Annotated in this window: 295 protein-coding genes, 6 tRNA genes, 3 pseudogenes and 1 other annotated feature; of the genes and pseudogenes, 170 read left to right on the top strand and 134 right to left on the bottom strand. The window is 41.9% G+C overall.

Features of this window, described 5'->3' with window-relative positions; translation table 11 throughout:
- Positions 1-177 precede the first annotated feature (177 nt).
- Entirely contained in the window at positions 178-522 is a 345-nt protein-coding gene (locus AACW90_RS12745; RefSeq protein ID WP_195702963.1) for a YajD family HNH nuclease, read from the bottom strand.
- A gap of 136 nt (positions 523-658) precedes the next feature.
- Here AACW90_RS12745 and AACW90_RS12740 point away from each other — a divergent pair, with 136 nt between their 5' ends.
- The gene (locus AACW90_RS12740) at positions 659-2506 is read left to right on the top strand and encodes a M3 family metallopeptidase (RefSeq protein WP_390234963.1); all 1848 of its coding nucleotides are present in this window, start codon (positions 659-661) and stop codon (positions 2504-2506) included.
- 204 nt (positions 2507-2710) lie between these two features.
- On the opposite strand, the gene AACW90_RS12735 is transcribed toward AACW90_RS12740, so the two are convergent.
- The 3 genes from AACW90_RS12735 to AACW90_RS12725 form a co-directional block, all read right to left on the bottom strand.
- Complete coding sequence (locus AACW90_RS12735; protein WP_390234962.1) at positions 2711-3553, bottom strand: NAD(P)H-binding protein; 843 nt, start codon at positions 3551-3553, stop codon at positions 2711-2713.
- A 13-nt stretch (positions 3554-3566) separates the two neighbouring features.
- Positions 3567-3800: a TIGR02647 family protein gene (locus AACW90_RS12730; RefSeq protein ID WP_195702966.1), complete on the bottom strand. Its 234-nt coding sequence runs from the start codon at positions 3798-3800 to the stop codon at positions 3567-3569.
- Positions 3801-4237: 437 nt separating this feature from the next.
- The gene (locus AACW90_RS12725) at positions 4238-5023 is read right to left on the bottom strand and encodes an ABC transporter permease (RefSeq protein ID WP_390234959.1); all 786 of its coding nucleotides are present in this window, start codon (positions 5021-5023) and stop codon (positions 4238-4240) included.
- Positions 5024-5475: 452 nt separating this feature from the next.
- Here AACW90_RS12725 and torE point away from each other — a divergent pair, with 452 nt between their 5' ends.
- The 3 genes from torE to torA are packed head-to-tail and all read left to right on the top strand — an operon-like array spanning position 5476 to position 9360.
- Positions 5476-5652 carry a trimethylamine N-oxide reductase system protein TorE gene (gene torE, locus AACW90_RS12720; protein ID WP_195702968.1) on the top strand — a complete coding sequence of 59 codons (177 nt, stop codon included), beginning with the start codon at positions 5476-5478 and terminating at the stop codon, positions 5650-5652.
- A 42-nt stretch (positions 5653-5694) separates the two neighbouring features.
- Positions 5695-6879, top strand: coding sequence for a pentaheme c-type cytochrome TorC (torC, locus tag AACW90_RS12715; protein WP_390234957.1), 1185 nt, complete (start codon positions 5695-5697; stop codon positions 6877-6879).
- Between the two features lie 18 nt (positions 6880-6897).
- A complete protein-coding gene (gene torA / locus AACW90_RS12710; RefSeq protein WP_390234955.1) occupies positions 6898-9360 on the top strand; it encodes a trimethylamine-N-oxide reductase TorA in 2463 nt (820 codons plus the stop codon).
- Between the two features lie 89 nt (positions 9361-9449).
- Here torA and AACW90_RS12705 read toward each other — a convergent pair whose 3' ends face one another.
- Positions 9450-10163: a DUF2057 family protein gene (locus AACW90_RS12705; RefSeq protein WP_390234952.1), complete on the bottom strand. Its 714-nt coding sequence runs from the start codon at positions 10161-10163 to the stop codon at positions 9450-9452.
- A 239-nt stretch (positions 10164-10402) separates the two neighbouring features.
- Between AACW90_RS12705 and AACW90_RS12700 the strand changes: the two genes are divergently transcribed.
- From AACW90_RS12700 to AACW90_RS12690, 3 genes are all read left to right on the top strand, one after another.
- Positions 10403-11308, top strand: a complete 906-nt coding sequence (locus AACW90_RS12700; protein WP_390234950.1) for a manganese-dependent inorganic pyrophosphatase — start codon at positions 10403-10405, stop codon at positions 11306-11308.
- 84 nt (positions 11309-11392) lie between these two features.
- Complete coding sequence (locus AACW90_RS12695; protein WP_390234949.1) at positions 11393-11791, top strand: DUF2750 domain-containing protein; 399 nt, start codon at positions 11393-11395, stop codon at positions 11789-11791.
- Between the two features lie 137 nt (positions 11792-11928).
- Positions 11929-12702 (top strand): substrate-binding periplasmic protein, encoded by a 774-nt coding sequence (locus AACW90_RS12690; RefSeq protein WP_390234946.1) that lies wholly within the window; start codon positions 11929-11931, stop codon positions 12700-12702.
- Positions 12703-12732: 30 nt separating this feature from the next.
- Here the strand turns inward: AACW90_RS12690 and AACW90_RS12685 are convergent, their stop codons facing one another.
- The 6 genes from AACW90_RS12685 to pspF all read right to left on the bottom strand — a co-directional run bounded on the left by AACW90_RS12685 (position 12733) and on the right by pspF (position 19207).
- A complete protein-coding gene (locus tag AACW90_RS12685) occupies positions 12733-13530 on the bottom strand; it encodes a peptide ABC transporter ATP-binding protein (protein ID WP_390234943.1) in 798 nt (265 codons plus the stop codon).
- On the bottom strand, positions 13530-14522 hold the full coding sequence (locus AACW90_RS12680) for a peptide ABC transporter ATP-binding protein (RefSeq protein WP_275136315.1): 993 nt from the start codon (positions 14520-14522) through the stop codon (positions 13530-13532). Before AACW90_RS12680 ends, AACW90_RS12685 begins: the two co-directional genes overlap by 1 nt.
- Positions 14522-15409: an ABC transporter permease subunit gene (locus tag AACW90_RS12675; protein ID WP_390234940.1), complete on the bottom strand. Its 888-nt coding sequence runs from the start codon at positions 15407-15409 to the stop codon at positions 14522-14524. Before AACW90_RS12675 ends, AACW90_RS12680 begins: the two co-directional genes overlap by 1 nt.
- The gene (locus AACW90_RS12670) at positions 15396-16358 is read right to left on the bottom strand and encodes an ABC transporter permease (RefSeq protein ID WP_390234938.1); all 963 of its coding nucleotides are present in this window, start codon (positions 16356-16358) and stop codon (positions 15396-15398) included. Before AACW90_RS12670 ends, AACW90_RS12675 begins: the two co-directional genes overlap by 14 nt.
- Positions 16359-17978, bottom strand: coding sequence for an ABC transporter substrate-binding protein (locus AACW90_RS12665; RefSeq protein WP_390234982.1), 1620 nt, complete (start codon positions 17976-17978; stop codon positions 16359-16361).
- A 185-nt stretch (positions 17979-18163) separates the two neighbouring features.
- Positions 18164-19207, bottom strand: coding sequence for a phage shock protein operon transcriptional activator (pspF, locus tag AACW90_RS12660; protein WP_390234935.1), 1044 nt, complete (start codon positions 19205-19207; stop codon positions 18164-18166).
- 211 nt (positions 19208-19418) lie between these two features.
- Here pspF and pspA point away from each other — a divergent pair, with 211 nt between their 5' ends.
- The 9 genes from pspA to AACW90_RS12615 all read left to right on the top strand — a co-directional run bounded on the left by pspA (position 19419) and on the right by AACW90_RS12615 (position 28969).
- On the top strand, positions 19419-20084 hold the full coding sequence (gene pspA, locus AACW90_RS12655) for a phage shock protein PspA (protein ID WP_390234932.1): 666 nt from the start codon (positions 19419-19421) through the stop codon (positions 20082-20084).
- 18 nt (positions 20085-20102) lie between these two features.
- Positions 20103-20339, top strand: a complete 237-nt coding sequence (gene pspB, locus AACW90_RS12650; protein ID WP_195702980.1) for an envelope stress response membrane protein PspB — start codon at positions 20103-20105, stop codon at positions 20337-20339.
- On the top strand, positions 20329-20718 hold the full coding sequence (gene pspC, locus AACW90_RS12645; protein WP_195702981.1) for an envelope stress response membrane protein PspC: 390 nt from the start codon (positions 20329-20331) through the stop codon (positions 20716-20718). Before pspB ends, pspC begins: the two co-directional genes overlap by 11 nt.
- Positions 20719-20848: 130 nt before the next feature.
- Positions 20849-21883 carry an efflux RND transporter periplasmic adaptor subunit gene (locus AACW90_RS12640; RefSeq protein WP_390234928.1) on the top strand — a complete coding sequence of 345 codons (1035 nt, stop codon included), beginning with the start codon at positions 20849-20851 and terminating at the stop codon, positions 21881-21883.
- A 1-nt stretch (position 21884) separates the two neighbouring features.
- Positions 21885-22973 carry an efflux RND transporter periplasmic adaptor subunit gene (locus AACW90_RS12635; RefSeq protein ID WP_390234925.1) on the top strand — a complete coding sequence of 363 codons (1089 nt, stop codon included), beginning with the start codon at positions 21885-21887 and terminating at the stop codon, positions 22971-22973.
- A complete protein-coding gene (locus AACW90_RS12630) occupies positions 22973-26104 on the top strand; it encodes an efflux RND transporter permease subunit (protein WP_390234923.1) in 3132 nt (1043 codons plus the stop codon). Before AACW90_RS12635 ends, AACW90_RS12630 begins: the two co-directional genes overlap by 1 nt.
- 60 nt (positions 26105-26164) lie before the next feature.
- Positions 26165-26719 (top strand): DNA-3-methyladenine glycosylase I, encoded by a 555-nt coding sequence (locus AACW90_RS12625; RefSeq protein WP_390234920.1) that lies wholly within the window; start codon positions 26165-26167, stop codon positions 26717-26719.
- A 277-nt stretch (positions 26720-26996) separates the two neighbouring features.
- Positions 26997-28142: an HD domain-containing phosphohydrolase gene (locus tag AACW90_RS12620; RefSeq protein ID WP_390234918.1), complete on the top strand. Its 1146-nt coding sequence runs from the start codon at positions 26997-26999 to the stop codon at positions 28140-28142.
- A gap of 173 nt (positions 28143-28315) precedes the next feature.
- Positions 28316-28969: a PilZ domain-containing protein gene (locus tag AACW90_RS12615; RefSeq protein ID WP_390234916.1), complete on the top strand. Its 654-nt coding sequence runs from the start codon at positions 28316-28318 to the stop codon at positions 28967-28969.
- Between the two features lie 91 nt (positions 28970-29060).
- Here the strand turns inward: AACW90_RS12615 and AACW90_RS12610 are convergent, their stop codons facing one another.
- Positions 29061-30248, bottom strand: coding sequence for a cystathionine beta-lyase (locus tag AACW90_RS12610; protein ID WP_390234914.1), 1188 nt, complete (start codon positions 30246-30248; stop codon positions 29061-29063).
- A gap of 99 nt (positions 30249-30347) precedes the next feature.
- A complete protein-coding gene (gene cls / locus AACW90_RS12605) occupies positions 30348-31802 on the bottom strand; it encodes a cardiolipin synthase (RefSeq protein ID WP_390234911.1) in 1455 nt (484 codons plus the stop codon).
- A gap of 490 nt (positions 31803-32292) precedes the next feature.
- Here cls and AACW90_RS12600 point away from each other — a divergent pair, with 490 nt between their 5' ends.
- From AACW90_RS12600 to pepT, 4 genes are all read left to right on the top strand, one after another.
- Positions 32293-33579 (top strand): sodium-dependent transporter, encoded by a 1287-nt coding sequence (locus tag AACW90_RS12600; RefSeq protein WP_390234979.1) that lies wholly within the window; start codon positions 32293-32295, stop codon positions 33577-33579.
- A 116-nt stretch (positions 33580-33695) separates the two neighbouring features.
- Positions 33696-34376, top strand: a complete 681-nt coding sequence (locus AACW90_RS12595; protein ID WP_390234908.1) for a TIGR01621 family pseudouridine synthase — start codon at positions 33696-33698, stop codon at positions 34374-34376.
- A 3-nt stretch (positions 34377-34379) separates the two neighbouring features.
- The gene (locus AACW90_RS12590; RefSeq protein WP_390234906.1) at positions 34380-35312 is read left to right on the top strand and encodes a class I SAM-dependent methyltransferase; all 933 of its coding nucleotides are present in this window, start codon (positions 34380-34382) and stop codon (positions 35310-35312) included.
- A 57-nt stretch (positions 35313-35369) separates the two neighbouring features.
- On the top strand, positions 35370-36593 hold the full coding sequence (pepT, locus tag AACW90_RS12585) for a peptidase T (protein WP_390234904.1): 1224 nt from the start codon (positions 35370-35372) through the stop codon (positions 36591-36593).
- Between the two features lie 76 nt (positions 36594-36669).
- Here the strand turns inward: pepT and AACW90_RS12580 are convergent, their stop codons facing one another.
- The 14 genes from AACW90_RS12580 to AACW90_RS12515 all read right to left on the bottom strand — a co-directional run bounded on the left by AACW90_RS12580 (position 36670) and on the right by AACW90_RS12515 (position 49629).
- A complete protein-coding gene (locus tag AACW90_RS12580) occupies positions 36670-37296 on the bottom strand; it encodes a CDP-alcohol phosphatidyltransferase family protein (RefSeq protein WP_390234902.1) in 627 nt (208 codons plus the stop codon).
- Positions 37297-37298: 2 nt separating this feature from the next.
- On the bottom strand, positions 37299-37937 hold the full coding sequence (locus AACW90_RS12575; protein WP_390234900.1) for an ATP-binding cassette domain-containing protein: 639 nt from the start codon (positions 37935-37937) through the stop codon (positions 37299-37301).
- Positions 37903-39588 (bottom strand): ABC transporter permease, encoded by a 1686-nt coding sequence (locus AACW90_RS12570; protein ID WP_390234897.1) that lies wholly within the window; start codon positions 39586-39588, stop codon positions 37903-37905. Before AACW90_RS12570 ends, AACW90_RS12575 begins: the two co-directional genes overlap by 35 nt.
- Before the next feature lie 6 nt (positions 39589-39594).
- A complete protein-coding gene (locus AACW90_RS12565; protein WP_390234895.1) occupies positions 39595-40743 on the bottom strand; it encodes an ABC transporter substrate-binding protein in 1149 nt (382 codons plus the stop codon).
- A gap of 268 nt (positions 40744-41011) precedes the next feature.
- Positions 41012-41425, bottom strand: coding sequence for a GspS/AspS pilotin family protein (locus AACW90_RS12560; RefSeq protein WP_390234893.1), 414 nt, complete (start codon positions 41423-41425; stop codon positions 41012-41014).
- 2 nt (positions 41426-41427) lie between these two features.
- Entirely contained in the window at positions 41428-41724 is a 297-nt protein-coding gene (locus AACW90_RS12555; protein WP_275136337.1) for a YciI family protein, read from the bottom strand.
- Positions 41725-41819: 95 nt separating this feature from the next.
- Positions 41820-42227 (bottom strand): acyl-CoA thioester hydrolase YciA, encoded by a 408-nt coding sequence (gene yciA, locus AACW90_RS12550; protein ID WP_195702999.1) that lies wholly within the window; start codon positions 42225-42227, stop codon positions 41820-41822.
- Between the two features lie 52 nt (positions 42228-42279).
- A complete protein-coding gene (locus AACW90_RS12545; protein WP_390234890.1) occupies positions 42280-42816 on the bottom strand; it encodes a septation protein A in 537 nt (178 codons plus the stop codon).
- 202 nt (positions 42817-43018) lie between these two features.
- Complete coding sequence (trpA, locus tag AACW90_RS12540; RefSeq protein WP_390234888.1) at positions 43019-43825, bottom strand: tryptophan synthase subunit alpha; 807 nt, start codon at positions 43823-43825, stop codon at positions 43019-43021.
- Positions 43825-45015, bottom strand: coding sequence for a tryptophan synthase subunit beta (trpB, locus tag AACW90_RS12535; protein ID WP_390234886.1), 1191 nt, complete (start codon positions 45013-45015; stop codon positions 43825-43827). Before trpB ends, trpA begins: the two co-directional genes overlap by 1 nt.
- Positions 45016-45032: 17 nt before the next feature.
- Positions 45033-46430, bottom strand: a complete 1398-nt coding sequence (trpCF, locus tag AACW90_RS12530; protein WP_390234883.1) for a bifunctional indole-3-glycerol-phosphate synthase TrpC/phosphoribosylanthranilate isomerase TrpF — start codon at positions 46428-46430, stop codon at positions 45033-45035.
- 2 nt (positions 46431-46432) lie between these two features.
- Positions 46433-47431 carry an anthranilate phosphoribosyltransferase gene (gene trpD / locus AACW90_RS12525; RefSeq protein WP_390234881.1) on the bottom strand — a complete coding sequence of 333 codons (999 nt, stop codon included), beginning with the start codon at positions 47429-47431 and terminating at the stop codon, positions 46433-46435.
- 48 nt (positions 47432-47479) lie between these two features.
- A complete protein-coding gene (locus tag AACW90_RS12520; RefSeq protein ID WP_390234878.1) occupies positions 47480-48058 on the bottom strand; it encodes an aminodeoxychorismate/anthranilate synthase component II in 579 nt (192 codons plus the stop codon).
- Between the two features lie 5 nt (positions 48059-48063).
- Positions 48064-49629 carry an anthranilate synthase component 1 gene (locus AACW90_RS12515; RefSeq protein WP_390234875.1) on the bottom strand — a complete coding sequence of 522 codons (1566 nt, stop codon included), beginning with the start codon at positions 49627-49629 and terminating at the stop codon, positions 48064-48066.
- Positions 49630-49803: 174 nt separating this feature from the next.
- Positions 49804-49904 (bottom strand) — a sequence feature (Trp leader region).
- Positions 49905-50027: 123 nt separating this feature from the next.
- Between AACW90_RS12515 and rnm the strand changes: the two genes are divergently transcribed.
- The 3 genes from rnm to rluB all read left to right on the top strand — a co-directional run bounded on the left by rnm (position 50028) and on the right by rluB (position 52609).
- Positions 50028-50870 carry an RNase RNM gene (gene rnm, locus AACW90_RS12510; RefSeq protein ID WP_390234873.1) on the top strand — a complete coding sequence of 281 codons (843 nt, stop codon included), beginning with the start codon at positions 50028-50030 and terminating at the stop codon, positions 50868-50870.
- Positions 50871-50901: 31 nt separating this feature from the next.
- On the top strand, positions 50902-51522 hold the full coding sequence (locus tag AACW90_RS12505) for an L-threonylcarbamoyladenylate synthase (RefSeq protein ID WP_390234870.1): 621 nt from the start codon (positions 50902-50904) through the stop codon (positions 51520-51522).
- 190 nt (positions 51523-51712) lie between these two features.
- Positions 51713-52609: a 23S rRNA pseudouridine(2605) synthase RluB gene (gene rluB / locus AACW90_RS12500; protein ID WP_275136347.1), complete on the top strand. Its 897-nt coding sequence runs from the start codon at positions 51713-51715 to the stop codon at positions 52607-52609.
- A gap of 76 nt (positions 52610-52685) precedes the next feature.
- Here the strand turns inward: rluB and AACW90_RS12495 are convergent, their stop codons facing one another.
- A complete protein-coding gene (locus tag AACW90_RS12495) occupies positions 52686-53039 on the bottom strand; it encodes an HI1450 family dsDNA-mimic protein (RefSeq protein ID WP_390234868.1) in 354 nt (117 codons plus the stop codon).
- 10 nt (positions 53040-53049) lie between these two features.
- Positions 53050-53619: an elongation factor P-like protein EfpL gene (gene efpL / locus AACW90_RS12490; protein WP_195703011.1), complete on the bottom strand. Its 570-nt coding sequence runs from the start codon at positions 53617-53619 to the stop codon at positions 53050-53052.
- Positions 53620-53798: 179 nt separating this feature from the next.
- Here efpL and AACW90_RS12485 point away from each other — a divergent pair, with 179 nt between their 5' ends.
- Positions 53799-54566, top strand: coding sequence for a nucleotidyltransferase domain-containing protein (locus tag AACW90_RS12485; protein WP_390234865.1), 768 nt, complete (start codon positions 53799-53801; stop codon positions 54564-54566).
- 36 nt (positions 54567-54602) lie between these two features.
- Here AACW90_RS12485 and AACW90_RS12480 read toward each other — a convergent pair whose 3' ends face one another.
- Positions 54603-56966 carry a DNA polymerase II gene (locus tag AACW90_RS12480; RefSeq protein ID WP_390234862.1) on the bottom strand — a complete coding sequence of 788 codons (2364 nt, stop codon included), beginning with the start codon at positions 56964-56966 and terminating at the stop codon, positions 54603-54605.
- Between the two features lie 286 nt (positions 56967-57252).
- Between AACW90_RS12480 and uvrY the strand changes: the two genes are divergently transcribed.
- From uvrY to AACW90_RS12455, 5 genes are all read left to right on the top strand, one after another.
- On the top strand, positions 57253-57897 hold the full coding sequence (gene uvrY / locus AACW90_RS12475; protein ID WP_275136351.1) for a UvrY/SirA/GacA family response regulator transcription factor: 645 nt from the start codon (positions 57253-57255) through the stop codon (positions 57895-57897).
- Positions 57897-59729 carry an excinuclease ABC subunit UvrC gene (gene uvrC, locus AACW90_RS12470; protein WP_390234861.1) on the top strand — a complete coding sequence of 611 codons (1833 nt, stop codon included), beginning with the start codon at positions 57897-57899 and terminating at the stop codon, positions 59727-59729. Before uvrY ends, uvrC begins: the two co-directional genes overlap by 1 nt.
- 46 nt (positions 59730-59775) lie before the next feature.
- Complete coding sequence (gene pgsA / locus AACW90_RS12465) at positions 59776-60333, top strand: CDP-diacylglycerol--glycerol-3-phosphate 3-phosphatidyltransferase (RefSeq protein ID WP_275136353.1); 558 nt, start codon at positions 59776-59778, stop codon at positions 60331-60333.
- A 271-nt stretch (positions 60334-60604) separates the two neighbouring features.
- A tRNA-Cys gene (locus AACW90_RS12460) sits at positions 60605-60678 on the top strand.
- Positions 60679-60697: 19 nt separating this feature from the next.
- A tRNA-Gly gene (locus AACW90_RS12455) sits at positions 60698-60773 on the top strand.
- Between the two features lie 675 nt (positions 60774-61448).
- On the opposite strand, the gene AACW90_RS12450 is transcribed toward AACW90_RS12455, so the two are convergent.
- Positions 61449-61751, bottom strand: coding sequence for an isoamylase early set domain-containing protein (locus tag AACW90_RS12450; protein WP_195703017.1), 303 nt, complete (start codon positions 61749-61751; stop codon positions 61449-61451).
- Positions 61752-62144: 393 nt separating this feature from the next.
- Between AACW90_RS12450 and AACW90_RS12445 the strand changes: the two genes are divergently transcribed.
- The 3 genes from AACW90_RS12445 (at position 62145) to AACW90_RS12435 (ending at position 63811) form a co-directional block, all read left to right on the top strand.
- A complete protein-coding gene (locus AACW90_RS12445; protein WP_390234858.1) occupies positions 62145-63386 on the top strand; it encodes an HDOD domain-containing protein in 1242 nt (413 codons plus the stop codon).
- A gap of 228 nt (positions 63387-63614) precedes the next feature.
- Positions 63615-63701 (top strand) — tRNA-Leu (locus AACW90_RS12440).
- A gap of 34 nt (positions 63702-63735) precedes the next feature.
- Positions 63736-63811, top strand: a tRNA-Gly gene (locus tag AACW90_RS12435).
- Between the two features lie 269 nt (positions 63812-64080).
- Here the strand turns inward: AACW90_RS12435 and AACW90_RS12430 are convergent.
- Positions 64081-64974: an AraC family transcriptional regulator gene (locus tag AACW90_RS12430; RefSeq protein WP_390234856.1), complete on the bottom strand. Its 894-nt coding sequence runs from the start codon at positions 64972-64974 to the stop codon at positions 64081-64083.
- Between the two features lie 172 nt (positions 64975-65146).
- Between AACW90_RS12430 and AACW90_RS12425 the strand changes: the two genes are divergently transcribed.
- Both AACW90_RS12425 and AACW90_RS12420 read left to right on the top strand, forming a co-directional pair.
- Positions 65147-66298, top strand: a complete 1152-nt coding sequence (locus tag AACW90_RS12425) for an iron-containing alcohol dehydrogenase (RefSeq protein ID WP_390234855.1) — start codon at positions 65147-65149, stop codon at positions 66296-66298.
- Between the two features lie 208 nt (positions 66299-66506).
- Positions 66507-66875: a YgiW/YdeI family stress tolerance OB fold protein gene (locus AACW90_RS12420; protein ID WP_390234854.1), complete on the top strand. Its 369-nt coding sequence runs from the start codon at positions 66507-66509 to the stop codon at positions 66873-66875.
- A 140-nt stretch (positions 66876-67015) separates the two neighbouring features.
- Here AACW90_RS12420 and AACW90_RS12415 read toward each other — a convergent pair whose 3' ends face one another.
- From AACW90_RS12415 to AACW90_RS12405, 3 genes are read right to left on the bottom strand one after another with little or no spacing between them, the layout of a single operon-like run.
- On the bottom strand, positions 67016-68356 hold the full coding sequence (locus AACW90_RS12415; RefSeq protein ID WP_390234852.1) for an ATP-binding protein: 1341 nt from the start codon (positions 68354-68356) through the stop codon (positions 67016-67018).
- Complete coding sequence (locus tag AACW90_RS12410; RefSeq protein ID WP_390234850.1) at positions 68346-69005, bottom strand: response regulator transcription factor; 660 nt, start codon at positions 69003-69005, stop codon at positions 68346-68348. Before AACW90_RS12410 ends, AACW90_RS12415 begins: the two co-directional genes overlap by 11 nt.
- Positions 69006-69014: 9 nt before the next feature.
- A complete protein-coding gene (locus tag AACW90_RS12405) occupies positions 69015-69401 on the bottom strand; it encodes a PepSY domain-containing protein (RefSeq protein ID WP_390234848.1) in 387 nt (128 codons plus the stop codon).
- 604 nt (positions 69402-70005) lie between these two features.
- Here AACW90_RS12405 and AACW90_RS12400 point away from each other — a divergent pair.
- The 5 genes from AACW90_RS12400 to AACW90_RS12380 all read left to right on the top strand — a co-directional run bounded on the left by AACW90_RS12400 (position 70006) and on the right by AACW90_RS12380 (position 75636).
- The gene (locus AACW90_RS12400) at positions 70006-71625 is read left to right on the top strand and encodes a tetrathionate reductase family octaheme c-type cytochrome (protein ID WP_390234846.1); all 1620 of its coding nucleotides are present in this window, start codon (positions 70006-70008) and stop codon (positions 71623-71625) included.
- Between the two features lie 15 nt (positions 71626-71640).
- Positions 71641-72228: a cytochrome b/b6 domain-containing protein gene (locus AACW90_RS12395; RefSeq protein WP_229637999.1), complete on the top strand. Its 588-nt coding sequence runs from the start codon at positions 71641-71643 to the stop codon at positions 72226-72228.
- 46 nt (positions 72229-72274) lie between these two features.
- Positions 72275-72601 (top strand): hypothetical protein, encoded by a 327-nt coding sequence (locus tag AACW90_RS12390; RefSeq protein ID WP_195703026.1) that lies wholly within the window; start codon positions 72275-72277, stop codon positions 72599-72601.
- Between the two features lie 139 nt (positions 72602-72740).
- Positions 72741-74117, top strand: coding sequence for a DUF3373 family protein (locus AACW90_RS12385; protein ID WP_390234842.1), 1377 nt, complete (start codon positions 72741-72743; stop codon positions 74115-74117).
- 232 nt (positions 74118-74349) lie between these two features.
- Positions 74350-75636, top strand: coding sequence for a rhodanese-like domain-containing protein (locus AACW90_RS12380; RefSeq protein WP_390234840.1), 1287 nt, complete (start codon positions 74350-74352; stop codon positions 75634-75636).
- A 151-nt stretch (positions 75637-75787) separates the two neighbouring features.
- Here the strand turns inward: AACW90_RS12380 and AACW90_RS12375 are convergent, their stop codons facing one another.
- Positions 75788-76687: a LysR family transcriptional regulator gene (locus tag AACW90_RS12375; protein WP_347997756.1), complete on the bottom strand. Its 900-nt coding sequence runs from the start codon at positions 76685-76687 to the stop codon at positions 75788-75790.
- Between the two features lie 128 nt (positions 76688-76815).
- Here AACW90_RS12375 and AACW90_RS12370 point away from each other — a divergent pair, with 128 nt between their 5' ends.
- From AACW90_RS12370 to AACW90_RS12355, 4 genes are all read left to right on the top strand, one after another.
- Positions 76816-77571 (top strand): (Fe-S)-binding protein, encoded by a 756-nt coding sequence (locus tag AACW90_RS12370; RefSeq protein ID WP_390234838.1) that lies wholly within the window; start codon positions 76816-76818, stop codon positions 77569-77571.
- A complete protein-coding gene (locus tag AACW90_RS12365; protein WP_390234836.1) occupies positions 77571-78998 on the top strand; it encodes a LutB/LldF family L-lactate oxidation iron-sulfur protein in 1428 nt (475 codons plus the stop codon). The genes AACW90_RS12370 and AACW90_RS12365 overlap by 1 nt, the downstream gene beginning before the upstream one ends.
- Entirely contained in the window at positions 78995-79684 is a 690-nt protein-coding gene (locus tag AACW90_RS12360) for a LutC/YkgG family protein (RefSeq protein ID WP_390234834.1), read from the top strand. Before AACW90_RS12365 ends, AACW90_RS12360 begins: the two co-directional genes overlap by 4 nt.
- Positions 79685-79903: 219 nt before the next feature.
- Positions 79904-79990, top strand: a tRNA-Leu gene (locus AACW90_RS12355).
- 160 nt (positions 79991-80150) lie between these two features.
- Here the strand turns inward: AACW90_RS12355 and AACW90_RS12350 are convergent.
- Together AACW90_RS12350 and AACW90_RS12345 are read right to left on the bottom strand one after the other, a co-directional pair.
- Entirely contained in the window at positions 80151-80846 is a 696-nt protein-coding gene (locus AACW90_RS12350) for a hypothetical protein (RefSeq protein WP_390234831.1), read from the bottom strand.
- A gap of 278 nt (positions 80847-81124) precedes the next feature.
- Positions 81125-81625 (bottom strand): glucose PTS transporter subunit EIIB, encoded by a 501-nt coding sequence (locus AACW90_RS12345; protein WP_390234828.1) that lies wholly within the window; start codon positions 81623-81625, stop codon positions 81125-81127.
- Between the two features lie 147 nt (positions 81626-81772).
- On the opposite strand from AACW90_RS12345, the gene AACW90_RS12340 reads away from it, so the two are divergent.
- Positions 81773-82435, top strand: coding sequence for an SDR family NAD(P)-dependent oxidoreductase (locus tag AACW90_RS12340; RefSeq protein ID WP_390234826.1), 663 nt, complete (start codon positions 81773-81775; stop codon positions 82433-82435).
- Between the two features lie 201 nt (positions 82436-82636).
- Positions 82637-84310, top strand: a complete 1674-nt coding sequence (locus AACW90_RS12335; protein ID WP_390234824.1) for an EAL domain-containing protein — start codon at positions 82637-82639, stop codon at positions 84308-84310.
- 61 nt (positions 84311-84371) lie between these two features.
- Here the strand turns inward: AACW90_RS12335 and AACW90_RS12330 are convergent, their stop codons facing one another.
- A complete protein-coding gene (locus tag AACW90_RS12330) occupies positions 84372-86114 on the bottom strand; it encodes a methyl-accepting chemotaxis protein (RefSeq protein WP_390234822.1) in 1743 nt (580 codons plus the stop codon).
- Between the two features lie 555 nt (positions 86115-86669).
- Between AACW90_RS12330 and AACW90_RS12325 the strand changes: the two are divergent.
- The 3 genes and pseudogenes from AACW90_RS12325 to nspC all read left to right on the top strand — a co-directional run bounded on the left by AACW90_RS12325 (position 86670) and on the right by nspC (position 92094).
- Positions 86670-89593: pseudogene (locus AACW90_RS12325) on the top strand (pyridoxal phosphate-dependent class III aminotransferase).
- Positions 89594-89605: 12 nt separating this feature from the next.
- Positions 89606-90850 (top strand): carboxynorspermidine synthase, encoded by a 1245-nt coding sequence (locus tag AACW90_RS12320; RefSeq protein ID WP_390234820.1) that lies wholly within the window; start codon positions 89606-89608, stop codon positions 90848-90850.
- 110 nt (positions 90851-90960) lie between these two features.
- A complete protein-coding gene (gene nspC / locus AACW90_RS12315) occupies positions 90961-92094 on the top strand; it encodes a carboxynorspermidine decarboxylase (protein WP_390234817.1) in 1134 nt (377 codons plus the stop codon).
- A 113-nt stretch (positions 92095-92207) separates the two neighbouring features.
- Here the strand turns inward: nspC and AACW90_RS12310 are convergent, their stop codons facing one another.
- Both AACW90_RS12310 and AACW90_RS12305 read right to left on the bottom strand, forming a co-directional pair.
- Positions 92208-92720, bottom strand: a complete 513-nt coding sequence (locus AACW90_RS12310) for a glycine cleavage system transcriptional repressor (RefSeq protein ID WP_390234814.1) — start codon at positions 92718-92720, stop codon at positions 92208-92210.
- Positions 92721-92857: 137 nt separating this feature from the next.
- Positions 92858-93760, bottom strand: coding sequence for a DUF3943 domain-containing protein (locus AACW90_RS12305; protein WP_390234977.1), 903 nt, complete (start codon positions 93758-93760; stop codon positions 92858-92860).
- Positions 93761-94051: 291 nt separating this feature from the next.
- Between AACW90_RS12305 and AACW90_RS12300 the strand changes: the two genes are divergently transcribed.
- Positions 94052-95287 (top strand): CinA family nicotinamide mononucleotide deamidase-related protein, encoded by a 1236-nt coding sequence (locus AACW90_RS12300; RefSeq protein ID WP_390234812.1) that lies wholly within the window; start codon positions 94052-94054, stop codon positions 95285-95287.
- 295 nt (positions 95288-95582) lie between these two features.
- Positions 95583-95930: a hypothetical protein gene (locus AACW90_RS12295; RefSeq protein ID WP_390234809.1), complete on the top strand. Its 348-nt coding sequence runs from the start codon at positions 95583-95585 to the stop codon at positions 95928-95930.
- Here AACW90_RS12295 and AACW90_RS12290 read toward each other — a convergent pair.
- From AACW90_RS12290 to ubiG, 4 genes are all read right to left on the bottom strand, one after another.
- Positions 95906-96184, bottom strand: coding sequence for a 2Fe-2S iron-sulfur cluster-binding protein (locus tag AACW90_RS12290; protein WP_390234807.1), 279 nt, complete (start codon positions 96182-96184; stop codon positions 95906-95908). The genes AACW90_RS12295 and AACW90_RS12290 overlap by 25 nt on opposite strands.
- Before the next feature lie 96 nt (positions 96185-96280).
- Positions 96281-97414, bottom strand: a complete 1134-nt coding sequence (gene nrdB / locus AACW90_RS12285) for a class Ia ribonucleoside-diphosphate reductase subunit beta (RefSeq protein WP_195703041.1) — start codon at positions 97412-97414, stop codon at positions 96281-96283.
- Between the two features lie 126 nt (positions 97415-97540).
- Entirely contained in the window at positions 97541-99826 is a 2286-nt protein-coding gene (gene nrdA, locus AACW90_RS12280) for a class 1a ribonucleoside-diphosphate reductase subunit alpha (RefSeq protein ID WP_390234804.1), read from the bottom strand.
- Positions 99827-100231: 405 nt separating this feature from the next.
- Complete coding sequence (gene ubiG, locus AACW90_RS12275) at positions 100232-100942, bottom strand: bifunctional 2-polyprenyl-6-hydroxyphenol methylase/3-demethylubiquinol 3-O-methyltransferase UbiG (RefSeq protein WP_390234802.1); 711 nt, start codon at positions 100940-100942, stop codon at positions 100232-100234.
- 227 nt (positions 100943-101169) lie between these two features.
- Between ubiG and AACW90_RS12270 the strand changes: the two genes are divergently transcribed.
- The 4 genes from AACW90_RS12270 (at position 101170) to AACW90_RS12255 (ending at position 106340) form a co-directional block, all read left to right on the top strand.
- Positions 101170-101865 carry a DUF1223 domain-containing protein gene (locus AACW90_RS12270; RefSeq protein WP_390234975.1) on the top strand — a complete coding sequence of 232 codons (696 nt, stop codon included), beginning with the start codon at positions 101170-101172 and terminating at the stop codon, positions 101863-101865.
- Positions 101866-102273: 408 nt separating this feature from the next.
- Entirely contained in the window at positions 102274-104934 is a 2661-nt protein-coding gene (gene gyrA / locus AACW90_RS12265) for a DNA topoisomerase (ATP-hydrolyzing) subunit A (protein ID WP_390234800.1), read from the top strand.
- Positions 104935-105180: 246 nt separating this feature from the next.
- On the top strand, positions 105181-105666 hold the full coding sequence (locus tag AACW90_RS12260) for a TPR domain-containing protein (RefSeq protein ID WP_390234798.1): 486 nt from the start codon (positions 105181-105183) through the stop codon (positions 105664-105666).
- Between the two features lie 422 nt (positions 105667-106088).
- Positions 106089-106340: a hypothetical protein gene (locus AACW90_RS12255; RefSeq protein WP_390234796.1), complete on the top strand. Its 252-nt coding sequence runs from the start codon at positions 106089-106091 to the stop codon at positions 106338-106340.
- 65 nt (positions 106341-106405) lie between these two features.
- Here AACW90_RS12255 and nrfA read toward each other — a convergent pair whose 3' ends face one another.
- A complete protein-coding gene (nrfA, locus tag AACW90_RS12250; RefSeq protein ID WP_275136385.1) occupies positions 106406-107824 on the bottom strand; it encodes an ammonia-forming nitrite reductase cytochrome c552 subunit in 1419 nt (472 codons plus the stop codon).
- A 485-nt stretch (positions 107825-108309) separates the two neighbouring features.
- On the opposite strand from nrfA, the gene nrfB reads away from it, so the two are divergent.
- The 16 genes from nrfB (at position 108310) to AACW90_RS12170 (ending at position 123549) form a co-directional block, all read left to right on the top strand.
- A complete protein-coding gene (nrfB, locus tag AACW90_RS12245; RefSeq protein ID WP_390234795.1) occupies positions 108310-108918 on the top strand; it encodes a cytochrome c nitrite reductase pentaheme subunit in 609 nt (202 codons plus the stop codon).
- 10 nt (positions 108919-108928) lie between these two features.
- Complete coding sequence (gene nrfC, locus AACW90_RS12240; protein WP_390234793.1) at positions 108929-109612, top strand: cytochrome c nitrite reductase Fe-S protein; 684 nt, start codon at positions 108929-108931, stop codon at positions 109610-109612.
- Between the two features lie 2 nt (positions 109613-109614).
- Entirely contained in the window at positions 109615-110562 is a 948-nt protein-coding gene (gene nrfD, locus AACW90_RS12235; protein ID WP_390234791.1) for a cytochrome c nitrite reductase subunit NrfD, read from the top strand.
- A gap of 50 nt (positions 110563-110612) precedes the next feature.
- Complete coding sequence (locus tag AACW90_RS12230; RefSeq protein WP_390234788.1) at positions 110613-112523, top strand: heme lyase CcmF/NrfE family subunit; 1911 nt, start codon at positions 110613-110615, stop codon at positions 112521-112523.
- A complete protein-coding gene (locus AACW90_RS12225; RefSeq protein WP_390234783.1) occupies positions 112510-113022 on the top strand; it encodes a DsbE family thiol:disulfide interchange protein in 513 nt (170 codons plus the stop codon). Before AACW90_RS12230 ends, AACW90_RS12225 begins: the two co-directional genes overlap by 14 nt.
- A 24-nt stretch (positions 113023-113046) precedes the next feature.
- Positions 113047-113520 carry a cytochrome c-type biogenesis protein gene (locus tag AACW90_RS12220; protein WP_390234781.1) on the top strand — a complete coding sequence of 158 codons (474 nt, stop codon included), beginning with the start codon at positions 113047-113049 and terminating at the stop codon, positions 113518-113520.
- Positions 113521-113709: 189 nt separating this feature from the next.
- Entirely contained in the window at positions 113710-114306 is a 597-nt protein-coding gene (locus tag AACW90_RS12215) for a GTP cyclohydrolase II (protein WP_390234779.1), read from the top strand.
- Positions 114307-114467: 161 nt separating this feature from the next.
- Positions 114468-116027: a L,D-transpeptidase family protein gene (locus AACW90_RS12210; RefSeq protein WP_390234777.1), complete on the top strand. Its 1560-nt coding sequence runs from the start codon at positions 114468-114470 to the stop codon at positions 116025-116027.
- A gap of 170 nt (positions 116028-116197) precedes the next feature.
- Positions 116198-116764, top strand: a complete 567-nt coding sequence (mepK, locus tag AACW90_RS12205) for a peptidoglycan L,D-endopeptidase MepK (protein WP_390234775.1) — start codon at positions 116198-116200, stop codon at positions 116762-116764.
- Positions 116765-116832: 68 nt separating this feature from the next.
- Positions 116833-117486, top strand: a complete 654-nt coding sequence (locus AACW90_RS12200) for an MBL fold metallo-hydrolase (protein ID WP_390234772.1) — start codon at positions 116833-116835, stop codon at positions 117484-117486.
- Positions 117487-117642: 156 nt separating this feature from the next.
- On the top strand, positions 117643-117999 hold the full coding sequence (locus tag AACW90_RS12195; protein WP_390234769.1) for a MarR family transcriptional regulator: 357 nt from the start codon (positions 117643-117645) through the stop codon (positions 117997-117999).
- 375 nt (positions 118000-118374) lie between these two features.
- Positions 118375-119475, top strand: a complete 1101-nt coding sequence (locus tag AACW90_RS12190; RefSeq protein ID WP_195703057.1) for a TRAP transporter substrate-binding protein — start codon at positions 118375-118377, stop codon at positions 119473-119475.
- A 129-nt stretch (positions 119476-119604) separates the two neighbouring features.
- Positions 119605-120147: a TRAP transporter small permease subunit gene (locus tag AACW90_RS12185; protein WP_275136398.1), complete on the top strand. Its 543-nt coding sequence runs from the start codon at positions 119605-119607 to the stop codon at positions 120145-120147.
- The gene (locus tag AACW90_RS12180) at positions 120144-121427 is read left to right on the top strand and encodes a TRAP transporter large permease (protein ID WP_195703059.1); all 1284 of its coding nucleotides are present in this window, start codon (positions 120144-120146) and stop codon (positions 121425-121427) included. The genes AACW90_RS12185 and AACW90_RS12180 overlap by 4 nt, the downstream gene beginning before the upstream one ends.
- Positions 121428-121549: 122 nt before the next feature.
- Complete coding sequence (locus AACW90_RS12175) at positions 121550-122926, top strand: cache domain-containing protein (protein WP_390234765.1); 1377 nt, start codon at positions 121550-121552, stop codon at positions 122924-122926.
- A complete protein-coding gene (locus tag AACW90_RS12170) occupies positions 122911-123549 on the top strand; it encodes a response regulator (protein ID WP_390234762.1) in 639 nt (212 codons plus the stop codon). Before AACW90_RS12175 ends, AACW90_RS12170 begins: the two co-directional genes overlap by 16 nt.
- Before the next feature lie 53 nt (positions 123550-123602).
- Here the strand turns inward: AACW90_RS12170 and AACW90_RS12165 are convergent, their stop codons facing one another.
- From AACW90_RS12165 to pabB, 6 genes are all read right to left on the bottom strand, one after another.
- Positions 123603-124793: an amino acid aminotransferase gene (locus AACW90_RS12165; RefSeq protein ID WP_390234759.1), complete on the bottom strand. Its 1191-nt coding sequence runs from the start codon at positions 124791-124793 to the stop codon at positions 123603-123605.
- 212 nt (positions 124794-125005) lie between these two features.
- Positions 125006-126451, bottom strand: a complete 1446-nt coding sequence (locus tag AACW90_RS12160; RefSeq protein ID WP_390234757.1) for an HD-GYP domain-containing protein — start codon at positions 126449-126451, stop codon at positions 125006-125008.
- A 177-nt stretch (positions 126452-126628) separates the two neighbouring features.
- A complete protein-coding gene (gene asnS / locus AACW90_RS12155) occupies positions 126629-128029 on the bottom strand; it encodes an asparagine--tRNA ligase (protein WP_390234755.1) in 1401 nt (466 codons plus the stop codon).
- A gap of 233 nt (positions 128030-128262) precedes the next feature.
- Positions 128263-128733 (bottom strand): GNAT family N-acetyltransferase, encoded by a 471-nt coding sequence (locus tag AACW90_RS12150; RefSeq protein WP_390234752.1) that lies wholly within the window; start codon positions 128731-128733, stop codon positions 128263-128265.
- A gap of 49 nt (positions 128734-128782) precedes the next feature.
- A complete protein-coding gene (locus AACW90_RS12145; protein ID WP_390234750.1) occupies positions 128783-129370 on the bottom strand; it encodes a CoA pyrophosphatase in 588 nt (195 codons plus the stop codon).
- Positions 129371-129384: 14 nt separating this feature from the next.
- On the bottom strand, positions 129385-130755 hold the full coding sequence (gene pabB, locus AACW90_RS12140; protein ID WP_390234747.1) for an aminodeoxychorismate synthase component I: 1371 nt from the start codon (positions 130753-130755) through the stop codon (positions 129385-129387).
- Between the two features lie 145 nt (positions 130756-130900).
- On the opposite strand from pabB, the gene AACW90_RS12135 reads away from it, so the two are divergent.
- From AACW90_RS12135 to AACW90_RS12095, 9 genes are all read left to right on the top strand, one after another.
- Entirely contained in the window at positions 130901-132415 is a 1515-nt protein-coding gene (locus AACW90_RS12135; RefSeq protein WP_390234745.1) for a fumarate hydratase, read from the top strand.
- 207 nt (positions 132416-132622) lie between these two features.
- Positions 132623-132808: a hypothetical protein gene (locus AACW90_RS12130; RefSeq protein ID WP_195703068.1), complete on the top strand. Its 186-nt coding sequence runs from the start codon at positions 132623-132625 to the stop codon at positions 132806-132808.
- A gap of 137 nt (positions 132809-132945) precedes the next feature.
- Complete coding sequence (locus AACW90_RS12125; RefSeq protein ID WP_390234744.1) at positions 132946-134334, top strand: YcjX family GTP-binding protein; 1389 nt, start codon at positions 132946-132948, stop codon at positions 134332-134334.
- Positions 134331-135353, top strand: coding sequence for a YcjF family protein (locus AACW90_RS12120; RefSeq protein ID WP_390234742.1), 1023 nt, complete (start codon positions 134331-134333; stop codon positions 135351-135353). The genes AACW90_RS12125 and AACW90_RS12120 overlap by 4 nt, the downstream gene beginning before the upstream one ends.
- 178 nt (positions 135354-135531) lie before the next feature.
- Positions 135532-137079 (top strand): transcriptional regulator TyrR, encoded by a 1548-nt coding sequence (gene tyrR / locus AACW90_RS12115; protein ID WP_390234739.1) that lies wholly within the window; start codon positions 135532-135534, stop codon positions 137077-137079.
- Positions 137079-137660 carry a GNAT family N-acetyltransferase gene (locus tag AACW90_RS12110; protein WP_390234736.1) on the top strand — a complete coding sequence of 194 codons (582 nt, stop codon included), beginning with the start codon at positions 137079-137081 and terminating at the stop codon, positions 137658-137660. Before tyrR ends, AACW90_RS12110 begins: the two co-directional genes overlap by 1 nt.
- Complete coding sequence (locus AACW90_RS12105) at positions 137657-138250, top strand: HD domain-containing protein (RefSeq protein ID WP_390234734.1); 594 nt, start codon at positions 137657-137659, stop codon at positions 138248-138250. Before AACW90_RS12110 ends, AACW90_RS12105 begins: the two co-directional genes overlap by 4 nt.
- A 17-nt stretch (positions 138251-138267) precedes the next feature.
- Positions 138268-138741 carry a DUF2947 domain-containing protein gene (locus tag AACW90_RS12100; protein WP_390234732.1) on the top strand — a complete coding sequence of 158 codons (474 nt, stop codon included), beginning with the start codon at positions 138268-138270 and terminating at the stop codon, positions 138739-138741.
- 15 nt (positions 138742-138756) lie between these two features.
- Positions 138757-139287: a 3'-5' exonuclease gene (locus tag AACW90_RS12095; RefSeq protein WP_390234730.1), complete on the top strand. Its 531-nt coding sequence runs from the start codon at positions 138757-138759 to the stop codon at positions 139285-139287.
- A 93-nt stretch (positions 139288-139380) separates the two neighbouring features.
- Here AACW90_RS12095 and AACW90_RS12090 read toward each other — a convergent pair whose 3' ends face one another.
- Positions 139381-139827 carry a tellurite resistance TerB family protein gene (locus tag AACW90_RS12090; RefSeq protein ID WP_390234728.1) on the bottom strand — a complete coding sequence of 149 codons (447 nt, stop codon included), beginning with the start codon at positions 139825-139827 and terminating at the stop codon, positions 139381-139383.
- Positions 139828-139959: 132 nt separating this feature from the next.
- Here AACW90_RS12090 and AACW90_RS12085 point away from each other — a divergent pair, with 132 nt between their 5' ends.
- The gene (locus tag AACW90_RS12085) at positions 139960-140685 is read left to right on the top strand and encodes a sulfite exporter TauE/SafE family protein (RefSeq protein WP_390234725.1); all 726 of its coding nucleotides are present in this window, start codon (positions 139960-139962) and stop codon (positions 140683-140685) included.
- On the opposite strand, the gene AACW90_RS12080 is transcribed toward AACW90_RS12085, so the two are convergent.
- Positions 140675-141043 (bottom strand): VC1380 family protein, encoded by a 369-nt coding sequence (locus tag AACW90_RS12080; protein WP_390234722.1) that lies wholly within the window; start codon positions 141041-141043, stop codon positions 140675-140677. The genes AACW90_RS12085 and AACW90_RS12080 overlap by 11 nt on opposite strands.
- A 156-nt stretch (positions 141044-141199) precedes the next feature.
- On the opposite strand from AACW90_RS12080, the gene hrpA reads away from it, so the two are divergent.
- Positions 141200-145135 carry an ATP-dependent RNA helicase HrpA gene (gene hrpA / locus AACW90_RS12075; RefSeq protein ID WP_390234719.1) on the top strand — a complete coding sequence of 1312 codons (3936 nt, stop codon included), beginning with the start codon at positions 141200-141202 and terminating at the stop codon, positions 145133-145135.
- A gap of 93 nt (positions 145136-145228) precedes the next feature.
- The gene (locus AACW90_RS12070) at positions 145229-145705 is read left to right on the top strand and encodes an outer membrane beta-barrel protein (protein WP_390234716.1); all 477 of its coding nucleotides are present in this window, start codon (positions 145229-145231) and stop codon (positions 145703-145705) included.
- A gap of 86 nt (positions 145706-145791) precedes the next feature.
- On the opposite strand, the gene AACW90_RS12065 is transcribed toward AACW90_RS12070, so the two are convergent.
- The 4 genes from AACW90_RS12065 to AACW90_RS12050 all read right to left on the bottom strand — a co-directional run bounded on the left by AACW90_RS12065 (position 145792) and on the right by AACW90_RS12050 (position 151873).
- Positions 145792-146766: a TAXI family TRAP transporter solute-binding subunit gene (locus tag AACW90_RS12065; protein ID WP_390234714.1), complete on the bottom strand. Its 975-nt coding sequence runs from the start codon at positions 146764-146766 to the stop codon at positions 145792-145794.
- 64 nt (positions 146767-146830) lie between these two features.
- Positions 146831-147673, bottom strand: a complete 843-nt coding sequence (locus tag AACW90_RS12060) for a beta-keto acid cleavage family enzyme (protein ID WP_502226695.1) — start codon at positions 147671-147673, stop codon at positions 146831-146833.
- Positions 147664-148995: an aspartate aminotransferase family protein gene (locus AACW90_RS12055; RefSeq protein ID WP_390234710.1), complete on the bottom strand. Its 1332-nt coding sequence runs from the start codon at positions 148993-148995 to the stop codon at positions 147664-147666. Before AACW90_RS12055 ends, AACW90_RS12060 begins: the two co-directional genes overlap by 10 nt.
- A 607-nt stretch (positions 148996-149602) precedes the next feature.
- Positions 149603-151873, bottom strand: a complete 2271-nt coding sequence (locus tag AACW90_RS12050; protein WP_390234708.1) for a YgiQ family radical SAM protein — start codon at positions 151871-151873, stop codon at positions 149603-149605.
- Positions 151874-152081: 208 nt separating this feature from the next.
- On the opposite strand from AACW90_RS12050, the gene AACW90_RS12045 reads away from it, so the two are divergent.
- Positions 152082-152771: an HI_1241 family integral membrane domain gene (locus AACW90_RS12045; protein ID WP_390234706.1), complete on the top strand. Its 690-nt coding sequence runs from the start codon at positions 152082-152084 to the stop codon at positions 152769-152771.
- A gap of 110 nt (positions 152772-152881) precedes the next feature.
- A complete protein-coding gene (locus AACW90_RS12040; protein ID WP_195703087.1) occupies positions 152882-153082 on the top strand; it encodes a DUF4250 domain-containing protein in 201 nt (66 codons plus the stop codon).
- 50 nt (positions 153083-153132) lie between these two features.
- On the opposite strand, the gene AACW90_RS12035 is transcribed toward AACW90_RS12040, so the two are convergent.
- Together AACW90_RS12035 and AACW90_RS12030 are read right to left on the bottom strand one after the other, a co-directional pair.
- Complete coding sequence (locus AACW90_RS12035) at positions 153133-154044, bottom strand: LysR substrate-binding domain-containing protein (protein ID WP_390234704.1); 912 nt, start codon at positions 154042-154044, stop codon at positions 153133-153135.
- Positions 154045-154228: 184 nt separating this feature from the next.
- Positions 154229-154669, bottom strand: a complete 441-nt coding sequence (locus AACW90_RS12030; RefSeq protein ID WP_390234702.1) for an META domain-containing protein — start codon at positions 154667-154669, stop codon at positions 154229-154231.
- 162 nt (positions 154670-154831) lie between these two features.
- On the opposite strand from AACW90_RS12030, the gene AACW90_RS12025 reads away from it, so the two are divergent.
- Positions 154832-155089, top strand: a complete 258-nt coding sequence (locus tag AACW90_RS12025) for a DUF1289 domain-containing protein (protein WP_390234700.1) — start codon at positions 154832-154834, stop codon at positions 155087-155089.
- Positions 155090-155157: 68 nt separating this feature from the next.
- Here the strand turns inward: AACW90_RS12025 and aguA are convergent, their stop codons facing one another.
- Together aguA and AACW90_RS12015 are read right to left on the bottom strand one after the other, a co-directional pair.
- Complete coding sequence (aguA, locus tag AACW90_RS12020; protein WP_390234698.1) at positions 155158-156252, bottom strand: agmatine deiminase; 1095 nt, start codon at positions 156250-156252, stop codon at positions 155158-155160.
- A 15-nt stretch (positions 156253-156267) separates the two neighbouring features.
- Positions 156268-157692: an APC family permease gene (locus tag AACW90_RS12015; protein ID WP_390234696.1), complete on the bottom strand. Its 1425-nt coding sequence runs from the start codon at positions 157690-157692 to the stop codon at positions 156268-156270.
- 284 nt (positions 157693-157976) lie between these two features.
- On the opposite strand from AACW90_RS12015, the gene arcC reads away from it, so the two are divergent.
- The 3 genes from arcC to argF all read left to right on the top strand — a co-directional run bounded on the left by arcC (position 157977) and on the right by argF (position 160911).
- Complete coding sequence (gene arcC, locus AACW90_RS12010) at positions 157977-158891, top strand: carbamate kinase (RefSeq protein WP_390234694.1); 915 nt, start codon at positions 157977-157979, stop codon at positions 158889-158891.
- Positions 158892-158916: 25 nt separating this feature from the next.
- Entirely contained in the window at positions 158917-159519 is a 603-nt protein-coding gene (locus tag AACW90_RS12005; RefSeq protein WP_390234690.1) for a TetR/AcrR family transcriptional regulator, read from the top strand.
- Positions 159520-159864: 345 nt separating this feature from the next.
- A complete protein-coding gene (gene argF / locus AACW90_RS12000; protein WP_390234686.1) occupies positions 159865-160911 on the top strand; it encodes an ornithine carbamoyltransferase in 1047 nt (348 codons plus the stop codon).
- Positions 160912-160967: 56 nt separating this feature from the next.
- On the opposite strand, the gene AACW90_RS11995 is transcribed toward argF, so the two are convergent.
- A complete protein-coding gene (locus AACW90_RS11995; RefSeq protein ID WP_390234684.1) occupies positions 160968-161693 on the bottom strand; it encodes a substrate-binding periplasmic protein in 726 nt (241 codons plus the stop codon).
- Positions 161678-163399 (bottom strand): ABC transporter substrate-binding protein, encoded by a 1722-nt coding sequence (locus AACW90_RS11990; RefSeq protein WP_390234682.1) that lies wholly within the window; start codon positions 163397-163399, stop codon positions 161678-161680. Before AACW90_RS11990 ends, AACW90_RS11995 begins: the two co-directional genes overlap by 16 nt.
- Before the next feature lie 311 nt (positions 163400-163710).
- Here AACW90_RS11990 and AACW90_RS11985 point away from each other — a divergent pair, with 311 nt between their 5' ends.
- Positions 163711-163944 carry a DUF1289 domain-containing protein gene (locus AACW90_RS11985; protein ID WP_390234680.1) on the top strand — a complete coding sequence of 78 codons (234 nt, stop codon included), beginning with the start codon at positions 163711-163713 and terminating at the stop codon, positions 163942-163944.
- A gap of 36 nt (positions 163945-163980) precedes the next feature.
- Here the strand turns inward: AACW90_RS11985 and AACW90_RS11980 are convergent, their stop codons facing one another.
- The 3 genes from AACW90_RS11980 to AACW90_RS11970 all read right to left on the bottom strand — a co-directional run bounded on the left by AACW90_RS11980 (position 163981) and on the right by AACW90_RS11970 (position 171600).
- On the bottom strand, positions 163981-168891 hold the full coding sequence (locus tag AACW90_RS11980) for a transporter substrate-binding domain-containing protein (protein WP_390234677.1): 4911 nt from the start codon (positions 168889-168891) through the stop codon (positions 163981-163983).
- A 4-nt stretch (positions 168892-168895) separates the two neighbouring features.
- Complete coding sequence (locus AACW90_RS11975; RefSeq protein ID WP_390234674.1) at positions 168896-169918, bottom strand: HD domain-containing phosphohydrolase; 1023 nt, start codon at positions 169916-169918, stop codon at positions 168896-168898.
- 134 nt (positions 169919-170052) lie between these two features.
- Positions 170053-171600, bottom strand: a complete 1548-nt coding sequence (locus AACW90_RS11970) for a methyl-accepting chemotaxis protein (RefSeq protein ID WP_390234671.1) — start codon at positions 171598-171600, stop codon at positions 170053-170055.
- Positions 171601-171863: 263 nt separating this feature from the next.
- Between AACW90_RS11970 and AACW90_RS11965 the strand changes: the two genes are divergently transcribed.
- Both AACW90_RS11965 and AACW90_RS11960 read left to right on the top strand, forming a co-directional pair.
- Positions 171864-172418: a DUF4136 domain-containing protein gene (locus AACW90_RS11965; RefSeq protein ID WP_390234668.1), complete on the top strand. Its 555-nt coding sequence runs from the start codon at positions 171864-171866 to the stop codon at positions 172416-172418.
- 64 nt (positions 172419-172482) lie between these two features.
- Entirely contained in the window at positions 172483-173361 is an 879-nt protein-coding gene (locus AACW90_RS11960; protein ID WP_390234666.1) for an AEC family transporter, read from the top strand.
- Positions 173362-173390: 29 nt separating this feature from the next.
- Here AACW90_RS11960 and AACW90_RS11955 read toward each other — a convergent pair whose 3' ends face one another.
- Positions 173391-174203 carry an alpha/beta fold hydrolase gene (locus AACW90_RS11955; protein ID WP_390234663.1) on the bottom strand — a complete coding sequence of 271 codons (813 nt, stop codon included), beginning with the start codon at positions 174201-174203 and terminating at the stop codon, positions 173391-173393.
- 794 nt (positions 174204-174997) lie between these two features.
- Here AACW90_RS11955 and AACW90_RS11950 point away from each other — a divergent pair.
- The gene (locus AACW90_RS11950) at positions 174998-177463 is read left to right on the top strand and encodes a sensor domain-containing phosphodiesterase (protein ID WP_390234660.1); all 2466 of its coding nucleotides are present in this window, start codon (positions 174998-175000) and stop codon (positions 177461-177463) included.
- A 176-nt stretch (positions 177464-177639) separates the two neighbouring features.
- Here AACW90_RS11950 and gltS read toward each other — a convergent pair whose 3' ends face one another.
- From gltS to AACW90_RS11935, 3 genes are all read right to left on the bottom strand, one after another.
- Positions 177640-178866, bottom strand: a complete 1227-nt coding sequence (gene gltS / locus AACW90_RS11945) for a sodium/glutamate symporter (RefSeq protein ID WP_390234657.1) — start codon at positions 178864-178866, stop codon at positions 177640-177642.
- 16 nt (positions 178867-178882) lie between these two features.
- Positions 178883-180142, bottom strand: a complete 1260-nt coding sequence (locus AACW90_RS11940) for a patatin-like phospholipase family protein (RefSeq protein WP_390234654.1) — start codon at positions 180140-180142, stop codon at positions 178883-178885.
- 517 nt (positions 180143-180659) lie between these two features.
- A complete protein-coding gene (locus tag AACW90_RS11935; RefSeq protein WP_390234652.1) occupies positions 180660-183821 on the bottom strand; it encodes an HD domain-containing phosphohydrolase in 3162 nt (1053 codons plus the stop codon).
- A gap of 370 nt (positions 183822-184191) precedes the next feature.
- On the opposite strand from AACW90_RS11935, the gene AACW90_RS11930 reads away from it, so the two are divergent.
- From AACW90_RS11930 to AACW90_RS11910, 5 genes are all read left to right on the top strand, one after another.
- A complete protein-coding gene (locus AACW90_RS11930; protein ID WP_390234649.1) occupies positions 184192-185091 on the top strand; it encodes a LysR family transcriptional regulator in 900 nt (299 codons plus the stop codon).
- A gap of 75 nt (positions 185092-185166) precedes the next feature.
- Positions 185167-186249 (top strand): efflux RND transporter periplasmic adaptor subunit, encoded by a 1083-nt coding sequence (locus AACW90_RS11925; protein ID WP_390234646.1) that lies wholly within the window; start codon positions 185167-185169, stop codon positions 186247-186249.
- 9 nt (positions 186250-186258) lie between these two features.
- Entirely contained in the window at positions 186259-189333 is a 3075-nt protein-coding gene (locus AACW90_RS11920; protein WP_390234644.1) for an efflux RND transporter permease subunit, read from the top strand.
- A 9-nt stretch (positions 189334-189342) separates the two neighbouring features.
- The gene (locus tag AACW90_RS11915; RefSeq protein ID WP_390234642.1) at positions 189343-190866 is read left to right on the top strand and encodes an efflux transporter outer membrane subunit; all 1524 of its coding nucleotides are present in this window, start codon (positions 189343-189345) and stop codon (positions 190864-190866) included.
- A 231-nt stretch (positions 190867-191097) separates the two neighbouring features.
- Positions 191098-191502: a thioesterase family protein gene (locus AACW90_RS11910; protein ID WP_195703116.1), complete on the top strand. Its 405-nt coding sequence runs from the start codon at positions 191098-191100 to the stop codon at positions 191500-191502.
- Here the strand turns inward: AACW90_RS11910 and AACW90_RS11905 are convergent.
- Complete coding sequence (locus AACW90_RS11905; protein ID WP_390234638.1) at positions 191499-192410, bottom strand: 4'-phosphopantetheinyl transferase family protein; 912 nt, start codon at positions 192408-192410, stop codon at positions 191499-191501. The genes AACW90_RS11910 and AACW90_RS11905 overlap by 4 nt on opposite strands.
- Positions 192411-193207: 797 nt before the next feature.
- Between AACW90_RS11905 and AACW90_RS11900 the strand changes: the two genes are divergently transcribed.
- Genes AACW90_RS11900 through pfaD form a run of 4 tightly spaced genes read left to right on the top strand, consistent with a single transcriptional unit; the run spans position 193208 to position 210417 of the window.
- On the top strand, positions 193208-200899 hold the full coding sequence (locus AACW90_RS11900; protein WP_390234635.1) for a beta-ketoacyl synthase N-terminal-like domain-containing protein: 7692 nt from the start codon (positions 193208-193210) through the stop codon (positions 200897-200899).
- Positions 200899-202956: a PfaB family protein gene (locus AACW90_RS11895; RefSeq protein WP_390234633.1), complete on the top strand. Its 2058-nt coding sequence runs from the start codon at positions 200899-200901 to the stop codon at positions 202954-202956. Before AACW90_RS11900 ends, AACW90_RS11895 begins: the two co-directional genes overlap by 1 nt.
- On the top strand, positions 202953-208754 hold the full coding sequence (locus AACW90_RS11890; protein ID WP_390234631.1) for a beta-ketoacyl synthase N-terminal-like domain-containing protein: 5802 nt from the start codon (positions 202953-202955) through the stop codon (positions 208752-208754). Before AACW90_RS11895 ends, AACW90_RS11890 begins: the two co-directional genes overlap by 4 nt.
- A 19-nt stretch (positions 208755-208773) precedes the next feature.
- Positions 208774-210417 carry an eicosapentaenoate synthase subunit PfaD gene (gene pfaD / locus AACW90_RS11885; RefSeq protein WP_390234628.1) on the top strand — a complete coding sequence of 548 codons (1644 nt, stop codon included), beginning with the start codon at positions 208774-208776 and terminating at the stop codon, positions 210415-210417.
- A 107-nt stretch (positions 210418-210524) separates the two neighbouring features.
- Here pfaD and AACW90_RS11880 read toward each other — a convergent pair whose 3' ends face one another.
- Complete coding sequence (locus AACW90_RS11880; protein ID WP_390234625.1) at positions 210525-211607, bottom strand: DUF6765 family protein; 1083 nt, start codon at positions 211605-211607, stop codon at positions 210525-210527.
- 127 nt (positions 211608-211734) lie between these two features.
- Positions 211735-211875 carry a hypothetical protein gene (locus tag AACW90_RS11875; RefSeq protein ID WP_390234624.1) on the bottom strand — a complete coding sequence of 47 codons (141 nt, stop codon included), beginning with the start codon at positions 211873-211875 and terminating at the stop codon, positions 211735-211737.
- Between the two features lie 213 nt (positions 211876-212088).
- Here AACW90_RS11875 and AACW90_RS11870 point away from each other — a divergent pair, with 213 nt between their 5' ends.
- From AACW90_RS11870 to AACW90_RS11835, 8 genes are read left to right on the top strand one after another with little or no spacing between them, the layout of a single operon-like run.
- Complete coding sequence (locus AACW90_RS11870; protein ID WP_390234622.1) at positions 212089-213312, top strand: extracellular solute-binding protein; 1224 nt, start codon at positions 212089-212091, stop codon at positions 213310-213312.
- A 54-nt stretch (positions 213313-213366) separates the two neighbouring features.
- Positions 213367-214281 carry a carbohydrate ABC transporter permease gene (locus tag AACW90_RS11865; protein ID WP_390234620.1) on the top strand — a complete coding sequence of 305 codons (915 nt, stop codon included), beginning with the start codon at positions 213367-213369 and terminating at the stop codon, positions 214279-214281.
- Complete coding sequence (locus AACW90_RS11860) at positions 214282-215112, top strand: carbohydrate ABC transporter permease (protein WP_390234618.1); 831 nt, start codon at positions 214282-214284, stop codon at positions 215110-215112.
- A 5-nt stretch (positions 215113-215117) separates the two neighbouring features.
- Positions 215118-216620: an argininosuccinate lyase gene (argH, locus tag AACW90_RS11855; protein WP_390234615.1), complete on the top strand. Its 1503-nt coding sequence runs from the start codon at positions 215118-215120 to the stop codon at positions 216618-216620.
- Positions 216621-216622: 2 nt separating this feature from the next.
- A complete protein-coding gene (locus AACW90_RS11850; protein ID WP_390234613.1) occupies positions 216623-217759 on the top strand; it encodes an ABC transporter ATP-binding protein in 1137 nt (378 codons plus the stop codon).
- A 35-nt stretch (positions 217760-217794) separates the two neighbouring features.
- The gene (locus AACW90_RS11845) at positions 217795-220245 is read left to right on the top strand and encodes a PIG-L family deacetylase (RefSeq protein ID WP_390234611.1); all 2451 of its coding nucleotides are present in this window, start codon (positions 217795-217797) and stop codon (positions 220243-220245) included.
- A 14-nt stretch (positions 220246-220259) separates the two neighbouring features.
- The gene (locus AACW90_RS11840; RefSeq protein ID WP_390234609.1) at positions 220260-221042 is read left to right on the top strand and encodes a GntR family transcriptional regulator; all 783 of its coding nucleotides are present in this window, start codon (positions 220260-220262) and stop codon (positions 221040-221042) included.
- A 41-nt stretch (positions 221043-221083) separates the two neighbouring features.
- Positions 221084-221959 (top strand): glucosamine kinase nucleotide-binding domain-containing protein, encoded by an 876-nt coding sequence (locus tag AACW90_RS11835; protein ID WP_390234607.1) that lies wholly within the window; start codon positions 221084-221086, stop codon positions 221957-221959.
- A gap of 304 nt (positions 221960-222263) precedes the next feature.
- On the opposite strand, the gene AACW90_RS11830 is transcribed toward AACW90_RS11835, so the two are convergent.
- Positions 222264-222848, bottom strand: coding sequence for an FMN-dependent NADH-azoreductase (locus tag AACW90_RS11830; RefSeq protein ID WP_390234605.1), 585 nt, complete (start codon positions 222846-222848; stop codon positions 222264-222266).
- A gap of 156 nt (positions 222849-223004) precedes the next feature.
- Between AACW90_RS11830 and AACW90_RS11825 the strand changes: the two genes are divergently transcribed.
- Positions 223005-223877, top strand: a complete 873-nt coding sequence (locus AACW90_RS11825) for a LysR family transcriptional regulator (RefSeq protein ID WP_390234603.1) — start codon at positions 223005-223007, stop codon at positions 223875-223877.
- Between the two features lie 53 nt (positions 223878-223930).
- On the opposite strand, the gene AACW90_RS11820 is transcribed toward AACW90_RS11825, so the two are convergent.
- On the bottom strand, positions 223931-225136 hold the full coding sequence (locus tag AACW90_RS11820) for an aromatic amino acid transporter (protein ID WP_390234601.1): 1206 nt from the start codon (positions 225134-225136) through the stop codon (positions 223931-223933).
- A 501-nt stretch (positions 225137-225637) separates the two neighbouring features.
- On the opposite strand from AACW90_RS11820, the gene AACW90_RS11815 reads away from it, so the two are divergent.
- The 4 genes and pseudogenes from AACW90_RS11815 (at position 225638) to AACW90_RS11800 (ending at position 229355) form a co-directional block, all read left to right on the top strand.
- Positions 225638-226258: a PGAP1-like alpha/beta domain-containing protein gene (locus AACW90_RS11815; RefSeq protein ID WP_390234599.1), complete on the top strand. Its 621-nt coding sequence runs from the start codon at positions 225638-225640 to the stop codon at positions 226256-226258.
- Positions 226259-226749: 491 nt separating this feature from the next.
- Positions 226750-227085 (top strand): annotated as a pseudogene (locus tag AACW90_RS11810) (L-serine ammonia-lyase, iron-sulfur-dependent, subunit alpha); the annotation flags it as partial.
- Between the two features lie 60 nt (positions 227086-227145).
- Positions 227146-227520, top strand: coding sequence for a RidA family protein (locus tag AACW90_RS11805; protein ID WP_390234596.1), 375 nt, complete (start codon positions 227146-227148; stop codon positions 227518-227520).
- A gap of 575 nt (positions 227521-228095) precedes the next feature.
- On the top strand, positions 228096-229355 hold the full coding sequence (locus AACW90_RS11800) for an SLC5/6 family protein (protein ID WP_195705036.1): 1260 nt from the start codon (positions 228096-228098) through the stop codon (positions 229353-229355).
- Between the two features lie 265 nt (positions 229356-229620).
- On the opposite strand, the gene AACW90_RS11795 is transcribed toward AACW90_RS11800, so the two are convergent.
- The 4 genes from AACW90_RS11795 to AACW90_RS11780 form a co-directional block, all read right to left on the bottom strand.
- Positions 229621-230487 carry an ABC transporter permease gene (locus AACW90_RS11795; protein WP_390234594.1) on the bottom strand — a complete coding sequence of 289 codons (867 nt, stop codon included), beginning with the start codon at positions 230485-230487 and terminating at the stop codon, positions 229621-229623.
- A gap of 8 nt (positions 230488-230495) precedes the next feature.
- Positions 230496-231338: an ABC transporter permease gene (locus AACW90_RS11790; protein ID WP_195703134.1), complete on the bottom strand. Its 843-nt coding sequence runs from the start codon at positions 231336-231338 to the stop codon at positions 230496-230498.
- Positions 231335-232450 (bottom strand): ABC transporter ATP-binding protein, encoded by a 1116-nt coding sequence (locus AACW90_RS11785; protein WP_390234591.1) that lies wholly within the window; start codon positions 232448-232450, stop codon positions 231335-231337. Before AACW90_RS11785 ends, AACW90_RS11790 begins: the two co-directional genes overlap by 4 nt.
- Before the next feature lie 103 nt (positions 232451-232553).
- The gene (locus tag AACW90_RS11780; RefSeq protein ID WP_390234588.1) at positions 232554-233621 is read right to left on the bottom strand and encodes an extracellular solute-binding protein; all 1068 of its coding nucleotides are present in this window, start codon (positions 233619-233621) and stop codon (positions 232554-232556) included.
- A gap of 372 nt (positions 233622-233993) precedes the next feature.
- Between AACW90_RS11780 and AACW90_RS11775 the strand changes: the two genes are divergently transcribed.
- The 3 genes from AACW90_RS11775 to AACW90_RS11765 all read left to right on the top strand — a co-directional run bounded on the left by AACW90_RS11775 (position 233994) and on the right by AACW90_RS11765 (position 237431).
- Positions 233994-235007: a DUF2804 domain-containing protein gene (locus AACW90_RS11775; protein ID WP_390234585.1), complete on the top strand. Its 1014-nt coding sequence runs from the start codon at positions 233994-233996 to the stop codon at positions 235005-235007.
- An 8-nt stretch (positions 235008-235015) separates the two neighbouring features.
- The gene (locus tag AACW90_RS11770; RefSeq protein ID WP_390234582.1) at positions 235016-235864 is read left to right on the top strand and encodes a sterol desaturase family protein; all 849 of its coding nucleotides are present in this window, start codon (positions 235016-235018) and stop codon (positions 235862-235864) included.
- A gap of 376 nt (positions 235865-236240) precedes the next feature.
- Complete coding sequence (locus AACW90_RS11765) at positions 236241-237431, top strand: class I SAM-dependent methyltransferase (protein ID WP_390234579.1); 1191 nt, start codon at positions 236241-236243, stop codon at positions 237429-237431.
- Between the two features lie 220 nt (positions 237432-237651).
- Here AACW90_RS11765 and rplY read toward each other — a convergent pair whose 3' ends face one another.
- Both rplY and radD read right to left on the bottom strand, forming a co-directional pair.
- On the bottom strand, positions 237652-237930 hold the full coding sequence (gene rplY, locus AACW90_RS11760) for a 50S ribosomal protein L25 (protein ID WP_390234576.1): 279 nt from the start codon (positions 237928-237930) through the stop codon (positions 237652-237654).
- A gap of 160 nt (positions 237931-238090) precedes the next feature.
- Positions 238091-239830, bottom strand: coding sequence for a DNA repair helicase RadD (radD, locus tag AACW90_RS11755; protein ID WP_390234575.1), 1740 nt, complete (start codon positions 239828-239830; stop codon positions 238091-238093).
- 77 nt (positions 239831-239907) lie between these two features.
- Between radD and rsuA the strand changes: the two genes are divergently transcribed.
- The 3 genes from rsuA to AACW90_RS11740 all read left to right on the top strand — a co-directional run bounded on the left by rsuA (position 239908) and on the right by AACW90_RS11740 (position 242529).
- On the top strand, positions 239908-240606 hold the full coding sequence (gene rsuA / locus AACW90_RS11750) for a 16S rRNA pseudouridine(516) synthase RsuA (RefSeq protein WP_390234571.1): 699 nt from the start codon (positions 239908-239910) through the stop codon (positions 240604-240606).
- 82 nt (positions 240607-240688) lie between these two features.
- Positions 240689-241879 carry a Bcr/CflA family multidrug efflux MFS transporter gene (locus AACW90_RS11745; RefSeq protein WP_390234569.1) on the top strand — a complete coding sequence of 397 codons (1191 nt, stop codon included), beginning with the start codon at positions 240689-240691 and terminating at the stop codon, positions 241877-241879.
- Entirely contained in the window at positions 241879-242529 is a 651-nt protein-coding gene (locus AACW90_RS11740; RefSeq protein ID WP_390234567.1) for a DUF2913 family protein, read from the top strand. Before AACW90_RS11745 ends, AACW90_RS11740 begins: the two co-directional genes overlap by 1 nt.
- 63 nt (positions 242530-242592) lie before the next feature.
- Here AACW90_RS11740 and AACW90_RS11735 read toward each other — a convergent pair whose 3' ends face one another.
- Positions 242593-244020, bottom strand: coding sequence for a DUF2867 domain-containing protein (locus tag AACW90_RS11735; protein ID WP_390234565.1), 1428 nt, complete (start codon positions 244018-244020; stop codon positions 242593-242595).
- Positions 244021-244155: 135 nt separating this feature from the next.
- Here AACW90_RS11735 and AACW90_RS11730 point away from each other — a divergent pair, with 135 nt between their 5' ends.
- The 8 genes from AACW90_RS11730 (at position 244156) to fabV (ending at position 256311) form a co-directional block, all read left to right on the top strand.
- Positions 244156-245535, top strand: a complete 1380-nt coding sequence (locus AACW90_RS11730; RefSeq protein ID WP_390234562.1) for an MATE family efflux transporter — start codon at positions 244156-244158, stop codon at positions 245533-245535.
- 206 nt (positions 245536-245741) lie between these two features.
- Positions 245742-246413 carry an ABC transporter ATP-binding protein gene (locus AACW90_RS11725; RefSeq protein ID WP_390234561.1) on the top strand — a complete coding sequence of 224 codons (672 nt, stop codon included), beginning with the start codon at positions 245742-245744 and terminating at the stop codon, positions 246411-246413.
- Positions 246394-248847 (top strand): ABC transporter permease, encoded by a 2454-nt coding sequence (locus AACW90_RS11720; protein WP_390234558.1) that lies wholly within the window; start codon positions 246394-246396, stop codon positions 248845-248847. The genes AACW90_RS11725 and AACW90_RS11720 overlap by 20 nt, the downstream gene beginning before the upstream one ends.
- A gap of 8 nt (positions 248848-248855) precedes the next feature.
- Positions 248856-249962: a lipocalin-like domain-containing protein gene (locus AACW90_RS11715; protein WP_390234556.1), complete on the top strand. Its 1107-nt coding sequence runs from the start codon at positions 248856-248858 to the stop codon at positions 249960-249962.
- A 222-nt stretch (positions 249963-250184) separates the two neighbouring features.
- Positions 250185-251330: a Na+/H+ antiporter NhaA gene (gene nhaA, locus AACW90_RS11710; protein WP_390234553.1), complete on the top strand. Its 1146-nt coding sequence runs from the start codon at positions 250185-250187 to the stop codon at positions 251328-251330.
- A 460-nt stretch (positions 251331-251790) separates the two neighbouring features.
- Positions 251791-252426 (top strand): TetR family transcriptional repressor PsrA, encoded by a 636-nt coding sequence (gene psrA / locus AACW90_RS11705; RefSeq protein WP_195705038.1) that lies wholly within the window; start codon positions 251791-251793, stop codon positions 252424-252426.
- Positions 252427-252529: 103 nt separating this feature from the next.
- Positions 252530-254812: an acyl-CoA dehydrogenase gene (locus AACW90_RS11700; RefSeq protein ID WP_390234551.1), complete on the top strand. Its 2283-nt coding sequence runs from the start codon at positions 252530-252532 to the stop codon at positions 254810-254812.
- A 296-nt stretch (positions 254813-255108) separates the two neighbouring features.
- Entirely contained in the window at positions 255109-256311 is a 1203-nt protein-coding gene (gene fabV, locus AACW90_RS11695; RefSeq protein ID WP_390234549.1) for an enoyl-ACP reductase FabV, read from the top strand.
- 81 nt (positions 256312-256392) lie between these two features.
- Here fabV and AACW90_RS11690 read toward each other — a convergent pair whose 3' ends face one another.
- Positions 256393-258075 (bottom strand): aspartate:alanine antiporter, encoded by a 1683-nt coding sequence (locus AACW90_RS11690; protein WP_390234546.1) that lies wholly within the window; start codon positions 258073-258075, stop codon positions 256393-256395.
- A 564-nt stretch (positions 258076-258639) separates the two neighbouring features.
- Positions 258640-259440: an EAL domain-containing protein gene (locus tag AACW90_RS11685; protein WP_390234543.1), complete on the bottom strand. Its 801-nt coding sequence runs from the start codon at positions 259438-259440 to the stop codon at positions 258640-258642.
- A gap of 364 nt (positions 259441-259804) precedes the next feature.
- Between AACW90_RS11685 and AACW90_RS11680 the strand changes: the two genes are divergently transcribed.
- The 5 genes and pseudogenes from AACW90_RS11680 to AACW90_RS11660 all read left to right on the top strand — a co-directional run bounded on the left by AACW90_RS11680 (position 259805) and on the right by AACW90_RS11660 (position 263824).
- Positions 259805-260173 carry a hypothetical protein gene (locus AACW90_RS11680; protein WP_390234540.1) on the top strand — a complete coding sequence of 123 codons (369 nt, stop codon included), beginning with the start codon at positions 259805-259807 and terminating at the stop codon, positions 260171-260173.
- A gap of 151 nt (positions 260174-260324) precedes the next feature.
- On the top strand, positions 260325-260639 hold the full coding sequence (locus AACW90_RS11675; protein ID WP_390234539.1) for a VOC family protein: 315 nt from the start codon (positions 260325-260327) through the stop codon (positions 260637-260639).
- Positions 260640-260920: 281 nt separating this feature from the next.
- A complete protein-coding gene (locus tag AACW90_RS11670; RefSeq protein ID WP_390234537.1) occupies positions 260921-262897 on the top strand; it encodes a methyl-accepting chemotaxis protein in 1977 nt (658 codons plus the stop codon).
- Between the two features lie 158 nt (positions 262898-263055).
- Positions 263056-263271, top strand: a pseudogene (locus AACW90_RS11665) (transposase domain-containing protein); the annotation flags it as partial.
- 61 nt (positions 263272-263332) lie between these two features.
- The gene (locus AACW90_RS11660) at positions 263333-263824 is read left to right on the top strand and encodes a tyrosine-type recombinase/integrase (RefSeq protein WP_390234536.1); all 492 of its coding nucleotides are present in this window, start codon (positions 263333-263335) and stop codon (positions 263822-263824) included.
- Positions 263825-263993: 169 nt separating this feature from the next.
- Here AACW90_RS11660 and AACW90_RS11655 read toward each other — a convergent pair whose 3' ends face one another.
- Positions 263994-264251, bottom strand: a complete 258-nt coding sequence (locus tag AACW90_RS11655) for a GrxA family glutaredoxin (protein ID WP_390234533.1) — start codon at positions 264249-264251, stop codon at positions 263994-263996.
- Between the two features lie 350 nt (positions 264252-264601).
- On the opposite strand from AACW90_RS11655, the gene AACW90_RS11650 reads away from it, so the two are divergent.
- Positions 264602-265840, top strand: a complete 1239-nt coding sequence (locus tag AACW90_RS11650; RefSeq protein WP_390234531.1) for an iron-containing alcohol dehydrogenase — start codon at positions 264602-264604, stop codon at positions 265838-265840.
- A 175-nt stretch (positions 265841-266015) separates the two neighbouring features.
- Here the strand turns inward: AACW90_RS11650 and AACW90_RS11645 are convergent, their stop codons facing one another.
- The 5 genes from AACW90_RS11645 to AACW90_RS11625 all read right to left on the bottom strand — a co-directional run bounded on the left by AACW90_RS11645 (position 266016) and on the right by AACW90_RS11625 (position 271540).
- A complete protein-coding gene (locus AACW90_RS11645; protein ID WP_195703156.1) occupies positions 266016-266870 on the bottom strand; it encodes a MurR/RpiR family transcriptional regulator in 855 nt (284 codons plus the stop codon).
- A gap of 361 nt (positions 266871-267231) precedes the next feature.
- A complete protein-coding gene (panP, locus tag AACW90_RS11640) occupies positions 267232-268875 on the bottom strand; it encodes a pyridoxal-dependent aspartate 1-decarboxylase PanP (protein WP_390234527.1) in 1644 nt (547 codons plus the stop codon).
- Positions 268876-269004: 129 nt separating this feature from the next.
- Complete coding sequence (locus tag AACW90_RS11635) at positions 269005-269517, bottom strand: hypothetical protein (protein ID WP_390234525.1); 513 nt, start codon at positions 269515-269517, stop codon at positions 269005-269007.
- 155 nt (positions 269518-269672) lie between these two features.
- Positions 269673-270578: a LysO family transporter gene (locus AACW90_RS11630; protein WP_390234524.1), complete on the bottom strand. Its 906-nt coding sequence runs from the start codon at positions 270576-270578 to the stop codon at positions 269673-269675.
- A 23-nt stretch (positions 270579-270601) separates the two neighbouring features.
- Positions 270602-271540 (bottom strand): HDOD domain-containing protein, encoded by a 939-nt coding sequence (locus AACW90_RS11625; protein WP_390234522.1) that lies wholly within the window; start codon positions 271538-271540, stop codon positions 270602-270604.
- Positions 271541-271913: 373 nt separating this feature from the next.
- Between AACW90_RS11625 and AACW90_RS11620 the strand changes: the two genes are divergently transcribed.
- The 6 genes from AACW90_RS11620 (at position 271914) to AACW90_RS11595 (ending at position 278405) form a co-directional block, all read left to right on the top strand.
- Positions 271914-272501, top strand: a complete 588-nt coding sequence (locus AACW90_RS11620; RefSeq protein WP_390234519.1) for a TfoX/Sxy family DNA transformation protein — start codon at positions 271914-271916, stop codon at positions 272499-272501.
- 189 nt (positions 272502-272690) lie between these two features.
- On the top strand, positions 272691-273716 hold the full coding sequence (locus AACW90_RS11615; RefSeq protein ID WP_195703162.1) for an ABC transporter permease subunit: 1026 nt from the start codon (positions 272691-272693) through the stop codon (positions 273714-273716).
- Position 273717: 1 nt separating this feature from the next.
- A complete protein-coding gene (locus AACW90_RS11610) occupies positions 273718-274764 on the top strand; it encodes an ABC transporter permease (RefSeq protein WP_390234516.1) in 1047 nt (348 codons plus the stop codon).
- A gap of 83 nt (positions 274765-274847) precedes the next feature.
- Complete coding sequence (locus AACW90_RS11605) at positions 274848-276674, top strand: extracellular solute-binding protein (RefSeq protein WP_390234973.1); 1827 nt, start codon at positions 274848-274850, stop codon at positions 276672-276674.
- A 55-nt stretch (positions 276675-276729) separates the two neighbouring features.
- Positions 276730-277578, top strand: a complete 849-nt coding sequence (locus tag AACW90_RS11600; protein ID WP_390234513.1) for an ABC transporter ATP-binding protein — start codon at positions 276730-276732, stop codon at positions 277576-277578.
- 11 nt (positions 277579-277589) lie between these two features.
- The gene (locus tag AACW90_RS11595) at positions 277590-278405 is read left to right on the top strand and encodes an ABC transporter ATP-binding protein (RefSeq protein ID WP_390234509.1); all 816 of its coding nucleotides are present in this window, start codon (positions 277590-277592) and stop codon (positions 278403-278405) included.
- 164 nt (positions 278406-278569) lie between these two features.
- Here the strand turns inward: AACW90_RS11595 and AACW90_RS11590 are convergent, their stop codons facing one another.
- The 3 genes from AACW90_RS11590 to AACW90_RS11580 form a co-directional block, all read right to left on the bottom strand.
- Positions 278570-279115 carry a hypothetical protein gene (locus tag AACW90_RS11590; RefSeq protein ID WP_390234506.1) on the bottom strand — a complete coding sequence of 182 codons (546 nt, stop codon included), beginning with the start codon at positions 279113-279115 and terminating at the stop codon, positions 278570-278572.
- A gap of 202 nt (positions 279116-279317) precedes the next feature.
- The gene (locus tag AACW90_RS11585) at positions 279318-279815 is read right to left on the bottom strand and encodes a response regulator (protein ID WP_347997018.1); all 498 of its coding nucleotides are present in this window, start codon (positions 279813-279815) and stop codon (positions 279318-279320) included.
- Positions 279812-281773, bottom strand: a complete 1962-nt coding sequence (locus AACW90_RS11580; RefSeq protein ID WP_390234503.1) for an ATP-binding protein — start codon at positions 281771-281773, stop codon at positions 279812-279814. Before AACW90_RS11580 ends, AACW90_RS11585 begins: the two co-directional genes overlap by 4 nt.
- 171 nt (positions 281774-281944) lie before the next feature.
- Between AACW90_RS11580 and AACW90_RS11575 the strand changes: the two genes are divergently transcribed.
- Positions 281945-283207, top strand: a complete 1263-nt coding sequence (locus tag AACW90_RS11575; protein WP_390234502.1) for a DUF945 family protein — start codon at positions 281945-281947, stop codon at positions 283205-283207.
- A gap of 141 nt (positions 283208-283348) precedes the next feature.
- Positions 283349-284431 (top strand): 3-phosphoserine/phosphohydroxythreonine transaminase, encoded by a 1083-nt coding sequence (serC, locus tag AACW90_RS11570; RefSeq protein ID WP_390234500.1) that lies wholly within the window; start codon positions 283349-283351, stop codon positions 284429-284431.
- 91 nt (positions 284432-284522) lie between these two features.
- On the opposite strand, the gene cydC is transcribed toward serC, so the two are convergent.
- From cydC to AACW90_RS11540, 6 genes are all read right to left on the bottom strand, one after another.
- Positions 284523-286244, bottom strand: coding sequence for a heme ABC transporter ATP-binding protein/permease CydC (cydC, locus tag AACW90_RS11565; protein ID WP_390234498.1), 1722 nt, complete (start codon positions 286242-286244; stop codon positions 284523-284525).
- The gene (cydD, locus tag AACW90_RS11560; protein WP_390234496.1) at positions 286237-288018 is read right to left on the bottom strand and encodes a heme ABC transporter permease/ATP-binding protein CydD; all 1782 of its coding nucleotides are present in this window, start codon (positions 288016-288018) and stop codon (positions 286237-286239) included. The genes cydC and cydD overlap by 8 nt, the downstream gene beginning before the upstream one ends.
- 177 nt (positions 288019-288195) lie before the next feature.
- Positions 288196-289161: a thioredoxin-disulfide reductase gene (gene trxB / locus AACW90_RS11555; RefSeq protein WP_390234494.1), complete on the bottom strand. Its 966-nt coding sequence runs from the start codon at positions 289159-289161 to the stop codon at positions 288196-288198.
- Positions 289162-289309: 148 nt separating this feature from the next.
- The gene (locus AACW90_RS11550) at positions 289310-290680 is read right to left on the bottom strand and encodes an SLC13 family permease (protein WP_390234492.1); all 1371 of its coding nucleotides are present in this window, start codon (positions 290678-290680) and stop codon (positions 289310-289312) included.
- Between the two features lie 110 nt (positions 290681-290790).
- The gene (locus AACW90_RS11545) at positions 290791-291516 is read right to left on the bottom strand and encodes a SanA/YdcF family protein (RefSeq protein ID WP_390234490.1); all 726 of its coding nucleotides are present in this window, start codon (positions 291514-291516) and stop codon (positions 290791-290793) included.
- A 56-nt stretch (positions 291517-291572) separates the two neighbouring features.
- Entirely contained in the window at positions 291573-291896 is a 324-nt protein-coding gene (locus tag AACW90_RS11540) for a DUF3392 domain-containing protein (protein WP_390234488.1), read from the bottom strand.
- 119 nt (positions 291897-292015) lie between these two features.
- On the opposite strand from AACW90_RS11540, the gene AACW90_RS11535 reads away from it, so the two are divergent.
- Positions 292016-294364 (top strand): helicase-related protein, encoded by a 2349-nt coding sequence (locus tag AACW90_RS11535; protein ID WP_390234485.1) that lies wholly within the window; start codon positions 292016-292018, stop codon positions 294362-294364.
- A 349-nt stretch (positions 294365-294713) separates the two neighbouring features.
- A complete protein-coding gene (locus tag AACW90_RS11530) occupies positions 294714-295091 on the top strand; it encodes a transporter (protein WP_390234483.1) in 378 nt (125 codons plus the stop codon).
- A 56-nt stretch (positions 295092-295147) separates the two neighbouring features.
- Here AACW90_RS11530 and AACW90_RS11525 read toward each other — a convergent pair whose 3' ends face one another.
- The 6 genes from AACW90_RS11525 to AACW90_RS11500 all read right to left on the bottom strand — a co-directional run bounded on the left by AACW90_RS11525 (position 295148) and on the right by AACW90_RS11500 (position 299941).
- Positions 295148-296254, bottom strand: coding sequence for a phosphoribosylaminoimidazolesuccinocarboxamide synthase (locus tag AACW90_RS11525; RefSeq protein ID WP_390234481.1), 1107 nt, complete (start codon positions 296252-296254; stop codon positions 295148-295150).
- 316 nt (positions 296255-296570) lie between these two features.
- Entirely contained in the window at positions 296571-296981 is a 411-nt protein-coding gene (locus tag AACW90_RS11520; RefSeq protein ID WP_390234479.1) for a hypothetical protein, read from the bottom strand.
- A 197-nt stretch (positions 296982-297178) separates the two neighbouring features.
- A complete protein-coding gene (locus AACW90_RS11515) occupies positions 297179-297367 on the bottom strand; it encodes a hypothetical protein (protein ID WP_390234477.1) in 189 nt (62 codons plus the stop codon).
- A 134-nt stretch (positions 297368-297501) separates the two neighbouring features.
- A complete protein-coding gene (locus tag AACW90_RS11510; protein WP_390234474.1) occupies positions 297502-298353 on the bottom strand; it encodes a DnaJ domain-containing protein in 852 nt (283 codons plus the stop codon).
- Between the two features lie 73 nt (positions 298354-298426).
- A complete protein-coding gene (locus AACW90_RS11505; RefSeq protein ID WP_195703182.1) occupies positions 298427-299110 on the bottom strand; it encodes a DUF2786 domain-containing protein in 684 nt (227 codons plus the stop codon).
- A gap of 150 nt (positions 299111-299260) precedes the next feature.
- Positions 299261-299941 carry a DUF3334 family protein gene (locus AACW90_RS11500; RefSeq protein WP_390234472.1) on the bottom strand — a complete coding sequence of 227 codons (681 nt, stop codon included), beginning with the start codon at positions 299939-299941 and terminating at the stop codon, positions 299261-299263.
- A gap of 233 nt (positions 299942-300174) precedes the next feature.
- Between AACW90_RS11500 and ydiJ the strand changes: the two genes are divergently transcribed.
- Complete coding sequence (ydiJ, locus tag AACW90_RS11495; RefSeq protein ID WP_390234971.1) at positions 300175-303213, top strand: D-2-hydroxyglutarate dehydrogenase YdiJ; 3039 nt, start codon at positions 300175-300177, stop codon at positions 303211-303213.
- A gap of 84 nt (positions 303214-303297) precedes the next feature.
- Positions 303298-303759 (top strand): methyltransferase family protein, encoded by a 462-nt coding sequence (locus AACW90_RS11490; protein WP_390234470.1) that lies wholly within the window; start codon positions 303298-303300, stop codon positions 303757-303759.
- Positions 303760-303815: 56 nt separating this feature from the next.
- Here AACW90_RS11490 and AACW90_RS11485 read toward each other — a convergent pair whose 3' ends face one another.
- Both AACW90_RS11485 and mpaA read right to left on the bottom strand, forming a co-directional pair.
- Positions 303816-304541 (bottom strand): DUF3581 domain-containing protein, encoded by a 726-nt coding sequence (locus AACW90_RS11485; protein WP_390234467.1) that lies wholly within the window; start codon positions 304539-304541, stop codon positions 303816-303818.
- A 143-nt stretch (positions 304542-304684) separates the two neighbouring features.
- Positions 304685-305407, bottom strand: a complete 723-nt coding sequence (gene mpaA / locus AACW90_RS11480) for a murein tripeptide amidase MpaA (protein WP_390234465.1) — start codon at positions 305405-305407, stop codon at positions 304685-304687.
- Positions 305408-305573: 166 nt separating this feature from the next.
- On the opposite strand from mpaA, the gene AACW90_RS11475 reads away from it, so the two are divergent.
- The 5 genes from AACW90_RS11475 to rplT all read left to right on the top strand — a co-directional run bounded on the left by AACW90_RS11475 (position 305574) and on the right by rplT (position 310665).
- Positions 305574-307205 (top strand): peptide ABC transporter substrate-binding protein, encoded by a 1632-nt coding sequence (locus tag AACW90_RS11475; RefSeq protein WP_390234463.1) that lies wholly within the window; start codon positions 305574-305576, stop codon positions 307203-307205.
- A 288-nt stretch (positions 307206-307493) separates the two neighbouring features.
- On the top strand, positions 307494-309422 hold the full coding sequence (gene thrS / locus AACW90_RS11470; protein WP_390234460.1) for a threonine--tRNA ligase: 1929 nt from the start codon (positions 307494-307496) through the stop codon (positions 309420-309422).
- A gap of 30 nt (positions 309423-309452) precedes the next feature.
- On the top strand, positions 309453-309977 hold the full coding sequence (infC, locus tag AACW90_RS11465; protein ID WP_390234457.1) for a translation initiation factor IF-3: 525 nt from the start codon (positions 309453-309455) through the stop codon (positions 309975-309977).
- Positions 309978-310079: 102 nt separating this feature from the next.
- Positions 310080-310274, top strand: a complete 195-nt coding sequence (gene rpmI, locus AACW90_RS11460; RefSeq protein WP_275136540.1) for a 50S ribosomal protein L35 — start codon at positions 310080-310082, stop codon at positions 310272-310274.
- Between the two features lie 37 nt (positions 310275-310311).
- Complete coding sequence (gene rplT / locus AACW90_RS11455) at positions 310312-310665, top strand: 50S ribosomal protein L20 (RefSeq protein ID WP_195703189.1); 354 nt, start codon at positions 310312-310314, stop codon at positions 310663-310665.
- Between the two features lie 111 nt (positions 310666-310776).
- On the opposite strand, the gene AACW90_RS11450 is transcribed toward rplT, so the two are convergent.
- Positions 310777-311202 (bottom strand): GNAT family N-acetyltransferase, encoded by a 426-nt coding sequence (locus tag AACW90_RS11450; RefSeq protein ID WP_390234454.1) that lies wholly within the window; start codon positions 311200-311202, stop codon positions 310777-310779.
- A gap of 252 nt (positions 311203-311454) precedes the next feature.
- Here AACW90_RS11450 and AACW90_RS11445 point away from each other — a divergent pair, with 252 nt between their 5' ends.
- The 3 genes from AACW90_RS11445 to pheT all read left to right on the top strand — a co-directional run bounded on the left by AACW90_RS11445 (position 311455) and on the right by pheT (position 316216).
- Complete coding sequence (locus tag AACW90_RS11445; protein ID WP_390234451.1) at positions 311455-312561, top strand: GGDEF domain-containing protein; 1107 nt, start codon at positions 311455-311457, stop codon at positions 312559-312561.
- A 265-nt stretch (positions 312562-312826) separates the two neighbouring features.
- On the top strand, positions 312827-313810 hold the full coding sequence (pheS, locus tag AACW90_RS11440) for a phenylalanine--tRNA ligase subunit alpha (protein ID WP_195703192.1): 984 nt from the start codon (positions 312827-312829) through the stop codon (positions 313808-313810).
- Between the two features lie 18 nt (positions 313811-313828).
- A complete protein-coding gene (gene pheT / locus AACW90_RS11435; RefSeq protein ID WP_390234449.1) occupies positions 313829-316216 on the top strand; it encodes a phenylalanine--tRNA ligase subunit beta in 2388 nt (795 codons plus the stop codon).
- Between the two features lie 176 nt (positions 316217-316392).
- On the opposite strand, the gene glgC is transcribed toward pheT, so the two are convergent.
- Positions 316393-317646 (bottom strand): glucose-1-phosphate adenylyltransferase, encoded by a 1254-nt coding sequence (gene glgC / locus AACW90_RS11430; protein WP_390234447.1) that lies wholly within the window; start codon positions 317644-317646, stop codon positions 316393-316395.
- 632 nt (positions 317647-318278) lie between these two features.
- On the opposite strand from glgC, the gene ihfA reads away from it, so the two are divergent.
- A complete protein-coding gene (gene ihfA, locus AACW90_RS11425; protein WP_195703195.1) occupies positions 318279-318575 on the top strand; it encodes an integration host factor subunit alpha in 297 nt (98 codons plus the stop codon).
- A 164-nt stretch (positions 318576-318739) separates the two neighbouring features.
- On the opposite strand, the gene AACW90_RS11420 is transcribed toward ihfA, so the two are convergent.
- The gene (locus AACW90_RS11420; protein WP_390234444.1) at positions 318740-319510 is read right to left on the bottom strand and encodes a RelA/SpoT domain-containing protein; all 771 of its coding nucleotides are present in this window, start codon (positions 319508-319510) and stop codon (positions 318740-318742) included.
- A gap of 284 nt (positions 319511-319794) precedes the next feature.
- Between AACW90_RS11420 and AACW90_RS11415 the strand changes: the two genes are divergently transcribed.
- Entirely contained in the window at positions 319795-320448 is a 654-nt protein-coding gene (locus AACW90_RS11415; protein ID WP_390234442.1) for a thiopurine S-methyltransferase, read from the top strand.
- 59 nt (positions 320449-320507) lie between these two features.
- Here the strand turns inward: AACW90_RS11415 and purT are convergent, their stop codons facing one another.
- The 7 genes from purT to AACW90_RS11380 form a co-directional block, all read right to left on the bottom strand.
- Entirely contained in the window at positions 320508-321683 is a 1176-nt protein-coding gene (purT, locus tag AACW90_RS11410; protein WP_390234439.1) for a formate-dependent phosphoribosylglycinamide formyltransferase, read from the bottom strand.
- Between the two features lie 123 nt (positions 321684-321806).
- Positions 321807-322694, bottom strand: a complete 888-nt coding sequence (gene cdd / locus AACW90_RS11405) for a cytidine deaminase (RefSeq protein ID WP_390234436.1) — start codon at positions 322692-322694, stop codon at positions 321807-321809.
- 401 nt (positions 322695-323095) lie between these two features.
- Positions 323096-324466, bottom strand: a complete 1371-nt coding sequence (locus AACW90_RS11400) for a DEAD/DEAH box helicase (protein ID WP_390234434.1) — start codon at positions 324464-324466, stop codon at positions 323096-323098.
- Between the two features lie 180 nt (positions 324467-324646).
- Positions 324647-325336, bottom strand: coding sequence for an LrgB family protein (locus AACW90_RS11395; RefSeq protein WP_347997157.1), 690 nt, complete (start codon positions 325334-325336; stop codon positions 324647-324649).
- A complete protein-coding gene (locus AACW90_RS11390) occupies positions 325336-325698 on the bottom strand; it encodes a CidA/LrgA family protein (RefSeq protein ID WP_195703201.1) in 363 nt (120 codons plus the stop codon). Before AACW90_RS11390 ends, AACW90_RS11395 begins: the two co-directional genes overlap by 1 nt.
- A 2-nt stretch (positions 325699-325700) precedes the next feature.
- Entirely contained in the window at positions 325701-327134 is a 1434-nt protein-coding gene (sbcB, locus tag AACW90_RS11385; RefSeq protein WP_390234431.1) for an exodeoxyribonuclease I, read from the bottom strand.
- Between the two features lie 97 nt (positions 327135-327231).
- Positions 327232-327972 carry an NAD(P)H-binding protein gene (locus AACW90_RS11380; protein WP_390234428.1) on the bottom strand — a complete coding sequence of 247 codons (741 nt, stop codon included), beginning with the start codon at positions 327970-327972 and terminating at the stop codon, positions 327232-327234.
- A gap of 287 nt (positions 327973-328259) precedes the next feature.
- Here AACW90_RS11380 and AACW90_RS11375 point away from each other — a divergent pair, with 287 nt between their 5' ends.
- The 3 genes from AACW90_RS11375 to astE all read left to right on the top strand — a co-directional run bounded on the left by AACW90_RS11375 (position 328260) and on the right by astE (position 331191).
- Complete coding sequence (locus AACW90_RS11375) at positions 328260-328871, top strand: flavin reductase family protein (protein WP_390234426.1); 612 nt, start codon at positions 328260-328262, stop codon at positions 328869-328871.
- A 31-nt stretch (positions 328872-328902) separates the two neighbouring features.
- Positions 328903-329931: a nicotinate-nucleotide--dimethylbenzimidazole phosphoribosyltransferase gene (cobT, locus tag AACW90_RS11370; RefSeq protein WP_390234423.1), complete on the top strand. Its 1029-nt coding sequence runs from the start codon at positions 328903-328905 to the stop codon at positions 329929-329931.
- A gap of 228 nt (positions 329932-330159) precedes the next feature.
- Positions 330160-331191 carry a succinylglutamate desuccinylase gene (astE, locus tag AACW90_RS11365; RefSeq protein WP_390234421.1) on the top strand — a complete coding sequence of 344 codons (1032 nt, stop codon included), beginning with the start codon at positions 330160-330162 and terminating at the stop codon, positions 331189-331191.
- 360 nt (positions 331192-331551) lie between these two features.
- Here astE and AACW90_RS11360 read toward each other — a convergent pair whose 3' ends face one another.
- Entirely contained in the window at positions 331552-332124 is a 573-nt protein-coding gene (locus tag AACW90_RS11360) for a nucleoside triphosphate pyrophosphohydrolase family protein (RefSeq protein WP_390234419.1), read from the bottom strand.
- Between the two features lie 175 nt (positions 332125-332299).
- On the opposite strand from AACW90_RS11360, the gene AACW90_RS11355 reads away from it, so the two are divergent.
- The gene (locus AACW90_RS11355) at positions 332300-332659 is read left to right on the top strand and encodes an MmcQ/YjbR family DNA-binding protein (protein WP_390234417.1); all 360 of its coding nucleotides are present in this window, start codon (positions 332300-332302) and stop codon (positions 332657-332659) included.
- Between the two features lie 42 nt (positions 332660-332701).
- On the opposite strand, the gene AACW90_RS11350 is transcribed toward AACW90_RS11355, so the two are convergent.
- Positions 332702-332935 carry a glutaredoxin family protein gene (locus tag AACW90_RS11350; RefSeq protein ID WP_195703209.1) on the bottom strand — a complete coding sequence of 78 codons (234 nt, stop codon included), beginning with the start codon at positions 332933-332935 and terminating at the stop codon, positions 332702-332704.
- A gap of 87 nt (positions 332936-333022) precedes the next feature.
- Between AACW90_RS11350 and AACW90_RS11345 the strand changes: the two genes are divergently transcribed.
- Positions 333023-333514: a M48 metallopeptidase family protein gene (locus tag AACW90_RS11345; protein ID WP_390234415.1), complete on the top strand. Its 492-nt coding sequence runs from the start codon at positions 333023-333025 to the stop codon at positions 333512-333514.
- Positions 333515-333832: 318 nt separating this feature from the next.
- Here the strand turns inward: AACW90_RS11345 and AACW90_RS11340 are convergent, their stop codons facing one another.
- Positions 333833-334408 (bottom strand): aldolase/citrate lyase/malate synthase family protein, encoded by a 576-nt coding sequence (locus AACW90_RS11340; protein WP_390234413.1) that lies wholly within the window; start codon positions 334406-334408, stop codon positions 333833-333835.
- Between the two features lie 174 nt (positions 334409-334582).
- On the opposite strand from AACW90_RS11340, the gene AACW90_RS11335 reads away from it, so the two are divergent.
- A complete protein-coding gene (locus tag AACW90_RS11335) occupies positions 334583-336097 on the top strand; it encodes a DUF3612 domain-containing protein (RefSeq protein ID WP_390234411.1) in 1515 nt (504 codons plus the stop codon).
- A 118-nt stretch (positions 336098-336215) separates the two neighbouring features.
- On the opposite strand, the gene ugpC is transcribed toward AACW90_RS11335, so the two are convergent.
- The 4 genes from ugpC to AACW90_RS11310 form a co-directional block, all read right to left on the bottom strand.
- A complete protein-coding gene (ugpC, locus tag AACW90_RS11325; protein WP_502226694.1) occupies positions 336216-337307 on the bottom strand; it encodes a sn-glycerol-3-phosphate ABC transporter ATP-binding protein UgpC in 1092 nt (363 codons plus the stop codon).
- 42 nt (positions 337308-337349) lie between these two features.
- Entirely contained in the window at positions 337350-338192 is an 843-nt protein-coding gene (ugpE, locus tag AACW90_RS11320) for a sn-glycerol-3-phosphate ABC transporter permease UgpE (RefSeq protein WP_275136565.1), read from the bottom strand.
- Positions 338193-338203: 11 nt separating this feature from the next.
- A complete protein-coding gene (locus tag AACW90_RS11315; RefSeq protein WP_390234408.1) occupies positions 338204-339085 on the bottom strand; it encodes an ABC transporter permease subunit in 882 nt (293 codons plus the stop codon).
- Between the two features lie 78 nt (positions 339086-339163).
- Entirely contained in the window at positions 339164-340456 is a 1293-nt protein-coding gene (locus AACW90_RS11310; protein WP_390234406.1) for an extracellular solute-binding protein, read from the bottom strand.
- 378 nt (positions 340457-340834) lie between these two features.
- On the opposite strand from AACW90_RS11310, the gene AACW90_RS11305 reads away from it, so the two are divergent.
- Together AACW90_RS11305 and AACW90_RS11300 are read left to right on the top strand one after the other, a co-directional pair.
- The gene (locus AACW90_RS11305) at positions 340835-341257 is read left to right on the top strand and encodes a DUF3859 domain-containing protein (protein ID WP_390234403.1); all 423 of its coding nucleotides are present in this window, start codon (positions 340835-340837) and stop codon (positions 341255-341257) included.
- 275 nt (positions 341258-341532) lie between these two features.
- Positions 341533-342771: a sensor domain-containing diguanylate cyclase gene (locus AACW90_RS11300; protein WP_390234400.1), complete on the top strand. Its 1239-nt coding sequence runs from the start codon at positions 341533-341535 to the stop codon at positions 342769-342771.
- A gap of 93 nt (positions 342772-342864) precedes the next feature.
- On the opposite strand, the gene AACW90_RS11295 is transcribed toward AACW90_RS11300, so the two are convergent.
- A complete protein-coding gene (locus tag AACW90_RS11295; protein ID WP_390234397.1) occupies positions 342865-344481 on the bottom strand; it encodes a mechanosensitive ion channel family protein in 1617 nt (538 codons plus the stop codon).
- Positions 344482-344815: 334 nt separating this feature from the next.
- On the opposite strand from AACW90_RS11295, the gene AACW90_RS11290 reads away from it, so the two are divergent.
- Positions 344816-345436 (top strand): histidine phosphatase family protein, encoded by a 621-nt coding sequence (locus tag AACW90_RS11290; RefSeq protein ID WP_390234395.1) that lies wholly within the window; start codon positions 344816-344818, stop codon positions 345434-345436.
- A 71-nt stretch (positions 345437-345507) separates the two neighbouring features.
- Positions 345508-346266: an adenosylcobinamide-GDP ribazoletransferase gene (locus AACW90_RS11285; protein WP_390234392.1), complete on the top strand. Its 759-nt coding sequence runs from the start codon at positions 345508-345510 to the stop codon at positions 346264-346266.
- Between the two features lie 90 nt (positions 346267-346356).
- On the opposite strand, the gene AACW90_RS11280 is transcribed toward AACW90_RS11285, so the two are convergent.
- Positions 346357-346433 (bottom strand) — tRNA-Val (locus AACW90_RS11280).
- A 284-nt stretch (positions 346434-346717) separates the two neighbouring features.
- On the opposite strand from AACW90_RS11280, the gene AACW90_RS11275 reads away from it, so the two are divergent.
- A complete protein-coding gene (locus AACW90_RS11275) occupies positions 346718-347566 on the top strand; it encodes a DNA ligase (protein WP_390234389.1) in 849 nt (282 codons plus the stop codon).
- A 17-nt stretch (positions 347567-347583) separates the two neighbouring features.
- On the opposite strand, the gene AACW90_RS11270 is transcribed toward AACW90_RS11275, so the two are convergent.
- The 3 genes from AACW90_RS11270 to AACW90_RS11260 all read right to left on the bottom strand — a co-directional run bounded on the left by AACW90_RS11270 (position 347584) and on the right by AACW90_RS11260 (position 350478).
- Positions 347584-348018, bottom strand: a complete 435-nt coding sequence (locus AACW90_RS11270) for a bactofilin family protein (protein WP_390234387.1) — start codon at positions 348016-348018, stop codon at positions 347584-347586.
- Entirely contained in the window at positions 347961-348866 is a 906-nt protein-coding gene (locus AACW90_RS11265; protein ID WP_390234384.1) for a M23 family metallopeptidase, read from the bottom strand. The genes AACW90_RS11270 and AACW90_RS11265 overlap by 58 nt, the downstream gene beginning before the upstream one ends.
- A 241-nt stretch (positions 348867-349107) precedes the next feature.
- Positions 349108-350478, bottom strand: coding sequence for an MATE family efflux transporter (locus tag AACW90_RS11260; protein WP_390234382.1), 1371 nt, complete (start codon positions 350476-350478; stop codon positions 349108-349110).
- Between the two features lie 126 nt (positions 350479-350604).
- Between AACW90_RS11260 and AACW90_RS11255 the strand changes: the two genes are divergently transcribed.
- On the top strand, positions 350605-351216 hold the full coding sequence (locus AACW90_RS11255; protein ID WP_390234380.1) for a riboflavin synthase subunit alpha: 612 nt from the start codon (positions 350605-350607) through the stop codon (positions 351214-351216).
- On the opposite strand, the gene AACW90_RS11250 is transcribed toward AACW90_RS11255, so the two are convergent.
- Positions 351204-352073 (bottom strand): fructosamine kinase family protein, encoded by an 870-nt coding sequence (locus tag AACW90_RS11250; RefSeq protein ID WP_390234378.1) that lies wholly within the window; start codon positions 352071-352073, stop codon positions 351204-351206. The two genes, AACW90_RS11255 and AACW90_RS11250, sit on opposite strands and share 13 nt — an antisense overlap.
- 314 nt (positions 352074-352387) lie before the next feature.
- Between AACW90_RS11250 and AACW90_RS11245 the strand changes: the two genes are divergently transcribed.
- Positions 352388-352732 (top strand): DUF3802 family protein, encoded by a 345-nt coding sequence (locus AACW90_RS11245; protein WP_195703228.1) that lies wholly within the window; start codon positions 352388-352390, stop codon positions 352730-352732.
- On the opposite strand, the gene AACW90_RS11240 is transcribed toward AACW90_RS11245, so the two are convergent.
- The 3 genes from AACW90_RS11240 to AACW90_RS11230 form a co-directional block, all read right to left on the bottom strand.
- Positions 352733-353212 (bottom strand): NlpC/P60 family protein, encoded by a 480-nt coding sequence (locus AACW90_RS11240; RefSeq protein WP_390234376.1) that lies wholly within the window; start codon positions 353210-353212, stop codon positions 352733-352735.
- Positions 353213-353552: 340 nt separating this feature from the next.
- On the bottom strand, positions 353553-354164 hold the full coding sequence (locus AACW90_RS11235; RefSeq protein WP_390234374.1) for an OmpA family protein: 612 nt from the start codon (positions 354162-354164) through the stop codon (positions 353553-353555).
- Between the two features lie 11 nt (positions 354165-354175).
- Positions 354176-355438: a TolC family outer membrane protein gene (locus tag AACW90_RS11230; protein WP_390234965.1), complete on the bottom strand. Its 1263-nt coding sequence runs from the start codon at positions 355436-355438 to the stop codon at positions 354176-354178.
- Between the two features lie 486 nt (positions 355439-355924).
- Here AACW90_RS11230 and AACW90_RS11225 point away from each other — a divergent pair.
- The coding region (locus AACW90_RS11225) for a cadherin-like domain-containing protein (RefSeq protein WP_390234372.1) at positions 355925-358377 on the top strand (2453 nt) is incomplete at its 3' end.

Here is a 358377-nt window from a genome sequence, read left to right as displayed (position 1 = left end):
CTGGTTGCTGCATTTTGGAACTCTAAAATTAGGGATCGTAGATGAAGTAGTTGGTCGAGTAATCCGGCCAACATAAGTGTTACCTATGTGACCGGTTTAAAGTGTTACCTATGAGGTCGGTAGTACATTTGGCACTAACCGAACGGCATTGCAATCATAAGGTTGGCTTCTTATTTGTTATTTTTTCATCAACTTAGCAAGATCAGCAAACGGATTGTGTGTTGCACTTTCGTGCTCATCTTGTCCTGGTTTAATCTCAGTACCATATTGGTCATGGTCGGTATATTTTGAATGCTCATGATCATGACAATAAATACACAGTAACTCCCAATTGCTACCGTCATTAGGGTTATTGGTATGGTCATGGTCTTTGTGATGAACCGTTAGCTCTCGCAGATTTGAATATACAAACTCGCGCGCACAATTCCCGCACACCCACGGATACATTTTTAATGCTCTATCGCGGTAATCACTTTCTTTGCGAGCATATGCTGCACTACTACCATAAAAATCTGACGCCATGTTAACTCCTAACTTTCTACCACCTAAAAATCTGCCTTAGCGTAACACAATACGAGCCAATATATAAAAGCAAAAAGCGGATTTAAACGATGCATGCTAATATGAAAGGCGTGTATCTATAAATGAAAAAAATATCATGACAGCAACCAGTTACCTCAATAAATTGAATCAAAAATATCTCGCTATCCATAAAGAGAAAGAAGACTTTTTTTGGGAAACGTACATGGGAATCAGTGATGACCATGAAGGATCGACAAAGGCGCAAACTCAATGGACTCAATACTTAAGTAATCCACTGAAGATTAATGAGTTAAAGGCGCAAATAGATGTAGCCAGTAGTATAAAGGACCCTGAAGAAAAACGACAAACCATCGTTAGCCTGTCTGGATGGCTTGCAATGTTTCAGGCGCATTCTATCGAGTCGAGAGAAGCACAACAATTAAAAGAAAAACTGATTCAGTTTGAAGCGGATTTGTTCGAGAAAAAACAGAATCATATTATGCATTACACCGATGAAAATGGTGTAAGACTTGAAGGTTCGCTCCCGACGATAGGGGCAGTCATTCGTACTCATGATAATGAGAAAGTGAGAGAGTCGGCGCATCATGCTCTTCTCGACCTAGAGCAATGGTTACTCGAAAATGGGCTTTTGGAATTAGTGAAGCTGAGAAACCAGTTTGCTCGTTCATTGGGATATAAGACATTTTTTGACTATTCGATAGAGAAAACAGAGCAAATGACCACGGCTCAACTGTTCTCTATTTTAGATGATTTCGAACAACAAACTCAAAAAGGTCATTTAGGTAGCCTAAAGAACCTAGTTAATGAGAAAGGCGTTCAGGCACTGTCAGCGCATAACTTTGTGTTCTCTTTTGCTGGTGACGCGATGAGGGATTTAGATCAGTACGTTCCTTTTTCTCAATCTTTGCGACGTTGGATTGAATCGTTCGGTCGCTTGAATATTGACTATTCAGGGGCGGAGCTTACGCTTGATTTGTTGGACAGAAAGGGCAAATATCCAAATGGTTTCTGCCATGGCCCTATTCCTTCTTTTTATGACCAAGGAAACTGGGTAGCGGCAAAGGTTAATTTTACGAGTAACGCTAAGCCAGACCAAATGGGTAGTGGGTACGACGGTATCAATACGCTTTTCCATGAAGGCGGTCATGCCGCTCATTTTGCCAATGTTAAAATGAATGCACCTTGTTTTTCTCAGGAATTTGCACCAACCTCAATGGCCTATGCTGAAACACAATCGATGTTTTGCGACAGCCTGCTCACGGACGGAGATTGGTTAAAACAATATGCATTAAATGCAAGTGGTGAGTCGGTTACTCAAGAAGTGATAAAAGGGATGATAGATAGTAAGCAACCATTCAAAGCTTACGAAGAACGAAGCATTTTGGTGGTGCCTTATTTTGAACGGGATTTATATCTATTAAGTGATGATGAATTGTCCCCAGAGCAGGTGACTAAGCTCGCGCGTGAATCTGAGAGAAAGATACTTGGTTTAGAGTGCAGTCCTAGGCCACTTATGGCGATTCCTCATCTTCTTTCTGATGAGTCTGCTTGTGCTTATCAAGGTTATCTATTGGCACATATGGCGGTCTATCAAACGCGGGCCTATTTTACGAAAAAATTTGGCTATCTAACCGATAACCCTAGCATTGGCCCGTTAATGGCGAAACATTACTGGGCGGCAGGAAACAGTGTGTCACACACACAATCTATACAAGCTTTAACTGGGGAAGGCTTCAATGCGAAATATCTCGCTGATGAGTGTAACTTGACCTCGGATGAAGCGTGGCGAATAGAACAAGATAAAATATCTGCTCTTGCGTCGCGTGAACGCACGGCGGTAAAACCACTCAATGCGAAGATCAAAATTGTTGATGGGTCGACAATCTTAGCGTTGAATGAACAGTCGGATGATGCGATGTGTGAAGCGTTTGAGGGATATATAAGTCAAGTATACAGTAAATGAGCATTGCGGGTTGCTGTATACAAGTGCTCTAGTAGCCCGTTATTCCGGTGATAAATTGACCTGAATTGGCCTAAGGACCCAACCTTGGTGCAATGCTGTTCGGTTAGTGCTAAATACTTCGTCATTCCCGTGAAAACGGGAATTTTGGTGAGTTTAGACCCCCATTTTCATGGGGAGAATGTTGAATGCGAAAGATGTACTAACTTAACAGTGGCTTAAGCCATCGACAACGTTTCCATATTGAAACTGAAAACCTAACTGGACAATTTTCTCTGCACTGATTCTCTTTGCAGGTATATTGTTCAATTCAGGCATCTGTGATTCCTCGTCGCTGTTCAGTATCGCCTGATTGTAAAATTCGTATTTTGTCACGGTATTAGGCGATGTAACATTAACGACTTGATTGGTGATATTGCTTAAGCTAAATATCACCGCATTGATGACGTCTTCTAAGTGCACCATATTAACGGGTGCGACGTTACTAATACTGGTCATTTTACTGACAAAGCGGGCGGGGTGACGGTTTGGACCGAATAACCCCGAACATCGCAATATCACATAATCTATCCCTGAATCGATTAGCGATTGCTCGGCAGTCAACATGGTGCGTGCATTTTCAGAGAATAGGTCATTATTTTCTGCTAAAGACAAACAGGCGTCATGTTCAAACATCGTTTGGTTAGCATTAGAGTAAGCCGATGTGGAGCTGATCATAACGATTTTCTTCACTCCGGCTTTTAACGCGCTATTAACCAGGGCCTGCCATTGATTGGAATACGCTTCTCCTTGACCTTTTTTGAATCCAGGAGGGAAAGCGCCGACAAGGGTTTGCACGTTACGAGATTGCAATTGGTTTATGATCAGTGGGTTTGCTACCGAGTGTTCAGAATCAAGGTTCATCGCAAAGCAAGGAAGGGATAATTTTTCCAATTCTTCGAGCCTTTCTGATGTAGTCCTTGTGCCGAAAACGGATTGTCCTTCAGCATGTAGGCGTTGTGTTAGCGGAAGGCCAAGCCAACCTGCTCCAACGATAGCAATGCTAGTCATTAACGGCTCTCAATTACACGGAAAGGATACGTAATACTTTGTCAGCGTGCTCAGCTACTTCAATACCTTCATTCGTCAAATAACCGCCGTCTGACATGGTACATAGATTTTTTGCATATAAACGTTTCACTGCCGCTTGTAGTTCTTCTGATGCGTCATTGTGAACTTTGATCCCCTTTGCTGCGCTGCTTATATCGAACTGGAGAAGTAGATTAAGTTCGGTGATGTTTTCTTCTGTATATTTCATGTTTAATTCCTTAACGATTTATCTTTATCTGCCATCAACATTAAATTGCATTGCACTTCGGAACAAGAATCCGTGCAAAAAACTGTTAGCTATGATGGAAATGGTTAGTTTTAGAGCAATATACAGCGTTATTGTAGGGAAAGCACTTGCCTTAGGATATAGCTAAAAACAATAAAAAACATCACCTTTATAGCGTGTAGGAAGTTACATACAAAATAAGTGTAATGAAGTTTTAACTTGGTTTAAAAAATGAGCGAAATAATTGGAATATCTGCGTTTTGTCTGCAAGGTCAGTATGAGAATGCCGGCCTTTTTATGTCAAATGGATATAAAAAAATAACCAATAGAACTCAATCATACAAGTGTTTATCCACAATATCTGTGGATAAAATGTGAAACACTAATGAGAATGAGCTTTTCATAAGCGCAAGCTATTTTTAAAGAAATTTTACCCTCACTCTACCTTCTTTAGTAAGGGTCTTTTTTAAGCTTAATTGAAGCGTAATTGTTATTGAAATGGACATCATGACAAAGATAGCGATCAAAATTATCATCTGGTATTTGATGGCAATCATTGGGCTAGTGCCGCCTAATATTTGCCCTGTCATCATACCCGGTAGTGTAACTACCCCTGTTGTTGCCATAGAGGCAAGGATTGGTGCTAAGGATTTTTGCATCGCGACACGAACAAAAGGGATAGACGCGTACTGCGGTGAGGCACCTAAAGAGATAGCCGCTTCGTATTCAGATTTGCGTTGTTCAAACGCGTCATAAAGATTTTGCAGCGCGACGATATTCCCACTCAAACTATTGCCAAGTAGCATTCCAGATAGAGGGATAATGTATTGAGCACTATATAAAGGGGTCGGTTGAATGACGGCGAAAGTTAGAATGAAAAGTAGGGGGGTCAATCCTATCAATAAACCTGTTAAAACTGGTACAAATAACAGCCTCGTGGGTAGCTTGGCTTTAGAAATTATCGCGTTACTTCCGACAACAACCATGATGACCAACCATAATAAATTGAGTAATAGGTTATTGGTTTGAAAAACAAATTCCAAATAAAACCCTACTAATATAAGTTGGACAGCCATTCTAATGGTGGCGGTTATCATATCCTTCATCAGTTCCAGCTGATATCGATGATTAATATACAAAGGAACAAGAAGCACAAGCGAGAAGAGCGAAAGCTGTATCCAAGAAATATCTAAGGCTGTCTGCATGATTTTTTTTATCAAATAAGAGGTAATGATTAGCATACCGCATTTTGAAATGAACAGTGATTATTTACTGTGTGCTCCTGAAGTGATTTTACAAATCGATAACATTTTCGGCGTCAAAATAAGTGGGGCCAGACTTTTATATTACCGCCAATATCTGTCGAGATTAGGCAAAAACCACTAAAAAATGATGATTTTTCACTCGAGTTAATCTCTTTTTATCAAAAAATAAACCGATATTATTTTTACATATCCGTTTATATCTATTCACATAAAACATTAATAAAACACATCTTCGTTTCACATCAAAAAAGCCGTGAATAACTTGGTACATAAGGCCTAAGGTTATTGAAGCAAACATTTTAATGGGCTTAAAATTTACAATAACAAATGAATTGTTGTTCGATAACCTCGGACATTGATTGGCTGATATTAGTTACATAGCGAGTAAATGTATGAAAAATGTTAACAAAAGCATGGATGGCGAAACCAGATCTCTGGAATGGAAATCTTTTCTTATTATATCCGTGGTTCTGTTTCCTGTTTTAAGCGTTGCCTTAGTCGGCGGTTACGGATTTTTAATTTGGTTTATGCAAGTCTTTTTCATGGGGCCTCCGGGCATTCACGGTTAATACTTTTCTCCTTTTAAACACTCAATTTTTAGAGAACCAAATATGATTGCCTTAATTAAAAAACTTTGGACAACCATGACGCGACCAGCGTTGCATATTAGCTTGGGCGTGTTAACGCTAGGTGGTTTTATCGCCGGCGTGATTTTTTGGGGTGGTTTCAATACTGCTCTAGAAGCAACCAATACTGAAGAGTTCTGCATCAGTTGCCACACGATGGAGGAAAATGTGTACAAGGAGCTTCAAGAAACCGTTCACTGGAAAAATAACTCTGGTGTACGGGCAACCTGCCCAGATTGCCATGTTCCTCATGAGTGGACTGATAAGATTGCGCGCAAAATGCAGGCATCTAAAGAAGTATTCGCTCAGGTATTTGGTAATTATGACGAGCCTGGTGTATTTGAAGAGCGTCGTAAAGCTCTGGCACAGCATGAGTGGGACAGATTCTCAGCAAATGGCTCTCTAGAGTGTAAAAACTGCCATAACTATGACTCGATGGATTTTGACTCAATGTCTCCAGCTGCGCAAACACAGATGAAATTAGCGGCAGAAAAAGATCAAAGTTGTATTGATTGTCATAAAGGTATTGCACACAAATTGCCAGAAGGTATGAACGGCGCGGGCGATATGATGGAAGCGTTGGAAGAAATCGCAACTGAGACCAACTATGACATTGGTCAAAGTATTACCACGTTAAGACATTTGGCGCTTTTTGAAGATTCGGCAATGACCGTTGATGCAGGAAAAATCATGCCCGCATCGAGCGCTATTATCATCGACCAAGAAGGTGATGCGATTCAAATTCAATTAGAAGGTTGGCGTAAAGCTCGCGGATTTGCGCGTGTAATCCAAGAAGAGTTTGGTATGAATATTGGTGTTGCTTCATTAACGAAAGCAGCGGCAAAAAATAAGAAAATTATTAAGAAACACGAAAAGAAAGTGGATGAGTTAACGGGTCTGCCTTGGCAACGAGTCACGGCGAAACTCTGGATGAAGAAAGAAACCGCAATCAATAGCATTGATCCAATTTGGGAAAAAGCCAAAGTCGCGTATCAATCAAACTGCTCTACATGTCACTCACAACCAGAAGAGGGTCATTTCGATACGAATACTTGGCCTGGCATGTTCAACGGAATGCTGGCATTCGTAAATTTCGATACAGATACGGAAGCCCTCATCTTAAAATATTTACAAAAACACTCTTCAGATTTCTCTGAAGATAGCCATTAAGCTTTAAGGAGTAACCCTATGACTATAACAAGAAGAAGCTTTCTTAAGGGTGCAGCAGCAACGAGCGCTGTATCTGTAATTGGTCCTAGTTTGTTAATGTCAGCAAAAGCAAGCGCTGCGGATGCTGGTACATGGAAAACAACTGGGTCACACTGGGGTGCATTTCGCGCGCTAGTACAAGACGGTAAAGTGCAGGATATCAAGCCACTTGAGCTAGACAAGCACCCAACCGAAATGCTCAACGGCATAAAAGGGATCATTTATAGCCCTTCACGTGTACGTTACCCAATGATACGTTTAGATTGGCTTAAGAAACACAAATATGCAGCCGACACACGTGGTAACAACCGTTTTGTTCGTGTTAGCTGGGATGAGGCTATCGACCACTTCTACAATGAGTTAGAACGCGTTCAGAAAGACTACGGTCCTTGGGCTCTTCATGCTGGTCAAACTGGTTGGCGTCAAACTGGTCAGGTTCACTCTTCTGGTAACCACATGCAACGCGCGGTTGCAATGCACGGCAACTTTATTAAGAAAGTCGGTGACTACTCGACGGGTGCTGGTCAAACTATCTTACCGTATGTTTTAGGTTCAACAGAGGTGTACGCTCAAGGTACTTCTTGGTCAGAGATCTTAGAGAACAGTGACAACATTATTCTTTGGGCGAACGATCCAGTTAAAAATCTTCAAGTCGGTTGGAACTGTGAAACTCACGAATCATTTGAGTATCTCGATCAGCTGAAAGAGAAAGTAGCGAAGGGTGATATCAACCTGATATCGGTTGACCCAGTTAAGAACAAATCACAACGTTTCTTCAACAACGATCACATGTATATTCATCCGCAAACAGATGTTCCATTTATGTTAGCGCTTGCACATACTTTGTATAAAGAAGAGCTGTACGACGAAGATTTTGTCGACACGTACTGCTTAGGTTTTGAAGAGTTCATCGCTTATGTAAACGGCGAAACAAAAGACAAAGTAGAAAAAACGCCAGAATGGGCAGCGGAAATATGTGGTATCAGTGCAGACAAGATTCGTGAGTTCGCACGTATGCTGACAAATGGTCGCACGCAGCTTCTATTTGGTTGGTCAATCCAACGTCAGCAACACGGTGAGCAACCATATTGGATGGGCGCGGTTTTAGCGGCGATGCTTGGTCAAGTTGGTCTGCCTGGTGGTGGTGTTTCTTATGGTCACCATTATAGCTCTATTGGTGTTCCTTCAACTGAATTTGCAAGCCCGGGTAGCTTCCCTCGTAACCCAGAACAAGGCACTAAGCCAAAATGGGATAATAACGATTTTAACGGCTACAGCAATGTCATTCCGGTGGCTCGTTGGATTGATTGCTTAACCGATCCGGGTAAAGAGATTCGCCATAACGGTAATACGGTTAAACTACCGGGTTACAAGATGATGGTTATCTCAGGTTGCAACCCATGGCATCACCATCAAGACCGTAACAATATGAAGAAAGCGTTCCAAAATCTTCAAACCGTTGTAACGGTAGATTTTACGTGGACAGCAAGTTGTCGTTTCTCCGATATCGTTCTTCCCGCTTGTACGCAATGGGAACGTAATGATTTAGATGGATACGGTTCATATTCTAAGCGTGGATTAGTCGCCATGCAGAAATTGGTTGAGCCACTATTTGAATCGAAATCTGATTTCGATATTATGACTGAGCTGACCAAACGCTTTGGTCGTGATAAAGAATATACTCGCGGCATGAATGAGATGCAGTGGGTGCAACATCTATATAGCGAATGTCGTAAGGCGAATACGGGTAAATTTGAGCTGCCTGAATTTGATGCATTCTGGGAAAAAGGGTATTTCGATGCGGGTAAAGGTAAACCTTGGGTTCGCCATGCAGCATTCCGTGATGACCCTGAAACCAATGCATTAGGTACACCTTCCGGTTTCTTAGAAATTTCTAGCCGTAAGATTGGTCGTTTTGGTTATGAAGAGTGTCAAGAACACCCAATGTGGTTCGAGAAAAGTGAACGTTCACATGGTGGTCCGGGCTCAGATAAACATCCGTACTGGCTACAGTCTTGTCACCCTGATAAGCGTCTTCACTCACAAATGTGTGAGTCCGAGGAGATAAGATCAACCTACGCAGTTAATGGTCGAGAGCCTATCTACCTTAATCCTGAGGATGCAAAAGCGAAAGGCATCAAAGACGGAGATATGGTAAGGGTATTTAACGATCGTGGTCAGCTTCTTGCTGGTGCTGTGTTGATGGACTCTTATGCCCAAGGCGTGGTTCGTATCGAAGAGGGTGCATGGTATGGTCCTGCTAACGAAAAAGTGGGTTCTATCGATACCTATGGCGATCCAAATACGTTGACTCAGGATATTCCTGCATCAGAATTGTCTCAAGCGACGTCAGCGAACACCTGTTTGGTTGATTTTGAGAAATTTGTAGGTGAGTTACCGCCGGTAACCTCGTTTGGTGGGCCAATCGAGATGAAAGCGTAAGTAAGTTGTTCATTGCCTAAGTAACATAAAAATGCCGACCTTTATAGGGCGGCATTTTTTGTAAATGTGTGGTTTCATAATCAAAGTGTTTATTGATTGATATAGGCTTTAAAGCGCGCTTTGGTTTCCGGTGTCGCTTTGTCATACCAAAAATGAAGCATCTCTTCGGAGGTGTCCGCGTTCGATGAGTGAGATGACGGTGATGACGACGGTGTTATCTCTACAGCGGCTCCAGTCGCGACGGCTGTGGCTGTACCGACGGCGATCGTTGGGGAGTTCGAGGTGTGGTTAGTCACTGAAGCTCTGCTATTCGAAATCGAAGCTGGTCCACCTGAAGCGTTGTAATCTTGTGTTTCCTTTACGTAGTCTCGACCGATCTGCATGCCGTCAATTTGCAAGCTACCCTCTTTTTTTTCAATAGCTTGTTGGTTATCTGTATCGACAAGAGCCCAAGTGACATCATCGATGTTTTTTTTCGCTTCTGTGGCATTTCTGAATTCTGGGAACACGAAGGCTAGTTTGGTATTATTTGCGGTGAATTTTACGATAATAACCGGTGTATCAACGCGCGTATAGTTGTCCCCTCTGGTATAGGTATAACTGTATCTAAAGGCAATTTGGTTTTCCCCGTCAGGCAGTGTTGCTGTCTGTTTGGACGAAAAGAGGCTGCTGTTTACCTTTGCTTTCGCTCCATTTACAACCAACAAATCTAGGTTCGAGTCTGCTATCAATTCAATAGTAGAGAATGCAGGTAAACTTACACAACTCATTAACGCGGATAGAATAATGGCTATATGTTTCATTTGGTCTGTTTTCCACTGGATTAGGGTCGACGGATATACACTTAATATCGTTAATAATAGCCATAATACCGTGTGCTTGTTTCACCGGAAGTAGAATTTGTATAAAATGAGTAACAAGTAGTAAGAATTATTTACAATCAACCCAATGACAAATTCTAAAAATCAGGTAAAGTATTCGTCATTAAAGGAAGGTCAAATAAGACTTTAATCCTCATTTATAAACTTGTATAGGATATAACATGATTCAAGTTGTCGGTCATAAGAACCCAGATAGTGATAGCATTTGTAGTGCATTAGTTGCCACCGAGTTACTAAGAGCTCGTGGCCTAGAAGCAAACCCAATTCGCTTAGGTGAACTCAATCGCGAAACTCAGTACATTCTTGAGCAAGCAGGAGTAGAAGCACCAGAATTGCGTACAAGTGTCGCGGGAGAAAAAGTATGGCTAGTCGATTACACGGATGTTTCTCAAGCACCAGACGACATAAATGAAGCCGAAATTATAGGCATTGTTGACCATCACCGCTTAGGTGATGTTATGACGATAAACCCGTTGGAAGCTTGGATTTGGCCAGTAGGTTGTACCTGCACTATCTTATATAACCTTCTAAAAATGGAAGAAGTAACGATCACTCGTGAAATGGCAACGCTCATGATGTCAGCAATCTTGTCTGATACTGTGGGCTTCGCTTCTCCAACCTGTACACAGAAAGACAAAGATGCGGTTGAGGCACTTGCTGTATACGCGGAAGTGACAGATTTAGATACATTTATTAAAAACCTATTGATCGCAAAAACAGATATCAAAGGCCTTAATGCATCTCAGTTGGTTGAAAAAGATCTTAAAGCGTATCCGTTTTTAGGCAAAAATGTCGTTGTTGGTCAGATTGAACTAGCAACACTTGAGCAAGTAGATGGTATGATTACCGCAATTGAAGATGATCTTCAACGTCGTTGCGATGAAGAAGGTTTGTCATTTGCAGCGGTAATGCTTACCGACATCACTTCAGCTACGACTCGCTTATTGTTCAAAGGTGAGTGGGCGGATAAGCTAGTTAAGCATGAAAAAGATGGCATGCTAATGATGGAAAATACGTTGAGTCGTAAGAAACAAGGTTGGCCTTGGCTTCAGAACGAACTTTTATAACGACGTTAATAAAAAGCGATGTAAAAGCGAGGGTGTAAACCTTCGCTTTTTTGATCGTAAACCCTAAAAATATCTAAGGTATGTATGACTGATAAACTTGATAGCGGTAAGTTAAAAGAGATAAACAATATGGACGCTGATCAGCGAATGAAATATTGCATTAAAGAGATCGCTTCTAGTCGTTGCGTGTGGATTCTTAAAGATGAACACGGATGTGTCATGCTAAATACAGATGATGAAGATTGTGTACCTGTATGGCCAAATGAAGAGTTTGCGACAGAATGGGCGACCGGTGAATGGGAACATTGTACTGCTGAAAGTATTTCTATCAACAAGTGGCATAGTCGTTGGACGCGTGGATTAGAAGACGACGAGTTGGCTATTGTCGTCTTCCCTAATATCAATGAAGAAGGTGTTGTGCTTTATCCGGATGAGTTTGATTTTGAACTAAAGAAACAAGCACAAAAGCTGGATAAGAGATAAGTCTATAAAATAATAATAAAATCTGTCTAGTTTACGATTGAAATACAGGTTAAAAAATCTTACTCTTTTAATCATACTGATGGAAAGCATTCTATCGGTATGATTAAAAGAGTAGGAGATAGGTTATCAGCGTAGTTATGCGACATGGTTTTATTGTATTGCTTCTTTTTTGTATGCCTAAATTGTATGCAAGCACCCTACCAGTTAACCTTGTTACTCTAGAGTTTAAACCCTTTATATGGTGCGAGAAAAATGGTGCTAAAGGTATCTATTCGGACATTATCACGGAGTTATTTTCTAGAAATAATACCCCTTTTACCATCGCGTGCTACCCATGGAAACGAGCATTGTATGACGTTGAACATGGTAGAGCAGATGGTCTATTCGCTGCATTCAAAACACCGGAAAGAGAGCTGTTCGCGCATTATGTACCAACACCAATCCGCAAAGGACAGTACGTCGTATTTGTAAGAAAAGACAGTACAGTTGTATTTGAGACTCTTTCTGATTTTTACGGAAAAACCGTTGGATTATCGAGAGGTCATAGCGTATCGAATGAGTTCGATATAGCGATTAAAGCCGGCGACATTATTAAAACAGAAAATAAATTAATCGAGCAAAGTTTAAGAAAACTAATGTCCGGTCGGATTGACGCCTATATTAATGATCGAGTTGTTGGCCTGCACGCTATTCAAGAGTTGGGGTTGGGTAATGAGATAGAAGCTCTTGATGTGTCAATTATGGATGTAAACCCGTCATATATTATTATGTCTAAGCACTCACTGAGAACCGATAAAAAAGAACTTGTGAAACGTTTAGACCAGACTCTTATAGAAATGTGGAATGACGGTACTGTAGCGGACATTTACGCTAAATATATTCACCAACAACCTGAGGTATTGCGAGACTAAATTTGGTGTGTATCCATTTTCTATCTAATCTTACGTACACTTTTTGTAGTTTGGTGCTTTATAAAAGTGACTTTCAACTAGCCGTTGAGTCACCGGATGTTCTGGACGGGTTAAAACTTGACTACTTTCACCATATTCCACCACATCTCCTTCGTGCATCACCATGACTTTGTCCGTTATGTGTTTAATGATGCCAATATGCTGTGACGCATAAACAAATGAAACCCCCATTTCATCTTGAAGCTCGAGAAAAAGGTTGATGATTTGAGAACGCATTGCCATATCTAAACCATTTAGCGCCTCATCAGCGATAATAATAGAAGGTTGTAAGATTAAGGCGCGAGCAAGGCATACGCGTTGTTTTTGCCCGGCGGCCAACATCTGAGGATAGAAATAGGCGTGCTCTGGGAGCAATCCAACACGTACCAAGGTATTTTTGACTCGGCTCATACGTGCCTCTGGTGACATCTCTGTGTTACGTCGTAGCGGTCCTTCTAGAATTCTGCCAATTTGAATCCTTGGATTGAGAGAGCTATTAGGATCTTGAAATATCATACGGATAAGTTTACAGCGTGTAGAGTAGTCCCCATGTTCTAGCTTATCGCCATTCACTCTAATCTCACCACTCGTAGGTTCGCAAACCCCTGCCAGCATCTTGGCTAGAGTAGACTTACCAGAACCATTTTGGCCAATTAGTCCGAGAGTTTGTCCTGCTTCTAAAGTAAAGCTTAACGGCTTTACCGATTGCTGGATTTTTTTTGTAAATAACCCAGAACGCGTGACAAATTGTTTGGACAGACCGCTAACCTCCAGAAGGGATTCGTTCATTATTTGGTCTCCGTATTAAGCGGGAAATGGCATGAGTATTTATGGCCCTTTATTTTTCTAGAATATGGTATCTCGACACACTGCCTCTGTGCATATGGGCAACGTGGGCCGAGTCGGCAACCAATTGGAAGGTGCTGGAGTGCAGGAATAGAACCCGGTAAAGATTGAAGCTTCTGCTTGTGAGGTATCCAGTTACTAAAGTCCGGCATCGCTTTCAATAGTGCAATGGTATAGGGGTGCTTTGGTGCTTTGAGGATCTGCTCGGTAGCGGCGGATTCAACAGATTGTCCACAGTACATTACGGTGATTCTAGTTGCCCACTGCGTTATTGTGGTCAAATCGTGTCCAATGAGCAATATGGTCGTGTTGTGCACCTGATTCATGCGGCTCAGTAAGCGCAATATTTGCGATTGAGTAATGGGATCTAAATCATTTGTTGGCTCATCGGCAATCAACAGTCGAGGCTTCGCCGCAATAGCCATCGCTATCATTACTTTCTGGCATTCTCCATCGGTAAGCTCATATGGATAGCTACTCATAACACGCTTGTGATCCTTGATGCCGACTTTATGAAGCAAAGCTGTTGCCTGCTTCTTACGCCATTTCAAGCGCTGCCACCATCGACCCTGAAAGGTTTTAGAAGGGATCGATTCGGCGAGCTGGCTGCCTACCGCTTCTGATGGGTCAAGACAGGTAGAGGGTTCTTGAAAGATCATCGCGACATCTTTGGCAATGACTTTGCGTCGTTCTTTTGGCGTCAATTGTAGCAAGTCGACATCACCAAATCGCATTCGGTCAGCGCTTACACGCCAATTGTCCTTGCAAATACCGACGATAGCTTTCGCGACTAAACTTTTGCCAGAACCTGATTCACCGACTAGACCGCGTATATCACCTTCTTGGATTGTAAGACTCATTCTATCCACCGCCTTGACGAGCCCGTGCGGTGTTTCAATTTCTATTGTTAGGTGTCTAAAATCAAGTAATGGCATTATTCAACCCCTGCATTTAACGCTTGTCGAATGCCTTCGCCAACCAAATTAATGACAATAACTGTAAACATGATTGCAAGTCCCGGTAGTGTTACCGTCCAAGGGGCTAGATAGATCAACTCGACAGAGTCCCCTAATATTGCTCCCCACTCCGTACTAGGGGCTTGCGCACCTAAACCCAAAAACCCGAGGGCAGTGATATCCATAATGGCTAGTGTTAGCGCCATCGTCACTTCTGCAGCAATGATGGCAAGGATGTTAGGGAAGACAGAATTGAGTAATAGATATAAGTCATTGGCACCATCAAGGCGAGCCGCCATGATGTAATCTTTTTCAAGTTCAGCGTGAATCGCCGTGTAGATAGAACGGATAAATCTAGGAATCAGTGCCAAGCCAATCGCGAGCATAATATTGAACTCACCAAACCCTAAAAATGCCACGAATATAATGGCTAATAAAAGTGAAGGGATGGACATGACGGTATCAAGTAAATGGTTAAGGGTACTGGACAGCAAACCACGAGTCATACCAGCCAAAATACCGATACTGCTACCAATTAGGCCAGCAACGATTGTCACTAGAATTGAAGCGCCAAATGTATACTGAGAACCCGTCAAAATTCGGGAAAGTATGTCTCGCCCTAAATCATCGGTACCTAAGAAGTATTCAATACTGCCTTCCGTCGCCCAAGAGGGAGGGACAAGCAAATGTCCTGTTTGGAGATTTGGATCATGTGGAGCAATCCACTGTGCAGCGAGTGTAATTAACACGACTAGGATAAGGCACCATATCCCAAACATCGCTAAACTATTGCTTCGATAGCTTTTAGCAAAGCGTTCAAACTGAGTTGGAATATGCTCTTCTTGATAGATGCTATTGGTTAACATACCACTCTTTCCTTACCAATGGGTTCGATAGCGTACCAAGTAAATCAGACAATATATTGGCAGATAATACAAAGGAAGCGACCACCATTACACCCGCTTGAATGGAAGCGTAGTCTTGATTGGCTAGTGCGTTCAGCAACCACCTACCAATCCCCGGCCAGTTAAAAATCGACTCTGTGATAATGGCAAACGTAATCATACTAGAGAGCTGCACACCGAGTGTTGGAAAAATGGGGGGTAGTGCATTTCTAAAAACGTGTTCGGTGATAATTTCACGTTTCGACAAACCTTTAATTCTTGCTGCGCGAATGTAGTTTTGCATCATCACTTCCGCAACAGAGGCGCGCATTATTTGAACAATTTGCGTGGTTGGTGCGAGTGCGAGTACTAAACACGGTAACACCAGATGCTCCAATACGCTTTGTAGTGCTTCTGCTTTGTAATGATGGTCAGATAAGAAGGCATCTATGATGGCAAACCCAGTGACATGCTTGATCTCATACAGCAGGTCATATCGACCCGAGACGGGAAGTAACCCTAAGTCTAATGAGAAGAACATAATCAACAAAAGTGCGACCCAAAACAGAGGTGCGGAGTAGCCAGACATGGAAGTAAATGAAATTATCGTATCGATCATTTTGCCTTGTCGCATTCCGGCAATAGTCCCAAAAGGGATACCGATAAAAAGCGCGAGCATAAAGGAGATAAATACAAGTTCCAATGTAGCAGGAAATACCACCACGATATCGTCAATGATAGGATAACCTTGTTTGTTTAGGCCGAAGTTGAGATTCCACAGCTCCTGAACATAGTGCGACCATCCTTGCAGATAACTCAAGTGAGCCCAGGGTGATTCTGCGTCTAAGCGAAGAATACTAAAACCAACAAAGGTCAGCATAATTAAGGTTATCGCAAAGAGATTAAAGCGACGAATAGTATAACGAAACATCTACTTGACTCTCCTTACTTTGTGAAAGCTCTGAGAACTGAATGGGCTGGAACCAAATCCAGTTAACGATTGGTGATAAGCTAAAAACTGAGCACCATGTGCAAGTGGAATGACAGGCACTTCTTCATTCATCATATATTGTGCTTCTTTGTATAAGTTTAGTCTGTATCTCTCTTGATTGGTCTCTTTTGCCAAATCTAATAAAAAATCAAAGTCTGGATTACACCACATCGACACATTTAATCCTGATTCTTCTGCACGACACGACAGCAGTGGGCGTAAGAAATTATCGGGGTCACCAGTGCTGGCGTTCCATCCGGTGAGAATCAAATCAATGTCGGTATGCTCTGCCAGCTCTGTACGGTTAAAGCGGTCACTCGTGAAAAGTTTCAACTCAATTCCTATGTCGGCATAATTCGCTTGAATCAGCTCTGCTGTTTTTCTCGGACTCGGATTATATGGGCTTGCTTCTAACGGAACCCACATTGAAAGCTGAAGACCTTGTAAGTAACCGGCTTCTCTAAGCAGCCCGACAGCGTAGTTTTTGTCGTATCTTATTTGTGTCGCGTCTTTTTGATATGCCCAAGAACTGGGTGGTAATAGTGAGTAAGCTTGTTCACCCGTTCCAAAATAAACAGCATCTAGAATGCTCTTTCGGTTGATAGATAAACTTAATGCCTTTCTTACTCTCTGATCACTGAGTGCAGGATGATCGGTATTAATGGCAATAAATGAGACATTCATGGATGGCTTGGCTTCTAGTATCAAATCATTATGTTGCTTGATAATGGGGATCTGACTAGAAAGTGGTGTATAAAGAACATCACACTCTCTGCGTAATAGCTTCGCAAGAGGGCCAGTACCACGGGAAGAAATATCAAACACTACTTGCTCAAGTTCTGGTTCACCCTGCCAATACTGCTTGTGCTTTTTAAGTCGAACGAGATCACCGACTTGATACTCGGCCAAGTAAAAGGGGCCCGTTCCGACTGGGAATTCATCGATAAGGTTTTTCTCGTCTTTGATCTCTAATTGCTGAGCGTATTCACGGGAAAGAATTACGGAGTGAGTGGTCGAAATGTTAGATAGAAACGTATTGTCTGCTTTTGTTAAAGTAAACCTTACCGTTAGAGGGTCTATAGCTTCAACGCTCTTAACGAGATTACTGAAGCCAATACTTTCGAACCATGGGTAGCTTGCATTGCCAACATAATGAAATGAATGGTTTGGATCGATTAATCGATTAAAACTGAACACGACATCAGAGGCGTCTAAGGTTCTTGTTGGGGTGAACCAATCCGTATGCTGAAATTCGACACCGTCTTTGAGCTTGAACGTATATTCTGTTCCGTCATCGTTGATATGCCAAGAAGAGGCAATGTTGGCCTTCGGCTTTAGAGTGATAGGATCTAACGTCAATAACGAATCGTAGATTTGTGGACTTAGCGAGTCAGCGGTAATACCACCTTCAACGAGTTGTGGATTGAAGGAGTTTGGTGCGCTATGTCCACAAGAGACAAAACCATGTTTGCGAATTTCTTCGTGATCAATACTGTCGCTACACCCAACCAATAATCCTATACTGAAGAATCCTGCGGTGAACTTTAAAAATGCTTTCATAGAAAGAGCTATCATTGATTGAGAAAGGGCAAACAAAAAATGCCTAAAGATCTGCATAATTTAACACCTTTTCTTTAGGCAGACCAATTCTTTAGGGTACGTAAATAACAAACAGGAAAAAATTTGGATCGGTTATTTCGATAGAACGAGATGAGATTAGTTTTTATCATTAATTTGAACGCATTCTATCCAGCAGAGCGGTCATTTGATTGACCGACCATGTTGTACTTCCTCAGCATACCGCGCAGCTGATGGTAACTAAGATTGAGCAGTTCCGCTGCGGTACGTTGGTTGTGTTTAGCTTTGTCCATAACGTGGTTGAGTAACTGTATGTCTTGTTGTTCTTGCCATTCTTTATAATCAATGGGCATATTGTAATCAATGAACTCGGGAAGCAGAATTTGACGTGTTGGTTTGTTCTGTTTAGTTTCGTTGTTATTGGTCGTATTTTCACTAACCCATTCACATTTGAAGGGGTCAAGAACAAGATCATCAATAGGTAATTCAGACTTACCGTGCTGATAGACCGCGCGTTCAATGACATTCTTTAACTCACGAACATTCCCCGGCCAGGGATACTCGGACATTATGCGAAATACATTGTCTGTAAAACCAACGAAGAACGAAAGCGACAACTCGCGACACATTCTCATGGCGTAATGCTGTGCAAGTAATGGGATATCTTCTTGGCGTTCTCTTAGCGGAGGAAGATGAACAACATCGAAGGCCAGACGATCCAACAAGTCAGCTCTAAAGGTCTCATTTTTTGCCATCTTAGGCAGATTTGCGTTGGTTGCACAGATGAGTCTGACATTGGCATTAAGTGTTTTGCTGCCCCCAACCCTTTCATATTGACCGTATTCGATTACACGCAACAGTTTCTCTTGTACCGAAAGTGGTGAAGTTGCCAACTCATCTAAGAATAAGGTCCCTCCTTCTGCACGTTCGAAGCGACCTTGGTGTCGACCTTTTGAACCCGTAAATGCGCCAGCTTCATGACCGAAGAGTTCTGTATCTATTAGTCCTTCGCTTAGGCTTGAGCAATTGAGCATCACCAATGGTTGGTCCCACCGTTTTGAAAGATAATGGAGTCGTTGAGCGATCAGTTCTTTACCTGTTCCTCTCTCACCAATGATTAGAACCGGTCTCTCGATGGGCGCAAGGCGCGATACCTTGTCTAAAACGGACAAAAAAAGTGGTGATTCTCCAATCAGAGTTTGTTGTTCCATACATCTCTCACAGTCGAGTGGTTTTTTTTACCAATAGTTGGTTTAATTCATCATAACACAATGACCTTAAAAACCAACTAACACATAACTCTTTGTAATTGTAAGTAAAAAATATTGGCATGGATATTGAATTGTAACTCGTAAACCTAGAGCCATTTGTGAACGGCAATCAGGTTAAGGTTAACTACTGTTACTATTAAGGAGACATATCATGGGTATTTTTTCGCGTTTCGCTGATATCATCAATTCCAATGTGAGTTCACTTTTGGACAAAGCTGAAGATCCTGAAAAGATGATTCGACTCATTTTACAAGAGATGGAAGATACGTTAGTTGAGGTTCGCACTAATTCCGCAAAAGCTATTGCGGACAAAAAAGAACTTTTTCGTCGTGTTAGTTCGATGGAATCGCACATTGAAGAGTGGCAAAATAAAGCGACATTGGCGTTAACAAAAAGTCGAGAAGATCTTGCTAGAGCGGCATTGATAGAGAAACAAAAGCTCATTGAAATTGTTAAAAGCTTGCATCATGAGCAAACCTTAGTTGAAGATACCATTGATAAGTTAACGGGCGAAATCAGTAAGCTAGAGACAAAAATCAATGAAACTCGCGCTAAGCAACAAGCGCTTGTGATTCGTCGTGAAGCCGCGGGAAGTCGTAGAGACGTACAAAAACATCTTCATACTAGTCGCACAAATGAAGCTTTTTCAAAGTTTGAGCAGTACGAGCGTAAAATTGATCAGCTTGAAGCTGAAGCCGATACCTATGAAATGTCGGGTAAAGCGAAGTCTCTTGATCAGGAATTTGCTGAACTGCAAGCCACTGATGAGATAGAAAAAGAGCTACAAAAACTAAAAGAACAGATGAATAAAGACTAATAATTAGGAGTAATGTATATGACAGCGGCCATTGTTACCGGACCTATTATAGTATTTTTGATTTTTGTTGCGCCGCTTTGGTTGTTTCTACACTATCGCGGTAAGAGAAAGTCAGAACATGGCTTAACAACGGAAGATTACGAGCGTTTAGAGTCTTTAACGTCTAAAGCAGAATCATTACAAAAAAGGGTCGATACGTTAGAGCGGATCTTGGATTCCGAGTCACCAAGTTGGAGGCAGAATAATGAGAGATAGGCAACTTTATCGTGACCCAGTCAACGCTAAGTTATCAGGTGTTTGTGCTGGTATTGCAAACTACTTTGGTGTAGAGACTTGGCTGGTTAGAATCTTGGTGGTGTCTGCCGCGTTATTGGGTGGAAGTTTTTTAGTTGTTGTTGCTTATGTCGCATTTACTTTGATGTTGGAAAAGCAGCCATATGAGTATCAAGAGAACATCAAAACAAAACAGGATCACAAAATCAAGGATAAGGCTTGGCAGGCTGGGCAAACGCCTGAAAACCTGCTCAATAATATTGAGAATGAGCTAGGACGAGTGGATAACGGGGTGAGAGCAATGGAAGCCTATGTTACGTCCGAATCATTTAAAGTTAATCGAGAATTCAGTAAACTGTAATAATAAAGGTGATCTCGACTAGAATCACACTTAATTATCAGTGAGTTATGATTCAAATCACTGGCAAATTCCCTTTTCATCATCTATGTTAGTAGTTAGCGCTGTAAAGCTATTACATGGATGATGTTTTATGTTTAAACCCCAAGTTTTTTCTCTGTTATTTTTTGCGGTTCTGCTTGTTGGATGTAAAGAGCAGCCTCCCGTTCCTGAGCCAGAATCTCGACCAGCTAAATTATTTGCCGTTTCTGTTGGTAATAATGATCTGAGTCGTACTTTTCCTGCAATAGCCCAAGCCGGTGATAAAGCCGTCCTTGCTTTCCGTGTACCGGGTCAGCTTGAACTGCTTAATGTCAATTCTGGTGATCTTGTGAAACGTGGCGATATACTCGCAGCGCTTAATCCTGATGAGTATAAATTGCTCGAAAAACAAGCCCGTGCTAATTTTGAACTAGCCAATGTTCAATATAAACGGATGAAAAAACTGCGCAAGGATCAAGTCGTTTCTGAGCAAGACTTTGACCGAGCTCTTGCCAACTATAAATCTGCAAACGCGTCCCTTGACCAAGCCTCCTCAAACTTAAGCTACACTGGGTTAGTCGCCCCGTATGACGGTACCATCTCTATTGTTAACATTGAAAATTACGAATACATTAACGCCGGTCAGGCGGTGATGAATGTACAAACAACGGCTGTCCTGAAAATCGAATTTCAGCTTCCGGGCTATTTGCTGAACCGATTTCGCGGTGGAATGAATAAAAAAGCGACCATGACCTTTGACTCTTTTCCACAAGAGTCATTTTCTGTTCAGCTACTCGAGATAGACACCGAAGCCGATTCAAAAACAAATAGCTACAAAACGACCATGGTGATGGATAAACCCGATGATGTTGGGGCGCTCCCAGGAATGTCAGGACAGTTAAGGGTTTCTATTCCTAAAGTTGATACAACAGAGGTTCCTAAAAGCGCGTTGTTCTCAGAAAACGACAAACAGTATGTATGGAGAGTCACGGAAGAAGGATTAACCGAAAAAGTGGAATTAACTTTAAGTGAAGGTGGTAAGGTTCTGTCGGGATTGTCTGATGGTGATTTGGTGGTTATTTCTGGAGTAGCAGGTATTGAAGAGGGAATAAAAGTCAGAGAGTGGGTTAAGGAGAGAGGGCTGTAATATGAAAAAAATCATTTATATCATAGTATTAGGTTCTCTTGTTGCGATGGCAGGTTGTGGTAAAAAACCTGCCGACGTTGAAAAAGAGATCCCACGAGTTCGTATTTTAGATCTCTCAAAGCAATCTGATACGGTTTACGATGGTCGCATGTTTTTCCCTGCTATCGCGGCGGCCGCTGACCGTTCTCATCTCAGCTTTCGACTTTCTGGAGAAGTAACCAAACTTGATGTCAATGAAGGAGACCTAGTTAGTAAAGGACAGGTGATCGCTAAGATCGACCCCAACGATTTTGAGCTAGAAGTAGAAAACAAAAGAGCGTCATTCAATGTGGCGGATAGTCAATATCGACGCTCAGCACCCTTAGTTAAAAAAGGGTTGCTCGCACAATCACAGTTCGATGAACTCGCTGCTCAACGTATGATAGCAAAAGCTGAATATGATTTGGCGACACTTAGACTCTCCTTTACCCAACTGAAAGCCCCTTTCGATGGAATTATATCGCGCGTTAATGTTGAGACATTTGAAAATGTTCAAGCGGGCCAACAGATAGTTAATATCCATAATCCAGCCTATGTCGATATTGTTATTCAGGTAGCAGATAAACTGTTCGCTAATTCCCCTCAAATGGAGGAATTTGGATCAGTTGAAGCGGATGTTAAAGTCGCTAATGGACTCATTTACTCAGCGAAGCTGAAGGAATATACCACTGAACAAGATCAAGACACGGCAACCTATAACGTTACTCTAACCATGCCTATGCCCAAGGAAATATTGATCTTAGATGGTATGGCTGTAGAGGTTGCACCGAAGAAAGGCCATGTAGGCGATATACAAACCGTTGCCTTGTCGATACCGATAGAAGCAATATTTAATCCAGATGGGGACACGCTAGATAGGGCGAACAAATTTGTTTGGGTATTGCAACCAGATAATACAGTTAAGCGCACCAAAGTCATGACAGGACGAGTGAGCTATAAGGAAATTCAAGTGTTGGATGGATTAACAACTGAAGACAGGATAGTAATTGCTGGCATAACACGCTTGCGCGATGGATTAAAAGTAGAGCCAATCATGCAGGAGGAAAACTAATGAGCGACCAAAAAAATGCTCCCATATTAAATGCTGAAACGCCTGCGGAAGAAAAGGGCATTGCGGCGTACTTTATTAAGAATAAAGTAATAAGTTGGATGCTTTCGCTGATATTCTTGATTGGCGGTACATCGGCCTTTTTTGACTTAGGTCGACTTGAAGACCCTGCATTTACGATCAAAGACGCTATGGTTGTGACAAGTTATCCCGGTGCAACACCTGTCCAGGTCGAAGAAGAAGTGACCTACCCAATAGAGAAAGCGATACAACAGCTTATCTATGTTGATGAGGTTAACTCAATCTCCAGTCGAGGCTTGTCTCAGATAACCGTGACCATGAAAAATAACTATGGCCCTGATGATCTGCCACAAATATGGGATGAATTAAGGCGAAAGGTTAACGATCTAACGCCAACTCTACCACCGGGGGTATATACCCCGCAGGTTATCGATGATTTTGGTGATGTGTACGGAATATTACTGGCTATCTCCGGTGAAGGGTACAGCTATAAAGAGCTTCTGGATTATGTTGATTACCTGCGACGTGACCTAGAGTTAATCGATGGAATTGGAAAAATCAGCGTATCTGGCGAACAGCAAGAACAGGTCTTCATTGAGATATCGATGAAGCGCTTAAGTAGCTTAGGTATTGCGCCATCCACGATATTTAATCTGCTCGATACTCAGAATACAGTAAGCGACGCGGGTGCCGTGCGTATTGGTGAAGAGTACATCCGAATTCAACCGACCGGTGAGTTTAAAGACGTTTCTCAACTGGGTGACTTAATCTTAACCGAAGGTGGAGCGCAAGGACTTATCTTCCTAAAAGATGTGGCGACGATCAAACGAGGTTATGTCGAAGTCCCCTCTAATATTATTAACTTTAATGGCAAGCTCTCTCTCAACATGGGTGTGTCGTTTAACTCCGGGGTTAATGTTGTTGAAGTAGGTAAGCGATTCGATAGAAGACTGGCAGAGCTTAAATTTCAACAGCCTATTGGTATCGATATTTCTGAGATATATAGCCAACCAAAAGAAGTAGATAAATCCGTCAGTGGATTTGTTATTAGTTTAGCTCAAGCGGTTGGTATCGTTATCGTTGTTTTGCTTTTCTTTATGGGGCTGAGATCTGGCCTTCTCATTGGTTTGATACTGCTGGTGACAGTACTAGGTACCTTTATCTTTATGCAGTATATGGGCATTGAACTGCAACGTATTTCACTTGGTGCTTTGGTTATTGCACTGGGAATGTTAGTAGATAACGCTATCGTGGTGGTAGAAGGGATACTGATAGGAACCAAGCAAGGACGAACGAGGTTGCAGGCTGCTACTGATATTGTAACGCAAACAATTTGGCCACTATTTGGTGCAACCATTATTGCTGTTACAGCATTTGCACCAATCGGTTTGTCTGACGATGCAACCGGTGAATATTGCGGCACATTATTTACAGTACTGCTCATTTCGCTCATGTTGAGCTGGTTTACTGCCATCTCTTTAACCCCTTTCTTCGCGGATCTATTTTTCAAAGAAACCTCAGCTGTTAGCAAAGACGATGAAAGCTCGGACCCATATAATGGAATGATTTTCGTCATCTATCGAAACTTTTTAGAGTTTTGTATGAAACGGGCATGGACGACCGTCATTGTGTTGGTAGTGATGCTAGTTGTAAGCATTTATGGATTTACCAAAGTAAAACAATCGTTCTTTCCATCGTCCACTACACCAATGTTTATGGTTGATGTATGGATGCCAGAAGGAACTGATATTCGAGCGACGAATACCAAGTTACAGGTATTGCAAGGTTGGTTATCAGAACAAGATGGTGTCGAGCACGTTACAACAACGGCTGGTAAAGGTTTGCAACGGTTTATGCTTACCTATTCACCAGAAAAGAGTTACTCCGCCTATGGTGAGATAGCCACGCGTGTTACATCCGCAGAGGCGATGGATCCGTTAATGGTTAAGTTTCGCTCTCATATTCAACTTAACTTTCCAGAGATAAACTATAAGTTGAAGAAAATTGAGTTAGGACCAGGAGGAGGTGCGAAGATAGAAGCTCGTCTGGTGGGTTCTGATCCAACAATATTGAGGACCTTGGCTACGCAGGTTATGGATATTATGTACGCCGATAACGGGACGACGAACATAAGGCATGATTGGCGTGAAAGGACGAAGGTACTGGAACCTATATTTAATGAAAGTCAGGCTAGACGCTACGGCATCACAAAATCGGATGTAGATGAATTTCTAAGCATGTCATTTTCTGGGAAAAACGTTGGGGTCTATCGTGATGGCACAACGTTAATGCCAATTGTTGCTCGGTTACCTGAAGATGAAAGAGAGAACATAAATAACATCGAAAGTATGAAGATATGGAGTCCAGGTTTAAGCGAATATATACCACTACAACAGGTCACTCTTGGATATGAAACTCGTTGGGAAGATCCGCTTATCATTCGTAAAAATCGTAAACGTATGCTGACTATTTATGCTGACCCAGATTTACTTGGAGACGAGACGGCGGCGACGCTACAGAAGCGCTTAATGACGCAGATTGACGCAATAGAGATGCCTCCGGGATATTCGTTGGAATGGGGGGGAGAGTATGAGTCTTCGGCTGATGCTCAAGAGTCCTTGTTTACTACGATGCCACTAGGCTATCTCTTTATGTTCTTGGTGACGATGTTCTTGTTTAACTCTGTTAAAGAACCTTTGATTGTTTGGTTTACGGTGCCTTTGGCCATTATTGGTGTTTCTACAGGCCTGTTGTTGCTTGATACTCCGTTTGGTTTCATGGCGCTACTCGGGTTTCTGAGTTTGTCTGGCATGCTGTTGAAGAATGGTATTGTGTTGCTCGATCAGATCAATATTGAGATGACGTCTGGAAAAGAACCTTATCTAGCGGTAGTAGATGCGGCATTAAGTCGTGTTCGACCTGTTTGTATGGCAGCAATCACGACTATTTTAGGCATGGTGCCACTTCTACCGGATAGTTTCTTTAAACCAATGGCAGTGACGATTATGTTTGGCTTAGGATTCGCGACCATATTGACTTTAATTGTTGTGCCGGTGCTCTATCGTATTCTGCATAAAATACAGATAGTTGCCATAGAAGATTCAAAAGAGTAATTCAACTTCAATAGGGCGCTTTGTTTTTTATGTTGGAGCAGAGCGCAATCAAGGATATCGATGAACAGATGTAAGTGGGCTGATGAAACCAAACAGGATTATGTTGAATACCATGATCGCGAGTGGGGAGTACCCATCTATGAAGATAACGTATTCTTTGAGTTTCTGATTCTGGAATCAGCACAAGCGGGACTAAGTTGGTATACCATTCTAAAAAGGCGAGATGGCTATAGAAATGCATTTGCTAATTTTGACCCAATGAAAGTGTCTCAATTTGATGGTGCGATGGTTGAAGCGCTATTGCAGGACAGTCGGATAATCCGAAATAGAGCAAAGATAGAAGCGGCTATAAATAACGCACAGCGATTTCTTGAGATTCAAAAGGAGTTTGGCAGCTTCAGTGACTATGTTTGGGCGTTTGTAGGTCATCAACCGATCTCTAATCGAATGGTTGGTGACTCTGCTCCTGCGACAACATCTGAATCGGATCGGCTATTCAAAGATTTGAAGAAACGAGGATTTAAGTTTTTAGGTAGCACAACGGTTTATGCATTTATGCAAGCGACGGGCTTAGTTGATGATCATGATATAGATTGTTTTAAGAGAAAAACGTAACACATCACTGGATGTTAATGCTGTTCACTTGAGACATCAAACTTTGTCATCCTCACGAAAGTGGGGATCTAAACCCACACAGAACCCCGTTTTCACGGGACGGTGGCTACTTTTTCTTAAATGATAGGCATTACTTACTGGATGTCGGTTGTTTTTTATTATCAAAAGTGGTCATTTTTGTCTTTCTAGAACTAAAATCTAAGGGGGATGTGATTAATTTGTAAATACGTAAGTATTTTCATATGGATTAACGGAATGCTTTGTTAGGTGCTGGGTTATGAACTCGTTAAAAGAAACTAAACAGTCTGTTCATTCACGCTCTGGACATATTGATTCTTTGCGTCAGGAACTAAAAGACATTCATCAACGTATTTTGGCTGAGATACCTGATGTAGTTCGAATAGCGATAGTATCTTATGATCCTAAGAGTACACAATTATACACCTATGCTGAAAGCAGCACGGGGTTGAATAACTTCACTAACTACTCCTTCCCATTAGAATCTTGCCCTAAATTAAAAGCATGTGCGGAGCAAAGGTGCACACGTATTGTTGATGATTTACCGGGGACGATCGAAGGTAGTAACAAGCATTCTGAATGGTTGCTTCAGCAAGGTTACAACTCTTCTTATACCGTCCCTATTTACAATGGACAAAATTTTATCGGCTTCATATTTTTTGACTCTCATCGTAAAGCCGTCTTTACCGACGAAATTCAACAAAATTTGGCTCCGTTTTGTGACCTTATTAACTTTGCGGTTAACACAGAATATTCATTACTTAATGCGATTCTTACATCAGCAGAGATAACGAAAGCACTTTCTGCTGGCTATAAGAATGAATCGAAAGAACATATGGAAAGAATGAGCCGCTATGCGCATCTTATTGCCAAAGGGGTGGCCGATATCTATCATCTCGATGATGAATTGATAGAGAGTGTGCATATGTTTTCGCGCCTACATGATATTGGCAAGTCAGCGTTATCAATTGAGATATTGCTTAAACCTTCGCCATTGGCTGTCGATGAGCGTGATAAAATGAGAGATTACATTTCCAGTGGGGTTAAGGAAGTAGACAAAATTATCGAGAATCTAGGTTTTCCTTCACACCGTTGTATTGAGGTACTTAAGAGTATTGTATCTTGCCATCAGGAATTCTTAGATGGAACGGGTTATCCGAATGGATTGTCTGATGAAGAGATAGCCGTCCCTGCTCGTATAGTTACGGTGGCGAATGTTTTTGATGCATTGACCAGTCATCGCCCGTATAAACAGGCCTGCTCAGTCTCAGCCGCACTACTAGAGCTCGAAAAAATGGTATATAGTGGCAAACTCGATGGGCATTGTGTAAACGCATTGAGGGAACATCAAGATTACCTAGCGGATATCATCAAGCGATATCCGGAATCTGATCCAAGTTTATAGCCGTGTTAGTATCAATAATATCGCTGTATTTGTCGGTTCTCCACCAATCAGAATTTGTACATGTGCTTTTTCGACATAGAGCAAACTAATTGTTGTGAAAATTGATTATCCTGTAAAATAAATGAATAACAATGAGTTTCATATCTATTTATGTTTAGAAGTCTATTAATATTATGAGTAGTGAACCAACCAAAGTCACCGACCTTAAAAAATTCCTCCAGTTTGGCATGAAACTTTCTTCAGTAATTAACTTTGGGCCGACTAATCAGTATACCTTTACGGGTACTTTTATTGGTCTGAAAGAGCATAATTACCTTATTTTTGAACTTAGTACTAAAGCAACAGAAGATCTTGTCACTAGGAATATAAACGGTTCGGAGATTGTACTTAGGGGCGTAACCAATACAGATGAAGGTCACGTTATCGCCTTTCGATCGCGTATTTTAGGCGTCAAGATGATGGGCTCTTCATGGTTGATATTTCTGTCGTATCCAAATAAGTTTGAAACCAAACCAATCCGAGCGACAAAACGCTATAAAGTGAATATTGGTGCAATGGTTCAGATCTGTGGTCAAGAGTACAAAGCCCAGCTCTTAGATATTTCAGTGGCCGGTTGCGGGTTACTTATAAAACAAAGAATTATTGTCAAGCCGGGTGAAGAAGTCATTGTAACCCCTGATCTTAAGAATATTCCTAAACATTATCCCAAAGCTTATGTCGTTAATTCACGCGTACAATCTGACAGTACGATAGTTGGAGTTGAGTTAGTAGAAGACCTAGATTGGAGTGATGAGTTGAGGCTAGAGATATTGCAGTTGGTGGTATGATCTAAGTGGTGCTGCAAGCTAAATAGAAGTCGAGTATTATTGACTCGACTTCTATAGAGATAACAAACTCAGACAATGCGTCATCGGCTAATCAAGAGAGCGCTTGTTGGTATCTTTCTAAGCCTTTATCAAGGTCATCGATCAACTCATCGACGTTTTCTAACCCAATATGCAAACGTACTAGCGTTCCTTTGAAATGAGGATTGGCGACCGTTCGTAAACTATTAAATGAGCTTGGCTCATTAGCAAGAATCAAGCTTTCAAATCCACCCCACGAATACCCCATACTAAAATGTTTCATACCATCGAGTAACTCGGTTGTCGCTTTGGAATCTGCTGTTTTAAGGATAAAAGAGAACAGGCCATTACAACCCGTAAAATCTCGCTTATAAAACGCATGTCCCGGGCAAGTTTCTAATGCAGGATGACGAACATGATCGACGAGCGGATGCTTAGCTAACCAATTTGCTACCTTAATGCTGTTTTCTTCGTGTTGACGTAATCTCACGTCAAGTGTTCTTAACCCTCGAAGCGCGAGGTATGCATCGTCGGGTGAGATACATTGACCCATGAGATAACTTTGTTCACGCAATTGGTCCCAACATTTTTGATTCGACACCGCAGTACCAATCATAACGTCTGAATGACCTACGATATATTTCGTTGCTGCTTGTACCGAAATATCGACCCCGAAATCAAAGGGGGAGAAGTTAACACCCGCACCCCAGGTATTATCAAGGATGGTGATTATGTCTGCTTCTTTAGCTATTTTTGTCAAGGTTGGGACATCTTGCACTTCCATCGTGACTGAACCTGGAGACTCAAGGAACAATATTTTGGTATTGGCTCCAATGAGTTCACGGATGCCATCGCCTATCATAGGATCATAATAGGTCGTTTCAACACCCATTTTTTTTAGTATTACATCGCAAAAATTTCGGGTAGGTTCATAACAGGTATCAACCATCAGAATATGGTCACCTGTTTCTACGAAGCAGAGAATAGCGTTGGAAATTGCCGCGGTACCACAAGGATAAAGTGCACAACCCACGCCACCCTCAATTTGATTCATTGCATCTTGAAATGCAAAGTGTGTATTGGTACCACGACGACCATAAAATAAGGTTTTATTTGCCCTATCTTTCGTTGCTTGGTTTTTTTGTGCAACGGTTTCAAAAACAACGGTTGAAGCGCGTTGGACCGGTGGGTTTACTACACCATTTGTCCATTTTTTATCTCGGCCAGCAGTGACCAGTTTGGTTTGTTTATGTTCGGACATCCCATTTCCCTGCATAATGTTTCAATCTGATTTGGTTAATTTAAAACATGATAGGAGATATTAAGCAACTGAAATTCGTTAGAGATCGGTGTGAAATGGTTATAACAGTGGGCTAAACAGATAAAAAACACGTTCGAGGAATCGGTATCGCATACTTCTGCTATTCCATTGTGCTTTATCAACTCTGGTTGACAATGCTTTATAAGACTCCAATAGCTCAACCATCTCCAACGTGAAATCTCGATTATCTACCGCGAGCGTGAGCTCAAAATTAAGCCATAAACTGCGCATATCAATATTGACCGTACCGACCAAACAGTAAAGGCCATCAACAACGACCGATTTCGTGTGCAGCAGTCCTCCATCAAATTCATATATCCTTACGCCAGCATCCAGCAGTTCGTCGTAGTAGGCGCGAGACGCCCACTGAACCATAAGAGAATCGTTCTTCTTAGGGATGATGAGTTCCACGGTAACGCCTCGTTGGGCGGTCATGCGAAACTCTTCTAATAATTCATCACTAGGAACAAAATAGGGTGTTGTCATGCTGACGGATTTTGTTGCCTGGTTTATCGCTAGGGTCAGTACTTGTTGAATCAGGTTTTCTGGCATCCCAGGTCCGGATGGTACCACTTGAATTGGTAGAGCTTTGTCTTCGCTTGCAATAATACATTCTGGCAAGGTAGGCAGTTGTCTATCACCGGTTTCAACCTCCCAATCCCATGCGTGAATAGCAGACAGAATATTAACCGTCGGTCCAGTAATACGAACCATCACATCTACCCATTGACCAATGCCTGCATTCTGTTTGAAAAAAGCAGGATCGACCATATTCATAGAACCGGTATAGGCGACATTATCGTCGATCACGATAATCTTTCGGTGTTGTCGTAGATCAAGACGTCTTAAAAAGAGACGCCAAGGGCTAACACCAAGTGCTTGGATCACCCGGATACCTTCTAGCTCCATCATCTGTATCCAATGACTCTTGAAGAAGCGATAACTGCCAGCAGAGTCAAGTAAGATTTGTATTTCTACTCCCCTTTTTGCCGCTCGAATTAAGGCATTGCTTACCGCATCGACTAAACCGCCGTTGTGCCAAATGTAAAAAACGACGCGGATGTGGTGGTTAGAGTTATCGATGTCTTTAATGATGGAACGGAGTATCTCATTCGGAAAACGTTGGAGTGACAAGGTATTGCCGCAGAGTGCTGGAATACTCATGCGGTGGTTGCATAAGTCATCTATCTTCGTGATCTGTGGGCTCATCAGTTCAGGTAAATGAGCTTGGCAGTCGTGTAACTGATTGAACCATTCCCCATAAGGTGTAAACATCTGTTTGGCTCTTTCCGCCCGCTTTTTTCCTAGGTTTAGTTCGCCAAAAAGAAAATAACAGATTATGCCAAATACAGGGATGATATAGATAATCATCAACCAAGCTAAAGAAACGCTCACCGCTCGTCTTTTGAGTACGACGCGCAGCGTTACACCGGCGACAAGAACCCAGTAAAAGCCAATACTTACGAGTGTCATTATGTGATAAAACTTTTCCATCTAACCTCGTTGAAAAGAAGAATAGTTAACAAAATGATAATAAAGCCTTTTAGAAAATATTGTCGAGCTTAATTGTTAATCAGTGTCACAAGCTTGTTTTTTAATGTGTAGCCATTCTTCTAACAAACAGAATCGTACAAACTAATAGGAGTTTAGTTGAGTATGCGGGCAATGGAATAACAGGAAATAGAGAACAGTAGATAATCGGGCGGTTTGTTTACTTAATAGGAAGTTAACGAGTAATTGTACAAAATAGCAACATTTATTCGTGTAAATGGCACCTTAATCCACAATTTACACCACAAGGTCTTCCAATTCTACTCGCAAACTGTTTTACTTGCCACGCTTGATGCATTGATAGTCTATAGGTCTGACTGTTCAGATTTGTTTACACAATTTCTCTGTATTTTTACAGTACATAATTACATATTTGGTAAATACAATGGCAACGAATTCTAGAGCCCAATTTTCGTCTAAATTTGGCTTCATTATGGCCGCAGCGGGTTCTGCTGTCGGTTTAGGAAATATTTGGGGATTCCCAACACAGGCAGCAAGCAATGGTGGCGCTGTTTTTTTAATTGTCTATCTTTTGATGGTTTGCGTACTTGCATTCCCCATGTTAGTCGCAGAGTTAACCATTGGCCGGTACGGCCAATCTAACCCTGTTGGCGCAATCAAAGCGATTTGGCCAAATGGCAAAATTGGTGCTGCACTTCTAGGCTTGGCTGCGATGACGTGTGCGTCATTAATTCTTGCTTTTTACTCGATCGTTGCAGGTTGGTTGGTCGGTGGTTTTGCTGGTAGCGTGTTTGATTTGGTTGGATTGACAGCCGCGTCAGATTGGATAAATGGCTTTGGCTCAGCACGCAATCTATTACTGATGGTTGCCTTTATGGCATTAACTATGTATGTAGTAAGAAGTGGTGTAGCAGACGGTATCGAACGTTGGTCTACTCGCTTAATGCCTATGTTGTTTACTCTATTTACGGTTCTAATTATTTATATTTTGACTCAGGACGGTGCGTCTGAAGGTCTCAAAATGTACCTGATTCCAGATTTCTCACATTTCACACCCAAACTTCTCGTCAGCGCAATGGGTCAGGCATTCTTTTCTCTATCATTGGGAGTGGGTTCCATAATGGTTTATGGTTCATATCTTCAAAAAGATGTGAACATCCCTAAAACCGCAGCGCAAGTTGCGGCGATTGATACTGGCGTTGCTGTTGGTGCTGGTCTTCTTATTCTGCCAGCTATGTTTGTAGCAAAAGATCACGGTGTACAGATATTCTCTGAAACGGGTGCGTTATTAAGTTCGGATACGCTTGTATTTACAGTGCTACCCGCATTATTTGATTCAATGGGTTCTGTTGGTCTATTGGTTAGCTTGGTGTTTTTCTTGTTGATGATTATCGCGGCGCTTACGTCATCCATCTCTTTACTTGAGGTCCCGGTTGCCTGTGCAATTGAAGAACTAAAGCAGAAACGCTCTACAGCCGTACTTTGGATTGGTGGTTTGATCACGGCATTTTCGGCAGTTATTGTGTTCAATTTCGGTGCAATGTTCGGAGCGGTTATCGAAATATCGACCGTGTATGGCCAGCCAATATTGGGCCTTTGCTGGGCGTTATTAGTTGGTTGGGTTTGGAAGCGTGATAAAGTATTACAAGAGATCAAACAAGGTTTTCCTGAGGTAGAACAGGGACTGTTTTGGAAAATTTGGCCTTGGTATGTTCGTGTCGTTTGTCCCGTCTTCATGCTTTTGGTCTTCTTCGCATAAAACCGAAAATCATCTAATTTGTTCAAAGGCTCTGCAATTGCAGAGCCTTTTTGATCTCGCTACTCGCATTTTTCTATCAAAGCAGTTAATCTGCGCCAAAGTATGGAGCAACGATTATGTTTGATATTCTTCAGCTACAAGATGATTTTATTGTAATTAACAAATTCCACAATGTTAGCGTTCATAAAGATGACGGTGACACTATGCTGCTACAAGAAGTCGCAAAGGTAACCAAAGACAACCAGTTATACCTCGTTCATCGGTTGGACAAAATGACCTCAGGTATCTTGTTGTTGGCCAGAAATAAGCAGGCGGCTCGGGAGCTGTCAGCTCTATTCGCGCAGCGAAGCATTGAAAAATATTACGTTGCGATAGGCAGTAAAAAACCAAAGAAAAAGCAAGGTTTGATTAGCGGTGATATGGAACGTTCACGTCGTTCAAGTTGGAAGCTCATCAATAGCAAAAATAATCCAGCAGTAACTCAATTTTTTTCATTGGCTGGTGAAGCGGGTGAGCGTATTTTTCTGTGTAAGCCTTATACTGGTAAAACGCATCAGATACGGGTTGCCCTTAAATCAGTCGGTTCTTCTATTGTTGGTGATCGGATATATAATCCGTCTTGCATCAGTGACAGAGGTTATCTGCACGCATTTGCGATGCGGTTTAAGTTTCAAAATGAGATGGTGAGCCTAATTGCACTACCTTCTATGGGTGAGAAATGGCTATCTACGGAAATGCTGACGGCATTGGAACAATGGGGCACGCCTTGGGATCTACCATGGCCAACGATTAAATAGATTATGAATAAAGAAAATTTAGATCAATTTTTTGCGCACGTCTCAGACGAAATCACTACGGTACCGAATGAAGTTCGCCGCTTGTTTCATGGGCGGGGAAGGAAATGGCAAGGATTAGAACAACTCACTTGTGATTGGTTGCAGGGTCAGCTGATCGTCAGTTTGTTTAAAGACGTTGACCAAGAGTTTTTGCATAGCTTGCGAACAGGTTTATTACGTTTCTCTCAACAAAATCTTTGGAAAGAAAAGAAAGGAACGGCAATTTTACTGCAACATCGATACCAAAATGGTGCTCCTGCTGAAGTGATTTTAGGTCAGTTAGAGGTTCAACCCGTTGTGGTAGAAAGTGGTCTTAGATTCAAACTCGATCTTGGTAGAAATCAAAACTCTGGCTTGTTTCTAGATATGCGATATGGTCGCAATTGGGTTAAAAAAAATGCGGAAAAAAAACGCATCCTTAACCTTTTTGCGTACACCTGTGGTTTTTCTGTCGCAGCGATTGAAGGCGGTGCTGAAAAAGTGGTGAATGTTGATATGGCCAAAGCGTCTTTGAGTAAAGGGCGAGATAACCATAGACTCAATAACCATGATTTGAGCAAGGTGAGTTTCTTGGCTCATGATATATTCAAATCTTGGGGTAAGATCCGCAAAAATGGCCCTTATGACCTGATTGTCATTGACCCACCTTCGTTTCAAAAAGGAAGCTTTGCTCTTACCAAAGACTATAAAAAAATATTGAGAAGACTACCGGAGTTGCTTGCTGATAACGGTGAAGTCTTGGCCTGTGTGAACTCACCGTCTGTAACGCCGGAATTTTTGATAGAGAGCATGAGTGAAGAGGCGTCTCAGTTTGAGTTTATAGAACGCTTAGAAAACCCACCTGAATTTTCTGATGTGGATGAACTATCTAGTTTAAAAGCACTGCTATTCAAATAGAAAACAGAATGATATTGGGTTTATTACGTTGGAAATTTTAAAAAATAGAGAGTTAAAATGAATAAAGTACTAGATAGATTCTTACATTATGTTGCATTTGATACCCAGTCTAATGGCGATAACAGTGCTTGTCCAAGTACCCCAGGGCAATTGGTGCTAGCGGAACAGATCAAGCTAGAGATGGAGCAGATAGGTTTAGAGAGTGTCACCTTAGATAACAACGGTTACTTAATGGCGTCATTGCCTTCGAATGTTAGCCATGATGTGGCGCCTATTGGGTTTATCGCACACATGGATACGGCGCCTGATGAATCTGGTAAAGATGTAAAACCACAACTAATTAAAAATTATCAAGGTGGTGATATAAAACTTGGAACCAGCGGTGAAAAGCTTTCGCCGACACAATATCCAGACATGGAAAAACTTATTGGTCATGACTTTGTTACTACTGATGGAACGACATTATTAGGCGCTGATAATAAAGCTGGCATAGCTGAAATTCTTACCGCGATGGAAGTATTGATAAACCATCCTGAAATCAAACATGGTGATATTAAAATTGGTTTTACCCCAGATGAAGAGATAGGCCGTGGTGCTAATCTTTTCGATGTGGAAAAATTTGGTGCTAAATGGGCTTATACCATTGACGGCGGTTACATTGGCGAACTTGAGTATGAAAACTTTAACGCCAGCTCTGCGAAGGTTATTTGTCACGGTGTGAGCGTTCACCCAGGTACAGCAAAAGACAAACTGGTTAACTCTATGAACATCGCGGCTCAGTTCCAAATGAGTATGCCGGCGGATGAGACTCCGGAATGCACAGATGGATATGAAGGTTTCTATCATTTGGGTTCGATCAAATCTAGCATCGCACGTACCGAGTTAAAATATATCGTAAGAGATTTTGATCGAGCTGGTTTAGAGTCACGTAAAGCGTACATAAAATCTAAAGTAGAACAGATGAATAACGCCTTGCCGAAAGGTCGGGTATCCCTAGAGCTAGTGGATAGTTACTTCAATATGAAGGAGATGGTAGAGCCTCATCCTCATATTATTAATATTGCCAAGCAGTCGATGATAGAGTGTGATGTTGCCCCTCATATATGCCCTATCAGGGGTGGTACCGATGGTGCTCGTCTCTCTTTTATGGGCCTGCCTTGTCCAAATGTCTTCACAGGTGGGTATAACTTCCACGGAATTCATGAATTCGTTACCGTGCAAGGCATGAAAAAAGCAGTCGAAGTTATTGTTAAAATTGCAGAAAATACTGCAAAAAAATAGTTCTAACACCTTGTAACTTGTAGGTACTCACGAAAGTGGATACCTACAAGGTGGAAACAAAGGGTTGACTCAAAACTCAGGTCTCAAGATCTTCGTGTTTTTTTAGTGTGGTATATCCGGCCCAAATTCGGTTTGTGGTGGTAATCCAACAGAGTGTGCCAAATACATACGCTATTTGAGCAAAGTAATCTGGGAATAGACAAAAAATCACAAAGCATGCAATGGTTTCGGTGCCTTCTGTTAATCCCGCCATGTAATAAAGAGATTTATTTTTGTAAACTGGATTTTCTATATCCCTTTTTCCTGCCATTACTGCGAATGCGAGAAAACTCGACCCTGTCCCAATAAATGAGAAGATAAGAAATGCCCCTGCGATTGCGTTTTGTTCCGCGTTAGCTAATACAAACCCAAAGGGGATAAGCGAGTAAAATAGGAAATCCAAGCTGATGTCTAAGAAACCACCGGAATCGCTAATGCCTTGGATTCGAGCAAGTGCACCATCTAACCCATCACAAAGACGATTCAAAATCACGAAAACTAACGCAAGATCGTATTGCTGAAATATAAGACTAGGCAAGGCCAAACAGCCTAACATAAATCCAAATAGAGTAGTTTGGTCTGCAGTAACGTTAAACTTGTGTAACCCTTTGGCGGTTAGCTCCAACGGCATTTTTAGAATTTTGATACTAAACCTATCTAGCATGCTTATTGACTCCAGGGCCAGCGTAAACACTGACTATTTGATGGTACATCTGATTCGTCATGGGTAACGAGTAGCGCCGGTACCTTCGCATGAGCAAGTTGTTCAAACACCCAGTCTCGAAACTGCTCTCTAAGTTCTTTATCCAATTTACTAAATGGTTCATCTAGCAACACGAGCTTAGGCTTTGCAAGGAGCATACGAACGAGACTTATCCTTGCTCTCTGGCCGCCGGATATCTGTTGTGGCATTGAGTTTGCCAGTGAAAACAATCCAACATTTTCAAGCGCGGCATAAGCTTGTTGACGTCTATGTTCTGACTTAACTGAGTTTGGCAAAGCAAAAGCAAGGTTTTCCCAAACGGAAAGATGAGGGAATAGTAGGTCGTCTTGAAAGAGAATACCAACCTCTCTTTGATGAGCAGGGAGGTCGCTGATACAAATGCTATTTAGTGTGAAGTTGCCATCGAAAGAAAACTCGTCGGTTAGGTGACCAGCTATCATATTCAGTAGCGTCGACTTACCACATCCACTAGGCCCCATAAGCGTTAACACTTCACCGGGTTTTACTTCTATGTTTAAGGGGGTAAATAGAGCCACCTTATTTCTGTTAGAGATGGTGAGGTTTTTTAGACAAAGGCTCATTAAATATATGTTTCCTAATTGGTGTTAGCCCTTTTCTTTGAAGGCGATTGAGTACGAATGCAAAAGTGAAAAATAGTAGTGGCAATATTGCTTGCCACAACGCATAGATCGCCATGACTCGTCTATCCGATCCGCTTGACAGAGCAACGGCTTCCGTTGTTATCGTGATTACTCGTCCAGAACCAAGCATCAATGTAGGCAAATATTGGGCTAAACTGACACCAGCACCAACAGCCCACGCAAAACTTATTGCAGGAAATAATATGGGCATTTTAACCTTAAACCAAACCTGCCAAGGCGTCTTCCCTAGGCTCAGTGCTGTTTGACTATAGCCGTCATTATAGCTGCGCCACGGGCCATCTAATGCGAGATAAACGTATGGAAAAGCGAAAAATATGTGCGACCAGACCACCCAAAACAGTGGCATACTCACGTTGATATAAAGGGTAGAGACTTGAAGCCCAAATAGTAGCGATAACTGAGGTACGAGCATAGGTGTTGCAATAATCAGATTGGGAATGCGTAAACGGTACCTCTTTTTATATTCGTGCGCGATTAATGCAAATATCAACGCTAAAGAAGCCGATACCAACGCAATAAAAAGACTGGTATTTATTGTTGCAATCACAGCATCCCATTCTTGTTGCCAAAAACGGTGACTAAATTGAGACGGAAGAAGATCGGGGAAACGCCATCGTTGGGCAACAGACCATAGAAGCGTGATCGGCAGTATCAGTATATTAATCAACGCAACTACTAAAAATAATGTCATACCGCGCAATTGAAAACCAGCCCTACCGGAAATCTGCCATGTTCGTCGTTTCCGCACGATTAGATGCTCTAACCACTTTGTCAAAAGAATTAAAACGGTGCAAACAATAAACAAAATGACCGCACCTGCAGCGGCTCTAGGGAAAAGCGTTAAATCGGGCTCTGAGAACCACTGCCAAACCAACACCGCGAATGTAGGGGGATTCGTTGGACCCAAAATTAAACTCATATCTACCACCGAGGCACTGTAGGCGATAATAGCCAAAAGAGAGAATCGAATTTTAGTTAACCACTGAGGTAATACACACTTCCACCAGAACTGGGCTTGAGAGTAACCTAAACTGGTGGCAACCTTATAGGATTCTTCCAGCTTTAACTGCTGAGTAATTGGGATACTCATTAACAATAAGAAAGGCAGTTCTTTTAGCGCTAAAGCGAGAGCTAACCCTATACCATTTTGGTCATTAACGAGGTATGAAAAATCGCTATTGCCCAGTATAGGTGACAGAATTCGAGCGGCTATCCCTGTCGGTGAGAATAAGAACGCAAAACCAATAGCAAAAGCAATATGAGGAACCGCAAGCAGAGGGGCCAAGCTACTCGTTACCCACTTCCAAGCGCGCGTATTCCAAGTTGTTTGCAATACGGCAAAGGTTATAAAGCAAGCTAGATAACTACTGGTTAAAGAGGTGAATACCGTGAGGTATAGGGACCGTGTCACGCCACTCCATGCGAATACGTCTGCAAACCCTTTCAAAGTGACTTCAGAGAGCCCGAGCGAAGGAATATAGCTAAGTGCAGACAGAACGACTCCCAACACACCAGGTATGATGGGAGCAATACAGATAAGAATCACAAAGCTATAGAATAGGCGTAACATAATCAGTTACTGGTTTCCGTAACGTTTTAACCACTCGGCTTCAAGCGCCGTTTGCCAACTTGGGTGTGGTTCATCAATTGATTTAAAGAGCTTGGTATTTTTTGCGGAGCCTGTAAGGTATTGATTGGACAACACAGAAGGATCCCCCCAGACTTTCAAATCACCTTTACGTGACTGAGCTTCTGGGCTAAGCAAAAAGTTAATTGCAATCAGAGCACCTTCCTTCGCGGTAGCATTCCATGGAATAGCGAGAAAGTGGATATTAGATAACGCACCAGCATCCAGTGCGTACGTTTTGGTCGTTTCGGCAAGTGTACCATTCGCTTGTGCAGAAAAAACGGCATTTGGGTTAAACGTTATCGCGAGATCTAATTGTCGATCATCCAGTAGTTGCATGGTTTCAGATGAGCCTGCAGGAAACTGTTTACCTTCCCGCCAGGCCGTTTTATGAAACTCATCAAGGTATTGCCATAGTGGTTGGGTAACGATGGCAAAGTCAGCTTCGTTTACTGGTTGAGAAAGTGATTTATCCCCATTTGTTAGCTCGATAAGAAGTGCCTTTAGGAAGCTGGTTCCATGAAACGAAGGTGGTTTCGGATAGCTAACTCGATTAGGAAAAGCTTTGCTGTAGCTAAGCAGTTCGGCAAACGAGGTGGGTGGATTGTTCAACGTGGTGCTGTCGTGAATAAAGACGAGCTGCCCGACACCCCAAGGTGCTTCTAGGCCATTGGTTGGTTCGGAAAAGTCAAAATCAATAGGTAGGGATTTATCAACGAACTCCCAACTCGGCAGTGATTGAGTAAAAGGTCCATATAAAAGATCACTGTTCTTCATGGACTTAAAGTTTTCACCATTTATCCAAACCATATCAACACTGCCACCGCTATTCTTATCGGCGGTTTTTTCGGCTAACAAAAGAGAGGTAGTCTTGGATATATCGGTCACTTTTACGTGATTGAAATTAATACCGTAACGGCTTTTAAGTTCTTTTCCTGTCCATTTGAGGTAGGCATTTATTTCCTGACTGCCACCCCAAGCATGAAAGTAGACATCTTGACCTTTGGCTTTTGTTTCGATGTCTTGCCATGATGATGAAGCAGAATAAGCGGTTGAGCTTATTAAAGCAGTGGTAATAAAGAGAGCAGTAGTCTTCATTGGATTCCTTTCTTTGAGCGTCGGTCTATACGGCCATTTTACTTATTTTATTAAAATAGACGCGTTACATTAACAATATAGCTGAGTAGACCGGAGGTTTATTACTTTTCATTCATTATGAAGTAAAAAGAATGAATTCGCTAAAGAAATAAGTGGTTAAACATGGGGTTAACTGACGGTGTTGCAATAGGTTTAGGCAAGGCTACCCTCTCAGATTTCCTTTATAAAGAGGAGCTAGAGAGGGATAGATACGATGAGTTTGTTACTATTACTCTTTTGTTTCTTCAGATAAGGCAGTACAGGTATCGATTGAAATTATCTGCTCGACAAGAAGTTGACCTCGTTCGCTGCGGATTTTGATATTATAAATGACGCCATGTACTAAGTTCGCTTTTACTTCACTATTTGAGCAGTAGTAGCTAACACTCTTTTCTATAAGCTGCTGTGGTGGGACCGAGCCTTCACTGTTATAAATCATCATTAACTCAACGACGCTGCCTTTGGCTTTCGCTTGCATAACCGTCAATGGTCCATGTTCAATTGGCAGATTGTTAGAAAGAATAGAGGCTCTATGGGCGGCAATGGCTTCTACTTGACGTTCTTTATCCGCAGTAGCACTACAGGCCGCTAGGGTCATTATAAATAAGCCACTTATCACTAATTTAGAAAAATTATCTTTCATAACTAAAGTACTTTTTTGAATGGTTTGACGATGACTTTTTCATAGACACCTGCGTCGATATATGGGTCTGTATCAGCCCATTGTTGAGCGTCTTGCAATGACGGGAAGTCAGCGATAACGGTTGAACCAGTAAACCCCGCTTCTCCTGGATTCTCTGAGTCAATGGCTGGCATTGGTCCTGCAGTTAACAAACGACCCTCATCTCTAAGAGCCTGTAAGCGAGCTAAATGCATCTCCCTTGCTGACATGCGTTTTTCTAATGAATTTTCAACATCTTGAGAAAAAATAACATACCACATATAAAACGTCTCCTTGTTGACATGAATAAGGACCACTGTACTAAATCAATTGGGTCTGTGTGAAATTTAACGGAAAGAATGTGAATTAATATCTACTATTTGTCTATTTTCTTTACTGGTCTAGGGCGGCCGTTGCTGTCGATAGCAACATAGTTAAAGGTCGCTTCACAAACCTGATATCGATCACCTATACCATCGACATTGACAGGTTTTACCCAAACCTGCAGATTAATCGACATTGATGTACGGCCTATTTTCGTACACTCACCGTGGCAACAGACCACATCGCCTACCGCGACGGGGGCTTTAAATGTGATGCTAGAAACAGAGACAGTAACGACACGGCCAAACGAAATTTCTTTTGCTAATATGGCGCCGGCCAGATCAAGTTGGGACATAATCCAACCACCAAATATATCACCATTGGCGTTAGTATCTGCTGGCATCGCAAGGGTTCGAAGTAGCATCTGCCCTCGAGGGTTTTCATCAGTTTTGTTGCTCATTTATGACTTCCAATATAACGCCCTCGCATTTGAGATACGAGGGGATAATGATTTATTTCGACTCTTCTTTCGGAAGGTGCTTATAGATATAGATACCCGTTAAGAGGGTAAAGCCAAATGTGGCGGCAAGCAAACCAAATACTTTAAAATTCACCCAAACATCAAGGGGTAAACTGAAAGCCACATAGATATTTAACAGTGCACAAAGTGCGAAAAACACCATCCAAGCCCAGTTGATTTTTGCCCAAACGGCGTCAGGCAATGATATCTCTTTACCGAGCATTCCTTTGATTACTGGCTTTCCCATTAGGTGCGTGACGAGCAATCCTAGAGAAAATAAAGAGTAAACAATGGTTACCTTCCACTTGATGAAGTTGTCGTCGTGGAAAAAGAGTGTCATACCACCAAACACAGCCACTATTGCAAACGTAATTAATTGCATTTTTTCTACTTTTTTATAAAGAAAGTAGGTTAATACGATTTGAATAGCCGTAGCCACTATCAATGCACCGGTAGCGACATAGATGTCGTACATTTTGTAGAGCGCGAAAAATATAATTAATGGAATAAAATCAATAAGTTGTTTCATTTAATACTAATATGTCACATAAAGATGACTCATAGTCTACCCAATTTATTGCCAATGCTAAATAGCGACGTAAGATCTGGATACAAAAATGACCGCTAATGCGGTCATTTTACAGAACTAAATCATTGTAACGAGCTTAACGCTCGATAGGTATTACTGTTCAACCATCGCCTTTCATCTGAATTTTTAGATGAAGGCTAACTTATTGTATTGTCGCCGCTTTCATCGGCGTAATAAATGCAGCCAGTTCAGCGAGCATTTTATCCGGATTGTCTACATTGGTTTCAATGATTTTCACAACAGCAGACCCAGAAATAGCACCGGCGGCACCGGCGGCAACCGCCTCTTTAACCTGCTCTGGTTGAGAGATACCAAAACCAAGTAGAGCAGGGGGGGCATCATATTGATTAAGACGTTCCATCAGATGAGAAACGGGCATGTTTGCTTTTGTTTCAGCGCCTGTTACACCAGAACGAGACAGTAGATAGGTATATCCGCCGCCAAGCTCTGCCACAGCTTGAAGTGTCTCGTCGCTTGCTGTCGGTGGCGCGATGAAGATAGGCTTCACGCCGTATTTTCTTGCCGCTTCGGTAAACTCGGCACTTTCATTAGTTGGTACGTCTGCAATGAGAACAGAGTCTATACCCGCTTCCGAACAATGCTTGTAAAAACTGTCTATACCTCGAGCGAAAACCAAGTTAGCGTACATCAGTAACCCGATAGGTAATTCAGGGTGTTTGGCGCGTATCTTGCCAATCAACTCAAAACAGATACTGGGTGTCACTCCAGATTCCAGTGCGCGCATATTCGCACCCTGAATGGTTGGCCCATCCGCTAAAGGATCCGAAAAGGGAATGCCTAGTTCTAACGCATCAGCGCCTGCATCTACGAGGGTTTCCATTATCTGTAGAGACAGTTCAGGGTTTGGGTCGCCTACGGTGACGAATGGGACAAAAGCCCCTTCATTCTTATCGGCTAAGCGCTGGAAAAGTAATTGATAGCGATCCATTACAAGGCTCCTTTTGATTCTAATATATCGTGAACAGTGAAGATATCTTTGTCGCCTCGACCGGACAAATTGACCACCAATAACTGTTCTTCATCTGGGTTGTTTCTCACCATTTTTAATGCGTGAGCAAGGGCGTGTGCCGATTCAAGTGCGGGGATAATACCTTCGCTTCTTGCCAGTTCTTGGAATGCTTCCAAAGCTTCGTCGTCCGTAACGGAATCATATTCAGCGCGACCGGTCGCGTGGAGATGCGCGTGCTGTGGCCCTACGGATGGGAAGTCCAAGCCTGCTGAAACGGAGTAAGATTCTTCGATTTGGCCGTTTTCATCTTGCATTAATGGCGATTTCATACCGAAGTAGATACCGGTTTTTCCATGCCTCAGAGGGGCACCGTGTTGGTTTGTATCGATGCCTTTGCCTGCGGGTTCTACACCAATCAACCTTACATTCGGTTCTTCGATGAAATCTGCAAACATACCGATAGCGTTTGAGCCACCGCCAACGCATGCGATCAGTGCATCAGGTAATCGCCCTTCACGGGCTAAAATTTGGTTCTTGGTCTCTTCACCGATAATGCGTTGGAATTCGCGCACAATAGTTGGAAATGGATGAGGTCCAGCAGCAGTACCTAACAGGTAGTGTGCATCTTCATAGGTTGCAGACCAGTCACGCAGCGCTTCATTACACGCGTCTTTTAATGTAGATGAACCTGAATGGACAGGAATGACGGTTGCCCCCATGAGTTTCATTCTGAACACATTAGGACTTTGACGTTCAATATCCTTTGCACCCATATAAACGCGACACTTTAGGTTAAGCAGGGCACAAGCCAGAGCTGTCGCGACGCCGTGTTGCCCCGCGCCCGTTTCTGCGATTATCTCTTTTTTACCCATACGCTTGGCAAGCAATGCCTGACCAAGAACTTGGTTGGTTTTATGCGCGCCACCGTGTAATAAGTCTTCACGTTTTAGGTAAAGTTTAGACTTGGTTCCTTTCGTCAAGTTACGTGTCAGAGTAAGTGCCGTTGGTCGGCCAGCATACTCCTGAAGTAACGTCATAAATTCCGCCTGAAACTCGGGGTCATTCTGTGATTTGATAAACTCGTCTTCTAGCTGATCCAGAGCGGGTACCAAGATTTGTGGTACGTATTGCCCACCATACTCACCAAAATAGGCGTCTAATTTAGCCATGATAATTCCTCACAATCTTAATAATTTTTAATTTCTGTAAATGCTTGCTTAACGAGTTCTGGATCTTTTTTCCCGGGTGCAGATTCAACGCCAGAATTAAGGTCTAAACCAAGGCAACCTAACGCGGCCGCTTGTTTAACATTTTGCGGTGAAAGTCCACCTGCTAGCATGATGTCATTGGTTGAGCTAATCAACGACCAGTCAAAGCTCTGTCCTGTGCCACCAGACTGAGTACCCACCTTGCTATCGAGTAGGTGACGTGACACGTCTGATGTTATTAGTTCTGGTATAGAGTCAGTGACACCATACGCTTTCCATATAGCACAGTCATCGGATAATTTTTCTCTAATAGCCGATATGTAGGCTTGGTTTTCGTCGCCATGTAGCTGCACGGCTGCTAGCTTGAGTGTATTCGCAATATCGACAACGAAGTCTTGCGATTGGTTTTGAAAGACACCGACGTAATTGAGCGGCGCACCACTCATGACTAACCGTGCGGCCTCCAAGTCAACCTTGCGCTTCGATTTTTCGGCAAAGATAAGCCCGCCATATACTGCTCCAGCTTGATAAACGACGGCAGCATCATTGGCATGGGTTAATCCGCACACTTTGTTATCTCCAAGCAACACGCTGCGTACGGTAAGCTCAAGATTATCTTTAGCCATCAGTGAACTGCCGATTAAAAATCCAGTAGCGTATTGTGTCAGCGCTCTAACTTGCTGGTTGGTATAGATACCAGACTCAGAAATAATCGTTGTTCCTTTTGGCAATAACGGCGCGAGTTCGCGAGTTCGATTTAAGTCGGTAGAGAGATCCCTTAGATTTCGGTTATTGATACCAACTACTTTTGCTTTTAAGGCAATAGCACGGTTTACCTCTTCCTCATTACTGGTCTCCGTTAATATTCCAAGGCCAAGAGAATGGGCGACTTCAGCAAGCTCTACATACTCTTCGTCATTAAGAACAGAAAGCATCAGCAATATGGCATCGGCATTGTAATGACGGGCGAGGTAGACCTGATAGGTGTCTATCATAAAATCTTTACACAAGATGGGTTGTGGTGCCTGTGAACGGACCTGAGGTAGAAAATCAAAGCTCCCTTGAAAATACTTCTCATCGGTCAATACTGAAATCGCACTGGCATGGTTAGCATAGACTGAGGCAATATAGTCGAGGTCAAAGTCGTTTCTAATGAGCCCTTTTGATGGCGAAGCCTTCTTACATTCAAGAATAAATGCCGTCTTGTCCTTTGACAGCGCAGCATAAAAATCACGATCAGAAGGGATAAGCTGATCCTTGAATGTCGATAATGGTTGAGATGCTTTTCTTTCTTTAACCCACACTCGTTTATCTCGAACTATGTTGGCGAGTACTTCTGCCATTTCACGATTCTGTTTAGTGATATGTTCAGACATATTTAGCCTCTTTCTGCCAATTGTTTAACAAGTTCGTAAGCCTTTCCTGAGTTCATTGCTTCGATTGCTTTTTGTGTGTTTACTTTTAAATCCTCTTGACCAAAAAGTCGGAGCAACAATGCGACATTTACGGCAACCGCAGAAACCTGTGCTTCAGTGCCTTTGCCCGTTAGTATGTCGGTAATAATGGTTCGATTCTCTTCGGGTTCGCCACCTTTGATGGCTTCGAGTGGGTGTGTATTTACACCGAAATCTGATGGTGACAACGTGTATTCAGTTATTTTTCCATCGATGATCTCTGCGACCATGGTTTCGCCATGAATGGCCACTTCGTCTAAGCCACTACCGTGCACAACTGCAGCGCGTTTCAACCCCATCTTAGCGATAGTTTCTGCGATTGGACGAACCAGCGCTGCATCGTAAACACCCATTAACTCAATGGGTGGACGGGCAGGGTTAATGAGGGGACCAAGGATATTAAATATAGTGCGTGTTTTCATCGCTTGCCTAACTGGCATCGCATGGCGGACGCCACCGTGATACTGAGGAGCAAACAAGAAGGCAACGCCTAAATCATCCACTGCTTTAGCGGTATCTTCTGCGCTCATCGCTAGATTTATGCCAAACGAGTCAAGTAAATCTGACGAACCTGATTTACTTGAGACACCGCGGTTGCCGTGTTTTGCGACCTTTACCCCACAAGCCGCGGCGACAAACGCCGCTGTCGTTGAGATATTAATGGTATTTGAACCATCACCACCGGTACCTACGATATCAGCAAAGTCGTATTCTGGACGAGGGAATGGGCTGGCATTTGCCAGTAATGCAGACGCCGCCCCAGCGATTTCGTCTGGTGTTTCCCCTTTGATTTTTAAAGCGGTCAGCACTGCGGCGAGCAACATTGGGTCCATTTCACCCTTGATGATTGAATCGAACAGGCTGTGGCTTTCGTCTTGAGTCAAGGAAACTTGATCATATAGTTTGTTAATTATTGTTTGCATGGTAATTCCTTCAAAATTCTTCAATATTATTGCCGTTGCGATGCTCTATTAATCTAATGCCCATTGGATTGAGTTGGCTAACAAAGTGGCGCCGTAAGTCGTCATAATTGATTCAGGATGAAATTGGTACCCACATAATCTGTCTTGTTCGTGAACCACCGACATAACCAAACCATTTACCTGTGCGGTAATCATAAGATCTTCTGGTACGGATGTCGCAACCAAAGAGTGGTATCGAGCGACGGCAAGTGGTGATGGTAACCCTTGATAAACCTTGTGGTTTTGGTGTTCCATCATCGATACTTTTCCATGGACAATCTCGCCAGCACCTTCAACGGTGCCTCCGTATGCTTCAACGATTGCTTGATGTCCTAGGCAAATTCCAATGATGGGCACCTTGCCTTTCATTAACTGAAGTAACTCGGGCATACTCCCTGCGTCTGAAGGCGCACCGGGGCCGGGAGACAGAATAATCACAGGGTTGTCTAATTGAGCAACGGCATTCTCTATGGTTGTTGCGGCTATATTGTTGCGATATATCGTTACATGATGTCCGAGAGAACGAAACTGATCCACTAGGTTGTAAGTGAAAGAGTCAAAGTTATCGATGAAAACTAAATTTGCCATGTCACTTACTCCGTATGTGCGAGTTGGATAGCGGAAATGACCGCTTGTGCTTTACCGCGAGTCTCATCGGCTTCAGCTTGAGGGTCTGAATCGTAGACCACGCCAGCACCTGCCTGTACTTGTGCAATGCCATCTTCTACGTAGGCGGCTCGAATAACAATACAGGTGTCTAGATCGCCTTGCCCGGTGAAATAACCGACGGCGCCTCCGTAACTGCCACGTCTCACTTGTTCAACGTCCCGGATAAGCTGCATTGCGCGAATTTTAGGTGCGCCAGTTAACGTTCCCATGTTCATACAGGCCTGATAAGCATGCAGCGCGTCTAAGTCATCGCGAAGTTGACCAACAACGCGAGAGACCAAGTGCATGACATGGCTGTATCTATCCACCTTTAAAAGGTCTGCCACGTGGCGTGAGCCTGCAGTACTTATACGAGCAACATCATTTCTCGCTAAATCTACCAACATCATATGTTCAGCGTTCTCTTTCATATCACTACGCAGGTCGAGTTCAACACGGCCATCTAGATCTAAGTTAATGGAACCATCTGGATTTTTACCGCGACGTCGAGTCCCGGCGATGGGGTATATTTCTACTTGATTGGTTTCAGAGGAATATTTTAATGCACTTTCTGGTGATGCGCCGAAAAGGGTAAATAGCTCGTCGTGCATGTAGAACATGTAAGGGCTAGGGTTGCTTTTCTTGAGCCCTTTATATGAGCCCAAAGGTGAAGGGCAGGGTAATGTGAATCTTCTCGAAGGAACGACCTGAAAAACATCACCTTTAACAACATATTGTTTTAGATCGCGAACCGTTTGACAAAAGTCTTCGTCTAATACGCTCGGGACCGCTTCGCACGCCTTTAATTTAACGGTATCTCGCAGAGGTGCGGGGTCTTCACTGTGGTCACAGATTTCAGTTAGTCGTTGTTGTATTTGGTTCGTGGATACTTCTGTACCATCAAATACAGATCCTTGAACCAAACAAGTCTGTGATTGGTGGTCAATAACCATCAGTGTTTCGGCTAAGTAAAAGACATAATCTGGACAGTTGTTCGTTTGTTCAGCACGGCCTAGAGGTTCGAAGTTCGCAACCAAATCGTACGAGAAAAGCCCGCCAATAAATAAAGCGAAGTTGTCCTTATTCTCGGTATCAAAGCTGTGTTGGATAATACGCAAAGCATCGAATGAAGAGGCCTCTTTTAAACGGCTGTCTTCATCTATATCTGTGTCAGCCTGAGGAAAGTCTAGTTGTAGGTTTTCACCCTCCTTGTTAATGGCAACATTTCCGGTGACATGTGAAGCAATTCGCGCTAAGGCGTTGATGCCATTTTGAGACAGTGGTTGCATCTCAACATGATGTCCATTACAGACCACGCGCACAGCCGCGTCTATCAACAACATGCTCTTTAGATCTTCTTTTGAATCGATATCCGCTGATTCTAAAAGGAGACTATTTGTTTTGTCTGCACACAACACTTGAAAAAGGCGAGTTGGGTCTTCGGAATAAGGAACAGATAGAGAGATAACATCTAACTTGCCCTTTTGTGTAATTTGAATCGCCTTATTCATAAGACATCCTCTGTTAATGCTAAATTTGGAGCGGTTGCATCCAGTTTCTCATAAACACTTACGCTACCCAATAATTAATGAAATCAAACTGTTGCTATTTTGTTCAGTTAACAAGTTATCTTTGAAAAATAGATCACCATTAACATTAGATTCAAAAATGAGTAAGTGGAAGCAATAAAAAAACCCGTCATATAGACGGGTTTTAAACTAAATTCTGTATATCAAACAGTCTCGTTACCCCGTCAAGTTCCTAAACCGATACGCCACCAACGAAGCTCAGACACAATGTCTGCTCTTTTATCGCTAGGCTTTTGGTTAGATTCTTGTAACATAGTGTATTATTCCCGTTTGAAAGTTGTACTAGTAAACTAGTACTAGAGGCTAAAGTCAAGTAATAAATGAAAATTGATCTACACTGCCATACAACCGCTTCTGATGGGCGATTAACTCCGACGGAAATCGTCGATAGGGCAATTGAATTTGATGTACGCGTTTTAGCGATTACTGACCATGATACGATAGATGGCTTAGCGCCTGCGTTTGAATATGTTGATAAGAACAAACTGAATATTAAACTGATTCGTGGCATTGAGATTTCAACGGTCTGGCAAAATAAAGATATCCACGTAGTCGGATTAAATATAGATGAATGCAACCTTGAACTACTGACTCTTATTCAAGAGCAAAAGCAGAGGAGAGTGGAACGCTCTGAACTGATGGCACAAAGGCTTGCAAAGGTCACTAAAGAAACGGTGCTAGCTGAGGTAAAAGACATCGCTTCAGGCGCCCCCATTACTCGATCTCACTTTGCCAAGTGGCTTGTGGATAATGGGTATGCGAAAACCATGCAACAGGTTTTTAAAAAATACTTAACGCGAGACAAGCCCGGTTATGTGCCGCCGAACTGGTGTTCTATAGCAGAGGCGGTTGCCGCTATTCATGCCGCTGGAGGTGATGCTGTTTTGGCGCATCCCGGACGATATCAGTTAACCGCAAAGTGGACCAAACGATTGATATCAGCTTTTGTGGAAGCAGATGGAAACGGAATGGAAATCGCGTTGCCTCAACAAGGTCAACAAGAAAGGCGAAACCTTGCCGATTATGCTATACAATACAACCTATTAGCGTCTCAAGGGTCCGATTTTCATTATCCATCCCCTTGGACGGAGCTGGGACGTAATCTTTGGTTACCTTCTGGTGTAGAACCAATATGGAAAGATTGGGGTATAAACCCAGCCTAAGATACCGATACGTCGGTAGTGAGGAATTATTATGAGTCAATTTTTTTATGTACACCCAGAAAATCCGCAAGCTCGGTTGATTAGCCAAGCGGTTGAGATTATTCGAACCGGTGGTGTTGTTGTCTACCCTACCGATTCTGGTTATGCACTTGGGTGTCAGCTAGAAAACAAACAAGCATTAGACACTATTTGTCGCATTCGTAAACTGGATGATAAACACAATTTTACACTTCTCTGCCGAGATCTTTCTGAATTGTCATTGTATGCGCGCGTTGATAACACCGCATTCCGTTTGCTAAAAAATAATACACCTGGTGCCTATACTTTTATTTTTAAAGGGACCAAAGAAGTGCCACGCAGACTGATGAATGCGAAACGTAAAACCATTGGTATAAGGGTTCCTGACAACCGCATTGCGCTTGATTTATTAGAAGCTTTGGGTGAACCATTAATGTCGACTACCTTGATTTTGCCAGGAAGTGACGTCGCAGAATCAGATCCAGAAGATATCAGAGACAAACTGGAGCACACGGTTGATCTGATAATGAATGGTGGTTATTTAGGAGAGCAGCCAACAACGGTCATTGATTTTAGTAATGATGAACCTGTGGTGCTGAGATTGGGGGCAGGTGACCCATCTCCATTCGAATAGAATCAAATAAAGGAGCTTCGGTTCCTTTTTCTTTATCGAAATCGGTCAAATCGCTATCTAATTCTAATGAAAATAATGTATAATCCCCGACCGCATTTTTATTGCATTTTTGTTTGTTCGATGAAAATCGTGCAAGAGATATTTTTTTAAATTACTGACGTCTGTGAAGACGACAACCACAGGTATATTGATGAGCGAAAAACTACAGAAAATTTTAGCCAGAGCCGGTCACGGTTCACGACGTGAGCTAGAAACATTAATCAAATCAGGCCGTGTAAGCGTTAACGGTAAAGTTGCGAAGCTCGGTGAGCGCCTAGAAGACGATAATTCAGTGATCCGTATGGACGGACATGTTATCTCCATTAAAGAAGATGACGATGAAGTATGTCGTGTATTAGCGTATTACAAACCTGAAGGCGAATTATGTACTCGCTCTGATCCTGAAGGTCGTAGAACTGTATTTGATCGCTTGCCTAAAATTCGTGGTGCACGCTGGATCTCTGTAGGGCGTCTGGATGCAAATACATCTGGTTTACTGTTATTTACCACAGACGGTGAGTTAGCCAACCGCTTGATGCACCCTAGCCGTCAGGTTGAGCGTGAATATCTAGTCCGCGTATTTGGTGAAATAGACGAGAAAAAGGTTCGTAATGTTGTTCAAGGTGTGAAACTTGAAGACGGCATGGCACGATTCGAAGATGTGGTTTATGCAGGTGGTGAAGGTATGAATCATACTTTCTACGTGGTGATTAACGAAGGGCGTAACCGTGAAGTCCGTCGCTTATGGGAGTCACAACACACAACAGTAAGTCGTTTAAAGCGTGTTCGTTATGGCGATATTTACCTAGAGAAAACATTACCACGTGGTGGTTGGATGGAACTCGAGCTGAAAGAAGTTAACTACTTGCGTGAGCTAGTTGAATTGAAGCCAGAAAAAAATACAGTGATCGATCTAGATAAAAATAATACATCTCGTAAACGCGAACGTTCACGTCATCAGAAAATTCGCCGCGCAGTTAGGCGTCATGAAGAAAGAGTGACAGCCCCTAAAGGTCGTGGAAATAGAAACCGTAAAGTAAGAAAATAGCGTAAACGACAAATAATAGATGAATAATAAAAAACGGGTTATACATGGTATAACCCGTTTTTGCATTCAATTAAGTTTAATCTCTTTTCCAAAATACATGACAGAACTTATGCTCTGGAGTACGACTAACGAGCATTCTAGCAAATACATCATCAAGTACATCCGATTCTTCATCCACTAAGCCAATGCGAATCTCAGCATAGACTTCTTTGTCTACTTCAAAGCCGACTTCTGCTGCCCAATCATCACCGGTCTCCACCAATTCTGCAGCGCCTCGATCTTCGAACTGTGCGGTGAATAGAATGACATCTGCAGGTTCTAGGTTATCAGGCGCCATTTCTAAGAAGATATCGTATGCAACGTCAATAACATCATCATACGAAATGAGTTCTTCCTGATCGCTTTGATTACTTTCGTTGTTATCTACCATATGATTTGCCCTAATCTGCTCTACTTGTGTATTTGCTTTCGGCGGTGTTGATTTTTACTTTGTCGCCAGACCCAATGTATTCAGGTACCTGAATAGTGAGTCCCGTCGCGAAGCGAGCAGGCTTAGAACGCGCAGAAGCAGAAGCGCCCTTGATAGAAGGGTCGGTCTCTTCGATGACCATTTCAACGGAAGCGGGTAACTCAATAGCAACAGATTTGTCATTGATCAATACAACCTGTATCCCTTGTGTCTCTTCGTTGATAAATAGTAATTCCTCTTTGATGTCATCGCCGTTGAAGTTGTACTGAGTGTAATCTTCGTTATCCATAAAGACATATTCATCACCGTCAATGTAAGAGAACATCACATTGCGTTTTGTCATATCAACGGTTTCTAAAAGCTCGTCACTTTTAAATCCTTCTTCTACCTTGCCGCCTGTCATTAAATCTTTGAAGCGAAATTTATAGATTTTCGCTCCGCCACGCCCACCGGGAGTGGTGATGTCGAAATCTTTAACAAGTAAAATTTTACCGTTTAGGCTTACAGCAAAGCCTTTTTTTATATCACTAGCCTTTGTCATCGTTCTGACCTTTAAATGTATAAGTTGACCAATAAATTGGGGCACAAGGAATAGAATACAACCTCTGGTTTTAAATCCAATATTTACAAGGCATAATTGAGCTCAAAATAAGATTTAGATTCGGTTTTTACCATTTTAGGTTTTTTTTTAATCATTAACGACCAATAGCGAGCAACTTTGTGCCATTACCAGTGATAGATCCGAGCGCCCCTTGGCAAGAAGAATATCGTAGAGTCATTCAAGAATTAATTCCAGCGCTTGAAAGTGGGTTAGGTAGTAACCTCCACAGCATCTACCTTTATGGCAGCGTGGCGAGAAAGTGCGCCGTGCCGGGTAAATCCAATCTTGATTTGGTAGTGGTCACAAGACGCCAGCCGGATGCAAGGTTTCAGACGTTATTGAGCACGATAAAATGGCGATATAAAAAAGCATTCCCGTTGATTACTGACTTATCTTTTCAGTTCCCTTTGGTCAAAGATATTTTAGCGATAGAAAGTGTTATCACTTGGGGCTTCATGTTGAAACATTGCTGTGTTTGTGTCTCCGGCGATGACTTGTCAACTCGTTACGGCGAATTCGAACCGAGTTGGGAGATCGCTAAGTTTTGGAATATGGATGTCGATGAATGGATAGCAACTTATCGGCGGAGAATCGCGCAAGCAACAAACAGAGAAGAGCAGATTAAATGCCAAGTGATCATTGCTAAAAAATTACTCAGAGCTAGTTACTCTGTGATCATGAATAAAGACAAAGGATGGTATGATGATCCGAGCGAATGTGGTGAGAAGTTTCTGAATTACTATCCGGACAAACATATAGATATTGAGCGGCTTAATATACTTCTTTCAGGTAGATATATACCTAAACGTTCAATTATTGGGATCTTAGATAGTTACGGTAGCTGGTTAGTCAAATCTTATAAAAAAACAGAGTTTAGGATTGGTTAATGCCAACCCAATGAACATGAAAATAGTTCACTTAAGTCAAAATAGGCCCAACTGTGGCGCGTTTATGCTTTCAAAGTCGAGTCCGATAAAAGGCAATATAGCATCGGCAACGGGCAATAGCTGCTTATCAATGTAATGCTGATAATCAATGGCACTCTGTCTGTATTCTTCTGGTTCCGGCCCATTTAACGTAATTATGTATTCGATACGACCTCGGTTTTGATATTGAAGAGGTCGACCTAATTTTGCATTAATTTCATCTGCCATACGAGCCGCTTTCACTTGTGGTGGTACGTTTTTTTGATACTCGCTGAGCTTACGCCTTAACCTTTTCTGGTAGGTCAGTTTATCGTCATACTCACCATTGAGCGTTGCTTCTACATAACGGCGAACATAGTCAGTCGGGTCAATATCATGAAAAATCATTTCATAGAGTTCTTGTTGGAACTGTTGAGATAATACCGTCCAGTCGGTGCGCGCACTTTCTAGCCCTTTAAACACAATATGTTCCGCCTTTCCTTCGCCAATAAGTCCTGCATAGCGTTTCTTGGAACCTGTCTCGGAACCTCTAATCGTTGGCATCAAAAATTTTCGGTAATGGGTTTCATACTCGAGCTCTAAACAAGAGGATAGACCGTATTGATGCTGTATATGGTTGGTCCACCAATCGTTTATGTGGTCGATCAATTCTTTGCCTATTTCGTCTGCTTCAGATGTTGGTAAGGCGCGGGTCAGGGAGACAAAGGTTGAATCTGTATCACCATAAATGACAATGTACCCTTTTTGTTCGATTAATTGCCTTGTGCGCTTCATTATTTCATGACCACGCATGGTTATAGAGGAGGCAAGGCGGACATCGAAAAAACGACAACCAGACGAGCCGAGTACGCCGTAAAAAGAGTTCATAATGATTTTTATCGCTTGCGAAAAGGCCTTTTCATTGTTTTTCTTAGCGTTATCTCTCGCTGACCATAAATCTTCTATCATTTTTGGGAGAAAGTGCTTGGTTCGGTGAAACTGCCCACCAACAAAACCTTCTACCGCTTGGTCTTGTTTGTTCCCTGTTGTCAGTTTCAGACCTTCTACTAACCCTAAAGGATCAATTAAGAACGAACGGATGATAGAAGGATAAAGGCTCTTAAAATCCAATACCAAAACAGAATCGTACAATCCCGGTAAAGAATCCATCACGTAGCCACCAGGACTGGCTTGCCAGTTTTTAGTCTGAAGGTTAGGGGCCACGTAACCAGCCCGGTGAAGCTGTGGCAAATATAGATTAGTGAATGCGGCGACAGATCCGCCCATGCGGTCTAGTTCTATACCAGTTAATCTTGAACGTTCAATGACAAATTCTATTAAATGAGTGTGTTGGAAAATTCGATTTACCAACACACAATCTTGCAAATTGTATTTTGCTAATGCCGGTTTGTTATGGCGGAACATGTTGTTTATTTCTGCCATTCTGTCGTGGACGTTATGTATTGCCTTACCTTCGGAAAGCAGTTCTTGAGAAACGGACTCTAGAGACCACGAACGGAACGAATAGGTGGCGGTTTTAAGTGTATCAATACCATCCAATACCACTCTACCAGGAATAGAAATGAACCCTTGTTGCGTTTGGTTGGATTGCCTGAAGTACGCATTTTGATTTCCTCTACCAATGGAAAGTTTTAGTCCATGCCATTCGGCCCTTTTGACTAATAACCTGAAATCAAAATCCACCACCATCCAACCAAGAATAAGATCTGGGTCATATTGTTTAAACCAGTCAATGAGTGCGATTAACAGCATCTTTTCATTTTGAACCCATTGAACTGGGGTTTCGCAAGGCTCTGGTGAGCCAATCATAATCACACGATTATCAAGAGGTGAAGCCAATCCGACGGAATAGAGAATGCCATTTTCTGAACATTCAATATCCAATGAGACATAGCTTAAGTTTGGATGGTACGTGCCCTTACGGCATTTCGCTTGTGTTACTTGGGTGTAGCCATTTTTTGCAGTTCTATAACCGGTAAACTCAATGCCCCCTTGAATAAATCGTTCCATTAAATATCGGTCTGCTAGGCGAACGTCGGATTCGATTGTTTCGATATCATTAGAGGTGAGTAGAGCTAAGATTTGGGTTTTTAGGTGTTGGTTTTCGCTGTAGCAGGCAACGACAGAATTTTGTTGAAAGTCTTTTAGTTCAAGCGGCCTACATTCTAGTTTCTGTCTGTGTTCCGAACAGAGGCTTTGGACTCTTGATAAATCAGTGGCTTTTATGAAAAAAAGACTTTTTTCAGATTGAATCTTTAGTTGAGTTGGCCCTTCGGGTGTATTTAGCCACAGCTCAATCAAAGTTGACCCTTTGATGTCTCTGGCGTGGCGTGTAAGGATAAACCCTTTTCCTAGATTCAATTTGTAGCCTTAGGTACTGAACATGCTTGGATAGTAGCAATTATTGTTGGCAAATAGCCAGTTGGTAGCGTAGTGTTGTATCGAATAATTAACGATTGATATAAAAATCGGCAATAAATTAATTAGTTGATAATTAGTCACTATAAAAAATAATGAAAGTTTGTGCTACGACTCATATTGTAGATAAGCATTCTTGTCTAAAATAGGTTAAAATCGTTATAGTATTGCGTTCCATTTCTCAATTTGAGATTCGGTTGGCAGAGGTTAGTAGTGTGGAGATACAAGTTTGATAAATGTTTTCCTTGTAGATGATCACGAGCTAGTTCGCACAGGGATAAGACGTATAATTGAAGACGTCCGTGGAATGAACGTAGCAGGGGAAGCTGAAAGCGGTGAAAATTCTGTAAAATGGTGTCGCAGCAATCATGCGGACGTCATACTCATGGACATGAATATGCCGGGTATTGGCGGTTTGGAAGCGACAAAAAAAATATTACGGTTTAATCCTGATGTAAAAATCATTGTATTGACGGTACATACTGAAAATCCATTTCCGACAAAGGTGATGCAAGCAGGGGCTGCTGGTTATCTTACAAAGGGGGCTGCCCCAGACGAAATGGTGAATGCAATTCGAATGGTTCATAGCGGACAACGCTATATTTCCCCGGAAATTGCTCAACAGATGGCATTAAGTCAGTTTTCTTCAGCATCTGAAAATCCATTTAAAGATCTTTCGGAGCGTGAGTTACAGATCATGCTGATGATTACGAAAGGACAAAGAGTAACGGATATTTCAGAACAACTAAATCTGAGTCCAAAAACAGTCAACAGCTATCGCTATAGATTGTTCAGTAAATTAGATATCAATGGTGATGTGGAGTTAACTCATTTGGCCATTCGTCATGGAATGCTAGATACCGAGACATTGTAGTGTCGAGTAGTTTTGATTCATCCTCTTTTCTAAATACTGTCACAAATCAGCCCGGCGTATACAGAATGTATAACGCCGAGTCTGATATTATTTATGTGGGTAAAGCAAAAGACCTTAAAAAAAGGCTTTCTAGTTACTTTCGTAAAAATGTTGACGGTGAAAAAACGCGTGCTTTAGTTAGCCATATCGTAAAAATTGACGTTACTGTTACCCATACGGAAACGGAAGCTCTGATTCTTGAGCACAACTATATTAAGCAGTATTTGCCGAAATATAATGTGTTATTACGAGATGACAAATCCTACCCTTATATTTTCATAAGCGCCCATAAGCACCCCCGTTTGTCCTCTCATCGAGGCACCAAAAAACGTAAGGGTGAGTATTTTGGTCCTTATCCCGATTCAGGTGCTGTTCGAGAAACATTACATTTGCTACAGAAGATATTCCCAGTAAGGCAGTGTGAAGATACCGTTTATGGTAACCGTACTCGGCCTTGCTTAATGTATCAAATCGGGCGTTGTGCTGCACCCTGTGTGTCTGATCTCATTAGCGATGATGAGTATTCAGAACTCGTCGGTATGGTTCGACTGTTTTTGCAAGGCAAAGACAAGCAGGTTATCTCTGAACTTGTCGACAAGATGGAGCAAGCTAGCATAGCACTTCGATTTGAAGATGCGGCAAAACTAAGAGATCAAATCCAAGCAATAAGAAGGGTGCAAGAACAACAATTTGTCTCTGAAGATAGTATGGATGACCTGGATATTTTAGGTTTCGCGCAAGAAAATGGGCTAGCGTGTATTCATATATTGATGGTTAGACAAGGTAAAATATTAGGCAGCCGAAGCCATTTTCCCAAGATACCTAATAACACGGAAAGAGAAGAAGTATTTTATAGTTTTTTGAGTCAGTATTATCTTGGACACAATGAAGCGCGTACCATACCTACTCGTATTGTGTTAAATAAAGGGCTGTTTACCGAAGGTGAACCGTTACAAGAAGCGCTCACTAAGCTAGCAGGGCGTAAAGTGTCATTCCATCAAGATCCAACAGGGACCCGTGGGCAGTACTTGAAACTCGCCAACACCAATGCGTTGACCGCAATTACAACCAAAATAAACCACAAGATGACTATTAGTCAGCGCGTATCGGCTCTGCAAGATGAGTTAGGTATAGAATCAATTCGTCGCATGGAGTGTTTTGATATAAGCCACACGATGGGCGAAAGTACCATCGCATCTTGCGTTGTATTTAACCATGAAGGGCCAGTCAAGCAAGAGTATAGACGTTACAACATAACGGGTATTACAGGTGGGGATGATTATGCGGCGATGGGGCAAGTACTCGATCGACGGTATAGCAAACAGCTGGATGTGGAGAAAATCCCTGATATTATTTTCGTCGATGGTGGTAAAGGCCAACTCAATCGCGCGCATCAAATTCTTTCTTCCCATTGGGAAGATTGGCCCAAACGGCCAAGGCTTATTGGTATTGCAAAAGGTGTAACGAGAAAGCCCGGTCTAGAAACATTGATCACGATTGCAGGCGATGAGTTTAACCTGCCTAGTGACGCGCCTGCGTTACACTTAATTCAGCATATTAGAGATGAAAGTCATAATCATGCAATTGCGGGACATAGAGCAAAACGTGCGAAGACAAGAAGAACCAGTTCTTTAGAAGGCATTGAGGGTATCGGGCCCAAAAGACGCCAATCATTGCTCAAGTTTATGGGTGGACTTCAGGAACTCAAGCGAGCAAGTGTAGAAGATATAAGCAAAATACCGGGAATTAGTCTTTCTTTGGCAGAAAAGATACATCAGTCATTGAAAGAATAGTTTTTTTCCCGCACCATTACCTCGCGGTTTACAAGAGCTAACTATAATGCGTTTTACCATACCAAATATACTTACTTTATTACGACTGGCGTTAATACCAGTTTTAGTCATTGTTTTTTATCTTCCCTACAGCTGGGCTCCTTTTGCTGCGGCAATGGTCTTTTGGTTTGCTGCTGTTACAGATTATTTCGATGGCATGCTCGCCCGTAAATTGGGTCAAACTTCTCGCTTCGGTGCTTTTCTTGATCCTGTAGCCGATAAGGTAATGGTCGCAACAGCCCTTATTTTAATTACAGAGCATTACGAGACTATCTGGATAACCATTCCAGCCGTCACCATGATTTCACGAGAGATCATTATATCTGCCTTGCGAGAATGGATGGCAGAAATTGGTAAGCGAGCTAGCGTGGCTGTTTCATGGGTTGGGAAAGTCAAAACCGTGGCGCAGATGTTTGCTTTGTGGGTGTTAATATGGCGTTATGATGATTGGATGGTTTGGGTCGGATATGCGGCGCTTTACGTTGCCACGATATTAACCTATTGGTCTATGATTCAATATCTAGCGGCAGCGAAGGGTGACCTGTTAGATAAAAAACACCAATAAGTTTGAGAATGATCTAAAGGCGAGCAGAGGCTCGCTTTTTTTATCTCTAACGAAAACAACTAGGGTATTGGGTATGAGAACGGTCAAGTTATCTTACGGATTTATAGCGAATTTATGCTACTAAAGTAATCAATCTTAGCAGAACTGATCGCAAAGTAACCAAACGATACAAAAAAATAAAAATAGTGTTGACTCACCTCGGTGAATCCGTAAAATGCCTCCCGTACTCAAGAGGAACTGAATAAGTTTCTCTGGTAAGAAGAGATACAACGGCGCGTTGGCAGAGAGGCTATGCAGCGGATTGCAAATCCGTGGACCTCGGTTCGATTCCGGGACGCGCCTCCATTTCTTGATGGAATGAATTGCGATACTAGCTCAGTTGGTAGAGCGCAACCTTGCCAAGGTTGAGGTCATCGGTTCGAACCCGATGTATCGCTCCAATTTGTAAGAAGCCTTAGCAGAAATGCTAGGGCTTTTTTACGCCTGAATATTGATGAAACAATATTAACTCCGCTGGTCGAGGGAAACGCTTGCCAAGGTTGAGGTCATCGGTTCGAACCCGATGTATCGCTCCAATTTGTAAGAAGCCTTAGCAGAAATGCTAGGGCTTTTTTACGCCTGAATATTGATGAAACAATATTAACTCCGCTGGTCGAGGGAAACGCTTGCCAAGGTTGAGGTCATCGGTTCGAACCCGATGTATCGCTCCAATTTGTAAGAAGCCTTAGCCGAAATGCTGGGGCTTTTTTACGCCTGAATATTGATGAAACAATATTAACTCCGCTCGTCGAGGGAAACGCTTGCCAAGGTTGAGGTCATCGGTTCGAACCCGATGTATCGCTCCAATTTGTAAGAAGCCTTAGCAGAAATGCTAGGGCTTTTTTACGTTTAGATTTCAATACCAATCAACGCCCGTCATTCCCGTGAAAACGGGAATCTTGTCAAAACAGCATTACTCCTCCGATGGAATGACGGGGTATAAGGAAAAAATTCGGTGCAGAGAATGGTCGAGTGAAACGCTAGCCAAGGTGTGAGCTCATTGGTTCAAACCCAAACAGTAGAATCAAAAAAGGAAGCACAAGTGCTTCCTTTTGGAATAGGATTGTTTTCGCCTACTACGCGGCTTCTACTGTCGAAATTAAGCTGTTGTCAGTGCCAAAGCTATTTCTTACATAGTCATCTGCAGCTTGATCGTTCTCCCAGCTTTCACCATCGATTAGATAGCGAAATTGGAACGTGTCACCTTTTGGCAAACGAAGCTTTAGCGTGAATGCTTTGTTCTTTTTGTTCAATTTCATTGGCGTCGCTTCCCAGCTATTGAAATCACCTGCGATTGCGACACTGGTTTCTTCACTTTGAGGCCACTCGAATGTTACTTCTACTTCGTCTTTAGTTTTAAAAAAGCGCTTCTTCAACATTTATTTTTCCTATAGATACCAAACATAATGCCTAATTTGTAGTCGATTTTGTGACGCAGTTCAAGTCTTTTTAACATTACTGTGATTTCTGATGTTGGTGATTATCGTAGTACACCGTTTGGTTTTGGGGGCGAACATCTGTTAACCCTATGCTGCGTAAGGATTAATTTATAAATAAGCAATTGATATTGTGTGTAAAAATTAAAATGAAATTTTTAGAAAGTATTTGTGTCAACAGTGTGAATTGCGTTTTCTGCTGGATAAATGATATTAGAAGGCAATGCGTTTAGGTCTGAATAAAGGAACCAATTAACACAATCATTGTTTATGTGCTGTAATTGTTAATACATTTTACAGGTATTAACCTGTTATCTTTACATATCGGAAAAATAATTGCCTAAAAAAAGTACAGCCGAACGATTATTCACGAGTAAACGGTACAACGCCGAAGCTGAGAGTGTCGCTAGAAAAATAACTGAGCAGACTCTAATACGACATGCTCAATGGCTTGTTAGTATGCGATATTTGGTGGATCAAGCTGATGTAGACACCATATTAAGCGCTCAAGGTGAGTATTGTGAATCAGTCATTTTTGAAGAAAAAGAACGCATCACGGAAAATCAAAGGGTGCTTTTACAGTGCGAAAAATTAAAAGTAATTGAAAGGCAGGAGCGATTAGAAGAGCGGCAGTTCATTTTAGATAAAGTGGTAACACGTGTAGCAATGAAAACAGAGCGGCTGATGATAGAGAAGCTTTCTACATTATCGGTTGATAGGCTTATTTGGGGCTTTCCGCAGTTTGACCATTTCAGTTCATTTGCTTATTCAGCCTCATTAAATTTTTCAAAGCTAGGTTCATTAACAGCGTTAAGCCAATCACTTAAATCCAACGTACTTGACTTGGTTGGTAATTCGAAGTTTTGTGAGTTGCTTGGTAAACTCCCTAAACACACGAACGACCCTAGCGTTGCCATTGGTTATATCGGTATCAATAACTGCCGTAGGCTATTTCCAGTACTAATGGCGAAGCCGTTGCTCAGATGGTCAGATAAAAACACCAAAATAATGTCACCCAAGCTATGGCAGCAACTGATTGTTACCGCGAACGTCACAAGACTACGCTTAGTAAAAGCAGGGTATAAGGAGCCGGACGAAGGTATTCTTCTCGGAACCATTCGATCGTTAGCGCAAATCGCCATCTGTAATTATTTTTCGCAATTCTTTGAAGACGCACTTGTCGGCGTAATGAAAGAGTGTAGAGAGAATGAAGACATGGAATCTTATTTTGCGTGCGCAGAAGTAAAACCAACATTAGCCGTGTTGCCTAATGTTATTTATAAACTAGATCGACTATTAACCGAGAGGATAATTCAGCATATAGAATGGGACCAACGAGTCTTGCACCTACGGGGCGCTTTGCTGGAAGACGTATCCGATACCCCTATATTGAAGAGAAGCTTGCATGGCGTTGCACTAGGGCAGGCTAGGGCATTTGCTATCTATGATATGTTAGATAGAAGCTCAGCGTTTGTAGATAAACACGCACCTTATTGGTTTGCAAATGTCCAATTAGATGGTGAAGCGCTTGACGCATTAAAAAACAGTAACCCCGGTAAGTTGACGCTTTCTATGTAGTTTTAATTCTAAATGACTATTTTTTCCTCTTTGAGATTAAAAAATAGTCATACGGTTAAAAAGTTAATAATTTTTGGTTGACTCATTTTCTGAATCCAGTAAAGTACAGCCCTGTTCTGGAAGCGAAGTTAAACGCTTTATAGAAACAAAATTTGCGATATTGACTTGTCAGTATCAAGATGGTGTCTAACTAAAGTCAGTTAGTAGCATAGCAAGAAAGAATTGCGTGCCCTGGTGGTGGAATTGGTAGACACAAGGGATTTAAAATCCCTCGGCGTTCGCGCTGTGCCGGTTCAAGTCCGGCCCGGGGCACCATCTAATAAAGTCTGTATTCGATGAATGCAGCACTGCGACACTAGCTCAGTTGGTAGAGCGCAACCTTGCCAAGGTTGAGGTCATCGGTTCGAACCCGATGTGTCGCTCCAATTTGTAGAAGCCTTAGCAGAAATGCTAGGGCTTTTTTACGTCTAGGCCTTAATGCTATCAACGTTCGTCATTCTCTTCCTCCGCCAAGCGAATAATGGGGTATAAGGAAGTAATGAAGTGCATAACATGGTAGAGGAGAAACGCTTGCCAAGGTTGAGGTCATCGGTTCGAACCCGATGTGTCGCTCCAATTTGTAGAAGCCTTAGCAGAAATGCTAGGGCTTTTTTACGTCTAGACTTCAATGCCAATCACGTTCGTCATTCCTATATTAAACCGCGTGGGCTTGGGTGGCTCCGGGTGAATAGTTGAAATGGCGCTTAAACTCACGGCTAAATTGCGAAGCACTATTGTAGCCAACAATGCGTGCAGCTTCAGATGCACGGCATCCATCAAGCATGATCAAATCGCGAGCCTTGCTTAATCGGACTTTCTTGAGGTATTGAAGAGGGGACTCCGCTGTAACCTGCTTAAATACACGATGGAAGGCGGGGACACTCATAAAGGCCTCGGCGGCGAGTTCATCTACCGTAAGTGGTGATGCGTAATCTGAATGCAATCGGTCCAGAACTTTTGCAAGCTTTGCATAATTTCCTTCCGTATTTGCACGTTCATATAGAATATGTCCCATTGGACCTTTAAGCACTCGATAGATGATTTCTTTTACGATGTCTTCCCCAAGAAATTCGGCTTCTGAATCATGCTGTAAAACCTGCATAAGCTTCAAAAAGGCATCTTCTAGTGGATCAGACATTGACATGCAGTTCATACCAAGACAACTGCGGTTTAAGGGGGCAACAGTTTCGGAGTCGTATTGGTCAATATGGTTTATTATCGAATGGAGTTGTTTTGGTGCTATATCGATCTTAAGGCCCATAATCGGCTTGTTATCTTCCGCTTCAGATTCACATTCAAGTGGTAGTGGGACACCGAACACAACAAAATCGCCTTGGCCATAAGTCATTTTGTGCTCACCGAGATAAATGTTCTTGATACCTTGACCGATAACGACTATTCCAGATTCATAGACAAGGGGCTCTCTTGGACGAGATCTTCCTGAGCGATAAAATTTAACACCCGGTATCACAGTGCTGACCAGACCTTCGAGCTGGCCCAATTGTTTGTTATCAACGTATGAGTCCATATAGCGGACGAACTGTTTCATGGTGAACTCCTTTATTAATATCTGTTCAAAATAGCAAAAGTGATACTTTTGGGCAAATATTTGACATAAATAGGTATTTATATACAGTTTAATTGTCAGTAATATGCAATGCAAGAGTCGAGTATTTACTCACTGCTACCTATATAATCAGAATTAAACGATGGAGAAAGTCATGGAATTTACCTATGGGAACTCAACAACCATAATGTTTGGCCAAGGTCAGATAGCCGCAATAAAACAACAGATACCAACAGATAAAAAAGTATTGGTTATCTACGGCGGTGGTTCGATTAAGAGTAATGGTGTTTATGATCAAGTTGTGGCTGCGTTGTCTGAGCACCAGTGGCAAGAGTTTTCAGGTGTTGAGCCTAACCCAACAGTAGAAACGATGGACAAAGCTGTTGCGATGATTAAAGAACAGGCAATAGATTTCGTTCTCGCTGTTGGTGGGGGTTCGGTTATTGATGGTTCTAAATACGCCGTTGCAGCGGCAAAATATGATGGTGATGGTTGGGATATCCTAATAGGTAAACATAAAGTTACAGAAGCGGTGCCTCTTGCTGCGGTATTAACCCTCCCTGCAACAGGTTCAGAATCGAACGCTGGTGCGGTATTAACTAAAGCGGCGACTAAAACGAAACTTCCGTTTGGTTCTCCAGCGGTTCAGCCTATTTTTGCCGTACTAGACCCAGATACTATGAAGTCGCTCCCTGAACGTCAGCTAAAAAATGGATTGGTAGACGCGTGGGTACATACGTGTGAGTTGTATGTATCGACGCAAAAAGAAGGTGCAATGGTTCAAGATGGTTATTCAGAAGTGCTTTTACGCAACCTAATGACCTTAGCAAAAGACTATGACAATCGTGACAATGATGGTTGGCGTAGTAACCTAATGTGGACAGCAAATCAGGCACTATCAGGTTTAATCGGTGCTGGTGTGGATCAGGATTGGGCAACGCATATGATTGGCCATGAACTAACCGCGTTATATGGCGTTGATCACGCTCGTTCGCTTGCTATCATTCAACCTGCATTGTACCGCAATCAAATTGAAGTAAAACGAGCAAAACTGGAGCAAATGGGCACAAATGTGTTCGCTCTTGAATCAGGCAGCGATTTAGCGGAAAGAACGATAGAAGCAATTGAAGCGTTCTACCACAGCTTAGATGTCGCGACACAACTGTCTGAGCATGGATCAGACAAAGCAACCACTATTCAAAGTGTTCTTGCGAACCTTGAAGCACACGGTATGGTTGCACTTGGTGAACATAAAGCAATTACGCTTGAAGAAAGCCGTATAATACTCGAAGCATCGGTTGCCTAATCGTCTAGATTCCAAATAAAAAACCTCTTGAGAGCATATCTCAGGAGGTTTTTTTGTTAATACTGGGAATATAAGTGGATAGATAGGTGCAGACACGCCTTCGACACTTTTCGCAATGAACTCAAAATGAATGAATCACTCAGCCTCGGTTCAATATCAACGTGTTTTAATAACACCATCAAAACAGACAGTGAACTGAGGAAATAAAATGAAAAAGACAATTGTAACCGTAGCGGCTTCGCTAATTCTAATGCCAGCAATCGTAATGGCAGGTAACGATCATCAGAATAAAATGATTAACTTCAACGGTCCGGTCGACCTAACATCGGTAAAATCCCTATTAAGTGATTCAAGTATGTTCACAGAAAAAGATGTGATTGTTGAAGGCTACTTGATACGACAGACTCGAAAAGATACGTATATTTTTTCAGATGGAGAAGCAGAGATAGAAGTGGAACTGGATGATGACATTAATCTAGCTGCACCTATTACTGCTGAAACTAAATTGCGAATATATGGCGAATTCGAAGGTGGAAGTACGCCAGAGATTGAAGCTGAACAGATTCAAATACTATAATATTATTGTTAAAGGTAACAAAATGCCTGCTGCTGGAGTGACCTTATAAAGTTTGGCGCTCTATTTGCAGGCGTATTGTTATCCCTTTCTTCTAAGAGAAAGAGGTTATTGTGGGTATTTTGTCGGTGGCTTTGACCTTTTTATGGGGCAAGGACTAACTTGAGTATGACCCTTAACCCACCAAGATTACTTCTATCAAATGACAGATCCCCGCGGTAACTATGGACCATTTCAGACACAATGTTGAGGCCTAATCCGGACCCTGGCGTTGATTCATCTAACCTATAACCCCTTTTTACAATGTCATTGAGTTGATCATGAGCAATGCCTATTCCGTCATCATCAATAAAAAGTGTCAGCGAGTCTTGCTCTACTACCGCATGAATACGTATAAGCGTAGTGGCCCATTTGTACGCATTCTCGACCACGTTTCCTAATATCTCATCGAGATCGGTTTGCTCAATAGCCACCTCGAAGTCATGGTCTAGTTCATTCACGAGTACTAGATTGCGAGACGAATATACTTTATCAAATGCGCTCGATATTGCGTCTATGCGTTCAGAAGGATTTGATTTAACGGATAAGATGTTCATCGAACCAGCCATTCGAGCCTTACTGAGATGATAATCGATCTGCGATTGAACCTGCTTTATCGAATGCATTAAATCTTCACGTGACGGATCGGATAACTCGGCAACTTGATTATTTAATACCGATAGAGGTGTTTTGATCGAATGAGAAAGATTACCGGCATGGTTTCGCGCTCTATGCAGTAACTCTTGGTAGTGAAAGAGCAGTGCATTAAGGTCAGCAATTAATGGTGAAACTTCGGCAGGATAGTCACCTGTAATGGTGTCGATCTTACCTTTTTCTAGAGACTTCAGCTCGTTTTGGAGTGTGTTTAATGGTCGTAACGACCAAGAAACCTGAAGTAAAATAAAAATAAGAATGCCAATAAAAAGAAGCAACAAAATTAACCAAAGCTGGCCGATAACCATTTCTAGCGTATCATCAAGTGGATTTTGATCTACCCCAACAATTACGTTCAATGGCTCGGTTATGTCAGGTATATAGATTGTTTTAGAAATAAAGAGTAATTTTTCGCCTTTGGCGCCAAACAGTTCAAAAGAGTGTTGATTGTCTCTTGATTCTATATTTTTGTCCCACAGAGATCGAGAACGTAGCGTATGACTAAAACCCGTTACATTCCAATAGACGCCACTGTACGGTTGCTTAAATCTAGGGTCCGATAAACTGTCTGTAAGTGTGAGTTGGCCACTGCTGTTTACTATCAGATTGCCGGCAATCTCGTCCATAGCCAAATCTAGCTGAGAAATCACCTCAGTACGGAGGTAGTCATTAATCAATTTGGGTATTACAACACCAGCGGATCCAATCATTCCACCTAGCCAAAAGCAGGCCGCTAAAACGAGCCGGCCTCGAATGCTTAAGCGTTTAAAGCTGAACAACTTACTTTGCATTGAGTTGATATCCCAATCCACGAACCGTTTTGATTATATCTGGTGCAATCTTTTTGCGTATACGTCCGACAAACACCTCAATAGTATTGGAGTCGCGGTCAAAATCTTGTTTGTAGATATGCTCAACGAGTTCGGTACGAGAGATTACTTTTTCACTATTGTGCATAAAATAGGCAACAACCTTGTACTCAAGGGCCGTTAATTCGACAGCCTGACTGAGCCACATAACCTTTGATGATCGGGTATCCAGACTCAGATCACCGATCTGAAGAATAGGTGAGGCTTGGCCTGAAGAGCGACGAAACTGAGCTCGAACCCTAGCCACGAGCTCAACCATCTCGAACGGCTTTGTTAAGTAGTCATCTGCGCCAGCGTTAAGGCCTTCAACACGGTGCGATAAGCTGTTTCTTGCGCTGAGGATGATGATAGGGGTGTTGATATTTTCATCTCGTATCCCTTTTAAAACAGTGAGACCATCTAATTTGGGCAATCCTAGGTCTAGTACTATTGCGTCCCAATCTTCTGACGTACCTCTATACAGTGCATCAATGCCATCTTGCGCCAACTCTGCTACCCATCCTGCGCATTCGAGAGTTGAAACAATTTGTTCACCTAACTGTGGATTATCTTCGACAACTAAAATTTTCATATGATGGCTCTATTTCTTTATGACGTTCAGTAAGTTACGGCCTTTTATCTCTATTACTTCAAGTGTTGTCGCATTGTACTCGACCTTAATGACATTACCTTCGTGAATTATTTTTAATTCGTAAACCCATTCATCGTCGTCTTCATCGAGTTCAACCTTTATCAATCTGCCGTTTAACTGTTGATCGACAGCGCTATATAACTCGGAAAAAGGCTTAATCAATCCTCTCTTAACCGCATCATATACCTCATCTTGATCCTCATCGAATTCGATACTGGTGCCATTACGAAATTCATCTTGAAGCAACATATGGCCGTTCTCCTCTGAATTAGAGGCGGAAACAGAGCAAGAAAGTAGCGATATTAAGAGTAAGTTGAATACTTTAGGTTTGGGCATAACGTCATCGGCTCAGAAAATTTCTTTAAGTATATCTGAGACTAAATGAATAGAAAGTGAATGGAGTCATAACTAAAAAATGAGAAGAGAAATAGCACGATTGAAATTTGCGGTCAAAACGTTATTTAAGATAACAAATCATGCGGAAAACTGACCAAGATTTGGACCTAAATAGACCTCTATTTTTCTACTACCTTAGGATTACAGATGCACTTTACTAGCATATGCCAATAACAATACTGTAATTATAACTAGTTGTTATTAATAGACAAATAGAAAATTATTGATAGGGATCAATTTCTGGAAATGAGAATTATCGCCACAGTATGTGATCTAGTTATAAGGTTTCGCTGAACTTTTAAAAAACCATGGATAAGTTATGGACTTTAGTATTATATTAGTAATACGTATATAAGCTTTAAGTGTTTTAGTTTCTTCTTATTGTTTGGTGTTCAATTTATTTATTTTGGTCATTAGTTGTTTCAAGCGATAGTTTTAAATTATAAATATGAGCATTACATATAACACTACATTAGTTTTAAAGGATTGAAGCCCAAGCTGTTCTATTAAATGGGAATATGCAGACCAAGAGGTAACGTTTTAAATGAAAAAATTAATCATGCTGGTGGTCGTACTCTATTCTTGGGCTGGTTTATCCATGGCATCAGGAGTAGCGGAGAACACGACGCAAAAACGAGAAATAAGCTCGATAACGAGTACGGCAGATCACTCTACGTTTGAGGTGCTGAAGCAAGAGTTTGATTACGCTCCTGATGTGACTGAGGCGTGCTTAGAATGTCATACCGAAGCGTCTAAACAACTACACCAGACATTCCACTGGACTTGGTCCAAAGAGGTTGACGGTGTAAAAGTCGGTAAGGCTCAGAATGGCTTTAATAACTATTGCGTATCGGCAAAAGGAAACGAAAGTTGTACGCAATGTCACATCGGTTTTGGATGGCGTAATGAAGATTTTGATTTAGAAGCAGAAGAGAACGTTGATTGCCTTGTATGCCATGATACAACCGGTACCTACAAAAAATCAGCGGCATCATCGGGTCATCCATATTATGAAGACCAGATAATTGGTGGCAAGTTGCAAAAAGCGGTAGACCTATCTTATGTGGCGACACATGTGGGTAATCCAGAGCGGGAAAATTGCTTAGCATGTCATGCGAACGGTGGCGGTGGTAACGGCGTTAAACACGGCGATACTGATATGTCTCTCGTTCAACCTGAGTTTGCATTAGATGTACATATGAGCCCAGAGAAACTCGACTTTGCATGTCAGGACTGCCATACCACAAGCGACCATAAGATTTCAGGTCGCTACAATGACCGCAAAGCCTTTGTTGATCATGACCTCAATATGGGGCGCGACGACCGAGACGGAAATAACGTCTCTTGTGAATCATGTCATAGCGCAACGCCACACCAAGATAGAGATATTGACAATCATACAGCGAAAGTGGCGTGTACGTCGTGTCATATACCAGAGATGGCTCGTGGGGCTTACTTAACCAAACTTTCGTGGGATTGGTCAACAGCAGGAAAAACAAAAGACGGTAAACCATATGTAGAAGATCAGGTTTTTGATGGCGTGGAAAACCACTCTTATATGAGTAAAAAAGGAACATTTACATGGGGTAAAAATGTCGTTCCTGAATACCGTTGGTACAAAGGTGAGCTTAAGCAGATGACGCTGCTCGATACCATCGACCCTAATAATGCACCCATCGATATCAATCCTCCCTCTGGTAGTTATGACGATCCTGAAGCGCGTATCTGGCCATTTAAAATCCACAAAGGTAACCAACCTTACGACACTGAACTGAACAGAATCTTGCCGATTAAACTTTACGGTAAAGCATCATCGGGAGCACTTTGGACAACATTGGATTGGGGTAAGGCACTCGAGGCTGGCGCAAAACTGAACCACGTCGAATTCAGCGGCAATTACGACTTCGTTGAAACCAACGGCTATTGGCCTATCAAACACATGGTTGCACCAGCGGATCAAGCCGTGAAATGTTCAGCTTGCCATAGCAATGAAAGTCGACTGAACGGACTGAATGATTTTTATCTTGTCGGCCGTGACAGCAATACTCTAGTCGAATGGTTTGGAGCTATCGCAATTTGGGGTGGACTAGCCGGTGTGATTTTACACGCGCTAGGAAGAATACTCACTATTCGTCGCCGTAAACAACAGACTAACCAGAAGTAACTATTACAGGAATTTATGATGAACAAAACAGTTGTAATATTTAAACGGTTTGAACGCTTCTGGCATTGGGGTCAAGCGGCATTAGTATTGTTGCTGATTGTGACCGGTCTAGAGCTTCACGGAACTATCGACCTATTAGGGTTTGGAAAGAGTTCGCATTTTCACCATTTTGCGGGATTTATTTGGGCAGCACTCGTCGTGCTTATCTTTACTTGGGTATTTACTACTGGCGAGTGGAAGCAATTTGTACCGGATATGAAAGGAATCGACGGAGTCTTGCGATTCTACTTATATGGTGTGTTTGTTGGTGAACCCCATCCTCATCATATGTCACCAGAAAACAAATTTAATCCACTACAAAGAATGGCCTATCTTGGCGTGCTATTTGTCCTGATACCGTTGCAAATAGTGACTGGACTGATTTTCTTTTTCTTCCCGGAACTGCGTGCCGCAGGTTTTATTGATCACATAGGCACAGTGGCGATAATCCACACGTTTTGTGCTTATTCGGTTATCGCTTTCCTCGTTGTGCATTTGTATTTAATTACACTTGGCCAAAAGCTATCAAGCCATATGAAAGCGATGTTGTCGGGTAAAGAGTAAATAGAGTAATAAAGAATTTTAAAATAAAAAAGCAGAGGGTTTTACCATGAAAAAAATAATTTTGGGTCTGTTAGTCTCAATGATGTCATTTGGTGCATTTGCTGATGCAGCCAAGGGACAACAATATTACTTAAAATATTTGCGTCCCTATTTTAGCTATAACGGACAGGATTTTGCGGAGCAACATCTAAAAGTGGAATGGAAGCGTTATTTCAAAAAAGATGCAAAGAGGTTTATCAAGACATATAGCAAAAAACATCCAGAATCCGCTGAGTTTTTAGCCAGCGAAGATTTTCAAAAAATCGCACCGCATATTGCTGATTTTGCTATCAAATACGCGGCAGATAGTGGAGAACTCGCTAGCTGCAACTAATTAGATTAGTAATCAGGAAAGAGATAACGATATAAATTTATTCATAATTTGTCATTGAATGCGCTTTATGGTGGAGAACGACTTAACAAAATAATCTTAGTGCATTCAGTTCCTACCAAATAGATATGAGAATATTATTATGAAACTATTACCACTTTCAGCTGCGGTGATGCTGGTTCTTGCACCCTCCGTTCAGGCTGAAGAGGACCTTCAGGTACAAATTGATGAGCTAAAAGCTCAAGTACGAGAAATGAAAATTGAGAATGCGGGTCAAAATCTCAAATTTGGTGTTGATTATCGCGTCACTATGGACTCAATTGAGTACAAAATGGCTGATGGGAGCACCGCAAAAAACAGCGATCTTCTGACCAACAGGTTATGGATCAATATGGGCTACCAATACAACGATAATCTATCGTTCATTGGTCAATTATCCTATAACAAAGCGTTTGGCGAATCCTTTACACAAAGTGGTTACGCTGATTTTGACTGGGTCGTTAATGAAAACCCGACGAATGATAATTCATTAAATGTGCGTCAAGCTTACTTCCTCTATTTAGGTGAACAGTTTATGGGAGTGGACGACATGGGATGGTCATTTAGTTTAGGGAGAAGGCCTTCAACAGATGGTTTTCTAGTGAATCGTCGCGAAGGGTTTGATGAAGCACAATCTCCGTTGGGCCATTCTATAAATGTTGAATTTGACGGACTTAGTTTAAATACTAAATGGGACGAGCTAACTGGTATCCCGGGAGCGGCAATCAAGTTATGTGCGGGACGAGGCTTATCTAATACCACAACACGTTTCACAATGTCTGGCACCGATTACGCCACGAGCGAAGATGCAACAGATAACATCGATTTCGTCGGTTTCATTTTCACCCCATACGATGACGGCCAATATGATCTAAAAGCGATGGTCTATACGGCGTCCAACTTGATAGGCTATGACGCTCAAAAAATTGGAATGGGTGAGGCGCCAACGTTTTACGATTTCGGTAATCTAAATAACGCGACAGTTTCCTTTGAAATGAACGGTATCGGCGAATTGATTAATGATTTCCTAGACAATACTCGTATTTTTGCTTCTTACGCGGTATCTCAGACAGATCCTTCTACAGGCATGGCAATGTTAGGTTCTACAGAGAAAGAGACAGGTTACTCGTATTGGTTAGGCGTTAACGTTCCCGGCTTTATGGAAGATGACTCCTTCGGAGTCGAGTTCAACCACGGGTCTGAGTACTGGCGTTCATTCACCTATGGTGAAGACACAGTTATTGGGTCAAAGCTTGCTGCAAGAGGGGATGCAATAGAGTTCTATTACAATCTGCCTATTATTGACGATGCTTGGGTAGCGCAAGTCAGGTATACCAAGATCAAATATGATTACAGTGGAAGCAACGGATTTTTTGGCAGCGCGTCTGCACCATACGACATGCAGACTGCCATGTCTTACGGAATGAACCCGGTAGAAGAGGCTGAAGATATTAGGCTGTTGCTAAGATACAAATATTAAAAATAAGGGCCGTTTAGTGATAAACGGCCCTTATTTCTTCAGATAAACCATATTAAGTGTGTGGCCTATCAAAAATACAGAATTTAGCTAATAAGAATATTAGAATATAGTGATCTATTGCACACCACAATCGCCATTTTTCTTTGATTATTATTGATAGAAGTCCAAGTTAAGAAAGACACGTCTTTTCTTTTAAACCGCTAGATTACAGATGACAATTTGGAGGAACCAAATGTTTAAACATTCCCTGATTATAACATCCTTGCTGTTAGCGCCAATGTCGCTAATGGCCGAAGAAGTGGTCGGTAAAATTCAGTCCATTTCTACCAATGCGAAAGTTATTCAATACCTAAATCCTAAAACGAAAGAAGTCACGGTCATTAAATTTACCGATCAAACTAAGCTAGTCGATGCTGAATCGTTTAAAGATCTTACCAAAAATACAAAATTTAAAGCGACAGTAGACGAAAACGGTATTGCTACCAAGATTAAGAGAATACTGGTTAAGTTACCGCCAGAACAGGTAATTGATACCGACACTTTGTCTGAGTTGCTTGATGAAGGATCACCGGTATTTATCGGTGATGCTCGCCCACCGAATGTCTATAATGTAGGCCATCTTCCTACGTCTAAATCGACGCCTTCTAATAAGCTTAAGGGAAACCTTAATTGGCTACCTAAAAATAAGGACGCATTGATTGTGTTCTACTGTGGTGGTGTTACTTGTCCGTTAAGTCCTGCGGCTCTTAAGATTGCTATGGAAAATGGCTACACCAACGTAAAAGCCTATGTAGAAGGTTTTCCTGCATGGAAAGGTGAAGTTTATCCTTCTCACGTGAACGCTGACTGGGTTAAAAAGAACCTAGATAAGCACCATGTTATTTTAGACGTACGCGCTAACCCCACATCTTCGATTAAAGGAGCGGTTACGCTTCCTTCTGAAGAACTCGCCGCATTGCACGATAAAATGAACAAAGAAAAGGTGGCAACAAACAAGCGTACTATCTTTAATCTTAGGGACAAAAAAGCGCCGATCATCATAGTTGCAGATACAGCGGATGCAGATGAAGCCATTGAAGCCTATGAGATATTAACGTTCTGGAAATTTAAAAATGTTGTGATCTTAAAAGAAGGCATGGAAGGTTGGACGGCTGCGAATCTACCACAAGATAAAGCCGTGACAGAATTGGTTTATGAGAAAAAGCTTGCTAAAGGTGCAATAGAAGAAACGGCATTCGTGATGGCGGCCAAGGAAGGTACAGCCATGATTATTGATGTCCGTGATGCTGCTGAAGTTAGCCACGGTGCTGTGAAAGGTTCTATTAATATTCCTTTGGGTGAACTTGATCAAAACTTAGCGAAGATCCCAAAAGACAAGCTGGTTATTCTGCATTGTGTTGGTGGAGCACGTGCGTCACTTGGTTACACATTGTTAACGAAAAAAGGCTATACAAACGTTAAGTTTCTCAATGACACCTTTGCCGATGTTGCAAAAGACAATGGCATCGAATTGATATAATACCAATGTCATTTTTGGCCCCTTAATTAATGTGAATGGTAACGTAGGGCATAAAACTGATCGATTAATCTAATAAAGCCCACTAGAAAGTGGGCTTTATACTATAATTTTTATAATGTGAGAAAGTAGTTTAAGAGGTCGCGAAGAGTATCTAAAACACATGGATAATTGAGTGGTATTTATCTCTAATGTGCTCGATGAGTAATTGTATTTTTTTGGGTACCTGTTTGGTGTAAGGATATACGGCATAGATGCCTAGTTTTTTTGCAACTAAGTCAGGAAAGATATCGACCAAGTTTCCAGCAACGATGTCGTCATAGACTAGTACCGATGGCATGTAAGCAATGCCTCGTCCACCTAACGTGGCCCTGCGAAGTGCTGAAGCATCATCGGTTGAAAAGTTACCGGTAATGGTAACAATATAATCGCCATCTTTGCCTTTGAATTCCCACTCGGTCGCACCACTTGTTTGATAGGTATATTTAAGACAGTTATGCTTAACAAGATCATTTGGAATAAAAGGACGGCCTTTAGCTTGAATGTATTCAGGAGAGGCACAAACGACCCATTGCGAGTCAGTAATGTGCCGTGCTATTAAGCTCGAGTCTTCCAAATGACCAGTGCGTATGACCAAATCGTAACCTTCTCCAACAAGGTCAACAAACCGATTGTTGAGGTTCATCTCAATGTTAATGCCGGGATAAAGATTACAAAATTCTGCGATGGTGTCGGCTAAAACAAGTCGACCGGAAATAGTAGGAACAGACATTTTTATATTACCGCTGATTTTTTCGCCATAACCTGAAAGTGCATCTTGGCCGTCGAACACCGCTTGTTTCACAGTTTGCGCATGTTCTAACAAGGTTGACCCCGCTTCAGTTAGAGTCAGTTTCCTAGTGGTACGGTATAACAAAGCGACGCCAAGCTCTTTCTCCAACCGGGTGATTCTTTTACTAACTACCGAGTTTGTAAGGTTATTTTTCTCTGCGGCTTTGCTAAAACTGTTGAGTTCAACGACTTGGGCAAAGAGTAATAAATCGTCTGCATTCATACATTACGTTCAATTTAGAAATAATTATTTTCATTATTTCTCTATATCGCAAAAAAGGAAAGCGTTATCGTAGAAAAAGTGAACACAACAATAATTAAATCAAGACAAATGCAATGAGGTATTAGTACATGCGTATCTACCCGATGAAGCCAAATAAAGTCTATTTTTACGCCACTTGCCTAGTGGATATGTTTGACCCAGATGCAGGATTAGATGCGATACGCCTTATGGAAAAAGAGGGGCTAGAGGTTATCTTTGTTGAAAAGCAGACGTGTTGCGGACAGCCAGCTTATACCTCTGGTTATGATGAAGAAGCTAAGCGCGTTGCGTTGAGTCAAATAGCGTTGTTTCCAGAGCAGTATCCAGTCGTGGTTTTGTCCGGCTCTTGTGGTGGAATGATGCATCATCACTATAGCCGTCTGTTTAAGGGGGACGAACAAGAACAGCAGGTAAATCAGTTTTGTGAACGTGTATTTGAACTGACAGAGTTTTTAGTCAATGTATGCAGGACAAAGTTGACTGATCGAGGAGAGCCGAGTAGCGTCGTGATGCACACCTCTTGTGCGGCAAGACGGGAAATGAACGTGCATGTCACATCGACTCAACTTTTAGATCAGTTAGAGAATGTTGAGTTAAAGATGCAAGACTATGAAGAAGAATGTTGTGGATTTGGTGGCACCTTTTCAGTTAGGCATCCGGATATAAGTCAATCCATGGTTGAGGATAAAACCAAGCACATAGAAGCGACAAACTCAGATAGATTGGTGAGCGCTGATTGGGGTTGTTTGCTCAATATTAATGGAGCGTATGAGTATCAAGGGAAAGCGATTAGAGGACAACATATCGCGAGTTTCTTGATAGAAAGAATAGGGGGGGCGCATTAATGTCACAAACTCCTCAGAATTTTCATCTGCAAGCACACACCGCACTTCAAGATAAACAACTGCGTGCTAACTTTCGTGGCGCGATGGATTACCTGCGAGATAAGCGAAAAACGGCTTTTTCGGATTTAGATGAAGAGAAAGCAATTCGTGATCTTTCAGAGGCGATAAGGCAGCGCTGCTTAAGTAAACTGCCAATATTGCTTGAACAATTGGAACGCAATTGCATCAGCAATGGAATACAAGTTCATTGGGCAGAAGACGCAGAACAAGCTAACGATATTATTGCAGACATTGCCAATAGTGTGCAGGGGAAATTCATCATCAAGGGTAAGTCGATGGTGAGTGAGGAGATAGAACTCAACCATGAGATGGCAAAGCTGGGTATAGAGTGTTTAGAAAGCGATATGGGAGAATATATCGTACAACTTGATGGCGATAAGCCTTCTCATATTATCATGCCAGCGATACATAAAAATAAGCAGGAAGTCAGCGATACCTTCGAACAAAACCTAGATGATTTTACACCTACTGTTGATGTTGACGAGCTGATTCAAACGGGGCGGACTCGATTGCGTCGTAAGTTTCATGATGCGGATATTGGACTTTCAGGTGTTAATTTTGCTGTGGCAGAAACGGGAACCTTGTGTTTGGTCGAGAATGAAGGTAACGGACGGATGACGACGACAGTGCCCAATGTCCATATCGCCATAACAGGCATAGAAAAGGTTGTTGAGTTTTTATCTGATGTGCCTCCGCTTTATAGCGCATTAACCCGTTCGGCGACTGGGCAGGCAATTAGCACCTATTTTAATATGATTACGTCCCCGAGAAAGCAGGGTGAAAAAGATGGCCCAGAACAGGTTCATCTTGTGCTGTTAGATAATGGGAGAACTCAGGCTTATCGAGACGAAGAATTAAGAAAAACGCTTCAATGTATTCGTTGTGGCGCTTGTATGAATCATTGCCCTGTCTACACTAAAATAGGCGGCCATGCTTATGGTACCGTTTACCCGGGGCCGATCGGAAAAATCATTTCGCCACATCTATTAGGTTTAGATAAAACCAAGGATCTTGTGACCGCATCTAGTCTTTGTGGAGCCTGTGGTGAGGTGTGTCCAGTCCGAATTCCTATTCCTGAAATGCTACAACGTTTAAGGCGAGAAGCGAAGAATCCGGAACAAGAAGGAGCGCTTCCACTTAAAGGACAACAATCGGCTAGAAGCAAAACAGAAGCACTGGCCATAAAAAGCTTTGCTTATGCGGCGACGCATCCAACCATGTATCATTTTGGTACTCGAACGGCGACGACATTTCGCTTTCTGATGCCGAAGAAATTAGGTCCGTGGACGCAATGTAGGACGGCACCTAAACCAGCTGAAAAAACATTACATCAAAGAATGAAAGAGCATAAAAGGGACCAAAAATGAACAGTGATAACGTGAAAATGAGTTCCCAGTTGGCGAGAAACCGTATCTTGGAAAAGCTAAAACAAGCGCAGGTAACACCAATGAATAAAGAAGCGTTGGAATATCAGCCTTGGGGCCATGTAGAACAACCTACTCAGGTTGAAAAAACAGAACGCTTTATTGCCTGCATGGAAGCAAATCATACAGAGATCAAGAAAATCCTAAAAAGTGAACTAGACGTTACAATTCAAACCATTGTTAAAGACAAGGCGTTTAAAACGGCCGCTATCGGTACAACGGGAGAATATCATCAGAGTTTTGTACATGGTTTAGAAGAATTGGAGACAACGTTGTTCGATAAGGCTATCGAAGAGTGGAAGACCGAGTTATTTGAAAACGTCGACGTAGGAGTAACGCACGTTTTAGCGGGAATTGCGGATACGGGTGCATTGGTATTGTGGCCAAGCATTGAAGAACCGAGAACCTTGTCTCTTGTGCCGCCATGTCATATTGCGGTGATTAAAGAATCGATGATAATGAGCAACTTCTCTGAAGTAATGGCCGCGCAGAACTGGACGAATTCAATACCAACCAATGCACTATTGATCTCTGGTCCTTCGAAAACGGCAGACATTCAACAAACACTCGCCTATGGGGCTCATGGGCCAAGTGAGCTTGTGGTGTTAATTATAAAAGATGTGTTGTAATGACAAAATAGTGTGAAAATGAAGCGAACGAGTCAATTTTTGTTCGGTTGAACACCTAATCAAAGAATTATACTTGACGTAATTCTAAAAGTGGGTAAATTAGCCGCCACACGAGAGAACAATCTCGTATAGAAACAAGTTTTAGTTATTGAATTTGCTTCAATAACATAGATGGTGTCAACTCAATACAGTTAGACGCATCGCAATCCAGAATTGCGTGCCCTGGTGGTGGAATTGGTAGACACAAGGGATTTAAAATCCCTCGGCGTTCGCGCTGTGCCGGTTCAAGTCCGGCCCGGGGCACCATCTTTTAAAGCCTCCGCAGAAATGCGGGGGCTTTTTTACGAATAGAAACGAATGATTTGATGTTGTCTATTTACGAATGAACAAGCATACGCATTGACGTATGCTTGTTCATGTCTTTATTGGTGGGTAGCGAGTTTTCTCGCTCGGCAGTCATTCAGTCTTACTTGTCCTCAGGCTTCCATTCCTGTAACGCTATCTGATATTCTTTCATCATTTGGTCGCAAGGCTTCTCAGAAAGCTCCAACGAATCGATGATGTCTTGGTCCAGATTTTGTCGGACATCAATCGTCGCTTGATAGCTTTCGAGACGATAGCTATTATTGAGCACTAATGCTTTAAACTGCGTGAGTTCGTCTTCACTAAAACCACTGTTGTACCAACACTGAATAGCATGATTTTCTTCGTGGAAGATAGAATATTGCCTTGAAATCCTTCCTCTACCTCTTTCTTTCGCCATTTTGTCTACAATGCTTACCATCTGTATGTAGACCGCTCTCTTTTTCGGTTGGTAAGGAAACTTGTATCCAATATAGACTTCAAGGTCATCGCGTATACCATTACCGTTGCTGTCCACTTCAGCAGGGTCTTTGGGTAGAGCCTGAATAAAAGCAGGCAAAATAGTAATCTGTTCAGGGGTTAATGCCGCTTTAATTTCATCTGGTTTGATTGTCTCTAGAACGACAGCATTTGGTTCGGTCGGTTCTGCAACAATGCTAGCGTTTGAATTAGAGGTGTTAACTTTGGGTTGCGAATCGGGTCTTAATGCCTGAGATTGTTCTGGTTGAATGATCAACACAATCAGGCTTACCACGATAATGGCGATAAATGCGTAAATTATATATTTAAATAGCTTCATGTTTTACAGCCTGAATACTTATTATCTAATTCTTCTCGTTTGATTTTATAGTACGTAGGAGAATTATTCTAGTTGATAAAATTATAGGTAATAACATAAATGTGACGAAACCTTAAGTCTGCAAAAAGATAATTCAAAATAGATGATTGCCTAATTTATTCTTCTTCAGATGATGGAGTGAAACCTGAGCAATAGACATATAAGAACAAAATAAAAAGCTGCTAAAAGTAGCAGCTTTGTCGAATGCGAGCTTAGTCATTAATGATAGGCGAAGGCTGTTATTTACCTAACCAAGCTACCATACCTAATCTTAATTCGTCTGACGACTTACCAAAGATAGCCTGCACATTTTTATCCAGTACAACGACGCCTTTTGCACCTAAGTCTTTGAGTTTTTTCTGATCAACAGCAGAGAGCGTATTCACAGAAACTCTTAGGCGAGTTAAGCAGGCATCGATATCAGTTATGTTCTCTTTGCCTCCGAATGCGGAAACAAGTTCATTAGAGATACCTTCTTCTGGGTGCGCGTCAATCCATGTTTGCATATCAACTTTATATTTGTCAGCGTTCTTACCAAAGATAGCTTGTGCCACTCGACCAACCGTCACTACTCCCATTGCCCCAAGTTCTTTGAGTTTCGCTTGATCGACCTCAGAGAAGGCCTTAACGGTAATACGTAACCTAGTAAGGCAGGCGTCCAACTTAACGATGTTTTGTTTGCCACCATAGGCTGCAACAAGGGCCCTTGCCATCTCTGAGTCTGAAAAATTAGTCGACATAAAATACTCCTGATACCTAAAAATAGTGTTCAATTATCACTCAATACTGCATAGTATATAATGAAATTATGGAAACGTTTACAACAATATTAAGTTTTGTCTATATTAACCTCAATGAGTTGATATCAACAATTTAACGGAGAATTTATGATTTTAATAACTGGTGCGAGTAGTGGGTTAGGGGCCGCTTTGGCAAAGTTGCATAGTGTTGAAGGCGAATCGTTGACTATCATTGGTCGAGACAAGGCAAAGCTCGCCAGTGTATGCCACGGTTTACCTTCCAGTGTAAAATCCTTATCTGTGGATCTCGCTGATGCAGCCCAAGTCTCATCGCTGTTTGATTCTATTCAACGGCCTAATATGGTTATTCATTGCGCTGGTAGCGGTTATTTTGGGCCAATTGAACGTCAAGAATCCGATCAAATACGCCATTTAATAGATAATAACTTGTTAACTACCATTCATCTGCTTCAAGAATTGGTAAAGCGTTACAAAGATCAAAGTGTTCGAGTGGTCATTATTATGTCTACTGCTGCGCAAGCGGCGAAAGCAGGTGAGTCAACCTACTGTGCGGTGAAATGGGGAGTGAAAGGTTTAGTTGAATCTGTCCGACTGGAACTAAAAGGTAAAAAGATGAAGTTGATTGGTGTTTATCCAGGAGGAATGGCGACGGAGTTTTGGCAAACAAGTGGAAAAGAACTTGATACTTCTTCATTTATGTCAGCTGAGGAAGCGGCGAGTATGATCAAAGATGCCCTGCAATCTACAACGAACGGTTACATTTCGGACATTACGGTTAATCGAACATAGTGGCAATCGATTACCTATGGGTAAGAAGTCTTAATTTTGCGAAAACAGATCGGGTTATCGGCAAAAATTATTCGTTATCTACTATTGAGTCTTATGTTTATTGTTAAAACTGTTAACATGCCACAATCGTTAAATATAAATTTAGTAATATTGTTTAGAGTCGTATAAATACTCTAATCATAATTGGGTTAATAATTTAAAATGCCGCACCACGAAAATAGCCGCTTCATCAGCATGTTTGACTCTGCAGTTGAAGGTCTTTGGATTATGGCCACAGATGGAAACGTCTCTTTTTACAACCATACTTTTTATCAGCAATTTGAGCTTAATCTAGATGACACTCATCTTGATGATTGGCTTGCGTTGATCCACCCTATGGATAAAAAAGAATTCTCCAGCCGTGTAGATCATCATGTTGAAAATGAGTCGTCGAATGAGCGAGTTAAAACTCAATATCGAGTTCGTAAAAAAGACGGCAGTTACTGCTGGATAGAAGCGACCGGTGTAATGAAGCAAGATGATTCGGGTAGCTATATGGTGGGGAATCATAGAGATATCTCTGAACAAAAATTATTGGAATCCTATATTCGTCAATTGGCTTATTTTGACAAAATGTCAGGCCTACCTAATAGCGATAAGTTAAAGCAGGATATCTCAGAAATACCCCATAATTATATATTGGTTCATATCCATTTGGATAAGATTAAATCCTACATCAATCAGTATGGTGAAGAGCTAATAGTGGAAATGCTGGAGAGAGTTATCTCTTGTATGAAAACGTTTAAGAGGCAGCGCTGTGAATTCTACAGAAACTCTCTCGATACATTTTCAATCTTGATACACAGCGCCATTATGGAACAAGATTTGGCCAAAATGTGTCAGCAATTCGTCACTGATTTTCGTAATATGTCGAGGGCTGACGGTAAGCTATTTGCGGGGGAGGTTTTTGTTGGTGCTTATCCATGCATTGATAAGAGTAAACCTGCAGAAGAAGTGATTAGCTGGGCAGCACAAACCTGTGAGTATGCGCAGAGACACGAACCTGCTCATTGGGCTATCTGTAATCCACAGGTACAGAAAAAAGTTGAGCGTTTCTTCTATATTGAAAGCCAGATAAAAAGTGTAATAGAAAATGGTGATATATCCATCCGTTTGCAACCCATTGTCAGTGCGAAAACCTACCAACTAATCAGTTTTGAGGCGTTAGCAAGATGGGAGAATGGTGAGAAAGGCGAGATATACCCAGGCGAGTTTATACCTGTTGCCGAACGCAAAGGCTTCATAGAAACGCTGGGTGAAGCGGTTTTAGAACAAGCTTGCATGTTTATAAATAACTACAATGTAAAATGGAATAGCAACCTAACTATCAATGTAAATGTGTCGGTATTGCAGCTTTTAGATGGAAACTTCCCTCAGCGGGCATCAGAGATTGTGCTACGTTGTGGTGTAAATGCGTCCAATGTCATGCTCGAGCTTACAGAATCAGTGCTGCTGGATGATAAGTATCAGGCGATGGGTCAAATTAGGCAATTAAAGGCGTTTGGTTTTAATCTTGCCATGGATGATTTTGGTTCGGGCCATAGCTCTTTAACGGGCTTTTTCCGCCTTCCTTTTAAACAGTTAAAGATCGATAGAGAGTTTGCACTTGAAGCGACCAAATCTGAAGAAGCTTTCTCTTATCTCAAATTTCTAAATGAGATGAATCAGGAGCGAGGCGTCGCGGTGACCGTTGAAGGTATTGAGTCTAAAGAAATGTTGACGATATTTGAGTCGGCAAATGTGAGCTCTTATCAAGGCTATCTTTTTGCAAGGCCAATGAAGCCGAACGATGCTTTGATGTTGGATGATAAATGGAACCTGCTTAAGTTTGAATAAATGTACCCATCCCCACTGTCGTGGGGATGGGTACATTTACCCTAACACTGTCATCTTACTATTAACGAAGTTTAAACTTGCTCACTATACCCACTAATTGTTGATTTGAATCGGTAAGTTGATGGGTACTGTTTGCGGTTTCGCTTCCGTTACTGTTTAGTGTTTCTATCATTTGTTGAATCGCAACCATGTTGCGGTTTATCTCTTCGGTTACGGAACTCTGTTCTTCGGCAGAGGTTGCTATCTGCGCTGCGAGATCGTTTATTTCGACGACGGAATCGGTCATTAGGTCAAGAGAGGTCATTACCTGAGACGTCGTATCAGCAGTTTGTTGACAGCTTTCTTTGGTTGAGTTCATGCTCGAAACGACGGCGGAAGAGCCACTACTGAGTTTATCAAGCATTTCATTTATTTCGGTCGTACTTTGTCGAGTTCTGGCGGCCAATGCACGCACCTCGTCAGCGACGACAGCAAATCCACGACCATGCTCTCCAGCTCGCGCGGCTTCAATGGCAGCGTTAAGTGCTAAGAGGTTAGTCTGTTCCGCGATTTCACCAATCACATTCAACACCTGGCCAATCTGAGCGGTATCTTCATTCATCAATATAATTGTTTGAGACGTATGTTCAACTTCATCAACCAACGCAGTCACGCTATTGACGGCTTGTTGAACGATAACCTTAGACTGTTCAGCTTCTTTATTGGTTGACTCTGTCTGTTTGGCTGCTGTCGCGGCGCTTTCTGCAACGGCGTCTGCGGTTGAACTCATCTCGTTAATCGAAGTGACCGCCATTTCCATTTCTGCAGTATGCGCTTTGAGTAGATTTTGATTAGAGTCGGCTTGTCCTTCTAATAGTTCGATTTCCTCGTTAATTTTTTCACTTGAAGAGGAAACATCTATCATCATTCGTTGCAGGTTTTCAATGAACTTATTAATACCATCCGCAATCTTGCCGAGGTCGTCTTTGGTGTAAACTTGTAACCTGTGGGTTAAGTCGCCACTACCATTTGCCAAATCTGTAATAACATCTCTGAGCGCAACAATCGGTTTGAAGGCAATATTAAGGGCTACAATACTTAAAGGGATAATGATGGCTGCCGCGATGAGTAACGCAATAGTAATGGATCCATTTAGACTGTCGGTATTGGTTTGAATAAACCCTTTGTCTATATAGCCCGTGAGTGTCCAATTCTTTCCGCCCACATCAAAGATATTTTCTACAGGAATTAAATCACCATCCACTTTGTTTGAGAACAAAATGTTACCAACAGAATCTTTTAGTTCAACGTAGCTACCTTTGACTGAAGAAGAAGCAAGTAACTCTTGGATACTGGTGAGATCGATGATGAATAGATCTCGTCCTTCGCCACCGCGTGGGACTAGAATGGAAAGATGAGGGACGTTGTTCTCAAAGTAGATATCACTAATAACGGCTTCATTGCCTGTTGTCGTCATCTGACTTTTGTATTTTTCAACCAATTCCGGCGCGTCAATGCTACCGCTTTTATTAAACATCAAGTCATAAGATAACTTGATGATGTCTTTGAAACCTGTCGCGTCCAAAGTGCTTGAAATTTCCATAATGCTGAAATTAGAACTTTTTGCTAATTTCACATCATTCGCTATATCGCCGACTAACTTGTCCTTTACCAAAACGAGTTGTGTTTGGATATTCTTGGTATCAGATTGAGCGATATATTGGCTAATATAGTAATTCGCACTTAGGAAAGAAGTGAGCACCGATATTGAAATTATCGAAATGAGCAAAGCGAGTACTTTTGCTTTAAAGGATAGATTTTTCATAATAATTTTTTTCGTCTTCTTAGTTGGCAACAATTCTAGATAGAGTTTATTGATATTATGATTATAGGTCGGAAAATATCTTGAAAACTTGAGTGCAATGTTAGCTTACCGCTTGTTTATACGTAATAAAGTGTGTTTGTTCGATCAATCTCACACTATCATGAGAACTGAATGATATATTGCATTGCCAATCAGGTTGATATTTCTCGTGATTATTCTAAATAAACGCTTGTCTGGTTTGCATGAGTTGGGTAGACTCGCGCGCAATCTCGGTAGTACCTTACTGGGGGATACTCGAAACATCCTCTTAAATTGGTGATGTTTTGTAGGGTAGGTATTAGTTAGCCATAGCTAATAGACGGGATACTGTAGAAAGGAAACCCAACAATGTTATCTAATTTAAACCAGTTCAAATTCAGCCTAGTTCTACCAAACTGCAGTGTAATAACTGAACCTTGATCCACTCGTAAACAACATTTTCTATCGGCTAATTTGCCGAGTTTGTTGCTGCACGCAAAGTCGTGCAGTGGGTAGTGATCCATAAGGTATTTGGTAATGAGTACAGTTATAAATTTAGATTCGTATCAATCTAACTCCCCATTTGGAATTGAAATACCAGAGGTCTGTGGTATTTATAGTTTAGCGTTAGATCAACTGCTGATCGATCAACAAGAGAACGAATCCGATGTTCGCTCTTATCCACGACGTTTGCCTTTAGCAATCAAGCGCGCCTATGGCGTATTGGTTGAAGATACACGTGGACAAATTTTCTTAGATTGCCTTGCGGGAGCAGGAACGCTGGCGCTTGGTTACAATCATGCAGAAATCAATCAATCTCTAAAGGACCAGCTCGATTCTGGTTTGCCCTATCAAACGCTTGATATTACCACTGAAGTTAAAGATAACTTTATTAAACAGGTCAAAAGTTTTCTCCCAGAATACTTTTCGAAGGACTCAGTAATACAGTTTTGTGGCCCGTCAGGTGCGGATGCAGTAGAGGCCGCCATTAAACTGGTTAAGCAGACGACAGGTAGAAATACCATGTTTGCTTTCCGAGGCGCATACCATGGCATGACAAATGGGACGATGGGGTTGATGGGCAATTTAGGTACAAAAGCACGACGTACTGGATTGATGTCGGATGTTCACTTTATGCCATTCCCATACAGCCTACGCTGTCCGTTTGGTCTAGGAGGAGATGCAGGTGCAAAACAGAGCATTCGTTATATAGAGCGGCTACTTAATGATGATGAAGCCGGTATCCAAAAACCTGCTGCGATTATTGTCGAACCAGTACAAGGTGAAGGGGGCGTTATCCCCGCGCCAGTTGAGTGGTTAAGAGAGTTACGTCGACTCACCACAGAACACGGAATTTTACTCATTTTAGATGAGATCCAGTGTGGGGTAGGGAAGACGGGCTATCGGTTTGCGTTTGAAGAATCGGGGATCACCCCAGATATCCTGTGTCTGTCTAAAGCGATTGGAGGTGGGCTCCCTATGTCTATTCTCGTCTTCAATAAGCAGATCGATACTTGGAAAGCCGGTGAACATACCGGCACATTCCGTGGAAACCAACTCGCGATGGTATCTGGTGCTAAGACGATGGAAATTATCGAGCGCGATAATCTCGTCGAGCACGCCAGTATTGCGGGTAATTATTTTCGACTTGGACTTGAAGAGATTCAGACGCGTGTCGATTGTATCGCAGAGGTTCGTGGTAAAGGTTTGATGCTCGGTATAGAGGTAGTGACACCGAGCGGCAGTACAAATAAATTTGACGAGCGTGAAGCTGATTCCGAGCTAACGTTATCTATTCAAAGGGCGTCCTTAGAGCGTGGATTGATTGTGGAAAAAGGAGGACGCGATGGTTCAGTTATTCGTTTCCTTCCGCCTCTAATCATCACATTTGAACAGATTGATTTTGTCCTAAGGACTTTAGAAGCGGCAATTATCGCCTCTGGTGGTCAACTGACTAAAAAGGAGGTGAGTTAATGTCATTAAATTCGTCTCAGGTGAGCTGGAAGAAGCATTTTGTTCATACAGGAGAGAAGGGAGCGCAAGAGTTTGCTCTCATCCTCGCAAATACCAATAATCACTTGAAGACCATGTTCGAGACTGCGAGCAAACCGTATTCGGGGCTCTCGCCTGATCTTTTATTAGAGCAGATTAATCGAGTTGATCTTACTAATGGTGGAGAGGACCTATCGGATATTGTAGCGAAATCTGTAGAATTGATTGGTAAAAACTCAATCTTGGTTCAGCACCCCAATTGTATCGCTCATTTGCACACGCCCCCATTGATCTCATCTATCGCAGCGGAGTCGATTATCGCAGCGTTAAATCAGTCGATGGATTCGTGGGATCAGGCTTCTGCAGCTACATTTGTTGAGCAAAAAGTTGTTGATTGGTTGTGTGGTATCTACCAACTTGGTCACGAATCTGATGGTGTATTCACCAGTGGCGGAACTCAATCTAATCAGATGGGATTGTTACTTGCGCGCGATTGGATTGCAGAAAAGATAAGCAATCATTCAATTCAGAAGATGGGTCTGCCAGATTACTGGAATAAGTTACGTATCATCTGTTCTAAGAATACGCACTTTACTGTTCAAAAATCGGCTTCAATGATGGGAATGGGTGAGCAAGCGGTTATTGCTGTCGATACGAATAGTGCTGGTGAGTTAGATATTGCTGCATTGAAAATCGTGATTAAGGAATCAAAGCAAGCTGGTTTGATTCCTTTCGCTGTTGTTGCAACGGCGGGTACTACGGATCACGGTGCTATTGATGACATCGAAGCCATTTCTACTATTGCCCAAAACGAATCGCTTTGGCTTCATGTCGATGGTGCCTATGGTGGTGCTCTGATTTTAAGTGGTCATAAAGAAAGACTGAATGGAATAGAAAAAGCCGACTCGGTCAGCGTGGATTTCCACAAGCTTTTTTACCAAACTATTAGTTGTGGTGCGATTTTACTAAAGGACCGTCGCCACTTTAAGTATCTACTTCATCATGCCGATTATCTGAACCGTGAACACGATGAACTGCCAAACTTGGTGGATAAAACTATCGCAACGACCAAGCGTTTTGACGCGTTAAAAGTGTTTGTTTCCATGCAGAGCGTTGGTGCGAAGACCTTAGGTCAGATGGTCGATCATCTATTAGTCCAGACGCAACAAGTGGCCGATAAAGTCGCACAAACAACAAACCTGCAATTACTGGCAACGCCGTCTTTATCTACCGTGCTATTCAGGCTGAACTATCATGGGGTGGAGAACTTAGATGCATTGAATCAAAAGGTACGTATCGAAGCATTGACAAGAGGCGTTGCCGTATTAGGTGAGACGACCATTGACGGTCAATCTGCCCTGAAGTTCACGATACTGAATCCGTGTCTGTCGATGTCAGATTTCGACAACTTACTAAATCAAATTAACCAATTAGCTCAAGAGCTGATTGATACCAGTTCACTGGTATAAGAAGGAAACAATATGTCTATATTACAAATTGGTGCGGGTGGCGTGGGTTGGGTAGTTGCACACAAAGCGGCGCAAAATAATGACGTGTTAGGTGATATTACCTTAGCATCGAGAACCATCGCAAAATGCGACAAAATTATTGACTCTATCAAGGGTAAAAATAATCTAAAGGATGTGACGAGAAAACTAGAATCCAAAGCGGTCGATGCTGACGATGTAGATGCTCTAGTTGCGCTAATCAAAGAAGTGAAGCCAACGCTGGTGATTAACGCGGGTCCTCCATGGATAAATATCGCCATTATGGAAGCTTGCCTACAAGCTAAGGTCTCTTATCTAGACACCTCCGTTGCTGTCGATCTCTGTTCTGAAGGACAGCAAGTACCTCAAGCCTATGACGGGCAATGGGCGTTCAGAGACAAATTCAAACAAGCCGGCATCACTGGCATATTGGGTGCGGGCTTTGATCCAGGTGTGGTCAGTGTCTTTGCAGCTTACGCTGTTAAGCATCTATTTGATGATATCGATACCATCGATGTTATGGACGTGAACGATGGCGATCATGGCAAAAAGTTTGCAACTAACTTTGATCCAGAAACCAATATGTTAGAGATTCAAGGCGACTCATTTTATTGGGAAGAAGGTAATTGGAAGCAGGTACCTTGTCACACGCGTATGTTTGAGTTTGAATTTCCGCTAGTAGGAAAACATAAAGTTTATTCAATGGCTCACGATGAAGTGCGTTCTATGCAGGAGTTTATCCCGGCAAAACGAATAGAATTCTGGATGGGTTTTGGTGACGCCTATTTAAATTACTTCAACTGCATGCGGGATATTGGCCTACTTAGCCCGGATCCTGTCACGCTGCAAGATGGGACGGTTGTTGAGCCGCTTAAGGTATTGAAAGCGATATTACCAGACCCAACCTCTTTAGCTCCTGGGTATACAGGAAAAACCTGCATAGGCACTTGGGTGCAAGGTAATAAGGATGGCAAGCCACGTAGCGTGTTTATCTATAACAATGCTGACCATGAAGTAGCGTATGAAGATGTAGAACATCAGGCCATTTCATATACGACGGGTGTACCAGCCATTACGGCTGCATTGCAATATTTTCGTGGTCATTGGGCAGAAGCGGGTGTATTTAATATGGAGCAACTCGACCCAGACCCATTCTTAGAAACCATGCCAGAACTTGGGTTAGATTGGCATGTGCAGGAACTTGAGGTTAAGCAACCTAATATCCAGATTCTAAAATAAGAGCAGAGAGTCTTAAAGCGAATCGGATTTATTGAGTTTTCGTGGTTTAAATCTGATGGAACAAAGACGCCACACCCACTTACTGAAAATATTGACTAAAGCTGGAACGAATGAAGACAGAACAACTTCCGACACCGTATTTCATGATCAATGAAGAAGCGTTGATAGAGAATCTAGAGAAAGCTCGTTATTTAAAAGAGCAGTCCGACGTAAAACTGGTCTTGGCACTTAAGTGTTTCTCTACGTGGGGGGTGTTCGACCTAATCAAGCCTTATCTCGATGGGACGACGAGCAGTGGACCTTATGAGGTAAAGCTTGGTTACGAGACCTTCGGTGGTGAAACCCACGCCTATAGTGTTGGTTATAGCGAAGAAGATATTAAAGCCGTGGTGCCGATATGCGACAAATTAATATTTAACTCTCAATCCCAGTTAGCGGCTTATCGTCATATGGCTGAAGGTAAAGTGTCAATAGGGCTTAGACTAAACCCAGGCGTGAGTTATGCAGGACAAGATTTGGCTAACCCCTCACGCCGTTATTCCCGTTTAGGGGTTCAGGTCGATCAGTTAACCGAAGAGGTTTTCGATTGTCTCGATGGGGCAATGTTCCATATGAACTGCGAAAACAAAAACGTTGATGCCTTTATTAAATTGTTGGATGTAATATCTTCTCGATTTGGTCACTATCTCGATAAACTGGCGTGGGTGAGTTTAGGTGGCGGTGTCTTTTTTACATGGCCGGGTTATGACATCGATAAATTGGCCAAAGCGCTGAAGCAATTTTCAGACAGGCATGCGGTTCAGCTTTATCTGGAACCGGGCGAAGCCATTATTACCAAAACGACCGATTTGGTGGTATCAGTAGTGGATATTATTGAGAATGAAAAGCAGACAGCCATTGTCGACTCTGCTACAGAAGCGCATAGACTCGATACGTTAATTTATGATGAACCTGCGTCGATATTCGAAGCAGACAAAAATGGTCAGCATGAATACATTATTGGTTCTTGCTCTTGCCTTGCTGGTGACCAATTCTGTGAAGCTACATTTTCGCAGCCGTTAAAGATAGGTCAAAGGTTGCGTATTATGGACAGTGCTGGCTACACCATGGTGAAACTAAATTGGTTTAATGGACTAAAAATGCCATCAATTTACTGCCAACGCTTAAATGGTAATATTGATAAATTGAATGAATTCAATTATGCCGATTTCAAGCGTTCTCTTTCACAATGGAATATTAACTAGTATTTAAATGTTCGCTTTGTGGAAGATGACAAGTACAGCGTCTATTGAGCAAAAAAACACCCTAAAAGAGGGTGTTTTTTCATCGTCATTTATTCAGATGTGGAATCAGATAATCACGTACTAAGAATAACCCTTGTATCCTCGCTCAATGATTCAAGCTCATGAGTCACATCCTTAATGGCCATCTCTTTTGGTAAACGAATAGATAAGTTTGCGGTAAATAAGCTAGAGCTTACACCGCCGCCGCCAGCAATAAAGACGCGTTGACAGTCCATATCTAGGATGTTGATACCTTGCCCGTCGAGTACATTGGTAATCTCATTTACAATACCAGCTCGATCGTTAGAATCTAACCGCAGTTGGAAGATCTCCTCTGCATTGTGTGATGCCGTATCACTATCGGTAAATTTCACGAGCAAATTAGGGTCTTTCCTAATGGCGTCTTTAACTTTGTCTTCATTTTCTTCTGGCAAGTCAATTTTAATGACCGCAGCAACTTGGTCTTCTATAAAATTAACTTTACTGATTAGCCATTTCCCCCCATTTTCATGAGTAGCGGCCGCAAACGATTTAATAGTAGACGGTGTCGCTTTACCGACGAAATTGACAATAAACGTTTTATTCATAGAAAACCCTCCATGTATGACGCAGACCTAACTATATGAATTGAAATGTTATATTTAGTGTAGGCCTAATCTGCTGAGAAAGCTTGACTGGGGTCTATATTTCAAGCTTGAATTCGGAGGAATATCATGTTTTGTAATTAAAATTTTATTTTTAATTCTGCACCAACAAACTGATAGTCGTACGAAGCTCCAGCGTCCATCGCGAAACTGGCGGCATCTTGATTACCGAACCAAGGTGTAGAGACAAAATTGAATTCTGCTTCTCCACCCCATGCATCCGTCACCCAATAATGAATGTGTCCTACAGGGTTTAGGAAAAAGAGAGAAAAGCTACCCATTGACTCCGAGCCCATGACTTCGCCACCGTTAGCAACGATGTCCTGTTCGGCTTCAAACATTATTTCGCCGACCATAGCGCCGAAAAATGGAGTAATAAACAGATCCTGCCAAGATGGGATTTCTGCAAATGCCTCTACACCATATTCCCAGAAAAATGTCGACATGGTCCAAGAATAGATAAACGATTCAAACTCATCGAAACCAGAATGGCGTGCAGCAGTATAGTAAACACCACCAAAATAGGGGTGCATAATGTAGTTTAATATATGTTCATCTTTATCCCAGACAGGACCAGCCTTTACATTGTCTTTCCATTTTTGGCCTAGGTTGCTTGCGCTCTTGGAGTCATCATCCCATTTGGTGATTGATTCTGGTAAAAGAGTCATTAAACCAACGGTAGCAACACTTAGCCCCAATATGGTGTATGTCTGTTCTTTTAGGTATTGCCAGTCTTTTTCTTGACTGATAGTAAGGTAAAGAGGCCGTTCTTCATTTTCTGCTATCGTTGAAGACTTTGCCGGGTCGGCATCTAATGAAAAGATCGAATGAGCAACAAAAGGGTCTTTTTCTATACAGTAGTTAAGTTGACTGTCACAATCTATCGTGTAAGAAAATTCGATATGCTGATTGGTATCATATTGAGCTGAGTATGCACTAGAGACCATAAGAAGCGCAGAAGATGAAGCAAATAGACGGCTCATTGATGACGTTGTACTCTTCATTGTGGTTTCTGGTTTCAATGTGCGTTCCTTGAAAATATGAATGTCCATATACATAGATTGTCTATGAGGCTAGTTTGTAATAATACCTAATGTTGTAGAGTAAGTGGAGCCACAGACGAGACAACATTATTTAGATTAGCTGAAAATCTTTGAATTCTCATACTTTTATAATCATTTCTCGACATCACATCATAATCTGACGTAACTTATACTCTGTATAATCACAAATAATTACTTAACATCGCTTTAATTATAAAATAGGTCAATACAATGCTTAATATTGCTATGCTTAGCACCGGTGAAGAGGTTCTTCACGGTGATATCGTTGACACCAATGCTGCTTGGTTGTCGCGCCGGTTTTATGAAGAGGGCTTTTCCCTTTCAAAAAGAAGCACCGTTGGTGACCAAAAAAAAGCGCTTGTTAATGAACTTATTTCTCTTAGCCTCAATCACGATATCGTTATTGTAAATGGAGGACTTGGGCCCACGACCGATGATCTTACCGCAGAAGCAGTGGCAGTTGCTGCGGAACAAGAATTGAGGTTATTCCCTGAATGGGTCGAGGTAATGCAAACGATGTTCGCCCGTCTTGGTAGAAAGATGCACGACAGTAATCTAAAACAAGCGATGTTGCCTGAAAAAGCGGAGATTGTGGATAATCCGGTTGGTACTGCTTGTGGTTTTACCCTGATGATCAATGACGCTCGATTTTTCTTTACGCCAGGGGTTCCAAGCGAATTAAAACATATGGTTGATGGTGAAATATTGCCGTATTTAAAAACAACCTATCCAGATACGTCACCGTTCGAAGTAAGCCGTATGTATACATTTGGTTTAGGTGAATCAGGAATTGCAACAAATTTGGATAAAATAGTGTTACCTGCGGGGTTTGAGTTGGGTTATCGCTCTTATATTCCCTATATTGAAGTTAAATTATTCGGGCCTACGAATCAGCCAGAAGTCCGATTGAGCTTATTAAAAATAATCTATGCTCACCTTGGAGAGAATGTGGTGAGTGTTGATGAAACAATGCTGGATAACATTGGAGACCTTTTGGCTGAGTCTCAACGACGAGTCTCTGTAGCTGAGTCTGCAACCGGCGGCTACCTATCTAGTTCGTTACAGATGAACATAAAAACGCATGACTATTTTAAACAGGCATGGGTACTAAATAAAATGGATTCTTTTGATAACCACGAACAAGATCCCATTGCCGCTGCGTTAGCTTTAGCCGCTTCAATTCGTGAGAAAACAGGGAGTGAGATTGGATTGGCCGTCGGGAAAATTAGCGAAAATAAAGTGGCTGTTTCGCTGTCTACGTCTTCTGGAGAGTGGGGCCAATGGGTAGAACTGAGTCGAAACTATAACCCTCAAGATCAAGCGAAAGTGATCGCTGCGATCTTGCTTGATATGCTTCGTAGACATGAAGAAAATAAACCAATCTTCGGCAATTATGGGTTTATTCATCGCATACGGGAGCTGTTTGTACCCGCTGCATTGCTTTAATTTTCAAGTAAAATAGCGAGCAATATTCATTGAGACAAACGGGTAAAAGTTTATAAGACGGTGGCTTTTATTATTGTTTTAGGAAAAACATTAATTTTTCGACATTACCTTATAACAATAAAATCTAAGTGTTATATTATTTTAAAACAATGGGTTGTTAATGACTAAGGGTTTGTCTCAATAATGTATCTAGCTTAAAATTTGAAATGTCGTAAACTCAATTATGATGTTCGAGAATGAACACCGTTCGTTGTGACATAAGCGAACTCCCCATGGATGGCAGGAGGTTTGAGCAATGTTGAGTCAATCAAAAATCGAAGTGTGGTATAAAGTTTCTGGCCAGAGAATTCTACTAGGTGAGACGTGCAGCACGCGACAAAAAGATGTCATTTCTCTCTGGGTGGATCTTCCATATGATCAAAGATCGTCAAAAAACGAGGGCTATCGTCTATCCTTGTTTGACGATGATGGGAGGCACATTGCAGATAAAAGAGTCAGTCAATCGTATGCGGAGAATATCCTAAGTCATCGGCCGATTTTAGATGTTTGCCAAGCGGTAAATCAACTCTGTTTCTCTGTCGATAATCATCTAGAGTCAGACAGGAAATCTAAAGATGATCAGGCTGATTTAGCCTTTATCTGATAGTTTACTTTGGTTAATACAAGATTAGATTTTGCCTTGCTTATGCAGGGCAAAATTTCTTTAGAACTCGTATAAGCCATCTTAAATCCAACTTCTTCTACTTCCCCTTCCATTAATTCACATCGGCATGCGCCACAGTGCCCATCTCGGCAATGGTACTCGGGTTGCAAACCTGCAGATTCCATCGCTTCCAGAACGGTTTGGTCTGTTGTGGACAAGATAGGGGATAGAGAGTTGATATTAAGTTTAAACATTTTGACACTTATCGGTGATAGTAAATTTGCGTTGAGCCTTTAACTCGCTTCCGTAAACAAGTTAAAGGTTTATTTGAACAATTTTTCAGTAACATCTTACAGTTCAAAATCTCCGAAATCGTCCGCATCGACTTCATTATCAATTTGTCCGACCAGATAGGAGCTGATTTCAGCTTCTTGCGGTGCGACCTGCACATTGTCAGACGATAACCAAGCGTTGATCCAAGGAATAGGATTGGATGTTGCTTCTGGGTACGCAATATCAAGGCCGACGGCTTGCATACGGGTATTGGTAATGTATTCCACGTATTGTGACAAAATATCCTTGTTTAGACCAATCATCGATCCATCTTTAAATAGATATTCCGCCCACTCTTTTTCTTGTTCCGCTGCCGCTTTAAATAGGTCGAAACAATCTTGTTTACACTCTTCTGCAATTTGAACGAAGGCAAAATCATCTTGACCATTTCGAAGCAGGTTAATCATATACTGAGTACCAGTAAGATGGAGTGCTTCATCCCGTGCAATTAATTTGATGATCTTGGCATTACCTTCCATTAATTCACGTTCGGCGAATGCAAAAGAGCAGGCAAAACTTACGTAAAAGCGAATCGCTTCTAGTGCGTTAACCGACATCAAACAAAGGTACAGTTTTGTCTTTAAGGTGTGTAAATCAACCACAACAGTTTCGCCGTTGATGGTGTGCTTACCTTCTCCGTAGCGGTGATAATCGTTGGTCAAGACGATGAGGTCATCGTAATAACGTGAGATATCTTTGGCTCGATTTTGAATGTATTCATTTTCAACGATGTCATCAAAAACCTCACTAGGATTATTGACGATATTGCGAATGATATGCGTATACGAACGAGAGTGAATCGTTTCTGAAAACGACCATGTTTCAATCCATGTCTCAACTTCTGGTAGTGATACAAGAGGTAACAATGCCACATTAGGGCTACGACCTTGTATTGAATCAAGTAATGTCTGATATTTTAGGTTACTGATGAATATGTGTTTTTCATGTTCAGGTAACTTGTTGTAATCGATACGATCGCTGGATACATCAACTTCTTCAGGACGCCAGAAAAACGAAAGTTGCTTTTCAATCAACTTTTCGAAAATTTCAAATTTTTGTTGATCGTAACGAGCAACATTTACCGGTTGACCCAGAAACATAGGTTCCTTTAATTGGTCATTCTTAATTTGCGTAAAAGTACTGTAAGCCATGGTCGCTTGTTTCCCTTCTTGCCCTAATTCGTTAGAAACTTAGAGCATAGTATTTTTCTGATTTAGTCTCGACACACTGATTTAGTCTCGAGACATCTTAATTGAGACTTTAATAAGGTAATAGCGTTAAATCTTGCAACCGCCGCCTTCGCAATCTTCATCTTCTTTTACGATCACGTCTTTGCCTTGGTCGTCACTCGCACCGTCTCGGGTGTTGTGATAATACAGTGTTTTCACACCGAATTTATAGGCAGTGAGTAGATCTTTAAGCAGAAGTTTCATCGGTACTTTGCCACTGGAGTGTGCGGCCGGATCGTAGTTCGTGTTGGCAGAAATTGCTTGGTCGACAAATTTTTGCATGATACCAACTAGATGAAGATATCCGTCATTTTGGGGGATAGTCCACAACAGTTCATAGTTGTTTTTGAGCGCTTGATACTCAGGTACAACTTGCTTAAGAATACCATCCTTCGACGCCTTGACTGAAACGTAACCACGTGGTGGTTCTATACCGTTGGTTGCGTTTGAGATTTGTGAAGAAGTCTCAGATGGCATCAATGCAGTCAATGTTGAGTTACGAAGACCGTGAGTTTTTATCTCTTCTCGTAGCGTTTCCCAGTCGTAATGAAGTACTTCATCACAGATCTGATCGATATCTTTTTTATAGGTATCAATTGGGAGAATACCTTGCGAATAGCGTGTCTCATTAAAAGAAGGACAAGGGCCTTGTTCTTTTGCCAACTTAACCGATGCTTTTAATAAGTAATATTGAATAGCTTCAAAGGTTTTGTGGGTTAGGCTGTTCGCACTGCCGTCGGAATAACGTACACCATTTTTTGCAAGGTAGTAGGCGTAGTTGATCACGCCAACACCTAAGGTGCGACGATTCATTGTCGATTTGTATGCAGCTGGCAACGGATAGTCTTGATAGTCGAGCAGAGCGTCTAACGCCCTTACTACAAGTTCGGATAACTCTTCGAAGTCGTCTAATGATTTGATGGCGCCCAAGTTGAATGCAGACAAGGTACAGAGTGCTATCTCGCCGCTGTCATCTTCAACGTTGTTAAGTGGTTTGGTTGGCAGCGCAATCTCAAGGCATAGGTTTGACTGGCGTATAGGTGCAACACTTGGATCAAATGGACTGTGAGTATTACAGTGATCGACGTTTTGAACGTAGATACGACCCGTTGACGCTCTTTCCTGCATGAGCAGTGAGAACAGATCAAGTGCCTTCACTGTTTCACGTTTAATGCTCTTGTCCGCTTCGTATTGAACATAGAGTTGTTCAAACTTGTCTTGGTCTTCGAAGAACGCATCGTATAAACCGGGAACATCAGAGGGAGAGAATAAGCTAATGTTGGCGCCTTTAATCAATCGCGAATACATTGTTTTATTGATTTGTACTCCGTAATCCATGTGGCGGACACGGTTTTCTTCCACTCCTCGGTTGTTCTTCAAAACTAATAGAGACTGTACTTCGCCGTGCCATATCGGATAGAAGACTGTTGCAGCACCACCACGGACGCCGCCTTGAGAACAACATTTTACAGCAGTTTGGAAATATTTGTAGAATGGGATACAACCAGTGTGGAAGGCTTCTCCGCCACGGATCTCGGAACCCAAGGCTCGAATTCTACCAGCGTTAATACCAATACCTGCGCGCTGGGACACATAACGTACAATTGAGCTTGACGTCGCGTTGATTGAATTAAGACTATCGTCACATTCAATAAGAACGCAAGAGCTAAATTGACGGGTAGGCGTACGGACACCAGACATAATCGGTGTAGGCAAAGAAATTTTAAAAGTAGAGACCGCGTCGTAGAAACGCTTTACGTAATCAAGTCGTGTATCTCGTGGATACTTGGCGAATAGGCAAGCTGCAACAAGAATATATAGAAACTGAGCACTCTCATATATCTCTTTTGTTACACGATTTTGTACAAAATACTTACCTTCGAGTTGTTTTACTGCGGCGTATGAGAAGTCCAAATCACGCTTGTGGTCAATAAATTCGTCCATTTGAACGAACTCTTGCTCTGAGTAATCTTCTAGAAGGTGTTTGTCGTATTTACCGTTACCAACGAGCTTAGAAACTTGATTGTAAAGAGTGGGTGGCTCGTATTGACCATAAGCTTTTTTGCGCAAGTGAAAGACAGAAAGTCGTGCGGCCAGATATTGATAATCTGGCGTCTCTTCTGAGATAAGGTCAGCAGCCGACTTTATGATGGTTTCGTGAATATCACTAGTGGTAATGCCATCATAGAACTGGATGTGAGATTTGATTTCAACTTGAGAGACGGAAACATTGTCTAGACCCTCTGCGGCCCATGTGATCACGCGATGGATCTTTTCTAGATCAATGATTTCTTTACGGCCATTACGTTTAGTAACGGTGAGTTGCTGGTTCATTATTGTCGATATCCCTAATAAGACTGACTAAAGCCCTTTTTTTGTAATTTTTGTAAAAGCAATAGGGGCTTGTGTGATCAATACCCCCTAAATGAAAAATGGAAAAACACTACATGTAGGGGTGTTGTGTGGAGCGACTTACAAGATAGTGCGTTTTTAAGAAATTTTCAAGATTCAGGTTGTGGGTTAGTTTGTGGATAACTTAGAAAATGTAGGTAATCAGTTAGTAGGCACTTACTGAGCAAATAAGACGAGGATTAGTAGCAATAAAAAGGAAGCTAATTGAATACTGTTTTGAAAAGAAAATAAAAATATTTTCCTTGATCTTTGACGAGTTTTACATTTAAAGATCTTGATCCAATTATTATGCAAAACCCGTCTAATTTGTCGTCAAATTAGCAGACGCTAAACGGGAAGTTGAGTATGAACAATATAATTTACATCGACTCGTGGGCCCAAGCGATAAGAATCAAATAATGGGTTGTAATGTAGCCCTGTAATCCCTAATTCTAACAGGTTGGTTTTGTCTACCATCGTCAACAACTCTGAAGGTTTGATGAATTTATCATGGTGATGCGTACCTTGAGGAACAATCTTTAAAATCTTCTCTGCACCTACGATGGCAAACAGGTAAGATTTGAAATTTCGGTTCAGTGTTGAAAAGAATACATGGCCACCTGGCTTAATTAGCTTTTCACACGCACGGATAATAGAAAGTGGGTCAGGCACGTGCTCCAGCATCTCCATGCAAGTGATGACCTCATAGCTATTTGGATTCTGTTCTGCGTGTTCTTCTATTGTGCTTTGGATGTAGGTTAGGTTGGTTTTTGTCTCCAATGCATGCAACCTCGCGACTTCCAATGGCTCTTTGCCCATATCTAACCCTGTCACTTGTGCACCTTGCTTAGCCATGCTTTCAGATAAAATACCACCACCACAGCCAACGTCTAATACCTTTTTATCAAATAAACCATTGGCTTTATCTAATACATAGTTTAACCGTAGCGGATTGATTTGATGTAACGGCTTAAATTCCCCATCAAGGTCCCACCATCTTGATGCCATTTCTTCAAATTTTCTGATCTCTTCTGGATCGACGTTCACTGTTGGTGACATTACTTATTCTTCATTGATGGTATTCATAATGGATTATAAACAGATATTGCCGCGACTTGAAAGGAACGGCCTCAATAAAGCGGTTCGCTAATGCAGATTTTTGATTAGTGAGGAAGATAGAATGTTGCAACCAGTATGAAATTTATCTGTGCCAAAGGAGGTCTCATTATTAGGCTCAAAATAAGGAGTAGAGTATGAACAAGATCACTTTCTTTACTGTTATGTTAATGATCACATCTGTTTCTCATTCATCGCTAACATTCGCTAGCGATCAGATTTGGTCACATGAAGGGCAACCAGCGCAATTAATCGAGCTGTTTACATCTGAAGGATGTTCGAGCTGTCCGCCTGCTGATAAGTATTTGAGTCAATTCCAACAACATTCTGGTTTATGGACTGAAGTTATTCCGCTCGCTTTTCATGTGGATTATTGGAACTACCTTGGTTGGAAAGACGAATTTTCACATCCTTCTTTTACTCAACGACAACGCTTGTATAAAAGCTATGGTGCTTCATCTTCCGTTTACACACCGGGTTTTTTTGTTGATGGCCGAGAATGGAGAGGTTATTTTTCGAGAGACCAATTGCCTTTTAATTCGGCTTCTGTTGCCGGAAAACTCATGGTTACGCGTTCAGGGAATCAATTTGATCTTTCGTATAGCGCAAAAGGTGAATATATCGCGCACCTTGTCTTGCTCGCCATGGATGAGACCACAGAAATTAAAGCAGGCGAAAACAGAGGTAAAAAATTGGAGCACGATTTTGTTGTTTTAGATAAACAACAATTACTAGCAGAACAGAACTGGCGCTTTGAGTTATCAGCGTGGCCTGAAAAAGCAGACGCAATGGCGGTATGGTTAACGAAACGAGATGACTTTCAACCTATACAAACGGTAAGTGGCTTGTTGGTTTCATCACAATAAAGCGATTAACTTTGAGCTCAGATCGATAAATTAAGCCTTGTGGGAGAAGGTAAACGCATAACACCAATATAATACCGCATTGAGAGAAAACCAGCGCGGCTCTATCGTGCCTTTTAGCAACAAATAGATAATGTTATCTCTTCGTTGTCTATTTCTTGCTACGAGCTTTACCTACGCCTTATTTTCTCAACAACAAATGCGAATAGCGTATTTTTTCTGCTCACAAAATCATCACTATTCAATAAATTAGCACACAGAAACGCGTCTTTCATAGGATTTGCAACTTTTTGATGCCACAACATCATAAAAGGTGATGGAAAGTGGTGCGGATACGATAAGTTTTGTGTTATATTTTGCGACCTTGTACGTATCGAATATACGATCAAAATATAGAGGGAAAATGGCTCTATGAGCGATCTAGCTAAAGAAATCACGCCCATAAACATTGAAGATGAGCTGAAAAGTTCTTATTTAGACTACGCGATGTCTGTCATCGTTGGTCGTGCTCTTCCTGATGTGCGTGATGGCCTAAAACCAGTACACCGCCGCGTTTTATTCGCGATGAATGTGCTTGGTAATGATTGGAACAAAGCATATAAAAAATCTGCCCGTGTTGTGGGTGATGTAATCGGTAAATATCACCCTCACGGTGATAGTGCGGTATACGACACGATAGTTCGTATGGCACAACCGTTTTCTTTACGTTACATGTTGGTCGATGGCCAGGGTAACTTTGGTTCTATTGATGGGGACTCAGCAGCAGCGATGCGTTATACGGAAGTCCGTATGTCGAAGATCGCTCATGAACTTCTTGCTGACCTTGATAAAGAAACAGTAGATTACGTCCCTAACTACGACGGAACAGAATTTATTCCAGCAGTTCTACCGACGAAGGTACCAACATTGTTGGTTAATGGTTCGTCTGGTATCGCGGTTGGTATGGCAACAAATATCCCTCCTCATAACTTGAATGAGGTTATTGCTGGTTGCCTAGCGTTTATCGATAATGAAGAAATCACTATCGAAGAACTTATGGACTTTATTCCAGGTCCTGACTTCCCAACGGCTGCTTTAATCAGCGGGCGTAAAGGGATTGTTGAAGCCTATAATACCGGACGCGGTAAAGTTTACATGCGTTCAAAAGCGCATATCGAATCTGAAAAGAACGGTAAAGAAACGATCATTGTTACTGAAATACCTTATCAGGTTAATAAGGCACGCGTAATCGAAAAGATTGCCGAGCTTGTTAAAGATAAAAAGGTAGAAGGTATCAGTGCCCTACGTGATGAGTCTGATAAAGATGGCATGCGTATTGTTATCGAATGTAAGCGTGATGCGGTTGCGGAAGTGGTTCTAAATAACCTCTATTCATTGACTCAGCTTCAAACAACGTTCGGTATCAACATGGTTGCGCTAGATAACGGCCAGCCTAAACTATTCAATCTTAAAGAAATGTTGAAGTGTTTTGTTGATCACCGTCGTGAGGTTGTTACACGCCGTACTATCTTCGAACTTCGTAAAGCGCGTGATCGTGCACATATCTTAGAGAGTCTTGCGCTAGCACTGGCGAATATCGATGAAATCATCGAATTGATTCGTAACGCATCGACGCCTGCGGAAGCGAAAGCTGGCTTAGTTGCTCGCGGTTGGGACCTTGGTAATGTTGCGGGAATGCTTGAACGAGCTGGTACCGATGCTGCTCGTCCAGAGTGGCTAGAAGACCAGTTTGGTATTCGTGATGGCCAATACTATCTAACAGAACAACAAGCTCAAGCTATCCTAGAGCTTCGTTTACACAGACTGACTGGTTTAGAACACGAGAAAATTGTTGAAGAGTATAAAGCACTTCTTGAAGAAATTGCTGAGTTGATGCTTATTCTTTCCGATACTGATCGTTTGATGGAAGTGATTCGTGAAGAGCTAGAAATTGTCAGGGACAATTTTGGTGATGAGCGTCGCACCGAAATTATTGCCGCTGTCCATGATATGGATATGGAAGAACTCATTGCTCAAGAAGATGTTGTGGTTACTTTGTCTCATGCAGGTTACGTTAAGTATCAAATCCTGAATGACTACGAGGCACAGCGTCGAGGTGGTAAGGGTAAGAGTGCGACTAAGATGAAAGACGAAGATTATATCGAACGTCTACTCGTCGCCAATACTCACGACAACATTCTCTGTTTCTCTACGAGAGGCAAGGCGTATCGCTTGAAAGTATTCCAACTTCCTCAAGCAAGTCGAAATGCACGTGGTAAACCTATTGTTAATATTCTACCTCTAGAAGAAAACGAAAGAATCACGGCTATTTTACCAGTAACTGAATACTCTGAAGATAAGTTTATCTTTATGGCGACTGGTGATGGTACTGTGAAGAAAACGTCACTAGCAAGCTTTGCTAATGTACGTTCAAACGGTCTTATTGCTGTGAATCTGAGAGATGATGATTCTCTCATTGGTGTTGATATTACCGATGGTAATAGCGATATCATGCTGTTCTCGAAAACGGGTAAAGTGGTTCGCTTTAAAGAAGAGCTTGTTCGAGGAATGGGCCGTACAGCGGCTGGTGTTCGTGGTATGAAGCTGGTTAATGGTGACCAAGTTGTTTCGCTAATTGTTCCTGCTAATGAAGGGAATATATTAACGGTGACACAAAATGGTTACGGTAAACAAACTTCATTAGAAGAGTACCCAACGAAAGGTCGTGCTACACAAGGTGTGGTTTCGATTAAGGTCTCTGAGCGTAACGGACAAGTTGTCGGTGCTGTGCAAGTTGTAGATGGTGATGAGTTTATGATGATCACCGACGCTGGCACATTGGTACGTACTCGTGTTTCTGAAGTTAATCAGGTTGGACGTAATACACTAGGTGTTACGCTAATCAGAACATCTGAAGATGAGAATGTTGTTGCATTGCAAAGAATTGATGAAATAGAGGAAGCTGAAATAGAGGAATTAGAAGGGGAAGAAATTGACCCGACTAATGAATCTGAATCAGTGACTGATACTCAAGATTCTGAAACGAGCGATGATGACATCGAAGGTGATGCTGACGTTGACTCTGAAGAGTAATTAACGGCTAAAATTAATAAAAAAACCGGGCCGAAAGCCCGGTTTTTTTATGCTTGAAATGCTATCGTATTGCGACAATTCTTATTTTCTATATCAATTCATATGCCTGTTTTAATTCTCTGTTTGTTACTCACGCTCATCATTTTTCTGTTTCATTTTAGATATCAAAAAAAGAGCAGCTTATTAACTCCACTGGTCGTATCTATCACTTTATCTTCTATTTGCACGCTTTCTTGGTTTTATATCGTGTCTCCAGATAAGGAGCAAACCAAGGTTGTAAAACTTGCCGTTCCATTAACTATCGATGAAATCATTGTCGAGATTCAAGACAAACTAAGGGAAGACAAAAATAATGCGGATCTGTGGTTTCAATTGGGTCAAGGATATTTTGCAAATGGAGAATTTACCAATGCAGACACGTGCTTTGGTTACGTGTTGCGATTGACTGATGAACCATCATCGACCATTTACGCCGCAAAAGCCACGGCCTTATATTATTTAAGCTCACAGCGCATGACTCAAGAAGTAAATAAATTACTGGATATCGCTTTGTCTAAGGATCAACTAAACGATACGGCCTTAATGCTCATCGCTAATGACCATTTCATTAGTTTTAGATATGATGACGCGATTGAGACTTGGCAAAAAGTGTTAGATTCAGAACGCCAAGGCATAGACAGAGTAGCAATTATTAACTCTATAAACAGAACCCAAGCACTACAAACTAAGTAGTTCTTAGTTTCTTGATATTGAGTGCTTGCTCTGCATGTTGGCTGTTGTTTTGGCAGGCTAGTTGGCTTGCTCTCATCTTTTTAATTGAACAGGTTGCTTGCAACTAACTAATGGGTGATATTTTTAAGCTATTCGTTTCATTTTAGGCCATTTCCTTTCTATCTATACAAGAGTGTGCAGTGTATATCCGTTTCGACGCTTAGCCTTATTGTGTATATTACTCAAATCGATTAGTCCGATTGCAACCAACAGTTTAACCCTGGTGGGAGTAATCTGCACTTATGTTTGGATTGAATAGCGTGGTCAATCTTAAGTCCTCTGCAATCAACCATAGCCAAGATTGAATCGTTTAATTCTTTTAAAACCAATCAATCTTGGTGAAGAGATGACGCCAGAGCGCAACTAAATCGGTGGTTTGTTTGATGGTCGAAGAGTGGGCAAGTTTATTGCCTAGCCAATCTAGAGCCAATTGGGGCGACTCGTTATTCAAAGATCAACGAAACACACCAACACAATTAGACAATATTTTATATTCAGGTTGTATACTTGAACAACTAATTGATATTGAGTGCTTCTCTATTACATACGCATATACGCCAACGAAATATACTAACACACCGGAACCATTCGTTTCCAAGTTGATGTTTGAAGAAAAATTAGGATTGCAAAAATGAAAAATGCCAGCAAAAGCTGGCATTTAATTTGAAGTCAACGGAGAGGTGTTGACCTCACTTCTCTATTAATAAGTGTACTTGTCTTGACGGGCTTTGGCTTTCGCTTCCCACTCAGGAACGAGAGTCTTGAGGAACTCCTGTTTCTCAGCATTCATCTTATCCATATCCATACCTAGTGCTTTTTGTGCAGCAGCTTTAGTAGAGATGTCTGGGATTTGAATTGGGTCAGTAATGCCTTTCTTAGCAAGTAGACGAATAATCTTAGTACGAGCGTCTGCCGCTCTGTCTACTGCAGTACCTAGAATTTCTAGTGCAACTTCAGGAGCATGCATATGGACACCGTGAGATGCAATTGCATAGTCCCAACGCCATTGTGCGTGACGGATATCCATTAAGATATCTTTCATTTCTTCTTCTGTCGCGCCAGCTTTCCAAGCTTCACCCGCTTCGAAGTGAGCCGCAACAATTTGTTTCTCAGCGATAAGCTTCATGTTAGTAACTTGAGCTTTACGTGTAGAAACAACGCCTTGGAAGTATTCTTTTTCTTGTGTGTGACACTGTGCACAAGTGTTGTCAAATGCGTCAAGTGGGTTACCCACTTTATGGTCTGTATAAACAGTACCATCGTCTTTTTCAACTTTAGGCATGTGACAATCAGCACAAACTACACCGTTCTTACCGTGTATGCCCACTCTCCAAGTTTCGAAACCTGGGTGTTGAGCTTTCAGCATCGGTGCTTTAGATACTTTATGAGTCCAGTCTTTGAAGTTAAGAGCATCGTAATACTGCTCCATGTCATCGACGGTAGTACCTTGGTCCCAAGGGAATTTAACAGACTTATTTGGACCAGTGAAATAGTATTCAACGTGACACTGAGCACAAACTGTTGCTTGTTTTTCGATATCAGATTGTTGATCAAATGGCATACCAATAGATTCAAACGCGCGCTCAACATATGGACGAGTGATCATTAGATCAGGTTCGCCATTTTTGAATGCTTCGCTCTTAGTATTGTGACAATCAGAACAACCGATAGGGTTAACTATCTCGTGGCCTAAACGTGCCCATTTACCTTCAAAATAACCGTCTTCACCTTTTTCTTCAATAACACGAGCCACGTCAGGGCCTTTACAGCTCCAACATGCCATAGGCATAGGCCCAGTCTTTTCGTCTTTAGGTGCGCCAGTACGAAGTGTTGCTCGTAAATCGTCTATAGCGTAAAAGTGACCACGTGCCTTGTTATAGTCTTTAGAGAAACCGTAACCAGCCCACATAATGACCATGTTCGGATCGCCAGCTAAAGCATCCGTTTTTTCAGTGCTCTCAGAAGTTGCTTTCCAAGTTTCGTATTGTTGTGAATGACTGCTCTCGAATGATTCGTTACGAGGGTCGCCAATCTTTCCGTCTGCAGCTACAACAACAGAAGCGCTTAACAAGCCCGCCGCTAGAATTGCTACTGACTTAGATACCCAGTGCTTACTCATGGTGTTATCTCCATGTTTATATGATTATTCAATTTATTACTCCGTTTATTTTTATACCTAGCGTTGTGGACTGGTATCCTAAATAAGAATAGGAGGTACCCGTATATATTAGACGTAAAAAATAAATAAGGTATATAGCGGGCTTATTAATTTGTTTTAGATCAATTAAATAAGGTGATCACGGACACGCTTTGTTTCATATACCTATAAAGGGGTAGGCGCTATAGTCAATAATTCTTCCTATTCAAGAAGTTACGTCGCCAAACCTCAGAAAAAATAAGGTGAAATTGGTCACTATGTGATATTAAAATTAGGTAATATTAATATAGTTATTTATAATACTTTTAATAGCGTTGTGGCTGTTCCATAATAAGAATTATTATCGTTTAGGGTTATTGTAAATTAATCCTGTAGAGTTTTTATACTTATTCAGAAATATCATTCATTAATACATTAGAGTATTCTGAATTAAGGAAAGGAAAAAAATGGCCAATATCAAGTTGACCATAGCCATAATGCTGAAGTCACTTCTTATATTATGTCTCTATGGTTTCTCTATAAATGTTTATGCGGAAACTGCAAGTGATACCACCGCTACCGCAGAACCAGAAAGAAAAAAACTGGTGATCTCACGTAAAGATAAGCAATGTGCGAAGTGTCACAAGGAATCTTATTCTTCTTTGCATGAGTCTCATGGTTACAATGCGGTTGATATACTTGGTAAGCAAGTCAAGTGTGCTGATTGTCATAATAAGATTGGCTCGAAGCATCGTAATGGCGCTCCAAAGGTGACCAAGTATTTCGAAGCTCAATCTCAGCCAGGTACCGAAAAGCAAGTGCTGACGCAAAGCGAAATATTGAAAGCGAATAAAGAGTGCACCGACTGTCATAAGCCAGACGATTTGCGCGAAAAGTTTTGGACACACGATGTCCATGCAAAAAACCTGACCTGCACCAATTGTCATAACGTCCACGCTAGTAAAGCAAAAGTACTCAGCTTTGATCATAAACAAAGAGTACAGTTATGTGTCGATTGCCACTCAGACTTCACGAAAATGAAGAGAGCTAAGCTAAACAAAGAAGACAATGAGTAGGAGAGATGACATGAGTTGTTCTAGACGAAATTTTTTGACTGGCGCAGGCGCCGTTATCTTCACTACCGGGGTTGCAAGTACTGGTGCTCTTAGCACTAAGACCCTTGCTAATACGATGGAAGATGGCGAGAAGCGTTATGGCATGGTACATGACGAAACAGCTTGTATTGGCTGTACGGCTTGTATGGATGCATGTAGAGAAGTAAATAATGTTCCTGAAGGTGTAGCAAGGCTTGAGATTATTAGAAGTGAGCCGAAAGGTGAATATCCTGATGTTGATTACCGTTTTACACGAAAATCTTGTCAACATTGTGAGAATGCACCCTGTGTAATGGTTTGCCCTACAGGCGCGGCTTATACAGATGAAGAGACTGGCATTGTCGACGTCCATCAAGATAAGTGCGTCGGTTGTGGTTATTGTTTAGCGGCTTGTCCGTACCAAGTCCGTTTTTTCCACCCTGAGCATAAGTCTGCAGATAAATGTAACTTCTGTCGTGATACCAACCTAGCGGCAGGGAAATTACCTGCATGCGTAGAGTCGTGTCCAACGAAAGCGTTGACGTTCGGTGATTTAAATGACCCGAAATCAGAAATCAATGCGGTATTAAACAATAACGTTTTTTATAGAGATAAACTGGATTTAGGCACTAAACCTAAACTGTACAAAATTCCGCACCAAAAAGGGGAGATTTAGAAATGGAAGCTGCATTTAATTTCGATACCCTCGTATGGGATTGGATAATCGCTATATATTTGTTTTTAGCCGGTATGTCTGCTGGCGCTGTGATGATATCTATTTACCTGAAGCGTAAAGTCATAGAAGGTGACCCCGCTAAAGATGGCATCTTAAAAGCAACTGCATGGATAGCGCCGTTCGGTATTATTTCTGGACTTACTATCCTGATTTTTCACTTGACCAAACCTTTGGCATTTTGGAAAATCATGATCTACTTTAACACCACTTCGGTTATGTCGATGGGTGTTATTCTGTTCCAAGTCTATCTAATGGTTCTATTTGTCTGGATTGCAATTATCTTTAAAGACACCATTATGAAATACATGCCGAAGCAACTCTCTTTTGTTGATGGCATTATTGTTAAGCTCGCTAAGATCGAAAATTTCTGGGAACTGTTCTTAGGGTTTATGGCGATCATGTTGGCAGCTTATACTGGGTTTTTACTATCGGCTCTACAAACGTACCCGATGCTCAATAATCCAGTTTTACCAATCCTATTCTTGTTCTCAAGCTTATCCTCTGGTGCTGCGGCCTGTATGCTTGGCGGTATTGTTGTGTTTAAACAGTCACCAACAAGTGCAACGGCGAAGTGGGTCCATAGCTTTGAACGTCCCGTCGTGATGTTTGAATTGTTTGTTATGCTCTGCTTCTTTACGGGACTTATCTTTAGTGGTGGTCAAGGTGAAGTTGCTGCATACAATGCGATTGGTAGTGGGTTCTGGGCAACTTGGTTCTGGTGGGGAGTTATCATTTTTGGTATGTTAACGCCATTAGCACTTAACTTCTTCATGCCAGCGGCGGTTCGACATAAAAACGGATTCATTGTTATTGTAACGGTACTAAGTTTGGTTGGTGTACTAATGTTACGTACGTTCGTTCTTTATGCTGGTCAAATGACAGTAGTATAGGAAATATAGGCTTGACCTTGTTATTACAGGTCAAGCCTAATTAAAATTATATGTATTCAGAAATCGGTCAGTTTTCTCTTCTCATCGTTGCTATTAGTTCTCTTTTTTCTTTGTGTTATGTTCCCCATCAGTGGTTAATGAAAAAAGAAGTTCCACTTGGAACATTGCTTTCATTGGTTCATGTCGGCCTTTTTTTCTCACTAATCTCAATTATTGCGTTAGCGGTGGCCTTCGTTACTGATGATTTCTCACTAGTCTATGTGGCTTCCCATTCCAATACACAGTTACCTGTTTTCTTCAAGGGAGCAGCTGTATGGGGTGGTCACGAAGGATCACTTTTATTTTGGGTCGTTACGTTGGCACTTTGGAATTCAGCCATTGCACTCAATTATAAAAAACTACCGGATGATTACTTAGCTAAAGCCCTGCTCGTATCCTCTACTCTTGTGTGTGTGTTTGCATTTTTCACACTGCTTGCATCTAATCCATTTGAAGTAAATTCTGTTTTCCCCGAAGAGGGCAGAGATCTCAATCCAATGCTTCAGGATGTTGCGTTAATCTTCCACCCGCCTTTGTTGTATATCGGTTATATCGGTTTTTCGTCTAGTTTCGCACTCGCTTTAGCAGCATTATGGCAGAAAGAGATTCCCTTTTATTGGTTGGCAATTAGCCGTCGATTTAGTTTAATTGCGTGGACTTTTTTGACCAGTGGTGTCTTGTTGGGCGCATGGTGGGCTTATTATGAATTAGGTTGGGGCGGTTGGTGGTTCTGGGACCCGGTTGAAAATGCTTCACTTTTACCGTGGTTAACAGGGACGGCGCTGGTGCATAGTTTGATCATTAGCCAGCAAGAAAAGCGTTTAATGAAATGGAGCTATGGCCTCTCTTTTATTACTTTTTCGCTCAGTATTCTTGGCACATTTGTTGTACGTTCAGGCATTATTACTTCTGTGCATGCTTTTGCCGTCGATCCCACCCGTGGTGTTGTACTCATCGCTATTTTAATTACCCTCGTGTTAGTCGGTTTTGGTAGCCAAATTTTTAGAGGTGACGACATAAAATCGAAGGCTATACAAAGTTATAAAAGCAGAAGCTTTTTGTTTTTACTTAGTAATGGTCTGTTTACTATTGCCATGATTACCGTATTGCTTGGAACTTTTTACCCAATGATCTTCCAAATATTTGGGCTGGGTAAAATTTCTGTTGGTGCACCATACTTTAACACGCTGTTCGCCCCGCTTACTTTTATGGCTTTGTTACTCATGAGTGCCGCTCTCATTGTTAAAAATAAACGGAAAACGGTAAAGTTGCTGGTTATATTCAGTATTGTGGCTCTATTAACAGGTACCGTATTATATCGAATCCAATATCAGACTATGCAGCCGATGGTGTTAGTTACATGGATTCTGTGTTCTTTTGTTTGTATTAGTATGCTTCATCGATTGTATAGTGTGGGAACGGCGAGAAGTCGGATCGCTATGTTGCCGATGTGTTTTGCTCACGGGGGGATAGTCCTTGCGTGTATTGGTGCAAGTATGAACGCATATCATTCAGTAGAAACAAGTGCGAAGCTTGGTATTGGTGACCGAGTAAGTTTCGAACGATTCCAGCTAACCTTTGAAAGCCAGAACCTGTTCATTGGTCCCAATTATACTGCTGAGCAGGTTCTGCTCAGGATTAATGGCAAACAAGAATTGGTTCCTGAAAGAAGACATTATCAAGTTAGAGTGATGAATATGACTGAACCTGGTATTAAAAGTTACTGGCATGGGGATCTGTATATCACGCTAGGTGAGAAATTATATGATGGTTCTTTCGCCGTGCGAATACAATATAAAGCGTACATACAGTGGATCTGGTTTGGTGGTTTGTTGATGGTATTTGGTGGTGTTGGTTCTCTAATATTAAACCGAAGGGTTGTGAACATTACAATGAAGGAGAAGAGTGATGAAACTGGTTAAGTTATCGGTATTGCTGGTTATCTTGCTCTCAGTATTTGGGACCCTATATTATGGCCTAAATAACGCGAATACAGAATTAAATGACTCCATGATGAATGAGCCAGTTCCAAGCTTTAACTTGGCTACGTTAAAGGGTGATAAAATCGTAGATGAGACTATTTTTGTTAGTGATGAATATACGCTATTGAATATTTGGGCGTCATGGTGTGCTGCATGTAAAATTGAACACCCTTTCCTTGTAGAACTCGCTGAATCTGGCATTACGATTGTTGGGCTCAATTATCGAGATAATCGAAAAGATGCACAAAAGGTTATTGCAGCAGAAGGAAACCCTTATGTTGAAATAGTGTATGACCCAAATGGAACGTTAGCGCTAGATTTAGGTGTATTGGGTGCACCTGAAACCTTTGTTATAGATGGTAACGGCAAGATTATTACTAGAGTGAGTGGTGTTGTTGACTCAGATGTTTGGCAAAATCAACTTGCTTCCTATTTTTAACCAGAACGAATTCTAGTAGGAAAAATGATAAAAGTATTGGTATCCATGGCCTCAGCGCTATCGCTAATGATGATTATTTTTACCGCCACAGCAGCTAACAAAAATGATCCCGTTATTTTTTATGACAACAATAAAGATGTCGCGATACAAGCAGAATTATTTGAATTTGATTCAGAACAACAAAGACAAGAGGCGGTAAGTTTAGCTAAAAGCCTTCGTTGTCCGCTATGTCAGAACCAAAATCTAGTTGAATCTAATTCTCCTGTCGCCAAGGACCTGCGACTAAAAGTGTATCAAATGGTAAAGGACGGCCAGAGTGATGACCAAATAGTAGAGTTTATGACTCATCGTTTTGGTGATTTTGTACTTTATGATCCTGCATTATCAAATAGAACATTGGTATTGTGGTTTTTTCCTATTCTTCTATTCATTCTTGGGTTATTTTTCGCTTTTAGATTGGTTAAACCAAAGCGTAACGACGATAGAAATATAGATTAAGGTTTGAAAGGTTCGGTTATTGTTATAATATAACAGTTATCCTTCGTATGGATAACGACAGTTCACTGCTATGTCGCGATATTTCATTGAAATCCTTCACTTCAATCCCAATATTGTTGTTATCATCTAGAATATCAGTAGTTCATTAATGTATTTGATGCATTAATGAATGATTAAGCGAGAATAAATATGGCTGAAGTCCGCGCCAGAGTGGCTTTAAAGGTTGGTTTGAAAAGTAATATCGATGCAGAGATTCTCTCTTTTCGTGGCTTGGAAACCGATAAAGAACATATAGCACTTGTGTTTCAAGATGCCGACCAAAAAGAAAACACCCCATTAGTGAGAATCCATTCCGAGTGTTTGACCGGAGATGTATTTCATTCGTCGCGTTGTGATTGTGGTGAGCAACTCGAAGAAACGATTAATAAAATGGGTGAACAAGGTGGGGTCATACTTTACCTTCGACAAGAAGGTAGGGGAATCGGGTTGTACAATAAGATCGACGCTTATCGATTGCAAAGTGAAGGAATGAATACCTACGAAGCGAATAATCACCTAGGGTTTGGTGACGATTTAAGAGACTTTACCGAAGCCGCACAAATGCTTAACGCCTTAGGCATTAATAAAGTTAAGCTGATTACGAATAATCCTAAAAAAATAAATGAACTGCAAAGTTTAGGCATTGAACTTGAAGAGGTGATAAATACCTTTGCCCATGTCAAGCAAGGCAATGAAAGTTACCTAAAAGCGAAGGTTTCTCACGGTAAACACAACTTAGATATTTAGTTTAAAAGATATAGCGTAGATAATGGCAATAAACCCTGCTGAATGTAGGGTTTTTTAATGTATTATTTGTAGTGTTTCTCAATAATGCTAATCTCAATCCCCACATCTGGTGATATATTGCCCTATTCTATATATAACGCTTTAATATGGCTGTCTTTTTTATGAATAATCGGTTTTTACTGATATTAGCATTGTGTTTTACTCCTCCATCGCTAGCACTAGAAGATTTGTACCAAATGAACTGGTTGCAAGTTGACAAAAAAGTCGCTTCGGAAGTCACTTATCCCGAAATTTTAAACGAAATCTATACTTCTCGTAATTTTCAACTCATTTGGCATGAACCAGAGACATCTCAAGAGTTAGAGTCATTGCTAATGATTGTGCATTACGCCCAGTTAAGTGATTTTTTCTCTGCTCGATTGTTAAGGTTGCAAAATTTACGAGATGAAGGGCAGTGGTATGAGTACGATGTTATTGCGACCGACACGATATTGAATTTTAATAACTATACCAAGCTAGTAAAAGATAACGGTTTTAAGTGGTATTACGGGAGTCGCGTGGAGCTCCCAGAAATGGTACTGACCAATGACGCTATCAATCAGTTCGTGCAAAATGTGAATAAAGGGACACTTATTGATTACGTTAGGGCTTTGAATGGCACACCAGATCAAATGGACTACGTGCATCAGGCGGTAAGTTTGCTGACAGAAGGTATAGACTCTGGAGTCAGGCGCTATGCACAAGTGGGTATTATCAAAAAAGGTGACGGCATATATAACAAACGTCCTCTCGTAGATCGTTTGAAGGTTGTTGGTATTAACACTGAAAATATCGATGTCAATACGATGAAATATGACCAGCCTCTAATTAAGGCTGTGGAACAGTTTCAAAGAATGCATGGCTTAAAAGTTGACGGGGTTATAGGAAAAGAGACGTTATACTGGATTAATAGGCCACTTGAAGACCGTTTATATTCTGTCGCGCTAAATACTGAACGTTCTAGATTGATGCCAAAGGACCTCCAAAACACTATCATCGTCAATCTCCCTAGTTTTCATTTAAATTACTGGTATCTAGGGGAAAATCAGTTTTCTTCAAAAGTTATCGTAGGAAAAAAGAAAAGAAAAACACCGCTGCTAAGAGTGAAAATGGATACATTAATCATGAATCCTTCATGGAAAATCCCTAAAAAACTAGTGCGTGAAGATATCATTCCTTTAATTAAAAAAGATGATAGTTATCTTGAAAGAATGAATATGAAAATCGTAAAGTACTGGGGTTCGAAAGAGGTTATTGACCCTTCGACGATTGATTGGCAGACAGTCGATCCAGACACTTTTTCATACAATATGATACAGGCGCCCGGGAAACGAAATGCGTTAGGTGCATTTAAGTTTAATACACCAAATGCTAGAGCTATTTACCTACATGATACGCCGTCAAAATATCTGTTTAACAATACAACGCGTGCTTATAGTTCAGGATGTATCAGGGTTCAATATGCAGATAAATTTGCTCAAACCTTGATGAAAGTGCAGGGGATTGAACCACCGAAGCAATCCATTGAAGACCCGATAATGCATCGCGTAGCGCTGAAACGGCATATACCTGTTCATATACTCTATCAAACTGCTTGGGTTAAAAATGGGCAGATCCAATACAGAAAAGATATCTACGGTTATGACAACAGAACATCCTCTTTAAATTTGACTAAAAATTGACAAATTGAGCTCTTCGAAAAAAACTGCAATTAATTCAATATTCAAACCGACAATTGTTGGCTTGAATATTGTATGTGTATTCCAGTAACAAAAAATACGCCCGTACATTATTTGACTGATCAATTAATGTACGTTAATTTGCACAGCGTTTATTTAATGAAGAGAACTTTATGCCAATTAATACAGTAGACCGTCGACAATTTTTACGTCTAAGCGCTGGAGGTGTTGCCCTTGCTACCTTTTTCCCTACCAGTGTACTGGCCTCATTGGCAGAACAGAATAGTCAATTGACTAAGAACAAAGTGGTTTCGTTTAAAAATCTCCATACCGGAGAAAAACTACAAACGCAGTTTGATTCAAATAATAGAATCTTTTCGGCCGAAATAAATAAGATAAATCATATCTTTAGAGATTTTCGTAGAAATGAAGTACATGAAATCGATAAGCATTTACTGAGTCAACTTAATGCTATTCAAACGCTCTTAAACTCCAGTGCTGAAGTGCAATTAATATCCGGTTACCGGTCACCTTTAACCAACGAGTTGTTGCGGTCTAAGTCTGGTGCAGTGGCAAAAAAGAGTTTTCACATGTTAGGTAAGGCAATGGATTTCCGCTTGGAAGGGGTTCCGCTTGACGAAGTCCGAGATGCGGCAAAAACATTAAAAGCAGGTGGCGTTGGTTATTATCCAAACAGTAATTTCGTTCATATCGATTCTGGTCCAGTACGTTCTTGGTAACTAGCTTGTATTGTGCGTCCTCAAATGTCATAGTTTTGCCATAAACATAAACCAACCTGAGCAAAACTATGAGCCTTAAATATCAAATTGTCCCAGTCACTTCTTTTGCACAAAACTGTTCAATTGTTTGGTGTGACGAAACCATGAAAGGTATCGTTATTGATCCCGGTGGGGACGTAAAGCAGCTCACAATGCTAATTCAAGAACTGCGTGTAGATATCGTCAATATATTGCTGACTCATGGTCACTTAGACCATGTCGGTGGGACGCAGCCATTGGCTCAAGAGTTCGGTGTTGAGGTAATAGGTCCTCACAAAGCGGACAATTTTTGGTTGCAAGGGTTGGAAGGTCAGAGCAAGATGTTCGGTTTTCCATTAACAGAATCTTTTGAGCCTCAGCATTGGTTGCTTGACGGTGATGAAGTTACTTTTGGCAATCAAACATTCGCGGTCTACCATACTCCGGGACATACGCCTGGGCACGTTGTGTTTTACAGCAAAGAAGCTCAACTTGTTTTTGTCGGTGATGTGTTGTTTGCAGGAGGAATAGGCAGAACCGATTTCCCGCAGGGTGATCACGAAACATTGATTCGATCTATAAAGACCAAGTTGTGGCCTTTAGGCAACGACGTAGGATTTGTTCCCGGGCACGGACCTATTTCAACTATCGGTAGAGAGCGAAGAACAAACCCATTCGTAGCTGACGAAATGCCTCTGTATTAATCATCATTTGATGGTCATATTTTTAATTAAAGTCCGCTAAATATCGGTTTTTGTTCAATTATTATTCAACCTATCGTCCAAAACTGTAAATCGTCTCGAATTTTTGGTATAAAAGCGCTCTTTAGTTTTTACCGCTGCGGATTTTAGGAAAATATAATGAGACTCGCTCATAAACGTAAAGTGCAAATGAAGTTGCAAAAACGCGTAAAAGTCGTTTTAACAGCACCTTCAACAGAGCCAAAACAGAAAAATACAGTTCAAAATGACGTGATTAAAGTAACAGAAGAGAAAGTTGTTACGTCTATTGCCTTAACACCAAAACAACAACAAGTTCTTGATATTGTTTTGAATAGTCCTGAAGGAATCAATAGTAAACAAATTGGTTTAGAAGCAGGGCAAGAAGAAGGCAAAGCTGCCTCTTGGGCGACGGGTGCACTGAAAAAGTTACTAGAAGAAAATCTTGTACTAAAAGTGCAGCTTGAAGGTAACAAGGTTCAGTATAAAGCGAACTAAGACCTTATTTAATTAGGCTCATAAAAACGAAGCTCCTTATTAGGAGCTTTTTTGGTTTTACTCTGCTGTTTTTCGTCGGTGAGCTATAGGTCACAAAATTATAACATTTATCCGATCGGGTTTAATGTTAACTACGTAGGTACTATATACGAGCCTACGTTTCTTTCAAGCCAATAAGTCATTGTAATATGGTGATATAAACTCACGATAATTTTCTCATTGCGTATTAATACGTAATACTAAAGTCGAACTTAAATGTGTAAATGTTAATTGGATGCGTGTTCACGCCGATTTCATTATGTGTCGAATATGTCCATTGTTACCCCGTGTGCTTACTGGCGTAAGTATCGATAAAATAACAAAGGACGTAAAAAAATGAGTCTAATTTCGAAATCAGTGAAACGAGTCTTTACAGGGACGATGGTTGTCGCTGCAGTATGTACATCGCTAATGGCGACGAGTGCGACTGCTGCTGACAAAGTGTATCGATTAAAATTAGCAGAAACATGGGGACCGAACTTCCCAGTATTTGGTGATGCAACGAAGAATATGGCGGCAATGGCAGAGAAAATGTCAAATGGTCGGCTAGTGATTCGCATCGACTCTGCCAACAAACACAAAGCACCGCTTGGTGTATTTGATATGGTTAAATCTGGACAATACGATATGGGGCACTCGGGCTCATATTATTGGAAGGGCAAAGTACCCAATACATTGTATTTTACGTCGATGCCATTTGGTATGACGCCTGCAGAGCAGTACGCGTGGTTTTATCACGGCGGTGGTATGGAGTTAATGGATAAGGTTTACGCACCTCACAACCTGCTTTCATTTCCTGGTGGTAACACGGATATACAGATGGGTGGTTGGTTTCAAAAAGAGATCAATAGCGTTGATGACCTAAAAGGGTTGAAAATGCGTATACCTGGATTCGCAGGTGAAGTATTGGCTGAACTGGGTGCAAAACCAACTAATATTGCGCCTGGAGAGCTATATACATCGTTAGAGCGCCGCACCATTGATGCATTAGAGTGGGTTGGTCCTTCGTTAGATCTTCGTATGGGGTTCCACAAAATTGCACCTTATTACTATACAGGTTGGCATGAGCCGGGTTCTGAACTGCAGTTCTTAGTGAATAAGCGTACTTATGAGAAGTTACCAGAAGATTTACGCGAAATTTTAAGAATAGCAATGCGCACCGCTGCTTATGACATGTACACACAAGCAACGCATGAAAGTGGTAAGAATTGGGTATCAATGAAGACTGAATATCCAAACGTTCAAGTTAAGGATTTTCCACCTGCAGTAATGAAAGCATTACGCGAAGCAAATGATAAATTACTTGCCGAGCATGCAGCTAAAGACCCACTAACGAAAGAGATTCAAGATTCTCAAGCGTCTTACCTAAAACAAGTACGTTCATGGACCAATATTTCCCATCGAGCCTACCTAAATAGCCAAGCAGAGTCTGAATAAAGGCCAAATAGCAAAAAGGGCAAGAAAAATAACAACTTGCTCTAGAACCCTAAGAAGAAATCCATAATAATAACAAGCGCTGCCATAAGGCAGCGCAATAATTAAATTATAAATTCCACGGAGTTCGGAATGAGAAGTCTTATCAAGATGGAACAGTTGTTCAATCGTATAGGCGATCTATTAGGCTGGTTAGCCAGTATTTTATTTATCCTGCTTGTTATAAATGTTGTTTACGATGTTGTTATGCGTTATGCGTTCAACGATGTATCTATTGGTTTCCAAGAACTGGAGTGGCACCTTTTTTCTGCCGTATTTTTACTTGGTGTCCCTTACGCAATTCGTACTGCGGGACATGTAAGAGTTGATATTTTTTACGAAAGACTATCCACAAGAGCACAATCTATTATTGATCTGATAGGCACCCTTGTTTTTTTACTCCCATTTTGTCTTTTAGTTGCTTGGTATGGTATCGATTTTGCCAAAGAAAGCTATGCGCTCGGTGAAACATCCGGTGACCCAGGTGGTCTAGCTTACCGTTGGATTATTAAAGCACTCATACCACTTTCTTTTATGTTTATGGCACTCAGTGGCGTTGGTCTTTTACTCAATTCTATCAATAATATTATCAGTCCTAAAAGAGCTATATTAGAGACAAAGAGGAACGAATCATGATCGGTATAGTGATGTTTTTTGTTGCTCTCTTGGCTTTGTTACTTGGTTTTCCTGTTGCCTTTACATTTGGTGGTATCGCTTTCCTATTCGGCACTTGGGCCGAGGGAATCGAGATGTTTGCCTTCATGCCTTATCGAATACAGTCGATAATGGAGAATACCGTTCTAATGGCGGTCCCGTTGTTTGTATTCATGGGCTTAGTATTGCAAAAGACCAAATTGGCAGAGCAGTTATTGGAGTCTATGGGACGCCTGTTTGGGAATGTTCGTGGTGGTATAGCAATATCAACCGTTTTAGTAGGTGCATTGTTAGCCGCATCTACTGGAGTGGTAGGTGCATCTGTTGTGGCGATGGGGCTTATTTCTCTGCCAGTAATGCTTAAATATAATTATGACAAGGGCCTAGCGTGCGGAACGATTTGTGCTTCAGGTACCTTAGGTCAGATTATTCCGCCTTCTATCGTTTTGATTCTATTGGGGGATGTGCTCGGTGTACCGGTCGGAGACCTTTTCCAAGCGGCAATATGGCCAGGTTTCGTACTAGTCGGTGCCTACATTATCTATATCCTTATATACGCTAAGCTTAATCCAGAAGCGACACAAACGATAGAAAGGGATGAGTCGATATCACGCCAAGAAGAGGTCATTACTGCCCTTAAAGCGGTTATTCCTCCTCTTGCCCTCATTATTGTTGTTTTGGGGTCGATATTTGCAGGTATTGCAACACCAACAGAATCGGCGGCGTTGGGTGGTACAGGGGCGATTGTTCTTGCGATTATTTATAAGCAATTTAGCTTCCGCATGGTTTATGAGGCATCGAAAGAGACCGTAAAAGTAACCGCGATGGTGTTTGCTATTTTGCTTGGTGCAACGGCCTTTTCCATGGCCTTCACCTATACCGGTGGCGACATACTTGTCGAAGAGTGGATGCTTGATTTGCCGGGAGAAAAATGGGGATTTTTAATCATTGTAATGCTCGTGATATTGGTTCTCGGGTTCTTTATCGATTTCGTTGAAATCTGCTTTATTATTGTCCCAATTATTGCACCTGTAGCGGAGCTTATGGGGATCAATATGGTTTGGTTTGCTATCTTGGTTGCGATGAACCTACAAACCTCCTTCCTTACACCACCATTTGGTTTTAGCCTATTTTACCTGAAAGGGGTCGCCCCCAAAGGGGTGACGACAGCCGATATTTACCGAGGTGTATTGCCCTTTATTCTGATTCAAGTGGCGGTTTTAGTTAGCTTATTGGTGTTCCCTGGTTTTTATGGAATGTGATCGAATCCGAGGTTAATCCGTATTAATTACAAACTATTAACATAAGTTGTTATGATAAAACCGTTCGTTTTTGCGAACGGTTTTTTTATTTGGTTCAAGCTCAGGTTATTTAGGGAAAAGAAATGCCACTTAAAGCAAAATTAATCCTATTGACCCTCATTCCTTTGATTATAGTGAGTGCCAGTATTAGCTGGATATCTATCTATCAAGCCAAATCACTTGGTCAAAAAGAGATCGAGATATTTCGTGATAACTTGATACAGGCTCGAGAGTCTGCTTTAAAAGACAGTATCGATATGGCAATCAGCGCTATTCTGCCAATATACGAAAATGCATCATCTAGTGACCTCGCTGCACAAGAGCAGGTAAAAACAATTTTAGGTCAACTGAGTTACGGAAACGATGGTTATTTTTTTGTTTACGATAGGGATGGAGTGAATTTAGTCCATCCTATGTTGCCAGAACTTGTTGGTAAAAACTTGATGGAGTTCCAAGACAACAACGGTGATTATCTTATTGAAGCGTTGTTGTTTCAAGCGCAAGCTGGTGGTGGTTTCCATCGATATCTATGGCAAAAACCATCAACCAATGAAGTGGTTCAGAAACTAAGTTATGCCGCCTGGCTCGACAAGTGGGGATGGATGGTCGGCACCGGGCTCTATATTGAAGACATCAGCAATGAAGTGATGCAAATGCAAGATACGGTAAACAAGAATATCGAAACCACGTTTTTTTCGGTTATCTCTATATTGGCGGTTACGGTTGCCGTCATAATTGTACTGACCTTGGCTATCAATTTACATGAACATAGGTTAGCGGATAGAAACCTAAAAGAACTGGCTCATAAAACAGTCATGTTTCAAGAGGATGAAAAGAAACACTTAGCACGGGAATTACATGATGGCATTAATCAATTACTGGTATCGAGTAAGTGTCACCTTGAGATTCTAGATAACAAACTGGATCATAGTGAAATGAGTGATGTGCTTAACCAACACATTGAGAAATCGCAAAGCTCATTATCGATGGCGATTAATGAAGTTCGTAGAATTTCACATAACCTTAGACCAAGTGCACTAGATGATATTGGCTTAGAGGCGGCTTTAATGACGTTGTTAAAGGATTTTAAATCACATTCTGAGATCGAAATAGAAACGCTCTTTGATACTCAAGACGGCAAGCTTAATTCTGAAATTGCGACGACGCTTTACCGAGTGACCCAAGAGTCGCTAACTAATATTGAAAAACATGCAAATGCTTCAAAAATCACAGTTATTTTGCATCAGATGGGTAACATGTTACAACTGATGATTCGAGATGATGGAGTTGGATTTGACGAAGTTGATGGTTTAGTTAAAAAAGGTATTGGTCTGCGAAATATGAGAGAAAGGGTAGAATTTATTGGCGGGGAGTTTGAGCTTTCAAGTGAACCGCATTTAGGCACGGAGATCACTGTGTTGCTTAACTTGGATGGGTTGATGGTATGGAAAAACCGATAAGAATTATCATTGTAGATGATCATCAAGTTGTATTAGAAGGCTTTATGGCCAGACTAGAGATTGAGCCTGAAATCCAAGTTGTGGCAACAGCATCAAATGGATTGGAAGCGATAGATACAGTTAAACAGCATCAACCTGATGTGGTTCTAATGGATGTGAGTATGCCAATTATGAATGGTATTGACGCGACCAAATTAATCAAAGAAGAATTCCCCGATGTGAAAGTGTTGATGTTAACCATGCACGACAACCGTGAATATATAATCAATGTCATGCAAGCCGGCGCGGTTGGATACATGCTTAAAGAAATATCAGCTGAAAAAATGGTACAGGCTATCAAAACGGTTAACTTGGGCTCAACCTACTTCTGTGAATCGACAACGCAAACTCTGTTTGCTGAAGCGGTTATACCCGCCGCTAAAAAGGCAAACCCTTTAAGTCGTCGAGAAGAAGCGGTATTAAAACTCGTTGCGCAGGGCAGTAGTAGTAAAAAGATAGCGAGTCTTTTAAATATTAGTTACCGAACCGTCGAAACTCACAGGCAAAACATAAAACACAAATTGAATGTGCATTCTACTGCTGAACTCGCTAAATACGCCGTTGAAACTGGATTGCTAGATTGATGAACCGCCCCTGAACGGGGCCGGTTCATTCGAAGTCTGAGGTCAATGCGGCGTTATAGAACTGCGGCAATACCTTTACAAAGCGGTCCCATATTCGCTTTGGTCATGCCTGCAACACTCACACGACCAGAACCTACAATATAGATAGAGAACTCTTGCTTTAAACGTTCTACCTGACCTTTATTTAGACCAGAGAAAGAGAACATGCCATTTTGACGTTCGATAAAACTGAAATCGCTCGTCACGCCTTCTGCTTTGAGTGTTTCTACAAACAACGTGCGCATCTCTTGAATACGATCGCGCATTTCTGCGACTTCTAATTCCCATTCTGCTCGTAGCTCAGGATTGTTCAAAATATAGGTAACAACCGCTGAACCGTGGGCCGGTGGGTTAGAATAAATCGAACGAATAATGGCTTTAATTTGAGAGAATGCAGTTGCTGCCACTTCATCAGATTCGGCAACAATCGTAAACGCACCAACCCGTTCGTTATATAGCCCAAAGTTTTTAGAAAAAGAGCTCGCGACTAGCATTTCTTTATTAAATTTAGCAAATGTACGTAGACCAGATGCATCCTCTTCCACGCCTTTTGCAAAGCCTTGGTAAGCGAAGTCAAATAAAGGAACCAGTTTTTTGTCAGCACACAGTTTAGCAAGTTGCTCCCACTCTTCTGCGGTTGGGTCGATACCTGTAGGGTTATGACAACAGCCGTGTAGTAGAACAATATCCCCTTCGCTAGCATGAGAGAGATCAGCGACCATTGCAGAGAAATCTTTCTCTTTTAACGTCGCGTTGTAATAACTGTATTGTACGGTTTCTAAACCTGCAGCGGTAAACACGCTATTGTGATTCGCCCAAGTAGGGTTGCTTATCCATATCTTAGGTGAACCTAATTGACGCTTAATGAATTCGCCTGCCAGACGTAGTGCTCCAGTACCACCAGGGGCCTGTGCCGTTTTCGCTCGTTTAGTAGAGACTATCTCTGCGTCAACACCGAACAGGAGTTTTTGTACGGCTAGGCCGTATTCTGCAGTACCTTCAATGGTGAGGTAAGATTTTGTTTTTTCAGATTCTAGGATGGCCGCTTCAGCTTTCTTCACGGTAGCAAGTACAGGAGTAGTTCCTTGCTCATCCTTATAAATACCAGCACCTAAGTTGATTTTTTTAGGGTTGGTGTCTTTTTTAAATAGCTCTGTTAGGCCAAGAATAGGGTCGGCCGGAGCCGCAGCAACTTTCTCAAACATAATCTTCATCCGTGTTAATTAGTAGTGGGTTATTTTATTTATACCTGTATGAATGAAAACTGACAACAGTAAAAAAGAAGAAAAACCTAAATAAAGTTAATTTGGATGAATTTAATGATTTAAGTCAGCCTATTTAGCACTTTAAACAGCAAAAATTCCAAATTCAGCTGAACTTGTTGAATGTTGTTGTTCATAAATTGCGCATAAAAACGTTATTGATTTTTATCTTTAAAACGTGCAGCAATCTCTACGAACTCAGATTCTACCGACAAGAAGGCTTCCACTATTAGCGGGTCAAAGTGACTACCTGAACCTTCCAGTATGATAGATTTCGCTTTTTCATGACTAAAAGCTGGTTTATAGACTCTTTTCGATATTAACGCGTCATAAACATCAGCCAGAGCCATTAACCGTCCAGAAATTGGGATGTTGTTGCCTGATAGCTGCTTTGGATACCCAGAACCGTCCCATTTTTCATGGTGGGTCAATGATATCTCTTTGGCCACATTTAGGAATGAGCATGGCCCTAATTGCTCTTCGGCAAAGGAGAGGGCATCCGCACCAATCTGAGGATGTTGTTTCATTATTTCAAACTCTTCTTCGGTGAGTTTTCCGGGTTTGAGCAATACGTTGTCAGGAATACCAACTTTACCCATGTCGTGCAGCGGTGCTGATTTGTGAAGAATGTCGATATACGAAGCAGACAATGTCTCAGAATACAAAGGGTGTGAAGATAGGTTTTGGGCCAATGCTTTCACGTACTGCTGTGTTCTGAGGATATGAGCGCCAGTTTCATTGTCACGCGTTTCAGCCAATGCGGATAAACTTACAATGGCGATGTCGCGGGTGTTTTCTACTTCTGCTCTAGAAGAGTGAAGAGAGTCGAGCATGTCATTGGTCAATGATGCGACTGATCCTAACTCGTCGTTATCAAATATAGGAACACGAATATCGACTTCTCCAGCGCTTACTTTCTCTAACGCGAGTTCCTGAGAGTCGAATAATTGTTTCAGCAGTTTTGTCCATAAGACGATTATGGTTGCGCCATATGCTATAAGAACGAACGAAACATAGATAAACTCCTTCAATACGCTAATTCGACCAGAGCCATCTAAAAGCCGTTCAGGGTTATGTTCAAGCCAATAGATATCTTTAACTTCAATCATGGTCAGAGACGCGATTATTGCAATAATAAGCAATGAAAATAGAGAGATCATCTGCGTGATGATGGAGCGACGTTCGCCAGTTAAAGAGGTTAGAAATTGGTCACTTGCCACGTGTCTATTTTTTTCTAGAAGTTCCAATATAGTGCCAGATAGAAAACCAAACAGTGTTATACCAAAGATGACTTTCAAATTGCTGTCATAAGGGAATTCATAGTTCAGGTTGTAGAACCCTGCCAGCGGGAGACTGAATGCAAAAAAGAGTAGTGTGTCTAATTTGGAGAGCTGCCCATTGAATGGAAAAAAACCACGTGTAGACAATATATGACGAGTGACGAACATGGCAAAAAAGGTTATTGCGACATGAGATCCTATCTCGACAGCTGATAATGTTTCTAGCATCGGACAAACTCGGCCACCGTACGTACCGAAAATGATGCCAGCGATTAAATAATTCATTAAGGTATTAATGAATTGATACTTCGGTTGATACATGGCCTGTCCCTAGAATGTCGCTGGTAGTTATCTCAATTGATAAGACCTAATGGCCAACCAGTTTATTTCATGCTGATAAAAATGGAACGAAAATCATAAAAAAAGCCGCCTAAATTGGGCGGCTCTTAGCATTTTTCAAATAACGCTTTGCTGATTTAACGAAGCAAAAGACAGCGTTTAGAAATTTGCGCTTCTCGGTGTTCTTGGGAATGGAATAACATCACGCACGTTTGCCATGCCAGTAACGTAGGTTACAAGACGTTCGAAGCCCAAACCAAATCCAGAATGAGGCACCGTCCCATAGCGACGAAGATCGCGATACCAGCCCATGTGTTCAGGGTCGATGTTCATCTCACGCATGCGGTTGTCAAGAACATCTAGGCGTTCTTCACGTTGAGCGCCACCAATAATCTCACCGATACCTGGTGCGAGAACATCCATTGCTGCGACTGTTTTGCCGTCGTCATTCATACGCATATAGAATGCTTTGATATCTTTTGGATAGTTTTTAACTATCACTGGTGCTTTGAAATGCTCTTCCGCTAAGAAACGCTCATGTTCCGATGACATGTCGATACCCCATTCAACAGGGAACTCAAATTCTTTACCAGAATCAATAAGAATTTGGATAGCATCTGTGTAATCGACCTGTGCAAAGTCAGCGTCTACAAATTGTTCTAATCGAGTAATCGCTTCTTTGTTGATACGTTGAGCAAAAAACTCTAAGTCATCACGATTCTCATCTAATACCGCTTTGAATACGTACTTGAGCATGTCTTCGGCTAGCGATGCGATGTCATTAAGGTCAGCAAATGCTACCTCAGGTTCCACCATCCAAAATTCGGCTAAGTGACGACTCGTATTTGAATTTTCTGCACGGAACGTAGGACCAAATGTATAGACCTTACTCAGTGCACAAGCATAAGCTTCAGCATTAAGTTGACCCGATACCGTTAGGAATGTTTCTTTACCGAAGAAGTCTTCGTTATAATCGATATCACCTTTCTCAGTACGAGGGAGATTAGTCATATCTAATGTAGAAACTCGGAACATCTCACCCGCGCCTTCAGCATCGGAAGAAGTGATGAGAGGTGCAGACATCCAATAGTAACCATTCTCATGGTAGAAACGATGTATTGCTTGTGATAAGCAGTTACGTACGCGAGCAACAGCCCCAATGACGTTAGTACGTGGACGTAGGTGCGCAACCTCGCGCAAATACTCGATAGAATGGCGAGTCTTTGCCATTGGGTAAGTGTCCGCATCTTCAACCCAACCGACAACGTTAACGTCTGTAGCTGCAAGTTCAAAGTCTTGCCCTTTCGCTGGTGACTCAACAATGGTACCTGTTACTTCGACAGAACAGCCTGCGGTGAGTTTTAATACTTCATTAGAATAATTATCTAAATTATTAGGGACCACGGCCTGAATCGGGTCGAAACAAGAGCCGTCATAAATGGCGAGGAAAGAGATACCGGCTTTGGAATCTCGACGTGTACGGATCCAGCCACGAACAGTTACTTCACTGTCTACCGCTAGCTTTCCGCCTAAAACGTCTTTTACAGGCGCGTAAGTCATTTTATTTTTATTCTCCATAAAGAATGAACAGTAAAACATGTCGCTTTTCTGCAACGATGTTAACCAAATCTAGAAATTGTTATATTCAACCTGCGATATTACCTGTCAAATAAATAGCTTCAAGCACAAATGACAAATAAACATAGAAAAAGTACAAAATGAAGACGAGTGAGGCTAAATTCCGGTCTGACGGGCAATGTTTTATTTAAAATGGGCTCTTTGTTGTTGATAGATTAGCCAATTTGTTTCCTCAAAATATGTTGCGGACCGGCGTCACCACCAAAATAAAGAACCCCAGTATCGATAAAGCCCGCTTTTTCATAACAGCGATAAGCCGCAAGGTTTTTTTTGTTTACAGTTAAGCAGATAGAACGGCTATCGGCATAAGCACCATAAGCATAAATGAGTATACGCTGCATGGCTAATGTGCCATAGCCTTTGCCTTGATATTGTTTTCCAATCACGAAATTTCGAAGACCTAACTCGTTCTTCTCTGCAAAGGTGTATTTTTTTGAAAAGGCGGTATCTAATAGGAAAAAACCGAGTAATTCTTTACCTTCGTTAACAACGTAAAATTCGTATTCTGGTAATCTATTTTTATACAATTCTCCAAACATCGATACAAACGGTTGTTGCTCGGAACTTATTTCCAGTTCCATCAGTGTCGAATAATCTCTCAGTTTGGCTTTTCTTATGGTAATCATTGGTTGAACAAATCCAAATTGTCGTTACGAGTACAATGCGTAGAATAACTCAATTTAATTGAAGTTGCAGTGCTTGAATTATCTGCGCTGTCACCCCCCAAATGAAATGTTCTTTATAAGGGATCGCGAAGATTCGATGAGAATATGTCTTGAATTGGAAAACTTGACTATAGAGTTGATCTATATCGAATAGGTGTGCGGCTGGTACCTCAAAAACCGTATCAACTTCGTTGGCATCGATGGTGATCTGATAATCCTTATTCACCAAGGCAATAACAGGTGTCACCATAAATCGGCTGAATGTCATTAATGGAGGCAATTGTCCGAGAATAGTAACCAATTTAGGGTCAAGTCCAATCTCTTCGTTGGCTTCACGAATTGCGGTTTGTTGCAGTGAATTATCAAACGATTCTAGTTTGCCTCCGGGAAAGCTGATCTGCCCGGGATGGTGGCGTAGATGGTTAGCTCGTTTGGTCAGAATAATATGCAGACCATCATGTCGCTCAACGCAAGCAATGAGCACCGCCGCTTTGCGTAATGAAGATGGTTCCAATTTTTGCAAACGCTCTAATGATTCTGCATGATATTCGACAGGGATATTTAAACAGAAATTTTGTAGCAACGTTTGGTAATTCATCTATAAATATTCCCTCAATAATCCGTGAGTATCGGTAAAATTTGACTCAATTTGTCTAACGTTTCTTGGTATTCTGATGCCACTTGACTATCGGCGACTAAGCCACCGCCAGCCCATGCATATAAGCGCTGCTCTGTTGCAATTAACGTTCTAATAGTAATACTACTGTCCATCTGACCAGAGCGGCTAATATAGCCAATACTGCCACAATAAATACTTCTTCGATGGGGCTCTAACTCTTCAATAATCTCCATCGCACGAACTTTTGGCGCACCTGTAATCGAGCCTCCTGGGAAACATGCCCGTAAGCAGTCAGTTACGTTGTACTCTGTGGCTAACTCAGCAGTCACTGTGCTAACAAGGTGATGTACCGCAGGGAAGCTTTCAACTTCAAATAATCGTGGTACCTTTACTGTCCCAGGCTTTGCGACCCGACCGATATCATTGCGTAGCAGGTCAACGATCATCAGATTTTCGGCTTGGTCTTTTTCAGTATTGACGAGATCGTGGGCGTTTTCCATATCCTTTACTGGATTATTAGACCGTGGACGTGTGCCCTTAATTGGCTTGGTCTCAATGTTTTGCCCTTTTATTTGTAAAAATCGCTCAGGGGAGATACTTAAAATCGCGCTATTTCCCAGTTTTATAAAGGCAGAGAAGGGGGCTTGGTTTGCCTGTTCTAGTATTTGATAAGCCTGCCAAATGCTACCTTGATAATCGGCGCAAAACCTTTGTGCGAGGTTAATTTGGTAGCAGTCACCAGAGTGTAAGTATCTATATACAGCATTAAACTTTGATGTGTAGTCAGCCTTGGACATGTTTGATTGCCATTGAGAAGAAAGGGCAAAACGGGTCTGCATGGTCTCTTTTAGATTGAGTAACCAAGTGTGGTGCTTTTCAATGTCGTTTCCAACTATACAGGCGGTTTGTTCGAGATGGTCGATGACCACTGCCCATTCATAAATACCCATCGCCATGTCTGGAGCGTCGATATCTTTTGTTGCGATATTAGGGATTGTTTCTACGCGTCTACCCAAGTCATACCCAAAATAACCCAATGCGCCACCTATAAAAGGTAGATCGATGTCGATGTCGGTATTAGGGAGAAGCGATTCCTGAATTTCTTGAAGTAAGGCAAATGGGTCACGGTTGGATTCTTGTGCTTCATTGCCATGCGTTATTAAGGTTTTTTCTCCGCGCGTCACGAGTGTCGCGATAGGTTGTGTAACCAATATATCGTAACGGCTGTCCGGATGATGTTTAGAAGCAGAACGAAGCAGCATCGACCAGGGAAGTTCCGAGATTGGTGAGAAAAGCGTTAACGCAAGGCTAGGGCTGTAGTCGAGTGGAATAGTACTGATGTGTTGAAATTTATTGGTATTCATTTGTTTGATTTGTGACAAAGGGTTCAATCACTGAATGGCGCTAGGTTGCGAGCAAGGGTATCATAATTTAAAAATTAAATAATATTCACTTGGGTGTCATGGCACATTCTTTTGAATCTAAAAATGAAATATAGAGAGGCAAGCAATGAACGTCATCCGTAAAGAAGATCTAATCAGTAGTGTTGCTGACGCACTTCAATACATCTCCTACTATCACCCACTCGATTTTATCAAGGCGCTAGAGAGTGCTTACGAAAAAGAGCAGAGTAAAGCAGCCAAAGATGCGATGGCTCAAATTCTTATTAATTCTCGAATGTCTGCGGAAGGTCGTCGACCTATCTGTCAGGACACGGGTATCGTCACTTGCTTCGTAAACATTGGTATGCAAGTCCAGTGGGAAAGTGACCTGACCGTTCAAGAAATGGTCGATGAAGGGGTCCGTCAAGCATACACCAATCCTGACAACCCGTTGCGTGCGTCGGTTTTGTCTGATCCTGCGGGCAAACGCATTAATACTAAAGACAATACGCCAGCGGTTGTTCATATCAATATGGTGCCGGGTGATAAGGTCGAAGTGCAGATCGCGGCTAAGGGTGGCGGTTCAGAAAACAAGACCAAGATGGTAATGTTAAATCCATCAGATGACATTGCAGAATGGGTAGAAAAAACATTGCCGTTGATGGGTGCTGGTTGGTGTCCACCAGGTATGCTCGGTATTGGTATCGGTGGTACTGCGGAAAAAGCCGCGGTACTGGCTAAAGAGTCGTTGATGGAACACATAGATATCCAAGACTTGATCGACAGAGGGCCATCAAATGCAGAGGAAGAACTGCGCTTAGATATCTTTGAACGTGTAAATAAGCTCGGTATAGGAGCTCAAGGTCTTGGTGGATTAACCACTGTTGTTGACGTCAAGATTAAAACGGCTCCGACTCATGCGGCTTCTAAACCTGTTTGTATGATTCCGAACTGCGCCGCTACGCGTCACACACATTTTACACTTGATGGGTCTGGGCCTGCCGAACTAACGCCACCAAAACTAGAAGATTGGCCAGAAATTACCTGGGAAGCGGATAAAGATACTCGTCGAGTAAACCTTAATGAAGTGACTAAAGAGGACGTTAAAGAGTGGAAGACAGGTGAAACGGTTTTACTGTCAGGTAAAATCTTAACTGGCCGTGATGCTGCACATAAACGTATTCAGAGTATGCTTGAAAGTGGTGAGGGTTTGCCTGAAGGAGTCGACTTTAAAGGTAAGTTTATTTACTACGTCGGCCCCGTTGATGCAGTAGGTGATGAAGTTGTGGGTCCTGCAGGTCCAACAACGTCAACTCGTATGGATAAATTCACTGATATGATGCTTGAAGAAACGGGCTTAATGGGAATGATAGGTAAGGCAGAACGAGGCCCTGAGGCTATTGAATCTATTAAAAAGAACCAAGCGGTTTATCTAATGGCCGTTGGTGGTGCAGCCTATTTAGTTGCGAAAGCAATTAAGAAAGCTCGCGTCGTTGCTTTCGAAGAATTGGGGATGGAAGCTATCTATGAATTCGATGTGGAAGACATGCCTGTTACCGTAGCAGTGGATTCGCGAGGTGCTAATGCGCACCAAATTGGTCCTGATACTTGGAAAGTAAAAATAGCAGAAGCAGCAAAATAATAACGTAATGTCGACAAAACGCAGGAAAATTTGCGCTTTTTCTTGATTTATCAATGGTATGGTATTTAATGAAAAGTAATCGTATTTTTTACAAATATTATGAATTAGGGTATGCCAGATATTGTGTTATCAGTATTTAACGTATTCTATATCGATCTCAAAATTAGATATATCGACCAAAAAATAAAAACAAGGATGGAATTTAAAATGGCTCGTTTTGTACAAGTACTTCAGCTCATCATTGCCGTTATCGTTGGTTTTTTCGTTGTAAAAGATATGATTTTGCAAGGTATTGGTGTTTTTAATCAACAGTGGGTAATGATTAGTATCGTCACTACATTGCTACTAGAGCTTGCTCTCTTTGTCATATACAAATTAGTAGAAGAAGACTAACAACGTCATAGATAATCTAACAAAGATTGATTAGTAATAGTGCTAACCAATCTTTGTTCCTTTTTCTTTCACATCTCCTCCCGTATTATCTCGCTAACCTATTCAGTGCTTAAAGCTCGTAGAGGATGCATAAATTAATGAAAAAAATCCGCCAAGAAGTTAATGACTTGTTCCATCGAGGGATGGATAGCCACATGCGATTAGCAGTCACAGGGCTTTCTAAGGCAGGTAAAACGGCGTTTATAACCTCATTGAGTAATCAGCTTTTGTACTCGTCTATTGATGACAATCTACCGTTACTAAGTGCCGCAAGAGATAAGCGGCTAATCGGCGCAAAAAGAGTGCCGCAAACCAACATGATGGTTCCACGTTTTTCATACGATGAAGCCATGGACTCTTTACAAAACGTGCCCGCTCAGTGGCCAGAGCCAACAAAGGATGTCAGTGAGATCCGCCTTGCTTTACGCTATAAGCCTAAAAAAGGGGCTAAGCGTCTATTGGCTGATTCATCAACCTTGTATCTTGATATCATCGATTATCCCGGAGAATGGCTACTTGACCTACCCTTATTGGAAATGAGTTTTGAACAGTGGAGTGAAACGCAGTTTTCATCGCTGAAAGGGATTCGGTCGGAACTCGCTAAACCGTGGTTAGAGAGTTTAAAAGGTCTAGATCCCCTAGCGGAAGCGAATGAAAAAGAGATTGAAAGAATTTCGTTAATTTATACAGAATACCTATATCGCTGCAAAGAGGAAGGGCTGCATTGGGTGCAACCGGGCCGCTTTGTATTGCCAGGAGAGTTGAAGGGGGCGCCTGTTCTTCAGTTCTTCCCATACTCTGATACTGAGAATCCAGAACAACTTAAGAAAGCAAGTAAGCATTGCGTTTATGGAATGCTGCGTGCTCGTTATCAAGAGTACCAAACGAAAGTGATTAAGCGTTTTTATAAAGAGTACTTCGCCACCTTTGACCGACAAATTGTATTAGTCGATTGCTTGCAACCATTGAATGCAGGTTATGAATCTTTCCATGATATGAAAAGTGCATTAGAGCAGATCATGAAAAGCTTTCGTTACGGTAGAAGCTCTCTACTAAAGCGGTTATTTTCTCCACGAATCGATAAGATACTTTTTGCCAGTACAAAAGCAGACCATGTAACACCAGAACAACACACTTCGTTGCTTTCTCTGTTGCAACAGATGGTACATCCGTCATGGCAACACGCCGCATTTGAGAACATCGATATGGAATGTATAACCATTGCGTCAATCCGCGCTACGACGACAGGGTTTGTTTCAAATGGTGATGAGAATGTACCTGCATTGCAAGGGACGACGAACGATGGTGTGCCGTTGACAATCTACCCCGGAGAAGTACCGGAAAAACTGCCAAAAAAAGAGTTTTGGGATAACAATCGGTTTGACTTTAATAGCTTTCGGCCGATGGAGTCGAATAGTGATAGCGCTTTGAATCACATCAGAATCGATAAAGCACTGCAATATTTAATTGGGGATAAACTTAAATGACAGAGTATAAATCTAAGCATATCTTTTCTGAGAACATCGATACGCGAACACAAGATAATATCGAACTGACTACCCATAAAACATTTGAAGAGCAGGTTAAATTTGTTCCTGCTGAGAGAGAAGAAGAATCAGCAGAGTTGGCAGAAGAACAACTAGAGTCGATTATCAGACCGAGTAAAAAGCGCAAATGGCTAGGTGCGGGTTTGTTGGCGGCATTTACAGGTTTGATCGGTTGGCAAGCCGCAGACACTGTTATCACAGCGGTACAATCTTCGAATTGGTTATCGGTAGGATGGTCTTTGTTTATGGCATCAATCGCTGGGTTGGGAATTTTGGCAATTGGTAAAGAACTATTAAAGCTAAGAAGATTACGCCATCATTTTTCTGTACATGAACAGAGTGAAGAGTTGCTAAAAAGCTCAAGGCTTGGTAAAGGAAAACCTTTTTGTGAGCAATTGGCGAAAGAGAGCGGGATTAGCGATGTCAACCCGAGCTATAGCCGTTGGCAAAGCGCAATAAACGATACGCACAACGACGCCGAAATATTGCAGATGTATGAAGGTATGGTCATCACCAAGCAAGATCAGCAAGCGAAAGCGATTGTGGCGAAACTATCAACAGAAGCGGCGGTACTTGTTGCAGTGAGCCCATTGGCTATTGTCGATATTTTGTTAGTTGCATGGCGAAACTTCAAACTAATTGATGAGCTAGCTCAAGTATATGGAGTCGAACTTGGTTACTGGTCAAGGTTGAAGCTGTTTAAGCTGGTGTTGGTTAACATGGCGGTAGCAGGAGCAACAGAGGTGGCCACTGATGCTGGTATGGATCTGCTTTCTATGGATCTTGCGGGTAAAGTATCCACTCGTGTCGCACAAGGGTTTGGTGTTGGCATCTTAACGGCAAGGCTGGGTCTTAGAGCGATGTCCTTGTTGCGACCGATCCCATGGAATCAAGAGAACAAGGTCCGATTAGGTGAAATTCGTAAAATTTTGCTAGTGAAACTCAAAAATACGTTATAAAAATTTGGTAATAACTGCATCGTTTTATATGACGAAATACAATCTTTAACGCCTATTTATCCATCAGTTGAGGACCATTTTGAGTCGATCGCCTCAGAATCTGTTTATGATCTTGACGCCGTAAATTCCTTAATACAAACTGGTGTCAACTTTTCCTGACACCTTGAAGGATTTTTTCGTGCGTCTTGAAGTATTATGTGAAGACAGAGTGGGGCTTACCCGCGAATTACTTGAGTTACTCGCCTCTCGAAATATTGACTTGCGTGGTATAGAGATCGATGTTGTCGGTATCATATACCTATGCTGTCGAGAGATAGAATTTGAGGCTTTCAGTGAGTTAATGGCTCAAATAAGGCGTATATCTGGCGTAACTGATGTGCGAAAAATTCGATTTATGCCAAGTGAAAGACACAATACGGAATTGGTGTCTTTACTGGCGAACCTACCAGACCCAGTATTATCTGTCAGTCTTACGGGCTGCATCGATATGGCAAACCACGCTGCGTGCGAATTACTTTGCAAGGATGTGGATGCGATTATCGGAGAGCAAATTGCGACGTATGTACCTAGTTTCAATTTTGCTGACTGGATAGAAGGTGATGTAAATAGAAAACGAGAGTCGGTAGTCATTGATGGTCTCGATTATGTTCTAGAGGTTACGCCTGTCTATATTAGCGGAGAGAATCAAGACGAATCCGTCCTTGCAAGTGCAGTAGTGACACTCAAATCAATCCTTCAAGATCAGTTAAAGACGAATTTTCTCCCGGAGTCGAGCTCGGTCGGGTTTGAACATTTTGTTGGTATTTCCAATAGACATAAGTTTTTAATTTCCCATGCAAAAAAATTGGCGATGCTGGACCAACCTCTGCTTGTTGAAGGCGAAACGGGGACCGGTAAAGAGATGATAGCCCGCGCATGTCATTCTCGTTCAGAAAGAGCAACAAAGCCTTTCTTGGTGCTCAATTGTGCATCCATGCCTGATGATGTCGCTGAGACAGAACTATTTGGGCATGCTCCAGGGGCTTTTAATCAAGGCATTGGACATAAAGGTATCTTCGAACAAGCCGATGGCGGAATTGTTTTCTTAGATGAAATAGGCGAAATGAGCCCACATCTTCAGATTAAACTGCTTCGTTTCTTGCAAGACGGCACCTATAGACGAGTTGGCGCGGAAGACGAAATACATGTGGATGTAAGAATTATTGCCTCGACTAAACAGAATCTGGCGACATTGACCGAGTTAGGTAAGTTTAGAGAAGATCTTTATTATCGACTTAACGTTTTAACGCTATCTATTCCCTCTCTTCGAGAGCGTTCAAGCGATGTATCACCGCTACTCGACTTATTTATTCATCGATACTCGCTTCAATTGGGTATAAACAAGCCAAGCATCAGCCTTGAGGTAGCTGAAGAGCTATCTAATTATCAATGGCCGGGGAATATCAGAGAACTTGATAACATGGTATTAAGAGCGATAACGCAGCTTAATGGACATTCGTTAACCATTGACGATTTTCAATTGCCTAAGGTGGAGTCGAGTATGGTTAACCATATCGGCGTCAGTTTGGATGGGTCATTAGATGAGATTATGAAAGAGTATGAATCTCAAATTCTAGATAGGTTATATCAATCATTTCCATCGAGTCGAAAATTGGCGAAACGCTTAGGTGTATCACATACATCAATTGCAAATAAACTTAGAGAATATGGAATTAAGAAACTGTAATGTGGAAAGAATTTAAATTTTGTCGACTGGACGAAAGAGTTGGCGAACTGCAGGTCAGATTGGCCACAAAAGACGACGCTAAACTTATCAGTGATTACTTTATTAAAAACAAAGAATACCTACGCCCTTGGGAGCCAGTCAGAGAAGATGCTTTCTTTACAGAAGCTGGATGGGCGAAAAAACTGATTAAACTAAACGAATTGCATTTGCTCGAACTGGGTTTTTACTGTTTGATCATTAATCGTATTTCTGGTGACATGCTGGGTACTATCTCGTTTAGTAATTTAACCCGTTTTCCTGTGCATTCTTGTAGCGTTGGTTATTCTCTAGACGAAGATATGCAAGGTAAAGGTATTATGAGTCAAGCGCTTAATCTCGCTTGCGGTTGGATGTTTAAGGTGCAAAATATGCACAGAATATCAGCAAGTTATATGCCTATAAATTTGAAAAGTGCCGCGGTCCTAAAATCAAAGGGATTCGAAAAAGTCGGTTTTGCAAAAGACTATTTATTGATTAACGGCAATTGGGAAGACCATCACCTTACCGCTTTGCTTAATAAAGAATGGCGAGAGAAAAAATGATAAGCGATAGACTAAGTAAACAGCTCGAATTAATCATGGAGCTAGATAAATTGAAATCGGTTTTGCGCAGAACGCGGGTTGAAAGTGCAGACAAAAGATTGGAAAACACGGCAGAACATAGCTGGCAAGTGGCATTGATGGCTATTATTTTACAAGAGCATTCGAACCAGCCAGTCGATATTACTAAGGTTGTAAAGATGTTATTGCTGCATGATATCGTTGAAATTGACGCAGGTGATACCTTTGTTTACGATGCAGTAGCATCAGAAAATCAAGCGGAAAAAGAACAGCAAGCGGCGGACAGGCTGTTTGGCATGCTTCCAGATGACCAAGCGATGGAGCTGAAAGGCGTATGGTTAGAGTTTGAAGAAGCTCAATCAGACGAGGCACTATTTGCCAAGGCATTGGATAGAGTTATCCCAATATTAATGAACCATAAGAATCAGGGACAAAGTTGGGTTGAGTATGGCATTGCGAGACAACAGGTTATTGATATCAACGGCCGAATAGAGAAGGGCTCCAATGCCTTGTGGGAAAAAGCGTTAGAGATGATAGATGATTCAGTGGTTAAAGGCTGGCTTAGGCCGTAGATTATGTGGGAATTGCAATGTCGTACCTAAATTTAGATGAATACAGTCGTAAGTGGATTTTTACTCACCAGTCGATGCCTATTGAAGAGAAATTATTTCCACTAATAAAGCCAATGACTCAAGCTCGTTCGGCTCAGTTTTGGAAAGAGAACATCAGCAACCAGAGCCCTGATGCAGAGCGATTTTCTAACCAAGATTGGCCAAGTAAGACCAACAGCTGGTTTAACGAAATCAATTGGATGAAAGAGTGGGAGAGCGATGACGCGGCGTTACCCGCAGATGTACTTGAACATATCGATTGGCAAGATGACGTTACCGTCTATTTTTGCTATGAAAAATATAATGTTATCGAGACCAAATGGTCTGTGTTTAAAGAGAATTGGAAAAACTTCTTATTTTACGATGATGGTCCAATATTATTGGGTAGAAGGCGAAAAGAAGCACTTTGGTTTGCCAGTGATGGCAGCGTAAAACTAGGTGAAAAGCAATAAAGAACAGGGTTTAACATGAATTACAATAGGGTCGTCTGTTTCGACTTAGAGATGTGTTGTTGGAACAATGATGGCGTAGGTACAACGGGTGAGATCATTGAGATTGGTTTGGCTGAAATAGATCTGTCTACTCAGAAGATAGTGAGACGAGCACAATACTATGTAAAGCCAGAGCGTGATCAAATCTCAGAGTTTTGTGTTGAGCTCACCGGTATCACCTCAAAAACAATTCAAAAGCAAGGTCGCCCTTTAGAAGACGTATTTAAATCCATGGTTAAATACTTCGGTGGTCCAAATAAGATCTACGCTGCATGGGGTCGTGATGATCTCATTCTTAAGGGGGAATGTATGGAAAAGGGGCTAGACGTCCCTTTTCATGAGTATCTTAATTTAGCGACAATATATCGAATTCAAAACCGAGTTAAGGATCAACGAATCGGTCATCGAGCGGCGCAAGAATCAAAAGGAATCGAGTGGGAAGGACGACAGCATTCCGGCTATGTGGACGCGTATAATTTAGCGAAACTAGCGTTTACCTTGTTATAAATTGCTCATTTTATGGTGGGTTGATTTGGGTGTCGATGATGGACACCCAAATACTTACAATCTCGTTCTATTTACCTTACCACTATCTTTAGCTTACTTAGGTATAACACTGAGCTTGGCGCGAATAAACTCGCTATGATCCACGTATAAGAGCTCCGCGACCTTTCTGATAACGGCGTCTTCCTGAGGGTCTATATATCCATCAGCGTTTGCCACTTCCCACATTGCCTTCACAAGGTCAAAGCGCGCGGGTTGCTCTAACTCTCTTAGCTGAGTCGTGAAGTCGTAAAGAGAGACCGCTTGCTTAATGCTTTCTTTAGCCTCTTCGATTAAAGACTTGGCTTTTTGCTCATCAATATCGAGCAAATGCATGAGCAACACGAGTTTGGCTTTTTCTTCATCATCTGCCACTTGAGAGTCTGCGGCAGCCACTTCACAAAGCAAAGCGGCGATCGCGAGATCGGGATCACTGATGGTATTGCCAGATAAGTCATTTCCTTCCAATAACTCTTTGAATATCGACTTTATAGATTTAAACATAATGGAACCTTATTCGTTTCTCTTTATTCAAAGATATAGGCACAAAATATATTTACAACCCTTGCTTACGATAGTTTACAAAACTTGAATAAAAAAAGTTAAGATGCGGTTTTGTTTTCGTAGTTTACTTTAATGATAGATTTAGACTCTTCCGTTCTTATCGCAATGGGAATTATATTCCTCGGCGCTTTTGTTCAAACGGCGATAGGTTTTGGCTTAGCCATTGTCTCCGCACCATTACTTTTTCATGTTTCTCCAGAATATGTACCTGCTCCAATCATTATTGCCGCGTTTTTTATCACGCTATTAAGTACCTTTAGAAACCGCTCCAATATAGAAATGGGAGGGTTAAAAAGTGCAATAATCGGACGGATACCAGGTTCTGTTGCCGGTGGTTTTTTGCTGGTTTACGTGTCAGTCGATTCTTTGTCGCTTTGGTTAGGTATTGCCGTCATCATCTCATTGGTTTTGAGTTTGCTACCAATTCGGCTCGAACCAACACGAAATAAAATGGCAGTAGCAGGCTTTTTGTCAGGATTTATGGGAACAAGTTCAGGTATTGGTGGGCCGCCAATGGCAATATTGTTACAGCATCAAGATGCTAATAAGTTTCGTGGCAATCTGGCGGCATTTTTCTTATTTAGTTCGTTGATGTCTCTTCTGGTACAGTATTTTGTGGGTTATTTAACGTTAAACCATTTTTACTTAAGTCTGCCTTTAATCCCTGCGGCATGGCTTGGGTATAAAACGGCGACGTTAATTGTACATCGTTTATCAAAGCAGTGGATTCGATGGGCTGCGTTACTGCTCTGTTTTGTTAGCGGTGCAGGGGCAATATTGGAAAGCGTTATTTGGTAGTTGAAATCCACGCCAACGGGTCTTCTAATATTTCTATCACTTCGGTACTGCTTTTCTCGTGGGAAAGGATAAAAAGCGATAAGAAAAGTTCTGCCTTCGCTTTTTGGTCAATTGTTTGATCGAACATTAGCTTCACTATTTGATCTTTTAACATAATGATTTCGTGCTCAACAAAGCCTCTGCCTTCGAGATCTCCCGCATCTTCTTCTGGTGCATTGTCAAACCGTAGATTAACAAGATCACCATCAAAACTGGCGTCGATCAACGATTCAGGTAGCCACTCTTCACCCGTTACTACATCAGGGTCTTGGCCTTTTGGAAGAGTAGAGAGGAACTGAACTAATTGAGAGGTTTTCACTTTTTACCACTGGGTCTGTTTAGAGAAGCCTATTGTAACGATAACCTAAGTAAATGAATAACAAATCTTTACTAATAAGTCGGGTTAACAATGTTACGGCTTCTAGATATTGCTGTGATACAATCGGCGCAATTTCAAGTTAGGTAGGTTATCTCGTTGACATCGTCACAATCGAAATCTCAATCGCACGGCGTTGAGAACGAAAAAAACAGACACAACAGTGCAGCGCAACTAAGAAATGCACTGAAAGATTGTTTGATAAAGGATAGATTTAGATTATCTAAGCGGATACATGGTGCTAGCCGCATTAAAAATGCACATTCAATGAATGCGGTTTTTGATGAGATAACACTCGATATTGCTAAGTCTATGATGAAGGTGCAAGAGCGCCAGTCAAACAGTGCAACCATCGATTTTCCAGAACAACTCCCTGTTAGCCAAAAAAGAGCCGATATTGCTAAAGCCATCGCTGAGAATCAGGTTGTTATTGTCGCTGGGGAAACAGGCTCGGGCAAAACCACACAGCTTCCAAAGATATGCAGTGAGTTAGGTCGGGGAAAATTCGGTTTAATAGGTCATACGCAACCGCGTCGTTTAGCGGCTCGTTCAGTCGCCAACCGAATAGCCGAAGAGATGGAAACCGAACTCGGCGAATTTGTTGGTTATAAAGTTCGATTTAACGATCAGATTTCCGACAATACCCAGATAAAATTAATGACTGACGGTATTCTGTTAGCGGAAATTCAGCATGATCGATTTCTTAATCAATACGACACTATTATTATCGATGAGGCGCATGAACGCAGTCTTAATATCGATTTTATACTCGGTTATCTTCGAGAGTTGCTCCCACGGCGCCCCGATTTAAAAGTTATTATCACGTCAGCAACCATCGACCCAGAACGCTTTTCTAAACACTTTTTTAATGCACCGATCATTGAAGTGTCAGGTAGAACTTTCCCGGTGGAAACTCGATATCGACCGCTAAATAGCGATGACGCGGATGATCGAGATCAGCTTGAGGGCATTTTTGAAGCAGTAGATGAACTCGTGGACGAAGGTTTAGGGGATATTCTTATCTTCATGAACGGTGAACGAGAGATAAGGGATACCGCCGATGCTTTATCTAAAAGAAACCTCCGTGATACGGAAATCGTGCCACTCTATGCGAGGCTATCGTCTGGCGAACAAAACAAGATATTTCAACCTCATGCAGGGCGCAGGATCGTTCTTGCGACCAACGTGGCAGAGACCTCTTTAACCGTACCGGGTATAAAATGCGTTATTGATCCTGGTACGGCACGTATCAGTCGATATAGCTATAGAACAAAGGTTCAGCGTTTACCGATAGAAGCGATTTCTCAAGCAAGTGCTAATCAACGTAAAGGACGTTGCGGGCGTGTAGAGGAAGGGATCTGTATTCGACTTTACTCAGAAGAAGATTTCGAATCTCGGCCTGAGTTTACCGACCCAGAGATTCTGCGTACTAACCTTGCTTCCGTTATCTTGCAAATGACCGCTTTAGGGCTAGGTGATATTCAAGCATTCCCGTTTGTGGAAGTACCGGACAATCGCAACATTTTGGATGGTGTGCGTCTGCTTGAAGAACTAGGCGCGATGAACGCAAGCAGCAGTGATACCAAAAAACAGTTAACCGCAATAGGTCGCCAAGTCGCCCGCCTTCCTATTGACCCTCGCTTAGCGCGAATGGTGATAGAAGCGCCAATGTTTGGTTGCCTGAAAGAGGTGATGATTATCGCTTCCGCGCTCTCAATCCAAGACCCAAGAGAGCGTCCATCTGACAATAAACAATCGTCAGATGAAAAACATCGTCGTTTCTTTGATAAAGAGTCTGATTTTGTCACGTTGATCAACCTGTGGAATTATATTCAGGAGCAGCAGAAAGAACTCTCTTCGAATCAATTCAGAAAGCAGTGTAAACAAGACTATTTAAACTATCTTCGAATCCGAGAGTGGCAAGATGTTTATTTTCAGCTTCATCAATCCATGCGGGAAATGGATACCAAACTAAATGACAAACCGGGCGACTATCAGGGAATCCATAGTGCATTGCTTGTTGGTTTGCTTTCTCATATTGGTGTGAAGGATCAGGAAAAGAATGAGTATCAAGGTGCTCGTAATGCGCGATTCCATATTTTCCCTGCTTCTGGTTTATTTAAGAAACAGCCAAAGTGGGTGATATCGGCAGAGCTCGTTGAGACGTCTAAGTTGTGGGGACGGGTTGTTGCGAAAATTCAACCTGAATGGATAGAGCCTTTAGCAAAACACCTGATAAAACGCACCTATAGCGAACCGCACTGGTCCAAAAAACAAGGTGCTGTAATGGCATCGGAAAAAGTGATGCTTTATGGCATTCCTATCGTGCCTAAAAGGCTGGTGAACTACGATTCTATCGACCCAGTGGTATGTAGAGAGATATTTATACGTAGCGCTTTAGTCGAAGGTGAATGGGAAACCAGACATGCCTTTTTCAAAAACAACCGCAAGTTGTTACTCGAAGTTGAAGAGCTGGAACACAAATCCCGTCGTAGAGATATCCTAGTTGATGATGACGAACTGTTTGAATTCTATGACCAACGCGTTGAAACGGATGTCGTATCTGCAAGGCATTTTGACAGTTGGTGGAAAAAAACCAGCAAAACGAATCCAGAATTACTCAACTTTGAAAGAGAGATGTTGTTTAGAGGTGATGCTAGCCACATAACCGATCTGGATTACCCGAATTTCTGGCATCACAACAACATCAAGTTGAAACTGAGTTATCAATTTGAACCGGGTGACGATACGGATGGAGTTACGGTGCACATACCGTTGCCTATACTCAACCAAATCGACAACTCCGGATATGATTGGCAGATTCCAGGCTTACGAAAAGAATTGGTCATTAGTTTAATCAAATCGCTGCCTAAAACGCTGCGACGCAATTTTGTGCCAGCGCCAAACTACGCGGATGCATTTTTAGCTCGTGTCACGCCTTTTGAGGCTCCGTTGCTAGACTCTCTAGAAAAAGAGCTACGTCGTATTACCGGTGTAGAAGTATTAAGAGATGATTGGAAGCTAGATCAAATTCCGGAACATCTAAAAGTAACGTTTCGAGCGGTAGACCAACATCGACGTAAACTGAAAGAACATAAAGATTTGCACGAACTTAAAGAGAGCCTTAAAGAACAAGTGCAGAAGACCCTCTCGCAGGTTGCTGATGACGATATTGAACAACAAGGTTTGCATACTTGGAGTTTTGGTGAGCTTCCGAAAGTATATCAGCAAAAAAGAGGGGGTTTTGAAGTAAAAGCCTTTCCTGCAATCGTTGATGGAAAAGATAGTGTAGAAATTAAGCTTTTTGAAACGGAACATGAACAAGAGTCTGCAATGAAAGCAGGCCAGCGACGATTGATACTGTTAAACGTGCCATCCCCTATTAAGTATTTGCACGCAAACCTCCCGAACAAGTCCAAACTAGGGTTGTATTTCAATCCCTACGGTAAAGTAATGGATTTGATTGATGACTGTATTGCTTGTGGGATAGACAAGCTTATCGAGCAAAAAGGTGGGTTGGTTTGGGATAACGATCAATTTGAGCTTCAGAAAGAGTTTGTTCGCGCTGAGCTCGGTGATACGGTTGTGGATATTGCGAAACAAGTTGAAACAATCTTGACGACAGCATTTAATATCAATAAGAAGCTGAAAGGTAAGATTGATTTTACGATGGCGTTTGCATTATCGGACATAAAGTCTCAGGTTGAAGGGTTGATATTCAAGGGGTTTGCCACAGAATGTGGGTGGAAAAAACTGCCGGATATTCTTCGCTACTTAAAAGCGATTGAGAGACGAATGGAAAAACTGCCTATTGACCCTAATCGGGATCGTCTGCAGATGTTAAAAGTAGAAGCGGTTTATAATGATTATCGTGAACTTCTCAATAAAATACCGAAAGGTGTGGTGATTCCTGATAATGTAAAAGAGATCCGTTGGATGCTGGAAGAGTTACGGGTGAGTTTCTTCGCTCAGCAACTCGGTACACCTTATCCTGTGTCTGATAAGAGAATAAAAAATGCGATAGGGTCATGTTAGGCAAGAAAATTGCAAAGTATGAAACTATTCAAGAATTGAACGTATGAGCGGCAATATTATGCCACCTGCGGATTACAACAAAGAAGGTAAGGTATGAAAAAGACTTTATTAGTCCTAGCATTAGCTAGTTTTGCAACATCAGTGTCTGCTGATTCACTGATTTATGGTGGAGCGATGGTAGGTCAGTCTGATTATAGTGGTGAAACGGCGACATCGGCCGAGATTCATATAGGTACAGGTTTACTACCATTCATTGGTGTTGAAGCTGGTTATATTGACCATGGGACATTCGACATTGGCGCAGACGAGTTCTCTGCGGATTCAATATACGCGGCTATTCGACCAAGTATTGATTTCGGACCACTTCATGTTTATGGACGTGTTGGTGCTCATTCTTGGAATTCAGAACTCGGTGCGGTGAAAGATGATGGTGTCGATCCAATGTACGGTGTTGGTCTTGAATACTTTGTATTTGGTCCTCTTGCCGTTGGTGCGGCATACCATGTTTATAAGATGGACAACGACGATGTTAAAAACCTATCATTGACCGCGACGTTCCATTTTTTATAAGCGCCTTGTGAGAGCTATCTAGTTCGTAAAAAAAAGCCTAACAGAATATTGTTAGGCTTTTTTATTATTTATTATCGACGTTAATCTTACTTAAGAAGACCTGCTTCTTTGTAGTACTTTATAGCGCCTGGGTGAAGAGGAGCAGAAAGACCGTCTTTGATCATTTCTTCTTTCTTCAAGTTTGCAAATGCAGGGTGAAGCTTCTTAAAGGTACTGAAGTTTTCAAATACTGCTTTCACAATAGCATACACAACATCGTCAGAAACAGACGTTGAAGAAACAAAGGTAGCACCAACACCGAAAGTCTCTACGTCAGCAGCGTTACCTGTATACATACCACCTGGTACTGTTGCAGTGCGGTAGAAGCTGTTGTCTGCTAGTAGGCCATCTACTTCTTTACCATTTACGGAAACGATAACGCTATCACAAGATGTTGTTGCTTCTTTGATTGCACCACTCGGATGACCAACTACGTATACCATGGCATCGATTTTGTTGTCACAAAGTGCTTTAGATTGTTCCGAAGCTTTTAGCTCTGAAGCCAACTTAAAGTCATCTTTTGTCCAACCGTATCTTTCCATCAATACTTCTACTGTACCGCGTTGACCTGAACCTGGATTACCAATGTTAACTCGCTTACCTTTTAGGTCTGCGAATGTTTTGATGCCGGAATCAGCACGGGCAACAACAGTAAACGGTTCTGGGTGAATCGAGAATACAGCACGAAGTTCCTTAAATGGACCTGCATCAGCAAACTTGCTTGTGCCATTGTATGCATGATACTGCCAATCAGATTGAGCAATACCAAGATCTAGTTCACCAGCACGGATAGTGTTGACGTTATAGATTGAACCACCAGTACTCTCTACAGAACAGCGAATACCATGTTCTTTCTTAGATTTGTTAACGAGGCGACAAATTGCGCCACCTGTTGGGTAGTAAACCCCAGTTACGCCACCAGTACCGATTGTGACGAACTGATCAGCTGCACTGACAGCAAAAGAGGCACCCATAAGAACGGTTGTGGTTGTAGCGGTTAATAGGGTCTTAATTCGAGACATAGTAATTCCTTTTATGTGTTTAAATTATCCATCTAACTAAGTTAACAAGCCGCTAAGACGGCAATTAATTTGTTAACGCATTGCGATAACTGTGCGCATTATGCCTATTTATTCCAAGTAAATCTGTTAGCTCCTTAATGTTATCAACTTGTGAAGCATTATTTTTTGCGATAAGCCCCAGATTATTAAGATGATTATTTTCGAATCCTACTCGAACATCGGCGCCTAAAAGCATAGCAGTTATCAAACATTTTTGCTCTTGTACGCCAAAAGCGCATACGGCCCATCGATGGGAGTTATCTAACCATTCGTCGGTAAGAAATGGAACTAGATCTCTTGGTGAAGACTGCAATGCCTTGTGGTATCGACCTAAGACAAGGAGTGTATGGTGATTTTTATTGGGCAAAACACCGCTTTTGAGCAATGAAAAATAAAGGGCGATATCGTCAACGCTATAGAGTATGTATTGCGCAATCATGCCGACGTCAGCCACCCATTGAAAAAACGACTTAGCTTTATCTAAATGAGCGTCATTTGGGATCAGCTCTTTCAAACCAAATGATGCCGCTTCAGGTTGAGTGTGCCTTATTAATTCCATTTGTTGTTTTGGTGTATACATACCAATAGCTTCTGTCGTGAGTTGAACAATGATGCTGTCACCTACCGCTGTAGTAACGGCGTTCATTACCTCAATGTTGTCGTCGATGGCTAATGAATGCTTACCACTACTGTCTCGTGCATGTAAATGAACCATTGCGGCGCCTGCGTCTCGACAGGCGATCACCTCTGTAACGATTTGATCTACAGTGATAGGAAGAGCGGGGTGATCTTGTCGAGTTTTTCTCGCGCCATTGGGAGCGACAATAATGGCGATTTTATTGTTGTCATTTTCCATAACTAGTTCCATGTCGACGATGCTTCTTGTAGGGACAATTTTAGTTTGTCTACAAGTTCGTCTAGTTGTGTATCTTCGATGATAAATGGAGGGGCGATCAGTATATGATGGCCATGTTTCCCGTCTATTGTTCCTGCCATCGGATAACACATTAATCCATTTTTCATTGCAGCTTGTTTGATTGCCTTATTCGCTTGGGTAGACACGGTTAAAGGGCTTTTATCTTCTTTGTTGGCAACCAACTCAATAGCCAAAAATAGCCCTCGACCTCGTATGTCTCCTACGTAGGGTAAGGGTAGTAAAGCATCCTCAAGTTTTTGTTTAAGTCTAATACCTAAATCAGATACCTTAGCGAGCAATTTGTCGTTGATGATGGTTTTTATGGTAGCTAACGCTGAGGCGCAAGCCATGGGATGCCCCATAAAAGTGTGCCCGTGTTGAAAAAAACCACTTCCATTGGCAATCGTGTCATAGATTTCATCGCTTGCCACGACAGCGCCAATAGGCTGATACCCAGCACCTAGGCCTTTCGCCATAGTCACAAGATCTGGAATGATGTCGTCTTGTTCAAAAGCAAAAAAGGTTCCGGTACGACCAACACCACACATTACTTCGTCAAGGATCAGCAATACGTCATATTTATCGCATATCTGTCGAATTCTCTTGAAGTAACCATCTGTCGCAGGCACCGCTCCTGATGTGGCACCTACCACGGGTTCCGCAACAAAAGCCATAATGTTCTCTGGCCCAACGTCTAGAATTGTAGCCTCAAGTTCATTAGCAACGCGAATGGAGTAATCGTGCTCTGTTTCTTCTCTTGTTTGGTCACGGTAGGCGTAACAAGGACTAATGTGATGTACATTATTGAGCAATGGTCTAAATGGTTCTCGTCGCCATTCATTACCCCCCACAGATAACGCGCCTAATGTATTGCCGTGATAGCTTTGACGCCTTGCGATAAACTGGCTTTTATCGGTTTGGCCTTTCTCGACAAAGTATTGCCGAGCCATTTTTAAGGCAGATTCGACGGCTTCAGAACCTCCGCTGACAAAATAGACATGGTTGAGAGATACAGGGGCAAGGTCAGAAATTAAGGTGGCGAGCTCTTCACACACGTCACTCGTAAAAAATCCTGTATGAGCATAAGGAATAGTATCGAGTTGATGTTTAATTGCCTCTTTGATAGCGGGGTGGCTGTGGCCTAAATTAGATACTGCGGCACCACCGCAACCATCGAGATATTGCTTTCCCTCGGTATCATAGAGGTAGGCACCAGCACCATGGGAGACATGTGGCAGTTTTGTATGGCAATGCCTGTGGAATACGTGACTCATTTTCTAATCCCTTGCGATTCGAACATTGATGATTATTTAATCATAGTGCCGTATATTCAGTTCTGTTCAACTGAATAATAGTCCCCCCCCATTACAAAATGGAATAACTAGAATTAGTAGGGTGTTTATCCGACAAATTCGTGGAGTATTGTTGGTTGTTAAATGAGGTGTTTATTACAGCAGATAATTATTTTTGAGCAGGGATCTAAGCCAAAGTGCCAATGTGACGTATTAAACTATATTAAAAATAATCACATAGAGGTTGGGCTATAACCGTTAGATAACATTATTAAACAGATTCAATATGATAGAAGAGGTGCTTCATTGGGCGGTATGCAAATATGAAATTTCTGCACATTATCAACCACAAATTGACGTAATGACTGAAACATTAGTTAGCGTATAGGCTCTGGCACGTTGGAGTAATGAAAGGTTAGGTATGGTTTCTCCCGTAAAATTCGTCGCTAAGCTGTCTCTTTCAAGTTGTTGAGGTGATTTAGGAGACTGAAGCAAAAAATTTTCCGAAGAGGAAGGGAATAGTTAGATACAAAAAGCACTGAGACATTCAATGCTTTTTGTATGAAGCTTATCGGGAACGCCTTTATAGCTAGTCGGATTTTTTATTCTTTTTGAACTGATTGCTGCTAAAGCGGGTTAACCCTGGGTTACTTTTACCCCGTGACTTATTATCGCCTCGTTTTTGGCCAAATGACGTTTTGTGGCCATTCGTATTGTTCTTACCTTTTCGGTTGTTACTGTTCTTTTCACCACGAGTCTCATGCGGTACAAGGCATTCAGGGCCGCTACCAATGAGTTTGTTAGCCAATCCAAGTTTACTAAGTGCTTCTCTGATCAGCCCCCAGTTATTTTGATCATGGTAACGTAAGATAGCCTTGTGCAAGCGTCGCTGTATCGTCCCTTTGGGGACTGGAACCGCCGAGTTTTCTTTACGAATTTTATTTAAGGAGTCTATCTCAGTGTGGTATATCGTTGTCGCGTTTGCTAAAGGAGACGGATAGAAATTTTGTACTTGGTCTAACTTGAAATCATTCTGTTTTAACCATAGTGCTAAGTTAACCATATCCAAATCCGTCGTTCCTGGGTGTGCAGATATGAAGTACGGAATTAAAAATTGTTTCTTGCCGGCAAGTTTTGAGTAATGCTCAAACATTTGCTTAAACTCGTTGTATGAACCCATTCCAGGTTTCATCATTTTAGCTAGTGGCGCGTCCTCAGTATGCTCAGGCGCGATTTTTAAATAACCGCCGACATGATGAGTCGCCAGTTCTTTTACATATTCCGGATCTTTGATGGCGAGGTCGTACCGTACACCGGAAGCGATTAAAATTTTCTTTATACCTTTTACTTTACGTGCTCTACGATACAAATCGATGGTTGGCTTATGGTCAGTGTCCATATGCCCACAGATAGTAGGCCAAACGCAGCTAGGACGACGACATGTCGCTTCCGCTTTCGCGCTCTTACAACGCAGCTGATACATATTTGCCGTAGGTCCACCCAGATCTGAAATGACACCAGTAAAGCCAGGCACTTTGTCACGAATGTCTTCTATTTCATCAATGATCGACTGCTCAGAACGTGACTGAATTATTCGACCTTCATGTTCTGTGATACTACAAAATGAGCAACCTCCAAAACACCCTCTCATAATATTGATTGATGTTTTGATCATGTCATAAGCCGGGATTTTCGCATCACCATAGCTTGGATGAGGAACGCGGGCGTAAGGCAGTGCGAAAACACCATCCATTTCTTTTTCAGATAATGGAAGCGCCGGTGGGTTCAACCAGATCATTCGATCTCCGTGAGTTTGAACCAATGCACGAGCACTTGCAGGGTTTACTTCTTGGTGAAAAATCCGAGAGGCGTGGGCATACAGCGTTTTGTTATTACTCACTTGTTCATATGAGGGAAGTTTAACGTAAGTCATTTCCCACGGCTTAATCTTATTCTCCCAAGATTTATTCTGGTACTGACTGATTTGTATTGGTACGGCTTCTTTTGTAACATCCGTCGAATTGACAGTTGTAGGCTTGGTAACAACTGTCGCACCTGACGCTGTTACTTCATCCGGCTTATCACAATTTGATGGCGTCAGGTCTTGATATGGACTAGGAATAGGATCAATTTTACCCGGTCTATCAATGTCACGAGAATCAATACCACGCCAGCCTGGTAAGGCTGTTTTGACAGCAAATGCAGTACCACGAACGTCGGTAATGCTATTTACACTTTCACCCTGAGCGATACGATGAGCGACTTCTACTAACGGACGCTCGGCATTACCATAAATTAAAATGTCTGCTTTAGAGTCAAATAAAACACTACGACGTACTTTATCGGACCAGTAATCGTAGTGGGCGATACGGCGTAAACTTCCTTCAATACCCCCAATGACAACGGGAATTTCTTTAAAAGCTTCTTTGCATCGTTGAGTATAAACGGTCACCGCTCTATCAGGACGTTTTCCACCTTCGTTATTTGGTGTGTAGGCGTCGTCATGTCGCATACGTCGTTCAGCCGTATAGCGATTTATCATTGAATCCATGTTACCAGCGGTAACACCAAAAAATAGATTTGGTCTACCTAATGTCATAAAGTCGATTTTCGAATGCCAATCTGGTTGGGCAATGATACCAACCCTAAAGCCCTGAGCTTCAAGCATTCGGCCAATAATCGCCATACCAAAAGAGGGATGGTCAACATAGGCATCACCAGTGACTAAAATGATATCGCAGCTATCCCAGCCTAAGTCGTCCATTTCTTTTTGTGACATAGGGAAAAATGGTGCAGTGCCGTAGCATTCAGCCCAGTATTTGGGATATTCGAACAGCTCTGTTTTTGGTAATGGGATCATGAAATGACGTAACCTTCATTTGAGAATGCAATGGTTTTAAGTTAACCGAAAAATAATCGGCGGATTATAGCAGAATTTAAAATGTTTGGTTGGTTGAATTTCGAACGGTTCTTTTCTCTATTATGTACCACCTAATATGGCTTATGTTTGTGGAGGGGAGCGATATCTATGTTAATATCCGCGGCTCTGTAAAATAGATGAATAAATCATGATTGAACCTTTATTGTCACTTTTCGCCCCTATGTTATTGGGTGCTCAGATTATACTTACTTTGGTTCTCACTAAAGGTGAGATATGTCCAGGTCAAAGAGGACGTGTGCACAAGCTATTACCCATAATAGGTGTGCTTTGGTTAGCGATTGCTTTTGTCAATCTAACCTCTTTAGTGGTCGCCGCACCTATCTTCTATTTCTTTTCTAAAGTCCAGATTAAGAAAACGCGTGATAAAGGTCCAACGTGGGTACTTTACATCGCCGATGCATTAGCGCTGGTATTTGTCATCAAACAATTATCTCTGTTCTCCTCTATTTTTGCATCCATAGGTTGGGTCTGCTTTGTGAGTTTACTTGGGGCAATATTCGCTAACCTATTGCTGCTGATCGCACGTTCTCGTTTAGATGCTTTCCATAAAATATTGCCGGTCGTTGGCATTATTAGCGGCATGATTTTGGCGATTCTCGTTGCTCTGCAAGTGGTCGCTTTAAGTGACCACTTAATGTCCATGCTGCAAAGTAATGTGTTACTGGGCTTGGCACTTTTGGTTGTGGGGTTGTTGATTTGGCCGTTACATATGATGACACGTCAATCTATTAGCAAGATTCAACTATCAATGGCCTTGATGGCTTTGCTCCTATCAGGTGCAGAATTGTACCCGTTATTTTTGTTATCTAGCGTTTAAACGGGTCAGGTTTTCTCAACTAGGCGTTAATTTCTATGACCAATCTCTTGTCACAACTCGTTCTATCGTACTACGCTTAATTTTAGGTGATGGGGAATGGGAGTAGGGCGATGGATTTGAGTAAAGTTAACCATATAGACAGTAACATTCTGTTGGGAATTGTTAACGAGAAGCTGAGATTGGAGTGTGATAGTTTTGAAGATTTGGTCGTTATGTACGAGATGGATGTTCAAAACCTGATTGGTAAACTTGACGTCCTTGGCTATCAATATGACCCGCTCACGAATCAGTTTAAGTCCTATGAGCGATAGAACCGACATGACGTTGCCATAAAAAAGGATAAACCTAGGTTTATCCTTTTTTATGGCATTTTAATCCCTTCGAGGTGGTTTTTACACTGTGATCTAGCGGTATTAAAAAAAGCTTGCAGGTACGCTTTGTCGTATTCTGCTTGACGAGTCGCGGCAAAGAGCCGTCGCCACAATCCCTTACCTAAAGGCTTACTTGTGATTAATCCTTGTCTAGAAAATTCGTGAATGGCCCAATTTGGTATCGCCGCCACACCTAGACCTGCGGAGACCATCTGAATAAGCATCAACGTATTATCTGCTTGTTTCCACTTGAGAGGGTCAACGCCAGCAGGTTGCATGAAATGCTTATACACGTCTAAGCGAGATTTATGTACGGGGTAGGTGATAACGGTTTGATCAATAAAATCTTCAGGTTGAATATTATCTTGACCGGCTAACGGATGATGGACTGAGGTCACCAAACACATTTCAAAATCGAATAAGGGTTCGTAGTGTACGTCTGAACTCGGCACAATATCTGAGGTTATCACGAGGTCGAGTTCACCAGATAACAGCGCTGGAATCGGTTCAAAATCAAACCCTGAAATAAAATCCAATCCTACGCTCGGCCAACTTAACTGATACTCACGTAATGCTGGCATTAACCACTGAAAGCAAGAGTGACAATCAATAGCCATATGCAAACGTCCATTGACATCTTCCTTCAGGTTGGCAATTTTGCCTTCTGCAATCGCTATCTTATGTAGAATTTCATCGGCGAGTTGTAACAAGATTTCTCCTTCGGCTGTGAATTTTACCGGACGAGTTTTACGCAGAAACAGCTGCCCTCCTAATCGAAGTTCGAGATCCTTAATCTGATGGGAAAGTGCTGACTGGGTTAAGTGTAATGACGTTGCGGTCGCAGTGAGTGACCCTGAGCCCCTCAAGGATACGAGAGTGCGTAAATGCTTAAGTTCTATCATGAGTTCTCTTCATATCATGTGGGATATCAATAATCGAACTCATAAACTAACGTAACTTCTTGTCATTGTAAACGTCTAGACGGCTAAAATATTTATTGATGTGTACATTCGTAAGGTATCGTTCGATCCACCGAGAGCAAGATTCCCGTCTTCTTGGTTAAAACGGGAATCTGCGTAGTTTTCTCTACTTCCAATCACTTAACTTGAACGTTAGCGTATGATTGTCGCTCGTTAGCGTCATTGTTTCTTTCGTTAATTCCATCTTGTTCCACTTAGGCAGAGTTTGTGAGAGTACCATTTCGGTCCCCATCACGTCATTGACACACATTTTCATCGTCATGCCCATCTGTAGGATACGGAAATTGTTTCCGTCGAGCTCGCCTTGTCCAAAGAAGTTGTTACAGCCAGCATTCCCATTTGCTGTCATCTTCTCACCGATTTCCAGACGAGGAGCTTGCATGTTATCTGGAGTGGTGACGACTTTTCCATCAATCTGAGTGAGCTCCCAATTATGGTGCTGTAGGTCTTGAACAGAGATCGTTTTTGCCATGTTATTTTCATCCCCGGTACTTTGGCATGCAGTAAGTATTAGAGGTAATGTAACGATAGCAATCAGTTTTTTCATAACGGGCTCCAGTATAAGAAATTTTAATTATTTGAAGTATAGACCCAATATTGGGCTTGGTGTCAGGGAAAAGTAATGGATTAAAATAGAATGTAAATTGTTATCAAGGCGTTATGGAACTAATATAGAATTAGTAATAGTAAATAAGACGTTTTATCTTCTATGGAACAACTTGAATTTTTTAACGTACCTAGCCCTTGTATTGGGGTGTGCTCAGTAGATGAAAAAGGCTACTGCAATGGCTGTATGCGTAAAAGAAATGAGCGTTTTAATTGGCAAAAGTTCACCCCTACACAACAACTTCACGTGATAAAACTGTGTAAACAAAGGTACCGAAGAAAGATCCTTCAAGGCAAGAAGAAGCCACAAGAATCAATTGATTTGCTCAGTCCTCAGAGAGATCTATTTGATGAAGAATAAAAAGCCCCGCTCTATGTAATACTAGTGCGAGGCTTGTTGGTTATGTGATTATGTCGTTACAAGCGACGTTATTTAATGGCCGGTATCTGTTGAGTAATACAGTGAATATTTCCTCCGCCCAGTAGAATTTCACGTGCGTTCACACCCGTCACTTTGTAACCAGGATAAAGGTTGCTAAGAATAGCCTCAACGTCAGCATCGAGTGTTTTGTCTAGTAATGGGTAAACTATTTGGTCATTAGTCACCAAGTAATTGGCGTATGAACCCGCTAATCTTTCTCCAGGTACTCGTTCCATTCCATCAGACATATCGACACCGCTCGCCTCGTCTTCAGTGATATATAGTGGCCCTGGCATTGGGATTTTGTGAACGTTAAGCTCTCTTCCTTTTGCATCTTTTTGTGTGAGTAACGCATCGAGTGCAGTACGAGACAATGCATACTGCGGGTCGGATTCATCGTCACACCATGTAAGTACGACCTCACCAGGACGAACCACGTGGATTAGGTTATCTACGTGTCCGTTGGTTTCATCATTAAACAAGCCAGATGGTATCCAGATGACCTTGTCGACAGACAAATGTTCGCAAAGCACATCTTCGATTTCTTCGCGTGATAAGTCAGGATTTCGACTTTCGTGTAGCAAACACTCTTCGGTGGTAAAGAGAGTTCCTTCACCGTCAACATGGATGGAACCACCTTCTAAAACGATAGGCGCTCTATAGCTGTCGTCCCCTAGTATCTCGCACACTTTTTGAGCGACAGCGTCGTCATTGTGCCAAGGATAATACAGACCATCAACTAAACCACCCCACGCGTTAAAGTGCCAATCAATCCCGCGGCGTTCGCCTTCATCATTAACCACATAAGATGGACCAATATCTCGCATCCAAGCGTCATCGGTACTCATTTCTACAAGCCTGACTTCCGCGGGTAACATACCGCGAGCATTCTCAAACTGAGTAGCACTCACAATCATAGTTACGGGTGTCGTTTGTGCAATCGCTTTTGCTACTTCAGCAAATGTCTTCTGCGCGGGTTTACCGCCGTACCGCCAATTGTCTGTACGCTCAGGCCAAGCCATCCAGATAGACTCTTGTGGTTCATGTTCACCTGGCATTCTAAAGCCATCGTTTCTTGGAATTGAATGAATTCTATTGCTCATGATCATATGTCCTAATTAATGGCTTTGAGAAAGGGTGTCAGTTGACTCTTTATTGACTTCGTCAACTTTCTTGGCGACGGCTAACTTCAACAAATACTCGCCGATAGCGACGGTAAGGAATACACCGATAAGAACAGGTGCGCTGTAAACCCAGTCGACGCTGAATGTGATTAAGTCTGGGAAGATGAAAAGCACGACGGCTTGAGCAATAACTAAAAAGCAGATGATGCTCAACACCCATTGCACGCCAATACCACCAGGCACTCGGAAAGGACGCTCAGTTTCTGCATCGCTTACACGAAGTTTGATGTAAGAAGGGAACATGAATAGGTAAGGAAGTAAGAAAACACAGCTAGAGAAGGCAAATACAGACCAAAACAGTTCATCGCTACCTTGGGCAAATGCCGCATAAGCTAAGATAACAACGGTAGAAACCATCCCTGTTATGTTGTTCGCACCGACAGGCGTGTCGTGTTTTTCAGACATCTTGCCAACGATTTCAGGAAGTTCACCTTCGCTCGCGGCTTCTGCTGCTGCACGGCTAGCGCCCATCGTCCATGTCACCATATTTCCGATGAAAGTCAGTAGTGCCATAATGCCGATCGCATACACCATGAAGTGACCTATTGCGCTTTCACCAAACAGCTTGCGAAGTGTGTCTATGATGCCCGCTACGAGGCCAATATCTTCTACAGGCAACGCCAGCAAAATACCCACGGTACCAAACACGTATAAGAATGCGGTAATCCCCGCCGCTAAGAAGATAGATTTTGGCATGTCTCGAACATCTTTCATCTCTTTAGTCATGGTCGCAACAAGTTCGAAACCCATGAGATTGAAGACGAGAGCAGGAAGGAAAGCGACGCCAGTATCTAAACTTGGTAACATTGCAGAGAAAGAGAATTCGTTAGCAACCCCATTTTTTAACGCATAGAAAAAGCCACCAAAACCAAGGACAGAGATAACAATTATTTTAAGAATGGCACCTGCGCTGGTCACCCACACGCCAACATCTACTGAGACATTACAGACCCAAATAGTTAACCAAGTTAAGACGATACAGATAGCGATTTGCCAAACCATCGCCAGTTCTGGATAGAATAATTCGGCAAACATTCCCGCAAACATGATGTAAACAGCAGGCATCCACAAGCCCACATTAATCCAGTAAAACCACGTTGTTCTTACGGCCCATTTGTATCCAAATGCTTTTTTTACCCAATCGTAAATACCGCCATCTCCGGGATAAGTCGTACCCAGCTCTGATGTTATAAGTCCGTAGGGGATGACAAAGACAACTAAGGTAACTAACCACCAACCGATAGCACTTACGCCTATTGACGCCGATGCAGTCAATGTATCGACGACAATAACGGCACATAGGCTAAATAGGGCAAGGCTACCGACCCCCATTTTGCCACCAGAACTTTGAGTATCCATTTTATTTCTCCGTTTTAATGTTTATTCACACGATTTATTTAACGTATGAATATGATTCAAATTTTGACGTTATAAATATAGTGTCTTTATTCTTTATAATTTGTTAGGAGAATCACTTATCGGTGATAGTTGAATATTTAGTAATAAAGTCGTGACGCCCAGCATAATTATTAGTTGGGTAATTAACTTAGTCGATAAAATTGATTCTGATCAAGTTTATCGGATGGGAAAAAAAGATAAATTGAATGCATAAAATGAACAGTGTGGAACAACCGGTGAATATTATGAATAATAAAAATCCTATTATCGTTGTAGCAGTGGGCGGAAACGCTTTGTTACAACGTGGTGAATTAATGAGTTACGAAAACCAAGTTAAAAATATTGATGTTGCAACAAGGGCATTGGCAAAATTGAGCGAAAGTTATAGAGTCGTTATCGTTCATGGTAATGGTCCTCAAGTCGGCTTATTGGCATTGCAAAATCTAGCGTACGCCGATGTACCGCCTTATCCATTAGATGTGTTGGGTGCAGAAACACAGGGGATGATCGGTTATCTTATGGCTCAGGGTTTACAAAAATATATGCTTAATGGCAAGGTGAGCACATTGTTGACGCAGATTGCCGTCGACAAAGATGACCCTGCATTTTCTGACCCAAGTAAGTTTATCGGCCCAGTCTACGACAAGAAAGTAGCCCAAGAAAAATCAGGCGAATACGGTTGGAGTATTAAACCTGATGGTGATTATTGGCGTCGGGTCGTGCCATCGCCTTATCCTCAAAAAATTGTTGAGATTGATAGCATTCGCACACTATTAGATGCCGATCATACTGTAATATGCTGCGGTGGCGGTGGCTGTCCAATCATAGAGACCAACACGGGTGTTATTGGGGTTGAAGCCGTAATAGATAAAGATCTTTCCGCTGCAACGTTAGCCAAGCAATTAAATGCAGAACATCTTTTAATTCTGACGGATGGTGAAAATGTGTGTATCGATTGGGGTAAATCAACAGAGGTTGCACTCTATGATGTGACCGTTGAAGAGTTGCAGAAAACTACTTTTGCCGCGGGATCAATGGCGCCTAAGGTAGACGCATGTTGTGAATTTGTACAAGAGACAAAAGGGACAGGACATATCGGTTCTTTACACAAAGCTTACGAGATAATGGATGGAGAATCAGGTACACACATCCGCCTCTAATGCTAACCATAAGGCTTAATTGGAAATGAAAAAAGAGTCAACAGAACAAAGGCTTGAAAGAATACATTCGGCGGCGATTGTTTTAGCATCAAAGCGTAGTGTTGATTCAATATCGATTTATGATGTCGCAAAAGAAGCCTCGATCGCCGCCTCTACTGTGTATCATCATTATCCAAATATTGAGTCGTTAATTTGCGAATTGATGAAAGGGATCTTTGAGGATTTCATCACGGTTTTGGACGAGTCCATTGTCGAAGATGAAGTCGTTCATTGGTCTGATATTAATCGCATGATTGAGCAAGGTTTTGTCAGTTATTACCGACAATCGCCATTGGCGCAACATACGCTGCTAGGTCAGCATACCTATGCCTCCGTCCGCAACGAAGATGCGCAAAACGACCTGTTACTTGGAAGCAAGGTAGAGGATATTTATCGTCGACATTTTGTTTTACCAGAGCTACCGAAAGACGTAAACATCTTTGCTATTGCGCTGCAAGTAGCCGATAAAGTGTACTCGCTTAACTATCGACAGAATGGCGAGATAGAGCCAGAAATGGCTCGAGAGGCGTTGGTGATTACAGAAGCGTATTTAGGTGCGTATTTACCGAAGATATTGCCAAAAACCTAACCGAAAAAATTGTTCGTTAAGTAGCCAGATATTTGAGTGATATCAAATGCCGGGCTATTTTTTTTGCAACAAAGCCGTTATTAAAATCAAATATCGAAAATTAAATTCGTTTAAAATAATATATGTGATTCTTGTCATGCAATTTTAGGCCCCTAGTCACACCTTACCGATTAGTGATTCTAGTTTTAGAATTTGTTTATTTAATAGTGGATAATCAATTTATCGAAAATAATGAGTGAAGAATAAATTGTGATTATTTACGCTCGTTATATGTTTAAGTAATACTTATTTAGTAATTTCTCATTTAATTAAATATCATTCAATGATGTAAAAAAGGATCCCGTAATGAAACTTCCATCTTCAAGTGCGACTGACTTAAATAAAACAAATATCGAACACATGGTTTCAATGAAAGACTTCTCAGTAAAAGAGATGGATAACATGATGGAGCTGATGAGCTATTTAAAAGAGGCAAGAAAAGATAACGCAGTACCTCAGTTATTCAAAGGCAAGTCTGTTGGTATGATTTTCGAAGCAGGTTCAACTCGTACTCGTGTTTCGTTTGAGGTAGCGGCAACATTATTGGGCGGTCATGCTCTGTTTTTATCCCCTAAAGATATTCATTTAGGTGGTAAAGAGTCCATTGATGATACATCACGCGTGTTATCCCGTATGTGTGACATTATCATGGCAAGAACCAACAGTCCGGAAACACTTGATGGGCTGATTAGAATGTCGACTGTACCCGTCATCAATGGACTAGATACTCGTTTCCATCCTACTCAGATGTTAGCCGACTTATTCACAGTGAAAGAACACATCACGGATGGTCGCACATTGTCAGATTTGACGTTGGCGTTCATGGGTGATGCGACTGACGTATGCCGTTCTTTGATGTTAACTTGCGCTAAATACGGTATGGGTTTCAAGCAAATTGGTCCTAAGAAATACCAAATGGAGCAAGAGTGGATTGATCTAGCAGAGACGTACTGCAAAGAATCTGGTGGCCACATTGAAATTACTGATGATGTAGAAAGAATCAGTGATTGTGATGTTGTTTATGGCGACAGTTTTTATTGGGTCACTCAAATGGATGAGAAAGCGGAACGATTAGCCGCATTTATGCCTGATTATGTCATTACGGAAGAGCTAATGGCGAAAGCGAAACCAGGGGCGATGCTATTGCATTGTTTACCAGCTAACGATAAAGAAGAAGTGACTCGTGGTGCGCTTGAAAGTGAATATTCTGTTGCGTTTGATGAAGCGGAAAACCGTCTAACGGCTCAAATGGCGATTCTTGTGTACTTCTCACATAAAAATACTCAAGCGGTTAGTGAAGCAACTCGAATTGCTCACGAAGAAAAAATTACAGGCTTCTTAGCTGGATTATAGTCTTGTCGTTCGTAACGTTGAATTAACTCGAAAGCAGCAATTGAATTGCTGCTTTTTTAATTGTCTAAATGAAGGATTTTTTGCGCTTCTCCAGATTGATACATGCGTTTTAGTTTCGCCTCGAGTTTAGTAAGTTCGGATTCTGGTGTATCGATATTACAGGCCATAAAACTGATACTGGTAAAGAAAATAAGTTCCGGGTCTAGAAGGCTAATGTCTGTTTTTTCAGCCAACAATTTTGCCGAGTTGGTGTCAGCAACCCATAGTTGGACTCGATTACTGTGCAACATTTGCAAACCGTGTTCTAGGCTTTTGGTTTCATACATTTCGAAATCACGTTCATTCAAATAGTTAGCGATGCCAGTTCCGGCGTAAGCAGCAAGAATATAGGGTTTTGCGTCGGCTAACGTTGTTAGTTTAACCTCTGCGTTAGGGGCACTGTATAGTGCATATCGATTAATGGCGACGGGCCCTATCCATCTGTATTTTGATTCTCGGTCTTGCGTTCGGTCAATCGGAAAGGTACACGTATTTGATTTCTGGCTGGTTTCATAAAGTGCTCGTTTTATCGGTTTACTCTGCATCGAGTACTTGATATCGCTCTCGGCAAATACTTTGTCGATTAAATCGACGGAAAATCCGGTAAAATGATAACTAGTATGAGAATGATTGTTATTATGAAAATTGACTAATGGGGGCGAAGCAAACGTCAATATTCGGATATCCGCACAGGCTTGGTAGGCGAAGAAAAAGCCCAAAAGTAAAGTTAGTATTTTTGCCATAACAACAGCGCTTCTTTGTAAGGGAGAGTAATTGGTTTATCATCCATTGCTTTCTGTTTCCAGGGGGCTCCATCTCGATTTATCCAGCGACTTTCAATCTGTTTATTTGCTATCTTTGGTTCGCATATCATATCTGCATTCGTGCTTATTATTGCCATTCTATCATCCATTTCTGTTGCTAGATCCGTCATCGCCTCTGTTACTGTGCGCTGCTTCTTCAGCGCAGCGCCAATATGTTGCCACCATGCGCTGGATAGAAAAGCATAGTCCGGTACGCTTAATCCAGTAGGCGTCCAAGAATTTCTTGCGTTACTTTGATAAAACTCGAGTAGACCTCCCCATTCAGAGGATCGGGACTTTAGGTAATTGGAATCCAAATCAGATTGTCGTATGGGCGTAAAACCGACCAAAAATTTACTCATTGAAACGGTTTTAGAGGTGACAAATTGTGCGTAGAGCCATGCGGCTTGTGCTTTATTCTCTGGTGTTGAGCGTAAGAACGTCCAACCACTGATATCTTGATAACCAGATTTCATTCCAGGCTTCCAGTACTTTCCTCTAGGAGACGGAGCGAGTCGCCATACAGGTTTCCCTTCGTCGTCGATGAGTTTTTTGTTTAATAAGGTAGGGACAAAAGCGGTATACCAAAAAATTTGTTGAGCGGTATTCCCTTGCGCGAGAGTAATACTCGACGATGAGAAATTTTGCTTGATAGCTTCAGGTGGTGCGTAATCATGTAACCAGTGTATATATTTTTCTACTGCATATATTGCCGCAGGGCTGTTTAATGCGCCTCCTCGTGAAACCGATGCCCCAACCGGATGGCAGTTTTCTACCCTGATGCCCCAGTCCCCAACGAAGCTTGAGTTTTTATACGAAGTGTTGTCTACAGGCTGGTCATTCACGCCCGCTAAACTTAGCCAGGAATCCGAGATTCGCCAACCAAGTGATGGGTCATAGAGTCCATAGTCCATATGGCCCCAAACTGGTTCTCCGTCAACGTGTTTTACCTTATTAGTGAAAAAATCAGCTATATCTTCATACGCTGCCCAGTTCTGTGGAACCCCGAGTTGGTATCCGTAGAGTTGTCGAAATTCATCCCGCAGATCTGGACGTTCAAACCAATCCTTTCGATACCAGTAAAGGTTTGCGAATTGTTGCGTTGGAAGTTGATATATTTCGTTATCAAGCCCTTTAACGCTTTGTATTCCAATAAAGTCTTCAATATCGAGTGTTGGTGACGTAATGGTTTGCCAGTCTCCATCCATTTTTGCAGAGATAGAAATGGTTTTGTTGTATCGATAGTGGGTCCCAATAAAATCGGCGTCATTAACGTACGAGTCGTACAGGTTGATACCAGTATCGAGTTGCAGCTGCATTTTCTTAACCAAGTCGTCTTCTTCCGTGATCTCGTGGACGACGTGTATGCCTGTTATTTCGCTGAATGCTTTGGCAAGTACATTGGATTCGTATGCGTGTGTCGCAATGTTTTCAGACACCACTCTAATTGAAAGCCCATCATATGGTTTGGCGGCATTAGATAGCCAAAGAAGCTCATCGATCTGTTCTTTTTTTGAAAGAGTAGAATGTAAGAACTCATTATCCACCCAACGTTTAATCGTCGTGAGCTTTGTACTGTCAGCATGGCTTGGATGGCTTAACAGTAAAGTCAACGTTAAAGCCAAGTAAGAGGGTCGAATCATCATAGTCCTTTAATTTACGCGCAACTTAAACGTAGCCTATTTTAAGAAATTATTTACGAATACTGCTGAACACTTTGAGTTAAGTTGACTTAATTTAGTAAACTAGATAAAAGCTAGCCAATTTAAGTGATTACAGAAGCATTGTCATCAAACTCTGGTCTATCCATACTCATACTACGTGTGTCGTTGGTTCTATAATTCCGCCCATAGCATTTGAATTCAATAAAATAGACGTTAGACTGGTTCACAACAGCTGAATTAGAAACCATGGGCTAGCCAATTGAAACCAACCGCTTTGACAGCAGAGAAGCAAAATGAGTGATTCAGAGCAAAAAAAGGAGAAGTCTATTGAATCAGAAAACCTCTGTTCACCTTGCATTCGTCACTGTTGTTTAGACGCAGAAGATATCTGTTTGGGCTGCCATCGAAGCCTTTCTGAAATTATGCAATGGTCAGAATCTTCAAACGAATCAAAACGTCAAATCCTCAATCTAGCGAATGCCAGAGAGTTGTCTCGAATTAAAAACGAAAAGTTAAGGTATAAATAAAACATCGTCGATCTATAAAGGGTAACATTACCTCAGTTAGCCGTCATCTGTGTCACATAGCATCTCATCGATGAACAAAAGGGCTTGTTCAAAATCATACCGTTCGAGCGATTTTCTGATATTTCCAGCTATCTCTGATTGATCACTATTGCTTTGTATCGCTTGTTCTAACAATGTCATCGCCTCGCCATCATAGCTCAATATTTTTTCTTTGATTGCGAGCAAATCTGAATAAGCGATGGTTTTAGATGAACACTCTATTGAATCACTTGTGAGCGGAGTATCGGAATTTAGGTGATTTTCTACCTCTACGGTTAACTGATGCAGTTGGTCAGTGGCGTTTGTAATAGCGATAGATATCTCAGGAGTGTCTACTTGTCTAGAGCATAATATTTCAATGTTTTGCATTGTTTCTGCAAGTTGTTGACCTCCGATACTTGCAGACATGCTTTTTAACGTGTGTGCTGTGAGTTCTACGTTGGTTAAATCTCCTTCAGCATAGCTATGTTCAATGACGCCAAGTTGAATTGGTGCCTGTTCGATAAACTTATTGATCAATCGCATGAGTAGCGCTTCATCGTTATTAGTGAAAATTTTAGCGGTGTGAAGTGAGAATATACTCTGTCTAGATGAATCCTCATTTTCTGGGTGAGGAGTAGACTCTGGTTCTATATAGTCAAACTCTAGCCATTTGCTTAAGGTTTGCGCAAGCGAGTTCAGATCGATGGGTTTCTCTATGAAACCGTCCATCCCTGCAAGGCTAGCTCGTTCTTTTACATCGGACAAAACGTTGGCTGACATTGCAATAATAGGAATCTCTGTGCCGATTTTTCTTAAGGAAGTAGTGGCTTGATAGCCGTCCATTATTGGCATTTGCAAATCCATGAGTATTAATGGGTAATTTTGTCTACCCGCCATATCAATCGATTGTTTGCCGTCGTTGGCGATATCAACCTTAAGATTGATTTTGTTTAACATTGCTACTGCTAATTCTTGATTGAATTCATTGTCTTCGACCAATAGAAGTTGTTGCCCTCTAAATGAAATTTCTTTTTTGTTCTCGTGTTTTAACTTTGCATGTGCATCGATCTGTTCTTGATTAGCAAGTGGTAGTGTTAAGTCGAATGAAAACTGGCTGCCAATCCCGAGTTCACTTGTTACTTTCATATTGCTTCCCATGCCATGAAGTAGTTTTTGGCTGATGTTTAAGCCTAGTCCTGTCCCTCCATATTTTCGGGTTGTCGAAGTGTCCGCCTGTGAAAAGGCGTCGAATAGATTTTTTATGTTCGCTTCTGAGATGCCAATACCACTGTCTGTCACGGAAACGGTCACGTTAGCCGTATTTCTACTGCCTTCAGTCACTTGAGCGAATAAGGTAACGCTGCCGTGATCGGTAAATTTGACCGCATTGCTTACTAGGTTCAGTATCACTTGAAACAGCCTTAAAGGGTCACCAATGAGTAAACTGTCGCAACCGTTGTCCTTTTTAATACTAAAATGGATGCCTTTTTCTTGCGCTCTAATCTGCATCAGTTGTTCTACGTCTTTCATCGGTTTAGACAGAACAAAAGGGATTGATTCGAACTCAAGATGACCAGACTCTATTTTGGACAAATCTAATATATCGTTGATTATAGTGAGTAAGGACTGAGCTGAGTAGTGGACTTTTTCGACATAGTCTTTTGCAACCTTGCTTTTTATCTCTGGGATCGCCAGATAAGACATTCCGATGATGGCATTCATCGGTGTTCTTATCTCGTGGCTCATGTTGGCAAGAAAGTCAGACTTTGCTTTGTTGGCACTGTCCGCTTCGATTTTTGCCTCTTCTAGTTGCTGATTAAGCCGCTTTAACTCAGAGATATCATAGGCCCAGAATAGGGTCGCAGTTTCACCGTTTATGTCTAATTGATAGTAACTGGCAAGTGCGGTGAAATGTTCACCATCCACTTTTATCAAGGGAATTTCGACGCTTTCTATTTTTCCGTTGGTAACGATTCGTTCATACATATCTTGGCGTGTAGTGGGGTCTTGATAGATTTTAGTTACGTCGAAATCTATGATTTGTTCATCGCTTAGGCGAAATAATCGTTTCGCTGTATCGTTGACGTAATTGATCCGGTTGTTCATGATGACACTCGCGGCAATAGGTGAAGTATTGAGTATGGCATAGAGTTGTTGTTGTGCCTGTTCTAGCTGTATCTTGGCTTCAGTAGCAATGGAAATTTGTTTTTTAAGTTGTCGGTTCCAGGCAAAAATGAGCAGTAGAATGAATATGGAGAATCCACCAATGGTATACACCAACTGGTAGTTCACTCGTTCTATCGACTTCGGTGCGCTCCATTTTGTTTCGATCTGTTTGTGTTCAACCGCACTTATGGATCGAATGGCTTTATTCAGTATGGCTAACATTTCCGGTTTACTTCTTAGCACATGAAAGCTGGGTGTGACGTAATAATCTATCCGGCTAACTATTTTCAAGTCGTCATAACCGAGTGTGTTGATCAGATAGTTGAGCACATGTAGTGTGTCCACCATACCGACTAATTCGTCGGTTTTAATCTTTTCTAATCCTTCTTCAGTATTGTTTATTAATTGCCAATTTACGTTAGGGAATTCAGCCATGATAGAGGCTGTGTTTGCTGCATTCTCTAACAATCCGATGGCGAGCCCATCAGCATTATCTAGATCTAAATCTGCATTTTTTAGCTCGGACGCAATCGCGAGCCGGCTAGAAAAAAGAGGCTCAGTGTGGCGATAGTTTTCTTGTAATGATCTGTTCTCTATTGCGGCAGAGACGAGGTCAACCATACTATTATCGGCAAGAGCGACGGTTTCGCTCCAACGACTTACCGGAGTAATATCGATATTAAGGCCTGTTTTGGTTTTAATGAGTTGGAGATAATCATTGATCATTCCAGAGTACTCATTGTCGACATTTAGGGTTTCGTATGGGAGGGCATTGGGGTCAATGCCAATATCGACTTGACGATTTTTGGTGAGCCAGTCCCGTTCTTGTCTACTCAGATTGAGCACTTCGCTACTTAGGCCAGCGGAGTGATAGAGTTCAGAGATGTAATTGTATACCTCACTGTCAATGTCAGTTAATGCGCCTAACGCGGGGAAGTATGCATGGTCATTGAGCTGTTTCTTTACGTCGAAGTAAACCTTAATGTATCCCGCTTTTCTATCGCCGTTTGTTGTTCGATAAAAGGCTTGTTGGGTGACAGAAGTGTGGTAAGACGTGTCGATGTTGCTGGTGGTTAAGGCCATCTGATTATTCTGTACTTGCCAAGTACTAAACGGAGGAAGTGACATATCACTGTACAGTTCTATATAGTCGGCTTCTGACGACAGATCGAACAAGTTTAATATGGTGGTAAATTCGTTAATTTCCTTATCAACGATGAACATGCCGGCGATATAAGCCAGTGTTTTTGCCTTTTTAATATGCTCTCGCAAGTCCTTTTTAAGGCTAAGAGAAATCAACTCTTGTAGTTCGGAGGTATCATCTCTGAGGGTTTGAAATGCGGCGTCAAATTGGTCCCGTATTCCTTCGTTTTTAAACTCTATTGGGATCAAGAATTCGCTTGATAAGGCGTGATGTAGATTTAAGGTACTCGGATCGATTTTGCCGCTATGCATGATGAACCAATCGAGGATACGTTGTTCTATGATTAAGACATCAATATCTTGGTCTCTGAGTTGCTCTACGGATTGGTATATATCGTGTTCAAATTGAAATGTAGCTATATTGAGTTCACCAGTCATTTTTTCGACAGCGTATCGGCCGATTGATTTCTCTTCGTAGACAGTGGCGGAAACATGCAGAGCCTGACCGTTTTTATTTAAGCTTAATTGCCGAGCCGCTAATGTAACCGGAACGTACTTTAACTTTAATATGGATTGACTGTATATTCGTTTATCTATTTTGGAGTGTTCTAGTACGAGAGCAAAGTCGATAGACGATTTTTGTTTGATTATGTTTTGTCTTGCAGTACTTGGCAAGGCATCCACCTTACCAAATTGATACCCCATTTCCATAAAGATACGTTGTATTAAAGAATACTGTAAGCCCATTGAAGTGCTATCCGAGTATACATAAGGTGCCAGTCCATAGCTCAGGACACCGGATAAGCTAGGTCGATAGGGTGATGGTGAAATCCATTTTTTTAACAATCTATTTTTTTCTGTATTGCTGAGTGTAGACACGAAATGATCCACAACGGATATGAGTTCGGGGTTATTACGATGGATTAATGCACCTGCTTCGCGTCGTCGCCATTTATTTATAGGGATAGTGACTGCCAACTCCTTGACGTCGAAGCGTTTCGCGTGTTCCATCGCCGTAATCGGTTCGGCAATAAAGGCGTCGACCTCTCCCTTTTTTAATGCGTGAAGAGCATCAATGATGGTTTCAAATCTGACCGGATTAAAACGAACGGCAAGGTCTGGGATGCTTAAGAATGCGTCACTACCGTTTATAAATGCGAGCTTCTTGTTTTCTAGTTGTTGGATTTGGCTAGCGATGCCATGAGATTTTGATGAGATAATCGCTAACTGATAAGGCACGATCGGTTTTGATACAGTGAATGGCGCTCGTGATTCAGTGATGGCGCTTGAAAAGAGGTAAAGATCAGCATGGCCCATTTTTATCGCTTCACGCACCTCGAGTTCGGTATCTACGACTAAAAACTTAACCTTAATGCTGTAGGCCTGTTCGAGCAAACGGCTGTAATCTTTGCTTAGCCCTGATACTTGACCATTTTCATCCAAGAAGGAGTAGGGTGCAGCATCAGATAAAACAACCACCGTAATTGTTGGGTTCTGTTTTAGCCATTCTTTCTGTTGACTAGAAAGTGTATCGTATTGTTCGTTGGCACATACTGCCGTACTGACAAGCAACAGAGTCATCGATAAGCGGACGAAATAACGCCAAAAAGTTAGCATAGGTTTAGTCTTTAAATTGGGATTTAATGGTCAACATCTCATCAAGATGCTTTATAAATAGATCGACTATTTGTGGGTCAAAGTGTTTACCACTCTCTTCAGATAACAGGTTTATCGCTTTATCAACTGGCCACGCTTCTTTGTATGGTCGTTCGGACGTGAGTGCATCGAAGACATCGGCGACGGCTGCTATTCTTCCTGTCATTGGAATGCTCTGTTCTTTAATTCCGTTGGGGTAACCGCTACCATCCCATTTTTCATGGTGGTGTTGGGCGACATCTCTTGCTACAGACATCAATGTAGAGTCATTGTAGTGGCCGAGAATGTTTACGCCGAGAGCAACATGGGTTTGCATAATAGCCCACTCTTCTCTATCCAGTTTTCCCGGTTTGAGCAACACTCTGTCAGGGATACCGATTTTCCCAATATCATGCATTGGGGCGGCGTCACGTAATGTGTCGGCTTCTTCTTGACTCAATCCGACAGCAAGTGCCAATACGTGACAGTAATGACTCATGCGCATTACATGCATGCCCGTCTCGTTGTCTTTGTATTCTGCTGCTCTGCCTAGGCTGTGGATGGTTTCTAACTTGCTTTGATTTATCTCTTTGGTCTGTTCCAAAACCTTTTCATACAGCGACCTTTTTTGGTCATATAATGCAAGTTGAGTCTTAATCCTTTGCAGTGCAATAGCGGGTGTTATTGGCTTTGTTAAATAATCGACGGCGCCTAGTTCTAAACCTTTTATTTCGTCTGCTGGGGATATTTTGGCCGTGACAAATATGATGGGTATTTGAGCGGTGCTTGAACTGGCTTTGAGAAGCTCACACACTTGGTAACCGTCCATTTCTGGCATCATTATATCGAGTAAAATAATATCTGGTTGGGGCCACATTTGAGCAAGCTTTATAGCGAGAGGTCCATTAATTGCTATGCGTGTTTGATAGTGTTGGTTCAGTACGCCGATTAATACATCCAAATTTCCGGGTGTATCATCTACCAAAAGTACAATAGGTTTCTCTGTCATTGTCTATTCCCATACAGAATCTGCGATAAGTGACGGTATAATGATATTCATTTTAATTTCTATGTTAATAAAATGAATAACTTAAGCATATAACCAGAAAGGATAATCGCAAGGTGAAGCGGCAATAATTTTCTTTATAATAAGGGATGATAGCCTAGCCTTACTGATCCCCAATGCTGTCCGTTGACTAGTATAGGCACCGATAAATCATGCATGACCTCTCCGGTGTCTCTTTTATAGGTTTGAAGCAACATGGTTTTGGTATGGCCTCCACAGCGTATACCGACTCGATCATTAAAGAGTCTTTTTGTGCGGTTTTTTAGCATGTCGATTTCTGGGTCTCCCGTTAACGGTTCGCAAAACTGATTGTTATGAGTTGGCACGTAACCTTTGTTGTCATTAGCGATGGCATAAACCAAGCGGTCATGCTCGGCAAGAATAGGCTCTTGCAGTGCAGGAAGTAAATTGTCGCAATAACGATCATATTGAGAGTGATATTTATTAGGATTCGAGCCAGCGATTAGCTTGTACTGTCGGTCAAACAGCGCCGCGAGAGATATCGTCCCTGAGGCAACATCTTTCTCAAATGCGCAAGAAATATCTTGGGCGAGTTTTTCCGCCAGTTTGTATATAGGCCAATGTACGCTTTGTTGATAATGTTCTACCAACACGGCGTTACTATGTTCAGCCATCTCCATGAGTTTCTGTGCTTCAGCTTGCAGCTTTAGTAGTTGTTCATCGCTTTCCAGCAATTCACCCTGAACAAAATCTATTGCTGTTGAGATTTGCTGGATACCTTCTTCGTTGGTCTCGACGCCTGAGGTAATATCGGAGACTTGGTTTTCAACATTATGTGCCAGAGAGGCGATGGTTGACAATTGACCCTCGACCTTTTGTAAACTCAACGAGCCGGCGCTTACTTTGTTTGATAAGCTTTGAATAGAACTCGTCACCTCATGAGTCTCGGTAAGCACTTGGTTTACAATTTTGGATACCTCATCGGTACTCTTTGAGGTTCGTTCAGCTAACCCTCGCACTTCGTCAGCGACGACAGCAAAGCCACGACCATATTCACCTGCCCGAGCAGCCTCTATAGCGGCGTTAAGCGCGAGTAAATTGGTTTGAGAGGCAATATCTTCAATGACTTGAGCTACTTTTTTAATTCGTTTTACTTGTTCATCTAATAGAGCGACTTTGTCTACCGAGGTGGTGGTTTCATTGACTATCTCACCCATTTCCTTAAGCGTTGAGTTGAGTTCTGTTAGACCCGAACTGCTGTGTTGGTGCATCTCTTGAGCCGCTAATAATGTCTGTTGGGCTGAAGATGATGTTGTCTTGATGGTCGACGCGATGGACCGAGATGAATGGGTGATCTGTTCGATAGAAGAGACTTGAGCGCTGACCTTATCTTTAAGTAAATCAATTGCAAAAGAGACTTCGGCGGCACCCACTGCTTTGTAGTTCATCTCAGAGGCGATAAGAGGGGCAATTGAGTCTACGACTTTCTCGTTTTTCGCTGAATCGGTGTCTGAGGGCTTAGTCATCCGTTCCAGTATTGTGGTGATAAGAAGAGCAAACCAGATCAAAATCGCTGAGGTGATCCCGAAAAGATACAAGCTGATAAGTGAAACAATGAGCCATAATAGGCTAGGTATCCATTTATATAGAACATTGATTGACATAGATTATTCTCAAAAAGTGATTTGGTTGATAATTGTCGGCTTTTTACTTTTTTGCCTACTGATTATTATTCTTAGTAACGATGAGTTTGGTTGATTTGACCTAAGCCTCAATTATGCTTTCGTCTAGGTGTGACCTATAACGATGTAATTGAAGGAAAAACTGGCTTATCGCTATCATTTTGAACAAATGTTGACTATTGTCAGCTGAATAAGTTGGGGCTATCGGGTACCAATTGTCGTTGATTTTATGGAGTGGGGCTTAAGTGAGAAGGTTATTTGTTGGTGTTATATGCCTGTTTTTATTGTCTTGCGTTCAAACGACTCAAGATGAGGCACAGCCTGAGTATGGTGTGATTGTTGTCGGTCTACCTTCCTATTTCTCTAATGTAAAAACGTTTTCTTGGCATCCTGTTGCCGCTAAGGCTTTTTTGGATAGCAATAACGTTGGACGTAAAGCGTTACGTGTCTATAAGGAGGCAATAGAGAACGAGTTGATGGATAAAGGATATCAGTACATTGATACACTCAATACAGATGTGGTTGTGAGTTTTGGTCTTGCACAAGAATCCCAGTTAAGCGATGAAACCCTATACCGAGGAACATCGCTATCCACCGGCGTTGAAACCTTTTATTACGATAACAAAGAAGCGGACAAAGGTTCAGTGTATATTGTCTTCTTTGGCAGAAACCTGAATATGCCTGATTGGCGAGTGCTTGCCCAAGGAGCGATGGCACCAAAGCTTAGCGAAGATGAGAGAGAAGATCGCGCAAAGCAAACCGTATCCATGATGCTACGTAAAGTGCCTAACGCGAACTGAGCTTCTTGATTTAAAGGGCCATAACCGGCCGATTTTGTGTTTTGATAATGATTTAGGGACAAACATGTTCGAACAGGTAGTCGGGATACTGTTCCCCGTTTTCGCGCTTGTCGCAGTCGGTTTCTCTGTGGGGCGTTGGTTAAAGCCTGATTTTCGGCCGATTAACCGAATAAATATGGATGCCTTTACACCTGCTTTGGTATTTTCTTCACTTGTTGCCATGCCTCTTGACGCCACGCAGATCCCTTTGCTTAGCGCTTCATTTATCACCGTACTGTTGCCTGGGCTGTTAATGTGGCCTATATGCAGATTTGCGAAGCTGAATTATAAAACGTGGACGCCTCCGCAAATGTTCCGTAACGGTGGCAACTTGGCGATTCCTCTGTTTGCTTATACTTTTGGTGACAGTGCAATGGCACCTGCGGTACTTCTTTTTGTGGTGTCTGCGTGTCTGCATATTAGCTTAGGGTTAACACTGCTGACTGGTGGCAATCCGTTTAAACAGGTTGTACGCTTACCCATTTTTCTAGCGTCTATGCTGGCTTTGGTACTTAACCTGTCTGGAATCGGTGTTTGGGAGCCTCTCTATGATGCAACTGCATTGCTAGGACAGGCGGCAGTACCCGTTATGCTGTTATCGCTTGGCGCTCAAATGTGCCATATGCGTTTGAGTGGCTTAAAAGTAGGTGTGCTTTGTACTCTATTGTCACTCATAACAGGCGTCGCCTCATTCTCGGTTATCTATTTCTTTATCCCACTGCCTATTATGCAATTGCAAATGATGGTTCTGTTCACCATGTTGCCTCCGGCTGTTATGAACTTCTTGTTTGCTGAACGTTTTGATATTGAACCCACAAAGGTGGCGTCCATGGTCTTGTTTAGCAACTTCTTCAGTATATTGACATTACCCGTGCTGCTTACGTTTGCCCTGTCTCTTGCCTGATGACGGCATTTGTTCAGAAAAAAGAACGATTAGGGCAATTGGTTTAATAGAAGATCAATTTCACTGACGACCTCGGGTACGTTTTGCCACAGGATCAAATGCCCCTCACCTTTTACGTAACGCAAGGTCGCTTTATTTTGCTTAAGTTTCTCATACGCGAACTTTGAATTGTCTGGGTCGGCGAGGTCATCGTCCTCGCCGTGTAGAACTCGAATCGGCATCGTTAGGTCTGACCAATCTTGTTGGCTTAAATTAGTCAGTTGTTCAGACAGTACCATCATCTCTAGGTTAGAGTTGTTCATATCCCTAGGAAGTAGCCATTGGGCAAGCAGTGTATTGGCTGCATGGTTATACCATTTAGGGTGTTCTAATTCGGGGTCAAAGGCAGAGGCGACTAAAACCATCCCAGCAATCTTATTGGATTCTATTAATGCGAGCTGAAGCGCGATGGGGCTTCCAAGTGAATGACCGATTAATATGTTTTGCTTATCGTGGGATAAAAAAGGGGTGATGGCTTGTGCTTGTGTGAGCAAGGAGGTTTCGACCTGTTTGCCTGAATCACCATAACCAAGTCTATCAATGGCAATAAGCTCGGCTTTTTCCTGAAGACGAGAATGATGTAAATAGTCGTCATAGGCTTCTTTCTCTCCCGGAGAACCATGGATGAATATTATTCTATAGAGGGCGGTAGGGGAGCCGGTCCGAGTAAAGCTTAATGTAGAATCGAAATTGTGACTTATTTGGTTGCCCTCATGGACAGGCATAGGATTCTGAGCGTTGATAGCGGTGCTTACAACAAGCAAAGTCGATAGCAAAGTAGAGCGAATCAATGTGTTCTTCATTGGTTACACGTATTAATAATCAGCTGATAAAAAGTAGAGGGGATAAACGTGCGAGAACTTTCACCTTTCCGACATTTATTTTATTTTTAGCTATTTTTATACTTAATGGCCCTATCATTATGAGGTAATTAATCCGGAGAGTTGCGGCGTCTGAGTTCCGATAATAAAACAGAACGTCGAGCGTGTTTTTTGGTGTTGTGAATTCTCATCATATGGAATGTTCGCTCCAGAATGCTTTCCTGTCTGTTTAACGTGTTAAGACGAGTTGCCTCATCATATGCTCGTTAAATATAGTTTACTTAAATGTTACCATTTAGTTAATGCTGTATTGGTGGATATGATAATGATATAACAGAAGAGACCGCTAATATTTTATTTACTAATATATATGGATTAAAATAATTAGAATATATTTAAAAAACCTATTCTAATTTTAAGTTGATTCACATATTCAATGAATATATTAATTAATTCTGTTTCTGTGGTTATTTTCCATGATATAACTGGTATCCTTTTTGATTAAACGTATAATTCTATGGACTTAGAAGTCAATGATAGCCTTACCAAGCATCACTGGTCCTGTGCCTACTCTTTCTATACGGACAAATTTTATGCGTTTATCTTACAACAGCACCTTACTGTTAATAGACATAATGGGTGGTTAATTGTTGGGCTGTGAGTTGAATTATATGATACCAGTGCAGTGTAACCGTTGACGATGAAGTGTTTAAGTTGAATACAGCAATCTGATATTCAACTGTATAAAATAAATAAAGGTAAAGTTGATTTTATCCGTGAATAATAATGCAAATAAAGTAACACCAATATTCCAACATGCGAGTTCAGAGCCGTTGTCTATTAGATGGCAATGGAAAATTGATGAAAGTTACTTCTATATTGAGTCTGAGTTGCTGAAAAAACGTCTACATTTAGAGCAAACAGTGTCAACTATTGATGATTTTATCCATATATTGTCCATAAAAAGTCAGCGAGATTTAAGACGTTTAGCTGGTTTGGTAAAAGAGATGACGGTTGGTGAAAAAATTAAACCAATTCGAATATGTTTTACCACCATTGGAGGCTGTCTTAGTTATTGCTTACTCTCCGCAAAGTTAACTGACATTGGTACCATTAGTGGTGAGATTCTTCCTTTGTTCACTTCCTCTCATTTCGGAGAATTTTCCTCATTCTTTGAACAAATTTTTGAAAATCAACACCATGGAATGGTACTTACAGATGAAAGTACGGCTATTGTAGCGTGTAATGAAGAATTTGAAGCCTCAACACAATATTCATTGATGGAACTGATTGGCAAAGAGACCCGTATTTTTAATGCAAATAAACATGGTGAACTGTATTTTGTTGATATGTGGGAGAAAATCAATACAGAAGGCTTCTGGACTGGGTTGATATTAAGTAAGCGGAAGGATGGGGTGGCCATTCCTCAAGAGCTGACGATTCAACGGATAACGTCGATTCAAGAGAATATCTATTACATAGGGATGTGTCGAGATTTATCAAATTCTTTGTATCGAATTGCAGGCAGAGAGTACGGAGGTATCGAATTGCTCACGCAGCTTCCTTGCGATGACGATTTTGCATTCCGATTATATGAATATTATCTCAAGATGGATGTGACAAATGGTTTGATGGTTTTAAGCTTCGAGCCAAAATTTGATATCGATAAAATATTGGAGCAAAAAAGAGAAATCGCGTCTGTACTTTCCTATCGATGCGACAATACCTTATCGGGGTATTTGTATGGCAGTGTATTTATGATTGCGATTACGTTTTGTCAAACACAAAATAAACCATTATCTCTTTCTATTTTGCAGGCAATAAAAGAAAAACTGAATAAAATAAGACAGGAAGTAGATGACGTTGTCTATCAATTGATTACTGATTCTGTGCTTGGCGTTTCCGTCCTTGGACTGGATACCCACGATCCTCATGATTTAATACCTCACTCTCTACATGCGATGCGCGAAAAACACAGCAACAATAGATTAAGTAAAGTGTGTTTCTATAGTGATAAGTTGCATGACAAAGTTAAGAAACGGCAGCGGTCAGAAAAAATAGTCGTGAATGCAATTCAGTCAAAAAGTGTTGAAGTTTACTTCCAACCAATCATCAACTCAGATAACTGGCAGGTGGGGAAGTTTGAAGCGCTATGTCGATTTAGGGATCAAGATGGTTCATTGTTAAATACGCAGGAAATGGTTCGAATTGCGGAAGAACTCAACCTTGTTGATCGGCTTGATTTGGTGGTAGCAGAGAAAGCAATTCAGAAAAGACAAAACTTAATACTGCTTTATGGTGGGGACATTGAAATAACCATCAATATATCTCTCAACACGGAAAAACAGAGTAAGTTGATTTTCGAAGACCTCAATAAACTGTTCGATAAATATGTGTCAGATCTACCGTATTTAACAGTCGAATTAACGGAAAGCGCTTACTTTGACAGCGAAGAAATCGATTCTATGGTCCTGACGGCAATCAGGACAAGAGGCGTAAAAATTGCGATTGATGATTTTGGTACCGGGTTCTCGTCGTTCACCTATTTGAAAGATAGTAATTTTGATATTCTGAAAATTGATCGAGAATTTGTAAAAAATATTACGGTAGGGTCAGCGAATTTTCATATTGTGAAAATGATTACAAATTTAGCCCATACCTTAGATGTTGAAGTCGTGGCTGAAGGCGTAGAAACGATTCAAGAAGTTGTGCTTTTGAAAAGCCTTGGGGTCGACCTATTACAAGGCTTTTATTTTTCTAAGCCAAAATCATTGAATAATATTGAATCACCAGCTTTCTATCTGAGTAAACTGAAAGAACTTTCGAATTTATCGACTAATCAAAGTCGATATGAGTTAGTCCAGCTATTGCCCTCTTTGGAACCTGGAAGCAGCTTGCAAGATGTCAAAGTGATTTTCGACAAAACGGATTTTTCGATTGTACCGATTGTTAGTGATTCGGTCTGTGTTGGTTACATCGATATTGCCACGTATAATCTACATATAACTCCGTCATTAAGCTCTCCCACTGAAACATCCTCTGACCTCAGTTCTTTACATAAAAAAGTGGAGACGATCATGATTCATAAAATGGTAACGGTTCACGAGACGATTGTTAGTGGGGAAGTCCATGAGAAAATAAATAATGGATATGATTTTCCTTGGGTGGTTATTGACGATATGGGGCGTTATACCGGTGTTATCGAAACCAAGCGTGCTTATCTATACCTCAATAACCTTTGATTAACTCAAACGCCTTTATCTCGAACACAATTAAACCACGAAAGGTCAACAGACGCTCACCTTGGAGCCACACCTAATGGTGACTTCAAGGCCGAAATATACGGTTAACCCCTTACTGTCCTGTAACGTTTATTTGCAGGTAGTAATACGGACTACTACCGTTCTAAACACATGAACTAACTTATCCAATTCAGAAAGTAAGGAATGATTAATGCGTTCGCAAGGTCGATGAAAAATGCACAAACCAAAGGGACAATGATAAAGGCTTGGTGAGAATTACCATACTTTTGGGCGACCGCAGACATATTAGCCATTGCAGTCGGGGTAGAACCTAACGAAATGCCACTAAACCCTGCGCATATAACCGCAGCATCATAGTTTTTCCCCATAACTGGAAAAACAACAAAAATCGTGACACAAATGGCAATGATAAATTGAGCACCAAGAATCATAAATACAGGCCCAGCGAGGTCTACCATTGCCCACAACTGCATACTCATTAGTGACATCGCAAGAAAGGCGCCCAGAGCAATATCCGCAATCAACGCAATAGAAGGTTTTCCTGCTGGCCAGCGAGTACCAGTAATTCGAGGATAGGAAGCGGGAACTAAATTAGAAATTAATATGCCGGCGAATAAACAGGTGACAAATAGAGGCAGTTCAAGGCCCAGTTTTCCCACTCCTTCATTTAGAATGGCACCAAGAATGATACAAACATGAATCGCCAAAACGGCGTCAAGAAAATCATAAGCGTTTATCGATGGTTGTGGTTTATCTATTGCTGCACCAACATCCATGTTCTCGGTTTTTTCAGGCGTTAAGTGGTGTTTATTTATTAGGTATTTTGCAATTGGACCACCCATTATACTCGCGAGTATTAGGCCAAATGTCGCACTTGCAATACCAATTTCTATCGCGTTATCAAGTCCAAACTGTTGGGCTATTTTGGGAGACCAAGCGATCGCGGTTCCGTGGCCGCCAATCAAGGATACAGTACCACTAAGTAAACCGACGGCTTTCTCTTGTCCTAACCATGTGGCGATACCTATACCAGTAAGGTTTTGGATAAACATATACCCAATCGTGATCGATAGCAGTATAAGTAGAGGCTTCCCCCCTTTAAACAGGTCATTTAAGCTCGCGTTGATACCAATGGTGGTAAAGAAATAGACGAGCAGCAAGTCCCGAGTGGCCAAATCAAATTGAACATCTATTTCTGTTATATAATGCAAAATCGCCAACAATACAGAGATCAAAATGCCACCGGATACAGGCTCAGGAATACTAAACTCCTTAAGAATACGAATTGTTTGAGTCAGTCGACGGCCAATAAATAATACGATGATGCCTAACGTTACCGCGAGAAAAGACTCTATGTGCAATACGTTCTCTATGTAATTCATGATCGATCCTTAAATCCTATTGATTGATGTTTTTGAGTGGTGTGCTGTGTTGTATTTCGTCATATCCATATTTAATGAGGGCATCTACCTGATTTTTATCTAATTTAAAATCGGTTGGAATAGAGTTCATAGATTCTGCATCCGTTGAGTTAACAAGGTTTATATCTAAAAATAGCGTCTTTCGCCCGTCACCATTTTTTGACCATTGGTTCAATTTTTCGATGATTAATTGTTTTGACATGTCATTGTACCGATGGAGCTGAATATCGGTTACCGCATTGATTGTAGTTGATGCTGACGGGGTATCAATTGTGCTATCAATTCCTGTTTTTGGTTGAGTCGATGCGTCAACGGTAATGATAACGATGGTGTCGACATTGCTGTCTAGTTTATTGAAAAATGAGAAGTTGCTCTGTGTAATGTCATAAAAGGCGAGTAACCCTAGGTTGTCGGTAATTCCGCCGTCGACTAAATGAACGTAAGGCCGTCCCTCTTTGTCGGCATAACTGTCTAAGCCCTTCAACGTGTTTTGTACATGCGGAGAATAACTGTCATTCATATCCGAGAACGAAGGCCTTTCACATTGCTCAAAGTTTTTCAGTACAACGGGCTCAAAAATAATGGGTACAGCAGAAGATGCGGCCACAGCATCTGAAACAGGGTATTGATCGATATCTGAACAGATTAAATCAAAGTATTCTTGTAAAAATGAAAAGCGGACGCCGCCACCTAAGTCACTCGCATTAATGATGATTAAGGGGCCATCTTCGCGCATGTCTGCAAATGTTTGGTCTTTAAATAAGGATTCATTGTAGAAGCTTGCTGCCGCTCTCGTTCGAGTTTGATGGGAAAAGATATATTTTGGACTCACTAATATATCTAAAAGCCCACTAGAGATATCGCGGTAAAGAAACGCTTCTTCAAATGTATCAAATATCTGGTCACCGTAAAGCCCGTAATAAGCGGCGGTAAAACTGCCTCCAGAGACAGAACTGATCGCCATAACTTGGTCGAGCAAACGACTATTTCCTTGAGGGGTGTTATAGTTTATTTCGTTAAGCCCTTTCAACACGCCATATGAAAGCGCCGCTGCGCGAGTTCCGCCTCCAGAGAAGGTGATTAAGATGGCTGTATTAGAATGTTGTTGCAGTGATGCCTCCGAAAGCGAATAAGACGATTTCTGAGCCAGTTCTGTTGATTGATTGGTAATCATGCCTTTTGAGCTGCATCCGTTAAGTAATGCCAACGGTAGTAGGACAATGGAAATTGGTTTCATGGGAATGGTCATCAAAGGTTGTGTCATCTACGTTTATTTTACTATTGAAATGTGGTCAGGTAACGGGTTAGTGTGAAGACTCACTGTTGCATAAAACGTGACAATTAGAGTGGTATATTATTAGATTTGTTGTGCTCAACCAAAATCCCACGTATTTTAACCTAAATCTATTAATCACTCCTGTCGACTAACGCCGTCGGCGTGTGACGCATTGAACTATAAAAATCACCTAATAAAGGGTGGCTCTCTAGATGTTTAGGCGATTTAATTTTGCGAATCAAGTTTTCTTGAGTTGCACGGTCATTGATCACTTTAATCGAACGGCCGTAGGTAAATTGAATAACTCACGTTAAGACGTTAACGGATTTTCTGCCAACACAAATATCGGTGAGTATGTATTAGCATCCTTCGCGTACCAATGAACCGACTCATCGATGGTTAAGACAGCAATGCATATTGGCGGCGCGTGAGGGGTAGCCCGCTTCGTCATTGCTCCAGTATAGTCATTAGGATGGTGTTAGTTTCCCGATTGAGCATTTAGATAAAAGCTGATATCAACGGGCACATTCTGCTCTTTGTCCAAATATTCATCGGCATAGCGCAGGTAGATGCCACTTTCTAAGAATAATAGAAATAGCTGCATGTCGATATGCTCATCCAGCGCCATCTTATACATAATATCGATGGCCACACTCATTGGTTTGGCCTTTTTGTAAGGTCTATCCGCGGCGGTGAGTGCCTCGAAAATGTCTGCAACGACCAATATACGCTCTAAAACGGAGAGGTCTTCCGCTTTCAGTTTGCGTGGGTATCCTGTTCCTTTCAGTGTTTCGTGGTGAGTTGTCGCATATTGAGGTACTTTTTTTAACTCGTCTGGGAAGGGCAGACTTTCTAACATTTTTATACCGCTGATCATATGTTCATTAATTTTGTATCGGTCCTCTGCAGTTAATGTTCCTTTCGATATGGATAAATTGTAGATCTCGCCCAGATTATAAAGGTGTTCAGGGACATCCATTTTTATGTTGAACTTGGCATCGATTTCGACATCGTGCGTCCGAGGTATGATGTGCTCAGGCTTATCTGCGAGTAAACTTTCCTCAACGGGTAAGTCATGTTTAACGGGGTCTTTGCGCCACTCTTCAACATTTGATAGGCCTAACGAGTTATCAAAATGTCTAAGCCAATGTTGATTGGCAATACGTTTCACACGCTCTACTTTATCTGGGCTAGTGAATTCGCCTCCAACATTTATACGTGCAATAAACTCAAAGTCCTCCTGTAACTCTTTCAGTCGATTTTCTAACTCCGCTTGCGCTTGTTGCTCTGAGATATCTTGATATAACTTATGGTTCAAGTAATCGATCTGCGCATCGCGCCACAGTACCTCAAAACGGGTACGAATTTCGTGAATACGGTTGTAGTTAGTCTCTAGTTTTGTTCCTTTATCTACGATATGCTCTGGTTGCGTGATCTTTCCACAATCATGTAACCATGCTGCAATTCTGAATTCTCGTTTTTCTTGTTCGTTGGCGAATTTGAATTCCCTAAGCGCTTCTCGGTCACTCTGCTCTGCGGCTTCTGCTAACATCATCCCTATAACGGGTACTCGGTTACAGTGACCAGCAGTGTAGGGTGATTTGTCATCGATGGCTTGAGCGATCAGACGAATAAAAGACTCGATGAACTCTTCTTGCTGTTTCTCATGTTGGTGAAGGTGATCCGCCATATCATAGATAGATTCGGACAACTCCCAAACCTCTTTTATTCGGGTATTGATTAACTGAACGCTCTTATATTTCCTCTGATTAATTTTGTGTGTTTCCGCTCTTAGTTGTCTAATAGGGTGAACGATTGGTGATCCCATTATCCAAATGATAGGCAACAAAAGACACAGTAAACCGCCTGTGATCATAATGGTTTTTTTGATGCGTTCAAAAACGAGTTCAAGGACGGCCGCTTTTGGAATGGTGATAGCAAAGTATTCTTGATGTCCCTGATAGTTGACTGGTTTAACGTAAAAATATCGTTCAACGCCATCTATGTCGCGCATGACTAACTTCCCATAGGAAGCCTTATCTTTGATTAAATTGTAGAGTTCGTCATAGGGGATGACTCTGTCGTTGGCGACGGTGTTTATTTGCAATGGTTGCAACCATTTTTTATAAAGCATCTGTTTTTGCTCGGGTGTAATACGATCGATCGCTTTATTGATAATACCGATTAACATTGAATTTTCTGGCTGCACTACAATATGAAAATCAGAATTGTACTGTTGGTCAAATGGCGCGATGTTCGTTAGTATTTTTACATCTTGGATGAAGTACTGTTTTTTTGCCTGACGTAAAATTGCAGTGCTATCAATGACCCCATCAACCTTTCCATTTTCTAACATACGGACAGCATCAACAAGTTCGTTTACTTCAACAAGCTTGATGGTAGGAAACTCATTCTTAAGCTTCGGAATGATTGACCAACCGGACAAAATCGCAACCCTCTGCTCAGCCAATGCAGATAAGTCGTCAAACTTGTCACGACCAATGGGAACTAAAACACCAAAAGGTAACGAATAAATAGGGTCACTATAAACGCCTTTTACATAGCCATCGGGGTTGTTTTGTAACGAGTGTAAAACATCGAGAGAACCGTTGTTAAAAAGGTCAACTAGTTCATTCCAGTTGAACCCATTGATAAACTCAAATTTAAGTCCGGTTAGCTGAGAAATAGCGGTAAGCAAGTCAATGGCGTACCCTTTTGGTTCACCTGAAACAGAATAATCTATTGGTCCCCATGCGTTCTGATTGGACACTTTTAGAGAGAGCGTGTTGTCTATTAGACGCTGTTCCTGTGGGGAGAACTGGATTGGCTTCAAGACGGGTAATTGTGATTCTTTTTGAACGATGGCGTTACTCGCCAAAATCTCGCCAGTCGGACGAAACAAGAAGGCTTCAGTATTGTACCCATCCAAAGCTGAGCGCAACTTACCGGACAATGTTGACAACAGAACATCGACACCGACAACGGCGCCAGTAGCCCCTACTTTTACAGAAAAAGTTTGTCCCGGTATTTTCAAAATTTGAAATAAATAAGGGTCGGTTTTTTTAACTTGAGTTGTGGATGAGTTGTTGTACCAAGGACGTTGAGTAGGAAAATAGTTGCTTATCTCCGGTTTGATCTCTCGTATTCTAAATTGGTCATTCAAAAAAATTGTCTTTTTTATTCGATTTTGGCCTTTACCCGCGATCATTATGACAACCCAACGGTCTTTAGGTTTCGCGCCAATTCTAAGCCGAACTTGTTCGGAGGATTGTAAATTGATCAACTGATAGAAGTTATCGTCTGGGCGGCCAACGTAGATACTATAGATCTCGTTATTGGCCTTAAGAGCGATAGAAAATATACTCATCCAATCCGTTGAATTACGATCCATTTGCCCCACCAAAGTAGACAATAACTCCGTGGTGTGTGTCACTCTCGCATCGAGTTCATTCACATGGCGACTGACTTCGGTCGCGACAGTGGAATATTGATTAATCGCTCGCTCTTCAGCAAATTTGGAGCTGAAATAGTATTGCATTGAGACAGCGATAGTCGCGGTGAGGATACTTGCAAGTAGGAACATAACACCCACAGTAATCCGAAAGGAAAATCTTGACGTTGTCGAAGAGAATTGATCCATAATAAACGCGTGTGCCTTTTTATTTTTCTTTTTATTTTTTATCTAGCCGATTTAATAGATAGGATAGTTTTCTTTGTTTTACAAGGTACTCAAGCTATAGAAAAGGTCGTAAGCATGACAACAACGGTGACCAACTCAATTAGTGCAATTCCTGAGGCGGAGCGTTTTTTTGTTGTCACCCCAATGATTGGGGTCATATGGTAATGATAGATTGGCGGCTAACTAACGGTAAGTGGTACATTACGAGTCCAACCTGTTTCTAATTTATGTGCATAAGGCTAAAAGGCTATTCATACAATTACCATATCAATATTCGTGATTTTGCGTAACAATAAGAGGGTATGGTTTTTTCGAAAAGAAGGAATAGTGGTTGAAAATTAGTGATCTGAAATTGTTTATAAAGGTGGTTGAACTAGGTAGTTTTACTGCGGCGGCCAATGCGTTGGATTTACCCAGAGCAAATGTGAGTCGCCGTATTAATGATCTGGAAGGCGCATTGCGTACACCTCTTTTTCACCGCACTACGCGCAGCTTATCACTGACCAATCAAGGTGAATCCTATTTTCATGATTTGCTAAAAGCTATAAAGATGATTGATGCTGCTAATCAAGCCTTGATCCACAATTCGGATACAATCAAAGGCAAGGTCAAGTTAGGTTTAGTCTCAGAGACGCACGATATTATTCAGCCAATCTTGTTTCGGTTTCTTGATCAGTACCCTGATGTTGAACTGGATATAAGAGTGATTAATAACGGCTTTATTGATATGCACAATCAAGGCCTCGATATCTCTTTCCATGGGGGCGAACTGATTGATTCGGACTTGGTTGCTCGAAAGCTTTTACAGCTTGATCGGTGTTTGGTGGTGTCGCCAAGTTATATTGAAAAACATGGCCGACCATCGTCATTAGAAGACTTATTGAACCATCACGCGATATGTCTACGATGGCCAACAGGTGAAGTTGATCGGCGATGGCACTTTGCTAACACCAGTATTACCGTTCATTCAAAGTTAGTGTCCAACAGTGTCGCGTTTTTGAAAAGTGCGGCTATCTCTGGAAGAGGCATTGCCTTTCTGCCCAAAATCTTGGTGGCAGATAAGATCGCGGATGGTAAATTAATCCAAATACTGAGCGAATCATCTGCAAATGAAGAACATGGCTATATACTTTACAACCAGCCGAAAACGCTCAACCTCGCAACCAAAACACTGATTGATTACCTGTTAGTCGAAGTACCCAAACAGATTTTATTGTCACAAAATTCGTGACAGTAAGAATTGGAGATGATGGATTATCTCCACTAGATTTATGACTAGAATAGCTCGCAACTTAAGGAGCTATTTATGAATAACCTAACCCATCTTATTTTCTGCTCGGCCGCCGCCGTATTTCTAACTGGTTGTAACCAGACTCAAGTGGCCGATAATGACGAGCTTGAGCAACGAACCCTGCAAGTCGTCCAGCTCCAAAACCCCAATGCATCAACGACCAAAACCTTCAACGGTACAGTTCATTCTCATGAACAAGCCGGTTTGGCTTTTCGTGTCCCTGGAACCATAGAACAGATGTTGTTTAACAAGGGTGACTCAGTAACACAAGGTCAGGTTATCGCGCGCCTTGACCCTCATGATTATCAGGTGACATTAGAAGAACTGCAGGCGAGAAAACTTGAAGCCCAATCAGCCCATAAGCTCGCGAAATCAGAGCTTAAACGAGTAAAGCAAGCAACGAATGATGATGCTATTGCCCGTGTGAATCTTGATCGTGCAATCAGTGGATACGAACGTTCCCTTTCAGCCTTAAAAGTAGTAGACAAAAATATCCAACGTGCGAAAGATATGTTGAAGTATACAGAATTGAGCGCCCCATTTGATGGCGTGATTGCACGCGTTGATTTTGAACAATATGAACAGGTAATGCCTGGTGTATCTATTGTCACCTTGCAAAATAACAATGTATTAGAGATTGAAGTAGATGTACCTGAAAACTTGATTGGACTTTTCAATATAGGCCAACAAGGTTCAGTATCTTGGTATGAGTCGAGCGCGCCCCTCAATGCTCGCGTGGCTGAAATCGCTCCAGTGCCCCACCTAATAAAGCAAACCTATTCTGTGATATACGCCATCGACCACCCAAGTGCGTCGGTATTTCCTGGAAAGTCCGTCACTGTGACGACGCAAGTCGGCGATTCCAACAGTGCCTACTGCGTACCTTACTCTGCGGTTGTTGGTCAAAAAGATAGCTTGTTCGTTAATCTGATTCGAGAAGAGCAGGTGATTAAAACTCATGTCGAGCTGACGTCACTGGACGCATACCAAGCCTGTGTCAGCGGTGCAATGGGTAGTGGTGATTACGTCGTTGTGAGCGGGTCGAATTACCTTAGCGATGGTGATAGTGCCAAAAAGCTAATCATAAGAAATCAATAAGGATTAATCATGTTCAATCTAGCTGAGTTTGCTATTCGTCAGCGAACATTTGTTATGTTCTTTATCGTCATAAGCATCGTCGCAGGACTCTACTCTTATTTTGATTTAGGTAAGCTTGAAGACCCAAGCTTTACGGTAAAAACGGCGGTCGTAGTGACGCTTTATCCCGGCGCCTCTGCACAAGAAGTAGAGGCTCAAGTTACGGATACGATAGAAACTAAACTCCAAGAAATGGGTGAACTCAACCGCCTACGTTCTTTATCTAGACCGGGTGTGTCTATGGTATTTGTAGATATCAAAGAGAGTCTTAACTCGAAAGCGCTACCACAACAATGGGATTTACTGCGCCGAAAGGTAGATGACGTCAAGTTATCGCTCCCAAGTACTGCACAGATCAGTATTGTTCAGGATGAATTTTCAGAAGTCTATGGCATGCTTTTCGCCATCCATAGCAACGACGCTAACCCTGAAGAACTGCGTAGGTATGGGGAAGAGTTACAACGCCAGATAAAAAGTGTCAACGGGATAAAAAAAGTCGAGTTGCATGGTGTTCAACCACGAACGGTTTATATCGATATGCCAGATGAACGGCTTTCGCAATATGGCCTGTCGCTCGCTCAGGTCTGGAGCCAACTGAATAGCCAAAACATGACATTCGAAGCGGGTAAGTTCGACGTTGGCAACGAACGCGTTAGGGTTCATCAAAGCAGTGAGTTTCAATCCCTTGACGATATTCGTAACCTAGTCATAAAAGGTGGGGTGAGTAACCTTGGTTCTTCTCTCATTCGTTTAGGCGATATCGCTGATGTCACCATGGGGTACCATACTCCCGCGTTGGTAGAAAACCGTTTCAATAGTGAGCCTTCTGTGACACTAGCAGTGAGCCCTGCTCAAGGCATTAATGTGGTGTCGTTAGGTGGCACAATCACATCAATTATTGACAACTATCAAGCCAGTTTACCTCTCGGTGTTGAGATTACGAAAGTGGCTTTTCAGCCTGAAGAAGTGCAGAAATCCATCGATAACTTTGTCGGTAATCTTCTGGAAAGTGTTGGTATCGTATTTATCGTGTTATTGATATTCATGGGCTTTAAGAGTGCTGCTATTGTTGGCGGTAGTTTGATCTTAACCATATTGCTGACGCTTATTTATATGAATTTCGCGGATATTTCGTTACACCGTGTTTCATTAGGTACCTTTATTCTAGCCTTGGGAATGTTAGTCGATAACGCGATTGTGGTTACCGATATGATGATTGCGAAGTTAAATAAAGGCATGGAAAGAACAAAGGCCGCAATAGAGGCAGTGAAAGAGACCGCAACGCCACTGCTTGGTGCCACGATCATTGCCATCATGGGCGCTAGCCCGGTATTGTTTTCCAAAACGGATGCTGCTGAATTTGCGGGCTCTGTATTCTATATTATCGCGTCATCGCTATTGCTGTCTTGGTTAGTCGCGGTTACGTTTACCGCTTTGATGTGTTGGATTTTTATTAAGCCGAACAAAGAAACCGGTGCAAAGAAAACCAGTTACTACAAAAAACTGGTAGGCTGGACTGTCGACCATCCAGTCAAAACATTGAGTGCTCTGATACCACTTATCGTCGTTACCGTCGTTGCGATACCACATGTCGCGATCAATTTTATACCCCAATCAGATCGTCCTATCGTGTTTCTCGATTATTGGCTGCCAAATGGTGCAAAAATAGAGCAGACATCTAGCGATATGAAAAAAATCGAAAACTGGTTGTTAGAGCAACCCGAAGTAGAAAATATTTCATCTTCGATTGGTGCAAGTGTGCCTAGATTTTCTGTGACAGTAGAGCCAGAACCGCTAGACCCTGCATATGGTCAGGTGTTAATAAATGTACGAGATTTCCAAGCAATTTCTACATTGGTTGAACGGGGAGACAAATGGTTGTTGACGGAGTTTTCTGATGCAGAACCTCGCTTTAGGGGTTTAAAGTTAGCCACCTCCGACAAATACTCTGTCGAAGCGCGGTTTTCTGGTCCGGATGTCGATGTTCTTCACGATTTGGCAAATCAAGCAAAAGCTATCATGGCAACGCATCCAGAAGCCAAATATGTAAGAGATGACTGGCGTCAACAAAGCAAGGTATTAAAGCCGATCATTAATCAAGAAAAAGCGCGTCGTTCAGGCATTAACCGAGCAGACATCGCTTTTGCAATGAAGAGGGCGTCTGACGGAATGCCGTTAGGACAAATGAACCTAAATGACGAGCTGATCCCCATTCAATTACGAGCGTCAAAACAAACCATGTCATCACTCGAAACGTTACCAGTGAAGTCTCTACTTGGATTGCATACGGTTCCGCTAGGGCAGGTGGTGGATGGCTTTGAACTCAACGCCGAAGAGAGCATGATATGGCGTCGTGATAGAGTGAAAACGATAACCGCTCAAGCGGGCGTTGAACGTACTACAACACCCGCCAACGTTCGAAATGCGGTGCTTGCACAAATTGAAGCCATTGAATTACCGCAAGGTTATAGCATGGAGTGGGGTGGGGAATATTATGATGAGAATAAAGCGGTTACAGACATCATGAAGCAGTTGCCTAAAGCACTATTAATTATGGTGCTTATTCTTGTGTATATGTTTAATGGTTTCAAGCAACCGATTATTATCTTGTCCACTATACCGTTGGCCGCAACAGGTGCGACGTTTGCGCTACTGAGTTTTGACAAACCATTTGGTTTTATGGCGCTGATTGGTGCAATCACTTTGATGGGGATGATTATCAAAAACGGTATCGTGTTAATCGATCAAATCGAACTCGAACGAGCCAACGGCAGATCGTTATCAGACGCAATCAAAGAAGCAACAATCAACCGTACTTTGGCCATATCGATGGGCGCATTGACGACAGCATTTGGCATGATTCCACTGCTAAGTGACCTGCTGTTTGACCAAATGGCGGCGACGATAATTGGTGGTTTGGCTGCTGCAACCGTGTTATCGCTTTTTGTAATGCCTGCGCTCTATAAATTGGCTTACAAAGAAGATACGGCAGACTCAAAAAGTCAGGTGCCAGAGCCTGCTGTTTTAGACATTCAACCAGTGTAGGGGAATAAAATGAATTCTTTTAATTTTTATCGCAAGACGTCGTTAACGTTCGCTCCTATCGCATTGGCTGTTATTTTAACAGGTTGCGCCGTTGGCCCGGAATATAAAGAGCCAACGGTTTCTATGGCTGAAAGCTATCTATATGTTGAGAGTAATGAGAGTAATGAGAGTAATGAGAGTAATGAGAGTTTGCTAACCGATCATTGGTGGAGCCAGTTTAACGACTCTACTATGAACGCACTTGTTACTGATGTTCAGCAGCAAAATGTGCCTTTAAAAATGGCTGCACAACGTATTAAAATGGCGAATAGCTACAAATCGATTGTTGAATCTTTCAAGGTGCCAACCATCAATGTTGGCGCGGGGTATTACAACTATCAATTGAGTAAAAATGATTCGCTAATGGGGCCGGCGCTCTCGCCGTTAGGAGAGAGTACTAGCGCACTTCCGCCTAGTTTGAGCAATACCACTCTGCTTGATAATCAACACGATGGTGGTTTTCTCGGGGCAAGTATTACGTGGGAACTCGATATCTTGGGGCGTATTGACCATCAATCGAATGCCGCTGAAATACGGGTAGAACAAGCAGGCTTATACGCCGATGGATTAACCACGCTAATCACCGCAGACATCGTCCATAACTATTTACAGTATCTAGGAGCTCAAGAACGAATTCATCTCGCAGAGTTGAATATCGAGGACCAGAAAAAGAGTCTAGAGTTGATCGAAAAAGTGGTGAGTAATGGCTATGGTTCCGAGCTCGATTTGGTTCAAGCCAAAGCCTCACTGGCTGCAATGGAATCTATCATTCCTCAACTAGAGATCGCTCAGCAAGTCCATAAAAGACGTATCGCGACCTTATTAGGTGAGCCTTTATCTAAGGTCGATATTAGGTTGGCGAGTAACGAAACATTGCCTGATATGAATGGGGTTATTCCGGTCGGATTACCTTCAGATCTGCTTCAGCGACGTCCGGATATTAGGATCGCAGAACGCGAAATGGCGGCGATTAATGAAGACGTCGCCGCCAGCGTAGCTAACCGTTACCCTAAGTTTTTCTTAACGGGTGCGCCGGGGGTTTCTGCCAGTAGTTTTGATGACCTGTTTAGTAGTGATTCGGTTGGTTGGGTCGGCTCTGCTGGAGTGAGTTGGAATGTGTTTGACGGTGGCAGAGGTAAAGCCATGGTAGAACTAAACGAAGCGAGATTTGACGCTGCGGTTCTAGGCTATGAATATGCTGTTGACTCTGCTATCACTGAAGTGGATTCAATGTTATTTGCCTATGGAAGAAGCCAAGAAAATGAAGATCGAATCGACCAAGCGTTAAAGGCGTCTGAAAAAGCAGTAAGTAAAGCGGTGTCCCTTTATAATGCCGGCCTTATCGACCACCTTTCAGTACTTGATGCTCAGAGACAGAAGCGTGTGATTGAAGACCGACAGGTTGCCGCTCGTTTACAAGTCGCACAGGTTACCGTAGGGGTATATAAATCGCTGGGAGGCGACTGGGAAGTAAATGCGGAAACGGACAATTGATCTAGCGTTAATGTCGCAAGCACCATAAGCAACATATAAAAGAAGAGCATGCCATTTATTCTAACGGGCATGCTTTTTTATCGACGCTTCTAAAGCTCTACTGCACACAACTCATATGACCAGCATAATAAATATTAAGTTCGAATCGAGTCTCAGGTAAAGTGCAGCTCTCAGTCGTGTAAAATAACTAAATGGCACTTAGCCTTAATAAATTGAGAGACATAGCCACTAATGAGTAAAATACACCATCATCCAGTACAGATATATTATGAAGATACCGACCATTCAGGCGTGGTTTATCATCCCAACTTTCTGAAATATTTTGAACGTGCGCGCGAGCATGTTATCGATAGTGACAAGTTAGCGACCTTATGGAACGAACACGGTCTAGGGTTTGCGGTATACAAAGCAAATATGATTTTTCAAGATGGTGTAGAGTTTGCGGAAGTCTGTGATATTCGTACATCCTTCGAGTTCGATGGCAAATACAAAACCTTGTGGCGTCAAGAGGTCTGGCGTCCCCAAGCAACCCGAGCAGCCGTTATTGGTGATATAGAGATGGTCTGTTTAGATAAAGAGAAGCGGTTGCAACCGATTCCCAACGCTATTCTAACATCAATGATGAATGGGGATTAATTTAATCCATGGCTGTCTGTTGATTGGAGGAGTTGAATTGGGTTTATCAATGTCGCGCTTAGTTTCATTGGCTTGGTGCCATTGCCTAGCGTAACGGCAAAACGATACTGTTCATTTAAGCGGCCTAAGCAAGACTGCCAATCAGGTTGATTGCTCGGTTGGCTAGCGAGTGAACTTTCCCTATCTTCAATAAAAAAGGGCGCTATTCCGCGGTAAAACTCTACCTTTTGATATTGTTCGTTTTGACCCAAAGAGGGTGTAGACTTCGTTGCTTGAATAAGCAACCATTCTTTTTTTGCCATCGTTAAATCGAATCCGAACGACTTTAATGACTTTGCTAGGCCTTGTCCTGTTGCCTTTATATACGACTCTTTTAATGCCCAAAGGTCAAAAAAACGCTGCCTTTGTTGACTTCGAGGCAGTGCTAATAAAGCGCTGGCTTCTTGGTTAGAGAAGTAGTGATTGAGGATGGGGTCAATGTTGGTACTTGTTCGGGCATGTTCTACATCTACGCCCAGTTGCAGTGTCTCATTCTTTGCTACTATGACGCCAATGAGCAAGTAGTCGCCGCTATGGCTTATATTAAATTCAATGCCCGTTTGAGTGCGTTGACTGGTTATCAATGCTGGCTTTCCATTTTTTCCGTATTCAAATCGCCATTCATCAGGCGCAATAGGGGCGTATTGTGACAATACCACCCGGAGTAAACTACGAACATATAGGGCTTTTGTTCTCGACTCATGCTGCCTATAACGCGCCACTTTGCTCAGCTCATCCTTAGAGAGCCAACATTTCATGTTTTCCGTCAGGCTATCGCCGTCATCCAGTTGGGTTAAAGAGAAAAACCAGAGTTGAACGGGAGGAGTGGCAGACACGATGAGACCTTGAGAAGAAAACGTATTATCCATTGTGACGGTTTTACGGTTAAAACAACAGATCAAAAACAGTGAATTAATAGAGTTAAACCGAGTCAAGGCCAAATACTTCAGAGATTCCTCGTATTTGCCCCTGTCCATTTCAAATTTTGAACATACTGAGAATAGGATGCACGGTAACATTGAATGAAAATGAATTTGTTTAGAGAATAAATCACTGATTAAAAACTTGTTACATAGGAATCATTCTATTTTTGAGCCGTACGTCACCTTTTGATTTACTTTAGAGTGTTTACACTAATTTTGATTATAAAAGTTTTAATAATCAATTAGTTAAAGTGATAAAGTTTGCAATAATCTAGACTACAAAATTTTTAACTGGTCTGAGGAGGAGTCGCCTTCACGTCAGACGATTGTATCAAAACGCGACCTCGGGTAACCTGCTCATCCATTAACCGAATCAGCTGGTTTTCATTGGGAATGCTAATCAATTTCCTTGGAAAATTTCAGCCCGTAACCTCAGTAGAATTATTATGGACTTTGCTTTAGTTTTTGAAAGCGCCGCAACAATTTATCTAATGTTAACAATATGTTAGCGTTAGTTTGCATGTGCGATACAATCCACGAATTCAGTATGACATTTCCGCTCGTCATTATATGACCAGCGTAATCCCATTCAAGCCTTTGAATTTAAGACGGTTACCTAGCCGAAGCAGGCCTCCTGTATTTCTGTGCTTCTTCTTGGTTGCTTCTATTTATTACTTTTTCGCTGTTTTATCCCTGCCCGAAATTATGACAATTGCTTTGCGGTTGTCCAGTGGAGCCTCATTATGAGCCAAACCTCAAAATCAACATCCGATTCGCAACAAGATATGCGACTTAACAAACGCCTTAAAGATACGCCTATCGCTATCGTCGGTATGGCGAGCATATTCGCTAATTCCCGTTACTTGAATAAATTCTGGGATCTTATCAGTGAAAAAATTGATGCTATAACTGACATCCCCGAATCACATTGGCGTGCCGAAGATTATTATGATTCAGATAAGAGCACACCTGATAAATCATACTGTAAGCGCGGTGGCTTCATACCAGATGTGGACTTCAATCCAATGGAATTTGGCCTGCCGCCAAACATTTTAGAGCTAACAGATACGTCACAACTATTATCATTGATTGTCGCGAAAGAAGTCTTGGCGGATGCAAAGCTTCCGGAAAACTATGATAGAGATAAAATTGGTATCACATTAGGTGTCGGTGGTGGTCAGAAGATAGCCCAAAGCCTCAATGCTCGTTTGCAATATCCGGTATTGAAAAAAGTATTCAACAGCAGTGGAATTAGCGACCAAGATAGCGAGATGTTGATCAAAAAGTTCCAAGATCAGTACATCCATTGGGAAGAAAATTCTTTTCCCGGCTCTCTTGGAAATGTTATTGCTGGACGTATTGCTAACCGATTCGATCTGGGTGGTATGAACTGTGTGGTTGATGCGGCTTGTGCTGGTTCTCTTGCCGCGTTGCGCATGGCGTTGTCTGAATTGGTTGATGGCCGCAGTGAAATGATGATTACGGGTGGCGTGTGTACGGATAACTCGCCAACCATGTACATGAGCTTTTCTAAAACACCTGCTTTTACCACCAACGAAACGATTCAACCCTTTGATATCGATTCGAAAGGAATGATGATCGGTGAAGGTATAGGGATGATCGCTCTGAAACGTCTTGACGACGCGGAACGAGACGGTGACCGTATCTATTCCGTTATTAAAGGTATAGGCGCCTCTTCAGACGGAAAGTTCAAGAGCATTTATGCACCGCGACCGGAAGGTCAGGCGAAGGCACTTAAGCGTGCTTATGATGACGCAGGTTTTGCGCCACATACTTTGGGCTTACTAGAGGCGCATGGTACGGGTACGGCTGCGGGTGATGTGGCTGAATTTAATGGCCTGAGTTCAATCTTTAGTCAAGACAACGACATTAAACAACACATAGCGTTAGGTTCGGTGAAATCTCAGATTGGTCATACGAAATCTGCCGCTGGGACCGCGGGTTTAATAAAGGCTGCTCTTGCACTGCACCACAAAGTGTTGCCTGCCACAATCAATGTGACGAGCCCCAATCCAAAGCTCAATATCGAAGATTCGCCTTTCTACCTAAATACTCAAACTCGACCTTGGATGAGACAGGCAGATGATACGCCTAGACGTGCTGGTGTGAGTTCATTCGGTTTTGGTGGTACCAACTTCCATGTTGTTATGGAAGAGTACACACCTGAACACGCCCGCGGTGATAAATATCGCCAGCGTCAAGTACCACAAACAGTATTATTAAGTGCGGATACGCCGAAAACGCTTCTCGCAAACTTGAAAGAAATATCAATGGATATTTCTAATCAAAAAACAACCTTAGAGACGCTTGCTGGCATCCATGGTATGCGCAGTATTGACGTAGACCATGCGCGTTTAGGTATGGTCGTTAATTCTGATGAAGAACTTCTGACTCAGTTGACGCAATCCATCTCATTGCTTGAAGGCCAATCAAAATCACATTGGCAACTACCAAGTGGGACGAGCTATCGTGATTCGGGCTTAGTGAGAGAAAATGGCACTGCTAAAGTAGCGGCTCTGTTCGCCGGTCAAGGTTCTCAATATCTCAATATGGGTTCAGAATTGGCCTGTCATTTCCCAGAAATGCGTCAGCATTTGGCGAATGCAGATAAAGTATTTAGTCAGAATAAGAAGACACCATTATCACAGGTGCTTTTTCCTATTCCTGCTTTTAATAGCCAAGACATTACCACTCAAGAAGCCACATTAACCAATACCTCAAATGCGCAGAGTGCTATCGGTGTGCTTTCTATGGGCCAATATGAACTGATGACTCAAGCTGGTTTTAAACCAGACATGATCGCCGGACACAGTTTTGGTGAGCTAAGTGCGTTGTTTGCTTCCGGTACAATATCCCAAGAAGATTATTACCAACTTGCTTTCGCACGTGGTGATTCTATGGCAGCAACGCCACTTGAAGGTGATAGCGGTACCATGTATGCCGTGATTCTCGATGCGGATAAGTTGACCGAGGTTGAGAAAACTATCGGTGCATTTGATGGTGTGAGTATCGCCAATTACAACGCACCGACACAGTTAGTGATTGCAGGACCGACAGACAATGCTCAACAAGCAGCAAAAGCGTTAACTGAACAAGGGTTCAAAGCGATACCATTGCCTGTTTCAGGGGCATTCCATACTCCGTTGGTGGCTCACGCACAGAAACCATTTGCGGCGGCGATTGATAAAACGACATTCAATACGCCAGTCTTACCGCTTTATTCCAATGCAACGGGCGGGCTTTATAAGAATGATGGCAAGGTGATTAAGAAAGCGTTTAAGCAACATATGTTGCAATCTGTCCGTTTCAGTAGCCAACTTGAATCAATGTACCAAGCTGGTGCGCGCGTATTTGTAGAATTTGGACCAAAAAATATCCTGCAGAAACTGGTTGATAAAACGCTGACCAACAAGCCGGATGAACTCTATACCATCAGCATGAATCCAAACCCTAAAGGCGATCATGATTTGCAGCTGCGTTTGGCTGCGGTTCAATTGGCTGTTGTTGGCGTTTCGCTAGAGACGGTCGATCCTTATCAAGCTGAATTGGCTAAACCGGGCGCGATGTCACCAATGAACATCAAACTGAATGCGGCGAATCACATCAGTGCCTCAACACGAGCGAAAATGGCCGCGTCATTAGAAACAGGCACGGTCAGCAAACAAACTGAAATCGTAGAGAAGATTGTGGAAAAAGAAGTGATTAAAACCGAAATTCGCGAAGTGACTGTCGCGGCAGCGCCAGAAACAGTACACGTTGTTTCGCAGCAGAATACGAAGACAAGCGAACCAGTAACAACGACACATAATGTACTATCGCAGACAGGATCACCACAGCCATCCGCTTTATCGACTCCGAATGCTGATGCGTCATTGCAGGCCTTCTTTACGGCGCAACAACAAGCCGCAGAGCTTCATCAGCAGTTTCTTGCCATTCCACAACAATACGGTGACACCTTTGCTACGTTGATGACCCAACAGGCTCAAATGGCAGCAACGGGTGTGGCTATTCCTGATAGCTTGCAGCGTTCAATGGAAATGTTCCATCAACATCAAGCTGAAACATTGAAAGCTCACGCACATTACCTTGAGCTTCAGTCGATCAGCAATAGCTCTGCATTAGGGCTGTTGAGTTCAAACTCTAGTGTTGTACCTGCGGTAACGGCGACAGATACGGTCGTTCCAGCAATGGCACCTGTAAAAGCTGTCGCGGTTTCTCAACCCGTGGTGTCAGCGCCAACTCCGGTTCAACCACTTGCTCCCGTTCAAACTGTGACTCCAGTTCAGTCCGCCGCTCCAGTTCAACCTGTGGCGCCGGCCCAATCGGTGGCCGTTCCACAAGCCATTGTTCCGATTCAAACATCCGATGCAGAGAAAGTGATGCTGGAAGTGGTTGCCGATAAAACAGGTTACCCAACAGAAATGCTCGACCTTGATATGGATATGGAAGCGGATTTGGGTATCGACTCTATTAAGCGTGTCGAGATTTTAGGTACCGTTCAGGATCAAATGCCTAATCTGCCGGAACTTAACGCAGAAGATTTGGCCGAGTGTCGTACGCTGGGCGAAATCGTCAGCTATATGAATGGTAAGTTGGGCGCTCAATCGCCATCTGGGCTTAATGAAGCACCCGCTATCCATACACAGATAGCCGCCGCTACCAACGCCAATGCTTTAACGGCCACTCAAATTCAAACAACCATGCTAGAAGTGGTTGCCGACAAAACGGGTTACCCAACAGAGATGCTCGATCTTGCGATGGACATGGAAGCGGATCTCGGTATTGACTCGATTAAACGTGTAGAAATCTTAGGTACGGTTCAGGACCAACTGCCTGACTTACCTGAACTTAACCCTGAAGACTTAGCAGAATGTCGTACTCTAGGCGAAATCGTTGACTATATGAATGGTCAATTAGCAGACGTCAACCCGTCAACAGTAACACCAGTACAGACTAACGGTTTAACTGCAGAACAGGTTCAGGGCACCATGCTTGAGGTTGTTGCAGACAAAACGGGTTACCCAACTGAGATGCTCGATCTGGCCATGGATATGGAAGCCGATTTAGGTATCGATTCTATCAAGCGTGTTGAAATCTTAGGAACGGTTCAAGACCAACTTCCCAGTTTACCGGAGCTCAACCCTGAAGATTTAGCTGAATGCCGTACGCTAGGTGAAATCGTTGACTACATGAACAGCAAATTATCGTCTGTAACGGCGGTTGATAATACATCGACTCCGGTTGCAGATAACGCGGCAACGCATTTAGATGCGGTTCATGTTCAAAGCACGATGCTAACCGTCGTCGCCGAAAAAACAGGTTATCCTTCAGAGATGCTGGAGTTAACCATGGATATGGAAGCCGATTTAGGTATTGATTCTATTAAGCGCGTTGAGATTTTAGGTACCGTTCAGGATCTACTTCCTGACTTACCCGAGCTAAACCCAGAAGATTTGGCCGAGTGCCGTACCTTGGGCGAGATTGTTGATTACATGAACAGCAAGTTACCTTCCATTACCGTTGCTACTGCGGTTCCAATGGCGACTGAAATGGCGTCAACACCCGCGACGAACAATACGGTCAATCATTTAGATGCGGCTCATATTCAAAGCGTCATGTTAGCCGTTGTTGCTGACAAAACGGGTTATCCTGCGGAGATGCTTGATCTTGCCATGGATATGGAGGCAGATTTAGGTATCGACTCTATTAAACGCGTCGAAATCTTAGGTACGGTTCAGGATCAGCTTCCAGATTTACCAGAGCTTAACCCTGAAGATTTAGCTGAGTGTCGTACCCTCGGAGAGATTGTTGCCTATATGCAGAGTAAGCTTTCAGGTGATTTAACCTCTACGTCGACCGGGGGAAAAGCCCCAGTCGAAGCTGTGCTTGAGTCCGTGACAGAAACACTCGTTGTGGATTTACCTCCTCACAATGAGGTGGCGCTAAAAAAGTGTCCAGCGGTAGATAGATTGGCCGACTGTTTTGACAAAAATGCCTGTATTGTGATCACCGATGATGGTCACAATGCTGGTGTGCTTGCCGAAACGTTAAGCGCTCACGGTTTACAAGTTGCCGTCGTGCGCACTCCTCTATCTGTCGCGTCTCCATTGAACACCGAAATCAGCAGCTATTCACTCACCAGCGTTGATGAAGCCAGCGTGAAAGGCGTGATTGCTAACATTGAAAGCGCACATAAACAGATTAGTGGATTCATTCACTTACAACCTTATGTTTCGGATACAACATCGGATCATGCGGCAATTGAGTTGAATGAAGATGCGAAATCAAGCATTTCAATGGCGTTCTTGTTTGCCAAGTTGCTTCACTCTCAATTAAATTCAGTCACCTCGTCAAGCCGCCGTAGCTTCTTTACTGTGAGTCGTATTGATGGTGGATTTGGTTATCTCGATGCGGAGCAATTAGCAAAGGCAGAGCTAAACCAAGCCGCGTTGTCGGGCTTAACGAAAACACTTAGCCATGAATGGCCGACGGTGTTTTGTCGAGCATTAGATGTTGCACCGACACTGGACGCTCGCCAATTTGCAGACTCAATAACCGCTGAGTTATTTGATGTGAATACGCATGCTGTCGAGATTGGATTGAGTGGTTCTGGTCGAAGCGCATTAACGGCGATTGACGCCGTCAATTCTGAAAAGAAACAGGCGGCTGCATTATTAACCAATACAGATAAAGTTCTGGTTACTGGTGGTGCAAAGGGCGTTACGTTTGAATGTGCTTTGTCATTGGCTAAAAAGTGTCAATCACACTTTATATTAGCAGGGCGCAGTAAGCACATTAAGATCGAAGAGTTACCTGAGTGGGCAGAAGGAAAGCAAACCGGAGAGTTAAAAGCCGCGGCTATTGCGTTTCTAAAAGCGTCGGGGGATAAACCAACACCTGCGAAAGTGGATGCATTAGAAAAACCAATATTAAGCAGTATCGAAATAAACACTGCGCTGGCCGCATTTACCCAAGTGGGCGCCAGTGCAGAATACCTAAGTCTGGACGTAACAAGCGACGAATCAGTGAACGAAAAGCTGTCTCAGATTAGCGATATCACGGGTTTGATTCACGGTGCTGGCGTATTGGCTGACAAGTTCATTCAAGATAAAACATTGGATGAACTCAACCTCGTTTACGGAACGAAAGTAGGTGGACTTAGAGCGGTATTGAATGCGTTAGATTGTAGCAAGCTAAAACTGGTCGCGATGTTCTCATCCGCCGCTGGCTTCTATGGCAATAATGGACAGAGCGATTACGCGATGTCAAATGACATCCTTAATAAAGCGGCGTTACAGATGTCAGCCCGTTACCCTCAAGCTAAAGTAATGAGCTTCAACTGGGGACCGTGGGATGGAGGTATGGTCAGTCCAGCACTTAAGAAGATGTTTACTGACCGTGGCGTGTATGTCATTCCACTAAAATCTGGTGCTGAACTGTTTAGCTCACAGTTGCTTAGTGACACAGGTATTCAACTGCTTGTGGGTACAAGTATGCAAGGTTCTGAAGACAAGGAAGCGTCAATAAAAAAGCGTGATGCGGAGTCTGTGCTAGTTGCAAAGAGTCCGCTGAATAAAAGTATCACTGTCACACGTACCCTTGACCCAAAGGCGATGCCTTTTGTAAAGGACCACTGCATTGCCGGTAACCCTGTGTTACCGACAGTGTGCGCCATACAATGGATGCGTGAGACTGCAGCACAATGGTTAGGAACGAACGTGGCGGTTCGCGATTACAAACTGCTGAAAGGTGTTATTTTTGAAACGGACGATGTTCAAACATTGACCTTGGACATGACGCTTGATGATGAAGGGCAGGTTAAGGCTCTCATTAACAATCAGGGTCGACCGCAATATAAAGCGCTGTTGACGACGCAAACCGTGATTGAACCCAAGCTAAAAACGTTCACAACGGATGAAAGCGCTCAGGTTGCGGTTGGCATGGAGCTATACAGTAATGGCACCTTATTCCATGGTCCAAGGCTGCAAGGCATACAAGCGGTTCAAGATTTTGATGATTCAGGGCTTCTTGCTTCTTGCCAGTTACCGATGATCGCTGAACAAGACTGTGGTTCATTTATTGCGACGCAACATTTTGCTGGTTGTCAGCCATTCGCTGAGGACTATTTACTACAAGCTATGTTGGTTTGGGCCCGATTAAAATATGCGGCCGCGAGTTTGCCCTCTGCTATCGGCGAGTTCGTTTCGTATGAGCCTATGCGATCAGGTGATAAAGGTTGGTTAGAGCTTGAGGTGGTAAAACACACCTCTCGTTCACTGCAAGCAAATATCGCGCTTTATCATAACGATGGCCGTTTAAGCTGCACAATGAGTGGGGCCAAGGTGACGATCAGTAAAAGCCTTAATGAGGCATTTTTGAACAAGCCTAACCTAGAAAAGGAGTGTTTGTCATAGTGGACAACTCTGCTACTGAAGCGATGCCATTGCGCATCGCTATCTTAACGCAATCAGCTGAGATCCTGTCGTTATCTGGCGATAAACTACCGCCAATTGAAACCGTGTTACTGATGGATGACTTTGAAGCTTCCTTACAAAAAGCGATTCAACTCGTCACTCAAGGACGCCTAGTAAAACTCTCGATTTCTGCTGAGCCTAATGCTGCGTTCTCTGAGGCAAACGATGGTCAACCAGTATTGCTGATGCTGTCGGGACTTATGGCGGCCCAGAATAAAATACATCCTCACGCCTATCTATCCGCTTTTAATGTGGGTGCAGTTAGTGCCACTACTGAGTGTGTGAAAGGCGCATTGGCACAAGCGCGTCGTCAGCAAGCGGATTTAAGTAACCAACAAACGTTTCGTTCCTCGACGGCAAAGCAGAAGTTTATGGCGTTGCATAGCATGGTTGAAGCGATCGCTGGTCGAGATATTGGCTCTGATTCTGCTGATATCAACACACACAACTATTGGTTCACTGAGCCGCATAAAGCGCGAGTGACCAGTGTTACTTTTGAGTCTGAATCGATCTCAAGTAGCTTGGTCTTAAATCAGGCCACCGGGCTAAAAATGGCTCGTTCATTATTGTCATCTTCACGACTGTTCTTCATCGTGACCGGAAAAAATGAAACGGAGTTGTCGAGTTATTTAACGCGATTAAGCGGGCAGTTGAACGCAGATTCTACTCGCTCGGATTACCTGATAGATTTGATGATTGAAAACCTTAAACAGTTTCAGGCTGGAGCCTCGCGTTCACCAGCGGAACTGGCCATTGTACTGCAAGCCACGTCGGTAAGGGCTTTGTTGCAAGAGATCAAGGCGATAGGCGATGCACTACCAAAATTAATGGCGGATAAGAGCCATTATAAGACACCCGCAGGAAGTTGTTTCTCATCGTCACCAAACAGCAAGGGTGGCGTGACGTTTGTATACCCCGGTGTTGGGACGGTTTATCCCGGAATGTTGCGCGATTTCTATCAGTATTTTCCCGAACTTTATTCTCGTTTAGAACGTGAAGGTAACCTAAAAGAGATACTGCAAAGTGACAAAATATACGGCAACCATCCGACAGAGATGAGTTTAAGTGAGTTGGCGATTGCTGGTGTAGGTAGCAGTTATCTGTTGACTCAACTGTTGTGCAATGAATTCGCCATTCGACCTGATTTTGCTTTGGGTTACTCCAAAGGAGAGGCATCAATGTGGGCTAGTCTAGGTGTATGGAAAAACCCACACGCCCTGATCGAAATGACCAAAACGAGCCCAATATTTACAAGTGCAATTTCTGGTGAATTAACCGCGGTTCGTGAGGCGTGGCATCTAAGCGGTAATGAAGAGATTATCTGGAACAGCTTTGTTGTGCGTAGCGATGCCGCCTCAATTGAATTGCTGTTACCTGAATTTCCACATGTCTATTTGGCGATAATTCAAGGGGATACTTGCGTCATAGCAGGCTGTGAGCAGGCGTGTCGTCGCTTACTTAAAAAACTCGGTAAACGTGGTATCGCAGCCAACAGAGTCACCGCGATGCATACGCCGCCAGCACTCAGTCAGCATCAGCAAGTGACGGCGTTCTATCATCAACCAATATACGATGATTTGCCGGAACATATTCGCTTTATTAGCGCAGCAAGCTTGTTGCCACAGAATCAGGACCAGCCTATCAATATGGATAGCCAGAGCATCGCCGATTCGATCGCCGATACGTATTGCTCAAGACTCAATTTTACCGCGTTAGTGCAAAGCGCTCGTGGACACGGAGCCCGTTTATTTGTCGAGGTCGGTGCTGATCGCCAGACGTGCACCTTGATAGATAAGATTAATCGTGTAGATAACGTGACCAATGAGCACTGTACTATTGCAACGAATGCAAAAGGTGGCGAAGACATTCTCACCTTACTTAAATGTATTGGACAGTTAGTGAGTCACCAAATTCCATTGTCACTCGATCCCTTGTTGAAAGGGCTTGAGCAGGTTCGAGCTACATCAGAAACAACTTTAGAAGGAGAACCAGCATGAGTTCTCACCGTCAAGCCAAGATAGCCATCGTCGGTTTAGCTAACCTTTACCCAGACGCGGATACGCCAAAGACATTTTGGCAAAACCTGTTAGATAAAAAAGATTCTCGCACCACGTTACGTGCCGAAAAACTGGGTGCAAATCCCGAGGCCTATCAAGGTCAGCAAGGAGAATCCGACCGTTTTTATTGCGATAAAGGAGGGTACATTGAGAATTTCACTTTTGATGCGAGCGGATATCACCTGCCAGTAGAAAAATTTGAAGGTTTAGATGACAGCTTTTTATGGGCAATAGATACCAGCCGTAAAGCATTATTGGATGCAGGCATTGCCTCGGATGCTCAACTCCTTGAGCGAACGGGTGTGATTATGGGGGCGCTATCGTTTCCTACTACGCGTTCTAATGACTTATTTTTGCCGCTTTATCATTCTGCGGTAGAGAAGGCCTTGCAAGCAACGTTGGCCAATCCAGATTTTTTGTTAAGCCCGTCGAATGAGTCGGACCGAAAGCTAAACCCAGCCAATGGTACTGCTGCACATAATGCCTCCAAATTAGTTGCGGACGCGCTAGGGTTAGGAAGCGCTCAGTTAAGCCTTGATGCTGCCTGTGCAAGCTCGGTCTACTCACTAAAATTAGCCTGTGATTATCTCAATACTGGCAAAGCTGACATGATGTTGGCTGGTGCCGTGTCAGGCGCGGACCCATTCTTTATTAATATGGGTTTTTCAATCTTTCATGCCTATCCGGATCACGGTGTATCGGTGCCTTTTGATACCAATAGTAAAGGTTTATTTGCTGGTGAAGGGGCTGGGGTATTAGTTCTCAAGCGGCTTGAAGATGCAGAGCGTGATGGCGACCACATTTATGCTGTTGTGAGTGGCACCGGTTTATCAAATGATGGCCGTGGGCAATTTGTACTGAGTCCAAATAGCAAAGGACAGGTTCAAGCTTTTGAACGAGCTTATGAAACCAGTGACCTTTCGCCAGAAAGTATAGAAGTGATTGAATGTCATGCAACAGGAACGCCACTAGGGGATAAAGTAGAATTGACCTCAATGGAGCGTTTTTTTGCAGACAAACTGAAGGGAAGCAAAACACCACTCATCGGTTCTGCTAAATCCAATTTAGGTCATTTACTCACGGCGGCGGGTATGCCGGGAATTATGAAGATGATCTTCGCAATGAAAGAAGGCCAACTCCCGCCGAGTATCAACCTTGTTACGCCGCTCTCTTCACCTGATGGTCTATTTGGCGCGCATACGCTACCGAATAAGGTGCAACCTTGGCCGGATAAAGAAGGCAATCGTCAACGCTGTGCGGGTGTTTCTGTATTCGGTTTTGGTGGTAGTAACGCGCATCTACTACTCGAAGAATGGAAAGGTCAATCTAATAAGGTTACCCCTCAGACTAGAAATGATAAGACGCAAATACCTCAGTTGAAGGTGACGGGTTTAGCCTCGCATTTTGGTTCGCTAAAAACGATTGGCGCCTTGAATACCGCTATCCAAACTGGTGCGGATGCCTTTGTCTCACTGCCGAAGAAACGCTGGAAAGGACTGGATCAACATCCTGAACTATTGAGCCAGTTTGGACTAAAAACCGTACCGCAAGGCGCTTATATTGATCAGTTCGATTTTGATTTTCTACGTTTCAAGGTACCGCCAAATGAAGATGACCGTCTGATATCGCAACAGCTTTTATTGATGAAGGTGGCGGATGAGGCGATCCGTGATGCGAAGCTGGAAGCGGGACAAAAAGTGGCGGTTTTAGTTGCCATGGAAACCGAACTGGAGATGCATCAATTCCGTGGGCGAGTCAATCTGCACACTCAACTTTCTGATAGCCTGAACAACATGGGCATAACGTTAAATGACAGTGAGTATCTTGCGTTAGAAGCGATTGCAATGGATAGCGTGCTTGATGCTGCAAAACTGAACCAGTACACCAGTTTCATCGGTAATATCATGGCGTCGCGTATTGCGTCGTTATGGGATTTTAATGGTCCTGCCTTTACGATTTCCGCCGCAGAACAATCGGTAGCGCGCTGTATCGATGTTGCTCAAAATCTAATGTCACAAGATTCGTTGGATGCAGTGGTGATTGCAGCGGTTGACCTAAGTGGTAGTGTTGAACAAGTTATCTTGAAAAATCGTGTTACTCCTGTGGCGGCGACAGCACAGGATAGTGGTTGGAAGGTAGGTGAAGGTGCGGGTGCCATTGTTTTAGTTGATAAGCGCGTTCTAGCTGATCAACAAAAGCAACCAAGCAACAGTTATGCAGAAATTAGTGCCCTTGGCTTTAGTGCCACGATTAACAGCAAAGAACTAACGGAACGCTTGTTAAGTCAAGCGAAGCTGGCCGAAAACAGCGTGGGTATACTCGAAGTAAACCAGGCACCAGAAAGCAACGAAACTGTGCAATTACCGCTGATGAATGCGACGATAACTCAAGCCAGTCAGCGTTTAGGTCATTGTAATTCGGCATCAGGTATGGCGAGTGTTCTACACGGGTTACTCAGCCTAAATCAGACATCAGTGCATTCGAATGGTAAAGCCGCAATGGTGGCAAATGTCAGTGAAAATCAGTGTTCTCAGTTGTTAATTCGTCAATCGGTTGCTGAAGCACAGTCGTTGACTCTCCGTTTGAGTAACGACCTTCCGGCCGATTCCAAGCGTCAGTTGATTAAGCAAGTCACCCTTGGTGGACGTGATATTTATCAGCATGTTGTGAGCACGGATTTTTCTGAGCTACCCGCAATTCGACAAAAAAGTGCTAATGCAAAGCCGCGCGTAACTAAGCAACAAGTAATAGGATCGCATGTAAGTCCGTTTGACGTTACCGGTTCACAAGCGATCGAATCGCGAATCAATGCACCGGAAGTAACGGCCCCCGTAAATCCACTCGTATCCCAGACGTTGGTACCATCACACCAGACTTCGATTACAGGTATTCAAAGTAATATGACAGAACAGAATTCATCTTCGTTCATAAAAAATCAACAACGTGCTCAGCAGGTTCATCAGGCATTCCTTCAAAGCCGAGAGCAAGGTTTGAAGATAGCTGATGCGTTAATGAAGGCACAGCTACAAGCCGCGACTTCTCAGGTGAAAATGGAGCCAATCTCCGGGCTAAATCAGCAAACTACTGCTTCCGTATTGCCTCAAAAAACAATGTCGTTATCGCGTTCCGCATTGACGCCCGCGCCCGCTATCAACAAACCTATTCGTAAACCATGCATTTGGGATTACGATGACTTAGTGGAGTATGCAGAGGGCGATATTGCTAAGGTGTTTGGAGCGGATTACGCCGTTATCGATAGCTATTCTCGTCGGGTAAGATTGCCGACGACAGACTATTTACTGGTATCGCGAGTAACGAAGCTTGATGCAACCATGCTGGAATATAAACCAAGCAGCATGACGACCGAGTACGATATTCCGGTGAACGCTCCTTATCTGGTTGATGGACAAATCCCTTGGGCTGTGGCGGTAGAATCAGGTCAATGTGATTTGATGTTGATCAGTTATCTAGGTATCGATTTTGAAAACAAAGGTGAGCGGGTCTATCGCTTGCTGGATTGTACTTTGACCTTCTTGGGTGATTTACCTCGTGGGGGAGACACCCTCCGTTACGACATCTCCATTAATCACTTTGCCCGAAATGGCGATACGCTACTGTTTTTCTTCTCTTACGAATGTTTTGTCGGCGATAAGATGATTCTGAAAATGGATAATGGTTGCGCAGGCTTTTTTACTGATGAAGAACTTGCGGATGGCAAAGGCGTTATCCATACGGAAGAAGAAATAAAGTCAAAAAATCTTGTGGTTAAACAGCGTTTCAAACCGTTATTGCATTGTCCGAAAACTCAATTTGATTATCAAGCTTTGTACCCGTTACTTGATGGAGATATCGCGGGATGTTTTGGGGACAGCCATCAGTCCAATCGTGCTCAACCTTCATTGTGTTTTAGTTCAGAAAAATTCATGATGATTGAACAAGTCAGCCGCGTTGAACCTCAAGGTGGCGCGTGGGGACTCGGTCTTATCGAGGGTCACAAACAGCTTGAACCTGACCATTGGTATTTTCCTTGCCACTTTAAAGATGACTCGGTGATGGCAGGGTCATTGATGGCGGAAGGTTGTGGTCAATTACTTCAGTTCTATATGATGCACTTGGGTCTCCATACTCAGGTAGAAAATGGTCGCTTTCAGCCGTTGGAAAATGCCTCTCAACAGGTCCGTTGCCGAGGTCAAGTATTACCGCAATCTGCCGTACTGACTTATCGAATGGAAGTGACTGAAATAGGATTAACACCTCGTCCTTATGCGAAAGCGAATATTGATATCCTGCTCGATGGCAAAATCGTGGTCGATTTTAAAAATCTGGGTGTGATGATCAAAGAGGAAGCAGAATGCACCCGCTACGGTCAACGCTCGCAAGCAACGGTAACGGATGCCACCGAGCTGAACGTTAACCCTAAACCGGTTGCGCAAGTAACACAGGTATCTTCGGTTCAAAAACAAGCATCGGCTAATGCGCCTTTGATGGCGCAGGTTCCCGATCTAAAAACGGCCCAAAACAAAGGTGTGATTCCGCTACAGCATGTCGAAGCACCGATGACACCGGATTACGACAATCGCACGCCGGACACCGTGCCGTTTACCCCATATCATATGTTTGAATTCGCAACGGGCGATATCGAAAAGTGCTTTGGTCCAGATTTCTCTATCTATCGCGGCATGATCCCGCCACGTACCCCTTGTGGTGACTTGCAACTGACTACCCGAGTGATCGAGGTTAATGGTACACGTGGGGACTTTAAGACACCTTCGTCTTGTATTGCGGAATACGAAGTGCCGAAAAACGCATGGTATTTTGACGAAAATAGTCACAGCAGTTTGATGCCGTATTCAGTGTTGATGGAAATTTCGTTGCAACCGAATGGCTTTGTTTCAGGTTATATGGGTACAACGTTAGGCTTCCCAGGTTTGGAACTCTTTTTCCGCAACCTAGATGGAAGCGGCAAAATGTTAAGAAATGTTGACCTGCGTGGTAAGACTATCGTCAACGATTCTCGTCTACTTTCAACGGTCATGATGGGAACCAATATCATCCAGAGCTTCAGCTTTGAATTAAGCACCGACGGCATTCCTTTTTATGTAGGCACCGCGGTATTTGGTTACTTCAAAGGGGATGCGCTGAAGGATCAGCTTGGTCTGGACAACGGGCAGGTGAAACAGCCATGGCACGTCGATAACAATCGCACGCCGGATGTCAGTATTAACTTGCTGGATAAAGAGAGTCGCTACTTTACCGCGCCACTGTCTGCAAGCGGTGAGTTGCAGCCCCATTATAAGCTCGCGGGAGGTCGACTGAACTTTATTGATAAAGTCGATATCACTAGTGATGGTGGTAAAGCTGGCCTCGGCTATTTGCATGCTGAACGTACTATTGACCCGAGTGATTGGTTCTTCCAATTCCACTTTCACCAAGATCCGGTTATGCCCGGTTCGCTTGGTGTCGAAGCGATTATAGAGCTAATGCAAACCTATGCGATTAATAAAGATTTAGGCGCGGGTTTCCATTCACCAAAATTTGGCCAGATTGAGTCTGAAGTAAAATGGAAATATCGCGGGCAAATTAACCCGTTGAATAAACAGATGTCATTGGATGTGCATATTACCGCTATCGAAGAGAGAGACGGTAAAACGGTCATTATCGGTGATGCAAATTTAAGTAAAGATGGTCTGCGTATATACGAACTATCTGACATCGCTATCTGTATTGAAGAAGCGTGAGAAAAGGGTAAAAAAGACTATGACGACTCATCAAGCGACATTAAAAAATAAAAAACTGTCACCGTGGCCGTGGCAGATTGAAGAAAACAAAATCCATTTTTCTATTGATACGATGGCTCAGGTATTGAAAGATCTTAGTGTGGGCTGTTTTCTGGTGAATCATCCAATAAAAGGGCTGGGGATCAGTCAGAGTGCCGATATTATGTCTGGAGATGACGTCATTGCCGACAGCGCTCATCCGGTCAGTGCGTTTGCGCCGGCGCTTGGCACACAAAGCCTCGGTGACAGTGAGTTTTGTCGAGTGCATGGCGTGAAGTACGCCTACTATGCAGGTGCAATGGCGAATGGTATCTCGTCAGAAGAGTTGGTTATTGCTCTGGGTCAAGCGGGTATACTGTGTTCATTCGGTGCGGCGGGTCTTATCCCATCAAGGGTAGAACAAGCGATACACCGTATTCAAACCGCCTTACCAAATGGTCCCTATGCATTTAATCTGATACATAGCCCTAGTGAACCGGCGCTTGAGCGTGGTAGCGTAGAACTGTTCTTAAAGCATAAAGTCCGTACCGTTGAGGCCTCCGCATTTTTAGGTTTGACGCCACAGATTGTTCAATACCGTGCCGCAGGACTTAGTCGTGACGAAAAAGGTGAGATCCACATTGCGAACAAAGTCATCGCAAAGGTGAGTCGCACAGAAGTGGCACGTAAGTTTATGGCGCCAGCTCCGGTGAAAATGCTTCAAGGATTAGTGGACGAGGGTCGAATTACCGCCGAGCAAATGGAATTGGCTCAGTATGTGCCAATGGCCGATGATATTACGGCGGAATCAGATTCTGGCGGACATACTGATAATCGTCCTCTGGTTACTCTGCTACCGACCATCTTGGCGTTGAAAGAGGAGATTCAGGCCGAATACCAATTTAAAACACCACTGCGTGTTGGTTCTGGAGGTGGCATCGGTACCCCTGATGCTGCGCTAGCTGCCTTTAACATTGGGGCCGCATACATTGTGACGGGTTCAATCAATCAGGCTTGTATCGAAGCAGGCGCGAGTGAGCATACTCGTAAACTCCTTGCGACTACCGAGATGGCCGATGTTACGATGGCTCCGGCGGCGGATATGTTCGAAATGGGCGTAAAATTACAGGTTGTTAAACGTGGTACGTTGTTCCCGATGCGAGCAAATAAGTTGTATGAAATATACACTCGTTACGATTCTATCGAAGCGATTCCGGCTGATGAGCGTCATAAATTAGAAACTCAAGTTTTCCGTTCAACGCTTGATGATATTTGGGCCGGAACAGTGGCGCATTTTAACGAGAGGGATCCGAAGCAGATTGCTCGTGCTCAAGGAAACCCGAAACGAAAGATGGCGTTGATATTCCGTTGGTATCTTGGTCTTTCAAGCCGTTGGTCTAATACCGGTGAAGTTGGCCGAGAAATGGATTACCAGATATGGGCAGGTCCTGCTTTAGGGGCATTTAATGCTTGGGCAAAAGGCAGCTATCTCGATAACTACCAAGATCGTCGTGCGGTGGATCTGGCGATGCATTTGATGCACGGCGCCGCTTATTTAGCACGTGTCAACCTGTTGTCTTCACAAGGCATAAAACTCCCTATCGGCCTTGCACGCTGGAAGCCGACGGAAAAGATGGCTCAGTAACGATTCTGGGTTAATGTGTTTCAAACGCCTCTTACTTGAATAAATAGGTAAGGGGCGATTGTTCGAACAGAGGACGTCAATCTAATAACTGAATGGCCGTAGATTGTTTAAGCCACACAAATACCATATTTTGGAAGCACATCTCTTATGATATCCAGCCTGTAAGATTTCAGTGCATCATGGAAATGTTTCCAATCTGAATTGAGAAAGTTTTCGCTATAACGATAAGTAATGAGGTCGTTCGATAGTGGAGAGGCGACGGCTTTGCCTCTTGCGATCTCTTTCCAACTTCCTTTACCGCTGACGATAAACTCCAGTTTAACGGCGTCAAATCCAAATTTACCTTCTGAAATCCATTTAAGCCAGTGTTTGTGCCTAACCTCACCTTCGTCGTCTCTAAATTCTAATAATGCCTTTTTTATCAAGGCTAATTTTTCTTCTGGTATATCATTCTGGTTATCTAAATCCATGGTTCCGTCATCTTCAAGATAGCACCTGATGACCTTGTACATCTGGTTAGATGCCTTTAGAAAATCGTCCGTATTATCTCTCACAATCCGGTCGCCACTTCCGGTTTTATAATCCCATTTTATGTACGGACGATCGGGAAACGATAGTGCAGGGCCATGGCCTAACGGAGAGACGGAGGAAATCCCCCAGTTCAAAATACTGTCCTTGACTCTGTCGAGTAAACTGCCCTCATCATTGGAATTGATTTCGGTCACTTCATTGATTTTATGGCTGACTCCGGCAAAGCCATAATGCGCAAAGGTGTCCGCGTAGACATGCATGGCAATCCCCAAAATATGCAGGCCAAATGGGCTTTGGCGATATTTAGCGACAGCGCGCAGCATATCTCGAGCGACTGGGCTGTCTGGTTTGCATACTAACCTTTGGATGAACCCGCCTTCTGGAATGGATTCGCTTGTTTTGCCTTGATTACCGGGTAAGAAATGGAATGGGATCCACGCCAAATGGTTTGATAGTTCGTTGCCATTTCTGTAATCAAGCATTTTGTGGGCGGATGAAATACGGTTGAACATCGCCCCATTACTAAATCTGACTGGTTCTGAGTTTGTCGCCTCGTCAACATATTGAGCGCAATAGGCCAGTTTTTCAGCCTGTTCATGTTCCATACCCGCGAATCTTGCAACAACGTACGTTAATGTATGATGCCCATCTATTTGCATATATTTCTCAGTTATTGTTTATTTTTTATACAGTAATGGGTTGGTATATGACTTTCTCAAGCTGCGGTCACACTTCTCTAATGAAAACTGTCTTAACTTTTTGATATTTATGTTTTAAATTTCGGCGCTAAATACCGTCGATATCGACATTTCTAAAAGCATTTCTACTTGGCTCTTTTTCTCTACGGAACTCGAGAAACAGAGCCATGCAGGACGGTTCGAGGAGAATTATCAGTTCAATATAGGCGCCAATTCTTACAAACGCCATGGGTTCCTATGTGTGCATAATTTCACGATAGTATAAAAAACAACCAACTTGTGATCCGCGTTGCATTTATTTTCACGCCTCCTTGGTATTGTCGTGGTCATATCGAGAAGGCTCTGCTTTACGTTAAATGTAAGGTCTAGTCTTTACGGTGAGATGTAACGTTATAAATTGTACTACTCCCTAAAATCTATTCGGTGAAAAAGGATTATGGACATGAAAAAACACCTTTTAGCACTTGTGCTGGCTTCATTATCAACAAATAGTTTTGCTGTTGATATTGAATACTGGCAATACAAGTTCGATGCTCGCGTTAAAACTGTGGATGCTCTAATCGAGAAGTTCGAGAAGCAGAATCCAGAGATAAATGTCAAACACGTAACTTTTCCATATGCCCAATATCGTACCAAGATGGCGGCTGCAATGTCCGCAGACAAAGGCCCAGACGTACTTCAACTGTATTATGGTTGGGTGCCGGACTACTATACTTCTGGGTTGATCCAACCTTTATCTGAAAAATATATATCCAGCAAAGAGATTGATGAGCAGTTCTATTCTTTTGTTCAAGGTATGAAATACGACGGTCAGTATTACGCTGTCCCTACCGCCGTTAGAACACTTGCCCTTTTCTGGAACAAAAAACTCTTTAAAGAAGCTGGATTAACTGAGCCACCTAAAACATTAGACGAACTCGTTAGCTACAGTAAAAAACTCACTAAGAGAGATGAAAATAACAATCTATTGTCGGCTGGCCTCACTGTGGATCTAGCTGAGCAAGACCACCATTGGTGGCGAGAAGTCTTGATTCGTCAGATGGGCGGAGTTCCTTACCTTAACGATTATCAAACGACTAACTACGCCAATGAAGCCGGTGAAAAAGCCTTTGCGTTTATGACCGATCTTTTGACCAAACATGAGGTTACAACGCCTCGATTTATGGATGAAGGTCAGGCGGCGTTTAAAGCGGGTCGAGCAGCTATGCATATTGATGGGTCTTTCCGACTGTCTACCTACAATAAAGCGCGTCGTTTAGAGTGGGGTGTCGCTGAATTACCTTCCCATAATGGCATCAAATCGAACTTTTCTTCTTATTGGGTAAATGCCGTTAGCAAGAAAGCCCAAGGAGAAAGCCGTGACGCGGCTGAGAAATTTGTTGCGTTCTTAACATCGGAAGATGCGATGCAACTTTGGTTAGACAATGTGGGTGAGTTGCCTGCACGTCGAGCGGTAGCCGAAAGACCAGAGAATGTAACCCACGAGCAATATGGTCCGTTCATTAAGGGGCTTGGTTACGCTCACACGACGAAGTTCAAGTCAGAAGCGTCGCAGCGCCAAACCTTAATTAATGCCTTTGATAGTGTGGTGCTACAAGGGGTTTCAGTGAAGGATGCGCTTTTGAAAGCCTCTGCTGAAGAACAGAAGATCTTGGATAAAAAGTAATCCGCCATCATGAGTAGGTATCGTCATACCTACTCTCTCTATGGAGACGTAAATATGAATGTTGCAGAAAACGTAACACCAGTGCGGAGTGGCTTGACTATCCAGCAAAAAAAAGCCGTTTGGGCATGGCTATTTCTTACTGTGCCAATACTATTTTTTGTTGTTGTTCGTTTTTACCCAACGTTCGATTCATTCTATATTTCACTAACAGAGTGGAATATTGTTGGCGATAAATTGTATGTAGGGTTAGAAAACTACAAAAGGCTTTTTTCAGATCCTGTTTTTTGGATAGTCCTTTCAAATACCTTTGAATACTTGATATTGGGCATGCCAATATCGTTATTGTTGTCGTTCACGATTGCCTATAATCTGGATAAAATCCGTTTCGGTCATACCTTTCTTCGTGCTTGTTATTTTGTCCCATTTCTTACTACCGCCGTTGCGATGGCATGGGTCTGGCGGTGGTTTTATCAGGCTGCGCCGATCGGTTTCTTTAATAACGTTCTTATTGATCTGGGTTTACCCCAGATGCCATTCTTACAATCCACTACTCAAGCGTTGCCTTCAATACTGCTTCCTGCAATCTGGGCTGGTTTAGGTTTTCAGATTCTCATATTTATGGCTGGACTGCGTTCTGTGCCGACAAGCTATTTAGAAGCGGCGAAAATAGACGGGGCAGGTCGTTGGCAGGTATTAAAAGAGATTACTATCCCTCATCTCTGGCCAACCATCGTTTTTCTTGTGGTGATGAGTACTATTGGTTTCCTACGCATCTTCGATCAAGTATTCAATATGACTGTGGATGGTCAAGGGGGACCGGTTAACTCCGCTCGTCCTCTAGTTTTGCACATCTATCAGTCCGCTTTCGCTGATTTTGAGATGGGCTATGCTGCCGCTCAAACGGTCGTATTGTTTGTCATTTTACTGTTTATCACCTTCATCCAATTTTCACTAATGAGGAAGAAATAAATGGCCAATATAAAAACAATGCCAGACATCAAAAAAATAATCATATGGACCATTTTATTTATCGGTGCTCTAGGAATGATAGTACCATTGATATTTATGTTTTCTACCTCCCTAAAAGTGGGTGAAGAGGTATACAACCTTAGCTTGATACCAGCCGAGCCTACCCTAGAAAATTATGTTTATCTTTTTGATAATTCAGAGTTTTTCACATGGTTTTTTAATTCTTTTGTTGTGGCTATCGGGGTAACAGTAAGTGTTCTTTTTTTCGATTCGCTTATCGGTTACACATTGTGCAAATTTGATTTTCGAGGCAAGAAAATCATCTTTGTTGCCATTCTATCTACTATGATGATCCCGACTGAAATGCTCGTCATTCCTTGGTACATCATGTCCAAAAATTTCGGCTGGCTAGATACCTATTGGGGTGTCATGTTTCCAGGAATGATTTCAGGTTTTGGTGTTTTTCTAATGAAACAGTTTTTTGAAACCGTACCGGATGATTACATTCATGCGGCACGAATTGATGGACTTAGCGAATTTTCCATATGGTGGAAGGTTGCCATGCCGATGGTGGGCCCCGCTTTATCTGCATTGGCAATATTTACTTTTCTAGGAAATTGGACCGCATTTTTATGGCCGATGATCGTGAGTAATGATCCGGATCTTTATACTGTGCCTGTTGGTTTGGCTTCATTTTCTGGTGAATTCATCACGGAATGGGAAATGATTATGGCAGGTGCAAGTGTTGCAACAATACCAACGCTTTTGGTATTCATTTTATTACAGAAATATATCGTCCGTGGCGTTGTAATGGCTGGACTTAAAGGATAAATAACATGATAGATAATTCTGTATTCCCATCACCTGTTTATAAAGAAACGGTGTTGGCGCCTCTCTTTGAGGGCTCAAAAAAGCATTTTAAACAAGGGCACTTAGCGATTGACCAAGCCCACTGCATTATGTTGGTTGAGCAGGGGATTTTATCGTCTCAAGAAGGAAGTGATATTCTCAATGCGTTGGATGAAATACTGCAAGAGGTCAATTTTGATGAACTTGAGTACACGGGTGAATTTGAAGATTACTTTTTCTTTATAGAGCATTGTTTAAAGCAAAAGCTCGGTGCTGATTTAGCCGGGCGACTTCATACTGGTCGGAGCCGAAACGATATCGACCATACCTTGTTTAAGCTCAACCTCAAGCAACGCCTTTTTACGTTGGATAGCGACTTAACGCAGCTGACGGCAACACTGCTCGATGTGTGTGAGCTTAATTATGAAACCATCGTTTTAGCCTACACGCACGGTCAACCTGCCCAACCGACAACCTTTGCCCATTATCTTGCGGCCTTTGTCGAAGTGATGCACAGAGACAGACAGCGCCTATTTCATACCCTAGAGATTGTTGATCTATCGCCTATGGGTGCGGCCGCGATTACTACGTCCGGGTTTAATCTGTCTCGAGACCGAGTGGCGGAATTGTTGGGCTTTCTTAAACCTCTACAAAATTCCTATGGTTGTATTTCTTCTTGTGATTACATTACGTCAGTCTACAGTGCGCTGAAATTGCTGTTTGTCCATATCAGCCGATTTGTACAAGACATGGCTCAGTGGAGTAGCTTTGAAACCGGCCACCTATACGTTCCGAATTCACTGGTACAGATTAGTTCCATAATGCCGCAAAAGCGAAACCCAGTACCAATAGAACATATGCGTCTTATCTGTTCTAAAGGCGTTGGTCTCTGCGATACGATCGTGAACGCAATGCATAACACCCCCTTTACGGACATGAATGATAGTGAAAGCGAGACGCAACAGGTTGGGTATCAAGCCTTTGATAACAGCCACCGTTTGTTGTCTTTACTTAACACCTTTATCGGTTCGGTCAGTATCAACCAAGACAGGGTAATGGATCACCTTGATAAGAGCTGTGCCACCATTACTGAGTTAGCGGATACGTTGGTTCGCAAAGAAGCGCTGTCCTTTAGACAAGCGCATGAAGTCGTTGCGGATATTGCTAATTATGTGGTGAGACATCAGTTAAGTCTTCAGACGGTTCCGGTTGATGTGTTTTATACCTTATTTGAACAGCATATCGGTCGGCCCAGTCAACTGACGGAATCTGAGTTGCGTTTTTATGCCTCGGCAAAAAACTTTATTAACGTCCGAGAAGGATTCGGCGGACCTGCTCCAATAGCAATGAAGAAAGCAGTGTCGAGATATAGGGAAGAGTTACAGCATCTAAGTGGTCAATGGGCATCGATTCGGACGTTCAGTGTGGAAGCGGCAAAGGTGCGGTTGCAAGCCGTGAATGATTTAACGTCCAAACAGCATAGGGGATAGTCATGGCTGAAGTATTATTGAAAAACATCGCTAAATCATATGGTAAAACCGAGGTAATCAAGACTCTGGATTTGTCGATAAAAGACCGTGAGTTTATTGTTCTTGTTGGCCCTTCTGGATGCGGAAAATCAACCCTACTTAGGATGATCGCTGGCTTAGAAGAGATTACGCATGGTGAGCTGTACATTGGGAATCAATACGCAAACGAAGTTGAACCCAAAAATCGAAACATCGCGATGGTTTTTCAAAACTATGCACTTTATCCGCACCTAACCGTTAAAGACAATATGTCTTTTGGTTTGCGTGCTGCAAAAATGGATAAAGAAGAGATCGAAAGGCGGGTCGCAAACGCCGCAGATATCTTGGGTGTGACTCATTTACTCCAGCGAAAGCCATCAGAACTGTCTGGGGGGCAAAGCCAAAGGATCTCTATGGGACGAGCTATCGTTCGAGATCCCGAAGTGTTTTTATTCGATGAACCTTTGTCGAACCTAGATGCGAAACTGCGTGCCAACATGCGAGTAGAGATAAAGAAACTGCACCAGAGGGTAAAAACGACATCCATATACGTCACCCATGATCAAGTAGAAGCGATGACGCTTGCTGATCGAATTGTCATTCTTAAAGAAGGTGATATTCAGCAACTTGGCACTCCTATGGATGTATACCACACGCCAGCCAACATATTTGTTGCCACCTTTATTGGAAATCCTCCGATGAATATCCTCAGTGGCACACTTAAACGTGACACCGAAAACTGGTGTGTAGGCTTGCCTGATTGCGAAAGTATTCCATTCCAAGTGGAATACGATCTAGATGAATACAAAGACCTCGAGATTAAGCTGGGCATCCGTCCGGAAGACATTCGAGTACTTAAAGCTGACGAGCAAGCAAAGGATTATGAAAAAGTGTATTGCGCACACGCTACTGTGGTTGAACCTTTGGGTGCTGATACGACCGTATTTACAGAGGTCGCGGGTGTCGAGATAAAAGCGATAGCAGACGGTCGCCAGTTTATTCGTTCTGGAGATTCGATAAAATTAGCTTTTGATACAAGGCATTTGCATCTGTTCGATGTTGTGACAGAGACACGAATTGTAGGAACACAAAACGAGCGTGATCAAGCGGCGTTAATGTAACAAAACAGCCTAAAAGAATAGTGTGGAGAGAGATTATGCATTTAACAGGTAATAAGCGGAAAAAACCCATTTCAAATAAAGTCGGCTTCACGGCTACTGATTCACTGTGGTTACAAACGAATGCCCTCTCTGCTACGTTGACTTTTATGCAGACAGGGGCTCACCCTGACGATGAAACTTCCCCGGCTCTTGCTTACCTGGCGAGAGAAGTTGGGGTGAGAGTCGTTTACTGTTGTGCCGTTCGGGGAGAGGGTGGACAAAACAGTATTGGTCCGGAAAAAGAGACAGCCCTTGGTGTTCTGCGTACAAGAGAGATGGAACAGGCTGCCTCTAAAATTCCCATGGAGCTTTATTGGCTTAATACTGAGCTCGAAGGCTCTATTCGCGACTTTGGATTCTCAAAAAGTAAAGCGGATACATTAAAACATTGGGGCGAGGAGAGACTACTGGAATCGTTAGTACGGTCTATCAGAACGATCAAACCTAATGTGATTTGCCCTACATTTCTCGATGTAGAAGGCCAACATGGCCATCACCGAGCGGTTACGGAGGCCACGATCAAGGCGTATTCACTTGCCGCAGAAAAAACAGCCTATCCAGAGCATCTAGTACAAGGGTTAGATATTTGGCAAGCAAACCAGTTACTTCTTCCCGCTTGGGGGGGAGGAGGAACCTGCTACGATGACCAAACCCCTCCACCATCAATGGACTTTACTCTCCCGACAAATTCTATTTTAAAAAAATGGAAAATGAGTTGTTTTCAGCTTGGGGAGGAAAGCCGTCAATTCCATCAGACACAACAAATGGGGCTGGAATTAGACGCAAATATTGGAGAAAAAGCGCGCTTTCATATTGTGAGTAATTGCTTTGAGGCCAATAAAAATAGCGGCTTAGGCGGTGGTGTTCCGCTCAGTTTGTACGCTTGGGCAGAGCAGCGTCATGATCAGCCCTATGGGAAACCATTGGAGAAACTTGCTCAACAGTGTGAACAGATTAGGAATAACTACCCTGATCAGAAGCAGATGATATGCAACGTGATAACCGCCCTTGAAATAGTAGAGGAATTAGTTCCAACCGATCCCTATTTGAAAGAGCAACTGTTGATGAAAAAAACGCAGTTAACCTCTTTACTGGCGAACTTAGCCGATCTTACGTCTCGTATTGAAATGACAACGGACCTTATGTGTTGTGAGCAACTTGTTCCCTTTACATATTCAGTGCTGAATAATGGCGTGCATGCGGTAGAAGACCTAACGTTGCGGCTATTTCAACAAACTGGAGAGCTTATCTATGAAAATGCGATTGGCCTTGTTGTTCGGGATGAAACACTTACCTATAGCAGCCAATTTACAGCGCCACAGCGAGTTTTCTTCCCTTATCAACAGCGGTTTATCGAAGAATATAATTATGGATCAATATCCGGCGAAATTAGTTTTCTATTGTTAGGCGTAAGGGTCACACAGAAGATTACGATGCCTGCTACTATTGTTCGGCCCAAAGTTACTCTGCTTAGCGTAGAGCCGAACCGTTATCTCAATCTTAACAGACAGGTCGATTTCGATATTTCATTTAGACTGAGTTGCCTTGATAGCCGCATTGATTCACTTGATGTCTTGCCTACGTTACCGACAGGATGGAGATCAGAGCCTTCGAAGATAACTATCGATGTTGCGGAGTCCGCGAATCAAGACATCCATTTCAAGATAATCACGCCTGAAAGTACAGAACCTGGTCGATATGAAATCGCGGTGGAAGCAAATACTAATGCCGAGTGTTGGCGTTCAAGCTTTCAGACGATTCAATACCCCCACATTCAAGAGACAGGGTTCTCGGTGCCCACAAGGGTGGTTGTGGAAGCGGTTAAATGTGAAGTTCCAGCATCAAAAATTGGATGCTTTCTAGGGACAACGGATAACTATTTGCATCAATTGTCTTCATTGGGGTTTGAAATAGAATCAATTGATAATCTTGATATGGATACATTGAATCGAATCGATGTCTTGTTGGTTGGCAGTTGTGCCTTCGCGTCAATCAGTCGTTATCCGGCACTCAATTCGTGGGTTGAAAATGGCGGTCGTTTAATCACCTTGTATCATCGTCCTGATGATAACTGGCAACCTCCTGCGAAACTGACCATTGGATCACCTTCGATGCGTTGGCGGGTAACTCAAGCGGATAGCCCTGTTATTGTACTTCAACCGGACTCTGAGATTATGCTAGAACCCAACCTACTCACGGATAGTACGTGGCAGCATTGGCGAAAAGAACGGGGTCTTTATTTTATTAAAGAATGGGGAAGTGTGTATAAACCTTTGTTGAGAATCTTTGATGAAGACGGTACTGCATTTGATGGTATATTACTTTATGGTTGCATAGGAAAAGGGCAGCATATTCACTGTTCGTTATCTATTGGACATCAGCTTGAAAATACGATCTCAGGCGCCGCACCATTTGTCGCCAATTTACTGAATAATAAAGAAATATAAACAAGGGTTTAGTAATGGAAAAAAAGTTCAATTCAACATTACTTGATGCACTGAAAGTGGACACATCGTCCCCTGGTATGCTCTATCAGAAACTGGCCAGCAATATAAAATTGGCCATTGAGAAAGGGATCCTGTCGGAGGGAGAGTTTCTTCCACCTCAACGAAATTTGGCCTCTGATTTAGATGTTTCTCGTGTCACTGTTTCTAAAGCGATAGATGAACTCGCTAAGCAAGGTGTTGTAAAACTTATTCCGCGTCAAGGTGTTCAGATTGAACCCTACAACGACTATTCTCCTGTTCCGCCTAAATTGCATCTTTCTGATCAGTATAATTTTACCAAAGATATGCAAGCGAGAGACATGAAGCCTTCGACTCATTGGATAACAAAAGAAAACTGCCTCGCCAGTACTCAAGAAGCCCTTGCGTTGGGCATTCCTCAGAATAGTCAGGTAGGGCATTATTGGCGATTACGTTTTGCTGACGACAAACCCCTAGCGATCGAGGTTGCTTGTGTACCTTCTAGCGTCATAGCCGATAGCGGAGAAGTGGACGATTCTCTCTATGACACGTTGAAGTCTAAAGACTCTTTACCAATAAGAGCGATGCAAACCATCACCGCCCGTCCTGCGGACAAACGTACCGCTAAGTATTTAGAGGTGCCAGAAGGGAGCGCTGTTTTGTATATCGAACGTAGAGGCTTTGATAGCGTTGACCGCTGTGTTGAATATACACGCTATTGGTATCTGGGTGACCGATATTGTTTCATTGCTGATATGACGCTTGATGTAAATGAGTAGCGCGTTATTGCAAGTAAACCAGAAAGGTTAAGATAGCTATTATGACTTTGTATTTGGTTGGTGTGGATGGCGGTGGAACCTCTTGCCGAGCTCGGATTCGTACTCAAGAAGGGATCCTTGTTGGTGAAGCAAACAGTGGTAGTGCCAATATCCTGCTTGGTATTCAAGTCGCGATGAGTTCGATCATCGAATCCATCACTGAAGCGGCCTACTCTGGTGGTTTAAACGAGTCAGTTTTTCCCCAAATGCATATTGGATTGGCATTAGCAGGAGCGGAGCAAAAATCGGCTTGGCATGAATTCATGAAACAACGTCACCCTTTTGCCAGCATGACGTTAAATACCGATGCTTACGGTGCGTGTATTGGTGCCCATAATGGCGAGACCGGTGCGATCATGATCGCGGGCACTGGGTCTTGTGGTATTTTTCTTGAGAACGGAAAGCAACACGTTGTTGGAGGAAGAGAGTTTCCAATCTCAGATCAAGGGAGTGGGGCTATCATGGGTTTACATTTGATTCAAAAAACCTTGCTTGCTGAAGACGGCATTGGTGTAAAAACGCGGCTTTCGGAGCATGTTATGGCGCATTTTAATCACGATGCAGATTGTATTGTTGAATGGTCCAAAGGTGCACTTCCGTGCGATTATGGTCAGTTTTCACCTGCGATCTTTCGTTATGCCCAATCAGGCGATGAACTCGCTATCAGCCTACTAAAACAGACTGCCCGTGATATTGAAATGTTTCTTGTTGCTCTAAACAAGAAAGGCGCACGTCAGATATGCTTAATGGGGAGTATCGCAGAACGAATTAGATTCTGGCTCTCTCCACCAGTACAGCAATGGATTGTTGAGCCACAGTTTGATGCTATCGAAGGTGCGCTGATGTACGCGGGTAAAAAAGAGCACAATCTATTTTAGAAAGTGAGTGGTTTGTTAACGACGAACAGCGTTATCTAAACGTGTCATCCCGATGAAAATGGGCCTATTTTCACGAAAACCAACGTCATCCCCATGAAAATGGGGATCTAAACCCACCAAGATTCCCGTTTTCACGGGAATAACGAAGTATTTAGCACTAACCGAACAGCATTAACCATTATTAGGTGGGCTTTTTTAATGGTATGTCTAAGATTTCCCACGTTCATTTGTTCATCCAACAATTCGATCAGATAGGGCGAAAATGTCTTAACGGAGTATCCGTATTACTAATGCTATTCACTGATTATGCGAGTGCTTGTGTCATTGCTTCAATCTGATGTTGGATAGCCTGATCCTTTTCGGGGCTGTATTTGTCGGCTTTTATTATCTGAACATTGGTGACACCAATAAAGTTTAGGCAATAGGTTAGCCAAGGCGTAAGAAAGTCGTTATCGGCACCTATTTCCGTCCCTCCGGATGTGACCACAACAAACGCCTGTTTGTTTTCTAGTAAGCCAATAGGGCCACTTTCACCGTATGAAAAGGTTTCTTGTAAACGAATCAGTAGATCAAAAAAGGCCTTAAATGACGCTGGCATTGAGAAATTGTAGATAGGAATACCAATAACCCACACGTCTGCATTTTTAGCCGATTCTACGATGCTATTGGATATATTTAGGTCTAATGTTTGATCGTTAGTTCTCTCTTTCTCAGGCGTAAAATAACCTTGTATCATTGAATCTGTTAAAAAAGGCAGCCCTGTGGCAACATTTAATTTACTGATTTCAATCTCTTTTTTCATCGATAGGCTATCGATGAACTGATTAGTAATTCTTCTGCTGTGGGATTGCTCGCCTCTTCCGCTTGAATCAATGTGCCATACTTTCATTTTGTCTCTCCTTTAAGATTTTTCGAGTGCTTTCTAGCGTAATTTATTTAGTCGGTATTTTTGTCTAGGTCGCTTTGTATTTTATGGCTCAATAATAGAGTTCATATAGAATAAAAAAAGACCCAATTTTATGTTTATTTGTGCTAAATTTAGACCATGAATCATATTACGATTGAACAAATTCAATGCCTCAAAGCCCTTGTTGAACATGGGAGCTTTAATATGGCGGCTGAAAGGCAAGGCAAAGCTAAGTCAGCTCTGATCTATTCTATAAAGCGATTAGAGGAGCAACTGGGCTTTAAAGTGATTGAACGCAGTGGCTATAAAAGCCAGCTAACCGCCAAGGGCAAAGACTTTTTAGAGAGTTCAAAAAAGTTATTGATTGAATACGAACACTTGTTGATAAAATGTTCGCAGCTCGAATCGCACATTGAGTCATTTTTTCGGTTAAGTGTGTCTGGAATCTATGGGATGGACATGGTTCATCCAGTGATTGCCAACGCAATGTCAGCCTTCCCTCAAACCGAGATTCAATTAGAACGAGAAATTCTAAGTGGAGAGAAGATGCTCACAACAGGCATGGTTGATTTGGCGATTTTCGAGACAATAAAAAACAAGAAAGACCTCGATTATAAACAAATTGATGAAGTCAAAATGGTATTAACTGTCTCATCAAAGCACCCCTTTCTAAACATCCCCGCATCTAAGCGAACGATCAAAGATTTGTATAAATACCCACAAATTATTCAAAGAAGTACCCTTCCTGATAGTGACTATAGCGTTGGTGTTCACTCCGATTCATTACAATGGAAAGTCTCGGACACGCACTCGAAACGTGACATCATTGTGCATGGCCTTGGCTGGGGCCGATTGCCACTGCCATTGATTAGTGAAGATCTAGAATCAGGAAAACTGATTCAGCTTGATTGGCTAAAAGATGATGATCTGGTGCCTATTTTTATTGCGAAGCGAAAGAACAGAATAAAAGGTAAAGTGGCCGAATTTGTATGGGATTCTTTCTCAGGTTAGTTCTTCATTTGAATAGTTAAGAGAGGCTGGAATGGCCTCTCTAGATGTAGAACTTAACCCAGAGAAGGGAGGTAACCGACGGTGATCAAGAACTGAGCCGCGACGATTAATACCCCGAAAGAGGAAACCAGAGCTAATGAAATGTTTCCACCCTTCACCCTGTACGTTCCTTCATAACGGTTGTCCTTTCTTACTTTTTTTATCATCACAACCGGAAGAAATATGGCCAATACTGCGAGGGCAATAGCGGCATAACCTAGCGCCATAATAAAACCTTGTGGATAGAACAAAGCAAAACACATTGGAGGTAAAAACGTCACAAAGGCAGAAAGCACTCGATTCTGTTTGCCCGTATTTTTATTTAGTGAATCACCGAGGTATTCAAATAAACCAAGGCTTACCCCTAAGAAAGAGGTGAGTAGAGCGAGGTCAGCAAAAATCCCAATGATTTGGTTAAGCTGACTAAAGTGGATCTTGGCAGCCAAAGCAGAAATCAACGCGCTCAAACCTTTGCTTTCGGTCAGTTCCTGTTGGCTAATGACACCGAGCGTCATTATTTGCCAGAAGAGGTAAACAATCAAGGGGATGGCTGAACCTATCACCACCGCTTTTTTCAAGGCCTTAGTATCACCGTCTAGGTAATTGACAATGGCAGGAATACTTCCGTGAAAACCAAAAGAGGTAAATATCACCGGAATAGAGGCAACAATGAGCCCCTGTTGTAAAGGCATATTTAGAAGATAAGATTCGGTAACATTGGGCGCAAGGAAAAACAGTACGATAACCATTGCCACAAGTTTGGTTGCAAAGAGTACACGATTGATATGGTCAACCGTTCGGGTTCCAACCGTAACAATAAAGGCGACAATAATGGTAAAGATAACCGTTGCTATCGATCCATTTACTGCTATCCCTGTAAACTGAGAAATTCGTTCACCAAACTGAGCACCGCCCCCAGCGATATACGCCGAGCAGAGTGCATAAAACAAAAATAACATCGCAATACTGGCGATCCATTTCCCCTTATTGCCCAAAAACTGCTTGGCTAATGTGTGCAAGGTTGCATTTGAGGGCGCATGTTGATGCAGCTCTAGCATAAGTAATGCGGTGTAAGTCATCAGTAACCAAAGTACGAGCATAATGGTTAAAGAGGTTGGGAAGCCGATCCCAGCGGAAGCCAAAGGAAGAGCAAGCATCCCTGCACCTATTGTGGTACCAGCGATAATCAAGGTACTGCCTAAAATCTTGGAATTTATCATTGTATATTTTTCTTTACAATTATGAGTGTATGAATAGGTTTAAACACTAATTCTAAGCCAAACCATAGTCAGTATGAGCGATAGTGAGGGATTGTGTAGCATATACGATAAGAGTTCAAAGGAAAGTGTAAAATATTTAATTGGTTGGTGTATGTATTTATTTACAAAATAATGAGCGGTCAAATTTGCTATGGTTTTGACAAGCGATTGATGACCTCTAACATCGCTAATGGCTGTACCATATTATGAACAACAACCAATAAACCGAGTTGGCGTTCCATCCATTTTGATTACTTAGCATATAATTCCTTTTCCAATTACGATGATGTCTTCGTTCTTGATGCCGTACTATTCATAGATTCTCTAAAAATTCAATGAAGACACATCTTTAATTTGGCAGATTTGCTGTAGGCGTGACGAAGGTGGAATTAGTAAAGTATTGATTTTATTGAGCCGTATGTGAGATCATTTGAGTTCATGACAATGATGAGGAAGATTACAATGCAGAAGATTATAATCTTGCATGGTTTATTTATGCATGGACTGGTGATGAAGCCGTTGTCAAAAAGATTGCAAAGGGAGGGCTTTGAAGTTGAGATAATCAACTATAACAGCCGAAGTATTAATGTCGACCATTTGTTCAGGAAGATAGAAAGGGCCCTACATCCATCAAAATCTAATATCATAGTAGGACATTCGTTAGGTGGGTTGTTAGCCTTGTCGTTTTTAGAGAGTAAAAAACCTAGCTACGACTCCATTTCGCACTTAGTCACGCTTGCTAGTCCTCTGAATGGTTCTTCTATCGCGCAACGGTTAGTTGAACTTAATTGTAGTAGGATACTGGGAAATTCGATTCAATATGGCTTGGAGCCAACTAACAGAGTTTGGTGCGGAGACCAAAAGGTGGGTTCTATTGCTGGCAATCTTCCTTTGGGGATTAGATCCGTTTTACTAAGGGACAAAGAGATGTCCGATGGTACGGTCACCATTAGTGAAACTAAGTTGCAAGGTATGACAGACCATGTAATGTTGGAAAGCAGCCATACCAGTATCATTTATAGCTCGAAAACGGTAAAGCAAATAAAAGCGTTCGTTCAACAGGACAAATTTATTCATCAATAAACCACGACGACACACCCTTAATTTTTCTTGTTCTCATGCGCCTGCTTGACAGTGCGTGTGTTATTTAAAAGGTACCACGCATAGCATATACGCCACTCGATTTATCCCACTTCCTATCAAGTCCATAATCAATAACAAATACGTTTAACGAAAGAGAAAACCATGAGATCACACAATGTGATCTACCTCTCAAACAGACTACTTGCCTATTAATGGATAGAATTTTTTTCTCCATATACTCTTATCTAAAGCAAAGAAAGAAAAAATCATCTCCATGAATAGTCGTATATTACTCCTATAAATTATGAAACAGAATTAGTCGGAAAGACGTGAACCCCGCTCTTGGTTGTACAGAGCCCGTATCTGTCGCTCTTGCCGCTTCTATTGCAATGGAAAAACGGTCAGGTTTACCAGATAGCATCTCTGTTTTAGTCTCTCCAAATCTAATGAAAAATGACATGGGAGTTAGTATACCCGGCACTGTAATGGTTGGGCTAGCTACCGCATCTATGGGCGCTGCCGCGGGTATGACATGGTCGTTGGGGGGTAACTTCGAAAAAGCCAGTCACTCTATCTGTAGCATGATTGGCGACATACCTGGAATGATTTGTGATAGTGCCTAGACAAGCTTTTCGATGAAATTGTCTTCCTTTGTTAGTGCGGCATTAAAAGTCGCATTGATGGCATTAGACGATATTAGAGTGACTGGAAACGAAGGTATTGTTGCGTGTGATGTAGATGAGTCCATTAGGAATTTGTCTGCACTTGCTAATGGCTCTATGACTCAAGTCGACACGCAAATACTCGACATTATGGTCAGAAAATAGCACCAAGCTAAAGCGGCCCCAATTTTACTTATCTCAATACTATAACCAAGAAGAAAATAAATGAACGAGACTATTTTTACTCATGATGCACCAGTTGCAGTCGGCCCTTATGTGCAAGCAAAACTCACCGACACAACATTATATACATCAGGCCAACTACCAATTAATCCTAATACCGGAAAAATGCCGGAAGATGTCGGGGAGCAAACCCGTCAATCATTATTAAATGTTGAAGCAATATTAAAGCAAGCGGGATTGGATAAAACGAATATTGTTAAAACAACCGTATTTGTGAAAGATCTAAATGATTTTTCAATTATCAATAATGCTTACGCGGAGTTTTTTGGGGAAAATTGCCCGGCACGAAGTTGTGTAGAAGTAGCTAGACTACCTCTGGATGCTAAAGTTGAAATAGAGGTAGTTGCTACAAAATAAATAATTAGGTGCAATATTGTCTACTAATATTGAAGGCTTGATAATACGTTGTCTGATCTCAATGTTATTCATTAACATTGAGATTTTACGACTTAACGTTCCAATGTGTACACCCCTCCTAAAAGAATTGCATTTCCAATAGTCACAATTCTCTCTAAATATAGCATCCAAAATCAAAAATCCTGCAAAAATAAATATTTGTGATATAAATCACCATATATAAATTTTAAGGCAGTGTTATCTATTGTCCAATGTGAGATCTTAAGCACATTAGTGAGCCGCAAGGTTTTCTTGTTTGTTATTTTAAATCAATACAAAGAATTATAGTTATGTATTTATCGACTAGTGAAAATAATTTTCTCCCTCGAGCCGTTTTGGTGGAAAATTTGAAATTTTTTTCTCTAAAAATAGGCGTATTCTTCCTTCCGTTATCTAAATAAGAGCAATAAAATCAAGTACAAAAGTTTATTGCTTACTAATAAAAATCGAACCTTTCGGAGTCTACAATGACGGATATTATTAATACTGGATCGGATGCCTCAACCAGTAACAAAGAACCACATGAAATCGCAGGAATGACCATTCAAGAATGGAAGAACGCAACTAAGTTTGACAGCGTTGATATTGGTTGGATTGTTATGAGCATTGGTATGGCAATAGGAGCGGGTATCGTATTTCTGCCAGTACAAGTAGGTGTCATGGGGTTATGGGTTTTCCTGCTATCTTCTGTTATCGGCTATCCAGCAATGTATCTTTTCCAAAAACTTTTCATTAATACATTGGCTGAGTCAAAAGAATGTACCGATTATCCAGGTGTTATAACAGGATACTTAGGTAAAAACTGGGGCATGTTGTTAGGTGCGCTATATTTTGTCATGTTAGTCATTTGGGTGTTGGTGTACTCGCTAGCCGTTACCAACGACAGTTCCTCGTATCTACATTCGTTTGGTGTTACTGAAGGTCATTTAAACGACAATGTGTTCTACGGTTTAGCGTTGATCTGCGTGCTATCTTTTATTGGCTCTAAAGGTGAAAAATTACTATTTAAACTATCAGGAGTTATGGCTGTAACCGTTTTATCATTAGTGGCGGTAATGGGAGTGCTCTTAATGGCAAGATGGGACATGGCAAATGTACCAGATTTTGGTCATTGGGGTTCTATGCTCAAAGATGCAATTATCACGTTACCATTCACTCTAACGTCAATTCTATTTATTCAATCTCTTAGCCCAATGGTAATCTCTTACCGCTCTCATGAAAAATCAATTGAAGTTGCGCGCTATAAAGCATCTAGAGCGATGAAAATTGCCTTCACAATTTTGTTCGTGGTTGTTTTCTTCTTTGCCGTTTCTTTTACGTTAGCAATCAGTCAAGAGCAAGCAGCGCAAGCGATGCACCAAAATATCTCTGCATTGGCTATTATTGCTCAATATTTCCCAGGCAGCTGGGCAACAGTTGCAGGAATAATTATTAACATTTTCGCGGTCGTAACTTCTTTTTTTGGTGTGTTTTTAGCGTTTAAAGAAGCGTGTACTGGTTTAGCTATGAATATGTTATTGCGCAACCGCGATGAATCTAGCATTAACAAAGACTTAATCAGTAAATTAGTTGTCGTTTTCATTATTCTATTGGCGTGGAGCGCAATCGCAATTAATGCGCCTATCTTATCATTTACATCAATCTGCAGCCCCGTGTTTGGATTGGTTGGCTGTCTTATCCCTGCATACTTGGTTTATAAAGTGCCACACCTTGCAAAATACAAAGGTTGGGCAACTAACCTTATAATTATCACTGGCATTTTATTGTGTGTTTCACCAATACTTGCATTTATCTAATCCTATCAATTAGTTAACAGTGATTTTTAAGCCAGCGGTATAATATCGCTGGCTTTTTAGTTTCATGATTAGCTGGTTGCTGAATTATCAATTGAATCCGGTCGAGATAAAACGGTTACTTACTTTAATACAATTTCTGTAGTGTGGGGACGAGACGAGGGAAACGAGATAGGTGGATGAGGTTTTACTTGCGGAATATTTTAAGGTGTATTTCCTCGTTATCGTAATTAGATGCGATAACGAGGAGAGCGTTGGTCATAATGCGTCAGAGCTTCGTTTGTTGGGCTTTGTGTTGAAACCACGTATACAAACCAGCAAGCACGGTAGAACCTAACATTAATGCTACGGAGACCGCATTGACCACCGGGGTCGTGCCTTCTCGTACTCGTTGAAACATTTCGACCGTTAATGGTGAATCGGAGCCCACTAACATCAAAGTGGTATTAAAATTCTCGAAGGACATTAAAAAACCGACGATCGCGGTACTAACCAATGTTGGGCGTAAGAAAGGTAAGGTGACAGCCTTAAATGCTCTCAAGGGTGTTGCACCTAAATTGAGCGCCGCTTCTTCTAAGCTAGGATCAAATCGTCGATAACGAGCCAATAAAACGAGCGTTGTGATTGAAGTAATGAACGCAGCCTGACCTAATACAACCAAAATCAATCCGGGCCTAGCCCATTCCCACTCCCATGCCCAAGCCTCATCAACCCAATTCGCCATCGTACTGGACGTGACCAAAATAGAGACGCCCAAAATGACACCGGGGATAACTAAGGGGACCAACATCAACACAGACAGAAGCTCTTTGTAGCGGAATTGAAATCGAACCAGTAAATGTGCATTACTGAGCCCTAAAAGTGTTGACACTAGGGTTACCCCCAGCGCGACTTGAACACTTGTGAGTACACTAGACAACAAATTTTCATCGTTAAAAAGGCCTACATAGGGTGCACTATCACCCACATACCAAACGGTGCTCGCGCCTTTCCAAGGCAGTGATGGGTAAGCGGCGTCGTGAAAGGAAAACACCACCACCACTACCAAAGGCAGCAGCAAAAAGACAAAGAATATTGCGATAAAGCACTGGTAAATTTTCTTTCTTGAAGTGTTAAATGGTACTGAAGGGATCATATATTCTCCTAGCGTCCTACAGTGGACTGTAAAGACTGGCCACTGATCTTCAACCCGATCCACACCATTACCGATGACAACAACAGTAGCAGTAATCCCAATGCTGAACCTTGCTCCCAATTAAAGCGCGTAATGAACTGAGTGAAGATTTGCTCGGTGAACCATAAGCTATCTTTGCCTCCCATGAGGTTGGGTATTAGGTAGTTTCCTAAACTGAGCATGAAGACAATAATGCATCCCGAAACAATGCCGGGAAGCGCATGAGGAATTACGATATCTTTTAAAGCAACCCAACGACTGGCTCCAAGGTCGAAAGCCGCTTCAATGTGGCTATCGTCTAGGCTGTCTAGCGCACTGACCAGAGGCACCACCATAAATAGCAACCCGTTGTAGACGAGCCCCATGATGATGGTGTAGTCATTGTACAAAAATTCGATGCGCTGTTCGGTAAAACCCACCCACATCAGGGCGTTACTCAACAGCCCTGATTCACGAAGGATGATCATCCAGCCATAGGCACGAATCAGTTCGCTGAGCCAAAATGGCAGGATGCACACCATTAATAAAATGAGCTTATTGGCTCCGGTCGCCACTTTCGCAATGTAATAAGCCACTGGAAAGGCAAGCAGTAAAGTAAACACCGTTGCTAAAATTGACATCCAAGCGGTCCGAACAAAGGTATTCCAGTAAATACTGTGCTGAAAAAAGTTGTTAAAGTGCTTAACTGTCCATCCATCGCCTCTATTGGAGAACGCCAATTCGACTAACTGAAGATGTGGAATCACTATCAGCATTAATAGCCATACGATAGCGGGAGTAAGGAACAAAGCGAGTGTCCATTTTTTGCTCATTCGGAGATCCCTAATGCTATAGCCTGACTAGGGTCCCACCTCAGTTCCACAGCGATGTCTTCAGATCGTTCTTTGCGCTGTTTTGACTGCAGGTCGTTTAGTTGATTTGGGGTAATAGACAATCGAAGATCGCCGAGATTAGTAGAAACAATCGCGCCACTGGCTGCACCATCAAACAATAACTCTTTGAGTTTGCCTGATATGGGTTCACCATCGATGGGATTGTTGCTCATAGTGAGTGCTTCAGGTCGAAGATATATCTTAACGGTTTGGTTGGTTTTGAGCGCTGTTTGGCAGCAGGAGCGTGGTAATGTAAGCGCCACATCGTTCTGACTGACAACGGACAAAGTGGATGAAGTCATGTCTACAACTTTGGTGACAATGGTATTGTTTTCGCCTACAAATTCTGCAACGAAGGGCGTAGATGGTCGCATGTACAACTCACTCGGCGTTCCGATTTGTTCGAAGCGACCTGCGTTCATAACCGCGATTCGATCCGACATCATCAAGGCTTCACTCTGATCGTGAGTGATGTAAATAAATGTCGTGCCAAAGGCTTTTTGCAAGTGTTTGAGCTCAATTTTCATCTGCTCGCGAAGTTTTAGATCTAATGCGCCTAACGGCTCATCCAATAGTAGGACTTTAGGTTCTAACACTAATGAACGTGCTAACGCTACTCGTTGTTTTTGTCCACCGGACAATTGATGAGTTCGCTTAGTTCCGCTGCCTTGAAGATCAACTCGTTGAAGAATGTCTTTTACTTTAACTTTAATTTGGTTGCTGTTCTCACCACGTTGTTTTAAACCAAACGCGACGTTATCAGCAACGCTCATGTTGGGGAACAATGCGAGATGTTGAAACACCATGTTAAGGGGTCGTTTGTTTGGCGGTGTGTCGGTCACATCGTGTGAATTGAGTACAATGCGGCCGTGGCTTGGGGACTCAAACCCCGCTAACATACGCAGTAGCGTTGTTTTACCGCATCCTGACGGACCAAGTATTGAGAAAAACTCACCGGCGTGAATGTTCAGTTCTAGGTTGTGCACAGCTGTAAATTGCTCAAACTGCTTTCCTAACTCATGGCATTGTAGAATGTAATCGGGCTGGGGCATAAATAAGTCGTCGATGTTCCTTTAAAAAACACAGTCCCTGCTGAGACAATGCTCAGCAGGGGGAGGTAACTACCTAAACGAGTATGGCAGTAGTAATGCCAGATTAATTTGAGGCTTTGATTCGATCTAGGGTCATGCCTTCCATTTCTTCAAGTCCGGCGGGCACGGCTGGGTACCACTTAATGTTGTCAATGGCTGCTTGAGGAAAGCTCTTTTGGAATCGCGCTTTTGCGTCTTCATTTACAAACTCATCACTACCTTGAGATGCCGTAAAGTTACCCGCAGATTCTGTGATTTTAGCAGCAATTTCCGGACGCATTACAAAGTTGATCCACTGATAAGCAGCCGCTTCGTTTTTCGTTTTACGTGGCAGTGTAAAGGTATCAACCCAACCCAATGCACCTGATGACGGCGCAATGTACTCGATGTCGGTATTTTCTTGGTTGAGTTTCCAACCGCCGGCATCCCACGCCATACTGGCCACAATCTCTTCGGTACGCAACAGATTCATCAGTGCGTCAGAGCCACTCCAGTAGGTTTTGACATTGCCTTTACATTCAACAAGTTTGGCTTCGACCTTATCCAATATTTTTTGATATTGCGCTTGATCGGCATAGGCCGCAAACGGGTCTTCATCCATAGCAAAAGCGAAACCAATCAGAGTAGGACGCTTAAGACGGTAACTGACTTTTCCTTGGTAATCGGCATTACACAGGTCGGTGTAGTCAGAAATGTCGGACGCTTTTTTTGTGTTGACTACAAGTCCGCTGGTGCCCCAAATGTGGGGAACACCGTATACACTGTTGTCTACACTGGTGATTGCTTGAGTCGATTTCAGCATTGAAGGAATGAACTGCTTGGCATCGATTTTGGATAAATCGATCGGTTTGTAGATATTGAATTCAGCTTGCGCACCTGCAATTCGGTCTTGAGATGGCTGAGCCAAATCGAAACCAGAACCACCAGTGGCACGGAGTTTGGAAATCATGTCTTCATTATTGGAGGTCGTAACCTTGACGTCTATACCTGTCTCTTTTTCAAACATATCGATCACTTCATCGGGGGCATAACCTCCCCAAGTGAGTAGTCGTAGAGTGTCCGCTTGTGCCAAAGCAGGAATCATTGCGCTGGTCAATGCAACGGTAGCAAGTGTGCGTAGTTTAAATGTCATAGTGTTTTCCCTAACTGAACTGCGTTGTTTTGATTGGATTTTCTTGTGTTTTTTAAAACTTTGCCATCAGGATGTGACTAAAATGTGAACAGAGTATTTCACAATTAAGACAGTCGAACAAGGTGTTACTGTGGTCAGATAATGGCGGGTGTATCAAAGCGTGATAAGAAACTCAGTTCGGTTCTATCGTGGTATCTATGGCGTGCTTTTTTGTATCTGAGTGCTTTTTTAATACCTATACTGGTATGCCATCGATTCAAATTTTTGCTCCAATTGTGAACTAACTAGTAAAAAGTCGGTTAATAATGCTCCTAAATAGAGCAATAACGTTGCAAAATAGAGTTGTGTTAATAAATTGTTAATTGTGAATCTATGTTTAATACTATTCCTGCTCCACCATCGATTATCAAACAAGATGGAAGGCCGATATTTGGTCAGTTTGATGGTATTCCTTTAAAACTTGGAGTAGAGCACTTCTACTACACCACGGAAATGGACAAAAGGTCGAGAAAGTGGGCCAAATACTTTCATTATAAGCAGTTTCAATTTACCAGTATTGTGACTGAACATTATGTCATTGGTTTGGCCATCGCGGATATTCGCTATGCGACAACTGCCTTTTGTTATTTTTATGATATTAAACAAGATAAATTATCAGAGGTAAGCTGGATTAAGCCACTTGGCCTGGCTTCTACGATTACCAACTCACCTAGTAATGGTATCACTACACTTGATGGTGAACCGATCAAGTTCGACATTCAGCAGCAACAGTGGCGAGTGAAGATCAACAATAACGCTATTCACGCAGACCTATCTCTTATACCCCATTTAGAGAGTTTACCTTTGTCGATGTGTACACCAACAGGTTATTCTGGTTGGACTTACACTCAAAAACACAATGCACTATCCGTTGTTGGGCAACTTAGTATCGATGGTAAAACGATCAGTTTGGAACATGCGCTTGCTAGCTACGATTTTTCGGCGGGTTACATGAGAAGAGAAACCAGTTGGCGTTGGGCGAGCATCAATACAACGTTGGAGCAAGTTAAGTTGGGGCTTAATTTAGCCGCGGGTGTGAATGAAACAGGCGATGGTGAAAATGCGGTATGGATTGACGGCTCTCGTCATTTTCTTGGGCCTGTTCACTTCGAATTCGACCGCAGCAAACAAGAGAAACCTTGGCGAATCTATTCGCGTGATGGGCAAGTTAATTTAACGTTCACTGTGCTCAATAAACGCAGTGAAAAGCTCAATCTATGGCTACTTAAGAGCAATTTTCGTCAGTTTATCGGCCACTTCAATGGGACGATAATAGATTCGTCCGGTAACACGTATGAACTTGTCAATTGTCTTGGTTTAACTGAAGACCATTTTGCACGCTGGTAAGGATGAATATGGACATCTCATTTCTAATTGATCACCCTGAATGGTTACTTTTTGTTTTAGCACCGGTATTTCTATTGTGCATGTTGGCCGAGTACTATTTAGGTCAAAAATCGGGTCGCTTACCTGAAAACGCCAACTATCATCGCAATGAAGTGCTATGCAACTTTATGTTAGCAGGGATGCACCAATTAAGTGATTTAGTGACTGGTCTATTGATCGTTAATCTCTATATTTGGCTTTTTGGCTGGAAGATGTTTGATATTGACATGAACCTTGCCAGTTTTGCTTTACTCATTGTGCTGCAAGATTTCTTCTATTATTGGTTTCACAGGGGAAGCCATCGTATTCGCTGGATGTGGGCGGCGCATGTTGTGCACCATAGCTCTGAGCGGATGAACTTTAGCACTGCGTTTCGCCAGAGCTTTATGTATCCTTTCGCAGGTATGTGGTTGTTTTGGGTGCCATTAGTATTGATCGGTTTTGAGCCCCGTTGGGTTATCTTTGCGGTATTGTTTAACCTTAGTTTACAGTTCTTTGTCCATACGCAATGGGTACGTACTTTAGGCCCTTTGGAGCACGTGTTTAATACGCCTTCTCATCACCGTGTTCACCACGGCGTTAACGCTCAATATATCGATAGAAACTACGCAGGTGTGCTCATTGTTTGGGACAAGTTATTTGGTTCGTTTGAACCAGAACATGAGCCAGTTCGTTATGGAATATCCAAACCCATAAAGAGTTTTAACCCATGGACGGTCACCTTTACTGAGTGGAGAAACATGTTCGCTGACGGTTTCTCTTCGTCAACATCACTCAGACAAAAGGTGAGGGTGTTCTTTTCGCCACCCTCTAACTGATGGCTTCGGCACAAAACGGTGTAGTGGCATAGTGAATTTGTAAAAACCGACAGTTTAATGTAACCATGCACATAAAAAGGCTCCAATAAGGACTCGCAACGAAGGACATGCTTCTTGTTTTGAAGGTGTCTGTCCATTTATAACTTTTTTACTTAACCGCCGTCCATTTTTCTGCCATATGCTTGTCTATCGTTGTCGACTCAACCATATCGGCGGTGTCTATCGAGTTCCAGTTAGGAAATAAAGTCATCTCTAACGCTAACGCATTGGTATCGTTATTATCAATGACTATCTTTATAAGATTAAAGATTTGAATAACATTAACCTGTAGAATGGAGTACTAATCTTGTATTTAAAAATATTAAAAGAGACTGTTATGCCAATCTACAATTCCGCTGAATTTGACCTGTTTTTACAAACCTGCAATGACGCATTCAATGATCAACAACTGCAACGGTTAGTACTGTCAAAATACAATGGTGATAAAGCAGATCTAAAACGCATAACCATTCGACCACTCTCATTAAAAGAGCAACCATTACTTTCTTTTTTACATGAATATAAAACCCATCACATCACCAAAAACTTAACCATTGAAGAATCACTGGCTTTTTGGCGATCGGAGTTAGGTCACCACTTTTTTAACGCGCACTTAGTAACGGATGAATGGGAAGTGCAATTAAGTGTGAGTAAAAAAGGAAAAGTGTTAATGAAAAAGTACCCAAACAAAAATAAAACACTTCAAAAAACACAAATAGCACCTCACGATCGCGCGAAAAATCGCTTTGTAGAACAAAACAGACCTTATCTACATGAGCTTGGTGTAACTGATATCAAAGGAAATATCATTCCTGCTATGTCGCGCAAATGGAAACAGATCAATAAATTTATTGAAGTATTGTCGCACGCTATTGATAGCACCGGGCTTGCTAACCATGACAAAGTACATATCGCCGACTTTGGATCAGGTAAAGCTTACTTGACCTTCGCTGTGCATGATTATTTTATTGACAAGCTACAAGTAAAAACAGAAGTGACGGGTGTAGAACTACGTCAAAATTTGGTTGATTTATGTAACACGACGGCCAAGAAGTTAGCGTTAGAGGGCATTAAATTTGAGCAGGGCGATGTGCAACACTTTAAAGCACAAGGTATTAATATCATGATAGCGCTGCATGCCTGCGATATTGCCACCGATTATGCTATTCACATGGGTATTCGTACTAATGCAGAAATTATTATGTGTTCACCTTGTTGCCATAAACAAATACGTCCACAAATGAAATCTCCAACATTATTAGCACCACTTCTACAGCATGGTATTCACCTTGGTCAAGAAGCAGAAATGGTAACAGATGGATTGCGTGCGTTGTTGTTGGAAGCCAACGGATACGATACAAAAGTATTTGAGTTTATTTCACTCGAGCACACGAGCAAAAACAAAATGATATTGGCACAAAAACGCAAAAAACCAATCGATAACACCATCATACTTGCACAAATAAAGTCAATTAAAGAATTTTACGGTATTCAGGAGCATTGTTTAGAAAGCCTGCTTCTAAACTAATAAGCAATAAACATAAAAAGTAAGGTCATGATGATGTTTATTTTTTATTATTAATTTCTAAAGGTTGCTGTAAGCTTTGTTAAAAAAGCCCCAGAAACGGCGAAACCCCAGATGTTGGTAGCATCTGGGGTTTCTAATTTTTTGATGTCTCGGATGGTAAAGGCCGATAATCTCTATGCGAAAAGCTGGATATATCTTTTTCTATTCTGTGGTAGCAGAATTAGATACGGATAAAGTCCATGTGCTCAACTCTTGGCTTAAACGCGTGACGTTGAACGTCTTGCGGCTTAACCTTAACTTCTGCACCGTCGATCACTAGAGTGATGGCTTCGTAGAATTCAGGCTTGTCCATTTGATGAATCACATCAGAATGTAGAAGTGCGATAGAAACTGGAGCTGCTTCACCACCATAAACGATAGCTGGGAATTGGCCAGTTAAACGTAGGCGGCGGCTCGCACTCTTACCTAGTTCAGTACGTACTACTGTTTCAAATTTCATAGTATTTACTCTCAAATTAGTAAAAAATTAGGATTGTTTATCAGCATAGCGACCTAGCCGATAATGTATGCCGCAATCAGAAAACGGTCTGTTAGCTGTTTGCGAGCGCGGATACTACCATTCTTGCTATTTTCGAGCAATAGAATCCGATTGGAATTTGCTATTTTTCTCTCATCTCGTCTTCAAATATTTTATCTCGCATTTTCCAGAAACGACCAGACTTTCTAGCGATGACAAAAAGAGGTAAGCGAAAGCGATGTTGATTGGCGACCACGCGTGTTGGCGAGCTCTCATTAAAAGGTCGATGACGGTCGGCTAAATGAGGTCTGACAAATTGTTTATAAAATGCTTCTTTTCTCTTTTTGGTGTTTAGTGACCAAAATTCATGTACTTGAGCGTTATTGTCACCAACGTATGTTACCTTTAATTGATTCTTACCGCTGCTGTCTTTCAAGACGTTTAATTGCATATCCCTACATTCAAACACCAAAGCATCCTTTAGGTTAAGGGCTTCTTTAAGTTTTTTGTCTGGGTCAACAAGGGTCGCATCACACTCGTGGCAAATGCGTGCAGCGATGTCGTTATCGGCACCGCATTCGTGGCAGTATTTGGCTCTAAACCGATAGCCACAATGTTCTCGGGTTCCGTCCTCTTCTTCAAGGTAACCTTGGCAGCGTCGACCATAATGCTCAAGCAAGAACCCGTTGTCGTCCAATTTCCCCCAAAAATTGTTATTAAAGCCGCACGCAGGGCAGGGAATAGTGACAATGTCACTATTAGGATCGGGTTTTGGGTTACCGACCTCTGGTTGATAGAGATCGTAGTTATTGCCTGCATAATCCAAAACAAGGCAGTCTGTTTTGCCTTCCGATAACCTTAATCCTCGTCCAATAATTTGTTGATATAAGCTCACAGATTCTGTTGGCCGAAGGATAGCGATTAGGTCCACATGGGGGGCATCAAAACCGGTGGTTAACACCGATACATTGACTAAGAATTGGATCTCTTTATTTTTAAAGCTTTGGATAATGCGGTCACGATCGAGTGTCGGCGTATCACCAATCACTATGTCTGACTGGTCAGGTGGCAGCAAAGAGAGGATCTCTTGAGCGTGGCGAACCGTTGCCGCGAATATCATAATTCCTTGACGATCCGCGCCCATTTGGATGATTTGGTTAACAATCTGCGGCGTCGCTCTTTTGGCGCTTTCTATCACCATATCTAAATCAGATTCTTTATATCTTCCGAGGCTGGTGGGTTTTAGCGCCGAAAAATCATAGCTGAGCACAGGGGCATCGATCATCCTTGCTGGTGTGAGAAACTGTTCATCTAACAGATATCGAATGGGCAGTTCGAAAATACAGTCTCTAAAAAAGCGCGGTTCTTCGCTGCGAACTTGCCCTCTGGTATGGTATTGATATATCCAACCCATGCCCAATCGATACGGCGTCGCCGTTAAACCCAAGACTTTAATACCGGGATTTAGTTCGGTTACATGGCTGATGACTTTTTGGTAGCTGCTACTTTTTTCATCTGGTACGCGGTGGCACTCATCGATAACCAATAATGAAAACTGGTTTGCAAATGCATCAAGATTGCGCACTACCGATTGAACAGAGGCGAAGACAACCGGTTGGTTGGTCTCTTTTCTGCCTAATCCGGCAGAAAAAACAGCGCCTTTTTCGCCATAGCTTTCGTATTTAGCATGGTTTTGTTCAACCAGTTCTTTTACATGGGCCAGCACAAGTACTCGTCCTTTAGCGATACGAGCTAATTCCGCAATGACAAGACTCTTGCCGGCGCCTGTTGGTAGGACGATGACGGCAGGAGTTGTATGCTTTCTAAAATAATGAATAACGGCTTTGACTGAATCCGTTTGATAGGGCCGAAGTTTATACATATAGGAAAAGTGTGAAATAGCTCAACTAATTTAAGAAAGATCCCTATAATACCCCACTAGAGAAAGAAGAGGTAATCATGCGGTTAGATAAATTTTTGTGTGATGCATTAGGTGCGACACGTAAAGAAGCGACAAAAATCATTAAAAGCGGCAGCGTAACGGTTAATGACATCACGATAAAAAGTGGCGCACATAAACTAAAAGAGACCTGTGTTGTTGAATGGCAAAACAAGGTAATCACTGTTCATGGGCCTAGATATATCATGCTATTTAAGCCTGAGGGTTATGTATGCTCTCATGAAGATGGTTTCAACCCTACGGCGTTTGTTTTATTAGATGAAGTCAAGATGGAGAATCTGCACTTTGCTGGTCGATTAGATGTCGACACAACGGGCTTAGTGCTTATTACCGATGACGGGAAATGGTCACATCGGATTACTTCCCCTAAACATAAGTGCGAAAAAACGTACAGAGTTTGGTTAGCCGATCCAGTTTTAGATGATTACGTATCGACGTTTGCAGAAGGTATTGAGTTAAGAAGTGAACCTGAGCCGACACTGCCAGCGGCCTTAGAGGTTATCAACACCAACGAGGTCTTGTTGACGATTGTAGAAGGTAAGTATCATCAAGTTAAACGGATGTTTGCCGCGCTTGGAAATAAAGTCGAAGCGCTTCATCGAGAACGCATAGGTGCAATTGAATTGGATGTTGATTTAGAGCCAGGCGAATATCGTTATTTGACAGAAGAAGAAGTGGGTTCTGTCTGGAGCAAGTAATGGGCGAGCAAAGAGGTAGGTCGACTCGGTAGTAGAGTCGTTATTTACTATACATATTAATCAAAATTGATGTCGGAGCAGTATGACAAGTAGCAACACAAATCAGCTTGGCCTTTTAATGTTCATCATTTTAGGTGCTATTGGTGCACTGACTCCATTAGCCATTGATATGTATTTGCCTGCAATGCCAACTATCGCGAAAGAGTTAGGGGTAGATCCTGGCGCGGTTCAGATAACGTTAACAACCTATACAGCCGGGTTTGCTATTGGTCAATTATTGCATGGACCACTCTCTGACAGCTATGGTCGAAAGCCTATATTAATTATAGGTATTTTGCTGTTTGCGATTGGTTCTATCGTGTGTGCGACGACATCCGATATCGAGTCGTTAAAATACGTACGGGCGGCGCAAGGTTTTGCTGGGGCGTCAGCCGCGGTTGTTATTCAAGCCTTGGTTAGAGATATGTACGAGAAAGAAGATTTTGCTCGTACTATGTCCTTTATTACGTTGGTCGTGATGATTGCACCACTTATCGCCCCCATGCTGGGTGGTTATTTAGCCGTTTGGTTTGGCTGGCGCTCAATATTTTGGGTTCTCGCGGTGGTATCTGGTTTGGTTATCGCTGCCGTTATCTGGAAGATACCAGAGACACTCGCGCCAGAAAACAGACAGAAGCTGCATTTTAGAACCACGATTCAAAACTATATCCGCTTGTTTATGAATCCAGTCGCCTTGGGTTTGATGTTCGCTGGTGCGTTCTCATTTGCAGGTATGTTTGCATTTCTAACCGCGGGTTCGTTTGTTTATATCGATGTCTACGGGGTGGGTACGTCGCAGTTTGGCTATCTGTTTGGTTTAAACGTTGTCGGTTTATTCATTATGACGACCGTGAATGGCCGGATTGTCAGAAGAGTGAGCTCTAAATGGATGCTTTCTTTTGCCATTCTGATTCAACTTATCGCTGGTGTCGGGCTCTTTTTTGGTTGGTTAGCGGATATTGGATTGTGGGGTATTGTCCCTTTTGTCATGCTCTATATTAGTATGATGTCTACAGTGGGTAGCAACTCGATGGCTATCTTGCTATCGGCTTACCCAAGTATGGCGGGCACCGCTTCTTCGTTAGCGGGTACGTTGAGATTTGGTGTCGGATCCATTATCGGTGTTATCGTTGCAATGTTGCCGGGTGACACGGCATGGCCGATGATTTTGATAATGACACTATGTGCCGTAATGTCTGCGGTTTTTTATTGGTTTTTAGGACGTAAAGCTTAATGGCAATCTATACAATTGAAATGCAAAACGTAGTTAATTCAGCGCTTGATGAATTGGAAGAACTACATAAAAAAGGAAAGGTGGCCAATACACCTGTCAGTAATACACATTTTTTGGTTCGCTGGGTGACACTGAGTCTGAAAACTCAGAGATTTGATCGCTGTGTTCGCGATAATCTTGTACGTTGGCAAAAAATGGGAAGAAGCAAAGGGACTAAATCGGAACTGATGTTTACCTTCAAAAATATCTCTAAGTTTTATGGTCAGTTATCACCAGTAGACGAAGAACCTAAGGTTATCTCTGATTCTGATATTGAAGCGTTTCTTGAGGTGATGGAAAAGGCCAATTGGGGGGTAAGTACTGAGTTTGAAATTACAGGCAAAATGCAGGTATTTACGGAAGGGGATAACTCTTTCCTCCTTTGTGCAAAGCAATGCGATGATTGTTTTGAAGGAGGCTCTGAACTAGTAAAACCAATGAGTTTTTATGTTCGAGGTCACCATGCAGAATTTGTCAGGATGGCGAGTGAGTTTGGTTTTATGCTGCATAAGCGTACGGATTATAAGTCAGCAGTGAAGTATCACGGTGAATACCTAATTTACCCAAAAAACCAAGGAAGCCAATTGGCGGAGATCCCAATCGGTTTTTAAGACCAAATAGGGATAAGTTACAGGTTCAAAGCTAATTAACAATGAATCTGTAACTTATTTACTTTACGCTTTTTTTACTATCGCTTTAACCATGCCTTTAAAAATAAACAGGTGTGCAGGCATCATTGCAAACCAATAAAGTAAACCTCTAAAGCCTTGCGGATGCCACCAGGCTCTGACATCTAACTCTCGGTAACCACCATGATCTTTAATGGTGCATTCAAGGCGACCTAACCCCGGAGCCGTCATACCGAAAAGCAGCGATATAAACTGATTTTTCTCACAACGTATTACCTTCCATGAGTCAATATGATCCCCAATCTTGAGTTCAGGGCCTGAGGGGCATCGTCTTTTTGGAATGCCGCCACCGACGAAAAGATCAAGCCATTCTCGTGTACGCCATAAAATATTGGCGAAGAAATAACCTTCTTCAGGGCTGCCTATTTTCTTAACAACTTGCCATAGCGCTTCGGCTGTTTTATCGGTTTTTATGCTTGCTCCTGCATCTTTCGGATAATACCCATAACCAGATTGCCACCGGTTAAGCGCGGCAGGATCAAACCCCCAAACCTCGCTTCGTATAAACTCGCCTTCATTGCTGACGGACCGAGTAACGGCGTCTTTATATGAGATTAATGGTTGCGGGTATTTTTTGCGGATCTCTTGAGAATCGGCAACGTAGTCGTGTTCGAGCCCGGCCAATAAAGCTCGACCAATATTAGCAGGAACAGAGGTGACCAATCCCAACCAATAAGAGGCCATTTTAGGGGTAAGCAGTGAGGTAGACCAGAGCCGGAGCGGACGCTCGATAGCGCTACATATCACACCAAACTGTTCTCGATAACTTAGAATATCTGGTCCGCCGACTTCGTAAAAATGACTTTGAGTCGGTGATTCATGAAGTTGAGCAAGAAGGTAGTGGTTAAGGTTGTTTAGTGCAATCGGGTTTGCTTTGGAGTCAACCCATTTAGGAGCAATGATAATTGGCATGTTATAGGTGAAATCTTTCATGATTTCAAACGCGGCAGACCCGGGACCAATAATGACTCCGGCTCTTAATTCGGTAACGGGGACGTTAGCCTGCTTTAGGATTTCTCCGGTTTTTTTACGAGCAAGAAGGTGCTCTGAGTTTCCTGTCTGCGGTTGAATAGCACTAAGATAGACAACATGTTTAACGCTGCTATCAATTAACGCGTCTTTAAAATTGATCGCCAAGGAAAGTTCATATTCGAGGAAATCGTGACCATGAGCCATCCCATGGACAAGAAAATAAACAAGCTCATGGCCGCTGACGGCATCTAACGTCGCGTCTTTTTCGGCGAGATCAAGATAGACAGTTGTTAGGTTGGCATGCGGTTGGACTCGTGCTTTCAGGTAGTCTATCTGTCGGGAAGCAGCAGTAACGATATGGCCCTGCTCGAGAAGCAGGGGGATAAGTTGCGAACCAACATAACCAGAAGCGCCAAGAACCAATATTTTTTTCTTTTCCATAGCCAATAACTTCATTCCTTTTCATGGTGATCCCAAATCAATGGGAGTAGAATACTCTTGCTATTCTTCGTGTTAATGCTCTGCCCATTCTTCCACGTCTTTAGGCGCGCATCTCTTTCATTTTTATGAGGCTTTATGACCAACACCTTATCATTAGTTTACAAGTATACAAAAGGTGATTTTTTACGCCGTTTATTTGCCATCGCACTCCCTATCGCACTGCAAAACATTATGTTTTCTAGCAGAGGATTAGTCGATGTTCTTATGCTTGGTCAACTTGGTGAAGCGGATATCGCCGCCGTCGGTGTGGCAAGTCGTGCGATGTTTGTCACTACGCTTATGTTGGTTGGTGTCAATACGGGAGGGGCGTTATTGACGGCGCAGTTTTGGGGGGCAGGGAACAAGGACGGGGTAAGAGAGAGCACCGCCTTAACGTGGATCATTGCGAATGCGTTTGCTTTATTGACTGTCGTCCTGTTTATGCTCTATCCAGAACAGATTATGGAGTTAGCAACCGATTCAGCACAGGTTATTGCTTTGGGTAGTGATTACATCGTCATTACCTCACTTAGTATGTTCGCGGTTGCGTGCGTTAGTAGTATGGCGGTAGGCCTTCGAGCGATGCACCGCCCCGGTGTGAGCACCTTTTTTAGTGGTATTGGTATCGTTTCAAACGTCTTTCTAAATTGGGTTTTGATCTTTGGGCATTTTGGAATGCCCGCAATGGGAATCAAAGGCGCAGCTATCGCGACGGTGCTTAGTGGCGCGATAGAAATTGTCTGTTTGTACGCCTTTTTATATAAATCAAAGAGTTTGCTCGCATTTACGCTGTCTGACGTGAAGGTCGCTTTTACTTCAGAGAAGGTGTCGCGTTTTCTTCGGTTATCATTACCAACAACATTAAACTTCTTTACTTGGGCCGCTGGTCTGTTTGCTTACCACGCTATTATGGGGCGAACCGGGGTACAAGGCTTGGCCGCGTTATCAGTTATGACACCAGTAGATTCAATTGGTATAAGTTTGTTGATAGGGACCTCTACGGCAGCGGGTGTTCTTACGGGCAATCAGATTGGCGCAAAAAAATATGATGCGGTTTATTATCAATCGATAGGATTACTTTTTCTCAGTGTTCTGCTCGGCTTGTGTACGGCTGTGGTCCTTTATACTATCCAAATACCTATCCTCGACTCCTTTAGTGCGTTGACAGAAGAGACACGCGCACTTGCAGATAAGTTTATGCTGATACTCTGTTTCGGAATGGTGATTCGCTCTATACCGCTTACCTTGGTGGTGGGTGTATTAAGGGCAGGTGGTGATGTTAAATATTGTTTGTATCAAGATGTGGTCTCCCAATGGTTTATCGGGATCCCAATTGCGGCTTTCGCCGCCGTATATCTCGGGTTAAAACCTGAGTATGTTTACGTGCTATTTTTGGTTGAGGAGTGCATTAAGTGCTTTAGTGCTATCCATCGATTAAAAAGCAGAAAATGGATACGAAACCTTATTGAAAAGTAAGTCTGTTGACAATTGGCTAAATAACCAACACTCGTACGGTTATTTTTGAGAGAATGCAATTTTATTTGAATATTTTTGAAGCTGTATCATCCTCGTGTGACAGTTTGCTTAAAATAATGTGATCAGGTAGGTAAAATACTTCCGAAAAGTGAGTAATTAGTGTAACTTCACATACCCTGAATTCTTTAATGCGAGTGTAATTATTAATGCTAGAATTGTCCGACCTAAATAAAGGCTATGTAGACGGTGGAGAGTTTCATCCAGTGCTACAAGGGGCAGCTCTAAAATTAAATCAAGGTGAACAACTCGCGTTAATGGGGGAAAGTGGTTCTGGAAAAAGTACGCTACTAAACCTGATTGCAGGACTGGACTCGACTGATTCTGGTGAAATTTGGTTTTCAAGTTTCGCTATGCATGCCAGTAACGAGGTTAAAAAAACAGCCTACCGTCGACACAATATTGGCCATATATTCCAACAATACAATCTTCTACCGACATTGAATATCGCAGACAACATTCGTTTCTGTAGGCAGTTAAAAGGGTTACCAGAAGATAAAGGTTTGTGGCGTCAAATATTATCAGCTCTCGATCTCATGCCTCTATTAGGCCGTTATCCTGAAGAAGTGTCTGGTGGTCAACAACAACGAACCGCAATTGCTCGCGCATTGTATATGGAACCAAAATTGCTGTTGGCAGATGAACCAACCGGTAGTTTAGATGAAAGAAACGCTGAAGCGGTAATGCGACTACTAACCTCGTTAGCCAAGCAGCTTAATTGCACTCTTTTACTTGTCACTCACAGTAAAAAAGTAGCAGAGCACATGAGCGGTTGTGTCCGTCTTCAAGGAGGGCAATTGCATGTTATGGCCGGTAGTTAAAGCACTACTAGGGCATTATCGTCGTCATCCGCTACAATTATTACTCGTCTTGTTCGGGCTCACTTTGGGTGTGTCTGTATATGTCGGGGTTGCCGCGATCAATCAACACGCAAAACAGAGTTATTTGCATAGTGAAACCCTTTTTGCAAATCCTCTGCCTTATACTATCACTCCCAAATTTAGCGCAAATAAGATCCCACAAGGCTTTTACATCCAGCTTCGTCGTGAGGGTTTTAACCAATGCATTCCGTTTGATAATTTAAGAATTGAAACAAAGAGTGGCCGCGATCTCTCAATTGTTGGTGTCGACCCCGTCTCTATTTTGGGGTTAGAAACACTACACCGTAAAAATGACCTCTCGATTTTACGTATGATGCAACCGTCGAAACCTCTCATTATGGGGGCTGAGCTTGCATCATATCTTGGTAAAAGCAGCGGCGACTTTATAGAACTAAAAGATGGCTCGAAACTAGGCCCACTTTTTCTTGACCATAATGCGCTTCTTTCAGGTACTCGAATCCTCGCTGATATATCAAAGGTAAGAGAAATCAATGGGTCGGGTGGTTTCTCGCGTCTTGCCTGTGAAAGCATGCCTGAAGATAAACTGGAAAGACTCAAAAGTATATTGCCTAACGGTATAGAATTGTCGAGAAGCTCTAGAGCCGAATTAGAGTCTCTTACAAAGGCGTTTCATCTAAACCTATCTGCGATGGGTATGCTTGCACTTGTCGTGGGCATATTTATTTTTTACCAAGCTATGTCGCTTTCGTTTATTCAAAGACAAACACTAGTAGGCGTGATGCGTCAGGCTGGGGTCTCGGGATGGCACTTAGCGAAAGCGTTAGCGCTAGAACTAACATTATTCATTTTTATAGGTTGGTTTTTTGGCAATGTATTTGGTCTTATGTTGGCCAATCAGCTTATGCCTTCGGTATCGACTACCTTGGCCGATCTGTACACCGCGAACGTTTCTCTGACGGTTGATTGGAGTTGGCATTGGAGTAAAAACAGTCTGTTGATGGCAATTTTTGGTGCGCTGCTTTCCTGTAGTTGGCCGCTAGTCCGGTTGATAAAGACGCCGCCGATAAGGCTTTCTGCAAAGCTTTCTTTGGTCCGTTTTGCGGGTAGGGAGTTTGCATGGCAAGCATTAGCGGCCGGTATATTTTGCGTTATGGCGATTGGTTTTTATCAACTTCCAGCCACGCCTCAACACGGTTTTATTATTGTCGCACTATTGCTTCTGAGTGTGGCGTTGTTTATGCCATACGTTATCTTTGAATTATTTTCTGCTTTATCGTTCTCTTTACGTTGGGTTAAAGCGCGTTGGTTTTTCTCCGATGCGGCGTCGAGTATGAGCTTTCGTGGTGTTGCGGTGATGGCGTTCGTTTTGGCGATGTCAGCAAACATAACCGTAGAAACATTAGTCGGTAGTTTCAGAGCCACAACCGAGAGCTGGTTGACACAACGATTGGCGGCGGATGTCTATATATTTCCTACCAACAGTTCGGCAGGTCGAATGAGCAGTTGGCTGAGTACGCGCCCAGAAGTTAAAGAAGTATGGTCGCGTTGGGAATTAGAATTACCAACAAAAACTGGTGTGTTAGAAGTTGTCAGCACCGGCCTGAGTAATGGCGAGAGAGATTCTGTACCAGTAAAAATAGCGATACCTAACTATTGGTATCAACTTAATACATCGAAAGGTGTCATGATCAGTGAGGCAATGGCCCTTAAAAAAGGTATACGCCCTGGTGATGAGATCCAATTGGGTGGCGTGGTTGAAGAATCATGGCAGGTAGTTGGCGTTTATTATGATTATGGTAACCCATACAACCAAGTATTAATGTCTCATCGAAATTGGAAGAGCCGATTTGGCGGCTTAGGCAATATTGGGCTTGGTGTTATTGCCACTGATGAGGCAAATATCGATAACTTACTGGCTCAATTACAATCTAGGTATGCCTTGTCAGAAGATAGACTATTCGATAACAGCAATATACACGGTCAGGCGATGCGTATTTTCGACCGCACCTTTGTTATTGCGGATACGTTAGGAAATCTGACGTTGTTTATAGCGATATGCGGCATTTTCTTTGCGACGTTAGCAGGAGAGGTCTCTAAACAACGGAATACTGCCCTGTTGAGGTGTTTTGGCATATCGACATTCGAACTCATCGCGTTAAGTGGTTTACAGCTATTTATGTTTGGATTGATCTCTGCTTTGGTCGCAATGCCGCTAGGTTTAGCGCTTGCGAAAGTGATGGTAGAAGTGGTACTAAAAGAATCTTTTGGTTGGACGATGCCCTTGTATGTTATTCCTTGGGAATATCTAAATACCTTTGCGTCGGCCATGATCGCGCTCATACTAGCAGGGATTTTACCCATTATAGGTATGATCAAACGAACACCAATGAAATCACTTAGAGACGCATTGTAACTATGAAAATGCCTGTAATAAAACGCAATATAGTCATTATGTTAGCCGCTATTCTTGTTATTCTGGTGGCTGGGCTTTTTTACTATTTCTCGTTTGGTCGTTCTTCTGAGAAAGAGACCATTACCTACGCATTTTCTAACAGTCAAAAATCGGTCTTTGAACCCGTTTTACCGGGTGTTTCGGTTTCGTTTCCTGACAGCTTTTCATTTCACCATGAGTTTAAACGAGAGGGATGGCAGTATTTCGCTAACCTAGTGGGTGAAGATGGTGAACTCTACTCAGTTCAATGGAACTATTATCGCATTGCTAGGAATGAGAGCGAAGCTAGTGGGTGGAACAGTACTCAACTCTATCTGTCCAACTCGGTTGTCACCTCAAAAGACAAAGTATGGAAACAGCAACGTATTGCTAGAGGTGGTATTGGACAAGCTGGATTTCGAGCTCGTCCATTTCGGTTGTGGATCGATAACTGGAGCTGGCGCTCGATAAGTTCCTCGCCGTTACCTGGGATTTTACAGGTGGAAACCGATGATTTTGCTCTCAAATTGAGTTCCTCCTCTCTTCAGGGTTTTATTCTTAACGGTGACAAAGGCTACCAAGAACAACATGATCTATTGCCTATCGCAGCTTATGGCTTCGGTGCTCCGTCTGTTCGTTCGTCGGGTCAACTTATACTCGATGGTAAGGTTGTTACTGTGAATGGACAGGCATGGTTAAGTAAGGAGTGGGGGAGCGACCTAGCCGTTATCGAAGGGCAGAAGGCGGTGACCGTTAATCTCCATTTGGCTGATGGAGGACACCTGAAGCTTAATCAAACTCGTATTCCTAATTATCCTGTTTATAACTATGGTATGTTAGTGAAACGAGATGGCTCCATTCTTCCTTTAGCGGACACCGATATAGTGATGTCTGCATTAGGATTTACGCCAATGGAAAACGGAAAATTAGTCCCATTAACGTGGCAAATTAGTATAGAAAAATTAGATATAGATCTAATTATTACCCCTCTTCGTGATGACCTCTGGCATGCGTTTTATAATCCATATTGGCAAGGGTCGGTGTCCGCAATGGGAACGCAAGATGCTTACGGGATGCTTCAGCTTACGGGATTTTAAGTCAGAATCGGTTTCGTAAATATACAAATAACGTTCAATGCTCGTCCAATACTCGGAAAAACCGAATATATTCATCTAAACAATCGATTATTCCTAAGTTGGCCTATCGTATAAACTGCGCCTATTCTTATGTAATAATAATCACAGACTTAATGTTACTTAACCAAATGCATTGTTGTTAGTTAGATAGGCAAAGCGGTAAAGTGAGTTAGAGGTAAATCAATGAGTGACGGAATTCGCGACTTTTTTAAAATGGAATCGGCTGGTGGCATACTGCTCGTTATAGCAGCGGCTGTCGCTATGGTTGTAGCGAACACAGGGTTTGGTGAATCTTACAACAATGTATTGCACTCATATGTATTTGGCATGTCAGTGTCGCACTGGATTAACGATGGATTAATGGCCATATTTTTCCTTTTAATTGGTCTTGAAGTAAAAAGAGAACTATTAGAAGGTGCATTGAAGTCCAAAGAAACCGCTATTTTTCCAGCAATTGCTGCCGTTGGCGGTATGTTAGCTCCTGCATTAATTTATATACTATTCAATTTTGGTGACCCACAAGCAATGCAAGGTTGGGCGATACCGGCTGCGACAGATATTGCATTCGCACTTGGTATTATGGCGTTGCTTGGTAAACGAGTGCCTATTTCGTTAAAGGTGTTTTTACTGGCTTTGGCTATCATAGATGACTTGGGTGTCGTTGTTATCATTGCGCTATTTTATAGTGGTGATCTGTCTACACTTGCACTGACTATTGGTTTCATTATGACAGGTGTCCTGTTTATGATGAATTCTAAGAACGTGACGAAATTACCTTACTACGTTATCGCAGGATTAATTCTATGGATAGCCGTATTGAAATCGGGTGTACACGCCACATTGGCCGGTGTCGTTATTGGCTTTGCTATACCTCTGAAAGGTAAAGAAGGTGAAGAGTCACCACTTAAGCATCTAGAGCACGCACTGCACCCTTATGTTGCGTTCTTGATTTTACCCATATTTGCTTTTGCTAATGCAGGCATCTCGTTAGCTGGTGTGTCATTATCCGGATTGACCTCGATGTTGCCATTAGGTATTGCGTTAGGGCTTCTGGTTGGTAAACCATTAGGTATCTTTAGTTTTAGCTGGTTAGCAGTTAAAAGCGGTGTGGCTAAGTTACCTGAAGGTGTGAATATGAAACATATATTTGCAGTGTCGGTCTTATGTGGTATTGGTTTTACCATGTCTATCTTTATTTCATCACTCGCGTTTACGGGGGTGAGTGCAGAGTTTGATACCTATGCACGTTTAGGCATACTACTCGGCTCAACGACCGCCGCAATTTTAGGGTATGTTCTATTGAGCATCTCATTACCAAAGAAAGCGTAAATTGATTTAGAAAAGAGTTCGATAGATAAGTCATTTAAGAATAGGTAAGCCTTTGAGCCATATGGTTCAGGGGCTTTTTTATTGTCTTTTTGTAGAGATGAATGGGGCCTGTGTAATGCACATGGCAGACTCAAATCCTTATTTTCTAATAGGTTGAGCGACTGAGCTTATCTACAGGCAAAAAAATGCCCAATCCAAAGTGGATTGGGCGATACAAACATAGGAGTTAATAAGAAAAAGCAGTATGTGGAGTAAAACAGTGAGAAAACGAGTCTAAACCTTCTTAAACTTAGCAATGCTCTGCCTACTACACTTATATGACCCCCCTTATTCAAGACAGTTCAATTTAATTTCATTTCATTTATACCTAAATTTTTATGACTAATTATCATAAATGTGATGTTAAATACTTGTTAATTATGTTCGGTGTATGTATATTTCAAACAGTTGTTTAATACGGTTGATTGAAATGGCTCAGAAAAACAAAACGAAAGATAAGATATTAGATGTAGCAGAGAGCCTATTCGCAGAGCAAGGTTTTAACGATACTTCATTACGAGCGATAACCAGTAAAGCTAATGTGAATTTGGCTTCAGTCAATTATCATTTTGGAGATAAAAAAACCTTAGTAAGGGCTGTGCTTAATCGATACTTAGAAGCATTCATGCCTGCCGTTGGTGAAGAACTGCGTATTTTAAGCCAAACAGATAATTTCTCAATGGAAGACGTGTTCTCTTGTCTGAAAAAGCCATTGTTGCAACTTAACGAATTAAGACCTCATGGCGCATCTCGTTTTATGTCATTGATTGGAAGAGGCTATACCGATGTGCAAGGCCACTTGAGATGGTTTATCACCACCCGATATAGTGAAGTGCTTTCTCAATTTACTAATTTGATTGTTAAAGCTAACCCAAACTTATCACCAGAAACGCTTTTTTGGCGATTGCATTTTACGCTGGGAACCTGCGTATTCACTATGGCCTCAAGTCAGGCACTAAGTGAAATCGCAATTAACGATTATGGTCAAGCGGTTGATTCATCGGTAGTGATAAATCAACTTATCCCTTATCTAGCGGCTGGGGTTAGCGCGGATTAAAGATTGAACGAAAAAAATTACTATTTTAGCAAAGTGAAACGTTACCAATAACTAACTACTTATTTTTAAAATAAAAGTACTTATAGAACAAAAGGATCGGACTATGTGCTCTCTACGTAGAAAATGGGTAAGCGACCCAGCATTTAAAATGTTTAAGAAAGTATTACCACCATTGTCAGACACAGAAAAAGAAGCAATGGAAGCGGGTAGTGTGTGGTGGGATGGCGACCTATTTTCTGGGTCACCAGACTGGCAAAAGCTGCATCATTATCCAAAGCCTTCTTTGACAACGGAAGAGCAATCGTTCATCGACAATGAAGTTGAAACCTTGTTGGAAATGTTGGATGACCATCAGATTGTTAAGAAAGACAGAGATCTTCCAAAAAATGTCTGGGACTATATCCTTAAAGAGCGTTTTTTCTCGTTAATTATTTCTAAAGAGTATGGAGGAAGAGCGTTTTCTTCTCATGCTAACTCAACCATAGTGACAAAGATCGCTTCTCGTAATGGCAGTGCTGGCGTTACGGTAATGGTGCCCAATTCTTTAGGCCCTGGTGAGTTGCTTTCTCACTATGGTACACAAGAACAGAAAGACTATTGGTTACCAAGGCTTGCTGATGGGCGCGAAATACCTTGTTTTGCTTTGACGGGTCCGGAAGCGGGTTCCGATGCGGGCGGTATTCCAGATATGGGTACGGTTTGTATGGGTATGCACGAAGGTGAAGAAGTCCTTGGTATGCGAATTAGCTGGAACAAACGCTACATTACGCTAGCACCAGTTGCTACTGTATTGGGTCTGGCATACAAGCTTCAAGACCCTGACGGTTTACTTGGTGGTGAGGTCGATTTAGGCATTACCTGTGCCTTGATACCGACGGATCATGCAGGAGTAGAGATTGGCGACCGTCATGACCCGCTCGGCCTTGCATTTATGAACGGCCCTACTCGTGGTGAAGACGTATTCATTCCTATGGACTGGGTAATCGGTGGTCAAGATTATGTAGGTAAAGGCTGGCGGATGTTGGTTGAGTGTTTGTCTGCCGGTCGTGGTATCTCTTTGCCAGCAATGGGGGCAGCAACCGGACACCTTACTTCACGTACGACAGGTGCCTATGCTTATGTACGCAAACAGTTTGGGCTTTCCATTGGTAAATTTGAAGGTGTCGCTGAAGCGATGGGTCGTATCGGCGGTCTAACGTATATGTTAGAAGCCACACGTACGCTAACGACGACCTCACTTGATCTGAAAGAGAAGCCGGGTATTGTCACTGCTATTGCTAAATACCATATGACGGAAATGGCGCGTACGTTGCTCGATGACTCAATGGATATTCATGCTGGTCGCGGTATTCAGCAAGGTCCGATGAACTATCTCGCGAACCAATATATTGGAGCGCCTGTTGCGATCACGGTTGAGGGGGCGAACATACTAACTCGTAACCTTATGATCTTTGGCCAAGGCGCAACACGTTGTCATCCATATGTATTAAAAGAGATGGCCGCCGCCGCAAACCCAGATCAAGAGCAAGGCGCGAAAGAGTTCGATGAGTTGTTATTCAAACATATCGGCCATGGTCTCAAGAACACCTTTGGTGCTTTTACGGCTGGCATCACTGGTTCAGCGTTTATCAAAGCGCATATGAGTGGTCCAACCAAGCGTTATTACAAGGACCTAACTCGTATCAGTCGAGCTTTGGCACTGAGCTCTGATGTAGCGATGGCGACGTTGGGTGGTGATCTAAAACGTAAAGAGATGATATCGGCAAGGTTAGGCGATGGATTGAGTTTTCTTTATATGGCGTCAGCGGTATTGAAGAAGTACGAAGATGAAGGACGTCAGCAAAGTGATTTGGTGTATGTAGATTACTCTATCCAACATTGCTTGTATCGCGCTTCCCAAGCGCTACAAGAAACGTATACCAACTTCCCTAATCGTATTGCTGGACACATGTTAAGTGTGCTTGTATTCCCATTAGGCAATCGCTTTAAGAAACCAGCAGATCAGTTGTCCGTTAAAATTGCAGAATCTTTGATGACGCCGGGCGCACATCGTGACCGCTTAACTCACCTATGTTACGTAGGCGTGAAAGAAGATGATGCGGTTGGGCTGATGGAACGCGCGTTTATCAAGTTGTATAGTGTTCGCGGGCTTGAAAGAAAACTCATTCAGGGTGTTAAGGATGGTAAGGTTGTGAGAAAAGGTCCGTTAGTAGAGCGTCTACAGCAAGCTTTGGAAGCGGGTGTTCTTACGCAAAAAGAAGTGGACCAGATTAATGATGCTGAAGCGCTACGAAGTAAAGCCATTCAAGTTGACCACTTTAGTCATGACTTCTCTGAAGTGAAAACTTATAAGCAATCAGAACCAAAGCTCAATAGTGTCGCTTAACGTTTGTTTGGTTAAATAAACGCAATAAAAATTGGACACCAAAGGCATCTCATCTGAGATGCCTTTCTATTGTCTAATCCCAAACTGTATTTATAGAAAGTGAAAATGGTCCTGTTTGACGCTGATTTTGGTTATACATGCGCTATTTTTATGCGACAACTACTCCAACCACTTATAAATGAACAGTAATTTGTAAGAAAATTGATGCGATTTCTTGATTAACCTTTTATTCTAGCCAGAATATTAAAGGCAAAGTTGTTACTATTGCCCAAGCTTTATATTAAAGGACGCTGAAAATGATCATCAAACCTAGAATTCGTGGTTTTATTTGCACCACTACACACCCAGTAGGTTGTGAAGCAAACATTAAAGAACAGATTGTTTACACCAAAGCTCAAGGTCCTATTGTTAATGCACCAAAACGTGTTTTGGTGGTTGGTTCCTCTAGTGGTTACGGTTTGTCTTCTCGAATTACCGCTGCATTTGGTGGTGGGGCTTCAACCATTGGTGTTTTCTTTGAAAAAGCGGGTTCCGAAAAGAAAACAGGAACAGCAGGTTATTACAATTCGGCTGCATTCGAAAAGCTAGCTCATGAAGAAGGGCTATACGCGAGAAGCTTAAATGGTGACGCGTTTTCTAATGAAGCAAAACAGAAAACGATTGATCTCATTAAAGAAGATTTGGGTCAGATCGACATGGTCGTCTATTCGCTGGCTTCACCTGTACGTAAACTGCCAGACACGGGTGAGTTGATTCGTTCAACTTTGAAACCGATCGGAAGCGCTTATAGTTCTACTGCCGTTGATACGAATAAAGATGTGATCATCGAAGCGAGTGTCGAGCCAGCTAACGAGCAAGAAATCAGCGATACGATTACCGTTATGGGTGGGGAAGATTGGGAGCTTTGGATTAATGCTCTATCTGAAGCTGGCGTGTTAGCTGAGGGATGCAAAACCGTTGCCTATAGCTACATTGGTACGGAATTGACGTGGCCTATCTATTGGGACGGCGCGCTCGGTAAAGCGAAGATGGATCTAGATCGTGCAGCCCATGCACTCAATGAGAAATTGGCGGCGCTTAATGGCAGTGCCAATGTCGCGGTGTTAAAGTCTGTTGTTACACAAGCAAGTTCTGCTATACCGGTTATGCCTCTTTATATAGCGATGGTGTTTAAGAAGATGCGTGAAGAAGGTGTGCATGAAGGTTGCATCGAACAGATTCAACGCATGTTTAGCCAGCGTTTATATAAAGCGGATGGGTCGGTTTCAGAAGTGGATGAAAGTAATCGTCTACGTCTTGATGACTGGGAATTACGTGATGACATTCAAGAGTACTGTAGTAAGTTGTGGCCTCAAATTACGACTGAAAATCTGAAAGAATTGACTGATTACGTTGAGTATAAAGAAGAATTCTTGAAGCTATTTGGTTTTGGCGTTGATGGCGTCGACTACGAGGCGGATGTTAATCCTGCTGTCGACTTTGATATCATCGATATCTAAGTTTACGTGGTAATAAAAAAGCGCTCATTTGAGCGCTTTTTTGATCATAAGGTCAAGACGATAGCGTGGTCTTAAGTCGACTCAGCTCAAAATGATGAGTAGGGTGCCTGCAAGCGTCATTAATATATTCGCGATAGCGTAAGTACCTGCATAACCTAGAGCTGGGATCGTGGACCTTGCATATTCGTTAACAATGTCCATTGCTGGTGCACAGGTTCTCGCACCAATGATTGCTCCAAAGAGTAGGGCTCTATTCATTTTAAAAACGTAAGCACCAACAAGGTAAGCGAGGACTACTGGAACCACGCTTACAATCAAACTTATTAGTATGATCTGTAATCCTGTCTGATTCATAAAGGTGAATAGGTTACCGCCCGCACTAAGACCTATTCCCGCCATAAAAAACATTAAGCCAAGATCCTTCACCATATTCAGTGCGCCCTGAGGAACGTAGCCAAAGGTTGGGTGATTTGCTCGTAAGAACCCGAGGGTAATACCTGCGAGTAAAAGTCCAACTGCATTACCTAAGCCAAAGGTGACTTGACCGAAAGTCATGGTAACTAACCCAAAGAGAATGCCAAGGATAAAAAAGCTGCAAAAAGCCAATAGATCAGCCATTTGGCTGTGTATAGATATAAAACCAATACGTTCGGCTAGCCCTAACACGCGGCTCTTTTCACCACTAACCTGCAGAATGTCACCTTTAGCCAATACAATGGTGAGGTCCATTGGCATCTCGATCTGAGCTCTGACTACTCGGTTTAAGAAACAACCATATTCCGAAAGGTTAAGGTCTGATAGCTTTTTACCAGATATGCTGTCACTTTTTACGACGATCTCTTCCTCGACAATTCGAAGGTCGAGTAAATTGCGGTCAAATACCTCTTTACCATTTCTAAAACTTGGGTCTAAGCGGGCATGGCTATCGGGATAACCAACCAATGCTATTTCATCGCCCTCTTGTAAAATGGCGTCACCATCAGGATGGGCGAGTATGCCATTACGCCTGATTCTTTCGATGTAACAACCCGTTTGACGATATATACCCAGTTCTCGAAGATTTTTACCATCGATCCAATTAATGAGTTCTTTGCCGACACGATACGCTCGAATAATTGGCAAATAAACCTTTCTATGGGCAGCACTACCAATGCCACGTTCTTGCGCTATTTGTTCCGCACTGTCGTGTAGATCTTGTTTTTGTAGCTTCGGTAGTAGCTTTGCAAACAGTATCATACTTATCAAACCAACCAGATAAGCAAGCGCATAGCCAACGGATAGGTTCTGTAACACAAGTTCCATGTCTGCATTATGTGGAAGTGTTGCTAACCCAGAATTTAACGCATCTTGTGCACCCACTAAAACAGGCGTTGCGGTTAATGCTCCGGCCATTAGCCCAGCGGAGAGACCGTAATCTAGTCCAACCAAGCGGCTAGCGAAATAGGTTAGAGAAATAGCAGAAACGAGTACGATTAGGCTAAGCATTAAATAATGCTTGCCATCTCTAAAAAAGATGCCGAAAAAATTGGGTCCAGCTTCAATACCTACGCAATAGATAAATAGCATGAAACCAATAGTTAATGCTTCGTGGCCTATTGAAAACCCAAGGTTACCCATGACGAGTGCGGTAACAAGCACACCAATTGAGTTTCCTAGTTGAAAACCGCCAAAGCGTATTTTACCTATTGCTAAGCCAATGGCGAGAACGACAAAAACGAGTAATATTTGATTCTGTTCAAGGATCAAAGCGACATCAATATTCACAGATTTAACTCAAAAATTTATAGTTTGAAATAGAATGCGTATGAATGAATTGTATCTGAATATTTATAAAAGATAAGCGTAATTTATGCTTTTCTTTGATTATTAGACTAATACCAAGCTTAGCAAAGTCATGGGCAAGTTAAATGTCATTCCGCAGACCGCTCAAGAGAGGTCATTAAAGTTTGCACCATAACATCTAACTTGATGATTCAGTCGAATTCTCAGATTGGTATAAAATGACGGGGCATGTATTCAAAAGAAAATTTGAGTAAGAAAAAAGCCCTAAAAATGGTTCTATTTATAGGTTTATGCGCTTGATTTAAACAAAATTAAATTTATTCATGCCACAAATTTACCACACTCAAATTCTTCCTCTATTTTTACACTTACTTTTAGAGAAACACCATAGAATACATACATGAAAGAATCACCTTAGGGTGTTTTTTGTTACAGTAATAGATTGATTTTAAATGGTTAGTTAAAAATAACGCTCATATATTGACCATAAATATTGAACTGGTAATCATGATATTCCTAACAAACTTTTATATTTCATTGCAAGATTTATTTATATGCTGAAATGGCACAACCATGTCTACATAATGCTTTCATATCAACGGGGCGACCATAGTGAAACCCTTGAACCAAGCTGTGACACATAAACTGTAAAGCATTGTGTTCTTGACTATTTTCAATTCCTTCTAGGACGATCGTATATCCCTTTGAATATAATCGCTTAACAAGGTCTGGAAGAAAACTATTCAAACTTGTGCAGTACTCCCTTATTAATGAACGATCAATTTTTACTATGTTTGGATTTAACAAATCAACTCGATATTCATTTGATTCTTTCTGCCCATAGTCGCCAATAGCAACCTGATTACCAGCTTTCCTAAAAGATGCAATCCCCGAAACGAACTGGTCCGTATTACTTTCTTTAAACTCTGTTATCTCCCAAATAACCTGCTCCATCGATACTCCTTCAAGAGTAATTCTTTCGAGCACTTTATTGATTGAAAACTCATCACTCGCAATACGAGAAAACATAGTTGGATGTGTATTAAGAAAAACTTTCCCCGACAGATTAGCCAGTGAAAAGTTACGTAAATGGAGGCTACAACAAAGAGCGCCTACATTAGTTAGCTCAGTATCGTCGGTAAAGTTTTCAAAAAAAGAGGTTGGATTGATAACGGCTCCTTTTCTAGTTATCCTGACTAGCCCTTCATACCCGTATACTTCTGTGAGTGATTTTTTCAAAATTGGTTGAAATACACTCCTAACAGTGTCTCCTTTATAATGGGCAACCCACTCCCCCTCAACTAACTGAAATAATCGTTGAATACTTGTAGGTGTGAATAGTTCCATACTATCAATCCGTTCAAATTAGAGTCAAAGCTCTATCGTGTCTGAATTTTGCCCATATGTAGTAATATGAAAGTTATTCGATAAATAGATACAGGTCAGTTTCCGTAAATTGAAATTGTCCAATTCCTTGATTTTCGGACTCCAAATCCGCGTGTTAGGAGTTCGAATCTCTCCACCCCTGCCATTACATTTGCATATCTATGAAAAAAAAGGCCACTCTTCTGAAGTGACACCATAAAGTTGGCCTTTTTGTCGTTTCAGGATCTATATTTCTTTTTTTCTAGCAAACTACGGTATTACTTGTTAAAAATACGGATATTCACGTGTAAAAAAATTTTAGCAATATAAAGATAATTGAGGTTATATGAGAATTAAAATGTCATGGCTACTTTTACTTGGTGTGCATAGCTCTGTTTTTGCAAATGTTGGTTACGAAGTACAAGTAACAGTAAAGAAACTGGAATTAGAATTAGTTTTCCCTGCTTTTCAAATTATGGAACCTGAGCAAATTGGTACCGCTTATGTCGATGGTTGTGCATATGTAGGAAAACTGACAGTACAAGATGAGGAAAGTATATTATTAAAAGCAGATATGTCTTGTGATGATGTTGATTTTAGTCGGGAGATGCCAATATTTGTTCTCAGCTCAAAAGGTGAAAGAGTTAGTTATGAGTTGGTAGGAGATGACAAAATAATATGGGAATATTCTGTTGAAGTTAAGACATTGAAATGAAGCAATATTGCTAACGAATTGTCAAAGAATGATTTGGTACGCGTGGTGCTTTTATTTGTGTTAGCTTTCGTATTGTAGAAGTGTTGTGTTGTGAGCCTCAAGCCTTAACAAAACGTGGATGTATTCAGGTTTTTATGGAGAAATATAAATTATGAAATTTAGTCATTTAGGTATTCCAACGACTGATAAGTTTGAAGGTGAAATTGATTTACCTCACTTAAAAATGACAGTGTCCGACCACCAGAATAACCCGTACGGAATTCAATGGCAGCGATTTTGGAAAGATGCACCTTATCCCGAATTGGTTAAAACAATGCCACATGTGGCTTTTGAAGTTGATAATTTAATCGCAGAATTAGAAGGTAAGAAGATAATTATTGAACCTAATTCTCCGAGCGATGGACTAGTGGTCGCTTTTATTGAGGTGAATGGAGCTCCAGTGGAGTTAATGGAGTATTCTAAATAGCCTCGATATAACCGATCACTTTCCCAGTTATTTTTTACTTCGTAACGCGCTGATAAGAACAACAGATCATTGCATAACCATTGTCGCCCCGGATCACCCGTACATTAATCAGATCGAGCTAATAAAAACTGGTCAGCCTGTTTATCCAGAATTCATTGATTTTTGTGATCAAAGGGCGTGACGGACAACTAAATACAATGGTGTAATAGCCTAACATTAGTTGTAGTTGCTAATCTTATTAGTAACTACTAATGAATTACTCAATAAAAAGGTTAACTTCTATGCCCGTAAAAACAATCAAACAAAAGTATAGCTTAGTGCTAGTGACCTTTATAGTTCTAATCAGTATCCTTACGACCATAGGTATACAGAAGTGGGTAAAACCGGGTCTACAAGCCGAAGAAGAAAAAAATCTTAGCTTTGCGGTCAAAGATATTGCCACCGAAATCAAACTAACCTTAGCTGCTGTACAGGCTCAACAACGTTCTACTACTCAACTTATTCCGAACCTTGAAAGCGCGCAAATTGATTCTTTATTACCTCACTTGGTAGATCAGTACGGTAATCAACTGGTGTTTGGCGGTGGTATTTGGCCCATGCCTAACAAAAGGATTGTCGGGGTAGACAGAGCAAGCTCATTCTACCATCGAGACGCTAGCGGTAAGCTAATTGTAAACACCTATTGGAATAGTGATGAAGCACCTGACTATTTCACTCAAGCATGGCACAAGGCAGGCCAGAACGCACCTAAAGGCCAATGTGTCTGGGCCAATGCTTACAAAGATGGTGCCAGCCTACAACCACGTACAAACTGTGCAATGGGTATTTATAAAGATTCCTCTCTATACGGGGTATCTACTGTCGATGTAACCCTTGGATTTTTTAACGATCTAGTGGCCGATAAAGAGCGTGAGCTCAATGCAGAGATCTTGATTGTTGAAGCTGATGGGAAAATTCTTAGTACTAATAGAGTTCTTAGCAACGACAACGTTATCTTAACCGAGCTATCTGGTCAGTCTTACCCACTGGCAGCAACTCTAAACGAAGCTTTAAAAACTTCAGAATTTAGGAAGGAATTTGAACAAAATGGTGAAGAACACATTCTTCTAGTTCAAGAGGTGGTCGGTACTCCTTGGTTAATCGCGGTAGCGAAACCAACAAATCTACTCACTATGCTAACACAAGAAATCATGTCTACTCTGGCTGTGATTCAACTTCCAATGGTCGTCATCCTACTGGCCGTGCTGCTTTATGCATTTACGAGCTTGGGTAATCGATTCAAGGCACTTAAGGAAAACGTAGATACTCTTTCAGCGGGTGATGCAGACCTCAGCATTAGGCTTCCGATTAAAGGGGAAGATGAGCTAGACGCTGTTTCTGAATCCATGAACAACTTTATCTCGTACCTACAAAAACTGATCACTAATGTCATTGAAGCAAACAAGGTTTGTAATGAACAGATTACCGCAATGTCTGCCGTAACAGAGGAAACGCTTATAGTATTGGATAAACACGTTAAAGAAACAGACATGGTAGCAACCGCTGTTAACGAACTAAGCTCTTCTGCACAAGAAGTAGCTGGATATACCAATCAAAGCGCAGACATTACTAGTTCAGCACAGCGCGAAGCACAGAACTCGGGCGATTCGGCACGCAAAGCAACTGATAGTGTCGGCGAGTTAATGCAAAATGTTGAACTAACGTCTGAAAACGTTGGCAAGATGCAAGACAACGCCTCTTCAATTGAGGGGGTGTTACAGGTTATTCGTGGCATTGCTGAACAAACTAATTTACTTGCGCTAAACGCGGCGATTGAAGCTGCCCGAGCAGGTGAGATGGGTCGTGGATTCGCTGTTGTTGCCGACGAAGTACGAAACCTGGCTGCAAAAACTCAAGACAGTACCACTGAAGTTGCTGAGATGCTGGATATCTTGAAGAATGGTGTTGAAACAACAGTTATGTCGATGTCAGAAACCCGAGAACAATGCCAAGTTACATCGGTATTGACGAATGATGTCACTGAAGGAATAACCACCATGCAAAATTCTGTTTCCAAAGTGGATGATGTGAGCGTTCAAATTGCTACGGCTGCAAATGAGCAAAGTCAGGTGGCGGATGATATCAACCGAAGCATGCAATCTATCAGTAGTATGCTTATGGAGCTACACGGCCACGGTCAAACATCAGGGGAACATGCGAAAGCCCTCCAAAACGCTAACCGAGAGTTACAAGATCTTGTTGACCAATTTAAGGTGTGATACCTGAGACAAGCCCGCAAAAAAACACTGTTGCGGCAATTAAATTAATAAGAGTCTACTTGAGTAGTAATGCCGATCAGTTAGCGTAAATATGATCTGTTGAACGATCTTACAGAGATGTCAAAATCAAAGTGTACTTAATTCACTTGGATTTTTTTATGGATGTTTCTCAAGCACTCAATGTTATTAATAATTGGAAACCTAATAAGGTTGAAACGTTATCTGACTTATTACCTATTGAACTCATTAATGTAGCTCACACTCTTACCGATACCGTCACGATGAGAAAGCGAAAATTAGCCCTATAATCTATGGTTTGGTTACTTGTCGGAATGGCCATTTATAATGATAAATCTATGATAAACAATGTTAATTAAGTTGATACTGTCGACCGAATAGGCAAGGAGTTTATGGCCCCAAGAGCCTATTAGAGAAATGACTTTCTTGACGTCTGAACAAATAAAAACACTATCGAATGAAATCTCATACGACGAAGAAATGTTCAGAGCCGTAAAAATCAGTTTGGCGACTGGTTCCCGATGGGCGGAAACTATTTCCCTTAAGGCTGCGAATCACACTACGTATCGAATTCGTTTTCCAGATACCAAGGCAGGTAAACATCGTACTGTGCCGATAAACAAAGCTCTTTATGATGAAGTACACCCAGAAGACGGCGGCGCATTATTTCTTACAAACCCACAGCACAGTCTTAGACAAAGGATTGGTAAATTGTTCGATCTACGGAAGGGACAAAAGAATCATGTTTTAAGGCACACTTTCGCGAGTCATTTCATGATTAATGGTGGTAGTATTTTGACACTTAAAGAAATTCCTGCTCACTCTTCTATAACGCAGACTATGACTTATGCACACCTAGCCCCTGACCACTTACAAGATGCTGTAAGACTAAATCCACTCGATAATTAATGTCCACTAATTGACCACAAACATCATGTTTAGTCACTTTTTACTATATCGAATGCAATAAAAAAGCCTTGATAAACAAGGCTATCATGTTATCTCATTTGATATCATTTCTATTTTAAAGCCCTAAAAAGGGCTTCAATATCAGGTAACTCGTTTTGAACACTTTATACTACAAGCCTAAGTTAGCTCTAGCGTATGTTTCAAATTCTGTGCAACCACCAACATGGTCTTGATCGATGAAGATCTGAGGCACTGTTTCTACAGGTGTACCCACTGTTTTTTCCAAATCCGCTTTGCTTATACCTTCAGCGTGGATATCTACATAACGGTAGTTAAAATCATCACGACTTTCTTTCAATGATTCCGCGATTTCTTTTGCTCGTACACAAAACGGGCATGCAGGGCGACCAAAAATAACAACAAACATAACTTCTCTCCTAAATCTGTTTAAGCTAACTAATTCGTTATGGACTAACCATTTTTATGGACTAACGATGTCTTTATGCGCTCACTATGCCCTAATATTTGAAGAAAATAAAGATGGAATATCCTTTGAATCTGATAGGTATAATCTATCATTAAATATAGGTGCAAGAATATACATCAAATTTTTGGTCGAGACGGGCGTCGAGCTTGTCATTCCATATACATACACAATGTGAACAAATACATAGTTTTACAATTACACTCGAGAGAGTGCACGCACATTGTACTAAATCAATAAACAAGAACTCAAACTCAAGCAACCTAGTTTTAGAAATTTTAATGGAGGTCTGCATGTTTCAGTTTATGACATCGGCAAAGGTTATATTTGGTGAAGGAGCGCTTAACTCATCCTTATCTGTATTCAACCAATATGGGTATAGTGTGTTACTGGTGACTGGAAAAAACATGGCTCGAGCAGCACCTGTAATAGGCTATTTGAAAAGCCAAAATATGCGATACCAACATGTATCAATATCGGGTGAACCCAATATCTCCATGGTTGAAGAAACCGCTGTAGTGGGGCGTCGATTTAAGCCAGATATGGTTGTAGCGATAGGGGGCGGTAGTGTTATTGATATGGGAAAAGCGTTATCAGCGATTATCCCAAACCAAGGGGATCTTTATGACTACGTTGAAGTTGTTGGTCGAAGTGTCCCTTTAAAAACCAAACCGCTACCATTTATCGCTATCCCAACCACGGCAAGCACGGGTTCTGAAGTCACAAACAAAGCTGTGCTGAGATCCGGCCAAGACAGGGTCAAGGTGAGCCTTCGGTCGCCTGATATCTTGCCAGATGTGGCGATTATTGACCCAACGTTAACCTATGACACCAACCTGAATATATCTAGCCGCGGTGCGCTCGAAACGTTTACTCATTTGATGGAGTCTTATGTTTGCGGCGACCCAAACCCGCTGACAGATACCATTTGTGAAGAAGGGTTAAGACGATTGACGAAAGCGGTCATTCCTGGTTGCAAAAATAATGATTATAAAGCGAGATCAGACTTGGCCTTTGCTGCAACGCTAGGTGGAATGGCCATTAGCAACGCCAAGCTAGGCGCTGCTCATGGTTTAGCTTCATCTTTAGGAGGTAAAATAGAGGCTCCTCACAGTATTATTACCGCAAGGCTTGCCCCTTTTGTCATGGATGAAAACATTAAATTGGCAGAGGAGATGGGACGAAGCGATATTCTTAATCGCTACCGGGAGGTAGCCAAAATCGTCACCCAAAACTCTGAGGCAGATTATCTGGACAGCGCAGCGTGGATCAAAATGATGTTAGAACGGTTAGAGTTGCCAAATTTAAGTGAGTTTGGTATCTGTAAGACATCATTCCAACGAGTGGCAAGGGATGCAATGCAATCGTCGTCAATTAAAGGCAATCCACTTCCGTTAAATGAGGATCGTTTGGTTTTCATTCTTCAGCAAGTCTGCTCATGTGAAGAGTCTACTGGCCTCGATGATGGTGTTGTTGTATCAGGCAGTGTCAACATTGAAGAAGTAGATTTTCAATCTAGAGAAGAGGTATAGCCATTACCCACAAATAGCGAAGAATAGGCATTGAATATTGACCGATAAAGATAAAGTATTGATAAGGAGTGTTATTTCCGTAAAACGGGAATATTTTTGATATTCGATCCCCAATTATCTTGGGGATGAAGTGTTTGAATCGCTCTACATTAATCGTTTTGATTGACGACCAGTTTTACAACTGGGTTATCTTGTCGTATCGAGAATCTTTCAATGCATCTTTTACTCGTCGTAAATTTTCTCTAAAGCCAGAACCTCGACGAAGTGTAAAACCGGTGGCAAGCACATCAATCACTGTCATTTGTACCACGCGACTTGCCATTGGCATATACACGTCGGTATCTTCAGGTACATCTAAAGTAATAGATAGTGATGCGGCTTTATCAAGTGGTGAGTCTTTCGATGTGATCGCAATGACGGTCGCACCATTTTCACGTCCTAGGTTTGCCACCTCAACCATGCTCTTGGTTCTACCGGTATGCGAAATTAATACAATCACGTCATTGTCGGTACAGTTGATACAGCTCATACGTTGCATAACAATATCTTCAAAAGAAGCGATTGGGATGTTGAAACGAATAAACTTATTTTGTGCATCTTTCGCAACGGCTGAAGATGCGCCTAGGCCAAAGAACGAAATACGTTTTGCTTGGGTAAGTAGATCAACGGCTCGGTTTATTTGAGAGGCATCTAGGCTATTCTTTGCGACGTCCAAACAAGCCATGGTTGACTCAAATATTTTATGAGTATAGGCGTCAGGTCCATCGTCTTCTTCTACGTTTCTATTAACGTAAGGCGTGCCGTTTGCTAGGCTTTGCGCGAGATGAAGTTTAAAGTCCGGGAAGCCTTTGGTATCGAGCCTTCTACAAAAGCGATTTACGGTTGGTTCACTTACGTCGGCCATCTTTGCCAGCGTCGCAATGCTAGAATGAATTGCGGTTTGTGGCGCCGCCATAATAACTTCAGCCACTTTACGTTCAGATTTGCTGAAATTCTCTAGGCTTTTTTGAATTTTTTCCAGTGTATTCATAATATTATCTAATAGTTAATGCAGCGAGTAAGTGTGTGGCCCTATTCAACACAAGGTCAGAAAACCAAACATTTAAAAAGTGAGTTCATCAATAAATAAGAGAACTAAAAACCGTCTAAGTTATAGAAAATATGCTTACTATTCGATAATTTACGGCTGTATTTAGTATAAACCTAACTACCGCTGTGCTTGAAACAAAAGCGAGTGAAAATGACGACTAATTGGCGAATCTATGACAAAGTTCAAACAAAATTTCAGTTTTGGAAGCAGGTGATTGATATATGCGCAAAAACCATGCGGTTTTTGCTACATATTGATTTGATAGTTACAGGACACCGAAAAAAAATTACAGTTCTGAAAATTACTTAAGAATTAAATGTGTTAATTTGGTTATTTCTTTCATTAACGAACCGCTGTTCTCTGAGATTTCTCGTTGCTCATCAAGTACTGACTGTAAAATATCTTTGGTGGTAAGCGGATTGGCCAATACAACTCGAAATACAATCGTATTCATTTTATCCCAGTTATGTGGGTTGAGTTTGGTCCGCGACACGAAAGTTTTTCCTTCCTCTCGTTGTCGTTTCTGTACATATTTGGTTAGCCCATTTAATAGTCGATGTAGCTTTTTTCTCTGATCTTTATCGGCAACGAGTAAAGCTTTAGCTGTTAATGCTGGAACATATCGATAAGTCAGTAGGCAAAGTTCAGGCTCTGAGATAAGTTCAAAATCGGGTTGTTGTTTAATTAGGCCAGAAAAATACTTTGCTTTCTCGATGCTTTGATCGATAAGCAATTCATAACCAGGTCGACTGATTATATGCATGCTGGAATAAACAAGCATAGCCATACCAGAGCGTGAACCCTCTAATGTATGGCTACCTAAATCTTTTGACCCTTTTCTTAATATGTATTCGGCATGGTGTTCAATTGCCGCCATATCATCGGGGTTTTTGAACAATACCATTCCCGCGCCCATTGGAATGTAGAGTTGCTTGTGTGCATCAATAGTTACTGAGTCGGCTAACTCGATACCATCCAGGAGGTGACGGTGGTTGTTTGACATTAATGTCGCACCACCCCAAGCCGCGTCCACATGAAAATGACACCCTTCGCGTTGACTAATTTCTGCTATTTCGCGGATGGGATCAATGTTGCCTGTTTCTGTTGTGCCTGCTACGCCAATGATCGCGAATGGTTTGATGTTTTTCTGCTTCAACTCAGCAATTTTTTCTTGGAGCGCTTGGGTACAAAGCCGATTATTATCGTCGGTTTTAATTGGGATCAGTGAATCCTGTCCAATACCTAGTATATTCGCGGCTTTCTTAAGCGAGTAATGGCCTCTATCTGAAACCAATATAGCTAAGCCTTCATAGCCATAATGTTTCATTGCATTGAAAAGCCCTTCATTTTCAACACCATTAAATTCGTTATCGGCTTTGAGGGCATTATTTCTTGCTACCCAGAGCGCAGTAATGTTGGCAATAGTTCCACCGGAACAGAACGAGCCTAATGAGTGTTTTGCGCTATGCATCCATTGTTCATAAAATGCGTCATCTTGCTGATATATAAGGCGATGTAACATACCCAATACTTGTCTCTCAAGAGGTGTGAACGCTTTGGAAGTTTCTATCTTCACTAAGTTTTGATTTAAAGCGATCATTATCTTTGACAAAGGCATCAAGAAATAGGGCAGAGCTGATGTCATATGACCAATAAAACTTGGTGCAGAGGTATGTACCGAATGAGAAACGAGGGTGTCCAATAAGTGCTGAGTATGATCGGAAACAAATACAGGCACCTCAGGAATAGCCGCTTCAGAGAAGTCTTTTTCAATTTCGCGCAGCGGTTTTTCTTCGGCGACGATATGTTCGCGCAAAAATTCATTTAAATTTTGCGACAGTTTCGCTTCAATTTGAGTGAGTGCAGAATCTGCAGCTTCTGGGATAGTGAAGATTCGAAGCAAGCTTTCAAGACTTACATCTGCTGTTTTGTTTTTCGTTACCATACAAAAGACGTATTTAATATTATCAACTATTTTGAGCCGCTCAATCTAAACGAAAACGGGAGCAATGTCCCGTTTTAATTGTGAAAACTCAATTTTTAAAGATGATGCAGTATTAATAAACCTGTTTAATTACAGGCAATTAACTTCTTCTGCTTCAGTGATTGCTTGATTGTACTTGCTTAATACATCATCAATTTTATTTGGGTGACTAAGTAAATCAGCAAATGCAGAGCGTAATTCGTAGTTCTTCGCATGAGGTTTCGACTGCCTATCGCTGAAACTATCTGAAGCTAGTTTGCCTAACTCATCGTCACGACTAGCAAGGTTCTTTATATCGATTTGTTCTAGTTGTAACCATGCTTCGACAGGCTTTTCTGTGGACACTTTGCTCATGTCTTCATTTAGATAATAGTGTACAGCACCGCGATTTAGTTCGAAATGGTTTTTTCGACCATTATAGAACCATGCGCCGACCTCTTCTAAATCGGGATATTGTTGAGCTGTCAATTCGATGAGGTCTTGATACCAGGTTAAAGACGCATCGATGTAGGCGTCATATTTATTTGACAGACATTGTGTATCAGCTGCTTGAGACAGTGTTGAGGCGCTACACAATAGAGCTGCAATGAGAAAGCGTTTCATTTACGTTCCTTGGGCATGTTCTTAGGCGAATAACTTGCTCGCAAAAAAGGCGGCAATAAACAGGGTTTAATATAAGTAATCAAGTTTACACTAATGTAGCAATAAGTAACATCTCATTAACGGCTTTGAAAAGAGTTGGTTATCACATTTTTTGCTCAGCTACTTAACGAAACGAAAAAAAGCATAAATAGAGGGACAAGCAAACTTAGGATGAAGCCACTAACTATTGCAATTGGTACACAGCGTACACCACCAGAGGTTTGAATGACGGGTAGGGTAAAGTCCATCGCTGTTGCACCAGCATAACCTATAGCAGTACAGGGTAGGCGTTGAATTAACATCGGTATCATGACCAAAGCAACAAGCTCTCTTAAAAGCTCTATCATAAAAGAAGCGCCACCATATACAGGGCCAAACGCATCTCCCATTAAGATGCCAGAAAGCGAATACCATCCAAACCCAGAAGCCATCGCTAAACCACGAGTGAGGGGAATATCTAACCATAGAGCAGCAAGTAGGCCACCAATCCAAGATGTGAGTACGATAACGACTGCGATGATCATGCCATGCTTATTGAGCAATATCTGCCTAAGTGTAAGACCACTGTTTCTTAGTTGAATACCTATAAGAAACAGTAGGAAAAACAGTATCCACTCACTCGCGCTTTCAACCCAATGGAGATCAAAGTTAAGTAACAATCCGACAGCCAAACCAGAGCCCACTACCAAAATGAGTTTCCCTGACTCTAACGCCATCGAAGAGAGAGGAAGTTTTTTGTTGGATTGTTCAGTTTTGAGTGGAAATAGCTTGTCAATAAAAGGCAGCACCAATAAATTGCACATTCCCATTAGAAGGAAAAATGTTGACGTGAATTTTAGAATAGTTTGTAAATTGGCACTTAAGTTATCCAATGCGGCTAAACTAAGTCCCATTAAGAAAAGTATGACATAGACCAATCTAGACGTATTGCTGTTGATTTTCTCGAGTAACTTTGCATTTGATATAGAAAATAGATACCCCACAACCAGTGGGGTAAAAATAAAAATCATCCCTGAAAACATGGTAGAACCTGTGTGATTTGAGGCTATAGCCCGGTTGCTGTCATAACATCCGCAATGCGGGTGTTAAATTCATTCATTGGTAGGTTACTTAGCTCATACATGGCTTGTGCACCTGCAAGGTTAATCTCGACATGGTGATCGTCAATAGCTTCATCTTGTTTTCTAAACATTAGAAGATGGTGAGCGATGCGAGCAATATCCAGATAGCTTATTTCTTCCTGTTTCTCCTGTTCATCAGAGAGTTCTTGGTGTTGTTCGTTCGTCGCTACTTCGAGAAAATCTTTGTCAAATAACCAATGTTTTAGGACTAATTCACTCGTCACGGCACAACGCGATTCAAAGATGTGCATAGCTAATTGCTCGTCTATATAGTTGCCATTGTCGAGATAATAGTGGTATTCGCTTACCAAACAAAAAAGGCCAATATCGGCTAATAATCCTACAAGCAACGCTTTTTCAGCTTCTAAGTAGTCATACTCTTCGGGTTGATAGTTCTGTATTTCTTGCGTGACTAAAAGCATTGTTGCCGCTAACTCTCGCGACGTCGCAGCACTGTTGACCAATATCTTACGACATTGCTTTGACAGATGAGAACTGTGCTTAAGTTGTTCAATAGACTGCGCAGTCACGATATCGCGAACTCGATAGATTCCTAGTCTGCATACCGCCGTTTGTATATCTGTGCAGGTAATATTTCGTCTGTTAAAAAAGATAGAATTAGCTACACGAATAACAACCGCTGCTAAGCTCGGGTCATCAATAAGACACTCCGCAATATCGAACACACTGGTTTCTTCTCCGATGCTTAATTGCTGAATTTTAAGCACCACTTCGGGTATTGGTGGCAATGTTATGCGCCCGGTTTGAATTGATTGCTCTACTAATTGAGCAAATTCAGATTCTAGCCCGTCTAAAAGGACTGCTTTGTTTTCAGGCAGCCAAAAAAAAGATAAATGATTCATGAAGTTCGTCCTAATTACTTGGCATCAATCTTACATGCGGTTGCCGCTCTCTGCCAACCACATATTCAATTAATTGCGCCACTATTTAGCAAGGAGTTATTTGCGTGGGTTGCGACTACAACAGAAAATGTAACAAAAGATGTCTTCTTGAGTGATTTCTCTAATTTTGTGAGTCTTTGCGTGAAGTTGGTCGAAAAATAAGTCATTTCATACCGCTTAAGGTCTAGTTATTCCGCCAACGAGGTGTATCCAGTAGTACCATGATAGTGTCACTATTCTAATAATTATATCAATTACAATAAATTACGTTTAATTCGTCGTTGAAGGCATTGAAGTTTGTAGAAATTAATATGTTATTTCAGAGGTGAAATTAATGAATAATTCAGACTTTTATGTTTATGCAGAAAAATTTGGTGTTTTTCAGAAACACTCTATGTTTGGTGGTATAGGGTTATTTATTCAAGATGCTATGTTTGTTTTGATTTCTGGCGATGCATTTTATTTAAGAGGAGGAGGGTGTCTAGACATGGACCTACGTGCCTTGGGTTGTAATCGGTATCGACATGTTAAAAAACAAGCCGTTGTTACGGTCAACTATTATGATATATCAACGCTTTATAGCAAAAGGTATTCAAGGCTTGATGATCTTATTGAACGTTCAATTCGATTGTCGATTGCCAATAAGGCATATCGACGCTCCGCCGAGAGTAAACGACTAAGGGACCTACCCAATATGCGATTAACCTTGGAGAGGATGGTTAAGAAAGCGGGTATCTCTAATGTCAGTTCATTTATGGAGTTTGGTGCTGTTGAAGTGTATAAGAAAGTGCGACATCAATATGGTGAAAATACAGATATTAATCTGTTGTGGAAGTTTGCAGGTGCGGTTGAAGGTACTCACTGGAGCTTATTGAGTAATAAAATGAAAAAGGAATTGAAACGTACTTGTGACCTCTCTTAACGCTATACCCAGTAGAATTTAATACTAAAAACCTCGCCCTCGCGAGGTTTTTTTTCATTTCAAACACAACAATGGCTACTTTTACTGGAACTAAAGCTAATATTAACTATATGATTACTGAGAATATGCATGATACCTTGAAATACGTTTTAGTTTGCCTGTAACCATGGATTGGGAGCGCAATGTTTAGTGTTTGATTATTTTCTACGTAGGATGATGTTAGTTATCCCCACTTTTATAGGGATTACTATTCTCATATTCGCCATTACTCGCCTTGTCCCGGGCGGACCCGTTGAACGCATCCTTTCTAGTATTCAATTTAATAGCAGTGAAACAGCAGTCAGTAATGATGTAGGCGCAAGCTCGGCACTTTCAGAGGACCAAATTGCACAACTCAATGAATTTTATGGATTAGATAAGCCCGTTGTGGAGGCGTATTGGGAATGGTTGACTAAAATCATGTCTCTAGATTTTGGCGAATCAACACGATACTACGAGCCTGTGACCGATATGATTGCAGAGCGTTTGCCAGTCTCACTGTTTTATGGCGGTATGACATTTTTCATCGCTTATTTCATTTCAATTCCATTGGGCTATTTTAAAGCACTCAAACATGGTTCGGTGTTTGACTCACTTTCCTCGATTGCAATTTTTATTGGCTACGCCTTACCAGGTTATGTGGTTGGTGTTTTGTTGATTACTTGGTTTGCATACAACTTAGAGTGGTTTCCAATGGGTGGCTTTGTCGGCGATGACTTTGACGACTATGAGTCCTTTTATGAACAAGCAAGCGATGTGTTATGGCATGCCGTTTTACCACTTATCTGTTACCTGATTGGTGACTTTGCTACTCTGACGATGACAATGAAAAATAACCTAATGGAAAATCTATCAGCCGATTACATTCGAACAGCAATCGCGAAAGGATTACCATTTCAACAGGCTGTACGGAAACATGCGCTCAGAAACAGTCTTATCCCAATTGCGAGTCATTTTGGAAATTCGTTGCTCTTTTTCATGACGGGTTCATTTCTTATCGAGGTAATCTTTGACATCAACGGTATTGGTCTTCTTGGGTATGAATCTATTGTTGAAAGAGATTATCCGGTTGTGATGGGAATTGTTGCGGTAAACGCATCGATGTTATTGGTTGGCAATATTCTTTCTGATATGTGTGTCGCTCTTGTCGACCCACGTGTGAAGTTTGGGGAGTAAGATGAATTTTAAATTGGACCCCTTAACTCTAAGGAAATTCAGACGTTTCAAAGAGATAAAACGTGGATACTGGTCATTCTTGATTCTATCAACACTTTTGGTGCTGTCTATTTTTGCGGAAATGCTTGTTAACAGCAAGGCTTTGGTAGTGAGCTATCAGGGCGCGTATCACTTTCCTGTTCTTTCTGATGTCATTCCGGGGACGGAATACGGTCTTGACTACCTTTCAGAGGCTAATTATAGAGAACTGAAGCAAAAATTTGTCGAAGAAGATCAAGGTGATTTTGTTGTGTTACCTATTATTCCTTGGAATCCATATGAACAAGACTACAGTGGAGATTATCCGCCGACAGCACCAGATGCGAAAAATAAGCATTATTTAGGGACGGACATTATCGGTCGAGATATTTTGGCCAGATTGGTCTACGGGTTTCGAATCGCGATGGGGTTCGCATTGATCACTATGGTTATTTCTTATGTGATAGGTACCGCAGTTGGCTGCGCAATGGGCTTTTGGGGCGGAAAATTTGATCTCATATTCCAGAGGGTGATAGAGGTTTGGTCAATGGTGCCATTTCTGTATGTAATTATGATTTTGGTTTCAATTATTCAGCCAACGTTCACTCTTTTTGTTTTTATCAATGTTCTGTTTGGTTGGATGGGTATTACTTGGTACATGCGAACGATGACCTACAAGGAGTCAGCAAGGGAGTATGTACTGGCCGCTAGGGCTTTGGGGGCTTCTACTGCACGTATTCTTTTTAAACATATATTACCAAATACGATGGTCATGATTGTAACATTAGCGCCATTCACTATCGCCGGTAATATTACAGCCTTAACCGCGTTGGATTATTTAGGATTGGGATTAATGCCACCTACACCTTCATGGGGAGAATTATTACAGCAAGGAAAGTCTAACCTAGACTCTCCCTGGATAGTTATGTCGGTTGTTACTTCAATTGTTTTGGTACTCGTGATGGTGACATTTATCGGAGAGGCCGTTCGTGCGGCGTTTGATCCTAAGAAATTCACACGATATAGCTAAGGTCTGTTGGCCTTTCGATATTATTTTTCAGCGTATGACCAACAGTCCCTAGGTCTAGCGCACACAAGGATGTAGATATGAAAATGAATAAGATTTTAGCGACAATTATGTTCTCCGGTTGTTCTTTTTTCGGTTGGGCAGACCAACCCTTACCCTCGAATTTAGTCTGGGAAACCAATGTGAGCGATCCGCTTTTTGCCTCTGCAGATGCGCAATTTGGCGGCACTTTTCGCACTTCTATTGCAAGCTTTCCACAAACATTCAGAACGGTCGGGCCTGATGCAAATGGCTCTTTTCGTGCTTGGTTGCTCGACGCGCATCCCTCTTTAGTCAGTAAGCATCCTGATACGGATGAATGGATCCCAGATATTGCAACTGAATGGGCTTTTAGCGAAGACCATAAAACGGTGTTTTATAGGTTGAATCCCGAGGCGAAATGGTCAGATGGCGAGGCCGTAACCGCTGATGACTTCACCTATGTGCTCACCTTAATGCGTTCTAAGGATATTGTGGCGCCGTGGTACAACACCTATTACACCACCGTATTAAAAGACGTAGTGAAGTACGATGAACATACTATTTCGGTCACATTGTCCGAAGCGAAAGACAAAAAAGACTTGTTGGAAAGCACGAGTATGGCGCCAAGACCAAAGCATTTCTATAAGCCAGATATTGACAAGAACAGGGACGGCGTCGACGATAATTTTGTAAGAAAGTATAATTTTAAGGCAGAGCCAACCACATGGGCTTATGCCATAGACAAGGTAAAGAAAGGCCGCTCAATTACCTTTAAACATGTAGGTGAAGATTGGTGGGGGTATAGCAACCCTTATTATAAAAACCGTTACAATGTGCAAAAAATTAGAATTCAGATTATTCGTGACGATGATATCGCGAGAAAGCATTTTGAAAAGGGCGACTTGGACTCTTATCACTTGGTTCGTCCTTCTTTGTGGCATGAGAAATCAAGCGGTAAAATATATCAGAAAGGTTACGTCCAGAAATTTTGGGGGTTCAATCAAGTGCCTCAAGGCGCTGGTGGAATGTGGTTGAATACCGCCAAACCTAAATTGAGTGACATCAATGTACGCAAAGGGATTGCGCATGCGACAGATTTTGATGGCATGATAAAAAAGGTGTTACGAGGCGACTACTCAAGGCAACCGAATGGAATGGGTGTTGGTCAGGAGAAGTTTACTAATGAACTGATAACTGCACCTGTTTTTGATCCTGCTTTAGCGGCGCAATATTTTGACAAAGCAGGTTTTTCTATCGTTGGTTCTGATGGGGTTCGAGAGAACGACAAAGGTGAGAAACTGACATTTGCTATCACTTATTCGGCAAGGTTTCATACCCCTAGATTGGCCTACTTAAAAGAGCAGGCAAAGCTTGCAGGAATGGAGTTTACGTTAAATCTTATCGATGGGTCGTCAGCATTTAAATACGTAAGCGAAAAGAAACATGAAATTTCGTTTCACGGAATGGGGTCGAGTTCGCAACCCCGTTATTGGGAATACTTGCATTCCGTAAACGCAAACAAGCCGCAAACGAATAACTTTACAAATTACAGTACGCCTGAATTGGACAAACTTATCACGGAGTTCCGTTCTGAATTCAGCAGAGAAAAGCGCGAAGACTTGTCTCGAACCATTCAGAAAATTGTGGATGACGCAAGCGTCATTATTCCGGGCTACATGGTTCCATATACACGCAGTGCACATTGGCGTTGGATGAAGTTTCCGGCGCAACCAATGACAAAAAAAACAGAGAGTTTATTTAGTACTGGCGCACCATCTGACCTCGGTACCTATTGGATTGATCTGAAGGCTAAAAAGGAAACACTGGCCGCGATGAAGAAAGGCACATCGTATGAGCCAGTTACGACAATCAATGATAAATACAAGTTTTGATGATTCAGTCTAAGCTTCTAGGTTTCTAAAAAATATAGGTTTAAGGGAGGAGAGGATGGTAGAAGCCGAGATAATTTTGCAAGTGCGTGATTTAGAAACGGAGTTTATTACTGATGATGGTACGGTTAAGGTTCTTCATGGTGTGAGTTTTGACGTAAAACAAGGCCGGACGCTCGGGTTGGTTGGTGAATCTGGTTGTGGAAAAAGTGTCACTTCCATGTCTATTCTAGGTTTATTACCAAAGCCTTATGGAAACGTAACACGTGGAAAAATTTTGTATAAAGGCACTGACTTACTCGGACTCGCTCCAGAACAGATGTACGCGATGCGAGGAAATAATATTTCTATTATCTTCCAAGATCCGATGACGGCGCTAAATCCGGTACAGATGATCAAGGCGCAGATTGACGAAGTTTTGGTATTGCATCGCAAAGAGTTGAATAAGAAGCAGAGATTACAGTTTTCAATTGAGATGCTCGAGAAAGTGCGTATCCCAGAAGCTGAAAAAAGATTGACTGAATACCCGCATAATCTTTCGGGCGGAATGCGACAACGTGTAATGATAGCGATGGCATTAGCCTGCAAACCAGACATATTAATCTGTGATGAACCAACGACTGCTCTGGATGTTACTGTACAAGCTTCCATATTAGCGTTGATGACTGAGCTGCAAGAAGAAACAGGCATGGCGATGATTTTCATTACTCATGATCTCGGTGTTGTTGCCGAAATTTGTGATGATGTCGCTGTAATGTATGAAGGCAAAATCGTTGAACAAGCTGATGTGTTTGAGCTATTTGACTCGCCAAAACATCCCTATACTCAAAAGTTACTTAGGTTAATGCCCAATCTAGATAATCCACCTAAGCAAATGATTACCATCGATTTTCCACACGACAGCTAAGAGCGGTACACATGCAAGAAGTTATTCGGATTGAAAACCTAAAACAGTATTTTACATCTGGAAGCGGTGTGTTTCGTAAAGGATACACCGTGAAAGCGGTCGATGGTGTATCACTTCATGTTTCGAGAGGTGAGACATTAGGGTTAGTAGGCGAGTCAGGTTGTGGCAAAAGTACTTTGGGACGTTCTATACTAAAACTCTACGAGCCGAATGGTGGGAAGATATTCTTTGAAGGAAAGGATATCACTGGATATACCACTAAACAGATGCGCCCTTTAAGAAAGGACATGCAGATCGTTTTTCAGGATCCGCTCGAGTCACTTAATCAACGGCATACCATTAGCATGATTATTGAAGAACCATTTATTATTCATGGAATTGGTTCGAAGGAAGAACGGAAGAAATGGGTTGAAGAGCTACTTATTAAAGTGGGTTTGTCTAAGGAAGCGAAAAATCGGTATCCCCATGAATTTTCGGGAGGACAGAGACAAAGAATTGGTATAGCAAGAGCGATAGCTCTTAAACCTAAGCTGCTTATTTGTGATGAGTCTGTATCGGCGCTCGATGTTTCCGTTCAAGCACAGATATTAAATCTTCTGTTGCACCTCCAACAAGAAATGGACCTCGCGATGATATTTATCTCGCACGATTTATCGGTCGTCAGACATGTTTCCGACCGAGTTGCTGTGATGTATTTCGGCAAAGTGGTTGAGCATGGGACGGTATCCGAGATCTTCGAGTCACCCAAAGACGATTACACTAAGACGTTACTTGCGGCTATTCCTGTTTCTCACCCTAACCAAAGAAAACGAAAACCACGCAGATAAAAAACAGGGCAAATTCTACAGCACTGATTTGCAGAAAGTAGATTGTCAACATTATGGATAATCACAAAATTTTGCGGATTATTAAAAACTAGACATTAAAAAACCGAGAGACGTGTGTACGTCTCTCGGTTTTTCTGTGTTTAATAGCGAACGATTTATTGGGTTTACATTTTAAATCGCGTTGTAAACATTAACTGGTCGCCATAAAAGTCATTGATTTTACCTTCAATACCAATGCTAAATAATTCTGTTGAATGGAAACGAGCATAGACGGAACCGATGATATCATCGTCGTCATCAATATCTACATAGCCGACTTTACCACCAAGCTCTAATTGAGGACCTATCCATTGGCGAATACCAAGGTTAATTTCCATTCCAAGATCGCTACTGGCATTTTTCTTGTCAACACCACGTAAAAGCATCTCACCGGTCAAGTCTGCCCAATTATTAATTGGTGCGTGGAAACCAAAACCAGCGGCAAGGTTGTAGTCGCTTTCAAATTCTGAATCAACTCTTACGACAGCATGCGCATTAGGGTGAATAGACGTACTGTAAGCGCCACCGAAAGTAACAGGGTCAATGCCAATGCGAGCTTCAACATAGTCATAGTTAAAATTACTCATAACGGATGGGCTGTTTGGATCTGTAGCGGCAAATGCAGAGCTAGAGGTAAGTGCAAGAGCGGCAATAAAAAGTATTTTTCGCATAATTAAAGTAAACCTATGTCCTTCAAGTTAATTCGGTAGAAGCAAAATCACATTACTATTTTTCTAACCATATAATTTTAAACACTTCGCGTCATTAAATAAATGGCGTTTCGACTATACTTGTTTGAAAAGCAATCAATTATTACGCCATTTTAGCTTGCATCATGATGTAACAGTCAGAAAATGAGTTAAAGTGTGATTTTTATTCACCAAATTGACTGCGTTTATCTGAAATTGCGTTGAATATTTTTTCTGTATCAAGTATTCGGCCCCAAGGCATAAGATCAGGTTCATTTTCAATCATATATTGTGTTAACTGCTGGGTCAGAGTTTTGACCAGTTCGTCACCATGCCATGGTTTGGCAATGTAAAAGTCCAAGCTAGCGCTATTTACCGCATTTATTGTCGCTTCTAAGTCGGCTTGTCCTGTAAGGAGCAGTTTTCTTGCTGATTTGGTTTCTTTTGCTTCGTTAAGTTCAATCAGAAAGCTAATTCCAGTTTGTTCGGGCATTATGTGGTCACATAGAATCAAGGCCAATTTAATATCATCATCAGCGTTTTCCTGGATAACCTCTTTGGCTTCTGCCACTGACTCGGCGCCCTCAATTATAAAGTTATCTTCAAACCGGGAAAGGTCTTGTACTACGCTGTCCAGTACTTCGCGTTCATCATCTACACAGAGAATGAGATATTTATTCATCGTATTTCCTTATCAGTATTTACCACAGTGTTTGCAGGTTGAAACGGCAGCCATACAATCATTTTGGTGTATTCATCTGGGTTAGATTCAACCTCTATCCAACCGCCATGTTGGGCTAAAATTTGGTGACAAACGGAAAGCCCAATACCTAGGCCAAAGTTGCCCTCTTTTTTTGTTGTATAGTTTAATTCGAATATCTTATCTTGTTGCTCTTGAGGAATACCGTGACCATTGTCTTCAAAGGTAACCTTGGCATAGAGTAAATCATCTTTGATCTCTTGTTCTGAAGAAATCTTAAGACAACCATTTTCTGGGAATGCGTCAACAGCATTGGATACAAGGTTGGTCCAAACTTGTTGCATCGCATTGGTTAAACAGAGAATATCCGGCAGGTCTTGATACTCTTTAATCACCGTATGTCGCTTAAGTTTGTTTTCAAAGATGACCAATGTGTCCTCGATACCTTCATGGATATCGATAACGTGCATGATCTCGTTATCTTGGCGTGCGTAGCCCTTTAAACTCTTAACCATATCCGCAATACGCTTAGCACACACCTGTATGGAACGAAGAGTGGAACCAGTGACATAATACTTTTCTAAACCAGCGATGGTGCCAGCGAGATCCTTACTCTCTTTACCGAGTTGTAAAATCTCAGATAGGTCTCGATGTAGGTTGAGCTGTACGACTTTCTTGGCGAGTTTTTTATCGTTAATATCAGATAATATATTTTTGGTTTGTTGCCTAACATCCGATGTCGACATTGGCCGAGAATGCATTGATTCTCTTAATATATTGGCACCCAGTTCCTGATGAGAGGTCGGTAGTGGAGAGTGTATAAGTTCATCAATCTTAGATGTTAAGGTATCTGCGCCTCGCAGTATTGCAGCAATGGGGTTGTTTAGTTCGTGTGCCACACCGGCAACTAACTGGCCTAGCATGGCCATTTTTTCTCTTTCTATTAGCTGTTGATGTGCCGTTTCAAGCGATTCATAGGTTCGTTGCAGTTCAAGCTTTGTGTTTATGCTCCTTTGCAGCCTTCGGTTGAAATGCCGCAGCAATATATTCGTAAATAGAGGCAGCAATTCACTGTTTGAGTTGAGGACTTCAGAGAAGATGTCTTTGTCCAGTTTGATTACCTTTGTTTCCGTCAATGTGATAGCTGTCGAGAAAGAGATTTCACCGGTAACAAATGACATGCCGCCAACCAAGCTGCCTTTTGAATGCCTGACAACCTCTCTTTGGATAGAGAGATCATCGGCTTTATATAGCGCGACTTCACCTTCGACGATGAACCATAGAAATTCGTTAGGGTCGCCTTCTACGGTCAATAAATGGTCGGAAGAATAGGTTCTACATGCCCTAGAATCGTCTTTCTCTGCGAAAAATTTCAGCAAGGAACCAATAAACTGATCGGTAAGATAGGAGTCGCTTAGACGATGGAAGTCATGGATAAAGCCGGAGCGAAATGAGTCAAGTTTGTTTTCTATATGTGCGCTTAATATTCGGGATTGATCCAATATAGCACTGTAGTGAAGCCAGTCTGCAGACGGAATTCCGAGAATAAATGTTGTCAGCTCTTTTCTTGCTGTTTCCAAAATCGCATCTTTCTTCAATGGCTTAGTAAGGCAATGGTCCAAACGTCCTTCGTTAACGGCAGAGAGAATGGTATTGATGTCTTCACCATCACTGACTAATATTTTTCGAGCGTCTTTCGTATGTTCTTGTCGGTCCAACTGAATCAAAAACTCAGCGGCATCAAATGACTGACTTGAAGCCGCAATCGCCATGGCAACGGATTGACCTCGTTCTTGGACAAATTCTAATGTTTGTTGAGCTTCTTCTGGTGAGTCAACGCAACAGATGTCGAAATGCGTTGAGAGAAAAGCAAACTCCGTTCTCAACATTTCTACAGATATCGGGTCATTATCTAGATAAAGCAATACATATGGAGTCACAGTCACCTCGTAGACGTTTTATTTTCCAATGTAACAATTTTCTACCTTTCGATATGAGAGGTGAGTAAAACTCTTCACTCACTACATTTGAAAACTCTGATTTAACTCAAGGTTTTAACTTATTGTTAACTAAGCTAGACTCAATGTTTTAAAACCATTAAAAGTGAACACATGCAACAGTTGAAAAAATATGGAGCGATAGGTGGTGCGTTGGTATTGGTGGCTTGTTGGCCTTTAGCCGTCGGACAGATCGCTCAAAATGTATTGAAAGATGGAATAGGGTCTTTAGACTCGAGTGAAATTTCAGCTGAAATCGTCAGTTATGAAAGAGGTTATCTATCTGCCGTCGCTACTACAAAATACATTATTGAAGATCCGGCTCTCAAAGAACAGTTTGTTATTGATGGTTTACCGACAGAGTTCATTCTTAAGCATGATATCAAACATGGACTTATTCGTGTTGCTACCGAAACCAATTTGGTTGACTTCGATTCTCTACCCGCAACGTTATCAACCATTACTCAGTTAAATGGCAATACTGAATTTTCTTTAGATATAGATAATGTAAATTATGAAGCACCAGACTCCTCTGGCACTTCTATCTATCTAGCCGCGTCTCAAATGACGGGAAATGCAACCGTATTAGGTGAAGTCGATTTAACCTTTAAGTTCCCATCATTACAGGTGCATTTTGGCACTGGCGAGAGTATCAATATCTCTTCTATTACTGGGTTTGCGACAGGTAAAAAAGTAAACGGTTTTTGGCACGGAGAACAGCAAGTGAATGTGGCCAATTCAGCCATGTTGATGCCAGACAGTACTGTGTATACCAGTGCGAAGAATTTTAGCTACAATTTTAGTTCTTCTACCGATGAAATGGGTGAAAGGTTAAACACAAATCATATTGTCAAAGCAGGCGATATTGTCACCAGCGAAGGTGCGTTGAGTAATCTGAATCTTGATTTTACGATTGGCAATCTAGACAAAAATGCTTTTGAAGGTTTGGTTGGTTTATATCAATCTAGCCCCATTGTTGATGAAGCCGTATTAGGTCAATCTACTCCTTTGATCGATGCGTTATTTAGCCAAGGATTTCAGGTTGCACTTAATGATCTAGAATTGACCCTTGGTGAAGGCTTGTTTAAGTCAAGTTGGTTATTGGAAGTACCAAAGGGCACGGATGACGTGAGCCAAGATTTTAGCAAGGTTATTCCAGCGTTGACCGGTAAGCTCAATACTTTCGTATCGAATGATTTAGTAAAAGCGTATCCTTATATGCAAGAGGGTATTGATGAGATGGTTATTATGGAAATCATGCTACCCACGGACGATGGCTACACAATAGACGCAGCCGTTGCAGATGGGAACCTTGAATTTGCGAGTGGACAAAAGATCCCATTGCTTACCATGTTCATGTCGGTAATGATGCGATAATCGTGGTTAGATTTTAGAAAAACCCTGCATTCATTTAAAAGAGGTCATTCGACCTCTTTTTTGTGCTTTTTCTGTTGCGCAAAACGTGCTATTACTGGTTCCAGTTCACAAAAATCAGATTAAGCAGGAGCATATATCATCATGGGAACGATCTACAATTTCAGTGCAGGACCAGCGGCTTTGCCAAAAGCAGTAATGCAAAAAGCGCAATCCGAATTCGTTGACTGGAATGGCCAGGGTACATCGGTGATGGAAATTAGCCACCGTAGTAAAGAATTTATCAAGGTCGCGAACGACGCAGAACAAGACCTCCGAGATTTGTTAAGTATTCCTGACAACTATAAGGTGCTTTTTTGTCATGGCGGGGCGCGCGCTCAGTTTGCTGCCGTTCCAATGAATCTACTTGGAACAGCGAAAGTTGCCACGTATATCGATGGTGGATATTGGGCTGAAAGTGCAATTACCGAGGCAACTAAATACTGCCAACCAGATGCATTTAACGCAAAGACAGAGATTGATGGAAAGGCGGCGATATTACCAGCCAGTGAATGGAAGATTTCAAAAGAGGCGGCCTATGTTCACTTTTGTCCAAATGAAACCATTGACGGAATTGAAATCAATGAGTTGCCAGTAACCGAAAAACCTATCGTCGCGGATATGTCGTCCACTATATTATCTCGTAAAATTGATGTTTCTAAATATGGTGTTATCTACGCTGGCGCTCAGAAGAACGTGGGACCAGCAGGCATATGCATTGCTATTGTTCGTGATGACCTTCTAGAACTCGCCACGGAATCCTTACCAAGTGTACTTAATTATAAAGTGCTCTCGGCCAAGGATTCTATGTTTAATACTCCTCCGACTTACGCATGGTATCTGTCTGGGTTGGTCTTCAAGTGGCTCAAAGAGGTCGGTGGTGTAGAAGCTATCGAAAAAATTAACCGTGAAAAAGCGGCGTTGTTGTATGCCGCGATTGATGAATCGGCTTTTTATAATAACGCCGTTCACACAAACAACCGTTCGTTGATGAATGTGCCTTTTCAACTCGCGAAACCAGAATTAGACAATACGTTTATCGAGCTTGCAGATGCGGCAGGTTTAAAGGCGTTGAAAGGACATAGAGCGGTGGGTGGTATGCGTGCTTCGATCTACAATGCGATGTCATTAGAAGGCGTTCAAGCCTTGGTTGAGTTTATGAAGAAATTTGAAGCTGACTATGCCTAATCATTCGCTCAAATAATAGAAACCCACCGGCTATTCAGGTGGGTTTCTAACAAGCCAATTAAAACCAGTCGTTGCTACACGTTTATTATCGTTACAAGGTTTGATGCAAACGGTGGTAGCGTCCTTGTAAACCAATCAGTTCATCATGTGTTCCTTGCTCAACAATAGAGCCGTTTTCAATCAAACATATTTGGTTCATCGCCTCTAGCCCAACCAAACGGTGGGTGATAAAAATCACGGTCTTCCCTTTGAAATGTTGGTCAAACAAAGTGATAATCTGATGTTCAGTTTTTTTGTCCAGACCCTCTGTTGGCTCATCAAGTAAAATGATTGGTGCGTTATGCAAAATGGCTCTTGCGATACCGATACGACGTTTCTCTCCACCGGAAAGTTGACGCCCACCGTCCCCTAGCCATGTATCGAGACTCTTACCTTCTAATAGTGCCTGTAACCCTACTTTTTTTAGTACCGAATTCAGTTCTTCATCAGAAGCATCTGGTTTCGCGATAGCGAGGTTATCTTGTAGCGTGCCATTAAGAATATCGACACGTTGGCTGACGACCGAGATAGTATTTCTTAGCGTGTTTTCACTCACTCCCTTTAATGGAGTGGAGGCGACAGAAATCGACCCATCTGTGGTGTCCCAATATCGACAAAGTAGTTGTATGAGAGTGGATTTCCCTGACCCCGTTTGACCAAGAATCGCGACACGTGTATTGCTAGCTATGTGCAGGTTAAAGTTATTGATAACGGTTTGTTCCGAATCATCATAACGAAAACTGACATCATCAAATTGAATATCATATTCTGTTGAGTTGAGTTCTCCTTGTTCCGGAAATTTCACTTCCGGTTCAGCAAGGATTATTTCATTTAGTCGTCTAGCGGAGGTGAGCGTTTGTCCTAAGTACTGAAATGCACCCGCTATCGGCATTAACGTTTCGAAACTAGCCATAGTGGCAAAAGCAAATAACGCGATCATCGGGCCTGGAGGATTACCGCCAACGCCATCTGCTGCGAGCCATAGAATCAGTGTTAATGTGAACCCATTTGCTAGCATGAGCAACCCGCTTGCCATGCCCGTTAAATTTGCGTTTACGAATTGATTATTTAGCAGCTTAGTTTGTGACTTAAGAATCGCATTCCGATAGCGTTCTTCTGCACCAAATAAAACCAGTTCACTGTGTCCTTGTAACCAATCGAGTGAGGCGACACGGAGATCGGATTTTTGGGTGGTGAGCTGCTGACCATTGCGCTTTCCAAGCTTGTAAAAGACAACTGGCCAGATAATCAATAGTGACATTAATATGGCACCAAGGATTAGACCTAATGCAAGGTCGAACCAACTTAGAAATAGAGTAAGTGTCGCAATACCCAACGCACTCACAACAACCGGACTTAGCAATCTAAGATACACATGATCCATCGCATCAACATCGGCGACTAATCGATTTAATAAGTCACCATCGCGTAAGTTGGCGATACGTCCGGGGACGAGCGGGGCAAGTTTTTTGAAAAAGAAAACCCGGAGTTCTGTTAACAATTTGAACGTCGCGTTGTGGCTGACGACACGTTCCCCCCAACGACCTGCGGTTCGGCCCATTGCTAAGCCTCGTACCGCACCTCCAGGTAACATGTAGTTAAAAGTTTTTCTAGCCACGCTAAGGCCCGCAACGGCAGAGGCTGAAATAAACCAACCAGACAGAGTCAACAAGCCAACAGAGGCGAAGAGGGTTGCAAACGCGAGCAGCATACCTGCTGAAAGGCCGAACCAATGTTTTTTATAGAGCTTTATGTAAGGCAATAACTCACGCATCGAGATCTCCTTTTCCTTGTGCACTGTTTTTTGCATCTAACATGCTGGCGAAGAGCCCCTGATTTTTTTCGAGTTCTTGATAAGACCCAGATTCGACAATACATCCTTCCCGCATTACAAATATCTGTTTGACGTTTTTGAGCTGAGAAAGCTGATGCGTAACGATGAGAGTCGTGCTTTGGTTGATCTTATTTTCTAACCCTTTCATCACGAGTTTTTCGCTACGTGCGTCGAGGCTTGCGGTTGGTTCATCCAATAGCCAAAAATTGCCTTTTTGTAGCATGGCACGAGCAAGTGCTAATCGTTGAGCCTGACCTACAGATAAACCACCTGAACGATCGCTTACTTGATAATCTAAACCATGTCGAGAGACAAATTCAGCAGAATAGGACTCTTTGAGAACGGAATCGAGTTGCTCATCAGAAACATCGTTGTTACCTAACGTGATATTATCCTTAATTGTGCCATGTAGAAGTAGCGGGTTTTGTCCAACCCAACTGATTTGGTCACGCCATTGAATAAGATCAGCATCTTTAATCTCAACATTATTGATCTTCAAGCTTCCTTCGTAAGGTAAGAAACCAAGGATAGCGTTGATAAGGCTGGTTTTACCTGCACCACTTGGTCCGATAAGTGCCGTCATCTGATTAGGTTTTATGCTAAATGATAAAGGACCCACCAATGTTGACCCTTCAGGGCTTTTGACGACCAAATCATATGCTTCTATTTGGATGGAATTAACATCGCAAATTGTTTCGTGTCCAGACGATTGATGCGACACCTCGGTATTTAAGAAATCAACAATGCTTTCTGCAGCGCCGACTGCTTGCGCCTTTGCGTGATAAAAGGTGCCGAGATCTCGTAAAGGCTGATAAAATTCTGGGGCCAAAATAAGAATAAACAGACCAGAAAATAGGGTAATACCAGTTCCGTAATACCCAAAATTGAGCTCGCCAATATAACTAAAACCGAAGTAAACAGCCGTAATCGCAATGGAGATAGAAGTAAAAAACTCCAGAACAGCCGACGACAGAAAAGCGACTTTTAGTACGTCCATAGTTCGGGTTCTAAACACCTCTGAAGCCCCGTGAAGTGTCTCTTCTTCGGCTTTTGTTCTGTTGAATAGGCGGATAGTCGTCATCGATTGCAAGCGGTCATAAAAGTGGCCAGACAAACGTTGCAAAGCTTTAAAATTCTTTCTATTGGCTTCTGCGGCTTTCATGCCAACCAATGCCATGAAGAATGGCACCAACGGTGCAGTGACAAGAAAAATCAACCCTGCGGCCCAGTTCGTTGGGAATACTACAACGAGAATAACTAAAGGAATTAACACAGAAAGAGACATCTGTGGGAGATAGCGAGAAAAGAAATCCTGCATATCCTCTACCTGCTCTAATAACAATGTTGCCCACGTTCCGGCGGGTTTTCCTTTGATATAAGCTGGTCCAACAGCGCGTAACTTATCCAAAATAAGTTGACGAATGTAAATTCTAATCTGCTCGCCAGCGCGAAAACCAGCTATCTCTCTTCCCCAGGTACAGGCTGATCGAATCACAACCGTTAGCGCTAGGCCTAGGAAGTAGGGAAGAAGTTGACGCTTATCTACATTTTCTATAATAAGCTGGTGCAATATCGACGCGAGTAATCCTGCTTGAGCAAGTAATACAATACTAGAGAACACCCCTAGAGAGACGCTAATAAGTAGCCATCGCTTAGCCAGTTTACCTTGAAGCTTTAGCCACTTATTGAGGTTTTTTTGTTTTGTTTTATCCATTTACGTATAAGGCTTCTTTATTTGGACCTGTAGATTTTATGAGAAAAAAATCTGTAGATTCATTCGTTATTTAGAATAAGAGGGAGAGTATACAAAAAGAAAACCAGCGGGAATACCGCTGGTTTATAAGGTTATGATAGAAAGCGGTTAATTAATGCAATAAATAGAGATAAATGACTACTTATTGCTATCGGCTAGTGCGTCTAAGTAGCGCTCGGCATCGAGTGCCGCCATGCATCCGGTGCCAGCCGATGTGATAGCTTGGCGATAGTTTTGATCCATGACATCACCGGCAGCAAATACACCTTCAATACTGGTTTGCGTCGCATTGCCATTCAATCCTGAATTTACGACCACATAACCATTGTTCATATCGAGCTGTCCTTCAAATATGCCGGTATTTGGATGATGACCAATTGCGACAAAAAGTCCCATTACCTGAAGCTCTTCTTTTGCATCGGATAAGGTATCTTGTAAACGAACCCCGGTAACCCCCATATCATCACCAAGAACTTCATCTAAAGTACGATTGGTGTGCAGGACGATATTGCCATTGTCCACTTTGTCTTGGAGGCGCTTCATCAATATTTTTTCAGCTCGGAACCCTTCGCGGCGATGTATTAGATGTACCTCAGCCGCAATATTTGCTAAATATAGGGCTTCTTCAACCGCTGTATTGCCTCCTCCAACAACCGCTACTTTTTGATTCTTATAAAAAAAGCCATCGCAGGTTGCACATGCGGATACGCCGCGGCCTTTGAAAGCTTCTTCAGACTCCAGTCCAAGATATTTTGCGGTAGAGCCTGTTGAAATAATCAAAGAGTCGCAACTGTAGGCCGCACTGTCTCCAGTTAAACGGAATGGCCGGTTCTCTAAATCCACTGTGTGGATATGGTCAAATAGTATTTCGGTATCAAACTTTTCGGCATGTTCTTTCATGCGTTCCATTAAGGATGGACCCGTTAAGCCTTCAGCATCTCCAGGCCAGTTTTCCACTTCCGTCGTTTCGGTAAGTTGACCACCTTGCTGTATACCAGTAATAAGAACAGGGTTTAGGTTTGCTCTCGCAGCATATACTGCCGCTGTGTAACCTGCAGGACCACTGCCCAATATTAGTAGTTTGCTATGCTTCACTTCGCTCATAGAGCTGACTCCGAAATAGTTATCAATTTTGATTGTGATTGTAGGGAATAAATTAAGGCGTTGAAAGCAATTACAGGCAATTAATAGTTATATTTTATAAGAGAAAAGCGACGATGGATAAAATGAGCACCGCCTAGTGGTCTCTAAGTCACCAGAAAAAGTGCGCAATTATAGTTAAAACAGTGATACAGACGATATTCAATACGAAACCGACGCGCATCATATCCTTTTGTTCTATGTGACCAGAAGCAAATACTATGGCGTTTGGTGGTGTTGCGACAGGAAGCATGAAGGCACAGGATGCAGATATAGCAATTATGACTGACAGGATAATGGGAGAAACGCCAAGAACTTCGGCGATACTGGCGAATATTGGAATGAGAAGTGCTGCACTTGCAGTATTACTGGCGAATTCGGTAAGAAATACCACGAATGCTATAATGGCAAGGAGGGTAATGAATAATCCCATTTGGCTAAGTACATTGCTGAGTTCATTAGCAAGAAATACGCTCGTGCCTGTCTCTTTGAGTACATTACTTAGGCAAATCCCCCCACCAAAGAGAAGCAATACCCCCCAATCAACCGTTTTTTCAATATCTTTCCATTCGACCACGCGGGTACTTCCTAATAGTAAGATGGCACCAATAGCGACGAGGGTATCGAATTTACTGTATCCCCCTAAAAAGGCGTTGATAGGCCGACTGAATATCCAGAAGCTCACGGTTAATGCGAAGATAACTAAAGTGAGTTTTCTCTTTGGCGTCCACTCCAATGTGGTGTGGTGTATCTCAAATGATTGGGAAAGGTTCGGTTTGGTGAGTAGGTATAAAGCGAGTACGGCAATCGGGAGCAAAGTTAAAGACACGGGTAACCCTAAAGCGACCCATTGGGTAAAGTTCAAACCGAGTTCTGCGGCAGCAATTGCGTTGGGAGGAGATCCCACAAGCGTTGCAATACCTCCTATAGATGCGCAGTAAGCGATACCCAATAAAACAAAGACATAGGTGCTCTTGTGTTTTTTCTCATCGACGTTGCTCATTACACCTAAAACAAGCGGAAGCATCATGGCAATGGTTGCGGTATTTGATATCCACATTGAGAGTCCTGCGCTAACGGTAAACAACATCAATACGGCGACGGACATTTTACCTTTTGCCGCAATCAATACTTGGTCCGCAATTGCTTTATCAATTTTTTGTTTATGCAGAGCGGCCGCTAAGGCGAAACCGCCTAGAAAAATAAAAATAATAGAGCTAGAGAAATAACTTAGGGCTTTTGATGTGTCGAATATATTGAATACTACGGCTAATACGGGGACGAGAAGGGCGGTGATACTGACGTGTAGTGCTTCGGTTAACCAAAGAATGGCGATAAACATAAGAATACTCAATCCGTGCACCACACTTGTGTCAAATGGTAGAGAGTTGAGCATAAAGATAAACAGACAAATATCAGCCAGAATAATAATGGTATTTTTGTTTATATAACTGTCTATTTTTTCAGACGTAAGACTCTTCATTGTTCGCCCCTTGCGCTCAGTCGCTCACTATTTAGTATAGGACGCTAAGTTATTGGGTAAGGGGAAAAAGTGAAGGATTGGATGCCTAATGGACAAATTAATGATCTGTCTTAAGTTCCTATTTTTATCTCCGGTTTTTTATCAACCTTGGTGCGCGTGACACTATGCTTTATAGGTTCTTTGGGACCCAAAAACTTTGGTTGAGTTTCAAATATATAGAGGTCGAGTAGCGCTTTTACTCGGGCAAACACTTCTCTAAAACGTACCGTTAAACCAGAGTGCTGTTTTGGGCCCGGAACGGCAAGGCACACCGCTTCAATATCGTAATATTCGGCTATAAACAATGCTCGTTCGCAATGGAATTTTTGAGTGACAATAATAAACTCATCGGCGTCGAAAATTTTCTTTGCGCGAACGATCGAGTCCAACGTTCTAAACCCTGCATAATCAAGGTAGATAGCGTCTTCGGGTACACCAGCTTTCAATAGATCTCTTTTCATTGTCCATGGTTCGTTGTATGAACGATGGGCATTATCCCCACTAAGTAGAAAGGCATCGACTTTATCATTTTTGAATAAAGTAATGGCGGCGTTAATTCGATTAGCGTAATAGTCATTCAATACTTTTCCCAAGTACTTACTTGTGCCTAAGACCAACGCGACATCATAGTTAGGTAAGTGAGAGGCTTCAGTATAGATGTCGTTTTTTGTTGACCAACTAAAGACGCGGTCAACAAATACCAAAGCCAACACAAAAGCAATACAGAGCGCAGTCGCACCTAATACAATGGCCCTTGCGGATGTTCTGCCACGTAAAGGTCTTGGTTTACTCACCATCTTTTTAGTCGCTGTCGAAAAATGTCGAAATACATTAAATCTTTCCTATTCGTAAATCAAACATGGCGTTGCCTTTGTGCCCAGATACCAATGACAATAAAGCAAGAAACGATGGATACAAACAAGAGTCCAGTATTTAAAGTCCTTAGCCACAAAGATAGGTAAGGTGAAGCCTTTACTATTAGCAAGCCATAACCAAACGCATTCAGCAGTACAAATGCCAAAGTTCGAACAATAAAATGCTGTCGGACCATCACTTTTCTTAGTAGACGATTAATGTCTCCGCCTAAAATAACCAGCATACATGCAATAAAGGCGATAGAAATCTCCGGGATATAAGGGACGATGTGCCTTCCAACTGGAGCAAAAATGTCAAACATGGCTTAGCTTTTAACCTAACGTATTTTTAATAAGAGGATTCTATCAAATATCAATCTATTGTCTTGTATAAAATCGGTATAGTAGTCCCTCATGCATCCTCACCTCTTTGAATTAGACCATGCTATCGCTTCCGATCGACAACATTAAAAGTAAATTTCTACAGATTCTGCCAAAGCATCATATCGTCGTTGAAGCAGAAACGGGCTCTGGAAAATCAACCAAACTTCCCTTATGGGCATCAGAACATGGTCGCGTGCTGGTCATAGAGCCGAGGCGAATAGCTTGTACCTCGCTAGCGACTTATCTAGCCAAACAAAATGGTTCTGAGTTGGGGGATAACATTGGTTATGCAATAAAGCTTGAATCTTGCTTTAGCATAGAGACCAATATCATTTTTGTTACTCCCGGAGTTGCACTCAGGTGGTTTTATGATAATAGACTAGCAGAGTTTGACATCGTGTTAGTTGATGAGTTTCATGAAAGACGATGGGATACCGATCTGCTCGTCTCTTTATTACAAAAAACACAAGAGCACCGACTGATTATTACCTCCGCAACCATAGAAGGCGATAAACTCGCACGCTATATCGGAGCAAAGAGATTAGTTGCGCAAGGCCGTCAATATAACGTGAGGTTAGTTTATAGGAGCCTAGATTCGCACTATTTACCAGACAGCAAAAATTGTGTTCAGAATGCTGTGAACTGTGTGAAATCGGTTTACCAAAATACCCCTGGCGACATACTTGTCTTTATGCCTGGCAGAAACGAAATAGCTCATTGTGTTCAATCTTTATCTAAGTTAGACGATGTCGAAGTGGTGATGCTGCACGCCTCGGTTTCTGACAGTGAACGGCATCGAGCCTTAACCCAATTGGATAAGAAAAAGATTGTGGTGGCCACAAACGTTGCTGAAACGTCGTTGACAATACCTAATATTACCTTGGTCATTGACTCTGGTTTAGAACGAAGAACATTGCAACGTAATGGTCGTACTGTATTGAGCTTAAAGAGTATCTCAAAAGCGAGTGCGAAACAGAGGTCGGGTAGAGCGGGGCGTGTGATGGATGGTGAATGCATTCGTCTTTATGGAGAACATGCTCCATTGGAATTGGTAACGCCACCAGAACTACTGCGCGAAGAGTTGTCTGAGGCGATGTTGGCGTCTGCTTGTTGTGGATTTGAGTTATGTGAACTCACATTCCTAGATACTCTCTCCGAAAAATCGCTTACGCAAGCAAAATTAGTATTGTTAAAAATGGCCGCGATCGATGACAACGGGATGGTTACTGAACATGGAAGGCGGCTTTACCCGCTACCCATCGACACGCTATATGCCGACCTATTAACTCGAATGCCCTGCAAGGCAACGAAAGAAGCGATGCTCGATCTAGCGGCGGCGCTTTCAGTGCCTGCAGCGCTCTACCAGTTACCTAGTGATGAACACGGCTTAAACAAAATTGCGCAATGGGAACCCAATAGTTGCGACGCTGAAATCTTGATAAAGATTGTGCGAGGAGATATCCAAGATAATATTCAATTAGAGATTGATGCAGTTAAAGAGGCGAGGAAATTAGCTCAGCAAATGCGCCGCGTATTTCATTTACCAGAGCTTGAAGTAGCCTCTCGTTTTAAACGGATCGAATTTGTTTCAGCAATAGCAGAGAACCATCCTGAATTGGTGTTTGTTAGACGTAAGAAAAGGCGACAAGCACTAGGCAATGGCCTTATAGAGATGGTTCCTGCACGAAACAGTCGGTTTTCTGATACTGATGAGGCGGCGATAGTTTTAGATCAACATTGCCTGCCCGGGAAAGGGCTAAAACAGACACTCAATCTGGCAACGGTGATGATACCCATTCCTTTAAACCTTGTCGCCAGATTAGGGTTAGGCGAGTGGGAACAGGGCAAGACGATGATCGTTGATGGTCAATTATACAGTCAATTGTCGTTGATATTCGCAGGACGAGAAATCATGAACAGGCTTGTTCAACCCGAGGGAGATCAACTGTTAAAGCCATTATTAGACGCAGTTTTGAAGCAAAAAGTGCTTCCTGGTTTTGCGAACAAACGCAGGCAAGAGATTGATCATTGGTGTCTTTATACAGAACTAGGCTTGGATGACAGATATTCTGGCCCGCAATCACTGACTTTTGAAAGTTGGTTTATTCGTCAGCTGAAGGATCTCGGTATCGATAAGCTAGATGAATTATTACTTTTTTGCGAAGATGACCTTCTTTTTGCAGGAATTCCCTATTGGGAATATGATGATTTTTCGCAGAAGTACCCATTTAGTCTCAACCTTGGAGACCTACATTTAAAAGTAGAATATGTGCCGAGCAAAAAACGAGTATACATTTTGTTTGAGAGTGGATTGCGTAAAAGTGAACCGAAACGGTGGGAGCTACCAATCTGGTCTGGATGGCGTATTCAGTATAAAAAATCGAGTCGAATAGTAGACATAAAATAATAGTAATTAGTCACAAAGTGGTCCGTTAAATAATAATATATTTGCATGGAATTGTTCTTTTAAATAATGGCTTAAACAGTAAACTATCAGTTTAAATAATCGAAATTGGAATCGTAGTTTGACAGTCAGGAGTTTTATTATTATTAGAACGGTGCTTAGTGAATAAATATTACAAGGCGTATATTATAGGTCTCATTACTGTAGATTTTTTGTTAAAACCTTGGTTTTAGTATGCTTTAACTGAGATTCAGCTCATGAGAACAGAACAATGTATTATATTCTATTGCTAACTGAGCGAAGGTGTTGAATAGTAGTAGCGTTGTTTTACCGCTATCGCTTGGGGGGCATAATGGAAAAGCAAGAAACGATATCAGCTGTATTTGATTACACATCATTTTTAGGTGCTAGTTGTAAAAAAAAATGGACCTTTATCGAGGCAATTGGATTTTTTTCGCCTATCTTTGGTACCGTTTGGAAAAGTAACATTGATGAAGCTCGAAAACCTGAAGATAGATTATGGGACCAAGCCTTCAACAATCTCTCAGCGCAGAGTAGTGATGAATCAAACCTAATTAGTCTGGTTAACCTAGCAAAACATGAAGGTATAAAAGAGCTCCGACTAATGATGCCTTATGAGCTTGATGAGAGCCAAATAGAAAAAATTGTCAAACACACCAATGCCCAAGTTAAGCATACAACTCAAGATGAGTTACTCGTCCAAATATAATAAAAGGGACACATTTGTGTCCCTTTTTCATCAAGCTGTTAACGTTAAATTATGATTTAATCGGTTATCAGACCATAATTTTCACGTAACACATCAATGATTTCTTTCTTCGGGTTATTACTCATGTGAATTTTTTTCCCCGTTATTTTTTCAGCGATACCGACATAGACTTCTGACACTTTAGTCAATGCTTCGACTGGTAGTTTATTGTTCTTTGCGAGAGCAAATCGTTCATCCATACGCGCTTTGTTTAATAATATATCGGGATCAGGAAAATGATTCAGCAAGAACTGTCTAAAACCTTCTTTAGAGTTCTCGACGATATTTCCTTTTTTATACTCTGCTTTATCCCAAATTCTGGACGAATCAGGCGTACCGACTTCGTCCATGTAGATGAGTTTCTCATCACCTTGACGGTCAGTGACATAACCAAATTCAAATTTAGTATCGACAAATATTTGACCAACATCATTCAGCGCAGAACTAATGACATTGAACCCTTCTTTAAGCAGTTTCTCGTAGGTTTTTATATCACTAGATTGAGAGAAGTTGAAGGCGGAAAAACTGTCTTCTATGTCTTGGCGAGAGATATTTACGTCGTCAGCTTCAGGAACATTTGGTATCCCTTTAAGAACACCTTTGGTTGACGGTGTAATGAGAAGCTCAGGCAGTGATTTATCTTTTTCTAAACCTTTAGGAAGCTGAATGCCACAGAATTCATTTTCACCTTTGTCATAAGCTCGCCACATGGAACCGGTAATATATTGACGACAGATTGCTTCAATCATTACTGGTTTTGCTTTCTGGACTATCCAAACAAACGGGTGAGGGATATCCAATATATGACTTTCAGCCAGGCCATTCTCTTTAAAGAGTTTAAACCAGTGATTTGAAATAGCGTTGAGTGCTGCTCCTTTGCCTGGAACACCTTTCAATCCACCTTCCGCTTCCCAAATGCAATCGAAAGCTGAGATTCTGTCACTGATTACCATGATGGCAAGTGGCGCGTCAGGAGCGACATTGTAGTTTTTTTCTTTGATTAATCGCTGGCTATCTTCTTCAGTTAACCAGTAAACAGAACGTACTTTTCCACTATGAACGGGTTTGTTGGTACGGATTGGAAGATCATCATTAACAGCGAGAACTTGATCAGAGAGACTCATCGAGACATTCCTTGGTTGAGGCTTCAAAACATGGGCGCATAATACCAGAACTAGAATGGACTGCCACTGAAAAAGCAAACGATTGCGTAAAATATAGCTATCAATACCAATGCGAATGGTGTTAGTAGTTCTATTTCATTGAGTGCCATTACTCTTGTTAGCTAAAATATTGGACAAGTATTATATGTTAAAAATAGCACTTAAAATTTATATTTAAATCAATTCATGCATCTTGCTATTAGCCATATTGATCTCGCGGTTCCCAATCAACTATTAACGATACACACGAATCGAGGAGGAGCCTAAGGCATGACGATTAATGACAAAAGTAACTTGGCTTTGATTGATCGTTTAAGAAAAACACTGCGCAGTTTCTTAACTTGGCAACGGTGAGAATCCTTGCTTGTGCATGTAGATCTAAATTTGAGCTTGCGACTACGGCACTTGCTGTTCCCGCTTCAAAAGCTTTGATAACGATCTCTTCTTCAGAATATTGATTAGAAGGTTTCAAATGAATCACGTTGGTGCAATTGATTTTGTGTTGAATCAATTCAGACTGCAATGGGCGAGGGCAGTTTGCCGTATATAAGATCCACTGTTTTTTTCGAGACAGCTTTGCTAATTTAGGATATATGCCATCCGAAAAAAAAGAACGCTGATTGAGTTCTGTTGTCGGGTTCAATGCCGCTAATGTGTCGGTTGTGTTATCAATGTTTAGTTGAAGCATAATACTGTCTCTCTGTACATACTGTATAGATACACAGTAGTCTGTATTTAGTCGGCATGCAAGTATTTTTTCGCTGATTTTATAGGCGAATTAGACAGTTTTTAGACAAGGAACACAAAAAGTAAGGGTGATAACTGAATTATAGACATAAAAAAAACCGCATTTGCGGTTTTTAATTGGAGGATAACGACTGGTTTTTATGCTCGTATGCTTATGGCTGCTCTATTTCTTAATGCAATTTCGTCAATATTGAATAGATTGACATCGATTTTTGCCATGTCATTACAGCTTTCACAGGAGTGGTGATATTTACCATCAACATAGTCATGGCGGATCAACATACTATATCTGTTGCACCAATCGCAGTTTCCTTCAGTGTTAATCATTACATTCTCTCCAATGGCTTTATGCAAATATATCCAATCGACCAAATGAATGGACAATTTAGTACAATGCTATTTTTGGGCAGTATTATGACACATCTGGAACTTAAATGTTAAATATTTGTTACCTATTAGCGTTATCGCTGTTTAAGATAAGTACTAATGATTTTTATTGCGCTATTTAGTCGCTTCATTTCTTCGTCACTGCCGTTAGCGTCGGGGTGATAAATACGACTTAATTTCTTGTATCTTAATTTTATTTCTTTTTCACTAGGTAAGTGGTTTGGATGGTAACCAAGCACAGCACACGCAAGCATCGTACTTTGGTCTACATTGGTTTTTTTTATTTCGATTTGATTTTGTTTTAGCTGAGAATGCGCTGCAGTTAGATGCCTTTGAAGCGTTTTAATTTTCTTGCTTTGTTGATGAAGCTGATTGTCTAACTGAGTCTTCTTCACTCCTTGTCTACGCGCTATTCGACGCCTTATAGATCTGTAAGTAACGACGCTGACCAGAACAAGAAATGTAATGATGATATCACTGTTAATTCTGTTCTTATTATGATTAGTGGATTCAGCGGCGCTCGTTATGGACTGTTGAATATCTTGGTCTATCTGATCATCAAGTACAGTTATTGATGACAGTTGTTTGGATTTTCGATTATTAAACTGAGCTTCTAATACCCGAGCATAGCCCAACTCCGCTTCAGCAATATTATTGTTGTTACCTGCTAAATACCAGTTTTCAGCGATAGGTAGCGATTGGAAGTTTTCACTATCGATAGATTCGAAAAGATTACCAAGAAGAACGCTTGCTTCTCCATTTCCCTGCATCGCCGCTCTAATTAGCCAATAATGACTTTCTTTGAATTTGTTCTCTTCTTGATATGCAATCGAAAGCGCTATTTGTGCTTTGCTGTCTCCAGTTTCCGCAGTAGTAATAAGATTTTTATCGATCGCTGCGGTGACGGAATATGAGAGTGTACTCATCAGGAGACAACAAGCTAACCAAACAGATCTAAAACATATCATGTTGCTATCCCACGTATTCCAATGTGTATGGTTACTCAAGCATTTTCGGTGCTTTGGCACCATCGACAGGCCGGTTGACCGATAGTTTGCGACCTTTTTTTAATCCTACTTCGTAGTCTTTCGTGATGTTCTTCATTGCGTCTCTTAGTTGTTGCTTAAAAGTTTCACGATCGATGTTCTTGAATTCACGGTCAATATAGTTGTTGATTTTGTTGTTTGAATCATCGTCGGGTGCAATTTCAGGTAATTTCTCTAGGGCGCCTTCTACCCAACCAGACACAAATGAGTTTACTCTACGTGTGACTTCCGTGTTGCTGGTCCCTGTACCAGAAAAACTATTTCTAAACTGGCCAGTGTGTTCGTTCATTTCTCGATAGATAATGTCGAAAGCAAATGCAGCAAAAATGGCGCGATCAGCTTCTCCTATAAATTCTACGCGTTTAAGTCCTTTATGGTTTAAGAGAACAGCTTCAACACCAAACTTGGTGTTGATACCACGAATTACTCTTAATATAGTGGAACTAATACTGGTTGGTAGCAGATGGGTAGATTGGGTTTTACCCATCTTAATGAACTCAATATCGTCTTTATCCAGACCATATTTGATCATTAGGCGATGGGCCATTTTAATTGCTTGTGCAGCCTCGTTTACATTGGCTGAGTTGCCTAATTCTAGGCATTTTGCAATTTTCTTTAGCGCTTTCTGCTTATCCATGAACCTACTTAAAATAGAGTGCTTAACTTCGAAAAGTCGACTATTTTACCTACTTTTGGCTCGGAGATAAAGGAGAGCTTTAATATAGAAGAGTAATAAAAAACCGTCTTTCGACGGTTCGCTACGTGAACGAAGACAAATAATGTTTAACTATATCCCTAGTTCATCTAATAAATCGTTTGCAGAATGGTTTGATTCCACCTCTTCAGATTTCGTCTTGGCTTTTTTGTTTTGCTCTTGTTCTAGAATGAAATCAGGGTCAGAACTCTCTTCTAGCTCAAACTCTTCCATTTGAATAAACTCGGTTTTATCCATCGCTAATTCTAAGTAGAAAATGTTATTGCCTTCGGTTGAGAACGTTACGCGTCTAGCTTGGGGTCTATCTAAGTTAGTATCGATAGAAATAAGAACCTGCTTATTGATTGCGAGCATTTTAGGCTGATTTTGAGTAATGTTTGTTTTTAGTTCCTTACGGATTTTATGCGTAAAGTCACCAACCAGTTGGTTCATCAACTCGCCTAATACGTCACCCACTTCATCTGAGGTGTGAAGTATCGCGAGCTCTTCTTCTGGCATACCCATGTTGCGCATGTAATTGGTGTAAATTTCTAATGCAGATTGTGAGGTAAAGTTCGTGACGACCAAACCAGAAAATCCACCATCGAATAAGACAAAACAACCAAAGTCCGGTCGTAAACAGGTCTTATTTATTTTTTGTACCATAGCTGAGTATTTTATGTCGGTATTGGTCGCCGTGCTCAAAACGCCTGAAACAGATTGGCAAAGCATAAGCAAGATATCTTCAGTAGTGATGACTTTATTTTTTTTCATTGTGTCTATTCTTATATTGATTTCGCATTAGTTGTTATTGATTATGAACAAAAATATCGACTAGGTCATTAGGAATAATGTTTTGTTCAAATGTCAGATGAGGTAAAGTGACCCAAATCATAATTTTAACACTTAAGCATCCCCTTAACTGTAGGATACAGTGTAGGTAGAGGGCAGGAAGCACAATGTCTAGCAATGCAGATATGTCTAAAAACGTAAAATCAGTGACCAGAATGACACTACCCCGGTTAGAGAACCAAAATAGTGTTGACCCGGTTGTATTAAAATACTTGGACCAGCTTATTAATCAAGGTTTCACTGGTGATATTGAATCTCAATACTCGAGCCGTCTCGCGGTTGCAACGGATAACAGCGTTTATCAACAACTGCCACAAGCGGTTGTGCATCCCAAAACGACTGCCGACGTTATTCTTATCGGTAGATTAAGTCAGCATTCGGATTACGAGCGGATTACTTTTTCGCCTCGAGGTGGAGGAACAGGGACTAATGGTCAGTCGTTAACCAAAGGCATTGTTGTCGACCTATCTAGACATATGAATAAAGTGCTAGAGATTAATGAAAAAGAGGGATGGGTTAGAGTACAAACTGGCATCATAAAAGATCAACTTAACGATGTTGTCCGCCCATATGGCTACTTTTTCTCTCCTGAACTGTCAACCAGTAACAGAGCGACACTTGGCGGCATGATTAACACCGACGCTTCAGGCCAAGGTTCTCTTCGGTATGGTAAAACCTCTGATCACGTTCTTTCTCTGCAAGCTGTATTTGCAGACGGATCAACCTATGAAACAGATAAGTCTCAAGGGGGTAATGAAATAGGTGAGTATGCTTACAACGCCTATCAAGTAACGGAACAAGTATGTCGAGAGAAAAGAAAACAGATAGTTGATAAGTTCCCACCATTAAATCGATTCTTAACTGGTTATGATTTAAAAAATGCATTGAGTGAACAAGGTGAATTTGATTTAACTCGCGTACTGTGTGGATCGGAAGGATCATTGGCTTTTATAACCGAGGCCAAATTAAATCTTACCCCAATCCCTAAAACAAGAACCCTAGTCAACGTAAAATATAATAGCTTTGATTCTGCGCTTAGAATGGCGCCGTTTCTTGTAGAAGCTAACGCTTTGTCTGTAGAAACCATTGATTCAAAAGTGCTCAATTTAGCGAAAGAGGATATTGTTTGGCATTCTGTTAGTGACCTGCTTCTTGATGTGCCAGATAAAGAAATGCTTGGCATCAACATTGTAGAGTTTGCAGGAAATGATACCGAAGTCATCGTTGAACAAGTTGCGGCCTTAACTGCACAGCTCGACCAGATGCTCGCAAATGACGAGAGAGGACTGATAGGCTATCAAGTCTGTGAGGACTTAGCGAGTATCGGTCGTATATACGGTATGCGGAAAAAAGCCGTTGGTCTGCTAGGGGCAATAAAAGGAAGAGCGAAACCCGTTCCTTTCACAGAAGACACGTGTGTACCACCAGAACATCTTGCCGATTTTATTGCGGAGTTTCGTGAGTTATTAGATAGCAAAGGTCTTTATTACGGAATGTTTGGCCATGTCGATACAGGCGTACTCCATGTTCGTCCAGCGCTTGACCTTTGTGACCCTTTACAAGAAGCTTTGATGCAGGAGTTATCTGATCGTGTTGTCGCCTTAGTTGCCAAGTATGGCGGCTTGATGTGGGGAGAACACGGAAAAGGTTATCGCTCAGAATATGGTCCGGAATTCTTTGGTGAGGAGTTGTTTATTGAACTTCGTCGTATAAAAGCGGCGTTTGACCCTATGAACAAAATGAATCCAGGAAAGATATGCACGCCATTGGATAGTAGTGCTGAACTGGTGAAAGTGAGTGGTACAAAACGGGCGTTTTACGACCGTCAAATTAGCGTTACAGTAAGAGATAGCTTCAAGCAAGCAATGGAGTGCAATGGCAACGGGCTCTGCTTTAACTACGATACCAGTTCACCAATGTGTCCTTCTATGAAAGTGACAGCAGATCGAAGGCAATCGCCTAAAGGCCGTGCAGGGCTTGTTCGTGAGTGGCTTCGTCAACTGACGGAACAAGGCGTTGATATCCTCGACCTCGAAAATGAGACGTTGAGTAAGAACCCAACAATTAGCGTAATGGTTGATCGAGTAAGAAATAGCCTAAACAAACGACACGAATATGATTTCTCACATGAAGTATATGAGGCGATGAACGGCTGTCTAGCGTGTAAGGCTTGTGGTACTCAGTGCCCAATTAAAGTTGATGTGCCGAGTTTTAGATCTCGTTTCTTAAATATCTACTATTCTCGTTATCAGCGCCCAGCGAAAGATTACCTCGTCGCAAATATTGAAACGATGTTGCCGTTAATGGCAAAAGCACCCATGGTAGTAAATGCGGTTCTAGCTCAGAAATGGGTACAAGGTTTAACGGCAAAAACAGTGGGGTACATTGACGCGCCTTTATTATCAAAACCAACATTGAAGCAGCAGCTTGCTGATAATAATAGCGTTAAATTTGATATTCAAAAACTAGCGCGGCTTTCTAAAGAAGACAGAGACAATCATGTGCTTATCGTACAAGATCCGTTCACCTCTTTTTACGATGCTGAAGTGGTCGCCGACTTTGTTGTTTTGCTCGAGAAACTTGGAAAACAACCTATTTTGTTACCGTTCAAACCAAATGGGAAAGCACAACATATAAAAGGGTTTTTAAAACAGTTTACGGACACCGCAAAAACAGCGGCAAGTTTCTTAAATATGGTCTCTGATTTGAATATTCCAATGGTTGGTGTTGACCCGGCCCTTGTGCTTTGTTATCGCGATGAGTATGTCGATATTTTGGGAGAAGGAAGAGGGGAGTTTCAAGTACTGAATTCCCATGAATACCTAATTGACCAACTTGATAGCCTAAAGGTTGGTGAACCATCCAACGAAGCACCGTGGCATCTTTTTGCACACTGTACTGAGAAAACACGATTGCCAAACGCCGAAAAAGAGTGGCAAACAATTTTTAAATTCTTTGGCGGCGTGCTAGAGAGTGTGTCTGTAGGCTGTTGCGGTATGGCTGGAACATTCGGACACGAACAAGACAAGTACCAGATGTCGAAAGATATCTACAATTTGAGCTGGGGAGTTCAGATGCAGCACTTAGACAAAGAACGTTGCTTAGTCACAGGATATTCTTGCCGTAGTCAGGTCAAGCGATTGGAGCATCAGAAGATGAAGCATCCGGTGCAAGCTCTACTGCTAATGATTTAGCTGAAAATTGTACTCAATAATTGTCGTTAACTAAGTAGGTTGACGATGGTACTTGTTAATGTGTAAGAAAGTGGAAATCAATATATGAAAGAGTTAGAACTGAAAGTACCACCGGTATTTGTCTTTCTAGTGTGCCTTTGCCTTATGTATTGGTTTCACTCGTTAAGTTCGTTATTTATTATCGGTGTTCCGATTTCAAATGTTGTCTTTGCTATCTGTTTTGTTGGGGCTGGCTATTTTGGTCTTAGTGGAATCTATGAATTTAAGAAAGCAAAAACATCGGTACATCCGGTCGATGTCGATAAGACGACATCGGTGGTAGATACAGGCGTCTATAAACTTACCCGAAACCCTATGTACTTTGGTTTATTGTTGCTTTTGTTTGGTTTTGGCTACTGGTTACAGGACCTCTCCAGTTTGACTGTGTGCGTTCTATTTGTAATGTACATGAACCGGTTTCAAATTGGCCCCGAAGAGAGGCACTTAACCAGTAAATTTGGTAAGGGTTACACGGATTATAAAAATAAGGTTAGGCGTTGGATTTAGCCAAATACCCCCCCCTTCACATAGTGAAGAGGGGGGTATTTAATAATATGCTGGATTTAAGCGGTGATAACAAATTTGGATAAAAATGCGTCTTTACATTCGATAAATCGAGAAACCAGATCATCCACGGCAGTATGGTCATATGGGCGTAATCCACTTGCGACCATGCGCTTAACCCCTTTTCCTACTAGTTCACCATCTTCTTTAAAATCAAAGTTGAGGGTGACGATTCCGCGTTTTCCTGCAACATCAAACGTCGCACCTGAAAACTCAACCTCTGGGTGATGGAGATCTAAACGAGTAAACTCAATTTCCATACTTTCATAGATAACCAGAGGACGCTGGCAGTTGATCATCATTTTTTGTTGTTCCATCAAAGGAACCATGATGTGTGGGAAGTTCATTCCGGAAAACTGTACGTAATTTTTAACGACATGTTCGATAAACTCTGCATCGTGACTCACTTCGCCTTCTCGGTTCATATGCAGATACTCTTTACCCTTTTCATCTACAACCGCACTTTCGTTTTCGCACTTGTTCTCTACTTGAAGCGCAATGCCATCATTTACCATGCCAGAAAAATCGAAACGCATTTTTTGGCTGATCCCTTCTTTTTTAAGTAAGACAGCAAAAAGAAGATCGCCAGGTACGCAAAAACGTTTGTTATCTTCGTCATGAAGCGGGTTAAAATCGCCTGCTACTTTTTTTGCGAAATGGCTCGCTTGACGTCGAGTAAATTGAAATTTCTGGTTAAGTACTGAAAAATAAGGAGTTAAAAACATAATTCTCTGCTAGTCGCTAAAAACAGATCAATTATATACAATTTTTTTGTGACAATGGTCTAATCAGTGAGTTTTGACCAACAACTGTCATTCAATAAATGTTAATGGTCAATGAGATCATGGGTTTGAGAACTTAGCTAGGGTCAACCGAGTAATTCTGTTGTGCTAGAGCTCAATAATTGGGTTAATGCAGCAAGATATGTTTCGCTTGAATCGTCGGGAGACACAGCAGGTAACTCAACGGTTACACAAGGTAAATCATTTTCTTTGCACCATGTTCCGAACGAGCCCGGTGTTTCATAACCAACATTTGGAACCACTGGAAGATCGAATCTATTTGATAACCAATGGGCAAGGTGGGACATATTTGGATCATCGATACAAGCAAGAGGCTCGTGAAAGCTTACAGAAAATAAAGGTTTTAATTGAGTAATTAAATCAATTAACGCCTCAGTTTCCGGTTCTGGACTTGTACCGTAGCGGGTTTTAATATTCACATCTCTTGCATTTGCTCTGCCGTTCCAGCGGTAGACAGTATCTTCAACTAATTGATTCTGTGTTGGGAAGTTTCGGTTTAGATCGACGTAGTTAGCATTCGAACGTGTGCCTAACTGATTGCCATCGGGATTGACGGATAAGATAACATGGTGTTTTTGTTGGTTTTCAACAAGTGTCCGTAGTGCACATGATAATGCAGAGATTGAGGCCGTTTCATCACCATGAGTTCCGGCAAAAATTAGGCCCGCCTGATCGACATCAACTTGAGCAGGAAAATATAACAGTGGGGCACCATGAACAGAGTGACCATATAAAACCGGTTCAACGGTGAATGTTGCTCTATCAGAACGCTGTCTTAATTGTATCATTAGCCTTTCCATTTTTTAATATGTGAGCTTTACCCTAAACGACGCCCCACACAAACTGATATATTTACATCTCGTAGAGATATAAACAATATCATTATGGTTTGTCTATATATATCAATTAGTCAATGCGTTATTTAATATGTGCATCAACATTCAAGGATGACCAATGGAAAACAAGTGTAAGAACCCCTTATCAATATTAACGAGTGTAATTTTATCGATCGCCTTTTCTGCACAAGCAAACGAAGCCAATGTGCCAGAAGGTGTGTCACTTGCAGATAAACAGGTTTTGGTAAGAGGCAATGATGCAGAAGCTGCGACGTTAGACCCTTTACAAGCGGAAGGGATGCCAGAAATGCATATCCTACGAGACTTGTTCGAGGGGCTAGTTATTCAGGATGAAAATGGAAAAGTGATCCCCGGTGTAGCCGATAGGTGGGAAAATAAAGGTAACCAAGTCTATACCTTTCATCTTCGAAAAGATGCGCGTTGGTCTAATGGTGACCCTGTCACTGCGGATGATTTCCTATTTAGTTTACTACGAGTCGTCGATCCCAATTTTGCTTCTCCTAACGCGTGGTATTTGAAACTAACAGAAATAAAAAATGCCAAAGCGATAATTGAAGGAAAAATGCCAGCAGAATCATTGGGTGTAAAAGTGTTAGATGCCTATACCTTGGAATTCGAATTGGACAAACCGGTTCCGTACTTTATCGCCATGACTGCACATACTGCGATGATGCCACTTCATGCTAAAACAGTATTATCTAACGGTGATAAGTGGGCTAGGCCGGAAACCATGGTCTCTAACGGTGCGTTTAAGCTTACTGAATGGGTAATCAACGAACGTATCGAGTTGGAAAGAAATGAACACTATTGGGATAACAGCAATACGATTTTAAACCACGTAACTTATATCCCGTTTGAAAACCAAAATTCTGCACTTAATCGTTATAAAACTGGTGAAGTTGACATGACGTCAGATGTACCAGCACAGATGGCAATCAAGATTAAAGAGACCTATCCAGATGACTACCGTGTGACACCTTTGTTATGTACCTATTACTATGCCTTTAACACGCAACACAAACCATTTGATGACCCAAAAGTACGTAAAGCCGCGGCGTATTCAATCAAACGTGATGTGATTACGAATGGAATTACGAATGTCGGAAATGCACCGGCATTCACTTTCGCGCACAAAGATGTTGCGGGTTTCAAAGCGACTCTGCCGGATTATGCTAAGTTGAGCCAGACGGAACGAGAAGAGCAAGGTGCATTATTGGCTAAAGAAGCTGGTTTTGACGAACATAACCCAATTAAAGCAAAGCTTTTATATAACACGAGCGAAAGTCACAAAACCATTGCCATTGCTATTGCGTCTATGCTCGATAAAAATCTAGGTGCGCAAATAATGCCCGAAAACCAAGAGTGGAAGTCATACCTGAGTGCTAGGAAATCGGGTGATTTTGATATCTTAAGAGCATCGTGGTGTGGTGACTACAACGAAGCCTCTACCTTTTTGAGCTTGTTTACGTCTGACAATGAACGAAACTACGCTTTTTACAAAAACAGTGAGTACGATCTAGCGATCTCTAAAGCTCAGATGGCGACCAATGAAAAAGAAAGGAATCTGTATTACGATCAAGCGGAATCGATCCTCGCTAAGGATATGCCAATAGCACCTATCTATTTCTATATGCAAGCTAGGTTAGTAAAGCCAACGATTGGTGGCTTCCCAATGCATAATGCAGAAGGTCGAATTTATTCCAAAGACCTTTACATTAAAGCCAAGTAGCATCAATATTCTAAGCTGGGTATAGGGACAAACTATGCCCAGTCTTTTTAAGAGTAGTCTCCCTGTATTGATCGGAATATCCACTGTGAGAACAATCTGATTGCTTATTCGGCCAAAAAGTTGAATTAACGCCATATTCACACTATGCAAATCTAAATTTAGCGAGTAAAATCCTTCCCCTTGATGAATATCCGGTATACGTATTACTGATAGATGTTCACCAAACCAAACTTTATTATAAATTAGCATGTGTTGCTTGGTACGCAACACCACTGTGAAGGATATATCATGCCAGTAATTACTCTTCCTGACGGTAGTCAGCGTCAATTTGACAACCCTGTTTCAACAATGGACATCGCCGCTTCAATTGGTCCCGGTCTTGCTAAAGCAACCATCGCCGGCCGATTAGATGGCAATCGTGTCGACGCTTGTGACCTTATCGAAAATGATGCAAGTTTAGAAATTATCACGACAAAAGATGAGAAAGATGGTTTAGAAATCGTACGCCACTCATGTGCACACTTACTTGGGCATGCGATTAAGCAGTTGTTTCCAAACGCTAAAATGGCAATTGGCCCAACGATTGACAGTGGCTTTTATTATGATATCGACTTAGAGCACTCTCTCACTGAAGATGACCTTAAAGCGTTAGAAAAGCGCATGAAAGAACTGGCTAAAACCAAATATCAGGTTGTTAAGAAGAACGTTAGCTGGCAAGAAGCTCGTGATACTTTTGAATCTCGTGATGAAAGTTATAAGATTGCTATCTTAGACGAAAATGTAGCTAAAGATGACCGTCCAGGTCTTTACCACCATGAAGAATACGTAGACATGTGCCGCGGTCCTCATGTACCGCATATGGGCTTTTGTCAGAACTTTACTCTTTTAAACGTGGCTGGTGCTTATTGGAGAGGTAATAGCGACAATAAAATGTTGCAGCGTATTTATGGTACAGCTTTCCATGATAAGAAAGCACTAAAAGCGCATTTAACTCGTTTAGAAGAAGCCGCCAAGCGTGACCATCGTAAAATTGGTAAGCATTTAGACTTGTTCCACATGCAACAAGAAGCGCCAGGAATGGTATTCTGGCATCATAATGGCTGGTCAATTTTCCGAGATTTAGAAGTCTTTGTTCGAACTAAGCTTGATGAGTACGGCTACCAGGAAGTAAAAGGTCCATTAATGATGGATCGTGTTCTTTGGGAGCGTTCTGGTCACTGGGACAAATACGCAGATGCTATGTTTACAACCAGCTCTGAAAACCGTGAATATGCTATTAAGCCAATGAACTGCCCTGGGCACGTTCAAATATTCAACCAAGGTTTGAAGTCTTATCGTGATCTGCCGTTACGTATGGCTGAGTTTGGCTCTTGCCACCGAAATGAACCATCAGGTGCGCTACACGGCTTAATGCGAGTACGTGGCTTTACACAAGATGATGCCCACGTATTCTGTACAGAAGAACAGATTCAAGAAGAAGTCACTGAATGCATCAAGATGGTGTATGATGTATACAAGACATTTGGCTTTGAAGAAATTGAGGTCAAGCTTTCGACACGTCCTGAAAAACGTGTAGGTAGTGATGAGATTTGGGACCGCTCAGAAGAAGCGCTCAAAGAATCTTTAGAAAACCTTGATATTAAATATGAAATCCAAGAAGGTGAGGGCGCATTTTATGGTCCTAAGATCGAATTCACATTACATGACTGTTTAGATCGTGCATGGCAATGTGGTACAGTACAACTCGATTTCAACCTTCCTGGTCGTTTAGGGGCAACTTACGTTGGCGAAAACAACGAAAGGTTGATTCCTGTAATGATTCACCGTGCGATTTTGGGTTCATTAGAGCGTTTTATCGGAATTCTCATTGAAGAGTACGCAGGATTTTTCCCGACGTGGTTAGCACCTGAACAAGCCGTTATCATGAATATTACGGACAAACAGGCCGATTACGTTAAAGAAGTTGTAAATAAATTGCAAAAATCGGGAATTAGAGCAAAAGCGGACTTGAGAAATGAGAAGATAGGCTTTAAAATCCGCGAACACACTTTAAAGCGTGTACCGTATCTGCTTGTTTGTGGTGACCAAGAAATGGAAGCCGGAGAAATTGCAGTACGAACTCGTAAAGGTAAAGACCTTGGTAAGATTAAAGTTGAAGACTTTATAAGCTATCTTCAAGTTGAGGTTTCTACCCGTAAGCTTAATCTGGAGGAATAAACTATTAAAGGCGGAAGACGCGGCCAGCAAGTGGCCAAACCAAACCTACACCGTTTAAACGGTGAAATTCGTGGCGTACGTGAAGTACGTCTAACTGGCGCAGATGGTGAGCCAGTAGGTATCGTAGGTCTTGCTGACGCATTAGCTACAGCAGAAGAATCTGGTATGGATCTCGTAGAGATCAGTCCAAACGCCGAGCCACCAGTCTGTCGTGTTATGGACTATGGCAAGTTCCTCTTCGAGAAGAGCAAAGCTGCAAAAGAGCAGAAGAAGAAGCAAAAGCAGATCCAGACTAAGGAAATAAAATTCCGACCTGGGACTGATATTGGAGACTATCAGGTAAAACTACGCAACCTGACCGGTTTCCTAGAAGAAGGCAACAAAGTGAAGGTAACAATTCGCTATCGTGGCCGAGAAATGGCACACCCAGAGATCGGTGTCGACGTTCTTAATCGTTTGAAAGTAGATACAGAGGAATTAGCTGTTGTCGAATCTTTCCCAACGAGAATAGAAGGTCGCCAAATGATCATGGTGTTGGCCCCCAAAAAGAAGTAATTAAAGGCCTGCAAGTAGTATAGTCTCGCAGCTTATGTTGCGGGATTTTATTCGCCCTAATTACTATGTTTATTAACAACTAACAATGCGGAGTTATTCATCATGCCGAAGATGAAAACCAACAGAGGTGCTGCCAAGCGTTTTAAGAAAACTGCTGGTGGTATAAAGTTTAAGCACGCTACAAAACGTCACATCCTGACTAAGCGTACTACTAAGAACAAGCGTCAACTACGTCCTAACGCAATACTTCCTAGATGTGAAGTAGCTGCTGTTAAACGTATGTTGCCATACGCTTAATTCTTTTTAGTTTTATTAATAGTTTAGGAGAGACATAATGCCTCGCGTAAAACGTGGTGTACAAGCACGTGCATCCCACAAGAAAGTTCTAAAGCAAGCTAAAGGTTATTACGGAGCACGTTCACGTGTTTATCGTGTAGCTTTCCAAGCAGTTACAAAAGCTGGTCAATATGCATATCGTGACCGTCGCAATAAAAAGCGTCAGTTCCGTCAACTATGGATCGCTCGTATCAACGCTGCTTCTCGTCAAAATGGTCTATCTTACAGTCGTTTCATTAACGGCCTTAAGAAAGCATCTATCGAGATCGATCGTAAGATCCTTGCTGATATCGCTGTATTCGACAAAACTGCATTTGCAGTTTTAGTAGAGAAAGCGAAAGCTGCTCTTTAATTAGACAGTTATACAGACTTTAAAAAAGAGACCTTAGGGTCTCTTTTTTTTGTTTATAAATCACATCTAACACGAGTCTAACCAGTTTGGTACTCCTTTTTTGGCCAACGTTTACGGAAGTATTATTTTCTCCATAGAGATATGTTCAATATTTGCCTCGGTATATTGGGCGCCAAACGGTTTAAAACCTAATTTGGTATAGAATGGTTCAGCATGAAGTTGGGAACCTAAATAAATTCGTGGATATCGATTTTCAATGGCGTATTGCTGTAGTGCTGCGATAACCTGCGAACCCAAACCTAATCCTCTGTGCGTCTTAAGTACGGCAACTCTTCCAATATGTCCATCCCTAAGCATTCGGCCTGTCGCCACAGGAGTATTGTTTATAAAAATAAGGGTATGGATGGCGACGATATCTTGACCATCAAAATCAATAGTAGGGTCCACATTTTGCTCGGAGGTGAAGACGGTATTTCTTATAAGTTGAATCTGTTTTTCGTTGTCTTTAGTCAACGCACCACAGAATATTTTTTTCATTATTTAGTCAGCCGGGTCAGTATAGTTAAAATAGGAAACAAATTTTGCAGGTAGTAACCTCAGGTGGTGAGATGTAAGCACCATGCAACGGTATCTTACCGAACCAGCGTGTTCATTGCGAAATATTCCTTTTCGAAGTAATAAAAATCTAATTATTATTGAAGATAAAGTGAAAAATTATATCTTGTTAATATCTTCTCTTTTTTTTATTTCGTATTATAAGAAACAGAAGTCATAAGATAGGAGTACCAGATGCAGTCATTTCAATGGGATAAAAATTTTGAAACGGGTATCAAGGAAGTCGATGAGCAGCATCTGTATCTTGTAAAACTTGTCAATAAATATGGGGAATTAACGACACAAAACGATTTCTCAATTCTGGAAGCAAAGCGGGCACTGAAAGAGTTATCTGATTACACTTCTTATCATTTTCATGAAGAAGAAAACTTAATGAAACGAGTGGGTATTTCTCAAGGACATTTTGATGGCCACCGCCAATCTCATCAAAAATTTATTGATGATGTAAAAGAGTTTTCAGAATCTTTGCGACTGGAAAGTGACGACCTGTCTAAACAACTTTTAGATTTTCTCGTTCAATGGCTGGTTTACCATATTTTAGGTAGTGACCAAAATATGGCGAGGCAATTGATTGCTATTGAAAATGGTTTGAGTTCTGCACAAGCTTTCGAAAACGAAGAGCGTGAACATGATGAGGCGATTGGTCCTCTTTTGACAGCGTTGAAAACGTTATTTGAACAAGTTTCAGCTCGCAATAAGGAGCTAATACTTTTGAATTTGTCTCTCGAAGATAAAGTCGAGCAGCGTACTCAGGAATTATCTTTAGCCAATAAAATGCTCCAAGAGTTATCGTACTCTGATACGTTAACTAAATTGCCTAACCGCCGATTCGCAATGAGAGAGATCAGTATGCAATGGGATAAAGCACGATCTGAACAACTGCCCCTAGTTTGCATGCTTGTCGATGTGGACAAATTTAAGCAAGTCAATGACACCTGTGGCCATGATGCCGGGGACGCAGTGCTCGTCGAGCTTTCGACTGTTCTGAAGCGGAGTTTTAGACCCCAAGATTCAGTCTGTCGATTGGGTGGTGATGAGTTTATTGTTATTTGCCCGGAAATAGATCTACAACAAGGGTTAGCTTTGGCACAAACTGTTCACGAACAAGTGAATAAAATACGCCTACCTTATGATGGATATTGTTGGGAAGGGAGTATCAGTGTGGGTGTCGCAGCGTTATGCGAATCGACTAAAGATGTCAGTGATTTGATTAAGTTGGCCGACGACTCAGTATATATGGCGAAAAACGCAGGCAAGAACTGTGTGCGGACAATACAATGATTTATGGTGTGTAAACGGCGTCTATATAGGGTATCAGTTACACAATAGGCGAGGCTAAATCGTTAATTACAAAATAATTGGCAACTAATTGAATGATAAGAGTCGATTAACGTAGATTCAATTTGGCTTTGAGCTTCGGTTTGATTAATATGTACAGCTATTAAGTTTAATATGTGGGCGTGTTGATCTTTCAAAGTTGTCGACCTACTTTGAAAGACCAAAACGCCCTTATTATGGACACTACCGCAAGGTGGATGAGGAAAAGATGCAACATCTACAAGAGATCATTGCTAACGCAACGTCAGCCATTGATAGTGCTGACTCGTTAGTTGCACTTGACGAAGTGCGTGTTCAATTTCTAGGAAAAAAAGGTGAGCTAACGGCTCAACTTCAAAGCCTAGGTAAACTACCACCTGAAGAACGTCGCACTGCTGGTCAAGAGATCAACAAAGCGAAGGGTGCCGTACAGCAAGCGATTGCAGAGCGTAAAAACGCACTGCAACGTGCAGAATTAGAGACAAAACTCGCGGCTGAAACAATCGATGTGACACTACCAGGTCGTCGTATTGAAAATGGTGGCTTACACCCAGTAACTCGAACAATAGAGCGAATAGAAAGCTTTTTTGGTGAGTTAGGTTTTACCGTCGAGTCTGGTCCTGAAGTTGAAGATGATTTCCATAACTTTGATGCACTAAATATTGCCGACGATCACCCTGCTCGTACTGACCACGATACTTTCTTCTTTAATCCTAAGTTGATGCTTCGTACTCATACATCAGGTGTACAGATCCGCACCATGGAAGAACGTCAACCACCGTTGCGTTTTATTGCGCCTGGTCGAGTGTATAGAAACGATTATGATCAGACGCATACACCAATGTTCCACCAAGTAGAAGGTATGTTAGTTGACGAGAATGTTAACTTTGCACAACTTAAAGGCATTCTTAATGATTTTCTTTGTAATTTCTTTGAAGAAGATTTAGAGGTTCGATTCCGCCCATCATATTTCCCATTTACCGAGCCTTCTGCGGAAGTTGACGTAAAAGGTAAAAATGGTAAATGGCTAGAGATTTTAGGTTGCGGCATGGTACATCCCAATGTACTTCGCAGCGTAGGTATTGACCCTGAGAAATACTCGGGCTTTGCATTTGGTATGGGCGTAGAGCGTCTTACTATGCTTCGCTATGGCGTCAATGATCTACGAGCGTTCTTCGAGAACGATCTTCGTTTCCTTAAACAGTTCAAGTAATTCAGAGGCAGTCGAACAATGAAATTCAGTGAATCTTGGCTACGTGAGTGGGTTAATCCCGCTGTTACGACCGACGAGCTAACACATCAAATCACTATGGCTGGCCTAGAAGTTGATGACGTTCTACCAGTAGCGGGCATTTTTACCGGCGTAAAAGTGGGTAAAGTTGTAGAGTGCGGCCAACATCCAGACGCAGATAAACTTCGTGTTACAAAAGTGGATGTCGGTGCCGAAGAATTATTAGACATTATATGTGGTGCACCAAATTGCCGAGAAGGTATTAAGGTCGCTGTTGCTACGGTTGGTGCGGTTCTCCCTGGTAACTTTAAAATCAAGAAGGCAAAGCTACGTGGTCAACCATCACATGGCATGCTTTGTTCATTTTCGGAACTTGGAATTGATGTTGAATCCGATGGCATCATGGAACTGACTGAAGATGCCATTATTGGCAAAGACTTCCGTGAGTACCTAGATCTCGACGATGTAACTATTGATGTTGACCTCACAGCTAATCGTGCGGACTGCTTTAGTATTCGCGGTTTAGCAAGAGAAGTTGGCGTGTTAAATAGAGCTGAAGTGCAGTCACCATCTTTCGATGTTGTTGCCGCCAGCATTGACGATATGATTTCAATAGAGGTGAAAGCGGCTGATGCTTGTCCTCGTTACCTAGGTCGTATCGTTAAGAATGTAAATGTTCAAGCTGAGACGCCAATCTGGATGCAAGAGAAATTGCGCAGATGTGGTATTCGCTCTATCGATCCTATTGTTGATATCACTAACTATGTTTTGTTAGAACAAGGTCAACCAATGCATGCCTTCGATTTGGATCAAATCGAAGGGGGTATTGTGGTTCGTTTAGCAGAACAGGGTGAAAAACTGACACTGTTGGATGGCAACGAAGCCGAGTTAAACAGTGATACGTTGATTATCTGTGACCATAAAAAACCACTCGCCATTGGTGGTGTTTTTGGTGGAGAAGGTTCAGGCGTAACAAGCGAAACTAAAGATGTACTTCTTGAATGTGCTTTCTTTTCGCCAGATGCAATTCGCGGTCGTGCTCGTCGCTATGGTCTTCATACTGACGCCTCTATGCGTTATGAGCGTGGTGTTGATTATGCTCGCCAAGCGGACTGTATGGAACGTGCTACACAACTACTTATTGATATCTGTGGTGGTGATGCGGGTCCTATTGCTGGTTTTGAATCTGAAGCTGCATTACCGAAATCAAACACAGTGTTACTTCGTCGCACAAAGCTTGATTCGCTTTTAGGCCATGAAATACCATCAATTGATGTAGTTGAGATTCTTACTCGACTAGGTTGTGATGTTTCTGAAACTGACAATGGTTGGACCGCTGAATCTCCGTCATGGCGTTTTGATATCGCAATTGAACAAGATTTGATTGAAGAAGTAGGCCGAATTTACGGTTACGACAATATTCCAAACCAAGCTCCGGTTGCTGGTTTAAGCATGAACCTTCACAAGGAAGCGAACCAATCACTTAAACGTGTTCGTGACTTACTTGTTGATCGTGGTTATCACGAGGCGATTACTTATAGCTTCGTTGAACCAGAGCAACAGAAACTCGTGGTTCCAGGTGTAGAGGCACTTATTCTACCTTTCCCAATATCGGCTGATATGTCTGCAATGCGTCTTGGTTTGATCCAAGGCTTATTGAATACGGTTGTTCACAACCAAAAACGTCAACAACCTCGCGTGCGATTGTTTGAGTCAGGCCTTCGTTTTATCCCAGATCAAGCGGTAGAGAATGGTATGCGCCAAGAGCAGATGCTTGCCGGTGTTATTGCAGGAAGTCGTGGTGAAGAGCACTGGGACATTGAAAGCAATACGGTAGATTTTTACGATCTAAAAGGTGATCTAGAAGCAGTTTTAGAACTGACTTCGAATGAAACTGCTTACAGTTTTACTTCAACAAAACACCCAGCTCTTCATCCTGGACAGGCTGCCGCAATTGTTGTTGATGGTAAAGAAGTGGGCGTTATTGGTACCGTGCATCCAGAACTAGAGCGTGCGTTTGGTTTAAATGGTCGTACTATTGTATTTGAAATTGAATGGTCGGCAATTAACACCCGCGTACTTCCAGAAGCGGTGGCGGTATCTAAGTTCCCTTCAAACCGTCGTGATATAGCATTAGTTGTTGCTGATGATATAGCTTCTGGCGATATCGTCGAGGCATGTTTAGACGCAGGTGGAAGCTTCTTAACGGATGTTAGTCTTTTTGATGTGTATGTAGGTAAAGGCGTGGAAGAGGGCAAGAAAAGTCTCGCTATCGCCCTAACACTCCAATCTGTCGAACGTACGCTGGAAGATGCAGATATTGCAGGTGCAGTAGAAGCAATTGTTGCCAATGTATCAGAAAAATTTGGTGCTGCTCTTCGCGATTAATTAGTCAGTTTTAGCTGTATAAAAATAGGCCTTGAATTGGGCCTATTTTTTTTTGCTCAAACATGACTATCCATAATACGCAACGGTTATCAGCAGTATTGGGATACCTTGGTAAACGTATTTTTCCACATAAAAAAAGGGCTCCGGAGAGCCCTTTATTAGATAGGGTGTTAACGTTATCCAAACATTTCGGAAGTAACTAAGATCACGCCTGTTTCAGATACCGTGTACTTTTTGGCATCCTCTGTTGGGTTTTCACCGATCACTGTGTTGTCTGGGATGACACAATCTTCGCCAACGATTACTTTCGTTAGTCGGCAATTTCTGCCGACATCAGAGTTTGGTAATAGGATACAGTCTTTCAATTGTGAGTAACTGTGAACACGAACGTTAGCTGAAACCATGCAATGTTCTAACTCCGCACCAGAAATAATAGTACCGGCAGAAAGAACAGAATCGACAGCATGTCCACGACGATTCTCATCATTGAATACAAACTTAGCACCTGGACGTTGTGATTGGTTGGTCATGATAGGCCAGTTAGGTGAGTAAAGGTCCAACTCAGGATCTGGGGAAAGTAGATCCATAGTCGCAGCAAAATACTCATCAAGGTTACCTACATCGCGCCAGTATGCGGTGTCACCTGGGTGACCATCTTCAGTAAAGATATAGCCGAATACCTTAGCTCGGCCAAGTAGACCTGGAATGATGTTGTGACCAAAGTCATGGTTGTATTCAGGGTCTTCTAGCGCCTTAACCAGTTCCTCCTCAAGTAGGTCTGCATCAAAGATATAGATTCCCATTGAAACGAGTGATTGTGTTGGGTCACTAGGGTCGGCTGGTGGGTTAGCTGGCTTCTCAACGAAGGTATTAATTTGGCCTGTCGCATCGAGTCCCATAACACCGAAAGAAGAGGCTTCTTCGATTGGTTTATGAATACATGCAACCGTGACCGCAGCATTATTCTCCACATGGAAATTAAGCATGCGAGAGTAGTCCATTTTATAAATGTGGTCGCCACCAAGTATCAATACGCGCTTAGCGTTTTGGCGTTTAATAAGATCCAAATTCTGGTAAACAGCATCGGCTGTACCACGGTACCAGTCGTTACCAGTTCTCTGTTGTGCAGGAATAATACGAACACCTTCACCCATTGCTGGTGAGAGGATCTGCCAGCCATCTTGAAGGTGGTCGATTAGGTCTTGTGCCATGTACTGAGTGAGTACACCAACTTTTCTAACGCCAGAATTTATACAGTTTGAAAGAGTAAAATCGATAATTCGAAACTTGCCACCGAATGAAACGGCAGGCTTGGCATTATTGTTAGTCAATTGTTTTAATCGTGTTCCCTTTCCTCCTGCTAAAATAAGCGCACTTGTTTCACGAACAAGTTTGTTGGTATCAGCATGTGAATAGTTGTTACTTGACATATAATTAAAGCCTTATAGGTAATGTGTATAAAAATGATGATGTTGTGTAATTAATAGAGGGGGCCAACACCAACACTTACTAAACTACTATTATTCTTGATGGGTCATTGTTGCATAGGTCACCGATTTGCTAAGAGGGTAATCGAGATTGCAATCTTTTGAGATCCGTCACTAAATTACACGAACATATTGTACACACCCTTTGTTTCTTAAGTCGGACATGTATTGTTAACGTTAAGAGTAATTTGGTTAAAATAGTAGTAGCTGACATCAAAATTAACAATAAATGTATTAAAACACCTATGCAAGATCATGAATTGATTGAAAAAAACTAAAATTTTAAAGGTGCGAAACTAATTGGATTATTATCCTGATAAATTTAAAATAGAAGAGAATTAAACTGCTTATGTATCATTTGTTGAGGCTATATTCTTAGTGGAACCTATTGAAACCTTCCATTTACTACTGATATTTGAGTTATTAGTGAATAAATAAAAGAAAAAAATTGGCGAAAATCATAAGGTTGGCTTACACTTCTGTTGATGTCGCCGATAATTATGTCGGTATAGCACAATCCAATTTGGCGCTACACAATTGTAGCAATGTTTAATACAGCTTTGAGGGAAGTTTTTATGGCGCTCACAAAGGCCGATTTGGCTGAGAACCTGTTTGAGAAACTTGGATACAGCAAGCGTGATGCCAAGGAAACAGTAGAGGTGTTTTTCGAAGAAATTCGTAAAGCTCTTGAAAATGGCGAACAGGTCAAGCTATCCGGATTTGGGAATTTCGACCTAAGAGAAAAAAGTGAACGACCTGGTCGAAATCCAAAAACAGGCGAAGACATACCAATTTCCGCTCGGCGGGTTGTTACCTTCCGTCCTGGGCAAAAATTGAAAGCTCGAGTTGAAAATATCAAAATCGAGAAATAACCAATAAAAAAGACCACGTATCGCGTGGTCTTTTTATTGTTCCTTACAAAAATACCTTCTAAAAAAATCACTGATACTCTGTTCGGGTTTTGTCTGAGGGGCTGAGTCATGCGTGAAAACGAATGGATTCCCTTGGGTTCGAGAATCCGTATTTAACTGCTGTTTTATGCCGCTTTTATATTCGTCGTGATATAGGGTTGCCAAGCATAATGATATAGGTCTAAAGATTGTCTTCTTAAGCCTTCTATTTTGGCGTTTTCAATCTCACTTATCGCGCGGTTTGATAACAATGCACTGCGTTCAATATCCTGAATCTGTTTGTATAAATCGTGTTCAGGGCCACTTTTTACTTTTGCAATTTCAGCAAGATGCAACTGCACTTCCGCAATAATCTTCGTTTCTGGTAGTTCAACAAGAATATTCAAGTCACGATACCCAGAAGGCGCTGGTTTTTTGAAGCGATTTTTAACACTAATGATATTTGCTTGTTTTTCGAGTAACTCAAAAGTGGACACTAGACTTTCAATATCGTCAGATACGATGGTAGCTCTTGCCAAATCGGTAATTTGATTCACATTGTTCGCTAAATCTGTTTTTATTTTTGTTTCAGCTCGTTGTCTTGATTTCACGCCAACGGAGATCGCGTGAGAATTGGTCAATAAAGCGGTGCTTTTACATATGGTTTCTAATTCAAGCTGTGCTTTTTGAGCCTGACTATATAGAGCATCGAAATCAGAGTAGGGTTGATTAACATCATATTTGATAGAAGATATACCATAAAGCCCACTTAAACTGTGTTTAAACAGTTTTGGGTTAATTTGGCTTTGTGTTTGTTCTTTTTCTTGCTGACTTTGAGAAACAGGTTCAACAGAGGCGAATGCAGATGCCCGGCTAAACACTAATAGGGTGAGGATGGTACGCAGCATAACGTTCATTAACGCTCCTTGAGTCGATAAACACTTAGTAAAACGGTGTACTAAAAGTCTAAGTCGTATCGTGTCCAAGGGATTAACTATTGAAGTCGATAATCTAATTGTTACTGGTAAAAGTATCGGCTACAGGTAGTATCTTAGGGCATTTTTCTTAAAACCAAGTAATCTTTGCATAAATTTACAATTGGTGTGAAAGGTATCACCTAATTAGCCGCTTTCTTTTTCTTGCAATTTGATAGTGATTTAGCGACATTAATGCGACTTATTCTTATTTATAATTAGACATCATGAAAGATAGTGAATTTTGGCACAAAAAATGGGCATCCAATCAAATTGGTTTTCATTTGGAAGATGTAAATCCTTTACTCATTCGATATTGGGATAGAACCAACCATAGCGCTTCGGATAACGTGTTGGTTCCACTATGTGGTAAGAGTGAAGACCTAATCTGGCTTGCCGCTAAACATGATGCAGTGCAAGGCATTGAAATTAGTGATATTGCAGTGCGTTCATTTTTTGCTGAACATTTTTATACGCCAACCGTTGTAAAGCTAGACTCTGAACATGAGATCTATCAATTCGACGAGCTATCGATTTATGTCGGTGATGTTTTTACGGCGTCGGTAAGTAATGTCGATATTATATATGATCGAGCCGCATTAGTTGCGCTTCCTGAAGATATGAGAGAAGAGTACGTAAACAGGCTAAAATCTCTGCTCAATAACGGTGGGCGAATATTATTGGTGACACTCGATTATGTTCAGTCTGAGATGTCAGGCCCACCATTTAGTGTCGATGAGACGGAAATAAGACGACTGTTTAGTGAATACAAATTAACTATTCTCAATAGAGATGAAGCAGATGAAAGCCACCCTAAGATATCGAAAAAGGGTTTGAGCCGATTTGCAGAGTTGGTTTGGCTGATAGAAGATGCTGGATAAAGAGACAGGTTTCAATAAGGGGTGTTGAAGCCCTTATTGAATATATTTATGCCTGCGCGCTAGTAGATTACTTTCACTTTTGCCGCCGCCTCTTTAGCATCATCAATGGCTTGTTCTAATGTCTCACGTTGAGTTAAGGCCACACCAAGTCTACGTCGGCCATTAATATTCGGTTTACCAAACAGCCTTACTTGTGTCTTTGGTGTTGCTAACGCATCGCATAGTCCTTCATATCGAATATTATCAGAAGTCCCTTGTCCCATAATAACAGCAGAAGCGGATGGACCATGTTGAATGATCTTATTCATTGGCATTCCAATGAAAGCCCGAACATGTAGCGCAAATTCTGAAAGCTCTTGTGAAATCATGGTGACCATACCGGTATCATGCGGGCGAGGGGAGACTTCATTAAAAATAACCTTGTCCCCTTTTACAAACAATTCGACACCAAATAGGCCATATCCACCCAATGCATCGACAACCTGCTCTGAGATGTATTCAGCCGCTTTTAACGCGACCTCTGACATTGCTTGTGGTTGCCATGACTCTCTGTAATCGCCATCCTCTTGTCGATGGCCAACTGGCTGACAAAAATGCACTCCATCAACGGCTCTAATGGTAAGGAGCGTAATTTCATAATCAAAGTCAACGAAGCCTTCAACGATAACGCGTCCAGCGCCAGTTCTGCCTCCGTCTTGCGCATATTCCCATGCTTGTAGGACATCGTCTTCACTTTTGATAATGCTTTGACCTTTACCAGAAGAGCTCATTACTGGCTTCACTACGCAGGGAATGCCAACTTCCTCTACTGCGAGCTTAAAATCATCGAGTGAATCGGCGAATTTGTATGGTGAGGTTAGAATGGATAGATCTTCAGAGGCTAAACGACGAATACCTTCACGGTTCATCGTTAGTTTGGTTGCGTTTGCTGTAGGGACAACGTTAAGCCCCTTTGTTTCGAGTTCAACCAGAGTATCCGTTGCGATGGCTTCTATCTCTGGTACAACATAATCTGGTTTTTCTAACGCGATGACAGCGCTTAGCGCGTCACCATCGAGCATATCGAACACATGACTACGATGCGCTACTTGCATAGCAGGGGCGTCTTTATATCTGTCACAAGCGATAACTTCTAAGCCAAGTCGGTGGCATTCTATCGCCACTTCTTTACCTAATTCACCTGAACCTAATAATAAAACTCGAGTCGCACTAGGGCGAGTAGCAGTACCCAGCATTCGTATATCCTTCATTATCAATTAAATTGAGCGAATCATACTGGATCTTTAAAAAACCGCAATCGTTTGCTTTGGAAAAATAAGTAAAAAAATGCCCTAATTAAATTAGGGCATTAATAAGGACTATAGTGAAATATAAGTGAACGTAATGTCAGGATTTAGGGCATCTAAGGTTGACTGAGTCCCGTCAAGATTACTAATTTTACCTGCTGACAACTCTGCCAGAGCCGCAGTATCAATCTGTTCGAATGACTTACCTGCCATAAGAATTTGAGCGAGCGCAACTTGAAGAGGAGGAAGGCTAGGGTTGAACGCTGCATTCTCTGCATAAGAACCTAAGTAAACAGAACCGTCAGCTAACCTTAGAGCAACGCCACTATGATTCTCTGAATATGGTGCATGACTGTAGTTGAGTGCCTCAACCGCCTTTAATACTAAAGGGTCACTTTCATGGGTTTGATAAGACCTTGTTTTACCGTCCATTAAACGCGCATCTATATCTAGATCAGCTGGCCCGAATGAATCCGGTAGATATTGCTGAAGCGACATTTCGTCACGTTCAGGCAGTTGTACTTTTAGTTCGTTCGCTGTGGTTAACTCGTTCATAAACTGTCGGCAGTGACCACATGGACTATAGTTAACGGTAATATCTATGATTCCAGTTTCGCCTTTCATCCAAGCATGGCTTATACCACACTGTTCAGCGTGTACGGTTTGACTCATCTGCGCACCGATAAATTCCATGTTTGCGCCGAAGTATAGTCTTCCTGATAATCCGCGAACGATAGAACCAACATAAAACTCTGAAATAGGAGCGTATGAGTAAGCGGCTGCGAATGGAAGTAAGCAAATTCGAAGCTCGTCGTCACTCAATCCAGAAAGTACTAAGAGTTCTTCAAATTGTTGCGCAGAAATGGTGGCATCGAAATTTTCTGAGTTAAATAGACTTCTTAAATAATCAGCTATTGACTTAGGTGTATCGTTTAGCGCTGCGTCTAATCGAGAGTTCATAGTTAATCCTTAATTTGTTGATGAGGAATATTTTAACCAACACTAGCCTTATTGCAGTGGCTTGGATCACATTTTGAACTGCAATGTATTCAGATGTTTCATAAATAGAGTGAGGTCACATAGTTTAAGCGGACATTGGACAATAAATTTGTTAGAAAACCCACTTAAAAGCGACGAGAAATGGTTAATGAACAGTGAGGCTTTACCAAAGCATTGTTTGAAATAAATGCGGATATCTATACCAAAATTATTGGGAGTAGATTAGATGAGCAGGTGAGGGTAGTTTGTTGCCTAAATGCTTTATTGAGTCGCTGTGCGCATATAAAGTCGGGTCTGAAATTAGTTTCAAAGAATTGAAAAAGGATGGAGTTATCCATCCTTTTTATTTGCCTTTATTGATTCTATACTGGCTTCGTTGGTCTTCTACGTTTTGAAGGGGCTTTATTTGCCGTATTTGAAGTAGAGTTGCTGCCACTACCGTCTGAACTTTTAGCACCAAAATGACGTTTATTTTTACTCGCAGGCTTGTTTCCGCGAGCGTTGTCGCCTGAACGTTGTCCGTCTGCGTGGTTTTGCTTTGGAGTTCGTGGTTTTTTAGGCTTAATGTGTTTTTTATTTAGGTTCGATTCTGGAAGAACATCGACAGGTATGAAGCCTTCAACATCAATACGTGGAATAATACTTTTAATTAACTTTTCAATGCCAAAAAGGTCGATTGCTTCTTCTGCGGTTACGAGTGAAATGGCTTTACCAACCTCGCCAGCTCGACCGGTACGACCGATTCGATGGACATAATCTTCAGAAATATTAGGTAAATCAAAATTGACAACTTGAGGAAGCTGGGGAATATCAATACCACGGGCGGCGATATCAGTGGCGACTAACGCTCTAACCTGACCAGATTTAAATCCGGCTAATGCCTTAGTTCTTGCTCCCTGACTTTTATTGCCATGAATTGGTGCTGATTTAATCCCTTGTTTCTCTAGATACATAGAAAGTCGGTTGGCACCGTGTTTAGTGCGACTAAAAATAAGCACCTGCTGCCAATCATTTTCTTTGATTAACTTTACTAGTAGCGCCGATTTTTTAGATTTATCCACGGGGTAGACAAACTGCTCAACAGATGGTGCTGCTGAGTTTTCAGGACTGACTGATACCTCTACAGGGTTATTCACTAAGCCTTTGGCTAATGCCCTTATTTCGGTAGAAAACGTGGCGGAAAAAAGAAGGTTTTGACGTTTTTTAGGAAGTAAATCTAGGATTTTTTTGATATCTCTGAAAAAGCCCATGTCCAGCATCCGGTCTGCTTCATCAAGAACCAGCACTTCAATTTGAGTAAACTTGACTGCGTTTTGATTATATAAATCGAGTAAACGACCGGGTGTAGCAACGAGCACGTCGCTACCTCTTCTAAGAGACTGCATTTGTGGGTTTATTTTTACGCCACCAAATACAACCATTGAGCTAAGCGGGAGATGTTTACTGTATTTGACTACACTTTCGTTGACCTGCGCTGCTAATTCTCGCGTTGGTGTAAGAATCAATGTTCTGACGTGGTTGCCTTTTACTCGTGGACCTCCACTTAACCTTTCTAAAATAGGTAGGGTAAATCCTGCGGTTTTACCAGTACCTGTTTGAGCCGCAGCCATCACATCTTTTCCCGCTAATACCGCAGGAATCGCCTGCTCTTGAATTGGGGAAGGAGTGTCGTAACCTTGTTCTTCAATTGCTTTAAGAATAGGTGCAGATAAGCCTAAAGAGGTAAAACTCATAATATGTCGGTTCTCAGTAATTAATCGGAAATCAGATAGCGGAGAAAGCATGAAAAAAGATGCACGCTAAAACAATGGCAAAATGAACCGCGCATTCTGATCTATTTACTACCTGAACACAAGCGGTGTTTGCTATGCATTAAGTCTAGCGAGTAGAAATGAACCGTCACGAGCTCTGATCTATTTATTGATTAATATATTTAGCCATTCTATATAAATGTAGACAATGGGCGCGAGAATAGAAGTAATCACACCACAAAGTACCAATGCGAGTGAACTGAAAGCAGCATCTCGTTGATCTTTTTCAATGCAAGTTGCGGTTCCTAACGCATGGGAGACGGTCCCCATGGTTAATCCTTTTGCAATAGGGTGACTAATCCCCAATACGCTGTAAATCGGGTACGCAAATATGGAACCGAATACGCCAACTATTAATACCAATATTGCCGCGATTGCAGGCTCGCCACCTAGGTGACTGGAGACTTCCATCGCAATGGGTGTCGTAACAGATTTACCCATTATGCTTGCGACCAGAGTCATATCCGTCCCAAGTAAAACCGCAATGGTTGCCGAGGTTATCATCGATAAAGCACTACCAATGCCACAAGCGAGAAATATGATTTTCCAATTTCTTCTGATTTCTGGAAATTGTTCATATAACGGGTAGGCGAGGGCAACTACGGCGGGTTGCAGTAAGTAGGTGAATATTATGTTGTGCTGTTTATATTCCTCATATGGCATCTCTAAAATAATTAAAATGGGAATAATAATCAGTAAGCATATTAATAAGGGGTTCGCTAAGGGATGGTTAAGCTTCTTACTAATAAATCGAGCCACTAAGAATACGATGAAAGTGAGTGCAATCCAGATCATTTCTTAACCACCAAAATTTTTTCAAGCATCAGCGCAAGAAAAACGGTCATTATAGCGGTGCCGCCTACCGCGCTGGCGATTATCGGGAATGCGTTATCCATTAATAGTTGATAATGGTCGATTAACCCAGCACTGATAGGAATGAAGAGCAAAATCATATATCGGATAAAAACATTAGCGCTCGGTTTTACCCATTCTGCTGGGATCAGCCCTGAAACCATTCCAGTAAAGAGCACTAGCATGCCAATTATACTTCCGGGTATAGAGATCGCTAACCAATGCTGAATCGCAGTGCCTATGGCTAGCGCTAATAAGATTAGTGCTAGTGAAACAATGTATTTAAGTATCGTTAATATCATTTTTATGAGACAAGTTGTTCAACATATTTATACACGGACTTTAGGATAGCGAGTTTTTTCTCATCGCTTTCATGTTCGTGAGCGAGGTTTTCCAGATTGAGCATATAATCCGGAAGTGATGCTTCAAAATAGTCCCGGCAGTGGCGAGTCCATCGCTGTTGTTCTTCATCACTTAACGTCTCTACATAATTGCGCGCTCTGTATTTAAACAAAAGCGGTGCGATACGTTTATCGCCAAATTGTATGTCTAGTACAGCCAAGTTTTCCGGTTTTGCTTCTAGGATAATATCCATTGCAGCTCTATCTGAAGGCGTGAAAAAACCGTCATAAAGTTGATTATCTACATTGTCGTTATCCGCATAATCTCTATCTATCGAGTATAAATCTATCAGTTTCTCGCGAATTTCTGGATGCTGCTTTAGTCTAGCAAGGTTTTGAAGGCACTCTTCTCTATTTATACCGATTCGTTCTGCGTTCTCAGCTGTGAGTGTTTTGGCAGGGGCCAAAATTGGACATTTATTTAAGTGCACCAACTTTAAAGGGATAGGTTGTTGTCCGGCTTCAAGGTCTGATCGTTTAGTATACATACGTTCACGTATTTGGTCTGAGCTCAACTCCAAAAGTGGCGTTGGATCCATGGCAAGGTTCACCATAATGACAGCATTCTGATTTTTTGGATGCCATGCCATTGGTACAACCCAACTGGTATTCGAGCAACCAACACCGAACATCCCGGATACATGGACTAGAGGCGTCAGGTTGATGATATCCACTAATTCATTTAGCTTTCGCTTGTGGCGCATGCTAAAAAGGTAATCAAATAATTTTGGCTGGGCTGTTTTTAGTTTTTTGGCCAGTTCTATTGTGGCGATGACATCTGCCATCGCATCGTGTGCATTTTCGTGTTCGATGCCGTTTTCGATAGAGAGTTTTTCTAACTTGAAACTCGGCAAGCCTTCACCATCGACAGGCCAGTTTATGCCTTCGGGGCGAAGTGCGTAGCAAGTCCTCATTACATCCAGAAGGTCCCAACGGGAATTACCATTCTTCCAACTCCATGCGTAGGGGTCAAAAAAATTACGGTATAGTGTGTAACGTGTTACTTCATCATCGAATCGAATACTGTTGTAACCCAAGCTGGTGGTGTTTGGGGTTGAAAGAGCGTCGTGGATTCGTCGAATAAATTCTGGTTCAGGCAAACCTTGTTGGACGGCTTTCTGTGGTGTGATGCGAGTGATAAGTGCGGCTTCTGGTGACGGTAGATAATCAACAGGTGGCTGACAATAGATGACAAGAGGCTCGCCAATAATATTGAAATCCATATCGGTACGAACACCAGCAAACTGACTAGGCCTATCTTTTGACGGGCTTATCCCCCAGGTTTCATAGTCAAACCAGAAGAATGTAGGTTGTTCGTTGTTTTTATAATTTGTCATAGACTCTAATTAACCGCTTTATATCCCTTACTGGCGGCGATTATATTTCATTTTGAACAGTAATTTTTGGTTTATTTGCTCTTATTCTATCAAACGGTCAACTTGGTACTTGATATTCCATCAACATCGTATGAATTTCTTTTGAATTTAGTGTGCAGTAATTGTCCGATGGGTGGTGTGTTGGTTTAACCAACGAAAAAATCATTGCTTTGGCAACCGTACTGGCTCGTATAGGCTTAAAGTTTACTAATGGGCCGAGAAGGAATGGACGAAGAGCCCACAGCACTTTTTGCAAGACTTGTTCATCTGCCCTTGGATTGTCTCGGGCTCCCTTTAGCGGGCCTGGACGCACAAACACCAAGCGTTCGAAGTCAAGCTTCAGGAGGTTTTGTTCCATTCTGCCTTTGCATTTTAGATAGTTTGAAAGTGATTGAGCGTTAGCGCCATAGCTTGAGACTACCGCGATTCTTTTTACACCCAGTAGTTTCATGGTTTGTGCAACCTGAGTAACCAATTCTACGTCTATCTGAGCGAGGGCATGCTTACTCCCTGCTTGTTTCATCGTAGTGCCGAGACATATAAAACCAAAATCGGGCGAGGGAGATTGCTCATTCCATTGTGTCATTGCTAAATTTGGATGTTGAACTTGAGTGAGTTTGTCATGTTGTACTGATAGCGGTTTTCTTACCAAAGCCGTCACTGTTGGTATTGAAGGTAAGGTTAACAATTGCTCCAATAACTGCGAACCAATTAAACCTGATGCCCCTGCGATAATGGCATGTGCTCCGTCACCAAAACTGTCCATCAATAACCTCTGTAGTAATTCGTGATCTTGCATACCATTTCTGCCTGAACTAACAATAACTTATTTAAGCTATTAGTCAATTTGATAGCGTTGAGACGGTATCAACTCAATGAAATAAAAAATAGGTAATGTTTAGTGCGTGAGAGTGTGCCAGAAGCTACACTCTTTTTTAAGAATTCGATTCGCCCCAATGATTCATGTACATTAAGAAAAACGCTTTATCGAAAAGATCATGCCTATTGGGGTTTGAAACATCGAATATAATTCATCTGCATAGTTAACAAATAGCATTGGTTTTATAGTACTAACAAGGAGCGGCTATGAATATTGATTTGAGTACCATCTCTCCCACTCAAATTTACCATTTAATGACTCAAACTGTCGTGCCTAGACCCATAGCCTGGGTGCTGACAGAATCAGAAAACAGATCGTTCAATCTTGCCCCATTCTCTTTTTTTACGGCTGTTTCCAGTCAACCACCTTTACTGATGCTCTCTATTGGTAAAAAGCCGACGGGTGAAATTAAAGACACTACACGCAATACTCTGGAAACGGGTAAGCTTGTTATTCATATATCAAGCGTTGGTTCGCAAGATGCCTTAACACGAACGTCTGCGAGTCTAGAGTATGGGGATTCGGAGGTAGACGTAAATGAGATCGAACTTAAGGAGTTTTCGGGATTCATTTTGCCGAGAGTCGCATCTTGCCCTATTGCTTTTGGCTGTTCCTTGTATCAGGTTCAGGATATCGGAGATACTCCTCAATCGTTATTGTTCGCTGAGATTGAAAAAATATATATCAATGATTCAGTGATCAGTCAGGTTGACGAACGCCTCAAAATCGACGCATTAAAAATTGACCCATTGTCTCGACTCGGCGGAAGTGAGTTTGTTTCATTGGATAAAATAATCTCGGTTGCCAGACCGAACTAGCCCTAAACCACGCTAAGTAAAAGAAGACATTATGTTAAACAAAAGATTTTCTACTGTTATCCAAACCCGAATCGATCAAAAGACCAAGCCGTTAGGCTCACTCGGGTTAGTCGAAGATGTCGCTTTTCAGCTCGCTCTAATTCAAAGCCAAGGTAGAGAAGAAGCGGTAACCGACATAAGAATAAAAAAACCAACAATGCTTGTATTTGCAGGGGACCATGGTATTGCCGACGAAAACGTGAGCATAGCTCCCAGTGAAGTAACGGCGCAAATGGTGATGAATTTTCTTAGTGGCGGGGCAGCTATTAACTGCTTCTGTCGAGTTAACAATATTGCGTTTAAAGTGGTCGATTGTGGCATTCTATGTCCCGTTGATTCGGAATCGGATCAATTGATATTGCAGAGGTTGGGCAAACGAACGAAAAACTTTGCAAACCAAAAGGCGATGGAACTTGATACAGTGAACAAGGGTCTAGATTTTGGAGCAAGTATAGTTAATAACGTTATTGCAAAAGGTTCTAATTTGCTCATGTTTGGAGAGATGGGCATTGGAAACACCAGCAGCGCCGCCGCTATATTAAGCGCTATTTCAGGTAAAGACGCTCACGCATGTGTGGGGACAGGAACGGGTATTAATGAAGATCAACTTAAGGCCAAAGTAGCGTTAGTAACAAAAGGGGTTGTGCGCTGCAATGGCCAGTCGACGAAAGCGATACTATCTGAGGTTGGTGGGTACGAGATTGTACAGATGGTTGGTGGCTTTTTAGAAGCAGCGAAGCAGAATGTTCCCGTGTTGGTCGACGGTTTTATAGTGAGTATTGCCGCTTATGCCGCCATTCAACTTAATCCTGAGTGTAGAGAGTGGATGATATTTGCTCACAAATCTGAAGAGCAAGGGCATCAACTTGTATTGTCAGAATTGAATGTACAGCCGTTACTGGATTTGGGACTCAGGTTAGGTGAAGGAACAGGGGCGGCACTAGCGTTACCTATTTTGCTCGCAGCTGCTGAGTTTTATAATAATATGGCGAGCTTTGAAAGCGCTGGTGTTACGGTTTAAATGGCTTAAGTCATTGAGGTATGTCTCGAAAATATGAAATTTAATTATTAGAGATTGATTCATAAAGTCGAGAAAGTTACTCTGATAGGCTTGATGATCCAATAGCTAGAGTTAATAAGATGGGTCAGTACTCACAAGTAAATGATTTGAGAGTAACTAAGCAGACTTTAGCGAATAATATTAATAGAACCAGATAGAACAAGACCTGATGTATTGAAGGAGTTACTCATGGCACAAACGCTGTTTCGTCAATCATTTTTATATGACAGCTTAAATCTAGATAACGAAGTGTTAGAACAACAGGTTCAACTCCCTGCTGGCCCAACAATACGTCTGCTAAAACGTGGTGTTGTCGAAGTTATTCCTTATCAAGCGACAAACGATACGAAAGCGATTGTGCTCTCGGCTGGTATTCATGGAGATGAAACAGCACCGATGGAATTACTTGATGCATTGGTTAACGATATCATCGAGCAAAAAGTGACAGTGAAGCACAGGTGCTTGTTCTTATATGGTCACCCAAAAGCGACCAATCAACATTGTCGTTATATAGATGAAAATTTAAATCGGCTTTTTGATGGAAAGGAACGCCCAGAAACGGTCGAGACCAAAATAGCGGAAGAGTTAAAAGAAATGCTAACCCAATTTTTTAATGGTACTGAAGAGCATCAACGTTGGCATTTAGATTTGCACTGTGCGATACGTGGTTCTAAGCACTATACATTTGCCGTAAGCCCTAAGGTCGCGAAAGCAAAAAGTCGTAGCCGTGAACTAATTCAGTTTATAGAAAAGGCTAAAATTGAGTCAATTTTGCTTTCTAATGCACCTGCAACCACCTTCAGTTGGTTCAGTGCCGAGCAGTTTTCAGCTCAAGCTTTGACTCTAGAGTTGGGTAAGGTTGCTCCATTGGGTGAAAATGACCTTAGCTCAATTTCTAGCTTTGATAAGGCATTACGAGGGCTTTTATCTGATCAGATGGATGAGTTAGAAGCCTCACCAGTTGTAACGTATAGAGTGACTCAAACGATAAAGCGATTGACTGAAGATTTTGACTTTAATTTCAGTGACGACGTAGAAAACTTTACTCAGTTTGAGCATGGTCAAGTACTTGGTCATGACGGCGAAAAGCTGCTGTTTGCAAAAGTAGATCAAGAGGCCATCGTATTTCCAAACAAGCACGTTGCACTCGGTCAGAGAGCCGCTTTGATGGTGAGCCCAGTAGAAACATGGTTTCAAGACGATCAGCTAGTTTATGATTAGATATTTTTGAGATTGAATTTAAAACGCCGACGATGAATGTCGGCGTTTTTGTTTGTTATCATTAAACTATGGTTAAATGCCAATCTAGTTGCTTGATTTATATCAATAATCATTCAACCCAATGTAGAAACTACGATCGATTTTAAGGCAGTAAGCACCGTTATAGTGCGAATGTCTACGTGCTAAATAATCGACTAAATAAAAAACCAATAAAAACAATTAGTTAAAAAGGCTGGTTTGTTGGCATGCTATTAGCATTATTAATATTGATACATTCTCGTTCTACTTTTGTTAGGCATTAGCGCCTTCTGCGGGCATAGCAGAAGGCGCATTTTTTTACCTAAAATAGAATGATTAGGCTTAAAGTAATGGAGCAAGATTCGCTGGACGATAGTTAACCGATTTCAATACCTTCCCTTTTCTGATGGTTTTTGCATCTGAAACAAAATCTTCGGCACATTTAGCAATAACGTAATGTCCTTTCTCAACTGCCATTAATGCAATACCTTGGTTAGCATAAAACGTTTCCGTTTCTAGGTATTCTGCTTGGTCTTTGCAAACCTTGCTCATGTTGCTTGAGTGGACTTCATCCCAACACGGTATAAAATCGATTTTCAGGTTAGCTGCGGCGTTAAGAAGAACGTCAATAAAATAGCTTATTGCTAGGTTATCCCCAACTTGAGTGTCCCCAAGGTGAACCAAACGGCCCATTAAAACGTAGACACTGTCGACAATAGCATCAGCTTGTTCAATTTTGCTGTCTGCTTCGGCTAATTCCGTTAACTCTTCAATAATTAATGAGGAGTGTAAAGTGTCCAGTGTATCGCTCATAGATGCTTTGTCATTCACAGGAAGATCGAATGTCGCGCGAAACTCATTAATGTCACGGTAGATATGATCGTAGATAGGCTGAGTTAATTTGGTTAGTTTCATTTTTCGCGTCCATATAAGGTAAGTTGAGCGGATAATAACACATTTTATTTTATTTCTTAGACAGTGACCAGATGGCATTTTCAATACGATTAATTAACTATACTTGAACCTGTTACGGGGTAGGTTATTATTAAGTCTATTCTAAAAACGCCCAATATAAGAGTGAGATACGAATATGGATCATGTTGAACGATGGACTGCTTATTTAATATCGTTACCTGGTTCCGAACAGAGTTATCCTTTCGGACCTGAAACCCTCGTTTTTAAAGTGAAGCAAAAAATGTTTGCTTTGATAGGTTACCGAAATGACAAATATTTTATCAACTTGAAGGCGATACCGGATAATGTCTTATTTCTTTCAGAACAGAATGAATCTATTACTCTTGGCTACCATATGAATAAAAAACATTGGGTGTCGGTAGAGTTAGGCCACAGTGAAAATGAAGGGATGCTGAAAGGATTAGTCGACGATTCCTATTTACTTGTGAAATCGTCATTAACCAAAAAAAGACAGGCTGAACTAGATGCGTTATAGCGTAATTTTCTGTAGAGATAATTCAGTAGTTGGAACGAGAATTTAATTCTTGGAGCTATAAATACTATCAAAGTTTTTAGCATTCCAACCAATCATAACCTGATCGCCAATTTTGAGTACTGGCACAGAACGCGCGCCCATCGCCTCAAGTTCTTTGCGACCTCGTTGCATTTTGGCATTGGTTAATCGGTACTTAATTCCTTTTGAATCAAGGTGTTTTTGCGCATCCTTGCAGTGAGGACATTTGTCGTTTACGTATAAGACGACTCTTTTCATGATGTTTCCTGCTGTAAATAGTTGGTGGATAGAGTATGTTTCTTGAGAGTGACGTATAATAACGCTTTTATTATCTGAATTTCTATCATGAATCCATCTCTTCGCTATATTAGAGGTTACCCAGAACATATTGTTGGGCAGATCGAAAAGCTTGTCTCTAGTGGGCAATTTTCCGCGTGGTTTATCCAACGTTATCCTGAGAACCACCAAATAAAAAGTGAGAAAGCACTGTTTGATTATGCTATTGCAATTAAAAACCAATATTTGAAGAAGAGCTCACCGATCAGTAAAGTAGTTTATGACGGGAAGATTCATCTTATTAACAACGCATTGGGGCTGCACACGTTTATTTCTAGAGCACATGGTGGCAAGTTAAAATCAAAGAATGAGATCCGAATTGCAAGTGTTTTTAAAGATGCGCCAGAGCCGTTGTTAAGAATGTTGATGGTCCATGAGTTGGCTCATTTAAAAGAGAAAGAACACAATAAGGCGTTTTATGCTTTATGTTGCCATATGGAGCCTGATTACCACCAGTTAGAGTTTGATGCTCGATTGTTTATGATTTCTAAAGAAATATAGAGCCGTCCAAAAGGTTGTCTGAATTATCGGTTTGTTGTGAAAGTTAATCCCTTTCGTCGTGGTCTTACTTACTGTCGCCGTTTTGAGTTTTTATCTTTATGGAAATTGAAATCTATCTGCCCTGCCGACCCGATACTGTTTGTGATGGGTTATTATTGCTTTTCACTGTGGGTTTTGTTGTAGGGATAGTATTATTTATCTGGTTTATTTACAAAGAGTACAAAGAGGTGAACAAAAAAGTGGTTAAGATAAAGAAAGTCCCCAACCACAAAAAATAGATGGATGGGGATTACAGAAACTTGCAACAGCTTACTTTGATTACTTTTTGAAGCAACACGTCAGTACGTAGTCGTCCCCATTTTTGGCCGTAAAGTCTTTATCATCTAGGCTCGCTCGAGGCTGCCCCTGATCATCAGTTTTTAGCAAGCTGACCCAATGACGAATTCCTCGCAAACCTTGATCGTCGTAGTTGTGACTAAATGTCGCGCAGGTTTCCAATTGAATATCGGATATTTCAACTAAGGTTGTCATCCCTTCATTAGAGCCACGTTTGAAACTTACCTCTACGTAACAGCCTTCTTTATCGCGTAATAGTATTGAATCTGGGTGGCTTCTATGCCCGGTAAAGGCAACAAAGCTTCCTGCATTTTTCAAGCCCGTGTGCTGTCCGTCGGTGAAATAGATTATTAGGTGACGTCCATCCAGCATATAGCTTGTTGCTTCTTCGTGAGTGCGTTGATCTAGAGGAAATATGGCGTCGAGAAGCAGTTTGGTTTTTGTCTGTTTTTCTTTTGATTGTTGACTCTTTATCGTCTCCACGGCGAAGACTGCTTCAGCAATAAATGTTCTGTCGTGATGATCAGTTTTAGTGCTGTTGTATGCTGGTATGTTCATAGTCTCGCCCTCTTAGTTTATTCTTTAACTTGCCTACAAGGTTCGGTTGGTTTTATGCGTTTGCGACCAACTGGTCTAATTACTTCCTTGCTTAATTTGTAGACTACTCTATTTTTATATACAATTTCACAACAAAAATTTTACAGTGTGAATTTTACAAAAGGATAGTGTGAAATGAGACAGTCACAAAGCTTGATTCGTAAGTCACATTTTTTAGGGACAAAGATAAGAAACCTAAGAAAACGCAATCACTTAACCATGGAGGACCTGTCGGCCCGTTGTGTAAGAATTGATGCGGAACATTCACCGTCTGTCTCGTACCTTTCAATGATTGAACGCGGAAAAAGGGTACCCAGTGCGGATATGTTGGAGGTTATTGCGAAGGTTTTTCAAAAAGAACCAAAGTGGTTTTTGGATGATGAACCTGAATCAGAAGACATTACACCGAACAAGGGTCGTAAAGGGGGAATCAGTGGCATGCCCTTGGAGCCGAGTTTCCTATTCTCTAACGATATGCTACAGATCGCTATTCCTGAACTCCTTTCTCAAACAGGCGTGAACGGTCGCCAGTTCGCTCAGTTACTTATACGAGCCTATCAAGAGCATCATCAAAATCACTTTCCTGACTTAGAGCGAGCAGCAGAAGAGGTGGGTCTAAAGCGTTTAGGATTGACGGTTGATGATATGTTGGAATTGGTAAAGGCTCAGGGGCTTATAGTTCACTGGGTTGACTCAACACCAACTGAGGTTATGGACGAACTCGGTGTGATGAGTAAACAAATGGTGACCTCTTATTTTGAGCCGCCAGGTAATATTTACATTAACAAGCTTTTAAGGAAGCATCCCACCCGCTTGAAATACGATCTGGCCGTGTATATCGGCAATTGCATTCTTCATAATAAGGAAGGGCTAAAGAGTGTGCTTACGGTAGGTAATCATTCTTGGACCGTTGACGATAGTGTCACTAATGGCTCGCCTATTAACCCTCAGGACATACTGCACGCATGGCGTGATTTCGAATCCAGTTTTTTTGCTGGGGCCTTGCTCTGTCCTAAAGTGCCATATCGACAATTACTTGATCGATATGGTTACGAAGTCGATGTGCACAAAGCAATAGAGGTGTCCCCATCGGTTGCGATGCGAAGAATGACGGTCGTCTCGCCGTATCCGCACTGGCATTACTTCGACGCCTATGCACCCGGTAAATTAAAAGCAGTATATCGTGGCAACGGCATTCCACTGCCATGGGGCAATATGCGTATGGTGAATGATCCTTGTCAACACTGGTCAGTATTTAGGATGCTGTCGGAGCCGAAATCCGGTACCACGGCTCAGATCTCTATCCTGGATGTGAATAATGAACCAAGGCTCTACTGTTGCGAGTCGGTGAATGTGAAAGACCCAGCGATGAATAATCGGGTATTATGCGCCGGGTTGGACCTCAATCCAGCGATAGAAGCGCAGGGTGGCGATGCCATCGAAATTGCAAGTGAACTTAAAGCGTTATGCGTTGAAAGTGGGGGCGCGACCGTAATTCCAAAACATATCAAGAAGAAGCTATCAACAATTTCTCGAATTTTGAATATCAATTGGGTTGAAAGGGGAATTGAATCGCAAGCGAGATTGATCTGTTCTCGCGGTGGCGTGTGCCCAAGAAAACCGAGTTGTTATGACAAATGCGAAGGGTAAATAATTGGTTTGTTAATGGGCATAGATGAGAGAACTGGCTCTATACCCAAAATTGATTGGTTTCGTCTTTTAACTTTGTCTGATAACTATAAAAGCATCTTGTCGAAGACGGCAGGTATCAGGCGTTAACATTACTGCTGACTTTTTTAGACGACAGTGCTTGGATCCGTTTGTCTTGTGTATCAAACAGGTGGAGGTTCTTCTGCTCAACACAGAGTTGTAGATTCTGATTGATATCAAACGGATATTCGGGGGTTACTGCGATGATGCTTTGAGATTGAAACTTACCATGGACAAGTTGATTGGGTCCTAACGGTTCAATCACGCTTATTTTCATATTTAGGTTGAGTCCATTATGAAGAAACGTCGTTTCGGCATGCTCCGGTCTAACACCTAACGTTATTTCCTGATCCGATAAATGGGCGTATTCAGGAATAAATAGGGTTTGGTCTCCAACAATTAGTTGCCCTTTTATCATCCTAGAAGACAAGAAGTTCATGGCGGGGCTACCCATAAAACTGGCGACGAATGTACTTGCTGGTTGATGATAAACTTCGGACGGCGTTCCAATTTGCTCTATTTCGCCTAGGTTCAATACCACGATTCTATCAGCCAACGTCATCGCTTCAACCTGATCATGTGTAACATAGACACTGGTGACGGCAAGTTTTCGCTGTAGTTTTTTGATCTGTAGTCGCATATGAGCACGTAGCGCTGCATCCAAATTAGACAGTGGTTCATCGAACAAGAAGAGCTGAGGGTCACGCACTATCGCGCGTCCCATCGCAACGCGTTGACGTTGTCCTCCAGAAAGTTTTGAGGGCTTCCTGTCTAAATAATCTTCAATTTTCAGGGTCTTTGCGACGTCTTGAATTTTGTTTTCGATCTCAGCCTTGTCGACACCTCGATTTTTCAATCCGTAAGCGAGGTTATTGTACACGGTCATATGAGGATAAAGAGCGTAATTCTGGAATACCATGGCGATATCTCGCTCGGCAGGTTTTACCGTATCGACTCGACGTCCGTTCAGATGTATCTCGCCTGCTGTGATGCTTTCTAACCCGGCGATAGAACGTAAGATTGATGATTTTCCGCACCCTGACGGGCCGACCAATACGATGAACTCACCCTGAGAGATGTTAAGGTCAATCCCTTTGACTGCCTGGTGCCCATTTTCATATGTTTTTACAAGTTGCTGCATTTCTAACATTTTTTATTCCTTTGTTCTAAATTCGACCAACCTAAAGATGGGTTATTTTTCGCTTTCTACTAAGCCTTTGACAAACCAGCGTTGGAAAATGATGACAACAAGTACGGGCGGCAACATGGCTAGTATTACCATGGCAAATGCGTAGTTGTACTGGGGTTTTGGCGTTTCGTTAATATTACTGAGGATTTGTTTAATGCCCATTACCATGGTGTTGTAGTTCTCATCCGTCGTCATCATGATTGGCCATAGATATTGATTCCAACCGACCACAAACATAATGATAAAAATGGCGGCCATCATGGTTTTTGATAGAGGTAACAAAATGTCGATAAAGAATCGAATAGGTCCAGCATTGTCGAGTTGGGCGGCTTCTAGTAATTCATCCGGTATCGTTTTAAAAAACTGGCGAAAGAAAAAAGTTGCCGTTGCTGAAGCAATGAGTGGAAGGATCAAACCTGAAAAGCTGTTAAGCATACCAAGGCTTGAGACCACTTCGTAAGACGGGATAATGCGTACTTCTAGTGGTAAAAGTAGCGTAATAAAAATAAGCCAAAACCATGCCGAGGCGTATGGCAGTCTAAAATACACCAATGCATAAGCGGCGCACATAGAGATAACAATCTTACCTGCTGCAAATCCTAGCCCCATAATCATTGAATTAATTATCATAGTCTTAGCCGTAACATTGTTGGCAAACCCCTGACTTTGAGTCCATGCTTTTTCATATATCTCAAACATTTTTTCGCCAGGTAGTAACTGTAATCCTTCTTTTAATATGGTTGCTGAATCATGAGTAGAGCTTGCAAAAATTAGCCATATCGGAAAAAGCATAATAAGCGCGCCGAGAATAAGAACAAGGTGATCACTCCAGTGACTAGACTTCATAATTGGTTCCTTTAGTAGTGCACTCGTTTTTCAACGAATCTGAATTGAAGATAAGTAATAAAGAGGACCAGAATTAACAAAACAACAGACTGAGCTGAGCTGCCACCTAAATCGGCCCCAACAAAGCCGTCAGAAAACACTTTATAAACAAGTGAGGTTGTTGAACCACCGGGTCCACCGGCCGTCATAGTGTCAATAACGCCGAAGGTATCGAAAAAGGCATAGGTCATATTAATGACGAGCAAGAAAAACCCCGTTGGCGCGAGTAGAGGGAAAGTTATGGTCCAAAATCGTCGAGTGTCGCTTTCACAATCTAAAGTAGCGGCTTCCCTTACTGCGTAAGAAATCGATTGTAGTCCGGCCAAAAAATAAACAAAGTTTACGGATATTTGCTTCCAGACTGACACAAGGATTAGTACGCTAACGGCTTGGGTTGAGTGAGTTTGGTAATGAAAATCATAGCCAATGCTCTTAAAGAAATCTGCGAATAATCCGATATGTGGATTAAAAATAAAATAGCCCATAATGCCCGCGACGGCAGGCGCAACCGCATACACCCAAGTAAGCGTGACTCGATAAGCACTTTGACCGTGGATTACCTTGTCGGCTTTAACTGCTAGCAGGAGGGCGAGAGCCAGTGATAAGAATGAGACCACAATTGAAAAAAACAGGGTGAATCCGACGGATTTTATATACTCGCCAGATTCCAATATCATCTGATAATTTTCAAACCAAACAAAAGTGGATGATAGACCCCAAGGGTCTTCAAGCATAAAAGAGAGATAAACGGCTTTCGCCGCTGGGTAGATAAAGAAGATGGCGATAATGATTATCTGCGGTGCCAAAAAAAGATATGGCAGAGGAGAGTGTCGGAAATTTTGTCGACGTTCCACTAGAGTACCTGCTGTTAGTTAAGATAGGCGAAGCGAAAAAATAAAAATGCCCCAACCTAGGTTGAGGCAACAGTCGGGTTACTTAATCGTACGAGCAAAACGTTTAAGCAATTGCTGTGCTTCGGCATCGATTTTTTCTAGGCTGTTTTTGACGGTCGACTCACCAGAGAACATGTTGTCCGTTTCACGGTACATAACCTCACGGATTTGAGGGTAGAACCCCAAGCGATAACCTTTGGTCCATTCGCCACCAGGCAAGCTAAGTTGTTGCACACCGACTTCTGCGTCGGGGTTTTCGTTGTAGTAACCTGATGTTTTTGTCATGTCATATGCAGCATTCGTCACTGGTACATACCCCGTTGTTTTGTGCCAATACATTTGCACTTCAGAGCTGGTTAAGTAGTTAAAGAAAGCGGCAACACCCTTGTCTTGTTCTTTATCATGACCAGAAAGAGCAAACAGGGCAGCTCCACCGATAAAGGTGACTCCCGGGTTGTCATTGATCGATTTCCAATAAGGTAAGAAAGTGGTGCCCATTTTGAAATCGACACGTTCTTTTAGGCCACCAAATGACCCTGACGAACCGATCCACATCGCGACATCTTTACGTTCAAATGGCGTTTGGTTTGCGGCCCAATCTTTACCATAATATTTGTAGTAACCTTTATCTGACCACTCTTTCATTTTGGTAAAGTGCATTTGAAGGTTTTTTGTGTTGTACATAATTTCAGTCGCAGGGCCATCGAACCCGTTGTTTTTGTTTGCGAGTTGTTGATTATGACGAGACTTGAAGTTCTCGAAGAAAATCCAAGGAGTATGAGATTGAGAGAATGCTGCATGGCCTTTTTCTTTTAGCTTCATCGCGACCATTTCCATTTCTTCATAGGTCTTTGGTGGCACAACACCCGCCTCATTCAACATGTCTTTGTTATAGTAAAGAACAGGGGTTGAACTATTGAATGGCATACCAATCATTTTACCATTGCTGTCCGCGTAAAAATTTCGAACGCCAGACAGATAGGCGGAAGAATCGAAGCTGTAGCCAGAATCTATCATAATATCTTGAACAGGTTTAGCGACGCCTGGCGCATTCATAATGGTCGCTGCTCCGGCATCAAACACCTGAAGAATATTGGGTGACTCGTTGGCACGAAAAGCAGCAATACCTGCAGTCAATGCTTCGGTATAAGACCCTTTATAAACGGGCGTTATCTTGTATTCAGATTGTGATGCATTGAAATCAGTCGCAATCTTATTTACGGTGTCGCCAAGTTGCCCCCCCATTGCGTGCCACCACGTAACTTCAGTTTCAGCAAAGACACTACCAGATACGGTTGCAGACAGTAGTCCGGCTAGCCATAGTTTTTTCATCGTTATTTCCTTTATGTATGAAAAATGTTCGTCATTATTGTTTAAATAAGAACCGCGTTAATAAAGCTGAGGCATACAAGAGCGGGTTTCTAGAATCGAGTCCTAAAAAACAGAAACTACTTTCGTATGAGTGTGTTGTGTTTCGCGTGGTGTCCATAATCGAGTCAAATCATTACAGTTATGTTTCGCTAAAATTTAACTTTGATGAATGATTTATGTACTAAATATGGCGCGACAATGATTTGTTCTGGTATTTCACTTAGTACATTAGACGTATCATGGCGAAGGACAAATCGATGAAACTCAAGCAGATAAGGGCTTTTTAAACGAATAGTGTTATAGTGCGCGGCTAATTTTTCGATAAATTAATGAATTCAAATGGCAAAGCGTTCCGCGATTATTGACATGGTCTCGTATGGGATATATTCAACATGGGATTCGAAATCCAAGCAATTACCGAAGATTTTGGAATTCACGACCCAGATACCAGCAGAGTTAGATATTGAATTTGGGTTTTCTATCAATATTAAGAAAGCAAAAGGAAAAAAAATTCATTTTTGTATCGATCACCCAGGTATTGCTTCAGAAGATGGTGACGTCCTCGCTCCGTTTGACGGAGAAGAACATATCAATAGCAATGATTGGGATTTTTATCTTGGAGATACGATTTGGTTACCAATTAACAATAAACTTGGACCATGGCGAATGACTATCGAATTGGATGGAAACATTATTGCTGAAAAAAAGTTTGATGTTTACGAAAAAAGCGAAGGTCAGTTTTGGAGAAGACGAGGCTTCTAAACACGTGTGAACTGTAAAACTTCTCTATTAACTCTCCTTTCTATGAACCAACACAATAAATTGTCTTGGTTCAGTAATATCAATTGTCTCTAGTCGTCATAATTTAGACCTTATGATCGATTTTTCTAGTTATCGAATGTCTTTATTGGTTTTTTTTGGTTATTGTTTAAATACGATTATAAATAATGCACGGTTTTTTACAAAATTGATTTCTATATTAGGTTCTATCCGTGCTGTGTTTTTGAAATCGATTTAATTTTGTCAAATGGTCCGTTATGAATAAACTAAATATCGATTCGACATATGGCGTAGTGGTTATCCAAAATTGTAAAGCAGTATCTGTGGATAAGAATTATGCACGGATATTTGGGTATAACTCTCCAATAGAGTTGATGGAATCGACAGACTCTTTTCTGGACTTAATTGACCCTTCTTTACATGACGCGGCAATGGCTAATTACGGAGATATTATATCCGGTAGAGTGGTTCCGCGGGGTCATACGTTCAGGAATGTAGACCGATATGGTAGAAGTTTTACTATTTTTGCTATCGACCATCTAATTGAATGGCAGGGAGCGCCTGCGTTGCAGGTTACGGTTATGGATTTATCCATGGTAGAGCAAGCAAATGAACAGATTAAAGAAGTTAACCTTAAGTACAAACGCATGATTACGGATTCTCGACAGGGTATCTTGGTGCATAAGAACTTTAAACCTCTATTTGTCAATCAAGCTTGGGTTAGACTTATGAGAGCGGAATCGATTGAGTTCGTATTAGCCAGAGATGATGTTCTTGATAGGCTATTACCTGAGAATCGCCAGACGGCTATTAACCGCAACAATGCTCAGCTTGGCGGTAGGCGCGTGGACTATGACAATAATGTCTATCAAAATGTTTGTTATGACGGCACAAAACGCTATTTCAATGTTTATGATAATTTGATCGAGTGGGATGGAGAGCCTGCACTGCAGGTAATATTGGAAGATGTTACTGAGCATGTTGAGTTGCGAAAGAAGTTAGAATACAGAGCATCACATGATTCATTGACCGACTTATATAACCGTTCTGCTATTTATGACAAGTTGAAAGCATCCTGCTCTAATACAGGTTTGTTAATTTGTATGCTTATTGATATCGACAATTTCAAATCAATTAATGATACTCACGGACATTATGATGGCGATGAGGTTATTCGAACGCTTGCGTCTATTTTACGCAAAGAAGTTGGAGAGCTGGGCATTATTGGACGATGGGGTGGAGAAGAGTTTATTGTTTTTTTACAAAGCTCAGACTTTGAACTTGCCAAGGGTATCGCTGAGAATCTTCGTCGAATATTTAACAGCACTGTTTTTAATTTATCAAAAGGCCAGTTAGTGTCTAGTGTGAGCATTGGTATCGCATTCTCAGACTGTAAATGTGCGAGTCAAAAGGGTATCGATGGCATAGTAAAAGACGCTGACAGGAATATGTATTTAGCGAAATCGAATGGTAAAAACCAAATAAGTTGGGATTAAATACTAGCGCCAGAAAAATGAGAGATCTTAGACAAAAAGAGACCTCCCATTGGTATTTCGTTAGTTCCACTTCACGCCATGATCAGAGAAACGTTAATCTTCGCTATTATGGTTGTAGATATGGACATCTCGCTGAGGGAAAGGAATCGTGATTTTCGCATTATCTAATTGCTTCTTAACTTGCTCAGTCACATCCCAGTAAACATCCCAGTAATCTTCTGTTTTAACCCATGGACGGACAATAAAATCGACAGATGACTCGTTAAGGGTGTGAAGTTTTACCATAGACTCTGGTGTTTTCAGTACGCGTGGGTCGCTTAAAAGAATATCTGAAAAAACGGCTCTAGCGGCGTCAATATCGTCTGCATAACCAATACCAAAAACCATATCGACACGTCGTATTGTCTCTGCCGTAATGTTATTGATTACATCACCCCATATTTTGTTGTTTGGAATGACCAATCGTTGGTTGTCGATTGTTTGTATACTTGTTGACACCAGACTCATGTTTTTTACTGTTCCTTGAATACCGGCAACTTTCACCATATCACCGACATCATAAGGCCGATAGATGAGTATCATTAGACCAGAAGCAAAGTTAGAAAGCGTATCTTGAAGAGCAAAACCGATGATGACACCCGCGACACCAAAACCGGTTAATAAAGGCGCAAGCTCGATGCCGATTTGAGATGCAGCAAATAATATCCCAATAAAGATAACGGTTTTAGATGCTATAGAAACGAAGAAGTCTTGCATCAATACACTAAAATCCATTTTAGAGTGCTTTGCACTTTTCCGTACGCCCTTACTGACAACACGAGAGATACTCCGTGTTACATAGAGTATGAATAGGAACAACAACGCTTTTACAATGAGTGACGGCGTGTTTTCAAAGGCCCACTCTTTTAACGACGCTAACCACTGCTCAAATAGACCATATGCAACATCAATGTCGAGAACATCCACGTTGATGTCGCCAGTAATCGTCAATAGCAACTGTTTGTTTTGTGTTACATCTATCGACATTGACTCCATGATAGATATAGCGACTTCTAAGCTGACTACCGATACTGAAATTTGCTCGTTATATCTAACGATTTGCTGCAGTAGAGACTCTTTGTCTGCCAAACTCACGTAGGCTAGACGAGTTTCCGCTTCTTGTTTTTGTGTATCCAGGTACAAAATTGCGTTAGATAAAAATTCGGCGCGGCTTATAAGAGATACTTTAAATTCTGATTTAGATTCTTCTATATCGAGGTTGTATTGTTCTGCCGTACGCAGTGATACTTCCAACTGTTGATAATAGGTGTCCATAGTGGCGATTCGACGCTGTACTCGAAGACGCAACGTAATGTTTTCCTCGAAAGAGCTCGCTCTTACTTCTTTAGCAAGGTTAGCGAGATCTTCGTCACTATATTTAATAAGAGCTCTAAGTAACTCTATCTGGCCCAATATGATAACAGCCACCTCTTCTTTGTCAGAGGCAGTTTGAATATTAAGCAGAAGATCTTCACGAAAATTGGTGTTTTTCCGCTTAAGAATATCTTCAAGGAAAGGTTTGTCGCTGTCATGTGCAGAAATTAATTTTGTAAGGTCAGATTGTAAGCTCTGTTGTCGGTCGATTAAGTCATTTGCTTGTGTGGCAATAGATAATAGTAGGAAAGTGACGGCGACCAACACTGCAAATATGTTAGGTATTATTTTTTTCATTGCCTAGCCTTATAAATAAATCATATTAAATGAATAAGTTAAGTTCCTATTTAGTGTATGAAGAAAATGGAAAATTCTCCATTTATTGGGTGAAAAAAGTTAAGCGAGGTGATGATTATAACGACGCGTGAAGTTTAGAAATTCGGCTAGCCACATTGTTTACTGTCAAACCTGTTATTTATTAACACTTTTAGGTGTCTTGCGAGGCATGGTTGTTGATCAAACGAGAACGATGCGAGACTATTGGTACATCGGGTTTGATGTCGAACCTAGTGCCAAGTTATATCATCTTAGAATGGCGACCGATTGCGTTACCTTTGAGTAGAGAAAGAACATGACAACAACCCATATAGAATTGCTAAGACATGGATTACCGGAAGGGGATGAGTGTTTTAGAGGCCATACTGACTTTCCTTTGACTCCTGAGGGCTTTGATCAGATGAAAGAGGCGGTAAAAGGAATGCCTCTCGTCGAACTAGTGGTGACTTCACCACTCGTTCGTTGTGATCAATTCGCCATGTATTATGCCAATACAAATGAACTTAAATTAGTAAAGCAGCCTGAATTCATGGAATTAAATTTTGGTGATTGGGACGGCCAACCTAAGCAAGCAATTTGGGAGGCTCATCAGCAGCAACTTTCTCAGTTTTGGACCCAACCATGGACGTTTACTCCGCCCAATGGTGAAGCAATTGACCAGTATGATCAGCGTATTCAAATGGCATGGAGTCACCTGTTAAGTGAATGCAAAGGTAAAAAAGTATTGTTGGTGACACATGGTGGTGTAATCAAGCAGATATTAAGGCAAGTATTGGAAATGCCAAAGACCAGTCACTACCTTCAACGGATCGAGATTCCGTATGCAGCGAGAGTGACAATAAGCGTTTTTCATGACGATGATGATATGTTGTGGCCAACGATCCACTGGCCAACCCCACCATTGCGCACAGACTAATGCTTTTTTATATCTCGAACAAACTTAACCACGTAAGGTCAACTGACCCCAATACTTAGTAAGTAAATAACATGAAAGTAAAGATTATTAGAGAATGGCAAGTATTTTTGTTGGCGATGTCTATTTTTACAAGAATACCGATATCTGAAAAAGTGCCTTACAGTGAAACGCGTAAAAACGAGTCTTATAAGTATTGTGGTTTAGTTGGCCTAATTGTGGGTTGTCTAAATGCGTTGTTATTCAGTGGCGCAAACCTTCTCTGGCCTATTGAAGTCTCTGTGGCGTTATCCATGGCGTTCAGTGTGTATCTTACTGGTGCTTTTCATGAAGATGGGTTCGCGGATACTTGTGACGGCTTTGGTGGTGCCTTCACTGCTGAGAAAAAACTGGAAATAATGAAAGATTCCAGAGTCGGTGCCTATGCATTATTAGGTGTGATACTTATATTATTACTTAAATACACCACACTTATATCGCAGCAAAATGTGGCTCTAGCACTTATCATTGCCCATGTTCTGAGTCGAACCGTCGCGGTGAGTTTCATCTACACGCATGGTTACGTGAGGCAGGTTGAACATTCCAAGCTAAAAATTGCTCGCAGTCCAAGTAGTACGGCAGACTTTATCACTTTGCTTTCTATTGGAGCGTTGGCCTGTTTACTTATTCCAACGTTTAAAGAGGCAACTCTCGTTATATTGACGTTGATTATTGCTCGAATCTGGTTGGGTCGTTGGATGACAAAACAAGTAGGTGGTTATACTGGCGATGCACTCGGTGCTGTTCAGCAGATATCTGAAGTACTTTGTTATCTGGTTTTGCTTATTTATTAGTGATCTAATCTGTGTACTTCAAAACGAAAAAGGATGGGATAATAGGCAATAAAAAAGCCCATAATAAATATGGGCTTTTTTATTTAGATTTGGTGCTCGCTACTGGACTCGAACCAGTGACACCTTGCATGTCATGCAAGTACTCTAACCAACTGAGCTAAGCGAGCAAATCGTCCAATTCATGTTTGCCTTGGAACGACAAGAATATTAACCATTCATTCGGACGAGTTCAAGAAGATTTTTTCTATATATGAACTGAGTGGCGTTAATATAGCCAAAGTGGACGTAAAACATTCATTTTCTTACACCGATAGCTAATACACTAATCTAAAAGACTAAAATTGGTGTTATCAATTTAGGTGTTCTTCGCAAATAAGTTTTTCTTGTCTGAAAAAAAACACCCAACGATTTACGCTCTTATTAATAATTTTTATTCAATGAGTTAACCGTTATGTCAAAAGTCCGCACTGTTTCAATCCTTTCTTGTTGCATCTATGCCGCATTATTACCAACTAAATTATCAGCACATCAAGACGTGAACACATCAAATTTATCATTGTTACAAGATGAAGTGTTCACGTCAGGACATTATTGGGTAAGTGAAAAGCTAGACGGTATCCGTGCACTTTGGACAGGCAAAGTTTTGCTAACGAGAAAGGGGAATAAAATCTCGGCGCCAGAATGGTTTACACGTGACTTACCCAATTTTAGTGTCGAGGGGGAGTTGTGGGCGGGAAGAGGCCGATTTAACTTTGTTCAAAAAACAGTTTTGGATAATGAGCCTCATGGTCGTGATTGGTCAGAAATACAGTTTATGTTGTTTGGCCTGCCTAATGATTCTCGGAGGTATAAGCAACATTATCTTCAACTTTTGGAGCTAGTTGACAGTCTACAAATACAGCATGTTCATGTTATAAAACAGAGGTCTGTTTCTTCTTACTCTGAGCTTGTCGAGTTATTAGATCAAACGGAACAGTTAGGGGGTGAAGGCTTGATGCTGAGAAAAGTGGATATTGATCAGATCAGAGTGACAAAACCTGTGAAAATAAAAAGACATATGGATAGCGAAGGTACAATCATCGCGTATAAGAATGGCAACGGTAAATATGATGGGTTAGTTGGTGCACTTGTTCTAAAGTTAGATAATGGAAAAATACTTTCAGTAGGTTCTGGCTTGTCAGATAAAATACGCGCTAATCCACCAGCGTTGGGTGAACTAGTCACATTTCGTTACAACGGTTACACAAGCAATGGGCTACCAAGGTTCGCTCGTTTTTTGAGAGTGAGAAAACCTGAATGATAGATGCAAAATAGACGCTATACTGCCGCTTTATCTTTTACCACGGTAGTTGCGTTATTGCCCTTGCCTTTATTTGAAGACAAGGTGACAACGTCCTCAGATGAGACAGTTTTGGATGTACCGAGAAATAAACCACCTTTTTGTATGGTCAGATCTGTGCAAGTAACATCGCCCTTTAGATTACCGCTATTCAATATTTCTACGCTGCTAGCGAAGATTTCGCCTTCAAAGCACCCATTAATGAACGCTTTATCTGCGAATATTGAGCCATTTACGTGCCCAGTCGGACTGATTGTCACATGAGCATCAGTACGCAACGTTCCGTTAATTTTACCATCTATTTGTATATTGCTCGTTAGTGCAATTTCACCAGTAAGGACGGCGCCTTCGGCAATTAGAGTTGTAGTGCCAAGCTGACCTGTTGTTCTACTGTTTTTATCAAAAAATCCCATGGTATTCCCTTCTGATTGTTGAATACGGTTTCAAAATTATCGATGTTCCAGTTTATAAACGGCATTGGGTCAAGAGCTCGCCCAACAAAACGGATTTCATAATGTAGGTGAGGTCCTGAGGTAATTCCTGTATTTCCAGTGTAACCAATAAGATCACCTTTCTTCACAAACTGTCCTGATTTCACTTTGAACGATTTCATATGAGAGTATGAAGAGGTAATACCGAATGAATGTATTATACGTAGAAAATTCCCTGACCCATTGTTGCTTTTCCGTGTCCACTCAATGACACCATCAGCAGGCGCTACTATTTCAGTGCCAGTATTTACAGCAAAATCTAACCCTTTATGCAATGTTCTTTTTTTTGTAATGGGGTGAATTCTCATACCATATGCGGATGATGTAGGTCCTTTGACTGGTGGGCCATTTGGTATTAACCTCAATATTGCCACCCGAACTGCGGTATTAATTGCGGCAATATCTAGTCTTGTTTCGATATCAAGTTCGGTATTATTACCACCTAAATAATTTTCAATTTCATTTAACCGACTCTCGACTAACGTTAGTTGTTCTTCTTTGACGGATATGTCGTTTTCTAGTCTAATTCTTAGTGATAGGTAGTTGTCTAATTGGCTATTTAAATCTAGAGATTGAAGTTCTAACAATACTTGCTGGTGGCGCGAGAGCTTGATTTTTTCAACTAGGCTAACAACAGAACTGCAAACAAAAAATAATGCGATAAAGAATGAAAGTATCAGTAGTTTTATCCGTAATACCGATTTTCGAGTCAATCTATAGTGGCTGGTACCTTTAATTCCGGATACGGTAACGGCAACATTGTCTGGCATTAATATCACTCTTTATTATTTTGGAGAGAGAATATTAGAAGAATCGGAAGGCGGCTACTATCAAACATATTAAAGTTTAGCTAAGAAGATTGTAAAAATGAGAACACGTGCCTAATTTTCAAGTAAATTATACAAAATAGTAAACATTTTGTTTACATTAATCGTTCATTTTAACTCGAAGATAACAAGGCGTATGAGAATTCAACGCCTTGTTTTAGCGTTAGATTATATTTGTGCAGTGTCAACGTGATGCAAATTCAAGTTGTATCTCGACATCTTGTTTATGCATCCAACGTAATCGTACGCTTAACATAATAGCCGCACTTGTTAAGCCAATGATAAACCCAATCCAATAGCCATATACGCCCATTCGTTCAACGACAATATCGGTGGCCGCCAACACATAACCGGTTGGTAGTCCGAGGACCCAATAGGCAATAAAAGTACAGGTAAAGATGGCTTTCATATCTTTATAACCCCGTAATATCCCTCCGCCTATCACCTGAATCGAGTCGGTAATTTGATAGATAGCGGCGATAATGAGCAGTTGGGTTGAAATGACGGCGACAGTGTTGTCTGATGTATATAGTTCTGTTATTTGTTCTCTAAATATAATCGTAAAGATACCGGTGAAAACAGCACAGCCAAACCCCATTAAAAGAGCAACATGTGACGTAACTTTAGCGCCATCTATATTCTCTTGCCCTAATCGGTGACCAACTTGAATACTCGCTGCTATTCCTATACTTAATGGTAACATAAAGACTAAGGAAGAGAAGTTAATGGCAACCTGATGAGCCGCCACTACCGTTGCGCCTAAAGGTGCGACAAGCAAAGCGACTATTGCGAACAATGAAACCTCGAAAAACAAGGCCAGCGCGACGGGAAGCCCGAGTTTAAACAACCGGACTTGAGAAGCCCATACTGCTTTATATGGATGAGAAAACAGCTGAACGTGTTTTAGTTTAGAAGAGACGATAATATAAACTAACATGGATATAAACATCAGCCAAAATACGATAGCGGTTGCGACACCACACCCCACACCACCAAGTGCAGGTAGACCAAACTTACCATAAACAAAGGCCCAGTTGAGTGGAATATTTGCGCCAAGCCCAATGAAACCGATAATCATTGCTGGTTTCGTTGCGGCCATCCCGTCAGTAAAGCTTCTTAGGGTTTGATAAAGCAAGAAAGCGGGGACCGACCAAATAATCGCATGTAGATAACCGATGGTTTTTTCGGCCATTAGTGGGTCGATATCCATTAATGAAAGGATAAACTGCGCCTGCAATAAAACGGCGACAATGGGTATCGTCAGGAAAAGCGACATCCAAAACCCTTGATATATCTCAAACGGAACTTTTTTAACTTTTCCTGCACCGTTTAATTGAGCGACGACAGGTACAAGTGCCATTAACAAACCTGCACCAAACAGGATAGTGGGAAACCATATACTAGAAGCCACGGCAACGGCGGCCATGTCTGTTGCACTTACGCCACCAGCCATTACAGTATCGACAAAGCCCATGCCTGATTGTGCGACCGACGCGAGCAAAACAGGTGTTGCTAATGATATCAATTTTTTTGCTTCACTCTTATAACGTAGCAAGTACTTCTCCAGATGAATATTGGTTCATTAAGTGACTGGCTAGCATGATAAAGAAATGTCATCATGCTAGCCATGGAAAATGAACGTTAATGTAAAAAAACGCAAATATTTTTATTGGGATTTACGATGTTTACAGGAATAGTGTTAGGTACCGCCCCAGTGGTATCGATAAAGAAGAAAAAATTGTTTCAAACCCATGTTGTTGCTCTGGATGGGGCAATGCTCACGGGACTAAAACCTGGTGCGTCTATTGCTCATAATGGCTGTTGCTTAACGGTTACTCAAGTTCAAGGTGACTTAGTCTCATTTGACTTGATGCAGGAAACATTAAAACAGACAAATCTCGGGCTCCTAAATGAAGGCGACCGAGTTAACATAGAACGAGCAGCCAGATTTGGAGACGAGATTGGAGGACACAACATGTCTGGTCATATCGCCCTTACCGCGATGATTAGTGATATTAATATAAGCGAAAATAATAGGACAATTTGGTTCCGTATTCCTGAAGACAAGATGAAATATGTCCTACCCAAAGGGTATATTGGCATAGATGGCTGTTCACTTACTATTGGCGACGTAAATAAGAATGAATTCTGCGTACACCTAATACCCGAAACAATGCAAAGAACGCTGTTTGGTGAAAGGAAGTTAGAAGACAGCGTCAATATTGAGTTTGATCCGCAAACTCAAGCCATCGTTGATACGGTAGAACGTGTTCTGGCAAATCAGTCGTCTTGAACTATCTCAGAGATAGTTCGTTCGGCTTCTTCCAAATAGTGACCACCAAATAAATTGCAGTGATTCAGGATATGGTAGAGATTGTAGATGTTTTTTCTCTTACTGTAGCCTGCCTCTATAGGTAATATACTCTGGTATCCTTGATAGAACTCAGGTTTGAATCCTTCAAAGAGCTCGGTCATTGCGATGTCGCATTCACTATCACCCCAATAGCAGGCCGGGTCGTAGCATATTGGCCCAAATGGTGTGTTTGCGACATTCCCGGACCATAAGTCCCCGTGTAACAAAGAGGGTTTAGGATTGTGGCTAGAAAGCAGACGGTTTACTCGGGAAACAATATCATTGATGTCACCGAAGCTTATTCCTTTTTCAGCCAGTAATTGCAACTGCCAGCCTATTCGTTGTTCAGAGAAAAATCGGGCCCATTTCTTGTTCCAAGAATTGGGCTGGAGGGTAGCACCTATAAAATTTTCCGTATCGAATCCATATTCTTTTTGTTCGCCCCACAAATGCAGCTTGGCAAGTTCAACACCAAAATTGTAACTTGATTTACCGTCATCGATTGGTTTCGTTGGGACGTAATTCAAAATGATGAATGCATTATGCTTACTCTTACCAATATGAACCAATTCGGGCACATAAACTGTGCCTGTCTGTCTTAATTTTTGGAGGTTTTCTGCCTCGACTTCAAATCGGTTGAAAAACTCGCGTGCATTGCACTTAACAAAGTAACGTTGTTCTCCATCACTCACCATATAACATTCGCTGATATCACCGCCACTTAGTTTTGATTTCTCAACTATCTTAAAATCAAACAGAAGGGTATCCGAAAGTTGTTGCGCAATTGCCTGCCACATAGATGACCTCGTTATGATGAGTACTAATATGAATAGTCTAGAACAATTTTACAAAAGAGAACCAAATCTCTAGTGTTTTAAGAGCGTTACTTGCTAAGCAAACTCAAAAGGTGTTACCTAATGAGTGAAAGTCATGCTTTGTTAACGTTACCTCAGTCACATACTCTATATTGTTCACATACATAAGCCTGTATAAGTTAAAGATAGTGATATTTAGTTTTACTGAATGGGTGGTAACATCGATTTGTATGAATTAAACTAAGTTTAGTCGTTATTTCAATTAATATTTGTGATCAATATTTTGGAGTTAAGAAGTGGTAGTAGATACTGACGGATATATAGCACTAATAGAACACTTAACTTTTAATTTGAATGTGTTTACTTCGACAGGAGGGGACACGGGCGAAGAAACGGTTGAAGATGTTGTAACGGATATGATGGCATCCAATATTATGGCAATATTCGAACAAAACCCGGAACTCCACTCAAGCGTGAGATTTAAGCTATTGAAAGAAGCTGATCTTGTGCTAGCGGATTTAGCCGAAGTACTAGCGGGTGCTTGGACCAGAAAATCAACCAATGATCAGATTCGATTTCTTGACGAGTATATTGCATTAATGAAAAACCTGTTTGATAGTGCTATCGCAAAATACGATTAGTTAAATCCTTCTCACTTGCCAAAAAACAGAGGCCCAGTAGGGATTATTTAACCTTGAAATAATCACTCCTTTTGAAGTAGAAGCATGCATAAATTTGTTGTCACCTAAATAGATACCAACGTGCCTATCTTTCCTGCCCGTTTTAAAAAATACCAAATCACCGCTTTGTGCTTTGCCCAGTTTTATTTCAACACCCAATTTACTTTGCGCATATGTTGTTCTTGGTAAATGCTGATTTTCTGCTTCTAAATAAATTGCTTGAACGAATGCTGAGCAATCAATGCCATTTTTATTTGTGCCGCCATATTTATACGGCGTACCTTGCCACGTATTGTAAGGTTGCTTATATATGACATTGCTATCTTCTAAAAAGACAGACTGAGCTGAATTAGAAAGTTCAGTGCTCTGCTTTTTACTCGAGCAAGCCGTAAGTAAAAAACCAAACACGATCAAAATGACGGCTGATTGAATAGAGCGCATAGATCCTCCTGTCTTGTAGTTGGGATCTCAATGTATTTAGAAACACGATAAACTAAACCAACTAATCAATATTTAACAAAGAAGGTGATTGAGTCGATAAAAGAACGAATTGTGACGCACAAATATTCTCTCATCGATTTTAGATATTCAAGTTTAAAGGCGATATTTGTGTTTTCTGTAACAGCGATGACCAACCGTATACCTTTTTTACCTGTTAAAATGAATAGCCCAAGCCTCAACGTGTGCAAGATGAACCGAATATTATTATAAACTTCAAAAAAAGGTCCTGCTGTGCAATACAGTAGGACCTTTAGTTTTGATTATCTAGACAACTGAACGCCTATCGTCTCTTGCGAGAAAAGATAGTCCATTCTTCAAGTATTTTGCTGTTATAACCAACCACTGTTGCCACTACTCTTCGGTTAAGTGCATGAGATAGTTCAGACTCTCCATCATCAACTAAACCAGAATCACCGTACCCAACTATTTTCACGCGATCAGGGCTAATGCCTGCATCGACTAAACTTTGTTTTGCTTGGTTGGCTCGTTCTTTCGACAGCCCAAGATTGTATTCAGAATCACCTACTTTACTTGCATAACCTTGTAATTCGATAGACGTCTCGGGGAACTGACTCAAAAATTCCGCCATGCTACCAATTTCGTTGATGAATGCAGGGCTGATTATTGACGAGTCATTTTCAAATAATATTTTGAGCTCGAATTCGTTGGCTGCCTTCACCTCTGCACCACAGCCATCGTTATCGATTTCTGAACCGCGTTTGGTCTCTGCGCATTTGTCTCTTGCATTGATAACACCATCGCGATCATCATCTTGCAAATCAGCGATTTGGTCAGCGGTTGGCGTTTCGATGTAATCGTATTGGTCTTTCGCTTGTGCTGATAACGTGAAACCAGCGGCGAGTAGAGACAACAGAATTATAGAATATTTCATTTAATCCCTCCTTAATAATCCGCTTCTTGTTTCCATTCATCAGGTGTGTCCACCATCAATGAATCCAATAAAATACCACAGGCGTTGAGTACCCTAAATTTAGCATACTGCTCACCGTAGTTTGCGTTTAAATACTCTTTGCGCGCTTCAAACAACTCGTTTTCAGTATTGAGTACATCAAGTAGCGTTCGTTGACCAATACGATATTGTTTTTCATAAGCAATAGCGGTATCCGAAGCCGAATCTACGTGGTCTGCAAGAAATTCTTTTTGTTGCAAGGTTAGATCCAAAGCACTCCAAGATAGGCGTAAGCTCTCTGCAAGCTGACGATGAGAGTTATCCCGTAAGTCTTTTGCTTTGTTCAGTTGATAAGCCATGCGATCTTGTTCTGAAGAGTCGGAGCCACCATTATAGAGGTTGTATCGCATACGTAGCATAGCAGATAGCTCATCACGATTGCCGACTTCTCCTGCCGCATCGTCATACCAAGTTTGAGCTGCTTCAATAGAAAATGTAGGGTAATTTGTGCCTTCAGCTTGCTTATATTGATATTTTGCCGCATCAACATCAGAAGCCGCGATTTTAATCACAGGGTGATTTTCTTCAGCGGTAACTGTTGCTTCTTCAAGGGACAGAGGGAGTGCGTTTTGGTCCGCTCGAGGGAATACTAACCCTTGTGGAGTCTGACCAACAATGCGCGTAAACTGAGTGTGTGTATCAAAGATATTGTTTTGTGCAGCAAGTAAATTACTGTGAGCATTGGCTAGACGAGCCTCTACCTGCGACAAATCGGCCGTAGAGCCTATTCCTGATTCAACCCGTCTCTTTATATCTTTATATATACGCTTGTGGGTTTTCAGGTTGTCTTCAGAAAGGGTAAGTACTTCTTTTGCCTTTACTGCATCGAGGTAAACACTTGTGACTTCTAACGCTTTATCTTGAGAGTCTGCAATTAATTGATACCGCATAGACTCAGCTTCCGCAGCCGTTCTATCCATATCATTTAGAGTGGAAGATCCATCCCAAAGTAACTGAGTGAGGCTTAAGGTTGCATCTTTTCTCGTCAATTCTGTTGTGTCGCCCGTGGCGGGATTAACCTTTTCATAACCGATCCCTGCATCTAGATCGATGGTTGGTAAATAATTGCCACCAGAAGACCTACGTTGTTCTACATAGCTTTTGTAATCGTTGAAGACACTTCTAATTTCAGGATTTGAAGTAAGGGTTATTGCTATCGCTTGTTCTAATGATTGACTATAAGCAGGTAAACTCATTGCAATACAACAAGCAAGAGGCGCTAAAAGAATCCTTTTCAAAATTGTTCTCCTACATTTGAATAGCGGTATTGTATGCAAAAATGCAGTCTCAAATCTGAGACTAACATCATAATAGCTTATTTTCCCGAAGGAATTTGAATTAATACAATTTATTCATCAAATATTAACATTATTGTTCGATTTTAGACCTATAAACCGTTGTTGACTATATTTTTTTGATGATTTAGTAAATCTTAGTTGAATCTTAATCGGTTGATTTTATGAAAAAAGGGTTTTATTTGTAATGAATTTGGGCGTTTTATTCTCAAAATTAATAATCAAGCACAAAAATATCCGTTTATGTTGCATTCCTCCATTCGATGTGTGGCCTCGGTTCCATTTTGCTGCTAGATTTAATGGTTAGAAGAATACCAATTTTAGAGTTGTCTTATATAAGAGTAATGGCATTGTTTTTGCTTAAAATGCTCAGAAGGGATCGAGAAAATGAACGCACTTATTGGCGCTATCGCAGGTAGTAAATTTTTTATTGTTATTGATAAAAACGGCAATCTCAAAACGATTACCGATATTCAAGATGTTAAGCCTGGAGAAGTCTTGTTGACGAAAGGGGAAGATCCCATTACGTCTGACACTGCTATCCAAGCGGAATTGGTTGAAGAAGATGGTAATAGGGTGCCGATAGCGGTTCAGGATGAAATCGATCAAATTTTTGAGCAATTGGCAGACGGACAAGATCCTACTCTGTTGGATGAGGAGTTCGCTCCTGCGGCAGGTTTGTCAGAGGGCTCTTCCGCGACGCCTATGGCGGTTGTCGTACGAGATGCATTAGAGGTAATGGCATCTACGTCCTTTGATACCACCGGTATCGAATCACAAGGCCTTTCTAGAACCCAATCACTTCAATTACTTCAGCAATTTATCAATCAAGCACCTACGGTTACGTTGTCCAATTTCGTGGACAGCCTCGATGAGAATACGCCAACCGATGGAACTATCCGAGTTGCTGATATTGATATTACCGATGACCAGCAAGGTATTAATGAACTATCTCTATCAGGTGCGGATGCGAATAACTTCATTATTGTCGAGCTCGCAGACGGCTCTTATGAGTTACACCTGAAAGCGGGTGTAACGTTAGATTTCGAAAGCCTTTCAAGTATGGATGTAAGTGTTGATGTAAAAGACTTAACGCTTAGTCAGAACGTTCTAGACACAGATTCAATGACATTGAATGTTAATGATTTAGGAGAAGATCCGGTAATTAGTGGCAAGTTTGATGGCGGTGTAAAAGAAGACGTGTACGAAGATAGTCAAGAAGTTATCCAAGTGACAGGAACAATAATTGTCGCCGATGAAGATGCAAGTGAGTCTGGCTTTATAACGCAAGGAGTTCAAGAAGGTGTTTACGGTTCATTTGAATTTAACAGTGGGACCGGTATTTGGAAATATACCCTAAATAACGAATCCGATATCGTTCAAAGTTTACCTGAGGGCGACAAGAAAACAGAGACATTTATTGTACAGACATTAGACGGTACAGAGCGAACTATAACAGTGGTGGTTACCGGCACGAACGACTTACCTGAAGTTCAAGGTGAGTTCTCTGGTTCAGTCGTTGAAGGTGATCTTGAAGATATAAGTACAGTACCTGGCTTAATCAGTATTGGTGATGTAGATAGCGATAACAATCCTATTTTTGAAGCGACTACCATTGAAGGTTTGTATGGTGAATTGGTTCTAAGAGGGGACGGAGAATGGACTTATTCACTTGATCAAGAATCCGTTCAGAGTCTAAAAGGTCCTCAGGGAGAGCAAGGAAGTGAGGGATATCTTTCAGCAGAAACACTAACGGATATCATAACTCTTACAGCGACTGATGGTACTACGCAAGATATCACCATTACTATTATTGGTACTAATGACGGTCCCGTTGCTGTAGCTGATACCGGTCAGACAGATGAAGATACGACACTTGTGGTTGATGCTGTAAACGGCGTGTTGAAAAACGACACGGACGTAGAGCAAGACAGCCTCACAGTTAGCAGTGTTAATGGCGATAACTCGAAAGTAGGTCAAACCATCACCTTAGAAAGTGGTGCAGCGCTTATCCTTAATGAAGACGGCAGCTATAGCTATGATCCAAACGGAGCGTTTGAATCATTAGGCGTTGATGATAAAGCGACAGACAGTTTCACCTATACGGCGAATGATGGCACTGAAGATTCAGAGCCAGTGACCGTAACCATTACTATTAATGGTACTAATGACGGTCCCGTTGCTGTAGCTGATACCGGTCAGACAGATGAAGATACGACACTTGTGGTTGATGCTGTAAACGGCGTGTTGAAAAACGACACGGACGTAGAGCAAGACAGCCTCACAGTTAGCAGTGTTAATGGCGATAGCTCGAAAGTAGGTCAAACCATCACCTTAGAAAGTGGTGCAGCGCTTATCCTTAATGAAGACGGCAGCTATAGCTATGATCCAAACGGAGCGTTTGAATCATTAGGCGTTGATGATAAAGCGACAGACAGTTTCACCTATACGGCGAATGATGGCACTGAAGATTCAGAGCCAGTGACCGTAACCATTACTATTAATGGTACTAATGACGGTCCCGTTGCTGTAGCTGATACCGGTCAGACAGATGAAGATACGACACTTGTGGTTGATGCTGTAAACGGCGTGTTGAAAAACGACACGGACGTAGAGCAAGACAGCCTCACAGTTAGCAGTGTTAATGGCGATAGCTCGAAAGTAGGTCAAACCATCACCTTAGAAAGTGGTGCAGCGCTTATCCTTAATGAAAACGGCAGCTATAGCTATGATCCAAACGGAGCGTTTGAATCATTAGGCGTTGATGATAAAGCGACAGACAGTTTCACCTATACGGCGAATGATGGCACTGAAGATTCAGAGCCAGTGACCGTAACCAT

This window comes from Vibrio frigidus, from assembly GCF_042465995.1.
Taxonomy (GTDB): domain Bacteria; phylum Pseudomonadota; class Gammaproteobacteria; order Enterobacterales; family Vibrionaceae; genus Vibrio.
Note: the sequence above shows the minus strand (reverse complement) of the source record. Positions and strands in the feature narration are given on the sequence as shown.

What these genes read in the sequence shown, in the direction of transcription:
- AACW90_RS12745 (WP_195702963.1), bottom strand. Translation starts at nt 522, where the DNA reads ATGGCGTCAGATTTTTATGGTAGTAGTGCAGCATATGCTCGCAAAGAA.
- AACW90_RS12740 (WP_390234963.1), top strand. Translation starts at nt 659, where the DNA reads ATGACAGCAACCAGTTACCTCAATAAATTGAATCAAAAATATCTCGCT.
- AACW90_RS12735 (WP_390234962.1), bottom strand. Translation starts at nt 3,553, where the DNA reads ATGACTAGCATTGCTATCGTTGGAGCAGGTTGGCTTGGCCTTCCGCTA.
- AACW90_RS12730 (WP_195702966.1), bottom strand. Translation starts at nt 3,800, where the DNA reads ATGAAATATACAGAAGAAAACATCACCGAACTTAATCTACTTCTCCAG.
- AACW90_RS12725 (WP_390234959.1), bottom strand. Translation starts at nt 5,023, where the DNA reads ATGCAGACAGCCTTAGATATTTCTTGGATACAGCTTTCGCTCTTCTCG.
- torE (WP_195702968.1), top strand. Translation starts at nt 5,476, where the DNA reads ATGAAAAATGTTAACAAAAGCATGGATGGCGAAACCAGATCTCTGGAA.
- torC (WP_390234957.1), top strand. Translation starts at nt 5,695, where the DNA reads ATGATTGCCTTAATTAAAAAACTTTGGACAACCATGACGCGACCAGCG.
- torA (WP_390234955.1), top strand. Translation starts at nt 6,898, where the DNA reads ATGACTATAACAAGAAGAAGCTTTCTTAAGGGTGCAGCAGCAACGAGC.
- AACW90_RS12705 (WP_390234952.1), bottom strand. Translation starts at nt 10,163, where the DNA reads ATGAAACATATAGCCATTATTCTATCCGCGTTAATGAGTTGTGTAAGT.
- AACW90_RS12700 (WP_390234950.1), top strand. Translation starts at nt 10,403, where the DNA reads ATGATTCAAGTTGTCGGTCATAAGAACCCAGATAGTGATAGCATTTGT.
- AACW90_RS12695 (WP_390234949.1), top strand. Translation starts at nt 11,393, where the DNA reads ATGACTGATAAACTTGATAGCGGTAAGTTAAAAGAGATAAACAATATG.
- AACW90_RS12690 (WP_390234946.1), top strand. Translation starts at nt 11,929, where the DNA reads ATGCGACATGGTTTTATTGTATTGCTTCTTTTTTGTATGCCTAAATTG.
- AACW90_RS12685 (WP_390234943.1), bottom strand. Translation starts at nt 13,530, where the DNA reads ATGAACGAATCCCTTCTGGAGGTTAGCGGTCTGTCCAAACAATTTGTC.
- AACW90_RS12680 (WP_275136315.1), bottom strand. Translation starts at nt 14,522, where the DNA reads ATGCCATTACTTGATTTTAGACACCTAACAATAGAAATTGAAACACCG.
- AACW90_RS12675 (WP_390234940.1), bottom strand. Translation starts at nt 15,409, where the DNA reads ATGTTAACCAATAGCATCTATCAAGAAGAGCATATTCCAACTCAGTTT.
- AACW90_RS12670 (WP_390234938.1), bottom strand. Translation starts at nt 16,358, where the DNA reads ATGTTTCGTTATACTATTCGTCGCTTTAATCTCTTTGCGATAACCTTA.
- AACW90_RS12665 (WP_390234982.1), bottom strand. Translation starts at nt 17,978, where the DNA reads ATGAAAGCATTTTTAAAGTTCACCGCAGGATTCTTCAGTATAGGATTA.
- pspF (WP_390234935.1), bottom strand. Translation starts at nt 19,207, where the DNA reads ATGGAACAACAAACTCTGATTGGAGAATCACCACTTTTTTTGTCCGTT.
- pspA (WP_390234932.1), top strand. Translation starts at nt 19,419, where the DNA reads ATGGGTATTTTTTCGCGTTTCGCTGATATCATCAATTCCAATGTGAGT.
- pspB (WP_195702980.1), top strand. Translation starts at nt 20,103, where the DNA reads ATGACAGCGGCCATTGTTACCGGACCTATTATAGTATTTTTGATTTTT.
- pspC (WP_195702981.1), top strand. Translation starts at nt 20,329, where the DNA reads ATGAGAGATAGGCAACTTTATCGTGACCCAGTCAACGCTAAGTTATCA.
- AACW90_RS12640 (WP_390234928.1), top strand. Translation starts at nt 20,849, where the DNA reads ATGTTTAAACCCCAAGTTTTTTCTCTGTTATTTTTTGCGGTTCTGCTT.
- AACW90_RS12635 (WP_390234925.1), top strand. Translation starts at nt 21,885, where the DNA reads ATGAAAAAAATCATTTATATCATAGTATTAGGTTCTCTTGTTGCGATG.
- AACW90_RS12630 (WP_390234923.1), top strand. Translation starts at nt 22,973, where the DNA reads ATGAGCGACCAAAAAAATGCTCCCATATTAAATGCTGAAACGCCTGCG.
- AACW90_RS12625 (WP_390234920.1), top strand. Translation starts at nt 26,165, where the DNA reads ATGAACAGATGTAAGTGGGCTGATGAAACCAAACAGGATTATGTTGAA.
- AACW90_RS12620 (WP_390234918.1), top strand. Translation starts at nt 26,997, where the DNA reads ATGAACTCGTTAAAAGAAACTAAACAGTCTGTTCATTCACGCTCTGGA.
- AACW90_RS12615 (WP_390234916.1), top strand. Translation starts at nt 28,316, where the DNA reads ATGAGTAGTGAACCAACCAAAGTCACCGACCTTAAAAAATTCCTCCAG.
- AACW90_RS12610 (WP_390234914.1), bottom strand. Translation starts at nt 30,248, where the DNA reads ATGTCCGAACATAAACAAACCAAACTGGTCACTGCTGGCCGAGATAAA.
- cls (WP_390234911.1), bottom strand. Translation starts at nt 31,802, where the DNA reads ATGGAAAAGTTTTATCACATAATGACACTCGTAAGTATTGGCTTTTAC.
- AACW90_RS12600 (WP_390234979.1), top strand. Translation starts at nt 32,293, where the DNA reads ATGGCCGCAGCGGGTTCTGCTGTCGGTTTAGGAAATATTTGGGGATTC.
- AACW90_RS12595 (WP_390234908.1), top strand. Translation starts at nt 33,696, where the DNA reads ATGTTTGATATTCTTCAGCTACAAGATGATTTTATTGTAATTAACAAA.
- AACW90_RS12590 (WP_390234906.1), top strand. Translation starts at nt 34,380, where the DNA reads ATGAATAAAGAAAATTTAGATCAATTTTTTGCGCACGTCTCAGACGAA.
- pepT (WP_390234904.1), top strand. Translation starts at nt 35,370, where the DNA reads ATGAATAAAGTACTAGATAGATTCTTACATTATGTTGCATTTGATACC.
- AACW90_RS12580 (WP_390234902.1), bottom strand. Translation starts at nt 37,296, where the DNA reads ATGCTAGATAGGTTTAGTATCAAAATTCTAAAAATGCCGTTGGAGCTA.
- AACW90_RS12575 (WP_390234900.1), bottom strand. Translation starts at nt 37,937, where the DNA reads ATGAGCCTTTGTCTAAAAAACCTCACCATCTCTAACAGAAATAAGGTG.
- AACW90_RS12570 (WP_390234897.1), bottom strand. Translation starts at nt 39,588, where the DNA reads ATGTTACGCCTATTCTATAGCTTTGTGATTCTTATCTGTATTGCTCCC.
- AACW90_RS12565 (WP_390234895.1), bottom strand. Translation starts at nt 40,743, where the DNA reads ATGAAGACTACTGCTCTCTTTATTACCACTGCTTTAATAAGCTCAACC.
- AACW90_RS12560 (WP_390234893.1), bottom strand. Translation starts at nt 41,425, where the DNA reads ATGAAAGATAATTTTTCTAAATTAGTGATAAGTGGCTTATTTATAATG.
- AACW90_RS12555 (WP_275136337.1), bottom strand. Translation starts at nt 41,724, where the DNA reads ATGTGGTATGTTATTTTTTCTCAAGATGTTGAAAATTCATTAGAAAAA.
- yciA (WP_195702999.1), bottom strand. Translation starts at nt 42,227, where the DNA reads ATGAGCAACAAAACTGATGAAAACCCTCGAGGGCAGATGCTACTTCGA.
- AACW90_RS12545 (WP_390234890.1), bottom strand. Translation starts at nt 42,816, where the DNA reads ATGAAACAACTTATTGATTTTATTCCATTAATTATATTTTTCGCGCTC.
- trpA (WP_390234888.1), bottom strand. Translation starts at nt 43,825, where the DNA reads ATGGATCGCTATCAATTACTTTTCCAGCGCTTAGCCGATAAGAATGAA.
- trpB (WP_390234886.1), bottom strand. Translation starts at nt 45,015, where the DNA reads ATGGCTAAATTAGACGCCTATTTTGGTGAGTATGGTGGGCAATACGTA.
- trpCF (WP_390234883.1), bottom strand. Translation starts at nt 46,430, where the DNA reads ATGTCTGAACATATCACTAAACAGAATCGTGAAATGGCAGAAGTACTC.
- trpD (WP_390234881.1), bottom strand. Translation starts at nt 47,431, where the DNA reads ATGCAAACAATAATTAACAAACTATATGATCAAGTTTCCTTGACTCAA.
- AACW90_RS12520 (WP_390234878.1), bottom strand. Translation starts at nt 48,058, where the DNA reads ATGGCAAATTTAGTTTTCATCGATAACTTTGACTCTTTCACTTACAAC.
- AACW90_RS12515 (WP_390234875.1), bottom strand. Translation starts at nt 49,629, where the DNA reads ATGAATAAGGCGATTCAAATTACACAAAAGGGCAAGTTAGATGTTATC.
- rnm (WP_390234873.1), top strand. Translation starts at nt 50,028, where the DNA reads ATGAAAATTGATCTACACTGCCATACAACCGCTTCTGATGGGCGATTA.
- AACW90_RS12505 (WP_390234870.1), top strand. Translation starts at nt 50,902, where the DNA reads ATGAGTCAATTTTTTTATGTACACCCAGAAAATCCGCAAGCTCGGTTG.
- rluB (WP_275136347.1), top strand. Translation starts at nt 51,713, where the DNA reads ATGAGCGAAAAACTACAGAAAATTTTAGCCAGAGCCGGTCACGGTTCA.
- AACW90_RS12495 (WP_390234868.1), bottom strand. Translation starts at nt 53,039, where the DNA reads ATGGTAGATAACAACGAAAGTAATCAAAGCGATCAGGAAGAACTCATT.
- efpL (WP_195703011.1), bottom strand. Translation starts at nt 53,619, where the DNA reads ATGACAAAGGCTAGTGATATAAAAAAAGGCTTTGCTGTAAGCCTAAAC.
- pgsA (WP_275136353.1), top strand. Translation starts at nt 59,776, where the DNA reads ATGCGTTTTACCATACCAAATATACTTACTTTATTACGACTGGCGTTA.
- AACW90_RS12450 (WP_195703017.1), bottom strand. Translation starts at nt 61,751, where the DNA reads ATGTTGAAGAAGCGCTTTTTTAAAACTAAAGACGAAGTAGAAGTAACA.
- AACW90_RS12430 (WP_390234856.1), bottom strand. Translation starts at nt 64,974, where the DNA reads ATGAAACAGTTCGTCCGCTATATGGACTCATACGTTGATAACAAACAA.
- AACW90_RS12425 (WP_390234855.1), top strand. Translation starts at nt 65,147, where the DNA reads ATGGAATTTACCTATGGGAACTCAACAACCATAATGTTTGGCCAAGGT.
- AACW90_RS12420 (WP_390234854.1), top strand. Translation starts at nt 66,507, where the DNA reads ATGAAAAAGACAATTGTAACCGTAGCGGCTTCGCTAATTCTAATGCCA.
- AACW90_RS12415 (WP_390234852.1), bottom strand. Translation starts at nt 68,356, where the DNA reads ATGCAAAGTAAGTTGTTCAGCTTTAAACGCTTAAGCATTCGAGGCCGG.
- AACW90_RS12410 (WP_390234850.1), bottom strand. Translation starts at nt 69,005, where the DNA reads ATGAAAATTTTAGTTGTCGAAGATAATCCACAGTTAGGTGAACAAATT.
- AACW90_RS12405 (WP_390234848.1), bottom strand. Translation starts at nt 69,401, where the DNA reads ATGCCCAAACCTAAAGTATTCAACTTACTCTTAATATCGCTACTTTCT.
- AACW90_RS12400 (WP_390234846.1), top strand. Translation starts at nt 70,006, where the DNA reads ATGAAAAAATTAATCATGCTGGTGGTCGTACTCTATTCTTGGGCTGGT.
- AACW90_RS12395 (WP_229637999.1), top strand. Translation starts at nt 71,641, where the DNA reads ATGATGAACAAAACAGTTGTAATATTTAAACGGTTTGAACGCTTCTGG.
- AACW90_RS12390 (WP_195703026.1), top strand. Translation starts at nt 72,275, where the DNA reads ATGAAAAAAATAATTTTGGGTCTGTTAGTCTCAATGATGTCATTTGGT.
- AACW90_RS12385 (WP_390234842.1), top strand. Translation starts at nt 72,741, where the DNA reads ATGAAACTATTACCACTTTCAGCTGCGGTGATGCTGGTTCTTGCACCC.
- AACW90_RS12380 (WP_390234840.1), top strand. Translation starts at nt 74,350, where the DNA reads ATGTTTAAACATTCCCTGATTATAACATCCTTGCTGTTAGCGCCAATG.
- AACW90_RS12375 (WP_347997756.1), bottom strand. Translation starts at nt 76,687, where the DNA reads ATGAATGCAGACGATTTATTACTCTTTGCCCAAGTCGTTGAACTCAAC.
- AACW90_RS12370 (WP_390234838.1), top strand. Translation starts at nt 76,816, where the DNA reads ATGCGTATCTACCCGATGAAGCCAAATAAAGTCTATTTTTACGCCACT.
- AACW90_RS12365 (WP_390234836.1), top strand. Translation starts at nt 77,571, where the DNA reads ATGTCACAAACTCCTCAGAATTTTCATCTGCAAGCACACACCGCACTT.
- AACW90_RS12360 (WP_390234834.1), top strand. Translation starts at nt 78,995, where the DNA reads ATGAACAGTGATAACGTGAAAATGAGTTCCCAGTTGGCGAGAAACCGT.
- AACW90_RS12350 (WP_390234831.1), bottom strand. Translation starts at nt 80,846, where the DNA reads ATGAAGCTATTTAAATATATAATTTACGCATTTATCGCCATTATCGTG.
- AACW90_RS12345 (WP_390234828.1), bottom strand. Translation starts at nt 81,625, where the DNA reads ATGTCGACTAATTTTTCAGACTCAGAGATGGCAAGGGCCCTTGTTGCA.
- AACW90_RS12340 (WP_390234826.1), top strand. Translation starts at nt 81,773, where the DNA reads ATGATTTTAATAACTGGTGCGAGTAGTGGGTTAGGGGCCGCTTTGGCA.
- AACW90_RS12335 (WP_390234824.1), top strand. Translation starts at nt 82,637, where the DNA reads ATGCCGCACCACGAAAATAGCCGCTTCATCAGCATGTTTGACTCTGCA.
- AACW90_RS12330 (WP_390234822.1), bottom strand. Translation starts at nt 86,114, where the DNA reads ATGAAAAATCTATCCTTTAAAGCAAAAGTACTCGCTTTGCTCATTTCG.
- AACW90_RS12320 (WP_390234820.1), top strand. Translation starts at nt 89,606, where the DNA reads ATGTCTATATTACAAATTGGTGCGGGTGGCGTGGGTTGGGTAGTTGCA.
- nspC (WP_390234817.1), top strand. Translation starts at nt 90,961, where the DNA reads ATGAAGACAGAACAACTTCCGACACCGTATTTCATGATCAATGAAGAA.
- AACW90_RS12310 (WP_390234814.1), bottom strand. Translation starts at nt 92,720, where the DNA reads ATGAATAAAACGTTTATTGTCAATTTCGTCGGTAAAGCGACACCGTCT.
- AACW90_RS12305 (WP_390234977.1), bottom strand. Translation starts at nt 93,760, where the DNA reads ATGAGCCGTCTATTTGCTTCATCTTCTGCGCTTCTTATGGTCTCTAGT.
- AACW90_RS12300 (WP_390234812.1), top strand. Translation starts at nt 94,052, where the DNA reads ATGCTTAATATTGCTATGCTTAGCACCGGTGAAGAGGTTCTTCACGGT.
- AACW90_RS12295 (WP_390234809.1), top strand. Translation starts at nt 95,583, where the DNA reads ATGTTGAGTCAATCAAAAATCGAAGTGTGGTATAAAGTTTCTGGCCAG.
- AACW90_RS12290 (WP_390234807.1), bottom strand. Translation starts at nt 96,184, where the DNA reads ATGTTTAAACTTAATATCAACTCTCTATCCCCTATCTTGTCCACAACA.
- nrdB (WP_195703041.1), bottom strand. Translation starts at nt 97,414, where the DNA reads ATGGCTTACAGTACTTTTACGCAAATTAAGAATGACCAATTAAAGGAA.
- nrdA (WP_390234804.1), bottom strand. Translation starts at nt 99,826, where the DNA reads ATGAACCAGCAACTCACCGTTACTAAACGTAATGGCCGTAAAGAAATC.
- ubiG (WP_390234802.1), bottom strand. Translation starts at nt 100,942, where the DNA reads ATGTCACCAACAGTGAACGTCGATCCAGAAGAGATCAGAAAATTTGAA.
- AACW90_RS12270 (WP_390234975.1), top strand. Translation starts at nt 101,170, where the DNA reads ATGATCACATCTGTTTCTCATTCATCGCTAACATTCGCTAGCGATCAG.
- gyrA (WP_390234800.1), top strand. Translation starts at nt 102,274, where the DNA reads ATGAGCGATCTAGCTAAAGAAATCACGCCCATAAACATTGAAGATGAG.
- AACW90_RS12255 (WP_390234796.1), top strand. Translation starts at nt 106,089, where the DNA reads ATGGTCGAAGAGTGGGCAAGTTTATTGCCTAGCCAATCTAGAGCCAAT.
- nrfA (WP_275136385.1), bottom strand. Translation starts at nt 107,824, where the DNA reads ATGAGTAAGCACTGGGTATCTAAGTCAGTAGCAATTCTAGCGGCGGGC.
- nrfB (WP_390234795.1), top strand. Translation starts at nt 108,310, where the DNA reads ATGGCCAATATCAAGTTGACCATAGCCATAATGCTGAAGTCACTTCTT.
- nrfC (WP_390234793.1), top strand. Translation starts at nt 108,929, where the DNA reads ATGAGTTGTTCTAGACGAAATTTTTTGACTGGCGCAGGCGCCGTTATC.
- nrfD (WP_390234791.1), top strand. Translation starts at nt 109,615, where the DNA reads ATGGAAGCTGCATTTAATTTCGATACCCTCGTATGGGATTGGATAATC.
- AACW90_RS12230 (WP_390234788.1), top strand. Translation starts at nt 110,613, where the DNA reads ATGTATTCAGAAATCGGTCAGTTTTCTCTTCTCATCGTTGCTATTAGT.
- AACW90_RS12225 (WP_390234783.1), top strand. Translation starts at nt 112,510, where the DNA reads ATGAAACTGGTTAAGTTATCGGTATTGCTGGTTATCTTGCTCTCAGTA.
- AACW90_RS12220 (WP_390234781.1), top strand. Translation starts at nt 113,047, where the DNA reads ATGATAAAAGTATTGGTATCCATGGCCTCAGCGCTATCGCTAATGATG.
- AACW90_RS12215 (WP_390234779.1), top strand. Translation starts at nt 113,710, where the DNA reads ATGGCTGAAGTCCGCGCCAGAGTGGCTTTAAAGGTTGGTTTGAAAAGT.
- AACW90_RS12210 (WP_390234777.1), top strand. Translation starts at nt 114,468, where the DNA reads ATGAATAATCGGTTTTTACTGATATTAGCATTGTGTTTTACTCCTCCA.
- mepK (WP_390234775.1), top strand. Translation starts at nt 116,198, where the DNA reads ATGCCAATTAATACAGTAGACCGTCGACAATTTTTACGTCTAAGCGCT.
- AACW90_RS12200 (WP_390234772.1), top strand. Translation starts at nt 116,833, where the DNA reads ATGAGCCTTAAATATCAAATTGTCCCAGTCACTTCTTTTGCACAAAAC.
- AACW90_RS12195 (WP_390234769.1), top strand. Translation starts at nt 117,643, where the DNA reads ATGAGACTCGCTCATAAACGTAAAGTGCAAATGAAGTTGCAAAAACGC.
- AACW90_RS12190 (WP_195703057.1), top strand. Translation starts at nt 118,375, where the DNA reads ATGAGTCTAATTTCGAAATCAGTGAAACGAGTCTTTACAGGGACGATG.
- AACW90_RS12185 (WP_275136398.1), top strand. Translation starts at nt 119,605, where the DNA reads ATGAGAAGTCTTATCAAGATGGAACAGTTGTTCAATCGTATAGGCGAT.
- AACW90_RS12180 (WP_195703059.1), top strand. Translation starts at nt 120,144, where the DNA reads ATGATCGGTATAGTGATGTTTTTTGTTGCTCTCTTGGCTTTGTTACTT.
- AACW90_RS12175 (WP_390234765.1), top strand. Translation starts at nt 121,550, where the DNA reads ATGCCACTTAAAGCAAAATTAATCCTATTGACCCTCATTCCTTTGATT.
- AACW90_RS12170 (WP_390234762.1), top strand. Translation starts at nt 122,911, where the DNA reads ATGGAAAAACCGATAAGAATTATCATTGTAGATGATCATCAAGTTGTA.
- AACW90_RS12165 (WP_390234759.1), bottom strand. Translation starts at nt 124,793, where the DNA reads ATGTTTGAGAAAGTTGCTGCGGCTCCGGCCGACCCTATTCTTGGCCTA.
- AACW90_RS12160 (WP_390234757.1), bottom strand. Translation starts at nt 126,451, where the DNA reads ATGTATCAACCGAAGTATCAATTCATTAATACCTTAATGAATTATTTA.
- asnS (WP_390234755.1), bottom strand. Translation starts at nt 128,029, where the DNA reads ATGACTTACGCGCCTGTAAAAGACGTTTTAGGCGGAAAGCTAGCGGTA.
- AACW90_RS12150 (WP_390234752.1), bottom strand. Translation starts at nt 128,733, where the DNA reads ATGATTACCATAAGAAAAGCCAAACTGAGAGATTATTCGACACTGATG.
- AACW90_RS12145 (WP_390234750.1), bottom strand. Translation starts at nt 129,370, where the DNA reads ATGAATTACCAAACGTTGCTACAAAATTTCTGTTTAAATATCCCTGTC.
- pabB (WP_390234747.1), bottom strand. Translation starts at nt 130,755, where the DNA reads ATGAATACCAATAAATTTCAACACATCAGTACTATTCCACTCGACTAC.
- AACW90_RS12135 (WP_390234745.1), top strand. Translation starts at nt 130,901, where the DNA reads ATGAACGTCATCCGTAAAGAAGATCTAATCAGTAGTGTTGCTGACGCA.
- AACW90_RS12130 (WP_195703068.1), top strand. Translation starts at nt 132,623, where the DNA reads ATGGCTCGTTTTGTACAAGTACTTCAGCTCATCATTGCCGTTATCGTT.
- AACW90_RS12125 (WP_390234744.1), top strand. Translation starts at nt 132,946, where the DNA reads ATGAAAAAAATCCGCCAAGAAGTTAATGACTTGTTCCATCGAGGGATG.
- AACW90_RS12120 (WP_390234742.1), top strand. Translation starts at nt 134,331, where the DNA reads ATGACAGAGTATAAATCTAAGCATATCTTTTCTGAGAACATCGATACG.
- AACW90_RS12110 (WP_390234736.1), top strand. Translation starts at nt 137,079, where the DNA reads ATGTGGAAAGAATTTAAATTTTGTCGACTGGACGAAAGAGTTGGCGAA.
- AACW90_RS12105 (WP_390234734.1), top strand. Translation starts at nt 137,657, where the DNA reads ATGATAAGCGATAGACTAAGTAAACAGCTCGAATTAATCATGGAGCTA.
- AACW90_RS12100 (WP_390234732.1), top strand. Translation starts at nt 138,268, where the DNA reads ATGTCGTACCTAAATTTAGATGAATACAGTCGTAAGTGGATTTTTACT.
- AACW90_RS12095 (WP_390234730.1), top strand. Translation starts at nt 138,757, where the DNA reads ATGAATTACAATAGGGTCGTCTGTTTCGACTTAGAGATGTGTTGTTGG.
- AACW90_RS12090 (WP_390234728.1), bottom strand. Translation starts at nt 139,827, where the DNA reads ATGTTTAAATCTATAAAGTCGATATTCAAAGAGTTATTGGAAGGAAAT.
- AACW90_RS12085 (WP_390234725.1), top strand. Translation starts at nt 139,960, where the DNA reads ATGATAGATTTAGACTCTTCCGTTCTTATCGCAATGGGAATTATATTC.
- AACW90_RS12070 (WP_390234716.1), top strand. Translation starts at nt 145,229, where the DNA reads ATGAAAAAGACTTTATTAGTCCTAGCATTAGCTAGTTTTGCAACATCA.
- AACW90_RS12065 (WP_390234714.1), bottom strand. Translation starts at nt 146,766, where the DNA reads ATGTCTCGAATTAAGACCCTATTAACCGCTACAACCACAACCGTTCTT.
- AACW90_RS12060 (WP_502226695.1), bottom strand. Translation starts at nt 147,673, where the DNA reads ATGGAACTAGTTATGGAAAATGACAACAATAAAATCGCCATTATTGTC.
- AACW90_RS12055 (WP_390234710.1), bottom strand. Translation starts at nt 148,995, where the DNA reads ATGAGTCACGTATTCCACAGGCATTGCCATACAAAACTGCCACATGTC.
- AACW90_RS12050 (WP_390234708.1), bottom strand. Translation starts at nt 151,873, where the DNA reads ATGATCCCATTACCAAAAACAGAGCTGTTCGAATATCCCAAATACTGG.
- AACW90_RS12045 (WP_390234706.1), top strand. Translation starts at nt 152,082, where the DNA reads ATGATTGAACCTTTATTGTCACTTTTCGCCCCTATGTTATTGGGTGCT.
- AACW90_RS12040 (WP_195703087.1), top strand. Translation starts at nt 152,882, where the DNA reads ATGGATTTGAGTAAAGTTAACCATATAGACAGTAACATTCTGTTGGGA.
- AACW90_RS12035 (WP_390234704.1), bottom strand. Translation starts at nt 154,044, where the DNA reads ATGATAGAACTTAAGCATTTACGCACTCTCGTATCCTTGAGGGGCTCA.
- AACW90_RS12030 (WP_390234702.1), bottom strand. Translation starts at nt 154,669, where the DNA reads ATGAAAAAACTGATTGCTATCGTTACATTACCTCTAATACTTACTGCA.
- AACW90_RS12025 (WP_390234700.1), top strand. Translation starts at nt 154,832, where the DNA reads ATGGAACAACTTGAATTTTTTAACGTACCTAGCCCTTGTATTGGGGTG.
- aguA (WP_390234698.1), bottom strand. Translation starts at nt 156,252, where the DNA reads ATGAGCAATAGAATTCATTCAATTCCAAGAAACGATGGCTTTAGAATG.
- AACW90_RS12015 (WP_390234696.1), bottom strand. Translation starts at nt 157,692, where the DNA reads ATGGATACTCAAAGTTCTGGTGGCAAAATGGGGGTCGGTAGCCTTGCC.
- arcC (WP_390234694.1), top strand. Translation starts at nt 157,977, where the DNA reads ATGAATAATAAAAATCCTATTATCGTTGTAGCAGTGGGCGGAAACGCT.
- AACW90_RS12005 (WP_390234690.1), top strand. Translation starts at nt 158,917, where the DNA reads ATGAAAAAAGAGTCAACAGAACAAAGGCTTGAAAGAATACATTCGGCG.
- argF (WP_390234686.1), top strand. Translation starts at nt 159,865, where the DNA reads ATGAAACTTCCATCTTCAAGTGCGACTGACTTAAATAAAACAAATATC.
- AACW90_RS11995 (WP_390234684.1), bottom strand. Translation starts at nt 161,693, where the DNA reads ATGGCAAAAATACTAACTTTACTTTTGGGCTTTTTCTTCGCCTACCAA.
- AACW90_RS11990 (WP_390234682.1), bottom strand. Translation starts at nt 163,399, where the DNA reads ATGATGATTCGACCCTCTTACTTGGCTTTAACGTTGACTTTACTGTTA.
- AACW90_RS11985 (WP_390234680.1), top strand. Translation starts at nt 163,711, where the DNA reads ATGAGTGATTCAGAGCAAAAAAAGGAGAAGTCTATTGAATCAGAAAAC.
- AACW90_RS11980 (WP_390234677.1), bottom strand. Translation starts at nt 168,891, where the DNA reads ATGCTAACTTTTTGGCGTTATTTCGTCCGCTTATCGATGACTCTGTTG.
- AACW90_RS11975 (WP_390234674.1), bottom strand. Translation starts at nt 169,918, where the DNA reads ATGACAGAGAAACCTATTGTACTTTTGGTAGATGATACACCCGGAAAT.
- AACW90_RS11970 (WP_390234671.1), bottom strand. Translation starts at nt 171,600, where the DNA reads ATGTCAATCAATGTTCTATATAAATGGATACCTAGCCTATTATGGCTC.
- AACW90_RS11960 (WP_390234666.1), top strand. Translation starts at nt 172,483, where the DNA reads ATGTTCGAACAGGTAGTCGGGATACTGTTCCCCGTTTTCGCGCTTGTC.
- AACW90_RS11955 (WP_390234663.1), bottom strand. Translation starts at nt 174,203, where the DNA reads ATGAAGAACACATTGATTCGCTCTACTTTGCTATCGACTTTGCTTGTT.
- gltS (WP_390234657.1), bottom strand. Translation starts at nt 178,866, where the DNA reads ATGAATTACATAGAGAACGTATTGCACATAGAGTCTTTTCTCGCGGTA.
- AACW90_RS11940 (WP_390234654.1), bottom strand. Translation starts at nt 180,142, where the DNA reads ATGAAACCAATTTCCATTGTCCTACTACCGTTGGCATTACTTAACGGA.
- AACW90_RS11935 (WP_390234652.1), bottom strand. Translation starts at nt 183,821, where the DNA reads ATGGATCAATTCTCTTCGACAACGTCAAGATTTTCCTTTCGGATTACT.
- AACW90_RS11925 (WP_390234646.1), top strand. Translation starts at nt 185,167, where the DNA reads ATGAATAACCTAACCCATCTTATTTTCTGCTCGGCCGCCGCCGTATTT.
- AACW90_RS11920 (WP_390234644.1), top strand. Translation starts at nt 186,259, where the DNA reads ATGTTCAATCTAGCTGAGTTTGCTATTCGTCAGCGAACATTTGTTATG.
- AACW90_RS11915 (WP_390234642.1), top strand. Translation starts at nt 189,343, where the DNA reads ATGAATTCTTTTAATTTTTATCGCAAGACGTCGTTAACGTTCGCTCCT.
- AACW90_RS11910 (WP_195703116.1), top strand. Translation starts at nt 191,098, where the DNA reads ATGAGTAAAATACACCATCATCCAGTACAGATATATTATGAAGATACC.
- AACW90_RS11905 (WP_390234638.1), bottom strand. Translation starts at nt 192,410, where the DNA reads ATGGATAATACGTTTTCTTCTCAAGGTCTCATCGTGTCTGCCACTCCT.
- AACW90_RS11900 (WP_390234635.1), top strand. Translation starts at nt 193,208, where the DNA reads ATGAGCCAAACCTCAAAATCAACATCCGATTCGCAACAAGATATGCGA.
- AACW90_RS11890 (WP_390234631.1), top strand. Translation starts at nt 202,953, where the DNA reads ATGAGTTCTCACCGTCAAGCCAAGATAGCCATCGTCGGTTTAGCTAAC.
- pfaD (WP_390234628.1), top strand. Translation starts at nt 208,774, where the DNA reads ATGACGACTCATCAAGCGACATTAAAAAATAAAAAACTGTCACCGTGG.
- AACW90_RS11880 (WP_390234625.1), bottom strand. Translation starts at nt 211,607, where the DNA reads ATGCAAATAGATGGGCATCATACATTAACGTACGTTGTTGCAAGATTC.
- AACW90_RS11875 (WP_390234624.1), bottom strand. Translation starts at nt 211,875, where the DNA reads ATGGCGTTTGTAAGAATTGGCGCCTATATTGAACTGATAATTCTCCTC.
- AACW90_RS11870 (WP_390234622.1), top strand. Translation starts at nt 212,089, where the DNA reads ATGAAAAAACACCTTTTAGCACTTGTGCTGGCTTCATTATCAACAAAT.
- AACW90_RS11865 (WP_390234620.1), top strand. Translation starts at nt 213,367, where the DNA reads ATGAATGTTGCAGAAAACGTAACACCAGTGCGGAGTGGCTTGACTATC.
- AACW90_RS11860 (WP_390234618.1), top strand. Translation starts at nt 214,282, where the DNA reads ATGGCCAATATAAAAACAATGCCAGACATCAAAAAAATAATCATATGG.
- argH (WP_390234615.1), top strand. Translation starts at nt 215,118, where the DNA reads ATGATAGATAATTCTGTATTCCCATCACCTGTTTATAAAGAAACGGTG.
- AACW90_RS11850 (WP_390234613.1), top strand. Translation starts at nt 216,623, where the DNA reads ATGGCTGAAGTATTATTGAAAAACATCGCTAAATCATATGGTAAAACC.
- AACW90_RS11845 (WP_390234611.1), top strand. Translation starts at nt 217,795, where the DNA reads ATGCATTTAACAGGTAATAAGCGGAAAAAACCCATTTCAAATAAAGTC.
- AACW90_RS11840 (WP_390234609.1), top strand. Translation starts at nt 220,260, where the DNA reads ATGGAAAAAAAGTTCAATTCAACATTACTTGATGCACTGAAAGTGGAC.
- AACW90_RS11835 (WP_390234607.1), top strand. Translation starts at nt 221,084, where the DNA reads ATGACTTTGTATTTGGTTGGTGTGGATGGCGGTGGAACCTCTTGCCGA.
- AACW90_RS11830 (WP_390234605.1), bottom strand. Translation starts at nt 222,848, where the DNA reads ATGAAAGTATGGCACATTGATTCAAGCGGAAGAGGCGAGCAATCCCAC.
- AACW90_RS11825 (WP_390234603.1), top strand. Translation starts at nt 223,005, where the DNA reads ATGAATCATATTACGATTGAACAAATTCAATGCCTCAAAGCCCTTGTT.
- AACW90_RS11820 (WP_390234601.1), bottom strand. Translation starts at nt 225,136, where the DNA reads ATGATAAATTCCAAGATTTTAGGCAGTACCTTGATTATCGCTGGTACC.
- AACW90_RS11815 (WP_390234599.1), top strand. Translation starts at nt 225,638, where the DNA reads ATGCAGAAGATTATAATCTTGCATGGTTTATTTATGCATGGACTGGTG.
- AACW90_RS11805 (WP_390234596.1), top strand. Translation starts at nt 227,146, where the DNA reads ATGAACGAGACTATTTTTACTCATGATGCACCAGTTGCAGTCGGCCCT.
- AACW90_RS11800 (WP_195705036.1), top strand. Translation starts at nt 228,096, where the DNA reads ATGACCATTCAAGAATGGAAGAACGCAACTAAGTTTGACAGCGTTGAT.
- AACW90_RS11795 (WP_390234594.1), bottom strand. Translation starts at nt 230,487, where the DNA reads ATGATCCCTTCAGTACCATTTAACACTTCAAGAAAGAAAATTTACCAG.
- AACW90_RS11790 (WP_195703134.1), bottom strand. Translation starts at nt 231,338, where the DNA reads ATGAGCAAAAAATGGACACTCGCTTTGTTCCTTACTCCCGCTATCGTA.
- AACW90_RS11785 (WP_390234591.1), bottom strand. Translation starts at nt 232,450, where the DNA reads ATGCCCCAGCCCGATTACATTCTACAATGCCATGAGTTAGGAAAGCAG.
- AACW90_RS11780 (WP_390234588.1), bottom strand. Translation starts at nt 233,621, where the DNA reads ATGACATTTAAACTACGCACACTTGCTACCGTTGCATTGACCAGCGCA.
- AACW90_RS11775 (WP_390234585.1), top strand. Translation starts at nt 233,994, where the DNA reads ATGTTTAATACTATTCCTGCTCCACCATCGATTATCAAACAAGATGGA.
- AACW90_RS11770 (WP_390234582.1), top strand. Translation starts at nt 235,016, where the DNA reads ATGGACATCTCATTTCTAATTGATCACCCTGAATGGTTACTTTTTGTT.
- AACW90_RS11765 (WP_390234579.1), top strand. Translation starts at nt 236,241, where the DNA reads ATGCCAATCTACAATTCCGCTGAATTTGACCTGTTTTTACAAACCTGC.
- rplY (WP_390234576.1), bottom strand. Translation starts at nt 237,930, where the DNA reads ATGAAATTTGAAACAGTAGTACGTACTGAACTAGGTAAGAGTGCGAGC.
- radD (WP_390234575.1), bottom strand. Translation starts at nt 239,830, where the DNA reads ATGTATAAACTTCGGCCCTATCAAACGGATTCAGTCAAAGCCGTTATT.
- rsuA (WP_390234571.1), top strand. Translation starts at nt 239,908, where the DNA reads ATGCGGTTAGATAAATTTTTGTGTGATGCATTAGGTGCGACACGTAAA.
- AACW90_RS11745 (WP_390234569.1), top strand. Translation starts at nt 240,689, where the DNA reads ATGACAAGTAGCAACACAAATCAGCTTGGCCTTTTAATGTTCATCATT.
- AACW90_RS11740 (WP_390234567.1), top strand. Translation starts at nt 241,879, where the DNA reads ATGGCAATCTATACAATTGAAATGCAAAACGTAGTTAATTCAGCGCTT.
- AACW90_RS11735 (WP_390234565.1), bottom strand. Translation starts at nt 244,020, where the DNA reads ATGGAAAAGAAAAAAATATTGGTTCTTGGCGCTTCTGGTTATGTTGGT.
- AACW90_RS11730 (WP_390234562.1), top strand. Translation starts at nt 244,156, where the DNA reads ATGACCAACACCTTATCATTAGTTTACAAGTATACAAAAGGTGATTTT.
- AACW90_RS11725 (WP_390234561.1), top strand. Translation starts at nt 245,742, where the DNA reads ATGCTAGAATTGTCCGACCTAAATAAAGGCTATGTAGACGGTGGAGAG.
- AACW90_RS11720 (WP_390234558.1), top strand. Translation starts at nt 246,394, where the DNA reads ATGTTATGGCCGGTAGTTAAAGCACTACTAGGGCATTATCGTCGTCAT.
- AACW90_RS11715 (WP_390234556.1), top strand. Translation starts at nt 248,856, where the DNA reads ATGCCTGTAATAAAACGCAATATAGTCATTATGTTAGCCGCTATTCTT.
- nhaA (WP_390234553.1), top strand. Translation starts at nt 250,185, where the DNA reads ATGAGTGACGGAATTCGCGACTTTTTTAAAATGGAATCGGCTGGTGGC.
- AACW90_RS11700 (WP_390234551.1), top strand. Translation starts at nt 252,530, where the DNA reads ATGTGCTCTCTACGTAGAAAATGGGTAAGCGACCCAGCATTTAAAATG.
- fabV (WP_390234549.1), top strand. Translation starts at nt 255,109, where the DNA reads ATGATCATCAAACCTAGAATTCGTGGTTTTATTTGCACCACTACACAC.
- AACW90_RS11685 (WP_390234543.1), bottom strand. Translation starts at nt 259,440, where the DNA reads ATGGAACTATTCACACCTACAAGTATTCAACGATTATTTCAGTTAGTT.
- AACW90_RS11680 (WP_390234540.1), top strand. Translation starts at nt 259,805, where the DNA reads ATGAGAATTAAAATGTCATGGCTACTTTTACTTGGTGTGCATAGCTCT.
- AACW90_RS11675 (WP_390234539.1), top strand. Translation starts at nt 260,325, where the DNA reads ATGAAATTTAGTCATTTAGGTATTCCAACGACTGATAAGTTTGAAGGT.
- AACW90_RS11670 (WP_390234537.1), top strand. Translation starts at nt 260,921, where the DNA reads ATGCCCGTAAAAACAATCAAACAAAAGTATAGCTTAGTGCTAGTGACC.
- AACW90_RS11660 (WP_390234536.1), top strand. Translation starts at nt 263,333, where the DNA reads ATGACTTTCTTGACGTCTGAACAAATAAAAACACTATCGAATGAAATC.
- AACW90_RS11655 (WP_390234533.1), bottom strand. Translation starts at nt 264,251, where the DNA reads ATGTTTGTTGTTATTTTTGGTCGCCCTGCATGCCCGTTTTGTGTACGA.
- AACW90_RS11650 (WP_390234531.1), top strand. Translation starts at nt 264,602, where the DNA reads ATGTTTCAGTTTATGACATCGGCAAAGGTTATATTTGGTGAAGGAGCG.
- AACW90_RS11645 (WP_195703156.1), bottom strand. Translation starts at nt 266,870, where the DNA reads ATGAATACACTGGAAAAAATTCAAAAAAGCCTAGAGAATTTCAGCAAA.
- panP (WP_390234527.1), bottom strand. Translation starts at nt 268,875, where the DNA reads ATGGTAACGAAAAACAAAACAGCAGATGTAAGTCTTGAAAGCTTGCTT.
- AACW90_RS11635 (WP_390234525.1), bottom strand. Translation starts at nt 269,517, where the DNA reads ATGAAACGCTTTCTCATTGCAGCTCTATTGTGTAGCGCCTCAACACTG.
- AACW90_RS11630 (WP_390234524.1), bottom strand. Translation starts at nt 270,578, where the DNA reads ATGTTTTCAGGGATGATTTTTATTTTTACCCCACTGGTTGTGGGGTAT.
- AACW90_RS11625 (WP_390234522.1), bottom strand. Translation starts at nt 271,540, where the DNA reads ATGAATCATTTATCTTTTTTTTGGCTGCCTGAAAACAAAGCAGTCCTT.
- AACW90_RS11620 (WP_390234519.1), top strand. Translation starts at nt 271,914, where the DNA reads ATGAATAATTCAGACTTTTATGTTTATGCAGAAAAATTTGGTGTTTTT.
- AACW90_RS11610 (WP_390234516.1), top strand. Translation starts at nt 273,718, where the DNA reads ATGAATTTTAAATTGGACCCCTTAACTCTAAGGAAATTCAGACGTTTC.
- AACW90_RS11605 (WP_390234973.1), top strand. Translation starts at nt 274,848, where the DNA reads ATGAATAAGATTTTAGCGACAATTATGTTCTCCGGTTGTTCTTTTTTC.
- AACW90_RS11600 (WP_390234513.1), top strand. Translation starts at nt 276,730, where the DNA reads ATGGTAGAAGCCGAGATAATTTTGCAAGTGCGTGATTTAGAAACGGAG.
- AACW90_RS11595 (WP_390234509.1), top strand. Translation starts at nt 277,590, where the DNA reads ATGCAAGAAGTTATTCGGATTGAAAACCTAAAACAGTATTTTACATCT.
- AACW90_RS11590 (WP_390234506.1), bottom strand. Translation starts at nt 279,115, where the DNA reads ATGCGAAAAATACTTTTTATTGCCGCTCTTGCACTTACCTCTAGCTCT.
- AACW90_RS11585 (WP_347997018.1), bottom strand. Translation starts at nt 279,815, where the DNA reads ATGAATAAATATCTCATTCTCTGTGTAGATGATGAACGCGAAGTACTG.
- AACW90_RS11575 (WP_390234502.1), top strand. Translation starts at nt 281,945, where the DNA reads ATGCAACAGTTGAAAAAATATGGAGCGATAGGTGGTGCGTTGGTATTG.
- serC (WP_390234500.1), top strand. Translation starts at nt 283,349, where the DNA reads ATGGGAACGATCTACAATTTCAGTGCAGGACCAGCGGCTTTGCCAAAA.
- cydC (WP_390234498.1), bottom strand. Translation starts at nt 286,244, where the DNA reads ATGCGTGAGTTATTGCCTTACATAAAGCTCTATAAAAAACATTGGTTC.
- cydD (WP_390234496.1), bottom strand. Translation starts at nt 288,018, where the DNA reads ATGGATAAAACAAAACAAAAAAACCTCAATAAGTGGCTAAAGCTTCAA.
- trxB (WP_390234494.1), bottom strand. Translation starts at nt 289,161, where the DNA reads ATGAGCGAAGTGAAGCATAGCAAACTACTAATATTGGGCAGTGGTCCT.
- AACW90_RS11550 (WP_390234492.1), bottom strand. Translation starts at nt 290,680, where the DNA reads ATGAAGAGTCTTACGTCTGAAAAAATAGACAGTTATATAAACAAAAAT.
- AACW90_RS11545 (WP_390234490.1), bottom strand. Translation starts at nt 291,516, where the DNA reads ATGGTGAGTAAACCAAGACCTTTACGTGGCAGAACATCCGCAAGGGCC.
- AACW90_RS11540 (WP_390234488.1), bottom strand. Translation starts at nt 291,896, where the DNA reads ATGTTTGACATTTTTGCTCCAGTTGGAAGGCACATCGTCCCTTATATC.
- AACW90_RS11535 (WP_390234485.1), top strand. Translation starts at nt 292,016, where the DNA reads ATGCTATCGCTTCCGATCGACAACATTAAAAGTAAATTTCTACAGATT.
- AACW90_RS11530 (WP_390234483.1), top strand. Translation starts at nt 294,714, where the DNA reads ATGGAAAAGCAAGAAACGATATCAGCTGTATTTGATTACACATCATTT.
- AACW90_RS11525 (WP_390234481.1), bottom strand. Translation starts at nt 296,254, where the DNA reads ATGAGTCTCTCTGATCAAGTTCTCGCTGTTAATGATGATCTTCCAATC.
- AACW90_RS11520 (WP_390234479.1), bottom strand. Translation starts at nt 296,981, where the DNA reads ATGCTTCAACTAAACATTGATAACACAACCGACACATTAGCGGCATTG.
- AACW90_RS11515 (WP_390234477.1), bottom strand. Translation starts at nt 297,367, where the DNA reads ATGATTAACACTGAAGGAAACTGCGATTGGTGCAACAGATATAGTATG.
- AACW90_RS11510 (WP_390234474.1), bottom strand. Translation starts at nt 298,353, where the DNA reads ATGAGTACACTCTCATATTCCGTCACCGCAGCGATCGATAAAAATCTT.
- AACW90_RS11505 (WP_195703182.1), bottom strand. Translation starts at nt 299,110, where the DNA reads ATGGATAAGCAGAAAGCGCTAAAGAAAATTGCAAAATGCCTAGAATTA.
- AACW90_RS11500 (WP_390234472.1), bottom strand. Translation starts at nt 299,941, where the DNA reads ATGAAAAAAAATAAAGTCATCACTACTGAAGATATCTTGCTTATGCTT.
- ydiJ (WP_390234971.1), top strand. Translation starts at nt 300,175, where the DNA reads ATGACACTACCCCGGTTAGAGAACCAAAATAGTGTTGACCCGGTTGTA.
- AACW90_RS11490 (WP_390234470.1), top strand. Translation starts at nt 303,298, where the DNA reads ATGAAAGAGTTAGAACTGAAAGTACCACCGGTATTTGTCTTTCTAGTG.
- AACW90_RS11485 (WP_390234467.1), bottom strand. Translation starts at nt 304,541, where the DNA reads ATGTTTTTAACTCCTTATTTTTCAGTACTTAACCAGAAATTTCAATTT.
- mpaA (WP_390234465.1), bottom strand. Translation starts at nt 305,407, where the DNA reads ATGATACAATTAAGACAGCGTTCTGATAGAGCAACATTCACCGTTGAA.
- AACW90_RS11475 (WP_390234463.1), top strand. Translation starts at nt 305,574, where the DNA reads ATGGAAAACAAGTGTAAGAACCCCTTATCAATATTAACGAGTGTAATT.
- thrS (WP_390234460.1), top strand. Translation starts at nt 307,494, where the DNA reads ATGCCAGTAATTACTCTTCCTGACGGTAGTCAGCGTCAATTTGACAAC.
- rpmI (WP_275136540.1), top strand. Translation starts at nt 310,080, where the DNA reads ATGCCGAAGATGAAAACCAACAGAGGTGCTGCCAAGCGTTTTAAGAAA.
- rplT (WP_195703189.1), top strand. Translation starts at nt 310,312, where the DNA reads ATGCCTCGCGTAAAACGTGGTGTACAAGCACGTGCATCCCACAAGAAA.
- AACW90_RS11450 (WP_390234454.1), bottom strand. Translation starts at nt 311,202, where the DNA reads ATGAAAAAAATATTCTGTGGTGCGTTGACTAAAGACAACGAAAAACAG.
- AACW90_RS11445 (WP_390234451.1), top strand. Translation starts at nt 311,455, where the DNA reads ATGCAGTCATTTCAATGGGATAAAAATTTTGAAACGGGTATCAAGGAA.
- pheS (WP_195703192.1), top strand. Translation starts at nt 312,827, where the DNA reads ATGCAACATCTACAAGAGATCATTGCTAACGCAACGTCAGCCATTGAT.
- pheT (WP_390234449.1), top strand. Translation starts at nt 313,829, where the DNA reads ATGAAATTCAGTGAATCTTGGCTACGTGAGTGGGTTAATCCCGCTGTT.
- glgC (WP_390234447.1), bottom strand. Translation starts at nt 317,646, where the DNA reads ATGTCAAGTAACAACTATTCACATGCTGATACCAACAAACTTGTTCGT.
- ihfA (WP_195703195.1), top strand. Translation starts at nt 318,279, where the DNA reads ATGGCGCTCACAAAGGCCGATTTGGCTGAGAACCTGTTTGAGAAACTT.
- AACW90_RS11420 (WP_390234444.1), bottom strand. Translation starts at nt 319,510, where the DNA reads ATGAACGTTATGCTGCGTACCATCCTCACCCTATTAGTGTTTAGCCGG.
- AACW90_RS11415 (WP_390234442.1), top strand. Translation starts at nt 319,795, where the DNA reads ATGAAAGATAGTGAATTTTGGCACAAAAAATGGGCATCCAATCAAATT.
- purT (WP_390234439.1), bottom strand. Translation starts at nt 321,683, where the DNA reads ATGCTGGGTACTGCTACTCGCCCTAGTGCGACTCGAGTTTTATTATTA.
- cdd (WP_390234436.1), bottom strand. Translation starts at nt 322,694, where the DNA reads ATGAACTCTCGATTAGACGCAGCGCTAAACGATACACCTAAGTCAATA.
- AACW90_RS11400 (WP_390234434.1), bottom strand. Translation starts at nt 324,466, where the DNA reads ATGAGTTTTACCTCTTTAGGCTTATCTGCACCTATTCTTAAAGCAATT.
- AACW90_RS11390 (WP_195703201.1), bottom strand. Translation starts at nt 325,698, where the DNA reads ATGATATTAACGATACTTAAATACATTGTTTCACTAGCACTAATCTTA.
- sbcB (WP_390234431.1), bottom strand. Translation starts at nt 327,134, where the DNA reads ATGACAAATTATAAAAACAACGAACAACCTACATTCTTCTGGTTTGAC.
- AACW90_RS11380 (WP_390234428.1), bottom strand. Translation starts at nt 327,972, where the DNA reads ATGCAAGATCACGAATTACTACAGAGGTTATTGATGGACAGTTTTGGT.
- AACW90_RS11375 (WP_390234426.1), top strand. Translation starts at nt 328,260, where the DNA reads ATGAATATTGATTTGAGTACCATCTCTCCCACTCAAATTTACCATTTA.
- cobT (WP_390234423.1), top strand. Translation starts at nt 328,903, where the DNA reads ATGTTAAACAAAAGATTTTCTACTGTTATCCAAACCCGAATCGATCAA.
- astE (WP_390234421.1), top strand. Translation starts at nt 330,160, where the DNA reads ATGGCACAAACGCTGTTTCGTCAATCATTTTTATATGACAGCTTAAAT.
- AACW90_RS11360 (WP_390234419.1), bottom strand. Translation starts at nt 332,124, where the DNA reads ATGAAACTAACCAAATTAACTCAGCCTATCTACGATCATATCTACCGT.
- AACW90_RS11355 (WP_390234417.1), top strand. Translation starts at nt 332,300, where the DNA reads ATGGATCATGTTGAACGATGGACTGCTTATTTAATATCGTTACCTGGT.
- AACW90_RS11350 (WP_195703209.1), bottom strand. Translation starts at nt 332,935, where the DNA reads ATGAAAAGAGTCGTCTTATACGTAAACGACAAATGTCCTCACTGCAAG.
- AACW90_RS11345 (WP_390234415.1), top strand. Translation starts at nt 333,023, where the DNA reads ATGAATCCATCTCTTCGCTATATTAGAGGTTACCCAGAACATATTGTT.
- AACW90_RS11340 (WP_390234413.1), bottom strand. Translation starts at nt 334,408, where the DNA reads ATGAACATACCAGCATACAACAGCACTAAAACTGATCATCACGACAGA.
- AACW90_RS11335 (WP_390234411.1), top strand. Translation starts at nt 334,583, where the DNA reads ATGAGACAGTCACAAAGCTTGATTCGTAAGTCACATTTTTTAGGGACA.
- ugpC (WP_502226694.1), bottom strand. Translation starts at nt 337,307, where the DNA reads ATGTTAGAAATGCAGCAACTTGTAAAAACATATGAAAATGGGCACCAG.
- ugpE (WP_275136565.1), bottom strand. Translation starts at nt 338,192, where the DNA reads ATGAAGTCTAGTCACTGGAGTGATCACCTTGTTCTTATTCTCGGCGCG.
- AACW90_RS11310 (WP_390234406.1), bottom strand. Translation starts at nt 340,456, where the DNA reads ATGAAAAAACTATGGCTAGCCGGACTACTGTCTGCAACCGTATCTGGT.
- AACW90_RS11305 (WP_390234403.1), top strand. Translation starts at nt 340,835, where the DNA reads ATGGCAAAGCGTTCCGCGATTATTGACATGGTCTCGTATGGGATATAT.
- AACW90_RS11300 (WP_390234400.1), top strand. Translation starts at nt 341,533, where the DNA reads ATGAATAAACTAAATATCGATTCGACATATGGCGTAGTGGTTATCCAA.
- AACW90_RS11295 (WP_390234397.1), bottom strand. Translation starts at nt 344,481, where the DNA reads ATGAAAAAAATAATACCTAACATATTTGCAGTGTTGGTCGCCGTCACT.
- AACW90_RS11290 (WP_390234395.1), top strand. Translation starts at nt 344,816, where the DNA reads ATGACAACAACCCATATAGAATTGCTAAGACATGGATTACCGGAAGGG.
- AACW90_RS11285 (WP_390234392.1), top strand. Translation starts at nt 345,508, where the DNA reads ATGAAAGTAAAGATTATTAGAGAATGGCAAGTATTTTTGTTGGCGATG.
- AACW90_RS11275 (WP_390234389.1), top strand. Translation starts at nt 346,718, where the DNA reads ATGTCAAAAGTCCGCACTGTTTCAATCCTTTCTTGTTGCATCTATGCC.
- AACW90_RS11270 (WP_390234387.1), bottom strand. Translation starts at nt 348,018, where the DNA reads ATGGGATTTTTTGATAAAAACAGTAGAACAACAGGTCAGCTTGGCACT.
- AACW90_RS11265 (WP_390234384.1), bottom strand. Translation starts at nt 348,866, where the DNA reads ATGCCAGACAATGTTGCCGTTACCGTATCCGGAATTAAAGGTACCAGC.
- AACW90_RS11255 (WP_390234380.1), top strand. Translation starts at nt 350,605, where the DNA reads ATGTTTACAGGAATAGTGTTAGGTACCGCCCCAGTGGTATCGATAAAG.
- AACW90_RS11250 (WP_390234378.1), bottom strand. Translation starts at nt 352,073, where the DNA reads ATGTGGCAGGCAATTGCGCAACAACTTTCGGATACCCTTCTGTTTGAT.
- AACW90_RS11240 (WP_390234376.1), bottom strand. Translation starts at nt 353,212, where the DNA reads ATGCGCTCTATTCAATCAGCCGTCATTTTGATCGTGTTTGGTTTTTTA.
- AACW90_RS11235 (WP_390234374.1), bottom strand. Translation starts at nt 354,164, where the DNA reads ATGAAATATTCTATAATTCTGTTGTCTCTACTCGCCGCTGGTTTCACG.
- AACW90_RS11230 (WP_390234965.1), bottom strand. Translation starts at nt 355,438, where the DNA reads ATGAGTTTACCTGCTTATAGTCAATCATTAGAACAAGCGATAGCAATA.